This is a genomic window from Burkholderia sp. HI2761, from assembly GCF_002223355.1.
GTDB lineage: Bacteria > Pseudomonadota > Gammaproteobacteria > Burkholderiales > Burkholderiaceae > Burkholderia.
The window spans coordinates 2,005,081-2,466,453 of record NZ_NKFN01000007.1; the positions used below are offsets into that span (position 1 = coordinate 2,005,081).

A 461,373-nucleotide genomic window follows, 5' to 3' on the forward strand; every position below is an offset into this window, starting at 1 on the left:
GGCATCCGCGCTGGTTGCCGTCTTCTGTGCGCTGCTGACTTACCGCTACGTCGAGCATCCGTTCATCGCAAAACGCAACGACACTCGGTCGGCACGCCGCGCGGCCGAAATCGCTCGCGAGCGTCAAACGGTCACGACGTGACCTGTTCGCGGCTCAGAAGCGGTACGAGATGCCGATCTGCAGGACCGGATACCACCGATAGCGGGACATCATCTGCCGCAGCGAGTCGAGCCCGCTCGCGACCAGCACCGGGCTCTTCGCCGGCCCGGCCGCCGCGGCCAGTTCCGGCGACAGCGTGTACGAACATTTCGGTATCCCGTACGCGACGCCGATATCGGCAACGAACCCGAGCCCTTTCGACGCCGGCCGATGCCCGTAGCCGATTCCGACATACGGCATCACGGTCGGATAACGCGCCTGCGCGACCGCGTACATGCCCGGAAGCGCCGGATAACGCTTGCCGCCGAATACGTAGGTCCCGTTGGTCGGTACGGACACGCCGTGAAGCTCGTCGTCGTTGAAGCGCAACCCGAGCGTCGCGCGGAAGCCGCTGCCTCGCCACGGAAAGATATCGGCATATAGGCCGCCCTGGCGCAGCTTCAGGTCGTCCTGATAGCGGTTGCCGGCCACCGTGAAGTCATGCGTCAGATTGAACGCGTTGAAATCCGCGTGCGCGCCCAGCATCGAATTGAAGCTCACGGCCGCTCCGATGCCGACGCCCTGCGTGCCGCCCTGAAGGTAGATTTCCTGCGCGTGCGCGCTCGCGACGAACATCGCCGCGACCGCTGCCCATTGATTCACTATCGTTTTCACGGGCGCCTCCCCTGACATGTGCCGGGCGCGACGCCACACACACGCGACCTTCGTCGCGATGCGCGATGCGAACCCCGGCACGACACCTTGCAAGCACGCTTGCTGTTCGACGGATCGGGGACGCGTTGCGCGGCGCGCATGACCGATACGACATGCGCTGCGCATGCGCCGTGGCACACGGCGCGCGCGATCCGATCCGGTTCCCCGTTTGTTTCGATGTCGTTACATGCCGCCGATGCGCGGATCGTCCTGGCGAAATTCGTCTGCGCCGGCGGCATCGGGTGAACCGCAAAGGGCGTGCCATGCGGCGCCGACCGGAGCGGCAAAAGCGCGATCCGTCGGAACGGGTAGTAGCGCGAGTCGCGATCGAGAGGAAATGTTTCATGAACGTATCCGTATTCGGCGAGCGAAACCGAAACGCGCGATGTGCCGTCTCGCGCGTCGACGACGCATCGATGGCGCAATGCCCGCGGAGCGAAGCCGGACGGCCGTCAGCGCACGCGCGTTTCCGTTGCGATCGATCGCGTACGGAACGACGCATTGAAAATGCGTTGCAGAAATGCACCTTCGTGCCGGGAGCAAGCGTCGCCGATGCACGATCCTGCGTGACGAGGCAGGGTGAATACCGATGCGTGCGCATGCATCTTGTCCGGCCATGCGCGACATGCCGTGCGAGCCGGTCGGCTCATGTCGCGCGACGTCGTCGAACGGATGCAGAAATGGAAAGCCGGATCGTCCGCGCCGCCTCTTCCGCCGATCACGCCCGCTGCGACGATCGACACGCACGCCTACCCGTGCGCCCTGCCTAATTGCCGAATGCCCTGCGATCAACCGCTCGACCTCCGCCGGACGACAGGTGAAACCGCCGACGATGAGCATGTCCCTGGTGCGGTTGACGAGATCGCTTCCCGACGGCCAGCGGAATCGGTACCATCGAGCGGGCGCCGCGCGACCGTGCACCGGCGCCGGACTTTCGTACCACCGATTTCGCCATGTCCCGGGAACCCACACATTCCGCGTTGCTCTGGATCGTCGCCGCTGCGTTCTTCATGCAGTCGCTCGATACGACGATCGTCAACACCGCGCTGCCCTCGATCGCTCAAAGCCTGCAGGCGTCGCCGCTCGCGATGCAGCCCGTCGTGGTCGTCTACACCCTGACGATGGCGATGCTCACGCCGGCCTCCGGCTGGCTCGCCGACCGGTTCGGCACGCGTCGCGTGTTCTCGGTCGCGATCCTCGTGTTCGTGCTCGCGTCGATCGGCTGCGCGGCGTCGCACACGCTCGGCCAGCTCGTCGTCGCGCGCGCCGTGCAGGGCATCGGCGGCTCGATGCTGCTGCCGATCGGGCGGCTCGCGGTACTGCGCCGCGTGCCGGGAGAACAGTACGTCGCGGCGATCGCGTTCGTGTCGATCGCCGGCCAGCTCGGCCCGATCGTCGGGCCGACGCTCGGCGGCTGGCTCACGCAGGCGATTTCGTGGCACTGGGTGTTCATCGTCAACGTGCCGGTCGGCGCGATCGGCTTCGTCGCGGTTCAGCGCTACCTGCCGCACGACCAGGCGACACAGCCGCCGCCTTTCGACTTCATCGGCTGTGCGCTGCTGTCGGCCGCGATGATCGCGTTGTCGCTCGCGATCGACCCGCCGATGTCCGCGCACCGCGCCGCGTGGGCGGCCGGGCTCGCCGGACTCGGCCTGGCGAGCGCGCTGGCGTACCTGCCCCACGCACGGCGACGCACGCAGCCGCTGTTCCGGCTCGGGTTGTTCCGCGAGCCGAACTTCGGATCGGGGCTGCTCGGCAACCTGCTGTGCCGGATCGGCACGAGTTCGGTGCCGTTCATGCTGCCGCTGCTGATGCAGGTGCAGCTCGGCTATACGCCGCTGCAATCGGGGCTGATGATGCTGCCGGCCGCGATCGCGGGCGTCATCGCGAAGCGGTGGATCGCGCCGCTCGTGAAACGCTTCGGCTATGCGGCGTTTCTGGTCGTGAATACGGGGATCGTCGGCTGCGCGATCGCGGGGTTCGCGCTGGTGTCGGCGCGGCCCGCGCCGGTGCTGGAAAGCGCGCTGCTGATCGTGTTCGGCGCAGCGAATTCGATGCAGTTCGCGGCGATGAACGGCGTGACGCTCAAGGGGCTGTCGCACGCCGACGCGGGCAGCGGCAACAGCCTGTTCACGATGATGCAGATGCTCGCGATGGGGCTGGGCGTGTCGATCGGCGGCGGGCTCGTCAACCTGTTCGCCGCCTATCGGGGCTCGATGGCGCACGGGTTCATGCTGTCGTTCGCGTGCATGGGCGCGGTAACCCTGCTGTCGTCCGTCGTGTTCCGGCGGATCGATACGGCCGCGCCACCGGCCGGTGCGGCGGCGCGCCCTTCCGCGTGATCGCGGCCGTCAGTTCACCTGGCGGCGCTCGACGACGCGCTTGAGCACCCAGCGGATCGACGAACCGTCGGCCGGCGGCCGCGCGACGTGGTATTCGTCGACTTCGAGCGTGTACAGATAGCCGGGTTGGTACGCAAACCCTTCGATCCCCGCGTACCACAGGCTCCAAGGCTCGCTCGGGCTGCTGCGCACCTGCAGGCACTCCATCGGCGCGACGCCCGTGCAGCGCGCGGACTGCGGCGCGACGTAGACGGTCTTGGCCACGGGCTTGTCGTCCGCTGGGCGGGCGGCATTCGGCGCGGTGGCCGCCGCATCGGTCTGGCATCCGGCGAGGAGCGCGCTGCCGGCAAGGACGGCCGCGCCAAGCAGCGTTCGGGTCTTGTGAATCATCGGATATGCCTCTGGGAGCGTTGGAGGGCCAATTAGACGAGCCACCCGGCGAGAAGGTTCACAAACACCTTACAGAACGCGTTCGAGGACCGTCATTTAGCGGATGTCGTGTGCGAGCCGATACATTACGGTGTTCCGGTTCCGCCGCGCGCTTCAACCGGCCACGCAATCGCCGTCGATGGCGGCTTCACCGTGTAGCGATCGTGTACCATCGACGCTTCCAGATACGCTTCGGCACGCTGCGTTCGTCCGCCCGGCCCCGCCCGTGCGGTTCGCGCGGCGCGTTTCCTTCGCATGATCTCATCCGTTCCGTCCGACACCGCGCTGCGCCCGCTGCCGATCGATACGCTGGCCGTACCGGCCGCGCTCGACGGACGCACGGGCACCAACCGCTCGGGCAGCGCGCATCCGCAGATCGCCGCGACCAACGACCTCGACGCCGTGCGCGCATGGCTCGCCCGCTTCGTCGATACGCCGACCACGTTCCAGAACTACCGCAAGGAAGCCGAGCGCCTGCTGCTGTGGGCCGTGATCGCGTGCGGCAAGCCGCTGTCGTCGCTCACGCACGAGGATCTCGTCGTCTACCGGCAATTCCTGCTCGCGCCCGCGCCGGCCGATCTGTGGTGCGCGAACGGCGGCCGCAAGCATCCGCGCGACGATCCGCGCTGGCGGCCGTTTTACGGGCCGCTGTCGGCAGCCAGCCAGCGACAGGCGCTGGTGATCCTGAACGTGATGTTCTCGTGGCTCGTGCAGGCCGGCTATCTGGCCGGCAACCCGCTCGCGTTGTCGCGACAGCGGCAGCGCCGGCCCTCGCCGCGCATCACGCGCCATCTCGGGCAGCCGCTGTGGCAATCGGTGAAGGACGCGATCGCCACGATGCCGCGCGATGATGCACGCGCGTGCTTCCATGCGGATCGCGCGCGCTGGCTGTTCACGCTGCTGTATCTCGGCGGGCTGCGCATCACCGAAGCGGCCGATACGACGATGGGCCAGTTCTTCTGCCGGCGCGATGCGAACGGGCACGAGCGCTGGTGGCTCGACGTGACGGGCAAAGGCGGCCGGCAGCGGCTCGTGCCGGCCACCGACGAGATGATGGCCGAGCTGGCGCGCTACCGGCGTGCGCACGGCCTGCCCGCGCTGCCGTTCGACGGCGAACCGACGCCGCTCGTGCTGCCGGTCGGCGGAACGCGCAAGCCGCTCACGCGCGCGGCGCTGCACCGGATCGTGAAGCAGGTGTTCCGGCACGCGGCCGACCGGCTGCGTGCGAACGGCGAAGCGGGCGAGCAGGCGGCGCGTGTACTCGAACAGGCGTCCGCGCACTGGCTGCGCCACAGCGCGGGCTCGCACATGGCCGACGGCCGCGTCGACCTGCGGCTCGTGCGCGACAACCTCGGCCATGTATCGCTCACGACGACGAGCCAGTATCTTCACGCGGACGACGACTGGCGCCATCGCGAGACGGAGGAAAAACACCGGATCGGGTGGTAGGTGCGCCGCGCGGCGCATCGTGCACGATCAGTACACGGCCACCCAGTGCCCGGGCACCCACGCCCAGTGATTGCCGGCCCACCGGTAGTGCCCCTTCGCCCAGCGATAGCCGGGCGCGGGCGGCGGCGGCGCCACCTCGACGACGGGCGCCGGCTGCGGCGGCCGCACCGGTTCGACCACGCAGGCGGACATCAGCACGGCACTCGCGCTCACCAACACGGCGAGCGAAACGGATCGGATCTTCATCGTCGATTCTCCCTGTTGTGTAATCGGTTAGCGGGAGCGGACGCGGCAACGCGCCGCATCACGCGGCCCCGCGAATCAGGCCGCTCATCGGCCGTGTCGCGCCGCTTTCCGCAAATAACGCAGCCGCGGTGCGGTGCGGATCGAGCCGCAGGCTTTCGGCAGCCGCGCCCGCGATCAGCGCGTCGAGCGACGCGGTCGGCTTCAGGTCGCGCCCTTCGTACAGGTCGCCCGGCCGCAGCCCCGGCCAGTCGGCGATCACGCGCCCGCCTGCCACTGCGCCGCCGGCGAGCATCGCGACCGACGCCTGCCCGTGATCGGTGCCGCCCGTGCCGTTCACCGCGGCCGTGCGGCCGAACTCGGTCGCAACCAGCACCGTGGTCTGCCGCCACGCAGGCCCGAGGCCGTCGCGCAGTGCGGCGAGCATCGTGTCGAGCGCCTTCAGCTGATTCGCGAGCCGCGCGTTCTGCGCGCTGTGCGTATCCCAGCCGCCCGTCTCGATCATCGCGATCCGCGGGCCGTCGTCGCGCGCGAGAAACGTCGCGGCGAGCTTGCCGACGCCGGCCGGGTCCTGCCGTGCATGGGCATCGCCGGCGAGGCCGCGCGCCTCCATCGCCGATTGCCACAACGGGCCGAGCTGCGCGTCGGCTTCGTAGAGCGCCGACACGCGTGTGAGCAGATCGTCCGGCGCGGCCGGCAAACCGGACGGCGCATACGACGCCGCCTGCACCGTGCCGCGCAGCGCGAGCGGCACGGTCGGCGCGAATGCGATCGCGCTGTCGCGCGTCGCCGGCAGCAGCGCGGCGAGCCGGTTCAGCCAGCCGTCCTTCACCTGGTACGGCGCACGACCGCCCGTTTCGAGCACGTTCTGGCCGTCGAAATGCGAGCGGTCGCGATACGGCGATGCAATCGCATGGACGAACAGCGCCTGACCGTCGCGGTACAACTGCGCGGTCTGCGCGAGCGACGGATGCAGCGCGAACGTACCGTCGAGCCGTGTCGCGGCCGCCGTGTCGATCGCGAGCGGGCCGCGCAGCGACGCATACGCGGACTCCGCATACGGGACGACGATGTTCAGGCCGTCGGCCGCGCCGCGCTGGATCACGAACACGAAGCGCCGGTCGGTCTCGACATTGGCGAACACGATCCGCGGCGCGACGAGGATCGCGCCCGCGCCGGCGGCGGCAACGCTGAGGAATTGTCGGCGGGACAGTGCCATGATCATCTCCGTTGGAAATCGGGCGACACGAGCAGCAGCGCGAGCGATGTGGTCGCGCTTTCGGCGCGCGCGAGCGCGGTCGCGGTCGGCGCGCTCATCGAACCGGCGAGCAGCGTGTTGCCGAGCGTGCGCGGATCGAGCCGGTCACCAGTACGCGCGGCCAGGCGCTGCGCGATCTCGACGCGGCGCACGAGCGCGTCGGGCGCGGCCCAGCTCGCGACGACGTCGTCGTAGCCGGCCGGCGAGCCCGGCCGCCACACCGGCTGGCCGAGTTGCGCAAGCAGCGGCGCGGCCTTCAGATCGCCGGTGTCGCGCCAGCCGAGCCCGCGCAGCGACGATACGGCCCACTCCCACGGCGTCTTGAACTTGCGGTTGGTCGGCGACCACGCATCGGGCGCGTCGACGAGCGCGCGATAAACGGTCGGCAGGTCGCCGCCGCTCGCATCGAACGCCCGTGCGAGCCGTTCGATCAGCGCGGGCGGCGGATTGTCGGCGACGAAATGACGGGCGAGCTGGAACGCGATGTGCCGGCCCGTCGCCTCCGATCGCGCGAGGTCGTGCAGGATCGCGCGAGCCTGAGCTTCGCCCGGTTGATCGTAGGTGCGCCCCATCACCGTGCGTGGGCCCGGTTCGTGCAGATTCGGGCGAAATATGAATGCGCCGGGCGCCGCGTCGCCCGGTTGCGGCCCGCGGCCGCCGGCGATGCTCCAGCCGGTCAGCGCGCGGGCGAATTCCGTCACGTCGGCCTGCGTGTAACCGGTGCGCACGCCGAGCGTATGCAGTTCCATGATTTCGCGCGCGAGGTTCTCGTTGAGCCCGCGCTTCGCCGATGGATTGCGTGTTTGCGCACGCAACACGGCCGGGCTGTCGGGGCCGACCGAGCGCGCCTGATCGAGGAACACCTGCATCGCGGGATGCTGCTCGACGGCGACGAGCATATCCTCGAAACGGCCGAGCACGTGCGGGCGGATCGCGTCGCGTTCGAATGCGCCCGCGTACGCGGCCACCTGCCCCTTGTCGACCGATACCGCGAAATGGTTCGCCCAGAAATGTACGAGACGCTCGACGAACGGCGCGGGCGTGCTCAGCGCGCTGTTCATGCGCGCGGCGACGGCGCTGCGATACGCGTCGTAGCCGTCGCGGCGAATCGACTGCGCGGTTGCGCGCTTTGCGGCCGCGTCGTCGCTCGTCATCGCGTTGCGGGTATTCGCGAAACGAGTGGCGAGCGTGACTGCGTCCGGCTCGCCGGCCCATGCGGCGGGCCGTGCGTCGTAGCGGTCGAACTGGGCGAGCAAGGCGGCCTTCGGGTCGGCGGGCGGTGCTTCGTCGGCCCGCGCGCCGAGACCGAAGCGGTTCAGCGCGATCGCGGCCGGCGTGGAGTCGTTCGGGTGGTCCATGACGGGCTCTCTTGCAGTGCGTACCCACGTTCAACGTGGAAGCACAGCAAAATCCGTCGCGGGATGGCGAATATTTTTTGTTCGTCGCGGATTTCCGGGGAAGGCGCTTGCCGACCCTTCTCGGCCGCTCGACGCTACCCAGTCCTAGGTCGGCTCTCGACCCGCAAGGGACGGTCGCCCACACGCAAAGCGGCCATTCGGATACGCTCCGCCGGGCGCTTTGTTAGCGAAATGCCTGCCGGATTCCCAGCGCAATCATGAGCCCTCCACACGTTAGGTCGATCCTTGCCTTCGCGCGACGATACGTCGTCGCAATCGCCGCGTGCGATAGAACGAGCGCGACTGCTCCGTACCAGCACGTCGCTGATGCACCGACGGTAGCAAGCATCGCGAAGAACGTCGGCGTTGAAACGTGGGTGGGCACCGCTGAGGAAAACACCGCCGCATAAAAGGCGATGGACTTCGGATTCGCGATATTTGTCGCGATACCTTGCAGGAAGGCTGCACGAAACAGAGGCGCGTTCGTTTGGCGAGGTGCTCCTGAGGGGGTTGCTCGTGCCGACACAACGAGCCGCAGCCCGAACCAGATCAGATAGGCCGCGCCAGCAAGCCTGATACCGACAGCGAGCCACGGGAAAATAGCGAACACCATTCCGATACCAAGGATGGCGCAAGTCGCCCAGAACAGATTCACCGTCACGATGCCGGCGACAAGCGCGAGCGCATCGGAGCGTGTGCCGGCTACCGCCTTGTGAGTGATTGCGACAAAGTTCGGCCCGGGTATGACGACACCTGCCGCATAGACAGAAAAGACTGTCGCAATAGCAGACCAATCAACCATTTGTAGCCTCAGTGAATTGTCGTTGTACAAAACGTGGAGTTGCCTCATCTGCCAGTATTCTGAAGCAATTCACGACTGACCGCTGTTGGCCGACTACGACCTGTCCGCAAGTAATCCCTCAGGGAATCCGCGAAGATCCAATATTTTTCTGTACGTCGTCGACGCGCAACGGCCCCTCGATCAGTCCGGCGCACGCATGCGCGTGACCGAAGGCGAGTGTCGGCGACACGCGTTCCGCGTGTCACCCCGCCCCATGCTTACTCGCTCGCCGATGCCTCCGGCTTCTTCTGCAGCTTCGGCGGCAAACGCCAGTTGCCGCTGTGCTGCAATCCGTCGACGAACTTCGCGCGCTCTTCGGGCGTCAGCGTCGCCGCGAAATCGACAACACTGCGCTCGACCTGCGCCCGCATCGCGGTGTCGGCCGCGCGCGTGCGGTCGAGCGCCGCATCGATCGCCGCGCGATCGAGTTGCGGCGCGGCAAGCAGGTCGAGCACGGTAATCCGCCCGTCGCGCCCTTCCCGCGCGAAATCGCGGCCGCTCTTGCGCGCCGCCTTCAGCGCGGCGGCGAACTCGCGCTGGCGCGCATCGGGCAATTCGTCCGCCGCGAAACGCAACGCCGTGCGCGACGCGGGCGTGCCGGCCGCGTGCAGGTCGCCATGCGTCGAGAACCACTGATACGCGCCGCCGCCGATCGCACCGAGCATGAACACGTTCAGCACGACCGAGCCGACGAGGGTAAATTTCCAGCCGCGCTCGGTCATTCGTCGCCCCCGTCCACGCTCGGACCGCCGAACGTCGTCGTCAGATAACCCGGCTCGTGCTGTGCCGACGGTGCACTGCCGAGCATCAGCATCGACACGGCCACCGCCCCCGCGAGCGCACCGGCCAGGCCGACGCCGGCGAACGCCGCGCCCGACCACCATACGGCGCCGCGCCGGCGTGCGCGCTGCGGCGCGGGCGCCGTCGCGACGATGCGTTCGACGAGCGCCGGCGCGGGCGGCGCGACCGTGTCGTACGCCAGCCACGCATCGAGGTCGGCCGCATCGTCGAGCGCCAGCAGCGCTTCGCGCGGGTTCGCATGCGCCCACGCTTCGGCGGCCGCGCGCTCGCCGGCCGGCCAGCGCCGCGCGTCCGAGCCGTACGCGGCGACGATGGTACGAAATCGTTCGGGTGTCATCGCTTGTCCTCGCTAGGTGGGTCGCCGGCCAGTTGCGCACGCAGGTTGCGCCGCGCACGGGCGAGCAGGCTTTCCAGCGCATCGACGGTGATGCCCATCAGGTTGGCCGCTTCCACATTCGACATTTCCTGATAGTACTGGAGCACCAGCGCTTCCCGCTGCCTCGGCGGCAACGCGGCCAGCGCCTGCCGCACGCGCGCGTCGCGCGAACGCAGCTCCGCATACGCGGCCGGTTCCGGTTGCGTGTCGGGCACGTCGGGCAGCGTATCGACAGGCTCCTCGCGCCGGCCTCGCAACCGGTCGTAGCACAGGTTCAGCACGACGCGATGCAGCCACGTGTCGAAACGAGCTTCGCCTTCTCGCCAGCGCGGCGCCTGCTTCCAGATTCGCAAGAACGTCTCCTGCGCGACATCCTCGGCTTCGTTCCGGTCGCCGAGCATGCGCGTCGCCAAGGCGAGCAGCCGCGGCAGCTTGCGCGCGACGAGCACGCGTACCGCCGACGCATCGCGCGCGCCGACGCGCGCGACGAGTTCCGCGTCCGGATCGCGGTCGCCGCGATCGTTCAACGCCGCCTGCTCCGTCGCGTGGCGCGTGGGCGCCGCACTGTCACGGCATGGGTATCCGCCGCCCGGCCGAAGCTCATCGTCGTGCTCTCCTTGCATGCGTCGGGCCATCGCCGGACGGCGCCATGCCGACGGTTCGTCGACGCCGCTCGCATCGCGCCCGGCATCGCACACGGCGTCGGCCGTGTCGGTTTCATCGACATCCGGTTCGTGCCGCATGTCGATCCTGTCGGCCGGCCGCGCGACCGTCGGCCGGCGCGCTCAATATACGACGACCGGCGCGGGCCGGTAATACACCGGACGGGCCGGCACCACGACGCAGCCGGCCAGCACGATGGCTGCGACCGCCAGTATCACGATGGTTCGAAAAGGCATCGCCACGACTCATGATGTTGCGTGAAAAATCCGCTGCGCCGGTACCGCGTGCCGCGCGGCGGCGTGCACGTCAGGCCCAGTGGCCCGGCACCCAGCGCCAGGCCGGGCCGCGCGCGGCCCAGTGTCCGGGCACCCAGTGATAACCAACGCGCACGACCTGCCAGTGGCCCGGAATCCATACGTAACGGCCCTGCCGCCAGTGCCAGTGCCCTTGATCCCATACGTAACCCGCGCGGGGCGCCGGCATCACTTCGACGCGCGGCGGCGGCGGCGCGTAAGGCGCGACGATGACGGCCTGCGCGAATACGGCCGACGTCGCGAGTGCCGCCACGCACCCGGCGGCCAATCGCAATGGAACAGAAAGTTTCATGAAAGACTCCGAAATAACGGGCATCGACCGGAAGCGATCGTTCATGCGTTAAACGGAACCGGCAGACGTAATCCGTCGCGGCGTCGGCAAATAAATTTCGGTGGCTCCACCTTGCTTCGGAGCAGGCCGCAGGCGCGCGACGCGCGATCGTACGTATCGGCCGCCGCACCCACGAGGTTGCGGTACTGTCACAACGCGGCAAAACTGCCCTTCGACAATGCATGCGACCGGGATCCCGCTCGTTTCCGGCCCACGCCCCGGCCGTGCTCGCGCATGGCCGCGCGGTTCCGCATCTCGCGCCCCATCAACGAAAATACCGATCATGTCGAACCAGGACACTCTCCCTGACCAGCCGAACGAGCCGGCCGCCTCCGTGTCGCGTCGCGGCTTCCTGAAACTCGCCGGCGTCTCCGGCCTCGCGACCGCCGCCGGCGGGCTCGCGGCAGCCCGCGCCGGCGCGTCGAATCCGGACGGCACACCCGAGCAGGTTCACCTGACGTGGGGCAACGACCCGACGTCCGAAGTCGTGATCTCCTGGGCGTCGCTCGCCCCGGCCGTCAATCCGCGCGCGCGCATCGTCGCCGACGGCGAGCCGGCGCGCACCGTGCACGGCGTCCAGCGCCTGTACACCGACGGCCTGAACGGCGAGACCGTGTTCGCCTACCACGCGCGCGTGCACGGCCTGAAGCCGGATACGCACTACCGCTACGAGATCACCGCCGACAACGACAGCAATGCCGCCCAGCCGTTCTCCGCGAATTTTTCGACCGCGCCGCGCGGCCGGGCGCCGTTCCGTTTCACGAGCTACGGGGATCTCGCGACGCCGAACGGCGCATGGGTGCTGTCGTCGCCGCAAAGCCGCTTCGCGGTGCAGGCCGTCGAGCAGTTCCAGCCGCTGTTCCACCTGCTGAACGGCGACCTCTGCTACGCGAACCTGAACCCCGCGCACCAGCCCGACGTGTGGCGCGATTTCGGCAACAACAACCAGACGTCGGCCGCGAATCGCCCGTGGATGCCGTGCCCCGGCAATCACGAGATCGAATTCAACAACGGTCCGCAAGGGCTCGACTCGTACCTCGCACGCTATACGCTGCCGGAGAACGGCACGCATTTCCCCGGCCGCTGGTACAGCTTCCGCGTGAGCTCCGTGCTGTTCGTGTCGCTCGACGCGGACGACGTCGTGTATCAGGACGCCGCCGCGTTCGTCGGCGGCCCTGCGCCGCTCGTGCCGGCCGCGAGCACCGGCCGCGCGCCGATCGAGCCCGGCACGTCGTTCTACGTGCGCGGCTACAGCAACGGCGAGCAGACGCGCTGGCTCGAACGCACGCTGCGTCACGCCGCGCATGACGACGACATCGACTGGATCGTCGTGCAGATGCACCAGGACGCGCTCAGTTCGTCGAAGACGGGCAACGGGTCCGACAAGGGCATTCGCGAAGCGTGGTTGCCGCTGTTCGATCGTTACGGCGTCGATCTCGTGCTGTGCGGCCACGATCACGACTACGAGCGCAGCTATCCGGTGCGCGGCTGCAATCACCGCGCAGGCGTCGATGCGAAGACCGGCGAAGTGGTCGAAACGCTGCAGCCGCGCCCGGTCGGCTCGAACGATCCGAATCGTACGACGTTCGACACGAGCCGCGGCACGATCCACCTGATCCTCGGCGGCGGCGGCACCAGCGCGCCCCTCGACGTGTACGGCGAAAACCCGTCGACCGGCTTTGCGCAGGCGAAGGTGTTCACGAAGCCGAACCGGCCGGTGCCCGGCACCGCGCCGAACACGTTCGTGCGCGAGCCGGCCGATGCGCTCGAGGATGCGGTCTGGTCCGCGCGCCGCGACACGGGCACCGGCTACGGGATCGCCGTGTTCGACCACGATCCGGGCAAGCCGGGCGGCCACACGACGATCACGATGCGCTACTACCATGCGCCGGGCGCCGATCAGCACCCGACGGCGCAGTACGAGTTGTTCGAGACGATCGAGCTGAGCAAGAAGCGGCACGAGCGGTGATCGACGCATCAGGCGCCCGCCACGGCAGGCGCCTGATGCGTTACCGTCGACGGACGGGAGGCGCGGCGCGCGTTAGACTGCCCGCCTCGCACACCGGTCCATGCTGATGAGTTTCGAATACCGCATTCACACGCCCCCTTCGGCCGACGCATTCGACGCCATCGCCAATGTGCTGCGGCAAGCGCATGGCGACATCGACGTCGATCCACACGAACGGCGGCTTGCAATTCGCGATGCGGCCGGCGGCTGGCCGCTGATCGACCTGTCGATCGAAGAAGCCGGTTTCTTCCTTGTCACCACGCTCGGCCCGACGCGCAATGCGATTGCTCGACGCGATCGGACATGCGCTGTCGGGAATCGGCGCCCCTTGGCGTATCGACGACGCGTGACCGGCTCGCGCGACTGAATCGATCGTACACGCCGATCCGGCTGCATCGCCGCAACGGCCGCGCCGCCGTAAAATGCGCGTTTCCGGCGAAATCTTCTCGTTGTATCGCCGCTCGTGATGACCGCACGCGCAGCCGGAATCGAATCATCCGAAATCGAATGGGCATGTTGAAACAGGCAGCAAGCATGAAACGCAAGAACAAGGCAACGCTCATCGGGCTCGGCGCGGTGCTGTTATGGGCTTCGGTCGTCGCGCTCGTTCGCGGGGTCAGCGAAAGCCTCGGCGCCACCGGCGGCGCGGCGATGATCTATACCGTGGCGTCCGTGCTTCTGCTGTTTTCGATCGGCTTCCCCGACCTGAGCCGGTTCCCGAAAAACTATCTGGTGTGGGGCGGGCTGCTGTTCGTGTCGTACGGGCTGTGCCTGTCGTTGTCGATCGGCTATGCGAGCAACGGTCGGCAAGCGATCGAAGTCGCGATGGTCAACTATCTGTGGCCGAGCCTGACGCTCGTCGCCGCCATCGTGTTCAACAAGCAGCGCGCGAACCTGCTGGTCGTGCCCGGCGTCCTGCTGTCGATGCTCGGCATCTGCTGGGTGCTCGGCGGCGACCAGGGGCTCGATCCGGCCGGCATGCTGCGCAACGTCGACGACAATCCGCTCAGCTACGGGCTGGCCTTCGTCGGCGCGCTGATCTGGGCCGGCTATTGCACGGTGACCGCGCGCATCGCCGACGGCAAGAACGGCGTCACGCCGTTCTTCATGCTGGTCGCCGCGGTGCTCTGGATCAAATTCGCGATCGAAGGCGGCGGTGGCATGACGTTCAGTTTTCATGCGGTCGTGTACCTCGTGCTGGCGGCGTCGGGGCTCGGGTTCGGCTATGCGGCCTGGAACACCGGCATCATGCACGGCAACGTGACGATCATCGTCGGCGCATCGTACTTCACGCCGGTGCTCGCCGCCGCCTTCGCCGCCACGCTGCTGCACGCGCCGCTGTCGGCCGAATTCTGGCAAGGTGCGTCGATGGTGTGCGGCGGCTCGATCCTGTGCTGGCTCGCGACGCGCAGCCGACGCCACGAAGCCGAGCCCGTGCGGATCGCCAAGGAGGCCGACGGCAATTGCCACGGGTGACGATGGCCGGTGCCGTCGACGGAAGGCCGGATCGCGGCCGGCCATGCGCCGCAGCGGCGGCCGCCGCGCACTAACGTTGCGATTCCAGCGCAATCCGCATGGCCAGCCCGGCCAGCACCGTCCCCATCAACCAGCGCTGAACCGTCGCCCAGAGCGGTCGCCCCGCGAGAAAACCCGCGATCGAACCGGCCGCGCAGGCAATCAGCGCGTTGACGCTGACGCTCACCACGATCTGCACGCAGCCGAGCGCCAGCGATTGCGCGAGCACGCTGCCGTGCCCCGGCACGATGAACTGCGGCAGCAACGACAGATACATCACCGCGATCTTCGGGTTCGCGAGATTCGTGACGAAGCCCATCGCGAACAGCCTGACGCGGCTGTCGTGCGGCAACTGCCGGACCTGGAACGCGGAGCGCCCGCCCGGCTTCAGCGCCTGCCACGCCAGGTACGCCAGATAGAGCGCGCCGGCAAAACGCAGCGCATCGTACGCATACGGCACGGTCATCAGCAGCGCGGTGATGCCTACCGCCGCGCACACCATGTAGAACACGAATCCGAGTGCGACACCGCCGAGCGACACCAGCCCGGCGCGGCGGCCCTGGCAGATCGAGCGCGAAACCAGATAGATCATGTTCGGTCCGGGCGTCAGCACCATGCCGAGCGACACGAGTCCGAACGCAAACAGGGTGGGCAGGGCCGGCACGGCACACTCCTTCAGGGTAACGACGACGAGGTCCGAACAATGTATTGCATCTGGGCCATCGTCGGCATGAATAAACTGCAAGTGGCCCATGAGCGCCGTTCATCGTGCCAGCCGGTCGCTACCTGCTCTTTTTCGCGCGCGTCCGGATCGCCTTTTCGGCCTTCGCACGCTGCGCGTCGACGAGCCGCACGAACTCCTCGGTAACCGCGTTGCCGGCGGTATTCCATGCCAGTCGCACGGAGCGATGCAGTCGCGGCGACAGTGCGAGCACGCGGCCGCCGAACGGCGTGTACGTGAGCGTGATGCGCGGCACGATCGATACGCCCATGCCCGCCTCCGCCATCGACAGGATCGTGCGCATCTCGACCACGTTGAACGCGGCCCGAAGCGGCGCGCCGCCGCGTGCGAAGTAATCCGCGATCACCGGCCCGCATCCCGCCTTCGAGAAGATGAACGGCGCTGTGGCCAATTGTCTTGCCGACACGCTCTTGCGTCCGGCGAACATGTCGTCGGCCGCCACCGCGACGAAATCCTCGTCGAGCAGCCGCAGGTTGTGTGCAAACGTCTTGGTGCCGGCCACCACGCCGACATCGGCCGTCCCGTCGGCGATCCACCCTTCGACTTCGTTGTCCGTGCCTTCGAGCAGCACCGCGGATACGCCGGGGTGCATCTCCTTCAACGCCTCGAGCGCGGGAACGACGAACGCCAGCGACACGCTCGGCAGCGACGCAACCACCAGCTTCCCTTCGAGCTTGCCGCGCGACAGGCTGAACTGCTGGCGCAGCATCTGCGCTTCCCGCACCACGCTCTGGACATACGGCCACAGGCGTTCGCCGGCCGCCGTCAGAACGACCGGCTGCCGGTCGCGCCAGAGCAGCTTGACCTGCGTGATGTCCTCCAGCTCCGTCAGCGCATGGCTGATCGCGGATTGACTGCGGCTGAGCCGGTCCGCCGCGGCCGTCAGCGAGCCGAGTTCGACCACGGCAGCCAGTGCCTGCAACTGGGCAAGCGTCATCGGGTTTCCTTGTTCCGGGATATGCATGTCGCGCATGAAGCGACCGATCTTCTTGAATTATATTGAACCGACGCGACGATCGATATGCGTACCTCGTCACGCACGCGTCGAATCCCCCTCGCAACGCTCGGGCACGATGCACGATCGAACCGCCGGCATGCTGCATGCGACCGATCGCGCATGCGTTCTGAAAGCTGCAACGCGTAGTATTCGCAGACCGGCATATCGTGTCGCCCGACAGCACGGACGATACGGAACCGGCTTTGCCGCCACTACGCCGATTGTCGATGTCGGCGTTGCCATGCTTTCAGAGGCACGAAATGGAAACCTATGTGTTGCTGGGCTGCGGATTGGGCCTTGGCCTGTTGATCGCGATCTGGGGTATCTGGTCGCTCCGATGACGCGCGCCGGCTCCGTCCGCGCGCAAGGAATCCGTATGGAGAAGGACGGGAAACCGTAGTGGCAGCGAAGCGTTCCGGCTCACTTGATTCGCAGTCCGATTCAGTCTGCCGTCGCCCGCACCCCGAACCGCCGGCCGCCTCTGCCGCCCTCGCGCAATACGTCCGAGCCACGTCCTGCTCCATTTCCGAAGACGCGTTAGACTATTCGGATGGAACAATGCCGTTATTGTCAGAGAATCCGCGATGAATGGGATTGCCATGGCGACGAATGCCGCCGGGCAATCGCCAAGGCGCTGCGCCGGCAGCGCGCGGGCCTGCCGATGGTCCCCGATCGCATTCGCAACGAGCTGCCGTCCGGCGCGCCGACCCAGCAGGTGATCGCCGTCCTGTCGCGCCAGCGCCTGCGCGCGCGCCGCGGCAACGAGGAACGCCGCGAGCGCAAGGAAATCGACGACGACGGGGTCGGATCCGGCAACTCCTAGTCCGCGATTCCGCCGCGAACGAGATGTTTGCCGGTCCTCCCCGGCCGGGCACCTGCCCGTGCGCGACATCCCGCCCCTCACTCTTCTGCCATTGCCTGCCATCCCCGCAATACAGCATGGGGACAGTACGCGGTCGCGCCGAAATTATTACCTTCAGCGCAACGATCTTTCACTCAAATTCACGTTTACCCTAGGTGAACCGGCGCCTACGATGGAATCAACCGCTGACGACAGGGTGTCGAACGCGGAAAGCCAATAAACATCGGAGGTCATCATGAAATCGCTCGTTTCCGCAGTCGTCGCCGCCGTCGCGCTGTCCGCCTCGTTCGGCGCATTCGCGCAAAGCACCGTGACCCGCGCCCAGGTGCGCAACGAACTGGTCCAGCTCGAGAACGCCGGCTACAAGCCCAGCCAGTCGAGCCCGTACTACCCGGCCGACATCCAGGCCGCGCAAGCCCGCGTGCACGGCATCGACAACAGCGGCTTCGGTTCGCAACCGGCTGCGGCCGTCGAGGGCGGCGCACCGGCCGTCCGCGCACACAACCCGCGCGACTCGGTCTACTTCGGCCACTAAGCGTGCCGCTGCGCGCTCCGCGCGTGCAGCCCGCACCGACAACGAGCCCGTCCCGCGACGGGCTCGTTGCGTTCCGGCGTGCCGTCAGCGATTGCCGCCCGACGCGACGCAGCCCGTCTCGTCAAGGCCGCCGCCGCGGACCAGATCCTGATAGCGCACGCACACGCACTGCGCGGACGCCTTCGCCGCGTACATCGCCGCGTCGGCCTTGACGAGCAACTCTTCGGCCGACGCGCCATCCGCCGGAAACTCGCTGACGCCGATGCTCGCGCCGACGGCCATGCGCCCTTCGTCGAATTCCAGTTCCTCGGCCATCACGATCTGGATGCGCGTCGCGACATCGCCGATCACCGCCGGTGAACGCACGTCCGAAATCAGCACGACGAATTCGTCGCCGCCGAGCCGTGCCACCATGTCGCCGTTGCGCAGCACCTGGCTCAACCGCTTCGCGACCGTGACGAGCGTGCGGTCCCCGGCCGAGTGCCCGTGCTGGTCGTTGATCTGCTTGAAGCGGTCGAGATCGACGAACATCACCGCCAGCCCCTCGCGCACCGCAGCCGCATGCCGGATCGCGGCATCGAGATGCTCCATGAACAGCAGCCGGTTCGGCAGGCCGGTCAGCGGGTCGTGACCGGCGAGGTGGGTCAGCTCCAGCTGCTTCGCGCGCAACATCGCCATCTGCGTGCGGATCTCGACGCGCATGCTGTCGAAACAGCGCGCGAGCACGCCGATCTCGTCGGCCCGTGCAACGGGCAGCCGTTCGGCGGCCTGATCGTCGAACACATGCGTCGCGGCGCGCGCGAGCGTCTGCAGCGGCCGCGTGATCGCACGCGCGAACAGGATCGCGAGGATCACCGCCAGCACGCTCGATACGAGCACCATCCTGACGATCCGTTCGCCCAGCATGCCGGCCGGCACGAGCACGTCCGCCAGCGGGCGGGCCATCCCGAGCACGACGAAGCGGTTGCCCTCGTCGTGCCCGAAAGGCGTGCGCACGAACGCGAACATCTGGCCCGGCGCCTCGTCGGGCTGCGCGAGGCCATTGAGCGTCACGTTCGTGCGCCCGCTGTCGAACAGCGCACGCGTGACGGCAAAGCGATCCTGCATCAGCACGCGCCGGCCGCGATCGAAGCCGAACGTCTGCTGCGGATCGGGATGCACGAGAAAATCGCCCCACTCGTTCGCGAGATAGACCGCATAGTCGTCCGGCAGATCGCGTTCGAGCCGGTCGAACACCCGAGAGAGCTCGACGTCGACGACGAGCGCGCCGACCGTCTCGCCCGATGCGTCGACCACCGGCGTCCCCACGCGCAGGATCGGCAGCCCTTCCGCCGCATGCGATCCCGTCTCGTGATCGATCGCGATCGGCGACAGGTAGATATGGCCGGGCGCCGTCGCGAGCGTATCGAATACGTAGGAGAACTGTCCTTTCTCCTGAAACACGCTTTCAGGAAGCACGACGATGCCGCGCGCATCGCGGTCGAGGCGAATGCGTTCAATCCCGAAATGCCCGCTCGCGATCAGGCGGATCTGCAGGTATTCGGCATGATTTCTCATGAAGCTGTAATACACCTGCTCGAGCCGCATGCGTCGCGCGCTGTCCGGATGGTCGCCGCCCGCGACGAACGCGGACGACGGCAACTGCGCGAGCACGAGCACATCGTCGGCAACATCGGCGAGCGCGGTCGTGAAGCGCTGCCCGAGCAGTTGCGTCGACATCAGCAGACTGTGCTCCGCTTCCTGCACGAGCATCGCGCGGTTGGCGCGATACGCGTAGTAGCCGGTCGTGCCGGACGCGATCACGCCGATGCACGCGAACAGCACCGACAGCTTCGACGTGAGCCCGAGCCGGATCATTTTTCGAATCGCTCCGGCCGATCGCCCGACACGATACGGCTCCACAGCGACTCGCGGCGCGCGATGTCCTCCACGGGCTGAATCCACACGAGATGCTGGTGCCCGGTGTCCAGGCCGCGCGGCGGTTCGAGCGTGTTCGCGAGCCCCTGACGCTCGGTGAGCAGCGCGCCGATCGCCGGTTCGAGCATGTAGTCGATCCACGCGAATGCAAGCTCGGGACGGAGCGCGCCGCGCGTGACGGCCCAGCAATCGAGCCACGCGAGCGCGCCTTCGTCCGGGATCACGTAGCCGACGTCCGCGCCGGCGCGACGCAACTGCTCGACCTGCTGCGTGCCGTAGTTGCCGAACATCAGCGCCGCGCGATGCTGGACGAACAGCGCGGTCGCTTCTTCAGGCAGCGTGTAGTACGTCAGCAGGTTGCGGCGCAGGTCGATCAGCTTGCGGGCCACCGCAAGCGTCTGCGCGGGCGACAGGTGGAACGGATCGGGATAGCCGAGCGCCAGCGCCGTGAACGAGAAATTGTGCTGCGCGCTGTTGAAGTCGAGCACCTTGCCGCGATAGCGCGGATTCCACAGCTCGCGCATCGAGTGCGGCGCGGCCGGCACCTGCTTGCGGTCGTAGATCAACCCCATCGACGAATACGTGAACGGGATCGCGTAGGATGCGCCGCCCTGCACGAGACCGCCGATCGTCGCGAGCTGCTGGAAATTCGGTAATTGCCGCCGCCGGTTCGGGATGCGCGACAGGTCGATCGGCGCGAGCAGGTGTTCATGCGCATAGCGCTGGATCTCGGCCGTGTTCGCGGCCAGCACGTCGTACGGCGGCGGCGAAGCGCTGTGCATCCGCGTCCACAACGCTTCGTCGGAATCGACGAGCGTCACCTCGACGTGTACATGAAACTGCGCCTCGAATGCGCTGACGACATCGCTGTCCGCGTAACCGGGCCAGGCCAGCACGCGCAGCACGTTGTCGTTGATGGTTTCGGGAGAGACGGCGAAGGCCGGCAGAGCGCGCGCAAGCAAGCCCAACGTCAATACGACGAGCAGCATGCGCACGGCGCCGCGGGCGCGTGTGCGTACGCCGATTCCCCTGATCAATCGCACCCCGCGTGAATCGCCCGGCTGCATTCGACTGTCCTTTTTCGAGTCGATGCGATATCCCGCAACGAGACCATAAAACGCATGGTCACGCAATCGGAACAAGCCGCACATCGCGCATATTCAATGGGCCTCACGGCTGAATGCGACCCAATTACAGGGGCCCACGTCGGGCCGCGAATACGCGATTACGCGATTACGCGAACACGACCGTCAGCGCCAGGCCTGCGTGAATTCGGCGATCACGCGCGACAGGTGCGCGCGCATCGCGTCGCGCGCCCCGTCCGCGTCGCGCGCCATGATCGCCGCGAAGATCCGCTGATGATCTTCCTGCGACGCCTCGCGCAGCGCGGTCGAGTGAAAGTGCTCCTCGATCTTGTCCCACAGCGGATCGCTGCGCGCGCAGTCCCACATCGCCGTGACCATGTGCAGCAGCACCGTATTGCCGGTCGATTCCGCGATTCGCAGGTGGAACTGGCGATCGGCCGCGTCGTATGCGGCCTTGTCGTTCATCTGCTCGCGCATCGTCGTCAGCGAGAAAAACAGGCGGTCGAGATCGGCATCCTTGCGTTCGGTCGCCGCGAGCGCCGCGATTTCCGCCTCGATCAGCCCGCGCGCGCGCAGCGTCTCGATCGGCCCCGGCCCGCGCGGCACGTCGAACGTCACCGGTCGCGCGGCATCGGCCGCCGACACGTAGATGCCCGAGCCGATCCGCACCTCGACGATCCCCTGTACCTCGAGCGCGATGATCGCCTCGCGCACCTGCGTGCGGCTCACGCCGAACTGGTCGGCCAGGCTGCGCTCCGACGGCAGCCGTGCGCCGGCTTCGAACGCGCCGGCAGCCACCATCGCGTGAATCTGCCGCGCAAGGCCGATATAGGAGCGGTCCGCGGCATCGGTGTCGCGGCTGGCGGACAGGCTGGAAAGATCGGTCATCGAAAGGCTCGCAACAGGCTGCGCCGCTGCGGCGCTGGATCGCCGAAATGGTACACCAATTTGGTCCGAAGCCGGTGCGGCCTGCCGGCGAGCCCGACCAGCCGTTTCCTCGAATGTCACGCTGACCATCGTTCCCCCTCAACAACTGGTAAACCACTATCCCACACAATTGGCATACCAATCATAATCCCCCACACCGATGACGGGCCGGCACGCCGCCGCCCGGTCGTCCACCGCATGAACCGCCAGCCAGGAGCCGCTCCAGTGAAGATGTCTTTCCGTTGGTACGGCGAGTCCGATCCGGTCTCGCTGCAATACATCCGCCAGATTCCCGGCGTCACGCATATCGTGTCCGCGATCTACGACGAGCCGGTGGGCGAGGTCTGGCCCGTGCACAAGATCGACGCGCTGAAGGCGACGATCGAGCGCGCGGGCCTGCAGTTCGACGTCGTCGAATCGGTGCCCGTGCACGAGGACATCAAGCTCGGCAAGCCGACCCGCGACCGCCTGATCGACCACTACCGGCAGACGATCCGCCATCTCGGCGCGGCCGGCATCCGCGTCGTCTGCTACAACTTCATGCCCGTGTTCGACTGGACGCGCACCGAGCTGTCGAAGACGCTCGACGACGGGTCGACCTGCCTCGCATTCAGCACCGACGCGGTCGACCGGATCGATCCGAACGACGGGATCGCACTGCCCGGCTGGGATTCGAGCTACCGGCCCGAACAGTTGCAGGCGCTGCTCGCCGATTACCGCGATATCGACGAGAACGCGCTCTGGGCCAACCTCGAATACTTCCTGAAAGCCATCATTCCGGTCGCCGAGGAAGCCGGCGTGAAGATGGCGATCCATCCCGACGATCCGCCGCGCCCGATCTTCGGGCTGCCGCGCATCGTGAAGAACCGCGACGATCTCGCGCGGATCGTGCGCATCGTCGACTCGCCCGCGAACGGGCTGACGCTGTGCTCGGGCTCGCTCGGCGCGGGCCCCGAGAACGATGTCGAAGCGCTCGTGCGCGAATTCGGCGCGATGGGCCGGATCCATTTCGCGCACATCCGCAACGTGAAGGTCGACGCGAACGGCGATTTCGAGGAAACCGCGCACCTGTCGAGCTGCGGCTCGCTCGACATCGCAGCGATCGTGAAGGCGTATCACGACACCGGCTTCACCGGCTACGTGCGCCCCGACCATGGCCGCATGATCTGGGGCGAGACGGGCAAGCCCGGCTATGGCCTCTACGACCGCGCGCTCGGCGCGGTCTACCTGAATGGCCTGTGGGAAGCGCTGGCGAAGTTCGATCACACGCCGCAAGCGTCGCGGTAATTCGCCCTTCGAGGCGGCCGGCGCAGCGGATCGCCGGTCGTCCACCACGATATTCCGCGCGGAGACACCTGCATGCCACGCATCCGATGGGCCATGATCCTGATGTGCTTCCTGGCCAACGTCATCAACTTCATCGACCGCGCGAACCTCGCGATCGCTGCGCCCAGCATCCGTGCCGACCTCGGCCTCGACGCGGTCGGCATGGGACTCGTGCTGAGCGCGTTCTTCTGGACCTATGCGTTCCTGCAATTGCCGGCCGGCTGGTTCATCGACAAGGTCGGCGTGCGCGTGAGCCTCGCGCTGGCCGTCGGCTGGTGGTCGGTGTTCACGGTCGCGACGGGCGCCGCGCGCGGGCTCGCGCAACTCGTCGGCGTGCGGCTGATGCTCGGCGTCGGCGAAGCGGCCGCGATCCCCTCGTTCGCGAAGGTCGCGTTCAACTGGTTTCCGCGCAGCGAGCGCGGCCTGGCCAGCAGCATCTTCGACAGCGGCTCGCGCGTCGGCTCCGCGCTGTCGCTGCCGCTCGTCGCGTGGCTGATCTCGATCGTCGGCTGGCGCGGGTCGTTCGTGATCACGGGCGGCATCGGCATCGTGTGGGCGCTGGCATGGTGGTTCGTCTATCGCGACCCGGAACGCTATCGCGCGATCGCGCCGGACGCGGTCGATGCGCTGCTCGCGCAACGCGGCGCAGCGACGGTTGCGTCCGCAACCGACAACCCGAAGGTGTCGTGGCTCGACCTGTTCCGCTACCGCACCGTGTGGGGCATGATGATCGGCCTGTTCTGCCTGAACTTCGCGATCTACTTCTTCATCACGTGGTTCCCGAGCTACCTGTTGCAGTCGCGCGGCTTCTCGCTCGCGTCGCTCGGCACGTGGGGCATGCTGCCCGCGCTGCTCGCGATTCCCGGCGGCTGGCTCGGCGGCTACGTGTCGGACAGCCTGTTCCGCCGCGGCTGGAGCGCCACCGCCGCGCGCAAGACCTGCCTCGTGCTCGGCATGCTGCTGTCGTCGTCGATCGCGCTGTCCGCGTTCGTCGAAAGCGTGTGGGCCTGCCTCGGCCTGTTCGCGCTCGCGTATGCGAGCCTGTCGTTCGCCGGCGCCAACGTGTGGACGCTCGTCGGCGAAGTCGCGCCGACGCCTGCGCACGTCGCATCGCTCGGCGGCATCCAGAACTTCGCGGGCAATCTCGCGGGGATCTTCATCACGACCTTCACCGGCGTGATGCTGTCGATCACGAAAGGCTCGTTCGTCGTGCCGCTCGCGGTGGCGGGCGCGCTGTGCGTGGTCGGCGCGCTGTCGTACCTGTTCATCGTCGGCAAGGTCGAGCCGTTGCCGCCGCTGCGGCGCGGCAGCAACGGGCGGAACGTCGAGCCGAACGCGGCCTGACGCAGCGGGACGGCGCGGCCGAAACACCCGCGCTTTCCTTTTGGGGCCGCGCATCGGACAATGAGCCGCGCCCGCCGGCGCGGCGCCGCCTCGGCTCGCGTGCGGCGGCGAACGCTGCGTGCGCGTGAACTTCGGCCATCCGTGGAGCCGCGACATCGAACGCGCGATCCGCGTGCTCGGCGAACTGGTCGCGCAGCCATCGGTCCGCCAGGCCGGCCGAATCGCACGACGAGCGCGCTGCGCCGGCTGCGTCACGGCCATGCAGGCGATCGGCACGCAGGTTACATTGCAGATCTCCCCGCCTTTTCACGATTGCCCATGAGCCCACTGCCTTACCTCGATCACGACGCACTGCTGAAACTGACGGCCGAAGCGGCGCACGTCACGCAGCCGTGCACGTGCACGAAGACATCGCTCACCGGCTGGACGACCCTGCCGCTGTCGCTGCCGGACACGCAACTGATCGAAGTGGCCACGCTCGCGCCGCCGGGCGACGCGGAGCCGACCTACGCGGAACATCATCCGGCCGGCACGCGCTACGCGTCGGACGACGCGCCGATCGCGCTGCGCCATTTCCCGTACAACCGCTGCACCGTCAGCCGCTGCCGCGCGTGCGGCCGCCTGTTCCTGCGCTACCAGGAAGGCGGCGGCTACTTCATCGACCAGCGCATCCGCGCGCTCGATCCGGCGCTCGTCGTCGACGCGTGATCGCGGAACGCACGGGGTGTTCGAGCGCGATGTTCGGCGACGACACCAGGCTTGCGACCGCATGACGGCAGCTCGACCGGTTTCCGGGTTTCCATCAGCGCGATGCGAGAACGACCATGCCGCCGCAGGACGCGGCAGCGCAGGCAGGAAAATGAAACGGGCGGCTCGCTGGCCGCCCGTACGATGAACCGGAAGCAAACCGGCCGGCGCCCGGCCGTCACGCGGGCGCTGCCGGCGGTTAGTGCGCCGCTGCCGGCTTGCCGAATGCGCCGAGGATCTTCTTCTCGAGCGCGAGGTAATCGCGGCCGAAATGGTGATCGCCCTCCGTCTTGATCACGTCGGCGCCCGTGTTCGCGAGCGCCGGGCACATCGTGTCCTTCTCTTCCGCGCCATAGAAGCACTGCACGAGTTGCGGCGGCACCTTCGCGATTTCCGGCGCGACCTTCAGCGCGTTGTCGCTCGCGGGCATGCCGAGCCAGCCCGTCACGCGGATCTGGAAATCGGCCGACGGCGCGAAGCCGAGCAGCGACATCACCGCGACCTTGTCGCGCAGGTCCGTTGGCAGCCGGTTGTACGCGAACGGCATCACGTCGGCGCCGAACGAGTAGCCGACCAGCGCCACGCGGCTCGCATGCCAGCGCGCCATGTAGGTGCGCATCACGCGGGCAAGATCGCGACTCACCTGCGCGGGCGGCTTCTCGCTCCAGAAATAACGCAGGCTGTCGATGCCGACCACCGACACGCCGTCGCGCTGCAGCGCCTCGGCGATCGTCTTGTCGAGATCGCGCCAACCGCCGTCGCCCGAGATCACGATCGCGAGCCGGTCGCTGCCGCCCCTGGCCGGCAGCTCGACGAGCGGCAGGTCCGACACGTCGAGCTCGTCGCTGCTGCTGGTGTCGCGCAAGTGCGACGTGACGAGCGACACGAGCTTCGGGGTGTCGCCCGCGGCAGCCGTTTCGACGAAACCCGGCATCGCGCGGCGCACGATCGTCGGATCGGGCGGGCACGGCTTGAAGCGCGGATCGAGCTTCGCGGCCGGCCCCACCGCGACGACGCCGGCGATCGTGTTCTCGGGCGCCATCGACAGGATCTGCTTCGCGATCGCGCCGCCCTGGCCCACGCCCGCGACGATCGGCGTGAAATAGCGCGACGACTGCGCGAGACGTTCGAGCTGATGGCTGACCGCCTCGGCGTCGCCGTCGAGGTGATGGCAGGTCTCCTGCTTCGCGGCGAGGTTCGCGGCGTAACGCCCGGAGTCGACGCCGACCGTCATCGCACCGGCTTTCGCGAGCGCGTCGGCCGCCTGCTGATCGGCGGCATGCCAGCCGGCCTCACGCGAGAACAGCACGACGAACCCGCGCAGCGGCCCGCTCGGCTTGGTCACGGTCACGGGTCCGTAGCGGCCGCCGGACACGGTTTCGGCTTTCACGGCGGCCGGCGGCGCGGCGCACGCGGCGCCGGCCAGCATCATTCCCGCGCAGGCGGCTGCCGCCCGCGCGATTACCTTCTTCAACATCATGAACGCCGACCTCCAGCCAGCAATGACAGATCCGCAAGCGTGACGAACACGCCGACCGAGCCCGAGGCCGCGAGATAACGCGGCTCCCAGTGCGGTTCGAACTTGCTCTTGAAAGCGCGCAAGCCGCGGAAGTTGTAGAAGCGGCCGCCGAAGCGCCAGACCATCAGGCCGAGCCGGTGGAACGGCGACGGCATCTTCGCCGCCCCCATCCCCGAGAACGGTGCGATGCCCAGGCTCAGCTTGCGGAACCCCGCTTCCTTCAGATGCAGCGCGAGCTGCGTAAACAGGTACTCCATCGCGTACGGCGATGCCTCCGGCAGATGGCGCATCACGCCGACCGTCGCCTCGGTGTTGAGGTCGGTCGTCATGAACGTGACGAATGCGATCGGCTTGTCGGCCTGCCGCACCAGCATCACCGACTGCGTCGCGAGATAGCCGTCGTGGAACGCGGCCACCGAGAAACTCTTCTCGCGCGCATCGCGACTGTCGAGCCAACCGTCGGAGATGCCGCGCAGCGCCGGCAACGCGGCCGGCACGTCGTCCGGCGCGATCACCTCGACCGCCAGCGCATCCTTGTCGCCGCGGCGCAGCGCGTAGCGCAGGTGCGAGCGGTTCGATCCTTTCAGATCGAACTGGTCGAGCGCGATGTGCGCTTCCTCGCCCAGCTTCATCAGCGTGAGCCCTGCGTCGAGATACAGCGGCAGCGCGTTCGCGCGCACCTGGTAGAACGCCGCGCGGCCGCTGTGCGCATGCGCGAGCGCGATGAACTTGCTGATCAGCGCCGGCCACTCTTCACGCGGCCCGACCGGGTCGTGCAGTGCGGCCCACGTGCGGCCGTTCTTCGCGTACATCAGGAACGCGCGGCGCGACTCGGAGAACAGGAACGACTTGTCGCCCATCAGCGCCAGGCCCGCATCGCTGCACTCCTGCGCGCGGATGATCTGCTCCGCGTCGACCAGGTCCTGCTCCGCCGGCTTCACGAAACGACCGGGCGCCGGACGCAGCAATTGCCACAGCGCGAACAGCGCGACGAATACGCCGGACGCGAGCGTCGCGCGCAGCGCCCGCGGCGCGCGCGCATCGAACGAGAAATGCGACCACAGCTCGCGCGTGTAAGGCACGTCGCGGAACGCGAAGAACAGCACCCACACGGCCAGCATCAGCACCATCGCCACCGACACGAACCAGCTCACCGTGAAGCGCTCGGCGAGCAGCGACGAATGACGGTTGAACCGGCGACGGCTGACGAGCAGCAGCACGAGCAGCGTCCCGAGCACACCGGCCTCGACGAACGCGAGGCCCTTGGCCAGCGACAGCGCGAGGCTCGCGAGCGTCAATGCGAAGGTCATCCACCAGGCGCCGTCGAGCCGGCGCAGCAGCCCGCGCGCGACGAACAGCAGCGCGACACCGAGCACGCTGCAAATCACCTGCGAGCCTTCGAGCACCCACAGCGGCACGATGTGGCGCAGGATCGCGATCCGGTGCCAGAACGCGGGCGTCGCACTCGAGATCACCAGCATCCCGCCGACCGCGAACGTCACGAGGCTCAGGAACACCGGCGCGAGCTGCGACACGCGCACGGCCTGCCGCGTCACGAGCCGGCGCCGCAGCGCGCGGCCCTCGAACCCGGCCAGCAGGCCGGCCGACAGCACTAGCGGCACGCCGAAATAGATCGCGCGATAGGCGATCAGCGCGGCGACCATCGCGTGCGCGGGCACTTCGCGACCGAGCGTGAAGACCATCGCCGCTTCGAACACGCCGATCCCGCCCGGCGTATGGCCGATCATCCCGAGCAGCAACGCGGCCGCGTAAACGGTAATGAAGGTCGGGAAGCCGACGGGCGCCGCCGGCAGCAATACCCACAGCGTCAGGCCCGCGGCAACGACGTCGAGCACCGCGTAGACGACCTGCGCGACGAGGTCGCGCCGCGCCGGCACGTCGAACGACAGCCATTTGAAGCGCGTGACGACCGGGCGCGCGGTGTTGCCGCACAGCACGACCAGCGCGGCGAGCGCGACGAGCAGTGCAGCGCCCGTCCACGTGAGCACGCCGGGCGCGACGTGCAGCATCGCCGCGAGCGCCTCCGGCACGCAGACCATGCCGACCGCCGTCATCAGCACCATCGCGAGCGCCAGCGTGCCGCTCGTGAACACCGTCATCCGGCCGATCTGGGCAGGCGTGACGCCCGACACGCCGTACACGCGAGCGCGCACCGCACCGCCCGTCAACGCGCCGAAGCCGGTCGCATTGCCGAGCGCGGAACCGGCGATCGCGCCGATCCACAGCGCGATGCGCGGCACCTTGGCCGCGACATAGCGCAGGCCGACCGCATCGCGGGCGACGAGCGCGAGATAGCTGAGGGCCGTCGCGGCCAGCGACGCGCCCCACTCGCCGACGGACAGGTGACGCAACTGGCGGATCACCGACCGGTAGTCGACGGCTTCCGACAGATGCTGGAAAACCACGATCAGCAGCAGGCCGATGCCGAGCGCGAGCAGCGGCGACAGCACGCGCTCGTTGCGGATCAGCGCCCGGGTACGGGCGATCGCCGCCGCGGCACGGCCCGGCGACCCAGGGTGGCGGGAAGACATAGGTTGTTCAGTGGTGGTGCATAGCGTGTCGCGGCGCGGGATGACCGGGCGGCGACGTATCTGGTTGTTCTGCGTGGGCGCCGGCCGAAGACGGGCTCGGAGCGCCTGGATCAGAACTTACGAGTATACGGAATTAATATTACAGAATCTTTCACGTCGGCTTTGTGCGGATTTGTGGTTTCTCGCACATCAAAACGCATAAAGAGACAGTGCGTCCTACGAACGCAAGGTGCGCATCATACCGGGAACCGGGGCGGTTTTTTCATCGGATGAATGACTTGTCGCCCATTTGGGAAGAATCCGCCGGATGGGCTCTGCCCCGCGAGGACGAACGCGTCGCGTCGCGAGGCTTTACCGGAATGGGGGCGGATTAATTCGGACGTCCGCGCCAGCGCGGAAACCTCCTGCCTCCCTTACTTCGCCCGCTCATGCTCCCCCAACCCGATCGCCTTGTAGTCGTAAGTCGGATAGAACTCCGTCCGGTACACCCCCCACGCCGTATCCTCGAGCACGCGATTGACCTCGCGCAGTCGCGACGCCGGCAGTCGCAGCACGACGATCTGCCCGATCCCCATCGTCACCGTCCAGCTCACCACCTCGACGCCTGGCGGCGGAAACGCCTTGTAGAACCCCTGCTTTGCAAGCTGCGCATTCAGCTCCGCGAGCGGGCGCGATTCGTCGTGTTTCAGGAAGACGGTCAGCAGTACCGCGTTGTCGGGCGTGGCGACAGCCGAACCGGCCGGCACCGTCGACGTCTGACCGACGGCCGGCGCGCCGGAGATCGCGGCCGCCGCCAACGTTGCGGCAATCACGAGCGTTCGAATCGGAACATGCGGGAATACGGTCATCACGCGACTCCATGGCTTCGTGGCTGGAGCCGCCATCATGCACCGCCGGATCCATTGCTGCAGTGAGCGGGGCCGATGCGATTACGCCGCGTCCGCGCCTTCGCGCTCGCGCAGCAGATCGATGAATGCCCGCAGCTTGGCCGGTACATGCTTGCGGTTCACGTAATACAGCCACATCGGCGGCAACGTCCGGCACGCGCCGGGCAACACCTCGACGAGCGTCCCGTCGCGCAGGTCCTGCTCGATCCGCTCGCGCATGAACGCGAATGCAATGCCGATGCCCGCGCGCGCCGCGTCGATCACCGCATCCGCGTCGTTGGTCACGAATGCGCCGTCGGGATCGAGATCGACGTCGCGGCGCCCATCGCGCAGCAGCCACTTGTGCAGGCGCCCGCTTTCCGAAAAGCGGAAGCGGATACACGGATGATCGCCGAGATCCGCCACCGCCTCCGGCGTGCCGTGCCGCGCCAGGTAGTCCGGCGACGCGACGAGCGCGCATGACAACGCGGGGGCGATTCGCACGCCGATCATGCCCGGCTGCAGCCGGTCGGCAAGACGAATCCCCGCATCGAATCCGTCCTTCGCGATATCGACGAGTTCGTTTTCGTAATGGATCTCCAGCCGGACCTTCGGGTAGCGGCGGCGGAATTCCGCCAGCATCGGCGCGATCACGAGCGTGCGCGCCAGCGGCAGCGCCGTGATGCGCAGCAGGCCGCTCGGCTCGCTGCGTGCGTCCTTCAGTTCTTCCCGCACCTGCACGACTTGCCGGTACGCGGGCTCCGTCTGCCGCCAATAGCGCTGCCCCGCTTCCGTCAGGCTCACGCCGCGCGTGCTCCGGTTAAACAGCTTGACGTTCAGTTCGCCTTCGAGTTGCCCGATCGCAAGGCTGACCGCGGCGGGCGTCAGGCCGAGCGCGGCGGCCGCCCGGGTGAAGTTGCCGGACGTCGCGACACTCATGAAGACGTGCAGCCCGGCCATCGGATCGCGTCGGCTCATCATTAGAAAAACTTGAAACTCTTTCGAGCGGAATGGCGATTCTCCCATATAACCGGACTGCCTAAACTGGCCCTGTCGTCCAATCGGAGCCCCGCATGAACCCGTTCAGCACCGCACTGCCGCTTGCAGCCGCCCAACGTACGATCGACGCAGGACTCGCGCATGCCGCCGCATGGCAGATCGCGGGTGTCGCCATCGCGATCGTCGACGCCGGCGCCAACCTGCTCGCATTCGCGCGCACCGACGACTGCTTTCTCGGCGCGATCGACCTCGCGCAGCGCAAGGCGCTGACGGCGATCCGCTTTCGCGCGTCGACCGCGTCGCTCGGCGCGATGTCCGGCGTGGAGGGGCCGTTGCGCGGCATCGAGCACAGTCACGGCGGGCTCGTCACGTTCGGCGGCGGCGAGCCGCTCATCGACGGCGACTGGCGCTGCGTCGGCGCGATCGGCGTGTCGGGCGGCAGCGTCGAACAAGATGAAGCGATCGCGCGAGCCTGCAGCGATCATTTCCTGGCAACACTCAACCGCAAGGAGTAGGCACATGGCACAAAAACGCATCCTCATCACCGGCGCGGGCTCGGGCTTCGGCCTCGAAGTCGCGCTTCGGCTCGCCGAACGCGGCCACGACGTGACGGCCGGGGTCCGCGCCGCCGCCGAGATCGACGTCGTGACGAGCGCCGCCGCCCGACGCGGCGCGACGCTGCGCGTCGTCAAGCTCGACGTCACGTCCGCGTATGACCGGGCCCGCGCGGCCGATGTCGAGGTCGACGTGCTCGTCAACAACGCCGGCGTCGGCGAAGCCGGCGCGCTCGTCGACCTGCCGATCGAGATCGTGCGCGAACTGTTCGACGTCAACGTGCTGGGGCCGCTCGAGCTCACGCAACAGATCGCGCGCGGCATGCTCGCGCGTCGCCACGGCAAGATCGTGTTCGTGTCGTCGATTGCCGGGTTGATCACCGGCCCGTTCACGGGTGCGTACTGTGCGTCGAAACATGCGGTCGAATCGATCGCCGAGGCGATGCATGCCGAACTGGCGCCGCACGGCATCCGCGTCGCCGTCGTGAATCCCGGCCCGTACAGCACCGGCTTCAACGACCGGATGATGGAGACGCCGCAACGCTGGCGCGATCCGGCCGTTCACACCGTGACGCCGGAAAAGCTGAGCTTCCCGCTCGAACAACACGATCCGGAGGAAATGATCGCGAAGATGGTGGACGTGATCGACGGCGACGGCGGCGCGTTCCGCAACCTGCTGCCGCGGTCGGCAGAGGCATTCGTCCGCGCCGAGCAGGCGCATGCGTGGGATCGCCAGCAGTAAGGCAAACCGGCGGCGGCAGGCGGTTCACGCAGAGGTAGCACGCCAGCCGCCGGCCACGTCACGCCACGCGCAGCGTTCGCCACGCCACGCCACACGCAGCGTTCGCCATCGACGGCGTCTCGACAGCCTGGACTGCCGGCGGCCGACGCGCGGCCAGCCGCCGCACGGAGCCCGCGTGCCGGCGCGGCGGCATCAAGCCGCGCCGCCTGCGTTCAATACACGTCCCGCATATAGCGCCGTGCCTTCGAAAGCCGCGCGACGTAGTCGTTCGCGGCTTCGTCCGACATCCCGCCGTGCTCGGCGACGACCGCCTTCAGCGCCGTATCGACGTCCTTGGCCATCCGCGCGGCGTCGCCGCACACGTAGAAGTGCGCGCCTTCCTCCAGCCATGCGAACAACTCGGCGCCCTGTTCGCGCATCCGGTCCTGCACGTAGACCTTGTCGGCCTGGTCGCGCGAGAACGCGAGATCGAGCCGCGTCAGGAACCCGCTGTCGTGCATCGCGCCCAGCTCGTCGCCGTAGTAGAAGTCTGTCTGCGCGTGCTGCTCGCCGAAGAACAGCCAGTTGCGCCCGCGCGCGCCGCGCGCCTGCCGCTCGTGCAGGAAGCCGCGGAACGGCGCGACGCCGGTGCCCGGGCCGACCATCACGATCGGCACGTCGCCGTTCACCGGCGGCCGGAAATGCGCGGACTTCTGCACGAACACGGGCACGCGGCCGTCGTCGGCGCGATCGGCGAGGAACGTCGACGCGACGCCTTTGCGCGCGCGCCGGCCGTTGTGATAGCGCACGGCCGACACGGTCAGGTGAATCTCGCCCTCGTGTGCGCTCGGGCTCGACGCGATCGAATAGAGGCGCGGCTGCATGCGCTTGAGCATGCCGACCAGCTCCGCGCCCGACAGCTCGACGGGGTATTCGTGCAGCACGTCCGCAAGCTGTTGCCCCCACAACCATTGCTTGAGGTCCGCCTTGCGATCGTCGCCGAGCAGCGACTTCAGCGCGCCGTTCGCGCTGCGCGACGCGATGAAGGCCAGCGTGTCCGGATGCGGGCGCGTGATGTCGAAGTGGCGCGCGAGCGCATCGCCGAGCCGGATATCGCCGATGCCCGCCACCGACACGGGCGCATCGGCCTTCAGCGCGGTGACGGACAGCAGTTCGTCGACCAGTTCCGGGCAGTTGGTGGGCCATACGCCGAGCGCGTCGCCGGTTTCGTATTCGAGGTTCGCGCCCTGGGTCGACAGCGACACATAGCGCGTGTCTTTCGCGGCGCCCGGCCGGTTCAGCCGCAGGTTCGCGACGAGCTTCGACGGCGCCGGATGCGCCTTCGTCGGCAGCAGGCCCGACGGGCTCAACCCGCCGGACGGCACCGCGTGCAGCGCGGCATCGGCCTCCTTGATCCGCGCGACGACGCGCTCGAGCCACTGATCGGCATCGTGCTGGAATTCGACGTCGCAGTCGACGCGCGCGCACAGGCGCGCCGCGCCGAGTTCCGCGAGCCGCGCGTCGAGCCGGCGGCCATGGCCGCAGAACTGGTCGTAATTGCGGTCGCCGAACGCGAGCACCGCGAAATGCACGCCGTCGAGACGCGCGGCGCTGCCGGCCTGCAGCGCGTCCCAGAACTCGCCGCCGTTGTCGGGCGCATCGCCGTCGCCGAACGTGCTCGTCATCAGCAGCACGTATTGCGCACCGGCGAGCGACGTGACCGGATAGTCGGACATGCACGCGGTGCGGATCTCGAAGCCCGCGTTCATCAGCTTCGTCGCGTAATCCTCGGTCAACGATTCGATGTTGCCGGTCTGCGAGGCCCACAGCAGCACGACCTTCGGGCGCGTGCGCACGATGCGCACACCGCCGGACGCGGCGGCGTCGGCCGGCAGCGCGGGCGCCACGGCGATCTGCGCACCGGCCGGCAGCGAGCGGCTGAACAGCCCCGCGAGCATGCCGTCGAGCCAGAACCGCACGGGCGGCGTCAGCGGCGCGCCGGCCGGCAGCACGGGCACGCTGCCTTCGCGACGGCCGGCGCTCGCCTTCAGCCCGCCGACGAGGCCGGCCACGTACAGCCGCTCGGTGTCGGTCAGCGGCGGCGGCGCGAGATCGGCGACGCCGAGCGCGGCCGCGAAACTGTCGATGTCTGCCATGTCGGATTCCTGTGAAGCAGTGGCCTGCACCATCGCCGGCGCGGGCCGCGCGTCGTCGGCGCATGCATCGGGTCGCGCGGTGTCGTCGTCGGTGGACGCGAACGCGTCGGCCTCGACGCGCGTCAGCGCGACCGCGCAGTATTTCAGTTCGGGTTGCTGCGATTCCGGGTCGATCGCATCGTTCGTCACCGCGTTGATGCACAGATCGTCGCCGTATACGTCGTTCCAGTGCATCGGCGCGAAGCAGTTGCCGCGCCGCACGCGCTCGGTCACAACGGCCGGCAGCACCGCGCGGCCGCGCGCCGAACGGATCTCGACGCTGTCCTTCGCGGCGATGCCGAGCGCGCTCGCATCGTCCGGGTGCAGTTCGACGAACGGGCGCGGGTTCAGCTTGTTCAGCATCGCGACCTTGCCCGTCTTCGTCATCGTGTGCCACTGATGCTGCAGCCGACCGGTGTTCAGGACGATCGGGAACGTGTCGTCGGGCAGCTCGGCCGGATCGACGTGCGGCCGCGCGAAAAAGCGCGCCTTGCCCGACGACGTCGGAAACGCGAGGCGCGGGGCGTCGCTGCCGTCGGCCGCGGTGCGCGGCGTCTGGCTCACGCCGCCGTTCAGGTAGCGGATCGGGTGCCGCTCGCGCGCGGTGCCCGGCGCGACCGGCCACTGCACGGGGCCCTCGCGCAGCGCCGCATGGCTCGCGCCGCGCAGGTCGTAGCCCGTCGCCGGATTCGAGAAACGCACGATCTCGTCGAACACGTCGGCCGCCGACGCATAATCGAACGCATCGCCGAAACCCATCGCACGCGCGACTTCCGCGACGATGCGCCAGTCGGGCAGCGCGTCGCCGGGCGGCGCGACCGCGGCGCGCATCAGCGTCATGTTGCGCTCGGAGTTGATCATCACGCCGTCGCCCTCGGCCCACAGCGCGCCGGGCAGCAGGATGTCCGCGTAGCGGTTGGTCTCGGTGTCGAGGAACGCGTCCTGCGCGATCACGAGCTCCGCCGCCTGCAGCCCGGCGATCACGTTGCGCCGGTTCGGCACGGTCGCGACCGGGTTCGTGCAGACGATCCAGCATGCCTTGATGTCGCCGGCCGCCATTCGCGCGAACAGGTCGACGGTGCCCTGGCCGGTTTCCTTGCGCAGCGTGCCGGCCGGCACGCGCCACAGGTTCTCGACGAAGCGGCGGTCATCGTCGGATGCCACCGAGCGCTGGCCCGGCAACCCCGGCCCCATGTAGCCCATCTCGCGGCCGCCCATCGCGTTCGGCTGACCCGTCAGCGAGAACGGCCCGCTGCCCGGGCGGCAGATCTTGCCGGTCGCGAGATGCAGGTTGCAGATCGCGTTGGTGTTCCACACGCCGTGCGTGCTCTGGTTGAGCCCCATCGTCCAGCAGCTCATCCATTCCTGCGCGTCGCCGATCCATTGCGCGGCCGTGCGGATGTCGGCTTCGGCAAGCCCCGTGATCTCGGCGACGCGCTCGGGCGTGTAGTCGGCGAGGAACGCGGGCATCGCGTCCCAGCCTTCGGTGTAGGTAGCGATGAACGCGGCATCCGTGCGGCCGTTGGCGTGCAGCAGATGCAGGAGCCCGTTCGTCAGCGCGAGATCGGTGCCCGGCCGGATCTGCAGGAACAGGTCGGCCTTGTCGGCGGTGCCGGTGCGGCGCGGATCGACGACGATCAGCTTCGCGCCGGCCTTCACGCGATCCATCATCCGCAGGAACAGGATCGGGTGGCAATCGGCCATGTTCGCACCGATCACGAAGAACAGGTTCGCGCGATCGAAATCCTGATACGACCCGGGCGGGCCGTCGGCGCCGAGCGACTGCTTGTAGCCGGTGCTCGCACTCGCCATGCAGAGGCGCGAGTTCGACTCGATGTTGTTGGTGCCGACGAAGCCCTTCGCGAGCTTGTTCACGAGATACTGCGCCTCGATCGACATCTGCCCCGACACGTAGAACGACAGCGCATCGGGCCCGTGCGTATCGAGCACCGCCCGCAGCCGCCGCGCGGTCTCGGCGATCGCGTCGCGCGCCGGCAGCGGCACGAGGTCGTCCTCGCGCGCGCGTCGCACGAACGCGCGGTCGAGCCGCCCCGAGCGACGCAGCGCGACGTGCGCCGACGAACCCTTCGTGCACAGCCGCCCGAAGTTGGTCGGATGGTCGGCGTCGCCGGACACCTTGACGACTTCGCCGTCCTCGACGTGCAGCACCATCCCGCAGCCGACGCCGCAGTACGGGCACACGCTCTTGACGGGGGTGGCGGTCATGCGTGCTCCAGAGCGCTCAGGCCGCGATCCACACGAAGCCGTCCTCGACCCGCGACGGATACGCGTTCACCGACTGCTCGGGCGCTTCCAGGCATTCGCCGGTACGCAGGTCGAAGTGCTGCTTGTACAGCGGCGATGCAACCACGACGCGCTCGCCGAGGCTGCCGATCAGCCCGCGCGACATCACGGCGGCCCGCGACACGGGATCGACGTTGTCGATCGCGAACACGCCGCCGTCGGCGTGCGCGACGTGAAACACCGCGACCTGCTCGCCGTTGACGAGCGCGCACACGCCGGTGTTCGGCACGATGTCGTCGAGCGGGCACACGCGGGTCCAGGACAGCGGAAGACGGTCGTTCATGATGGGCTCCTTGTAAAAGACGCTGGCGTCGGTCAGGGTCAAACGGTTGCGGGTTCGGCGACGACGGGAATCGACACGGGCTTGCCCCCTGTGCGCTCGCCGGGCGTCGCGGGCCGGATCTGGCCGCGCGTCTCGACGAATTCGATGGTCGTGTCCGGCGCCTCGCTGTTCACGAAGTGGCGGAAGCGCTTGCGCGTTTCGGGATCGGTGACGGCCTTCTTCCATTCGCACTCGTAGGTGTCGATCACGTGCTGCATGTCGGCTTCGAGTTCGGCCGCGATCGCGAGCGTGTCGTGCACGACGACGTCGATCAGGTAGTCGAGGCCGCCTTCGAGGTTGTCGCGCCACACGCTGGTGCGTTGCAGGCGGTCGGCCGTGCGCACGTAGAACATCAGGAAGCGGTCGATGTAGCGGATCAGCGTGTCACGATCGAGATCGGACGCGAGCAGCTCCGCGTGGCGTGGCTTCATCCCGCCATTGCCGCACACGTACAGGTTCCAGCCCTTCTCGGTCGCGATGATGCCGACGTCCTTTCCCTGCGCTTCCGCGCACTCGCGTGTGCAGCCGGACACGCCGAACTTGATCTTGTGCGGCGCGCGCAGTCCCTTGTAGCGATTCTCCAGGTCGATCGCGAGGCCGACCGAATCGTCGACGCCGTAGCGGCACCACGTCGACCCGACGCACGACTTCACGGTGCGCAGCGCCTTGCCGTACGCATGCCCCGATTCGAAGCCGGCCGCGATCAGTTCCTCCCAGATCGACGGCAACTGTTCGACGCGGGCACCGAACAGGTCGACGCGCTGGCCGCCCGTGATCTTCGTGTACAGGCCGTATTTTTTCGCGACCTGGCCGACCGCGATCAGCCCTTCCGGCGTGACTTCGCCGCCCGGCATGCGCGGCACCACCGAATACGTGCCGTCGCGCTGGATGTTCGCGAGGTAGTAGTCGTTCGAATCCTGCAGCCCCGCGTGTTCCTTCTTCAGCACGAACTCGTTGAAACACGACGCGAGGATGCCCGCGACGGCCGGCTTGCATACGTCGCAGCCGAGCCCGCGGCCGTGCTTGTGCAGCAGTTCGTCGAACGTCGTGATGCGCTCGACGCGGATCAGGTGGAACAGCTCCTGGCGCGAATGCGGGAAGTGCTCGCACAGATGGTTGTTGACCGCGAGGCCCTGCTTCTTCATCTCGGCCTTCATGATCTGCGTGACGAGCGGCACGCAGCCGCCGCACGACGTGCCGGCGCCCGTGCACGTCTTCAGCGCGCCGAGGCTCGTCGCGCCGTCGGCCACCGCCGCGCAGATCTGCGACTTCGACACGTTGTTGCACGAGCAGATCTGCGCGGCCGCGGGCAGCGCATCGACGCCGATCGCCGGCTTCGCCACGCCGTCCGACGACGGCAGGATCAGGAATTCCGGCGATTCGGGCAGCTCGATGCGGTTCAGCATCATCTGCAGCAGCGTGCCGTACTCGGTTGCGTCGCCCACCATCACCGCGCCGTGCAGGAACTTGCCGCAGTCGGACACCACGAGCTTCTTGTAGACCTGGCGGCGCTCGTCCGCGTACTGGTAAGTACGGCTGCCGGCCGTCGTGCCGTGCGCGTCGCCGATGCTCGCGACGTCGACTCCCATCAGCTTCAGCTTCGTGCTCATGTCGGCGCCTGCGAACGCGGCGGCATCGTCGGCCTCGCCGCCGAGCTGTTTCGCGACCACGCGCGCCATGTCGTAGCCGGGCGCGACGAGGCCGTACACCATGCCGTTCCAGGCCGCGCATTCGCCGATCGCGTAGATGTCGGCGTCACTCGTGCGGCATGCGTCGTCGATCGCGACGCCGCCGCGCGGGCCGATGTCGAGCCCGCACGCGCGGGCCAGTTCGTCGCGCGCCCGGATGCCGGCCGAGAACACGATCATGTCGGTGTCGAGATGCGTGCCGTCGGCGAACGCCATCCGGTGCGTGCCTGCTTCGCCGTCGACGATTTCGAGCGTGTTCTTGCCGGTATGCACGGTCACGCCGAGCGCCTCGATCTTCGAACGCAGCATCCGGCCGCCGCCGTCGTCGACCTGCACGGCCATCAGGCGCGGCGCGAATTCGACGACGTGCGTGTCGAGCCCCATGTCGCGCAGCGCCTTCGCGCATTCGAGGCCGAGCAGCCCGCCGCCGATCACGACGCCGCGCTTCGCGTGCGCGCCGCACGCCTGCATCGCTTCGAGATCCTCGATCGTCCGGTACACGAAGCAGCCCGCGCGATCGCGGCCCGGCACCGGCGGCACGAACGGACGCGAGCCCGTGGCGAGCACCAGCTTGTCGTACGCGAGCGTTTCGCCCGACACGAGCGTGACCGTATGCGCGGCGCGGTCGATCGATGCGACTTGCGCGTTCAGGCGCAGGTCGAACTGCGGATGGCGTTCGAAGAAGCCGGGTTCGACGAGCGACAGGTCGTCCGCCGACTTGCCCGCGAAGAATTCCGACAGGTGCACGCGATCGTAGGCCGGGCGCGGTTCCTCGCCGAGCACGGTGACCTGCAGCGCGCCGGCCGTGCCGGCTTGCGCCGCGACGCATTCGAGAAGCTTGTGGCCGACCATGCCGTGGCCGATGACGATGAGTTTCATGATGACGGTTCCTTCGGTCGATCAGTTCGCGGCGCCGGCGGCGGCCAGCGCGCGATCGCGCAGTTCGGCTTCGCGCGCCTTGTGTTCTTCGCTGAAGCGCACGGCCATCGCGCACAACGCGGTCGCGGTGACCGCGAGGCCGAGCAGGCTCAGCGTGTGCTGCACGTCGCCGACGCCCTTCAGCAGGAAAGCCGCGGCGACCGCGCCGACGTTGCCGCCCGCGCCGACGATCCCCGCGACGCCGCCGAGCGCCTTGCGGTCGATGAACGGCACGAGCGCGTAGGTCGCGCCGCACGCCATGTGCGTGAAGAGGCCGAAGGTCAGCATCGCGACGAGGGCGATGCCGATGCCTTGCGCATGCGAGAACCAGATCAGCCCGAGCCCTTCGCCGATGATCAGCGCGCACAGCAGCATCGCGCGCACGTCGAGACTGCGGCGTGCGGCGATCTTGTCCGACAGCCAGCCGCCGAGCGCGCGGGCGAACAGCGCGAGCAGACCGAACAGGCCGACCGCGAAACCGGCGTCCTTCAGCGACAGGCTGAAGTGATCGACGTAGTACAGCGCGGCGATGTTGTGGATGAACACCTCGACGCCGAAGCACGCGCCGTACGTGACGAACAGCATCCACACGCGGTAGTTGCCGCATGCGGCAAAGAAGCTCGCCCAGCCGCCCTTCTTGCCGCTGTCGACCGTCACGCCCTGCTTGCGCAGCGCGACGAAATCGCCTTGCGGGCAGTCCTGCGTGAAGCGCCAGTAGGCCCACGCCATCACGAGCATCGCCACGCCCGGCACGACCAGCGCGATGCGCCATGACGAGTCCTCGCCGAAGCCGAGCATCAGGCCGGCGGCGACGAGCAGCGGCATCAGCGCCTGCGTCGCGCCCGCGCCCGCATTGCCCCAGCCGGCCGTCGTCGCGTTCGCGGTGCCGACCACGTTCGGCGCGAACATCACCGAGGTGTGGTACTGCGTGATCACGAAGCCCGCGCCGATCGCGCCGATACCGAGCCGGCAGATCAGGAACCACAGGTAATCGTGCGTGAACGACACGGCGAACACGGGGATCGCGCCGAGCAGCAGCAGCCCGGCATACACGCGGCGCGGACCGAAGCGGTCGCACATCGGACCGACCAGCAGCCGCACGGCGATCGTCGCGGCCACCGCGGCGATGTTGACGTTCGCGACTTGCGCCGCCGTGAGATGGAATTCGCGCGCGATCAGCGGCATCAGCGGCGCGCACGCGAACCACGCGAAAAAGCATACGAAGAACGCCATCCACGTCAGATGGAACGCGCGCATCGGCGCGGTGCGGAGGCTGAAGAGATCGATACGGGTAGCTTTGTCGGTCATGTCATCCGCCAAACGAAAAACGGCGTCCTGCGCACCCGGTCTCGTGGAGAGACCCGATGCGTAGGACGCCGTTGCCCATGATGAAGCCCGTTGCCGGGCGCTTCTGTAATCGGTACTGCGGACGCATCGCCATTGACGCGTCCGAACCACCTTACGCAAACACCGTGCCATGTCGGCCCGAGTCGCGCTGGCGGCCCCGCCGCGCAAGGCTCGCCGGCCAGGCTGCACCGCCCTCCGGCACGCGGCGCACGATGCGCCGCGATGCAGCAAGGCACAGTTGTGGTGCGCTGCAGCACTGTCGCCGTGCGACATTGCGGTGCGCGTTGACGGGGCACGATGCACACCGATGCGGCATCGCGCCGGCCCGTGCGCGGCAAGCGCATGCATGCGTACGGCCATCGCGCGGTGCATCGCGGCACGCGATGGCCGTACGTTGCGCCGGTTGGCCCGGATATTGCTGAACCCTATCCATCACACCGGCAACGGCGCCGGTGGGCAGTCCCCGCAAAACCCTGTTCGCCATTCACGGCGAGCCATCCAGGACAACGGCGTCCCCCGTGCTCGGCACGGCCGGATGCCGGTGCGTTTCGACCGCCCGCCGCCGCCGCGCAACAACGCGTTATCAGACCGCCGCATGGATGCGATGCGGCACAGGAACACGACATGACGACAGGCAAAGTCACCTTGCTGGGCGCCGGCCCCGGCGACCTCGATCTCCTCACGCTGAAGGCCGTGAAAGCCCTGGCCGCCGCCGACGTGCTGCTGCTCGACGACCTCGTCGCGCCCGGCATCGTCGAACTCGCGCCGCAGGCGCGCGTGATCCGCGTCGGCAAGCGCGGCGGCTGCCGCTCCACGCCGCAGGCGTTCATCGAGCGGCTGATGCGTCGCTACGCGCTGCGCGGCGCGCACGTGGTGCGCGTGAAGGGCGGCGACGCGCTGCTGTTCGGGCGCGCCGGCGAAGAGCTCGCGACGCTGCGCGCGGCCGCGATTCCCGTGGAGATCGTCAACGGCATCTCGTCGGGATTCGCGGCCGCCGCGAGCCTCGGCATCTCGCTGACGCACCGCGAGCACTGCCAGGGCGTCACGTTCGTCACCGCGCACCGCCAGGACCACGGCGAACCCGACTGGGCGCGGCTCGCGGCGACCGGCACCACGCTCGCGATCTACATGGGGATGAGCCGCGTCGACAGCCTCGCGGCGGGCCTGCTCGCCGCGCTGCCGGCGTCGACGCCGGCGGCGGCCGTGCAATGGGCCGGCACGCCCGACGAACGCCGCTGGACCGGCACGCTCGGCGGCCTTGCGTGCGGCATCGACGAAGCGCGGCTCGGCAGCCCGGCCGTGATCCTCGTCGGCGGCGCGATCGGCGAGGCGGCCGTGCAGCACGAGGATGCCGCGCGCGACGCGGCGCTGGTCCGGGCCGCGTAGCATGGGCTGCATCACGCGGCGCCGGCCGCCCACCTTCTCCGAATCCATTGGCCGCATTCGCGCCGGCCGCCGGTCGCGCACGCACGGTAACGGGGCCACGCGCCGACTCGGCCGTCACATGCCGTTCGCGCGTCGCGCCGCCCTTCTGCCGCTTCCGCTCGCCTCATGAGTTCGTCCGCCCCGCCCCGCCTGCGCGTGCTGCTCGTCACCGACACCGACAAGCCGATCGGCGAGCTCGGCGACGCGCTCGCGCGCCTCGGCTACGAGATGCTGAACGACGTCGCGACGCCCGCGCGCCTGCCGGCGGCCGTCGAGGAACAACGCCCCGACGTCGTGATCATCGATACCGATTCGCCGTCGCGCGACACGCTCGAGCAGCTCGCGGTGATGAACGCAACCGCGCCGCGCCCCGTGCTGATGTTCAGTCACGACGGCGACCAGGCGCTGATCCGCGCGGCGGTCGGCGCGGGCGTCAGCGCGTATCTCGTCGAAGGATTGTCGGCCGAGCGCCTCGCGCCGATTCTCGAAGTCGCGCTCGCGCGCTTCTCGCACGACGATGCGCTGCGCCGCCGGCTCGCCGACGTCGAGCGCGAACTCGCGGAGCGCAAGCTGATCGACCGCGCGAAACGCGTGCTGATGGACCAGCGCAGGCTGTCCGAGCACGATGCGTATGCGGCGCTGCGCAAGCGCGCGATGGATCAGGGCCTGCGCATCGTCGATGTCGCGCGGCAGTTGCTCGATGCGTCACCCCAGTCATGACCGCCATGAATACTTCGCCCCCCGCCGCGCCGGAACGCGCGCATCTTCGCCTCGGGTTCGTCGCGCTCAGCGACGCGGCCCCGCTGATCGTCGCGCAACGCCTGGACCTCGGCGCACCGCACGGCCTGACGCTCGAACTGAACCGCCAGCCGTCGTGGGCCGCCGTGCGCGACAAGCTGCTGAGCGGCGAGCTCGACGCCGCGCATGCGTTGTACGGGCTCGTCTGCGGGCTGCAGCTCGGCATCGGCGGTCCGCAGGCGGACATGGCCGCGCTGATGGTGCTGAACCGCAACGGCCAGGCCATCTCGTTCTCGCGCGGCCTCGCCGACGCGTATCGCGAGCGCGGCAGCGTGCGCGACGCGCTCGCGGCGCTCGGCCGCAAGCCGCTGCTCGCGCAGACGTTCCCGACCGGCACGCACGCGATGTGGTTGAACCACTGGCTCGCATCGCACGACGTCGATCCGCTGCGCGACGTGCGCAGCGTCGTGATTCCGCCGCCCGAGATGGTCGCCGCGCTCGCGGGCGGCGAGCTCGACGGCTTCTGCGCGGGGGAACCGTGGCATGCGGTCGCCGAAGCGTGCGGCGCGGGGCGGACCGTCGCCGTCACGAGCGAGATTTGGCCCGATCATCCCGAGAAGGTGCTCACGACCCGGCGCGATTTCGTCGCGCTGTATCCGGCCACCGCGCGCGCGCTGATCCGCACGCTCGTCGATGCGTGCGCGTGGCTCGACAGCGCCGCGCACCGCCGCGAGGCGGCCGACTGGCTCGCGTCGCCCGACGCGCTCGGCGTGCCGGCCCGGCTGATCGCACCGCGCCTGCTCGGCGACTACGGCGCGGGGCCGTTCGCCACGCCGCCGCTGCCGATCCGTTTCCACGACGGCGGCGCGGTGAACCGGCCCGATCCGCGCGAGGGCCGGTGGTTCCTGACGCAATACCGGCGCTGGGGCATGCTCGACGGGCCGCACGACGACGCGGGCATCGCCGCGGCGATCGCGCAGACCGCGTTGTATGATGCTGCGGTCGCCGAAGGCGGCGCAGGCCCGTCGCGGGCGTGACGCGCGCCGCGCGGTGCAGCCGACGTGTGCTGCCGGGCCACGGCGCCCGGCCGCTCCCGGCTGCTATCCGCCCGTGCCGCTCGTGCGATAGCGCCTTGCCACTCCGTCCCCGCTCCGAATCGATGCCGAAACGAACGCGCGCGCCGCTCGACGTGCTGCTCACCGAAATCCGCGCGTGCCGCGCATGCGAAGCCGACCTGCCACTCGGCCCGCGCCCCGTCGTGCGGGCGCATCGCGACGCACGCATCCTGATCGTCGGGCAGGCGCCCGGCGCACGCGTCCATGCGAGCGGCATCCCTTGGGACGACGCGAGCGGCAAGCGGCTGCGCGACTGGCTCGGCGTCGATGCCGACACCTTCTACGACGAGACGCGCTTCGCGATCGTGCCGATGGGCTTCTGCTACCCGGGCCGCGGCGCGAGCGGCGACAACCCGCCGCGCCCCGAATGCGCGCAACTGTGGATCGACCGGTTGGTGGCCGAACTGCCGTCGATCCGGCTCACGCTGCTGATCGGCCAGTACGCGCAGCGGCATTTCCTGCGCGGCACGCGCAAGGCGACGCTGACCGACACCGTGCACGCGTGGCGCGACTACGGCCCCGCGATCCTGCCGCTGCCGCATCCGTCGCCGCGCAATCAGGCATGGTTCAAGCACCATCCCTGGTTCGACGCCGAGGTCGTGCCCGAGCTGCGGCGCCGGGTCGCGCCGCTCGTGGCGGGCTGACCGCGCAGGCGCTCATCCCCGTCGCGCCCGGTTCGCTGTACCATCGCGGCTCCACCGCGTCACGAACAGCAGAATCCTTCATGCCCTCCACCGCCCCGCCGCGCCTGTACGGGATGCCCGAACGCAGCGACCGGCTCGATTTCTACATCCGCGACCAGGCGTCGCGCCAGGCGATCACCGAGCCGCACCGGCACGCGTATTTCCAGATCCAGTTCAACCTCGGCGGCGACACCGAGCAGCGCATCGGCGGCGTCACGCGGCCGTTTCCGCGCGGCGCGCTCGCGTTCGTGCTGCCGCACCGCGAGCACCTGATTCCGCATCCGGAAGGCGCGCACTTCATCGTGATCAACTTCAGCCAGGCGTTCCTGCGCGCCGATCTCGACGTCGATCCGCTCGATCTCGAGGACGTGCCCGCGCACCGCTTCCCCGAGCTCACGCCGTTCCGCTTCCAGGAGCATCTCGACTTCATCCTGACCGGCGATACGTACGACGAAGCGCGCCGCCTCGCGCTATGCATGCTCGACGCCGATCGCGTGCGCACCTTCGGCTCCACCACGTTGCTGCGCGGCTACCTGCTGCAACTGATCGGGCTCGTCTGCACGCAGTACGCGGGCGCGCTCGACAAGCTCGCGCAGCGCGGCGCCCAGCGCGCCGGCCGGCGCGACGCGCTGGCCCGCGTGCTGCGCCACGTGCGTGCGAATCTGACCCGCGAGGACTTGACGCTCGCCGCGACCGCCGAAGCCGCGTTCCTCTCCCCGAACTACCTTGCGCACCTGGTCCGCAAGGAAACCGGCAGCACCTTCACCGATCTCGTGACCGAGCGCCGGATCGCGCTGGCGCAGTCGCTGCTGGCCCATACCAGCCGACGCATCGCGGACATCGCGCGCTCGGTCGGCTTCCGCGACGAAGGGTATTTCGCGCGGCGCTTCCGCGCGCGGGTCGGCGTGTCGCCGAAGGCGTACCGCGACGCGAACGCCGCGCTGCCCGCCGACGACGATGCGCCGGCGGCCGCCGACGCGTAGTTTTGTCCCGGTAAAACGCAGTTGCGTCGCATCCGGGCGCACGCGCGTCGGGTATCGTTGCACGCATGCCGGCGCGGTGCGCCGGTCATCCGTCTTCCTACCGAACGAGGGCCATCCGATGTCCGCCTATGTCATCGACGCCGCCGAGCGTCCTTCCGTCGAAGTCGAACAGTCGTCCGCGCGCTTTCCGGTGCGCCGCGTATTCTGCGTCGGCCGCAACTACGCCGACCACGCCCGCGAAATGGGCGCCGACCCCGACCGCGAGCCGCCGTTCTTCTTCACGAAACCGGCCGACGCGGTCGTCCCGGCCAGCGGCACGGTCGCCTATCCGCCGCTGACGAACGATCTCCATCACGAAATCGAGCTGGTCGTCGCGATCGGCAAGGACGGCCGGTCGATCGACCCGGCCGACGCGCTGTCGCACGTGTGGGGCTATGGCGTCGGCGTCGACCTCACACGCCGCGACCTGCAGGCCGAAGCGAAGAAGTTGAGCCGTCCGTGGGACTGGGCGAAGGGTTTCGACGCATCGGGCCCCGTGACCGCGCTGCGCGCGGCGACGGCCACCGGCCACCCGGCCACCGGCCGCATCTGGCTCGCGGTCAACGGCGACACGCGCCAGCAAGGCGACCTCGCCGACATGATCTGGGCCGTGCCCGACGTCATCGCGTACGTGTCGCGCTCGGTCGAGCTGAAGGCCGGCGACCTGATCTTCACCGGCACGCCGGCCGGCGTCGGCGCGCTGCAGCCGGGCGACCGCGTGACGGGCGGCGTCGACGGCATCGCGACGTTCGAATTCGTGGTCGGCGCGAAGCCGTAACGCCGCACGCGGGGCGAGCGCCCCGCGATACCCCGATGCCGGTCAGTCGTAGCGGCGCAGGAAGGCATCGGCGACGGCCGGCGGGTTCAGCGCTTTCGCCGATGCGTTTTCCAGCGCCTCGGCTGCATCGTCGTCGCTGATCGACACGAACAGCGTGATGGCCGCCCTGTCGTCGCCGGTGCCGAATACGCCGTCGCGATCGAGCAGGCGCAACGCCTCGATCATGTCGGCGTGCAGTTGCCGCGAAAATTCGGTGAATCGCGACCGGACGAACTGCGGGCTCAGCACTTCGTCGGCCAGCCTGCCGCAGATCGCGTTGAACGGCGACGCCTCGGCCGCCGCGTACGCCCATTCGGAAACGCCCCACACGAACGACGGATCGTCGTCCGCAACCGCTTGCTGCGCGCTGATCCGGCGCAGCCCTTCGACCGAATTGGCTGCCGGCACCACCGTCATCGCGCCGCTGTCGGTGTACAACGCAAACGCGTAGAAATGCTCGTCCGGGTGCAACGCCCGCAGCGCCCTGAAGGTCGCCCTCGCGGCATCGGCAATGTCCCGCTGGAAATCAGAAAAGTCGCTCATCGCATCCTCGTCCAGTCGCCTTTCGTGCTCGTCGGGACACGCGGCGCGCGGATCGTGCGTCGTCTCCCGGCATGCGGCGGATTGTCCGTCATTCGGCCGCGCGCCGGTACCGGGGCGCACCCGCGCTCACCGCCCGGCGTCCTGCCCGTCGAACACCCGCACGCACACGGCGGCGGCCAGCGCAACCGCCGCCGACAGCAGCATCATCGCGAGCGGCAGGTAGCCCGCGTTGGCCGGGGTCAGCAGCGCGCCCGTCAGCGACGACAGCGCGGCGCCGCCGCCGATCGTCATCGCGCCGGCCAGCCCCGACGCGCTGCCTGCGAGTTCCCGCCGCACCGACACCGCGCCCGCATGGGCGCCGGGATTGCTCAGCCCGTTGCCGATGCCGACCAGCACGCACGGCCCGAACCATGCGAGCGCATGGGTCGCGCCGCCGAACACGAGCACGAGGCCGATCAGCGGGCCCGCACACGCCACGACCCGCCCGCAGAGGATCGTCGTGGCCAGCGCATGGCGGCGCGCGAGCCGCGCGGCCAGGAAGCTGCCGCACACGAAACCGGCCGTGATCGTCCCCATGTAGAAGCCGATCTCCGCCGGCGCGATACCGAACAGCGTTTTCGCGGCGAGCGGCGCGCCGGCCAGAAACGCGTAGAACGCCCCCGTCGAAAACGCCATGCAGAGCGCATAGGCCCAGAAACGGCGCGCACCCAGCAGTGCCGGATACGCGCGAAATTGCTGCCCGAAACTCGACGGCCGATTCGTATGGGTTTCGACGAGATCGAGCGCGCACCACGCGAACAGCGCGATGCCGACTGCGGCCAGCAACCAGAAGCTCGCGCGCCAGCCGACCGTGTGGTCGAGCGCGCCGCCGAGCGTCGGGCCGAGCATCGGCGCAAACGCGGCAGCCATCGCCGCGTAGCCGATCCGGCTCGCCGCGCGCGTGCCGCCGCCGGCGTCGCGGATCGCCGCCATCGACACGGGATAAACCGACGTGATCGCCGCCTGCATCAGCCGGCAGCCGAGAAACACGCGGATATCGGTCGCCATCGCGCAACCGAGCGAACCGAGCGCGAATATCGCGACGCTCGTCAGCACGATCGGCCGCCGGCCGAACCGGTCGGACAGCGGCCCCGTCACGCATTCGAGCGACGCGGCCACCGCCGCATACCCGCCGAGCGACAGCGCGACGAGCGCATAGTCGGTGTGCAGGTCGCGCACGATCGCCGGCAGCGACGGCAGGAACAGGCTCAGCGGCAGCACCGACAACGCGCACAGCAGGATCAACGTTGCATGCCGCGGCGACGCCGGGTCGGAAGCGGTCGACAGGTTCGATGACAAGCGGATGCCCTCCCGCGCACGGGCCGCATGGGCGTGCGCAATGCAAAAAAAAGCCCCCGAACGAGTCGGGGGCGCATGGGTGCCGGCGCGGTGCCGCTACCGGACCCTGCGCCTGTGGACTACTACGATGAAGCAAGCCGTTTTCATGCCGAATGGCTCCTGAATGCGTGGCGGACCGCCAGCGATACCGGACGATCTTAGGTGAGCAACAACCGCCGCGTCAACGCCCTAACGCGTGCGTACCGAGACGAACTTCCGCGCGTTGTTGCGCTGGATCAGCACGGCGATCACGCTGCCGCCGGTCGCTTCGAGCGTCTGCACCTCGTCCGGCGTCTCGAGCAGCGTGTCGTTGAGCTCCAGCACGACGTCGCCCGGCTGGATGCCTGCGCGCGCGGCCGGGCCGTGCACCGCGTCCACCATCATCCCGACCGCGAGCCCCGTCGAACGGCGTTCGACGTCGCTCAACGCGTGCATCGTCAGTCCGAGACGGTCGCCATGGTCGCCGCTGTCGCCTGCGTCGCCAGTGCCCGGCCCCGGCCGCACGGCGGCCTTCGGCGCGGCCATGCCGACCGTCGCCTCCGCGCTCCCGCCCGCTTCGTCGGCGCCCGTGATCGTCAGCGTCATCGGCGCACGGTTGCGGATCACGCGCAACGGCGCTTTTCCGCCGGGCGGCAACGCGGCGGCCAGGTCGTTCAGTTCGGCCGAGCGACCGATGGCCTTGTCGCCCATCTTCACGATCACGTCGCCGGGCTTCAGGCCGGCCACGGCGGCCGGCGAGCCGGGCTCGACGCCGTTGACGAGCGCGCCTGCCGGGCGCGGCAGCCCGAACGCCGCAGCCAGACCGACGCCGACGTCCTGCACGTCGATGCCGAACGCATTGACGGACGGCGCGCCCGGCACGGGCGCCTGAGGCTGCTGCGTCTGCATCTGCGCCTGCTGTTGCGCGCGCAACTGGGCGCGCACCTTTGCCGCGAATGCGATCGGAATGGCGAAGGTCGTGCTCGCGTAGCGGTCGGCGCCCGTATAGACCTGTACCGCGATGCCGATCACGTCGCCCGCGCGATTGAACACGGGGCCGCCCGAGTTGTCCGGGTTCGGTGCGATGTCGGTCTCGAAGAACGGGAATGCGCTGCCGTCCGGCAACCGGCGCGACGTCGCGCTGACGATGCCGGCCGTCACCGTGTTGCCCGACCCGTCCGGCGCGCCGATCGTCATCACCGGTTCGCCCGCGCGGACTTTCGACGAATCGCCGACCCGTACGAACGGCAGCTTCGTCGCGTCGACGCGCAGCACGGCCACATCGCTTTGCGGATCGACGGCCAGCACCGTCGCCTTGAATTCGCGGCGGTCGGTAAGCCGTACCGTCACGTCGGTCGCCTCATCGACCACATGGGCGGACGTGAGAATCAGGCCATCTGCGCTGACGATGAAGCCCGAGCCGCTGCCGGACACCGCGCGCGGCGCCGTATCGGGCGCCGGCGCCTGCGGCCCCTGCGCGGGCGGCGGTGCGCCATGCCGGAAGAATGCGGCGAGCGGATCGTCGGGATCGAGGACGGCAAAGGCCGGCCCGCCGGTTTGCGGATCGGGGGTGGCGGCCAGGATGGTCACGACCGCCGGGCCGTAGCGCTCGACGATCGCCGGGAAGTCGACCGGCATCGCGTAAGACGGGGCGGGTGGCCGCGCCTTCATCGCCGGCGGTGCGGCATGCGGCGCGAGGGTGCCGGCAACGGCGGCGGGCGGCGGTAAACATCCGGCAAACACGCCCCCGATCAACGCGGTGCGAAGCACGGCGCGAGCAAGCGTCTGGCAAACCACGGCGCAACCTCCCCCGGCAGCCGCGGCGCCACGTTGCGCGAGACGCGCAGGCGCCCGACAAGCACCGGTACACCCAACCATTTATAGCCCACGTGCAGGGTGGAACGTACGAATCGAAACCCGTATGCCGGGAGGCGCCGTGGCGGCGGAACCGCGACGGCGTTCGTTTCGAACAAAGTACGCGGTTCGTCAATCCGCACAAGTCCTGCGACCGCTCACTCCCCGCCGACTCGCTCCGCGATCGCCGACACCATCCGCAACATCGGCTCGAACGCATCGGCCGACGTATTGCCGAAACCGAGCACGAGCCCGTTACCGGCCCGCCCCGCGTCGATCGCGAAACCCGACAGCGGGAACGGCCCGATGCCATGCGCGCGCGCCGCTTCGACGATCGCGCGATCGCGATAACGCGCCGGCAACCGCAGTGCGAGATGCAGCCCGCACGGGCCGCCCTCGACCTGGTGCGGCACGCTCAGGCTGCTATCGAGCGCGGCGAGCAGCAAACGCCGCCGGTCGCGATACAACCGGCGCATGCGCCCGAGATGCCGGCCGTACTCGCCCGTCTCGATGAAATCGGCCAGCGCGAGCTGCACATGGCGCGTCCCGCCGCGCAGCATCTCCGGCAGCGCCGGCCGCACGGCGGCCAGCAACGCGTCGGGCAGCACGAGAAAACCGATCCGCAGCGCCGGAAACATCGTCTTGCTGAACGAGCCGAGATAGACGACCGGCGAATCGGGCGCGAGCCCATGCATCGCGCCGATCGGCTCGCCGGTGTGACGGAATTCGCTGTCGTAGTCGTCCTCGATGATCCACGCGCGATGGCGGCGCGCCGCATCGATCAGCGCGAGCCGGCGCGAGATCGACAGCACCGCGCCGGTCGGGAACTGGTTCGACGGCGTCGTGTAGACGAGGCGCGGCGGCCGCTCGCGCCAGTCGTCCGGTTCCGCGCGCAGTCCTTCCGCGTCGACCGGCATCGGCACGACGTCGAGGTCGGCCGCCTGCATCGCGGTGCGCGCGCCACGATAGCCGGGCTCCTCGACCCACACCGTATCGCCCGGATTGGTCAGCAACTGCGCGCACAGCGCGATCGCCCCCTGCGCGCCCTCCGTGATCACGATCTGCTCGGGATCGCAGCGTATCCCGCGCGTGACGGCCAGGTGGCGCGCGATCGATTCGCGCAACGCCGGCTCGCCGAGCGGATCGCCGTACGCAAGCAGGTCGCGGCCGGCGCGGCGCAACGCGCGGTCGATTGCGTGCCGCCACGCGTCCACCGGGAAATGCGACAGCGCCGGCACGCCGGGCCGGAAACCCTCCGATTCGCCGGTGCCGACGAAGCTTGGCCGAATCCGGCCGAGCCGCTGCGCGACGGCCGGCGGCGCGGCACGCCGGCGCGGCGGCGCGGGCCGCGACAACCCGACGACCCGCGTGCCGCGACGGTCCGACTGCAGGAAGCCTTCGGCGACGAGCTGCTCGTACACGGCGGCTGTCGTATTGCGCGACACGCCGAGCATTTCGGCCAGCGCGCGCGTGCCGGGCAGCCGCGTGCCGGCCGGCATCGCGCCGCCGAGAATCGCGTCGCGCACGCGGCGCAACAACTGGCGCTGCAGCGAAGGTGCGCCGGGCGCACGCGCCAGCGGCGCATCGAGCGGCAGCAACGGCGCATCGCCGGAAGGAAAGGGAGTCGTCATCGGAACGTCGCAGCGTGAAAAGGTCGACCGTACGGTGAACGGCGTACGGCCGACGGCCACCGATCGTGGCACCATAAATTTGCCGTTCTCTGGCGCTTCTCATGGTACCTCGCCGGGACTACGATCGTCTGCATGCCGGCATGTCGCCGGCCGCCAACCGAAGCGAGATCGACCTTGCCCACGCTCACCAACGCTTTCCAGCAGCCCATCGGCCAACCCGTTCCCGACTGGTCCGCGCGTCCGCGCCCCGAGCGCATCGCGCTCGACGGCCGCTATTGCCGGCTCGAACCGCTCGACGCCGAGCGCCACGCGGCCGACCTGTACGCCGCCTACGCCCAGGCGCCCGACGGCAGCGACTGGACCTATCTGGCGCACGGCCCGTACGCCGACGAATCCAGCTACCGCGATTACGCGCGCGGCGCGCAGGCGAGCACCGATCCGCTGCACTACACGGTGATCGACCGCGCCACGGGCCGCGCGGTCGGCACGCTCGCGCTGATGCGCATCGATCCGGCCAACGGCGTGATCGAGGTCGGCTCCGTCACGTTCTCGCCGCTGCTCAAGCGCACGCCGGTGTCGACCGAAGCGCAGTTCCTGCTGATGAAGTATGCGTTCGACACGCTCGGCTACCGGCGCTACGAATGGAAGTGCGACGACCTGAATGCGCCGTCGCGCAAGGCGGCTGCGCGGCTCGGGTTCCGCTACGAAGGCACGTTCCGGCAGGCGATCATCTATCGCGGCCGCAATCGCGACACCGCGTGGTTCTCGATCATCGACGGCGAATGGCCGGATGTCCGTGCCGCGTTCGACGCGTGGCTCGCCGCGGAGAATTTCGACGCGCAAGGCGAACAGCGCCAGTCGCTCACCGCGATCCGCCACGCGCAGGCCCGCGCGCGCGACGCCGCCAGCCGCGCGAACGACGCCACGCGCGTCACGGTCCGTGCGCTCGTCGCCGCCGACGAAGCCGCGTGGCGTCCGCTGTGGCAGGGTTACCAGAACTTCTACGGCACCGCGCTGAGCGACGCGGTGTTCGCGACGACGTGGGCGCGCCTGATGGATCCGGCCGAGCCGATGTTCGTGCTCGGTGCGTTCGACGCGTCGGGTGCGCTGGTCGGGATCGTGCATGCGATCTACCACCGCTCGTGCTGGACCGAAGGGCCGTACTGCTACCTGCAGGATCTGTACACGGCGCCCGACGCACGCGGGCAAGGCGCGGGCGGCGCGCTGATCGAGGCCGTGTACGAACGGGCCCGCGAAGCCGGCGCGAGCCGCGTGTACTGGCTCACACGCGAGACCAACACGACCGCACGCGCGCTGTACGACAAGCTCGCGAACAACGCCGGTTTCATCCAGTACCGGCACGATCTGAAGCTGTAACGTCGCCCCGTCCCGACGGCCGATGTTCAGCCATGAACATCGGCCGGATGGCGTGCGTCGCCGCCCTCCGGCACGTCATCGCGCGCCGCACCGGCCATGCCGGGCACCGCTGCCGGGCGGATCATCTCGTCGCCATTGGCCGGCACGGGCCGCCGTACCGGCCGGAACACCGGTTCGCCGGGCTCGATCGGCTGCCCCGAGAGCGCGCAGCGACCGGGCTGCAACGCGACGCGCAAGCGCCAGCGTTGCTCGCCGTAATGACAGCGACCGCTCTCGACCCATCGCACCAGCAGCCCGTCGTGCCCCGCCTCCAGCACCGTGACGAACAGTTGCGGACGCAACGGCGACGCCGCGGCCGGCGCGTGCTCCGGAATCGGCGCGCGACCGATCGTCACGAGCGGATGCGCGACCACGCCGCCGCGTGGCAGCATCGCATCGTCGTCGCCGAGCGCGGACGCGGACACGTCGCACGACAGGTCTTCTTCGCAGATCGGGCTTTCCATGGTGTTGAGCATGCTTGACGGATTTCCGTGCAGGTTGAACGACGCCGGCGCCGCACTCAGCGCCGGCCCATCGGTTCGCGCAGGAGGGACAGGCCGATCGCCGCGCCGGCGATGCCGGCCGCGAGCATCAGCCCGATGCCGCCGGACCAGCCGAACGCACCGACGATCGCGCCGATCGTCAGCGGGCCGATCACCTGGCCGAGATAGTTGCCCTGCACGACCCAGCCGATGCTGAGCGGCGCCAGCGACGGCGACGGGGCGGAACCCGGCGCACACGCGAGGATCGTCGCGGGCAACATCCCGGCCATGGCCGAGAACGCGAACCCGAGCGCGACCGCGAGCGGTGCGGGCGTCGCGGCGCTGAAAAGGCCCGCCCCCGCCGCGCCGATCGCGACCGACGTCGCGGCCATCACGAGCCCCGGTCGCGCGCCGCGCGACAGCAGCCAGCCGGCCGTCAGGTTGCCGATCACGCATGCGGCGACGATCGCCGCGCTGATCAGCCCGGCCGCGCCGACGGCAACGCCGAGGCGCTGCATCAGAAACACCGGCAGGAACGTCATCACCGCGAAGAACTGCACGTTGTAGGTCGCGAAACCCAGCGCGAGAAGCGTGGTCGAGCGCGCCGCGAGCACGTTGCGCAGCGCGGGTCCGATGCGCGTCGCCCCCGTCTGTCGCGACGGCGCGTCGGCCGACGTCGTGACCGGCACCGCGGCTGCGGCGACGAGCGTCAGCGCCGCGGCTGCGAGCCAGCCGTTGCGCCAGCCGCCGAGCAGCGGCCCGACCAGCATCGACAACGCCATGCCGGCCGGCATGAAGGTGCTCCACAGGCCGAACGCGAGATTGCGCCGCTCGGGCGGCGTCACGCGGTTCAGCACGGCCGGCGCGGCGACCACCACGATCACGAACCCGAGCCCTTCCGCAACGCGCGTGGTCAGCAGCAGCGCGAAGCTGCCCGCCCATGCGCCGGCGATGCTCGACAGACCGAGGATGACGAGGCCCGTCACCAGCAGCCGCCGGTCGCCCCAGCGCCGCACCAGCAGGCCGGCGGCGATCCCGCCGAACACGCCGACGAACGGAAACACCGACATGATCCCGCTCAGCGACGCGAGCGAGCCTCCGAACTCGTGCTGAAGCGACGGCAATGCGATCGTTGCCTTGCCGACGTGCAGCGCCGACACGATGCTCGCCAGCACGACGTTCGCGACTGCGGCCCGGTAGCTGCGCGACGGCAGCGTGGCGGCATCGGCCGCGACAGGCGATTCGGTCATCTTCACCTCCGTTGAAGCGGCCGCGTGCAACGGGATGTGTCACGCGGCCGCAATCGGACTGGCGCACATGATACAAATTGAAGTTAACTTCAAGTAAAGGGGTAACGCGCGCAACGATCCGTTTCGGCGATGGCGCCAATGGGCCGAATTCATGCCGCGCGCACCGGTCGCGGTGGACGAAGCCGTCTCGCGATTCGTCTCATTGCGCTGAGACGAACGTCCCGGCGTCTCACCTGGCCCGCGACTTCGCAATCGCAGCAAATTCGACATGCCGTTCCTTTCGAATCTTTGCGCGTTGGCCGTTAGCGAAATGGTGCAACGCATCCAACGCACCCTTTCCGACCGCCATGCATCGCCCCTATTCCGCTGGCCCCGTTCCTGCATACCGGTCGATCGCGCAATCGCGCGACGGGCACACCGGCAGCGTTGCCGCGCGCCCGACGACAACCTGACGGAGACAGCAACGTGAGTACACCGGCACCGATCACCACCCCCAGCATGAAAGCCGCCGTCTGGCACGGCCGCCACGACATCCGCGTCGAAGAGGTTCCCGTTCCGCAGCGCCCGCCCGCAGGCTGGGTCACGATCCGCGTGCACTGGTGCGGCATCTGCGGCTCCGACCTGCACGAATACGTCGCCGGGCCGGTGTTCATCCCGGTCGACGCGCCGCATCCGCTGACCGGCCTGAAGGGCCAATGCATCCTCGGTCACGAGTTCAGCGGCGAGATCGCCGAACTCGGCGCGGGCGTATCGGGCTTCGCGGTCGGCGACCGCGTGACGGCCGACGCGTGCCAGCATTGCGGCACCTGCTGGTATTGCAAGCACGGGCTGTACAACATCTGCGAGAACCTCGCGTTCACCGGGCTGATGAACAACGGCGCGTTCGCCGAATACGTGAACGTGCCGGCCGAACTGCTGTACAAGCTGCCCGACAACTTCCCGACCGAGGCCGGCGCGCTGATCGAACCGCTCGCGGTCGGGCTGCATGCGGTGAAGAAGGCCGGCAACATCGTCGGGCAGACCGTCGTCGTGGTCGGCGCGGGCACGATCGGCCTGTGCACGATCATGTGCGCGAAGGCCGCGGGCGCCGGGCGCGTGATCGCGCTGGAGATGTCGGCCGCGCGCAAGCAGAAGGCGCTGGAGGTCGGCGCAAGCGTCGTCATCGATCCGAAGACGTCCGACGCGATCGCCGAAGTCCGGGCACTGACGGGCGGCTACGGCGCCGACGTGTCGTTCGAGTGCATCGGGCACACGGCCACCGCGAAGCTCGCGATCGACGTGATCCGCAAGGCCGGCAAGTCGGTGATGGTCGGCATCTTCGAGGAACCGACGTCGTTCAACTTCTTCGACATCGTGTCGACCGAGAAGGAAGTGATCGGCTCGCTCGCGTACAACGGCGAATTCGCGGACGTGATCCGCTTCATCGCGGACGGCCGCATCGACGTGCAGCCGCTCATCACCGGGCGCATCGCGCTCGGCGACATCGTCGCGCACGGCTTCGAGGAACTGGTCAACCACAAGGACCGCAACGTGAAGATCATCGTCCAGCCGGCCGTCTCCTGACCGCACGCGCGCGGCCGCAGCATCGATTCGGCATCGATTCGCGCCCGCCGCGCAGGCTGCCCGCCCCGCCGCCGAGCGTCGCACGTTCGGGGGGCGGCGCGCCTGCCCGCGCCTCCGTTCCCCGCTGTCATCATCGACAGAAACAGCCGCCATGTCGCGTTCCACCCGGATGCGGCATGCTGAAACATTCGGAACCCCTGGCTCGGCGCGATTCTTCGATATACTGGGCCGAACCCTTTTCGGGGCAACCGGAGGCAACCACGCCTCTCGCGCGTCCGCCCCCGACCTGCGTGGAATGGCGCACCGTGAAACCGCGAGCCGGACTGATTCTCGAACTCTTCGTCAACCTCGTGCTGCCCTGGGTGGCCTATCGGGTCGCGCATCCGTATTTCGGCGAAACCGGCGCGCTGTACGCATCGGCGGTTCCGCCGATCGTCTGGTCGATCGTCGAATTCATCCGCTCGCGCCGCGTCGACGCGGTGGCGGCCATCGTGCTGCTCGGCATCACGCTGTCGATCGTCGGGATGGCGTTCGGCGGCAGTCCGCGCACGCTGCTGATGCGCGAATCGATCGGGTCGGGCACGATCGGCGTCGTGTTCCTGCTGTCGCTGCTCCGCGAACGCCCGCTGATCTTCTATCTGGCCCGCGCCACCGTGGCCCGCGAGATGGACGGCGGCGCCGCGCACTTCGAAGCCGTCTGGGACGCGCAGCCGGGCCTGCGACAGATGCTGCGGCTGATGACGTTCGTGTGGGGCGCCATCATGACGCTCGAGATGCTGCTGCGCTGGTGGATGGTGATCAACTGGCCGGTCGAGCGCGTGCTGGTCGTGTCGCCGGTCATGGGCTACACGGTGTTCGGCTGCCTGCTGCTGTGGACCTTCTGGTACCGGCGGCGGATGCGCGTGCGCAACAGCGTCGACATCCCGGGCCGCGGCGGCGTCACCGAAACCGCCGGCCGCTGACACGCGGCTGGCCGGCTGCCCGGCGGCGTGTCACCGCACCTGCTGTATGATGCGCGGCGTCTCGTCCGCCCATCCGTTTCCGTCATGTCTCTTTCGCTCCTTCCGTGTGCCACGATCTGGCTCGCCCTGTTCGCGGCCGCCGCATTTGCGTGGCATCGCCCGCTGCACCGCCTGAGCATCGGCCTCGCCGCGCTCGGCTATGCGGGCGCCCTGGCGTTCGGCCAGCTTGCGCCGATCACGCTGGCGCCGTTCGCGCTGCTGATCGCGGCCGGCTGGGGCGTGTTGCCCGGGCGCCCGCTCGCGGTGCGCATCGCCGCGCACCTCGTCTTCGCCGCGCTCGCGATCGCGCTGAGCCTGCATCTGATTCCCGGCTTCCATAATCCGCGCGTGATCGCCCCGACCCGCTTCACGCCGGACGCCGTGCCGTTCACGATGTACCTGAATTTCGACAAGCCGCTCGTCGGCCTGTGGCTGTTGTGGGTGCTACCGTGGGTCGCGCCCGACGTCGCGCCGTTGCGCGCGCTGCGCACCGGCGTGGTGGCGGCCGTCGCCACGGCCGCCGCGTGCCTGGCCGGCGCGCTCGCGGTCGGGATGGTCGGCTGGGCGCCCAAATGGCCGCCGTCCGGCTGGCTGTGGCTCGTGAACAACCTGTTGCTGGTGACGCTCGCCGAGGAAGCGCTGTTCCGCGGCTACGTGCAAGGTGGGCTGACCCGCGTGTTCCGTGCCCACTCATGGGGCCCGTGGGTCGCGCTCGCGGCTGGGGCGATGCTGTTCGGCGCCGCGCACGCGGCCGGCGGCTGGCAATGGATCGTGCTCGGCACGGTGGCCGGCGTCGGCTACGGGCTCGCCTGGCGGCGCGGCGGCCTGCTCGCCGCCGCGCTCGCGCATGTGGGGCTGAACGTCATCCACTTCGGCCTGTTCACTTACCCGATGCTCGCCGCCGCGCGCTGATCGCGGCGCCCGCGCTGCCGCTCAGTTGAACCCGGCCACCGCGTGCGGCACGTACGGGCGTTCGAGCGTGGCGATTTCGTCGTCGGTCAGCTTCAGCGCGAGCGCGCCGAGCGCATCGTCCAGTTGCCGCGGCTTCGAAATGCCGACGATCGGCGCGGTCACGCCGCGCTTTTGCGCCACCCACGCGAGCGCGACCTGCGCCCGCGGCACGTTGCGCGCGGCGGCGATCGCCGCGACGGCCTCGACGACCGCCTTGTCGGCATCGGCCGTCGCGTCGTACAGCCGCTGGCCGACGTCGTCCTTCTGCTGCCGTTCCGACGATTCGTCCCAACTGCGCGTCAGGCGCCCGCGTGCGAGCGGGCTCCACGGAATCACCGCGATGCCTTCGTCCTCGCACAGCGGCAGCATTTCGCGCTCTTCTTCGCGATACAGCAGGTTCAGGTGGTTCTGCATGCTGACGAAGCGGGTCCAGCCGTTCTGCTTCGACGTGTGCAGCGCCTTCGCGAACTGCCACGCGAACATCGACGATGCGCCGATATAGCGCGCCTTGCCGGCCTTCACGACATCGTGCAGCGCCTCGAGCGTCTCCTCGATCGGCGTGCCGTAGTCCCAGCGGTGAATCTGGTAGAGATCGACGTAGTCGGTGCCGAGCCGCTTCAGGCTCTGGTCGATATCGGTCATGATCGCCTTGCGTGACAGGCCGGCGCCGTTCGGCCCCGGCCGCATCCGGTAGAACACCTTCGTCGCGATCACGACGTCGTCGCGCTTCGTGAAATCGCGCAACGCACGGCCGACGATCTCCTCGGACGTACCGTCCGAATACATGTTCGCGGTGTCGAAGAAGTTGATGCCGGCCTCGACCGCCCGCTGGATGATCGGGCGGCTTTCCGCTTCCGGCAGCGTCCACGGGTGCGTGCCCCGCGACGGCTCGCCGAACGTCATGCAGCCCAGCACCAGCTTCGACACGTCCAGCCCGGTCGATCCGAATTTCACGTATTCCATTGCGCGCCTCGCCACTCGAGTTGGGGTTGCGGCCGGATGCGCGCCGCGCATCCGCCAGACGTCGCATGGTATCCCGCATGCCGCGAACGCGTATGACCGCGCGCCGCGTGCAGGCTGCGTGAAAGGAACGAAAAGGACAGGACGAAAAAGGACGAACCGGAAGGCCCGGTTACTTGGCCCGCTTACTTGGCCTGGTCGGCGATCGGCTGCAGGAACGCGGAGAAGCCGGTCAGCATGATCTGCACGCCGATGCACAGCAGCAGGAACGCCGACACGCGCTTCGCGACCTTGGTCCCTTCGCTGCCGAGGTAGCGCGCGAGCAGCGCGGAGCGGCTGTAGACCTGCCAGATCACGAGCGCGACGAGCACGGACACGGCGATCGACACGATGCTCGACAGCATGAATTCCGACAGCTTGTGCGTGCGGTTCGCGTTCAGCGCGATCGCGGTCGCGATCGAGCCGGGGCCGACCGTCAGCGGCACCGTCAACGGGAAGAACGCGCGCGTCATGATCGCGTTCGCGTCGATCGGCTTGACCGGCGTGTCGCCGCCGCCCGGCCCGTCCGGTTCGTTCAGCATCTGCCAGCCGGCCACGGCAACCGCGAAGCCGCCGCCGATGCGCAGCGCTTCCATCGAGATCCCGAAGAAATGCAGCACCGGCGTGCCGGCGAAGAACGCGACCATCAGCACGACGAACGCGTTGAACGCGACCTTCCTCGCGAGCAGATCCCGTTCGTGCGCGGTGAGCGCCTCGGTCCGTTCGAGAAACAGGAACGCGATACCGATCGGATTGATGATGCCGATCAGGCCGGTAAAGCCGAACAGGATCTCGGAGACGAGGCGATTGACGATCATCGTGCGAAGCAGCGGTCGGGACGGGGCCGGCAGCGCGCCGGGGGTCACGCATTGTAGTGCAAGCGCCCGTGCCCGAGACGCAAAATGCGGCCGGCCCGGTTTCGCCGTCGATCGTCGTGAAGGTTCGTCGTGCAGCCTTATTCGGCGCCTGCGTCCCAGGCCGGCGGCCGCTTCGCGAAGAAAGCCGCGAAGCCTTCCTTCGCTTCGGGCGTCGCCCGCACGCGGGAGATCGTCTGCGCGGTGAACGCCGCACGTTCGTCCGACGGCGGGTACTCGCCGATCGCATCGAAAAAGCGCTTGATCTCCATCAGCGCGTGCGGGCCGTTGCGGCCGAGTTCCGCGAGCGTCCGGTCGAGCGTGTCGTCGAGCGCATCGAGCGGCACGGCCTGATGAATCAGACCGATCGCGACGGCTTCGGCAGCCGCGAGCTGCGTCGCCGTCAGCGCGAGCCGGCGCGCCTGGCGCTGGCCGACCGCCTCGACCAGATACGGGCCGATCACGGCCGGCAGGATTCCGAAGCGGGCTTCGCTGACCGAGAATCGCGCGTGGTCGCTCGCAATCACGATGTCGCAAGCGGCGCACAGGCCCACGCCGCCGCCGAACGCGTGGCCCTGCACGCGTGCGACCGTCGGTTTCGGGCACTGCCGGATCGCGCGCATCATCGCGGCGAACCGCTCGGCGTCGCGCAGGTTCGCGGCCGCATCGTTCGTGCTGGCGCGCTGCATCCACTGCAGGTCGGCGCCCGCGCAAAATGCGCGACCGTCCGAACGCAGCACGATCGCGCGCACGTCGTCGCGCCGGCCGAGCGTCGTGAACGCGTCGGTCAGCTCCGCGATCATCGTCTCGTCGAATGCGTTCAGCACGTCGCCGCGCTGCAGCGCCACGGTCGCGATGCCGCGCGCATCGACCGCGACGGCCAGGGTCTTCAATCCATCCATCGAACAGGTTTCCTCGGGTAGAACAGCCAATATCGGAATCAGGCGGCCTGGCGGCGGTCGATCACGCGCCGGGCCTTGCCGGTCGCGGTCGCGGGAATGCCGCCGGCGGCCAACACCGTCACGCCGGACGACACGCCGACCATCGTCTTGATCCGGTGCTGCAGCTCGCGCGCGAGTGCCGCGCGATCGCTGTCGGTGACGGACGCCGCCGCTTCGGAGCGCAATTCGACCGCGAGGTCGAGCCGGTCCATGTGACCGTCGCGCGACAGCGCGATCTGGAACTGGCCCGACAACTGCGGCAGCGCGACGACGATCTCCTCGATCTGGCTCGGGAACACGTTCACGCCGCGCACGATCAGCATGTCGTCGGAGCGGCCCGTGATCTTCGCGAGCCGGCGCATCGCGCGCGCGGACGGCGGCAGCAGCGCGGTGAGGTCGCGCGTGCGGTAGCGAATCACCGGCATCGCTTCCTTGGTCAGCGACGTGAACACGAGCTCGCCCTGGCAGCCGTCGGGCAGCACTTCGCCGGTGACGGGATCGATGATCTCCGGGTAGAAGTGGTCTTCCCAGATCACCGGGCCGTCCTTCGTCTCGACGCATTCGCACGCGACGCCCGGGCCCATCACTTCCGACAGCCCGTAGATGTCGAGCGCGTCGATCCCCACGCGCGTCTCCACTTCGTCGCGCAGCGCCTGCGTCCACGGCTCGGCACCGAAGATGCCGATCTTCAGCGACGATTCGGCCGGGTCCATCCCCTGCCGCACCATCTCGTCGATCAGGTTCAGCATGTACGACGGCGTGACGAGGATGATCTTCGGCTCGAAATCGCGAATCAGTTGCACCTGCTTCTCGGTCTGCCCGCCGGACATCGGCACGACCATGCAACCGAGCCGCTCCGCGCCGTAGTGAATCCCGAGACCGCCCGTGAAGAGGCCGTAGCCGAACGCGTTGTGCAGCGTATCGCCCGGGCGGCCGCCGGCCGCGCGGATCGAGCGCGCGGTCACGTTCGCCCACGTGTCGATGTCGCGCGCCGTATAGCCGACCACCGTCGGCTTGCCGGTCGTGCCGCTCGATGCATGCACGCGCACGACCTGCTCGCGCGGCACCGCGAAGAGGCCGAACGGATAGTTGTCGCGCAGGTCGTTCTTGGTCGAGAACGGGAATTTCGCGAGATCGGCGAGCGACTTCAGGTCGTCCGGATGCACGCCCGCCGCATCGAACGTGCGCCGATAGTGCGGGACGTTGTCGTACGCGTGGCGCAGCGACCACTTGAGGCGTTCGAGCTGCAGCGCCTGCAGTTCGTCGCGGCTGGCGGTCTCGATCGGCTCGAGGGCGGCGGCGGGATGCGTCGGGTGAGTCATCGGGGTGCTCCTCCAATGGAGTAATGTCGTTGTCGTGTTCGAGGTGGCAAGGCGGTCATGACCGGAACGTGCGACCGGCCGCGTGCAGCGCGGCGAGGCGCGGCGACACGCGATAGCGGTCCTCGCCGTAGCTCGCCGCCAGGTTCGACAGCACGCGATGCACGCGGCCGATGCCGATCGCATCGGCCCACGCGAGCGGGCCGCACGGGTAGTTCACGCCCTTCTCCATCGCGAGATCGAGATCGGCCGGCGAGCACACGCCCTGGTTGACCGTATCGGCCGCTTCGTTCGCGAGCATCGCGACGGTGCGCATCACGACCATCCCCGGCACGTCCGCGACGCCGACGACGCGAAAACCCGCCTGCTGGAACAGGCCGACCGCGTCCGCATAGGCGGCATCGCTGCACTGGAGCGCACGCGTCAATGCGACGAGCCCGGCCTGCGCGTAATCGCGCGCGAGGTCGACGAGCACGAGATCCGCCACGCCCGTTTGCGCGGCGCGCGCGGTGGCCGTGCGGCCGTCGGTCAGCGCGATCGACGCGCGGCCGGCCGTGGCGAGCAGGTCGTCCGGCTGTGCGCCGGTGTGCCGGACGCCTTCGATACGTTCGGCGAAGCGTGCGTGCAGCGCGGCGACCGGGCCGTCCTGCGCAAACAACACGACGTCGGCCGGCGCGGCGCGCGGCGCTTCGAGCTCCGGGGCCGGCGGTGTCGCGCCGTCCGCGTACGAATAGAAGCCCCGCCCGGACTTGCGCCCGAGGAAGCCCGCATTCACGAGTTCCTGCTGGATCAGCGACGGTGTGTAGCGCGGATCGTTGAAGTACGCGCGGAACACCGACTCGGTCACCGCGAAGTTCACGTCGTGGCCGATCAGGTCCATCAGCTCGAACGGCCCCATCCGGAAGCCGCCGGCTTCGCGCATCACCGCGTCGATCGAAGCCGGCGCGCCGCCCTGCTCGTTCAGCACGCGCAGCGCCTCCGCGTAATACGGCCGGGCGACGCGGTTCACGATGAAGCCCGGCGTCGATTTCGCCATCACCGGTTGCTTGCCCCACGCGGCGGCGGTCGCATACAGAACCCGCGCAACGTCGGGCGCGGTCGCGAGCCCGCTGACCACCTCGACGAGCGCCATCAGCGGCGCCGGGTTGAAGAAATGCAGGCCGGCGACGCGCTGCGGCACACGCAGCCCGGCCGCGATCGACGTGATCGAGATCGACGACGTGTTGGTCGCCAGCACGCATGCGTCGTCGACATGGCGTTCGAGGGTCGCGAAGATCTCGCGCTTCACGTCGAGCCGTTCGGCCGCCGCCTCGACGATCAGCGCGGCACCCGCGAAATCGGCCAGCGCGCGCACCGCGCGGATCCGGCTGCCGGCCGCATCGGCCTGCGCCGGTTCGAGCCGGCCCTTCTCCGCCAGCCGCGTGAACTGCGCGCGGATGCCGGCCAGCGCCTTGTCGCAGGCCGCTTCGTTCAGGTCGTACAGCAGCACCGCATGGCCGGCCGCCGCCGCGACCTGCGCAATGCCCGCGCCCATCGCGCCGGCGCCGATCACGCCGACGACGGCCGACGGCGCCAGCGCGCCCGAGTTCACCGAATGTGCAGAGGAAACAGCCATCGCTTGCGATCCGTCATGAAGTGGAAGTGCGAACGATTATAAACCGACCGGTCGGTAGATTTATGTCAGGGCGAGCCCGAATGTGTCGTGCAAAAGACCGTTACGAAACCTGCAACGACAAAAAAATCGAAAGATGGGGGCACTTTTTGCAAACCGAAAGGTCAACGTAAGGGTTCGAATATGAGATAGTGACCCCCGAACGCCTGATAAAATTCGACAAATTGCCGGATTCCAGGGGGAATGCGTGTCGCGCCGTCACCGCCGTCCATCGCCCGGTTTCGGGGTCGAATCGAGCTTCCGGCCCGCGCGCCACCACGGGTGCTCGTCTCGCCGTCCGCGGGTAACCGCGTCAACCGTTTCATCCCGCGACGGGCTTCGGCCCGCCCGCGCCCCTCGCCGCCTCGCGGCAGCGAACCCTGGGCAGCACCGTTGCGTGCCGCCCCTCTTCGGTTTCATCGTTCTCGTTCGGCGGATAGTACGGCCGGGCTTCGTCAATCCGTGACGGCGCGTCGCGCGCCGTCACCCGCATAAGGAAACCCTTCATGCCGCTCTCGTCCAACCAGCTCCCGCGCTGGACCCTCTGGGCCCCGCTTGCCGCATGGCTGGTACTCGCGCTGTCGCGCGTCGTGCCGGCCGAAGGCCTCGTCATCGCGGTATTCGCCGCCGCGCTCGCCGGCGCCGTGTTCGCCGCCGTCCACCATGCGGAAGTCGTCGCGCACCGCGTCGGCGAACCGTTCGGCACGCTCGTGCTCGCGGTCGCCGTCACCGTCATCGAAGTCGCGCTGATCGTGTCGGTGATGCTCGGCGCGGGCCCCGAGAAATCGGGCCTCGCCCGCGACACCGTGTTCGCCGCCGTGATGATCATCTGTAACGGCATCGTCGGCATCTGTCTGCTGGTCGGCGCATGGAAGCACGGCGAACAAGACTTCCAGGGGCGCGGCGCGAGCAAGGCGCTCGCGGTGCTCGCGTCGCTGTCGGTGTTGTCGCTCGTGATGCCGAACTACCTGAGCGCCGCGCCCGGCCCGTTCTTCTCGAAATCGCAGCTCGCGTTCGCCGGCGTCGCGTCGCTGGTGCTGTACGGCGCATTCGTGTTCGTGCAGACCGTGCGCCACCGCGACTACTTCCTCGCCGAGCACGACAGCGCGGACGAAGCGGTGCACGCGGCGGCGCCGAGCAATCGCACCGCGGTCACCAGCATGGTGCTGCTGTTCGCGAGCCTCGTCGCGGTCGTGCTGCTCGCGAAGCTGCTGTCGCCGGCCGTCGAGCATGCAGTGCTGAAGCTCGGCGCGCCCGAAGCCGCGGTCGGTATCGTGATCGCCGCGCTCGTGCTGTTGCCGGAAGGGCTCGCGGCCGTCACCGCCGCGCGTGCGAACCGCCTGCAGACCAGCATGAACCTCGCGCTCGGTTCCGCGCTCGCGAGCATCGGGCTCACGATCCCGACCGTCGCGGCCGTGTTCATCTGGGTTGGCCAGCCGCTCACGCTCGGAATCGGCGCGATGGAAACGGTCCTGCTGGCGCTCACGCTGCTGGTCAGCACGCTCACGCTGAGCCAGGGACGCACGACGGTGCTGCACGGCGTCGTGCACCTGTCGCTGTTCGCCGCGTACCTGTTCCTGTCGATCACCCACTGACGCCCATACGCGCGCGGCACGGCGAATCGCCGCCGTGCCGCGCGCTTCCTTTCACGCCCCTTCACACGCCTTCACTTCACGCGAGCGCTACCGCACCGGAATCACCAGATGCTGGCCGGCCAGGATCAGGTTCGGATTGGCGAGGTTGTTGCGGCGCTGGATCTCGCGATAGCGCTGGCCGCTGCCGAGCTTGCTGGCCGCGATCATGTTCAGCGTGTCGCCCGCCTTCACCACGTACGTGTGCTCGCCCGACGCGGCCGCGGTCGTCACCGCCTGGTCGCTGACGAAGTACTTGCGCAACAGGTCGAGATACTGCGGCGACTGCTTGAGCTTCGCGATCGCGGCGTTCAGGTAGATCAGCAGATCCTGATCGGCGGCACGCACGCCGATCTTGTACGCGATGTTCGAGCCGTCGAGCTTGGTCACCGCGAACTTCAGGTCGGTGTCCTTGATCGAGCGGACCGCGAACGGATAGTCGTAGATGAACGCGTCGACCGTATGGCCGTCGATGCTCTTCGCGATGAACCCCGGATCGGAATCGTCGACCTCGACGAACCGGACGTTCGGATACTGGCGCGTGACGAACGCGCGCACGTCGGGATCGCCCTTCAGGATGCCGACCGTCTTGCCCGCGAGATCGTCGGCGGAGCGGATCGCGGACCCTTGCCGCACGATCAGCGAATAGCCGAAATCGTCGACATACGGCACCGAATAGACGATACCCGCCGGCGTGTTGTCCGGGAACGTCAGCCCGTCCATCGCCACATCGACGACGTGGTTTCCCTTTGCATCCGTATCGAGCAGTTGCTTCGGCACGCCCGGGTACGTGTCGACCTCGTGACGCGTATCGACGGCGACCGGCTTGCCGCCGTGCGAGAACGACGGATCCGCGAACAGCAGCCGGGCGAATTCGACGTTGAAGCCGTGCGGCGCGCCCTTGTCCTCGCCGAAGAACGGTTCGCTCGGGTTCTGCACCGAGATCCGTACGATGCCGTTTTCGGCAATCGACTTCAGCGTGCTGGCCTGCGGCGTGAAACCGGCCGGCAGCACGTTGGCCGACGGCGACGGCTGCGCGGGCAGGCCCGCGTCGCCGGCCTGCGCGGACGTCGCGGCCGGGGCCGGGGCCGCGTCATGCGCGGGAATCAGCGTCGACAGGCCGCCCTCATGCACCAGCCATACGCCGACGAGCACCACCAGAAACACGACTGCACCGAGAAGTTTTTTCATGGTTGCGTGCCTGCGGGAAGTTATTGTTGTTTCGACTGCAACACGGCGGGATTCGCCGCATCGGGCCCGGGCACATGGCTGCCGTTCATCACCGCCTGCTGCTGCGCCTGCTTGACCTCGGGGTTATCCATCAGCGACGTCTCCATTTCGGAGAACGCCTTGTTGACCGAGCGCATCACCGAATCGACGGCCACGTCTGTCTTGATCTGCTCGAACGTGTCGGCCGCCTGCCGCCCCGCGAGCTTGTTCATCTGCTGCGCTGCCTGCGACATGTCCCACATCGCCTTCGCGCGATCGATCGCCGACGCGAAATTCTTCAGTTCGGCCTGCACCTGCTTGTAGCGGCCCTCGCGAAACGCGAGGAGCTGCTTCATCGTATCGAGCTGCGACCTGAAGCGCGGCGCATCGTCCGGATACTGCTTCTCGAACAGTTCCGTCTTGCCCTCGAAGTTCTTCACCTCGGTGCGGAACGCGGTGATGCTGTCCGCGAATTTCTGTGCCGCCTGGCGCTTTTCCGCGAGCTGGTTGATCAGCGTCTCGATCGGATTCGCCTGCGCCTCCTCGACGATCATCTTCACCTTCTGATTCGCGAACTTCATTGCGACGACCGGCGCCAAATAGATCGCGCCGAGGCCGATGACGCCTGCCGTGATCAACGCGATCATTCCCTTCAGAATAAACAGTGCGGCCGGCGCCGCGATGGCGACGCCCGCGATGATGATCGCCCACTTGATCAGCTTGACCTTGCCATTCCCCGAACTGCCGTTTGCTTCATTCGAAAGCTGCGACATGAGTTTTTCTCCTTGTACCTCGAACCGAACTGCGTGCGTGTGCTGCTTCAAGCTCAATCGAAATGCTTCGGACTCCAGTGCCGCCGGACGATCGGGAAAGCCGGCGGCGCAATACACGGACGAGCGCCGGCGGGCGTCACGAAACGCCGGTGTAGGCACCGTTCAGGATGCGGAAATCGGGGGCGGGAGGCTGCGGCGCGATGCGGCGGCGCCAAGCAACGCCGGCCATCGTCGCGACCATCGCGCGGACGGGAAAGTGTACCGACGCACGGTACGAAACGGGATGACGGATACGTGACGCGACGGGCGTCGGGAGAATCGTTGCGCCGGCAGGCCGATCGATGCGGGGCCGGGGTTCCGTTAAGAGTGCGTAAAGGCTCATCGTTGTTCTTTTGCGTATCGCGGGTGCAGGAACCGCACAGCCGGCGCGGCCCGCTCCAAATGCACCGACGTATCGTGCGCCGGCCGGCATGCAGCGTCAAGCGGTTGTCGCAGTGCAGCGAACCGCCGCACCGCGCCGTTGAAACGCAGGCATCGCGCCAGCTTTCATGACGGTAAGGATTCGCACGACACCCGGCTGCCGCGTTCGATCAGGATTGCTTGTCATTGCATGCGGCAAGCTTCCGGATTGAAAGCTTGTTACACGACGTGGGCGCATTACGCCGCCGCGTCATCCGGCTCCTGCACGAGAAACCGCTCGACCATCGCGTTGAACACCGGCAGCGCCGGATTGTCGTTGTCCGCGCGCCATGCGAGATACAACTCGGCCGCCACGTTGACGCCCGCCAGCGGCCGGAACACCACGCCGTCCACATGAAGCTCGCGCGCCGACGCCGGCACCAGCGCCGCGCCAAGCCCCGCACGCACGAGGCCGAGGATCGTATGCGTCTGGCCGACGTAATGCAGGTAGTTCGGCAGCCGCCCGGCGCCCGCAAACATCCCCGAAATCATGTCGTGGAAATACTTTCCCTCGTTCGGCGAATACGCGATGAACGGCTGCCGGTCGAGCTCGTCGGGGCCGATCTGCTCGTAGGCCGCGAGCGGCGCGCCTTCCGCGACCGCGACGAGCATCGGTTCACGCTGCACGAGCCGGTATTCGAGCGGCTGGCGCGCGGCGCGCTGGCGCACGAAACCCGCGTCGAGCATCCGCGACGCGAGCGCGTCGATCTGCACGGTCGACACCATCTCGCGCAGTTCGACGTCGACGTCCGGCAACGCATGCGCCGCGTGCGCGAGCAGCACCGGAATCATCCGGTACGCACTGACGGCCGTGAAACCGAGCGTGATGCGCCCGGCTCCGCCATGCGCGACCCGTTGCGCGGCCTGCTCGGCCCGCGCGGAAAACTCGAGGATGTGCCGCGCGTCGCGCAGGAAGCGTTCGCCGGCCGCGGTCAGGCTGACCTGCCGGCTGCTGCGCTCGAGCAGCGCGATGCCGAGCGCGTGCTCGAGCAACTGGATTTGCCGGCTGAGGGGCGGCTGGGTCATGAAGAGCCGTCTGGCCGCACGGCCGAAATGCAGCTCTTCGGCAACCGCGACGAAACAGCGAAGCTGATGGAGTTCAATCATTCAAAACTTGAATCAATCGATAGTCTTTTGATGTTAGACCGATATCGATGCGATTTCTATACTCGGTTCCACCTGATGCGCGGCCCGCGCCGCGCACGACGACCGAGACCTTCATGACCATCGACATCCTGCTGACCCAGCCGCTCCCCGACACCATCGACGCCGAACTGTCCACCCGTTACACCGTGCATCGACTGTATGCGGCCGAGCAACCGGACGCATTGCTCGATCGCGTGGCGCCCCGCATTCGCGGCGTCGTGACCGGCGGCGCGAACGGCCTGTCCGCCGCGCTGATGGACCGGCTCGGCGCGCTCGAGATCGTCGCGATCAACGGCATCGGCACCGACGCGGTCGATCTGGACCGCGCCCGGGCACGCGGCATCCACGTGACGACGACCCCCGACGTGCTGACCGACGACGTCGCCGACATGGCGCTGGGGCTGATCCTGATGACCCTGCGCGACCTCGGCGCGGGCGAGCGGATCGTGCGCGCCGGCCGCTGGGGCAAAACGGCCCAGCCGCTCGCGACGCAGGTCACGGGCAAGCGGCTCGGCATCGTCGGGCTCGGCCGCGTCGGACGCGCGATCGCGCAGCGCGCGCAGGCATTCCGGATGCCCGTCAGTTACTTCGGCCCGCGCGAGCATCTCGACAGCGGCTATCGCTTCGTGCCCGACCTCGCCGCGCTCGCGCGCGACAGCGACGTGCTCGTGATCGCGGCCTCGGCCGATCACGGCAACGTGCTCGTGACGGCCGACGTGCTCGCCGCGCTCGGCCCCAAAGGATTCCTGATCAATGTCGCTCGCGGCAAGCTGGTCGACGAAGCCGCGCTCGTGCGTGCGCTGGCCGACGGCACGATCGCCGGCGCCGGTCTCGACGTGTTCGCGAACGAACCGCACGTGCCGACCGCGCTGCTCGAACTCGACCGCGTCGTCGTGCAGCCGCACCGCGCGAGCGCCACGCATGAAACGCGCGAGGCAATGGGCCGCCTCGTGCTCGCCAACCTCGCCGCGTGCTTCGCGGGCCAGCGTCCGCCGACCAGCGTCACGCGCTGAGCGCGGCACCGCCCTCTCGTTACAACACCGGATGCCTCCGCACGACGGAGGCCAGGAGACACGCATGTCCAATCGATCCAGCGGCGCTGCCGTCGCCGCATCGCCCGCCGCCTCGCGCACGATCGGCCGCGTCCGTTATGCGGTCCTCGCGCTGATTTTCGCGGTCACCGTCGTCAACTATGCGGATCGCGCGACGATGTCGATCGCCGGCACCGGCGTCGCGCACGACCTCGGGCTCACGCCCGTGCAACTCGGCGTCGTCTTTTCGGCATTCGCGTGGGCCTATGCGATCGGCCAGATTCCGGGCGGCTGGCTGCTCGACCGCTTCGGCGCGCGACGCGTGTACGGCCTGAGCCTGTTGCTGTGGTCGGTATTCACGATGCTGCAGGGCACGGTCGGCGGGTTCGCCGTGCAAGGCGCGGCCGCGACGCTCGCGCTGTTCGTGATGCGCTTCATGCTCGGCCTGGTCGAATCGCCGGCGTTTCCGGCCAATTCGCGGATCGTCGCATGCTGGTTCCCGACCGCCGAACGCGGCACCGCATCGGCGCTGTTCAATTCCGCGCAATACATGGCCGTCGTGCTGTTCACGCCGGCGATGGCGTGGCTCACGCATGCGCTCGGCTGGGAGCACGTATTTCTGTGGATGGGGCTGCTCGGCATCGCGCTCGCCGCGCTGTGGTTCGCGTGGTATCGCGAGCCGCACGGCCACCCGCGCATGACCGACGCGGAGCGCGACTACCTGCGCGCCCACGGCGCGCTCGTCGATCTCGAGGCGAACCGCGTGCGCGAGCGCCCGCGCGCGTCGTGGCACGACGTGTCGCAACTGTTCCGCCACCGGAACCTGTGGGCAATCTACATCGGGCAATACTGCATCACGGCGCTCACGTACTTCTTCATCACGTGGTTCCCGATCTACCTGATCAAGGGGCGCGGGATGACGATCATGGAAGCCGGCTGGGTCGCCGCGCTGCCGGCGATCTGCGGCTTCACGGGCGGCGTGCTCGGCGGCGTGCTGTCGGACTGGCTGATCCGGCGCGGCATGCATCCGTCGAGGGCGCGCAAGACGCCGTTCGTCGCGGGGATGGCGATGGCGACGCTGCTCGTGCTCGCGAACGGCGCATCATCGAACGCGGTCGTGATCGCGCTGATGGCGATCGCGTTCTTCGGCAAGGGGCTCGCGGCAGTCGGCTGGGCCGTGCTCGCCGACACGGCGCCGGAAGGCATGGTCGGGCTGAGCGGCGGCGTCTTCAACGGCCTCGGCAACATTGCCGGGATCGTCACGCCGCTCGTGATCGGCTACTTCGTCGCCAGCACGGGTTCGTTCGCCGGCGCGTTATGGTTCGTCGCCGCGCACGGGCTGATTGGCATTGCCGCGTACGCGTGGCTCGCGGGCCGCTTCGAGCGGATCCGCATCGCGCCGGCCGCATGAACGTCGCGGCGGCACGCACGCGTCGTCACGCGCGCCGGCGGCCGCCCGGCATGTGCTCCGTCGTCAGCCGGTCGAGCTCGCGCAGATCGTTCTCCAGCGCAGGCGTGAGCGTCGTGCGCAGGTGATCGAGGAAGGTGCGGATCTTCGCATCGAGATAGCGGCGCGTGGCATACACGGCATAGACGCTCACCGTCTGCAGCCGGTACTCGGGCAGCACGCGGATCAGGCGCCCTTCGCGGATATCGTCGAGCACGGTATACAGCGCCACGCACGCGATCCCGCGCCCGGCACGCACCGCGACGCACAGCGCGTCCGGCACGTTGACCTGGAACGGCGCCGGCTGCAGCGCGTAGACGGTCTCCTCGCCGTCGCTGCGCTCGAGCCGCCATTCGCCGGCCGGCGACGCGGGCGTGTCGAGGCGCAGGCACACGTGGTTCGGCAGTTCGTCGGGCGTCTGCGGCGTGCCGTGCCGCGCCAGGTATTCGCGCGACGCGACGAGCACGCTGCAGCTCGTGCCGCAGGTCTGCGCGACATAGCCGGAATCGGGCAACTGCGACGCCGTCACGATCGACACGTCGTAGCCCTCTTCGACCAGATTCGGCATCCGCTGCGCCAGCGTCAGCTCGACCGACACGTCGGGATTGTCCGCCTGGTAGCGCACGATCGACGACACGACATGGCTCTGCCCGAGCCCCGTCATCGCATGAATGCGCATCTTGCCGCTCGGCCGCAGCAGCGCGTTGCGCGCCTCCGCGTTCGCGTAGTCGAGTTCCGCGAGGATCGATTTCGCGCGCTCGAAATAACGCTCACCGCTTTCGGTCAGGCCGAGGTGGCGAGTCGTGCGATGCAGCAGGCGTGTCTGTACGTGGGCTTCGAGGTTCGAGACCGCGCGCGACACCTGCGCGGTGGTCGCGTCGATTTCCTTCGCGACCGCAGTAAAACTGCCGGCTTCGACAACGCGCACGAACAGGCGCATGTTTTCGAGCATGTCCATTGAATTGGCTTGGGGAGAGTCAGTGGGGAGGCGTCGGCGGCGCTCGCGTCAGAGGAGCAACGGAGCGCGGCCGCGAACCACGTCGAATCGATCACCGTGCCGGGGAGAAGGCGGGAGAGCGGGCATCGCGGACGGGGTTCTGGCATGACGGGGGGAATTGACTGCGCCGAATTGTACGCCGCTGCAGACAAATTTGCGCGGTTCCGCGTGGGCAAGTTCCCATCCGACGAAAGGATTTTGCAAGACTTGCACGTCGCACGTCTGCAACGGCTTGATGCAGCGCGACAATATGTATCACAACACGATATAATTGCGGGCTTGTCGCCGCGCCTCCCCGCATCGTCATTTTTACCGCTTACCGTCCATGTCGTCAGGCTCCTCCCCGTCGCGCCGCACGTTGCGGCAATGGCTGCACAGCTTCATTCCCCATCCGATGACACTCGGCTGGCGCGAGCGCCTGCGCTCGTGCACCGGTGCGCTCGTGGGCATTGCGACGGTCGGCGTCACGATGCGGCTGCTGCCCGGCGTGCCGGGCCTCGTGCCGCTGCTCGTCGCGCCGATGGGGGCATCGGCGGTGCTGCTGTTCGCGGTGCCGGCCAGCCCGCTCGCGCAGCCGTGGTCGATCATCGGCGGCAATCTCGTCGCGGCGACGGTCGGCGTCGCATGCGCGCAATGGATCGGCGATCCGATCACGGCCGCCGCGGTCGCGATCGCCTGCGCGATCGGCGGCATGTTCGTGCTGCGCTGCGTGCACCCGCCGTCGGGCGCCGTCGCGCTCACGGCCGTGGTCGGCGGCCCGGCGATCCATTCGCTCGGCTTCGGCTTCGTCCTGCAGCCGATCGCGCTGCAATCGGCGATCCTGCTGTCGGCCGCGCTCGTCTACCACGCGCTGACCGGGCACCGCTACCCGCACGGCGGCGTGCGCCCCGAAGCGAAACAGCAGGCCGGCGCCGCACCGGCGCGCGGTGGCTTCACGCGCGGCGACCTCGACGCGGTGCTGAAGCGCCGCAGCGAATGGCTCGACGTCGATCCGGACGATCTCGAAGCGCTGCTGCGCGAAACCGAAATGCAGGCTTATACGCGCACGTTCGGCCAGTTGAAGTGCGCGGACCTGATGACGAAGAATGCGATCGAGGTCGCGCCGTCGACGTCGGTCGCGGCCGCGCTGACGCTGCTCGACCGTCACCGCGTGAAGGCGCTGCCCGTGGTCGACGGCGAAGGCCGTCTGACCGGCATCGTCACGCGCGCCGACCTCACGCGTCAGTTGCGCCGTCCGACGCCGCTGTGGCAGCGTCTGTCCGCCCGGTTGCCGCAATCGTTCGGCGGCCAGCCCGCGAGCGTCGCGTCCGTGATGACGCGCGACGTCGCGTCGGTGCCGGAAACGATGCCGATCACGGCGCTCGTGCCGCTGTTCACGCATTCGGGCCACCACCATATTCCAGTCGTCGATGCATCGCGCCGGCTCGTCGGCATCATTACGCAGACGGATCTCGTCACGGGCCTTTATCAGCAGACCCAGATGCTCGAGGCCGCGTAGCGCGCATCGCGCGACGCAACCGCCTGCGGAACGCGGAATGCATTCGTTCCGCCCGATTTCGGCCATTTATATCATGTTGTGATATATTTACCGCCACCGTAACCGACTGCCCGACCGACCTCGATGAACGATACCCGACGCGCGCTCGCGAAAAGCGATTTCCAGCAACTGTCCGAGTTCCGCTACCAGATGCGCTGCTTCGAGCGCTTCTCCGAACGCGCCGCGCAAAGCGAAGGCGTGACGCCGCTGCAATACCTGCTGCTGCTGCACATCAAGGGCTACCCGCATCGCGAATGGGCGACCATCGGCGAACTCGCGGAACGCCTGCAGGCGCAGCACCACGGTGTCGTGGCGCTGGTGACGCGCTGCGAAGCGCTCGGGCTCGTGAAGCGCAAGCCGAGCGAAGCCGATCGTCGCCAGGTCGAAGTCCACCTCGAACAGGCGGGCGAAACGCTGCTCGCCCGTCTCGCGGCCATGCATCGCGCCGAGCTGAAGTCGCTCAAGGACGCGTTCCAGGTTCCCCAGATCGATTACTGACCCTTGCCCTTGCCACTCCGATGAACGCACCACACAAACGCGATTTTTCGACCAACGAACGCCTGCCCAGGATCGCGTTGCTTGCCGCCGGGATCGGCCTGCTCAGCACGCTTGCCGCGTTCGTGCTGTTGAGCCTGATCCACCTGTTCACGAACCTGTTCTTCTTCCAGCAGTTCTCGTTCGCCGACCATTCGCCCGCGAACAACACGCTCGGCGCATGGGTGATCGCCGCTCCGGTGATCGGCGGGCTGATCGTCGGCTTGATGGCGCGTTTCGGTTCGGAGAAGATCCGCGGCCACGGCATTCCCGAAGCGATCGAGGCGATCCTGTTCGGCAAGAGCCGCATGTCGCCGAAGGTCGCGATCCTCAAGCCGCTGTCGTCCGGCGTCGTGATCGGCAGCGGCGGCCCGTTCGGCGCCGAAGGCCCGATCATCATGACCGGCGGCGCGCTCGGCTCGCTGATCGCGCAATGCGTGCACGTGACCGCCGCCGAGCGCAAGACGCTGCTCGTCGCCGGTGCTGCGGCCGGCATGACGGCCGTGTTCGGCACACCGGTGGCCGCCGTGCTGCTCGCGGTCGAACTGCTGCTGTTCGAATGGCGTCCGCGCAGTTTCCTGCCGGTCGCGCTGGCGTGCGCGGTGGCGGGCTTCGCACGCGCGGTGTTCTTCGGCGTCGATCCGCTGTTTCCGGTGACGACCGCCGCGCCGACGCCCGTCGCGCTGCTGTCATGCATCGTCGCGGGCCTGCTGTCGGGCATGCTCGCGTGCGGCCTGTCGGCGGCGCTCTACCGCGTCGAAGACGCCTTCGCGAAGCTGCCCGTGCACTGGATGTGGTGGCCCGCGCTCGGCGCGATCGTGATCGGCATCGGCGGCTGGCTCGAGCCGCGCGCGCTCGGCGTCGGCTACGACGTGATCGGCGACCTGCTGCACCAGCATATCGCGCTGAAGATCGCGCTCGCGCTACTGATCGTGAAAGCCGTGATGTGGGTGATCGCGCTCGGTTCGGGCACCTCGGGCGGTGTGCTCGCCCCGCTGCTGATGCTCGGCGCCGGCCTCGGCACCGTGCTGTCGCCGGTACTGCCGGGCGGCGATCCGGCGCTGTGGCCGCTCGTGTGCATGGCCGCGACGCTCGGCGCGACGCTCGGCGCCCCGCTCACCGCGATCGTGTTCGCCTTCGGCCTCACGCACGACGCCAATGCGCTGTTGCCGCTGCTCGCCGCGACGCTCGTCGCGCACGGCTTCGCGACCATCGTGATGAAGCGCTCGATCATGACGGAAAAGATCGCACGCCGCGGCTACCACATCTATCGCGAATACGGCGTCGATCCGCTCGAGCGGCACGACATCGGCGAAGTGATGACGTCGGCCGATCGGCTCGTCGCGATCGACGGCTCGGCGACGCTCGATACCGTCGAGGCGCAATACTTCGGCGCGAAGCAGACGCACCGCGCGTATCCGGTCGTGCAGAACGGCCGCCTGCTCGGCCTCGTCGATCGCGCGACGCTCGATGCGCAGCGTGCAGAGGCCGGCGCCGACGCGCCGATCTCGGCCGCGTTCGCCAACCGCGCACCGGCCGTCGCGCTGGCGCACGAAACGTGCCGCGTCGTCGCGTCGCGCCTCGCGATGCTCGGCCTCGAACGCCTGCCGGTGGTCGCCGACGAGCAATCGTTGCGCATCACGGGCATCGTGTCGCGCAGCGACCTGATCAAGCCGGCGCTCCAGCACTTCGACGACGAACACAAGCGCGAGCGCTTCCGTCCGGTCGTCCCGGCCAACCTGCGCGACGTCGGCTCGCGCAAGATCGGCTGACACGGCCCGCGTGCGCGGCGTCCGGCCGCGCACCGCTTCCCCGCCTCGCCTTGCTGCCCGATGCCGCGCGCCCGTCGCACGCAGCATCGCGGCCCCGCACCTTCTCCGTTTAAAGTTGGTTAACAATTCGGCAGACGAAAGTTTGTCATCATGGTGCTCATGCGACGGGGCCATCCATCAGCCATTCCACTTCGTCATCAGATAAAGAGTCGCGGCGCGGCATGCACGCACATGCCGCACGCCGCGGCCGTCATCTCACCACACCACGACCGGGCAGCGCACCGACCACGCCAGGCATGACGTCGAGCCGTACGCGACGCATGCCGCACCGCAGCAACCTGCGCAGCATCCGAGCCGCCGTTTGGCAAGTGCGTTAACAACTTGTTTCGGAATGACCGGAACCGCGCCTGCCCGATGCGAATCTCACTTGCACGCAGCGCTGCTGCGCATCCCACTCAATCAATCACGACTCGAGGGAGATAACGTGAACGTGAAATACTTACCGCTCATCGCATTGACCGTGGCAATTTCTGCTCATGCCGCCGAACCTGCCGTGCAGAACGTGGGACAAAGCCAGAAAGCGGCTCCCGATGTCTCGGCGTGCATCGCCAAGACCTGGGCCGACAAGTCGCAACAACAGGTGATCTCGCAGAACGTGCTGGCCAACGGGCTCGCGACCGACGTGTACGCACCGGGCCAGCAGCCGCCGAACGGCGCCGCCGCGATGGTTCGTCCGTCGTGGAAGCCGGGTGCGAAGACGTGGGTCGGCGTGCGCGGCGACGCAGCGTCCGCCGGCGACATCAACGCCTGCCTGTAACGATGTAACGAGAACAGGCGCTCCGGATGGCCTTGCGCCATCCGCTTGCGACGAGCCCCGCTTCGGCGGGGCTTTTTCTTTGCCGCGCGGGAAGCGTCTTACAGGTAGCTGCAGACGTAATCGAGCGTCTCGAGCACTTCGATGTCGAAGCGGCTCTTGCCCGGCACGGAGAACGATTCGCCGGCGCCGTAGGTCTGCCATTCGCTGCTGCCGTCGAGCTTCACGCGGCACTTGCCGGCCTGCACTTCCATCAATTCGGGCGCGTCCGTGCCGAAGTTGAGCGCGCACGGCAGGATCACGCCGAGCGTCTTGCGCGTGCCGTCCGGGAAGAGCACGGTATGCGACACGCACTTGCCGTCGAAATAGACGTTCGCGCGCTTGACGACCGATACGTTGTCGAATTGGGTTGCACTGGTCATGTGATGCCTCTGATTGCTGGATGCCGGATGGCGATGGGGTTGAAGGCCGGCCGTAGCGGCAAGCCGACGCGGCGGGCCGGCCGCTATGATACCGGCTCGCGCAATATGGGCCGCAATGATCCGCGGCCAGCGCATGCCCGCCCCCACGATCGTCAGGATCACTATGTGATCTGCGCGGGGCGCCGGCTCACCGCAATCCCTTGCGTCGCGCGGAGTCGCGCAGGCAATCGAGCAGCATCGCCGCGGCCGGCGTCAGCGGGCTGTCGCGCCGCGTGACGACCTGCACCGATACGCCCGGCAAGCGCTCGCGGATCGGCAGCACCGCGAGCTGGTCGCGCGCCCATTCGCCTTGCAGCAATTGCTCGGGTATCGATGCAATCAGGTCGCAACCGGTCATCAGGCTGTGCGCCAGACCGAAGCTCGGGCATTCGACGACGCGCGCCGGCACCGGCAGCCCGTACGCGACGAACGAGTTGAACAACACCTGTGTCGAGCTTTCCGGAGACGGATTCATCAGCCAGTCGGCCTCGACGAGATCGGCGAGCGACGTGGCCGACGCGAGCGGATGCCCTTTGCGCGCCACGATGAGCGAACGGCTCGCGTAGAGCTCCGCATGATCGAACTCGGCCGCCAGCAGTTCGGGCACGACGACGGCCACCGCGAAATCGAGCGAACCGTCGTGCAGGCGCGGCAGCGCGACGCCCGGAAACCCTTCGACCAGATTGACGCGCGCCACCGGAAAGCGGCGCCGAAACGCACGAAACGCGTCGGGCAGGATCGTCACCGCCGCCGCCGGCGTGATCGCCGCCGCGACGGAACCCGTCATCGCGCCCTGTGCCTGCTCGATGTCGTCGCGGGCGCGCTGCATTTCGGCGACGATCAGCCGCGCGCGCACCTGCAGTTTCTGGCCGAACGCGGTGAGCTGCACGCCGCGTGCGGTGCGCACGACGAGCGATACGCCGAGCGCGATCTCCAGTTCCTTGACCGCCTTCGTGAGCGCAGCCGGCGACACGTTCAGGCGCCGCGCGGCCGCGCGAATGCTCCCTTCCTCCGCGGCGGTGACGAACGCTTTCAGCTGATGGTATTTCATGGCGGCAATGCGTGATCCGTGGAAACCCTGGGCGCCGCGCCGTGCAGTGGCTCAGGGTATTCCCGAGCGACAACCGACGGTGTGCACCAAAGCAATTTAGCAGCTTCTGGTACGCAAAAGAAATTTATATGCTTGGCCGTCATATGCGCGTCAAACGCCCCACCGGCCCCACAGGAGACACCATGCTGCAAGCCGTGAACCCCGTCATCCCCGGCATCGCCGCGATCGCCCCCGAGCTCGTCGAAGTACGCCGCCGCATCCACGCCCATCCCGAACTCGCATTCGAAGAGACGCTCACGAGCGATTTCGTCGCCGAGCTGCTCACCGGCTGGGGCTACGACGTGCATCGCGGTATCGGCAAGACGGGCGTGGTCGGCGTGCTGCGCGAAGGGCAAGGCACGCGCACGGTCGGGCTGCGCGCCGACATGGACGCGCTGCCGCTGTCGGAAACCACGGGCCTGCCCTACGCAAGCCGTCACGCGAACAAGATGCATGCATGCGGCCACGACGGCCACACCGCGATGCTGCTGTGCGCGGCGCGCCACCTCGCGGCGACGCGTCAGTTCTCCGGCACGCTGAACCTGATCTTCCAGCCCGCCGAGGAAAACTTCGGCGGCGCGAAGGCGATGATGGACGACGGCCTGTTCGACCGTTTCCCGTGCGATGCGATCTTCGCGATCCACAACATGCCGGGCCGCGCGGCCGGCGACATGGCGTTCCGCACCGGCGCCGCGATGGCGTCGGCCGACCGCGTGACGATCACGCTGCGCGGCGTCGGCGGCCACGGCGCGATGCCGCATTTCGCGCGCGATCCGATGTCGGCCGCCGGCAGCATCATGGTCGCGCTGCAGACGATCGTCGCACGCGAGGTCGACGCGCAGCATGCGGCCGTGATCACCGTCGGCAGCGTGCAGGCCGGCGAAACGTTCAACATCATTCCCGAAACCGTCGTGATGAAGCTGTCGGTGCGCGCGCTGAACGCCGACGTGCGCGCACTGCTCGCGCGCCGCATCGAAGCGCTCGTGAAGGGCCAGGCGGAAAGCTTCGGCGTCACCGCGGAAGTCGACTACGACTATGGCTACCCGGTGCTCGTCAATCACGCGGAACCGACCGCGTTCGCAGCCGACATTGCACGCCAGATGCTCGGCGCCGAGCGCGTCGAAACCGAAGCCGCGCCGCTGATGGGCAGCGAGGATTTCGCGTTCATGCTCGAAGCGCGCCCCGGCTGCTACGCGTTCATCGGCAACGGAATCGGCAGCAAGGGCGGCTGCATGGTGCACAACCCCGGCTACGACTTCAATGACGACATCCTCGCGATCGGCGCGAGCTACTGGGTTCGCGTCGCCGAAGCCTGGCTCGCGGCCTGACGGCCCTTCATCACGCAGTTCCGCGCTCAAAGCAAGGGAACCCCATGGAAACGTCCGCCCTTTCGTTCGCCGGCACGCCGGTCGATGCCCGCGCCGCCGCCAAGAAACGCCGGCTGATCGCGGCCGCCGCCGTCGGCAACGCGCTCGAGTTCTACGACTTCACGGTCTACAGCTTCTTCGCGATCCTGATCGGCAAGCTGTTCTTTCCCGTGCATTCGTCGTTCGGGCAACTGATGCTCGCGGTCGCGAGCTTCGGCGTCGGCTTCGTCACGCGTCCGCTCGGCGGGCTCGTGATCGGCATGTACGCGGACCGTGCCGGCCGCAAGAAGGCGATGATCCTCACGCTGCTGCTGATGGCGCTCGGCACCGCGATGATCGCGGTCGCGCCGACCTTCGCGCAGATCGGCATCGCCGCGCCGCTGCTGCTCGTGCTCGCACGGTTGCTGCAGGGGTTCGCGTCGGGCGGCGAAGTCGGCGCATCGACGACGCTGCTGCTCGAACAGGCGCCGCAGCATCGGCGCGGTTTCTATGCATCGTTCCAGTTTTCGAGCCAGGGGCTCGCCGCGCTCGCGGGCGCACTCACCGGCGTCGCGCTGACGTCGACGCTGAGCGCCGCGCAACTCGAAAGCTGGGGCTGGCGCGTGCCGTTCATCATCGGCACGCTGTTCGTGCCGATCGGCTACTGGCTGCGCCGCACCGTCGAGGAAGTGCCTGCCGCCGTGCCGGCCGCCGCGCACGGCGAGCCGGTCGCATCGCTGCCGCTCGCCGACGTGCTGCGCCATCACGGCAAGGCCGTGTTCGCGGGCCTCGGCGTGACGATCGGCGGCACGTCGATCCACTACATCATCGTGTTCTACATGGCGATCTACGGCGTGCAGGTGCTGCACTTGCCGACCTGGTTGTCGATGACGGCGGGCTGTGTCGCCGGTGCGATCCTGATGCTCGTGACACCGATCGGCGGCCATCTGTCCGACGTGTACGGGCGCAACCGGATCGTCTGGTGGACGCGCATCGTGCTGATGGTCGCGATCTATCCGGCGTTCATCGCGCTGAACCGCTGGCCGGGCGCCGTGTCGCTGCTGTCGATCATCGCTGCACTGTCGATCGTGCATGCGATCAACATTGGCGCGACGGGGGCAATGCTCGGTGAGTTGTTTCCGCGTGCGGTGCGTGCGACGGGCGGTGCGCTCGTGTACAGCGTCGGCGTCGCGATCTTCGGCGGCTTCGCGCAGTTCTTCGTCACGTGGCTGATCGCGGCGACCGGGAATCCGAATGCGCCGGCGTGGTATGCGATCGGCTGCGGCGCGATGACGCTGCTCGCGATTCGGTGCATGGACGAGAAGGCCGGGAAGGCGTTGGATTGAGAGCGCTGGGGACGCGCGGTGCGTGAAGCGTCATTGACGTCGCGCGCGCGCATCGGGCATCATTGGCCGATGCACAACGCCACGATCACCCTTTCGACGACCACGCGCACGACCGCCTTCGGCGGGCCCGTGCGACGAGTGCGCGCAAGATCGTAGCGTCACCGATTCCCACAGGCCCCGCCGGTTCCGGACGGGGTCTCGTCGTTTCTCCGTCTGCATCGGCCACTCAGGAGAAACGCAATGTCCGAAGCCCCTTCCCCGAAACGAGCACTGCTCGTGATCGACATGCAGGTCGGGCTGTTCCACGGCCCCGATCGTCCGCATGACGGCGAACGCGTGCTGGCCAACATCAACCGGTTGATCGATCGCGCGCATGAAGCCGGTGCCCCCGTGTTCGCCGTGCGTCACACCGGTCTGGCCGGCTCGCCGATTGCGCCCGACGCGCCGCTGGCCGCGTTGCTGCCGGAGCTCGCGATCGATACCACGCGCGACATCGTGTTCGACAAGACCCGGCCGAGTTGCTTCGCGGGTACGCGGCTCGCGGAATGGCTGCACGCGGCAGGGATCGGCGAGATCGTGATCGCGGGGATGAAGACGCAGTACTGCGTCGATACAACGTGCCGTGCAGCCGGCGATCTCGGGTTTCGCGCGGTACTCATCGCCGATGCCCACACCTGCATGGATACACCCGCGCTGCCAGCCGAGCGGATCGTCGCACACCATAATGCGACGCTTGTCGGCCCGTTTGCGATGCTGACGACGACCGAGGCGTGCAAGTTCTGACGCGCGACGCCGGTCAGACTACGATGCGCTATGGCATGCTTGGCATAGCGTCAGCAGAGACCCGCTATACGGATAGCCGCAAGGCTCGACGATGTGTCGTGGACTGAAACGACCTTCGTCGAAAGCATCACGTCCGCGGACAGGAATTCGCCGAGCCGCCCGTCGAAGCGGAACGAAAACTTGATCAATTCGATGGTGTTCCGGAAAGTCTCCCTAGGCAACTTCCCGGTCACCGTCGCCTCGATGAAGCGCTTGATCAGGCGTATCGCTCGCACACGGAACGGGACTTCTACCTTCAAGATCAGTGAACACTCGGCAAGCAGCGGATACATCCGCTTGTCGTACGCACCTTCGACGAGCCAGTGGTCCTGTTCGATGATCTTTTCGATGGCGTCGGCCATCGACTGCTCCGAGTTCTTCACATATTCTGTACTGCTCATGTCCCAGTACACGTTGTCGAATTCGTACGTGGCGATATCGAACTTGCGCGCCAGTTCCACTGCGATCGTCGTTTTCCCAGCGCCCGACGGGCCTACGATACAAACCTTCATGTTTCAGTCTCTGTTCAATCACGCACCCGACAGCTCGCACATGAAGTGTTTCAGCATGGGCAAGAAGAAATCGTGCCCACCGATCAGCGTGAATTCCACTCCAAAAAGCGGAACCCACTGGAAGCTGAATTCAATGGGCTCGCCACCGGAGCTTGAATCGACTTCGAAATACGTCCAGCGCGCCTTCATTGCAATGGCGTCGCTCACGGCGACATGCACAACGTGCCGGTGCTGAATCTCGCGTCTCCCGAATTTCCGCATCGAATAGAAGTAGTCGCCGAGGACACGCACGACTTGGGCGTCGTCGATACCACTTTCCTCGCGAAGCTCGCGTAGTGCGGCGGCTATTGGCACTTCGCCGTGGTTCATCGTGCCGGCAACTACTTGCCTTCCGGCTTCCGGGAACTTCGGCTGCGTAAAAGTAAGCAATCTATCCCGCCACGTAAGATAGACCAGTACCTTGTTGTTGATTTGCACGACGATTTCTCTGACGCCCCCGCCGTTCGAAAAGAATTCAACTAAGTTGACTGCAACACGTGAACCACTTCGCGCAAGGTATGGATTGCTTTTGATCGAAATGCGTTCGCGTTATCAAGCGGTGCGTTGTTGTCCGTCCATGCAATGGCCGCCACGCATTGCACGCCGACGTAGTAGAGAAACTCCCTGCGAGGGACCAACTCACCGTACGCCTCCTCCCAGCCCGCAGGTGCCGGTCGAAAGCTGTTCTGTTCGTCGTAGCCTTGACGAATACCTTTCCGTATGAGGTATGAGCCTCGGCGACGAATGCGCCATCCCGTTCGAATACCAGACCAAGGTTGTCGGCTCGGATGAGCTTTTCCAACGAAGATAAATCTTTCATAGGACAAGGTTCCGCATCAAGTTTCCCGAGCGTATCGAGACGACACAACAATCGATGAGTCGGCGAAGCTTACGCATCGATTTCGCCGCAGTCAAAAATGCGTAGACCGACTCCCGGCAGTTGGAATGAACGTGGACCTGATTACACGGCGCTAGACCAGCAGTGCCATCGTCGAACTCCGTGGCGGACGTCAGCCAGAGAACGTTGTCATCATCGTTTCGCAGAATTGGGACATCGGAGTGATTTGCTTTGATATCTGTGCCCGGTAAAAACTTGAGCGAATGTAAATTTCCCGAGAGCTCCTTGCCGATACTCGATGCCCAATGCCGACTTCTGAGAACAGGAGTGGCCTCGACGCAGCAGAAGAGCACTTGTTGAGACCGTATCGCGTCACGTCATGCACAGCGCCGATTCGGCAAGGCCCGTAAACGCAAAAAGGCACGGACCCTCACCGTTCGTGCCTTTTTCACCTACGAAAACGCCCGCGCTTAAAACGTATGCATCATCCCCACATACGCGCCCGTCTGCGACTCGCCCGTCATCGGGCTCGTCCCCGACGTTGCGTCGCGCGGCGTCGCGAGCAGCGAGAAGTTCGAATTCCCGCCGTTGCGCACATACGCAACCGTGCCGTACAGGAACGTGCGTTTCGACAGGTTGTACGTGGTGCCGAGCACGTACATCATCGCGTGCCCCGACGGGTCGTGCGACGCATCGCCGCCGCCGTCACCCACCTTCACGTAATAGCCGCCGCCCGTCACGGCCCACTGCGGCGTCGCCGAGTAGGTCGCGCCGAGCCAGTAATGATCGGCGCGATCGGCGACGCCGGCCGGGCTGTCCGGCGCCTGGTAGTGCGTATAGGCGCCCTGGATCTTGAACTTCGACACCTTCACGTTCGCGCCGACGAAGTACTCGCGCGACGCCGTGAAGATGTTGCTGAACTTGCCGTTGTTGTCGCGCAGCTCGTCGTAGATGCCGCGCACGTCGAGCACCGGCGAGTGGTACGAGATCATGATCCCGTCCGAGCGGCCGAAATCGTCGGCCGCGCCGTAGTTGAAGCCGCGCGACTGGTTGCCGAACGCGTATTGCGCCTGCACGTCGAAGCCGCCGATCACCGGGCTGTGATATTCGATGTTGTTGCTGCTCTGCTGCCAGTTGCGGCCCCGCACGAGCGACGCCGACGAAAACGCCTGCTGGACGAACGGATCGAATTCCCACACGCCGTCGCTGTCGATGAACAGGTTGCGGCCGGCCTGCAACTGGCCCCACGTGTTGCTCTTCAACCCGACGTACGCGCGCCGCGACCACATGCGTCCGCCGCCCGTCTGGCCGTTCATCACCTGGAACGCGGTTTCCAGATTGAACACAGTCGACATCCCGCCGCCGAGATCCTCGACGCCCTTCAACCCGAACATGCTGGTGCCCCAGTCGCCGCTTTCCGCGCTCCAGCGCGTCCCGCTGCCACCGTTCGGCTTCGCGATGTGGTTCAGGTATTCGATGCCGCCGTCGATCCGGCCGTACAGCGTGACGCTCGTCTGTGCAAGCGCGGCCGCAGGCGTGGCGGCCGCAATCAGCCATGCGAAGTATTTGAGTCGCAAAATGATGCCCCCTCGAAGTCTCGACCGTCCGACGCGCGCCCCATGCACGCGCCTCGGGTCGGCTTACCCGCGATCGAGCGAAAAACGTCCGGGGCCGGCCGCGCAGAGCGCGAGCAAGCCGCCCGAGATCGCGATGTTCTTGTAGAAATGAATCATGTTGTTGATCTGCTCGCCGCCCGTCATCGTCCAATAGTGGTGACCGATAATGGCGGTGCCGATCGTATACAGCGCAAGCAGCAGCGCGAGCGGCCGCGTCTGGAAACCGACGAGGATCGCAATCCCGACGAACAGCTCCATCACGACGGAGATCGCCGCGGACACGATCGGCGCAGGCGCGCCTTCCGAACCCATGAACGCGATCGTACCGGAGAAGTCGATAATTTTCTTCCAGCCGAACATCACGAACAGGATCACGATCAGTATTCGGGCAAGCAGCAGCAGCACATCGCGCTGGGACGCGAGAAACGGTTGATTCGGTGTCATGGTGTGATCAACGAAAACGATGCGCGCATCCGCACGCAACGGATTGCCTGTGAACCGGGGCGGACGGCCATCCGCGCCGCCCGCCCCGCTCTGCAACAACCGGCATCGGGGCCCGCCCGATGTGCTGTGCTCCTCCTCTTTTACGTTGTCGCCCTGCTTCGTCGCGTGCCGCGTCAGCGCAGCTTCGCGACGTCCTGCTCGGTCACCTTCGCGGCCGGATTGCCGAACTGCCCGGTCAGGTAGTTCGTCAACGCGGCGATCTGCGCATCCGACAACTCGTGGCGGAACGCCGGCATCCCGACGTCCTCGCTGCCGGCCTTGCGCTGCACGCCGTTCAGGATCACCTGCACGAGGTTGGTCGGATTCGGTGCGCCGACCGTCGAGTTGTGGAACAGCGGCGGGTAGTAACCGTCCTGCGTGCCCTTGCCCTGCATCTGGTGGCAGGTCGCGCAGTTGCCGAGATACAGCCGTGCCGGATCGATGCCCGACGACGCGAGCGCGACGCCGCGCAGCTTCAGGCCGTCCTCGGCCGGCTTGCCCCACGACGAGCGCGACTGCTTCGCGTCGCCGCTGGCGACGGCCGGCACCGTGCGGATGTACGTCGAGATCGCGCCGATGTCGGCTTCGGTCATCTTCGAGAAGCTGTGCTCGATCGCCTCGGCCATCGGGCCGGCCGCCTGCGCGAGGCCCGGCACGCTGCCGGTGCGCAGGTACTGGACGAGCTGCTGCTGCGTCCAGCCGCCGATCCCCGCGTTCGGGTCGGACGTGATGTTGTAGCCGTCCCAACCCGCGAGCACCGAGCCCGACAGGAAGCTGCCGCCCGTTTCGTCGAGCGACTTCTCCTGCATCGCGATGCCGCGCGGCGTGTGGCACGTGCTGCAGTGCGCGAGGCCCTGCACGAGATACGCGCCGCGGTTCCACTCGGCGCTCTGCGCCGGCTTCGGCTGGTAGACGCCGTCCTTCAGGAACAGCCAGTTCCAGATCTTCAGCGGCCAGCGCATGCTCAGCAGCGCGGGAATCTCGTTCTTCGGCGGCGCCTGCTTGACCGGTTCGACGCCGTGCATGAAGTACGCGTACAACGCCTGCACGTCGTCGTCGTTGATCTTCGCGTACGACACGTACGGCATCGCCGGGTACAGGTTGTCGCCGTTCTTCGACACGCCGTGACGCACCGCACGCTCGAAGTCGTCGAACGTCCAGTTGCCGATGCCCGTATCGGGGTCGGGCGTGATGTTGCTCGTATAGATCTTGCCGAGCATCGGCACCGGCATGCCGAGGCCGCCCGCGAACGGCTTGCCGCCCTTCGCGGTGTGGCACGCCATGCAGTCGCCGGCGACCGCGAGATATTCGCCGCGCTTGACCTGCGCCGGATCGGCCGAATCCGCCGCGCGTGCGAGGCCGGGCAGCGCGAGGCAGCCGGCGAGGAGGAAGGTGAGAGTAGATTTCCGCACGGTCAGACTTCCTTCTTCAGCGTGTCCGACATCCGCAGCGCGAGCGCCGCGATCGTCAGCGTCACGTTCACCGTACCGACGGTCGGCATCGTCGAGCTGCTCGAGATGAACAGGTTCGGATGGTCGAACGTGCGGCAGTCCTTGTCGACGACCGAGTCGCGTGCATCCGCGCCCATGATCGTCGCGCCCGTGATGTGGTTGTTCGGCGCGAACTCGTCGTTGAAGACGACGTCGGTGCCGCCGAGCACCTTCGCGGCCGTCGCGTAGACCTCGCGCGTGTGCACGGCGCCGCGCTTCACGTAATCGTCGATCGCATACGTGATCTCGGGGCGCGGGATGCCGATCGCGTCGGTGGCCGTCTTGCTCGGCACGATGCGGTTCTCGGGTTGCGGCAGGATTTCGTGGAAGCAGTCGAACTGCACGTAGCGTGCGGAACGGTCGCGGATCTGCGCGTCGAGCTCCTCGTGCTTCATCAGCTTGCCGGCCTTGAAGATCTTCTGCGTCTCCTGATTGATGCGCGACATGTTCGACAGGTGGATCTTCTTCGCGGCTTCGGTCGCGCGGAACGGGCCGTCGCGGAAACCGATCAGCGACGTCATCTCCTGCGGGCCGCGGCCCGGCCACAGCTTCTCGTTCGCGTAGAACGACACGCCGGTGCCCGGGTGGTCCATCAGGTTGCGCCCGACCATGTCGGAGCTGTTCGCGACGCCGTTCGGGAAATCGCGGTTCGCGGACATCAGCAGGATCTTCGGCGTCTCGATGCCGTTCGCGGCGAGCACGAAGTACTTGCCCTCGACGCGATGGTCGGCGCCCGTCTTGTCCTTGTAGATCGCGGCGACGATGCGCTTGTCCGGCCCGGTCTCGAGCTTGTAGACGACCGCGCTGTCGATCAGCTTCGCGCCGGCCTGCTCGGCCTTCTCGACGTGGACGATGCCGTTGTACATCGCACCGATCGGGCAGATCGGCATGCAATTGTTGTTCCCGCAACAGGTCGGCCGGCCGTCGTACGGGCGGCTGTTGCGCGCGACGGGCTCGGTCACCACGTGGAACTTCGGGTCATAGCCGTTGAGCGCGCTCTTGATGGTCTGCTCGTTGAACGACAACGGCAGCGGCGGCATCGGATACGCCTGCTTGCGCGGCGAGTACAGGTCTTCCTCGGGGCCCGGGCCCCACACGCCGAGTTCTTCCTCGGCACGCTGATAGTAATGCTCGAGGTCGTCGTACTGGATCGGCCAGTCGCGGGCGACGCCGTACACGGTCTTCATCTTGAAGTCGTTCGGGATGAAGCGCCATGCCGACGCGGCCCAGTGCCACGTCGTGCCGCCCACCGCGCGGATGTACTGCGAGTTGAACTTGTGCTCGCCCTTCAGAATCAGGTAGTCGTTCGGCGGGCCGTACTCCGGATGCGGAGCCCACGGGCTCGACGGATACGGCGCCATGAAATCGGTCTTGTCCGGCTGATTGCGAAAGCGCTCGACGATTTCCCAGCGCGGCATGCGCGGGCCGGCTTCCAGGAGGATCACGGACTTGCCCGCCATCGCGAGCTGGTGCGCAACGATCGCGCCGGCGACACCCGAACCGACGACGACGATGTCGGCTTTTTGCGTATCGGTATCGGCCATCAGGCTTGCCTCTCGGTCGGTTTTTCGGCCCAGAAGCCGGGTTTGTTGGGGCAATACGAAGGGATCACGAGCGTATCGGACACCACGCTGAACATTAATGCTTCTTCGTAGGTAATCACGACGTTGTCGACGATGCCGAGATACCACGCGCCGAGAATCGTCAGTGCGAGCGATTCCTGGTCGGGATTCAGCGAGCCGGATGCGAGCGCACCGGCGAGTTGCGGCAGGCTGTCGGCCGTCTTGAACGAGCCCTTCTGCAATGCCTGCAGATAGCGCTGGCCGGTCACGCGGCTCAGCCCTTTCTTGCCGGTCAATGCTTCGGAAAGCGTCATGAACGTATCGAGCGGCGCGGTGCCGGGATCGTCGGCCAAGGCCCGCAACGCCAGCGAGCCCGTGAGGCCCGCCGCCGTCAGCGCCAGTGCGCCCTGCAGCCATTGACGCCGCGTGATGCCGGTTGCGGCTGCGTCGTTGTCACGACGCGAGTGGGGGGTGTTGTCGTTGTGCATGTTTCCTTCTCTCGAACACCGGATTCGGGAAAACCACGCTTGATATTTCTCAAACATTGGCGCGGACCTGCAATGTACGCGCACAAACCGGATCAAACAATCTTTTTATAGTCCATTTAATGTTCCGCAATCCGTGACAATCGACATTTCGCTGCATTTTTGTGTCGTCGACGCGACAAGTCCGTGGCACGCCCGCCCGTGTCGCGCGCCGACGACACGCTGCACGCCGCGCTGCGCACGCATGACGGTCGGTTAGAATCCCGTGCAATCAAACAGAAAGCTTCCCTCCGAGGGCAATCGAGCGATGAAGCAGCGCGACAAACACAACAAAGAAACGCATCGAACCAATCACACTACCCGGCTGCTCTGGCGCATCGGCGCCGTCGCGGCGCTCGCCGGCATCGCGGCCGTATCGCTGCATGCGGGCGCGGCGCGCACGGTGAGCGTGTCGCCGCAAGGCACCGTCACCGAAGTCCGGCAGAGCGTCGTCAAGTTCGACGAGCCGATGGTCGCCTTCGGCTCGGCCTCCGCGCCGAATCCGGCGCGCGTGACCTGCAACGATTCGGCGGCCGCACGCGGCCAGGGCCACTGGCTCGACGACAAGACCTGGGTTTACGATTTCGAAAGCGACCTGCCGCCCGGCGTACGCTGCGCGGTCGCGCTCAACGACACGCTGCGTTCGGTCGCCGGCAATGCGCCCAGCGGCCCGCGTCGCTTCACGTTCCAGACGGGCGGCCCGTTTCCGGTGTCGGTGCGCCCCGGCTCTCGCGAGATCGAGGAGCGGCAGGTCTTCGTGATGAAGCTGAACGGCCCGGCCGAGCCGCGCTCGGCGCTCGCGAACATCTGGTGCGAAGCGTCCGGCATCGGCAACCGCATTCCCGTCACGGCCGCCGACGACGCCACGCGCAACGCGCTGCTCGATCATTTCGGGTTGAAGAAAGAGGCGGCGCGCGTGCTGACGCTGTCGTGCTCGCAGGCGCTGCCGGCGAGCGCGAAGATGCAGCTCGTATACGGCAAGGGCGTCGCGAGCCCGAGCGGCATCGCGAACGAAACCGAACGGCGCTTCGATTTCACCGTGCGCGCACCGTTCGCCGCAAGCTTCTCGTGCGAACGCGAGAACGCGAAGGCGCCCTGCACGCCGCTGCGCCCGCTCACGCTGTCGTTCAACGCCCCGATCTCGCGCAAGCAGGCCGAAGCGATCAAGCTGCGCGGCCCCGACGGTTCGCTGTCGCCCACCTTCGCCGCCGACGATCACAGCGAGGAAGTGACGACCGTCACGTTCAACCCGCCGCTGCCGGCTCAGGCCGGCCTGACCATCGAGCTGCCGTCGGGCCTGCGCGACGTGACCGACCGGCCACTGTCCAACGCCGATCTGTTCCCGCTCGCGACGCGCACCGCGCCGATGCCGCCGCTCGCGAAATTCTCGTCGGGCACCTTCGGGATCGTCGAGCGCTTCGCCGAACCCGATACGCCCGCGCTGGTGCCCGTCACGCTGCGCAACGTCGAGGCCGACCTGCATATTGCCGGCCTCAATGCAGGCGGCGCGCAATTCGCGAACCTGAAGGTCGAGAACGACACCGCGATCCGCCAATGGATGCGCACCGTCGATCGCTTCGACAACTGGTCGATGACGGCCGGCTCGATCGACGACCAGATGCCCGGCCTGCTCGAACGCAAGGGCCAACACCCCGTCTACGTGCCGCTCCAGGCCGGCGAAAAGCAGCCCGCGCCGCAGAACCGCCGCATCGACGTGCGCTCGCTGTCGCTGCTGACGGGTGAGCCCGGCGCGCAGGTGCTGACGCTGCCGAAGGCCGACCCGAAGACGCTGCGCCCGTTCGAAGTGGTCGGCGTGCCGATCGACAAGCCCGGCTTCTACGTGCTCGAACTTGCGTCGCCCGCGCTCGGCCGCTCGCTGCTCGCGAAGCCGTCGAGCATGTACGTGCGCACCACCGTGCTCGTCACGAACCTCGGCGTGCACCTGAAGCAGGGCCGCGAGAACAACCTCGTCTGGGTCACGACGCTCGACAAGGGCAAGCCGGTGCCGAACGCGCAGATCCGCGTGTCCGACTGCAACGGCGACGAAATCGCGGCCGGCAAGACCGACGCGCAGGGCCTGCTGAAGATCGACGGGCCGTTCGAGCCGAAGCGCGCGTGCAGTTCGTCGGAACAGCGCTTCGACGACTACTTCGTCTCGGCCCGCGTCGACGATCCGAAGACGGGCCCCGACATGGCGTTCGTCAGTTCGGGCTGGAACCGCGGGATCGAATCGTGGCGCTTCAACGTGCCGACCGACGCCGACAGCGCGCCGACCGTGCGCGCGCATACGGTGTTCGACCGCACGCTGCTGCGCGCCGGCGAAACCGTGTCGATGAAGCATTTCATCCGCACCGAGACGCTGCAGAGCCTCGCGTTCCCGTCGCAATACCCGACGCGCATGACGATCCGCCATCTCGGCACGGGCCAGACCTACAAGCTGCCGCTCACGTGGGCAGCCGACCACACCGCGGACTCGCAGTTCACGCTGCCGGCCGCCGCGAAGCTCGGCGAGTACAGCGTCGAACTCCAAGGCGGCCCGGAAGACGCGCCGACCGCCACTTACTACAGCGGCAGCTTCCGCGTCGAGGCGTTCCGCCTGCCGGTGCTGAAAGGCTCGATCGGCGCGCGCGACGCGCAGAAGAGCCCGCTCGTCGCCGTGAAGGAAGCACCGCTCGCGGTGCAGATCGACTACGTGTCGGGCGGCGGCGCATCGAACCTGCCCGTGCAGGTGTCGGCACTGATGAAATGGGCGTCGCCGCCGTTCGCGGATCGCTTCGAGGAATTCAGCTTCACGCCATATCGCCCCGACACGAGCGACGGCAACGCCGACGACGATGCGCAGGACGGCGACAACGCGTCGTCGTCGAACAACAACGATCCCGACGCGACGAAGCTGATCGCCGACAAGCTGCCGCTGACGCTCGACCGCAATGGCGCGGGCTCGGTCACGCTCAAGGGCCTGCCGGACGTCGACGCACCGAAGCGCATCGCGCTGGAGGCGACCTTCGCGGATCCGAACGGCGAAGTGCAGACGATTCGCGGCGACACGATCCTGTGGCCGGCCGCGGTGGTGGCCGGCATCAAGGCCGGCCGGTGGGTGTCGGTCGGCCAGCGCGTGCCGGTGCAGGCCCTGGCGGTCGACCTGCAGGGCAAGCCGCGCGCGTCGGTGCCGATCGAGATCAAGGGGGTCGCGCGCATCACGACGTCGTCGCGCAAGCGGATGGTCGGCGGCTTCTATGCGTACGACAACAAGAGCGACACGCGCGACCTCGGCGTGCTGTGCTCGGGCAAGACCGACGACAAGGGCCGCATGGCCTGCGACGCGACGCTCGAGCAGGCCGGCAACGTGCAGCTGATCGCGGTCGCGAAGGACGGCGACGGCCGCACGTCGAATGCATCGACGTCGGTATGGGTCACGCGCGAGGACGAACTCTGGTTCGGCGGCGACAACACCGACCGGATCGACGTGATCCCCGAGAAAACCTCGTACGAGCCGGGCGAAACGGCCCGCTTCCAGGTGAGGATGCCGTTCCGCTACGCGACCGCGCTCGTCGCGGTCGAGCGCGGCGGCGTGATGGAAACGCACATCGTCGAGCTGAACGGCAAGAACCCGACCGTCGACCTGAAGGTCGGCGAATCGTGGGGGCCGAACGTCTACGTGTCGGTGCTCGCGTTGCGCGGCCGGATTCGCGAGGTGCCGTGGTACTCGTTCTTCACGTGGGGCTGGAAGGCGCCGGTCGAATGGGCGCGCGCGTTCTGGCGCGAAGGCCGCCATTATGAGGCGCCGACCGCGTTCGTCGACCTGTCAAAGCCCGCGTTCCGCTACGGCCTCGGCGAGATCAAGGTCGGCACGGGCGTTCACCGCCTCGGCGTGACCGTGACGACCGACGCGACGCGCTACACGGTACGCAGCAAGGCGCAGGCGCACGTGAAGGTCACGCTGCCGAACGGCCAGCCCGCGCCGGCCGGCACGCAGATCGCACTCGCGGCCGTCGATGAAGCGCTGCTCGAACTGATGCCGAACAACAGTTGGGACCTGCTCGACGCGATGCTGCGCCGGCGTGCGTACGGCGTCGAGACGGCCACCGCGCAGATGGAAATCGTCGGCCGCCGCCACTTCGGCCGCAAGGCCGTGCCGGCCGGCGGCGGCGGGGGCAGCGCGCCGACCCGCGAGCTGTTCGACACGCTGCTGCTGTGGAACCCGCGCGTGACGCTCGACGCCAATGGCAGCGCAACCGTCGAGGTGCCGCTGAACGACGCGCTCACGCGCTTCCGGATCGTCGCGATCGCGGCGGTCGGCCCCGACCGTTTCGGCACGGGCAGCACGTCGATCCGCAGCACGCAGGATCTGCAACTGATCTCCGGCCTGCCGCCGCTCGTGCGCGAAGGCGACGCGTTCCGCGCGCAGGTCACGCTGCGCAACACGACCGACCGCGCGATGCAGGTCGTCGTGACGCCGCGCGTGACGGGCCTCGACGTCGCACCGCAAACCGTGTCGCTGGCGGCGAATGCGGCGACCGAAGTCGCGTGGACGATCACCGTGCCCGAGCAGGCGCTCGATGCGGCCGGTGCGCTGAACTGGCGCATCGAGGCGGCCGAGCAAGGCGGCAAGCGCGCGTCCGACGCGCTGGCCGTCGCGCAGAAGGTCGTGCCCGCGCTGCCGGTAACCGTGCAGCAGGCGACGCTCGCGCAGGTCGACGGCACGCTGACGGTGCCCGTGTCGGCCCCGGCCGGCGCGGTGAGCAACGCACAGGGTGCACCGCGCGGCGGCATCGCCGTATCGCTGCAGTCGAAGCTCGCCGACGGCCTGCCCGGCGTGCGGCGCTGGTTCGAGCGCTATCCGTACCGCTGCCTCGAACAGCAGACGTCGCGTGCAATCGGGCTGCGCGACCCCGCGCAATGGCAGGCGCTGATCGCGCGCATGCCCGTCTACCTCGACAGCGACGGCCTGGCGAGCTACTTCCCGCCGTCGTCGGACGATTCACACTACGGCAGCCCGACGCTGTCGTCGTATCTGCTCGTGGTATCCGACGAAGCCAGCCGTCTCGATCCGCGCTTCGCACTGCCGGAAGACCTGCGCACGCAGCTCGAAGCCGGGCTCGCGCGCTTCGTCGACGGCCGCCTCGAGCGCAACGCGTGGGCGCCGCGCCAGGATCGCGACCTGCGCAAGCTCGCCGCGATCGAGGCGCTGTCGCGCTACGGCGCCGCGCAGGGCCGCATGCTCGGTTCGATCGAGATCGCGCCGAACCAGTGGCCGACGTCGGCGGTGATCGACTATCACGCGATCCTGACGCGCGTGAAGGACATCCCGCAACGCGACGAGAAACGCGCGCAGGTCGACCAGATCCTGCGGGCGCGCCTGACCTACCAGGGCACGCAGCTCGTGTTCTCGACCGCGCGCGACGACGACCTGTGGTGGCTGATGACCAGCAACGAGACCAACGCCGCCCGTCTCGCGCTGGAATTCGCCGGCGACCCGGCGTGGAAGGACGAAATGCCGCGCGTGACGGCCGGCCTGCTCGCGCTGCAACGCCAGGGCGCATGGCAGACGACGACGTCGAACGCGCTCGGCCTGCTCGCGGTCGAACGCTTCTCGCGGACCTACGAGAGCACGCCGGTCGCCGGCGCGACGAAGGTTGCGCTCGGCGGCGACGCGCGTTCGATCTCGTGGTCGCAGGCGGCATCGGCCGCGCCCGCCGATACGCCCGCGTCGGCTACTCCCGCGACCCGCGCGGCCGCCGCGCGCAGCGTGCTGCTGCCGTGGCCGCGTGCGTCGCAGGGGCCGGCCACGCTGTCGGTCACGCAGGACGGCACCGGCCGCCCGTGGGCGACCGTCGAAAGTCTCGCGGCCGTGCCGCTGCGCTCGCCGTTCGCGGCCGGCTACCGGATCACGAAGACCGTCACGCCCGTGTCGCCCGCCGTCAAGGGCGTGCTGACGCGCGGCGACGTCGTGCGCGTGCATCTCGACATCGATGCGCAGAGCGACATGACGTGGGTCGCCGTCAACGATCCGATCCCGGCCGGTGCGACGATCCTCGGGTCGGGCCTCGGCCGCGATTCCGAAGCCGCGACGCAGGACGAGAAAACGCCGGACGGCGCGTGGCCGACGTTCATCGAGCGCGACTTCGACGGCTACCGCGCGTACTACGACTATTTGCCGAAGGGTAAATTCTCGGTCGAGTACACGGTGCGGCTGAACAACGTCGGCACGTTCGGACTGCCGCCGACGCGCGTCGAGGCGCTGTATGCGCCGTCCGTGTACGGCCTGTGGCCGAACCCGCCGATGACCGTGAAGCCGGCCGACGCGGGCAAGTGACGAGACCGCGATGATGGATCTGGCTTTGCCGTGGCCGGCGCGTTTCGCCGGCCGCGTATTCGTCGCCGTCGTGCTGGCCGCGCCGCTCGTCGCGCATGCCCTACCCGGCTACGACGACGTGCGTCGCAACTGGCGCAGCTCCGACTGGGTGCTGCTCGCCCGCGACGGCACGCCGCTGCAGCGCACGCGCATCGACGTCACCGAACGGCGCGGCGAATGGGTGTCGCTCGCCGACGTATCGCCCGCGTTCCGCGAGGCGATCGTCGTGTCCGAGGACAAGCGCTTCTACGAACACAGCGGCGTCGACTGGCGCGGCATTGCCGGCGCCGCGTGGGGCAACCTGTGGAATGAACGCACGCGCGGCGCGTCGACCGTCACGATGCAGCTCGCGGGCTTGCTCAGCGATTCGCCGCGCCGCTCGGGCCAGCGCTCGCTGCCGCAGAAGGCCACGCAGGCCGTGAATGCGCTGTGGCTCGAACGCAGCTGGCGCAAGGACCAGATCCTCGAGGCCTACCTGAACCTGGTGCCGTTCCGCGGCGAAACGATCGGGCTCGGCGCGCTGTCGCAGGTGCTGTTCGGCAAGGCGCCGTCGGGCCTCGATGCACGCGAGGCCGCGATCGCGGCCGCACTCGTGCGTGCGCCCAATGCGGCGCCGGCGAAGATCGCCGAGCGCGCGTGCCGGATCCTGCGCGACATGCATGCGGCGCAGGCGTGCGCGTCGCTCGACGGCTACGTGCAGCTCGTCACGGCGCGCCCGGCCAACGCCGTGCGTAACGACATCACGGCGGACGGCGCCGCCCTCGCCCCGCATTTCGCGAGGCGCATCGCGGCCGAGGTCAAGCCGGCGGCCGGCGCGCAGGTCCGCACGACGCTCGATGCGCGGCTGCAGCGCTTCGCACGCGACGCGCTGATGCGCGCGCTGACCGAACTCAACGCGCCCGCGCACCGGCGCAACGTGCAGGACGGCGCGGTGGTCGTGATCGACAACGCGACCGGCGAGATTCGCGCGTGGGTCGGCTCGTCGGAGGCGCTGTCGAGCGCGCGCGACGTCGACGCCGTGCTCGCGCCGCGCCAGGCCGGCTCGACGCTCAAGCCGTTCCTCTATGCGCAGGCGCTCGACGAAAAACGGCTGACGGCCGCGTCGCTGCTCGACGATGCGCCGATCAACCTCGCCGCCGGCGGCGGCCTGTACATTCCGCAGAACTACGACAAGGATTTCAAGGGCTGGGTAAGCGTGCGCAGCGCGCTCGGCGGCTCGTTGAACGTGCCGGCCGTGCGCACGCTGGTGCTCGTCACGCCGCATCGCTTCGCGCGCACGCTGACCGCACTCGGCCTGCCGCTCGCGCAGGAAGGCGATTACTACGGCTTCAGCCTCGCGCTCGGCAGTGCGGACGTCACGCTGCTGTCGCTGACCAATGCATACCGCGCGCTCGCGAACGGCGGCGTCGCGCGCAAGGTCGTCGACCTGCCGCCTGCGGCATCGACGGCCGCCTCCGGTGCATCGTCGCCCGCGCGAACGAACGCCGGCACGCGCGTGTTCAGCGAGGCAGCCAGCTTCGTCGTCACCGACATTCTGTCCGACAACAACGCGCGCGTGCGCACGTTCGGCTTCGACAACCCGCTCGCGACGCGCTTCTTCTCGGCGGTCAAGACCGGCACGAGCAAGGACATGCGCGACAACTGGACCATCGGTTTCACGTCACGCTATACGGTCGGCGTGTGGGTCGGCAATGCGGACGGCTCGCCGATGTGGGACGTGTCGGGCGTCACGGGTGCGTCGCCCGTGTGGTCGGCCGTCGTCGGCTATCTGCACCGCGACCTGCCGAGCCGTGCGCCGCACGCGCCGGCCGGCGTCGAGACGCGCCGCATCACGTTCGAGCGCGACATCGAGCCGGCGCGCAACGAGTGGTTCATCGCGGGCACGGCGGTCGACACGATTCGGCTCGCGGCGCCCGTCGCGCCGGGCAAGGACGGCGCGCGTGCACCGCCGACGATCGGCGCGCCGACCGACGGCACGATCTTCGCGATCGACCCGGACATTCCGCCGAAGAACCAGCGGATCTGGTTCGAACGCTCCGCCGGCCACGCGACGAAATTCGCGTGGCGGCTCGACGACAAGGTGATCGGGCATGCCGACCGCGTCGCGTGGCTACCGTGGCCCGGCCGGCACCGGCTGGAACTCGTCGATGCGCGCGGCAACGTCGCGGATGCGATCGGCTTCGAGGTGCGCGGCGCGTTCGCGAAGCCGGCCGCGCGCAAGCCCTGAGCCGGCAGGGCCGGCCTTACTGGCTGGCCGTATTCGCCTTCGGCGGCTGAGCGGAGAAGTCGAGTGCCGGCGCGGTCGAGATCGCCGCTTCGTTCGCGACGCTGAAATTCGGGCGGGGCTGATAGCCGAAGAGCTTCGCGATCAGGACATCCGGGAACTGGCGAATTTGCACGTTGTAGTGCTGCACCGTCTTGATGTAGCGGCCGCGCGCGACCGCGATGCGGTTCTCGGTGCCTTCGAGCTGCGTCTGCAGATTGCGGAACGCTTCGTTCGCCTTCAGCTCCGGGTAGCGCTCGGACACTACCATCAGCCGGTTCAGCGCGCCCGACAGTTCGCCCTGGCGCTGGTCGAACGCCGCGAGCGCGGCCGGATCCCTCGCCATCTCCGGCGTCATCTGCACGCTGCCCACGCGTGCGCGGGCCGACGCCACCTCGGTCAGTACGCGTTCCTCGTGAGACGCATAGCCCTTCACCGACGCGGCGAGGTTCGGCACGAGATCGGCTCGGCGCTGGTACTGGTTCAGCACTTCGGACCACGCGGCATTGATGTCCTCGTCGGACGCCTGGATCGCGTTATAGCCGCACCCCGCGAGCGGAGCCAGCACGCAGCACATGAACAGGGTTCGAAACCATTTCATTATGGGTGACTTCCGGTTGAACGCTCCGGACGGAGCGGTAGTAAAAAAACGTGGCTTGCACGGGCGTGGCGGTTACCAGCGGCCGGACGCGCCGCCGCCGCCGCTCGAACCGCCTCCGCCGCGAAACGAATCAGACGAGCCGGAACTGGACGAGGGCCACTTGAAGCCCGACGACGTCGAGGACGACGGAGACGACGAACTGCCGCCCGTCAGTTTGTCGACGATCCAAAGGATCGCCACCAGCACGCAGAACACCGCGACCAGCACTTCACCCGGCGAATATCCCATCAGATGCCCGATCCCGATCAGCGCCAGCAACGTCCCGCCGATGATCGCCGTGTACTTGCGGATGCTTGCGGATCGGACGAGACCGATGCCGAGCAGCCAAGCCGCGACGCCGATGCCGGTCGGAACGAACGCGAGGGCCGCCAGGATCACGTCGAGCTTGCCGTCGAAGATCGCGCCGACCGGCAACATCACGATCGGTGCGATTGTCGCAACGAGATAGCTGGCTGGAAGCATGATCTGCCAGCGCAGCTTGCGCCTCTCGGTCACGACGCCCAGCGCGACATTGGCCAGCCCGAGCAGCAGCCAGAATGTGAAACTGCCGTAGTCGACCGGCGGCTTATCGAGCAATCCGTTCGACAGTCGCCTTTCGGCGCGGGGCGCGACGTCGGCCGCCTCGTCACCGCGTCGCGCATCGGTCGACGCCGCCATTTCCGGTGGCATCATCTCGCGCGCCAGCGCAGCGACCGCGTCGCTCACGCCGGTTTCGATGCGATTCTCGCGAAACGCGGGCACGATCTGCTCGCGGATGATGCGGCCCGCGATGATGTCTGGAATCGCCCCTTCGAGCCCGTAGCCGACCTCGATCCGCACGGTACGGTCGTTGAGCGCGGCGACGAGCAGCAGGCCGTTGTCGATCTGGCTCTGGCCGAGCCTCCAGTGTTCGAATACGTTGGTCGCGAACTGCTCGATCGTCGACTGCCCGGTCGAGCCGACTAGCAGCACGGCCAGTTGTACGCCAAGCCGTTGCTCGAGCGCGGTGAGTCGATCGGTCAGTTCAGCCGCGCAGACGGCGCTCAGCGCGCCGGTGAGATCCGTCACGCGACCTTTCAGCGGCGGGGCGGCTTCGGGGTGGCCGGCGACGGGATAGGCGGCCGCTGCAGCCACGTGCGTGCAGGCCGATGGTCCCGCGATCGACGGCTCGTCGGCCGACGATGCGGCGATGGCAATGCTGTCCGCATCTGCCGGCGCGGCAAGGGCTGCGCCGCCGAACAGCGACGCCGCGCCCGCCAGCATGGCCGCCGCCAGCGCGTTCCGCATGCCGGATCGGCCGGTCAAGCTGCTGGGCCGCGTGGATCGGGAAAGGTCGTTGCGGGACGTGCGTGCCCGCGATGCCTGATCGCCATCGCGTCCCCCCGGGCACGGCCGGCCCATCTGTCGTTTGAAGTTCATGTCGGAAACGGCACGCCGGCTCTCCCGTGCTCTCATGGTTTTATTCGTTCCGCAGCATAACCAATTGCGAAGGGAACTGAAAGGTTTCCGGCCGAGTTCCGGATCCAATCATTTCAATATGCCGTCGTATCGTCCCGATGCGGGTGCATACGTCACAAAGCGGTCGTCTTACGCGGTTTCAATCAGTAACCTGCCACACGCGGTGCATTCGTACACCGTTCGTTCCAGGCCTAGAAAGCGTGTATGCAAGTGATCATGGAGCACGTTGCCGAGATCGAGCCGAAGATCAATGTAATCACTAACCCCGGCTCACGAGCCAATCGGACGTGCCACCCTGCTGCGCGGCCACGACATAGCTTTGCAACTCACTCACCGGCCAATCGAAAAACAGCTCGTACGCCGTATCCTTGACCATCCTCGCCTTGTAAGGCAGCGAATCGGTGTTGACCCGGATCGGGTTTCCGCACACACAACTAATCTTACTCATCGTGTTCCCGTTACTTGCCTCAATGCGATCCCGGTGAATCCGGAGCGTGCTACCGGTCCCCGCCTTTTCTTCGTTCTCGACCGCTGCCAGCCGATTTCCCGACCGGACATGCGAAGCCGCGAACTATTGTGGATGCGATGAATTGGTTCGACAATACCGAGCACGCGGTGCATTCAAGCACCGACGACGAACCGACGCAGGCCGATTCCGGACCGACAACGATGACACCTGAAGCCGAGGGAAAACTGCTCCGGCATGGCGTACAGATCATCCCGCTTGTCTTGGGCCTGTATGCCGCCGACAGCCTATGGGACGCGTATCGAAACGGCGGCATCCTGGAATGCCATCAGGCTCGAATGCACCCCATGACCTGTTGGTGGATCACGCCGGACATGGGCGAGCACTTCCAGGGGCTGCTCGCCAGTCAGTGGCACATGCTCGGGCTCAGCATCGTGCTGAGCCTGTTGCTCGCCTACGTCATGGCGCCGGCCCGCCCTCCACGCCAATAACGCATCCGCCCGGCGGTACCGCCGCCAACGGTGGACCGAACGGGCAAGCAGCACCGCGGATCAAGACATAGAATGACAGCAGCGCCGCATTCCCGACGCACACCGGCTGCGCCTCACTCTCCCGATTGCCCGCGACCATGAACATCCGCCATGAACGCTTCATCCGCCCCGCGCTGGGCGTCTTGTGCGTTGCAACGCTCGCCGTACTCCAGGCCTGCAACGGCGATGCCTGCTTCGGCGTCGACGTGTGCTTCAACGACAACACGCAGACCATCGCGCTGTCGGGCACGGCCGCGACGGGCGACGCGCTCGCGAGCGCCCAGGTCACGATCAATTGCGCGGCGGGCTCGGCAACGACGCTGACCGACGGCGGCGGCAATTATCGTGCGACGCTCAACGCCGCGCTGCCATGCGTCATCACCGTGGCGTCGGGCGGCACGAGTCTGCATTCGCTCGCCTACGCGGGCGGCACCTTCAATACGACGGCCGAGACCGAGTTGATGCTCGTTTATCTCGCGGCGCAACTCGGGACGAACACGGCCGGGCTGATCGGTAATTTTCAGGGCACCCTGCGCTACCAGCGGGCGATGAACAGCCCGGACACCGTGCAGGCCGCGCAATCGGCCGTGGTCACGAACCTGCAGCAGCGCTATGCGGTCATGCTCGCCGCACCGGCGTTCCTGACCACCTCGTTCGTGGTCGGGCAACCGGGCGTCGACAGCGATCTCGTGGCGCTGGCCAAGGCTGGGGCGATCGACCCGAACGGACTGCCGGATCCGGTTGCCGTTTCGCTGTTGCAGCAGGCCGGGGCCGCCCATCCGCTGTAAGCGGCGATCAGATCGGCGGCGTCGGACCGGGCGACGCGATTCAGCAGGATCCGGTTCATGAGTCGGTCACCAGCCGGCGCTTACGCCGCCTCCCCGCTCCCGCACACCACCGGCGCCGCCTGCTGCTGCGACAGATACCGCAGCAGCTTCGTCACCATCCACACGACGATGAACGACAACGCGACGAAGAATACCGCCAGCGGCGTCAGCACGTGAATCGACACGAAACCGGCCAGGCCCATCATCGCGGACGATACGAGCAACAGCGCACAGCCGAGAATCGCGCTCGTCAGGCCGGCGATATGTGGAAACAGCGAATTACCCTTGGCCATCAGCGTCGGATACATCGCGCCCGCGCAGAAGCCCATCACGAGCACCGGCGTCGCGAGCGTCCATACGCGCAGGCCGACGGTCAGCGCCAGCACCAGCATCACGACCGACGCGATCGCCATCACGCGCGCACCGATCCGCAGCCGTTGCTCGGCGCTCGGCAGCCCGCGCCCGTGAATCCGGTTCGACAGGCCGCCGAGGAAATACATGAGGCCGATGCCGAGGGCGAGATAGCCAAAGAAGGTCGGCGGCTTGTGCAGCGTGGTCTGCACCATGAACGGCCCGACGATGTTGAATACCAGCAGGATGCTGTAGCACAGCCCCTGTGCGAGGAAACAGCTCTGGAACACCGGGCTCGCCAGCACCTTGCCCGCGTTCGCCATCAACGTGCGCGGCTCGAGATGCACCGGCTTCGGCAAGGTTTCGCGGTAGTGCCACAGCAGCGCCCACATCGCCAACGAGTAAACCAGCAGGAACACGAGGCACGCGCGCCAGCCGAACCATTCCTGCAGGTGCGCGCCAATCACCGGCGCGATGATCGGGGCGAGCCCCCAGGCGATCGACATGTACGTGAACGCGTGCATCAGCGCCTGGCCGGAAAACGAATCGGTGATGATCGCCTTCGCCAGCAGGTTGGTGGTCGCTATCCCGAAGCCCTGCAGGCAGCGCGCCAGCACGAACGTCTCGAGGTTCGGTGCGCCGAGCGACAGCAGGCAGCCGATCGTGTAGATCACGAGCCCGAACGCGAGCACGCGCTTGCGGCCGTATGCGTCGGCGATCGGCCCGAAGATCAGTTGGCCGAGCGCGTAGGCGGCCATGTAGCCGGACACGCTCGACTGGATCGCCTGCGGCGTGGTCGCGAACGAACGGGCCATGTCCGGCAGCGCGGGCACATAGATGTCGATCGCAAGTTGGCCGGCGGACGCGAACAGGCAGATCAGGAACAACAGGAAGCGCGGCGAATTCGACTCGCGCGCGGGAGTGAGCGTGGCGTTCATGAAGACTGGGAAGGAGGACAGGCAGCAGCGCCGCACCCTCAATGTTCGAACGTCGAACATGCGTGCGGTCGCGGCGAATTCCGTATTGTGCCCGTTGTTGCACCGCACGACAGGATTCCCCTGGCGCGGGCGAGGTCGAATACCGTTTGCGGCACGTCCCGAAATACGCGGATCGGCCTGGCCGGCCGCAATTTTAATGTTGATTTAAGCCGCCGGCGGCATTGTCTCGGATGGCTCTCTCCGTGAGCCGCACGTCATTGTTGATTCGATCAGTCTCGTTTGATGGAGATACGAAGATGCGATTCCGTTCGTATATGGCGGCGGGCGCACTGGCGCTGGCGCCCGTGTTCGCCCTGGCCGGACAGGCCGGCGCGGCGGCCGCCGCCCAACCGATGTTCGTCAATGTCGACGGGCAGGCCGTGCCCGTGAAAGCCGAAACGCGCGTCGTCCAGACGGCCGTCGGCCCGATGAAGGTCAGCACGTGGAGCTGGCACAGCCCGCAAGGCGGCGCGAGCTTCGAGATGCAAACGTCGTCGTCGGGCGGCATGCCGCCGGCAGCCGCGCTACGGCAGATGCAGGCCGCGCAGTACCGGATGCAGGCGGCCCAGGCGCAGATGGTCGCGATGCAGCAACAGATGATGGCGCTCCAGCACATCGCACTCGCCAACGCATTCGCGATGCCGATGCCGATGCCGCAAACGGTCGGCTTCGCGATGCCGCTGTGGGCGATGCCGGAACCGGTCGTCGTCCTCGTACCGGCGCAGCCGCCGGCGCGTTCAGCGGCCCCGGCAACGCCGGCCGCACCCGTCGCACCCGCCGCACGCGGGCCGGAAATCAAGGCTTGACGCGCTTCGCGCCGCCCGGCGCAGCGCGCTCGAACCGCCGGCATACGCCGGCGGTTTTTCATTGCGACAGCCGAATCAATACTGCGCCTGGTCCGTCGGATTCTTGAACAGTTGCTTCATCTCCGCCGACAGCGGATAGTTCAGGCTCACGCCCTTCGGCGGAATCGGCTGCGTGAACCACTGGTTGTAGAGCTTTTCGGCCGCGCCCGAGGTCTGCATCTTCGCGATCACGCCGTCGACGACATGCTTGAACGCAGGATCGTCCCTGCGCATCATGCACGCGTAGTTTTCGTGGACGAGCGGCGTGCCCGCCACCGTGTACGCACCCGGGTTGCGGTCCTTCGCGATCTCGCCGTACAGCAGCGGCTCGTCCATCACGAACGCCACCGCGCGCCCGGTCGTGACGTTCATGAACGCTTCGGCGTGATCCTTCGCGCTGATGATCGTCATGTTCATCGCCTTCTCTTCGTTGAGCTTGCGCAACAGGCGCTCGTCCGACGTGCCGGCCGTCGTCGCGACCGTCTTGCCGGCCAGGTCCGCGAAGTCCTTCACGCCCGAATCCTTGCGCGTGCTGAAACGGATGCCGTACAAAAAGATGCTGTTCGAGAACGCGGCCTGCTTCTGGCGTTCGAGCGTGTTCGTCGTCGAGCCGCATTCGAAGTCGATCGTCCCGTTCTGCAGCAGCGGAATCCGGTTCTGCGACGTGATCGGGATTTCCTTCACCGCGAGGTTCGGCAGGTTCAGGTCCGTCTTCACCTGGTCGATGATGCGCGACGCGATGTCGCGCGAGTAGCCGATGTTCTTCTGCTGGTTGTCCGAATACGAAAATGGCACCGACGACTCGCGAATGCCCAGCGACACGACGCCCGTGTCCTTGATTTTCTTGAGCGTACCGGTAAGGGCCTGCGCGTGCGCGGTGCCGGCCAGCGCACAGGCCAGCGCGACGGCGAGCCAACGGAAACGGCGATCCATGCGTGTCTCCTGACGAAACGTTGATCGAATCGCGATCCTACGCCCGACAATATTCGCGTCACATCAGGAGAAGCGTAAACAACCTTCCGCCGCGGCCCGATCCTGAAAGATGTTTTCCGTGCCGCGCAAACCGCCCCGCGCCGCTCGTCTCGCCCGGCCGCCCCGCGCGCGGGCTCGGTCGCGCCGTCTGTGCCGGCCGTTCCAAACGCGCGTTCGTGCTGCGACGCATCAACGTAATCGTTTGCGGCACCCGTCGTTTTTCTCGTGAAACGCACTCAAGAAGCCGCCGCGCACGCCGTTACCCAGTGCATGGCGCGTCGCAGCAACCCGCTGCAACCGTCAGACAAAAACGACAAGGTCCGGCTCGCCCGGACCGGCGCCACCGCCGGCACGACGGTTATCTACGAGGATCGAGTTTCAACATGAGAGCCAAACGATTCAATTTCGCGCTGGCGCGCCCCGCACATGCGCGCATGCTCGCCGGCATGCTGTCCGCCGCCGCCCTGCTGCCCCTCGCCGGCTGCGGCGGTGGCGGCGGCGACGGCAGCAACCCGTCTGCGTCCAACGCGGCACCCGCACCGGCCCCCGCACCGACGCCGGCGCCCACTCCCGCGCCGGCCCCGACCACGCCGCCCTCGTCGTCCGGCAGCAATGCGTGCTCGTCGCAGCAGGCCGCCGTGCAGATGGCCGCGCAGGCCGCACCGGTCGAGCCGCCGGTCGACCACCTCATCGTCAAGCTGAAAACCCTGACGGCCACGCGTGCAATGGCGGCCATCGACGACGGCTCGCGACTCGACGCGGTGATCCAGCGTGCGATGACGCGCTGGACCGCGCCGGTGACCGGCAGCGCACGCGCGTACGCGAGCACGGTCCCGCAAACGCCGGTGAACGTGCAGGTCGAGCGAACGATCTCGAACGGCGCAGCCGTGCTGTCGCTCGGCCAGCGCATGGCCGCCGCCGATGCCGCCGCGCTCGCGCAGACGTTCGCGGCCGACGGCGATGTCGACTACGCGGAACCGGATCACCCGATGCAGATCCGCGACACGCCGAGCGACCCGCTCTACAACCAGCAGTGGTACATGTCCGACCCGGCCGCCGGCATCGACCTGCCGCCCGCGTGGAACGTGACCAAGGGTTCGCCGACCGTCGTCACGGCGGTACTCGACACCGGCTACCGGCCGCACGGCGATCTCGTCGGCAACCTGATACAGCAAGGCTACAGCTTCATCAGCAACGTCAACACCAGCAACAACGGCTCGACGCGCGGTCCGGACGCAACCGATCCGGGCGACTGGGTCACGCAGCAGGAACTCGACAACGTCAACGGTCCGTACTATCACTGCGCAAGCGAGCCGAGCAACAGCAGTTGGCACGGCACGCGCGTGATGGGCGTGATCGGCGCGACCGCCGACAACGGCACCGGGATCGCCGGCGTATCGTGGCTCAGCCGAATCCTGCCGGTGCGCGTGCTCGGCAAGTGCGGCGGCGTGACGAGCGACATCGCCGACGGCATGCGCTGGGCAGCCGGCATTCCCGTCAACGGCGTGCCGAACAATCCGAATCCCGCGAAGATCATCAACCTCAGCCTGGGCGGCGTCGGCGCATGCAGCACGACGTTCCAGCAGGCGATCGACGACGTGACCGCGAAGGGCGTGACCGTGGTCGTCGCGGCCGGCAACGACGGCCTGTCGACCGGACTCGACCAGCCCGCGAACTGCCGCGGCGTGATCACCGTCGGCGCGACCGACGCGACGGGCCGTCGCGCATCGTTCAGCAACTTCGGCGCCGATGTCGCGCTGAGCGCACCGGGCGTCAACATCCTGTCGACGTCGAACACCGGCACGACGACGCCGGGCTCGGACACCTATGGCCTCGCGAACGGCACGAGCCTCGCGACACCGCAGGTGACGGGGGTCGCCGCGCTGATGCTGTCGGTGAACGGCAATCTCACGCCCGCGCAGATCCTGCAGAAGCTGCAAGGCGGCACGCGCGCGGCGAAGCTGGCGGCCGGCACGTCGTGCACAGCGCTGCCGGCAGGCTCGGGCATCCTCGATGCAGGGGCCGCCGTCGCGACGGCGAACCAGTAACAGCCCCCCGTTCGACGCAGCCGCGCGCATGCCGACATGGCACGCGCGCGGCTGTTTCGTGACGGCTGTCGCGCGTACCCGCGAACGTGCATCGGCGCGATCAAGTATCTCGAAATAGCGCCTGAAAAAAGGGCTGACAAAAGGGTTGACGCTTCGCACGACGAGCCATTACCATCGCTCCCGTCTAATTACATGGAGTGTTCTGTGAACACCGATGCGAGTTGTAGTTGGTTCCTGACTAACTTGACTGCTGCCTGAGGAAAACGCGCAGAGCCTCGTCTTCTGCCGCATCCCGGGAAGCAGGATGCGGCGCCCTTCCGGCCTGATTACCGGCCAGATTCCCCGCCGAATTTTCGATGTTGTCGAATGCACGCGACGCGCCGTCGCGCGTGTGCGTTCGTGTTGCGCGCGGCGTCGGCCGCGTGCGCTCTCCATTCGCGTGCCGTCCGGCCGCGCGCCTCGTTGCGCGCGCCGCTGCCGATCGCCCGTGCCGACTATCCGAAACCGACAGGAGTGCAGATGAACTCAGACGACAGTAGTCGATTACCGCTCGCCGGTGCGACGCTGCGCATCGACATGCCGTCCGCATCATGCGCGCCGGCGAGCGTTCCCGCCTTTACCGACCCACATCCGATCGCGCCTGACGCGACGCGGCGGGGAGCGCTCGTGCGTCGATGACGTCACGGTCGCTCCCCGCCCGCCGCCTCGTGCGCAAGGAGCGACTCATGACGACACGACACAATACTTCGCACAAGAAACAGCGCGGCTTCATCAAGGCCGGCGCCGGCCAGCAGAACGACCCGCGCGTCATGCGCGCCGCGCAGGAAGCAGCCCGCCCGCTCGAAGACACGCTGAAGTCGCTGCACACCAGCACGCGCGGCCTCACCTACGACCAGGCCGCCGACCGCCTGCAGCATGACGGCCCGAACGAAATCGCGCACGACAAGCCGCCGCACTGGACCCGCCAGTTGCTGCTCTCGTTCCACAACCCGTTCGTCTACGTGCTGCTGGTGCTGGCCGCCATCAGTTTCTGCACCGACGTCTACTTCGCGGCCCCCGACGATCGGGATTACGTCGGCATGACGATCCTGCTGACGATGGTCACGATCAGCGCGCTGCTGCGCTTCGTACAGGAGTTCCGTTCGCTGCGCGCGGCCGAGAAGCTCAAGGCGATGGTCCGGACGACCGCGACCGTGCAGCGCGCGATGACCGACACGTCGGAGCCGACGCGCCGCGAGGTGCCGATGCGTGAGGTGGTCGCCGGCGACATCGTGCATCTTTCCGCCGGCGACATGATCCCCGCCGACGTGCGGCTGCTCGCGTCGCGCGACCTGTTCATCAGCCAGGCCGTGCTGACCGGCGAGGCGCTACCCGTCGAGAAGTACGACACGCTCGGCGCGGTGGCCGGCAAATCCGCGAGCACGCATGCGGCCGGCGCCGCCAACGACGCACCGGGGTCGCTGCTCGATCTCGAGAACGTCTGCTTCATGGGCACCAACGTCGTCAGCGGCACGGCGACGGCCGTCGTCGTCGCGACCGGCGAAGATACGTACTTCGGCTCGCTCGCGCGCAACGTCGTGAGCCACAAACGCATCGAGACGAGCTTCGACCGCGGTGTCGCGAGCGTCAGCTGGCTGCTGATCAAGTTCATGTTCGTGATGGTGCCGATCGTGTTCATGATCAACGGCCTGACCAAGGGCGACTGGCTGAGCGCACTCACGTTCGCCCTCGCGGTGGCCGTCGGCCTGACGCCCGAGATGCTGCCGATGATCGTCAGCGCGAACCTCGCGCGCGGCGCGGTCGCGATGGCGCGCCGCAAGGTCGTCGTCAAGCGGCTGAACTCGGTGCAGAACTTCGGCGCGATGGACGTGCTGTGCACCGACAAGACCGGCACGCTCACGCAGGACAAGATCATCCTCGAACACCACCTCGACCTGTCCGGCCACAAGAACGAGGACATCCTGCGGCTCGGCTGGCTGAACAGCTTCCACCAGAGCGGCCAGAAGAACCTGATCGACATCGCGGTCGTCACGCGCGCCGACGAGATCGGCGAACGCGTGAAGCCACAGGGCTACAAGAAGATCGACGAACTGCCGTTCGACTTCGTACGGCGCCGCCTGTCGGTCGTCGTCGAGGATACGCACGGCACGCACCTGCTGATCTGCAAGGGCGCGGTCGAGGAAATGCTGGCGGTTTCCACGCACGTGCAGGATGAGGACGGCGTGCGCCCGCTCGACTTCGTGGCCCGCAAGCGGCTGCTCGAACAGGCCACCGCGTACAACGAAGACGGTTTCCGCGTGCTCGTGCTCGCCACCCGCATGATTGCTCGCGGCGACGAACGCGCGCAATACCGCACCGCCGACGAACACGATCTCGTCGTGCGCGGCTTCCTGACCTTCCTCGATCCGCCGAAGGAATCGGCCGCGCCGGCGCTCGCCGCGCTGCGCGGGAACGGCGTCGCGGTGAAGGTGCTGACGGGCGACAACCCGACCGTCACGATGAAGGTGTGCCGCCAGGTCGGCCTCGAACCCGGCAAACCGATGCTCGGCACGGAAATCGAAGCACTCGACGACGCCACGCTCGCGCAGGTCGTCGAACGCACGACCGTGTTCGCGAAGCTCACGCCGCTGCAGAAGGCGCGCATCGTCAAGGCGCTGCAGGCGAACGGCCACACGGTCGGCTTCCTCGGCGACGGCATCAACGACGCGCCCGCGCTGCGCGACGCCGACGTCGGCATCTCGGTCGACAGCGGCGCCGACATCGCGAAGGAAACCGCCGACATCATCCTGCTCGAAAAGAGCCTGATGGTGCTCGAGGAAGGCGTGATCAAGGGCCGCGAGACGTTCGGCAACATCCTGAAGTACCTGAACATGACCGCCAGCTCGAACTTCGGCAACGTGTTTTCGGTGCTCGTCGCCAGCGCATTCCTGCCGTGGGAGCCGATGCTCGCGACGCAACTGCTCGTGCTGAACCTGATCTACGACACGTCGCAAATGCTGCTGCCGTGGGACAAGATGGACCCCGAGTTCCTGAAGAAGCCGCGCAAATGGGAAGCCGGCAACATCAGCCGCTTCATGCTGTGGGTCGGGCCCACGTCGTCGGTATTCGACATCACGACGTACGTCCTGATGTGGACCGTGTTCGGTGCGGGCGCGATGTATCACCTGAACGGCGGCGCGAGCGGCCAGATCGTGATGAACTCGGGCTGGTTCATCGAGAGCCTCGTGTCGCAGACGCTCGTCGTGCACCTGCTGCGCACGCAGAAGATCCCGTTCCTGCAGAGCACGGCGTCGCTGCCGGTGCTGCTGTCGACCTTCACCGCGATCGGGATCGGCTGCTGGCTGCCGTTCTCGCCGTTCGCGGACGCGATCGGCTTCATGCACCTGCCGGGCACCTTCTGGCTGTGGCTCGCCGCGACGATGGTCGGCTACATCGTGCTCGCGCAGATCGTCAAGACGATCTACGTACGCCGCTACAAGCAGTGGTTCTGATGTCGCGCCGATGACGACGTGCCGGCCCGTGCCCCACCGGCGCGGGCCGAACGACTCGCTCTACCGTCGTTCGGTGACGAACGGGCCGCATCTGCGGCCCGTTTTTCGTTCATCGGGCGTCGTTCGCGCCGAACAACTGCGCGCACACCGCGCGTCCTTCGTCGGTCAGCGCGGCGCTGCCGGTCCCGTCCTCGTTCAGCGTCGTCGCGCTCAGGCCCGCGGCGTCCAACTGCGTCAGCACGCGGCGCAGCGTGCTCATCGGCAGTTGCGTGCGCTTCGCGATCTTCGGTAGCGACCACGTCTTGCCGGCCGGATCGCTGGCGGCTTCGTTCAGCGTCGCGAGCGTGGCGACAAGTGCGGGATCGAGCGGGGATTCGTCGGTTTCGGAAGTCATCGGTTCGGGTTCGTCGGCCGGCGTCGCGCCGGCATGCATTGAGAAAACGATCGCGGACACTATACGCCGCGTCACGCGCCCTTGAGCGCCGCGCGCATGAACGACACGAAACGCGCGGTGACGGGATCGTCGCGATCGGACAGCCACGCGAGCCCCACGCGCCACTTCGCGTCCCGGCCGTCGAGCGGCAGCACCGTCGCGTCGCGCAGCAGGTACCGCGCGTTCGACGGGATGAACGCGACCCCGACGCCGGCCGCGACCGACGTCAGCACCGACTGCACGTCCTCCGCCTGCTGCATCACGTGCGGCACGAAACGGCGCTCGACGCACCATCGGTCGATCTGTGCGGCCAGCCCCGGGCCGCGCGCACGCTGCAGCGCGATGAAGCCGATCTCGTTGAGCGCGTCGAGGTCGGCCGGCACGCGCTTGAAGCCGAGATGCGGCGGCACCGCGAGCGCGAGCGCTTCGTCGATCACCTTGAACGACGACAAGCCTTCGTCGGAAGGAAGACGCAGGAAACCCGCATCGAGCTTGCCGGCGCGCAGCCGGCGCGTCTGTTCGGACGACGACAGGTCGCTCAGCGTCACCGCGATACCCGGATTGCAACGACGGAATTCGGCGATCAGCTTCGGTACGAGCGTCAGCACGGACAGGCAGATGCCGAGCCGCAAATGCCCGCGCTGGCCACTGGTCGCTTCCCGCGCACGCGCCAGGATTTCGTCGGCATCGCGCACGAGCGCCTGCGCGTCGGGCAGGAAGCGCTCGCCGAACGGCGTCAGTTCAGCGCCATGCCGGCCGCGCTCGAACAGCTTGCCGCCGAGGCTCGCCTCCAGCGCACCGATCTGCTTGCTCAGCGCAGGCTGACTCATGTGCAGCGCATCGGCCGCGCGGCTGAAATGGCACAGCTCGGTGACCGTCAGGAACGTACGCAGCAGTTTCAGTTCCATTCTTTAACGGAATCGTAATGATCGAAATATTCATTTTACCGATCGAATGCAATGGCGTTCAATACGGACATGCCCTCCCCGGAATTCATCTTCATGTCCCTCGATCCAGCGGCCGACTGCGTGACCGAGCCATCATCCGATGTCGCGGATGCAAACGCATGCGCCGTTGCCGCCGATGCGCGCGCACCGAAGCGTCGTGCCGAACGCACGGACGGGCGCAGCCGCCGCTTTCGCTTCGGCGACGCGCTTGAAGACGCGCCGCCACGCGCGGTGACGGGTTCGATCGCGATCAGTTTCGCGGTCGTGTCGCGGCGGAACTGGCCGCGCTGAAATCGCGCACCTGGCCGCCTTTCTCCCCACGCGCACCGCTGCCCGGCAGCGCGAAAACGACCGGAATCCTTCCGTATCGCGCGTCATTGCGCGTCATTGCGCGGCATCCAATCGTCATCGCCCCGCGATCGACCGTATAATTTCCCGCACCCGCTGACCGCCCATGCATTCCGCGCAGCCGCATCGCGCGTGAAAAGGAGACTTTCGCTTGACCGGCCTCATCGCGCGTCTGCCTCGCGCCCGGACCACCCTGATCCTCGCCCTTTCGTTCCTGCTGCTCGCATTCGCCACGAACGCGTCCGCGCAACGCGTGCAGCCGCATCGCACCGCACATGCGCAGCCGCATGCACACACGAAGGCCGTCAAGAAGAAGCCTCATCGCAAGAAAAAGGCCGTCAAGCATCGCCGCTCGCGCGTGACGCATCAAGCGGTCAAACGCCACGCGGCACCCGCGCCGCAGCCGCGACGCGCGAAACGCACGACGGTCGTGCGGCCGCGTCCGCCCGCGAAACCGAAGCTGCTCGCCAGTTGCGGCTACACGCCGCGCGCGGTCCGGTCGCTGCATTCACGCGCGGCCTACGTGCTCGACGTCGATTCCGGCACCCCGCTGCTGGCCCGCAATGCGCGCACCGTACGACCGATCGCGTCGATCTCGAAACTGATGACGGCCGTCGTCGCACGCGACGCCGATCGTCCGCTGAACGGCGTGCTGCGTGTGACCGCACGCGATCGCGACACGATCAAGTTCACCGGTTCGCGCCTGCAGGTCGGCTCGGCGTTGTCGCGCCGCGAGATGTTCCATATCGCGCTGATGTCGTCGGAGAACCGCGCGGCCGCCGCGCTGAGCCGCGACTATCCGGGCGGGCGCGCCGCATTCGTCAAGGCGATGAACCGCGAAGCGCGCCGGCTCGGCATGCGGCATACGCACTTCCGCGAGCCGACCGGCCTGTCGCCGCACAACGTGTCGACGGCGCAAGATCTCGCGCGGCTCGTCGGCGCGGCCGCGCAGGATCCGCTGATCCGCTATTTCTCGACCGATCTGTCGACCACCGTGCGCCCCGGCGACGGCGAACTCGTGTACGTAAACTCCGACCCGCTCGTGCGCTACCGCCGCCTGCCGATCCGGCTGCAGAAAACCGGCTTCATCAACGAATCGGGGCACGGCGTCGTGATGCGCATGCGCGTGAAAGGCCGTCGCGAAACGGTCGTGCTGCTCGGTGCACCGACGCGTGCCGGCGTATCGAGCGACGCAATCCGAATCCATCGCTGGCTGTCCTGTTCGATCCAGTAAGCGCACACGGGCAGCCCGCGCGTTCACGCCACGGGAGCGACGTCATGCAGCACGAATACCGCTTCAACGCGTTCGGCCGGCTGCTCGCCGTGGTGCGCACGGACGGCCGCTGGGCCGTGTTCGATCTCGGCGCCGAAGGCAAGCAGCGCCCGGCCAATCTGCAGATCCCGGCGACGCTCGCCGCCGACGAACTCGGCCAGTACCTCGGCGATCTGCTGCACGAAAACGCGACCCCGCGATACAGCGAAGTCGTACCGGTGGCGCATCGACGCGCGTAGCCGCATCGGAAAGCGCCGGGTAGCGCCGCCAGCCGGCGCCCAATTCGACAGTTAAACTTGCAAGTCTAACTGTCATATTCTATGATTTGCCGCATGAACCCGCCACGCAAACCCGGCGTTTCCGCCGAAACCGTCGCCGCCGACCTGACCCTCGCGGTCGGGCAGCTCATCCGCCGGCTGCGCTCCGAGATCGATTCCGAAGGGCTCGGCATGTCCCAGACGAGCGCGCTCGCGCGGCTCGAACGGCACGGGCCGATGACGACCGCCGATCTCGCGCGCGCCGAGGCGATGAAGCCGCAGTCGATGAAGTCGATCCTCGCGAGCCTCGAGGAAGATGCGCTCGTCGAGCGCGAACCGCATCCGACCGACGGCCGCCAGATCCTGTTCAAACTCACTGCCGCCGGCCTCGCCGCACGACGCAAGCGCAACGCCGCGAAACACAAGTGGCTCGGCGCCGCGATCGAGAAGCTCGACCCGCAAGACATCGACACGCTTGCCGTGGCAATCCCGCTGATCCGCCGCATCGGCGATCAATGAACCGGCCCGTGCGCCACGCAGCATTCGCGCGTACGGCTTTTCTCGCCCTCTTCCCCGGAGTCCCATCATGAGCGCAACCCGTCTCGACACGAACACGGCGCTGGTCGTCATCGACCTGCAGAAAGGCATCGTCGCCCTCCCCACCGCGCACCCGGTCGCACCGGTGATCGCCCGCACCCGCGAACTGCTCGACGCATTCCGCAGCCGCGGCCTGCCGGTCGTGCTGGTCAACGTCGCGGGCGGCGCACCGGGCCGCACCGAGCAACCGCCGCGCACGGCGCAATTCCCCGCCGACTGGACCGAACTCGTGCCCGAACTGAACCGCCAGCCGAGCGACCACGTCGTGACGAAGCAGACCTGGGGCGCCTTCACCGGCACCGGTCTCGACGCGCATCTGAAGGCAGCCGGCGTCACGCAGATCGTGCTGACCGGCGTCGCGACGAGCATCGGCGTCGAATCGACCGCGCGGCAGGCGCACGAACTCGGCTACAACGTGACGCTCGCCGTCGACGCGATGACCGACCTGAACGCGGACGCGCACGTCAACAGCATCGAGCGGCTGTTCCCGCGCCTGGGCGAGACCGGCGCGACGCAGGACATCGTCGCGCTGCTCGACCGACGCGGCGCGTGAGCGACGAACGCATCCAGCCGGCGCCGAGCCACGCGGGCGGCCGGCTCGATCCGTCGATCTGGAAAGTCAGCGCGGTCGCGACGCTCGGTTCGCTGCTGTCGCAACTCGATGCGACGATCGTCAACGTGTCGCTGTCGAGCCTCGCGACCGACCTGCATGCCAGCCTGTCGACGATCCAGTGGGTGACGAGCGGCTACCTGCTCGCGCTGACGCTGGTGCTGCCGCTGAACGGCTGGCTCGTCGACCGCATCGGTGCGAAGGCGCTCTACCTGTGGTGCTTCTCGGCCTTCACGCTCACGTCGGCGCTGTGCGGGCTCGCGTGGTCCGCGACGTCGCTGATCGCGTTCCGCGTGTTGCAAGGCGTCAGCGGCGGCTTGCTCGCGCCGATGGCGCAGATGATGATCGCGCGCGTCGCCGGCCAGCAGATGGCGCGCGTGATCGGCTACGCGGCGGTACCGGTGCTGCTCGCGCCGATCCTCGGCCCGGTCGTGGCCGGCGCGATCCTGCAGCACACGTCGTGGCGCTGGCTGTTTCTGGTGAACCTGCCCGTCGGCGTGCTCGCACTCGCCCTGGCCGCACGGTTCCTGCCCGGTGACCGGGACGATGCGCCGCGGCGCGAACTCGACTGGATCGGTCTCGCGTTGCTGTCGCCGGGCCTCGTGCTGTTCCTGTACGGCGTCGAGCGGATCGGCTCGACGCTCGGCCTCGCGGCGGTCGCCTGCTCGGCGCTGCTGCTCGTCGCGTTCCTGCGCTTCGAGCGCCGCCGGGGCGAGCATGCGCTGATCGATCTCTCACTGTTCCGCTCGCGCGTGTTCGGCGCGGCAGCCAGCACGCAGTTCCTGTCGAACGGCGCGCTGTATGCAGGCCAGATGCTGATTCCCGTGTTCCTGATCCAGGCATGCGGACGTACCCCGGGCGAAATGGGTTGGCTGCTCGCGCCGCTCGGGCTCGGCATGCTCGTCACCTATCCGTCGATGGGCGCGCTGACGAGCCGGTTCGGCGTACGCCGGCTGGCCGCCGCCGGAGCGTTGCTCGCACTCGTCGCCACGCTGCCGTTCGTGTTCCTCGCGCTGGCCGGCTACGATCCGCTCGTGCTCGTACCGGCGCTGTTTCTGCGCGGCATGGGCCAGAGTGCGATCGGCGCGCCGTCGATCGCCGCCGCGTATGCGTCGGTCGAGCGCCGCAACCTGCCGATGGCGACCACGTCGCTCAATATCGTGCAACGGCTCGGCGGCCCGACGTTCACGACGCTATGCACGCTGTTTCTCGCGTGGCGGCTGCAGGCCGAATCGACGTCGGCCGGCGGCACGCAGGCCGTCGCGTATGCGTGGGCGTTCGGCCTGCTGTGCGCGCTGCATGCGGCGAGCTTCGCGACGGCGCTGCGGCTGCCGTTGCGGTCGGCCGGTGCGGGCGGCGGCGACCGACGGGCCCGCGACACACCGGCCGGTTCGCGCTGAAGACGGGCCGCGCCGCGTGCGCGGCCTCCCGCTACGGCAGCCACATTGCCGCGGCGGAGCCGGCCCGCTACCTGCGCAACGGTTTCGCGCGGCTGCGCGCGGTCGCCTAGCGCCACTGCCCGCTATACCGTGCCCGGCTCCTGCGGCGCGGGCGTCGTGCCCGCCGCCTCGAGCGCCTGATGCAGCGTGGCGAAGATGCACGACGCGCCGACCACCTCGGTGATCCCGTGACGATCCATGTCCGCGCGCAGATAGCGGCTCACGCGCCCGAACAGCACGCCGACGCCGCGCGCATGCAGCGCCCTGACGAGATCGGACAGGGTCCGCGCGGCCGAATAGTCGACATCGGTGATCGCCCCCGCATCGACGACGAACCAGCGCGGCGGCACCGGCGCCGCATCGACGAGCGCGGTCACTTCGGCAGCGAACAGGTGATCGTTCGCGAAGAACAGGTCGGAGCCGAACCGGTAGACGATCAATCCGGGCGCCGTCATCGCGCCGCGCCGGGTGGGCACCGGCTGCCACCGCCCGTTGCCGGCGACGGGTTCGAGCACCATCGTGTGCGGCTGGTAGCTGTGGCGCACGTGCCGCATCAGCGACAGCGCGACGGCCAGCAGGATGCCCTGCTCGACGCCGACCGTCACGACGGCCGCGGCCGTGATCAGCGCGAGCGTGAATTCGCCGGGGCTTTCCTGGCGGATCGCCGCGAGGCTGCGCACGTTGATCAGCCCGAGCGCGATCGTGAACACGATGCCGGCCAGCACCGCGTGCGGCAGATACTGCAGGTAAGGGCTGAAGAACAGCAGCACGACGGCGACGACGGCAGCGAACGCGAGATGCCCGATCTGGCTGCGCACGCCCGCGCCGTCGGCCATCGCCGTCTGCGTCGGGCTGCCGTTGACGACGAACGCACCGCCGAGCGCCGCCGCCGCGTTCGCGGCCGCGAGCCCGAGGATGTCGGCATTGGTGTCGACGTCCTCGCCATACTGCTGCGCGAACACGCGTGCGGCGGCCGCGCTCTGCGCGATGATCATCACGAAGCAGGAAGCGGCGACCGGCACGAGATCGAGGAACTGCTGCCACGTGACGGACGGCCAGCGCAGCGGCGGCAGCCCGCCCGCCACGGGCCCGAGCACCGCGATGCCGTGCGCGGCGAAGCCGAACGCACCGCTCGCGGCGATGCTGCCCGCGACCGCGATCATCGGCATCGGCACGCGCGGCAGGAACCGCTTGCACGCGAGAATCGCGGCGACGACGAGCGCCGCGAGCGCGAGCGTCGGCCGGTGCGCGTGAACCAGGTGCGTGACGACATAGTCGAGTTGCGCGAGGCTGCGCGACGCCGGGTACGGCACGGACAGGCCGAGCATGTCGCCGAGCATCGCGATCGACACCTGCACGCCGACCCCGGCGAGGAAGCCGACCAACACCGTGCGCGACAGGAAATCGGCGAGAAAACCGAGCTTGAAGATCCGCGCGAGCAGCAGCATCGCGGCGGTCAGCAACGCGACCATGCCGGCCAGTGCCGCATAGTCGGCGCTGGCCGGCGGCGCCATCGACGACAGCCGGCTCGCGAAAATCGTCGCGGTTGCCGAATCGGCGGCAACCACGAGATGGCGCGACGCGCCGAAACATGCGAACGCAACGAGCGGCAGAAACACCGTGTAGAGCCCCGTGACGGCCGGCATGCCGGCGATGCGCGCATAGCCGAGCACCTGCGGAATGTCCATCGACGCGAGCGAAATGCCCGCGAAGACGTCGCGGATGGCGCCCGCGCGGCGGATCGGGAGGATGCCTTGCAGCAGCCGCACGCGTGACGGACGGCTTTCGTTGGAATCTTGCATGCGTGAAATGCGTGAGGTCGAAATGACGGGGCCGCGAACGGGTGCGCGACGATGCCGCGTGTCGCTCACCGTCGCCGGACGGGCCGCCCGCCAGCGCGAGCGGCACACCGACGATGCCTGCGACGTCCGCATGATTGCATGGATCGCCGATCGCGCGCATCGACACGCGAAGGCCTGCCGTCATGGCTTCAGGTGCATCGCGTCCCGGTGTACCCCGCTTCCGGCAACCGGCGCGCGCGCCGGCTTGCGATGATGCGGATTCGCCCCTCTCCCTCACCTCGATGCAGAGGAGACCTGCACAAAGGTGAGCCGATTCGGGAGCCGATCGACCGGCCTTCACGACACGCGCCCGGAACCCGATGGCACAATCACGGTCCCTTTCATGCGCCCTTCACCGGGCGCGCGCCGCATCGCGGCGCCGATTCAACGCACGAGAAGGCCCCATTCCGCCCCTATGACCCTGAACGAATCCTGGTTGACGCCGCTCGTCGGCATCCTCGTCCTGTTCGCCGCCGCCGGCGCGATCGCCGCTGTCGTCCACTTCCTGCTGTTTCGCGTGGTCGCGCGTCTCGCGCGGCTGTCCGCCACGCGCGTCGACGACGCGCTGTTCGAATTCGGCGCGTTCAAATGGCTGAACCGCATCGTCCCGTTCGTCGTGATCAAGCTCGGGCTCGGCACGGTGCCCGGCATTCCGACCGTGGCCGCGCAGGTCGCCGACAAGGTGCTGTTCGCGCTGATCGTGTTCCTCGTGACGATGACCATCGGCGCGACGCTGTCCGCGCTCGAGCACACGCACCGCACCTCGCAACGCGACCAGCCGCGCCTGTCGCTGAAAGGCGCGATGCAGCTCGTCAAGCTGGTGATGTTCATCACGGCCGCGCTCGTCGTGATCGGCGATGCGACCGGCAAGCAGATCGGCCTGCTGCTGTCCGGCATCGGCGCGATGTCCGCGGTGCTGATGCTGATCTTCAAGGACACGCTGCTCGGCCTCGTCGCCGGCGTGCAGCTGTCGTCGAACGACATGCTGCGGATCGGCGACTGGATCACGATGCCGTCGGCCGGCGCGGACGGCACGGTCATCGACATCACGCTGAACACCGTCAAGGTCGCGAACTTCGATCACACGATCATCACGGTGCCGACGTGGAAGCTGATCACCGAGAGCTATCAGAACTGGCGCGGGATGACCGAAGCGGGCGGCCGCCGCATCAAGCGCGCGCTGTTCGTCGATGCGACGAGCGTGCGTTTTCTCACGAACGACGAGATCGAACGGCTCGAACGCCTGACGCTGCTCAAGGACTATCTCGAGGACAAGGTCGACGCGATCGAGCAATGGAACGGCACGCTCGGCGCGGCCGGCGACTGCCCGGCGAACCGCCGCCAGCTGACGAATCTCGGCACGTTCCGCGCGTACGTCGCGAATTACCTGAAGTGCCATCCGCGCATCCGCCGCGACATGACCTGCATGGCGCGACAACTGCCGCTCACGGCCGAAGGCATTCCGCTCGAACTGTACTGCTTCACCGATACGACCTCGTGGGTCGACTACGAGACCATCCAGGCCGACCTGTTCGATCACCTGATCGCGGTGCTGCCGGAGTTCGGGCTGCGCGTGTACCAGCATCCGTCGGGCTTCGACATGCGGCAGATGGTCGATGCCGCGCAAGCCGGACTGCAGGCGCCGCGCGCGACTTGATACAGGCCACGGCGGCCGGCGGCCGGTCGCCGCCGGCCCTGCCGTCGCGCGGCGGCGCTCACCGCGCCGCGCACTCGGACGCGAGCCGCCCCAGCACCTTCAGCGCGTCCTCGATCTGCCGCGACCACGGGTAGCTGTAGTTGAGCCGGATGAAATGCCGGTAATCGGAGCCGGCCGAGAACATGTGCCCGGGCCCGACCGTGATCCGCTGCGCGAGCGCCAGCGTATACAGCTTCATCGCATCGACCTGCGGCGGCAGCTCGACCCACAGCACATACCCGCCCTGCGGCTGCGACAGCCGCGTGCCTTCCGGGAAGAAACGCCGCACCATCGCACTCATCAGGCTCGCCTGCTGCGCATACTGCTTGCGCATGCGCCGCAGGTGAAAATCGTAGCCGTCGTATTTCAGGTACTCGGCGATCGCGAGTTGCTCGATCGCGGGCGTCGCGAGCGTATTCAGGAATTTCAGCTTCTCGACCTGGTCGCGATAACGGCCCGGCATCGCCCAGCCGATCCGGTAGCGCGGCGACAGGCTCTTCGTGAACGACGCGCAATGCAGCACCAGCCCGTCGCGATCGAACGACTTCAGCGCGCTCGGCGCCGTGTCGCCGAAGTGCAGCTCGTGATAGACGTCGCTCTCGATCGCCGGCACGCCGTGCTTCGCGAGCAGTTCGACCAGCGCCCGCTTGCGCGCATCGGGCATCTGGAAACCGAGCGGGTTCTGGAAATTCGGCATCACCATGCAGGCGGCGATGCGCTCGCGCGCGAGGACCCGCTCGAGCGCGTCGAGATCGATGCCGTCGCCCGGGTGCGTCGCGACTTCCAGCGCGCGCATGCCCATCCGCTCGATCGCGTGCAGCATCGCGTAGAACGTCGGCGACTCCACCGCGATCGTGTCGCCCGGCTTCGCGACCGCCTGCAGGCACAGGTTGATCGCCTCGGTCGCGCCGATCGTCATCACGATCTCGCCCGGCTCGACCGCGACCCCGCGCTCCGCATAGCGCCGCGCGATCTGGCGGATCAGCTCCTGATTGCCGGGCGGCAGGTCGTCGATCACGCCCCAGCGCGTGCGCCGCCGCCCGATCGCCTGCGCATAGCGCGCGATGCGCTGCACCGGGAACTGCGACGCGTCGGGATACGGCGAGCCGAGCGGCACCGCGTCGTCGCGCGCGATCGAGCGCAGCGTCGATAGCACGAGCCGGCTCACGTCCACGGCCGACGGCTCGGCGGCCGGCGCGGAGACATGCAGCTCGGCCCCGGCCGGCGCCGCCGCGCGCGCCCGCACGAAGTAGCCCGACTGCGGCCGGCTTTCGATCAGGCCGCGGCTTTCCAGCACGAGATACGCGCGCAGCACGGTCGTGACGCTGAGCTGCTGCTGCCGGCTCGCCTGCCGCACCGACGGAATCCGCTCGCCGGGCCGGTACACGCCTCGCTCGATCTGCGCCTGGAGATCGTCGGCCAGTTGTTCGTAACGCTTCACGCGCCTCCCTTTCAACTTCCCTTCGGCAACACAGTTGCGATCCGCACCGTATGAATGGCCGAAACTGTACTCTTTTTTGAAGTGAAAAGGTGTACACACAGCGGGACGAGTGCCGCGCGTACTCTGCACGCATCGACTCCGACACCTGCATCATGAAAAAGAAATCCGCCACCGCGCGCATCGAACCGTACACCCACCCGGCCGCCGGCTGGGGCGCGCTGAAAGCCGTCACGATCAACCTGATCAAGGAAAAGGTCGCCGGCGGCAACTACCGCACGCTGCTGCGCCAGAACCAGCCGGACGGCTTCGACTGCCCGGGCTGTGCGTGGCCCGACCGACAGCACGCATCGACGTTCGAATTCTGCGAGAACGGCGTGAAGGCCGTGGCCGCGGAAGCGACGAGCAAGCGCGTGACGCCCGAATTCTTCGCCGCGCACACGGTGACCGAACTGCTCGAACAGTCGGATTTCGAGCTCGAACAGCACGGGCGGCTCACCGACCCGATGGTGTACGACGCGCAGACCGACCGGTACGTGCCGATCGCATGGGACGACGCGTTCGAACTGATCGCGCGCCACCTGCGCGCGCTGCCGGACCCGAACCAGGCCGCGTTCTACACGTCCGGCCGCGCCAGCAACGAGGCCGCGTTCCTGTACCAGCTGTTCGTGCGACGGTACGGCACGAACAACTTCCCCGACTGCTCGAACATGTGCCACGAAGCGACGAGCCGCGGGCTGCCGGCGTCGGTCGGCGTCGGCAAGGGCACGGTCACGCTCGACGATTTCGAGCATGCGGACACGTTGCTGATCTTCGGCCAGAACCCCGCGACCAACCATCCGCGGATGATGGGCGAGCTGCGCGAGTGCGCGAAGCGCGGCGCGACGATCGTGTCGATCAACCCGCTGAAGGAGCGCGGCCTCGAACGCTTCGCCGATCCGCAAAGCCCGCTCGAGATGCTGACGATGTCGGGCACGAAGATCGCATCGACGTTCATCCAGCCGACCATCGGCGGCGATTTCGCGCTGATCAAGGGGATGGCCAAGCGCGTGCTCGAACTCGACGACGCCGCGCGCGCCGCCGGTGCGCCGCGCATCGTCGACACCGCGTTCATCGGCGAGCACACGGCCGGTTTCGACGCATTCGCCGACGATCTGCGCGCCGAAAGCTGGTCCGCGCTGACGGCCGAAAGCGGCGTGCCGTACGAGCAGATCGACGCGCTCGCGCAACGCTATGCACGCAGCGAACGCGTGATCGCGACGTGGGGCATGGGCATCACGCAGCACAAGCATTCGGTCGCCACCGTGCAGATGCTGACGAACCTGATGCTGATGCGCGGCAACATCGGCCGGCCCGGCGCCGGCCTGTGCCCGGTGCGCGGCCATTCGAACGTGCAGGGCAACCGCACGGTCGGCATCGAGGAAAAGCCGTCGCAGGCGTTCCTCGACCGGCTCGGCCACGTGTTCGATTTCGAACCGCCGCGCGATTACGGCTACGACGTCGTCGAGACGATCGAAGGGATGCTCGACGGCCACGTGAAGGTGCTGATCGGCCTCGGCGGCAATTTCGCGATGGCGACGCCCGACACGCCGCGCACGTGGGAAGGCATGCGGCGCTGCGAACTCTCCGTGCACATCACGACGAAGCTGAACCGCAGCCACCTGATCCACGGCCGCGACGCGCTGATCCTGCCGACGCTCGGCCGCACCGAGATCGACCTGCAGGACAACGTCGCGCAAGGCGTGACGGTCGAGGATTCGATGAGCATGGTCCACGTGTCGTACGGGATGAACAAGCCGGCGTCGCCGAACCTGATGTCGGAACCGGCGATCGTCGCGCACATGGGCCACGCGCTGTTCGGCAGCGGCACGATCGACTGGCTCGCGTACAAGGACGACTACGCGAAGATCCGCGACGCGATCGAGGCCACGCTCGACGGCTTCCACGACTACAACGCGCGCATCGCACGGCCCGGCGGCTTCCACCTGCGCGTCGCGTCGCGCGACCGCGAATGGCTCACGCCGACGGGCAAGGCCAACTTCATCGCGCACGCACTGCCGACCGACACGCCGATCCAGCGCGCCCGCGCGCTGCACGGCGCCCGGCTGATGACGCTGATGACGACGCGCTCGCACGATCAGTACAACACGACCGTCTACGGGCTCGACGACCGCTATCGCGGCGTGTTCGGCCAGCGCCGCGTGGTGTTCGTCAACCGCGACGATCTCGCGATGCTCGGCCTGCAGGCCGGCGAATGGGTCGACATGGAAACCGTGTGGCACGACGGCATCGAGCGGCGCGCGGACGGCTTCCTGCTGGTCGAATACGACATCCCGCGCGGCTGCATCGGCGCGTACTACCCGGAAACCAACCCGCTCGTGCCGCTCGACAGCGTCGGCGACGTGTGCAACACGCCGACCTCGAAGTCGATTCCCGTGTTGCTGCATCGCGCGGCCGCGCCGGCATCGACCGCCGCCTGACGGAGCACGACGATGATCGTTCGGCCGCGCGAGCACTGGCTGCGGATGCTGCTCGTCTGGAACGGCTCGGTGCTGCCGACCATCCTGCCGCAGCTCGTCCTGACGCTCGCGATCAGCCTCGTCGCGGTGTGGGGCGGCGGCCGCGTGCTCGGCGAAAAGGTGCCGCTGAACCCGACGCCGTTCACGCTGATCGGCCTGACGCTCGCCATCTTCGCGGGGTTTCGCAACAACGCCAGCTACGAACGCTATCGCGAAGGCCGCCAGCTGTGGGGCGGCGTGCTGACCGCCACGCGCACGCTGGTGTCGCAGGCGCTCTGCTACGGCGCGGTCGACCGTGACGACGCATCGCGCCGCGCATTCGTCCGCACGGTCGTCGCGTTCGTCTACACGCTCAAGCATCAACTGCGCGGCACCGACCCGGCCGCGGACCTGCGCGCGCTGCTCGACGGCGCCACCCTTGCGCGCGTCGCCGCTTCCCGGTATCGCCCGGTCGTCATCGTGCACGCGCTTCGCGAAGCGTTCGCCGCGCGCGCCGATGCGGGCCGTCTCGCCGACACGCGCCTGTGGATGCTCGATGCGCGCCTCGACGATCTCGTCGCGATGGTGAGCGGCTGCGAGCGCATCGCATCGACGCCGATTCCGTTTTCATACGACGTGCTGCTGCACCGGACCATCTACGCGTATTGCGTGTTGTTGCCGTTCGGCCTCGTCGATTCGATCGGCGCGGCGACACCTTTTGTAACAGTTTTCGTGGCCTATACGCTGATCGCGCTCGACGCGATCGCACATGCGATCGCCGAACCGTTCGGTGACGGGCCGAACCAGCTCGCACTCGATGCGATGACGCGGCAGATCGAGCGCACGCTGCTCGAACTGAACCGCGAACCGCTGCCGGCCGAGGTGACGCCCGGCCCGTCCTACCGCCTCACCTGACCGGCGATCCCCGCTCAATCGCGGCGGCCGCGCAGGAAGTCGCGATGCTCGGCGGCCGCATCCGCGATCCGTCGCAGGAGGACCACGCCGTTCAGCAACGCATGCGCGTCGTCGCCGGCGCGCGCGGCCACGCGTCGTCGCAACAGGCCGGCCGCGGAGTCGCAAGTCCGATCGAGCCGCGCGAAATCCGCCCGCGCGACGCGCCCGCGCACCACCGCCGCCGCGCGACGCACGGCCGGTTCGCGCGCGGCCAGTTCGGCGAGCGACAGCAAGCTGTCGCCGAGTCCCCATATCGCGAGCAGGTCGCGCTCGATCAACGTCTGCGGCAGGCCGCCCGCGAAACCGAGCTCGCGCGCGAGACGGTCGGCCGTGCGGCTCAGCCACGCACTCGCGGGCCACGCCCGCGGATCGCGCGCGATCCCCGCCAGATCGCGGCGCACCGCGCGATGCAGGCGTCGCCGGCTCGTGCCCGGATCGCCGGGGAACACCAGCGCGAATACCAACGCGCCGAACGCGATGCCGAGCAGCGTCGCGAGCGCGCTATTCAGGAACGCGGCATCGCCGATGCGGGTCGTGTTGTCCGGCGACGTGAAATTCCAGAAGAAGATCGAGAACGCGCTGCCCATCGCGGCCGTGCGCGGATGGCGCATCGCGAGGCCGGTGCCGATCAGGAACACGCCGAGGATGTAGACGAGCATCTCGAAGCCCGACACCGCCGGCAGCAGGATGAAGTTGCAGACGGCACCCGCGACCGCCGCGCATGCCGTGCCTTTCATGAAACCGACGATCGCACGCACCGAATTTGGGCGTGTCGAGAACAGTGCGCTCACCACGGCCGTGATCGCGACGAACCCGCCGCCCGCCGGCCACGCGGTGAAGACCCAGATCGCCGACGCGGCCAGCACCGCGATGAACGCGCGAATGCCGTTGTGACACGCGAGCACCGGATCGCGGTGGAACGCGTAGCGCACGCGTGCGGGGGGCGGCACCGGCCGGTCGAGCAATGCCTGGCTCGCGAATGCGCGGTCGAACCCGCCGAGCAGCGCCGACAGCCGGTCGAGCGTGAGCAGGCGCGACGTGTCCGGAGCGGCGGGCGCGACGGCCTCGGCGCGCAGCGCGTCGTCCACGCGTGCGCGCAGCGCGGCCATCCGGTGCCCCGCGTCGCCCGATGCAGCGATCCCTTCGAGCACGTGCGCGACCTCGTCGACCAGCGGCTCCGGCGCATCGTGCGCGCGCGCCGCGTGCTCCCGGATCGCCTGCCCCGCCGCCTGCGCAGCCAGCACGCCGAGCGCCGCCGCGCGCAAATGGCCGATCGCGTTGCGCACCGGCGGTGCGCCGGCCGCCGCATATTCTGCCGCGGTATCGAGTTCGAGCGCATCCGCGAACAGGCGGTGCACGGCCGCGCCGTTCGGCTCGCGGCGCAGCGCGCCCGCGCCGACCGCCACCGCACGGTCGAGATAGCGCGCGAGCCGCATCCGGACCTCCTTCAGCGGCGCGCCCGGCGCGAAGACCGTTTCGAACAGCGCGCCGCACAGGATGCCGACCGCCACGTACAGGAACCGCGCGACCGCGATGTCGAACGCGTGCAGCGGCGCCGATACCGCGTCCATCGCGATGATCGCGGCCGTGTAGCCGGCGAGCACCGCCGCATACGCGCGAAAATTCCGCTGGAAGGTCGCGATGCCCGCGCACAGGCCGATCCAGGCGGCGAGCGCGGGCAGGAACAATTGGGGCGTCTGCGCGAATGCGCCGGTCAGCGCAAGCGCGACGGCCGCACCGGTCGCGGTACCGAGAATCCGGTACTGACTCTTCGACAGTCCCATCCCGCGACTGCCCTGCGCGACGATCCATACGGTCGAGGCAGCCCACATCGGATCGTCGAGATTCATCCGGAACGCGATATAGAGCGCAAGCAGCGACGCGGCGGTATTGCGGAGTGCGAATGCAAGCGCGCCGGACGGCAACGTCGGGCATGCGTCGCGCAGCGCGGCCCGGACGGCCGCGAGCGGCGGCATGCTGGGGAATGCGAATTTCATCCGGCGAGCATACGGTCGCGTGCCGGCCGCCACTACGGGGCAGCGGCGGGATGCGTTATTGCGCCGGGCGGGATAATCGGCTCGACCCGCAGCGATCCGGCCCGCGACGGTAAGATGCGCGCATGCCGACCACTGAAACGAATCGCATGGACCTCGAGAGCATCCGGATATTCTTGCGTGTGGTGGAACGCGGCAGCTTCACTGCCGCCGCCACGCAGATCGACATGCCGCTCAGCCGCGTGAGCCGCAAGATCAGGCAGCTCGAGGACGACCTCGGCGTCCAGTTGCTGTACCGCACGACGCGTCGCGTGTCCGTCACCGAAGCCGGGCGCGACTACTACGAACGTTGCCTGCGCGCCGAGGAGATTCTGCTCGACGCGGACCGTCAGGTGCGCGCGCTGCGCACGGAACCCGAAGGCACGCTGCGCGTGCTGGTGCCCTACGCGATCGGCCTGTTCGAACTGGAACCGGCGCTCGCCGAGTTTCGCCGGCGCTACCCGCTGGTCCAGCTCGTGCTGATCTACGACAACAGCGCGCTCGACCTCGTCGAACACGGCTTCGACGTCGCGCTGCGCACCGGCGTGCTGACCGATTCCGGCTATGTCGCGCGCTCGCTCGGCTGGTCGCACGCGAAGTTCGCGGCCAGCCCGCGCTATCTCGACCGCGCGGGCCGGCCGCACACGCCGCAGGATCTCGCCGATCACGACATCCTGTTCGTCGGCCGCGACACGCCCGGCCTGACGCTGCGCCTCACCAACGCGGCCGGCGACGTCGCCGACGTGCCGGTGCGGCCCGTGCTGATCTCGAACGAATCGGTCACGGTGCTGCGCCAGGCCGCGAGCGGCGGCGGCATCGCGCTGATTTCGACCCACTTCACCACACGGCGGCTCGAGAGCAACGAACTCGAAATCGTGCTGCCCGACTGGCATCGCACCGACGACGTCGAGCTGCACGCGCTCTACCCGAAGCGCGCGACGCTCGACAGCAAGGTGCGCGCATTCGTCGAGTTCCTGACGGAAATCTTCACCGCGTGGCGGACCGCGCCCTAGCCAATGTAACCCCCGCCGCACGACCTGCAATCGATGCACGTCCGCTGCATTGTTGCGACGCAGGAAAGGAACTAATGAGCGCGCAAGCGTTGATCGGCGTTCGCCGCATCGTTAGCCTGTGGCGATGAAAAACCGCCACACACGCTACGGCAGCCACGCGAACGCTGCCCGCCGACGCGTCACGCGCGTCGCGCCCTCCTGACCGGCCTGCCTGCTTGCCGAAGCCCGTCACGGCTTCGCCGATCCGATTGAACGCCTGAACCGCACGCGGCGCGCGAGCGGCCGCTCGTTTGCGGCGCCGCCCACGCGCGGTGCGTGTCCGTCCGCTTCGCGGCTCGTCCGCGCAGGCGCCGCATGCGTGCGCGCGGCTGCCGGCGCTTGCGCCCCGCACGCCCCCTTCATCCCGCAGGAACACCATGTCATCTCCGTCACCCCAGGCGCCGCTGTCGGGCGGCAAGCTCGCGATCGGCACGATCGCGGTATCGCTCGCCATGTTCATGAACGTGCTCGATTCGTCGATCGCGAACGTCGCGATCCCGACGATCTCGGGCGATCTCGGCGTGTCGGTCGACGAAGGCACGTGGGTGATCACGATCTTCGCGGCGGCGAACGCGGTGTCGATTCCGCTGACCGGCTGGCTCACGCAACGCTTCGGCCAGGTACGCCTGTTCGTCACGGCGATCCTGCTGTTCGTGTTCGCGTCGTGGCTGTGCGGGATCGCGCCGAACCTGCCGACGCTGCTGGCCGCACGGATTCTGCAGGGGGCGGTCGCGGGGCCGCTCGCGCCGCTGTCGCAGGCGCTGCTGCTCGGCGCGTGGCCGCGGCAAAAGTCGTCGACGGCGCTCGCGCTGTGGTCGATGACGGCGCTCGTCGGGCCGATCGCCGGGCCGTCGCTCGGCGGCTGGATCACGTACGACTACAACTGGTCGTGGATCTTCTACATCAACATTCCGGTCGGCTTCTTCGCGGCGGCCGTCACGTGGTTCGTGTTCCGCGATCGCGAATCGGCCACGCGCCGCCTGCCGATCGATACGGTCGGCCTGCTTCTGCTCGTGCTGTGGGTCGCGTCGCTGCAGATCATGCTCGACAAGGGCAAGGATCTCGACTGGTTCAACTCGCCCGTGGTCGTCGCACTGGGCATCGTCGCGCTGGTCGGTTTCGCGTTCTTTCTCGTGTGGGAGCTGCACGAGGCCAACCCGATCGTCGACCTGCGGCTCTTCACGCAGCGCAACTTCGCGGGCGGCACGATCGCGATCTCCGTCGCATACGGGATGTTCTTCGGCACGCTCGTGCTGCTGCCGCAATGGATGCAGGGCTATCTCGGCTACCGCGCGGTCGATTCGGGGCTCGCCACCGCACCGCTCGGGCTGTTCGCGATCCTGCTCACGCCGATCATGGGCCGCCTGCTGCCGCGCACCGATCCGCGCTATCTCGCGACGCTCGCATTCGTCGGCTTCGCGGTCGTGTTCATGATGCGTACGACGTTCTACACCGACGTGTCGCGCTGGGATCTCGTACTGCCGACGCTGCTGCAAGGCATTCCGATGGCGATGTTCTTCGTGCCGCTGACGGCGATCATCCTGTCGGGCTTGCCGCCGGAAAAGATTCCGGCCGCGGCCGGCCTGTCGAATTTCGGCCGCACGTTCTGCGGCGCGGTGGGGACGTCGCTGATCGGCAATGCGTGGAACGACCGCACGATCCTGCACCACGTGCGGCTCACCGAACAGGCGAGCGTCACCAATCCGGTCTTCACGCAGCAGCTCGACACGAGCCGTTCGCTGCTGCACCTGAGCCCCGATTCGGCGCTCGCGTTCTTCAATGCGTCGGTCGATTCGCAGGCGGCCGTGATGGGCTTGAACGACATCTTCTACGTGTCGGCGATCATCTTCATCGCGATCATCCCGCTCATCTGGATCACGAAACCGTCGCGCTCGGGCGGCGGCGATGCCGATGCGGCGGCGGCCGGCGCGCATTGATCCGGACCCGCTGCGGCGCGCGCCCCGCGCCGCGGCAAACGTAATAAAGACTTGCAATCGATACAGGCGGAAACGTCAACAGACGGTGCCCGTATCGCGTTTTTTCCTCAAGCGCCCACGATCCGGACGCGCAACGACAGGAGAAACCACCATGCGAGCCCTTACCCGCCACATCGCGATTGCCGCCGCCCTGATGTCGGTGCTGACCGGCACCGCGTTCGCCGACACGCCGTGGCAGAACGCGCATCCGCGCCGCGAAGAGGTCAACCAGCGTCTCGCCAACCAGAATCGCCGCATCCGTCACGAAGTGAAGGAAGGCGAGATGTCGCACGCGCAGGCCGCACGCCTGCATCGTGACGACCGCAAGATCCGCCAGGAAGAGCGGGACATGGCTGCGCAGGATCACAGCCACATCACGAAGAGCGAAAAGCACGTGCTGAACCGGCAGGAAAATGCGGTCAGCAACAAGATCGGCCAATAACACCGACAACACCGGCAAGCGCCCATTCGCCACGAGCTGAACGCCCGCTGCCGCGATGCGGCAGCGGGTGCTTGTTGTATCGAATCGTTTCAACGCGCCGACGGCGTCGAATGCTGCGGGTATACTCCGTCGTCAGCCGCCTGTTGCATCGCCGTCCGTCAAAAACGGCCCGATTCCGGGCGGTTTCGTCGCGAAGCTTCGCGTTTCGCCCCTCCGCGCCCCAGCCTCGATACGAGACACCCGACGACCGACCATGAAACGATTCCTGCTGCTCCTTCCCGCCGCCCTGCTCGCCGCCTGCGGTTCCGCTCCGTCGTCCGACTCGGCCGGCTCGGGCACGGCACCGATGATCTACGTGTCGTCGCAACGTCCGGCCTACGCGATCGCGAACTGCCTCGACAGCCGCCTGTCGGGCACCGAACAATCGCAGCACAACGGCGTGACCGACATCGCCGTCGGCTCGAATTCGTACTTCGTCACGCTGACGCCGTCGGGCAACGGCTCGGTGATCAAGGTCGTGCGCGGCTCGGGCAACGAGCCGGCCGAGGAAGCGATGCGCTTCGCGGTCGCGCGCTGCGCGATCTGACACCCTCCCGCGCCGGGCGTCCGCCCGGCCCGTCGCCACGCGCCAACCGGCGCGCCTGCCGAATATTTTCATCCGGGTACCCGTCGATGAGAGAATCGCACCACGATTCCTTTTCAGTGGAGCCCGCATGAAGCACCTGCTGTCCCGGCTGTTCGTCAGCGCCGCGCTCGTCGCGCTTGTTCCGGCGCTGCCGGCGCAGGCGGCCACGCCGCCCGGCATCTTCGTCGTCGCCACGCAACTCGGCGAATTCACGACCCTCGACCCGAGCGGGATCTACGAGCTGGTGCCGTCCGAATACGTCGCGAACACCTACGAACGGCTGGTGCGCGTCGACCTGAAGGATCCGACGCGCTTCGACGGACAGATCGCGCAATCGTGGACGGTCGGCGCCGACGGCGTGACCTACACGTTCAAGCTCCGCCCGGGCCTCACCTTCCATTCCGGCAACCCGGTCACCGCCGACGACGTCGCGTGGTCGCTGCAGCGCACCATCCTGCTCGACAAGGGGCCGGCCGGCGTGCTCGCCGATCTCGGCCTGACGAAGGCGAACGTGACGCAGAAGGTGCGCGTGATCGATCCGCAAACCGTCGTGCTCGAAACCGACCGCAAGTACGCGCCGAGCTTCGTGCTCAACGTGCTGAGCGCGTGCCCGGCCTCGGTCTTCGACAAGAAGCTGCTGCTGTCGCACCAGCAAGGCAACGATTTCGGCAGCGGCTGGCTGCGCACCAACGACGCGGGCTCGGGCCCGTACCAGCTCGTCAAGTGGACGCCGAACGAAACCATCGTGCTGCAGCGCTTCGACAAATACCGCACGCCGTACCCGATGAAGCGCGTCGTGCTGCGCCACGTGCCCGAAGCGTCCGCGCAACGGCTGCTGCTGGAGAACGGCGACGCCGACGCCGCGCGCAACCTGAGCCCCGACAGCCTCGCCGCGCTGTCGAAGGCCGGCAAGATCAAGGTCGCGTCGTGGCCGGTGTCGGCGCTCCTGTACCTGAGCCTGAACACGAAGAACCCGAACCTCGCGAAGCCCGAGGTGCAGCAGGCGATGAAATGGCTCGTCGATTACGACGGCATCCAGCGCAACATCGTCAGCACGACCTACAAGGTGCATCAGACCTTCCTGCCCGAAGGCTTCCTCGGCACGCTGAACGCGAACCCGTACAAGCTCGACGTCGCGAAGGCGAAGGCGCTGCTCGCGAAGGCCGGCCTGCCGAACGGTTTCGACGTGGCGATGGACATGCCGAACGACTATCCGTACCTCGAGATCGCCCAGGCGCTGCAGGCGAACCTCGCGCAGGGCGGCATCCGCGTGAAGCTGATCCCCGGCGACGCGAAGCAGGCGATCGGCAAGTACCGCGCGCGCCAGCACGACATCTTCATCGGCGAATGGTCGCCCGACTACATGGACCCGAACAGCAACGCGCGCGGTTTCGCGTGGAATCCGGACAACTCGGACCAGTCGCCGACCAAGATGCTCGCGTGGCGCAACAGCTGGAACATTCCGCAACTGACGAAGGACACCGAGGCCGCGCTCGTCGAGCCGTCGCCCGCGAAGCGCGCGCAGCGTTACGAAGCGCTGCAGAAGGCCGTGCTCGCGAACTCGCCGTTCATCATCATGTTCGAGAAAGTCGTGCAGGTCGCCACGCGCCCCGGCGCGACCGGACCGGAAATCGGTCCGATCAACGACCTCGTGTCGTACCGGACGCTCGCGAAATAATCGCGGCTGCGCGAAGCGCCGGACATGCAGCAGCAAGGGCCGGCCCGCACCCGTTCAATTGAGCGCCGCCCATACCAGGTACGCATTCAGCCCGACGATCACGATCGTCGCCGCGCCGGCGACGATCGTGAGCGGCATCCGCATGGCGTAAGCGCCCATCACATCCGTGCGCGCCGACAGCATGACCAGCGCGATCATCGGCATCGGCAGCACGAAGCTCAGCACGACCTGGCTCGCCACCATCGCCCGCGTGACGTCGCAGCCGAGCGCGACCACCACGAACGCGGGCGCGATCGTCACTGCCCGCCGCACCCAGATCGACATGCGGCGGTGGATGAAGCCCTGCATCACGACCTGCCCGGCCATCGTGCCGACCACCGAACTCGACACGCCCGAGGTCAGCAGCGCGACGAGAAACAGCGCGCCGGCCGCCGGCCCGAGCACGGGGATCAGCGTGTGATAGGCGTCGCCGATGTCGGTCATGCCCGGCGCGGCCACGTGGAACGCCGACGACGCCATCATCACCATCGCGAGATTCACGAAGCCGGCGAGCCCGAGTGCGACCACGACCTCGCGGTTCGAGAAACGCACGAGCCGCCGCCGCTGCGCGTCGTCGCGCGGCGCGGTGCGATCCTGCGTGAGGCCCGAATGCAGATACAGCGTGTGCGGCATGATCGTCGCGCCGATGATCCCGACTGCAATCGTCAGCGCCGCATGATCCGGAATCTGCGGGACCACCAGATGGAACGCGGCCGCACGCCAGTCCTGCGGCGCGATCAGCAGCTCGCCGAGATAGCACGCGCCGATCACGCCGACCAGCGCCGCGATCGCCGCTTCCAGCGGCCGGAAGCCGCGCTTTTCGAGGGCGAGGATCGCGCAGGTCGCGAACGCGGTCGCGATCATCCCCGCGAACAGCGACAGGTGGCACAACAGCCCGAACGCGAGCGCGCCGCCGAGGAATTCGGCGAGATCGGTCGCCATCGCGGCGATCTCCGACGCGATCCACATGCCCCACACGACCGGCACGGGGAAACGGTCGCGGCACAGCTCGGCGAGATTGCGGCCGGTCACGATGCCGAGCTTCGCCGACATCGCCTGGAACAGCATCGCGATCGCGTTCGCGGCCAGCACGACCCACAGTAGCCGGTAGCCGTACGCGGCGCCGGCCTGGATGTTGGTCGCGAAGTTGCCGGGGTCCATGTAGCCGATCGACGCGATCACGGCCGGGCCGACGAACGGCAGCAGCGCGGCGACGCCGGTGCGGCGCCCTTCCAGCGCGGCGCGCGCCGCGCCGTCGGCTGGCTCGGCGGACGGGCCCGGCAGCGCGAAGCCGCCGGCAGGTTTGCTCGGGACGGGAAGCATGGTGGGGTTTCCGTTCGAATGAGGAAGGCTGATTCGGGCGCACATGCCGCGGCCGGCCTGCCGCGTGCCGGCCATGGCAGGACGATGGCGGCGTTACAGCGGCACGACGTCGGGACGATTGCGCGGAAACTGCGCGATCACGTCCGGCGCGACGTTCAGGTGCGCTTCGACGAGCTTCGGCGGCGTATGCGCGAGCCAGTCGGACAACGACACCTCCGCATAGCGGTCGGTCTTGAAGATTTCGAGGAACACGAGGTCGGTCTGGCCCGTGTTCTGCACGTAGTGACCGAGGCTCTTCTTCACATAGCCGACGTCGCCCGCGCGGAAGTCGGCCGTCTGCGCCTTCGGCCCCGTGTCGAACACCGTCATCCGCGCCTCGCCTTGCAGGTAGTACTGCCACTCGTCGGCGTTCGGGTGCCAGTGCAGTTCGCGCATGCCGCCCGGATGCACGGTGACGAGCGCCGCCGCGACCGTCGTCGACACGTTGAAGTTGGTGCTGTCCGCGATCCGCACCTCGCCGCCGCGCGTCTTCCTGACCGGTTTCATGTCGCCGAGCGAAAAGACGAACGGATGCGGCGGCGCACCGGCCGACGCGGCCGACGCGCGCTGCGCGTCCGCGAGCGGGCCGGGTTCGTCGCCCTGGAAGATCCACAGGTTGTCGAGCGGCACGTTCCTGAACGCGTCGGCCGGCACGCCGAAGTTGAGCGCGAGCACGTCGGGCGGCGTATGCGCGATCCAGTCGGTCAGCAACAGCGTGTTGAATTCCGATGCGCGGCCGTTATCGAACGCGAGCAGGAATTCGGCGCCGTCGCGGCCGAGGCCCTGCAGCGAATGCGGCAGGCCGGGCGGGAAATACCAGAGATCGCCGGTTTTGACGTCCTGCACGGACGGCCGGCCGAGCTCGTCGAGCACCGTGATCCGGCAGCGGCCGTCGAGCATGATGGCCCACTCGGCCTGCTGGTGCCAGTGCATCTCGCGAATGCCGCCGCGCGTCAGCCGCATGTTGACGCCCGAAATGGTTTCGGAAATCGCGAAATCGTCCTGCGTCACTTCGCGCGCCCACCCGCCATTCTGAATGCGTTTATGGGCATTATTGAAAGACGCCCAGAATAACGGCATACCGTTGATATCGGTGGCCGGCGGATTCTGAAAAGACGGGAATTGATTGGCGATGGCCGGATTTTTAGGCCCCGGGTCGGTCAGACTCTGGCGGTTTCGCGCATTCACCGCGCCTTCCGGCGGGCTGTCCGGATTGCCGAACGAGGCGGCCTTGGCCGATACCGCGATGCCCGCGGCGGCAATGGCGCCGGCCGTACCCGCCAGCATCTTGCGTCGAGAAAGATTCGTCATGATTTCCTCTTCATTCCTGCAATAGAGAGAATTTCCATTACGGAACATTTACTGCTTTTCGGATTATCGAAAATCAAACATCCCGTGACGCAAGTTAAATCCAAATCACCGAAAAACTTAAATGAATTATTAGTCTGAATTAATGATTTAATCTGATCGGCTTTAATTTTGTAATTATTTCGGCGCGAAGGGATGCCGGACGGCGACGGATGTCGGCGAATCGGTCAGGTACGGTGAATGAGGAAATACGACCGCGTCAGGTCGTGATGTCACGCATGGCGACAGGAGACGATTGACGCGCGCAACGTGCAATCACCAATGCAATGCGATGCAGTGGATTTGGATAACCGATCGTGAAAAACGGAAAACAGGCGAACGCCGATACGTCGAACACCGGCTGACCGGGCCGCGCCGGGCCGCGGCTTACTCCCGCGGCATGTCGGCGAGCCGCTGCGCGGCGAACCGCAATCCGCCCAGAATGCGCTCCGCGACCCTTGCCGGAAAACCGGGCGGCAGCGCGGCGCCGACCGACTCGATCACGTGCGGCGTCGTGGCGATGAGCCGTTCGACGATCGGTGTCGCGATATCGCCGAGCAGGCAATATTCGGCCATCGCGCTAAAGTGCCGTCGCGTGATATCGCGCATCGCATAGTGCTTGCGCTTGCCGTGCACGGCCATCGCGAGCTTCGCCTTGTGCCACGACCACTGGTTCGCGCCATCGCCTTCGACCGGCCAGATCGACATCACGTCATAGAGCGGCGTGAGGCGGAAACGGCCGCCCGGCAGCAGGCGCAGGCTGAAGTTCTTCGCATGCCCGTCCGGTGCGGCGAGCATCCAGAACACGATCAGGGCGGCGAACAGTGTGTCGAGATCCTCCCGCGCCGTCTCCGAACGGCGCAGCAGGCCGGCCAGATCGGGCACGCCGGGGCCGCCCTGCGACTCGTACTTCAGGTGAGGCGGCACGCCGAGCGCCTGGCAGAAATCTTCCTGCGGCAAGCGCAACAGCCACCCGCCGTCACGATGCAACACACGATCGAACCGTTCGACCGACAGCACCTTGTGCGCGCCGAAACGCACGATTTCCGCACCCGCCGCCGGCAGGCCGAACGCTCGCAGGATCGCGAGACACAGCCACTCGTTCTCGACGGAGGCCGTGAGATCGGCCCGCTTGTTGCCGACCAGCCCGAGCGGCAACTTGAGAATATGCGTCGTGGGCGTGGCACCGTGCGGGCGCATCCAGCGCCCGTCGTGAAACAGCAGCGCGGTCTTTTCCTGCGCACCGGCCAGCGACAGCCGGAAATCGTCGTCGTCCTCGGCTCCCGTCGCCACACCGCTCGCCTGATCGAGCACGCGTGCGACGTCCTCGTCCGACAGCGTCGTACCGTCGATGCGATCCAGGCCGGTTGGCGCATCGTCTTCGCCGAGCAATTGCACCGCCCCGACGCAATCGCGACCGAGCGCGGCAAGCAGATCGAACGGCTCGGTCGTCGCCGTGCCGAACCTGGCGGCCAATCGGCGCCGAATGGCGTCGCTGTCCGGAAGCAGATTGTCGAAGTAATGATTGACGCGTTCGCCGCGCAACGGAGCGTCGCCGACACCGAACGGCAGCGACAACGACAGCGGGCGGCCGACGGCCGACTGCTTCCAGCCGGCGTCGTACAGCAGTTCCATGTCGCCGCGCACGGGAATCCGCCATGTGCCGACCCTCTGGCCGTTCGTCCAGATCGACAGCGCGCGAGTGTGCGATTTGCGTCCCATCGCTTACCACTCGGCGGCGGCTGCGTCGGGCTCGCCCTTGGTGCGGATGCTGAGTTCGAGACCGTACAGCGCGGTCAGCTCGAGCAACTGCCTGAGCGACAGGCTTTCGGTACGCGTGGTTTCGAGCAGCGACAGCCGCGACTGGCCCACGCCGATTCGCACTGCCGCTTCGGCTTGCGTCAGGCCGTTGGCCTGACGCGCCGAAGACAGGATTTCGCCCAGTTGCGCGGGCGTATTGACGATGAAATTCACGGCGCGTATTCCTGTAGGCAATAAACCCAGTATATTCCTGACAGGCATAAACGCAAATTATTTCTCACATACATAAACGCAAAATATGCATGACAGACATAAAAAGCGAACCCTTGTATGCCGGCCCCTGCTCTTGAGAGGGTTCCCGACCCTATCGTCCGCCCTCACGCCATAGTTTTTATCCGCTGGCGCGAATGATTTTGGCTTTGTTAGATGGATGACATTCGATCAACCGACGACAACGATCTAACAACCGATGACCTGCGCGTTCGCCCGTACCGTCGAATCCCGCTATGCCGAATTGACGCCGACCGCCAAGCGCATCGCGAGCTACATGCTCGCGAACCTCGACCGGCTCGGGCTCGAGACGGCCGACCAGATCGCGCAGCAGGCCGGCACGAGCGGCATCTCGGTCGGCCGCTTCCTGCGCAGCGTCGGCTATCGCAATCTCGACGACCTGAAGCGAGAACTGCGCGGCGGCGGCGATCGCCCGTGGATGATCACCGACCGGCTCGACGAATACCGCCGCATCGCCGGCACGCAACCGGCCGATCGCAACCGCGGCAACGGCAGCGACGGCGCCCTCGCATCGTCGCTCGAACGCGAGCTCGACGCGATCCGCCACGTGTACCGCCTGGCCGAAGGCCCGGTGTTCGCGCAGGTCGCCGACCGGATCGCGCATGCCGACGCCGTGTTCATCCTCGGCATCCAGTCGACGCGCGGCATCAGCAACGCATTCAGCAGCTACCTCGAATATCTGCGCCCGCGCGTGTTCTACTCCGACGGCCAGTCGGGCTCGTACGTCGATTCGCTGAACTCCGAATTCGAGCGGCCGTACTGCGTCGTCACCGATACGCGCGCTTATTCGCGCAGCGCGCGCCGCTATTGCCAGGCGGCCGCCGAGCGCGGCCAGCCGTTCGCGCTGGTCACCGATCTGTCGTGCCCGTGGGCGCGCGAATGGCCGGCCGATCTGCTCCAGGTGAAGACCGACGTCGGCCAGTTCTGGGATTCGCTCGCGCCGCTCACCTGCCTGTTCAACCTGCTGATCACGGCCGTGGTCGATCGCCTCGGCCCCGCGATCGACCGGCGCGTCGCGCGCAACCGCGAACTGCAGCACACGTTCGACCAATTCGAATCCTGAGTGAGCCTGAACCCACCTGAACCGCCGATGAACGATCACCGCCTCGTCGAAATCACGCCCGCCACGCATCGCGTCGACATCGATCTGGTCTATGCGACCGAGCGCAACCTGACCGGCAAGCCGATCTACCGCCGTGCGCACTGCCTGTTGCTGGCGCCGGCCGAAGCCGCATTGCGCCGCGCGGTCGACGTCGCCGCGCAGGCCGGCTTCACGCTGCGCATCTACGACGCCTACCGGCCGCCGCAAGCGCAGCAGGTGCTATGGGATTTCCTGCCCGATCCGAACTTCGTCGCCAATCTCGGCCGCGGCTCGAATCACAGCCGCGGCACCGCGCTCGACCTGACGCTCGTCGGCACGAACGGCGAGCCGCTCGACATGGGCACCGGCTTCGACGAGATGGTCGCCGCATCGGGCCACTTTCATGCGGGGCTGCCCGAGCAAGTGCAACGCAACCGCCTGCTGCTGCTCGGCGTGATGCACGCGGCCGGCTTCGCGCACATCGACAGCGAATGGTGGCACTACGAACTGCCCGACTCTCGCGCGTTGCCGCAGATCGACAACGCGGCGAGCGGCCCGTGGCGCCTGATGTAACGCCGATGCACGCCCCCTTTTCCGTTCACGTTCAACGACTTCAACGACCGATGGAGCGCACATGAAATTCCCGACATCCCGGCTCGTCGCGGCGCTGGCCGCCGCGTCCGTTCTCGCCGCCGTTCCGCTGTCCGCCGCCCGTGCGGAAACGCCGAAGGACCTGTTCGTGATGGCCACGCTGCTCGACGAATTCACGACGCTCGATCCAGGCGAGATCTACGAGCTGGTGCCGGAGGAATACGTCGCCAACACGTACGACCGGCTCGTGCGCGTCGACCTGCGCGATCCGTCGAAATTCAACGGCGACGTCGCGCAGTCGTGGACGGTGAGCGCCGACGGGCTGACCTATACGTTCAAGTTGCGCAGCGGCCTCAAGTTCCACTCGGGCAACCCGCTGACGGCCGATGACGTCGCGTGGTCGATCCAGCGCGCGGTGCTGCTCGACAAGGGGCCCGCGGCCGTGCTGACCGGCATCGGCCTCACCAAGGCCAACGTCGCCGCGAACGTGAAGAAGCTCGACGACGCGACGGTGTCGGTCACGACCGACCACAAGTACGCGCCGACCTTCGTGCTGAACGTGCTCGGCTCGTGGCCCGCGTCGGTGCTCGACAAGAAGCTGCTGCTGTCGCACCAGCAGGGCAACGACTTCGGCAACGGGTGGCTGAAGACCAACGAAGCCGGCTCCGGCGCCTACAAGCTGGTCAAGTGGACGGCCGGCGACAGCCTCGTGCTGCAACGCTTCGACGGCTACCGGCTGCCGCTCGCGATGAAGCGTATCGTGCTGCGTCACGTGCCCGAAGCCGCGAGCCAGCGCCTGCTGCTGGAAAACGGCGACGTCGACGTGGCGCGCGACCTGAGCCCCGACGATCTGGCGTCGGTCGTGAAGTCCGGCAAGGCGAAGGTGGCGGCATCGCCGCAGGCGACGCTGCTGTATCTCGGCCTGAACACGAAGAACCCGACGCTCGCGAAACCCGACGTGCAGGAAGCGCTGAAATGGCTCGTCGACTATGCGGGCATCCAGAGCAACGTCGTGAAAACGACCTACAAGGTGCATCAGACCTTCCTGCCCGAAGGTTTCCTCGGCACGCTGAACGCGAACCCGTACAAGCTCGACGTCGCGAAGGCGAAGGCGCTGCTCGCGAAGGCCGGCGTGCCCAACGGCTTCTCCGTGACGATGGACGTGCGCAACGACTATCCGTACACGGAGATCGCGCAGGCCGTGCAGGCGAACTTCGCGCAAGCGGGCATCAAGGTGCAGCTGATCCCCGGCGACAACAAGCAGACGCTCGCGAAATACCGCGCGCGCCAGCACGACATCTACATCGGCGAATGGTCGGCCGACTACATCGATCCGCACAGCAACGCGCAGGGTTTTGCGTGGAATCCGGACAATTCCGACAAGTCGAGCTATAAAATGCTGGCCTGGCGCAACAGCTGGGACATCCCGCAGCTCACGAAGCAAACCGACACCGCGCTCGCCGAGCCCGCCGCCGCGAAACGCGCGCAGCTGTATCAGGCGATGCAGAAGGAAATGCTCGCGCGCTCGCCGTTCGTGATCATGTTCGAGAAAGTCGCGCAGGTCGCGACGCGGCCCGGGGTCAGCGGGCTCGAGGTCGGGCCGATCAACGATCTGGTGTCGTACCGCAACCTGAAGAAGCAATAAGATTCGCCGCATGTCGACTCCCGCCTCCTCCCTCGAAGCACTGCGCACGCTGCCCGCGCGGCGCCCGGCCGTGCGCTGGGCACTGCGCGTGCTGCGCTGGGCGCTCACGCTCGCCGTCACGTTCGCGGGGCTGCTCGCGCTGACGTTCGTGATCGGCCGCAAGGTGCCGATCGATCCCGTGCTCGCGATCCTCGGCGATCGCGCGTCGGCCGACGCCTATGCGGCCGAGCGCATCGCGCTCGGGCTCGACAAGCCGCTCGTCACGCAATTCCTGATCTATGCGCGCGACGTACTGCACGGCAACCTCGGCGTGTCGCTGCTGACCGCGAACCCGGTGCTCGACGACATCAAGCGCGTGTTCCCGGCCACGCTCGAACTGGCGACGATCGCGACGCTGATCGGCATCGCGATCGGCGTGCCGCTCGGCGTCGCGGCCGCCGTGAAGCACAACCGGCCGATCGATCACATCGCGCGCTTCGTCGGGCTGATCGGCAATTCGGTGCCGGTATTCTGGCTCGGCCTGATGGGGCTGCTGCTGTTCTATGCGCGGCTGCACTGGGTCGGCGGCCCCGGCCGGCTCGATCCCGTCTACGACGGGATGGTCGACCCGCGCACCGGAAGCCTGCTGATCGATGCGGCGCTCGCGGGCGAGTGGGACGTATTTCGCAACGCGGTGTCGCACATCGCACTACCGGCCGCGATCCTCGGCTACTACTCGGTCGCGTATCTCAGCCGCATGACGCGCTCGTTCATGCTCGACCAGCTGAGCCAGGAATACATCGTCACCGCGCGTGCGAAGGGCTTGTCCGAGCGTCGCGTGATCTGGCGGCACGCGTTCGGCAACATCGCGGTGCCGCTGCTCACCGTGATCGCGCTCACGTACAGCAACCTGCTCGAAGGCTCGGTGCTGACCGAGATCGTGTTCGCATGGCCGGGGCTCGGCTCGTATCTGACCGGCGCGCTGCTGAACGCCGACATGAGCGCGGTGCTCGGCGCGACGCTCGTGATCGGCGCGATGTTCATCACCGTCAACCTGCTGACCGACGCGCTGTACCGCGTGTTCGATCCGCGTGCGCGCTGAGGGCCGCCCCGACATGACCGCTTCCATCCTGCTTCTTTCATCGTCCATGCCGAAGGTCATCCAATCATGAGCGCCGAGCGTCTGTCCCCGCGCGCGTGGCTGTTGTCCGACGCACCGGCATCGCGCTCGCAGGCCGCGCTCGGCCTCGCGTACCGTCGCTGGCGCCGGTTCGCCACGAATCCGCTCAACCTGTTCGGGCTCGCGATCCTGGTCGCGCTGATCGCGGTCGCGATCGTCGGCCCGCTGATCATGCCGCACGATCCGCTGCGCCAGGTCCTGGCCGACCGGCTGCTGCCGCCGGGCTCGCCGTCACACTGGTTCGGCACCGACCAGCTCGGCCGCGACATCCTTTCGCGGCTGATCGACGGGTCGCGCCTGACGCTCGGCATCGCGCTGCTCGTCGTCGTGATCGTCGTGCCGATCGGCCTGCTGATCGGCACGACCGCCGGCTATTGCGGCGGCTTCGTCGACAGCGTGCTGATGCGCATCACCGACATCGCGCTCGCGTTTCCGAAGATCGTGCTCGCGCTCGCATTCGCGGCCGCGCTCGGCCCCGGCGTGATCAACGCGGTCGTCGCGATCTCGATCACCGCGTGGCCCGCGTATGCGCGGCTCGCGCGTGCGGAGACGATCCGCATCGCACAGGCCGACTACATCCATGCCGCGCGGCTGCAAGGCGCGTCGGGCCCGCGCATCCTGCTGCGTTACATCATGCCGCTGTGCATGTCCTCGGTGATCGTGCGCGCGACGCTCGACATGGCCGGCATCATCCTGACCGTCGCGGGCCTCGGCTTTCTCGGCCTCGGCGCGCAGCCGCCGAGCCCCGAATGGGGTTTCATGGTCGCGTCGGGCCGCAACGTGCTGCTCGACGCATGGTGGGTCGCGACGCTGCCCGGCATCGCGATCCTGCTCGTGAGCCTCGCGTTCAATCTGCTCGGCGACGGGCTGCGCGACGTCTTCGATCCCCGCCATGGAGCATGACATGTCGATGAATTCCACCGCCGCGCCGGCGCCGCTCTGCGAGATCGACGGGCTGAAGATCGGTTTCCGCGGGCACGACGGCAGCGTCACCGACGCCGTGCGCGACCTGTCGCTGACGCTCGCGCCGGGCGAGCGGCTCGGCATCGTCGGCGAATCGGGCTCCGGCAAGTCGCTGACCGGCCGCGCGCTGCTCGGCCTGCTGCCCGACGCCGCGCGCTGGTCGGCGCGCACGATGCGCTTCGCGGGCCACGACCTGTGCGCGATGTCGCCGCGCGAGCGCCGGCGGCTGTGCGGCAGCCAGATGGGCATGATCCTGCAGGACCCGAAATATTCGCTGAACCCGGTGATGACGGTCGCGAAGCAGATGGGCGAAGCGTTCCGGCTGCACGAGCCGGGCCTGCGCGGCCGCGCGCTGCGCGAGCGGATCGTCGAAGCGCTCGAGGCCGTGCAGATCCGCGACCCGGCGCGCGTCGCCGATGCGTATCCGCACGAGCTGTCGGGCGGCATGGGCCAGCGCGTGATGATCGCGATGATGGTGTCGACCGGCCCGCGCCTCTTGATCGCCGACGAGCCGACCTCCGCGCTCGACGTCGCGGTGTCGATGCAGGTGCTCGCGGTGCTCGACGCGATGATCGCGCGGCATGGCACGGGCCTGATGTTCATCAGTCACGACCTGCCGCTCGTGATGTCGTTCTGCGACCGCGTCGCGGTGATGTATGCCGGCCGCGTGGTCGAAACCTGCGCCGCGCGCGACCTGCGCGACGCCTCGCATCCCTATACGCGCGGGCTGCTCGCCGCGAACCCGCCGCTGGCGAACCCGCCGGACGAACTGCCCGTGCTGCGGCGCGACCCGGCATGGCTCGATCCCGCATCGCCGGCCGCCGCACGCGCCGATCGACAGGAGGCCGCACGATGATCGACGTCGATCACGCATCGATCCGTTTCCCGACCCGCACGGGTCACGTCGACGCCGTGCGCGACGCGAGCTTCGCGGTACGCGACGGCGAGGTGTTCGGGCTCGTCGGCGAATCGGGCTCCGGCAAGTCGACGCTGCTGCGTGCGCTGACGGGCCTCGTGCCGCTCGCGGCCGGCAGCCTGTCGATCGACGGCCGCCCGGTGGGCGACACGCCCGATCGCGCGTTCCGCCGCCACGTGCAGATGGTGTTCCAGGATCCGTACGCGTCGCTGCATCCGCGCTTCACCGTCGACCAGACGCTGCGCGAGCCGCTGTCGATCCATGCGATCGGCGACGCCGATGCGCGGATCGCCCGCGCGCTGTCCGAGGTCGGCCTCGGCCCCACGTTCCGCTTCCGCTATCCGCACCAGTTGTCAGGCGGCCAGCGGCAGCGCGTGGCGATCGCGCGTGCGCTGATCGTCGAGCCGCGCGTGCTGCTGCTCGACGAGCCGACGTCCGCGCTCGACGTGTCGGTACAGGCCGAGATCCTGAACCTGTTGCGCCGCCTGCATCGCGAACGCAACCTGACGATGATCCTCGTCAGCCACAACCTCGCGGTGATCGGCTTCCTGTGCCAGCGCGTCGCGGTGATGCAGCATGGGGAGATCGTCGAGCAGCTGCGGATCGAGGACGTGCGGGCCGGGCAGGTCGCACGCGACTACACGCGCACGCTGCTGAATGCGACCGAAGGCTACCGCCGCCTCGATCCGGTGGCCGACGCGCCTGCCACGTGACATCCGCCGGACGCGCACGCATGCGATACTTCGCACGCCGTGCGCCGGCTTGCCGCCGCATGGAACCCTTGTGCACCGCACGGGTCAATTTCCTTTCGTCAACAGCACAGCAATAGGGAGGCGTTCATGCTGCAATTCATCGAAACCCTGGTCGTCGGGCTCATCGTCGGCCTCCTCGCCCGCGCGTTCAAGCCGGGCGACGACAAGATGGGCATCCTGATGACCATCGTGCTCGGCGTCGTCGGCTCGCTGGTCGCCGGCTACGTCGGCCGCGCGGCCGGCTGGTATGCACCGGGCCAGGGTGCGGGCTGGATCGCGTCGATCATCGGTGCGATCATCCTGCTCGTCGTCGTGGGTGCGATCCGCAAGCGCACGGGCTGAATACCGCCCACCGCTCCAGGTCGAAACGGCCGCTCGTCGCACACGAGCGGCCGTTTTGCTTTTCCCGCATCGTCGTTCCCGGGATCGTCGATTCGTTGAGCACTCAACGATTCACCGGCGAATCGTGCGTCCACCGGCGCGCTTCCTTGAAGCTTACGTCATCGGCAATACCCTGACTTGCGGGCGCACAAATTTGAGATAAATTGATTGAAGGAACACGGCGTCGTTTGCTCATCGCCGCTATTTCCGGATTCCCACTCAAGAGGTTCGATGAAGTTGCCGTTTACGCATACAGCACCGCAGCGTTGACGGACTGCCATTCGAGCGGCCTCGCTGCGACGCGCTTCCTCTCTGGAGCCTGTCATGAAGCATCGTCTGTTTGCCGCCTCGCTTGCACTGGCTGCCTCGCTTCTGGCCTCGTCCTCGTCATTTGCTGCCGGCGCGTCCGGCATCATCCACTTCACCGGCATGATCGTCGAGCCGCCGTGCGCATTCGCGCTCGATACGGCCGACGCCGCGCATGCGTACGTGCGCCCCGACTGCCCGCGCCCTGCGAGCGGACAAGTCGCGTTCGTAGACGCGGCCAGCCTGCGCACGATCAGGACCACGACCTTTACGCAGGCCTCGCGCGCAATCGTTTTACCTGGCCGCCCGGGCAACGCGCGCGCGCCGATGATCGCCGTCGTGACCTACCAGTAGAAGCCGCTGCGGAACCGTCGCGCGTCAATCGCGATGGCGCGCGATCCAGTCGCTGAACGCGCGAATCTTCTGCTGGCTGCCGAGGTTCTCGGGGTAGACGAAGAAGTAGCGTGCGCCCGTTTCGAGCACGACGTCGAACGGCCGTTCGAGCCGGCGCGCGCTGACGTCGTCGTCGACGAGCGTCACGTCGCCGATCGCGACGCCGAAGCCCTGCATCGCCGCGTTCGTCGCGAGATCGAGCGTGTCGAACGTCGGCCCGCGCGCGGGATCGACGCCGCGCTCGCCCGCATGGTCGAGCCATGCGCGCCAGTCGCGGTGGTCGCGCGTCGGATGCAGCAGCGTATGGCGCGCGAGATCGCCGACCGCGCCGAGCGGCGACGCCTGCCGCAACTCGGGCGCGCAAACGGGTGTCAGCCGCTCGTCGAACAGCGGCAGCGCGACGACGCCCGGGCCCGGCGACGTCCCGTAGACGATTGCCGCATCGAACGGCTCGCTCGAAAAATCGACGACGTGCTGCCACGCGGTCGTGATCTGCACGTGGAGATCGGGATGTTCGCCCTGAAAGCGCATGATGCGCGGCAGCATCCAACGAATCACGCAGGTCGGCACCTTCAGCGCGAGATCGGTGCGCTGCCGCGTGAGCTTCATCGAGATGTCCTCGATCCGCGCGAAGCTCTCCTCTACCACCGGCAACAACTGTTCGCCCTCCGCCGTCAGCGTGAGGCCCTTCGCATGCCGTTTGAACAGCGGAAAACCGTAATGCGCCTCGAGCGTCTGGATCTGCCGGCTCACCGCGCCTTGCGTAATGCACAGCTGCTCGGCCGCGCGCGTGAAGCTGCGGTGGCGAGCCACCGTCGAGAAGATCTGCAGCGCGTGCAGGGGCGGAAGTCGGCGCATGGCGAACGGGAAACAGGAAACGGCGCGGAAGGGCCGCGCGCCGACGCCGGCGCGCGCTGACCGACACGATAAGCCAAACGCCGGCTTTGCGCGAGACGCTGGATGCTCAGGCCGTCGCGGTCAGCGCGCCCGCCGCGATGCGCGCCGCCGCCGTGACGACATCCGCGCGCGCCGCGGCAGCGGCGTCCGGCTGCGTGAACGACACGGCCATCACGATCGGCGCGCGCGACGGCGGCCACAGCACCGCGATATCCGTCGTCGTACCGAAACCGCCGGTGCCGGCCTTGTCGGCCACGCGCCAGCCGGGCGGCACGCCCGCCGCGATGCCGGTCGCCCCGCGTGCGCCGCCCACCATCCATTCCGTCAGTTGCGCGCGTTGCGGCTCGTGCAGCACCTCGCCGAGCAGCAGGCGCTGCAGCGTGTCGACCATCGCGACCGGCGTCGACGTGTCGCGCTCGTCGCCGGGCGCGGCCTTGTTCAGTTCGGGTTCCCAGTGATCGAGGCGGAAGGTGGTGTCGCCGCTCTCGCGCGCGAACGCCGTGACGGCCTGCGGGCCGCCGAGCACGCCCATCAGCAGGTTGCCCGCGCCCTTGTCGCCCGACTGCAGCATCGCCGTGCACAGCTGCGCGATCGTCATGCCGGTATCGACGTGGCTTTCCGTAATCGGCGAGCCGGACACGATTTCATAGCGGCGGTACAGGATGCGGCGCGGCAGCAGCGATGCGTCGAGCGAGCCGCGCGCGAGCATCGCGGCGGCCGCCATGACCGCATACGTGCCGCACTGGGGAAAGCGCTCGCGCGCATGGTGCGCGATACGCACGCCGTTCGACGTATCGAGCGCGGCGACGCCGAGCCGCCCGTTCGAGGCTTTTTCGAGCGCGGCGAGTTCGGCTTGTGCGGTATGGGCGCGCCCCTGGTCGGCGACCGGCGCGGAGGTGCACGCGGCAACGAACGGCGCCGCAACGGCGGCGAGCAACAGCGAGCGGCGTGTCGGAGAATGTTCCATGAATGAGATCTGTTCTGTCGGAAACGGTGGCTCGAAGCAACGCGGCCGCGCATCGGCGACGCGCGACCGTTCACGCCGACGGCCGGCCCGCGACGGCCTTCGCCGCGCATCCCCGAAAGACGCCCGTCGGCCCCGCGCGAAGGCGGGATTCGCATGAACACCTAGCGTAGCAGCGACCGCCGTCGCGTTCCAGCGAAACGGCCGCGCTTCATCCTTGCGACGAAGGCAGATACGGCATCGGATTCACCGGCTTGCCGTCGCGTCGCACCTCGAACAGCAGCGCGACGCGCGAATTGTCGAGGTCGCCCATCTCGGCGATCGCATCGCCCTGATGCACGATGTCGCCGGTCTTCACGAGCAACTTGCGGTTGTGCGCATAGGCAGTCAGGAAATCCGCGTTGTGCTGGACGATGATCAGGCTGCCGTAATCGTTCAGGCCGGTGCCCGCGTACATCACGCGGCCGTCGGCCGCGGCGCGAACCGTGTCGCCCGGTCGGCCGGCGATCTGGATGCCGCGGTTCTGCCCGGGCCGGAACCCGTCGACGATCTTGCCGGTTGCCGGCCACTTGAGCGCGACGCCGCCCGCATGTCGCCTGGTTTCCTTGACGACCTGACGATCGCTCGCGGTCGATGCGGCGGCTTGCGAACTGGCCTGCGCGGTTGCCTGATTACTTCCCGCGCCATTGCTCGCGACGGCCTGCGTGCCCGTCGTGCCCGCCGGCGGCAGCGGCTGCTGCTTGACGATGCGCAGCACCTGCCCCATGCGCAGCCGGCCGTTGGCGGTCAGCTTGTTCCAGGTGCGCAAGTCGGCCACGCTGCAATCGTTCGCGGATGCGATGCCCGTCAGCGTGTCGCCGCGTTTCACGACGTACTTCTGCGCGACGAGGATCGGGGCGGGCGGCATCGTGGCGGCCGACGGTGCGGCAGGCGGGCTCGAATCGGAAGGCTGCCCCGCCAGCGTGTCGCTCGGCGGAACGGACTGCGTACTTGCACAACCGGCCATGACGAGCACGGCGGCCAAGCCCGATAGCCACGCCGCCTTGCGGTGAATCTCGCGCGTTTTCATGGACGATCCGACTCCGGTTTGACAATCTTTCAAGCATCTCAAAAACGGAACGGCCGACGTGTAACCGGATGCAAACAATGATGACAAACGATCACGGACCGGATGCCGGCCGGCATTCGCTACCGGTAATACGGTCCGATCCCGAAAAACTTGATGGTCTTTTCGCAGAAAACGGAAGAATTTTCGTCGTAAAAAACTATGGTCGCGATGTTTCAATAGGTTCGAGACGCAACATTCACCGCAACCATGCGACGAATTCGGCACCGGCCCATGCGATGCCGATGCACAGGAACAGCAGATGCAACGCGATCTTGAACGACACGCTCCAGGACGAATCGATCTGCATGACAGGCTCCCCGATTGATGTGCGTCCATCATCGGCCACCGATCGCACCCCGAAAATGCGGAAGCGGCGAACCGGGTCTCAGGCTCGCCCTGAGACCGGCGCGCCGGTTCCTGCTAACTTATCGGCCATCCTCACCCATCGCTTCGCCCAACATGCGCTTCGACCTGACCGACCTGCGGCTCTTCCTGAACATCTGCGAAGCCGGCACGATCACGAGCGGCGCCGAACGGACGCACATCACGCTGCAGGCGGCAAGCGAGCGCATTCGCGGGATGGAGGACGAACTCGGCGTGCCGCTGCTGCACCGGACCAAGTCGGGCGCGCAGGCGACCGATGCGGGGCGCGCGCTCGAACACCACGCCCGCACCGTGCTGCAGCAGATCGATCACATGCGCGGCGAACTGCAGCAATACGGCCAGGGGCTGCGCGGCCATATCCGGCTGCTGTGCAACACCGCGTCGCTGAGCGAATACCTGCCGGACGCACTGGCCGATTACCTGCCCCGCCACCCCAAGCTGTCGATCAGCGTCGAGGAACGCTCGAGCCAGGAGATCGTGCATGCGATCCGCAACAAGACGGCCGAGGTCGGCATCGTCGCCGATTCGGTCGGGCTCGGCGGCCTCGAACAGAAGCCGTTCCGCGAAGACTGGCTGATCGTCGTCGTGCCGGCCGCGCACCCGCTCGCGTCGCGCGACAAGGTCGCGTTCGACGACATCGCCGGCGAAGACTTCATCGGCCTCACCGACGGCAGCGCGCTGCAAGTGCATCTCGCCGACCAGGCGCGCGCGCTCGGTAAACGGATCCGCTATCGCGTGCAGTTGAAGAGCTTCGACGCGATCTGCCGCGTGATCGCGAGCGGCGTGGGCATCGGCATCGTGTCGCGGCATGCGGCCGAGCGCGCGATGCAGACGATGGACGTGCGGCTCGTCGAACTGTCCGATCCGTGGGGCCATCGGAAACTGACGCTCTGCGCGCGGTCGTTCGACGCGCTGCCGAAGTACACGCGCGAGTTCGTCGCGTTTTTGTCGGGCAACGCACCGCCGCGGTAACGCGTCGCCCTCGACTCGGAGACATGGCCATGACCGATACCGATCTCGCAACCCGCTATCGCGCGTATATCGACTGCCTGAACCGGCAGGACTGGTCGGCGCTCGGCGAGTACGTGTCCGACGACGTGATCCACAACGACCGGCCGCTCGGCCTCGCCGGTTACCGCGCGATGCTGGAACAGGACTTCCGCGACATTCCCGATCTCCGTTTCGAGATCCGGCTGCTCGCGTGCGAGCCGCCGCACGTCGCGTGCCGCCTGCGCTTCGCGTGTTCGCCGAAAGCGACGTTCATGGGGCTCGCCGTCGACGGCCGCAAGGTCACGTTCGCCGAGAACGTGTTCTACGAGTTTCACGAAGGCAAGATCCGCCAGGTGTGGTCGGTGATCGACAAGGCGGCGATCGAGAAGCAGCTTTAACCGTCGTCGAAGCGGAGGGCGGCGCCTGCGGCGGCCGGTGGCCGTGGCGGCTCGATGCACTTCAATTCGTATGGATAACGTTTTCTCTCATAGCTCATCGAGAACCCGTTTCTTTTCCATGCCCCCGCACGCCGCTTCAAAGCCGATCGCCGTCACGCGACGAACACTCGATCGACAAAGAAAAATCCCGGCGATTTTCGTGTAATTCCGATTTCCTTCCCGCCCCCTCCGCTTCCGCCATTCGGGTTTCTACCGTCGCATCCGATGTGAAAGTTCATTGACATCATGCGGATCGATGCCTAAATTTGGAAAACGTTTTCCATCAATTGAGCGCGACGTCGATCATGGCCCGCGCAGGGGGAACGCTTGCCCGCTCGATTTGTGATTCAGGCCGTCCGTCTTCAGGGATCAGGGTTGCGAGGCGGAAGCCGGGTACGGGCATCGAGCGCGGCATCGATCACACGTGCCCGTCCTTCACCACTATTCGAAACTGGAGACACCATGCATCCGCGCAGCAGATTCGCGCTCGGCGCCGCTGTCGGCGTCCTTTCCGTCGTGCTCGTCAGCGCGTGCGGCGGCAACGACGTGACCGACACGCCGCCGTCGCCCCCTCCGTCCACCCCGCCCGCGCTCGCATCGAACTCGCTGCAGGCGCTCGTCTATGGCGCGCCCGACACCAGCGTGCCGGCCGGCACGAACATTTCCCTCACGATGATGGGCCAGATGCGCGCGCTGTTCGACCTGATCCGGAAATCGCCCGACTTCACGCAGGTCGTGATGGATCTCGGCGACGGCACGCCCGTCCACGTGCTCGACACGAATACCGGCGACAAATTCCTGCCCGGCAAGCTCGCGCTCGGCCTGTCGTACATCCTGATCGACATGAAGTCGAAGAACGATCCGCAATACGCGAGCTACCTCGCGACGTACCAGACGATCACGACCGCGATGATGGCGCAGTCGGGCAGCAACTACGCGTACGCGAACACGTCGTGGGGCGAGTACTACTACCTCGTCGCGCTGAACAACCTGAAGGCGCACGGGATGCTCAACGAAGTCTTCAGCGACGCGATGCTCGCGACGCTGCAGCAGCGGCTCACGTTCTGCGACATGTTCGGCCCCGATGCGAGCGGCAAGACCAATACGTGCCCGGCCGCCGGCACGCCGATCGACATCGCGTCGCTCAACACCGCGCAGAACTACTATGCGGTGTCCTACGGAATCGCCGGGCTGCGCCAGAAGCTCGGCTGGAGCAGCCCGTCGTTCGCGTCGAAGACCGATCCGGCGGTCGCGACGATGGACGCGCGCGATGCACTGCTGTACACGCTGACGAACCACATCCGCAACGACTCGTCGGGCGGATTCTCCGACGAAGCGTCGAACACGCACACGACCTACTACGACCAGGCGCGCTTCGACCGCTACAGCACGCTGCTGATCGGCGAGGTGGTCGAGCGCACGTTCGAGATGGGCAACGAAGCGAATCTCACGCCGGAGCTGAAGGGCTATCTGCGCAAGTCGGTCGACCTGATCCTGCCGCAGTTGAACACCGACGGCCAGGGCTTCAACTACGGCCGCTCGATCGGCCCGTACGGCGATTCCGCGTTCATGGAGGTACTGACCGCCGCGGCCAATGCCGGCGTGCTGACCGATCGCGAGAAACAGGTTGCGTATGCATTCATCTACCAGGCCGCACGTCGCTTCGACACGTACTGGTACGACCCGTCGCTGCCGACGCCGTCGGTCAACATGTGGGTCAAGGGTCGCGGCACCGACACGTATCGCGGCAAGCCGCGCGTGATGGGCGAGAACTTCAGCCTGCTGCACCAGTACCTGTACGTGAACGCGTGGTGGAACAAGCTCGGCTTCGGCGGCCAGGCGCCGATGGCCGATGCGGACTACCGCGCGTGGCTCGACGCGCTGCCGCGCTACACGCTCACCTGGTACAACCAGCCGGGCGACGCCGCGCATCCGTACAGCGCCGCGCTGCTCACCGTGCGCGACGGCCGGCGCGTGATCAACCTGAACCTCAGCCAGGCGCCCGACTACAACTCGTACACGCCGTATTACCCGGTGCCGTTCTCCGACAAGCTGATCTACGGCACGACCGACCTCGGCTATGCGCTACTGCTCCCGCAGGTGACGTACAACACGAAGACCTACGTTCCCGTCACGTACTACCGGAACCTGAACGTGCAGCAAAGCAACGGCCAGGTGATCGTGTCGTTCGATACGACGAAGTTCCGCCTCGCGTCGAAGAACGCCGCTTACACGACGGATCTCGACCTGCAGGTGCACACGGTGCTGACGTTCGCGCACGGCAAGGTCTCGCGCAGCGATACGCTGAGTTCGGGCACGCTCGCGGGCAACCTCGCGGTCGAAACGGACTTCACGTCGTTCGCGGATTTCGCGTCGACGCAAGCCAATGGGGACGGCATGTCGGTGACGTACGCGAACAGCGCCGCGACCGGCTATGCGGCATCCGGGTTCGACAACTGCGCACTGTCCGCCTTCGACACGGCAAACGGCACGACGAATCCGCTGTCGACAACGCCGATCGGGCAGTTGCATTCGAACTTCGCCTGCACGACGAAGCCGTTCGCGCTCGGCGCGGGCGCAACCCGCACGCTCGGGTGGACGCTGAGGTACGCCGATCCGGCGTAAGCGATGTAAGCGCGACCCGTGACCGATCCCGAAGCCGGCTGCCGAAACCGGCTTCGGGATCATTCGGCGGCCGGGCGCGCGCTCACCACCATCCCGACCCCGCCATATACGCGCCGAGCGCAATCAGCCCGACGAAGAAGCAGCGCTTGAACATCTTCTCGCTCATCACGCGCCGCGCATATTGCCCGCCGGCCATCCCCGCCAGCGCGGGCACGAGCGCGAGCGCAGACACGCCGAGATCGACCGTCTGCAGGGCGCCCGTCACACGCAACTGCAGGCCGAGCACGATCGTCGACGCGGTGAACGACAGCCCGAGCGCCTGGATCAGATCGTCCTTCGACAGCCGCAGCGCCTGCAGGTACGGCACGGCCGGTACGACGAACACGCCGGTCGCGGCCGTCACGACACCCGTCAGGTAGCCGACCACGGCCGACAGCCATTTTTCATGGCGCCCCGGTGCGGGCAGTCGCGCGGCCGCCAGCCCCCACAGCCCGTAAAACACCAGCACCACGCCGAGCGCCGCGTGCGTCCACGTGCTGCCGGCCGCGAGCGCCGGCAGCCCGCCCGTCAGCGTGCCGACCGTCAGGCCCGCGAGCAGCGGCCACAGCCGGCGCAGCAGCGCGCCGAACGACGGGCCGAGCCCCAACTGCCACACGTTGGTGATGAACGACGGCACGAGCAGCAGGCTCGCCGCGGCCGACGGCGGCATCGCGAGCGTCAGCAGCCCCATCGCGATCGTCGGCAGCCCGAGCCCGATCATGCCCTTGACCGCGCCGGCCAGCAGGAAAACCAGCACGATGATCGTCAGCGTATGAATTTGCATGGCAGACATTCCGTTCGGTGAGCACGGCGCCGATGGTGCCTGCCTGCCATGCCGCCCGCCATCTGGTTTTGCCTGAGGCTGGCTCGGGCCGGTCGGACGGGGCGTTCAGGCCCGTCGATCCGGCCCCGTGAATCACCCCCGGCTCTGCTCGCTGTCGAGGTGCGCCATCTGAGCGGCCGGATAGCGCTCACCGGCAGCCGCCCCGGCGGGCACCGCCGCTTCGATGCGGGCGAGATCATCGACCGTTAGTTGCAATTCAGTCGCCGGCAAACCGTCCTGCAGTTGTGTGCGCTTGCGCGCGCCGATCAGCGGCACGATGTCGGCACCGCGCGACAGCGCCCAGGCAATGGCGACCTGCGCCGGATTACTGCCCTTCTCGTCGGCGATCGCGCGCAACGCGTCGACGAGCGCGAGGTTGTGCGCGAGGTTCTCGCCCTGGAAGCGCGGGCTCGCCGCGCGGAAATCGCGCTCGCCCCGCCGCGCCGCAGTCCAGCGCCCGCCCAGCAGCCCCCGCGACAGCACGCCATAGGCCGTCACGCCAATGCCCAGCTCGCGGCATACGGGCAGAATCTCGGCCTCGATCCCGCGCGAGAGCAACGAGTATTCGATCTGCAGATCGGCGATCGGCGCGACGGCGGCCGCGCGGCGGATCGTGTCCGCGCCGGCTTCCGACAGGCCGATATGCCGCACGTACCCGGCCTTCACGAGATCGGCGATCGCGCCCACCGTCTCCTCGATCGGCACCGCCGGATCGACGCGTGCCGGGCGGTAGATGTCGAGGTAGTCGGTGCCGAGCCGCTTCAGCGAATACGCGACGAAGTTCCGGATCGCCGCGGGCCGCGCGTCGTAGCCGGCAAACCCGCCGGCCGGATCGCGCAGCGCGCCGAATTTCACGCTGATCCGCACCTGGTCGCGCGCACGGCCGCGCAGCGCGTCGCGGATCAGCATCTCGTTGTCGCCCATGCCGTAGAAGTCGCCGGTATCGAGCATCGTGATCCCGTGGTCGAGCGCCGCGTGCAGCGTCGCGATGCTTTCGTCGCGGTCGGCCGGCCCGTAGAAATCCGACATCCCCATGCAGCCGAGCGCGATCGCCGATACCTGCGGGCCCGTGCGGCCCAGTTGACGCATGTCCATGTCCGTTTCCTTCGAATGGTGAGTGGATGAAACGGATTCTGAGCGCACGGCGCCGCGCGATAAACGGGAAACGCTCCACCAAACCATTCGACGCTGATTAACAATGGAGCCTGTTCCCGTTCCCGCCGAGGCTTTCGCCCACATGGACCACCTGCAAGCCATGCGCATCTTCGCGCGCGTCGCCCATCTCGGCAGCTTCACGAAAGCGGCCGAGCAGCTCCAGCTGCCGCGCCCGACGGTCAGCAACGCCGTTCAGTATCTGGAAAAGCACCTGAAGATCCGCCTGCTGCAACGCACGACGCGGCGCGTCGCGCTGACCGCCGAGGGCGCGACCTACTACGAGCGCTGCGTGCGGTTGCTGGCCGATCTCGACGACGCGGAAACGCTGTTCGAGGATGCCGGCGCGTCGCCGCGCGGCATGATCCGCGTCGACCTGCCCGAACGTTTCGCGCTGAACCGGGTGATTCCGGCGCTGCCGGATTTTCACGCGCGCTACCCCGATCTGCGCGTCGTGATCAGCACGACCGACCGCTTCGTCGATCTCGTCGCGGACGGCATCGACTGCGCGGTGCGGGTCGGCGTGCTGTCCGACACGTCGCTCGTCGCGCGGCGCGTCGGCGAGATGGCCCAGATCAACTGCGCGTCGCCCGCCTATCTCGCGCGCCACGGCACGCCGCGCTCGCCGGACGAGCTGCCGGACCACGTCGCGGTCGGCTATTTCTCGAGCCGTACGGGCCGCGAGCTGGACTGGGAATATGCGGACATGGATTCGGGCGAGGTGCACACGGTGAAGATGCACAGCGTCGTGTCGGTCAACAGTTCGCAGGCGTATCTCGCGTGCTGCCTCGCGGGCCTCGGGCTGATCCAGGCGCCGCGCGACGGGCTCGCGCCGCTGCTCGCCGACGGTTCGCTGGTCGAGGTGCTGCCGGAATGGAATGCCGGGCCGCTGCCGGTGTCGGTGGTGTTTCCGCACGGCCGGCATCTCGCGCCGCGCGTGCGGATCTTCGTCGACTGGCTCGCGGAAACGCTCGGCGGCCGGGCGGACTGACGGCGGCCGTGCCGGGGCCTTTCGTCCTGGCGCCGGCGCCGGCGCGCGTTCAGAACTTGTGGCGGATCGCGGCGCGCACCGCGAACTGGTTCGACGATGCCGACGGGCCGTCCGTCCCGACGACATAGCCGCCGTCGGCTGCCGTGCCCGTCTTGTCGCCGCCCACCTTCTGCCACGCGCCCTGCAGGTAGACGTCGGTGCGCTTCGACAGGCTGTAGTCGGCCATCAGGCCGACCGTGTGGTACTTCGGCTTGAACGAGCCGGCCGCGGCATCGTACTTGCCGTCCGTGTATACGTACTGCGCGCCGAGGTAGAAATCGGACGTGAGCTGGTACTTGCCGTTGATCTCGAAGTTCTGGAACTTCGTCGCGGTCAGCCCGAGGCCGGCGAACGTCGACGCCGGCAGGTAGACCGTCGACACGGGATTCTTCACGTCGGTCTTCGTATAGACGATGCCGACCGTGGCCGGGCCGAACGTGTAGTTGACGCCGCCGCCGAAGATGCGCAGCCGATCGGCGACGAAGTTCGCGTCGTCGGCCGCGATCGCGCCCGCGCTGCCGACGCCCGGGTTGTTCGCCTGCAGGTATGCGGCCGCGACCTGCAGCCCGGCCAGCGAATACTGCGCGCCGATGCTGTACTGGCGGTTGTTCGAGAAGCCCGTGCCGTTGCTGAAGCTGTACGTGCCGCCGAACGTCAGGCCGTTCCAGTCGGGGCTCGCGTACTTGACCGTGTTGTTGACGCGGAACGAGTTGTCCGTGTTGTCGTTGTCGAACGGGTGCGAGAACAGCGTGCCGCCCCAGTTGCCGTTCGCGGTCAGCGGCGCGAGATAGTCGACGACGGAATCGTACTGGCGGCCGAGCGTCAGCGTGCCGAAGCGCGACTCGGAAAGCCCGACGAACGCCTGACGGCCGAACATGCGGCCACCCTGGCCGAGCCGGCCGTTGTTCACGTCGAAGCCGTTTTCCAGTGTGAAGATCGCCTTCAGCCCGCCGCCGAGATCCTCGCTGCCCTTCAGGCCCCACCGGCTACCCTGCGCGTAACCGCTCGCGAGCTGGTAATTCGTCTTTCCGACCCCATTGACGTTGACGTTGTTCGTGTAATTGAAGCCTTCGTCGATCACGCCGTACAGCGTCACGCTGTTCTCGGCGAAGGCCGGCGCGGCGAACGCAGCGAACGCGGCGGCAAAAATGACGTGCTTCTTCATGACGGTTCTCCGGAGCCGAGGGCCGGGCGGGCCGAACGCCCGGCAAATGTTTGATCTGTTCTGTGTATGGATGGCCCGCAGGGCGGACGACGCGGTGTGCGGCCGCGTGAGGACAAAATGGTGTCACGACGCAAACCGTCCGTCCATCGGGTGCTGATCGTCGCGCGCAAAGCGTTGCGCTCGTCCAACTGCCCGGTTGCGCGGACCGCCTGAGCGGGCTTATCGGCAGCGGCCGGCCGGCCCGCCATCCGCGTAAACCCGGTAGGCGTCGCATCGGTGGCACAATGCGCATCCGTTCGCCATTTCTTCACGAAGTCATGCTTCACCCCGATTCATGCGCGGCGCGTGCCGGCCGTGCCCGCGGCCCGCGCCGGAAGGCGCGCCGATGACCGCGGCCGGCCGGGCCGGCCGCTACGCCGAGCTCGATTTCTTCCGCGGCCTCGTGCTGCTCGTCATCGTCGTCGACCACATCGGCGGCAGCATCCTGTCGCGCGTCACGCTGCACGCGTACGCGCTGTGCGACGCGGCCGAGGTATTCGTGTTCCTCGGCGGCTTCGCGACCGCCATTGCGTACAACTCGCTCGCCGAGCGGCACGACGAGGCCGCCGCGCGCCAGCGTTTCATCCGGCGTGCGTTCGAGATCTACCGCGCGTTCCTCGTGACGGCCGGCCTGATGCTGCTGATCACCGCCGCGCTGAACGCGTTCGCGATCGACGGCCCGAACATGCCGACCAACGATCTCGACGGGCTGCTGCACAAGCCGCTCGCCGCGCTGCGCGACATCCTGCTGTTCCGCCGCCAGCCGTACCTTGCATCGGTGCTGCCGATGTACGCGTTCTTCGCGCTGCTCGTCCCGCTCGCGCTGCCGCTCGCGCGCACGCAGCCGTGGCTGATGCTCGCGTTCAGCGGCTCGCTATGGTACGCGGCGCCGCACGTCGCGCACTTTTTGCCGACCGTCGAAGGCGCGCCGTGGGATTTCAATCCGTTCGCGTGGCAGTTCCTGTTCGTGCTCGGCGTGATCGCGCGCTGCCAGCCCGTCTACCAGACGCTCGCGCCCCGGCCGCAGGGGTGGCTGCTGACGGCCGCGTCGCTCGCGGTCGTCGCGGCCGGCGCGTACTACCGGCTGCGCATCGAGCCGTTCCCCACCGATCCGTCGATCAAGCAGAACCTCGGCGCGCTGCGGCTCGTGAACTTCCTCGCGATCGCGTGGCTCGCCGCCAAGCTCGTGCACCTCGGCTGGATGAAGAAGGTCGCGCACGCCATGCCATGGATCGGCACGATCGGCCGGCAGGGGCTGCTGTGCTTCGTTGCGGGCACCGGCATCTCGCTCGCGGTCGATTCGCTGCTCTACCAGGCGACCGAAGGCTATCTCGACGTGCCGCTGGGCCTGACCGCCGACGCCGTCGCGATCGGGCTGCTGTATCTCGTCGCCAAACTCTACGGGCCGCTCGTCGCGCGGCTGCCGTTCCGTTCGCGGCAATGACGCGCCGCGCCGTCATGCGCCGCTGCTACGATAGCCGGCGCCTCTCCTGAAACGATTCGCCATGCGCCGACTCGCCCTTCCGTTCGCCCTCGCCCTGATCGCCGGCTCCGTCGCCACCGCCCATGCCACGCCGCCGGCAGCGCCTGCTCCCGCGGTATCGCCCGCGCCGCCGGCCGTCCAGACCGCGACGACGCCGTCGGCCGCGCAGGAGCCATCCGTCAATCCGGGCAGCAGCGTCGTGCTGCGCACGTTCCGGTCGGCATCGCTGAAGCGCGACTGGTCGTACACGGTCTACCTGCCGCCCGGCTACAACCCGGAAGGCGCCCGCTACCCGGTGATGTACCTGCTGCACGGCAATGCGGGCAACGCGAACGACTGGGTCACGCAAGGCCGGCTGCAGGCCACCGCCGACACGCTGATCGAGCGCCACGACATCCCGCCCGTCGTGATCGTGATGCCGCAGGGCGGCACCGACTGGTACGTCGATCGCAAGGAGAAGATGCAGAGCGCGTTCCTCAACGACCTGCTGCCCGAGGTCGAAGCGCACTTCGCGGTGTCGAACCAGCGCGCGGGCCGTGCGATCGGCGGCGTGTCGATGGGCGGCTTCGGCGCACTGCGCTTCTCGCTGCTCGAGCCGGGCCTGTTCTGCGGCGCGATGCTGCTGAGCCCCGCGATCTATGCGAACGAGCCGCCGCTCAATTCCGCCGCGCGCTACGTCGGCGTGTTCGGCGACCGGCAGTTCGATTCGCGCGTGTGGCACGAGCTGAACTACCCGGCGCTGCTGCGCGGCTATTTCGCGCGCAACTGGCGCGTGCCGATGTTCATTGCAGCCGGCGACGACGACCTGACGATCCAGGCGGAATCGAGCGTGCTGTACACGCATCTTCGCCGTGCGCAGAACCCGGCCGAGCTGCGCATCGTCGACGGCGGGCATACGTGGGACGTCTGGCGCGGGTTGCTCGGGCAGGGGTTGAAGTATGCGCTGGAGTGCGTGAAGTAGCGGTCGATCTGATCGGGCTCGCGATTGCGCCCCTCTCCCGGAGGGAACTAGCCTTTCGGCAGGGACGCACGGAGCCGGCGGACTGACTTCACGCCGCGAAGCATGCGCGATGCCCGGCCGCCCCGGTCCAGTCCGGTCGATTCAAAGCCACGTGCCGCCCTGCCGTTCGCTGGGCTCCTCGGCAAGCGCGTCGAAATCGTGAATCCAGTCCAGGTGATGCAGCACGCTGTCGCGCCCGGCAAGACGCGCGTTGCGCGCCTGTGCGGCCGGCCCGTCGGGCAGGTGCAGCACGTCGGCCGCCGAGATCGACGCGTATTGCACCTTGCGCGTCCGGCCGCGACGCAGGCGCTCGTATGCTTCCTGCGCTTCGCGCCAGTTGCCCGGCCCGGCCTTCGCCAACTGCGCGGCCAATACCACCGCATCCTCGATCGACTGATTCGCGCCCTGCCCGTGGTGCGGCACCAGCGCGTGCGCGGCGTCGCCGATCAAGGTCACGCGCCCGCGGCTCCAGCGGCCGAGCGGCGGACGATGGAACAGCCCCCAGCGCTGGCTGATCGGCACGGCGGTGATCATCTGCACCACCGCCGGATGCCAGTCCCGGAACACGCGCAATTGCTCGCCCTCTTCCGACGGCATGACCCAGTCGCGCGACGGCCACGGTGAAGGATGCCGCTCGACCAGCAGGAAATTCTGGTCGCCGCCGTCGCCGATCGGATAGTGCAGCAGATGCCCGTGCGGCCCGATCCAGAACTGAATCGTGTCGGGGTCGGGCAGCAGGTTCATGCGCGCGGCCGGCACCACGCCGCGAAAGCCCGAGCAGCCCGAATACAGCGCATCGTCGTAGCCGAGCATCCAGCGTCGCGTGATCGAACGCGCGCCGTCCGCTCCGATCACGAGATCCGCGTCGACCTGCGTGCCGTTATCGAACGACAGCGTCACACGATCGGCGTGTTGCGCGAGGTCGACCAGACGATGACCGAGATGAATGCAGTCGGCGCCGACCGCCGTCGACAGCACGGCCTGCAGATCCGCGCGATGCACGCCCCAGTACGCGCCGCCGAATTGCCGGCGATAGTCGGGTTCGCCGCGATGATGGCCGATCACCGCGCCGCTGCGCCCGTCGCGATAGACGAGGCCCGGGATGTCCGCACATACCGCGTCGAAGGCCGCGCGCAAGCCCATGCGTTCGTAGAAGCGCGTCGCATTGGCCGACAGCGCGACGGCCGCGCCGACTTCGCGCAACGCGGTGGTCTGCTCGTAGAGCTGCGCGTCGATGCCGTGCTCGCGCAATGCGAGCGCGAGGGTCAGGCCGCCGATGCCGGCGCCGACGATCGCAATCGTCAGGTTCGTCTGCATGATGAAGGTGTCTCCGATATTCGTGGATGAGATGCGCGGCTTGCGCGGCGATCATGTCGAATGCATGCGCCGTATCGGTATTTTCAGGAGTGGACTTTTATCCCGCAATAAAATGAAATGAATCTGCTTCATCACCGAATGCAATGAACCGGGCCACGCGAAACCGATGGAACTGAGCGATATCGACCTCAACCTGCTGCTGCTTTTCCAGCGGCTGATGCAGGAACGGCGCGTGTCGAGCGTCGCCGAGCAGATGAACATGAGCCAGCCGGGCGTCAGCAATGCGCTCGCCAAGCTGCGCCGCCGGCTCGGCGATCCGCTGTTCGTGCGCGGGCCCGGCGGCGTGGTGCCGACGCCGTTCGCGCTGCGTCTCGCCGAACCCGTGTCGCAAGCGCTCGCGACGCTGCACGCCGCGCTCAATCCCGAGAGGGGCTTCGATCCGCGGCTCGCCACGCGCACGCTGACCATCGGCATGACCGATATCGGCGAAGTCGTCTTCCTGCCCGCGCTGCTCGAACATCTGTCGGATGCGGCGCCGGGCATCGCGCTCAACACCGTCCGCAACACGAGCATCAACCTCGGCGACGAAATGGCCGACGGCCGCGTCGATCTCGCGATCGGCCTGCTGCCGCAACTGAAGGGCGGTTTCTATCAGCGCCGGCTGTTCGATCAACGCTATGTGTGCCTGTTCCGACGCGGGCACCCGCTCGAGGGGGCGCCGCTGACGGTCGACGCATGGCGCGACGCCGAACATCTGGTCGTGGTGTCGGCCGGCACCGGACACGGGCAAGTGGACGAATGGCTGGCGCGGCGCCGCGTGAAGCGCCAGGTGCGGCTGACGGTGCCGCATTTCATGAGCGTGGGCTACATCCTGCAGCGCACCGACCTGATCGCGACGGTGCCCGAGCATCTCGCGCTACAGCTCGCCGCGCCGTTCTCGCTCGGCTGGCGTGCGCTGCCCGTCACGCTGCCCGGTGCACCGATCCACATGCTTTGGCATGCGCGGGTCAATCAGGACGAAGGGAACCGGTGGCTGCGCAATGTCGTGGTCGAGTTGTTCGCGGAAACCGGCGCGCGAACGCGAAAGGCCGCACCCGCGCGGCGGAAATGATCACGGCAATCGTCCGTCACGGAGACCGAGTCAATGAATCCCAGACGCGTGCATGCGCTCTATCTCAAACATCGTCCCGACGTGGATCTGGTCAAATGCGAATGGATCCATCTGCTGTCGACTGGCAGCGTCGATCGCGACATTCTCTGGAAGATGCTGTCGACGATCGGTTCCGCGGACGTCGTGATCCACGTTCGTCGCAAGATCGGCGATTTTCTGCCGATCGAACCCGCCATCGCCTTTATCGGCCAGCACATCGGCAAAGGGCAAATGTTCGTTTCCGATCGCGCATTCACGAACTTCGTCATCGTCGCGCACAACGGCGTGGCGGCGACCTGGCCACAATGCCTGACGCGAAGCCGGATCGATTTGCTGCCGGGCGCGCCAAACGACACGGCGGTATAGTCGACCGATCGCGAGAGCGTGTCGCGCGGTCAATCGCGCTTCGCGGCTCCGCATCAAGGCTGGCCGTGCGTTTCGACTACATTGCCGGAGTGGCGACGGCATCGACCGTCGGCCACCTCCCCGTCACTCAACCTGCAGGGAATCAAGCCATGTCCGTCTCGAAGAAATTCGCCGCCGTCACGGGCGCCGGCTCCGGCATCGGTCGCGCCGCGGCCATCGCGCTCGCGCAGGCCGGTTTCACCGTCGCGCTGCTCGGGCGCACGGAGGCATCGTTATGCGCAACGCAGGACACAATCCGCGCCGCCGGCGGCGATGCGCAGGTGTTTCCCGCCGACGTCACCGACGAAGCCTCGGTCGACCAAGCATTCGCGCGGATCGCGCAGCAGTTCGGCCGGATCGATGTCCTGTTCAACAATGCCGGCCGCAATGCCCCGGTCGTTTCCCTCGACGAATACGAACTCGACGTGTGGAACAGCGTCGTCGCAACGAACCTGACCGGCGTCTTTCTGTGTGCGCGGGCCGCGTGGCGGCTGATGAAGACGCAGACGCCGCAGGGCGGCCGGATCATCAACAACGGCTCGATCTCGGCGCACGCCCCGCGCCCCGATACGATCGCTTACACGGCCACCAAGCACGCGGTAACCGGGATCACGAAGTCGCTGGCGCTCGACGGCCGCCGGTACAACATCGCGTGCGGCCAGATCGACATCGGCAATGCCGCGACGTCGCTCACGGAACGGATGACGCAAGGCGTCCCGCAAGCGGACGGCAGCCTGGCGCCCGAGGCGCGGATGGACGTCACGCATGTCGCGAATGCGATCGTCCAGATGGCGAATCTGCCGCTCGATACGAACATCCTCAACATGACGATCATGGCGACTGCGATGCCGTTCGTCGGGCGCGGATAAACACGAGCGGCGGCCCGCTCCGGGAGACGTCGCCCGCGACAGCCGGCCGCCTCCCGGAGGTCAACGCGCCCCGTCGTTCAGGTCAATGCCGGCGTGCGCTGTCGGGCTTCGCGCTGGTCGATGCCCAGCCGCGCCGCCAGCCAGTCGCAGATGAACGCCTGTCCGAGCCTCGGATCGTCGGCCTGACAGTGTGCGGCGCCCGTTTCGTCCGGATCGGACAGCCGGCGTGTCGCGTCGACGCCATGCGCCTTCGCCCGGTCGTACGTGTCGGTCGCCGGGTGGCGATCCCGTCATGCTCCATCAGCTTGCCTTGGTTTTCTTGCCAGTGGACGGGGGCTTGCATATGACGAACCGACGGCGATCCTTGCCCCTGATCCAGAGCGGCGCATTGCCGCGCCCGCTCCATTCCTTTCCGCTCTCCGGGTCGCGATACCGCGCCGGCAGCTCTTTCACGACATACGAGCCTCGGCGGCCGTTGCGGCCGACCAGGTCGCGATGCTTGATCGCATAGGTGTCCATCAGCGAGTGAACCTTCGCGATCGCATCGATGCGTTCGCGCGCGCGTGCGCGCTCGATTTCCTCGTCCAGTTCGTCCAGCTCGGCAACGAGCTGCGCATAGGTCTTGCTCGCGTTCATCTTCTGCTTCCTGCCCCGCATTTGCATGAAAATCAATATGATTCGCATGACTAATAGATTGACTTGCAACGCCCCGCCATGGCGATACTCACTTGATCGGCATGCGACGCACCTCTGCGCGCCGGATCACAGGACGCGCGCAGTTGGCGAATCTGCGAAGCGAAGCACCGCGCCGCGGCAAATACCCCGATGCTGCAAACAGGCAGACGCGTCCTGCCGAAACGATCGTCCGCCCGAGGCAAGCCCCACTGCGAACATCCCGGCACACAATCGGGCCCTGCATTTCATATATCAAGTGATATATGAAATGAGATCGTAATGGTATCCATCTCAAATATCAACTGATATCCTTCCCGCCATGAACATGGCGCCCCTCCCCCCCCGGCTGAGCCGCGAAGAAAGTCGATTGCAGACCCGTGCACATTTGCTTGCCGCGGCGAAGCGGCTGTTTGTCGACCGGGGTTTCGGCGCCACGTCGCTCAGGGATATCGCGGCCGAGGCCGGCTACACGCAGGGCGCGTTCTATTCGAATTTCGCCAGCAAGGAGGCGTTGTTCGTCGAGCTGATGCAGGAGCGCTCGAAGACGCAAGTGGCCGACATCGCCCGGGCGCTGAGCGACCCGTCCGCGTCCGGGGAAGACATATTGAATGCGCTGGAAGTCTGGTCGAAGACGGTCGATGCCGAACCCGAATGGTCGGTGCTGGGTGTCGAGTTCAAGCTTCAGGGGCGCCGCAATCCCGCTTTTGCAACGGCGTCGCAGGCGTTGCTGGACACCCACCGTGACGGCCTGGCCTATTGCATCGAACAGATTTTCGCGAGGCTGAAGAAAGTGCCGCCCGAATCGCCGACCGTCCTGGCCGTGTCGTTCATGGGGCTCTCGCAAGGCTTGTCACTGCAGCAGTCGGTTTTGTCCGAGGTGCCGATCGGGCACATGATCATGGTGTTCCTGCGCAGCATGCTGGCCGCGGCGACGCCCGTGCGTTGACCTGCGAGGTTGCGGGCAACGACGGGATGACGGGCTCCGCGACGGAGCCGGATCGCGAGTCGTCCAGTTCGCACCCCGCTGACGTGAGTCTATCGCGCTCCGTCAGGCATCCGCATCCGGAATCCGCGACGACTGAATCACCACCAGCGTATCGCCCGCCTCGATCCGGCACGGCGGATCCTCGTAAAACGACTGGATCTTCCCGCAGCGGTCGAGCCCGACCACGATCGCGCCCGGCACGACATTGGTCATGCAGCCGATCTCGTGCGGCAGCGCCTCGCGCTCGATCAGCGTCGCGCGACCGCGCGTCGACAGCATGTCGTTCACGAACGGCACGATGTAGCGGCTATGGACCGCATCCGCCAGCAACAGCGCGCCGATCTTCGTCGACGACACGATCACGTCCGCGCCGGCCTGCCGCAGTTGCCGCTGGTACAGATTCTCCTGGATCCGCACGACGATCTTCGTATCGGGCGCGATGCTGCGCACCGACAGCGTCAGCAGGATCGCGGTGGGATCGTCGGTCACCGAAATGATCACGGCCTTCGCCGCGCGCACCTGCGCCTGCTGCAGCAGATCCTCATGCGCCGGATCGCCGAGCAATCCCGTCACGCCGAGCGACGTCGCCGCCTCGAGGGCCTGCTGTTGCGAATCGATCACGATGATCGTGGCCGGATCGACGCCGCTCTCCAGCAACTCGCGCACCGCGATCGACCCCGACAGGCCGTAACCGCACACGACGATGTGATCGGACAGTTGCTTCTGCAGGCGTTTCATGCGGAATTCCTCGACGACGCGCTGGATCACGAACTGATACGCCGTGCCCAGGAAAATGAACCAGATGCCGATGCGGATCGGCACGATGAAGAATGCATCGAGCAGGCGCGCCCGCGCCGTGACGGGCACGATATCGCCGTAGCCGACCGTCGCGACCGTGACCATCGTGAAGTACACGAGATCGGCCACGGTCATCGGCGTGCTCTTGGTCGAATCGCGCAGGCCGTCGCGATCGAGATACAGCACGACGAACGCAAGCGTGCACAACAGCACGACCGCGCCGAGACGGAACAGCAGCGTGCGCTGCGGCGACGTCGCGGGGCGCGTGAACAGCGTGCGTGCGCGCGGCGCCTGCCACGGATTGCGGGCGCGACGCAGACGCAAGCGCAACGAGCGGCGCTGATCGGATGGCGTTGCCAACGGGAAGTCTCCTGAAGGATGCGGGCTCGATTCTACGACGGGAACGCGTGCGCCCGGCCGGTCACAGCATGCTGCGCGGCCGCACCATCGTCCCGTCGACGAAACGCTGCGCGCGAAACGCCGACAGGTCGAGCGACGGCGCTCCCGTGTCGACCCATTCGGCGAGCAGCCGGCCGACGATCGGCCCCATCGCGAAACCGTGCCCGCAGAACCCCGTCGCGATCGCGAGCCCCGCCGGCGTGCCGGGCGCATCGATCACCGGAATGCCGTCGGGCAACACGTCGATCAGGCCGGCCCATGCCTCGACGATCTGCGCATCCTTCAGCGCGGGAAAGATCGCCTTGAGCTTCGCGAGCGCGCGCGGCGCATGCGCGCGATTCGGCTGGGGCTGCGGATCGCGCGGCTCGATCGGCCCGGTCGCGCCGTTGATGCGTGCGAGCACGTCGCGCCATGCGGACGCATTGAGGTGCAGCCGGAACTTGTCGCGCTGCGACCAGAATTCCGGCCAGAAGAGGCTCAATCCGCGCAGATGGCCGAGCGTCATATCGACGTCGACCTGCATGTCGTCGGCGAGATTGATCGCGCCGTTCTTGCGCTGCCGAATGCCGAGACCATGGCCCCACACCGTCGCAGCGGACACCGGCGGGACCACGTTGGTGCGCATGCAGGTACCGCGCACGGCCTGCTGCGGCAGCCGGATGCCGACGCCGTCGAGCAGCCGGAAACTGGTCGCGCCGGCCGCGCAGATCACGCGACGCGTGCGGATCGTGCCGCGTTCGGTCACGACGCCGACGACCGCGCCGCCGGCCGTCTCGATCGCGGTCACACCGCATCCTTCGAAGAAACGCGCGCCGGCCTCGGTCGCGCGCGCCGCGAATGCGGCGGCCACGCGACGCGGCTCGGCCTGCCCGTCGGTTGCCGTATACAGGCCGCCGAGGGTACGCGCGTGCGCCGACAGCCCGCTCACGCGCTCGTCGATCTGTGCGCGCGTCAGCGTGCGCGTGTCGAGCCCGTGCTCGCGCGCGACAGCGAGCCACCCCTGGAACGAGGCCCAGTCGTCTTCGTTGTCCGCCATGTAGAGGCAGCCGCCCTGCCGCCATTCGAGATCGAAGCCGAGCGCCTGCTCCAGGCCTTCCCAGATTCGCATGCCGGCCATCATCAGCGGCACTTCGGCCGATTCGCGCCCCTGCTGTCGCACGAAGCCCCACGCGCGCGTCGATTGCTGGCCGGCGATGCGCGACTTGTCGAGCACGACGGCTTTCAGGCCGCGCAGGCCGAGGTAGTAAGCGGCCGCGCAGCCCATGATGCCGGCGCCGGCGACGACGACGTCGGCGTCAAGCGGAAACGCCGTATCGGCGTGGCTCAATGCGTCGTGCAGCGGATAGGTGGTGGTCATTGTTTTTTGTCGGGTATCGATGCATGACCGGCAAAGCTTATCGCGGCAACGTCGTCACATGAAGCGATAAATTTCAGAAGACCGTCATTCGGCCATCCCTTCGGGGTCCGTCATCGCATCGACGCCGACCGCGGTGGCGCGGCCTGACGATGCCACGGCGCCGCGGCCGCATGTTGTACCGACGGTTGCCGTCGCTTGCGCGTCGATACCGGCAGCGGTGGAATTGTCGGCCGATGCCGGCTCGCCGACACCCAACGCGGTCGCGGAAATGCCATTCGACAATGCAAGCTCGCCGAGCGTAACGCGAACTGCTGCGCCGACGGGAGCGATGCCCGACACGATGCCCCCTCGCCCATCCGGATTTTTATCGATCAGGACTGCAAATGTAATGACGGACGATGCCCGATCGATGCCGGAGCCGTTCGCGCTGGGTCAGCTTCGGCGGCTGTCGTCCGTCGAGCGAGACGACGGCGAGCCGTTCATGTACATGCCGACGTAGTGCGAACGCGCACTCGATGCGTGCCGGCTCGATGGCGTCGACGGCGACATGTCGAGCGCTCGATAAACCACGCGGCCATTCGGCCCAGGACTTCGCGGTCTGCGCGGGAGGCCGCCGCTACGCCGGCGCCCTCAGTGCGAATAGCGCGTTTGCGTGCCTGCCGCGCGATCGAACGGCTGCAGCCTCGCAAGCTGCTCGATCGACATCGTGACGACTTCGAGAACATGCCGCGCGATTTCGTCGTCGGCCATGCCCGCGTTGACGTACCGCTCGATGCTCATCGTGCGGGGCGGATAGCTGCCGCCTTCGTCATCGATGATGTCGATCCTGGCCGTGCGCTGCTCGGGCGACAGCACGATCTGGACAGTTTTGCCGTGAACGACGGTCTGCATGCACAAAGTGGACATTCGCAGTCTCCGATTGCGTCGCCTTCGGACGGTCGATACCTCACAACAGGAGTCGTCAATCTACAAATTTCCGGACGTATTCGCAATATTCAGGCAGCAATTTCCCGTCGTTCGGGGCGCCGCACCGCCGGCCGACCCGACGCCCGCATTGCACGGGCATGCCCTGCACTACGCATAGCGGCTCAGCCATTCTTCGGAGAATTGTCTCGCGTATGCGACCGCTTCGGCTTCGGTCTCGAATTCACCCAGCTTGCGGAACGCAGCCTCACGGCTGAAACCCACTTTCGTGACCTCGACCTGCGCGGCGTATTTGCCGGCCTCCGTCACGCGCGGCTCGCAGTTCATTTCGTATCCGCGCATCAAGAATTTCTTCTGCATCGGTTCAACACTTTTTTGAGACGGCAAAATCGTAGCATGCGGCTGCGCGGGCCTCGAAAATGTACCCACGTCGGTTTCACTAGAGGAAACTATCGATCGATCGTCCGACGAGGGCCTCGACCGTCCGCTGCGCGATATCCTGTAAAAATGAGTTGAATACGTCGGGCCGAGCGAGTACACGCCCCGCGTTGGTGCATCATGCGGCGATTACTTGCCGTCTCGTATGGAATCGCATCCGAGCCCATCGAAATGCAGACCGGAAGGTGTCGAACGCACCGTCGCGCATACGCGCCGCGGCAGGCCGGGCGTAACTTCATGACACACCTTTCACACAAACGCACCTTTCACCACACTGAATGACGACCATTTTGCGGTAAAGTTATCTTTTCCGTGCGTGGCCGGTCGGCTCGCCATTGGACGTCATGAAGACTGTCCGCCGAGACTGCCGCAAGGCGTCGTTCTGAACGTCACGATCCGTCCCCGTAGCATGACCACTGAAGCAATCACCACGGATTCCCTCGCGGTTGCCGAGCGCGTGCGCGAGCTGATGACCCGCAACGGCATCGGCAAGCGCCAGCAGACCACCGAGCTGTGCCGCATCCTCGATCTGAGTTTCTCGCAAGGCCACCGCAAACTGCGCGGCAGCAGCCCCTGGACGCTCGCGCAGATCAAGAAAGTCGCCGAAGCGTACGGCGAACCCGCCGCCCAGCTGTTCGGCGCGCAAACGCTCGACCCCGGCATGGTCGGCGCCTATTCGCAGGAAGCCGTCCTGTATGCGGGCGTCGCCGAGATTCCGTGCACCGCATGGATCGGCGCGCCGCTCGAAGCCGGTGCGCGCCCCGAGTTCGTCGCGTACGAACAGAACGGCCGCTGGCGCGTGCTGCGCCATACCGGCGTGCTGTACCAGAACGCGTACGACGTGCACAAGATCGAGATCTATCCGCGCCGCGCGGAGAGCGACAAGCTCGTCGTCGCGGTGATCGACCCCGATCGCGTCAGCGCGACCGAGCTGTGCCGCTATCTCGAACGGCAGGGTTTCGCGACGGCCGCGTTCGACGGGCTCGCGGCCTTCGTCGACGCGCTGCAGGGCCAGGCCTTCGACGCGGTCCTGACCGAATGGCTGTTCGACGACGGGACGGCCGCGACCGCGATCAAGGCCGTGCGCACGTCCGACAACCCGGGCGCGCCGATTTTCGTGTTGACGGGCGACCTGCTCACCGGCCGCGCGAGCGAAGCCGACATCAGCGAAGTGATCCGCGCGTTCGACGTGGTGTGCTACGAAAAACCCGCGCGCATGGCGATCCTCAGCGCCGATCTCGCCAAGCGCCTCGCGCGCGGCTGACGTCCGACGGGCCGGCCGCCCGTCGAACGGCCAACGCACGCGCCGCGGCCATGGGCCGGTTCCTCAGTACAATAGCCGCACCCGTTCACGCGCACGCCGGCATCCGCCGCCCGACTCCATGGCCCGCCTCATCCCCGACGACTGGAAAAGCCTCGCCGCGACCGGCGCGGCCGAACGCGAGCGCGAAACGCTCGCCGCGCTCGAACACGCGCTGCCCGACGGCTACACCGTGTATCACGGCGTCCACTGGACGCGTGCCGACCAGGCGTTCTCGGTGTTCGGCGAAGCCGCGTTCGTCGTCGTCAGTCCGGCCGGCCGCGTGCTGCTGATCGAGCAGAAGGCCGGCTTCCTGCGCGAAACCCCGAAAGGGCTCGTGAAGGTCTACCTGCAGAAGGAGCGCAATGTCCCGATCCAGCTCGCGCGCACGCAGGAGACGCTGCATCGGCGCCTGACGGCCGCGCTCGGCGCGGGCGTCTACGGCGTGGAGGCGCTGCTGTACTGCCCCGACTATTCGATCCGCGACGCGTCGATCGCCGGCGTCGCGCCCGAGCGCATCGTCGATGCGTCGCGCAAGGCGCAGCTCGCGCAAGTGATCCTGCAGATCCTGCCCGAGGACGACGAGCCCTTTCCGAACGCGCCGAAGCTCCACCATTTCCTCGCGGACGAACTCGCGCTCACGCCCGACACGAGCGCGCTCGTCGGACAGGCCGGCACGCTCGTCACACGGCTGTCGGGCGGGCTCGCGGCATGGGCGCGCCAGCTCGAGTTCACGCCGTTCCGGCTGCGCGTCACCGGCACCGCGGGTTCGGGCAAGACCCAGCTCGCGGTGCAGGTGATGCGCGATGCCGTCGCGGCCGGCCAGCGTGTGCTCTACGTATGCTTCAACCGGCCGCTCGCCGACTACATCGCGCGCATCGCGCCGCCCGGCGCGAAGATCGCGAACTACCACCAGCTGTGCGACTGGGTCGCGCGGGACGGCGGCTATACGCCCGACTTCCAGGTACCCGGCGAATTCGAACGGCTCGAGGCGCGCTTCGCGCAAACGCCGATTCCCGAACGCTGGCGCTTCGACGTGCTGGTCGTCGACGAAGGGCAGGATTTCCACGCGCCGTGGGCGGCCGCGCTGGAGCGCTTGCTCGCGCCGGACGGCGCATGGTGGTGGCTGGAAGATCCGCTGCAGAACCTGTACATGCGCGAACCCGTCGCGCTGCCCGGCTGGGTCACGCTGAAGGCGCTCACGAATTACCGCAGCCCGCGCGACCTGCTCGAATTCGTGCGCGACGTCGTCGGCCGGGCCGAGCCGCTCGCGGCCGAACTGCGCTCGGGCAGCCCGTTCGACGGATCCGATCCGTCGGTGTCGGCATACGGCGAAGATGGCGCGTCGGACGACGCCTTGGCGCAAGCCTGCATCGACGCGACCAAGCGTGCGATCACGCATGCGCTGTCGCTCGGCTTCCGCAAGCAGGACATCGCGGTGCTGTCGTACCGCGGCCGCGAAGGCTCGGTGCTGGCGCCGCTCGACCAGCTCGGCCCGCACCGGATCAAACGCTTCACCGGCAAGTACGACCTGTTCGGCAACCCCGAGTATCGCGAAGGCGACGTGCTGCTCGATTCGATCTACCGCTTCAAGGGCCAATCGGCGCCGTGCGTGATCCTGACCGAAGTCGACTTCGACACGCTCGACGCGCGTGCCGCGCGCAAGCTGTTCGTCGGCGCGACGCGCGCGACGATGAAGCTGCTGATCGTCGCGTCGTCACGCGCGGCCGCGCAACTCGCGGCGGGTTGACGCGGCGGGCGAACGGCCGTTGCGCGGCGCGCAACGACTGCAGGCGAGCGCCCGCCCCGCCGCCGGCCACCGTCCGTCAAGCCACCCGAAACGCGCCCACCGCGCGACGCAGCCCATCCGCCTGTTCCTCGAGCGACGCGGCCGCCGCGGCCGCCTGCTCGACCAGCGCCGCGTTCTGCTGCGACACCTGATCCATCTGCGACACCGCGCGGTTCACCTGCTCGATCCCGTCGCGCTGTTCGCTCGATGCGGCCGCGATCTCCGTCATGATGCCCGTCACGCGCCCGATCGCCTGCTGGATGTCCTGCATCGTCGTGCCGGCCATGCCGACGAGCCGCGAGCCGGTCGCGACGCGTTCGACCGATTCGCCGATCAGCGTGCGGATTTCCTTCGCCGCGGATGCCGAGCGTTGTGCAAGCGTACGCACCTCGCCCGCGACCACCGCGAAGCCGCGGCCCTGCTCGCCCGCGCGCGCGGCTTCGACCGCCGCATTCAACGCGAGGATGTTGGTCTGGAACGCGATCCCCTCGATCGTGCCGATGATGTCGGCGACCTTCTGCGAGCTCCGGTCGATCTCGTTCATCGTGCCGATCACCTCGCCGACGACCGTCGCGCCGCGCGTCGCGATCTCGCCCGCGCTGTCCGCGCAGGCCTGCGCCTCGAGCGCGTGGTCGGCGTTCTGCTTCACGGTCGCCGTCAATTGCTCCATGCTCGCGGCCGTCTCCTGCAGCGCCGACGCCTGTTCCTCCGTGCGCTGCGACAGGTCGGTGTTGCCGGCCGCGATCTGGTGCGTCGCCGTCGAGATCGCCTCGGAGCCCTGGCTCACCTGGCGCACCGTATCCGCGAGGCTGCGCTGCATGCCGGTCACGCCCTTGACCAGTTCGGCCATCTCGTCGCGCGACGACCAGCGCACTTCCGACGTGAGATCGCCGTCCGACAGCCGGCGGAAATGCGACAGCAGGCGATTCACCGGTTGCGTGATCGCGAAATGCAGGCCGATCGCGCAACCGAGGCACGCGGCCAGGCCAAATGCGATGCCCGCGATCGCGCCCATGCGCATCCAGCCGTAATAGGTCTGCGCGGTGTCGTACACGTCCTTGCCGCGCGCGGCCTGGTATGCATCGAGCGCGTCGGTCGCCTGCGTGAGCGCGACCGACAGCGGCGGTGCGACCGTCATCAGCAACCGGTCGGCTTCGTCGCGCCGCCCTTCGCGAATCGCGTCGATCAGCGGCTTCAGCGCCTGCCCGATCAGCGCCTGGCGCGCGGCATCGAGGCGGCTCGCGAGCGGACCTTCGTCGTCGCCGTGCGGCATCGCCGCGTAGTTGCGCCACGCCGTGTCGGCCTTCGCGAGATAGCCCTCGGCCTTCTTCACGAGATCGGGTACGTCCGGCGCTTCCGGGTGCAGCAGCGCGCGGTCGAGCGTCGTGCGCACGATCGTCAGGTTCAGGCTCGCCGCGGACAGCGCGGTCTTTGCGGCGAGTTGCCGCGTATAGGCCTCGTCGAGCGCGCGGTTCGAGCTCTGCATGCCCGCGAGGCCGATCAGGCCCGACACGACGAGCAGCACGGCGACGAGGCCGAGCGTGGAGAAAATCCGCGTACGGATCGAGAAACGGGAAAACAGGGCGTTCAGGTTCATGACGGCACGTGAGCGATGAAAAGTGCCGCGGCAATCGGTCCGCGGCATGCTGTATTACGGTTTGCCTGCAAAAAACTTGAGTCCGTCCCTGCTTTGCAGCTGATCGGGGTCAATTCTCCGCGCGGCAATCTCCGGTTACGACTGCAACATATCGAGGCTGGGCAGAAATTGACTAGTCAATCATCCATGGCTATATTTCGATTCAATTCCCTGCCATGGCAGATATCTCGATGACAACCGACACTTTCCTCACTCCGCCGGCCGCCGACGCGGCCCGCCGCGACGCGCCGACCGCGCTGATCGTCGCCGCGCTGCTGCTCGTCATGCTGCTGTCCGCGCTCGACCAGACGATCGTGTCGACCGCGCTGCCGACGATCGTCGGCGAACTCGGCGGGCTCGACCAGTTGTCGTGGGTCGTCACCGCGTACCTGCTGTCGTCCACCGTGGTGCTGCCGCTGTACGGCAAGCTCGGCGACCTGTACGGCCGCAAGATCGTGCTGCAGGTCGCGATCGTGCTGTTCCTCGCCGGCTCCGCCCTGTGCGGCATCGCGCAGGACATGACGCAACTGATCGTGCTGCGCACGCTGCAGGGGCTCGGCGGCGGCGGCCTGATGGTCGTCACGATGGCTGCGATCGGCGATCTGGTCCCGCCCGATCGCCGGGCGCGCTACCAGGGGATGTTCGGGGGCGTCTACGGCCTCGCGACGATCGTTGGCCCGCTGCTCGGCGGCTTCCTGGTCGAGCATCTTTCCTGGCGCTGGATCTTCACGATCAACCTGCCGCTCGGCCTGCTCGCGCTTGCGGTGATCGGCATGGCGTTCCGGCCGCACACCGCGCACGTGAAGCACCGGATCGACTACATGGGCGCCGCGTTCCTCGCGACCGCCCTCACCTGCGTGATCCTGTTCACGAGCGAAGGCGGCTCGCTGCTGCCGTGGACGTCGCCCCAGCTGTGGATGACGCTCGTGCTCGGTCTCGTCGCGATCGGCGGCTTCATTTATGAGGAGCGCGTCGCGGCCGAGCCGATCATGCCGCTCGAGCTGTTCCGTCATCGCACCTTCGTGCTGGTCAGCCTGATCGGCTTCGTGGTCGGCATCGCGCTGTTCGGCTCGGTCACGTTCATCCCGCTCTACCTGCAGGTCGTGAAGGGTTCGACGCCGTCGCAGGCCGGCATGCAGTTGCTGCCGATGATGGGCGGGATGCTCGTGACCTCGATCGTCAGCGGGCGGCTGATCTCGCGGTTCGGATCGTACCGGCCGTTTCCGATCGCGGGGACGCTGATGGGCGGCGTCGCGATGGCGCTGCTGTCGACGCTGACGCTCGATACGCCGCTGCACACGATGTACGCGTACATGGCGTTGCTCGGGATCGGGCTCGGGATGGTGATGCCCGTGCTGACGCTCGCCGTGCAGAACACGGTCGAATTCCGGCACATGGGTGTGGCGACGTCGGGCGCGACGCTGTTCCGCTCGATCGGCGGCTCGCTCGGCGTCGCCGCGTTCGGCGCGCTGTTTTCGCACGGCCTGCAGTCGCGGATGATGGACGCGCTGCCGGCCGGCACCGAGCTGCCAGCCGCGCTCGGGCCGCTCGCCGTGCACCAGTTGCCGGATGCCGTGCGCGACGCGTACCTGCACGCGTTCGCCGGCTCGCTGCACGTCGTGTATCTGTCGGCCGCGACGGTGATCGCGATCGCGTTCGTGCTCGCGTGGTTCGTCGAGGACGCACCGCTGCGCAAGCACAACTGAGCGCCCGCGGCTCGCCGAGCGACCGTCGAGCCACCTCGCGAGCCGCCCGCGCCCGCCGTCACGCCAGCAGCACGACACCGCCCGTCGTCGCGCGCGACTCCAGCAACCGGTGTGCATCGGCCGCCTGTTCGAGCGGCAGCCGCGCGCCGATCTCGACGTGCATTCCGCCCGCCAGCCGGTCGAGCGTCGCACGCGCGGCGTCCCGATACGCGCCGACGTCGCGTGCGATGAAACCGAGCACGCTCGGCCGCGCAAGCGCGATCGAACGGGCCGGGCCCAGCTCGTCGAGATCGATCGTCTGCCGCGTGCCGATCGCGGCCACCTGCCCGATGCTCGCGACCATCCCGAACGGACGAACCGCCCCGAGCGTGCGGGTCAGCACGTCGCCGCCGATTCCGTCGATCGCGTAATCGACGCCCGCCCCACCGCCGAATGCACGCGCGGCCGCGACGAAATCCTCCTCGCGATAATCGACCACCGCTTCCGCGCCGTGCGCGCGCACCAGCGCGGCTTTCGCGGCCGATCCGACCGTGCCGATCACCCGCGCGCCGAGCGCGCGCGCCCACTGCGTCGCCAGCAGCCCGACGCCGCCGGCCGCCGCATGCACGAGCACCGTATCGCCGGCGCCGACCTGCCGGACGCGATGCAGCAGCATGTAGACGGTAATCCCCTTCAGCAGTCCCGCGGCGGCGGCTTCGTCGCTCAGCCCGTCGGGAATCGGCAGCACGCGTTCGGCCGGCATCGTGCGCAGGCTCGCATAGCTGCCGGTCGGCATGCCGCCATACGCGACGCGCTGACCGGGCACGAGATCCGTCACGCCCGGCCCGACCGCGTCGATCACGCCGGCCGCCTCGACACCGAGTGCCGCCGGCAGCGCGGGCAACGCGTGCGCGCCCGTCCTGAAATAGATGTCGACGAAATTCACGCCGATCGCGGTCTGGCGAATCCGTACTTCGCCGGCGCCGGGCGGCGCGACGGGCGCATCGACGCGGCGCAGCACGCTGGCGTCGCCGTAACGGTCGATCCCGATCCGGATGGCGTTGGCGGTTTGGGTCATGACGTTCCTCGCTGTCGAATGAAGTGACACGATCATCGCATCGTGCATAATCGAGCGGAATTCACGATTAGCGCTCATCTACTGTGCAAAATTCGACCGATCAAGAGTCTGCCGCCGCACCCACGCTGCCGATGAGTTGGGATGACATCCGCTACTTCCTGGCGGTGATGCGCGGCGGCAGCCTGTCGGCGGCAGCGCGGGCGCTGCAGGTCCAGCATTCGACGGTCGCGCGGCGCATCGACGCACTGGAGTCGGCGCTCGGGATCCGGCTGTTCGACCGGCTGCCGCGCGGCTGGCCGCCGACCGACGAAGGGCTGCACCTCGCCGAGCACGCCGCGCGCCTCGAAGCCGACGCGCATGCATTCGCGCGCGCGGCGCAAGGCGCGGCCGCGCTCGACGGCGCGGTGCGCGTATCGGCGTCGCCGGTATTCGCCAGCCATTTCCTCGCGCCGCGCCTGGCCCGCGCGCAGCGCGCATGGCCGGCGCTGCGGATCGACCTGATGGGCGAGATGCATGCGGCGAACCTGTACGCGCGCGAAGCCGATCTCGCGGTGCGGCTGTCGCGGCCGACCGAACCGGGCCTCGCCGCGCGCCGGCTCGGCACGATGCGCTTCGCGCTGTGCGCGGCGCCGGAATGGGCGGACGCGCCGCCCGACACCTGGCCATTCGTCGGCTACGACGATGCGCTCGCGCAAACGCCGCAGCAGCAATGGCTCGAACGCTTCGCGGCCGGGCGCCGTTTTGCGTTCATCGCCAACGACCTGGCCGCGCAGCATCGCGCGTGCACAGCCGGGGCCGGCGTCGCGCTGCTGCCGCGGTTTCTGGTCGACGATCCGGCCGCGCACGCCGGTGCGCCGCTCGTCGAGCTGACGGCCGCGCCGCGCTGCGACATCGAGCGCGAGATCTGGCTCGTCGTTCATCCGGACGTGCGCCGTTCGCCGCGCGTGCAGCGCGTCGCCGACGCGATCGCCGACGCGGTGCATGCGGCGGACGGCCGGCTGTAAGCCGCCGACGCCGCAAACGGCTTTGCCACGCGCGGCGGCGGCCGGCATGGTAGCGTTCTGATTTCACTCGCCCTGCCGCCATGCCTACCGCTCCCGCCTGCGTCGTGCGCGACGCGACCGACGCCGACCTCGATGCGATCCACGCGATCTATGCGCACCACGTTCACCACAGCGTCGCGTCGTTCGAGGAAACGCCGCCCGACGTCGCCGAACTGCGCGCTCGCCGCGACGCGGTGCTGCGCCACGGGTTGCCGTATCTCGTCGCCGAATGCGACGGCCGCGTGGCCGGCTACGCCTACGCGACGCCGTACCGCACGCGCAGCGCGTACCGCTTCACGATCGAGGATTCGATCTACATCGACGATGCCCAGCGTGGGCGCGGAATCGGCCGCGCGTTGCTCGCGGCGCTGATCGAGCACTGCGAAGGCGGCCCGTGGCGACAGATGATCGCGGTGATCGCCGACGGCGGCACTGGCGGCTCGACGTCGCTGCATCGCGCGTTCGGCTTCGAGCCGGCCGGCCTGCTGAAAGCGGTCGGCTTCAAGCACGGCCGCTGGATCGACACGGCACTGCTGCAGCGCCCGCTCGGCGACGGCGCGAACGCGCGCCCCGCCTCGCCCGAGCCTGCCGCCCCGCGCTAGAATGGCCGCATGTCAAAACAGACTCATTCCACGCCCGACGAGGCCGCGCCGGATTCCCGCAACGAGTACACGGTCGACGAACTCGCGCGCGTGTCCGATACCACCGTGCGCAACGTCCGCGCCTACCAGGATCGCGGGCTGCTCGCACCGCCCGAGAAACGCGGGCGCGTCGGCATCTACGACGACACGCACGTCGCGCGTCTGAAGCTGATCAACCATCTGCTCGCGCGCGGCTACACGCTGTCGAACATCCAGGACCTGATCAAGGCGATCGACGAAGGCCACGACCTGCGCTCGATCCTCGGCCTCGAAAACGCGATCGGCAGCCGCTGGTCGCACGAGTTGCCGAAAACCTATTCGCTCGCCGCGCTCGCCCAGATGTTCGGCCCGCAGGCGACCACGCAACTGTCTCGCGTGACCGAGCTCGGGCTGCTCGAACGGCGCGGCCTGTCGTTCGTCGCGAAAAGCCCCGCGCTGCTCGAGGCGGCGGCCGCGATGACGAAGGAAGGGATTCCGCCGCGCGAGCTGCTCGACGTGATCAGCCTCGCGCGGCCGCATTTCGACGCAATCGCGCGGCTGCTCGTCGATCTCGTCGTGAAGCGGCTCGACCGCTACGACGCCGGCACGCTGCCGCCGGCCACCGACGTGCCCGAACTGGTCGACGCGATCTGGCGCCTGCGCCCGCTCGCGGCCGTGTTCGTCGAAGGCGAGACGAACCGCGCACTCGAAACTGCCGCCAGCGCGTATCTCGGCGGGCGGGTCGCGACGATCCTCGACAAGAAGCTCAGCGACGAAGCGGCGCGGCAGTCCGGTACGAGCGATACGCAAGGCGACGGCGACGACGCATAGGGCCGCCGCCCCGTCATGCATGCGTCGGCTCGTCGCTACAACGCGTGCGTATCCGGTCCGCGGAAAGACCGACGGCCGTTGCAGGTGAGCACCGCCGCTCGCATGGGTCGGCGAACGGCCGGCAGCGCCGGTCGGCCCTCATTCCAGCCGGACGGCGCCGCATCGCGGCGCTCGCGGTAATCAGCCGCGCCGCGAAACAGTTACAAGTTATCGGTTGACGCCAACCCGCCCGGCGGTTAATGTATGCGTCGAAGTCCAAGAAGTCCGATTGCTGTTCATCAATTGCTCGCTCCTCCCAGCGGTATTCGTTGTCCTCTCCCTCCTTGACGCTTCAGGCGCTCTTCAACAGAGCAAATCTTCGTATATTTTTCTCAAGGAATCTTCATGGATACCGGTATCGTCAAGTGGTTCAACGACAGCAAAGGCTTTGGCTTCATCACTCCGGACAAGGGCGGCGACGACCTGTTCGCTCACTTCTCCGAAATTCGCACCGACGGCTTCAAGACGCTGGCTGAGAATCAAAAAGTGAGCTTCGAAACGAAGCAAGGCCCGAAGGGTCTGCAAGCGGCCAACATCCAGCCGCTGTAACGTTTGAAGGGCCCGGCATCCCGCGACGGACGCCGGGTCGCAGCGACATCCTCACGGAGCTTCGTCTCCTAAAGTTGGCGCGATCGGCTTGAGCTGCATCGGTTTAGTTAGCAGCTTGCCCAGCGCCACACGTCTCGTTGCACTTCATCCCCCCTCCGGCCGCAACGCCTTATTTTCGCTTTCCGACTGCGTCAGATTCAGCTCGCAATGGCATTGAATCGGCATACCCGTGCGTATTTCGCACGGCACGCGCGCACTCGATCATCATTAAAATTAAAATGCATAACCAACGAATTCAACAGTACAACGGCTATGCCGTCCAACCCTCGGCGCATCGCCTGCCCGACGGGCGTTTTTCTTCCAATCTGCTGCTCGAACGTGCCGATAGCGCGCACGACGAAGGCCGCTACCAGTTCTATTCGCTCGATTACTTCACGAGCGAAGCGCAGGCGCTGGCGCATTCGGCGCGCTGGGCACGCAACTGGGTCGATACGCGCGGTTGACGGCAGCGCCCCCAGTACCGGCACTCATCGCGCATGAGTCGTCGGTGCGGTCGGTTCGAACTTCCGGATCGTCCCTCCGACGTCGTCAAGCTGCGCCCTCTCGCGCGGGCGTTGACGACGTACTCGCGATATCAGCGCAGACGGCCATCAAAAAACCGGCGGGCAAGCTGCCCACCGGCCTCCTGCCTCACACGTCCGTCCCCCCACTTCAGCGACCCGCCACCTTCTTCTGCCGCCACAAGCACAGCAGATCGCAAGCCACATGCGCGGCCGCGATCGCCGTGATGTCCGCGTGATCGTACGCAGGCGCCACCTCCACCACATCCGCCCCGACCAGATTCACCGCCCCGAGCCCTCGCACGATCGCCAGCGCCTGCGCCGACGACAACCCGCCGGCCACCGGCGTCCCCGTTCCCGGCGCGAATGCGGGATCGAGACAATCGATATCGAACGTCAGATACGCAGGCCGCGCGCCGACGATCTCGACGATCCGCTCGACCGCCGCCCGCGAACCATGGTCGTGCACCCAGGCGGCATCGAGCCGCTCGATCCCGAGAAAGTCGTCGTTCCACGTGCGGATCCCGACCTGCACCGACGTCGCGGGATCGATCAGCCCTTCCTTCACCGCCTTGTAGAACATCGTCCCGTGATTGAGACTGTCCGGATCGTCGTCGGCCCACGTATCGCAGTGCGCGTCGAAATGGATCAGCGACAGCGGCTTGCCGTAGCGCTCCGCGTGCGCGACCAGCAGCGGATACGTGATGTAGTGGTCGCCGCCGAGCGTCAGCATCTTCGCGCCTGAGCGCAGGATCGTGCGCGCATGCTCGACGATCGCCGGCTTGATCGATAGCGGATTGTGCGCGTCGAACCAGCAGTCGCCATAGTCGACGGCCGCCAGATCGTCGAACGGATCGAAGCCCCACGGATACGGATTGAGCTCCGCGAGCTGCACGCTCGCCGCGCGAATCGCGGCCGGCCCGAGCCGCGCACCGGAACGATAGGTCGTCGCGAGATCGAGCGGCACGCCCGAGATCGCGACATCGACACCGTCGAGCGCACGCGAGTAGTTGCGGCGCATGAACGACAGCACGCCCGCATAGGTGTTTTCGATCGAGGAACCGTACGGCGTCGTGCGACGGATCGCACCGTCGCCGTGGAGAAGTTCGGTCATGGTCGGGCTTGTTTTCGTGGTGGCCGGGCGGCCCCGCTTCGACTGCGCACGCGGGCCGGGCACGGCATGGATTCATCGGGCATGCACCGGCTCGCGCATCCAGTCGCGACGCGAGGCGGGACATCGGCAACGGCAATACCGCGGCGATCATAGCAAGCCGATTCGCAGCCATTGCCCCGGTTCAACCGGGGCAACGTGCGGAAAAATCCGGTGGCGGCATCGCGGCCCGTCGCGATCGTTTCCTAGAAGGATTCGCCGGTTTTCGCGCACCGGTTCTTCCGGATAATGGCCGGCAGCCGCGCCGTCGACCGCGCGCCGTCCGCCGCGGACGACAACGAACCGGAGACACCCGCCTTGATCGCCACACTTCCCGCCGCCTACCGCCGGCTCTGGCCGCTCGCCATCGCCGCGGCGCTGCTCTACGGGCTGTCGCTCGCCGCCGCGCCCTATCCGGGCCAGGCCGCCGCGAAAGCCGCGATGGGCATCCTGCTGCTCGCGGCGGGCAGCACCTGCGGCGCGCCGCGCGAACGCGCGTGGCTGTGCACGGCGCTCGCGACCGCCGTACTCGGCGACGTGCTGCTCGCGCTGCCCGACTGGCCGCTGTCATTCGTCCTCGGCCTCGGCGCGTTCCTGCTCACGCACCTGTGTTATTGCGCGATTTTCTTTCGGTGGCGCGCGCGGCCGCACGGCTGGCGCGTCGTTGCGCTCGTCGGGCTGTGGATCGCCGCGCCGGCGTTCTACGCGGCGTTCTTCCCGCATCTCGGCGAGCTGCTGGCGCCGGTCGCCGTCTACATGCTCGTGCTGTGCGTGATGGCGAGCTTCGCGCTCGCCGCCCGCACGCGCGGCCCGCTGGTCGCGATCGGCAGCCTGATCTTCGTCGGCTCCGACACGCTGATCGGCGTCGGCCGGTTCCTCGGCGGTTTTCCGGGCATCGACTATGGGATCTGGAGCCTCTATGCGCTCGCGCAGGTCACGATCGTGGCCGGGGTTTTCCATGAGACGGCCGCCCGATCGATCCGTCCCTGATACCGTTTCAAACAGGCCGCCGCGCGCCGGCGGTCCTGCTTCTTTCCTGACTCGCCCTGTCGACGGCCTTTTCCGGTCATCCCGCATCGCGGAAAGCGAACCGTTCCAAACCCCGCTCAGCCTTTTCCCGCCTGGCTTCCGGCCCTTAGAGCGCCGCTTCTAGCCTCTTGCGGTTTCCGAGCTCACCCTCTATCGTTACATCAAACAATGTAACATTCGAAAATGAGCCAAATCGGAGACACCCGGATGAATGCTCGCACGTTGCCTTTCGGTCCACCCGGCCATGACGGCCTGGACGAAACCATCGACATCGCCATCATCGGCACCGGCTTCGCCGGTCTCGGGATGGCGATCCGCCTGAAACAAACGGGCGTGACCGACTTCGTCGTCCTCGAAAAGGCCGCGTCGGTCGGCGGCACATGGCGCGACAATCATTACCCCGGGTGTGCATGCGACGTGCAATCGCACGTCTATTCGTTCTCGTTCGCGCCGAACCCGCGCTGGACGCGCATGTTCGCGCCGCAGCCGGAGATCCGCGCGTATCTGGAAGACTGCGTGCAGCGCTTCGGCGTCGGCCCGCACCTGCGGATGAATCACGAACTGCAGCGCGCCGAGTACGACGAAGCCGCGCAACGCTGGCGCCTCACGTTCGCGAACGGCAAGCGGCTGTCCGCGCGCGTGCTGGTGTCGGGAATGGGCGGGCTGTCGCGCGCCGCGCTGCCGGCGATTCCCGGCGTCGAAAACTTCCAGGGCCGCGCATTCCATTCGCAGCAGTGGGATCACGACTACGCGCTCGAAGGCAAACGCGTCGCGGTGATCGGCACCGGCGCGAGCGCGATCCAGTTCGTGCCGCAGATCGCGCCGCGCGTGAAGGCGCTCGCGCTGTTCCAGCGCACGCCGCCGTGGATCATGCCGAAGCCCGACCGCAACCTGACCGGCTTCGAGAAATGGCTGTTCCGCACGCTGCCGTTCACGCAGAAGATCGTGCGCAGCGGCATCTACTGGATGCTCGAATCGCGCGTGCTCGGCTTCGCGATCCATCCGTCGCTGATGAAGAACGTGCAGAAGCTCGCGCTGCGCCACATCCGCAAGCAGATTCCCGATCCGGAGCTGCGCAAGACGGTCACGCCGAACTACACGCTCGGCTGCAAGCGCGTGCTGATCTCGAACGACTACTACCCGGCGCTGTCGCGCAAGAACGTCGACGTGATCACGACCGGCATCGATCACATCGAAGCCGACGCGGTCGTGACGACCGACGGCAAGCGTCATGAAGTCGACTGCCTGATCTACGGCACCGGCTTCCAGGTGGCCGATCCGTATCCGCGCGGCGCGATCATCGGCCGCGGCGGCCTCGACATCGTCGACACGTGGCGCGACGGCGCGCACGCGTATCTCGGCACGACGCTGCCGGGCTACCCGAACTTCTTCATGATCGTCGGCCCGAACACGGGCCTCGGCCACAACTCGATGGTGTTCATGATCGAGTCGCAGATCGAATACATCCTCGGCGCGCTGCAGGCGATGCACCGCGAACGCGCGGATGCGATCGAGGTACGCCCGCTCGTCGAGGCGCAGTTCAACAGCGACCTGCAGGGCAAGCTCAAAAAGGCGATCTGGTCGACGGGCGGCTGCAAGAGCTGGTACCTCGACCCGCGCACCGGCAAGAACACGACACTGTGGCCGGGCTTCACGTGGCGCTTCCGCCAGGCAACCGCGCACTTCTCGATCGCCGATTACCACGCGTATCGCGCGCCGCGGCACGACACGACCGCGCGGCCCGTCGCCGCGCCGGCCGCTTCCGCTTCCACGTCCGCCGAAGCGGCCTGAGCCAGACAAGGAGCCACCGACATGAGAGATTTCGCCAACAAGGTCGCCGCGATCACGGGTGCCGGCTCGGGCATGGGTCGCGCGCTCGCGATCCAGCTCGCGCAGGCCGGCTGCCACGTGTCGCTCGCCGACAAGAACGGCGTGGGCCTTGCCGAAACCGAACGGATCGTCCGCGCGATCGCGCCGAACGTGCGTGTCTCGACGCGCGTGCTCGACGTCGGCGATCGCGACGCGATGTTCGCGTGGGCCGACGACACCGCGAAGGAGCACGGCAAGGTCAACCTGATCTTCAACAATGCGGGCGTCGCGCTGTCGAGCACGATCGAAGGCATGGAATACAGCGATCTCGAGTGGATCGTGAACATCAATTTCTGGGGCGTCGTGCACGGCACGAAAGCGTTCCTGCCGCACCTGAAGGAATCGGGCGACGGCCACGTGATCAACACGTCGAGCATCTTCGGGATCTTCGCGCAGCCGGGCATGAGCGGCTACAACGCGACCAAATACGCGGTGCGCGGCTTCACCGAATCGCTGCGCCAGGAGCTCGACATGATGAAGTGCGGCGTGTCGGCCACCTGCGTGCACCCGGGCGGCATCCGCACGAACATCGCGCAGTCGAGCCGCGTCGCGAAGAACATGGTCGGCTTCATCGTCGAGAGCGAACAGCAAGGCAAGGACAGCTTCGAGAAGTTCTTCATCACGACCGCCGACGACGCCGCGCGCACGATCCTCGCCGGCGTGCGCAAGAACAAGCGCCGCGTGCTGATCGGCCGCGACGCGAAGGGCGCGGACTGGATGGCGCGCATCCTGCCGGCCGCCTACCAGGCGCTCGTCGTGCTCGCGACGCGCCGCGAGGCCGCGAAGGCCCGCCGCCATGCCGCACGCGGCACGCCGGCGCCGGCGCCGGTGCACGCCACCTACAACAATGCAGGCAATCAGGGAGAACAATCATGACGACACCGAACATGATGCCCGTGCGGCGCGACATCCGTTTCGCGCTGCCGCCCGAACGCGCGAAGGACTGGCATGTGCAGGGCGTGCCGGTCACGCACTTCATGAACGCGCTGTCGCTGCTGTTCCCGGCCGGCGAACGCTTCTTCATGGATTCGGTGCGCAACTACCGCGACCGGATCGAGGATCCCGAGCTGAAGAAGCAGGTGCTCGGCTTCATCGGCCAGGAAGCGATGCACACGCGCGAGCACATCGAGTACAACGACCTGCTGCAGGCGTCCGGCCTGCCCGCGCACAAGCTCGACAAGCGCCTGTGGACGATCCTCGGCTGGTTCAAGAAGGTGCTGCCGCACTCGATGCAGCTCGCGATCACGATCGCGCTCGAGCATTACACGGCGATCCTCGCGAACCAGTTGCTGTCGGGCCACGAACACCGGATCGACGGCTCGGTCGAAGGCTACCAGCAGATGTGGATGTGGCACGCGATGGAGGAAACCGAGCACAAGGCGGTGTCCTACGACGTGTGGCGCACCGTGATGAAGCCGGGCCTCGGCAGCTACCTGCTGCGCACCGGCACGATGCTGACGACGACCGTGTTCTTCTGGGCCATCGTGTTCGACTTCCACGTGCGGCTGATGCGCGCCCACCGTCGCGAACACGGCAAGTTCGGCGGCACGTGGCGCCTCGTGAAGTATCTGTACAGCCCGAAGAACGGCGTGTTCCCGAGCATCGCGCGCGAATGGCTCGACTACTTCCGCCCGGGCTTCCACCCGTGGGATCACGATAACCATCAGTACTTGCAGGGGCTCGACACGCTGCTCGAGAACATCGACGCGACCAACGCGCGCTATGCGGCGCAAGCCGCGCCGCGCCGCGTGCCGCTGCATTCGGTTGCGCAGGCATGATGCCATGGCGCGCGCTCACGAGATGCTGACCGTGCAGTCCGGCGACGTGAAACTCGCCGTCTACGCAAGCGGGTCGCGTCGTGCGCCGCCGCTGATCCTCGTGCATGGCTATCCCGATTCGGCGGCCGTGTGGGCGCCGATCCGCGCGCGGCTCGCGAAACGCTACCGCGTGATCGCATACGACGTGCGCGGCGCCGGTGCATCGGATGCGCCGCGCCGCCGTGCCGACTACACGCTCGAACGGCTTGCCGGCGACCTGAAGGCAGTAGCCGATGCGACCTGCGGCGACCGGCCGTTCCACCTGGTCGGCCACGACTGGGGCTCGATCCAGTGCTGGGAGGCCGTGACCGACCCTGCGTGGCGCGGCCGCATCGCGTCGTACACGTCGATCTCGGGCCCGTGCCTCGATCACGTGTTCCGCGCGAAGATGCGCGTCAAGCAGAGCCTGAAGTCGTGGTACATCGCGTTCTTCCACCTGCCGCTCGTGCCGTCGCTGGTGTGGCGGCTCGGCGGTGCGGCGCTGTGGCCGCGCTGGCTCCAGCTCACCGAACGCGTGCGCGCCGAGCGCGATCCCGTGCAGTTGAAGAACGCGCTGAACGGGATGCAGATGTACCGCGCGAATTTCCTTGCGCGAGCCCGCAAGCCGCGTGAACGGTACGCGCAGGCGCCGGTGCAGATCCTGGTTCCGGTGCGCGACCGCTACGTGACGCCCGAGATGTCGGTCGGCCTCGATCGCTGGCTCGGCGAACACGTGCGCGAGGAAATCGACGGCACGCACTGGATCGTGCTGCGTCACCCGGACATGATCGCGTCGCGGATCGACCGCTTCGCGTCCGCGCAGGAGCGGCCGGCGGTGACGAACGCCGCGGTTCAGCGCGCCGTCGGCGGCGCCGGCAGGCGTCTGAACAGCGTCTCGTAATCGACGACGAGCCCGTCGTCGTCGATGTCCATCTCCGCGGTGAAATTCCGGAAGATCCCTTCGTAGCGATAGCGGCGGCCCGGTTCGATGCACGCATAAGCCTGCTTGACCGGCGTGACCGTCAGGTCCGGCGTGGAGATGTACGCGACGTCGATCGGCCGCCGCTCGCCGCGCGCGAGCCCGAGGCGGCCGATCGGCAGCGAATTCGTGAACGGCGTCGCCGCGATGTCGATGTCGATGCAGCCGTCCAGTTCCGGCAGTGCACGGCCTGAACCGTCGCGCCAATACCCAGCCCCGTCGCCGTGCAGTTCAAGCGTGCCGCCGCCCATCACCTTGAGCACGGCGTAACTCACGCGCCATTGAGCATCGCACTCGACGCGATATGCAAGCCCGTAGGCGCGACCGTACCGCTGGCCGACCACCGCGCTTTCGACGACGATCCCGCCGCCGCTCCGGTCGAACGTCAGATGTTCGACCCCGTCGCCTTCGAGCGACGCCCATCGCACTTCACGCATCTTTCCGCCTCCCGGTTTCCGCCATTGCGGGGCATCGTCGCACAAATCCCGGCGATCGAGAATGCCACCGTCGACGAGTCCAGCGTGCGTCATTTGTGTTCGACGTCTATGTCCGGCCCCTCAAACGCTGACCGGATAGCTTCCACGACTCGCGCCGCTCTGTGCTCGTCCTCGAGCTGCGGATACTGCTGTTTGAGCTTGCGAGAGATTTGCCAGCCGTTTTCCCTAACGGAGCGAATGATCCGGTCTGCATCCAGGTTCGGCATCTCCACGACCTCCTTGAGTCGCTCCTGGGCAAGTTGAAAGATAACCAGTGTTCTAGCTTCATCGGCCATCTCTGTGCGAATCGTGTGCTCGACGACTCGCGCGGTATACAGAACGTGAGCCGTCAGATCTGGATAGCGCCAGACGAAACGCGCATCTTCGTAGCTGTCGAAATCGAAGTTGCTGCGCGTTCCGTCGTCATAGGTCACGAGTTCCCCGAACCGAAAGGACGTTGCGTAGCGCCGCATGACACAGCGAGAAAACCCCTCGAGCGTGCGATCGTAGCCGGCACGGAACTCCGTCGAGCTCGTGATGGTTGCCGAGATCGGCAATATCACGCCATCCGGCACCGCCTTGTCCCGCGCCAGTGAGTCATTGATCAAGAAGCGATGAATCCGGCCGTTGCCGTCACGCATGGGATGGATATAAACGAAGCCGAACGCCAACGCAGCAGCACGTGCCAGCGGCTCGGCACCTCGCGTCGCTATCTCGAATTCGCCGAGCCCCGCCAGCATCGGCGTCACGTCTTCGAACGCGGGGGCAATGTAATGCACGATATTTTCGCGCATCGTAGCCTGCCCCACGAAGACGGGTGAACGCCGCACCCCCAAGCCAAACGCATCGTGGCCCAGAATGCCGGCCTGCAGCGTACGCAGGCTCGAGGCGCTTAGTGGAGCGTCGATACGACCGCAATATTGCGCGATGACGTGCGCAAATCGCTGGATGCGCGCGAAAACGATAGTAATGGCGCGAATTTGCTAATAAACCGTATAAAGCTAACCAAAACGCTAACAAACGCCCGAATACATCCCTTTCACGCCCCATTTCAGGGCATCGACCACAAATCCTGACTATCCAGAATTCCCTATTCCGGTGCATGGAATTGTGTCCTATGCTCGCGGCTCGTCCTGTTCCGCCGCCATCATGCCTACCGCCCGCCCCGCCTCGCCGTCGATCGACCCGCGCATTCTGCTGCGCGGCATCGGGCAGATCGTGCTGCAGGCCAACGCGCTCACCGGCGCGCTGCTGCTCGCCGCGCTGGCGCTGACCGACCTGCGGCTCGCGTGCGCGGCGCTGGTCGGCTCGGCCGCGGCGAGCATGACGGCCGTGCTGACGGGCGCCGAACACCGCGACGTCGAACAGGGGCTGCATGGCTTCAACGGCGCGCTGGCCGCGCTGATCGCCGTTGTATTCGCACCCGATCCACACGTCGCCCTCAGGCTGACGCCGCTGGCCGCGATCGGCGCGGCACTCGTACAGCGTACGATGCGCAGGCCGCTCGCCCGCTGGCGCCAGTGCCCGTATTCGAGCCCGTGCCTGGCCGTCACCGCGCTGTGGCTCCCGTTTGTCGCATCGCAGCATGCGGACGGCGCCACCGCCGGCCCGCTGCTGACGCCGGCTTCCATCACCGACGCGCTGCTGTCGGGCGTCGCTCAAACCACCTTCGCGCACGGCGCATGGGCCGGCGCACTGGTCGTCGCGGGCCTCGCCGTCGCATCCCGCCGCGCGGCCGCGTTCGCGCTGGGCGGCACGCTCGTGTCGACCGTGCTGCTGATCGCACTCGGCGCAAGCGGCGCGGCGTTCGCCAACGGCCTGCTCGGCTTCAACGGCGCGCTCGCCGCGCTCGCGCTGATGTCGCGCGGGCCGCGTGCGGCGCTCGCGGCCGCTGCACTCGCCGCGCTGATCCAGTCGCTCGCGATGCGCGCGGGCATCCCCGTGCTCACGGCCCCGTTCGCGCTCGCGTCGTGGGTGACCGTAGCCGTCGCGCGCCGCCTCACCCTCGGAGAACCCGATGTCATTCGCACACCGTCCTGATGCCGTGAAGCCCGGCGGCCCGATCTCGGACGCCGAGCGCCGGCTGCGCGTCGACCTCGCCGCCGCGTACCGGCTCGTCGCACTGAACGGCTGGGACGACTTGATCTACACGCATCTGTCCGCGACCGTGCCCGGCGAGCCCGGCCACTTTCTGATCAACCCGTTCGGCCTCACGTTCGACGAGGTGCGCGCCTCGAACCTCGTGAAGATCGACCTGGCCGGCCACCGGATCGGCGACAGCGAGCACGCCGTCAACGTGACCGGCTTCGCGCTGCATGCGGCCGTGCACACCGCACGCGCCGATGCCGTCTGCGTGATGCATCTGCACAATACGGCCGGCATCGCCGTATCGATCCAGAGCGACGGGCTGCTGCCCGCGTCGCAGCATGCGCTGCGGTTTCATGGCGACCTCGCGTACCACGACTACGAGGCGCTCGCGTTCTCGCCGGCCGAGGGCGCGCGGCTGACCGCGAGCCTCGGCGCGAAATCCGCGATGCTGCTGCGCAATCACGGCACGCTGACGGTCGGCCGTACCGTTGCCGAAGCCTACGTGCTGATGGATACGCTGATCAAGGCGTGCGACATCCAGATCCGCGCGCAGGCAGGCGGCGGGTCGCTCGTGCTGCCGGACCCGGCCGTCGCGGACCGCACCGCCGAACAACTGCGCGACGGCGGCGCGATCGAAGGCGAGCTGGAATGGCCGGCGCTGCTGCGCCGGCTCGACCGGATCGATCCGTCGTATCGCGACTGACGCCGTCGCCGCACCCCACCGAATCGTTCATCGTCAATCGTTCAATCCCAACCGGAGCATGTGTCATGCCGACTTTCAATATCCAGCTGTTCGAAGGCCGCACCGTCGAGCAGAAGCGCGCATTCGTCGAAGCGATCACGCGCGTCACGTGCGAGACGCTCGGCTGCACGCCGGGCTCGGTCGATATCATCATCACCGACGTGAAGAAGGAGAACTGGGCGACCGCCGGGAAGCTGTGGAGCGACGAGCGCTGAGAGCGCGTCGCACCAAAACGACGCGCTTCCGAAACAGGGCAGCGCGTCGTCATCGTCTGATTGCGATGCGGTTCCGATCTGACCGCCCTCTCGATCGACATCCTGCAGCCTCTTCAAATACCCGATCGTCGGCAGCTATCTCGATATATCGCCGTTGACAACGATTCTCGCTACCACTAACTTTCGAGAACATCGCGGCGCCCAGGGAGCATTCCGATCCAACTGCGAAGTGAATCAAGGATTTTCTGCAGATTTTTATGCAAATATATTCGCATAACGAATCATTATTTCTTCCTTGGTACGCGAAGCAGCGGTGTTGTTTTCGTCGGCAACCCGACCACCTGCAACGCGCTCGAGACCCTGCCGCGGCGTCGAACGCGGAGAGAAATACCCGAGCGAAATATTCGCCAATGATCGTACCAACAGGCAACACATGATTTCGGACAAACACGTCGCACGTGCGCTGAATGATCTGATCCTGCAAATGGGCGCCGATCTGGACCGCTCCCTGCTGACAGTGAAAGCGTCGTGTCCCGACGCCGAGTTCGTGATCTATCGCACATTCGTTTCGTCGCTGTTGACCACGATGCTGGTCGACTTCATGAATCCGCTTCATGCACGCCACCCCGACCTGAAGCCGCCCGAACTCTCATGATCCCGGCCCGCGCCGCCCGTCGCGGCGTTGGGAGCGGCTTCCGCAGCACCGGCCCTCGCCCGTTGTGCGCCCGCACATCGCTTTGTCACGCAATCGGCGCATAATGCCGGACAGACTCAGCAGCCAATGGCCACCCGACGGAGACCGCCATGGAAGCGAAGAACGAGGAAGTGGTCACACACCTGCTCTCCGACGTCGTCGAATTCGCGCGCGCTCGGTTGCCCGAAGCCACCTTCCGGATCGTCGAACCTTTCCTACGTCATTACTACGATTTCGTCGATGCCGACGATCTGCAGAACCGCGGCATCGCCGACCTGTACGGCGCCGCGATGGCGCACTGGCAGACCGCCCAGAAATTCGTGCCCGGCAGCGAGCGCCTGCGCGTGTACAACCCGATTCTCGAACAGCACGGCTGGCATTCCGACCACACGGTGATCGAGATCGTCAACGACGACATGCCGTTCCTGGTCGACTCGGTGACGATGGCCATCAACCGTCTCGGGCTCGCGCTGCATTCTGCGCTGCATCCGGTGTTCCGCATCTGGCGCGGCGCCGGCGGCGGCATCGAGCGCGTCGACGCGGGCGGCGCGACGTCCAGCGACGGCCAGTCGCAGCTCGCGTCGTTCATCCATTTCGAAGTCGACCGCTGCGGCGACGCCGCGTTGCTCGACACGCTGCGCGAGGACATCGCACGCGTGCTCGGCGACGTGCGCGCGTCGGTCGAGGACTGGCCGAAGATCGTCGACATCGTCCGCGCGACGATCAAGGAGATGAAGGCGCGCGAATCGACCGCGGAGGACATCGAGGCGCGTGCATTCCTCGAATGGATGGCCGCCGATCACTTCACGTTCCTCGGTCAGCGCGACTACGCGCTCGTGTCGGACGGCACGGGCTTCGGCCTGCGCGGCATCGAGGGCTCGGGCTTCGGCATCCTGCGCGAATCGCTGCGCACGTCCGACGCGCCCGACGTGACGCCGCTGCCGCAAGCCGCCGCCGACATCATCACCGGCGCGTGGCCGATCTTCCTGACCAAGGCGAATTCGCGCGCGACCGTGCACCGCCCCGGCTATCTCGACTACGTCGGCGTGAAACTCGTCGGCGCCGACGGCAAGGTCACCGGCGAGCGCCGCTTCATCGGGCTCTACACGTCGACCGCGTACATGGTGTCGAGCACCGAGATCCCGATCGTGCGCCGCAAGTGCGCGAACATCGTGCGGCGCGCGGGCTTCTTGCCGAAGGGGCATCTCGGCAAGTCGCTCGTGACGGTGCTCGAAACCTATCCGCGCGACGAACTGTTTCAGGCCGACGAAGACCAGCTCTACGACATCGCGCTCGGCGTCCTGCGCCTGCAGGAACACCAGCGCACGCGCCTGTTCGTGCGCCGCGATCGGTTCGATCGCTTCGTGTCGTGTCTCGTGTTCGTGCCGCGCGACAAGTACAACACCGACCTGCGCCGCCGCATCGCGAAGCTGCTCGTCGATGCCTACAACGGCGTGAACATCGAATTCACGCCGCTGCTGTCGGAATCGGCGATCGCGCGGATTCATTTCGTCGTGCATGCCGAACCGGGCACGATGCCCGACGTCGACACGCGCGAACTCGAAACGCGGCTCGTGCAGGTCACGCGCCGCTGGCAGGACGATCTCGCCGACGCGCTGCTCGATGCATTCGGCGAAGAGCAAGGCAACCGGTTGCTGCAACGCTATGCCGATTCGTTCCCGGCCGGCTATCGCGACGACTATCCGGCGCGCACGGCCGTGCGCGACATCGAGCTGATCGAGCGCGTGAAGGATTCGGGCCAGCTCGCGATGAACCTGTACCGGCCGATCGAGGCCGAGCCGCGCGCGTTCCGCTTCAAGGTGTATCGCGCGGGCGACCCGATCGCGCTGTCGCGCAGCCTGCCGATGCTTGAACACCTCGGCGTGCGCGTCGACGAGGAGCGGCCGTACCGGATCCAGACGCAGGACGCCACGCATGCATGGGTACACGATTTCGGCCTGGAGCTCACGGACGATACCGAATTCGACATCGAGCGCGTGAAAGGCCTGTTCGAGGATGCGTTCGACCGGATCTGGAGCGGCCGGATCGAGAACGACGACTTCAACCGCCTCGTGCTGCGCGCGCACCTGAGCGCACGCGAAGTGACGATCCTGCGCGCGTATGCGAAATACCTGCGGCAGGTCGGCTCGACCTTCAGCGACGCATATATCGAACGCGCGCTGACCGGCAATCCGGCGATCGCGCGGCAACTCGTCGAGCTGTTCCTGCTGCGCTTCGACCCGCACATCGGCAACACGCGCGACGTGCTGGCCGAACGGCTGCTGAAGGCGATCGAAGGCGCGCTCGACCAGGTGCCGAACCTCGACGAGGACCGCATCCTGCGCCAGTTCCTCGGCGTGATCAATGCGACCGAGCGCACGAACTACTTCCTCGCCGACGCGAACGGCGAATCGAAGCCGTACCTGTCGTTCAAGTTCGATCCGGCGAAGGTGCCCGGCCTGCCCGAACCGAAGCCGATGTTCGAGATCTGGGTGTATTCGCCGCGTGTCGAGGGCGTGCACCTGCGCGGCGGGCGCGTCGCGCGCGGCGGCCTGCGCTGGTCGGATCGCCGCGAGGATTTCCGCACCGAGGTGCTCGGGCTGATGAAGGCGCAGATGGTGAAGAACGTCGTGATCGTGCCGGTCGGCTCGAAAGGCGGCTTCGTCGTGAAGAACCCGCCTTCGCCCAGCGATCGCGAAGCATGGATGCGCGAAGGCATCGCGTGCTACCAGACGTTCCTGCGCGGGCTGCTCGACCTGACCGACAACCTCGCCGGCAACGCGATCGTGCCGCCGCCCGACGTGGTGCGCCACGACCCAGACGATCCGTACCTGGTCGTCGCCGCCGACAAGGGCACGGCGACCTTCTCCGACTATGCGAACGCGATCTCGCACGAATACGGCTTCTGGCTAGACGATGCGTTCGCGTCCGGCGGCTCGGTCGGCTACGACCACAAGAAGATGGCGATCACCGCGCGCGGCGCGTGGGAATCGGTGAAGCGGCACTTCCGCGAGATGGGCGTCGACACGCAGACCACCGACTTCACCGTGGTCGGCGTCGGCGACATGTCGGGCGACGTGTTCGGCAACGGGATGCTGCTGTCGCCGCATATCCGGCTCGTCGCCGCGTTCGATCACCGGCACGTGTTCCTCGACCCGAACCCCGACCCGGCGACGAGCTTCGCGGAGCGCCAGCGCATGTTCGCGCTCGAACGCTCGAGCTGGGCCGACTACGACACGGCCGCGATTTCGCCGGGCGGCGGCGTGTATCCGCGCACCGCGAAAACGATCCCGCTGTCGCCGGCCGTGCAGGCCGCGCTCGGCATCGACGCGCACGCGCTGCCGCCGACCGAGCTGATCCGCGCGATCCTGCAGGCGCCGGTCGACCTGCTGTACAACGGCGGCATCGGCACCTACGTGAAGGCGGCGCGCGAAACCCACGCGCAGGTCGGCGACCGCGCGAATGACGCGGTGCGCGTGAACGGCGCGGACCTGCGCTGCAAGGTCGTCGGCGAAGGCGGCAATCTCGGCTGCACGCAGTTCGGCCGCATCGAGTTCGCGCAGCGCGGCGGCCGCATCAACACCGATGCGATCGACAACTCGGCCGGCGTCGATTGTTCGGATCACGAAGTCAACATCAAGATCCTGCTCGGGCTCGTCGTTTCCAACGGCGAGATGACCGAGAAGCAACGCAACGCCCTGCTCGCCGAAATGACCGACGAAGTCGGGCTGCTCGTGCTGCGCGACAACTACTACCAGACGCAGGCGCTGTCGATCGCGGGCCGCTATGCCGTCGAGATGCTCGACGCCGAGGCGCGCCTGATGCGCTGGCTCGAACGTGCGGGCCGCCTGAACCGCGTGATCGAATTTCTTCCGACCGACGACGAAGTCGCCGAGCGGCAGGCCGCGAAGGTCGGCCTCACGTCGCCGGAGCGCGCGGTGCTGCTCGCGTACAGCAAGATGTGGCTCTACGACGCGCTGCTCGAATCCGACGTGCCCGAGGATCCGCTGGTGGCCGCGATGCTCGTCGACTACTTCCCGAAGCCGCTGCAACAGCGCTTCAGCGAGCCGATGCGTCGCCATCCGCTGCGCCGCGAGATTCTCGCGACGCACCTGACCAACGCGCTCGTGAACCGCGTCGGCTGCGCATTCGTGCACCGGCTGATGGAGGAGACCGACGCGAAGCCCGGCGACATCGTACGCGCGTGCATCATGGCGCGCGACGTGTTCGACCTCGATGCGGTATGGCGCGACATCGATGCGCTCGACAACCGTGTCGCCGACGACGTGCAGGCGCGCATGTTCGTCGACGTCGCTCGGCTGCTGGAGCGCGCGGCGCTGTGGTTCCTGCGGCATCTGCAGTCGGGTGCGGTGGCCGACGGCGGTGTCGCCGGATTGATCGCGCGCTGCCGCGACGCGGTGCAGCGCATCGCGCCGCAACTGCCGTCGCTGCTGCCGGCCGACGATCTCGATGCGCTGTCCGAGCGGCAGCGCGTGCTGGTCGACGCCGGCGTCGACAGCGCGCTCGCGATACGCGTCGCGAGCGGCGACATCTCGGCCGCGCTGCTCGACATCGCCGAAGTGGCGGCGACCTGCAACCGCAGCCTCGAACTCGTCGCCGGCGTCTATTTCTCGCTCGGCACGCTGCTCAATTACGGGTGGATCGGCGAACGCGCGGCGACACTGCCGACACCGACGCATTGGGACATGCTCGCGCGCGCCGCCGCACTCGCGGAAGTCGCGCGGCTCAAGCGCACGCTCGCGACGAGCGCGCTCGCGGAATCGCCGGATTCGACCACGCCGGACACGATCGTCGGCGCGTGGCGCGCGCGCCGCGAGGCCGCGCTCGTGCGCTACGAGCATCTGCTCGCGGATCTGCGCGCATCCGGCGGCGCGAGCCTCGCGGTGTTGCTCGTGGTCGTGCGGGAGATGGCCGTGCTCGAACGCGCGTGACGGGCGCGACAGGTCAGACCGTCGCGACGAGCAATTCTTCCGCGCGGTTCGGCGGCCGCAGGCCGTCCGTGCGATCGGCGAAATAACGGCGCGTCAGCTCGGCGGCCGAAACGTGTTCGGCCTTCGCAAAGCCGGCCTCCCGCGCGAGCGCCTGGATCTGCGCCGGCATGAAGAAGCTGATGAACGGCGTGCCGCTCGCACGCGCGCCCTTCGCGGCCATTTCCAATCCCGGGCGCACGTCCGGATCCGCATTCTCCAGCGGCAACAGGAACGTCATCGCGAACGTCGAACCCGGCGCGAGCGACGCGACTTCGCGCAGCGCTGCCGCATTCGCTTCGCGTGTCAGATACATGCTGACGCCGGTGGACACCACGACCGCCGGCTTGCCGGCATCGAAGCCCGCGCCGACGAGCGCGTCGCGCCACGACTGCTTCGCCTCGAAATCGACAGGCACGAAGCGCAGCCAGTCGGGCACGCCGAAGCCGAGCTCGACCAGGCGGCGCTGCTTCCAGCGCTGCGGCGCCGGCTGGTCGACTTCGAACACCGTCACGCGCGACGCCATGTCCGGCCGGCGCTGCACGAAGCTGTCGAGCCCCGCGCCGAGAATCACGTACTGGCTCACGCCGCGCGCGGCCTGCTCGGCCACGAGATCCTCGATGAAGCGCGCCCGCGCGACGATCGAGGCGCGAAACGGCCGCGTGAACCGCGGATCCATGTCGCCGCGTTGCTGCCAGCCGGGTTCCGGCGCGAGCAATTGCAGCCCGATTTCGTCGGCGATCACATGCGGCGGTGCGTCGAGCTCGACGTGCAGCGCGCGCCACAACGCGACGCGCGCGGCCGTGCCGTCGGGCGCGTCGTCTTCGCGGATATCGGTCATGTCGACCTCACGCGCCCTGCCTGCCCGGCGCCTGCAGGCGCCACACGCGGCCGTCCGGATCGCGCACGGTCATGTCGCGCGTGCCCCAGTGCGTGTCCTCGAACGGCGTGACGACATCGACGATCGGCTGCGGCTGCACCGCCTGCTCATCGGCGACCTTGATCACGACCTGCATGTCGGGCTTTTCGCTCGGCGGCACTTCGGCGATGAACAGGAACGGACCGTCGCCGCTGCGCAACTGGCCCGAGTTGTGATCGGTTTCGAATTCCAGCCTGAAGCCCAGCGCCTGAAAGAACTTCGCCGACTTGCCCCAGTTGTGCGTGGTCAGATACACGGCTTCGATTCGCTCGGATGACATGTCACTCCTCCTTGTTGGACGGTCCCGCGCCGGTCGGCGGCGCGGCCAGGTACGCGCGCAACGCGTCGGCCACGAGCGCGGACAGCGATTGCTCCGTTTCGATGGCGCGATGCTTGACCTGCCGGATCAGGCCGAGCGGCAGGTACACGTTGAATTGCTTCACTTCTTCGTCGGTCATGTAGGCTAGTATGCTAGCAATCTAGCAAAAGTCAACTGAGGGTGATGGCGAGCCGGTCGCGGCCCGCGCGCAGGCCGCCGTCGGATGTCGCGCGTCCGCGTTACCTCACGCCGCGTGCCGCGAGCCGCGCGAACAGCGCATCGAGATCGAATCCCGCCGTATTGATGCCGATCGTGTCGCGCAGGCACGCCGCCCAGTCGGAAGCATCGTCGAACGTGACCGTGCGGCCGGCTCCCGCCGCGTCGCGCAGCGTCAGTACGGTGTTGAGCAGCGCCGCGCGGCCGTCCGGCAGCACACGGCACGCGATCAGGTCGTTCACGAAGATCGATTCGGGATACGTCGACGTGAACCAGTTCGCGGCCTCGTAATCGATCCATTCGGCCGGCTTCAGCGAGAAGCGGTAGGTCGTCTGCCAGCCGTCGGGGATCTCGAACTGCATGTCGAATTCGCCGTCGACCGGCGCGTCGATCACGCGAAACGCGCCGTGCGGCGTCAGTTGCCGCTCGCCCGGCACGAAGCGCAGCGGCGTGGTCAGCGTCGCGCTGCCGAAGCCGATGTCCGCGAGCCATGCCGCGCCGTCGAGGTCGATGCGCAGCAGCATGTGCGTCTGCGCGGTGACGATCTCGGGCGGCCGCATCCAGCGCACGCGCGCGATCAGCGGCGTCACGCGAAAACCGATCGTCGTGAGCGCGGTATGGAACAGCTTGTTGAGTTCGAAGCAGTAGCCGCCGCGGCGGCGTTCGATCACCTTGTCGACGATCGCGGGCAGGTCGAGCGCCACCCGCGCGCCGGTCAGCGGATTGAGGTTTTCGAACGGAATCGCCTGCGGATGCAGCAGATGCAGCCGGCGCAGCACGTCCAGCGTCGGCTCGGCCGGGCCGTCGTAGCCGATGCGGGAGAAATAGCGCGAGAGGTCGAACGAGTCAGTCATGAACCGGCACCGATAAAGCAACACGCCACGATAGCATCGCGCGAAATCCCCATGTTGTGCGGGACCACGGTTCGTCGCCGGCGCGCGCGATGCCGGCCACGCATCGCGCACGCATCCGCCCGACGTTACGGCAGCAGCTTCAGCGCGGACGACGCAACCGACGGCACCGAGATGCCCTGGCTCGTCGCGAACTGCACGGCCTGGCCGAGCGTCGCGGCAAGCGATTGCAACTGGCCCGGCGCGCTTTGCGCGATATACGACGCGGCCTGCATGTTCTGCGGATTCAGGCCCGATTGCAGCAGCGACGCCGCGCTCGTCGAGCCCAGATTGCCGAGCCCCGACTGCAGTTGCGAATACTGCGTGAGCCCCTGGCCCAGCGACGCGAGGCCGTTGCTGAACGCCTGCTTGTCGATCGGGCCGTGCGTGGCGCCGCCGCTCGCGAACGCCTGGCCGAGCGCCTGCGACACCGATTGCTGCGCGCCGCCCATCTGCGACAGCGTGGCCGGCGACAGCGCATCGCCGCCGGACAACTGGCTCGCGGCCTGCTGCGCCTGCCCGGCCGCCCCCGTCAGCCCCATCGCCGACGCGAGCGACGACTGGCCGTTCAGCACCTGCTGGTTCGCACCGACATAGGCCTGCAGCAACTGCGCGACACCGCCCTGCGCAGGCGCCGCCTGCTGCCCGCCGCCGAGCAGCGACGCACCGATCGACTGCAGGTCGAGCTGCGCGTGTGCGACGCCGCTCACCAGGATGCCGAACGCGATGCCTGCCGAGGCCAGATGCCGGCCCGTCGCGCGAATGTGCTTCATGTGTTTCCCTCGTGCCCGAATTGTCGAGGCGATATTGTCGAAGCGCGTCGCGCGCCGCCGCAACGACTGAAACACATCGAAACGAAATCGGACCGCGTCGCCGGTTGCAATTCGGCGGCCGATGGCCGCCGTCGAGCGGATTCGCGTGCGTTTGCCGCGCGATGCCGCGCACGTACCGCGATTCGTTCTCCGATCGCATCAATGGATACCGGCCCGTGCCGGCGACGCGACGAAACGCATCCGCCGGCGCGCTTCGCGTCGAGCGATGCAAAACGAAACGGGCAGCTCGCCGCCGCCCGTTTCGTCACCTGGCTTGCCGACTGCCTGCCGGCCGCGGTATTACGCCGCCATCCACGCAGGCACCCGCCGGGCCACCCAGTCGGCCGCCTGCTCGTAGCCGCGCGCGAGCTGCAGCACGGCGAGATCGGCGCGCGGACGGCCGATCAGTTGCATCCCCATCGGCAAGCCCGCATCGTTGAAACCGACCGGCACGTTGATCACCGGGCAGCCGGCCAGCGTCCACGGCACGACCGTTTCCATCCAGCGGTGGTACGTGTCCATCGCGCGGCCCGCGATCTCCTTCGGCCAGCGCTGGTCGACGTCGAACGGGAACACCTGCGCGGTCGGCGCCGCGATGAAGTCGTAACGGTCGAAGAAGCGCAGCACCGCCTGATGCCACGCGGTCCGTTCGACGCTCGCGTCGAACACCGCCGCGCCCTGCATCGCGAGCAGCCCTTCGACCTCGTAGATCGCCTCGGGCTTCAGCAGCGCGCGGCGCGCCGGGTCGCGATAGTGCGCGAGCAGCCCGCCGCCCGACAGCAGGTGCCGATGCGCGAGCCACAGGCGCCAGATCCGGTCGGGTGCGAACGCCGGCAGCGCCGCATCGACGTCGCAGCCGATCTCGCGCAGCGTCGCCAGCCCGCGCTCGCACTGCGCGAGCACGCCGGCCTCGGTCGCGAGATAGCCGTTCCAGTCGCCGACCCACGCGACGCGCTTGCCGCGCAGATCCGCGTCGAGCGGCTGCGCGAACACCGCCGGATCTTCCGCGAGCGACAGCGGATCGTTGCGGTCGTAGCCGGCCTGGATCGCGAGCAGTTGCGCGACGTCGCCGACGGTACGGCCCATCGGCCCTTCGATGCCGAGCTGCTGCATGAATACGTCGACGCCGGGCCAGCGCGGCACGCGGCCCTGCGACGGACGGAAGCCGTAGATGTTGCAGAACGCGGCCGGATTCCGCAGCGACCCGCCGAAATCGCTGCCGTCCGCCACCGGCAGCATCCGCGACGCGAGCGCCGCCGCCGTGCCGCCGCTACTGCCGCCCGCGCTCTTCGTCAGGTCGTACGGGTTGCGCGTCGCGCCGTAGACCTCGTTGAACGTGTGCGAACCCAGCCCGAACTCGGGCGTATTGGTCTTGCCGATGAAGATCGCGCCGGCCGCGCGCATCCGCGCGACGCCGATGGAATCGGCCTGCGGCACGTTCTCGCGGAAGATCGGCGAGCCGTAGGTCGTCCGCAGCCCCTTCGTCGTCGCCAGATCCTTCGGCGCCTGCGGCATCCCGTGCAGCCAGCCGCGGTACTCGCCGCGCGCCAGCTCGGCATCCTTTTCCGCGGCTTCGGCCAGCAGCGCAGCGCGCTCGCGCAGCGCGACGATCGCGTTGACCGCGCCGTTCACGCGCTCGACATGATCGAGATACGCACGCATCGTCTCGACGCACGACACCGCCTTGCCGCGGATCGCCGACGCGAGCTCGCCGGCCGACAGGCGCACGATCGGATCGACGGAAATGGAAGCGGGAGCGAGAAACTGCGGGGCGCCGTGCGGCATGCGGGTCTCCTGGGAAGCGGTATCGGATGGCGCGCCGCCGGGCGGCGGCCGACGCTCTACTCTACGCGACGCCACCCGGGCGACCTCCGATATTTTGCGGCGCGATTCATTGCGGATCCGACTGAATCGCGCTCGCGCGGATAGTCTGCGAGGACCAGCCATGGCCGCCGCCGCCCCCGCGCGCAGCCGTTTATGCGCATAAACTTAAATTTCTTATATTTTTAATCGGCGCGCCACGGGACCGCGCGTTAACGACATTTTTATGCGACCGGCCGATCTCTTTAGATCGTTTCGTCCGGTCGCCCGCTACGCTGGAAGCTCCTCGTTTCCGGGTTTATCGTCCATGCTCAAGCTGCTGGTTCCGGTCGGCCATTCACCGCGCTCGCTTCAGGCCGTCCGACACGCGACGTTTCTGTATCGCGAGCGCTGCGCATCGGAGGTCGTGCTGGTCAACGTGCAGGCGCCGCTCGAATCGACGCGGCTCGAGGCCTATCACCCGCTGTCGCGACTGCGCGCGATCGAGGCACAATTCGCGACCGACGATCTCGCGATGGCCGAACGGATCCTGCGCGATGCGGACGTGAAGTTCAGCGTCGTGATGAAGGTCGGGCCCGTGGCCGATACGATCGCGGCCACGGCAGCCGAAACCGGGTGCGACGAGATCGTCGTGGCCGTGCCGGGACGCGATCCCCTGCACGCGTTGATGACGGTGTTTCGGCGCAGCGTGATGGCCCGGCTGATGCGGATTTCGAACGTGCCGGTGACGGCGGTGCAATGACCGGCACTGCACGGCGCGCGTGCGCACCGTGAGCACGCTGTCGCGCAGTCAGTCGATGACCTTGCGCCAGAACACCAAATAGGCGGCCGCCGAAGACGCCAGCAGCAGGATGGCCCACATCGGGGCAAGACTGATCAGGACGGAAGAGACGTTCAACATTTGGATTCCTCACTATTTCGACAGCGATATTCAACACCTGCCTGCTTGCCGGACCCGATGCGTCGATCCCGCATCGCGTTCCGTCAAATCATGCATTCATGCTATCGCTTTGAACGGCCGCGCGACCGTCGCCGCCTGCCCGCACCCTGACATTCGTCAAACTCGCGCGCATTACCCGCCCATCGAGCGGCGACGCGAAAACAGGACAGGATCGCCCTGCCTCGCCACCGCTTTCAGCAGACGTTTACCGGGGGAAGCCCCAAGTGCTTCGTCGAACGTGTCCGCGTTACGCTTGAGCAACGAGGAGACGAACCATGAGACGAGCCGTACATATCGCTGTTTTTGCATTGCTGGCCTATCTCATCGGCGATCGCGCGATCCTGCACGCGCAGGGCCGCGACGCCAGCCCGCTCGCGTGCGAGCAAGGCGCCGCGCAGGTGAAGAGCGACGCGCTCGGTCGCGGCTTCGGCGAAGCCGCCGCCGGCAGCCAGAGCGAGGCATTCATGTCGGGCTGCCTGGTGACGGGACGGAGCGACCAGGACGTCGCGATGGCCGCCCGCTGACGCGTATCATCCGGCGGCAGGCCAGCTACGCCCGAAGTCGCAGGCACGGGCGTCGGTTCGCGCTGCCTGTCGCCACGTCCCGATCGACGTTTCGGCGGACGTCGCCGTCCGCCCTCCCTTCCCCGCTACCCCCGACATGACCGATTCGAACACCGCGTTGATCCAGCGCTTCTACACGGCCTTCCAGCAGCGCGACATCGACGCGATGCTCGCGTGCTATGCCGACGACGTCGTATTCAGCGATCCCGCATTCGGCGAACTGCGCGGCGAACACGCGCGCGACATGTGGCGGATGCTGGTCGCGCGGGCCCAGGAGTTCTCGCTGACGTTCGGCGAAGTCGCCGCGGACGAGCAGGCCGGGCGTGCGAAGTGGAGCGCGCACTACCGGTTCGCCGCGACCGGACGGATGGTGGCCAACCGGATCGATGCGCGATTCCGGTTTCGCGACGGATGCATCGTCGAGCATCGCGACCATTTCGACCTGTGGCGCTGGGCGCGTCAGGCACTCGGCATGAAAGGCGCGCTGCTGGGCTGGACGCCTTTCATGCAGCGCGCGATCCGCGCGCAGGCACGGAAAAATCTCGACGCATTTCGCGCCAAACGCAAATAAGCCGGGCGGCGCGGTCGCGCCGCTACGGCTTCATCGCCGCATCGATCGGGTCGCAGGCCATATTCGGCAACGCGCCGTCCAGACTTGAGGCCGTTCTGGCGATACCGGCTTTCATCGGCCTCCGGATGCCGCCGGCAAGCCCTACGCGCCCTTTGCCGTAGCCGTACGTGGTGGGCGCGATGTCCGGCCGTCGCGGCCGGCAGCATCGCATCGTCCCGATAAGTAGATCCCGCGCTTTTTCCCCCGCCATACATACGACCGGCAGGACAGGCTCCTCCCTGCAACCGCGCATCCCCTTCTCTCGCGTCTTAACTCTTATATAAGACATAAGACATTTGACGTTCCACATCATTGAGATTAGAATTCCGCTCAAAGCAGTGCCTGGAATAGCCCCGGAGTGCCGGCAAGGCCTTCCCCTCAAACGCAATATCAGCAGGTCTCCCCATGCTTGAAAACTTTCGTGCTCACGTGGCCGCCCGCGCCGCGCTCGGTATTCCTCCCCTGCCGCTGACGGCTCAACAGACCGCCGAACTGGTCGAATTGCTGACGAACCCGCCCGCCGGCGAAGAGCAGACGCTGGTCGACCTGATCACCCATCGCGTGCCTGCCGGCGTCGACGAAGCCGCCCGCGTGAAGGCCGGCTTCCTGGCCGCCGTGGCCAAGGGCGAGACCGCCTGCGCGCTGATTTCGCGTGCACGCGCCACCGAGCTGCTCGGCACGATGCTCGGCGGCTACAACATCCAGCCGCTGATCGAGCTGCTGTCCGACGAAGCCGTCGCCGCGGTGGCAGCCGACGCGCTGAAGAAAACCCTGCTGATGTTCGACCAGTTCCATGACGTGAAGGAACTCGCCGACAAGGGCAACGCACACGCGAAGGCCGTGCTGCAAAGCTGGGCCGATGCCGAATGGTTCACGAGCCGTCCGGAAGTGCCGGAAAGCCTGACCATCACCGTGTTCAAGGTCACGGGCGAAACCAACACCGACGACCTGTCGCCGGCGCCGGACGCCACCACCCGCCCGGACATCCCGATGCACGCGCTGGCGATGCTGAAGAACGCACGCCCGGGCATCACGCCGGAAGAAGACGGCAAGCGCGGGCCGGTCAAGTTCATCGAATCGCTGAAGGAAAAGGGTCACCTGGTCGCCTACGTCGGCGACGTGGTGGGCACCGGCTCCTCGCGCAAGTCGGCCACCAACTCGGTGCTGTGGTTCACCGGCGAAGACATCCCGTTCGTCCCGAACAAGCGCTTCGGCGGCGTGTGCCTCGGCGGCAAGATCGCCCCGATCTTCTACAACACGATGGAAGACGCCGGCGCGCTGCCGATCGAGCTCGACGTGTCGCAAATGGAAATGGGCGACGTGGTCGAACTGCGCCCGTACGAAGGCAAGGCCCTGAAGGACGGCCAGGTCATCGCCGAATTCCAGGTGAAGTCCGACGTGCTGTTCGACGAAGTGCGCGCCGGCGGCCGCATTCCGCTGATCATCGGCCGCGGCCTGACCGCGAAGGCGCGTGAAGCGCTCGGCCTCGCGCCGTCGACGCTGTTCCGCCTGCCGCACCAGCCGGCCGACAGCGGCAAGGGTTTCTCGCTCGCGCAGAAGATGGTCGGCCGCGCGTGTGGTCTGCCGGAAGGCCAAGGCGTGCGCCCGGGCACGTACTGCGAACCGAAGATGACCTCGGTCGGCTCGCAGGACACCACGGGCCCGATGACCCGCGACGAACTGAAGGATCTCGCATGCCTCGGCTTCTCGGCCGACCTCGTGATGCAGTCGTTCTGCCACACCGCCGCTTATCCGAAGCCGGTCGACGTGAAGACGCACCAGACGCTGCCGAACTTCATCAGCACGCGCGGCGGCATCGCGCTGCGCCCGGGCGACGGCGTGATCCACTCGTGGCTGAACCGCATGCTGCTGCCCGACACCGTCGGCACCGGCGGCGATTCGCACACGCGCTTCCCGATCGGCATCAGCTTCCCGGCAGGCTCGGGTCTCGTCGCGTTCGCGGCCGCCACCGGCACGATGCCGCTGGACATGCCGGAATCGGTGCTGGTCCGCTTCAAGGGCAAGATGCAGCCGGGCGTCACGCTGCGCGACCTCGTCAACGCGATTCCGCTGTACGCGATCAAGCAAGGCATGCTGACGGTCGCCAAGCAAGCCAAGAAGAACATCTTCTCGGGCCGCATTCTCGAAATCGAAGGCCTGCCCGACCTGAAGGTCGAGCAAGCGTTCGAGCTGTCGGATGCGTCGGCCGAGCGTTCGGCTGCCGGTTGCACGGTGCACCTGAACAAGGAGCCGATCATCGAATACCTGAACAGCAACGTCACGCTGCTCAAGTGGATGATCGCGCAGGGCTACCAGGATCCGCGCAGCCTGCAGCGCCGCATCGCGGCGATGGAACAGTGGCTGGCCGACCCGCAACTGCTGTCGCCGGATGCCGACGCCGAATACGCGGCCGTCATCGAGATCGACCTCGCCGACATCCACGAGCCGATCGTCGCGTGCCCGAACGATCCGGACGACGTGAAGACGCTGTCGGACGTCGCCGGTGCGAAGATCGACGAAGTGTTCATCGGCTCGTGCATGACCAACATCGGCCACTTCCGTGCCGCGTCGAAGCTGCTGGAAGGCAAGCGCGACATTCCGGTCAAGCTGTGGGTCGCGCCGCCGACCAAGATGGACCAGAAGCAGCTGACGGAAGAAGGTCACTACGGCGTGTTCGGCACGGCCGGCGCGCGCACCGAAATGCCGGGCTGCTCGCTGTGCATGGGTAACCAGGCACAGGTGCGCGAAGGCGCGACGGTCATGTCGACGTCGACCCGCAACTTCCCGAACCGCCTCGGCAAGAACACGAACGTGTACCTCGGCTCGGCGGAACTGGCGGCGATCTGCTCGCGTCTGGGCAAGATCCCGACCAAGGAAGAGTACATGGCCGACATGGGCGTGCTCACCGCCAACGGCGACAAGATCTATCAGTACATGAACTTCGACCAGATCGAAGACTTCAAGGAAGTGGCCGACACCGTGCAGATCTAAGCACGCAGTCGGGTTGCGGCGGGTGGTCGACGCTGCAGCGCATTGAAAGGCGCCGCGGGCCGAATGGCCGCGGCGCTTTTTTTATGCGTCGGCGAACGGAAGCGCCTGCGCGGTCAGTCGTACAGCGCGTGTAGCCGCTCGACCACGTCGAACGGCAAACCTTCGTCATAGCCGTCCGCTTCGTCGAGATCGACGTACTCGCGACCGTCGGCGGGCTGCAGCATCAATGCCGGCACGGGCCGCGCGACCGGTACATCCGGATAATCGTTCGGGCCCGCGCCATCGAAGTCATGCGGATCGAACCAGATTCCGCGATCGGCGTAATAGCCTTCCGCATAACGTTGCTCGATTTCGCGAAGCAACCGGAACGTCTCCAGTTGATACGACGTGTCGCCCAGATCGCTGTCGTTCGCATACTGCACGAACCACGCCGCGCCGAGATTCCAGTAGATCAGCAGCGCGGTCGCGCGATCGATGTTGCGGTTGTCCAGCAGCCAGCGCAACGCGCGGCCGTTGTCGTCGTAATTGGAGCGCGCGGCGAACCGGTGCCACTGCTCGGGTGTCGCGCCCTCGAGCCAGGTCCGGACGATGTCCCACGCCTTCTGTTCGATTTCGGAGTCGTCCATGGATTGCGCCTTGCGGAATGAGCGGTAACGGGAAGGGCTTCGATGGCCGGCGATTCCAGCGCCGCTTCGCGACACTCATGCGCCGCCGCCGCCCGGCTCGCGACGGATCACCAGTTCGTTGAAGCCGGTGCCCGCATCGGGCTCGCGCGAGAAACGATGCGCGGGCAGCAGCGCGAGCAGGATCTCGGCCGTCGTGCGTACCACGCAGCCGTGCGCGACATGGCCGCCCGTCACGCGGCCGTCTGCGTCCGAGACCGACATATGCAGATGCGCGCCGTCCGGCGACACCGAACCGGCCAGCGTCAGGATTTCGAGGTCGCCGCGCAGCTCGGTCGGCTGGTCGGCGCCGGCGAAGCGCAGCTGCGCGACGCTCAGGCTGCCGATGCCCTGGATCACGAAGGCCGCGTGCGAGTCGTGGCGACGCAACGCCGCTTCGATGGCGCCGCGCAGATCGTCGCCGGGGGAAAGGCGCAGTGGATGGGCTTGCATGGTCGATAACCTGTTCGTCAGCGGATTGTCGACCAAGGGTAAGTTCACGCCGACAATCCCGCAAGTCACCCCGCTCCGCCCGTCCCAGCCCGCCTCTCCCGCCTGCGTCTGCGCGCCATGCCGGCACCGCACTCATGAGAATTGCTGATGAATCCACCGCCAAAGAATCGTTTGTTGCGGTGGAATCCGACTTCGATAATTTGTCCGGAGGCCCGCATCCTGCCCCGCTCAGGTCAGGGCAACACATTCAACAGATGCCTAGGAGACGAGACAATGAACGCCCCCGCCGAAGTCAAACAATTTCCGCTGGTCCAGCTCGAAACCGTACTGAAGCCGATCGACCAGGCCACCGGCCTCGGCAACGAGTTCTACACCGACGAGCAGTATTTCAAGCACGAGCGCGATGCGGTGCTGAGCCGCGACTGGGTCTGCATCGGCTTCGCCGACGATATCAAGCAGAACTCGTCGGTCCGGCCGATCGATTTCATGGGCCTGCCGCTGCTGATGATGCGCAACCGCGAAGGCGTGCTCCAGGTGTTCCACAACGTCTGCAGCCATCGCGGCATGAAGCTGGTGCACGAAGCCGGCGAGATTCAGGGCGTGATCCGTTGCCAGTATCACTCGTGGACCTACGATCTCAACGGCGCGCTCAAGGGCACGCCGCACGTCGGCGGAATCAACCAGCACAAGGACCCGCGTTTCGCCTGTGAAAAGCACGGCCTGAAGGCGCTGCGCAGTCACGTGTGGATGGGCATGGTGTTCGTGAACCTGTCGGGCACCGCGCCCGATTTCGACGAAGCGATCAAGCCGCTGACCGATCGCTGGCAGCCGTTCCTCGGCACCGATGGCCTGTCGCTGATCCGCGCGCCGCACGACAGCGGGTCGTGGTCGCTGGAGGTCAACTGCAACTGGAAGCTGGCCGTGGAGAATTACTGCGAGGCCTATCACCTCCCGTGGGTTCATCCGTCGCTGAACTCGTATTCGCGCCTGGAAGACCACTACAACATCGCGTTCGCCGACCGCTTCGCCGGCCAGGGCAGCCGCGCGTACAACCTCGCCGACGTCGAAGGTACGTCGCTGCCGACCTTCCCGACGTGGCCTCGCGATCGGCTGCGCACGGCCGAATACGTCGCGCTGTTCCCGAACGTGCTGCTCGGCATCCAGGCCGACCACGCGTTCGCGATGGTCCTGCAGCCGGTGGCGGCAAACCGCACGGTCGAGCATCTGCGGCTGTTCTTCGTCGGCGACGACGCCGCGCACGATCCGGGCTATGCGGCAAGCCGGCACGCGGTGCTGGCCGCGTGGCGCGTGGTGTTCTCGGAAGACATCGGCGCCGTCGAAGGCATGCAGGCCGGTCGCCAGTCGCCGGGCTTCAAGGGTGGCGTGTTCTCGCCCGAAATGGACGCGCCCACCCATTACTTCCATCGCTGGATGGCCAGCCAGGTGCTCGAGAACGGACAGGCGCACTAGGAGCCCGCAATGGAAAACGCACTCAACCGACACTGGCTGAACTATATCGACGGCGAATGGGTCGACAGCCCGCGCCGCCTCGACGTCGCGAACCCGGCCGACGCGGAACCGTTCGCGACCGTTGCATTGGCATCGACCGACGACGCCGAGCGCGCACTCGACGCCGCGACGCGCTGCGCGGACAGCGGCGCGCTGACCCGCCCGCGCCCTGCAGAACGCGTCAAGTGGCTGCTGCGCATCGCTGACGAAATCCGTGCGATAACGGAGGAAGGCGCGCGCATTCTGTGTCGTGAAAACGGCAAGCGCCTGAGCGACGCACGTGACGAGTTCGTCGAGGCCGCGCGCTACTTCGAATACTACGCAGGCCTCGCCGACAAGCTCGAAGGCATCTCGGTGCCGCTCGGCGACGACTACGTCGACTTCACGCACTACGAACCGATGGGCGTGTCGGTGCAGATCGTGCCGTGGAATTTCCCGGTGTCGATCTGCGCGCGCTCGCTGGCGCCAGCACTGGCAGCCGGCAACGCGGTGATCGTGAAGTCGCCGGAACTCTCGCCGCTGGGCATGTGCACGCTGTTCGAGGCAATCGAACGCGCAGGCCTGCCGCGCGGTGCGGTACAACTGCTGTGCGGCCTCGGTAGCGAAGTCGGTGCCCATCTCGCCGCGAGTCCGAAGACCCGGCAAATCGTCTTCACCGGCTCGGTGCCGACCGGCCGCTCGATTCTCGCGGCCGCCGCGCAATGGGCGACGCCCAGCGTGATGGAACTCGGCGGCAAATCGGCGGCCATCGCGTTTCCGGATTGCGACCGCGAACAACTGCTCACCAGCGTGAAGAGCGGCATCTTCTTCAACGCGGGCCAGGTGTGCTCGGCGATGTCACGCTTCGTCGTGCATCGAAGCATTTACGACGAAGTGGTTGCCGCCGTCGCGAGTCTGGCGCGCGACCTCGTCGCCGGCCGTGGCGAACACGACCCCGACCACACGCCGCTGATCAGCGCGGACCAGCTCGACCGTGTCGCGTCGATGTGCCGCGAGGCGATCGAAGCGGGCGCGCGGGCCGTCGCCGGCGGCGATCGGCTCGGCGGCCGCAGCGGGCACTACATGCAGCCGACCGTGTTCGCCGACGTGCATCCGCGGATGAAGATCGCACGCGAGGAAGTGTTCGGACCCGTGCTGGCCGTGATCCCGTTCGACACCGAAGACGAAGCCGTCGAGATCGCGAACGGCACGCCGTTCGGCCTCGTGGCCGGCGTGTTCACGCGCGACGTCAATCGCGCGCTGCGCTTCACGCGGCGCCTGCGCGCCGGACAGGTGTTCGTCAACGAATGGTATGCCGGCGGCATCGAAACGCCGTTCGGCGGCATCGGCCTGTCCGGGTTCGGCCGCGAAAAAGGCCAGGAAGCGATCTACAGCTACGTGCGGACGAAGAACGTGGCGTTCCGCGTCGCCCGCGACTGAGAGAGACACGACGATGAAGAAGTGGCTCTGTGTCATTTGCGGGCTGATCTACGACGAGGCCGAGGGCTGGCCCAAGGACGGCATCGCCGCCGGCACGCGCTGGGAAGACGTGCCGGACGACTGGAAATGTCCCGAGTGCGGCGTCGGCAAGTCCGATTTCGAAATGATCGAAATCGGCAACGACGCGGCGTCGGCCGCACCGGCCGTGCCAGTCGTGCCAGTCGTGCCAGTCGTGCCAGTCGTGCCAGTCGTGCCAGCCGTGCCGATGCCGTCGCCGCCGGCCGTCGCCGCCGGGCCGACGCGCGCGCCGATCGTCATCGTCGGTTCGGGTCACGCCGGCTACAGCCTCGCGCAGGCCGTGCGCCAGCGCGATCCCGACGCCGACATCGTGATCCTGACACGCGAATCGGGTCATCTCTATTCGAAGCCGGCGCTGTCGATCGCGACCTCGCAGGGCCGCAGCGCGGACGCGCTGATCGTCGAATCGCCGTTCGACATCGAGCGGCGCCTGAAGCTGCGCGTGTACCCGCACTGCGACGTGCTGGCGATCGATGCGGCGTCGCACGTCGTGCGCACCGCGTTCGGCCCGATGCCGTATGCGAAGCTCGTCCTCGCGCTCGGCGCGAGCCCGATCCGCATCGACGTCGCGGGGCGCGCCGACGCGCTGCTCAGCGTCAACAACCTCGACGACTATCGCGAACTGCGTGGCCGGCTGCACGGCGCATCGCGCGTCGCGATCGTAGGCGACGGGCTGATCGGCTGCGAATTCGCGAACGACCTGGCCGCCAGCGGCTTCGACGTGAACGTGATCGGTCTCGGTCAGTGGCCGCTCGAACGCCTGCTGCCGAAGCAGGCCGGCCAGCACCTGCAACGCGCGCTCGCCGGCCTCGGCGTCGGCTGGCATCCGCGCAACTCGGTCGCGGCCATCGATGGCGAGCCCGGAAGCTGGACGCTCACGCTCGCGAACGGCAGCCGGCTCGACGCGGACGTCGTGATTTCCGCGGTCGGCCTCGCGCCGAACGTCGCGCTCGCGGCCGCATGCGGAATCGACGTCGGCCGCGGCATCCGCACCGATGCGCAACTGCGGACCAGCCTGCCAGACGTGTACGCGCTCGGCGATTGCGTCGAGATCGACGGCCGGCCGGCACCGTACCTCGCGCCGATCAATCACGGCGTGAGCGCCCTGGCACGCACGCTGACCGGCCAGCCGACCGACGTGTGCTACCCGCCGATGCCTGTCCATGTGAAGACGCCCGTTGCACCGCTGAGCTTCCTGCCGCCGCCCGCAGCAGCAGCCGGTGAATGGCGCGTCGACGCAACCGCCGACGGCTTCAGCTGCGCGCACGTCGACGGCGCGGGCCGCCTGTGCGGCTTCGCACTGATCGGCCAGCAAGCGCAGACGCTGCGGGCCGGCTGGGTGAACGCGTGCAAGTCCGCCACCGGCCAAACCGTGTCCTGACATTCCAAGAACATCATGAACCTGCCCCACGACGACAGCAGTTGCGGCTGGTATGCTGCACTGCCCCTTCCCGCGCCCGCGAACCGGCTTGCCGGTCGCCAGGTGGCCGACTACGCCGTGATCGGCGCCGGCTTCGCCGGCCTCGCGGCCGCCCGCCGGCTCGCGCTTCACGAGCCCGACGCCCGCATCCTGCTGGTGGATGCGCAACGCGTCGGCGAAGGCGCATCGGGCCGCAACTCCGGCTTCGTGATCGACCTGCCGCACAAGTTCGCGCTCGAAAATCCGGACCCGGAATTCAAGCAGCGCCTGTTGCGCCTGAACCGCGCGGCAATCGCGCAGCTTCAGGCGCTGATCGGCGAACACGACATCGCGTGCCAGTGGTCGCATGCCGGCAAATATCAGGGCGCGGTCGGCGAACGCGGCCTCGCCTATCTCGAACACTTCGAGAAGCTGATGAGCGGTCTCGGCGAACCGTTTCGCTCCGTCGAAGGCGCGGCGCTGAACGCGGTGCTCGGCACGTCGCACTACAGCCGCGCGGTGTACACGCCGGGCTGCTATCTGATGCAGCCGGCCGCGCTCGTGCGCGGGCTCGCCCGCTCGCTGCCGGAAAACGTCGAGCTACTCGAGCAATCGCCGATCCTGCGCGTCGAGCACGACGTCGGCGGCTACGCGCTGCACGGCGCGAACGGGCAGATCCATGCGCGGCGCCTGCTGCTCGGGACGAGCATCTTCACGCGCGAATTCGGCTACCTGCAGAACCGCCTGCTGCCCGTGATGACGTTCGCGAGCTGGACCGCGCCGCTGGACGACGCACAGAGCCGACGCTACCGTGGCCGGTTCGACTGGGGGCTGACGCCGGCCGACCATGCGGGTACGACCGTTCGCATGACGCAGGACCGACGCATCATCATCCGCAACACGTACCGGCACGTGCCGAAGTACGGCCGCAGCGTCGACGAAGCCGCGCGCCACGCAATTCGCGCCGATCACCGCAACGCGTTCCTTGCGCGCTTCCCGGAACTGTCGGACGTGCCGTTCACGCACACCTGGGGCGGCGTTTATGCGATCTCGCGCAACTTCACCAACTTCTTCGGCGAACTGGAAGACGGCGTGTTCGCATCCGCATGCGACAACGGCGTCGGCGCGGCATGGGGCACGATCTCCGGCACGCTGCTGGCCGACCGCGCGGTCGGCGCGTCGTCGCCGCTGCTCGACGACATCCATGCGGTCACCGGCATGCCGTCGCTGAACCCGCCGGAGCCGTTGCTCGGGCTCGGCGTGCGGACCCGCATCCGGCTCGCCGCGTGGAAAAGCCGGAGCGAGCTGTGAACGCCCGCGCCGACGCGACCGCCTCGACCCGGCTAGTCGACCACGCCGATCTCGGCTTCGTGGTGCGCGGCGGCCCGCCGGGCGCCGCGTATGTTGCGCGTGCGCTGCCGGACGACGTGTCGCCGAACCTAGGCATCGGTTTCGCCCGCTGGGAAGGGGCGAAAGTGAGCTGGACCACGCTGTACGAAGAGGTGATCTTCACGATCGAAGGCTGCCTCGAAGTCGATACCGGCGGCGTCACGCATCGCGTCAGTCCGGGCCAGGTACTGTGGCTGCCGAAGTACACGACGCTCGTCTACTCCGGCTTCGCGCTGTTCGGCTACGTGGTCTATCCGGGAAACTGGAAACAGACGTGCGACGACGCGGATCGGGACGAGCCCGAGCGCCACGCACCGCCTCGCTAAGCGGCGGGTTCGGGTAGTGTCGTTCTCGACTTGACGGCGCCCGCGGCTCGGGCAGAATTCGATCGAGAACCAGCCCGACCAGCAGGACGCCCGGCGGGAAATGCGCGCCGGGCGCGTTTCCCGTCACGCCGCCGAAACGGGACTCGACTGACAAAAAGCTGTACGGAGACACCCGTTCCCCCATGAAGATCCAGCCATTGCCGCCGTTCAAGGCATTGATCGCTTTCGAGGCGACCGCGCGCCTCGGCAGCTTCACGCGCGCGGCGGACGAACTCAACGTCACCCAGGGCGCGATCAGCCGGCAGATCGGCCTGCTCGAAGACATGCTCGGCGCCCATCTGCTCGATCGCACCACCCGTTCGGTGCGCCTGACGCCGACCGGCGAGCAGTACTTCCAGTCCTGTCGGGAGTCCTTGCTATCGCTCGCCGAGGCCACGCAACTGGTCAAGCGCTGGCACGGCGATCAGCAGGTGACGGTCGCGACCAGCACCGCGCTCGCGTCGCTGTGGCTGCTGCCGCGCATTCCGGAATTCAACGAGACGCACAGCGGCATCGACCTGCGCATCGTCGCGTACGACCACGTAAAGGATTACCGCAAGCTGGAGTGCGACCTCGCGGTCTACTACTGCAAGAGCCCGCCCGAATCGATCAAGAGCACGCCGATCTGCAGCGAGGAAATCTTTCCGATCTGCAGCCCCGCTTATCTCGCGCGCCGTCCGGAGGTGCGCCGTGCGGAAGATCTCGCGTCATGCACCTGGCTGTGGCTCGACGAATCGGAGCGCGACTGGGTCACGTGGCCCGACTGGTTCCGTCGCCTCGGGCTGCCGGCCGTCGCTCCGCGCAACAAGATCAACCTGAACAACTATGCGATGGTGATCCAGGCCGCGTTGAGCGGGCAAGGCGTCGCGCTCGGCTGGCGCAACCTGATCGACCCGTACCTGCGGGACGGCACGCTGGTGCGCGCGGTACCGGAAACGCTCGAAACGGACGGCCAGTTCCTGATTCTCGAGCCGTCCGGCCCGCATGAACGGCGCAAGAGCGTCGGCAGTTTCCGCGACTGGCTGCTGTCGCTCCGCTAGATTCGACACGTCGCGTTTTTCGTTATTCCTTCACGGCGTTTTCGTCGGACGGAATGCGTTCGCGTGCGCGCACCGCAAGCGCGCCGGACAACGATGCCGCACGCTGCGTCTATTACAAAAAATGATGAATCGACGCACGAAATATCGTTTGTCCGGCCCGGCCGATTTCCACACACTCTCCTTGCCAGTTGATCCAGATCAGGTCGTCAGAACCTTCATCGGCTGGACCTGCCGTCCTGCACAAACACAAGGAGACATCATCGTGTCAAAAGCCCTATCTTCCACGCCGAGCGCGCGCACGCAGCGCGCCGGCGCGCAATCCGTCAAGCACCGGCGCTTCCTCGCGAAACTCACGACCGTGATTTCCGGCGGGATGTTCATCGACGGTTTCATCCTCGGCTGCATCGGCATCGTGATGCCGGCGATCAGCCGCGACCTGCAACTGTCGCCGGCCTGGGAAGGCCTGATCGGCGCATCCGCGCTGATCGGCATCTTCATCGGCGGCCCGCTCGGCGGATGGCTCGCCGACAAGGTCGGGCGCCGACCGATGTTCACGATCGATCTCGCGATCTTCCTCGTCGGGTCGGCCGCGCAGTTCTTCGTGACCGATGCATGGCAACTGTTCATCGTGCGCGTGCTGATGGGCATCGCGATCGGCGCCGACTATTCGATCGGCTGGCCGCTGCTCGCCGAATTCTCGCCGGCCCGCCTGCGCGGCAAGCTGCTGTCGATCGTCGAGCTCGCGTGGTACGTCGGATACCTGATTTCCTATGCGGTGGGCTACGGTCTCACCGTATCGTCAACGGCCGGCTGGCACGTGATCCTCGGCCTCAGCACGGTGCCGACCGTCATCGTGTTCCTGCTGCGCCTCGGCACGCCCGAATCGCCGCGCTGGTTGATGAGCCAGGGCCGCACGGACGAAGCACGGGCGCTCGCGGAAGAGCACATGGAGCCGGAAGAGCTGCACGACCTCCAGTCCCAGCGCGCGACCGGCAAGCAAGGCTTCGGCCGCCTGTTCTCGGCCGACTACCTCAAGACCACGATGTTCGTGTCGATCTTCTGGGTGTGCAATGTCACGCCGTACTTCGCGATCGGCTCGTTTGCGCCGATCGTGCTGGAGAAGCTCGGGCTCAAGGAGGGACTGACGGGCGGCCTGGTCCTGAACGGCGTCGCGGTGCTGGGCACGATCGTCACGGTGATGTTCGTCGAGCGTGTCGGCCGTCGCATGCTCGGCATCCCGCCGTTCTTCATCTCGGCGGCCGCGCTGGTGGGCGTTGCGCTGTTCGCGCATGTGTCGCCCGTCGTCATTCTCGTCTGCTTCTTCACGTTCTCGCTGGTCAACGCGATTTCCACGACGCTGTGCGGCGTCTATCCGGGCGAAGTGTTCCCCACGGAAATCCGCGGGATCGGCGTGGGCTTCGCGACCGCGTTCTCGCGCATCGGCGCCGCGCTCGGCACGTTCCTGTTGCCGCAGGTCATCAGCGCGTACGGGGTCAACGTCGCGCTGCTCATTGCCGCCGGCATCTGTCTGTTCGGCGGGATCGTGTCGTACTGGCTGGCACCTGAAACCAAAGGCAAGCTGCTGAGCGAAGTGTCCGCCCCGCAACGGGGAACGGCAGCGGTCCGCACGGCCGGCTGACACGGACATCCGCCGTCGAGGGCGGGCGCATTGAACGTGCATGCGCTCGGCCCCGGCGACGACGTGCTTCGCGAATGGGCCGACGCCGGGCTCGCGCTGCTGGGTCTAGCGAAAGCAGATCGACGGACAGTGCCGATGCGTGGCGAGCTGAACGAACGCAAGCCTCACACCGCAAACCGCTCGCTCGCGAACTGCGCATCCGGCACGCCCGCGGCAATCGCCGCATCACGCGCCGCCTGCACGAGCGGCGGCGGCCCGCACACGTAGATATCCGGCGACGCCCCCGCTTCTTCGAGCGCCGCGCGCAACGCGTCTACCGGCGTGCCGCGATAGCCGCCCCACTCCCCGCCCGCCCGCCATACGCACAGCTCGACGCGCAACTGCGGTAGCTCCGCTTGCAAGCGTGCCAGCTCGTCGAGCATGAACAGTTCGCTTTCCTGATTGACGCCGAAGAACAGTCGCGCGTCCGCCGTCTCCTGATAATCGGCCATGCGTCGCAACATCGACAGGATCGGCGCGAGCCCCGTGCCGCCGGCGACGAGCCAGCGTGGCCGCAAGCTATCCGCGAACACCCCGAAGCCGCCCATCGGCACACGGACGGTCAGCGGATCGCCCGGCCGCGCCCGCTCGCGCAGGTAGGTCGAAAACCATCCGCCGGCCCGCAGCCGGATCAGGAATTCGAGGCGACCGTCCCAGTTGCTCGTGTTCGCCAGCGAATACGGGCGGCGCAGGCCGCTGCCCGGCACCTCCAGCTCCGCGAACTGGCCGGGCTCGAACTCCACGGCCGAACCGGAAGCGTCGTCGGGCTCGACCTGCAGCTCGATGCGCATCGTGTCGGCCGCGACCGTCTCGAGCGCCGCGATCCGCGCGGTGCGCACGGGCACCGGATGCAGCAGCACCTTGGTCCGGTCATACGGCGCGGCGATGCGCAGATCGCCGCGCGGCGTGGTCCGGCACAGCAGGACCCCACCGCGCTGGCCGGCGGGCAGCACGCCCGCGCTGTCGGGCTGCATCTCGTACGCGCCGTCGACGACGGTCGCCTGGCATGCGCCGCAGCTTCCGCGCCGGCATTGCGACGGCAGCGTGATGTCGGCGTCGGCCGCCGCCGACAGCAGATCCTGTTCGGCCGCGCAACCGAAGCCGAACCGCTCGCCGTCGCGTGTCGTGATCTCGATCCGGTAAGTCATCGAACGGCCCCAGTCAGGCGGCCGTGCGCGCCAGCGACGCGGCAAGGTCGGCGCCGGCGTCGCCGATCGGCTGGATGCCGAACTGTTCGACCAGCACCGCGAGCACGCCCGGCGTGATGAAGGCCGGCAACGTCGGCCCGAGGCGGATGTTGCGCAGGCCGAGGGCGAGCAACGTCAGCAGCACGGCCGCCGCCTTCTGCTCGAACCACGAGATCACGAGCGACAGCGGCAGGTCGTTCACGCCGCATTCGAACGCGTCGGCGAGCGCCGTGGCGATCCGGATCGCCGAATAGCTGTCGTTGCACTGTCCGACGTCGAGCAGGCGCGGAATGCCGCCGATCTCTCCGAACGCATGCCGGTTGAACCGGTACTTGTTGCAGCCGAGCGTCATCACCACCGTGTCGTCGGGCGCCTGCTCCGCGAACTCGGTGTAGTAGTTGCGGCCCGGCGCCGCGCCGTCGCAGCCGCCGATCAGGAAGAAATGGCGGATCCGGCCGGCCTTCACCGCATCGATGACCTGGTCCGCGACGCCGAGCACCGCATGGCGGCCGAAGCCGACGGTGATCGTCTCCTGCGGCGCGGTGGCCGGGAAACCGGGCAGCGCCTGCGCGGCGCGGATCAGCATCGAGAAATCGTGATGCTCGAGATGGCGCACGCCCGGCCAGCCAACCGGCCCCGTCGTGAAGATCCGCTGCCGGTATTGCACCATCGGCTCGATGATGCAGTTGGACGTCATCAGGATCGGCCCGGGGAAATGCGCGAAGTCGCTCTGCTGGTCCTGCCACGCGCCGCCGTAGTTGCCGACGAGATGCGGAAAAGCCTTGAGCGCCGGATACGCGTGGGCCGGCAGCATTTCGCCGTGCGTGTACACATGGATACCGGTGCCGGCCGTCTGTTCGAGCAGCGCGTGCAAATCGCCGAGATCGTGGCCCGACACGAGGATCGCCTTGCCCGCGACCGGCGACACGCGCACGGCCGTCGGTTGCTGCGCCCCGAAACGGCCGGTGTTCGCGCCGTCGAGCAGTTCCATCACCGTCAGGTTCAGCCGGCCGAGTTCGAGCGCCTGGGCGAGTAGCGCGTCGACGTCGTCGGGTTCGCTGGCGAGAAACGCGAGCGCCGCTTCGACGCCTTCGTAGATGTCGTCGCGCTCGTAGCCGAGCACCCGCGCATGATGCGCATACGCACACACGCCCTTCAGCCCGTACAGCACCAGCGCGCGCAGGCCGACGATGTCCGCGCCTACGTCGTCGAGCCCCTTGTCCACCCCGACGGTGGCCGCCTGCGCGAGCAGGCCGGTCAAATCGGCCGCCGGCTGCCACGTCGCCGGCCCCTGCGGTGCCGGCACGATCGTTCCGGCCGCGCGCGCGTGCGCTTCGCATAGCGCCTTCACGCGATCGCGCGTCTGCGCTGCTTCACGCAGCAGCGCGACGAAACGCGCCGCGTGGAAATTCACGTTGGTCAGCGTCGTGAACATCGCGTACAGCACGAACCGGTCCGCGTCGCGATGGGGCTTGCCCGCCGCCCGCGCGATCGCGCCGTATTGCGCGACGCCCTTCACCGCATGGATCAGCAGGTCCTGCAGATCGGCCGTCGTTGCATCCTTGCCGCAGTTGCCTTTCGTCGACGCGCAACCGGGCCGTGCGCCGGTCCGGTCGGTCTGTTCGCATTGGTAGCAAAACACGGTGCTCTCCTTTCTCGATCATGGGGGCGCGGATCGGCGCGACGGCGGCGGAACGCAGGTTCCTTGCCGCCGGGCATCTCGCCCGCTTCAAGATGCGTGTTTCATGCATCTTTTTCATGATGTTTCGGCGCGCCTTTCGCTGCCGTGATGCAGATCAACAAACGGCCCGCACGCGGTGAGGCAACTTGTCGCTACGACCGCTCGCCGGCCTCGGTTGCGGGTTCGTTGTCGTTGCCGTCGCCGTTCTCCTCGCCGGCATCCGCGCATTCGATGCCCCAGTCGCCGTACCGGTACCAGTCGTCGCCGAGCAGTTCGCTCGGGTGCTGCGTGCGGCTGGAGCCGTTGCCGCAACGCATCGCGTGGGTCGGACAGTAGTTGTCGCATCCCCAGCAGATCCGCTCCGGATGGACGGGATGCAGCGGAAACTTCTTGGCCATGACGAGTCGTCCTCCCGGTGTCGTGTCGTGCGTAACCGTTCGACTCTAGTTCACCGGCGCAACGAGCCCCCTGCGGCATGGTTTCGCACCGGCTGTCGCCCGTCGGCTAGGCATGCGGACGCGATTGGTCTAGTCTGCACGGTATTGCGCGACGCAAGCCGCCTCAACCCGAATTCCGTGTGATGACGACCATTCCGAACCGACGATCCCGCCTGCGCGGCGGCCTGCTGGGCCTGCTGATCGGCGACGCGCTCGGCGTGCCGTACGAATTCCACGACGCCGCTTCGATTCCGCCGCCCGCCGCGATCGACATGACGCCGCCGCCGGGCTTCGCGCGCGCGCACGACGGCGTCCCGCCCGGCACCTGGAGCGACGACGGTGCGCAGGCGCTCGCGCTGCTCGACGCGCTGTTGCGCGAGCACGACCTGAATCTCGACACGTTCGCCGGTAACCTGCTGGACTGGTTTCATCGCGGCGCCTTCACGCCGGACGGTCGCGTATTCGACGTCGGCCTGCAGACGCAGCGCGCGTTGCACGCGCTGGCGGCCGGCGCCGCGCCCGCAATGGCCGGGCCCGGCGACGAGCGCGACAACGGCAACGGCTCGCTGATGCGCTGCTTCCCCGTCGTGATGGTCGCCGCGTCGCGCGACGACGCGATCCGGCTCGCGCGCAAGCAGAGCGTCGTCACGCACGGGCACGTGCGTTCGCAGCTTTGCTGCGCGCTCTATTGCCTGACGGCGCTCGGCATCGTCGACGGCCAGCCGGCCCCCGATGCGGTACGCGCGGCCGAGGACGAACTGCTCGCGCGCCACGAAGGCACGGCCGACGAAATCGAACTGAAGATCGTGCTCGACGGCCGTTTCGATGCGCCGCGAGGATCGGGCTACGTGGTCGACAGCTTCTGGTCGGCGATCCATTGCCTGCTGTCGACGGGCAGCTACGAGGACTGCGTGAAGCGCGCGATCGCGCTCGGCAACGATACGGATACGACGGCGGCAATCGCCGGCAGCCTCGCCGGCGTGCTGTACGGCGAACAGGCGTTGCCCGATCGATGGATCGCGACGCTGCGCGGGAAAGAGACGGTCGAGGGCTGGCTCGCGACGTTGTGAATACAACCTCACAGGCCGGGCACCCAAAGCAAAAAGACCCGGCCCACATCGGCCGGGTCTTTCCGTTTACTTCATCCGCCGCGGCGGAGTGCGCTTACGCCTCCAACGCCTCCAGCACCTTCCCCTTCGTCTCGATCCCGACGAAGTGCACGGTCACCGCCGCGATCAGCGGCACGACGCCGATCAGGTAGAACGCCGGCGCGAGGTTCCCGCCGATGATCGCGTGCGGGACGACCATCGGCGCGACGAACGACGCAATCTTCAGCCACGCGCTGCCGAGTCCGCAGCCCGACGCGCGGATGCTCGTCGGATACTGCTCCGGCGTATAGACGTACGCGGTAATGAACCCCGACGCCATCAGCCCGAGCGACAGCGAGCAGAAGATCGCGACCACATACACCGACGACGCGTGATAGATGCCGGCGAGCGCCAGCGACAGCGCGCACAGCACGAACGACCACACGATCACCGGCTTGCGGCCGAGCTTGTCGACCAGCAGCGCGGAGGCCAGCGACCCGAGCACGCCCATCACCGAGCCGATCACCGCGAGGTTCAGCGCGAGCTGCAACGGCGCGTGATAGAAGTTCTTGTAGATCGTCGGCAGCCACGTGGACAGCCCGTACTGGATGAACCCGCAAGTCGCCCACAGCGTCGCCACCGCGAGCGTGCGCTTGCGATAGGCGGCGCTGAACAGGTCGCTCATCCTGCGCTTCGGATGCTGACGCACCATCTCGTCGAACGCTGCCACCTGCGTGACCGGCGGCAGCTCGCCGCGCACCGATCCTTCGAACACGCCGACCGCGTGCCCGGCTTCCGCGAGACGCCCGCGCGACGCGAGCCAGCGCGGCGATTCCGGCACGAGGCGCGTGAGCACGAGCGACAGGATCAGCGGCAGCCCGCCGACGAAGTACATGATTTCCCAGCCGAAGCGCGGTACGAGCCATGCGCCGAGCGCCATCGATACCAGCAGGCCGATCGGGAACACGATCTCGTACAGCAGCACGAAGCGGCCGCGGCCATGCGCGCGCGTGATTTCGTTGATGTACGTGGCCGCGACCGGCAACTCGCCGCCGAGCCCGAGCCCTTGCAGGATCCGCAGCAACACGAACACCTCGAACGTCGGCGCGAAGCCGCACGCGATGCTCGTGATGCCGATCACGGCCGAACTCCACGCGATGGCCTTCACGCGGCCATGCTTTTCCGCGAGCGCGGGAAACAGGAATGCGCCGATCAGCTGGCCGATCGCGCCGGACGCGATCAGCATGCCGATCTGCGTCGGCGACAGCCCCCATTTGTGAATCAGCAGCGGCAGCGTCGCCGCGATCGTGATCACGTCGAAGCCGTCGAAGAACGTCGCGGTGCCGATCAGCACGCGTGCGCGGATCTGCATCGCGTTGGCCGGAAGCCGCTCGAGCCGCGCGATGATCGCGCCGGGCGTGGAAGCGGCAGCTTCCATCGTGGCCCTGCCGGCCACGACGTTGTCGAAAGTGCTCATGCGGGGTGTCTCCTGGATCTCTTTCCGGTCGGGCCGGTCAGGCAAGCGCTTGGGTCGTGTCTGCCAGGGCTTCCGTATCCACTGCCCGGCCCTGGTTCATCCACTTGCGCGCGAGCTTCAGCTCACGTGCGTTGTTCACGGCGATGACACCTCTCACATGCCCGTCGCCAACGAAAAACAGCGTCGCACGACGCGCGGCGAGATCGCCGCGCACGACGAGCTGCGCATCGGCCGGCAGATCCCCGAGGATCTGCAGGTTCACGTCGTACTGATCGGACCAGAACCACGGAATCTCCGCGTACGGTGCGCGCACGCCGAGCACGGCTTTCGCGGCCGCGATCGCCTGGTTCTGCGCGTTCGCCCACGATTCGAGCCGCACGCGCCGCTTCAGCCAGCCGTTGTGATGGTTCGCGACGTCGCCGCACGCGAAGATCGCAGGGTCGCTGGTCGCGCCGTATTCGTCGACGACGATGCCGTCGTCGACCGCGAGCCCCGCGTCGCTCGCCAGCGACGCGTTCAGCGCGAGACCGATGCCGGCCACCGCGAAATCGGCGTCGATCGTCGTGCCGTCGGCGAGCGTCGCGCGCACCTTCGACGCGTCGTCCGGCTGCGGGCCGAGCGACGCGAGCGCCGCGCCCGTGCGCACGTCGACACCGTTCGAACGATGCAGGTCGAGCAGGAAGTCGGACACGATTTGCGGCACCGAACGGCCGCACAGCCGCGGCGCGCCTTCGACCACGACGGCGTCGACGCCGAGCTTGCGCGCGGTCGCCGCGACTTCGAGGCCGATCCAGCCGCCGCCGATCACGAGCACGCGGCGGCTCGCCCGCAGCTTTTCGCCGAGCGCGGCCGCTTCGTCGAGCGTGCGCAGATAGTGCAGGTTCGGCGTGTTGACGAGCGCATCGGGCAAGCGGCGCGACGTGCCGCCGGTCGCGATCACGAGCCGGTCGTATTCGATCTCGCGGCCGCTTTCGGTCTTTACCACGCGGCGCGTGCGGTCGATCGACGCCGCGCGTTCCGGTTGCCATGCCTCGACGTTCAGCGCGTCGAATTCGTCCGGCCGCACGACGCGCACGGTGTCGATATCGGCGTCGCCGGCCAGCACGGCCTTCGACAGCGGCGGACGCTCGTACGGCAGGTGCGGCTCGTCGGCGATCATCACGAGACGGCCCGCATACCCTTGCGCGCGCAACGTCTTCAACACCCAGCCGGCGGCCTGGCCGCCGCCGATCACGACGACCGTGCCCGGCGCGGGCTGCGCGGGCGTATTCGCTTCGGTCATGATTTGCGCTCCGTCATGAACTTGCCTTCCGGCGCCTTCGCGTTCTTCTGCCGGCGCGTGTTGCCGTCGAGGCCGCCGTCGACGGCCCACTCGGCGAACACGGTCGGGCCCGGTTCGAATTCGCGCGGTTGCCATTCGGGCGTCAGCACGTCCTCGTCCGCGTAGTACTCGATCAGCGCGCCGGCCGGATTCTGGAAGTACCAGAAGTACGCGGACGACACCGGGTGACGCCCCGGGCCGAGTTGCGTTTCCCAGCCGCAGCGGTCGATGTGCATGCCGCCGCCGAACACTTCGTGGATGTCGCGCACGGTGAACGCGACGTGGTTCAGGCCGCGTTTGCCGTTCGGCAGCGCGAGCAGGAACAGGTCGTGATGGCCGCCGTGCGGCGCGCAACGCATGAACGCGCCGCGGCCCGGATAACGGTCCGACGTCTCGAAGCCGAGCAGCTCGTGATAGAACCTTTCCTGCGCGTCGAGGCAGTTCGTGAAGAACACGACGTGCCCGACCTCCACCGGCTCCGCACGTGCATAAATCGGGCTCGGCTGGTCCACGCGCAGCGTCTGGCCCCAGACGTTCGACGGCGAGCCCGCGATGTCGAGTGCGCGCTTGCGCGTGACTTCGACGCGGATCGCCATCCCGTTCGGGTCGATGCAGCCCACCGCATCGGCATGTGCGTAGTAGCCCGGCTGGCCGGCGAACCTGTCGCGCAGCACGTCGAGTTCCTGTTGCGTCGCGACGCCCCACGTGACTTCCCGCAGCGTCGGGCCCGCTTCGAACGCGGGCGGCAGCGACGGATCGTCGGCTTTCGCGACCAGCACGGTGCAACCGTTCAGCGTCTCAAAGCGCGCACGCGTGTCGTCGTGCGCGACTTCCTTCAGCCCCCAGTCGGCGAAAAAGCGCCGGCACGTCGCGAGGTCGTCGACACCGTACGTGATCTGCTCGATACCCAAGATGCTCATTGCGTCATTCCTTTTCGCTCAGTTCGCCCACGGCAGCGGCGCGTCGTTCAAGCCCCAGTAGAGGCTCTTCTGCTGCATGTACTCGCGGATACCGAGACGCCCCTTCTCGCGCCCCATCCCGCTCTCCTTCCACCCCGAGAACGGCGTGGAGATGGAGAACAGCTTGTACGTGTTGATCCAGACGGTGCCCGTCTCCAGCGCCCGCGCGATGCGCCACGCGCGCTTGTAGTCGCGCGTCCAGATGCCGGCCGCCAGCCCGAACACGCTGTCGTTCGCCTGCGCGATCAACGACGCTTCGTCGTCGAACGGCATCGCCACCAGCACCGGCCCGAAAATTTCTTCCTGGCAGATGCGCGCGCTGTTCGGCAAGCCTTCGAGAATCGTCGGCTGATAGAAAAAGCCGTTCTCGCGCCCGTCGCCCGCCGGCCGCTCGCCGCCGCACAGCAGGCGGCCGCCTTCTTCCAGCCCGAGCGCGACGTAGCGTTCGACCGATTCGCGATGCTTCGCGGTGATCAGCGGGCCCATCTGCGTGTCGGGCCGCGTCGGGTCGCCCACGCGCAGCTTGCGGGAACCGGCCACCAGACGCTTCATGAATTCTTCGTACACCGAACGCTGCACGAACAGTCGCGAACCGGCGATGCACGCTTCGCCCGACGAGCTGAAGATGCCGTACAGCACGCCGTTGACCGCGTGATCGAGATCGGCGTCGTCGCACACGATCGTCGGCGACTTGCCGCCGAGTTCGAGCGACACGGGCATCAGCTTCTCGGCCGCGATGCGCGCGATGCCGCGGCCCACTTCGGTGCCGCCGGTGAACGACACCTTCTTCACGAGCGGATGACGCACGAGCACGTCGCCGATCACCGAACCCTTGCCCGGCAGCACGCTCAGCACGCCCTTCGGCACGCCGGCTTCCTCGCAGATGCGCGCCAGCGCGAGCGACACGAGCGGCGTGACCTCGGCCGGCTTGAGCACCACCGCGTTGCCGCCGGCCAGCGCCGGCGCGAGCTTCTGCGCGTCGGACGCGATCGGCGAATTCCACGGCGTGATCGCCGCGATCACGCCGATCGGCTCGTACACGCTCATCGTCAGGTAGTCGCCGCGCGACGGCGTCAGTTCTTCGTCGAGCGTTTCGAGGCAGGCCGCGAAATAGCGGAACGTGTTCGCGGCGCTGGCCACCAGCACGCGCGTCTCGCCGATCGGCTTGCCGTTGTCGCGGCGCTGCAGGTTCGCGAGCGCCTCGTGGCGCTGCATGATGAGATCCGCGATGCGGTACAGCACCTGCGCGCGCTGGTGCGGCTTCAGCCAGGCCCAGTCGGCGCGGCGCCAGGCGGCGTCGGCCGCCACGACGGCGTCGGCCGCGTCTTCCGCGTTCGCCGTGGATACTTCCATGTTCAGCGACTGGTCGGCCGGATAGATGCTCGCGTAAGGCGCGCCACGGCCGCGCCGCCACTCGCCGCCGATCAGGATGTCGCCGTTGGGTACGAGGCTCGTATCGAAAGGAGTCATGTCACAAGTCCACAAATCTGTCTCTGCACATCCGCCCTCGCCGTGGCGCGGGCGGACGCTCGATGGTCCGGTCAGATCACGCAGCGGGCCGCGCGGTTGCGCAGCGCGCGAATCGCGCTGTACGCCGTCAGCGCGGACGTCTTCGGGTTGTCGGGCAACGGCTTGCCGCTCATTTCCAGCGACATCTCGCCGAAGGCGCCACGCGCGGTGATGCGATGCACGTTGCGCGCGATCGCCGGATCGGCGATCAGGCGCACGTGCGTCGCGTCGAGGCCGAGGCCCGCGAGCGCAACCGTCGCCGCGACGTTCGCGTTCTTCGGGTACAGCCGCGCGGCATCGCGCGCAGTGCCTTCGAAAATCACCATTTCCTCGGTCATCGCGCGCAGGTCGCACAATTCCTCGGCTGGCGTGCCGAGCCAGCCGAGCGGCGGCTTGCGCCCGACGTACAGCACTTCGTCGAGGCCGCCCTGCTTCGCGGACGCCAGCGCGTCGATGCCGCCGATCGCGCCGGACAGCAGCGTCACCGTCGTGCCGCCTTCGTCGGCCGCTCGCGACAGCACGTCGAGCAGCGCGAGATCGGACAGCGCGCCGATCGATGCGACCGCGCAGTCGGTGCCGGCCTTCAGCAGCGGCACGACGTGATCGACGAGCGCGCTGTGGCCCGCGCATTCGAGCGCGAACTCGGGGCGACGGGCCAGCGCGTCGACCGACGACACGACCTCCACCGCACCGCCGAGCTCGCGCTGAACCGCCGCGCGCTGGTGTTCCGGCACGATCACGTGCGCGACGCGCAGCGACGCATCGTGCTCGACCGCGTGGTACACGGCCGCGCCGATCGCGCCGAAGCCAATCATCGCGATGTCGACGGGTGCGTCGGCCCGCTTTTGCCCGTTACGCATACTGGCGCTCCGTCGGCGCTTCCTTCTTCACCGGCGGGCCTGCGAATGCCGACGCGAACGAGCCGACCGACAGCATGTCGACCTCGACCATCACCGGCCCTTCCTTCGCGATCCCTTCGCGCACGATCGCCTCGGCCTGGTCGAGCGACGTGATCCGGTAGTGCGTGAGGCCGAAGCTCGCGCAGAACTGCGCGAAATCGGGCTGGTGCAGCTGCACGAAGCAGCGGCGGCCGCCGTAGTGCGCGTCCTGGATATTGCGGATCACGCCGTAGCACTGGTCGTTCATCAGCACGATCATCACGTTCGCGTTTTCCTGCACGGCCGTCACGAGCTCGCCGACGTTGACCATCAGGCCGCCGTCGCCGACGAGGCAGACCGTCTTCGCCGCGGCGCCCGCGAGCGCCGCGCCGATGCCCATCTGGATGCCCTGGCCGATGCCGCCGCCGAGCGCATGCACACCCGAGCGCGGCTCGAAGATCTTCAGCAGGCGGTTGCCCCACGTGCTGTTCGAGATCGTCACGTCGCGCACCCAGTTGTAGTCGCGGCCCACCGCGCCCTGCAGCGTGTCGACGAGCTTCTTGTACGGCCCGAGGCCCTTCGCCACGTCGGCCACTGCCTCCTCGCGGGCCGCCGCGAGATCGGCCGCGAATTGCGGATCGACCGACAGGCGGCCTTCGAGGCGATCGGCCAGCTCGGCCAGCACGCGCTTCGAATCGCCGTGCACGAACAACGCGTTGCGATAGCCGCGGTTGTCGGCGAGCGCATCGGCATCGACACGGAACAGCGGCTGCGGCAGCGCGAGCTTGTACTTCAGCGTTTCGTTGCCGCGCAGGCGCGAGCCGACCACGACGAGCGCATCGCAGGTCTTGTAGAACGCTTCGACCGACGCGTGCACGTTGAACGCGCCGAGCGTCGCCGGATGATCCTCGGGCAGCACGCCGCGGCCCTGCACGCTCGTCACGACGCCGAAGCCGAGCTTCACGAGGCGTTCGACTTCCGCGCGTGCGTGCCGCGCGCCGCCGCCGAGCCACAGCAGCGGGCGACGCTTGGCCGCGAGTGCGTCGGCGAGCTTCGCGACGCGTGCTTCGTCGTGCTCGCGCACCGCGACGTGTGCGGGTGCGAGGTCTTCCGGCCATTCGATTTCGGCCGCCTGAATGTCGATCGGAATCTCGACGGACACGGGGCCCGTCGGCGCGGTCTGCGCGATGCGCACGGCTTCGCGAATCGTCGGCAGCACGGTTTCGACCGTGCGCACCCGGAACGCGGCCTTCGAGATCGAGTCGAGCATCGACAACTGATCGGGCGCTTCGTGGATGTACGCGAGATCCTGATCGAGGTACGGCGTCTCGATCTGCCCCGTCACGTGCAGCAGCGCGGTGCCGGCCGTCAGCGCCTCGACCATCGCGCCGGCCGCGTTGCCCGCCGCCGTGCCGGTGCTCGTGAACGCGACGCCGAGGCCGCCCGACACGCGGGCCAGCCCGTCGGCCATGTTCAGCGCACCCGCTTCACCGCGCGCACCGACATACCGGATGTTGCCGCGCGAATTGATCGCGTCGAGGATCGGCATGTTGTGGATCGAGATGACACCGAATGCGGTTTTCACGCCGCACTGCTCGAGAAAGGCGGCAATCAGCTCGCCAACCGTGGTTTTTTCAGACATGGCGTGCAAAGCCTCCAGAAACGTCGATATGGCTGCCCGTCGTGTAGGACGACAGATGCGTTGCGAGATAAAAAAGTGCCCAGGCGGCCTCGTCAGGCTTGCCGAAGCGATTCAGCGGAATGTGCTTCTTGCGGGCGAGCGCGCCCGTCCAGTCCTCCCAGCTTTCGCCGGGCTGCGCCTGCGTGTCGTAGCGGCGGCGCCACTGCCCCGACTCGACGATGCCGATCAGGATCGAGTTCACGCGGATCCGCTGCGGCGCCAGTTCGGTCGCGAGCGACTTCACGAGGCTCAGCACGCCGGCACGCGCCGACGACGTCGCGACCATGTGCGGCTCCGGCTGCAACGCGAGCAGCGAGTTCACGCAGGTGATCGTCGGCGCCTGCGCGTCGCGCAGCAGCGGCAGGAACGCGCGCGTCGGGCGGATGATGCTGAAGTACTTCAGTTCGAGTTCTTCGCGCCACGCGTCGTCGGTCGTGTCGGCGAAGGTCGACACGCGGCCCTGGCCGGCGTTGTTGACGAGCATGTCGGCGCGGCCGAAACGCACGGACACCGCTTGCGCGAATCCGGTCACGTCGGTTTCTTCGAGCACGTTGCAGCGCACGGCCAGCAGTTGCGCATCGGCATACTTGTCGCGAAGCATCGCTTCGGCGCGGGCGAGGCGGTCGCCGTCGCGGCCGCAAATCGCGACCGATGCGCCTGCCTGCAGGAACCGTTCGGCCGTCGCGAGGCCGATGCCGGACGAACCGCCCGTCACCACCGCCACCTGCCCGGTCAGATCGATCTGGATCATCGGAGTCCTAAAGCCTTGAGAAACGTGTGCTCGTCATCCGAGCGGTAATTGAGCCGCCGCGACAATTCCGCCGCCGCGCGCTGCACCTTGTCGATCAGCCCGTCCGCGATCAGCGCCGCGTCGATCTCCGGACGCGGCACCGTCACCGTGATGCACGCGACGATCCGCTGCGTCTCGTTGCGCACCGGCGCCGTGACGACCGAGATCCCGCGCTCGAACGACGAATTGCTGACGCCGTAGCCGCGCAGCGCATCCTCGCGGATCACTTCGTACAGCGCATCGACCGTTTCCGGCGTCGCGCTCGTCATCCGGTTCAGCACGCCTTCCGGATACAGCGCATGCAGCTCCTTCAGCGACAGGTCGCCCATCAGCACGTGGCCGTGCGTCGTCGCATACGCGGGCAGCCGCGTGCCGACGTTCACGCGGATCGAGCTGAACACCGGCGACTGGCTCTGCGCCTTCGCGACGAACACCACGTCGCGGCCGTCGCGGATCACGATGTGCGTCGTGAAGCCGGTCGCATCGCGCAGGCTCTCGATCACCGGCAGGCCGAGATCGGTCAATTCCAGCGAGCTCAGGTATTCGAAGCCGAGCCGCAGCACGGCGATGCCGAGCTTGTAGTTGCGATCCTTGTCCGCGCGTTCGAGAAAGCCGAGCGATTCGAGCGTCTGCAGCAGACGGAACACCGTCGTGCGCGGAATGCCGAGCCGCTTCGACAACTCGGGCGCGCCGAGCACGGGCTCGCGCGGCGAGAATTCGGCGAGGATGCGCAGCCCGCGCTCGAGGCCCGGTACCACGTAGCTGGCCTCGGCCTTCGCGCTTTCGGATTCGTTTTGTTGCAGCGGTTCGCTCATGCCAGCCCCCACTGCTGATCACATTGCCGACAGAACGCGTCGACCAGTGCGGAATAAACGGCCGGCGCCTCCACGTAACCCGCATGCCCCGCCTGCGGAATCACCTGCAGCCCGACGTGCGCGGCCGCGGCGATCCGTTCGCACGCGGCGGGCGGCGTGATCGCGTCGTTCGCGCCGACGGCCACGGCCGTGCGGCCGCGGAAGCCGGCGAGATCGGCCGCGAGATCGGCGTTCGCGAGCAGATGCGTGGCCTGCGCGTAGCCGGCCGGCACGATGCGCGCCATGTTCCAGCGCACCCACGCCCGTGCCTCCTCGTTCGCGAAACCCGACAGCATGTTGCCGCTGCGCTGCTCGGCGAGCCCGGCCGGACCGAGTTCGGCGAGCATCGCGAGCCGCGCGTCGCGGCGCGATTCGCGAGTGTCGGCCGGTGCGCTGCCGTAGCCGCCCGCGGGCGACACCAGCAGCAGGCCGGCGATCCGCGCGGGCATCACGCGGGCGAGACCGCCTGCGATGATCGCGCCGAGCGAATGACCGACCAGCACGCAGCGTTCGATGCCGAGTGCCTCGAGCCACGCGTTCAGCGATGCCGCGTAATCGGCGGCGGCGGGCGACGCGCCGTGCACGGGCCTCGACACGCCGTAACCGGGCGCATCCCACGCGAGCACGCGCCGCGACGCGCCGAGCGTGTCGAGCTGGCGGACCCACGATGCGGCGCCCGAGCCGATCCCGTGCAGCAGCACGACGGGCAGCGCGTGGCCCGCATGCTGCGCGCCGGCCTCGCGGTAGCCGATCGTGCCCGCCGAGCCGGCTGCGCAACGCTGCTCGGGAAACTGCCCGAGCAGCGCGGCGAATGCCGCGGTGCGGTCGCGTTCACGTTTGTCGATGACACTCATTGCTTTACCCGCTCCGTCTCAACGCTTGATCTTCGCGAGCGGCGAATCGGGCGGATACGTCGGCGTGATCGGCTTCGACGAACCGAGCATCACGCACATCAGCGCGTCTTCCTCGCCGATGTTGATTTCCGTGCGATACACGCCCGGCGGCACCGAGATCAGGTCGCGCTCACCGAGGATCGCTTCCCACGTCTCGCCGTCGCGCTCGCAGATCACCTTCATCTTGCCGCGCAGCACGAAGAAGATTTCCTCGACGTCGACGTGGATGTGGCTCGGGCCGATGTTGCCGGCCGGGATGACCATCGTCGAGAACGTGAAGTTGCCGGCCGGCACCGTGTTGACGTCCTTCGCGACGCCCGTGCCGCCCGTGCCGACGTAGCGCATCTGCGCACGGCGGTACTTCGGGTCGTAGTCGGCCTGGAACTTCAGTGCGTCCCAGTCGTAGCGTCGCGTCGCGTAGCGCGCGACACGCCCTTCCATCCAGTCGTTGAAGCTTGCGCCTTCCGGCTGGTCCCACGACTTGCGTTCGAGATCGGCGTCCGCCATCGTCCTCTCCTTCATTCCGAGTGAAAACTTCGATTCAATTCGATTCAATTCATGACGAAGCCGCCGTTGACCGGCAGCAGTTGCCCCGTCACGAAGCGCGCGCCGTCCGACAGCAGGAACAGCACGGGGCCCGTCACGTCGTCGGGCACCTGCGCGCGTGCGAGCGCGCGGCCCTGACGGTAGAACGCGTGGCGTTCCGCCGGCACGTACGCCGTCGCCTCGACTTCGGTCAGCCCCGGCGCGATCGCGTTGACCGTCACGCCGTGCGCGCCGAACTCGCGTGCCTGCGCATGCGTCATCGCGATCACCGCGCCCTTGCCGGCGACGTACGCGAGCAGCTTCGGCGCACCCCACAGCGCGGTGTCCGACGCCAGGTTCACGATCGCGCCGCGACCCGACTGCGCAAGGTGCGGCAACGCCGCATTGCTGACGAGCCACACGCCGCGCACGTTCACGTTCATCACGGCGTCCCACGTCGACACGTCGAGCTCCGTCGACAGCTTGCCGCCCGAGTTCGTGATCGCCGCGTTGTTGATCAGCGCGTCGATACCGCCGAGCGCCGCCGCGCCCTGCGCGACGAATGCGTCGATGCTGGCCGGGTCGGCGAGGTCGAGTGCGAAGAAATGCGCGGTGTGACCGGCTTGCGCGAGCTGCGCGGCCAGCGCGCGGCCCTCTTCCGCCAGCACGTCGCCGAACGCGACCTGCGCGCCCGCTTCGACCAGCGCCTTCACGAATGCGGCGCCGAGACCGCGCGCGCCGCCCGTGACGAGCACGCGGCGACCGGGCAGTGCCACGACCGGTGCGGGCTCAGCCATTCGCGGGCTCCGAAGCGGCGTGTGCCGCGCGATGCGCGTCGAGCGCGGACAGGTGCTCCTGCGCACGCTGGCGCAGCATCCGGCGCACGCGCGTGATGCCGACGTCGTGCTGGTACAGGTATTCGTGATCGCGCGCATGCGGCGCGAGGCTTTCGAGGACGTAGCGATCCTGTTCGAGCACGTCCCAGTGCAGGCCTTCGAGACGGTTGCGGTACATGAAGCGCCACACGTCGCGCTGCCAGCCACCGACCTTGCGGGTACGCCAGAAATAGACCTGGCAGTGGTCGCCGTCGACCGGCGTCGCGAAGCCGATGATCCCGAAGTTGCCGCCGGGGCCGAACTTCTGCTTGTACGGAATCGCGAGGCGCATCCACAGGCAGCCCGTTTCGCCGAGTTCGACCCAGTCGAAGTTCACGTCGCGCTGGCCGATCTTCTCGAACATCAGGCCCGTTTCCGTCTTGCGCACGCGCATGTCGGCCTGCTTGTCGCCTTCGGCCATCGAGTGCGACGTCGCGTGCAGATACGCGCCGTGCATCGGGTCCATCACGTTGTCGATCGCGTACTGGTAATTGCACTTCCAGTTCGACACGCACAGGAAGTGGCCGTACTCGTCGGCGACTAGTTCTTCCGGCAGATTCAGCGGCGCCGGCTCGCCGTGCGCTTCGTCGCCGAACCACAGGAAGATCGCGCCGGCTTTCTCTTCGACCGGATACGACTTCACGCACTTCGTGCCTTCCATCGGACAGTTCGACACGGCCGGCACACGGTTGACCGTGCCGCCGCCGTCGACTTCGATGCCGTGATACCAGCACGCGATGTTGCCGCCGAGGTTCCAGCCGAGCGACAGGCGCGCGCCGCGATGCGGGCAGCGGTCTTCCAGCGCGTGGACTTTTCCTTCGTGATCGCGCCACAGCACGATCTGCTCGGACAGGCGCGTGAGGCCGACCGGGGCGTTCGACACCTGCCAGCTCGGCGCGACGGGATACCAGTAGTTCTTGATGCCGCGGTCGAGGTAGTCGCGGACCGGGTCGTGTTGGACTTCGTGTTGTGCGGGGGACGTCATCAGTGTGCTCCGGATGCGGTTGTCGTCGGGTCGGCGGTCACGCGGCACGCGCGCTCATTCCGCCAGCGAGGCCATTTCGGCGCGGAAGCGCTCCGCGGTCCACGCGGTGCCGTCCGGCGCGCGGAAGCCGATGCGGTTCAGGCCCGCGACGACGTCGTCCAGTTCGGTCGCGCCGCTCTCGAACACGCGTTCGAGCGCATCGCCGAGGTCGTTCTCGTACTGGGTCGGTTCGGCCTTGCGGTTCTGCCAGACCTGGTTCTCGACCTGGCCGGGGATTTCGATCTGCCCCTTGCCCGCGATGTTGTTCGGCTGCGGCGCCACCCACGGCTTCAGGAAGGGATTGAAGTTGACGGTCGCTTCTTTCATGTCATTCCACCTTGATCTGGATTTCCTCGCCGGCGAGGCGCACCGCGTACTGCTTCAGCGCCCGTCCGCCCGGCCCCTTCAGGCATTCGCCCGTCTTGATGTCGAACACGGCCTCGTGCAGCGGGCATTCGACCGTGCCTTCGTCGACGAACCCCTGCGTCAGCAGCGCGTACGCATGCGGGCACACGTTCTCGAGCGCATACACGTCGTCGCCGACGCGGTAGATCCCGATTTCCACGCCGTCGGTCCGCTTGAACTCGATCGGCGTGTCTTCCGACAGCGCGCCGGCATGACCGGCGCAAACCCATTGTTCAGACATCTCGCACCCTTCCTTCTGATCGACTCTCGGTTTGTTCCTATTTGTTCCATATTAGGAACATCAGTTTATGGATGGTGATTATAGGAGTGACTTTCCACGAGTAAAACAAAAAGCTGCATGTCCTAGGGAAAACACCGACCGTCAGGTCGACGTGCCCTTTCGCCTACCTGATCGAATGTAATTTTTTGTTATGCAGCGGGGATTTATCGGCTTTTTCGAGACCTCGCGCCGGGTCGGCTGGCATCGGCACGCCGCCCATCCGTCCCGAAAAATTTATTTTTGTTCCGGCGCTTGACGCCTCTATACTCCATTCCATCAGAGGCACACTGTTCCTTATATGGAACATACGAATGCCCATGCGGCGATGAACATGCGCGACGGCCGGCCGCCTATGCGCAAGCCGCCACAACACGTTTTCATCAGGTTGGAGAGTCAGGAGACAAAATGGTCAAGCATGCGGTAGCAGCGGCAGTCATCGGAATGGGCGCCGCGTCGGGCGCGTGGGCGCAGAGCAGCGTGGTGCTGTACGGCAGCCTGGATGCGGGTGTCGCGTACGTGAACAACGTCGGCGGCCACGCGAAGTGGGCGATGATCCAGGGCAATACGCAGCCCGATCGCTGGGGATTGAAGGGTAAGGAAGATCTCGGCAGCGGGCTGTCGGCGATCTTCCAGCTGGAAAACGGCTTCTATACGAACAACGGGCAGTTCGCGACCGCGAACACGATCTGGAATCGCGCGGCGTTCGTCGGCCTCAGCTCGGAGCGCTACGGCACGCTGACGCTCGGCCGCCAGACGCCGCTCACGTTCGACTATCTCGATCCGCTCAGCACGGCGTACCTCGCGATGAGCTGGTACGCGTTCCACCCGGGCAACATCGACGGGCTCGCCGCGACCGGCAACGTGCCGTACAACAATTCGGTGAAGTACCGCTCACCGACCTTCGCGGGCTTCTCGGCCGCGGCGACGCTCGCGCTCGGCAATACGACGAACTTCTCGACCGGCAAATCGATCGGCGTCGCGCTGAACTATGCGAACGGGCCGTTCAAGGCGTCGGCCGTCTACTCGAACGAGCACGACCGCGCGATCCTGATCAGTCAGACGGGCATCGCGTCGTTCCAGGGGCAGAACACCGCGAACGGCTATCTCGCGAACAAGGTCGAGAACATCGGCGCGGGCGCGTCGTACCAGATCGGCGACTTCCTCGTGCACGGCCTCTACACGCGCGTGAAGATGCAGTCGAACGGGTTTTCCGACACGTTCCAGAGCTACGACGCGGGCGTGAACTACCGCAGCAGCGCGTTCAACACGATCGCGGGCGGCGCGGCGACCACGACGCTGGCCGGCCGCCGCTGGACTCAGGTCGAACTCGGCGACATCTACGCGTTGTCGAAGCGCACGCAGTTGTATGCGAACGTGCTGGTTGAACACGGTTCGGGCGGCGCAAAGGCCGCGTTCTTCACGGCCGGCACGTCGAGCACCGCGAACCAGGTGATCGTGCTGACCGGGATTCACCACTCGTTCTGAGCGACCTCGGGCGTTCGGCGCCCGAAAATGACAAGAGCGGCCCGCGGGCCGCTCTTGTCGTTTGCGATGCCGCGCGCCGCGGCCGGTTCGACGCGCGCGTCAGAACATCGCGACCTTGTGGCGCGCATGCGCGAACGTCGGGTCGCTTTCGAGCGGTCGATAGTTCAGCCGTTGCGACAGGTCGACCGCCGCGCCGCACACGGCCTCGACGAGCCGCTCCTTCTCGCCGGCGTCGCCGATCTCCGAGCGCGGCACCGTCGCGGTGATCGCCGCGACGATCGAGCCCGAGTGATCGCGCACGGGCGCGGTCACGGCCGAAATGCCGCTCTCGAATGCCGCCTCGCTGACGGCGTAGCCGAGCCGTGCGTAATGACGCACGCGTTCGTACAGTTCGTCGACGGTGCCGGGCGTGCGTTCGGTGAACTGTTCGAGTTTCTTCTCCGGATAGAGCTGCCGCAACGCATCGCGCGTCAGGTCGCCCATCAGCACGTGCCCGTGCACCGTCGCATGCGCGGGCAGGCGCGTGCCGACGTGCACCTTCACCGAACCGAACATCGACGCATTGCTCTGCGCCTTCGCGACGAACACCACGTCGCGCTGGTCGCGGATCAGCAGGTGCGTCGACAGGCCGGTCGAATCGCGCAGCCGTTCGAGCACGGGCGCGCCGAGATCGGTCAGTTCGAGCGAATTCAGATATTCGAAGCCGAGCCGCAGCACGCCGACGCCAAGCCGGAAATAGCGGTCGCCGTTCACACGCTCGAGAAAACCGAGCGCCTCGAGCGTCTGCAGCAGGCGGAACGTGGTCGTGCGCGGAATGCCAATGCGCTTCGACAGCTCGGGCGCGCCGAGCACGGGCTCGCGCGCGGAGAATTCGGCGAGAATCCGCAGCCCGCGTTCGAGCCCCGGCACCAGATAGGACGACGCGCCGCCCGACGGCTCGTCGTCGCCGGGCGCTGCCGGATCAGGTGCATCGCTCATCGTTGTCTTGACCATGTGGACATGGACGAAAGGAAGTCGGTCACGAAACGGGTCATGGATCGTCGTGGATATGCAGTCATGCTACCTCAGTGCGCGCGTGGGCTCGCACCGGCGCGCGGCGCCGCGAGGCGGCATGCGTACGGGCGCCGCCATGACGCGTCATTCAAGGTCGAGAGAATAGCAGCGTTGGACGGCGCGACGCCATGCGGATATCGCCGAACGGCGGAAAGGCGGCCGCGCGGCACCGGCGCGCGGCCGTCAACGGGTAACGGTGGAAACAGCGCGGGATTCGACGCCGGACAGCCTACAGGCGCGACAGATAGACGCGAATGGTCGTGCGGTCGTACGCAAAGCCGCCGGCCGGATCCGGCTGCAGCACCCGCGTCAGATCGACCGGATGCAGCCATCCGGCGCCCAGCAGGCCGCCGTTGATCCCGCGGATCCGGGTGCCCCCGACGGCAATCGCGGCATGAAAGACATTCGCGCCGCGGGCGAAGCCGACTGCGGTGCCCGCCGGAATGCTCGCGCGTCCGTCCCATTGATCGCCGGTCTCGAAGTTGAAGCGCGTCTTCCACAGCTGGCCGATCGTGTCGAGCAGCGCACCGGGCGCGATCATCGCGTCGGCTCGCAGCAAATACCGGACATACGCCGCGGCGTCGTAGCAGACGCCGCCGGACACGTACTCGTCGATGTTCGCCATCCCGAACATCAGCGCCTGCGCGTGTTTTTGCCGCTCGGCGATGCCGGATTGGGCGACGTGCCCGCCTAACTGGGTCAGTTGCACGGATAGCTCCTCTCAGGAAAGCGGGACATCATTGTCCCGCCGATTCGATATCTTCATATCTTATTATGATATCCGCTGCCGTCTACCCGGTCCGGAACGTCATGGCATGCGCGCCGCCGACGCCGGTGCGGCCGCCGCCGCGTCGGGATTCGGCGCGAGCCGAAGGCGCACGCGCAGCGGCTGCAGCATGTCGGGCGGCGGCGGCTCGCTCAGCGGGCCGGCCGTCAGGAGTTGCCGCAGCGTCGCGTCCGCATCCGGATCGCCGAGCGACGCGAACTCGACGCGCGTGACGGCGCCGTTCGCGCCGATCCACGCACGTACGACGATCGCGGGCGGCGGCGCATCGGCGTGCGCGTTCAGCACGCGCGTTTCGAGATAGCGGTGGAGCCGATCGGCCGCGTCGCCGTCCGCTTCGAGCCACGTCTGGAACTGCCGCCCGGCGAGCTGGCCGTAACGGATCCATGCCTGCGGCACGTCGGCCGTCTGCGGCGCGGCCGACGTGGCACATACGGCCAGCGCACATGCGACGACGATTGCCCGCAGCCACCCGGATGCGCCCCACTCCTGCGTTCGCTTCATCCCGCCTCCCGTTTCGACAAATCGCCCCCGCGCCGTTTCGCGCGCGGCCCGCGCACCGTCATTCACGCAGTCCTTCGCACTGCGCTCGCATTGCCTTCGTGTCGCACGGCTGTACCCGCTCACCCGATCTCGATCGGTACATACAGCCGCGTCCCGCCGCGCTGCACCAGCAGCGCGACGTTGCCGTGCGCGGCGTCGATCCCCGCCATCAGCGCGCCGATGCTCGCGACCGGCACGCCATTGACCGACAGTACGGCATCGCCGGGCTGCAACCCCGCGCGCGCGGCCTGGCCGCTCGCCTGCTCGACGACGAGGGCCTGGCCGACGCCGAGCTGGTGGCGCTCCCGCTCCGTCGCGACCCGCAGCACGAGCCCGAACCGCGCGGGCCCCTGTTCGCCGCCGGCCGATGCCGTGCCGCTGTCGAACGCACCGACCGTCGCGATGACGTGCATCGCCCGGCCCGCGCGCCACACGAGCAGATCGGCTTGCCGCCCCGCCCGCATGCCCGCAATCGTGCCGAGCAGGTCCGCCGATTCCGCGACCGGCTTGCCGTCGACCGCGAGCACGACGTCGCCCGCCTGCAGGCCCGCGTGCGCGGCCGGGCCGTCCGGCTCGACCATCGTGATCAGCGCGCCGTCCGGGCTCGCGAGGCCGAACGAGCGCGCAAGCGCCTGGCTCACTTCCTGCAGGGCCACGCCGAGCCGGCCGCGCGTGACCTTGCCGGTGCGCAGCAACTGGTCCTTCACGTCGAGCGCGATGTCGATCGGAATCGCGAACGCGAGCCCCTGGTAGCCGCCCGTCTTCGAGAAGATCATCGAGTTGATCGCGATCACGCGGCCGCTCAGGTCGAACAGCGGGCCGCCCGAATTGCCGGGATTGATCGGCACGTCGGTCTGGATGAACGGTATCGCCTGCTCGCCGGGCAGCGCGCGCGACTTCGCGCTGACGATGCCCTGCGTGACGGTATTCGCGAACCCGTACGGCGACCCGATCGCCATGACCCAGTCGCCGACCTCGGTGCGCGCCGGGTCGCCGGTCGCGACGACCGGCAGATCGTGCGCGTCGATGCGGATCACCGCGACGTCGGATACCGGATCGCTGCCGATCACCCGCCCCTTGAACTGGCGCTTGTCGGTCAGCTTCACGTCGATGGCGACCGCGTCGCCGACCACGTGCCGGTTGGTCAGGATCACGCCGTCCGCGCCGACGATGAAGCCGGAGCCGAGACTCACCTCCTCGCGGTTGCCGATCACGCGCCGCGCGAGAAACGGCGCGAGCGGATGATCGGGCGCGATGCCGGGCGGCAACTGGATCCCCATCTGCGTGACTTCGCGCGTGACGCTGATGTTGACGACGGCCGGGCCGACGCGCCGGACCAGTGCGGCGAAGTTCGGCATCACGACGGTCGACGGGGCGGCAACCGCCTGCGCGGGCCGCTCGGCGGACTGTGTCGTCGCACCAGCGCAAGCGCAGGCAAACGCGAGCGCCCCCGCGATCACCCACGACGACGCCGTCCGACCCATGTGCCTGCCCGCTTTCATGTGACTGCTCCTCGTCGGTTCGCGCCGGCACGCCGCCGGCTCGTCGCTGCCCCGCGCCACGCGACCGGCCGCGCCATCACTTACCTCGGCGGCACCGCGATCGGCGCATCGGGCCGTTGCGGCGTCACCGACCGGCCCCAGTTCGAGCCGAAGCGATTCCGCTCGGTCGACAGGTTGAACGTGCCGAGCCGGTTCGACGGCTGTTTCGACAGCCGCTCCGCATCCGTTTGCGACGCGCCCGCCTGCGGCTCGACCTTCGGCTTCAGTTGTTCGCTCAGGCAGTCGTACGACAGCGCGCGCTTGCCGTCGACTTCCGCGTCGACGCACACCGGCTTCGCCGCCGAACCCGGACCAGCCGGCGCGGGCACGCTCGCTCCCGCGCGGCTGCCCTGTGCATGCGCGCCGGCCGCCAGCAGCAGGCAGGCGATCGCCGCGATGCCGTTTCGTCGCATCTTCATCCATGCCTGCGTCGGTAACGACTCCGTTGCGCACATGCCGTCATGCTCCCGCGCCGGGCCCCGGCGCGCGGGCCAGGAAGCGTCCGAACGCCGCGCGATCGGCTGCGTCGACGGCCGGTTCGCCCGCATCGACATGCCGCGCCCACGCATCGCGCATGCCGTCGACCGGCTGCCACGCGTGCACCTGCGCGCCGGTCGGATACGGCGTGACGAGCGGCTCCCGGTAGTCGACGCGAAACAGCGGCGACGCGTCGTTGCCGGCCGTCCACAGATCGCCGACGTCGCGCACGCTCGCGTCGAACCAGAAGCGCACCCAGCGAACGGCGGGCGGGCGCGCATCGTCGGCCGGCATACCGGCGCCGGGCGTACCGGCACCGGGCGTACCGGCACCGGGCATACGGGCACCCGGCGCAGCGGCGCCCGACGCCTCCGGCACGCGCAGGAAACCGGCCAGTACGAGCAGCACGGCGGCGAGATCGTCGTCGCGCAATGTCCGGTATGACCAAAGATCCGCGACATCCGCGCACGAGATCACCGCGATGAAGCGCCCGATCGTGAGCGCGGGCCACGCGTGCCGCATCAGCGCGTAATGGCGCGGCCATTGCGCAATGAAACGGTCCCGATGACGGGCCGCGACCTGCACGTCGCGCGAGCCGCGAATCGTCGGTTCCTCCGGTTGATACTGGCGTGTGGTGAGCACGCACTGCGCCGAACATCGCGCGCTCCGGTGCCGCGCATAGCCGCCCGCACCGGGCAGCGGCTCCAGCGCGCCGAAGCAAAGCGGACAATGCGTCGGCCACTCGCCGGGCCGGGCCGGCCACGGGTTCGCCTTCGGCATGCGCGGACGGTCGGAGGCGGCGGCGGAGCGACGACGCCCCGGCGTACGCGCGTCGGGCGCCTCGACGCGCGGCGTCGAACGGAGCGTGGCCATGAGCGCGCCTACCGGGCCGACGCGAGCGCTTTCTTCAGCGCGTCTTCGTTGATCGGTGCGTTCGCGCCCAGCTTCGCGAGATACGCCTGTGCATTCTGCTGCGTCCGCTGGGCGCGCAGCATCGCGCGCAGTTGCTCCTTCACGTCGGCCAGCGGACGCGGCGCGGCCGCCCGTATCTCGATCAGCTTCACGACGTGGAAACCGGCCGGCGTCTGGATCGGCGCGGATACCTGGCCCGGCTTCAACGCGTCGGCTGCCTGACGGACCGCCGGCACCATCGACTGATCGGGCACGAAACCGAGATCGCCGCCGTTCGCGGCGCTCGCCTTGTCCTGCGAGTTCGCCTTCGCCAGCGCCGCGAAATCGCCGTTGCGCGCGCGGCTCGCGAGATCGGCGGCCTGCTTGCGCGCCTTGTCGAGCGTCGCGGCATCCGCGTTCGGCGGCACCGCGATATAGATCTGCGCGACGTGCAGCGCGCGCGGCGCCGTGAATGCCGCGCGATTCTTGTCATAGGCGGACTGGAGCTCCGCGTCCGACGGGTAGTCGGCCGGCGGCGTATTCACCGACGCGAGATAGCTGCGCACGACGATTTCGCGCTGCGCCTGCTCGACGGCAGCCTGCACCTGCGGCTGCCGGTCCCAGCCCTTCGATTTCGCTTCGGCCAGCACGGCCTTCTGTGCCAGAGTCGAACGCACGACCTGGTCCAGCGCCGCGGGATCGGCCGCGAGACGCTCGCGCCCTTCCGCGCTCACCGTCTTCAACAGCCCGGCGATGTCGGCCTGCGTGACCGACGCCTGCGCGGCATTCGCGATCACGTCGTCCTGGGCGCATGCCGCGAGCGGGGCGCCCAGTACGAGACCGCCTGCCACCATCGCCAGCATCTTCATCTTCGTCATCATCGTTCGACTGCCCTCTGGATTGCTTCTTTTGAATGCGGACGCCGTATCAGCGCGCCCGTCAGCGTCACGCGCAGGACGAGCGGTTGCGCCATCCCGCGCGGCGGTGCGATGCCGATCTCCCTGCCGGCAAGTGCCTCGTGCAGCGCGGCGTCGAGCGCCGCCTGCCCGACCATCGCGCTGTCGACCCGCGTCACCCGCCCGCGCCGGTCGACCCACGCTCGCACCGGCAGTACCGGCCCGTCGTCGCCGGCATCGGCCAGCGCGTCGGCCCAGCGTTCGACGTCCGCGCGCAGGCGGCCTGCGGCCGCATCGTCGCCATCGAGCGCCGTCTGCAGCCACCGCGCGACGTGTTGCGCGTACCTGCCCCACGCGGCGGGCACGTCACGCGCGGCCGTCGCGTCGGGTCGCGTGCGACCCGGCAGCAACGCGCGCAGCGCGGCACCGAGCCGGTGCGCGACGATCACGATTGCGCGGCCGCTTCGACGGTTGCGGCCGTGGCGTGCGCTTCACCGGCCGCTGCCCGCGCCGCCGCTTCCTGCTCGGCCATCGCGGGGCGGTTGCGCAGGTGCAGCAGGAATTCCTGGATCAGCCGATCCCACAGCTCGACCGTCGAACGCAGATGGCGCTCGGACACGCCGCCCGCGACCACGACGTCCATCTCCAGCGCGAGAAACTGCCCGTGGCTCGCGAGACGCGCGAAGCGCTTGGTGCGGTTCCAGTCCGCGACGAGTTCGGCCGGCAATTCGCCCTGCACTTGCAGCACGCACGACAGCGTGTAATCGATGTACGGCAGCGCGGCGAGCGGCGTGTCGTCCCCCTGCGGCGCGAGCGGCGCCGCCGGGTTGCCGAAGCGCACCGCGAAGCCGACGCCCTGGCTCGCGCTCATCAGTTGCACCGCGCCGTTCTGCTCGGCGGCCGTCACGCGGTAGCCCGCACGGCGCAGCACGTCGGCCAGGTGGTCCGCGCTGATCGCCTCGATCGGCGCATCGTGTGCCGCACCTTCGGCGCCGGCGTTCGGTTGCTTGTCTTGCATGTCGATGTTCCCCCTGTTCGACGAATCGATGGATTCCAATGCGGTATCGGGCGACACGCTCACGGTGCGCTCGCCGCCGATGCCGGTGCCGCGGCGGCCGCACGCGCGGCCGGATCGTACTTTCCCGCATACAACGCATCGCCGTAGCGCTGCGCGAGATCGTCGTACTTCACGCGCGCCGACTGTGCGAACGGCTGGCGCGACGAGAAGAACGTGCCGATCCCGACATGCTCGTACGCGTCGAGAATCTCGTGCCCGACGCGATACAACTCGGCATTGTGTGCCTGGCAGGTTTTCAGTTGCGTGTCACGCGCGGCAACGTCCTTCTGCAGTTGCGTTTGCTGCGCATCGCGGGCGCGCGACACGGCGAGCAAGTCCTCATAGGACGCCTTGTATTTCGCGAGCGACCTCGCATCCTGCTCGCGGCCGGCCCGCTCCTGCGCGAGCGCGCGCTTCGCGGCCGCCTCGGCGCCCGAGTCGCCGCGCGCCGCTGCAAGCTGCCCCTGCATCGCCTTCAGTTGCTCGAGCGCATCGTCGCGCTGCTTCTCGGCCGCCGCCTTGTCGCTCTGCAACTGCGCCTGGCCGTCCTGCAACTGGCGCAGCTCCTGCACGGTCGAGCGCAACTGGCTGCGCAGCTTGTCCTCGATGCTCTGCGCGTGCGCGCCGACGGCCGCGAGCAGCAGCGCGCCGGCCACGGCGGCCGCCAGCATCGTGCGAGTGATCGTATTCATTCGCGGCTCCGGTCAGAAGCGAGCATTGAGTTCGATCTGCAGCACGTCGATCGATACCGGCGGCCCGTACACTTCCTTCGAGCTCAGGTAGCGGGCCGACACCCACGTGTCGCGCGCGACCGCATAGGCTGCGCCGATCACGTAGCCGCGCGCGTTCGTGCCGCCGAGATGGAAATCGGGATCGTTGAACGCGTCGAGCACCGCGTCCGGCTGCAGGTACTTGTACGCGATCGAGAAATTCCACTGGCCCTTCTCGCGCGGCTCCGGCTCGCCGACCGTCGCCTTCGCGAGGAAGCCGTTCGGGCCGCTGCGATAGTCGGCGCGCGTCGCGTTCACCGACGTCGCTTCGTAGTTGTTGACCGGCAGCGACGCCGCCGCGAACGCCTTGTTGTCGTTGTACGCGAGGTTGCGCACGAATTCGCCGTCCAGGCGCAGCTTGAAGCGGTCGGCCACCACCGTGTCCCACTGCGCCTTCAGGTCGAGCAGCCGGTAGTTGTACGCGAGCCCGAAGAGCTGCGGCTGCGGCGTCATCCCCGGCGCGAGGTTCGGGTTCTGCACGATGTTGCGCAGCGCGATCAGCGTGTTGCCGCCCTGCATGAACGCGGGCGCCTCGTTGTCGGTGTTGCAGCTCGTCGCGCCGAGATACAGCGCGCACGGCGACGACAGCGTGCCGCGCATGTTCTGGAAGTCGTAGTACGCGACCGCGCCGCGCAGCCGGTTCTTCGCGTCGATCTTCCAGTCCGCGCCGAACTGCGCGCCGAACATCCACTTCGTGTCGCTGCCGGCCTTGTCGGTGCTGTTCGACGGGAAGTTCTCGCTCGTGTACTGGATCGGGAACACGCCGAGCGTGCCGAACAGCGTGACGTCCGGATTCCACGGCAGCGCATGGCGCAGGTTCGCCGCGAGCCCGTCCATCATCAGGTCGTCGGCGAACACGAGATCCGACTTGAAGAACGGATTGTCGAAGCGGCCGGCCGTCAGGTTCAGCCACGGCGTCGGCCGGTAGGCGAAGAACGCCTTGTTCAGCCAGATGTTCTTCTTCGCGAAGCCGCCGCCGGCGGTCGACGTGGTCGACACGGGCCCGTTGTCGTTGCCGCTCGCGAGCTGGATGCCGGCGATCATCTCGTCGGACAGCGTCGCGGTCACGCCGAGCCGCGCACGGTAGCGCAACAGGTTGTTGCGGTTCTGCGTGGTGTTCTGCGTCGGCAACTGCGTCGTGTTGGTGTTCGGGTTGATGTCGAACCCGTTGCCCTGGTTGATCGCCGCGAAGTTCGTGACGTTGTTCGCGTTGCGGCTGCCGTAGAAGTGATACTCGTCGCGCACGCGCAGGTCGCCGTCGAGCTTGATCCGCGATACCCAGTCGGGGAACGTGTTCGGCTGCGCCCAGTTCTCGGCCTTCGCCTGTGCGATCACTTCCTGCTTTACCTGGTCGCGGATCTGGTCGCGCACGAGCTGCGGCACGTACGGCACCGCGACGTCGCCCGGCTGCGTCGGCGGATTGACCACGCCGCCCGCGACGACCGGTGCGCCCGACCCGCGCGCGGCCCGCGCCTGCACTGCCTCCGTGCGCGCCTCGCTGATCAGCTCGTTCGCGTTCTGCTGCGTGAGCACGCCGCGCTTGACGAGCAGGTTGATCAGGTTGATCACCACGCTTTCCGTCGGCGCGGCCTTCCCCGATGCCGCCTGCGCCTCGAGCGATTGCCCCTGCGCGACGGATGCGCACGTCAGCCCGAGCGTCAGCACCGCCGCGCCGACACGCGACAGGCGCGCGGGCGGCGCGCCGTTGCAGGGCACCCCGCCCCGTCCGTTCATCTTCCGAATCATCGATTACTCCGAGAAACACCGTCGTTCGTGGCAGAAAGGAAAAGAGCACCCTTGACAGGCGACTTCGTCCGCAGGCTAGGATGGCCGGCATGATCCTTGTCTATCGCTACCGGGTGAAGTCGCTCAACGGACTGCTCAACAAGCAGAGCCGTGCGGTGAACTACGTCTGGAACTTCTGCAACGACACGCAGAAGCACGCGCTCAAGTGGAACAAGAAGTGGCCGACCGGTTTCGACCTGAACGTGCTGACCACCGGCAGCAGCAAGGAACTCGGTATTCACTCCGGCACGGTCAACGCGACGTGCGAGCAATACGCGAAGTCGCGTACTCAGCACCGTCGGCCCTACCTGCGCTATCGCGGCAGGAAATCGCTGGACTGGGTGCCGCTGAAGGGGCGTGACCTGAAGCGCGAGGGTGACGCGTTTCGTTTCGCCGGCAACACGTTTCGCGTGTTCAACAGCCGCCCGCTTCCCGAAGGCAAGATCAAGGACGGAACCAACTTTGCGCAGGATGCACGCGGCAACTGGTTTCTCAACATCGTGATCGAGATGCCCGATGTTCAGGCCCGCCCGATCCGTTCCGGTGTCGGTATCGATCTCGGCCTGAAAGACTTCGCCACACTTTCGACCGGCGAGAAGCTGCCCAATGACCAGTTCGGCCGACGAGCGGCGGAAAAGCTGGCGAAAGCGCAGCGAGCACGAAAGCACAAGCGGCATATCGCGAAGTTGCACGCCAAGGTCGCGAATGCCCGTGCCGATTTTCAACACAAGCTTGCGCTCGATCTTGTGCGGCGCTTCGATTACCTCGCGGTCGGCAACGTGTCGGCCGTCAAACTCGCCAGAACCAGGATGGCGAAAAGCGTCTACGACGCATCCTGGTCGTCCTTCCGAAACAAGCTCCGTTACAAGGCGATGGCGCACGGGGCCACGTTCGAGGAAGTCGACGAACACGGTTCTACCCAGTCCTGTTCGTCGTGTGGGTCGAAAGACAGCACGACGCGGCCGAAAGGTATCGCAGGGTTGCGAATAAGAGAATGGACATGCAGTGAATGCGGTGTCGTACATGATCGTGATACCAACGCTGCGTTAAATATTCTCCGATGCGGACGTGCATCGCCAGGTGTGGGAATCCTCAGCCATTAGGCAGAGGATGACGTCAACGAAGCACTCGAACAATTTTCGTTTCTTTTCCGGCAGCATCCGTCCGACGGACCTGCCCCATGATTCTTTCGTGGTCTCTCGCGCGCATCGTCATGCCGGCTTGCGGCCCTGGAGCTTGACGAGCACCGGGTACGACGTCGCCGGCGGCGGCACTTCGTCGACCTTGCCGAGCGTCTCGACCGCCGCAACGACGGCCGCGTCGATCTTCGCGTCGCCGGTCGACTGCGCGACCGTCACCTTCGTGATCCGCCCCGACGCATCCATCCACAGGTTCAGGCTGCCGGTGAACCGCGCACCGCCGGCCTCCTGCACGCCCTTGTCCTGTTCGATCGCACGCTGCAGCACGTACACCATGTACTGCGCATAGCTCGCATTGCCGAACTTGCCGCCCCCGCCGCTGCCGACCATTCCCGAGCCGTCGCCCGCGCCGATGTTGAAGCTGTCGGTGCCGGCCTGCGCGGGCGCGTTCATCGTCATCTGCTTCGGCTGGTTGTCCGACGGCTTCGGCGCCTCCGAAGGCTTCGGCGCGACGGTCGGCTTGTCGACCGGCGTCTTGACCTCTTCCTTCACCTTCTCGGGCGGCGGCTTCTGTTTCGGCGGCGGCGGGGGCGGCGGCAACGGAATCACCGTCGTCACCTGCGGCGCGCTCACGCGCTTCACGCCCGCGGTGTCCCCCGCGAAATGCCAGATCAGCGCGGCGAGCCCCGCGAGCACGAGCGCGATCGCAACCGCCTTCACGAAGCGGCCGGGGCCTTTCTGCGGCGGGCCGCCGTTGTAGGTCATTTCCATCGCGCTAGCCGCCCTGCTTCGCCTTGCCGGTCACGAGCCCGACCTGCGACAGGTCGAGCCGGCGCAGCAAGTCGAGCACGTCCATGACCTTCTGGTACTGCACGGCCGCGTCACCCTTCAGCACGATCGGGAATTCCGGATTGGTCGCCTTCTCGGTACGCAACCGGCTTTCGAGCTCGTCCATCGTCACCGGATACGCGTCGAGGAACACCTGCCCCGAATCGGCGACCGTGATCGCCTTCGTCTTCGGCTTCGCGAGACTCGCGGACGAGCTCGCCTTCGGCAGGTCGACCTTGATGCCCTGCACCGAGGCGGTCGTCATGATGATGAAGATGATCAGCAGCACGTACGCGAGGTCGAGCATCGGCGTGATGTTGATGTCGTCGTACGGCTTGTCGTCGTCCTGAACCTGCATGGTGGTCTCCTGCGTGCGGTCAGTCGGCCAGCACGGCGTGATCCGGCGTGCGGTGAGCTTCGGCCAGGCGCGTGACGAACTCGTCGACGAACACCTGCATGTTCGCGGTCACGTTCTTGTTGCGGATCAGCAGGTAGTTGTAGCCGAACAGCGCGGGAATCGCGACGAACAGGCCGGTGACGGTCGCGAGCAGCGCGGCCGCGATACCCGGTGCGATCGCGTTCACGTTCACGTCGCCGGCCGCCGCGATCGCCGCGAACGTGATCATCACGCCGACCACCGTGCCGAGCAGGCCGAGGAACGGGCCGCCCGAGATCGCGATCGTCAGCAGCACCATCGATTTCGACAGCCGCTGATTCTCGCGCACGAGCGTCGCGTCCATCGACGCGCGGATCGCCTCGATCGATTCGCTCGTGATCACCGTGCGGCCGTTGCCGTCCATGCGGCTGTGGATTTCATGCACGCCGGCCTTGTACAGCCGGTACAGCGACGACTGGTACAACCGGCGGCCGTCGTCGCTCGCTTCGTCGACATGCGCGAGGCCGACCAGGTGGCGCCCGGCCACTTCGCGGAAACGCTGCACGAAATACTGGTTCGCCTTGTCGACGGTGCCGACGTAACGCGCCTTCGTCCACATCACGATCCACGACACGAGCGCCATGCCGAGCAGGATCGCGATCACGACCCACGCGTCGACGGTCACCGACTGCACGATCACGCCGAAGTAACCGAAGCCGAAGCCCGACTGCTTCTCGTCGGCGCCGTATGCAACGAGCTTCGATTCCGAGCCTTGCGCGAGCGCGTCGACCGCGATCGCTGCGGGCGAACGCGCGATCTTCGACAGGCGCAGTTCGTCGAGCGCGCCCGCATACGCGGCGAACCCGGCCGGCGCGCCAGCGACGTCCGCGCCCACGGCCGCCGCGCCGGTCAGCGCGGGCAGCGTCGCCGCGACCTGCGCGGCCTGCTTGCCGTTCACGTAGACGGTCAGGTTCTTGCCGTCGGCCGTGACCGCGAGATGGGTCCACTGATTCGCGGCGACGGGCGGAACGGCAGGCGTGCGCACCGGCGCCGGAGTGCCGGCCGCACCCGCCACTTCCGCGAACGGCACGCCGTTGTCGAGGCCGATCAGCAGCGCATTCGCGCCGTCGCGGCGGCTGTACAGCAGCGTGTTCGGCGCCAGCGCCGACGGCTTGACCCACGCGCTGAACGTGAAGCTGCCGCCTGCGGCCAGGTTCAGCGACGGGCTCGCCGGCAGCGTCAGCGACCCCGTGCCGTCGAACCGCGCGCCCTTGCCGACGATGCCGTCCTCGACCGTGCGGAACGCCGCGTTCTGCGCATTGTTGCCGTATGCGGTCGCATCCTTCGGCGGCGCGCCGGCCGCACCGTTGAAGTGATAGACGAGCGTGTAGTCGGCATCGAAGGTCTCGGCCGGCTTGCCGCCGTCCGGCGCCTTCTTGTTGCCGTAGTACATCCAGATCGATTCCGCGGCGCCGGCCGGCATCTTCGGCACGTCGACCCAGATCAGCGCGACGCCGAGCACCGGATCGTATTGCTCGACATGGAAATTCAGCGGCGTCTTGTCGTCGGCCGCGACGAAGCGGATGTCGGCGCCGTTGTCGGCCAGCCCGTCGAACTGGAAGTTGCCCGAATGCAGGCGAATCAGCAGCGGCACGCGGCCGGCCGAATCCGCGAGGTTCGCGCCCTTCGGGCTCGCGTCGATCGTGATCGCCTTTCGGTACGACCAGTCGTTCTGCCACCATGCGTTCGCGATGCCGGGCAGCACGCCGAGCATCACCGCCAACAGGAAAAACAAGACTCGCTTCACGATCCACTCCCCGAATGGGCGGGCGCCGCGCTCGTCGCATCGCCCCGCCACGATCAAAAAATCCGTCAGAATCCCAGCCTTACGTAGAAATCGAACCGCGGGCTGTACCGCCGCGTATAGACGCCGGCCTTCAACGGCCAGCCGGCCTCGAAATCCGCGCTCGCGTATTTCATGAGCTGCAGCCGCGTGCCGACGCCGACGCTCATCAGGTTGAAGCGCGACGTCTGCTCCGGCAGCGGGCTCAGCAGCCACAGGTGCGCCGCGTCGAAGAACGCATGGAAGCGCCATTCGTTCACCCGGCTGCCGACCGCGCCGCCCAGCCACTTCGACAGCGACGGGCTGCGCACCTCCAGCGACGCGATCACGCCGCTGTCGGCCGTGTCCTCCGCCTGCATGTAGCCGCGCACGCTGTTCATCCCGCCGGCTGCGAACTGCTCGCTCGACACGAGCGGCGAGTTCGAGATCTGGGCGTTCACGTGCGCATTGGCCTGCATGTCGTTCGCGAAGCGCTGCGTATGATTCACGTCGAACTTGCCGTACACGAAATCGGGCGTCGCGTTGTAGCGCTTGTTGTCCCACGCGCCCCAGTCGCTGCCGAGGCCGCGGACGTTCGTCGTCAGCGATGCGGAGAACGACGTCTGCGAGTTCTTCAGGCTCAGCTGGCCGTTGTACGACAGCGTCACCGGCACGTACGTGAGCGGCGCCGTCGAGCCACCCTGGCCCGGCAGCGACACGTCTTCGTCGTAATGCTTGCGGTCGATCTCGATGCTGACCGTGTGCGCGTAGGTCTCCGACGCCGGCAGCGAATAGATCGCGGTGAAGCCGTACGTCGTGCCCTTGCCGAGCACGTTGGTGTTGCCGACCGACGCGACGTTGCTGTCCGAATGCACGACCGTCGCAAGAAAGCTCCAGCGCGAATCCTTGATCGGCGCGAGATACGAGAACGCGTAGACGCGCGCATCGTTCGGATGCTGCGGCGCGATCACGTAGGTGCCGGAAATCACGTGGCCGAGCTGCCACAGATTCGAATAGCTGAGGCTCGCGGTCGTGCGCAGCGTCGACGTGCCGGGGCTATTGTCGTTGTTCAGTTCGAGCGAGCCGTGCAGCGGGCTGTGATCGTCGACCTTCAGGTCGACGTCGACCGTCTGCGGTAGCGCACCGGGCTTCAGCACCGGGATCACCTGGCGGTCCGCCGAGCGGTTCAGGTCGGTGAGCTGCTGCTGTGCCTGGTTGAAATCGGGCACCTTGCCTTCGGCCAGCGCGGGCACCGCGTCGCGGATGTTCTGCGGCGAGTTGTATTGCGCGCCGTCCACGCGCAGCCGGCCGACCTTCGCCTCGGTCACCTGCAGCAGGATCACGCCGTTCTTCACCTGCTGCTGCGGCAGCTCGACCACGACCGACTGGTAGCCGCGATCCTGGTATACCTTCTGCAACGCATCGCGGGCCGCGTTCACGTCGGCGAGCGTGCGGCCCGGCCCTTCGAACGGATACACGGCCTTCTCGATCTCGAGCGTCGGCAACGTCGTGTTGCCGCGCACCACGAAGGCATTCACGTCGAACGTCTGCGGCGCCGACGGTGCCGCCTTCGCGGCCGGCGCGGCGGTGGCTTCCTGCGCACGGACGCCCGGCGCGAGGCTCAGCCCTCCGACCAGCACGGCGCCGGCCAGGCATCGGCAATTCAGCCGCCATCGTTCGCGTGACTTGCGGTCTACTCTCGGCGGCATGCGCCATTCCCCTTTGTTGTTCCGGACCGCAGCGAAGCTGTCGCGAGCCCGCCGCTCGCCCCGCTATCAGTTGCCTGTTTCACTTTGATGACGATTGATTCGCCATCCTTATCATGAACTGCGCAATGCTCGATATACTTTCGATCCGAACTCAGCCGTGATGCGTCAGCGCCGCCTGCGCATCGGCGTGAAAACCGAACTGCTTCACCGCGAACTGCAACAGCGTATCGACGCACGTCGCGAGCGATGCGCGGCCGGTATCGAGCGTGAGATCGGCTGCCACCGGCGGTTCGTACGGCGCCGAAACACCCGTGAATTCCGGCAGCGCGCCACACCGCGCCTTCGCATACAGCCCCTTCGGATCCCGCGCCTCGCAGCACGCCAGCGGCGTGCTCACATACACTTCGCGGAATGCCGGCCCCACGATCGCTCTCGCCGCATCGCGCATCGCCGCGAGCGGCGAAATGACCGCGACGATCGCCAGCGCGCCGGATTCGCTCGTCAGTGCCGCGACTTCGGCGATGCGCCGCACGTTTTCGAAACGATCCTGCACCGTGAAGCCGAGATCCCGATTCAGCCCCGTGCGCAGCCGGTCGCCGTCGAGCACCACCGGATGCATGCGTCGGTCGCGCAGTCGCGCCGCTACCGCATCGGCCAGCGTCGTCTTGCCCGCGCCCGACAACCCCGTGAGCCACAACACCCCGCCGGCCCGCGGCGACGACGCGCGCCGCCCTGCGCGGGCCCCGTCTACCGATAAGGACGAAACGACATCGGAAAACCCGCAACGATCGATCTTCATCACCCGCGCTCCGCCGCCTTCGCGAGTTCGTCGTCCTCGCGTGGACGCGTCTGCCAGAAGCCGCCCTGCATCGTCACGATCGACGGCGTCTCGGCCCATTGATGCGGGCTCAGGATTTCGGCACGCCGCACGTTCGGGATCACCTGCACGTCGAAGATCTCGTCGACGCCGTTGAAGAACTGCAGGATGCCGAGCACGTCGCCGGTGTTCGCGTCGAGTGCGGCGACCCCCGCGACCAGCGCATCCGATTCGCTTTCGATCGGCAATCCCTGCGGACCGCGTTTGTCGCGCAACTTCGACAGCCCGACGAACAGCACGCCCTCGTATTCGGCGAGACCGTGCGTGAAGCCCGGCAGCTTCGCGAGTACGCGCCGCGCGCCGGACTGCGGATCGATCTGCAGCACGTGGCCGCGACCGCCTTCGAGCACATGCAGGCGCCCGCCGATCACGCGCGGCGAATGCGGCATCGACAGCCCCGATGCGACGACCCGGCCGGACGGCACCTCCATCACGATGCCGCTGCCGGCCATTCCGCTACGCCAGCCGAACGGCTCGTTGCTCATGCCGAGCGCCGTCGCGAACCGCACCTTGCCGTCGGCGAACGCCATGCCGTTCAGGTGGCAGCGATCGTCCGGCGTGGTCTCCGTCACGAACGGCGGCTGCCAGATCGGCGTGAAGTTGAAATAGCCGTCGATCACGCTGATGCAGGAATAGCGTGTGTTGACCGCGAGCAGCACGTGCTTGTCGAACGCCATGTCGTGCAGGTCGAGATCGCCCGTGTAATAGGACATGCGCGGCACGAACATCGCATCGTAGTGATCCGGTCGGGCGGGATAGCGCGGCGCGAGCGTCGACACGTTGGCGAACACCATCAGCTCGTGCATCGTGGCGACCGCGAGCCGCTTGCCCGACACGGCCATCCCCATCGAGCGCGGCAACAGGCACGCGGACAGCGTGGGCACGCCGCCGTCGACGCCGATCACGGCCACGCCGGACGGGCGGCGGCTCACGGCCAGCGAGCACCCGAGCGCCTCGAGCACCTGCAGGAAGCGCCCGGTGTCGCGCAGGTTGATGACCGGCGACAACGCTTCCGCCTGCCGCGCCGATACGTCGTCCGTCGGCGCGCCGCTTTCGCCTGCCGGCCGGGTTTCCTCGAACTGTTCCACTGTCATGCACCTGTCGGCTTCCCGCCGCCTGATGAGAAAAAATGCCCCGCTTGCAGACTCCCGCCCGCCGACCCGATGCACGCGCATCGATCGCGAACGGGGCCGCGTACGGCACACCAAGTCGCAGCTCCCACCTACCTAGACGGAACGAAGCGCGCATTGCCGCAATGTTTTTTTGCGTGACGTCGAGCGATCCGCCGGCATGGGCAAGCGTTCGACGCAAGCGGCCTGCATGCGTGCGGCCGCGCCCTCGCGGGAGACTCGCGAGACGCGGCGCATGACCTTGCGTGGCCCCCGTTTCGTGTACATGTCGTTGCCTGGCCGACGCGCGGCGCTTCGGCGGCCCGCCGGCAAACGAGGCGCCGTCCGGCCGGCCCGCGAGCGAAAACGCGACGGCCAGCGTGCGGCCCGACAATCCTCCGGTTTCAACCGGGAAGTTTTTGTGACATTCGACTGAAGATATTCACGAAACACGCGCGAAACACGGGGCGCGATCGTCGGGACCGTTTACGCCACACCGAAACCGCGAGCACGTACGAAATCCTGCGGCTTGCAGCCGCCCGCTTCGTCCTAGCTATTGAGAACGGAACATGTCAACGACAGGACACTCCATGTCATTCGCCACGATGCTCGTACGGTGGCTCGCCGGGCGGTTGGCCGGCGCCGCCGGCATGCCGGGCCAGTTGCGTCCGCGCGCCGCTCGTGCCGCGTCGAATCCGCCGCTGCGCTGGCGCTCGCCGTGGCTCGCGTGGCAACTGCTGTCGTGGTCCGCGCTCACGCTGCTCGCGCCGCCGATCTGGACGATCGGCACGCTGCTGCTGATCAATCCGTCGAGCGACCAGCCGCTGTTCTGGGCGTTCGCGATGGCGATCGTGCCGGTCGCGAACGGCGTCGCGATCGTCGCGACGAACCAGCGGCATCACCGCACGCCGTTCACTCGCCGCCCCGCGGTTGCAGCCCACACGTTCGCGATCGCGATGGCCGTCGGCTGCACGCTGTTCGTGCTGCTGCTGTGGCGCTCGCACGCGATTGCCGGCCTCGTCGGCCCGCTTGCCGACGACGGCATGCGTCCCGCGACGCTCGCGTGCTGGGTCGCGGGGCTCGCCGCGCTGTTCGGCGTCACGTCATCCGCGCATGCGAGCATCGCGCATGCGTGGCTGGCGTTCGAGGTGTGAGCGCGCCGCGCCGACACTGCGGGGGCACGCGAATGCATCGATACGGGACAGGAAGGACGGCGCACGCACGGCGCGAACGCGGCATCGCGATCGTGATGGTGCTGCTCGTCGTCGCGCTGGCGGCCACGCTCGCGGCCAGCGTGCTGTGGCGCCAGCAGGTCGCGACGCGCGACGTCGAGAACCAGCGGCTCGCGACCCAGACGATGTGGATCGAGCGCGCCGCGGTCGAATGGGCACGCGCGACGCTGCGCGCGCAAAGCGCGACGTCGAACGTCACGTTCGTCGGCCAGCCATGGTCGGCGCCGGTCGCCGACGTGCAGCTCTCGGACCTGCTGCCGTCCGACGCGCTGGCGGTCAATGGGGAGCTGTCGCGCGCATGGATCTCGGGCAGCGTCGAGGACGCGCAGGCGCGCTTCAACCTCATGAACCTCGTGTCGCGCGCCGCGCCCGGCAAGCCGTGGCAGTCCAACGGCGAAGGCGTGCTGGCGTACCGGCGCCTGCTCGGCCAGTTGTCGCTCGATCCGGCGCTCGCGCAACCAACGGCCGATTACATGCTGCGTTCGCTGCGCGACGCGAACGGCCCGGGCGGCTGGCCGCTGCAGCTCGTGTCCGTCGACGATCTCGCACGCGTTCCCGGCTACGACGCGCATGCGATTGAAGCGCTCGCCCCGTTCGTCACGATCCTGCCCGACCTGACCGTCGTCAACGCGAACACCGCGACCGAACCCGTGCTCGTCGCCGCGATCCCGACGCTGTCGGCGAGCCAGGCCAAGCGGCTCGTCGACCGGCGCGCGACCGCCTACTTCGTGAGCACCGGCGACATCGCCGAATACCTGCTGCCCGCGCAGGGCGGCAGCCCGACGTTGCCGGACGGCGCGGCCGTCGGCGTGAACAGCGGCTACTTCATCGTGCATTGCCGCGTGCATTCGGCGCGGATCAACGCGCGCATCGACACGCTGATCGCGCGCTACGGCAGCGGCAATTTCGCGTGGACGTCGGTGATCTGGGTGCGGCGGCTGACGAGTTGAAGCCGGATGCGGCAGGTACCGGCGCGGCGAACGGCGAGCCGGGCCGGCAACGTACGATCGGCGCCGACTAATTCAGCGACGACTCGCTCAACGTCACCGGTCGCAGGCCCTGCGCCGCCGCCGCATCGAACGACAATCGCGTGAAGCTCGTCTCGCGCACTTCGCCGAGCAGCCGGTTCCAGTCGTCGATCGACACGAGCAGCGCGATCGGCCGGTTGTACTTGGTGACCATCACCAGCGCCTCACCGGCGTACCGTAGCGCCTTCGACGGATTGCTGCTGAAGTCGCGCGTCGCCATCGCGATCGTGCGCAGGCTGAACACGCTCGCGGCCGGATCGTCGCCGTTGTCGTGCAGCAGGCACTCGAGCGTCGCGGCGCGCAGCAATGCCTGCGACTTCGAGGACAGCCGGCTGTCGCGGCGGCGCCGCCGTTCGCTGCGCGGGTCGACGTGCACGGCGAGCATCCGCACGATCTGGCCGAGCGTCGTCGCGGGCAACTGATCGTAACGCTGCCACCAGTCCGGCGGCAGCGCGATCATCATGCCCGCATAGGTGGCCGTCACGCCGTCGGCGATCAGCGACGGCAGGCGCGCGACGTCGCGCGCATCGAGGTCGAGCGCGCCGCCGACGACGCGCGTCATCACGCTGAACGCGTTGTAGGCGAACGCGGCGATGCCGCTCGCCAGCAGCGCCGCACGCGCGGGCACGGCGCCGAACGGCGTGCCGCCCATGACGGGCTCGAGCGCGAGCGGCAACGCGTCGCGCCAGCGCCGGCGCGACAGCGCCACGACCTGCGGCGCGTCGAACCGCTCGGCCGACAGATCGGTCAGCAGCATGACGATATCGCCGGACGCCTCCGCGCCTTCCCATTCGATCTGGCGGAACGTGTCCGACGCGCCGCCCTCGCCGGTCATCCCGACGGATCGTTCGCGAACGCGCCCCGCGCCGAACACGCCGGCGTCCTGCCAGTCGCCAAGCGGCCGGCAGGCGGCCGAACGGCCGTATTCGCGCAGCACGAACGCGCCGCCGCGGCGCGGCCAGCCGGACAGGATCGCATCCGTATCGAAGCGCCCGTCGACGATCCACAGCTCGCCGGGCCGGACCGTTTCAAGCAGCGCGCCGACGAATGCGCGCTCGTGCGACCGGCCACGCTCGCAAGGCAGCAGGTCGACGATCATCCCGAGATCCGGGTCGTACACCGGCAGGACGCGCGCACCGCCTGCCGCCGCATCGCGCGCCGGGTCGTCGCACGCCCGCCCGCAGTCGCAACCGTCGGCTCGCGGCGCACAGGCCTCGGCGGCCCCATCGAGCACGCGCAGCCGCATCCCGTCGACGGCGCGCGCACCATCGACGTCGCGCATCGCCGCGACCGGCAGCAGCAGGTCGACGCTGTCCCTGACCAGCGCGCGCCCCCAGCCGGACCGCCACCGGCTCATGCAATCGTGCAGCGCCGTCACGGCCGCACCAAACCCCGGCGCGACAGCGCCGACGGCATCCGGCATCCGCTGCCACGCGGCAATCGCCGCGATCGCGTCGACGGCAACGGCAAACAGCGCCTCGCGGATCGACTCGCCGTCGGGTTCGTCGCCGCCCCCCGCTGCGGCGCCGACCCAGTCGTCGTGCAGCGCGCATTGCAGGACGAGCCGCGCCATGATCGTCATCGGGCTCTGCTCGACGAAGCGTTCCACGACCGCGCGCATCATCGGGTTACCCCACGCTGTCCGGTCGATCGTGCGGGCCGCACCGGCATGCGCTCGCGCGCGTCGCAACGCGTTCGCACTTGACGCAGCGCGATCGACCCCGCAGCATCGTGAGCGACCCGATCCGCACGACGCCGCACCGTCGCGGCGGTCCGCCCGAAATCAATGCACGAGGCACCGGCATGTACGTAGATCCCCGCGTGGCGCACGGCCGCGCCCGGTTCGACCTGAGCGGCTCGCCGCGGCTCATCGCCGACGAGCGCCGCTGGGAGATCAGCGATGTCGTCACGCGCGGCCTCGACGATTTCAAGGGCGTGCGCAATCGCCGCAACCTGCTGCGGCTGCTCGAACGTCAGATCGCGCCGAAACTCGTGCGCCTCGGGCTCGAACCGTACGTCGGCGCGCTCGGTCACGCAGAAGGGCTGTTCGTTCATTTCTCGACGATGAGCGCCGAGCACGGTTTGCGTGAATTCCAGCTTCAATTGACGGTGCCCGACCTCGTGCTGCGCAGTTTCGCGTCGAACGTGATCCGGCCGCACGCGGTCGCGCGCTGCATGCAGCGCAACGGCGTGATGTCGCTTGCGGAAATCGAACATGAGACGCGCATCGCGTTCGTCGCGGCGCGCGTGATGCGCTCGCTGGCGATCGCGGAAGGCTGGCAGCAGATCGGCGTGCCGACGCCGCACGGGCTGTTCGTCGGCACGCTGACGCAAGCGCGCGACGTCGCGATGAATACCTATTTCCGCCCCGGCGACAACGACCGCCCGTCGCGCTGGAGCGGCTTCTCCGCCCTCTTCTCGACGATGCCGGACTGGCGCCCGGAACAGGTCCGGCACGGCGGCGAACTGCTGCAATGGATGGTCAACCATATCGTGGCCCTGCAAGAATCCGCACCGTTCGTCGAACGCTTTCCGTTTCTGCGCGAGCCGCTGCGCGACGCCGACGATCCGCTCGATGCCGCGTGGAGCGGCGCGCGCGCCGACCATCGTGCATGACGGGCGATCCGGGGGCCATTCCGGCCCCCGTTCCCCGGTCTCCACGCCACCGCCCCTCTTCACGGCCCCTCGCTCTCTCATATACAAGGTCGCAGCGGCTCCGCCTAACCCGCAGACTTTCTTGCAACGCCCATGCGGCGCGTCAATGCGTGCGCGTCGACCCGCCCGGCTCGCCGGGCTCCGGACGACCGACCGTCTCCAGCACGGCCCACATCCAGATCAGCTCGCGCACCGTGCGCGCATGCTCGTCGCTCTGCGCGCGCCAGCGCCCGAAAGCGTCGCGTTCTTGTTCAGTCGTGTCGCCGGCGCGCAGCCACAGCAGCCAGCGCACCGCGCCCTCGCGGATCGCGTCGGCGCGCGTGTCCGCGTCGCCGGAATCCGTATCCCGTTGCGATTCGTTCATGATCACGCCACCGCCCGAAGCTCCCTCGACACACATCCCCCCATCGCGCATCGCTGCGCGGCCGGGGCGCTTGCCACCCACGCCTCGGGTCCGACGACGCCCCGCCGGGCCGTCACGTGTGACAGCCCGGCGTTTGCCGGCCCTCATGGATAAGGTCGTATCGACGCGCCGTAACCCGCAACGCGGGCAACCGAGCGGCAGGCGGAGCAGCGGCCTGAAGGAAGCGGGATAAAGGAAGGAAAGCGGAACGCGGAGAAAGCAGCTGAGCTCAGCTCAGCTCAGCAGCACGATGTTGCCGGGCAGGCGCGTGATGTGCGCACCGTACAGGCGGCCGACCATGTCGATCACGTCGTCGAGCCGCGTGATCGGAAACTGCGCCTGCATTCGGTTCGCGCCGAGCGACGCGCTGCGCAGGATGACCTTGCCGCGCCGGTAGCGGTTGATCTCGTCGACGACGTCCGACAGCGGCACGCCGTTGAACACCAGCATGCCGCGACGCCACGCGCTGACGGCGCCCGGATCGGTCCGCGACACCGGCTGCACGCCGCGGTCGTCGTAGACGACCTGATCGTCGGCACTGAGCGTACGCCCGCCGCGCGGATGCTCGAGCGTGACCGTTCCGGACAGACACGTCACGCAGACCTGGGAGCCCGTACGCCGCACGTTGAAGCGCGCGACCAGCGCCCGCATGCGGCCGCCGCCCGCCACCACCGTGACCGGCTGGATCGGCGTCGCGCGGCCGGCCGGCGGCGCGACCGCGTCGATTTCCGCCTCGCCCGCGACGACTTCGACGCCATGCGCGGCATCGCTTGCCGGCAGCACGTCGAGACGCGTTTGCGTATTCAGTTCGACCGTGACGCGCGACGACAGCGCGACGCTGCGCTGCTCGCCGGTACCCGTGTGGTAATCGGCCGCGATGTCGCCGAGCGACGGCCACAGCTGCATCGGCGGCCGCACCGCGAGCCATGACGCGCCCGCCGCGACCGCGAAGCCGATGAACGCGCGCCGCCCGGTGCGCATCGTGCGTTCGCGCCTGGCGACATGTGCCCAGGCAGCGGCCGTGCGCTCCTCGTGCGCGAGTTCGGTCGCGGCCGTGCGCAGCGAGCTCCAGGTGCCGCGCAGCAGATCGGCGGCTTGCGGACGATCCGCACACCAGCGCTCGAACGCGTCGGCATCGGCCTGGCTCGCGTCCCCCGAGCGCAGACGCAGCAGCCACGCACTCGCTTCGTCGAGTTCGTCGTGGGCAGGTTGGGCCTGGGCTTTCGTCATCGTCCGGATGCTCAAAATTTGCGCGGGCCGCCTCGCGTGCCCGTGTACGGATCGCCGTCTTCCTGCATGCGCTGCAGGCAGTACTTCATCGCCGCGCTCAGCTCGCTTTCGACGAGCCGCAGCGAAATGCCGAAATGCTCGGCGATCTCGCGATTCAGCAGGCCGTCCACGCGGGCGGCCAGCAGGATCGCGCGGCGCCGCGGCGGCAGGCCGCGCAGCACGTCCTTCAGCGTCTCGACCTTGCGGCGCGCCGCGACGATGCGCTCGGGATCGGCCAGTTCATCGGGCATCTCCAGCAGCGTCTCGACGTCGTCGTCGTGCAGATGCCGCCGTTCGCGCCGATGCTGGTCGATCGCGACATTGTTCGCCATCCCGAGTATATAAGCGTCCGCGTTCGTCACCTGCGTGGAGACGTTCGCGTTCTCGAGGCGCAGCCAGGTTTCGTGCAGTGCATCGGCGGCGCCGTCCTTCGACCCCGTCACGCGTTCGAGCCGCCTGACCAGATACGCGTAGCGCGTCGCCAGCAGATTCCGGAGCCCGGAGCGGTTGCTGTCGGACATGGCGGCCTAGCCCCGAACGACCGGCTGCGGCGCCGGGCAACGGAAATGCACGCCGTTGCCGGCCGGGCGCAGCAGGATCGTGACCGGCTGCGGCAGGTCCGCAGGCGGTGCGTCGTCCAGCTTCAGCGCGCGCAGCGCGCGCATCACCGCCGCGTCGCGGGCGGCCGAACCGCTCGATGCCACCATGTTGACCGCCACCACCGCCCCCCTGTTGTCGATGCGCACCTGCGCGACGAGTCGATAGCTGCCCGGCACCGCCGCCGGCTGCGCGCACAGCGCATCGATCAGGTGCGCCTGCAGCAGGCCCGCGAACGCGCGCCGATCGCCGGAATCGCCGATCCCGTCGATCGGCAGCGCCGCATCCGCCGGCGTGCCGGCCGGAGCGGGCGGCGTCTCGGCGGCCGGCTGCGCGACGATGATCGCTTCGTCCGGGCGCGAGAATTTCGCACTCAACCCCGTTCCGGCCAGCATCCGCTCGAGCGCGTCGCGCGGCACGAAATCGCCCTGCACCGGCGCACTCGTACGCCCGTCGAGCAGCGGCGCCGGCGCGAGCACGATCAGCTCGGTGAGCCGCGCGAAATCCCGCAACGTCTTCGCGAGCGGCTGCGCGGGCAGATCGAAATGCACCGCGCTGCCCGGCTGGCGGCCGGTGGAACCGGTCTCCTGTGCCTGTACGCCGCGCATGCAAAGCACGACGAACGCGAGCCACGCGACGAGCGCCAGGACACCGGTCGGCGCCCGTGAACGAGTCATGAATCCCTGGACGGAAGTGGAGTTGCACGCCGCGTGCCGGAACGCAAACCCCCGTTAGCGGTTCGGCCGCAAGCGAACGACAGATTGTGAGCGGACACTGTGACAGTCCGGTGAAGCGTATCGCCGCGCGACTCAATCGCGCCGCACCGCTTTCGTGCATCGCCGGATCGCACGCGAACCACGACGCCCGCCGCTCAGGGCCGGCGCACGACGAAGTTGCCGATGCCCGTGCCGACAACGGCCATCCGCACATCGCCGGACCACAGCGTGATCGTCACCGGCACGTCGATGCTTTCGCTGCCGAGCACGATCCGCGACGGCGCTTCGCCGCCGCCCGTGTAATGCACCGACACGCCCGTCACTTCGCTGCCCCAGCGGCGTGCGCGATACAGGTCGTCGGTCATCGGCGCCCAGGCGCCGCCTTCGGTGCGCTGCACGAAGCGATAGCCGCCACCAACCGGCTGCCATGCGATCGGCATCGCGCGCACCTGCGCTTCGTCGCCGGCCGATTCGAGCAGGTTCGCCAGGCGCTGCGCCTCCTCCGCCAGATCGGTGCGCCGGTTGCGCGACGGCGCGAGCGTCACGACCGCAACCAGCAGCCCGGCGATCATGAGCACGACGAGCATCTCCAGCAGCGTGAAGCCCGCCGCCGTGCGACGCGGAACGCGTGTGTGTCGTATCGGCCGCTTCACAATGCACATGCCGTTACTGCCACGAACCGATGTCCGCATCGTTGCCCTCGCCGCCCGGTTTGCCGTCCGCACCGTAGCTGAACACGTCGATCGCGCCGTGCGCGCCCGGGTTCAGGTATTGATACGCATTGCCCCACGGATCCTTCGGCAACCGTTCCAGATAGCCGCCGTCCTTCCAGTTGTTCGGTGCCGGGTCGACCGTCGGCTTCTGCACGAGTGCGGTCAGCCCCTGCTCCTGCGACGGATAGCGGCCGTTGTCGAGTCGATACAGGTTCAGCGACTGCATCATCGTGCCGATGTCCTGCTTCGCGGCGATGCGGCGTGCTTCGTCCGGGCGGCTCATGATCTTCGGCACGATCAGCGCCGCGAGAATCCCGAGGATCGCGACCACCACCATGATCTCGATCAGCGTGAAGCCGCGTTGCGTGCGGCGACGCGCTTGTCTGCCCGCGTGGCCGGCGTACGACGTTCGGGTTTCGTTGAGGCCCGTCATCATGCATTCACCCTCGCAGCAAAGAATGGAAAACGTCTTCTGTCCATCGCATCGACCCGTCGCCATGAAACCATTCGACCTGCTTCGCATCGCGCCGTCCCGCACCGATCTCGTGCAGCTCGCGGCGACGTTCGCCGCCGCCGCGACACTCGCCGCCGTGTCGCTGTGGGCCGTGCGCGTATTGAGCGGCGCCGATACGCCGGTCGCAGTGCTTGCACCGCCGCCCACGTCGGTCGACGTTGCAGCCGGCGCACGGCTGTTCGGCGCGAAACCCGACGGCGGCCGCGATGCCATCCAGTTGCTCGGCGTACTCGCCTTCGATGCACGCCGAGCCGCTGCGATCGTCAGCGTCGGCGGCGAAGCATCGCGCGTCGTGTCGCTCGGCGCGGCGATCGGCGACACCGCGAAGCTTGCCGAGGTTCGCGCGCGCTCGATCGTCGTCGACCGCAACGGGCTGCAACACGAGATCGCGCTGCCCGCCGCGGAGAAGGCCAACGCGTTCGTGCGCTGAGCCGCGCATCACTGCACCATGTTGTTCAGCTCGATGATCGGCATCATCACCGCCAGTACGATCACGAGCACCACGCCGCCCATCGCCAGGATCAACAGCGGTTCGAGCAGGCTCGTCAGGAACATCGTGCGGCGCTCCAGCTCGCGCGATTCGCCTTCGGATGCGCGATCGAGCATCGTCGTCACGTCGCCCGTCGCCTCACCCGAGCGGATCAGGTGCACGAGCACCGGCGGGAACGTCTTCGTATGGGCCAGCGCGCGCGATAGCGCGGAGCCTTCGCGCACGCGCACGATCGCGTCGTCGACGTTCGCGCGCATCGCGCGGTTCGACAACGTCTCGCCGGCCGCCTGCAACGCACGCAGGATCGGTACGCCGGCCGCCGTGAGAATGCCCAGCGTGCTCGCGAAGCGCACCGTGTTGTAGCCGCGCACGAGCTTGCCGGCGAGCGGCGCGGTCAGCACCCACGTGTCGAATCTGAGCCGCGGCGCATCGCGCGACAGCACCTTGCGGATCGCATAGACGATCGCGACCGTCGCCGTGAGCGACGCCCACCACCAGTGCCGCACGAAATCGGACAACGCCATCATCACGACCGTCAGCGTTGGCAGTTGCTGCTTGGTGCTGGTGAACACGTTCGCGACCTGCGGCACCACGTAGCTCAGCAGGAACGTGACGATGCCGAACGCGATCAGCGTGACGATGCCGGGATACGTGAACGCCAGCAGGATCTTTTGTTTCAGCGCATTGCTCTGCTCGATGTAGTCGGCGAGGCGCGACAGCACGACGCCGAGCTTGCCCGTATGCTCGCCGGCCGCGACGAGCGCGCGATAGATTTCCGGGAAATCGCGAGGATGCTGGCTCAGTGCGTTCGCGAACGAATGGCCGCCGACGATTTCCGCGCGGATCGACGCCATCAGCTCGCGCATGTATTCGCGTTCGGCCTGCTCGCTCAATACCGACAGCGATTCGTCGAGCGGCAGACCTGCGACCAGCAGGCTCGCGAGCTGGCGCGTGAGGATCGCCTGCTCGCGCTGCGACAGCTTGCGGCCGAGCGACAGGCGTTGATGACGCTCGCCGTGCAGACGCTGCGCGGCCAGTTCGACGACGAGCGGCGTGAGCCCCTGCGTGCGCAGATGGCTGCGGCCGGCGCGTGCGCTGTCTGCTTCGAGCACGCCTTTCAGCGTGCGGCCGGTGGGATCGATCGCTTCGTAGCGGAATGCCGACATGTCGGTGCTCTCCTGTCACATACGCGACTGCTTTCGATGGCGTCGCGCTGCATGCCGGACGGAGTCGCCGGGGAAGACTACGGAGCGAACCGGCGCAAATTTGTGACGGATGTTGGGCTACCTTTTTGACGGGGCTTATTACCTGGCGTCGTTATTCTTATAACGTAAAAACGATTTCAAGCTTATCCGGACAATTAATCGATCACACATTAAATACAATGCGACCTTGCCCGACCTTCCATTTACAGATTCGTGCGACAAGCAGAAAAAATACATCGAAGTGGAAGATATTCGTCGACGTGCACAATGTTCCGTAACATCCGCCACGAAACCGTCGTGAAGTTGGGATAGCGCTGCCTGGCTCCGCACGCTACGTCACCGGCCTCCACCAAGCCTGAAGCGGGCTCCCGCAAGCATTCCGTCGAACGACTCCGGCTAAATCCCAGTATCTGGACGCTCCAACTCGCGCCGAATGACGCTCCGATCGGCACTTTATCAATTCGAATAACGCAATGGCTTGCTCGATAAAAATGTTACGCACCATTCGTTATGAAAAATTCACACGCGTTATTCGGATTTCCACCTACATTTACGCGGCGGTCCATAAGCATTCCAACCGCAGTAGCAGGGGTTCCCGTTTATCTTCGTTCAAGGAAATTTCTCATGAAATCCAGCAAGCGCAAGATCTGTCAAGTCCTCGCTCTCGTTGTTTCCGGTCTGGGCGCCACGGCCGCGATGGCCGCGGACATCCACGGCGGCGGTTCGTCGCTCGTCGCCCCGACCATCGGCGCGATCGGCAACACCGCGACCGAAATCGGCCTGTTCGGCACCGCCGAAGGCTCGTTCACGTATTACTCGGTGGGTTCGGGCGCCGGTCAGAACGCGTTCCTGAACAACCAGCCGACGTTCTTCGGCTCGGGCGTCACGGGCACGGTCCACTTCGCGAACAGCGATGCGGCCCTGTCGACCGCCCAGCTCACGTCGTACAAGGCCGGCCTCGGCGCGACCAACGGCCCGCTGATCCAGATCCCGTACATCGTCACGCCGATCACGGTGCCGGTCGTCAATGGCCCGGCCGTGACGAGCACGACGACGCCGCAAACGACGCCGGGTCAAGCGCATAGCATCGCGCTGAACGACGACGACCTGTGCGGGATCTTCTCGGGTCGTATCACCGATTGGGCCGGCACCATCGTCAACGGCGTCCGGACCAATGCGCTGATCAATCCGGAAACCGGCTCGCCGTACACGACGACCAGCACGCCGATCAAGGTGGTTTATCGCGCGGACGGCAGCGGCACGACCGAACTGCTGACGCGCCATCTGGCCGCCGTGTGTACGACGACCAACACGAACGCGGGCGTCACGTTCGCCGATTCGCTGACGTTCACGGCATCGTTCCCTGGCGGCACGGTGCCGGCGAACTTCGTCGCGGCATCGGGCAGCGGTGGCGTGCGTAACGCCGTGGCGAGCTTCTCGTCGGCCGGTACGGCAGCCATCGCATACCTGAGCCCGGACTACACGAACACGTTCCTCGCACCGTCGAGCACGGTCGTGACGTCGGCCGGCGCGCTGCAACTGCCGGTGGCGAGCCTCGTGAACGCGAAGAACAGCGCGTATTACGCACCGACGTATGCGAATGCGACGACCGCACTCGGTACGGTCAAGCCGCCGGCACTCAAGGCCGGCGCTTCGGATCCTTCGCAATGGGTGCCGGCCGCCGGCAACCCGGTATCGGGCTACCCGGTTTCCGGCACCAGCCAGATCATCCTGAGCCAGTGCTACAAGGATGCGACGGTTAAGACAGCAGTGCATGACTTCCTGAACAGCCACTACACGAACGCCAGCTTCGCGGCGATCGTTCATGGCAACGGCTTCGACACTGTTCCGTCGAACTACCAGACGGCCATCTCGAACGACTTCCTGAGCAACGCGAGCACGTGGAACCTCGACATCGGCAACGCGAGCGTCTGCACGGGTACGGTGGTCGGCCGCTAAGGTCGACACGCTGACTACCGAGCTTCAGACTGCTGCGCCCCTGGGTTACCAGGGGCGCAGTTTTATTTGATAGCCACCAACCTGTTCATCGGGCGGTCCGCAACTTCCTGGCCCGTTTCATTACAATCGGAGAGGCAGCATCGTCTCACGACACGTAAAGGTCCGGGCGAACGAGCTATCAATATGGATCATTCCGTTCTGCTCATCGAACCACACGAATCCGGGTCGCTGGAGACACTCCCCCTCTGATCGAACGCTCCATACAGCGCCTGAATAAAAAACGCGAGCGCCGATGCTACCGGCAGCCCGCGTCGCGCAACGCTTCGCCTCGATCAGATCTTGCCCAACCTGTCACGCTCCTCGGATGTCAACGTGGCCCGTTGCGTGGCCCCGGGTTGACCGAAACCAAGAATCGACACCGCGTTCGACGAATCGTAGCCGACCTGCTGCTTGTGCTTCTTCGCGCCGTCTCCACCCGCATCACCGAAGCCTTCGACCTGCACCGAGATCGTCCAGCGCCGCACCGCGCCTCCGGCCGCGTTGTTCTTCGCGATATCCTGCGCCACCTGAGTGGCAGCCGATGCGGCCGCACTCGCAGCCGTCAGCGCACCGGTATTCACCGCCTGCACGAGCGGGATGCCGGTCGCCTTGCCGGTCACCTGAATGTTGTCGGCATTCACCACGCGCAACGCAGCGACGTTCAGGTTGCCCGCGCGAATCCCCGCATCGCCCGCATCGACCGTGCCGCGCGGTGCGATCAGGTTGATCGTACCGATCGGCACACCCGGCACGCTTTGCAACGTTGCGATGCCCGCGCCCGTGACCTGCCCGCGTGCGTCGACCGTGCAATAGTGATTCGCGTCGCACACGTATTGCGGCGCAGGTGTATCCGCCGACGACTTCGCACCCTTGCCCGCGTTGATGTCGCCGTTCGAACTCCAGATCGTCATGTCGCCGCCCTGCTCGGTGAAGATCCGGCTCTGGGCGAGCAGCACGCTGCGGTCCGTAAAGATGTTGATGTCACCCTTCTCGAGCGTGAGGACACCCATCGTTCCGGGCCCGGCAATCGTCTTGCCGGTCGCACTGTCGACGATCTGAGGCGGTGCGGATGTACTCCCGATCAGCGCCTGCCCGCCCGGGCCAAGGATCGATACGTTACCGCCCTGTTGTGTCTGGATGGTCGTGCTGCGAATGTCCAGGTCGCCCGTATCGATCAACTTGTTCGCACCGTTGCTGCCGCCGCCGAGATTGTTTGCCGTGTAGCCCAGCGAAGCGGGAAACATCGTATTGAGCGCCTCGTAGCCACGCGCGTATTTCTGATAGTACGGACTGGCGGGATTGTTGTAATCCTCGCCGATGCTGGTCAGGACCTTGAACAACACTTGCTCGGCAAAGAGCTGCTGGACATACTGCGGCAGCGCCTTGAATTTCGCCCAGGCCGCGTCCGCGCTCAACGGCTTGATCGCCGGCTGATCGTTGACCAGCCCCGTGTCGACCGAGAGCCCCGCCTCGTATTGCTCCATGAACGTGACGAGCGCGGGCGTCGCGCTGGAAACACCCGGCACGGACTTCGCCGGATCGACATACGTCGAGACGAACGAAGCGGTGTCGATACCCGGCCCGACACCGAACAGTACATTGATGTTCGCGCTCTCGTGGGGCAAATACGGATTGTTTGCGTTGCCTATCGCGTTGATACCGGTGGTTATGCCGGTCGCGTTCGTTATGCCCGACAGATTGGTCAACGGTCCGATATTGCGGCCGGCTTCGATGTCGAACGTGCCGGGACCGCCGACATTCAGCGTGGGCAAGCCCGACGCGGGCGTATCGTAGATGTCGCGCCCCGCCACGATCCGCGTCACGTCGGATCTGCGCAGATTTTGTCCCAGGAAGGACAAATTGACGATATCCCGGCCGGCCTGGATCAACGCCGGTTTGTCGATCACCACTGGAACCACGACATTCAAGATTGACGCATTCCCCGGTACGCTATCGACAATGTCGCCGTTCAAACTGTAGATCCGCGCCGGTACAGTATCGTCGCCATGCAGGGTAACCGGATCATGAGCCGCCGCCGATGCAATCGTCGGGTTCGCGACAAGAACATTCGGCTCCGCCGGTGACGGCATCGCGGACGGATCGACGTCGAGCATGCCGAACGCCGGAAACCCGCTGACAATCAATCCGTTGATACTCGACAGGTTGACGGACTGGTCGGCGATCAGGCTCAGGTCGCCGGACGCCGACGGATAGAGCACGCCGCTCGCCGCCACCGTAATGCCACCGGAAAGCGCGGTCAGATTCACCGACGCCGGCAGAATGGACGACAAATCGTTCACCCCCGGCAGCTCCGCATTGGTCGCTCCGCCGCCGATCAGGCTGACTGCCGAGAGTGTGCCGATCGCGACGTCACCCGTCGTCGACAGGATATTGACGGCGGACGTCGACGAATAGCCCTTCATGTCGGCTTGTTGCTTATATGCGGTCAACAGCGCAGTGCTCTGCACATACGACGGATCGAACACACGCCCGATGCTGACGCCTTGTCGCGCGCTTACGTCGAGCACGCCGTCCTGTGTCGCCAGCAGCGTATCTATCGTGACGGCAGGCTGGCCGTCAAATGATGAAGGCACAGCAATATCCGCGCCGATTTTCCCACCTGCCGTGATCGTTCCGGTTCCCTTCGCGACAAAATAGCCACCGCTCAGAATGTCCCCTCCAGCACGCACCGTCAGATTGCCGCCGCCAACCGTATTGACCGTCGGGTTATCCGTGTTCGAACCAGTCAGATACCACGTGGTCGGCAACGACACCGACAGGTCGGAGATATTTCCACCCGCCGACACGGACACGTTCCCGCCAGCGCTCAATACACCCTGACCGAACGCACCGAAGTTGATCGAGGACTGGACGATCTGCGTCGCGGGATTGATTGCGCCGACCTGGCCGGTCGGATTGCCGATTTGCATCCACTGCCACCAGAACTGGCTGATATTTGCGCCCGGACGTCCGGTCACGGTACCGTTCACATCGGTCAGATACTCGGCGCCCGTGATATCGCCCTGTGCACGAATCGTGATATCGCCGGCCGAATCCGGATTGACGGCGGACGTCACCAGAATATCCGGATTGTTGTTCAGGCCATGAATGATCGACAGGCCCGTGCCGGCCGGCGCCCCCGCCGCAGGCGCGCCGCCCGTGTAAATCACGCCGGGAACGGTGAGGTCAGGACTGTTCGGCTGTATCGAACTGCTGTCGAACAGCGCGATGTCATTGCTGGCCGAGATGTCGATCGAACCGGTACCGGTGCGTATCATCGTCGGCGCCAGAATTGCCAGACCGTTGCTGTCGACGAACGTCGTATGCCCGTCGAAGGTCACGCTCTTGCCGTTCGATCCGCTTCCTGCGGTCCGCGCCTGAAGCGCCAGCGGATTCGTGCTGTTCAGATCCGCCCCTGCCACTACACGGAAGGAACTGCTCGGGCCGCCCGTCAGCGAAGCCGACGCAAGCGGAATTGGAACAGCCGCAATGGACGTCGGAGACGGCGTATTGTCCGTCACGGCAGGAAGGCTGATCGTCGGGGTCCCAATTACTGCAACGGACTGAGCGATCGGTGCCGCAAGAGGCGTTACCAACGGGTACTGATTCCCGTGCTGAACCACAAACTGTACAGAATCGGACAGATACTTCTGATACTGATTCAGATAGATCAGATAGGACGCGGGATTCGATGCCTGTTCGGCTGCGAGCGGTGCAATCGGAGCCGTTGGCTGACCGGGCAGCATCGTGCTGTGGTTGCCGGTCCGAAACAGGAAAATGGTCTCAACAATAGTGTCGTCCAACGGAAAGTTTGGTCCTAGCGCTGACGAAAAGCTCGTCGCGTTCTGATCCAGGTAATTCGCGTACGCCGTATAAAGTGCATAGTATTCGGCAACTTCGTCTGGCGCACCTCCGACCGGTTGCCCCGGACCGGACGCCAGACCATAGCTCGTCCAAAACGCGAGCCCGTATCCATAGTGCCCCGCCGACGCGCCATAAATCGTCTGTGCCGCTGCCAACGTCGACAACGGCGGCACCGGAATCGTCCCACCGCCACCCAACGGGTTCGCGATCTGGAAGAACCCGTCCGACAGGCTCGCCTTCACCTTCACGTTGTTCTCGGCACGCAGCGTCACGACCGGCGCCTGTCCGTCGAACCGGAACGCGAGATTCGTCGGCGATGTACCCGCCCCGAGGTTCCAGTTCGTCAGCACCTGAATATCGCCACCGTTGATCGCCGGGCTGGGGTTGTCGAGCTCGATCCCCGGCACGATGCGCGTATTCGCGATGTTCCTGCCGGCAAATGGATCGACCAGCGTATCGAGCCCGTGCTGTACAAACCCCATCAGCGTGCCCGGCGCCGCGGTCGACGCATCGCCGTTCTGATATCCGTAGAAGGTCTGATGATCCGTGTTCGCGCCGCCGCTCGCGGGCGCGAAGTACATGTTGTTCAGTCCGCCGAAACCAATGTCTTTATCGCCGCCTTGAAGCTGCACCTGCGTAACGGTCGACGATACACCCGTCGCCTGATTCGTCAGCGTGCCTCCACCCGAACCGTCCGGTGCGAACGCGAACGTCGCCGGCGTGCCGGACGTGCCCTGCGCGGAAAACGTGCCGGCCAGCAGATGCCCGCTCTTGTCATACCAACCCGCCGGGTCGATGACGCCGTCGAAGTGCTGCGCGCCCGTCGTCGCGTCCGTCGTGCTCCACACCGCATACGCCTCGAGCGTCGTCGCGCGCGAGCCGACGATGCCCTTGCCGTCGTTGAACGTATCCGGCAGGTTGAGCTTCACGCCGTTATCGGCCAGTAGCGGCGCGCGAAAATTCACCGTGCCGCCCGACAAACCGCCGGCCGTTCCACCCGACACGTCGATCAGCGCGTTCGCGCCGAGCGTGATCGCGCCCGCGTTCGCACGCAGGATATTCTCGTAACCATAGGTTGCGTTGTACGCGACCGAGTTGCCGTTTGCATCGACGATCGTCGGATCGAACATTGCGGTCGTGCCGATATTCACCTTGCCGCCGCGCTGGTTCGGATCGGAGCCGCGCGCCAGCAGCGAACCTTCGATGTCCACACCGTTGCGGCCGTACAGGTCGATCTCGCCGCCCGCCTTGCCGGACGCGTCGATCGTCCCGAGCACGTTCACGTTGCCGTTCGCCGTATCGGCCGAGCTTCCCGAACCGCCGTCGGCCGTCAGCAGCACCGAGTGCGCGGTCAGCGTGTTGCCCTGCGACAGCGTCAGGTTGCCCGTCTTCGTGTGGACGGTGATCGCCTCGTTCACGCCGCTCGATGCAAGCGTCTTCGACAGCGCATCGAGATCGGCCGCGCCGCCCGTATTGAGCGAGAATGATCCGCCCGCATAGCCGCCCGCCGCGCCGCCCTTGATCGTGCCGTTCAGGTTCACGACCTGTTGCGGCGCCGACAGCGAAAGACTGCCAGCCGCGCCACCGCCACTGGCCCCGGAAAAATCGAGCGTCGAGCCGGACTGCACATCGACGGTACCGGCATCGGCCGTCAGCGCAATCGAACCGGCCGGCGCGTAGCGCGTCACGTCGAAGAACTGCTTCGACACACCTGCCGAACTGACCGTCGATCCGCCGCCGATCGTCAGATTGCCGGTCGTCGCTTCGAGCGTGACGTTACCGGCCGGCGCGCTGATCGTCGCACCGTTGTCGACGACGGTACCGCCGATGAAGGTCCATGCACCGCCGACCGCATCGCGCTTCAATGCCGTACCCGACGCCCCGTTCAGCGTCAGTGCGCCCGTGGTTTTCACGGTGGCGGCCGAGCTCGTATCGGCAAGGTAGACCGGTGCATTGAGCGTCACCGGCAATGCACCGAAATCGAACGTGCCCGTGCCCTGCCCGACGATGCCGCCCGTCGCGTTCATCACCGCCGAACCGAAGCCGCTTGCCGCCTTCGTGCCCGTGCCGAAGTCGATCTCTTTCGCGTTGACCGTCAGCGTGCCGTTTCCGGCCGTCGTCGTGCCGGGCGCCGCACCCATCTCGTTCGTGAACGCGACCCGCTGCGCATTCAGCGTGACGTGGCCGCCATCGCTCGTGAACGTGCCCGCACTCAGATCGACGCTGTTGCCGAACGTCGCGTTCACGTCGCCGACGAAGCCGATCGCGCCGTAGCTGCGCAGCGTCACCTGCTGCGCGTTCGCGAACTGCGCGAGGCCGGCCGGATCGACGACGAAGCCCGGCAGGCTCGCCGCCGACGCACCACTCGCGCTGGTGAACGTAATCGCGGACCCGTCTGCGGTAATCGCCTTGGCCGACAGCACGGCGGACGGATCGACCTTCAGATCGCCGGACGAATCGAGCAGCAGCGCCTGGCCGCCCGCGAGCGTCGCGCCTGCGCCGACCGACATCAGGCCCATGCCCGTGCCGCCGGTGCGCGACAACGGCGCCATCGTGCCGTTCGACACGCGCAGCAATGCGCCGTCGCCAACGATCGCGATCGGTTGATCCTTGGCGGCCGGGTAATCGCCCTGCGCGGCGATCGACGCACCGGCATCGACGCGCAACCCGTTCGCCGCGTTCGGATCGGTGCCGCTGCCGTCGGTCTTCGTGACGAGCAGGATCTCGGGGCCCTTCAGCGCCGTGTTGCCGTCGTTGGACACGACGACGCTGTTCGCGATCGGCGTGATCGTGACGCCGCTCGTCGTCGCCGCGCGCGTGCCGCCGATCAGCAGGCTGCCCGCGTTCAGCGAATCGAGCGCGTCGCTGCCGATCTGCAGATAGCCGGGCAGCGCCGCGCTGCCATTACCGGTGATCTGGATCTCCTGCGACGCGATGTCGACCTGGGCCGGTGCGCCGCCCGCGCCGGCGGCCGCATTCAGCGTCGCGCCCAGCGTCAGCGCCTTCGTCGCCGCCAGCACCAGCTGACCGCCGTCCACAGGCAGCGGCGGCGTCACGTTGCCCTTCGTCGCGGCGAGTTTCGTGAAATAGGCGTTCGCGCCCGTCAGCGTGTATTGCGAGTACTGCTGCCACACGCTGTTCGACTGCACGTTGAACAGCGTCGGCGTCGCGCTTCGGCTGCCCGTCAACGCGTCGGCGAAATAGCCGGCCGTCACGACGGTGCCGTCCTGCAGCACCTGGCTCGCGCCCGGCACGAGATTGCCGGCCGTGTTCGACACCGTGACGCGATACGCGCCCGGCAACGTCGCGTACTTGCCCGGCAGCAGCGTGTAGTAGCCGGGCGCCAGCCCCGGCACGCCCGACAGATACACGGCCTTGCCGACCGGATCGGTCAGGCTCGCCTGCCCGACGCCCATCGTCGCCGTCGCGGTCGTTGCCGTGCCGTTTGCGTTGGTGGAAGGCTGAACCGTCTGCGCGAGGATCGGGTCATACGCCGCGACCGGTGACTGCTTGCCCGGCACGATCGCATAAACGTTGCCGGCTCCGACATTGACCGGCACGGCCGTGCCGCCCTTGCCGCTTGCATAGCTCACGTTGTATTGCGACAGCACGTCGCGCGTGCCGCCGGTGCCCGGCACCCATTCGGCGGCCTGCAGGTCGCCGCCGCCGGACAGGTCGATCGTCGCGCCCTTGTCGAGCGCGACATTGCTGCCGTTCACGCCCACGTATTTCGCGGGCGGCGCGCTCAGGTCGAGCGCCGTGTTGCCGGCAAGCGGATTGAACTGCCACTCGACCCCGTCGATCGTCGTGCCGTACGGAATCACCAAGCCTCCGTTCGAGACCGACGTCACGCTCCCGCTCGCCAGCTTCACCGAATCCGTCGCGACCAGCGGCAACCCGCCAAACTGGACCTGCGTAGCCGCATTCGACGGATCGCCCACGCCAAACACGATCGTGCCGGACGGCGCGCGCACCGTGCCGCCCTGCACGATGTTCGTCGCATCGACCAGCAGCACACCCCCTGCGGACAACGGCGTGCCCGACACGCCGTTCGACGCGAACGTGACCGTCGTCGGCGCCGGTTTGCCCGTGGCCGAATCGGTCGGGCCCACCGCGTCGACAATGAAGGTGCTGCCGGTCGACGGATACAGATCTGCCGCGTTGAACGTCAGGTTGCCCGGCGTATAAAGCATTCCCGGCGCGGTGCCGGCCGCGGACGGACCCGCGTTCGTCGAGCTCAGGCGTATATCGCCGCTGCTCGTGAAGTTCGCACGTGCGAAATTGTTGAGCTGAGCCTGGTTCTTCAGATCGATGAACGATGCGTTCACGTTCAGCGTCGCATCGGACAGGGCCGCGACCGGTTTGAACTGGGGCGACTGTGACTGGATGCGCGGCCCCGACAACGCAACGTACGGCCCATCGATCTCGACGGTCGTGCCCAACGACGGCTGCGGTTGCGCGAGCAAGCCGTCGACGGCCGCCGCAAGCGTCCCGTCGGCCTTGCGCGCAGGCGTCGACAACAGCGACGACAGCTGCCCCATGCCGATGGCGGCGATACGTCCCGAGTTCAACGTCACCGATTCGGGCAGCGCCAATGTCACGTCGCCCGCAAACAGGATTGGCGTCGCCGACACGCCGACGCTATTGGGCGGTGTAGTACCGCCGAGTATCAGGTTCGCGATGCCGGACCCGTTCAACCGGTCGGCAGCGAACTGGATAACGCCGCTCGTCTGCCCGATCGGCGACGCGGTCGTCGGGTCTATCGCCGACGCCAAACTCTGTCCAGGCATCAGCCCAGACGGAACGAGCGTCCCCGCTTGCCGCACGACGAGCGCGGTGCCGGTGGAACCATCGGTCTGGCTGGGCAGGATCATCAGCGTGCCGCCGCGAGCCTGAGCGGCACCCGGCCGACCCGCGAGGGTTGCGTCCGCGAACAGACCGTTCGCAGCAGACAACGTGATCGAGCCGGCATCGCTCCATACCGACTGCGACGCGTAAGTACCGTTGGACTGAAGTTGGTCCAGGTTCGCCGACGTGCCGGATACATCGATTTTCGAGCCCGACTGCGCCACCACGTAACCCGTATCGCTCGACATCGTGACCGAGCCGCCCGCCAGCACCTTGCCCGTGTTCGGCACGACCGTCGTCGCGCCGATCTTGACCGGCGCCGCAAGCGGATTGGCCAACGCCGTGCCCGATACGTCGAGCGAAGCCTCCGCGCCGAGCCAGACCGACTGGCTCGCGCTCATGAAACCGGTGCTGAGCTGCCCGGCCTGCGCATTCGTGCCGCTCCCGTCCGCGCTCAGCGTGATCGACCCGCCAGGCGCGACGATGGAGCCGAGTACCGTGACCTGCGCCGGCGAGCCGAGGCCGATGCTCGCGCCGGCATCCGCGTGGATCGATGCGCCTTCCGACAGCGTGACCGCACCGGTGACGCCCGGATACGACGGTGTGGTAGGACGCTGGCCCTGCCGCCACGACGTATCGTTGCCGGCCGTCAAAACGAGATCCGTTGCCTGTCGGTGATAGGCATCGAGCTGGCCGATCGTGGTCAGGTTGCCTGCCGCCAGGTTCGCCCCCGTGGCCGCCTGCTGAAGCGCGAACATGTCGGGAATACGATTCAATTGCGTGACGGCAACCGACGCGCCGGGCGCGACCGTCGTGTCGTAGTACGCATTCAGCACATATTTGCCGAAGCCCTGCCGTGCAAAGAAGGTTTCCGGGAGATAAACGTCCCATGGCGACGCGGCGGCTTCGGCGCCGCCGATCCGGAATCCGAGCGCCTCCAGCGTCAGCGTGCCGCCGCCCGAAAACCCTTCGCTCAGGATCGTGCCGCCCAGAGCGACCGTGCCGGCCGTCGGCTGTGCGGTGGGCAAGGTCGGCGCGCCGTCCGCCCCGACAAACTGTTTCGTCGGTGTCGCGGAATACGTCTGCAACGTCACGTTTCCGCCGCGCCCGGCAGGCACGCCGTTCTGCATCAGCAGTTGGCCGTTGGACAGCATTTCGCCGCCGCCCGATACGTCCAGTACGCTACCTGGCTGCAGCAGCACCGAACCCGTGGTGTCGCCGACCAGCGCGCCGCCGATAACGTTCGATCCGAGCAACGCGGAGAGCGTGATGCTGCCGCCGTTGATGAACTGGCTGTTGCCGGGCGTCGTACCCGGTGCCGCCTGCACGTCGTTGTTCACCCACTGTCCCGCGGCACTGATCACACCCTGCGGGCCGACGATCACGTTGCCGCCGCTCGTGATCGAAATCACCCCGGACCGCACGGACAGGCGGCCGGCCACGTTGACGTCGGTACCGGCCACCGGGCTGTTGATGGTGATGGAGCCGCCTGGCTGCAAGTTCAGTTGCGTGCCTTGCGGCACCACGACGCCCTTGCCGCCTGCCTTGTCCTCGGTCACGTTCAGGTTCGCGAAGCCGCCGTTGTTCAACGTCGCGACCGGCACCACGGTGGTCGTGAGCACATTGCGCGGATCCGTCGCGGGCAACGCCTGCAGTGCCGTCTTGTCGAGCGGCGTGTCGATCGAGAAACCCGGCGCGATGTCGGCAAGCTGCGGCGCCTTGTCCTGCAGCACGACCAGACCCGCGGTGCCCGACGCAACGTCTATGTTGTTCGACGTCAGGTGCACCAGCGCGGCGCCGTCAAGCTTCGGATCGGCGCCGAGGTTGAACGTCCCGCCGCTCGGCAGGCTGTTGCCCTGCATCTGCTTCGCGCCGCCGAACGCCTGTGCGCTGATGTCGCCGTCAAGCACCGTGGACTGCAGCCCGTAGATATCGAGCGTGCCCGCGTTGCCGCCGACGATGTAGTCGCCCTGATACGTGCCCGCCGTCTGCAGCGGGTTGTACCAGGACTTCGTCACGCCCCAGCGCGGATGAGATTCGGTGAACTGGCCTGCGACGCCGACGTAGGTGTCGTACGGGCTCGCCTTGTCGATCGGCACGATTGCGCCGTTGGCATCGACCAGCCGCGTCGTGTTGACGATTCCGCCGTCGACGTGCACGTAGCCGCCGTTCAGGTTCATCGACGAACCGGTCGCGGTCATCACCTCGTTGCCCGACAACGTGATCGAACCGCCATTGGTCAGCAGTTGGTCGACGGCGCGCGGAATCAGGTTCACATAGCCCGACAGGTTCAGGATCGGACTGCCAACCCACGACACGCCGTCGCTGCGCGTGCCCGTCAGCGTGCTGTCGAACACGAGATTCTTGTACCCGAACAGAAACCCGTTGCGCAGTAGCGGCGAATCGGCGAGTTCGTTCTGGCCGATGCGATCGACCGTCACGAGCGTCTGTGCGATCGGCACCTCGACGTTCGCGAGCCCCGACACGTCGATGGTCGCGCCGCTGTCGACATAGATCCGGCCCGGTACGGCAGTCTGACCGGCCGGCGCCTGGGCGCCCGATGCCGACGGCGCCAGTGCCCCGACCGATACCTTCGAACCGGGCGCCTCGATCAGCGAGCCGCCCTGGAACCACACCGAGCCGGCCGTCATCCCGATGCTGCCCGGCGTGAAGGTCGCGCCGGGCGTCGACGGCGTCGTCTGGCCGTTGCCGTCCGGCATCACGGCCGTCACCGAATCGGGGCCGAAGCTCAGCAGGCCGGCGCGATTCGTGGTGCTGCCGGTGCTTTGCGGGCTCGTCGTCACAATCCCCTGCCCGAGATACCCGGCGCCGGTCGGATTGTTGGACTGGTATTCGTCGACCGTGGAAATCGTGATTGTGCCCGGCGAGTTGACGCTCGTCGTCACGCCTACCACGCCGTTCTGCGCGACGCGGCTGCCGAGCAGGTTCACGTTGCCGCGCGCGGCTTCGACGATGCCGGTATTGGTCAGCGTGCCGGCCGGCGTGATGTCGGTCGTCTGGCCGTTCGGGCCGAGCAGCGCGATCTTTCCGCTGAGCTCCGGCAGCAGCACCTGCGGATTGATCTGCAGGCCGCCGGCAGGCCGCAGGCTCACCCCCACACCGGCCGCGAGCACCACCTGGCCGTCCGTCGCCTTGATATGCCCAGCGTTCGTCACGTTCGGCGCCGCGATCATCACGAAGCCGCCATCGCTCGCATTGCCGTTCGCGTGCGTGGTAATCGAGGCGCCCTGCTCGATGGTGACGTCGCCCCACGGCTGATACTGGCCGGCCGACGTGAGGTTGACCTGGTTGCCCAGGCCGAGCACTTCGTTCGGCACCGTGCTGTTGCCATTCACCCCAGCCGAACTGCCCGACTCCTGATACGCCAGCCCGCCCGTCGTCCCGGCCGGCAAACTCAGGAACTGCTTGTTGCTCGCAACGATCCCGGCGGCGTCCTGCGCGAGGCTGTTGTCCGTCACAACCGGGACCTTGTTGACCAGGGCCTGGTTGTAATTGTTCATGTTCAGCACATCGAGCGACGACGCCACCAGCGAATGCACATTCACTTGCGACCCGGCCCCGAACAGCACGCCATTCCGGTTGATCACATACACCGCCCCCTGCGCGGTGATGTTCCCCAGAATCTGGCTCGGCCGCCCGCTCGGATCGTTGACCCGGTTCAGCACCGCCCAGTTGTTCGCCCCATTCGTCTGCGTCCCGCCCGACTGATCGAAATTCAGCGTCGTCTGTCGCCCGACGTTCATCGTCTCCCACGTCAGCACCGCGTTCTGCCCGGTCTGCTTCACGTCGACGTTCACGTGGCCGTTCGCGTCGGTATTCTGCGTCGGTGCGTTCGCGTTGAACCACAGCACCGGATTGTTCGTATCGCCCGACGCGCCCGCCGCCACCTGCAGCCCGCCCGGCGCCAGCCCGTTCGGCACGGTCGACGGCAGCTTCGCCGCCGCGGCCGCCGCATTCTGCTGCGCGGCGATCTGCGCGGCGATCGCATGTGCCGCATAACCGAGGTTGCGGATCGACGGCTGGCTGGCCTGCAGCGCCTGCTGCGGCGACACGCCGAGATTCGGCACGCCCGGCATGCCGCTGGCACCGCCTGCGCCGCCGCCCGCCGCACGTGCGGTGGCCTGCCCGAGGTTCATGATGCCCGCCCCGTGCGCATGCGCCGACACGCCCGCCGCGAGCATCAGCACGACCGCCCGGTACAGCGGGCTCAGTTCCGATTTCAGGACCGACCGTGAGGCCGTTGCGCGAGGTTGCCGTTCCGTACATGCGCGTGCTGCCATTCTTTCCACCCCGATGCTAGGAATTTGCATGCGGCGCCGGTCCGGCACCGCACATGTCGTTGCGCCTGAAACAGGCCGCTGGAATCCGAAGACCATACGAAGCGCGAATGGCAGCGACATGGCGACTGTTACGGACCATTCCGGCCGCCGTGAAAAGGTCCGTAGCTTTTGTCATGGAAGGCCGGTCACGCCGGTTGGGCGCGCGTGCGAGCCGCCTCGCCGAGCGCGGCAGCCACCCGCTCGACCACCGCCGGCCAGTCGCCGGGCCTCGCCTGCCGGAACAACCTCGCGGACGGATACCACGGGCAGTCGTCGCGTTCGAGCAGCCAGCGCCAGTCCGGCACGCGCGGCAGCAGCACCCAGACGGGCCGCCCGAGCGCACCGGCCAGGTGCGCGACCGACGTGTCGACGCTGATCACGAGATCGAGCGTGTCGACCAGCGCGGCCGTCTCGGAGAAATCCTGCAGTGCGTCCGCGAACGACAGCACGCCGCTTGAGGCGAACGCATCGGCATCGCGCGCCCGCACCTGCGGCTGCAGGCTTACGAACGTCACGTCGAGCGCACCGCACTCGACGAGCGGCGCGAGCGCGGCGAACGGTATCGAGCGGTTTTCGTCGTTCGCATGGCGCGGATTGCCGGACCATGCGAGCCCGACCCGCAATCGGCCCGACGGCGCAAGTGCATCGAGCCGCTGCACCCACGCAGCGCGCCGTCGCGCATCGGCGCGCAGATACGGCACGTCGGCCGGCACCGTATCGAGCGTCGTGCGGAACGCGTACGGCAGGCTCATCAGCGGACACTGCAGGTCGAACGCCGGCATCGGCTGCCCTTCGGTGACGACCCGGCTCACGCCGCGCAGCGTGCCGAGCAGCTCGCCGAGCTCGGCCGGCGCCTCGACGATCACGGTCGCGCCAAGGTCGTGTGCGAGGCTTGCGTAGCGGCAGAACTGCAGCGTGTCGCCGTAGCCCTGCTCCGCATGCAGCAGCAGCGTGCGGCCCGCGAGCGGTTCGTCGCCGGTCCACAGTGGCCGGTCCGCATGACGTCGGTGCAGCATCACGTCGGCCGCCTCCCAGCGCGCCTCGTGCTGTGGCCAGCCCGCGTCGAAATCGCCCATCAGCAACCGGCAGAACGCCTCCGAGCGGCGCGCGGCGCCATGATTCGGATCGCGGCGGCATGCTTCGACGTAATCGTTCAGCGCGGCGTCATCGTCGCCAAGGTGCTGGCGCGCGAGCGCACGCGTGAACAAGGCCTGCGCCGTTTCCGCCGGTGCGGCCGCCGCCGTTGCATGGCTCGCGAGCGCCTCGTCGTAGCGGCCGAGTTGCTGCAGCGCGAGCGCGCGGTTGTAATGCAGTTCCGCATGCGGGCCCGTCAGCGCCAGCGCCGCGTCGTAATCGGCGAGCGCGTCGTCGAACCGGCCGAGCGCACGCAGCGCGGCCGCGCGGTTGCGGCGTGCGTCGATATCGTCGGGATGGCGCGCCAGCGCTTGCGCGTAGGCTTCAGCGGCTTCCGCATGGCGCTCGAGCCCGAGCAGCGCATTGCCGCGCCCGACCCACGCGGCAACATTGCCGCGATTCAGCGCGAGCAGCCGGTCGCAGCGCTTCAGCAATTCGTCGCGGGCGTGCAGCAAATCCAGCGCGACGCAACTCGCGTACAGCAACTGCTCGTCCTTCGGCAGCCGCGCGAGCCCTTCGTCGAGACACGCGAGCGCGTCGGCCGGGCGGCCGAGTTCGGTCATCACGACGCCGCATGCGTAGACGAGTTCGGGCGTCTTGCCGCGCACGACCATCGCGAGCTGATAGCTGTGCAGCGCCTGCTCGCGATGGCCGAGCGCGCGCAGCGCATGCCCGCGCTCGATGTTCGCGGCCGCATCGTTCGGGTCGATCCGCAATGCGCGCTCGATGCTGATCAGCGCATCGGCAGGCCGTTCGAGCCGCCGCAACGTCTCGCCGCGCTTGCGCCACGCGGTTGCGTGCGCCGGTTCGCGCACGAGCGCCCGATCGTAGGCCGCGAGCGCCGCGTCGTATTGTCCGAGCGCGAGTAGCGCATCGCCGCGCGCCGCATGCGACGGTGCATGGTCCGGATCGGTCGCGAGCGCGCGATCGGCGAGCGCGAGTGCGTCGCGATGACGGCCGACACCGGTCAGCGCCGCCGCGTGGTTCGCCAGATTCCACGGCTGGTTCAATCCGAACTTCATCGAGCGCGCAATCAGCGGCTCCGCCCGTGCGGGATCGCCAAGCTGCAGATGTACGAGGCCGAGCAGGTGCAGCGCCTCGACATGATCCGGCGCCATCGTCAGCACCCCTTCGTAGAGCCGTCCGGCTCCCGCGAAGTCGCGCTGTTCGAGACGCGTGCGCGCATTGCGCAGCGCATCGGCGAGCACCGCATGCAGCGGCACGGCCACGGCACCCGGTACGGCGCCGGCCATCGGCGCGGCCTCGCGGCGCGCACTCATCGCGCGCCTCCGCCGACGAGCGCCGGCAACTCGGCCGCGATCCGCTCGACGACGGCCGCCCACTGCCCGCCCTCGGGCTGGCGGAACAACCGCGCCGACGGATACCACGGGCTGTCGTCCCGCTCGAGCAGCCAGCGGAAATCGGGCGTATGCGGAATCATCAGCGCGAGCGGCCGGCCGAGTGCGCCGGCAAGGTGCGCGACGGACGTATCGACGCTGACGATGCCGTCCATCAGCGCGGTCAGTGCCGCCGTATCGGCGAAGTCCTGGAGTTCGTCGCCGACGAAGCGCACCGCGCACGCGTCGAGCACCGGACGATCCTCGTCGCGGACCACCTTCTGCAGGCTGATCCATTCGTAGCGGTCGTCGAACAGCGGCAGCAGATCCGCGAACGTCATCGAGCGGTTACGGTCGTTCAGGTGCAGCGGGTTGCCGGCCCATACGAGGCCGATTCGCGGCCGCGTCGCTGCGCCGAGCCGTTCGCGCCATTGCGCGACCCGCACGGGGTCGGCGGCGAGATACGGTACGTCGGCCGGAATCGACACCAGGTCCGTGCGGAATTCGAGCGGCAGGCTCAGCAGCGGGCAATGCAGGTCGAAAGGCGGCAGCGGCTCGCCGCGCGCGACGAGCGTATCGACGCCGTCGAGCGTCGCGAACAGCGTCTTCAGTTCGACCGGCGCTTCGAGCACGACGCGCGCGCCGAGCGCTTTCACGAGCGGCACGTAGCGGCAGAACTGCAGCGTGTCGCCGAGCCCCTGTTCCGGGTACAGCAGGATCGTCTTGCCGTCGAGCGGCATCCCGTGGGTCCAGCGCGGCTGCGCGAACGTGCGCCGGCTCGCGTCGAGCTGCGTGTCGCGCCAGCGCCATTCGTATTCGGCCCAGCCGGCTTCGAAATCGCCGATCGACAAACACAGGAACGCACGCATGCAGTGTGCGAGCACGTAGTCGGGATCGATGTCGATCGCATCGGCATACGCCTGTCGCGCGGCGTCGTGGCGCCGCAGCGCGCGCAGCGCATTGCCCTTGTGAAAGTGAGCGAGCTTGTCGCGCGGCGTCGCGTCGATCACGCGCGCAAAATCGTCGAGCGCGGCCGCGTAGCGGTGCGTTTCGAGCGCCACGCGGCCGCGCGTGAACCAGGCCGGCACATAGCTTTCGGCAAGCGCAAGCGCGCGGTCGCACATGTCGCGCGCGTCGTCGTGACGCTCGACGCGCATCAGCGCGCTCGCGTAGTTGCACAGCACGCCGGGACTACCCGGTTCCACGTCGAGTGCGCGCGCATAGCTGTCGATCGCGTCGCGATAGCGCTCCAGATGACTGGCCGCATTGCCGCGGTTCGCCAGTGCCCGCGCATGGTGCGGATCGATCGCGAGCACGCGGTCGCAGCGTACGAGCGCCTCGTCGTGCCGGCCGAGCTGCTCGAGTGCGATCGAACTGTTGAAGATCGCATCGACGAAGGTCGGGCTCGCCGCGATCGCCGCGTTGAAATCCGCGAGCGCGCGTTCGGGCTCGTGCAGATCCAGATACGCGACGCCGCGCAGGAACAGCACCTCGGCGCTGCCGGGCGTCTGCGCGAGTGCGTGGCCGTAGCTGTCGACCGCATCGCGGAAGCGGCCGAGTTCGCGCAGCGCGAGGCCGCGCCCGCGCATCGCGTCGAACGAACGCCCGGCCAGCGCGATCGATCGATCGCAATCGGCGAGCGCTTCGTCGTGGTGGCCGAGCGCGCGCAGCATGTCGCTGCGCTTCACATAGCCGTCGGCAAAACCGGGCGTCAGCTCGAGCAGCCGATCGTAGACTGCACACGCGTCGTCGTACCGCGCGAGTTGCGCGAGCAGGCCCGCGCGCTGGAACAGCACGCGCTGATGGACGGGATTGATCGCGAGCGCTTCGTCGAGCCGCGCCAGCGCGTCGTGCTCGCGCCCGAGCCCGGTCAGCACCGCCGCGTAATTCGCGAGCGCGAGCGGCACCGGCTGGCGCTCGATCGAGCGCCGCATCAGCGGTTCGGCATCGGCGAGGCGCCCTTGCTGGAAGCGCACCGCGCCGAGCAGGTGCAGCGCCTCCGGATGCTCGGGATCGAGCGCCAGCAGCTCGGTATACGCATTCTCCGCATGCTGCAGCGCGCCCTCGTGGTGTGCCTTGCGCGCACGCAAGAGCAGCCGGTCGAGTTGCGCGGCGTCGGGCGGACGGCGATCCGGCGCGACCGGCGCGCTCGCGAGTGTCGTCCCTTCCCCGTTCGGTGTCATCGTGTGGCCCCCACTTGTCGCTGTTCGTGTCGCGTGTCGTGTCTAACGTGTCATCGGCGCGATCGCGGCACGCACCGCGTCGATCGCGCCCGTCCAGTCGCCCGGCGCCGCCTGCCGGAACAGCCGCGCGGACGGATACCACGGGCTGTCGCCGCGGGTCCGCATCCAGCGCCACTCCGCCGGATCGGGCAGCAGCACCCACACCGCGCGGCCCAGCGCGCCCGCCAGGTGCGCGACGGCGGAATCGACCGCGATCACGAGATCCAGCGCACCGATCAGCGCGGCCGTGTCCGCGAAGTCGCCGAGTTCGTCATCGACGCGAAGCACCGGCGCCGCCGCGAGCAGCGCCGCGTCGCGTTCGCGCACGGGTTTTTGCAGGCTGATCCAGTCGACGTCGAGATCGAACAGCGGCGCGAGCCGCGCGAAATCGATCGACCGGTTGTGATCGTTCCGATGCTCCGGATTGCCGGCCCACGCGATCCCGATCCGCGGTCGGCGCCGTTCGCCGAGCAGCGCCTCCCACTGGCGCGTGCGCTGCGGGTCGGCATGCAGATAGGCGCCGTCATACGGAATCGTGGCTTCGTCGGTGCTGAACGCGTACGGCAGGCTCAACAACGGCGCCTGGCAGTCGAACGCCGGCAACGGATCGCCGCGCGCGATCACGTCGACCGCCCCGGGCAGCGACGCCATCAGCGCGCGCAATTGCGGCTGCACCTCGAACACGACCCGTGCGCCGCGCGCGGCCACCAGCGGCACATAGCGGCAGAAATGCAGCGTGTCGCCGAAACCTTGTTCCGCATGAATCAGCACCGTCCGGCCGTCGAGCGGCGTGTCGCCCTGCCATGCCGGCTGCGTGAACGGCCGGTAGTGCCGCGCCAACTGCGCGTCGCGCAGCCGCCATTCGTATTCGAGCCAGCCGCGCGCGAAATCGCCTTCGATCAGATACAGCGACGCGCGCGCGAAATGCGCTTCGGCGTAGTCGGGACGCAGCGCGATCGCGCGGTCGTACGCGGCGAGTGCGTCGTCCGCGCGCGCCGTTTCGAAATACAGGTTGCCGCGGTTGAGCCAGTTCGTCGCGTGATCGGGACGCAGCGCGAGCGCGCGGTCGAGCGACACCATCGCTTCGTCGTAGCGATGCAGGTCCTGCAATACGTTGCTGCGGTTGGTCCAGGCCTCGGCGAACCGCGGGTCGCGCGCAAGCGCGGCGTCGTAGCTCGCCAGCGCGTCGTCGTAGCGCTTCAGGTAACGCAACGCGGTGCCGCGGTTGCACAACGTCTCCGCCGAGTGCGAATCGAGCGCCAGCGCGCGCGCATAGGCGGCCAGCGCGTCGTCGTGGCGCTTGAGCTGCAGCAACGCGTTGCCGCGACTCGCATGGGCGCGGACATGATCCGGATCGAACGCCAGCACGCGCTCGCAGCGGGCCAGCGCTTCGTCCGCGCGGCCGAGCCGTTCGAGCGCGACCGCGCTGTTGTAGAGCACGTCGATCCGCGCGGGATCGGCCGCGATCGCTTCGTTGAAGGCGTCGAGCGCCTCGCCCGGTCGATCGAGGTCGATCAACGTACGGCCGCGCTCGGCCATGATCTCGGCCACGCCGGGCCGGATCGCGTTTGCGCGCTCGAAGCACTGCAGCGCATCGGCCGGCCGCTGCAGTTCGCGCAGCACGAGGCCGCGGTTGAACCACGATTCGAACGAACGCGGGTCGACCATCAGCGCGCGATCGTAGGTATCGAGCGCCTCGTCGAAGCGGCGCAGCGCACGCAGCGCGCTGCCGCGATTGCACAGCGCATCGAGGACGAGCGGCGATACCGCGAGCGCGCGGTCGAACGACGCGAGCGCGTCGTCGTAGCGTCGCAATCCGAGCAGCGTATTGCCGCGGCGCACGAGCGTCTGCACGTCGTCGGGTGTCGTGCGCAGCGCGGCCGCGAAATGCTCGAGCGCCTCGCCGGCACGGCCGCGCTCGCCGGCGATCGCGCCGAGATCCGACAGCACGCGCGTGCCGGGTGCGATCGCGATCGACTGGCGCAGCAACGCTTCAGCCGCGTCGGCCGCGCCGCGCTGGAACTGCAGCACGCCGTACAGGTGCAATGCCTGGGGGTTGTCCGGCTCCTTCTCCAGCACGGCGAGATATTCGCGCGCCGCGTCGTCGAACCGTCCGGCGCTATGCCAGTTTTGCGCGCGGCTCAGGATCGCCGCCGCTTGCCGTTGACCGCGCGCGTCGAGTCCCGACGCGCCCGCGTGTGCATCATGCCGGTGCTCGACCGTCACGTTACCCCCTTCCCGTTTGCCGATGCCGCCACTGGCCCGGTTCAATGGAACCGGTCGCGATGGTCATCCTCGTCACGAGACTAACGGACGGGTAATAACAGACGTATGACGAAAGTTACGGACCATTTTGCCCGGGGGACGGATCGCGTTCCGCGCCGTGAGCCACCCGCGCCGTCGTCACTGGCCGATCGGGATCGTCCGCACGTATTCGACGGCCGGCGCGCCCATCGTGATCGCGAAGCGCACGCCGCGCGGCAGCGGCATGCCGAGCGACGTGATGTTGCTGACGCCGTGCTGCGCGAGAAACTGCGCATAGCTCTGCTCGATGACGGTCTGGCTCGTCGTCCATCCGCCCGGCGGAATCCACACCGAAAGCTGCATCGTCCGCGCATCGTTGCTGACCACCACGCGCGCGAACGCATCCATGTGCTGCAGCGCGTCCTCCACGTCGGCCAGCGACGCGAGCGGCTGCGACGCGCTGCGCACGAGCTCGCGCCCCTTGAGCTGATAGCGCACGACCTGCATCTGCGCCGGTCCGCCGCCGACGCCGAGATGGCGCACCATCACGAGCTCGTTCGGCCGGATGCGCAGCGGCGGCCCGAACACCTCGTCGGCCGTCACGAGGTTGATCAGGTCGAACTGCAACTGGGAGAAATAGCGGCCGAGCAGACGCGTTTGCGCCAGATTCGACGCGATATCGTCGCGCCCGCGAATCGTCGCGTCGAGACCGCGCCACGACAGCAGCGCGATCACGGCGAGCAGCGCGATCGCGACCAGCATCTCGATCAGCGTGAAGCCGCGAGCGCGTCCGGCCCCGCGACGTTCAGCGGCGCGCTTCATTCTGGATCACCGTGACGACTTCGGCGAGCACGTTACGGCTCGATGCGGACGGATAGACGCTCACCGTCACGCGCCGCACGAGCGGGCTCGGCAGCGCGGCCACCGACTGGCGGCACACGAAACGGTAGCGGCCCTGCGGGCACGCGAACGTGTTTGCGCCGACGGACGGCCAGGTCGATGCGATGCGGATCTCGCCGAGCGCGTTGTCGGCGCTCCACAACGCGAGCAGACGCATGCGCGCCGTGTCGGTGTCCGACGCGAGCGCGCCGATCGCACGCATCACGGCGCCCAGCGCCACGGCCACGATCGCCAGCGCGATCAGCACCTCGATCAGCGTGAATCCCCGTTCCGGCGCCCGCGTCGGGCGCGGTCCGCCGCGCGCATCGCGGTGGTAGTCGGTTCTGTCGTCGCACATGACCTGCATCATTCTCGTCGATGGGTCGGCGTCCGGCGGTCGAACCGCGGCGCAGGCCGCATCGCCGGCGCGACGGACGCCGTGCTCGGACGTTAAGCGCGACGTATGGCACGCACGTGTCGAATGGTACGGACCATTTGGCGCGGCGGGCGCGGGCCGACAGGCGCGCCGGCTCCGCGCGATGCGCGCATCGCGCAGGGCAAAAGACTGAAAAACGGGAAACGATCGGGAAAGCACCGCCCGGCAGCGAGCGGCCAACGGTGAAGACGATCCTCGGGCGGGATCGCCGCGACGGCGTCAGGCCATCACGGCGGCGTCATATTCGGCGCGGGCGAGCTGGCCAGCGGCGTATGCCTCGGCTTCGCCGCGAAAGCCTTCCCGGCTGAACGCCACGACTTTCACGCCGACGCCGGTCGCCCGCTTCACCGTCAGCGCCCATTGCCATCCGCCGTCTTGCTCGAAGACGTGCAGCGAGGGTGCGAAGGAAGGGTCGAGTACGGTCACGCGTTTGCTCCTGCCCCGTTGCGCGCTGCATCGGCAACGCGCGGAGGCATATCGAAAAGGTCGCGCCGGCACACCGGCGCGTTTCTGTCATTCCATAGTTTATTCAAGAATTGTTGCGACGCACCATCAGAGGTTTCACTCATCTATCGGAACCGGGCGGTCGATCGAATCTACCTGAAAGCCTTGCGGGACGGGCCTCAGCGCCGCGTCGAACCGCCCGGCATCGCGTTCGTGCGGCAACGTGCCGCACGCCCGGCCAATTGCTTGCATCACCCTTTCGTGGATCAAGAAAACGGGGCGCGATCTATTCGCCCATCATCGACACGCGCCGAAAGGTCAGGTTCACGCGTTCGCCCTGCACGGCCGGCGCCTTCGGCACGCGGTGCTGCCATTCGGCCTGCGTGCGGCCGCGCATCACGAGCAGGCTGCCATGCACGAGGCGGTACGCATGCGTGACGCCGGTCGCGCGATGGCGAAGATCGAAGACGCGCATCGCGCCGAGGCTCACCGACGCGATCACCGGCGCGTCGCCGAGTTCGGGTTCGTTGTCCGCGTGCCAGCCGAGGCTGTCCAGCCCGTTGCGATAGCGATTGAGCAGCACGCTGTTGAAACGCACGCCGCACGTCGCCTCGACCGCCTGCTTCAGCCCGAACACGGCCGGCGTCCATGGCTCGGGTACGTTGCGGATGCCCGAGTACACGTACACGGCATCCGGGTCGCCCTGCCACGCGGTGAGCCGGGGCAACGGAATGCGTCCGCGCGGCGTGCGAATCGTGTCCTGCCGCCAGGCGACCTCGTCGACGAGCGCGGCCAGCGCGCGATCGGCGTCGGGCGGCGCAAGCCAGTCCGGGTACCAGTCCACGTCCGGCACAGGCGTATCAGCGAAGAGATCGGGCGTCGACATGTCGGCAGGAACGGGTGAGAAACGGAGCGAACGATGCATGTCTGCATACTAGCCAACGGCGCCGGGCGCCGCCATGCGCTTTCATTCGCCGCCGCAAGGAAGCCGCCGTGCACCGCGATGCACGTTCGTATCGCGTCACGGCCGCCTCCCGGCCATCTGCTAGCCGCGCGTCAATCGAATCAGCGCGATCTCGGACGGCACGCCAAAGCGGTTCGGCGGCCCCCAGTAGCCGGTCCCGCGGCTGGTATACAGCCACATGTCGCCGAAGCGATTCAGCCCGCCGATCACCGGCTGCTGCAGTCGCACGAACGGCGGCCACGGCAGGAACTGGCCGCCATGCGTGTGCCCCGAAAGCTGCACGGTAAAGCCCGCGCGGTTCGCCGCTTCCGCGCTGCGCGGCTGGTGCGCGAGCAGGATCTTCGTGCCGACGTCGCGCGGCGCACCGGCCAGCGCCTGCGCGGGGTCGCTGCGATGGGCGGGATCGAATCCGCCCGCCGTGAAGTCGGTGACGCCCGCGAGCACCGCCCGTGCGCCGCCGCGCTCGATCAGCACGTGCTCGTTCAGCAGCACCGTCAACCCGATACGGCGAAACTCGTCGATCCACGCATGCGCCCCCGCGTAGTACTCGTGGTTGCCCGTCACGAGGAAGGTGCCGTGCCGCGAGCGCATCTCGCCGAGCGGCGCCGTGTGTTCGCGCAGGCGCTTGACCGAACCGTCCACCACATCGCCCGTCACGACCACCAGGTCGGCATCGAGCGCATTGACCGCGCGCACGATCCGTTCGATGTAGGGCCGCTTGATCGTCGGCCCGACGTGGATGTCGGACAGTTGCACGATCGTCAACCCGTCGAGCGCGGCCGGCAGCCCCGCGACCGGAATCGACACCCGCTTGACCGCCGCCGTGCGGCGCGCGCCGACGAACCCGATCGCGGTCACGAGCACCGCGGCCGCCAGCACACCGAGCGCCGTGTCGGGCGCGGCGCCGCTCCACGCGCCGTCATGCCCGAGATGCCGCCACGCGAGCACGCCGAGCAGCACGATTTCGCGCAGGAACGTCAGCACCAGCAGCGACGAGAAGAAGCCCATCGCGAGCGCGCCGGCCCAGCCGAACACCGTCGCCGCCCACCCTTCGTCGAAGCGGCGCGAGAACATGCCGACCGGAATCAGGACGATGAAACTCGCCAGCACGAGCACCGCGATCGTGCGCGCGAGCGGCGACACGAACGCATCGGGAATGATCCGTATCCCGACGTACAGATGGAACAGCACGCCGATTGCAATGAACCGGACAAAGAAACTTCGCATGGAACCTTCACCTTCGTTGCACTACCGTTTCCGCGACAAGCGTCGCACCGGCCGCGATGCCCGGTGCCGCGCGTCGCGCCATACGCACGATGGTACACAGATCCCGGCGGCGACGACGGGTCGCGGCCGGCGGTGCGGCGCCGTGCGGCTCTGTGGAGCTCCGCCCGACAATCGGCCATCCGCCCGCCGCCGCGTCCATGCATCGACGTCGTTCGTCGCGACGCTCGACCACGACTTCATCGGCCTGCACGAAGCGAGCACGATCCACGCCTTCCTGAAACGCGCGACCGGCCGCCGACATGCAGCGCATGCTGCGCTGGCGCATCCAGGTCAGCAACTTCGAGGCGGCCTGCCGGATGATCGACGCGAATGCCGGCGTGCTGCCCGAAGGCACCGCGCGCCGTCGTGCGAAGACGATGGCGCTGCGCCTCGTCGCGCTCTAAGGCGACTGGGCCGAGCGTGAGTTGCCGATCTGCGTCGTCGATCCCGATGCGCTGCCGCGCTTCGCACGCGATCTCGTCGACCTGCTCGTCGAGGATGTGCGCAGTCGCGCCGGGCTGACCAGATTCGGATAGGTTCGAGCAGCAATCGGCGATTTGCGCGCCGATTCCACTGCGTCGGCATGGCAAATTCCGCTGCGTAATTTCGTCTGACGATCCTTTACAGTCCGTTAGCAACCCTACGCGAGCAGATGCCGGCAGAATCGCGGCGGTCCGCCCATCGCTGCCGACCCGCTCTGCGGGACCGTCCGGCATGGCCGACGGCGCGGCCACGGCGAGCCTCGCCCCATGCCGCGAACGCGTGTCGGATCGCTGGCGATCCGCATCGCGCTGATTTATGATCGGCTCCGTATCCCGGAATCGTCGTCGCGGCGACGATCCGCATTGCGCCGCGCCCGGCATCCACCCTCAACGTCGAGCTCGTCACACCATGAGAAAAACAACGCCGCGCGCGCCTCTGCGTGTCGCCGCCGTCCTGGCGCCGGCCCTGCCGCTCGCAGGCTGCGCATCGCGCGGCGCGCCGTCCTACGTGCTGTTCGGCGCGTACTTCCCGCTGTGGCTCGTCAGCGCGATCGTCGGCATCGTCGGCGCCATCGTCGCGCACCGCGTGTTCGTCGCGACCGGCTGGGCCGCGACGGTGCCCTACCAGCTCGCCGTCTGCACCGCGATCGGGCTCGTGGTCGCCGTGATCGTCTGGCTGACCGGCACGGGGCCGTTCGCATGAAGGCCGCCGGTATCGCCCGCCCCTCCGTCAAAGGCCGCGTGATCGCGCTCGCGATCGTCGCGCTCGGCATCGCCGCGCTCGCGTACGCGTACCACCGCACGACGGCCTACCCGTCCACCGACGACGCGTCGATCGATGCAGACGTCGTGCACGTCGCGTCGCCGGTCGGCGGCCGCATCGTGCAGCTCGCGGTGCATGAAAACCAGCGCGTCGCGAAAGGCGATCTGCTGTACGTGATCGATCCCGTGCCGTACCGGCTGACCGTCGCGCAGGCGCAGGCCGATCTCGAACTCGCGCGCGCGTCGCTCGACACACGCCGCCGCTCGCTGATCGGCGAGCGCTCGAACGCGTCCGTCGCCGCCGAGCAGGTCAAGCGCGCGACGCAGAACCACGATCTCGCGACGCGCGACGTGAACCGGCTTGCACCGCTCGCCGCGCAGGGCTACGTCAGTGCGCAGCAGTTCGACCAGGCGAAGGTGCGCCAGCGCGACGCGTCCGTCTCGCTCGCGCAGGCGCAGGAGCAGCAGCGCGCGTCCGCGCAGACGATCGGCGACGACGCCGACGCGATCGCGACGCTGCATGCACGCGAAGCCGCGCTGGCCCGCGCGCAGCATGCGCTCGACGATACGGTCGTGCGCGCGCCGCACGACGGGCTCGTGACGGGCCTGAGCGTGCTCCCCGGCGAAACCCTCGCGCCGAACCAGTCGATCTTCACGCTGATTGACGCGAGCGAATGGTTCGCGGTCGGCAATTTCCGCGAGACGTCGCTCAATCGCATCGCGGTGGGCGACTGCGCGACCGTCTATTCGATGATCGACCGCGACCGCCCGATGACGGGCAAGGTCGTCGGCATCGGCGCCGGCATCGCGGACAGCGACCGCATCAACCTGCCGCGCTCGCTGCCGATCGTGCAGCGCTCGGTGAACTGGGTGCACGTCGCGCAACGCTTCCCCGTGCGCGTGAAGCTCGACGAACCCGACGGCAAGCTCGTGCGTGTCGGCGCGAGCGCGATCGTCGAGGTCCGGCATGGCTCAGCCTGCCGCTGAGGTCCGCTCGCCGGGCCCGCGCGAAGTCCTGCGGCTGCTCGGGCCGTTTCCGGGGCGCGCGGCCATGGCCGTGCGCGTCGCGCTGATCTGTGCGCTCGTGGTGCTCGTGACGAGCGGATACGGCACGCCGGAAGCCGCGATTTCCGCGTATGTCGTGTTCTTCCTGAATCGCGCCGATCGCGTGACGAGCGCCGTGCTCGCGGGCGCGATGCTGTTGCTCGTCACGCTCGTGATCGCGCTCGTGATCGGCGTCGCGATCTTCAGCATCGAGTATTCGGTGCTGCGCGTCGCATGCATGGCCGTGCTGTCGGTCGGCCTGCTCTACCTAACGTCCGCCAGCAAGCTGCGCCCGATCGGCGCGATCCTCGCGATGATCGTCGGCTTCGGGCTCGACCAGCTCGGCCTGGCGCCGGTCGGCGAAGCGGCAACGCGCGCGCTGCTCTATGCATGGCTGATGGTCGCGATCCCGGTCGGCGTGGCGATCGTCGTCAACCTGCTGATCGCGCCGTCGCCGCGCACGCTCGCGCACGCGCAGCTGGCGAAGCGGCTGCGGCTCGCCGCGCGGCGGCTGCGCGGCGACGACGACGCGCGCGCCGCCTTCGATGCCAGCCTGCGCGAAGGCGACAAGCAGTTGCTCACGTGGCTCAAGCTGTCGAAACTCGAAGGCTCGTCGTCGGGCGCCGATGTCGCCGCGTTGCGGCAGGCCGTCGCGTCGAGCACCGCGCTGCTCGTCGCGGTCGCGCTTGCGGATCGCGAACCGGAAGCGCGGCTGCCCGACGCATTCGCCACGCCGATCGCGACGACGCTCGACGAGATGGCCGCGATCCTCGAACAGCGCGGCTATCCGGTCGACGTGACGCTCGCGCTGCCCGCCGCCGATGCACTGCCGCCGCTCGCACGCGTCGTCGCGACGGACCTGCACGCCGCGATCACGCAGTTCGCGCAACCGCCCGCAATCGACGCACCGGCCGCATCGACCGACACCGCCGATACCCGCGCCGCCGACGAACCGGCGGAAGCCACCGCACCACCCGCCCCGCGCGGCGGCTTCTTCGCACCGGACGCGCGTACCAACCCCGACCACATCCGCTATGCGCTGAAGACGACGGCCGCCGCCATGTTCTGCTACCTGCTGTACTCGCAGCTCGACTGGTCCGGCATCCATACCTGCTTCATCACCTGCTACATGGTGTCGCTCGGCTCGACGGCCGAAACGGTCGAGAAGCTCACGCTGCGCATCGCCGGCTGCATCGTCGGCGCGCTGATCGGCACCGCCGCGCTCGTGTTCGTCGTCCCGTCGCTGTCGTCGATCGGCGAACTGATGGCGCTCGTCTTCGCCGGCGCGTGGCTGTCCGCGTGGGTCGCGTTCGGATCGCCGCGCATCGCGTACGCGGGTTTCCAGGTCGCGTTCGCGTTCTTCCTGTGCGTGATCCAGGGCGCTGGCCCCGGCTTCGACCTGACGCTCGCGCGCGATCGCACGATCGGCATTCTGCTCGGCAACGTCGTCGTGTATCTCGTGTTCACGCGCATCTGGCCGGTCAGCATCGCCAAGCAGATCGACACGACGCTCGCGGCGCTGCTCGACCAGTGGCGCCGCGTGGCGCAGATCGCGCAGCCGGCCGAACGGCGCGCGCTGGCCGCCGAAGCGTTCGCCCGCCACGGCGCGATCTCACAGGAGCTCGGCCTGATCCATTACGAACCGTCGTGGGTGCGGCCAGCCGCGACGTGGCTCGCCACCCGGCGGCGCGCGCTCGCGGAACTCGGTGCGATCGAAGGCCCGCTGTTCCTGCTCGCCGAACGCAAGCCCGGCGACGCGGCGATCGGCGCGCGACTCGCGCGCGTGACCGCGCCGGGCGATGACGAAACCGCGCCCCGCACGAATGCCCCGGCGCCACCGTCGGGCGCCGCCCCCACCGACCCCGCGCGCGACGCGCTGCTGAACCTGATCGACACGCGGCTCGCCCATATCGCCGACGCCGCCCGTCAAGCCACACCGAAGGAGCCCGCCCCTCATGCGTCTACCTGAACCGCCGGCCGCCTCGATCGCCGCCGCCGCGCTCGCGACCGCCGTCGCGCTGGCCGGCTGCGCGACGTCGTCGATCGATCTGGCGCCGGAGGCGTCCGACCGCCCGTGGCAGCCGCAAACGTCGGCCGCGGGCGACATCGTGGCGGCGCCGCCGCGCACTTCCGCGCAAGGTGCACACGACTACACGCTGCCTGCATCGCCGGCGCTCGCGTCGGTTTCGGCGCCGGCCGCGCTCGATGCCGCGCATGCGTACACGCTGCCCGAACTGATCGATCTCGCGGAATCCGCGAACCCGCTGACCCGCATCGCATGGAACGACGCGCGCAACGCGGCGCTCGCGGTCGGCCTCGCCAAGTCCGCGTATCTGCCGCGCCTGTCGGCGACGGCAATGGGCGCGTACCAGGCGAACCACGGCTCGACGTCGACGATCCTCGGCGATTCGTCCAGCAACACCACCGTGCACGGCACGATTTCGGCGCTGTCGCTGCAATGGCTGCTGTTCGATTTCGGCGGCCGCGCGGCGCGCGTCGAAGCGGCCGAACAGGCGTCGATCGCTTCCAACGTCGCGTTCACGGCCGTGCACCAGCAGGTCATCCACGACGTGACGGTCTCCTATTACCGCTACGACGCCGCACGCTCGCGCGCCCTCAGCGCACGACAGGGCCTCGCGAACGCGGATGCGATCCTCGCGGCGTCCCGCGCGCGGCTCAAGCACGGCGTCGGAACGGTCGTCGAGCTCGCCCAGGCGACGCAGAACCGCGCGCAGGCGAACCTCGCGCTCGTGCAGGCAAACGGCGCCGAAAGCGACAGCTACCTCGCCCTCGTCTCCGCGCTCGGCATCTCGCCGCTGTCGAAGCCGACGATCGCCGCGCTGCCGAAGCGGTCGCTGCCGCCCGCGCTCGGTTCGTCGGTCGACGCGATCGTGTCGGACGCGATCGCGCGCCGTCCCGATCTGCAGGGCGCGTTCGCGGTCGAAAAGGCCAATCGCGCGAAGATCAAGGCGGCGCAAGCCGCGTTCATGCCGAAGATCTTCCTGTCCGCGTCGACGTCGTATGCGAGCGGCGGCACGGCCATCTCCGCGCTGCCCGCGATCGGCGACCAGGCGCCGACCGTCAACCTGAACGGCAGCCGCTACGGCGGCGGCGTGTTCCTCGGCGTGACGATCCCGCTGTACGACGGCGGCCTGCGCTCGGCCGTGCTGATGCAGGCGCGCAACGACGCGGAAAGCGCATCCGCGCGCCTCACGCGGACCAAGGAGGAAGCGGTGCGCCAGGTCGTCGCCGCGCAGAACGCGGTGCAGACGAGCCTGGCGTCGCACGACGCCGCGAAGGCGCTCGTCGAAGCTGCGCAAACGAGCTACGACGCGGCGCTGACCGCGTACCGGAACGGCGTCGGCTCCGTCACCGACGCGACGATCGCGCAAAGCCAGTTGCTCGCCGCGCGCAATGCGGAAGTCGACAGCTATGCCGGCGCATTGTCGGCCGCCGCCGCGCTCGCGCTCGCGACGGGCACGATCGGTTCGGCGCAGTAGCGCCACCGCAAGGCGGTTGACGCGGGCGCGCGCCGCCCACTAGAATGCCGCCCATTCTTCCTTCAGGAACCATCGTGGACAGTTGCAGCACCCCGCTGCGTGCGCCGCTTGCCGCCTGAACGCCTGTCCGCCGCAGTTCTCCTGCCCCGGCTCGCGTTCCGCGAGCCGCACGCCATCCGTTTCACATTGAATGACGCATTCGCGCGGTACAGTACCGCGCGATGACGGCCATCGCCGCGTCGCCTTCGGCCTGCGCCGCGACGACGCGAGCCGGCATGCGCTTCTTGCACGGCAGGACAACCATGACTTTCGATTTCGCACTCCGTCTTTTCACCGCGTTCGCCTGCGGCGTCGCCATCGGCCTCGAGCGCCAGATGCGCCAGCGCACGGCCGGCCTGCGCACCATCACGCTCGTCGCGAGCGGCGCGTGCCTGTTCGTCACGCTCGGCGTGCTGACCGGCAACGGCGTCGCGGGCGTCACGCAGATCGCCGCGTATGTCGTGTCCGGCGTCGGCTTTCTCGGCGGCGGCGTGATCATGCGCGACAAGGGTTCGATCCAGGGCATCAACACGGCCGCGACGCTCTGGTGCTCGGCTGCCGTCGGCGTGCTGTCCGGCTCCGGTCACTACGTGCCCGCGCTCGCCGGCACCGGCGTCGTGCTGCTCACCAATACGGTGCTGCGCGGCGTCAGCCAGGCCATCAACGCGACGCCCGTCTCGAATGCCGATCTCGTGCGCGAATACCAGATCACCGTGATTTGCCTCGCAGCCGACGAAGTGCACATCCGCACGCTGCTGTCGAACGCGATGTATGCGAAGCCGCTGTCGTTCCAGAGCCTCACGAGCGAGGACGTGCCCGAACAACCGGACCGGCTGAAGGTGACCGCGACGCTGAAGCTGCATCCGAAGGATCAGCAGAAGCTCGAGCAGATCGCGAGCCGGATGAGCATGGAGAAAAGCATTTCCAGCGTGAGCTGGACCGCGAAGGAAGCGGAGCCGATGATGGAATGAGCCGCGACGGCGGCTGCCGCATCCGGCGCCGCCGTCGCGTCGCGTCACGTCACGTCACGGCGCTTCGATGAGCCCGGCCGAGATCGCCTTGACGACCGCCTGGACCTTGTTGGTCGCGCCGAGTTTCTCGAGGATGTTGTTCACGTGGAAGTTGACCGTCCGCTCCGAGATGCTGAGGATCTGGCCGATTTCGCACGCGGTCTTGCCCTCGGCCGTCCAGCACAGCACCTCGCGCTCGCGCGCGGTCAGCGTGACGCCCGCCGCGGGGGACAGCTTCGGCACCATGAAGCGGCTCATCAGCGAATGCGACAGGTTCGCGAGCCAGTTCGTCTGCAGCGTCAGCATGTTGATCTCGGCCGGCGTCAGCCGGTCGGCATGACGGGCGATGCTCAGCAGACCGAACGCGCCGCGCGCCGCCCAGCTCGACTGCGCAACGCCCACCGACAGTCCGAAATCCCGCGCGTCCTGCCACAGCGGGCATGGGTCGATGTTATCGACGTCGGGCCAGACGATCATGTTGGTGCTGAGCGCGCCATCGCGGACCGTCGAGTCGATCTCGATATAGTTCCGCGCCTGATAGTGCGCCATCCAGCCGCCCGGATAGGTATTGAAGATGGCGACCGCCGGCTTCGAAACGGGCAACGGTACGCGAATGCCGTAACAGCAGTATTCGAATCCCAGCCGCTTGGAATAGGCGGCGATCCGCTGGAAGAGCTGCTGCTCGTCTTCCGCGGCGCTGAATTGTTGATAGGCATCCTGCCAGCGCAGTTCCATTCTTTCTCCGACAACGTCACGCTGTCATACTTGTCAGGTTCCAGCACCCGTTCGAGGCTGATACATTCCGCGCATGACTTCACCCTTGCTGCACCCTGTCCCCGGCCCGTCCCCGGACGGCTACGTACGCCTGTCAGAAGGCGCACTGGCCACGCTCGTGCTCGACCATGTCGCGAGCGGCCTCGATCCCTCGCTGCTGGCCGAACTGCGCGACAACGCGATCGACGCCCGCCTCGCCGGCTATACCGAATGGCATCGCGCGGCCGGTGCCGGCGTCGCCTACGTGACGGTCGGCTGGGACTGGTACCTCGAACGCGCGACGGGCACGTTCGTGATCGCGGGCGGCGACGTCCGCAGCAACGTGATGGCCATCGACGCCAGGGGCGCCGACATCGGCATGTTCCGCACGGCCGCCGCGCTCGCCGCGCGGCTCGCCGCCATCGACTGGCCTGCCGCGGTCGCGTCGGCCCTGCTCGGGCACAACGACGCCTATCATGCCGGTCCGACGCTCCAGTGACAACCGGCCGCGCATTCCTCTGACGATTTTGCGAGACTGGCGCTCTTTATAAGCAAAAGCGGCCCGGTTTTCAATCCCGTCGATCAAGAAACCGTTACCACCACGCAAATGGCGTCTTTACGCCGTCACCCTGTAAGAGTTACCAGTTACAGGCCCCTCGTGCCGCGCGCTGTAATGGATGCATACAAAAGCACAGATCCGAGGACATCCATGCAGACCTTCGTTCACGAGGAAGGGCGGTTGCCACACGAACTCGCGGTGGATCTCGGGCGCTATCGGCGCCGCGTGTTCGTCGAACAGCTCGGTTGGGCGCTCCCATCGGCGAACGAAAGTTTCGAGCGTGACCAGTTCGATCGCGACGACACCGTCTACGTGTTCGCGCGAAATGCCGACGGCGACATGTGCGGATGCGCGCGCCTGCTACCGACGACGCGCCCGTATCTGCTGAAGTCGTTGTTCGCCGACCTGGTCGCCGAGGACATGCCGCTGCCGCAATCGGCCGCCGTGTGGGAGTTGTCCCGCTTCGCGGCGACCGACGACGAAGGCGGCCCGGGCAACGCCGAGTGGGCCGTGCGCCCGATGCTCGCGGCCGTCGTCGAATGCGCGGCGCAGCTCGGCGCGCGACAGCTGATCGGCGTGACGTTCGCGAGCATGGAGCGGCTGTTCCGCCGGATCGGTATACACGCGCACCGTGCAGGCCCGCCGAAGCAGGTGGACGGACGTCTGGTGGTCGCGTGCTGGATCGACATCGATTCGCAAACGTTTGCGGCATTAGGAATCGAGCCGGGGTTAGCCGCCCGGCCAGCTATCGCCGCCTGAGCCGGAATGCACGTTTCCGTCCGGGCGGCATCGTAACGAAGGAGAATCAACGTGGACCAGTCCCAGGTCTTTCGCGCGATGATGCCCGGGTTGACGAGCACCAGCGGCGCCCGCATCGCGGTCGCCTATCCGTCGTTTCCCAGGCCGTTGCCGCTCGTGCGGCTCGATCGCCGCGGGCTCGTGTTTCGTGCCGCCGGCGCCGCGCCGCTCGTGTGCGGGCTGCCGCGCCCGGCCACCCTGCTGGTCGCGGACGAGCCGCTGTGCTCGCTGCGCCTCGTGATCCGCGACATCGTCGCGACCGGCGACGGCCGGCACGACCTGACGATGCAGCCGTCCGGCGCCGCCGGCGACGAATTGCTCTGGCATGCGTTGCGCGATCGCGAGCCGTACCGGCGGATCCGGCATCCGCTCGCGCCGGTCGATCTGCCCATCGCGATCGACCGCGAGCCGCATGCGGCGGCCGGCGAACCCGCCGCGCGCCCGTCGCGCAGCGCGGCTTTCCGCCTGCCGTGCCACAGCGACGCGCTGTTCTTCGCCGACTGGCTCGAATATCACTTCGACGAACTACGCGCGCTATCGCAACAGCACGGGCCGCAACTACAGCTCAATCAGCTCGAACGACAGGTTGACGATGACGAAGTCGGCGTGCGTTTCGTCTACGACATCGACGGGCATGCGACGCGGCACGCATTGACCGACTGCGCGCGTGAGGCGTGTGCATGGATCGAGACGGAAATGCGCAGCAAATACGCGCTGCCCGTCGCGCAAGAGCGGTTTGGCGCGTTCGCGGCGCACGCACGGGCCGCCGGCATGTGAATGAGGCCATGCCGCGCACCGCCATGCGGCATGCCGCGCGCGGGCAGGTTGTGCGGATACAACGAAGGGCTTGCAAGCGTCCGGGTTTTCCCTTAAATTTACGTCTGTCTCCTCCATGTCTCCAAACATGGATTCAGCCCGCTCAAGCAGCGGGCTTTTTTATTGCCTGCGTGGATTGCGGGGCCACATCGTTTTCCGTTCCGGCTAGCCCGTCGGACGCGCGCCGGCTGGGCGTGGCCAATAGTGAAGCGCCGCACATATCAGCACGACCGCCACGACCACTATCAGCAGCAGGTACAACCAACCCTTCCTGGTCGACGGCAGGTCCGTCACGGCGCCGACGTCGCCCGTCAGCGCCGCCAACACGACCACCGCGAGCCCGGCCAGTATCAACGTCCCCTTTGCCACCCATCCGAAAGCAGCCTCGAGTCCGGCCGCCCATCGCGACTGACGATACGGTCCGGTAATCGGCCGGCGAAGATCGGGCTTACCCATTCGTCATCTCCCTACCGGCATGCGCGTATCCGCGCGTCGTGCGGCAGACGCTGCGGAACACATGAATTCGGATGTTGTGCAGATGAGTAACCGCTGCGACGCGGCGTGCACACACTGGATCGAGAAGCGTCATGTTTTTTCTTTCGCGAGACGAGGTTCGACAATTCGATCCGTTTGGTGAAGCCGAATCGATATCGTTCGATACGACGAGTATCGCCGGAAACACGATCCGCTCGCGTCGCCCAATCCGGATCGGCCGGCTTATCATTGACCGGCCCGCCACTTCCCGCCGAGGTCACCTTGCACGCCCATCTGCGCATTGCCCGCCCGGTCAGTAACCTCGCCCGCACCGAGCGCATGTATCGCGACGCCCTCGATCTGTCGGTACTGGCGCGCTTCGAAGATCACGACGGCTTTTCCGGCGTGATGCTCGGACGCGAAGGCCTCGACTATCACTTCGAGTTCACGCACTGCCCCGATCATCCGATCGCGCCGTCGCCGACGCCCGAAGACCTGATCGTGTTCTACCTGCCCGATCGTCCGGAATGGGAAGCCGCGTGCGAGCGCGCGACCGCACACGGCTTCATGCCGGTGACGTCGTTCAATCCGTACTGGGAAATATCAGGCCAGACCTTCGAGGATGCCGATGGCTACCGGATCGTGTTGCAGAACAGCACGTGGCGCTGACAGTCAAACGCGCGTGAGCCGTTACGAGCCGGCGTGGCTGCCGGGGGCGGTAACACGTCCGCATTCGCCGGTCGCCAACGACGCAGCGTCGGCGTTCTGCATCGACTCGATGGCGTGATCGTCACGGGAGTACGGAACGGACGGACGCCGCGCGCAATGCAGCTGATGCCACGGATCCGGAATCGGAATTGGAACGAATGAGGAGGGAATCGAGATCGTCGCTTGTATCGGCGACGATCGGACAAACAGATGACGAGAAACGGGCGCCGGCGCGCCCGTTCTGGTTACTCGTTTTCTTCGAAGTAATGTCCGAACTTCGTCTGCTTCGTGCGGATATAACGCTCGTTTTCCTCGCGCACGGGCACCGCGAGCGCCACGCGCTCGCAGACGGGAATACCGTGCTTCACGAGCGTATCGAACTTCTTCGGATTGTTGCTCATCAACCGCACCGACGTCACGCCGAGAATGCGCAGGATCGCAGCGGCCGAGTCGTATTCGCGGGCGTCGTCGGGCAGGCCGAGATCGAGGTTCGCCTCGACGGTGTCGCGCCCCTGCTCCTGCAGCGCGTACGCGCGGATCTTGTTGCTCAGGCCGATGCCGCGGCCTTCATGGCCGCGCAGATACAGCAGCACGCCGCGGTCTTCGGCCGCGATGTAACGCAACGCGAGATCGAGTTGCTCGCCGCAATCGCAGCGGTACGAGCCGAACACGTCACCGGTCAGGCATTCGGAATGCAGCCGGGTCAGCACGGACTGCTCGCCGGTCACGTCGCCCATCACGAGCGCGAGATGTTCGGCATCGCTGCCCGATACGCGAAACGCGTATGACGTGAACGTACCGTAGCGCGTGGGCAGCGACGCGGTGGCAACGAGCGTCACGCACTCGTCGGCCTGGCCATTGCCCGGCGTGGGCGATTGGGGACGCGAAGACATCATGAATTCAATCGAAACGTTCAGGAATGTAGGAGTTGTGTGGATGGTGCGTGACGGGAGTTTACCGCTAATCTGGAAACGTCACGCGACTGCCGCCGCCCGCCCGGCTATACTGGGCTCACCGGGTGACGCGCATCACGCCCCGCCTGCCCTGCATCGACCTGCACACGGAGAAAGCGAATGAGCACGACTGTCGCGCAGATTCTCAAGGCCAAGCCGGATTCGGGCCGCACCATCTATACCGTCACGAAGACCGATCTCGTCTACGACGCCATCAAGCTGATGGCCGAAAAAGGCATCGGTGCTCTGCTGGTCGTGGACGGCGACGACATCGCGGGTATCGTCACCGAGCGCGACTACGCGCGCAAGGTCGTCCTGCAGGACCGCTCGTCGAAAGCCACCCGCGTCGAGGAAATCATGACGGCGAAGGTGCGCTACGTCGAACCGTCACAATCCACCGACGAGTGCATGGCGCTGATGACTCAGCACCGGATGCGCCACCTGCCCGTCCTCGACGGCGGCAAGCTGATCGGCATCATCTCGATCGGCGACCTCGTGAAGAGCGTGATTGCCGATCAGCAGTTCACGATCAGCCAGCTCGAACACTATATCCACGGCACGCCCACCGTCACGTCCGCCTGATTCGCCCCAGCAAAAAAGGCCCAAACGCGTCAGCGTCTGGGCGGAAAGCCGCCGGCATGCGGCGACGGAGGTTCTGCTCCTGCGGGCGAACGACGCGCGCCACCGGCGCGCGTCTCGTCAATTCAGCGGTGCGCTCGGGCAGACCCGGGGAACGTTCAATCAGTTACCGAAGTAGACCGAGTTCACGGGATTCGGCGCTTCCCGCGTCGCCCGGCGGCCGCCTTGCGCGGCACCCGTCGCCACGGCACCGTAACCGCTCGTGTCCGCTTGCGCGAGCATCGGCTGGTTCGGCTGGATACGCTGCTCGGCCGCCTGGACGTTGCTCGGATATTGCGAATCGCTCGCCAGCGGCTTGTAGCCGTTCTGCTCGAGTTGCACGAGTTCGGCCTTGACCTGATCGCGGGTCAACCCCTGCTCGGACTGCGCGAACGATGCAATCGGAGCGGCAAGGACGGATGCGGCGATGGCTGCGTAGATGATCGACTTCATGATTTACCTCCGGAATATGTTCTCTTTTGACGTCGCCTCGGCAGGACTCTGTCTGAAGCGATTGAATTCAGTGTAGTGCGCGCGATTCCAAGGGGAAACCCTTAGTTTGAATATACAGCGTTGCGTTTTTGGAAAAAATCGCCCACTGTTTCCGGACAGGGCCATTGCAACTTGCTTCATCTACACAACAATCGCTGACGAAAGGCCAACAGTCAGATCACATGGCCGGAAGGTTGTGTTGTAGAATCGTAAGGTTTTATTCGCCAGTCGATAGTCCATCCACATGTACGCGCTCACGCCCCCTTCGGTTTCGACGTCCGGCCCGGCCGGCGTGCGCGCGCGCGCCGGCCAGCCGGCGCATCCCCTCGCTCGACGCACGGCCCAGGCGCCGCTCGCCCCTGCCCGGCGCCTGATCTGACCGCTCGGTCTCCACCCGGAGCCAGGTTAGACAGGCTCCGGGCGATCCTCATAGGCACGCCACGCCTGCCCCTGCCGATCATTTGGAGAACCACCATGAAACAACGCCTTTACCAGCTGACCGAACTCGACGTCGCTCGCCTCGAAAAGCACGCCGAACACAACCCGCGCTTTCAGACGATGCTCGACACGCTGCTCGAACGCGCCGATATCGTCCAGCCCGACGCCATCAAGGCGAACGTCGTCACGATGAACTCGCAAATCACGCTGCTCGACGAAGCAACCCAGGAGCAGGCTACCTGGACGATCGTTTATCCGGACGCCGCCAACCTCGAACTCGGGCGCCTGAACGTCTTCTCGCCCGTCGGCATGGCGCTGCTGGGCACGCAACGCGGCCAGATGGTCAAGGTGATGCAGCCGAGCGGCGCCGAAAAGCTGATGAAGGTTGCCGAGATCGTGTTCCAGCCGGAAGCCAATGGCGAATACACGCGCTGAGCCATCGGCAACCAGCGCCGCGACGCGGGCGCAGAACGAAAAAAGCGAGGCACCGGCCTCGCTTTTTTGTGTCCGGACGATCCGGATTCCCGTCATCGCATTCGGAAGACGAAAAAAAGGCGCCCGAAGGCGCCTTTTCGATGCTGCGAAGCGGGTTACCCCGCCCGTCACGCTTAGAAGCGGTGACGCAGACCAACCGTTGCTGCGGTTTGGTTGATCGACGAGCTCGGCAGGTTGTTGTTGAAACCGTCGCCGTTGTAGATCGATGCGCCAATGCCGTTCTTCGCTGCACGCTGGTACACAGCTTGTGCGTAGACGTCCGTGCGCTTCGACAGTGCGTAGTCAGCTTGCAGGCCGAACTGGTTCCAGTGCGTGCTGCCGTTGTTGATCTTCGCGTTCGTGTACGTGTAAGCAGCACCCAGGCCGAGAGCCGGCGTCAGGTTGTACTTCGCGTTGACTTCGTAGTTGTCGGTGCGCAGCGTGCCCAGACCAACTGCGTTGTTGTCCAGACGTGCTTGCGTCCATGCAGCGCCGACTTGTGCCGGGCCGAATGCGTAGCCAGCAGCAGCACCGTACGTGCGGACACGGCCTTGGTTAGCGATGCCACCGATCGCCGACGACGTTGCGCCGTTTGCGTTCGTGCCGTCACCCAGGTTCGCTTGCGAGTATGCAGCAGCCAGCTTCAGACCTTGGAACTGGTATGCAGCACCCGCGCTGTACGCACGGTTGTTGCCGAAGTTCGTGTTGTTCGAGAACGAGTACGTGCCGCCGAATTGCAGGCCAGCGTAGTTCGCGCTCGTGAACTTGATCGTGTTGTTCTGTGCGACATCGCCGTTCGTGCTCAGACGGTCGAGGTTCAGCGGGTGCGCGAAGTACGTGCCGCCCCACGAGCCCGTTGCCGTCAGCGGTGCCAGGTAGTCTTGCGTTGCGTCATACTGCTTGCCCAGCGTGACCGTGCCGTACTGGCTCGACAGGCCAACGAAAGCCTGGCGGTTGAACATGCCGCCGTTGCCGTTCGCGAAACGGCCGTTACCGATGTTGAAGCCGCTTTCCAACGTGAAGATTGCCTTCAGGCCGCCACCCAGGTCTTCCGAGCCACGCAGGCCGAAACGGCTCTGGTCAATGCCCGAACCCATCGCCCAACGCGACTTGCCAGCTTGGCCGAGTGCCGGCTGGACGTTGCTCGTGTAGGTGATGCCTGCGTCCAGCACGCCGTACAGCGTGACGCTGCTTTGCGCGTGAGCGACGGTAGCGAACGATGCTGCAGCTGCTGCAACGATCAGAGTCTTGTTCATTCGTGGAGCTCCCTTCTAAAAAGAGGCAGGTCTCGCGACCTTGTTCATAAACGGTCTTCAACCGCCCGGGAGCGCCATCGGTCCTGCTGGCGGCGCCCGGATAGTTGCCCGTTTGGGAACCGTGAGTTTAGGGGTGTACCCTAGGGGAGCGATCCGCAAATAAAGAAATAAGCTTTTCCAGAACTAGAAATAATGAAAGTGGGGCCGTGTCATAAGTATTTGTTTTAACGTTTGTTTTTGACTTCTTGACGGGGCCTTTTTGGAGGCTTTCATCGCACCATTCTTACATGTCATCGTCTTGACGGTTGCATAGAAACAACAAACGGATTCGGTTCAGCACCCCAAATCGGCAATTTGTACCTAATCCGACCTCAAATATTGGCCGTCCCGCATCTAAAAACTCCCCCCGTCGACCCTAAACGGGAGCCACGCGCGTCTCACCGCGAGATCCATCAGCCGCCAGAAAGAGAAAGGCGGCTCGCGCCTGCCGTGACACTCGGTAACAGCCTTGACCGCCCGCGTAACCCGGCGGGCGTACCGGCAGGCTAATGTAAGGTGGTCTCGAATACAGAACAGGAACCGCGATGAATCGACGCTCGCTGCTGCGCGCCATCGGATTGACCGCCGCCTTTGTCGGCACTGGCTGGCTGCGCGCCGCCTCGGCCCAGCCCGCCCCGCCCGTGTACCGGCCGTCCGGCCCGAACCGCGTTCCCGGCGGCCCGCCCTACGCGGATCGCCCCGGCTTCGCGCCGCCGGCGGCACGCCACGACCGCCGCCCGCCGCCACCCCGGCCGCACGGTTATATATGGACGGACGGCTACTGGCGCTGGCAGCGCGGCCGCTATATATGGGTGTCCGGCCGCTGGGTCGCACGGCGCCCCGGACGCCGCTGGGTGCCCGGCTACTGGCGCCGCCAGGGACCGGTGTGGGTCTACGTCGACGGTTCGTGGCGGTGAGCAGCGGCTCGGCTCCGGCCGATTTAGGTCCGGAGCCGAGCCGCACGCGAGAATCGGCGTCACCCGCGGTCGCTCGCACATCCCTCCACGCATCGTCAGAAGGAAAACGCTACATGTCATCGTCCCGCTCCCCCGTTCGCGCCGTTGCCGCATTCGTTTTGCTGGCCGCATCGACGGCTGCGCTGGCCGCCGGCCCGGCCGCACGCGACCTGGCCGCCGAGGAAGCCAACCGCCAGCTCGTGCTGACGTTCTACGACCGCTTCTTCAACCGGCATGAAGCAGTCGAGGCCGCCGCCGTCGTCGCGGACGATTACAAACAGCACAACCCGCACGTGCCGGACGGCAAGAAGCCGTTCGTGTCGTATTTCGTCGGCGCATTCCAGAAGAACCCGGCATCGCGCGCGCGCATCGTCCGCAGCGCGGCCGACGGCGATCTCGTCTATCTGCACGTGCATGCGATCGAGCGTCCGGGCGATCGCGGCGAAGCGGTGGTCGACATCTTCCGCGTGAAGGACGGCAAGATCGTCGAACACTGGGACGTGATTCAGCCGGTACCCGAAACGTCCGCGAACCGGAATACGATGTTCTGATGCGCGCGGCCGGCGCGCGGCACGTTCGCGCAAGCCCGCGTGATCGAAACGTGCTTGCGCGGCGAAGCCGTGTACGCCGCGCCCGGCTGCGCCGTCCGACGCGCGAACCGGGCCGCCGTCACGCGACGTCGAGCGCCAGCACCTGCTCGGTGGTCAGCACGTCGCCGAACGTGTCCGACAGTGCGGCCAGCGTCGCGCGATGGAGGTCGCGGTGCGGCACCGTGCCGCCGTCCGCGACGTCGAGGTCGCGCGTCGCACAGGCATCGTCGACGACGATCACCGCATAGCCGAGCGGCACCGCATCGCGTGCCGCGCCGGCCACGCACGCATGCGTCATCAGGCCGGTGACGATCAGCGTGTCGATACCGGCCGCCTTCAGCCGCGCATCGAGGTCCGTCGTCGGGAATACGCTCACCGACGTTTTCTTCACGACCGCGTGAGCGGGCGCCGGCTGCAGGTCCGCATGAAAGCGGAAGCCGTCGCTGCCGTCGGCGAAGATCGGGCTGTCGGCCGTACCGACGTGCTGGACGTGGAACACCGGAATGCCCGCGCGGTCGGCGAACGCGATCACGCGTTGCGCATTGCCCAGCGCACGCGGCCCGTCCGGAATCGGCAGGCGGCCACTGAAGTATTCGTTCTGGAAATCGATCACCAGCAGCGCGGTGCGGGCGGCGGCAATGGACGTCGGCGCGCTCGCGCCGGCCAGGGTACGGATGGTCGGATGTTGCATGGCATGCCCTCTCGGTTGGCACATTGGCGGAACGGCGCGCCGGGCCTTCCGGCGCCGCCGGACGCGGCCCGAAACCTCCCCGGGCCGCGACGCGCCAGTGTCGGGCCGCACGGCGTGACGCGACAGCGGCGCGCGGGACAACGTCCGACAGGATCGGGCCAACATGCATGCGCGCCACCTACGACGGCACGGCCGTTCGCGCGCCCGGCCGCGTGCGGCCGTACGCGACCATCATCGCGAAGCTGAGCAGGAAACCCGCGCCGCCGATCAGCAGCAGCCCGATTTCGCCGAATACGGGCAGCAGGTTCGTCAGCGCGCCCGTCACGACCCACGCGAGCGCCATCACCGAGCCCGCGACGCCGAGCGCCCAACCCTGCCGATCGTCGCCGACGGCATCGGAAAACGCCGTATACATCGTCGTGTACGCAACCATGTCGAAACAGCCGACGACCATCGCGAGCGCCCACAGCACCGGTTCGTGCGGAAACAGCGCGGACAGGATCTGGCCAAGGCCGGCCACGAGCAGGCCCGTCTTCGCGATCTCGATCACGCGCCACACACGCAGCATCAACCGCACGACGCACAACAGGCCGAACACGAAGCAGATGCCGATCACGCCGCTGAACAGCCCGAGCCGCGCGCTCGTATAGCCGAATTTCGCCTGCAACAGCAGCATGATGGTCTGCAGATAGAGCCCGTAGCCGACCTGCATCAGGAAGAACACCACCGACAGGAACGCGACGTCGCGCTGGCGCGCGGCCTCGCCGATGATCCGCAGCGGCAGCAGCGGATCGATGCGCGTATCGTTGCGCGGCGCGACGCAATCGCGATACGACGCCCAGGTCCAGCACGCGCAGATCAGCGACAGCACGGTGACCAGCGCGAACGGCGTGCCGTAATCGAACAGCGGCGAGATCGTGCGGTCGGACGTGACGCCGCCGAGCACCGGGCCAACGATCACGCCCGCACTGAACGCGAGCGACATGATGCTCATGTTGTGCGCCTTCGTGTCGGGCGTGCTGAGATCGGTGATGGCCGCCTGCGCGATGCCCTGGCAGCCGGCCATCAGGCCGGTGAGCCTGCGGCCGGCCAGCAGCAGCGCGATGCTGGCATGCCACGCACCGGCCGCCATCATCGCGTAGCCGAGCGCGAGGCCCAGCACGCACAGCAGCAGGATCCGACGGCGGCCGTAGCGATCGGACAGCTCACCCATCAGCGACGAGCCGAAGAACATGCACAGCGGATAGATCCCGTAGCCGAGACCGAGACAGAAATTGCGCGCGTGCGCGCCGGCGTCGGCCGGCAGGATGCCCGCGTGCGGATCGCCGAAGATGGCGGACATCATCGGATAAACGAGCCCGAACCCCATCGCGTCGAGCGCGATGGCGAGCAGACAGGGGCCGAGCAGTTTGTAGTCGAGCCGGGACATGGCGACCTTCCGGACAGAGTGGACGATCGCCCAAGCGTCATGACCGGGCGGCGGCCGCGGTAGGCCGCCGGACGCGATGCTGAGTATCGGCTCGCGCGATACCCCGCATGCGGCGCGCGCCGACGGATCGCCGTCCCGGCCGTGCGGCCGCTATTTGACGCTCAGCGGCTCGCCCTGAAACTGCCGGCGCGCGACCACGCACGGCGCACCGTCGTGCATGAACACGCTGGCGAGCAGCCCGAACGACGCCGCGAACAGCACGTACCACGCGGGCGCGACGGGCGACCCGCTCACACGCGTCAGCCACGTGACGATGAACGGCGCGAAGCCGCCGAATACCATCACCGCGACGTTGTACGCCAGCGCGATGCCGGTCGAGCGCGAACGGGTCGCGAACTGCTCGGCCAGCGTGGTCGGTGCAGGGCCGTAACAGATGCCGATGATCGCGCAGATCACGAGTTGCATCACCAGCAGGCGTCCGATGCCCGGCGCCGCGGCCAGCCACGAGAACAGCGGATACGTGACCGTCAGCAGCGCGAACGTACCTGCGATCAGGACGGGCCGCCGGCCGACACGATCGGAAACGATCGCCGCAACCGGAATCGTCACCGTCAGCAGCACGACCGCCACCATCTGCACCTTGAACACCTGGTCGAGCGGCAGCCCGAAGGCCTTGTGCACGAACGTCGGCATGTTCACGAGCATCACGTAGAACACGGCCGTACCGGTGATCGTCTGCCCCATCGACACCAGTACGCCGCGCAGGTTGTCGCGTAGCACGCGCGACACGCTCGCCGGCGGCTCGAGCGTCGACTTGCCCGCATCGAGAAATGCCTCCGTCTCCTCCATGTGCCGGCGGATCCAGAGCCCGACCGGCCCGATCAGCAGGCCGAGCGCGAACGGCACGCGCCAGCCCCAGCTGTGCAGCGCTGCCTCCGACAGCGACTGCGTGGCCCACGCGCCCAGCGCGGCGCCCGAGAACACCGCGAGGCACTGGCCGATCAGCTGCCACGATCCGTACAGCCCGCGCCGGTGCGCGGGTGCGCTTTCGACGAGAAACGCAGTCGCGCTTGCATATTCGCCGCCGGTGGCGAAACCCTGCAGCAGCCGCGCGACGACGATCACGACCGGCGCCGCCGGGCCGATCGCCGCGTACGATGGCGCGAACGTGATCAGCGCGATCGACAGCGTCATCAGCAGGATGATGAGCTGCATCGCGGCCTTGCGGCCCTTGCGGTCCGCATAGAGCCCGAGCAGGATGCCGCCTACCGGACGCATGAAGAAGCCGACGCCGAACGTCGCGAGCGACATCAGCAGCGACGCGTACTGGCTCTCGGCGGGAAAGAACACCCGCGCGATGATGCCGGAGAAGAACCCGTAAACGATGAAGTCGTACCACTCGAGGGTATTGCCGACGACGGCGGCAATCACCTGCCGCCGTCGCGAATTCCGACGTGAGTCGCGCATGCTTGTCTCCCGCAGTTTCGTGGTGCCGCGCCGCATGCGTGCGCCCTCGGTGACGGGTATGGGCGGCCCGGCTGTTCGCATCGCCACCGATGCGGGACGGGCACGACGGCCCCTCCCTTCCCGCGCACGATCGGCGTGAATCGATCATAGGGACGCCGAAAACCGGCATCAATCAATGCCCGCGGCAGATGATTAGCCGGAGATTAAATGTTGTTTCCGCAGGCATCGACGCGCGAAACTCCGGTCATTCGCTCATTGTTGAGGCCGCGGTTCTGCGGCAGAATCGTCGACCGCCCTTCCCGTCGTTCGTATCATGCGCAACCGCATCAACGAAGAGATCACGTTTCGCAAGCTCGAAGTGCTGCTCGCGTTCATGGAAGCCGGCAGCCTCGCTAAGGCGGCCGAGGCGCTGGGCATCAGCACGGTCAGCGTGCATCGTGCGCTGCATACGCTCGAGGAAGGGATGCACTGCGCGCTGTTCCGCCACGAAGGGCGGAACCTGATTCCGACCGACGCCGCGCAAGTGCTCGCCGAAGTCGCAGGCGAAGTGCTCAAGACGATGACGGCCGGGATCCGTTCGACGCGCGAGGCGGCCGGCTATGGCGCGGGCCAGTTGAAGATCGGCTCGCTGTATTCGCTGACGATCCGCACCGTGCCCGAAGTCGTGATCGCGCTGAAGGAGCGCCGCCCCGACTTGCAGGCCGAACTCGTGCTCGGCTCGAACGCCGACCTGCTCGACAAGCTCAGGCACGGCGCGATCGACGCCACGCTGATGGCGTTGCCCGAACCGGACGCCGAGATCGAATCGATCGCGCTGTTCGAGGACGAGATGTTCTTCGCCGCCCCGGTCGATTCGCCGTATGCGCAATGCGATGCGGTCGATCTCCACGCATGCGGCGCCGAGCCGTTCGTGTCGCTCGGCGAAGGCTTCGCGACGCACCACGGTTTCACGGAGGCGTTCCGCGCGGCCGGCGTCACGCCGAACGTCGTGATGCGGGTGGGCGACATCTTCTCGCTGATCAACCTCGTGTCGGGCGGCGTCGGCTGCTCGCTGCTGCCCGGCCGCGTGCGCGACCTGTTCGCGCATCGGATCACGCTCGTGCCGCTCGCCGGAGCGACGATCCGCCAGACCTTCGGCCTGAGCTTCCTGCATCGCCGCCAGCGAGACCCGAACCTGCTCGCGCTCGCGACCGTCTGCCGGTTGACGGTCAAGGGGCCGAACGCGCGGTAACGCGTCGAGCGCTTCGCCCGCTTTTCAGCTCGCGCACGTATCGCGTCGGGGCACCGCACGGCTCCGCACGCCGCCCGCATGCGGCGTTCTCGTCCGTTGGATGGCACGAAGCGCGCGCTTTGTCGCGATCACGGCCCAGGCGGCGCGGGCGATCCGATGTCAATGCGTCGCCTCGGCCGTCGGCGTGCGGCAGGCGATCAGGCCCCGTTGAACGGCCGGCCGCGCGGCGATATCGGCAAACCAGCGCTCGACGTGCGAAAAGCCCGCAACGTCGAGATCGAACTCGGCCGCCGTGCGCAGCCACGCAAACGCCGCAATGTCGGCGATCGAATATCGCGACGACGCGAGATACGCCGCGCCGCACTGCTCGCGCTACTTCCCCGACTGGGCGAGCGGGCCTTGCGCGCCCTGCCCCGCGCCCGACGGCCAGCCGCCCGCGAGCGCCTTGTACAGCGCGACCGTCGACGCCGCGCTGCGCATCCTCCCGTCGGCCGCCGCATCCTGCGCCTGCAGCAGCGTCCGCTGCGCGTCGAGCACTTCGTAGTAGTCGATCGCGCCGGCCGAGAAGCGCGTCTGCGCGAGCTCTGCAGCGCGGGCGCTGTCGTCGGCCGCGCGCACGAGATGCGCGGTCTCGTCACGCGTGCGGGCGACACGCAGCAGCGCGTTCTCGGTTTCCTCCAGCGCGCCGAGTACGGTCTGCCGGTACTGCGCGAGCTGGCCGGCCGCTTCCGCGTCGCTCGCGGCGATCCGTGCACGCACACGGCCGACGTCGAGGAACGACCAGTCGATGCCGAGCGCGATCAGGTTCGTGTCGCTGCCCGCTCGGAAGAACCCGTAGCTGCTCGTCGCGCTGCCGAGCAGCCCGGACAGCGTGAAGCGCGGGAACAGGTCGGCGGTCGCGACGCCGACGCGCGCGGTCGCCGCATGCAGCCGCGCCTCGGCGGCCGCGACATCGGGGCGGCGGCGCAGCAGGTCGCCCGGCGTGCCGGGATCGATGTCGGCCGCGAGCGCCGGCAGCGGGACGGGCATGCCCGTCGGCGCGGCCGTCTTCGGCAGGTCGAACCGGCCGATCAGCGCATCCGGCGTCTGCCCGGTCAACACCGCGAGCCGATGCTCGTCGACGCCGATCGCGGCTTCGTACACCGCGATCCGCGAGGTCGTCGATTCGTACTGCGCGCGTGCTCGCGCCGCATCGAGTTCGGAGCCTCGACCCGCGCCGACGCGCGCATTGATCAGTGCGAGCGTCTGCTTCTGGTTGTCGGCGTTCTCGCGGGCGATCCGCAACCGCTCCTGCGAGCCGCGCAGATCGACGTACGTACTCGCGACTTCCGCCGCGATCGCGACGCGCACCGCGCGTACGTCGGCCGCGCTGGCTGCCGTTTCCGCGCGCTGCGACTCGATCGAGCGGCGCACGCGGCCGAACAGGTCGAGTTCCCACGCGGCATTGATGCCGACGCTCGACGTCGGCGCATCGCGCTGGCTGCGCGGCGCGCCGAACGCCTGATCCTTGCTCATCAACTGATGGCCGATCCGGCCGCTCGCGGTGAGCGTCGGATAGCGGTCGAACGTCGCCTGCGACAGCAGCGCGTTGGATGCGTCGTAGCGCGACACGGCGACCTGCAAGTCCTGGTTCGCCGCGAGCGCCGCATCGATCAACCGTGTCAGCACCGGATCGCCGAACCCGCGCCAGAACGTGGCATCGGCGTCGGCCGACGCGTCGGGCGGCATGTCGACTGGCGTCGCGTCGGGCTGGGTCGCCGGATGGACGTCGCGTGCGAACCGCGCGGCGGTGGCCGTGTCGGGCCGTTTGAAATCGGGGCCGACCGCGCATGCGGCGAGCGTCACCGACATCGCGAGCGCGGAAAGACGGAAAGCGGCGCTCATCGGTTTTCTCCTTCGAGGGTGCCGTGCTGTTCGCGCCAGACGGCCGGCGTGCCGCCCGCGAGCTTGCGGATCGCCACATAGAACACAGGGGTGAGGAACAGCCCGAACAGCGTGACGCCCAGCATCCCGGCGAACACGGTGACGCCGGTGGCCGCCCGCACCTCGCTGCCCGCGCCGCTGCCGATCAGCAGCGGCACCGAGCCCGCGATGAACGCGACCGACGTCATCACGATCGGACGCAGCCGCAGCTTGCATGCTTCGAGCGCTGCCTCGACCGCACCCTTGCCCTGGATCTCGAGCTCGCGCGCGAATTCGACGATCAGGATCGCGTTCTTGCACGCCAGCCCCATCAGCACGACCAGACCGACCTGCACGAACACGTTGTTGTCGCCGCCGGACAACCACACGCCGAACAGCGCCGCGCACATGCACACGGGCACGATCAGGATCACCGCGAGCGGCAGCGTCCAGCTCTCGTACAGCGACGCGAGCACCAGGAACACCAGCATCACGGCCAGCGGGAATACGACGAGCGCCGCGTTGCTCTGCGTGACCTGCTGGTAGCTGAGATCGGTCCATTCGAGCGTGATGCCCGGCGGCAGCACGTCCTTCGCGATCTGCTGCAGCTTCGCGATCGCCTGCGACGACGACATCGCCTTCGGGTCGGCATCGCCGATCAGGTCGGCGGCCGGATAACCGTTGTAGCGGACGACCGGGTCGGGGCCGTACGCAGGCCCGACCGTCACCATCGAGCCGATCGGCACCATCTCGCCCTTCGCGTTGCGCGTGCGCAGGTTCGCGATGTCGGCGGCCGTCTGCCGGTGGCCGGCATCCGCTTGCGCCATCACGCGATACACGCGGCCGAACACGTTGAAGTCGTTCACGTACATCGAGCCGAGATAGACCTGCAACGTATTGAACAGATCGGTCAGCGCGACGCCCTGCGCCTTCGCCTTGAGCCGGTCGACCTTCACCTCGAGCTGCGGGATGTTCGCCTGGTACGAGCTGACGGGGTAGCTCATCCCCGGCGTCTTCGCGACCGCGGCCTGAAACGCGACGAGCGCCTTCTGCAATTCGCCGTAGCCGAGCCCGCCGCGATCCTCCAGGTACAGCGAGTAGCCCGAGCCGTTGCCGAGACCCTGGATCGGCGGCGGCATCAGCGCATAGGTGATGCCGCCGTCGATCGCCGCGAAGCGCGCGTTCAGGTCCGCGTTGATCTGCGCGGCACTGCGATGACGCTGGTCGAACGGCTTCAGGATCACGTACGAGTTCGTGATGTTCGGCGTGTTTACGCCCTGCAACGCGTTCAGCCCGGCGAATGCCGGCACCATCTCGACGCCGTCGGTGCCGAGCGCGATCTTCGTCATCTGCTCGGTCACCGCGCTGGTGCGCGCGAGCGACGCGCCTTCCGGCAGCTTCGCCCCCGCGAACAGGTACAGCTTGTCCTGCACGGGAATGAAGCCGCCCGGCACCGCGTTGAACAGCAATGCGGTCGCCGCGAGCAGCGCCGCATAGACCGCGAACACCACGCCGCGCCGCTTCAGCGTGCGCGCGACGACGCCGTGATAGCGATCGGAGCTGCGTTCGAAGAAGCGGTTGAACGGATGGAACAGCCAGCCGAATGCGCGATCGAGCGCACGCGTCAGCACATCCTTCGGTGCGCCGTGCGGACGCAGCAGCTTCGCGGCGAGCGCGGGCGACAGCGTCAACGAGTTGATCGCGGAGATCACCGTCGAGATCGCGATCGTCACCGCGAACTGCTTGTAGAACTGGCCCGTGACGCCCGACATGAACGCCATCGGCACGAACACCGCGCACAGCACGAGTGCGATCGCGACGATCGGCCCCGACACTTCGCGCATGGCCTGGTGCGCGGCGTCGCGCGGGCTCAGCCCCCGAGCGATGTTGCGCTCGACGTTCTCGACGACGACGATCGCATCGTCGACCACGATCCCGATCGCGAGCACGAGCCCGAACAGCGTCAGCGTGTTGATCGAGTAGCCGAGCAGGTAGAGCCATGCGAACGTGCCGACCACCGACACCGGCACCGCGACGAGCGGAATGATCGACGCGCGCCACGTTTGCAGGAACAGGATCACGACGAGCACGACCAGCACGACCGCTTCGATCAGCGTGTGCTGCACCGCACGGATCGATTCGCGAACGAATACCGTCGGGTCCCACACGGGGCGGTACGCGACGCCGGGCGGGAAGCGCTTCGACAACTCGTCGAGCTTCGCGTACACGGCCTTCGCGACGTCGAGCGCGTTCGCGCCCGGCGACAGGAAGATGCCGACCACGGCCGAGTGCTTGTCGTTGAAATACGAGCGCAGCGTGTAGTCGCCCGCGCCGAGCTCGATGCGCGCGACGTCGGACAGCTTCACGACCTGGCCGTCGTCGCCGTTGCGCAGCACGATGTCGCTGAATTCCTGCACCGTGCGCAAGCGGCCGCGCACGTTGATCGACACGAGGAAGTCGTTTTTCTTCGGCGACGGCTCCGCGCCGAGCTGACCGGCCGACACCTGCACGTTCTGCTCGCGCACGGCCGCGATCACGTCGCTCGCGGTCAACCCGCGCGACGCGAGCCGGTTCGGGTCGAGCCACAGCCGCATCGCGTAATCGCCGGAGCCGTATACGCCGACGTCGCCGATGCCGGTGAGCCGCGACAGTTCGTCCTTCACGTGCAGCGTCAGGTAATTGCGCAGGTACAGCGAATCGCGGCTGTTGTCCGGCGAATAGAGGCTCACGTACATCAGCGGCGTCGGCGACTGCTTCTGCGTGGTCACGCCGTACTGGCGCACCTCGTCGGGCAGGCGCGACAGCGCCTGGCTCACGCGGTTCTGCACGCGCACGGCGGCCGTGTCGGGATCGACGCCCTGCAGGAACGTGACGACGACCTGCAGGCTGCCGTCCGAACCGGCGACCGACTTCATGTACATGATGCCTTCGACGCCGTTGATCGCCTCTTCCAGCGGCTCGGCAACCGATTCGGCGATTTCCTTCGGGTTTGCGCCCGGGTACGTTGCACGCACGACGACGCTCGGCGGCACGACTTCCGGGTATTCGCCGGCCGGCAGCATCGGGATCGAGATCAGGCCGATCGCGAAGATGACGATCGACAGCACGACCGCGAAGATCGGCCGGTCGATGAAGAATCGGGAGAAATCCATCGTATCGCTCCCGTCATTGCGCGGCAGGCGCGCCGGCATCGGCGACCGCCTGCGTCGCGCTGCCCGCATCGGCGCGCGCGGGCAGCGCCTTCGGCTTCACCTGCGCGCCCGGATAGTAGATGCGCTGCACGCCGTCGACGACCACGCGGTCGCCCGCCTGCAGCCCCTTCTCGACGATCCGCTCGCCGTCGAGTTCGCGGCCGATCGTCACGTCGCGGCGCAGCGCCTTGTCGCCCGAGCCGATCACGTACACGTACTTGCGGTCCTGGTCGGTCAGCACGGCCTTGTCGTCGACCAGCAACGCGTCCTGGTCGCGGCCGCTGACGAGCTGCACGCGCGCATACAGGCCCGGCGTGAACGTATGGTCCGCATTCGGAAGCCGCACGCGTGCGCGGATCGTGCCGGTCTGCGGATCGAGCCGGTTGTCGAGGAAATCGACGGTGCCCGCATGCGGGAAGCCCGTCTCGTTCGCAAGGCCGATGCGCACCGGATCGGCGCCGATCGCGCGATGTGTCGGATCGGCGCGCCGCGCGTTGTAGCGCAGGTAGCTCTGCTCGTCGCAATCGAAATACACGTAGACCGGATCCTGCGACACGACGGTCGTCAGCAGCGTGTCGTCCGCACGCGCGAGGTTGCCGACGGTCGCAACCGCGCGGCCGACGCGGCCCGCGATCGGCGCGCGCACTTCGGTGAAACCGAGATTGAGCTTCGCGTCGGCAACGGCCGCATCGGCCGCCTGCAGATCGGCGCGCGCCTGTTCGGCAGTCGCGCGCGCGTTGTCGAGCTCTTCCTGCGACGTTGCGTGCGCATCGATCAGCGTCTGCACGCGCTTGAGTTGCACGTTCGCAAGGCTCGCGGCCGCACGGGCGCGCTGCTGCTGTGCATTCGCACGATCGAGCGCGATCCGGTACGGGCGCGGATCGATTTCGAACAGCAGCGCACCCTGCGCGACCACGTCGCCCTCCTTGTACGCGACACGCTGCAGATAGCCGCTCACGCGCGGCCGCAGCTCGACCGCGTCGACCGCTTCGACGCGTCCGTTGAATTCGTCCGCGAGGCGGACGGTACGCGGCGCGACGGTAGCGACGCCGACTTCTGGAAGAGGATGGGCCGACGATGGGCCTTTGCCGTCGTGACAACCCGACAACGCCAGCAACAGGGCACAGGCGGCGCCCAAAGGCGGCGTCCTGCGTAGGGAAAAGGAGAGCATGATGCCTCGCGACGGGTTAAACTGCCGCGTAGCATAAAAGTTGAAGTTAACTTTAAGTCAAGCTTTCTCGGAGGGCGTCATGGGTATCCAGGAAACCCCGCAATGGCCGCTGATGTCGATCCGCGAAGTGGCCGCGCGCAGCGGCGTGCCGGCGTCGACGCTGCGCTTCTACGAGACACGCGGGTTAATCAAGTCGCATCGCAACGGCTCGAGCCATCGCCACTATTCGCGTGCGGTGCTGCGGCTGATCGCGTTCATCGTGTTCGCGCAGAAGATCGGCTATTCGCTCGACGAAATCGCCGAACAGCTCGTCAGCCTGCCCGAGGACACCGCGCCGAGCAACAAGGACTGGCAGCGGCTGTCGCGCGGCTGGAAGCAGCGCGTCGCGAGCCGGATCGAGGAGCTGCAGCGGCTCTATATCAATCTCGATGAATGCATCGGCTGCGGCTGCCTGTCGCTGAAACGCTGCAAGCTGACCAACCCGGAAGACCGCGCGGGCCGCAACGGGCCCGGCGCGCGACGCTGGCTCGGCGACAAGCCGCCGACCGATTCCGAATGACGTGCCGGCCGCGCGCGCACTGCATCACCCGACGCGCCAGCCGCCGTTCACCGCGATCGTCGCGCCCGTGACGAACGACGCGCGCGGCCCGGCGAGCCACGCGACCGCATCGGCGATGTCGTCCGGCCGCCCGGCGCGGCCGGCCGGCGTCTGCTCGCGAATCGTCGCCGCGATGGCCGGCGCGACCCCGCCGTCGCCGAAGAAACGCGTGTCGGCGATATAGCCGGGTGCGACCGTATTGACCGTCGCCCCGCGCGGCCCGAGTTCGCGCGCCAGCGCGACGGTGAAGCCTTCGACGCCGGCCTTCGCGGCTGCATACGCGAGGCCGCCCGGCAACAGGCTGCCGGCGCGCGCCGCGATGGAGCCGATGTTGACGATTCGCGCGGCGTGGTCGGCCAGGTGCGGCAGCACGGCCATCGTCGTCAGAAACAGGCTTTTCAGGTTCGCATGGAGCACCGCGTCCCATACGGACTCGGCCTCCGCCGCTTCGGTATCCGCGCCGACGCGCCCGGTCAGCCCCGCGTTGTTGACCAGCACGTCGATCCGCGGCCATCGCGCGACGATCGCGGCGACGGCCACTTGCGCGTCGCGCCGCACGCCCAGGTCGCCGGCCTGCCCGATCGCCGCGCCGCCCAGGCGCTCGACGGCCGCCTCCAGCCGCGCCACGTCGCGCCCGACGATCGCGACGCGATACCCGTCCTGCACCAGCCGGCGCGCGATCGCGAAGCCGATCCCGCTCGATCCGCCCGTGACGATCGCCGTGCGTTGTCGTTCGTTGTCCGTCATGGCCTACCCCCTTTCCTCGGTGTTGACGATTGGTGACGTTTGCAGTGTGGGCAACGTACGGCGATAGGTAAAATACGAATTCGATGACATCCTGATACGCGGAAGGTATCGCCATGATCGATCTGCGCCAGTTCCGGCAATTCATCGCGGTCGCCGAAACGCTCAGCTTCCGGCGCGCTGCCGAGCGGCTGCACATGGCCCAGCCGCCGCTCAGCGCGGCGATCCGCAAGCTCGAGGACGAACTGGGCGTCGCCTTGCTCGAACGCGACACCCGCGGCGCGCGGCTCACGCCGGCCGGCGAAGCATTCCTGCTCGAAGCGCGGCGCGCGCTCGAACAGGCCGAACGCGCGGTGGCCGTGGCGCGCCGCGCGGGCGCCGGCCTCGGCGGCACGCTGCGGCTGCGCTTCGTCGACAGCACGGTCAATGCGCTGTTGCCGCTGATCCTGCGTGCGTTCCAGGAACGGCATCCGGACGTCGATTTCCAGCTCGAGGAAGGCACGACCGCCGAGCAGGTGCTTGCGCTGCGTCACGATCGCACGGACGTCGGCCTCGTCGTGCTGCCGGTGGCCGATGCCGGCGACGTGCGTGTCGAGCCGCTGCTGCGCGACCGGATGGTGGCCGCGCTGCCCGACGGCCACCGGCTCGCGCGCCGCCGCCGCATCGCGCTGGCCGAGCTGGCGGACGAACCGTGGGTCATGTTTGCCGCGCACCACGGACCCGGCATGCATGCGCTGATCGTGACGGCATGCGCGCAGGCGGGCTTCGCGCCGCGCGTGGTCCAGCAACCGCGCCAGATGCAGACGACGGCCGGGCTCGTCGCGGGCGGCATCGGCATCGCGCTGATGCCGCGCCTGTTCGTGCCGATGCAGCCGCAAGGCATTACGTTCTGCGAACTGAAGGATGCGGGCAGCCCGCTCGCGTACGAACTGGCGCTCGCGTACCGTACGCCGTCGCCGCTCGTCGATGCGCTGCGCGAGACCGCGCGCAACGCGGTGCGCGAACTGGGGCTGGTTGCCGCGACGTGACCGCGCGCAACGCGCGCGCGGCGCTCAGTCGCCGAGGAAGTTGAACACGACGCCGAGCACGGCCTGCCGGAATGCGTCCGGCCGCGTCGGCAGCGACGTGAACTCCAGCATCATGTGGCTGTACGACACCGTCATGCCCACGGCGCTCGCGATCATGAAGAACAGCACGTTCGGATCGACCGGGCGGATCGCGCCGGCCTCGACCGCGTCCGCCAGCAGCGGCCACATCGCGTCGTGATACGGGCGCACGATCCGCTCCTGCAGCCGATCGAGCCGCGCGCCCTCCTCGGTCGCCGCCGTCGAGAAGAACATGCCGATATCCGGCTCCGCGAATTCGTGATCGACGCACAGCTCGAGCGCGCGCCGCACGCGGTCGCGATGCGGTAGCGACGACGTGCGCAACGCGCGCAGCGCGTCGAACATCGGTTCGGCCAGTTCGACGATCTGCTCGACGACCGCCAGCCACAACGTTTCCTTCGTACCGAAGTGATGGGCGATCAGCGCCGCGTCGATGCCCAGTTCGCGCGCGACTTCGCGCACGCTCGTCGCGTCGTAGCCGCGCTTCGCGAACGTGCGGCGCGCGGCCCGCAATATCAGGTCCGGACCGACGGACGCATCCGCCAGCGGCCGTCCGCGCGTACGCCGCTTCGGCGGCACGCGCTCAGTGACTTCTGCCACGTCTTTCCTGCTCCTTGAACGATTCGAATGTCCGTGCCCGGTACCCCGGTTTCAGGTACCGGAAGCGGGCGGCCCGCCCCGCTCCGTTGACACGCGGAGCCGGGAAGCGCTAGGATCATACATTATTCATCACTTGATGATTTATTCATGACAACCCCTACACGCATCGTCATCGTCGGCGGCGGGATCGCCGGGCTGCAGCTCGCGACCCGTCTGGGCGAACGTCTCGGCCGGTCCGGGCGGGCGCAGATCACGGTCGTCGACCGGAGTCCCACGCACATCTGGAAGCCGATGCTGCACACGATCGCGGCCGGCACGCGCGACGTCCAGCAGCAACAGGTGATCTTCCTCGCCCACGCCCGCGATCACGGCTACACGTACCAGCCCGGCGAACTGAAGGGGCTCGATCGCGCGCGCCGCCGCGTGCAGCTCGGCGAGATCCGCTCGCAGGACGGCGACGTGGTGATCGACGCACGCGAACTCGAATACGACGTGCTGATCCTCGCGCTCGGCAGCCAGGCCAACGATTTCGGCGTGCCCGGCGTAAGCGAGCACTGCTACTTCATCGACAGCCAGCAGCAGGCGGAGACCTTCAACGAGGCGTTGCGGATGCGCGTGTTCCGCAGCATCGCGCGCGACGAGCCATTTCGCGTCGCGATCGTCGGCGCGGGCGCGACGGGCGTGGAACTCGCGGCGGAGTTGAGCCGTTTGCTGGAAGTGGCGCAGGCGTACGGTGACGAAACGGTGCGCGAGCGGCTGCAACTCACGCTGCTCGAAAGCGGCCCGCGCATCCTCAACGCGTTTCCGGCGCGGATTTCCGCGTCGGCCCAGCGGCGGCTCGAACAGATCGGCTTTCGCGTGCTGACGTCGACGCGCGTCACGTCGGCCGACGCGAACGGTTTCCACTACGGCGACGGTTCGTTCGCCGAAGCGGACCTGATGGTCTGGGCGGCCGGCGTGAAGGCGCCCGATTTCATGCAGGCGTTGGACGGGCTCGACACGAACCGCGCGAACCAGATCGTCGTCGGCCCCACGCTGCAGGCGAGCGGCGACGAGCACGTGTTCGCGATCGGCGATTGCGGAAGCCTGCTGCCCGACGGCCACGAACGGCCGCTGCCGCCGACCGCTCAGGTCGCGACGCAACAGGCCGAGCACCTCGCGAAGCACTTGCCCGCGTGGCTCGACGGCACGCCGATTCCGCCGTTCGCGTTCCACGATTTCGGCGCGCTGGTGTCGATCAGCGATTACGACGCGTTCGGCACGCTCGGGCAGTTCGGGTTCTTCCGCGGCGGCTTCATCCAGGGGCGCTTCGCGCAGTTCAGCCACCTGATGCTCTACCGGCGGCACCAGCAGGCGCTGCACGGTTTCTCCAAGGCGACCTTGCTGTGGATCGCCGAACGGATCAACGGCTGGGTGCAGCCGCGCATCCGCCTGTCGTGATGCCGCGCGTCGCGGCACCGCGTAACGTTTCGAGGAACAGAAGCATGAACAATCGTGCAGCGCCCTGGCTCATGACCGTCGCCGCAATCGGCAGCTTCGACATGCCGTCCGTCTCGTGGGGCGGGCCGCGGCGGCGCAGCGTCACGCGCGACCGGCTGCCGTCGTGGGACGCGACGAGCAAGCCGACCATCAGCGTGCTCGAACGGCCCACGGCCGACACCGTGATGATCTCGTGGTGCGACGCCTGCACCGGGCACTACGGCTACCAGAAGTGGCGCCTGTTCACGACGCGCAAGCGCGGCGTGTGCGCGCTGTCGGGGCGATCGATCGAGATCGGCGACAGCGTCTATGCGCCGCAACTGCTCGGCTCGACGCCGGGCAACGCCGCCGCGATGGTGCTCGCGGCGTGCATCGACGAAGCCCTGACAGCCTGACCGTCAGGTCGACGTGGCCTGACCGGCGCCATAGGCCGGATCGCCGTTCTGCCGTTCGAGTTCCGCATCGAGGTGCGCGGCATGTGCACTCGCTTCGGACTCCGACATCAACTCGCCTTCCCACTTCGCGACCACCGCGCTGGCGATCGAGTTGCCCACCGCGTTCGTGGCCGAGCGGCCCATGTCGAGGAACGTGTCGACGCCGAGAATCAGCAGCAGCCCGGCTTCCGGGATGTTGAACTGGTGCAGCGTGGCCGCGATCACGACGAGCGACGCGCGCGGCACGCCGGCCATCCCCTTCGACGTCAGCATCAGGATCAGCAGCATCGTGATCTGCGTGCCGAGCGACAGGTGGATGTTGTAGGCCTGCGCGATGAACAGCGACGCGAACGTGCAGTACATCATCGAGCCGTCGAGATTGAACGAATAGCCCATCGGCATCACGAAGCTCGAGATCTTGCGCCGCACGCCGAAACGGTCGAGCGCGTCGAGGATCTTCGGATACGCGGCTTCGGAGCTGGCCGTCGCGAACGACAGCATGAACGCTTCCTTGATCAGCACGAGCAGCTTGAACACGCGGCGGCCGAGGAACAGCAGCCCGGCCGCGACGAGCGTGGCCCACAGCAGCACGAGGCTCACGTAGAAGTCGCCCATGAACACCGCGAACTTCAGCAGGATCGACAACCCGTTGACCGCGACGGTCGACGCCATCGCGGCCATCACCGCGAGCGGCGCGAGCTTCATCACGTAGCCGGTGATCTTCAGCATCACGTGCGCGAGCTGATCGATCGCGGCGACCAGGATCTTGCCGCGCTCGCCGAGTGCGGCGAGCGCGACGCCGAAGAACATCGAGAACACGACGATCTGCAGGATCTCGTTGTTCGCCATCGCCTCGGCGATCGACTTCGGCACCATGTGGCCGACGAAATCCTTCAGCGTGAACTTGGACGTCGCGAGATGCGCGGACGCGCCGATGTCCGGCAGCGGCAGGCCGAGGTTCTCGCCGGGCCGCAGCAGGTTCGCCATCAGCAGGCCCAGCAGCAGCGAGATCAGCGACGCGGTAACGAACCAGCCGAGCGCCTTCACGAACACGCGCCCGACCGACGACGCATCGCCCATGTGCGCGATGCCGACGACCAGCGTCGAGAACACCAGCGGGCCGATCACCATCTTGATCAGCCGCAGGAACACGTCGGACACGAGTGAGATGTAGCCGGCGATTTCAGCGGCCGACTGCTTGTCCGGAAGCTGCGTGTAGATCAGGTAGCCGATCAGGATGCCGGCTGCCATCGCGAGCAGGATCCAGCCTGCCGCAGACATTCGTTTGTTCATGACGGAATTCGCCGCACGGCGATGAAGTTGAAGGAAGAAAGGCACGCGTGCCATGCCGCTCGGGCCCACACGGATGTCCGCGGGCGGACGCGCTGCCGCCGCACCGGCATTCGCGGCAACGCGAACGCCGGCGGCAGCGATTCGGCATCGAACGGTCGGGTCAGTAGCCGATCGCCGAGCCGGCCGGACGGCGCGGGTCGTTGTAGCCGTAGATGAAGCCGACACGCACGTTGCCGGACACGGACGAATCGTTGCCGGAACTCTGGCGGCTCGCCGCTTCGGTGCCCGGCAGGCCGACCATGATCAGCTCGGCGGCACCCCACGGCGTCTGCTCGACCATCTTGTAGCCCATGTTGCCCAGGATCGCGAGCGTGTCGGGCGACAAGCCGTAGGTTTCGTAATAGACCGCATCGGGCAGCCACTGGTGATGAATGCGCGGCGCGGCGACCGCGTCCTGCGGCGTCATCCCGTAGTCGATCACGTTCAGCACGGTCTGCAGCGTGATCGTGACGATGCGCGAGCCGCCCGGCGAACCGACCACCATGAACACCTTGCCGTCCTTCTTCACGATGGTCGGCGCCATCGACGACAGCGGACGCTTGCCCGGCGCGATCGAATTGCGCGTGCCCTGTACGAGGCCGAACAGGTTCTGCGCGCCGACCTTCACGGTGAAGTCGTCCATCTCGTCGTTCAGGAAGAAGCCCGTGCCCGGCGCGATGACCACGGCGCCGAAGCGGCCGTTGACCGTATAGGTCGTCGACACCGCGTTGCCGTCGTGGTCGACGATCGAGTAATGCGTCGTTTCCGGCTTCTCGTGCACGCCGACACCGGGCTGAACGTCGACCGACGGCGTCGCCGTATCGGCATGGATGCTTTTGCGGATCTGCGCCGCGTACTCCTTGCTCGTCAGCTTCGCGACCGGGTTGTCGATGAAGTTCGGATCGCCGAGCAGCGTGTTGCGGTCTTCGTACGCATGGCGCATCGCTTCGGTCATATAGTGGACCGCCGCGGCCGAGTGGTAGCCGAGCTTGCGCAGGTCATACCCTTCGAGGATGTTCAGCGTCTCGCACATCGTCACGCCGCCCGAACTCGGCGGCGGCGCCGACACGAACTCGTAGCCGCGATACGTGCACGTCAGCGGCGCCATGTCCTGCGCGCGATAGGACGCGAAATCGGCCGCCGTGATCACGCCGCCGCCGCGCCGGGCCGCCGCCTCGACGATCTTCGGGATCTCGCCGTGATAGAACGCGTCGGGCCCCTGCTCCGCGATGCGTTCGAGCGTGAGGGCCAGGTCCTTCTGCACCAGGCGGTCGCCCTGCTGCAGCGCCGTGCCGTCCGGGCGCAGGAAGATGCGCGCGGCTTCCGGGTCCTTCCTGAAGCGCTCGACCGTCGTGTCGAGGATGTCGGTATCGCCGCGCGTCAGCACGAAGCCGTCGCGTGCGAGCCGGATCGCCGGCGCCATCACCTGCTTGCGCGTCAGCTTCCCGTACTTGCGCTGCGCGAGATCGAGGCCGGCCACCGTGCCCGGCACGCCGACCGCGCGATAGCCGTACAGGCTCTGGTCCGGGATGACGTTGCCCGCCGCATCGAGATACATGTTCGCGGACGCCGCGGCCGGTGCGGTCTCGCGGAAATTGATGAAGCGGTCGCGGCCGTCGGCCAGGTGGAGGGTCATGAAGCCGCCGCCGCCGATGTTGCCGCAGCACGAATTGGTCACGGCCTGCGCATAGCCGACGGCCACCGCCGCGTCCACCGCGTTGCCGCCTTCCTTCAGGATGTCGACGCCGATCTGCGACGCGAAGTGCTGCGACGACACGACCATGCCGTTCTTCGCTTCGACCGCCGGGTCCGACGCGGCGAACGCGCACACGCTCATCGCGGACAACAGGGTGAGTACTACGAGCCGCCTCATGACGGAATCCTCCAGACGAATAAACAGTCCATGCCGGGATGCGCGGCCGCGCCATTGCGTATCGACACCGCCAAGCCGGCATGTAATAAACGATACATTTCCGCAAGGCCGCGATCATAACACTCGCTTTTTTGCGTCAAAAACTAGGGTAACCACTGAAAACCAAGGCGAAGAAGTCTCGATACGGCCGTCGAGGAGTGTTCGATTTATTACATATATGAACGGAGTCGTTGGCCTGATGATGCGTCCCTCTAATTTCGGACCGGACGCGGCCCGCCGCACGTCAATCGGCTAACATGCGTGCAGTTGCCGGCAGACGCCCGTCTGCCGTTTGATCGTTCAATTCAGATAGAGAGCCGGAGGGCCGATGGGGACGAGCATCAGGGCGTTGCTGTTATCCCAGATGGATAGCTTCACGCCGTCGGAACAGAAGGTCGCGCTGGCGTTGCTGGATCGCTACCCGAGTCTCGGGCTGGGCCCCATCGCGCAGTTTGCGAAGCAGGCGGAAGTCAGCGACCCGACCGTGTTCCGCTTCGTCGTCCGGATCGGCTTTCCGAACTACTCGTCGTTCCAGCAGGCGCTGCACGACGAGATCGACACCGCGATGAATTCGCCGCTCGCGCGGATGGATGCATTCCACTCGGAAACGGGCATGCGCGACAGCCATGCGGCGATTTTCCAGCGGCTGTCCGAATCGCTCGCGACCACGATCGAAGGGCTCGACGCGGCCGCGTTCGACGCAGCGGTGGCGGTGCTGGCCGATCCGGACGTGCGCGTCTTCTGCGGCGGCGGGCGCTATACGGCGCCGCTCGCGTCGCTGTTCTCGTTCACGCTGGCCTATGCGCGGCCGCACGTGCAGTACGTCGAGCCGAACGTGAATCTCGCCTCCGTCGCGCTGGCCGACATGGGGCGCAACGATCTGCTCGTGATCTTCGACTTTCGCCGCTACCAGAAGGACAGCATTCGCTTCGCGCAGGCCGCGCATCGGCTGGGCGCGCGGATCCTGCTGATCACCGACGAATGGCGCTCGCCGATCGGCGAATTCGCGGAGATCGTGCTGCGGATCCAGGGCCGCCCTTTCGCGATGCTGCAGACCAACGTGCCGACGCTGGCACTCGCCGAAGCGCTGGTGATCGGCGTGACGAACCGGCTGCCGGAACTGGCGCGGCAGCGGATGGAGAAGATCGAGCAGCTCAACGCGGGCGGGATCGAGTGGGATACCAGCCGGCGCGATTTGCCCGAATGACGCGTGGTCGCCATTCGGGCCTGGATCTCAACTCTCGACGTCCTCCAGACTGAACACTTCCGTCTTGTCGTTGTACGAAAAAACCTCCCCGTACCGCCCCCAGTCGATCACCGCGTCGAGCGTTTCCTCGGCCGCTTCGTCGGACAGGAAATCCTCGAGTTCCTGCTCGAAGCGCACGCGCGGCGCGCGGTGACCCGGACGCTCGTTCAGCACTTTCCTGATCCGGGCGGCGAGCGGCACGTGCTTCAGCAGGTGATCCGCGAACATCAGCTTGCGCTCCTGCGTGCCGAATTCCGCGAACACGCGCGCGGGCGGCGTCAGGAACACGTCGCCTTCGCGCACGTCCGCGAAGCCGAGGTGCTGCAGCACTTCCACGATCGGAAACAGTTCGTCGACCTCGAGGTGCAGCGTGCGCGCGATTTCGGGCATGTCCGCGCGGCCATGGTACGGCGCCATCGCGAGCGTCTCGATCAGGCCGGCCATCAGGTTGGTCGACACGCGCGGCATCCAGCTGCCGAGCTCGAGTCCCTTCTTCGTCGCCTCGCCGGTCTGGCGTGCGGTCATCTTCGCGTAGATGTCGTCGACGAGCTTGCGGAAATCGGTGTCGAGCCGGTTGCGCGGGTGCTTGAACGGCACCTTGATCTCGGCGATCACGCGGCCCGGGTTCGACGACAGCACGAGGATCCGGTCGCACATGAACACCGCTTCCTCGATGTTGTGCGTGACGATCAGCACCGACTTGATCGGCATGCGGCCCTGCGTCCACAGATCGAGCAGGTCGGTACGCAGCGTTTCGGCGGTCAGCACGTCGAGCGCGGAGAACGGCTCGTCCATCAGCAGGATGGTCGGATCGACGACGAGCGCGCGCGCAAAGCCGACGCGCTGACGCATCCCGCCCGACAGCTCGCGCGGATACGCGTTCTCGAAGCCGTCGAGACCGATCAGGTCGATCGCGGCCAGCGCACGCTCGCGCCGCTCGCGCGCGCCGACGCCGAGCGCCTCCAGCCCGGCTTCCACGTTCTGCAGCACGGTGAGCCACGGAAATAGCGCGAAGGTCTGAAACACCATCGCGACGCCCTCGGCCGGGCCGCGCAGCGGCTGGCCGAGGTACGTCACTTCGCCGCCGGTCGGCTCGATCAGCCCGGCGATGATGCGCAGCAGCGTCGACTTGCCCGAGCCCGACCGGCCGAGCAGCCCGACGATCTCGCCTTCGCGCAGCGACAGGTTCGCGTCGTCGAGCACGAGCAGCTCGCCCTGGGTCTTGTTGAAGCCGCGGCAGACGTGATCGACGCGCAGGATCTCTTCACCGAGCCGGGGCGGCTGCAGCGGCTGGGACGTCTGGACGGGGGCGTTTACAGCATTCGGATTGTGCATCGCGTTTCGCTCTCAATCGGTCTCAGTCGAGCCGCAGCTTCGCTTCGGCAAAGGCATACAGCGGGCGCCACAGCAGGCGGTTGAACAGGGTGACGAACAGGGACATCACGGCGATGCCCAGGATGATCTTCGGAAAATCGCCGTCGGCGGTGGTCTGCGCGATGTAGGCGCCGAGGCCGTGCGCCTCGATCCTGGTGTTGCCCCACTGCACGGCTTCCGACACGATGCTCGCGTTCCACGCGCCGCCCGATGCGGTGATCGCGCCGGTCACGTAGTACGGGAAGATGCCGGGCAGGATCGCCTGGCGCCACCACTGCCAGCCGCGGATGCGGAAATTCTTCGTCGCTTCCTTGTAGTCGTTCGGATAGGACATCGCGCCGGCAATCACGTTGAACAGGATGTACCACTGCGTACCGAGCACGATCAGCGGCGACAGCCAGATGTCCGCGTTCAGGTGAAAACGGACGATCACGATCACGAATACCGGAAACAGCAGGTTCGCCGGGAACGCGGCGAGGAACTGCGCGAGCGGCTGGATCTTCTCGGCGAGCTTCGGGCGCAGCCCGATCAGCACGCCGAGCGGCACCCAGATCACGGAGGCGATCGCGATCAGTACCAGCACGCGCAGCAGCGTGACGAGCCCGAGCACCAGCACGTGGCCGACCTCGGCCATCGTCACGCCGGTCGCGACGAAGCTGACGACGCGCCACACGACGTACGCCGTCAGCAGGATCACGAACGCGCCCCACACGACGTCGCCGATGCGCGACGACCGGCGCGCCGATGCGCCGCGCACCCGCGCGCCCTTCGACGCCGGCACGCGCAGCGGAATCCGCGCGGCCTGCGACAGCAGCCAGCCGGCCGGTACGAGCAACTGATGGATCAGATGCGTGCGACGCATCATGTCCAGCAGCCACGATTGCGGCGCATCGCCCGACGCGGTGTTCTCCATCCGGAACTTGTCGGCCCACGCGACGAGCGGGCGAAACAGGAACTGGTCGTAGGCGAGGATCACGACCGACATCGCGACGATCACCCAGCCGACCGCGCCGAGATTCTTGTCCGCGATCGCCTGCGCGAGATACGCGCCGATGCCCGGCAACGTGATCGTCTGGTTGCCGACCGTGATCGCCTCCGATGCGACGACGAAGAACCAGCCGCCCGACATCGACATCATCATGTTCCAGATCAGGCCCGGCATCGAGAACGGCACCTCGAGCTTCCAGAAGCGCTGCCAGGACGTCAGGTGAAAGCCGCGCGACACTTCGCTCAAGTCGCGCGGCACCGTGCGCAGCGACTGGTAGAAGCTGAACGTCATGTTCCATGCCTGGCTCGTGAAGATCGCGAAGATCGCGGCCAGCTCCGCACCGAGCACACGCCCCGGAAACAGCGCGAGGAAGAACGTGACCGTAAACGAGATGTAGCCGAGCACCGGCACCGACTGCAGGATGTCGAGGATCGGGATCAGCACCATGCCCGCGCGGCGGCTCTTGGCGGCGAGCGTGCCGTAGGCGAGCGTGAACGTAAGCGACGCGACCATCGCGGCGAGCATCCGCAGCGTGGTGCGCAGCGCGTATTCGGGCAGGTTCGACGGATCGAGCGAGATCTTCTGAGTCTGCAGCACGCCGATCGGCGCCATCGTCTGGTGAAAACCGACGATCGCCATCGCCAGCACGCAGATGATCAGCGGAAACGCGACGGCATCCCAGCGGTTGGGCAGCACGCGCCACGCCGAGGCGTTCGCGGTGCGGTTCGGATCGAAACGGATATCCATCGGTAGCGTCTTGTGTCGAATTGAAAATCGATGGGTCCGGCCGCGTGCCGCGCGGCCGGGCGTCGCACCCACGGTGCGAATCAGGTCAACCCGTGCAGTGCCCGGCAGGAGATGGCCGATCGCGCGAACGGCAGCACCGAGCCTTCCTTGACGAAGCGGAAATCGACGCCGGGACGCATGCCGGCATGGGCGATGCCGCGGGCAATGATCAGAAAAAACAGCGCGAGGCTGAAGGTGCGCGTGCGGTGACCGACCGCACCGACCGTATCCGTTGCCGCGAGGTTCGGCATGAAGGGCTCCGGAGAGGTGATTCGGAGTGGGAGGCTATCGGGCGGTCGTGACGCAAATGTGACGTGTCACTTACAGGACATTGACAGGTCGTCCGGCGGGCGTCGCGCATCGCCCCGTCGGGCGCCAACACGAGGGTTCGATCTCGCAACGGCCGGGAATAAATCCGCCGCCTCGCCGGTATCGCATGCGAAAGCGCCGGCTTATTCCAGGACGATCCGGCCGTCCGGTTTCGTCACACGAATGCGAGGCTTACATGTCTTCATCGACCCCCACCCGCCCGTCGCGCCGCAAGGCCCTGCAGTGCATGGCCTTCGGTGGGCTCGGCACGTTGTTCACGCTGTCGGGCGGCATCCTCACCCCGTTCGACCTCGCGCTTGCGCAGACCGGCGACGCACGCCCGGCCGACGCGGGGCGGCCGCTGTTCGTGCAGATCAGCGATACGCACATCGGCTTCAACAAGGACGCGAATCCCGACGTGTCGGCCACGCTGAAACAGACGATCGACCTCGTCAACGGGATGCCCGCGCTGCCCGCGCTCACGATCCATACCGGCGACATCACGCACCTTTCGAAGCCGGAGGAATTCGACCACGCGTCGCAGTTGCTCTCCGCGCTGCGCGTGCCCGAACTGCATACGGTGCCCGGCGAACACGACGTCACCGACGGTTCGGGCGCCGAATATTTCGGCCGCTTCGGCAAGGCGTCGGACAATCGCGGCTATTACAGCTTCGACCACGCGGGCGTGCACTTCATCGGCCTCGTCAACGTGATGCATTTCAAGCCGAACGGGCTCGGCAGCTTCGGCGACGAGCAGCTTGCGTGGCTCGCGCAGGACCTGAAAGGCCGCTCGTCGAGCACGCCGATCGTCGTGTTCTCGCACATGCCGATGTGGACCATCTACGAACCGTGGGGCTGGGGCACCGGCGACGCACCGCAGACGATGGCGCTCCTGCGCCGCTTCGGCTCGGTCACCGTCCTGAACGGACACATCCACCAGATCGTGTCGAAGGTCGAGGGCAACGTGACGTTTCATACCGCCCGCTCGACCGCGTTCCCGCAGCCGACGGCCGGCAACGGCCCGGGCCCCGTCCCGCTCACGGTGCCGCACGACCGGCTGCCGTCGATGCTCGGCGTGACGACCGTCGAGTTCGCCTGCCATCCGGTCGCGTCGTCGCTGCGCGATGCGACGCTCGCGTGATCGATACAAGGAGACCGACATGATCCGCTTCAAGCCATCTCGAATCATCGCGGTGCTGATCCTGTGCGGCGCGGCCGCCGGCACGCCGCTCGCCGCATTCGCGCAGGGCCCCGACGGCCCGCTCGTGACGATCCGCAATTTCATGTTTTCGCCGATGTCGACCACGATCAAGGCCGGCACGACCATCACGTGGAAGAACCTCGACGCGGAGCCGCACACCGTCGTCAACGACGCGGGCATCTTTCATTCGAAGGCGCTCGACCAGGACGAGACGTACGCGTTCCGCTTCGACAAGCCGGGCGTCTACAAGGTGTTCTGCGGGATTCATCCGTACATGAAGGAGACGATCACCGTCGAATGATGCGGCCCGCCGCGACACGCGCGAGCGAACGACGGGCGGCAGCCGCCTGCGAAGGCCGTCGTCCCGTTCGCCCGCAAGATGGACGGAGCCGCCCACGATGCGTGCATTTTCCGGTCGATCGCTTTTCGTCACGGGCGAGCCTTGCACGCGGGCTCACTGCCCCGCTGCGCGCAGGTCCGGCGCGGTGCCGGCGACGACCGGACACGACTGCGGCAACGCCTGCCCGAACAACACGGCCAGCCCGCAAGCGGACGTGAACATGCCGAGGCCGTCATGCCCGACACCCGGCACTTCGACGACCTGCTGCGCGAGATCGTCCGGATGGCGCTTCTTCAGGTAATCGAAATAGGCGAGCCCGCGCGCCAGCCGGTACGGCCCCTGCGCCATCGCCGCGCACGAGCGGTCGATGAAATGCGTGTAGGGATTCGTGTCGGCCTGCCCGAGCAGGTACACGACATGACGCGCGACGTAGCGCGTTTCGAGGTCGCGCACGTCCTGCGACGCAACGTACGGCGGCGCCGACTTCAGCCCGTACTTCCATTCGGTCGCGCGCGGGCAGGCGCCGCCTGCAATGGCCTCGGCATTCGGCCGTTCGTCGTCGAAATACAGGTAACTCGACGGGTTCGCGACCACGTAGCGCACGGCAATGCCGGTGCGCGCGAGCGCGTCGCCTTCGCGCCCGGCCACCGCATAACGCTGCAGCAATTGTGCGCCGGCAGAGTGGCCGATCACGACGACCGTCGACAACGACGGATACAGGCCGCGGTCGGCGAAATGCGCGAGCAACGCGTCAAGCGCCGCGAACGAACTGATCGGGCCCGGCTCGCGCGCCGGTTCGCCGCCCTTCCATCCTTCCTCCGTCCACGCGAGCGTCGATACGCCCAACGAAAACGCCCGCGTATCGGCGCGTGTCAGGAACTGCGGCGCGACCACCATCGTGCCCGCGCCGGTTGCACCGGCCTTTTCGACGACCTTGCGCCCCGATGCGTAGTACGCGTCGGCGTTACGGAGCGTGCCGTGAATCACGATGAACACCCGCGTGACGTCGGGCGCGGCCTGGTCGAGCGGATGGTCGGCGTAGACGGGCAGCTCCGCACGGCCCTGCGGCGTGTCGACGGTCACGCGCTGGTCGGCGACGGCCTTGACCGGCGCTTCGAGACGTTCGCGCTGCGTGGGCGTGGCGGCTGCGGCATGCTGCGCGCCGCCCAGCATGCCGGCCACGGCGCAGGCTACCGCGAGTGGAACGGCGAATGACAGGGCGCGCGCATCGGGCAACGCACGCGAGCGTCGGATGCGGGCAAAGGCGACGGAAATGACGGAAATGACGGACATGGCGGCGACTCGGGTGGCGGATATGACTTGAACGGCGATGGTCGCAGAATCCGTCGCTCGGTGCCGCCCGTTGCGGAAAACGGGTCAGCCGGCCGGTTGCGCACCCGGTTCGGCGTCGGCGCACGCTTCGCCCGCTCGACGCTGCATCCGCTGCACGATGCCGGCCAGTTCGCCGATATGCGTCGGCACCGCCTGCTTGCCGGCGCGCGCCCACGCGTCGAACGACGTCATGCCGCTCACCGCGCCGACGAACGGCACGCCGGCACGCTCGGCCGCCTGCGCGTCCACCGCGTGGTCGCCGACGTAGATCGCCGCCGCAGCCGGCAAGCCCAGCCGCGCCAGTGCCTGCACGAGCCCTTCCGGGTCCGGCTTGTGGCGCTGCACGTCTTCCCCGCCGATCAGCACGTCGACCAACGATTGCAAGCCATTGCGTTCGAGAATCGCCTCGATCCGGTAGCGAAACTTGGACGACACGATCGCGACGGCGAGCCCTTGCTCGCGTAACGCCGCAAGCAATGGCGGCACTTCGGGATAAATACGGGTGCCGGGCACCATGATCTCGTCGGCGCGCGCCACGAAATGCCGCGCGAACGCATCGGCCCGCGCCGCACCGGTGTCTCCCGTCAACGAACGGAACATGTCCGGCAGCGGCAGCCCGATCACGGCGCCGATCTGCGCGGGTGTCGGGCCGGCGGCGCCGAGCTGATGCAGCGCATATTCGGTGCACGCGATGATCGCGGCGGACGAATCCGCCAGCGTCAGGTCGAAATCGAATATGACGGCCCGAACAGGCATGAACGACTCCGTAAGCAAAGCGCGATGGCACGTATGTTACGCGGGTGGCGATAGGGAATCGTCGACGAGATGGCCTGAAACCGGCGGCCATGTGGAACGCGCTTCGCCCGCCGTTGATCCGCCCCCGCGATCGCCGCACGCTATCAACCCCATTGTCGACAGTGCTTTCAAGAATATCGTCGAAATACGATATAAGATTCGCCCATCGACGATACCCGTTTGCCTGATCGAAACACCCACCCTTTCCATGCCGACCGAACTCGACATCGACGCGATCCTGAAAGCGCTCTCGAACCCCGTGCGCCGGGAGATCCTCGTCTGGCTGAAAACGCCCGGCGAACATTTTCCGCAGCAGACGCTGCCGTACGAACACGGTGTCTGCGCGGGCCAGATCGACGCGCGCTGCGGGCTGTCGCAGTCGACCGTCTCCGCGCACCTCGCCACGCTGCAGCGCGCGGGGCTCGTGACGTCGACGCGGATCGGCCAATGGGCGTTCTTCCGGCGCAACGAGGCCGTCATCGACGCATTTCTCGACGCCCTGCGCCGCGAACTCTAGCCAACGGCCGAACCGGCCATGCGGGGCGCCATCGCACATGACGCGATGGCTTCCCCGCCTTTCGTGAAGAGGTTATTTGCCATGCCCACACTGTTCGATCCCGTTACCCTCGGCGACCTGACCCTGCCGAACCGCATCGTGATGGCGCCGCTCACCCGCTCCCGTGCGGGCGCGGCGCGCGTGCCGAACGCGCTGATGGCGCGCTACTACGCCGAGCGCGCATCGGCCGGCCTGATCATTACCGAAGCGACGTCGGTCACGCCGCAAGGCGTCGGCTATGCCGACACGCCCGGCATCTGGTCCGACGAGCAAGTCGAAGGCTGGAAGCAGATCACGCAGGCCGTGCACGCGGCCGGCGGGCGCATCGTGCTGCAACTCTGGCACGTCGGCCGGATCTCCGATCCGATGTTCCTGAACGGCGACCTGCCGGTCGCGCCGAGCGCGATCGCCGCGGGCGGTCACGTGAGCCTCGTGCGTCCGCAGCGTCCGTACGTGACGCCGCGCGCGCTCGAACTCGACGAAATTCCGGGCATCGTCGCCGCGTACCGCAAGGGCGCCGAGAACGCGAAGGCAGCGGGCTTCGACGGCGTGGAGATTCACGGCGCGAACGGCTACCTGCTCGACCAGTTCCTGCAGGACAGCACCAATCACCGCACCGATGCGTACGGCGGCCCGATCGAGAATCGCGCCCGCCTGATGCTCGAAGTGGTCGACGCGGCGATCGACGTGTGGGGCGCCGGCCGGGTCGGCGTGCACCTCGCACCGCGCGGCGACGCGCATACGATGGGCGACTCCGATCCGGCGGCAACGTTCGGTTATGTCGCGCGCGAACTCGGCCGCCGCAAGATCGCGTTCATCTTCACGCGCGAATCGTATTCGGGCGACCACTTGAGCCCGCGCCTGAAGGAAGCGTTCGGCGGCCCGCTGATCGCGAACGAGCAGTTCACGCTCGATACCGCGCAGGCCGCGCTCGCGAACGGCAGCGCCGACGCGATCGCCTGGGGCAAGCTGTTCATCGCGAACCCGGACCTGCCGCGCCGCCTCGAAATCGGTGCGCCGCTCAACAAGCCGGTGCCGGAGACGTTCTACGCGGAAGGCGAAACGGGCTACACCGACTACCCGGCGCTGAGCGACGCGGCCTGACGGCACGACGGCGCGTGCTCAGGCGTGCACGTCCGCACGCATGAACACGCGCCGCGTTTCGTCGAGACCGAGCGCGACGTGGTGCGCGCGGATCGCGCGCAGCGCGTCGTCGAGCGCCGCATCGTCGACGATCCGGAAACCGAGGCGTGCGTAGTAAGGCGCGTTCCACGGCGCGTCGCGGAACGTCGACAGCACCACCTGCTCGACGTGCTCCCGCGCCGCGCACACCATCACCTGTTCGATGAGACGTGCGCCGATCCGCTGTCCGGCATGCGACGGCGCGACGTCCAGTTCCTCCAGATACAACCGCTGCACATCGAGCAGCCGGTAAAACGCGAATCCGACGCACGTGCCGTGCGGATCGACCGCGACATACGCGCGACCGTCGTCGATCCGCACGAGCACGGCGGCCGCATCGGTGGGCTCGCCGTCGGCGATATCGGCCATGCCAATTGCGCGAAACCGCTGCGCGGCGGCGACTTCCACGGCGGCCATCGCGGCCGCGTCTTCCCGCGTGGCGGGGCGAATCAGGATCGATGCAGGCATGACGGCAATTCGGGCAGGCACTCTGGAACGGCCGTCACTATAATCGAAACTTCATACGTATCGTTTCGAACGTTTCGAACGCCCGATCCACGAGGTCCGTCATGACGTTGTCCGCACTCGCCGTCTTCGCCTTCGCACTGCTCGTCACGGCCGGCACGCCCGGCCCGAGCGTCGCCGCGCTCGTCGCGCGCGTGCTGACGAACGGCGTGCGCGACGTGCTGCCGTTCCTCGCCGCCATGTGGCTCGGCGAAGCGCTGTGGCTCACGCTCGCGGTCGCGGGGCTGTCCGCGTTCGTGCGCACGTTCGCAACGGGCCTGATCGTGCTCAAGCTGCTCGGCGTCGCATACCTGCTGTTCCTCGCGTGGAAGATGTGGAGCGCGCCGACCGATACGGGTGGGGACGACCTGCCGCGCGGCCAGTCGCCGTGGCGCATGTTCGTCGCGGGCATGCTGGTCACGCTCGGCAACCCGAAAATCATGCTGTTCTATCTCGCGCTGCTGCCGACGATCGTCGATCTGACGCATGTCGGCATCGTCGCGTGGGCCGAACTCGTCGGCACGATGTTGGCCATCCTGATTCTCGCCGACTGCTTCTGGTCGCTGCTCGCTTCGCGTGCGCGTGCGTTGCTCACCTCGGCATGCGCGAAGCGGATCGCGAACCGCACGAGCGCGACCGCGATGGCCGGTGCGGCGGTGGCGATCGCGACGCGGTAAGCGGCGCCTTCGCGCGGCGCATCTTTTCTGCAAGCGCGATACATCGCGCATCACGCTCGAAGCGACCAAGTCACCCTCAAATGCTTCAGGTTGCCCCGATCAGCACATCGGCCGGAATATGCAGGCCCTCGTGCAACCTACGGATCATCGCCAAGCTCAACTCGCGCCGACCATTCAGCACTTCGTACACACGGTTGCTGTTCCCGATGTACGGTCGCATGTCCGGCACCGACAGGCCAGCCTGCTCCATTCGGAAGCGAATCGCCTCGACCGGCGTCGGAGCCCGCAGCGGGAAATGCTCACTCTCATACTTCTCGACGAGGATCGCGAGAATCTCGAGCTGGTCGCCCTCGGGCGTGCCCGGCGCCGGATCGGCGTCGACGAGTCTGGACACCACCTTCAGGGCGGCGTCGTAATCGGCCTCGGTTCGAATCGGTTGAATGTCCATATCGTTACTCCATTTCCACGGTCACCGCGTCCACCTTGTCGTATTCCGCGTGCGTTCCCACAAACTTCACGTACACGACGCCGACCTGGTACGCGACCGCAACAATCAGTCGGAAGTCGTTTCCTTTGATATTGAACACCACCCGATTCCGACCGATGAAGCTGGCACTCGCGTACTGATCCTTGATGTCCTGCGGGGTCTTCCAGTTCGCCTTCGATGCTTCCGCGTACCATGCGAGCAGTTGCTGCTCGGACTGCGCATGCCGCTCGATGAAGGTCAGGAGGGTTCTCTTGGCAACGATTCGCATGCGATGCATTATAGTCCCATATTGGGACTATCACAAGCGACCGTGTGGCTGGCTAATTCAGGTGCTCTACCAATATGTATTTACAGGCACGCTCGGCAACCCGAAGATCATGGCGTTCTATCTCGCGCTGCTGCCGACGATCGTCGATCTGACGCATGTCGGCATCGTCGCGTGGGCCGAACTCGTCGGCACGATGTTGGCGATCCTGATTCTCGCCGACTGCTTCTGGTCGTTGCTCGCGTCGCGCGCCCGCGCATTCCTGACGTCGGCCCGCGCGAAGCGGATCGCGAACCGCACGAGCGCGACCGCGATGGCCGGTGCGGCGGTGGCGATCGCGACGCGGTAAGCCGCCGGCCGGCGCGCATCGCGCCTCCCTTTGTCCGTCGCCTCGGGAATCGACATGAAAACCTGGCTATCGACTGTCCTGCTCTGCCTGTCCGCCACGGTCGCGCACGCGGCCGGTGTCAAGTTCGTCCGGATCCCCGCCGATGCATCCGGCCCCGAGTTGCGTGCGATCGTGTGGACGCCGTGCGCGGAGGCGATGCAAACGCTCACGGTCGGCCCTTACACACTGAAAGGACGTCGCGACTGCCCGACCGCCGGCGACAAGCTTCCGCTCGTCGTGATCTCGCACGGTCATGGCGGCACATTCCTCGGCCACCACGATCTGGCCGAAACACTCGCCAATGCGGGCTTCGTCATCGCGGCGATCAACCATCCGGGCGACACGTTCTCCGACATGAGCCGCGCGACCGACCTGCAGGACTTCGTCGAGCGGCCGGCCGATATCAAGCGCCTGGTGGACTACATGCTCGATCACGCGCCGGATGCCGCGCACATCGACCGGGCGCGCGTCGGTTTCTTCGGCTTTTCGCGCGGCGGGTATACGGGCCTCGTACTCGCCGGCGGCAATCCGGATTTCGCACACGCGCCGGTCGCCTGCCCTGACCCGACCTGGCCGATCTGCAAGCAGATCTGGGCCGGCGACCTGCCGAAGGCGCCGCTGATGCACGACCCGCGCATCAAGGCCTACGTGCTCGCCGATCCGCTCGACGAATTCCCGACGGCCGATACGCTAAAGGACGTGCATGCACCGATCCAGCTCTGGGCGTCCGAGGCAGGCGGCGACGGCGTGGAGCCGGACACGGCCCCCGCGCTGGCCGCGCTGCTGCCGCAACGGCCTGACTTCCACGTCGTGCCGAATTCCGCGCATTTCGCGTTTCTCGCGCCGTGCCCCGAACAACTGGCCCACGACGCGCCCGACATCTGCACGGACGCAAAGGGATTCGATCGCACCGCGTTCCACGCCTCGTTCGACGCGAAGGCACTCGCATTCTTCAACGCGAATCTTCGCTAACTAACAGCGAAACGCCTTGCGCCACGTGCCCGGCGCCGGCACATGATCGTTGCATTCGATCAGCGCACGCACCAGCGCCCAGTCGTCGCCGTCGCAGAAATCGAGCAGCACCGCGCCGTACGGGCCGCGCTGCTCGCGCAAGCGCTCGGCCAGTCGCGCATGAATGCCCTGCACGCGGCCATCGCCGAATGCGACCACCGACGGATTCGCCCCCATCCCCGTTCCGCTGCAGAAACTGAGCGCCCAGCGGCCGCTGTCCGGCAACGGCAGATGCGTCAGCAACGCGTCGATCGCGCGCCACTTCCACGCGATCGACGCGGCCACCGGCACGCGATATTCGTCCTGGATCACGAATGCACCGTCCGGATGGTCGATCGTAAACGTCGCGTTGTCGGGCCACGCGGTGAGGTCGATGCCGAGCGGCCGGCCGCTGCGAAAGCGCCGCAACAGCACGATCGCGCCGCGCACGTCGCCGAGCGTCGGCAGCGCGCCGCCGGCATGCCAGCGCAGCCGCGGATGCCGCGCGCGATGCGCGTCGAACGTCGCATCGAAACCGCGCGTGCACGCCTGCGCCGGCCACTCGTCCTTCACCGACATCACGATGCATTCGCGCGGATGCGTATCGAGAAAGCGCGTACAGGTTGCCAGCACGTCGTCGAACGTCATGCCGAGCGCGATGCCGCCATGATGGATGTCGAATGCATCGCGCGCGTGCCGGCAGCGGATGTCGAATGCATCGCGCGCGTGCCGGCAGCGGATGTCGAGCAGCCGCACGCCATGTGCGAGTTGCGCATCGAGCGGCGCACGCTGCGTGCGCACCAGCCGATCGTCGACCGTATACGCACAGGTGTCATGGCTGCCCGGTAGGGTCAGCGTATGCAGCGGCCGCGCGTCGTCGAGCGCCGACATCCAGTCGGCAGGCGGCATGCACGTATCGTGGCTCGAAGGGATCATGAATCGATGAATGACAAGGAAAGAAAACCGTGGGTCACCGCGGCGGATGTCGCGGCGCGGGCCGGCGTCTCGCGTTCAGCAGTGTCGCGCGCGTTCTCGCCGACGGCAAGCATCGCACCGCAAACACGTGAGCGCGTGATGGTCGCCGCGCGTGCGCTGGGCTACCAGGTCAACCTGATCGCGCGCGACATGATCACGCAGCGCAGCAGCATGATCGGCGTCGTGACGGCCGGGTTCGAGAACCCGTTCCGCGCGCGGCTGCTGTCGGACCTGATGGCCGCGCTCGGGCAGCGCGCGTTCACGCCGCTCGTGACCAATGCGGAAGATCCGCGCCAGGTCCGGCAATCGCTCGAACAACTGCTGAGCTATCGGATCGCGGGCCTCGTGATGACGTCCGCATCGCCGCCGCTGTCGGTCGCGCAGCAGTATCTCGAGCACCGGATTCCGGTCGTGATGATCAACCGCGAAGCGAACCTGCCGGGCGCGGATGTGGTCGTCAGCGACAACGCGGCGGGCGCCGCCCATGCCGCGCAGCGGCTCGTGCGGGCCGGCGCGCGCCGGCTCGCGTTCGTCGGGCCGCGCGGCGCGAGCTACAGCGCGCGGTCGCGCGCCGTGGCGTTCGAGCAGGCGATCGGGCAACGCGACGCGTTCGACGCGACGCTCGTACGCATGTTCGACACGCCGTCCGACACCCATGCCAGCGGGATCGACGCCGCGCGGCAACTGTTCGCGAGCGGCGAGCGGCCCGACGGCGTGTTCTGCTCGTCCGACCTGCTCGCGCTCGGCGTGATCGACGTCGCGCGCGGCGAATTCGGCTTGCGCGTGCCGGAGGATCTGCGCGTGATCGGCTTCGACGACATCCCCGCCGCCGAATACGATGCGTATCGGCTGACGACGCTGCGGCAGGACACGCGCGGCCTCGCGCACGCGGCGATCGACCTGCTCGCCGACCGGATGCAGACGTTCGACGGCCCGTCGCGCACGTGCGTCGTACCGGTCACGCAGGTGGTGCGGGACAGTTGCGCGTAACGACGCCAGACCGGGCGCGGCCGCGCCGCGCGTCACTTCAACCCGCCCGCGAACCCGCGCAACAGGTAGCGCTGCACATAGCCGGCCACGGCGAGCGTGGGCAGCGACGCCATCAGCCCCGCGCTCATCAGGTCGCCCCAGTCGATGCCGTTCTCCGTCACGTAGCCGGCAATCGCGAGCGGCAGCGTGAAGCGGCTCGGCGTCGACACGAACAGCAATGCGATCAGGAATTCGTTCCAGGCCGCGATGAACACGAAGATCGCGGTCGCGATCAGCCCGGGCGCGCACAGCGGCAGCACGATCTGCACGAGCCGCCGCGCGAGCCCCGCGCCATCGATGCACGCCGCTTCCTCGTATTCGATCGGTACGTCGCGCACGAACGCGAGCAGCATCCAGATCGCCATCGGCAGCGCGTAGATTTGATACGCGAGCATCAGGCCGAGCGTCGAATCGAGCAGGTGCAGCCGCTTCGCGAGCGCGAACAGCGGCACCGCGATCGTGATCGGCGGCATCAGTTTCAACGCCAGCACGAGCACCAGGAACAGCAGGTCGAGCCGCGCCGGAAACCGCAGCCGCACGAGTGCGTACGCTGCCGGAAACGCGAGCGCCAGCGCGAGCAGCGTCGTGCCGAAGCCGACCAGCAGCGAATTGGCGAGCGGCGCGCCGATGCCGTTGGACCACACCGACACAAAATGCTCGACGGTCGGTGCGGCCGGCCAGATCCGCAACGGATGATCGAGGCGTTCGAGTGTCGGCATGAAGGCCGCGCCGGCCATCCACAGGCACGGGAGCAGCAACAGCGCGAGCGCGACGACGCGCAGCGCCCACGGCGCCGCGTGACCGAATGCGGCGCCCATTCGTGCGCGCGAGATGCCCGCCGATTGCGTCGTCATGCGCGCCGCTTGCGAACCGTCTGCCATACGTACCCCGAGACCAGCAGCGCGGACGCCGCGAGCATCAGCACCGACGCGGCACTCGCCGGCCCGACGTTGAAGAAGCGGAAGCCCGTGTCGTAAATGTAGGTCGACAGCGTCTGCGTCGCATTGCCGGGGCCGCCGCCCGTCAGCGCATAGACCTTGTCGAACAGCTTGAACGTGTCGATCGAGCGCAGCAGCAGCGCGAGGCCGATCTGCGGCGCCGCGAGCGGCAGCGTGATGTCGCGCAGGCACTGCCATTCGCTCGCGCCGTCGGTGCGTGCGGCTTCGTACAGTTCCTGCGGGATCGACTGCAGCCCGGCCAGCACGATCAGGAACGCCATCGGCGTCCACTGCCACACGTCGACGAGCGCGAGCGACCACAGCGCGAGGTGCGGATCGGACAGCCAGCGCACGCCGTCGACGCCGAACGCCGCGAGCAGCGCGTTCAGGAACCCGTCGAAGTTCAGCCAGTTGCGCCAGATCGCCGAGCACACGAGCGTGGACAGCATCATCGGCAGGATCGCGAGCGGCAGCGCGATACGCCGCCCCGGAAACGCACGCACGAACAGCAGCGCGAGGCCGAAACCGAGCGCGACTTCGGCGAGCGACGCGACGATCGTGAAGCGCAGCGTGTTGCCGAAGCCGGCCGTGAACGCATCGTCGCCGAGCACCGCGCGATAGTTCGCCAGCCCCACGAACGCGCGGCGGCCGGCCGAGTAATCGACCCGGCAGAACGAGTCGATCAGCACCTGCGCGACCGGATACAGCGCAAGCGCGGCGAACACCAGCAGCGCCGGCCCGAGCAGCGCGACGAACGGCAGGCCGCGGCCGAACGCTTTCATGCGGCCTCCCCGGCCGACGGATTGACGTTCGCGGTCACTTGCCGGCCGCGGCCGTCGCCTGCGCGATCTTCTGCTGCGCCTGGCGCAGCGCGGCATCGGGCGCGGCCTGCCCCGTCAATGCGAGCTGCAACTGATCGCCGAGAATGCTCTCGACCTGCTGCCAGTCCTTCACGCGCGGCCGCGCGCGGCCGGCCTCGAGCGCCTTCAGTTGATCGGGATACCAGCGATACTGGCGCACCAGCGCCGGATCGTTGAAGACGCTGCGGCGCGTCGGCGGAATGCCGATGCCGGCGAGGCGCGTCTGCGTATCGCGCGCGCTCAGGTAAGCGAGGAAATCCTGCGCGAGCTTCGCGTGCGGCGCGTCCTTCGGAATGCCCATCTGCCAGATGCCGAGCATCGGCGCCGGCCCTGCGGTCTGCCCCGGCGGCGGCTGCAGCGCGATCTGCCCGACCACGCGCGACTGCTTCGGATCGTCGAGCGCCGGCACCCACGCAGGCCACACTTCTATCGACTGCGCGGCCGTGCCGCGCTGCAATGCGTCGCGCACTTCGGCCGCGCCGTACACGTCGACGTCCTTCGGCGCGAACGCCTTCAGCGCGAGGAACGTCTTCAGGGCGGCCTGCGCTTCGCGCGAATCGATCGTCACGTTGCCGGCATGGTCGAACACGTCGCCGCCGTACGCCCACAGGATCGGCAGGAAGCCCGTGACGACCGGGTTGCCTTTCGTGCCGCGGAACACGACGCCCGACACGCTCTTGTCCGCACCGCCGACGGTCTGCGCGATCTTCAGCACGTCGTCCCAGTTGCGCGGCGGTTGCAGCTTGTACTTCGCGAGCAGATCCTTGCGGTACGCGAACATCTCGACGTTGCCGACGATCGGCAGCGCGTACAGCGCACCGGACGCATTGCGGCCGAGCGCGACGGCGGACGGCACGAGATCGGCGTCCGCGAGCGATGCGGGCAGCGGCTTCAGCCAGCCGTTGCCGATAAATTCGGGCGCCCACGTGTCGTCCATCATCACGAGGTCGTAGGCGCCGGTGCCTTCGCGCATCGACAGCTTGAGCTTCTGGTACAGGTTCGCGTTCGGCAGCTTGAGCAGTTCGATCTCGGTGCCCGGGTGCAGCTTGTTGAAGCCGGCGACGGCGTCTGCCAGCCCCTTGCCGTAGATGTCGTCGCGGCCCGCGATGACGAGATCGGCGGCCACGGCGTGCATGGCGGCGAAGGACAGCGCAAGGGCGGCGGACAGCGCGCGCAGGCGGCTCAGCAAGGTCATGGGTCTCTCTCGATCGGCGTATGGAGCGGAACGGTCATGCGTTGCACACGTGTGCAACGCCGGCGACAGGCCAGGTCGCCTGAAGCGTCGCCATTGTTCACGCAGACCGTGAAGGTATTGTGGCAAGCCGCAAGCCGGGCAACCTGACGCGCGCATTCCGTCAATCCGGGTCCATTCAGTCAAGCATACGGACGGTTTTTTTCAAGCAAGGCTTTCCATCAATCGCCCGATGCCGCCCACGCGCATGAAGACCGCACGACGGCACGCGACCGGAGTGCCCCCGTCCGCCGTTCAAGGTCAAAAGTTCACACGAATCCCGGCCATCACCGCCAGTTGGCGGCTCGAATTGCTGTTCGCGAGCACCGGAATCTGCGCATAGTTCGCCGCGTTGCCGTCCGCATCGGTGCCAAGCCCCGTGCCGCTCGCGATCTGGCCGATCGCGACCGCATACAGCGCCGTGCGCTTCGACAGGCTGTAGTTCGTGCCGACGTTCAGCTGGTGGAACCGCGTCGTGCCGCGCCCGTCCGTATGCGCGGCGTTGAAGATGTACGCGACGCCGCCTTGCAGCGCGGGCGTGAACATGTACGTGACGTTCAGCTCGCCGATGTCGAACGTGAACGCCTGCGTGCGAGGCTGCGCGGCGGTCGAGAAATAACGACTGTCGCCCAGACGCGTATGCGTGTAGGTCAGCGCGAGCGTCGCCGCGCCGAACGTGACCGACCCGCCCGCGCCGAACGCGCGCATCGAGCCGGCATCCTGCAGCAGGCAATACATCGCGCCGGGGTTGCTGCACGCGAAATCGCCGATATAGCCGCTCGCGCCGCCGAGCGCCGCGTCGAGCGGCTGATGCAGGTCGAGGTAGCCGACCGAGAACGCCACCGGCGCACGCGTGTACGTCGCGGCCACCGCATAGCCGCGTTTCGCGGAAAAATCGCCGGCCTGCCCGCCGAAGCTGAACGTGCCGCCGAACGTGAGCCCGTTGAAATCGGCGCTGGTGAATTTCACCGCGTTGTTGAAGTTGAATGCGGCATTCAGGTTGTCGACGTCGCCGAGATGCGAGCCGTACGGCGTCGCCCAGTTGTTGCTCGACACGTACGCACCGAGCATGTCGGTGTACGAGTCGTATTGCCGGCCGAGGCCGAGCGTGCCGACCCCGTCCTGACGCAGCCCGACCCATGCCTGCCGGCTGAATGCGGTGCCGCCCTGCAGCGCCTGCCCGCTCGCCGACAGGAACTGCTGTTCGAGCGTGAATACCGCATTCAGGCCGCCGCCGAGCGGCTCGGCGCCCTGGAAGCCGAAGCGCGACGGCACGAGATTGCCGCCGCCCATCTGCCACGCATGGCCGCCGCCCGTGCTGCCGTCGGTGCGCGTGAACTGCTGGTTGGTCGAGTAGATAATGCCGGTGTCCACGGTGCCGTACAGCGTCACGCTCCCCGAAGTCTGCGCGTGCGCATGCAGGCAACCCAGCATAGCCGCTGCCGCGGTCAGTCGTCGTCCGTTCTTCATGTCCCGCCCCTCAATGTTCATCGGTTCGCAGTGCAAATCGATGGTGTTGTCGATATGGGTGGCAGGACTTTATCCAGCGAAAATTCCGGACCTCTATCCCAAATCAGCAAACGGTGAGGAGGACGGGCGATACACGGCAGCGCCGTCGCGGCGCGAGCAGGTCATTCGGGACGCAGGGTTTGCGACGGCAGCTCGCCGAACAGGTCGCGATACTCGCGCGCGAAATAACCGAGGTGCGTGAAGCCCCAACTCGCGGCGGCTTCGCCGACGCCGAGCTGCTGCACCGGCGTCGTGCGCAGCAGGCGACGCACCGCGTTCAGCCGGATCGTGCGCAGATAGCCGACCGGCGTGACGTCGGCCACGCGTTGAAAGCTCGTTTGCAGCGTGCGGCGGCTGCAGCGCAGCGCGCGGCACAGTTCGAGCACGGTGACGGGTTCCTCGGGGCGCTCGCGCAGATGCTTCTCGCAGCGGCTCACGATATCGCTGTAGGTGGCGTGCGTGATGTCGCGGCGCTCGACGCCGATGCCTTGTTCGAGCGCATCGAGGAACATGCCGAGCATCGCATCGCGAAACATCCTGCGGGTGGCCGCATATTCGAGGCAGCCCGGGTTGCGCTGGGCGTCGTCGATCAGCGCCGACAGCCGCACGCCGAGCGCGACGCCCTGCGCATCGGACAGCCGCGTCACGTGCCGCAGCCTGCGCGCGGCGGCCGCGCCGAATTCGGCTTCGCACAGCTCGTCGACCATGTCGGACGCCGCGCTGATCCCGACGAGCCCCATCCCTTCCGGCGTGTGGAATTCGAAATCCTCGCCGGCGCGCAGCGCGAGCAGCGCATAGCCGTCGACCGGCTGCCCCTGGAACGTACCCGCGAGCGGTACGGACAGCGGCACCGCGAGCGACGTGCGCCCGAGCGGCGCGAGCCCGGTTTGCGCGACGCGCCGGTTGGTCGTCTCGCGGAAGAAGTGGAAATCGTCGTACAGCACCTGCGTGACGGTGCCCTTGAAGCGGCCGGGGGTCATCTGACGGTAGACCTGATGCCAGCCCGCGATCGCGAGCCCGTGATCGTGCACGTCTTCGTGTGAGCGTGACTGGAACAGCATCGGCGTCTCCGGTAAAACCCTTGGGTACTGGATGCGGCCACCGGGTTCGCACGGCGCGCATCGCCATAGCTTACCCTCGCAAAATCCTGCGTAGTGCGGTTTCGAATGCAAGACAGGCCGCCGACAGCGCGGCGGCCTGCTCGTCGATCAGCCTGACATAGCGGCGAAACGACGGCATCCGGTTCACGACCTCGCTACCGCCGAACGGCACGATCGCGAGCGTCCAGCGGCCGTCGCGCGCGTCGATCGCGCAGTCGGTCAGGTGCAGCGGCCGCAGCGCGTCGACGAGCGCCGGCTCGGCGACCAGCGCTGCCAGCGTGTCGGTGAAGAGAGGGTCGCATCCGGGCACCGGTACCGCATCGATGCCGGTGCGACGCAGCCAGCCGGTCTGTCGCACGCGCGCGCTGCCCCGCGCGGCCGGGCCGTCGGCGGCCGCCGTCACCTTCACGCTGACCGTATGCATCAGGAACTGGCGCTCGACGAGCTCGTCGAGGCTCACGCGCACGCCGTTCGACAGCCGCGCCGTGACGCCACCGACGCCGACGCCGCCGACACCGCCGGCATCGCGCACGGCCCGCAGATCGGCGAGCACGCGCGCGGCGATCGCGCCGGGACGGTGACCGGGCGGCGGCGCATCGGGCGCCGCGCGCCACCGGGCGAGTACGGCCTTCACGACGCGACGTGCTCGTTGCGCAGCACGTCCTCGACCGGCACCGGCTTGAACGGATGCCGGCGCTGCACGACGAGCGTCCAGAACAGCGCATACAGCGCGGTGAGCCCGAGCATCGCGCCGAACGGCACGTAGATGTCGCGCGGGTTCATGCCGGGCGGCGTGATGTACCAGATCGCGAGCACGATGCCGACGCTCGACACGATCTGCGGCAGCGGGAACCACGGCGAACGATACGGGCGCGGCAGGTCCGGGCGGCGGATACGCAGCATCACGACCGACGCGGTGACGAGCAGGTACGCGGTACCCCACGCGCAGGTCGCGGCGAGCACGAGATGCAGGATGCTGTCGAGATTGCCGTTGATCAGCCACGCATGGAAGATCGGCACGATCGCCGACGCGACGATGCCGACCACCGGCGTCTTGAAACGCGGATGCAGGTACGCGAAGCAGCGCGGCAGCGCGCCGTCGATCGCCATCCCGTACAGGATGCGCGGCAGCCCGGCCATCAGCGTGTTGATCGTCGCGGCGCCCGCGCACAGGAACGCGATGCCGAACCACACGCGGCCGAATGGCCCGAGCACCTGCAGCGCGAACGCGGGAATCGCGCCGGGCGTGTCGAGCAGGTGCGTGAGGCCGTCGGCGCTCACCGGCACGTTCGCGACCTGGCGGCGGATCGCCGCGCCGTACAGGAACATGCAGATCGCGACGCCGACGAGGCCGATCGACATCGCGCGCGGGATCGTGCGGCCCGGCGCCTTCATTTCCGGCGCGAGCGGCGTGACGAACTCGCAGCCGACGAACATGAACATCGCCATCCCGACCAGCGACAGCACGGCCGGGATCGACGTGCCGACTTCCGAGCCGCCGAACCAGCCGTCGAGATGCACGGCCGGCGCGGCCGCGAGCCCGAGGATCCCGAAGATCATCAGCGACAGCCACATGCCGGCCGTCAGCACGATCTCGAGCTTGCTGAACACCTTGATGCCGACGATGTTGGTGATCGCGAACGTGACCACGAGGCCGACGCCGACGAGCCACGAACTGTTGTGCTTCTCGAACGCGGCGTTCAGCGATTCGAAGTTCACGAGCGCCATGATGCCGCTCAGGATCGTCTCCGCCGTGCCGGCGAACACGTGCACGAGGAAATACGCGGAAATCGTGCCGGTGATCGCCCAGAAGCGGCCGAGCCCGCACGACAGGTAATCGTAAACCGAGCCGGCCGTCGGCAGCATCGCGGCGGCTTCGGAAAACGTGGTCGCCTGCGCCTGCATCATCACGAACGCGATGATCATCGCGACCGCGAACGCCCAGCCGCCCATCCCGAAGCCCGACGTCGCGGTGAGGATCACCGGGCTCGCCATGATGAGGCCGACGGCGCTCGCCAGCGCGGTCGGAAAACCGACGGCGCCCGCCTTCAATGCGGCGCCGCCGCCCGCTTCAGCCGGCGAGCCGGCGGACGTATCGCCCGCGGCGCCGGTCATTCCGGACCATCCCGACATCGTTGTCTCCTTCGTTGATTGGCCTGAACCGGCGCTTCGTCAGCGGCCGGGGCCAGATGCTTCGCGGTCGGCCCCGGGCGGTGCGTCAGCACTGCGAGACCCGGGCCCCCTGTCGATCACACCGTGATCCGATGTCGAAAAAATACGCAGGCAAAATAATCCAGTCATAGCGCAAATCGGCAAACCCGCGATGGCGTTTACCCGCCGCCGCGGGTTTGCCGTCGAGCGGTCACGCCGTCATGCGAACGGTACTGCCTCGAAGCCGGCCGCGAGCGCATCGACGATCCGGTCGAGCTGTTCGCGCTGGATCACGAGCGGCGGCGACAGGATGATCTTCGTGCCGACCGGACGCACCAGCACGCCGTTCTCGCGCGCGACTTCCGCGACCGCGTTCGCATAGCCCGACAGCGGATCGATCGGCTCGCGGGTGTCCTTGTTCGCGACGAGATCGAGCGCGAGCATCAGCCCCTTGCCGCGCACCTCGCCGACCGCCGCGAAGCGTTCCGCGAACGGCTGCAGCGCCTCGAGCAGATACGCGCCCTGCTTCGCCGCATTCGCCGGCAGGTCTTCCTTCACGACGATGTCGAGGCTCGCGATCGCGGCCGCGCATGCAACCGGGTGGCCGGCGTACGTGTAGCCGTGCATGATCGCGCCGCCGAAATCGGCATTCGCGGCGAACGCGTCCTCGATCCGCGCGTTCACGACCGTCGCGCCGAGCGGCACGTAGCCCGACGAAATCCCCTTCGCGAGACACATGATGTCCGGGCGCACGCCCCAGCCGCGGCTGCCGAACAGGCTGCCGCTGCGGCCGAAGCCCGTCACGACCTCGTCGGCGATCAGCAGCACGCCGTATCGGTCGCACACCTCGCGCACGAGCGGCCAGTAGTTGGCCGGCGGCACGATCACGCCGCCCGCGCCCTGGATCGGCTCCGCGATGAACGCAGCGACCGTGTCGGGGCTCTGGAACTGGATCTCGCGCTCCAGCATCTCCGCGCAGATCCGGCCGAGTTCCTCCGGATCCCGCGTGAACGGGTTGCGGTACAGCCACGGCGTCTCGACGTGGAAGCAGCCGGGCAGGTTCGGCTCGTAGTTGCGGCGGAACACCGTGTTGCCGTTCACCGACGCGCCGCCGAAATGCGTGCCGTGATAACCCTGCTTCAGCGAGATGAATTTCGTGCGATCGGCCTGGCCGCGCACCTTCCAGTACTGGCGCGCGATCTTCAGCGCGGTCTCGATCGAATCGGAGCCGCCCGAGCTGTACAGCACGCGGCGCATCCCTTCCGGTTCGAGCATGTCGATCAGCTTCTTCGACAGCTCCTCGGCCCGCGGATGCGAAATGCCGTCGAACAGCTGGAAGTATTCGAGCTCGTCGAGCTGACGCACGATCGCCTCCTTCACTTCCTGGCGGTTGTGGCCGACGTTCACGTTCCACAGGCCCGCGACGCCGTCGACGAGCTTGCGCCCCTCCTCGTCGAATACGTAGCAGCCGTCGCCGCGCACGATGCGGATCGGCTTGCGCTGCTTCATTTCGTTCGGGTGCAGCATCGGGTGCCAGAACTTTGCTTCGTTGTAGCTCATTGCAATCTCCACTGTCGGATCGGTTGAATCGGGTTCGTTCGGGTTCGAGCGTCGCGCGTCAGTGCGCGATGCAGACGGATTTGGTTTCGGTGAAGCCTTCGATCGCGTACTGGCCGAATTCGCGGCCGATGCCCGATTGCTTGTAGCCGCCGAACGGCATCGACGGATCGAGCGGGATATGGCAGTTCACCCACACGGTGCCGGCCTCGATCCGCGGCACGAGGTTCATCACGCGTTTCAGGTCGTTGCTCCAGATGCTCGCGGCGAGACCGTACGGCGACGCATTCGCATGGCGCACCGCGTCGGCCGCGTCGTCGAACGGCACGACGACGATCACCGGGCCGAACACCTCGTCGCGCACGATCGCGCTGTCCGGGTGCGGATCGGCGATCACGGCCGGCTTCACGTAATAGCCGGGCAGATCGTCGGCCGGCGTGCCGCCCGCGAGGAACGTGAGGCCCGCGCGGCGCGCGCCTTCGATGTGCTCGACGACCTTGTCGCGATGGTGCGCGGAGACCAGCGGATTGATCTGCGCGGTGGTGTCGAGGCCCGCGCCGAGCTTCATCGACCGCGCGACGCCCGCGAGACCGTCGGCGAGTTGCGCGAACTTGCTGCGATGCACGTAGATGCGCGACGCGGCCGCGCATACCTGCCCCTGGTTGAAGAACGCGCCAGCCGCCACCCCGTCGAGCGCCTGCGCGACGTCGACGTCGTCGAGCATCACGATCGGATTCTTGCCGCCGAGTTCGAGCGAGAAGCGCGTCATGTTCTGCACGGCCGCCGCGCCGACCAGCTTGCCGGTCGCGGTCGACCCCGTGAACGAGATCTTCGAGATCGACGCATGGCTCGCGAGCGCCGCGCCGCAGACGCGCCCGCCCGTGACGACGTTGAACACACCGGGCGGCACGCCGGCTTCGCGCGCGAGCTCGGCCAGGCGCAACGCGGTGAGCGGCGTTTCGGGCGACGGCTTCAGCACGATCGTGCAGCCAGCCGCCAGCGCGGGAATCAGCTTCCACACCGCGATCATCAGCGGGAAATTCCACGGCACGATCGCGGCGACCACGCCGACGGGCTCCTTGCGCGTATAGGCCGTATAGCGCGTGCCGGGAGGGAACGGGATCGACACGTCGAGCGTCTGGCCGGTGATCTTGGTCGCCCAGCCGGCCATGTAGCGCACGTATTCGACGCTCGCGCCGACTTCGATCGCGCGCGACACGTGAATCGACTTGCCCTGGTTCAGCGTTTCGAGTTGCGCGAGCGTTTCGGCGTCGGCTTCGATCAGGTCCGCGAGTTTCAGCAGGATGCGTTCGCGGTCGGCCGGCCGCAACCCGCTCCAGACGTGCGTGTCGAACGCGTGTTTCGCGCTGGCGACCGCGCGGTCGACGTCGTGTGCGTCCGCATCGGCGACGGTCGCGAGCCGCTCGCCCGTGGCGGGGTCGTACACGTCGAGCCGCGCGGCCGCGTGCGCGGGCTGCATGGCACCGTCGATGAAGAGGCCGAAATCGCGCGCAACGAAGGTGCGCACGGTGTCGCTGACGGCGACGAAGTTCGTGTTGCTCATGGGCGTCTCGTTGATTGTCGTGGCTGGACCGCGTGCCGGGGAGGCACGGGGGCGTCGGACCACTTTATCGACGGGGAATCACGCCCGGTGAGCGCAAATTGGCAGCGCGTGGCGCTGAGAGGGCCGGGGTTCGAACCCCGCCCGGTGACGCACGGCGGATCGAGGCCGGCAACCGGCTCGATATCGCCGCGGGCAGGTCGGATATCTTGCGAAACGATTACAGAAACAATGCCCCGACCAGCTCCGTGCGATTCGACACGCCGAGCTTGCGGTACATGCGCATCAGGTGAGTCTTGATGGTTGGCTGGCCAAGGGCGAGATCGCGTGCGATCTCCTTGTTCGAGCAGCCGTCTCGCACGAGGCGCGCAATCTGCTCCTCGCGGTAGGTCAGCCGCTCTTCGCAGCCGATCCGGTGAATTCCACGCCGCGCCCGCAGCAGCAGGGTCAGCGCGGCTTCGGCGACCGGCTGCAGCCGCGCGAGCGCGTCGATCTCGCCGGGTGCGAACCGGCCTGCCGTGCCATTCCCGGCCACGCCGCCGCCCGCCGCGCCGCTCCCGAAGCGCAGCAACGAGAACGCGCCGACCGTCCGGCCCGCGTCGCGCAGCCAGATCTCGACGACGTCCGCCACATCGTGCCGCCGCAGGAAACGGGTCCAGTACGCGGACGCTTCACGCCTTTCGTCAGGCAATTGCGATGCGAGCGTAACGACCGCCCCGACGCCCGCGGCGCAGCGCGACGGATGCAGCGGATCGAGCATCCGGTAGCGGGCAACATAGGTGCGATGCATCGATTCCGGCATCCCGAACAGCTCGAAATCGGCCGGTTCACCGCTCGCGTCGAGCCGGTAGAACACGATCGCGGACGGGCTCGCGAACGCGTCGAACGCGTCCACGCATGCGCGCAGCGCGCGCCGCCAGTCGGCGGCGTCCGAATCGGCAGGGATGGGGAGGCTCGGCATGAACGGTATCGGCGGACGGGCAAATGCGACGAAAACCGGGCCAGCCTACGCGCGGCGGCCACGCGTCCGTGAGCCCGAATCGGCAAATCGCCGCGCCGATCGCCCGAAGTGACTGCCTCCGCTCAGGACAGCCGCCCGGGCAACAGCGGCGAGCGGCCCGGTCGCTGCCGGTATCCGACCGGCGGAAAATGATCGGCGAGCAGACAAAAACAAGACAGGACACCCGACCAAGCATGTGATAATGCGCTCGCTCGCGGCGAACTCCTCCTTGTCGCTTCGAGGCATCCACCTTCATCTCACCAGCCATCGCGTCGACCAGGACGGGAAATTCCGTCCAGAGGCGATTTTCTATCCTGCGGCGCTCCGCCGCGACCTGGCGCGCCAAAGCGACGACGCTGCTTCCGTCATTCCCCACAATGGACGTTCGTCGTTAGCGAACGGCAACATTCCCGCATGGTGCTCAGGAAAAATTCTTGAAACAACTCGGTCACGCCCTCGTCGTCACGCTGCTGCGCGCTTTCTCGGTCCTGCCGTACCCATTGGTCGCCAGGCTTGGCAGTGTCCTCGGGGCAGCCTTATATGCGCTTCCGAGTCGCCGCAAACATATCGTATTCGTCAACCTGCGCCTTTGCTTTCCGGAAAAGACCGAACGTGAGTACAACGATCTTGCGAAGAATCATTTTCGGCAGGTTGTCCGCAGCTATCTCGAACGCGGCATTCAGTGGTTCGGCAGTGCGCAGGCAATAAGGAATATCGTCCAGATCGACAGCAGGATCGATCTCGAAGACAAGGATGCGCCACCGACCATCTTCATGGGGTTCCACTTCGTGGGCATCGAGGTCGGATGCATGCTGTACTCGATGCAGTTTCCTGTCGCGGCGCTGTACACACGCATGTCGAACGCGCGTCTCTGCGATCTCGCAAAGCGACAACGCGGCAGGTTCGGCGCGGAGATGGTCGAACGTTCCACGAGCGCCAGAAAGATCCTGGGAATACTTCGCGCCGGCAAACCGGTCATGCTCGCGGCGGACATGGATCACGGCATCGACAACTCCGTGTTCGTCCCGTTCTTCGGCGTTCCCGCCTGCACGCTGACCTCCGTCTCGCGGCTTGCAACCCTGGGCCATGCGCGGGTAGTACCGTTCGTGACGGAGGTGCTGCCGAATTTCAAGGGATACAAGCTGACCATCTTCGAGCCGCTCAGCGATTTCCCGTCCGAAAGCGACACGACCGATGCACGGAGAATGAACGCGTTTCTCGAGGCGCAGATCTTGCGATTTCCGGAACAGTATTACTGGGTGCATCGACGCTTCAAGCACCGCCCGCCCGGCGTTCCGGCGGTCTACTGACGGTGCCGGTTTGCCCGGGGTGTCTTTTGTTATCCGGGCACGGCCGTGATCTGCCGGGATCACCCGGACAGGTTGCCTGAAGCGGATCAGGCGAAGGTCTGGTGCAAGTGGCGCCCGACGCGTGACCGGGCCACCGCAACGGAGGCTCAAGCACGACCGCGTCCGGCGTGCGTGAACACCCCAGGTACGTCTACGTCAGCGTGCGTTCGCGGCGAACGTGTCGCAGGCGCTCACCTCGCCCGACTCCATCCCGCGCCGCAGCCAGTACACGCGCTGCTCGCTGGTGCCGTGCGTGAAGCTTTCGGGCACGACGTAGCCCTGCCCTTGCTGCTGCAGCCGGTCGTCGCCGATCGCCGCGGCGGCCTTCAGCCCCTGCTCGAAATCGCCCGGTTCCATCAGCCGCTGGTTCGCGCGCTGCGCGTTGTTCGCCCACACGCCGGCAAAGCAGTCGGCCTGCAACTCCATCCGCACCGACAGCGCATTCGCGCGCGCCTGGCTCGAGCGCCGGCGCGCGGCGTCGACCTTGTCGGCAATGCCGAGCAGGTTCTGCACGTGATGGCCGACTTCGTGCGCGATCACGTAGGCCTGCGCGAAATCGCCGCCCGCGCCGAAACGCTTGCGCAGCTCGTCGTAGAAGCCGAGATCGATATACACGTTGCGGTCGCCCGGGCAGTAGAACGGCCCCATCGCGGTCTGGCCGGTGCCGCACGCGGTCGGCGTCGAGTTCGTGAACATCACGAGCTTCGGCGGTTCGTACTGCGCGTGCAGCTGCGTGTTGAACACGCCCGTCCACGTGCGTTCGATATTGCCGAGCACCTTGCGCGTGAACACCGCACCGGGATCGTTCGCCGCTGCACCCTGGCGCTGGGTCGGCGCGGGCTGCGCCTGCTGCTGGCGGCCCTGCAGCGCCGACGCGCCTTCGAGCACGACGCGCGGGTCGATCCCGAAGAAATACGATGCGGCCAGCGCGACCACGATCGTACCGATGCCGATCGTCGCGCGCCCGCCGCCGAACCCGCCGGCGCCCCGTCGATCCTCGACGTTGGCGCTTTCTCTTTCGTCGTCCAGCCTCATTGCCGGCCCCTCCCTGTTCTTTTGTCGATGGTCCGGCCGCGCCAGCGCGCAACCGGGCGATATGCCGTGGCGACACGAGCCGTCGGCAGACGCGATACCGGTGTATCGGACGCCCGCTCGCGCCGATCCCGCCTGCCGCCCCATTCGTACGACGGAATCGGCCGGCCGACGCGCCGCGCGCCGCTGCGCGCGCACGCCCGCGCTATTTTGCAGGGCTTTCGCGGCTTATCGCAAAAATGTGGAGGATAGAGCGATTCGGCGGCGCACATCGTCAGCCTTTGCAAAATGAGCAATGGCCGCCGCGCCCGGCCGTCCGGACGACCCGCGTTCATCCTTTCGGCGGATACCGGTGCACGCCCGCGCCGCATAAAGTGGCCGGAACGCCCCCTTTTCCGGAGAACGACATGACGCACCCGCCACCTCGCACGATCGCAATCACCGGCGCAGGCACCGGCATCGGCGCCGCGTGCGCGCGCCGCTTCGCCCGTCGCGGCGACCGCGTCGTGCTGATCGGGCGCCGCCCGGCACCGCTCGACGCGCTGGCTGCCGAAACCGGCGGCCTCGCGCTCGCGGGCGACGCCGCCGGCACGGCCGACTGGGCCGGCTTCCTGCCTCGCATCGCCGAACGCTTCGGCCGCGTCGATGCGCTCGTCGCATGCGCGGGCGGTCACGGCATCGGCCGCGCGAACGAAACCGACGACGCGCAATGGCGCGACGCGATGCACGCGAACCTCGACACCGCATTCGTCAGCGCGCGCGCGTGCCTGCCCGACCTGATCGCGCAGCGCGGCAATATCGTGCTGGTCGCGTCGATCGCCGCGCTCGCGGCCGGCCCCGGCGTATGCGGCTACACGGTCGGCAAGCACGCGCTGCTCGGGCTTGCGCGATCGCTCGCACGCGACTACGGCCCGCACGGCGTGCGGGCGAACGCCGTCTGTCCCGGCTGGGTCCGCACGCCGATGGCCGATGCGGAAATGGAACCGCTGATGGCCGCGCACGGCGATTCGCTCGACGAGGCGTACGCCCGCGTCAGCGCCGACGTGCCGCTGCGGCGCGCGGCCGATCCCGACGAGATCGCGGCCGTCTGCGCATTCCTCGCGTCGCCGGACGCATCGTTCGTGACCGGCGCGACGCTCGTCGCGGACGGCGGCGCGACGGTCGTCGACGTGCCGACGGTCGCGTTCGACCGGCTTTGACGCCGCCGGAAGGCGTCGCGCGTGCCGGCCCGCTCCCGAATCCATTAACATCGTCCCGATCCGCCGCCTGGCGCGGCACCGCCTCACCGTTCGGAATTCGATGAACATCCGGTTTCTGGAAACCTTCGTCTGGCTCGCGAAGCTGGAAAACTTCCGGCTCACGGCCGAGAAACTGCACACGACGCAGGCGGCCGTGTCGAGCCGCATCGCGTCGCTCGAGGAAGCGTTCGACGTGCGCCTGTTCGACCGCAACACGCGCTCTGCCACGCTCACCCCCGCGGGCCGGCGCATGCTGGCCTACGCGGAGCGGATCGTGCGGCTCGACGGCGAAATGCGGCGCGACATCGACGCGGCGAGCGACGCGGGCCTGATCCGGATCGGCGTGATCGAATCGATCGTGCACAGCTGGTTCCCCGCGCTGATGGCGCAACTGCGCGAGCGCTATCCGCGCCTCGACGTCGAGATCACGAGCGACACGACGCTGCACCTGATCCGCCTGCTCAGTACCGACGGCGTCGACCTGATTCTGCAGACCGACCCGGTGCCGGGGCCGGACTTCACGAACCTGCCGCTGTGCGAATTCCCGGTGCGCTGGGCCGCGAGCCCGCGCCTCGGGCTCGGCGGCCAGCCGCTCGACGTCGCGCGTCTGGCCGGGTTTCCGATCATCAGCTTCTCGCGCCACTCGGGGCCGCACGCGACGATCGAGCGGCTGTTCGCGGCCGTCGAACGGCCGGCCAGCATCAACTGCATCACGTCGGTCGCCGCGATGATCCGCCTCGTCGCCGACGGCTTCGGCGTGGCCGCGCTGCCGCCCGCGATCATCGGGCGCGAACTGCACGAAGGCACGCTCGAACTGCTCGACGTCGAGCCCGAATTCCCGGCGCTGCCGCTCGTTGCGACGTACCGCAGCCAGGGGCTGCCGGTCGCCGCGCGTATCGCGGAACTCGCGAGCGAAGTCGCGCGCGCGATGGCGGCCGCCGCGAACCTCGCGAAGCCGGCCGCCCCCGATCGCGCCGACGTAGCGCCCACGCGCAAGGCAACCGCCAAAAAAACGAACACGTCGACGAAAACGAAGCGCACGGCGAAAGCCGCCTCGCCTGCCACACCCGCCGCAAAACGCCGCCCGCGCCGCTCATAAGAAAACCTGTTCACCGCGAATTTGTTTTCTTGTTGGACGGGCGCGGCCCGTCTTCGGGACACTGCGGTTCCTGACACCCCCGTCACGAGGAACCCCGCGATGACCCGCCTTTCCCTTCCGCACGGCCAGCTTTGCGTCTGGACGGATATCGACCCCGCGCACGAAGCCGATTTCAACGCCTGGTACGACCGCGAGCACATGCAGGAGCGTGTCGCGATTCCCGGCTTCACGCATGCGCGGCGGTTTCGCGCGACCGACGGCGGCCCGCGCCGATATCTCGCGCTGTACGTAACGGAGGCGCTCGACGTGTTCCGGGGCGACGCGTACCGGCGCGCGTTCACGCAGCAGACCGCGTGGTCGCTCGCGAACTTCGAGCGCATGACGGGCACGCAGCGGCGCGTCGGCGAGCTGACGATCGAGGCCGACGACGGCGAAGGCGCGCATCTCGCGCTGTTCGTACTGCCGCCGGACCGCATCGACGTGCCGCACCTGCGCGAGCGCTTCGACGCCGCGCTGCACGAACCGGGCATCCACGCCGCGCGGCTCTTCCGCACGTCACCGGACCTGTCCGCGCCGATCGGCGCCGCGGCGGCCGCTCGCCCGGCCGCCGATGCGCTCGTGCTGATCGAAGGCAGCGACGCAGCGGCCACGCGTCGCGTCGCCGCCGCACTTGCCGGGCACGACGACGTGCGCACCTTCGACCTGCTGTGGCGCGCCGCCGCGCCGCTGCCTGCCCGGCGACGCGACACCGACGCCGAACCGGCCAGCGCTGCCGCCCTGCCTGCCTGAACGCCGGACGCCGACACCGGCCCCGCGCTTCATCCCGTCATCCGTCACGACCTGCCCGATACCATGAGCACTCTCGCCCAGCCCGCCGCCCACGCGCCCCGCCGTGTCCGCAACAGCCGACTCGCGACCGCGAGCATGATCGGCACGTCGCTCGAGTGGTACGACTTCACGATCTACAACACGCTCGCCGCGCTCGTTTTCAACCATCTGTTCTTTCCGTCGGTCGATCCGCTGGCCGGCACGATCCTCGCGTTCTCGACTTATGCGGTTGGCTACGTGTCGCGCCCGCTCGGCGGCTTCGTGTTCGGCAACCTCGGCGACCGCATCGGCCGCCGCGCGGTGCTGATGCTCACGCTCGTGCTGATGGGCGTGACGACCGCGCTGATGGGCGCGCTGCCGACCTATGCGCAGGCCGGCATCCTGAGCCCGATCCTGCTCGTCGCGCTGCGCTTCGTGCAGGGCGTCGCGCTCGGCGGCGAATGGGCCGGCGCGGTGCTGCTGTCGGTCGAGCACGGCGACCAGAAACGGCGCGGGCTGTCCGCATCGTGGACGCAGATCGGCCCGTCGTTCGGCACGCTGCTCGGCACCGGCTGCATCGCGCTCGTCACGCTGTCCACCACGTCCGACACCTTCCTGTCGTGGGGCTGGCGCGTGCCGTTCGCGGCCAGCGCGCTGCTCGTCGTGTTCGGCTTCTGGCTGCGGCGCGGCGTCGACGAAACGCCGCAGTTCGAGCAGCTCGCCGAATCGCACGCGACCGCCGAAGTACCCGTCGCCGACGTGCTGAAGTACCACTGGAAGCGCCTGCTGATCGCGGGCGGCTCGCGGATCGGTTCGGACGTGCTGTATGCGCTGATCGTCGTGTTCACGCTGACCTACGTGACGACCGTGCTGCACCTGTCGCGCCCCGTCGCGCTGACGGCCGTGATGATCGGCACGGCCTGCAACGCGCTCGCGGTGCCGTTCTTCGGCGCGCTGTCGGACCGTTTCGGCCGTCGGCCCGTGTATCTCGCCGGCGCGCTCGCCGGCATCGTGTGGGCGTTCGCGTTCTTCGCGCTGCTCGATTCGGCGCGCCCCGCGGCGATCGTCGCGGCCGTCGCGATCGGCCTCGTGATCCATGCGGTGATGTACGGCCCGCAGGGCGCGTTCGTGACCGAACAGTTCCCGACGCGCGTGCGCTATGCGGGCGCGTCGCTCGCGTACACGCTCGCCGGCATCGTCGGCGGCGGCTTCGCGCCGCTCGTGATCGCCACGCTGTTCCGGCAGACGGGCACGACGACGGCCGTGTCGCTGTACGTCACCGCTGCGCTCGTCGTCACGTCGATCGCACTCGTCGTCGCGCGCGAGACCGCGCACCGGCCGCTCGAGGATTGAGCGCCGCCGCCAGCCGGTTCGTTCCTTCGCACTTCAAACGGATATCCGCATGCCAACCCTGTCGTTCAACGTGATTTCCCTGCAAGGCCCGCCGGCCGCCGTCGACGTCGACGTCGAACGCGTCGTGATCGCCGGCTGGGCCGGCCGAGATCCGGCCGCGATCCGCGCGCACATCGACGAACTCGCGGCGCTCGGCGTCGCGCCGCCGTCGACCACGCCGTGCTTCTATCGCGTGTCGTCCACGCTGCTCACGCAGGCGCCGTCGATCGGCGTGCTCGGCGCGCGCTCGGGCGGCGAGATCGAATGCGTGCTGGTCGACAGCCCGGCCGGCACGCTGGTCACGGTCGGCTCCGATCACACGGATCGCGAAGTCGAAGCGTACGGCGTCGCCGTGTCGAAGCAGGTGTGCGCGAAGCCGCTCGGCCGCGACGCATGGCGACATGCGGATGTCGCCGATCACTGGGATGCGCTCGAGATGCGTTCGTGGCTGATCGCGCGCGACGGCGAGCGGCTCGCGTACCAGCACGGCGCGGTCAGCGGCCTGCTCGCGCCCGACGTGCTGTGGCAGCGGTTCGACGATCGCCGCACGATGCCCGCACGCTGCGCGATGTATGGCGGCACGGTCGCCGTGCACGGCGCGATCGCGGCGATGGGCCACGGCGATGCATTCGAGATGGAACTGCACGATCCGGTGCTCGGACGCAGCCTCACGCATCGCTATGTCGTCGAGGTGTTGCCGGTCGTGGCGTAACGGCGAGCGGAAAAACGCACGGGACACGGACACGGGCACGACGGCTTTCGGCCGTTGCGCCCGTTTCTACCTGTACGACTCGAAGCAGCGGTAGTCCGGAAAGTTGAACTGCGCGCTGTCGCAGTACAGCAACCCTGCCAGGTTGGTACACCCGCTCAGTGTGAACATGATTGCCCCCGCAACCGACGTTTTCCATGCGAAATACCCCATCGCGCCCCCGTTTCCTCCTTGTCGGTGTTGACCGACATGATGCGCATCGGACGCACGCGGGTATGTGGAGAATTGTGGTCCCGGGCATTCTTCGGTTCGCCGTGACGCGTTTCCGCGCCCGGGGCTCTGCCTCGTTACCCTTCCTTGCTCACCCGAGACACCCGAGCCCGGCCAGCGTCGCCTCCACCGCGGTATCGAGCGGCGTCACCGGCTCGCGGCCGAGCACCGCGGTCACGCGCGCGTTGTCCATCCGGACCGGTTCGCGCCACAGGTAACGCATCTCGAGCAATTCACGCAGCGTCGTGACGAACGGCGCGGCCACCCACACGAGCCACCACGGAAAATCGCGCAGCGCCGGCCGCATGCCGTGCCGCTGCGCAACGCGTTGCACGGCCCGCGCCATCTGCATGCCGTCCTCATCCCAATGCCCGCCCAGATGAAATCGCGCGAATGGCTCCAGCGTCTCGCGCCGCTCGATCAGTTCGACCATCACGCGGGCCACGTCCGGCACATACGACCATTGATGGCCGACGCCGCGGCTCGGCACGCTGATGGCCGCGACGGGCCGCCCCGGCTTGATCAGCCCCTGAGAGAACCAGCTGTTGCCGAGCTGCGGCCCGAAGAAATCGCCGGCGCGCACGACGATCGCCCGCACGCCGTGCGCGCTCGCGTCCTGCAGCCGCCGCTCCAGCTCGACGCGAATCGCGCCCTTGCGGGTGGCCGGATGCTGCGGCGCATCTTCCCGCAGCACCGGAAACGCATCGGCGCCGAAGTTGTAAACCGTGCCCGGCAGCACGACGGTCGCCTGCGCGGCCCGGGCCGCCGCGATCGTGTTGTCGATCATCGGCAGCACCTGGGTGGCCCAGTTCCGGTACCCGGGCGGGTTCACCGCATGCACGATCACGCCGCAGCCGCGTGCGGCACGCACGACCGCATCGCGATCCAGCGCGTCGCCGCGCATCCATGCGATGCCGTCGCGCTCCACGACCTCGGCATCGAGCCCGCGCTTGAGCGCACGCACCTGCCAGCCCGCGTCGCGCAACTGCCGCGCGACTTCCCCGCCGATTCCGCCGCTCGCGCCGAGCACGAGTGCCTGCCGTTGCGTCCCGCCTGCGTCGATCGTCATTGCCGCTCTCCTTGAATGGAACCATCACGACACGCATTCTGGCGCGCCGGCGACTATCAAGGAATTACCTAACCCAACGGATCAGCTATACATTTATGCATGACCACCGATCTGAACTGGGAACGCTACCGCACCTTCCTCGCGGTGCTGACGGAAGGCTCGCTGTCCGGCGCGGCGCGCGCGCTCGGCATCACGCAGCCGACGGCCGGCCGCCATGTCGCCGCGCTCGAAGCCGCGTTCGGCCAGACGCTGTTCACGCGCTCGCCGTCGGGCCTGCTGCCGACCGAGGCCGCGCTCGCGCTGCGCGGCCATGCGGAGGCGCTGCGCAGCGCGGCGGCCGCGTTCGAGCGGGCGGCGGCCAGCCATGGCGCCGGCGTGCGCGGCATCGTGCGGATCTCGGCCAGCGACGTGATCGCCGTCGAGGTGCTGCCGCCGATGCTCGCGCAATTGCGGCGCGACCATCCTGGGCTCGTGATCGAACTGGTGCCGACCGACCGCATTCAGGACGTGCTGAAGCGCGAGGCCGATATCGCGGTCCGGATGGCGCCGCCCGCGCAGGACGCGCTCGTCGCGCGGCGCGTCGGCGAAATCGAGGTCGGGCTGTATGCGCGCGACGATTACCTGGCGCACCACGGCGCGCCCGCGACGATCGACGCGCTCGCGCACCACGCGCTGATCGGCTTCGATACGGTCACGCCGTTCATCCGCTCCGCGGGGCGCGGCATGCCGATGTGGAAGCGCGACGCGTTCGCGCTGCGCACCGACAGCAATCTCGCGCAGCTTGCGATGATCCGCGCCGGCTACGGGATCGGCTTCTGCCAGACGGCGCTCGCGAAACGCGACGCGCGGCTCGTGCGCGTGCTGCCGGACGGGCCCGCGATGCGGCTGGAAACCTGGGTCGTGATGCACGAAGACCTGCGGACGAGCCCGCGCTGCCGGGCCGTGTTCGATGCCCTGGCCAACGGGTTGCGTGCGTATGCGGACGGTGAAGTCGCCGAGTAGAAAGCGCCGTGCGTGAATCGCGCGGGCCGCGTTATTCGTAGATTTTCCCGGCGAACAGGATGTCGGCGATGCGCCGCCATGGGTTGTCGGGCACGTCGTAGTCGCGCAGCCCCTCTTCCGACGCCTCGGCCCAATCGATCATCGCTTCCAGGTATTCGCCGATCGAGCGGTTTTCCCAGCCGAGCGCCGCGTGGGCATACGGCGACAGCGGCGCGTCGGCCTCGAGCTGCCGCTCCGTGTGCCAGTCATGGCCGAGCACCCGCAGGAAATGGACCAGCGAGCGCTCGTCGACCACGCGCTCCAGCGCATGCTGCAGCTTCGCGGCCATCTGGTTCTTCAGTTCGTCGTCGTTCATGCCCGTAGCCCCCTGGCGCGCCCGTCGGGGCGCACCGCCGCGTGACGCGCGGCATGGTTTTACATCAGCAGCTGACGCGACAGCACCTCGCGCGCCTGGGCGACGGTCTCACGTTCGCCCGGCAACGGCGGCGTCAGCGAAAACACCGCGTCGGGCAGCGGCGGCAGCCGGTATTTCGTGCCGAGCCGCATCAGGCCGTCGCCGATCGCCGACGCGCACAGGCAGCCGACCCCGAGCCCCGCCGCGAGCATCGACTGCAAGCCCGCGACGCCCGACGCGCTGTGCACGAGCACGTACGGCGTGTGCCGTTCGTCGAGCGAGCGCACCGCGACCTGATGCATCATGCAATCGTCCGGCAGCAGCACCAGCGGCAGCGGTTCGGGCAACTGTTCGGCGAGCGCGGGCGACGCGACCCACGACAGCGGTTCGCGACGCAGCACCCAGCGCGTGTCGGCCGACACCGGCCGGAACGGCCCGCTCGACATGTTCATCACGACGCCGAGATCGATCTGCCCGCGTGCGTGCGCCACTTCGATATCCGCGCTCTTCATCGCGCTCACGTGCAGGCTCAACTGCGGGTAGCACTCGCGCAGCCGCGCCAGCATGCCCGCGACTTCATTCGTGCGGTAATAGTCGGTGATCGCGACGCGCAGTTCGCCCTTGATCGCCTGCCCGCGCAGTTCGTCGAACGCGGCCTCGTTCAGCGCGACGATGCGCCGCGCGTGTTGCAGCAGCCGCGAGCCGGCCGGCGTCGGCTCGACGCCGCGCTTGCTGCGCACGAACAACGGCACGCCGGCGCGCGATTCGAGCTTGCGCACCTGCTCGCTGACCGTCGATTGCGACAGGTGCAGCAGCGGCGCGGCGGCCGTCAGGCTGCCGGCATCCGCGACCGCCGCGAAAGTGCGCAATTGATCCAGATCGAAACCGCGCATCGTCATTCCTTATCCATCGATTAACCCGATGGATGCTACCACTCTTTCCCGCTTTTCCGAACCATGTGCGATACCCAGAATAATGGGGCAACGGCCTGCCTGCGTCTGTCGCCTATCGGGCCCTCATTTTTTCGGATCCTGTTTTCATGCCAAACAACACCCTTGCCCCCTGCGCGCCGGCCGGCGCGGCTGCCGCGACGCCGCGCAGCCACCACGGCTGGGCGCTCGTGGTCCTGCTGGTCGGCGCCATTCTGCCGCCGCTCGACTACTTCATCGTGAACCTCGCGCTGCCGGCCATTCGCGACGGCATCGGCGCACGCCAGGCCGAGCTGCAACTCGTCGTGTCGGCCTATGCGTGCGCGAACGCGGTCGTCCAGATCACCGGCGGCCGTCTCGGCGACCTGTACGGACGCAAACGCATGTTCATGATCGGCATGGCCGGCTTCGTGCTCGCGTCGACGCTGTGCGGGCTCGCCGGCAACGGCACGGTACTCGTCGGCGGCCGCGTGCTGCAGGGCCTGTTCGCCGCGATCCTGGCGCCGCAGGTACTCGCGACGATCCGCAGCGTGTTCAGCCCCCAGGAGCAGGTGCGCGTGATGGGCTTCTACGGGTTCGCGTTCGGCCTTGCGGCCGTGATCGGCCAGCTCGGCGGCGGCGCACTGATCAGCCTGCATCCGTTCGGGCTCGGCTGGCGCGCGATCTTCCTCGTCAATCTGCCGATCGGCATCCTGGCGCTGATCGGCAGTTGGCGCTTCATCCCGGAAAACCGCGCGCCGCGCGGCCAGCGCATCGACGTGCCGGGCACGGTGCTGATGTCGCTGTTCCTGCTGATGCTCGTGTACCCGCTCACGCACGGTCGCGAAGCCGGCTGGCCGCTGTGGATGATCGCGTGCGGCGTCGGGGCGCTGCCGATGCTCAGCGCGCTGCTGACGGTCGAAGCGCGCCGGCTCGCGCGCGGCCACGATCCGCTGCTCGACGTGCGCCTGTTCCGCAACCCGGTCGTCGCGCTCGGGCTGCTGCTCGCGTTCCTGTTCTACACGCTGAGTGCGTTCTTCCTGAGCTACGGGATCTATCTCCAGGGCTGCCTGAACTGGTCGCCGCTCGCGTCCGGGTTCGCGATCCTGCCGCTCGGGATCGGCTTCCTCGCGAGCCCGCTGCTGATGCCGCGCCTCGTCGCCCGCTTCGGCGGGTACCGCGTGCTCACGCTCGGCTTCGCGATGCTCGCGGCCGGCGTCGCGAGCGCCGCCGCGCTCGCCCGCGCCGGCGCGCCGGGCCCCGGCTTCTATGCGGGCATCGCGGCGATCGGCATCGGGCAAGGGCTCGTGCTGCCGTCGGTCGTGCGGATCGTGCTCGCGGAAGTCGATGCGGCCCGCGCCGGGGTCGCGTCGGGAATGGTCAGCGCGATGCTGCAGATCGGCGCGGCGGTCGGCGCCGCGACGATCGGCGGCGTGTTCTTCGCGCGGCTCGGCGTGCATCCGGCCGCGCTCGATTACGTCCAGGGGTTCAGGACGTCGATGTTCACGCTGACGGTCGTGTTGCTGGCCTGCATTGCGCTGTCGATGGCGCTCGGACCGCTGCATCGGCGGCTGCATGCGGATGCGTGACACGGAGCATGCGACGAAACAGCACCGTCAGGCCGACGCGGCGATCAGCGCGATTCAGGCGCGGCATGGCGACTCGCCGGCCTCCGGTTCATCGGTGAGGCTCGCGCCGTGCCTGCCGCGCCTCCCATTCGGCCAGCTCGACGCGATAGCGCGCGAGCGCTTCGTCGTACAGGTCGAAGACGCACGGCGAGCAGCCGCTGTTGCAGCAGTCTTCCAGTTCGGGTTGTACAGGTGGGGTCGGACGGGGATCGTCGACGGACGGATCTCCGGAAACTTGGTTCGGCACGGCGTGGTCCGGTAATGTGGAATGGTCAGTATAGGGCGATCCGGGCCGCCGCCGCGTTGGGCAGGCCGGGCGGATCGACGATGAACGCGCCTATCATGGCGCGATCGCCGCGCGCGGCATGCCGCTGCGTTTGGCCGTATTTCGATCCCACAGGAGCTGCGCGATGGCCGAAGCCGTGAATCCACCGACAGTCTGGGCGCCGTTCGGCGCGTTCTCGATGGCCATGATCCAGGGCGACGGCCGGATCGTGCATCTGAAGGGGCAGGTCGCGCTCGATCGCGACGGGCAAGTCGTCGGTGCCGGCGACATGCGCGCTCAGGTTCGCCAGACGCTCGACAACATCCGCGACGTGCTGGCCGCACTGGGCGGGCAGATGCGCGACGTGATCTCGCTCGTCCATTACGCTACCGACATCGACGCATTCATGCAGGCCGGCGACATCCGCAACACCTGCTTCGCCGCGCCCTATCCGGTGACGACGACCGTCCAGGTCGAGCGTCTCTACCATCCCGACCTGCTGATCGAGATCGCGGCCATCGCCGAAATTCCGTTGGCGCGGTTTCGTCGCCCGCTATCGCATGCGTGAAGCGTCTCGGGCCCGCGTGAAAACGCGCGCCGGTCACGGCTTTCCCGACCGGCGCGCGCTTGCCTGCAACTCGCTCGCTTACTTCGCGGGCGCACCCGGCTTCACCGCCCCCGGCTTGTCGGCCAGCGGCTGCCACGCGGCGCCGAGCGAATACCAGTCGACGCGGCGCGTGAGCGTCATGATGCCGGCGAGAATCGCGAACAGCAGCAGCGAACCGAGCATCAGCGCATTGTCCTCCGACAGCAGCAGCCCGTAGAGCGCGGCGTACAGCATCGCGAGCAGCGCCGCGAACGTCGCGCCGCGCTTCACGCTGTGCAGCACGAACGACAGATAGAAACCGAGCAGCCCGATGCATGCGCCGCTCGCCGCGAGATACGCATAGCCGAACGCAATATGTTCGGACAGGCTCAGCAACAGCAGGAAGAACAGCGCGAGCGACAGGCCGACCAGCGTGTACTGGATCGGGTGAATTCGCAGCCGCTTCACGAGCTCGTACATGAAGAAGCTCGCGAACGTGAGCATCACGAACAGCACGCCGTATTTCGTCGCGCGTTCCGCCTGCAGATAGACGTTCACGGGTTCGATCACCGACACCGACGCCATCTCGATCCCGCCGTCGCCGTTGCCGTTGCCGGACGCCACTTGCTCGCGCGCCTTCGTATTGAACGACGTCACGTGCCAGTTGCCGACGAAGCCACTCGCATCGATCCTGCGCTCGGCCGGCAGGAATTCGCCCCCGAAGCTCGGATGCGGCCACGTCGATTTCAGCGAGAAGTCGTTCTGGTCGCCCACCGGCGCGAACGCGACCGATTCCGCGCCCGCCAGCGGCAGGCCGATGCTGAACGGCACGACCGTCGCCCCTGCGTTTGCCTGCGCCAGCGCCGCGAGATCGACGTTCGCATGCACGCCCTGGCGCAGGCTGTCGAGCCGCGTACCCTGCTCCACGTCGATCCGCTTGCCGCCGATGCGCAGGTCGGGCTGCGCCTTCAGCCCGCGAAGGTCGCCGATGCCGAGCGCGACGTACACGCCGTCGATCTTGAAGCTCACGTGGCCGTCCGCTTGTGGCAGCTTCTTCAGGTCCGGCAGCGGCAGCGTGCCCGTCATCCGGCTGTCGAGCCCGTACACGAGCGCCTTGTGAATGCCGCGATAGCGCTCGCTGACCGACAGCGTGCCGTCGACGCTCAGCGTCTTCGGGAACACGAGCAGCCGTTTCGTCTCGCTTTTCAGGGTGGTTTTCGCCTTGCCGCCGGCGCGCGCGTCGTCACTCACACGCGTGACTTCCGTGTAACGGACGACGAGCACCGGCCCCGTCACCGTCTGCGGCCCCGCGTAGCTCGCCCAGATGCTCTGCAGCGCGCTCTGCCGATAGTCGGCGCGTTCCCGCACGATGCTCTGGACCATCTGCAGCGGGATCAGGATCGCCAGCGCGAGAAACGCGGTAATCATGGACTTGAACAACAGGACTCGATTCATTGCTGGCAGGTACCGGAGTGGAAGGTACGGTCAGCATGAGCGGCCCCGGTGAAGGGCGATTGAAGCCGGCGTGAAGCGAATGTGTGGCGGGCGTGAAGCGCGCGGTCAGCCCGCCGACGGCAGCGTGAGCGTCGCGCACGCGCCGCCTTCCGCGCGGTTCGCGAGCGCGACCTGGCCACGGTGCAGCATCGCGACTTCGCGCACGAAACACAGCCCGAGGCCCGTGCTGCGATCCTGCCCGTCGGGGCGCGGCAGTGAATAGAAACGTTCGAACACGCGCGACAGCGCATAGTCGGGCACGCCGGGGCCGTCGTCCGCGACGCGCACGACCGCGACGTGCGCCCTGCCCGCCGGCTGCCGCTCGAGCGCGATCCGGATCGTGCTGCCCCGCGGCGCGAAATCCAGCGCGTTGTCGAGCAGGTTGCCGAGCGCCTGCCGCAGCAGGAACGGATCGCCGTCGACGACCGCCGGATCGGCCGCATCGTTCGCCTCGATCCGCAGGCTCACGCCGCGCTGCCGCGCGCGCGGTTCGATATCGTCGACGAGCTGTTCGAGCACCGGCCGCAGCGCGACCGGCTCGTGCACCGACAGGCGCTGTTTCTGCTCGACCTCGGCCAGCGCGAGCAGCTTGCGGATCATCTGTTCGAGGCGGCCGGCCTGGCGGCGGATGTTCTCGGTGAAACGCCGGCGGTTCGCGACCGGCATGTCTTCCTGCAACAGCTCGGCCGCGCCGCTGATCGCGGCCAGCGGGCTCTTCATCTCGTGCGTGAGCGTGTGGATGTAGGTTTCGACGTACTGCCGGTCTTCCAGCCGCTGATGCATGCTTTCCACCGCGCGCCCGAGCTCGGCCAGCTCGTTCGCGCCCTGCAGCGGCATCGACGCGCGCTCGCCGGCCGCGATCGCACGCGCATAGCGCTGCAGACGCCGCAACCCGAGCACCAGCCACCACGTGCACGCGGCGCCGATCAGGATCGCGCCGCCCATCAGCAACGCGCCGTACAGCATGATCTTGCGCTGGCTGCGCGCGATGAACGGGGCGACCGTCTGGTTCGGCTTCGCGATCGTCAGCACGCCGATGATCTCGTTGCCGCGCCGGATCGGCGCCGCCACGTGCATCACGGTGCTGCCGTCGTCGTTCGGATCGCTGCGCGTGCTGCGTGCGCCGTATTCGCCGCGCAGCGTCCGGTACACGTCGTTCCAGCGCGAATAGTCCTGCCCGACCGCGCTGCCGGCCGAGTCGTAGCGCACGATGCCGTGCGCGTCGGTGATATAGAGACGGTAACCGATCGCGTTCTTCTGGATGCCCCACACGTTCGCGCTGACCGGGCGCTCGTGCAGTTTCCCGAGCTGCCGGGCGAACGCGCCGTCGGCGATATGTCCGCTCGCCATGTCGTCGGCGGCCAGCGTCGCCAGCACTTGCGCGGTATCGACGAGCGTGTCCTCCATCGCTTCGCGCACGCCGGGCTTCACCTCCTGAACGAATACGCGCAGCGTGATCAGCGCGGCCAGGCCGACGATCAGGAAAAAACCGAAGAAGATGCGCAGGCCGATATGCATGGGCGGTGCCGGTCGTTACGGTTGCAGCGAATAGCCCATTCCGCGATGCGTGCGGATCGGGTCGCGCTCGGGATCGATCGCGCGCAGCTTGGCGCGCAGCGTCTTGACGTGCGTGTCGACCGTACGGTCGGCCGAATCGAGCGCCTCGTGCCACACGAGATCCATCAATTGTTCGCGCGAATAGATGCGCCCCGGATGCCGGACCAGCAGCGCCAGCAGCCCGAATTCGTAGCGCGTGAGGTCCAGCGCGTGGCCGAGCCACGACACGCGCGCACCGTCGGCGTCGAGAGTGAAGCCGGCGGCGACCGGTGCAGGCGCGTCGGCCGGCGTGGTCACGGGCGCCGGTTCCAGTGTGCTCACGGGCGCCGGTTCCGGTGCGGCCGCCCGATGGAAGCGGCGCAGGATCACGCGCACCCGCGCGGCCAGCTCGCGCGGCGAAAACGGCTTGACGACGTAATCGTCGGCGCCGATCTCGAGCCCGACGATCCGGTCGATCTCGTCGTGCCGCGCGGTCAGGAAAATCACCGGAACATCTGTGAACGTGCGCAGCCGCCGGCATACCTCGAAGCCGCTGAGGTCAGGCAGGCCGACGTCGAGCACCACGAGATCGACACGCGTGTCGCGCAGGCGCTCGAGCGCCGCCTGCCCGAGCGTGCAGTGGACGGTCTGCATGCCGTCGGTGCCGAGGGCATAGACGATCGTGTCCGCGATCGCCTGTTCATCTTCGACGATCAGGATGGTGGGCTGAGTCATGGTCTCGGGTTCGGGTCGCGCAATCCGGTGCGACATTGTACGCACGGCCGGCCCCGGCGAGCCTCTCCCCGGCGCGCTACGCGACGCGGCCGCTCACCGGAATCGACGCACCGGTGATCGCCTGCGCGTCGTCCGACAGCAGGAATCCGATCGTCGCCGCGAGCTGTTCGGGCCGCACCCAGCGCGAGAAGTCGGCGTCGGGCATGTCCTTGCGGTTCGGCGGCGTGTCGATGATGCTCGGCAGCAGCGCGTTCACGGTCACGCCGCGATCGAGCAGTTCCGCTGCCAGCGCCTCGGTGAGCCGCGCGACACCCGCCTTCGCGGCCGCATACGCGCCCATCCCCGCGCCGGCCTTGAACGCCGCACCCGCGCCGATGTTGACGATGCGGCCGGCCTGGCTCGCCACCAGATACGGCAGCGCGGCCTTCGATGCGTTCAGCGCCGTCTTCACGTTCAGTTCGTACATGCGGTCCCACGTGGCGGCGTCGCCGTCGGCGATCGTCTGCCACGCGAATGCGCCGGCGATGTTCAGCAGCGCGTCGACCCGGCCGAACTCGCGGTTGACCGTTTCGAGCGCCTGCGCGGCGGCCTGCGGATCGACGAGATCGATGCCGCCGATGCGCAACGCATCGGCCGGCACGCCGGGCAGCGCCTGCGCCGCCGGGGCCGCGCCGCGGCCGATCAGCGCGACGCGTGCGCCGTGCGCGCCGAGCCACACGGCCGTCGCGACGCCCAGATGGCCGAAGCCGCCGGTGATCGCGACTGCCTTGCCTTTCAGGTCGTGTTCCATCGATGTGTTCTCCTGGATCGAGGGTGATGGGATGAAATGCCGACAGCGTAGCGCCGTTCACGCGTTCGTGCGCACGGCGATGCGGGTGCGGTGATGCGGTCCGTCCGTCGTTTCGCCGTGATTGTCGGGCGCCGGCGCGGCGGCAGCATCGCGAAACGGATCGCAATCCATGCATCGCCGGCGAAGCCCGGCAAGCGCGCAGTCGGACGGCCGGGCATAATGCGCGATGCCCGCCAGACGTGGCGCGCGGCACGACGGCCGGGCCTGCGTGCCCGATGCTCGTGTCACCGCCAGCTCGCATCCCGAACCTCAACCCGTCCATCCCATGCAAGTACTCGTCATCGGAACCGGCAAGCTCGCCAACGAGTTGCTCGGCTCGCACAAGCTCGACCCGGCCACCTGTCGCGTGATGCCATGGTCGGACGGCACGCGGACCGACGCCCGGTCGATCGTCGTCCATGCCGGTTCCGGCCGCGAACTCGCCGCGGCGATCGCGTTCTGCCAGGCCACCGCGTCGCCGCTCGTTGAATTGTCGACCGGCTCCGACCTCGAAACCGGGGCGTACGGCTTTCCGGTCGTGCTGTGCCCGAACACGAACATCCTGATGCTCAAGTTCATGAGCATGCTGGAAACCAGCGGCCACCTGTTTCGCGACTGCGAGATCAACGTGACCGAATCGCATCAGGCCGGCAAGACGTCCGTCCCCGGCACGGCCGTCGGCATCGCCCGGTCACTCGGCGTGCCGCCGGAAGACATCCGCTCCGTGCGCGACCCGGCCGTGCAGCGCGGCGAATTCGGCATCCCCGACGCTCAGCTCGGCCGCCATGCGGTTCACCGGATACGCATCGACGACGGCGCATGCAGCCTCCAGTTCGAATCGCGCGTATCCGGCGCGACGCCCTATGCGGATGGCGTATCGCGCATCGTCGAGGCCGTCCGGCAGCACGATCTCGAGCATCGTCGCTATTCGATCGTCGAATTCATCCGCAACGGCTGGCTGTAGTCGCGGCGGCGGCGGGCGGCACGGCCTCGCATCGCGCGGGGCCGCATGCCGACGCCGGCGCGGCCTCGCCGCGGCCACCGCCCTCGCTGGCTCGCCGCTACCCCAGCACCGCGCCGCTCTCCGGCAAGGTTGCTCCGCCGTCGACGACGATCGTCTGCCCGGTGATGTATGCCGCATCGGCCGAGGCGAGAAACAGCATCGCGTTCGCGATGTCCTCCGGCTCACCCATCCGTGCCAGCGGAATGTCGCGTGCGATTTGCGCCGCGACCGACGCGTCGCCGAGATTGTCGGCCGCCGGCGTGCGGATCATCCCCGGTTCAACGCCGTTGACCGTCACGTTGCGGCGCGCCAGCTCCAGCGCCGCCGCCCGAATGAAGCCGTTCACGCCGGCCTTCGACGCCGCGTAATGCGCGAGCCCCGGATAGGCGACGCGCGGCCCCGTCACCGACGACGTGACGAGCAGCCGCCCGGCCCCCGCGCGCTCGAATGCCGGCAACGCGGCCTGCGCAAGCCAGAACAGCGCCGACAGGTTGACCGACAGCGTGCGCTCGAGCGTCGGTTCGTCGATCCGGACGAACGGCGTCAACGGAAAATACGCGGCATTGTGGACGACGACATCGAGCCGTCCGCCGTCACGCTCGACCGCCGCGACGAGCGCACCCAGTTCATCGCGGCTCGCGGCATCGACCCGGTATGCGCGTGCCTCGCCGCCCGCGCCGGCCAGTGCGTCGGCCTGCGCGGCTGCCGCGTCGCCGTTCAGGTCGGCGACCGCGACGAACGCGTCGGATTCCGCGAAACGGCGCGCGATCGCCGCGCCGATCCCTTGCGCGGCGCCCGTGACGAGCACGACACGCCCGCTGAAATCTGCACGCAGGCGGCCGCTGCCCGGCACGGCCGTCATCGCCGCGCCTCGCCGCCGAGCGGGTGCACGGTGTCGTTCAGCACCTGCGCGTAAGCGCCGATCTGGAAATTCGACAGCGTGCCGAAATCGCCGCCCTGATAGCCGAAGATCTTGCCGTCGGTCTTGCGCTGCGCAAGGTCGATCAGCACGACACCGAGCGTCGGCACCACCTTTTCGCGCCACACGAACAGATACAGCGCGTCCGCGATCCTGAAGTAATGACAGCGGTCGACATCGGCCAGCCCGCCTTCGACGCCCTGCAGGCACTGCCACGCGTAGAAATTCTCGTTCAGGTAGATGTGCTCGTAGCATTCGGTCGGGCTGTAGCGGTACATCGTCCGCTTGCCGATCAGCTCGCGCGTGGGCGCATGCAGCGGCCCCGGCCGGGCATGGCCGCCGAGCGTACCGTGCCGGAATTGCGCATCGACCGCCGTCAGCGGCAGCCCGCGCGCGACGCGCGTGAACGCATCGATGCGCGTGTCGGCTTCCGTCGGCAGCGTACCGACGACCGACGTCCACACGCCGGTGTCGAGATCGATCACGAGGCTCACCGAGGTCGCCCGAGCGGTGGCATCGATGTAGTCGACGAAGTACAGGCCGTCCCGCAGCCGCGTCACGCGGCACGACGCGCGGCCGCCCGTATCGGTCGCCGTATCGCGCCACTGCAGCGCGCCCGGCTCGAACGTATAGAGGCGCCACGTGCCCGATGCGTCGCCGAGCGTCAACGTCCGCCCGACGAGCGCGTCGACGGGTGCGAGGACGTTCGCTTCCGGCGCGAAGCCGTCCGCCAGCGCACCCACCTGAATGAATACCGGATCCTGTCGTTCCACCTGCCGTCTCCCGCGCAGCTTCAGGCCCGGCGGGCCGTGTACGCTGCTCACGTGCACATGGTGCGGGCTGCGCGCGCGGCGCGGTATCCCCCAAAAGGATGAAGGGCGCGCGGCGCCGGAACGCGCTAAAGTGCACGTGATCCGCGCCGCAACCGGCGCGAGGAGCACCCATGCACCGTGTCACCCACTACCGACGCACCGGCGAAGGCATCGAGGCAATCAGCCTCGAATCCGATCGCGCGTTTCCGCGCCACGCGCACGACGAATTCGGGGTCGGCGTGATCGTCAGCGGTGCGCACCGGTCGTGGAGCGGCCGCGGGCAGGTCCACGCGCTGGCCGGCGACGCGATCATGGTCAACCCCGGCGAGATGCACGACGGCTCGCCGCTCGAGGCCGGCACCGGCCGGCGCTGGCGGATGCTGTACCTCGCCCCCGCGCTCGTCGCGGGCGTCGCGGCGGAAGAAGGCCTCGGCGGCGTCGAGCTTGCGCATCCGGCCGTGCGCGACGCGCGGCTCGCGGCCGCCGTCGGCCGTCTGCATGCGCGCATCGTCGCAGGCGAAACCCAGCCGCTGGCCCGCGACGAAGCGCTCGTGATGCTCGTCGCAGGTTTGCTCGCCCGGCACGCAAACCGCGCGCTGCCGGCGGCGGGCGTCGCGCCGGCGGTCCGCGTCGCCCGCGAGCGGCTCGACGCAGCGCCGGGCGCAGCCGTGTCGCTCGCCGAGCTGGCCGACCTGAGTGGCGTCAGCCGCTTCCAGTTGCTGCGCGGCTTCGCGCGCGAGCTCGGCATCACGCCGCATGCATATCTGGTCCAGCAGCGCACGCGGCTGGCGCGCGCGCTGCTGGCCAGCGGCCTGCCGATCGCCGATGCCGCGGCTGAAGCCGGCTTCGCCGATCAGAGCCACCTGACGCGCGCGTTCGCGCGCCAGTTCGGGATCACGCCGGGGCGGTTCACGCAGGCGGGTTAAGTAACGCCATCGCCCGCGCAGCGCGGGGCCGCCGGGCACATTGCATTCGAAGGCGGTGGCCACCTCGATGGCAGCCGCGACCTATTACGTCGGTGCTTGTCGACGGCACACCGCATTCCACGCCTCTCCCGCTGCAATTTCGTTCAAGACGCATCCTGCCGCCGTACGCGACGATGCGGCGCATGAAGACACGACTGATCGGCTATCTCTATCTCGCCGCCGCGATGGCGGGCGTCGGCAGCACCGTCATCGCGAGCCGTCTCGCGGCCGGCGGCCTGCCGCCGTTCGCGGCCACCGCGCTGCGCTTCCTGATCGCGACCCCGCTGCTGTTCGCGCTGATGCGCGCGCAGCGCATGCGCTGGCCGCGCATTTGCGCACGCGACGCCGTGCTGCTCGTCATCCAGGCCGCGGCGGGCGGCGTAGGCTATACGGTGCTGCTGATCAGCGGCACGAAGCTGTCGTCGCCGCTCGATGCGGGCGTGATGCTCGGCACGCTGCCGGCCATGTCGACGCTGATCGCGGCCGTCGTGCTGCGCGAGCGGCAGACGCCGCGCGACTGGCTGGCCGCCGCGCTCGCCACGGCCGGCGTGCTGTTCGTCACGTTCGCGCCGGGCCACGCGATGCCGTCGCTCCAGACGCTTGCCGGCGATGCGCTGGTGCTGGCGGCCGTCGCCTGCGAAGCGGTCTTCATCCTGCTCAACCGGCGGCTTGCCGCGCCGTTGCCGCCGCTCGCGCTTTCCACCGCGATGTCGGGCCTCGGCTTCGTGCTCGCACTCGTGCCGGCCGCGTTCGAATGGCGTGCGGTGGCGAGCGGCTGGACCGTCGGCGCCGTGTCGGCGATCGTGTACTACGCGTTGATCCCGACCGTGCTCGGCTACCTGTGCTGGTATGCGGGTTCGGCACGCACGAGCGGCACCGAGGCGGCCCTGTTCACGGCGGTCGCGCCGGTTTCGGCCGTGCTGTTCGCGGTCGCGCTGTTCGGCGAAACGCTGACCGGCACGCGTGTCGCCGGCATTGCGCTCGTCGTCGCCGGCATGCTCGTCGGCGCGACGCGACGGCGCAAACCGCCCGTCGAATCACGCGGGACGCTCGTCGCGCAGGCCGCTCCCGACTGACCCGCGTTCATCGCGTCCCGCGGAAACGGCGGCGGCCTCCTGCCGTCGCATCGCCCGTCGATTCCCGCCATCCCGCCTTCCCACAACGCGGCCGGCGACTGTAGGAATGTGTCCGCGCACCGCAAAACCGTTGCGCGCGACTGCGCAAGATGCAATATTCGCGTGGCCGGACCCTTTGACAACCATCCAACAACAATCCGCCACGCAATGAACAGGAAGGAAGCCAAAACAAGAATCGCGGTGCTGCTATCCGCGGGAACGAGGAAGGCCGATGCACTGGCCGAACTGTCCGGACAGGGGCTCAAGGATCGGGTGCTCGCGCACCTGATCGCGTCGCGCCCAGACCCCGAACGCTGCCGCAAGAACAAGGTGCACATCCGAATCCTGATCGCGCTCGGCATCGCCCAGCTGGTCATCAGCCTGTTGCTTGCGTACTACTTCTTCGCATCGGGCGCCGGCGGCGTCCTCGTCACCGTCTTCCTTGCGCTGACCGTGCCGCTGTCGCTGCTGTTCATCTGGGGCTTCGCGACCAATCGTGTCGGCGCGTATCACGCGTTCATCCTGCTGTCGCTGCTGCAGATGCCGAAGACCGTCGCCGATCTCGGGCGCGATCCGTCGGCCGCGTTGCCGAGCCTCGCGATCACGGTCGTGCTGGTCGGTTACGTGTGGTTCGTCCGCAACCGGTTGTTCCCCGACTACGGCTGGTTCACTCCGCGCAAGGTCGAAGGCCGCTACGCGTTCGTGGAACGCGCCTGACGCCGGCGTCGACGTGGACGTAAAAAAGGCGCCGGGCCGTCCCGCAATCGCGGGACGGCCCGGCGCCTTCTGCATTCCGGAACCCGTCGGCTTACTTTGCCTTTTCAGCCGAGTCGCTGATCGCCTGGCCGCCCTTCGAAATATCCTGGCCCATGCCGGCCATCGTATTGCAACCGGCAAGCGCCGCGGTCACCACCAGCAGCATTGCAGCAATCGTACGCGTCATTCTCATTCTCCTTCGAATCAACAAGCCCGACCGGGCGAATCGTTTATGGCGCGGCGCCCGGCACGCTGCCGGACACGGGGCCTGACCTGATTATACGGAGACGCACGCCGTGCGCCAGTACGGCCCCACCGAGTGCCGCGCGCCACACCACGCATACGCACAGATTTTTCTTGACTTCATTGCGCCACGAACTAATATACGCATCGCGTATATTTTCCGTCAGGAGCCGCCGATGACCGTTCCCCAGCAAGCCTTCCTCCGCGACGCGATGCGCCGCCTCAACATGACCCGCGAGGCATTCGCGAATCGCATCGGCGTCAGCCGGCGCGCACTGGATACATGGCTGCTTCCGGACGATTCGCAGGAATCGCGCGGCATGCCGGAGATCGTCGAGCGCTTCGTGTCGGAAATCGTCGAGCGCCCGACGCCGGACAGCGAGAACTATACGCAAAGCGTAGACAAACAAGGGCTCGCGAAGCAATTCCTATTCGAAGGCAAGCCGCAATTGATCTCGGTCGACCAGTTCTCGCGGGATTCGGTCGAGGCGCTGTTCCGCGTGGCCGATGTCATGCAGCCGATCGCGCGACGCCACAAGATTTCGCGCGTGCTCGAAGGCGCCGTGCTCGGCAACCTGTTCTTCGAGGCCAGCACGCGCACGCGCGTGTCGTTCGGCGCGGCCTTCTGCCGGCTCGGCGGCTCGGTGTGCGACACGACGGGCTTCACCTTCTCGTCGATGGCCAAGGGCGAATCGATCTACGACACGAGCCGCGTGATGGCCGGCTACGTCGACGCGCTCGTGATCCGCCATCCGGAAAAAGGCTCGGTGGCCGAATTCGCGCGCGCGACCAACCTGCCGGTGATCAACGGCGGCGACGGCCCCGGCGAGCACCCGAGCCAGGCGCTGCTCGACCTCTATACGATCCAGCGCGAGTTTTCGCGGCTCGGCAAGATCGTCGACGGCGCGCACATCGCGCTGGTCGGCGACCTGAAGTACGGCCGCACCGTGCACTCGCTCGTCAAGCTGCTCGCGCTGTACCGCGGGCTGAAGTTCACGCTCGTGTCGCCGCCGACGCTCGAGATGCCGGCGTACATCGTCGAGCAGATCGCGACGAATGGCCATGTGGTCGAGCAGACGACCGACCTCGCGGCCGGGCTGCGCGGCGCGGATGTCGTCTACGCGACGCGGATCCAGAAGGAGCGCTTCACCGACGAGTCGTTCGAAGGCTACACGCCGGATTTTCAGATCAACCAGGCGCTCGTCGACTCGGTGTGCAAGCCCGACACGCTGATCATGCACCCGCTGCCGCGCGACAGCCGGCCCGGCGCGAATGACCTGTCGGTCGACCTGAACCGCGACCCGCGTCTCGCGATCTTCCGGCAGACCGACAACGGCATTCCGGTGCGGATGGCGATCTTCGCGGTACTGCTCGGCGTCGAGAATCTCGTCCAGCATTCGATGCGCGACGCGACGTGGCGGCCGCCGGCGTACCTCGGGCCGGAGGATGCGGTGTTTCACGGAATCGACTGACAAGGAACGGCCGAGGGCGCCCCCAAATCGGGTGCCCCGTCCTGCGTCGGGTTGCCCGGCGCGCTTCTTCTTTTTTTACATGCGACGAACGGTCGAACGATCGACCACTACGCCGCCCACGGATCGATCACCCGCAGCCCTACCGCTTCGAATGGCGCGACGTCGCGCGTCGCAATGATCAGGTTGTTCGCCTCGGCCGTCGCTGCGATAAAGCAGTCGGCGGGCGCGATTGCACTGCCCACCGCACGGGCCCGTGCACGAATGCCTGCATACGCTTTGCTCGCCGCTTCGTCGAACGGCAGGATCCGGCCTCGAAACACCGGCACGACACGCTGCTCGATGCTTTGGTGCAGCCATTCCCGCCTTCGCCCTTCCGGCAATGCCGCGACGCCGAACCGCATTTCGGCAAGACTGATCGCGGCAAGAAACAGCGTCTCGACGTTCTGCGCATCGAGCCACTCGACCACGGCCGCGCTCGGCTCGCGCCGCAGCGGCTCGGACATGACGTTCGTATCAACAAGAATCATTCGAAGCTCATCGGATGGGTTGGCGTCTTGTCGCGCTCGACGTCGAAATCGACGCCGCCCGCCTCTCGTCCGATTTCCGCCAGCAGCGTGCCCAGCTTGAGACGCCCGCCGGGCAGAACGGCCTGCTCGAGGATGTCGCGCACCTCGGCTTCGGTGCTGCGCCCATGTTGCGCCGCACGGATCCGAAGGGCGCGATGTACTTCGTCGGACAAATTTCGAACGGTGATCACTGGCATGATGCACTCCACTACGATTGCTTTCAATACAGTCATATTATCACCTTGATGTCATGCAGATAACCCCGCGACGCAATCACTCTAGCCCGCCCGACGAACCCGCCACAATCGGCCATTTGGCCATTCCCCCCCCCGCCGCCCCGCAACCACCCCGCAACATTCGTCAACAATCCCGTCATAAACGATAACAAGAACGCTTCTCATTCAACAAAAAATTACATAGAATGCCGACTGAAAACAAATCGTAATAATTCCCGGCGGCGTGCACTTTCCTGTAGCGCCAAGCCCCGGGGCCACACCGCGAGGTCCAAGCGCACCATGAAGTCCCGTCCCGACGAGCTGAAGCTCGGTAAATTCACCACCCTGTGCAGCGTGCTCGCCGCAAGCCCCGCGTTCGCCGACGGCACGCCGCCCGCGGCGCCCGCCAGTACTGAAGGCCACCTCGCTCCGATCGAGATCCGAGGCAAGACCGAGCACAGCTACAAGGCCGACTTTTCCGCTTCCGCGAAATTCACCGCGCCGCTCGTCGACACGCCGAAATCCGTCACCGTGATCCCGCAGGAACTGATCCAGAACAGCGGCGCGGCAACGCTGACCGAAGCGCTGCGCACGGTGCCCGGCATCACGTTCGGCGCCGGCGAAGGCGGCAACCCGCTCGGCGACCGTCCGTTCATCCGCGGCTACGACACGCAGGGCAGCATGTTCATCGACGGCATGCGCGACACGGGCGCCACCACGCGCGAGATCTTCAACACCGAGCGCGTCGAGATCACCAAGGGCTCCGATGGCGCGTACGGCGGCCGCGGGGGCGCCGGCGGCAGCATCAACCTGATCACGAAGGCCCCGCATCTCGGCACGACGGCCGCCGCGAGCGCGGGCCTCGGCACCGACCGCTATCGCCGCTTCACCGCCGACGGCAACTGGCAGTTCGCCGATCACGCCGCGTTCCGCCTGAACCTGATGAGCCACAACAACGACGTCGCCGGCCGCGACGCCGTCAACAACGAGCGCTGGGGCGTCGCGCCGTCGATCGCGTTCGGCCTCGGCACGCCGACGCGCGTCACCGCGAGCTACTACCACCTGCAGACGGACGACATGCCGGACGGCGGCATCCCGTACTTCTACACGACGTCGAACAAGCCCGCGAACGTCGGCACGATCTATCCGGCGCCCGTCGATCGCCACAACTTCTACGGCCTGATCGACCGCGACTTCCGCAAGACCACGTCAGACATCAGCACGATCAAGATCGAGCACGACATCACGCCGAACCTCACGGTGCGCAACACCACGCGCTACACGGAATCGACGCAGGACTACATCTGGACGCAGCCGGACGACAGCCAGGGCAACGTGGTGAACGGCAAGGTCTGGCGCCGCAACAACAACCGCAACAGCGCGATCAACAGCCTCGCGAACCTGACCGAGCTGTTCGGCGAGTTCCGTACGGGCCCGTTCAAGCACAGCTTCACGACCGGTATCGAGCTGTCTCGCGAATGGGGCAAGCGCGATTCGTACACGGTCGCGACCGACAAAGGCACGATCTGCCGGAAAGGCATCGGTGCGCCGTCGGGCTACAACTGCACGAGCCTCTGGTCGCCGAACCCGAACGATCCGTGGGCCGGTTCGATCACGCGCAACAACGACTACGCGCACGCGCGCACGACGACGAAGTCGATCTACGGCTTCGACACGATCGAGCTCACGCCGCGCTGGCAGGTGAACGGCGGCGTGCGCGTCGACGACTACTCGACCCGCTTCACCGATACCCGGGCCAACGGCGGCAAGACCTATACGCGCGACGACACGCTGATCAACTGGCAGGCCGGCCTCGTATTCAAGCCCGCGCGGAACGGCAGCATCTACGCGTCGTATGCGACGTCGTCGACACCTGCCGGCATGCTGCTCGGCGAAGGCAGCGAAACGCAGTCGCTCACGCCGGGCCGCGGCGGCGCCGGCCCGAACGCCGACCAGATGGCGCCCGAAAAGAACCGCAGCATCGAGCTCGGCACCAAATGGAACGTGCTGAACGACAAGCTGTCGCTGACGGCCGCGCTGTTCCAGATCGACACGACGAACGCACGCGTGACGCTGCCGAACAACCAGTACGCGATGGTCGGCAACAAGCGCGTGCAGGGCCTCGAGCTCGGCCTCGCCGGCCAGATCACGAAGCAGTGGCAGGTGTTCGGCGGCTACACGTACATGAAGAGCGCGCTGCGCGACAACGGCAAGGACGCCGCGAACAACGGCAACCGCTTCCCGAACACGCCGAAGCACAGCCTCACGATGTGGTCGAACTACGACGTCACGCCGAAGTTCACGGTCGGCGGCGGCGCGTTCTACATGTCGGAAGTGTTCGGCGATCCCGCGAACCTGCGCGCCGTGCCGTCGTACTGGCGCTTCGACGCGATGGCGCAGTACCGGATCAACAAGAAGCTCGACTTGCAGTTGAACGTGAACAACCTGTTCAACCGCACCTACTTCGATCAGGCGTATCCGGCGCACTATGCGTCGATCGCACCGGGCCGCTCGGCGTTCGTCACGCTGAACGCGCGCTACTGATCGATGGAGGGCGTGTCGCTGAAGGCACTCGCGTCGGTATCGCCGCGCGAGTTCGCCGACATCCTGGCCGGGCCGCCCGAGCGCGCCGCCGCGTGGGTCGCGGCGGCGGCCGATCACGGCATCGTCGACGCGCAGGCCGTCTACGGGCAATACCTGCTCGACGGGCACGGCGTCGCACGCGATCCGGCCGCCGCGCTCAACTGGTTCCGGCACGCGGCGCGGGCCGGCCACCCGATGGCGATGAACATGCTCGGGCGCTGCTACGAGTTCGGCTGGGGAACGGCCGCCTGCGCGCCGGTCGCCGTGTACTGGTACCGGCTCGCCGCACAGGCGGGCCTCGACTGGGGCATGTACAACTACGCAACCGCACTGGCGCTCGGCAACGGCGTCGACGAGAACCGCGCCGACGCGCTCGACTGGTTCCGTCGCGCGGCCGCGCTCGGCCATGCGAAATCGATCAACCTGATCGGCGGCTTCTACGAGGACGGCTGGGTCGTATCGGCCGACACCGACGCCGCGTTCGACCACTATCGCCGCGCCGCCGTTGCCGGCGACTTCCGCGGCCAGTTCAACTATGCGCGGCTGCTCGCCGAGCGCGGGCGCGTCGACGAAGCGCTCGTCTGGCTCGCTCGCGTGCCGGCCACCGCGACACCTGCGTTCGTCGCGAAGATGCGCGCGTATCTCGTGTCGTCGCCGGTCGACGCTTTTCGTGCGGCGGCCATGCAACTGGCGCCGCACGCGATGGAATCCGCATCATGATGCTTCATATCCCCGGCGTACTGACCCGCGCGCAAGTCGCGCAATGCCGCGACCTGCTCGATGCCGCCGAATGGGTCGACGGCAACGCCACGTCCGGCGCGCAATCGGCGCTCGCGAAACGCAACCGGCAATTGCCGGAAGGCGCGCCGGCCGCGCGCGCGGTGGGCGACGCGATCCAGGACGCGCTCGCGCGCCATCCGCTATTCTTTTCGGCGGCGCTGCCGCTCAAGGTGTTTCCGCCGCTGTTCAATCGCTACGAAGGCGGCGAGACGTTCGGCACGCACGTCGACAACGCGATCCGGCTGCTGCGCGGCACGGATTTTCGCGTGCGCAGCGACCTGTCGGCGACGCTGTTCCTCGAGGAACCCGACGCGTACGACGGCGGCGAGCTGTGCGTCGAGGATACGTACGGCGTGCATCGCGCGAAGCTGCCGGCGGGCGATCTCGTGCTGTATCCGGCGTCGAGCCTGCATCACGTGACGCCCGTGACGCGCGGCGAGCGCGTGGCCTCGTTCTTCTGGATCCAAAGCATGGTGCGCGACGATGGCGATCGCACGCTGCTGTTTCAGCTCGATACGCAGATTCAGGCGCTTTCCGCCGAAAAAGGAGCGAAGGATCCGGTGGTCATTTCATTGACGGGGATTTATCACAACCTGTTGAGGAAGTGGGCGGACGCGTAGCGTGAGCCGGTAACGCTCAGGCGCTTGCGCCGCGTCGAACAGCGGGTCTAAAATGACCATCGTCAAATGACCATGCTCATATCATGATGCCGCACGCTCCCGTATCGAAATCCGAATTCAAGGCTCGCGCACTCGAATACTTCCGGCTCGTCGAGGCGTCTGGCGAAAGCCTGATCGTCACCGACCACGGCAAACCGACGCTCGAGATCCGGCCGTATCGCTCGCGCGAAGCTCAGCCGTTGGACATATTGCGCGGTTCGGTCATGCGCTACGACAATCCTCTCGATCCGATTGCGGAAGATGATTGGGAGGCGTCGCGGTGATCGTGCTGGATACGCATGCATTGGTGTGGTGGGTAGCGGGCGACCCTGCGCTCAGCAGGAAGGCGCGAAGCGCGATCGATCGTGCACGCAGCGAAGGCGCGCTCGCCGCATCCGCCATCTCCGCGTGGGAGATTGCGATGCTGGTGCGCAACGACCGCCTCGCACTGACGATGGATGTCGACGCGTGGCTCGCCACCGTCGCGCAAATCGACGGCATGCGCTTCGTGCCGGTCGATGCGGACATCGCCGCGAAATCCACCGATCTGCCCGGCACGTTCCACAAGGATCCGGCCGATCGCATGATCGTCGCGACCGCGCGGCGGCTCGGCGCACCGCTCGTCACCCGCGACGAAAAAATCCGCGCGTACGCGCACGTCAAGACGCTCTGGTGAGCATTGCCCGCCGGCGGGTCGAACCGTGGCGCGCCTTTCGCCCAACTCTGGCATATTGGCGATTCGTCTGACCAAAACGACCGCGGCCGCCTCACTCGACATCGGCTCGTGGCCCGCAACCGTCCTCGCGCCATTTGCCCGCTACCGTGATACCGCTCTCCGATCCCGCCGTCCGGTCAATCGCCCTGCAGGAGTCGCACGAAGGGTTCGTCGATCTCGCCACCTTCCATGACCGCATCGCCGTCGACCTGAGTCGCGCTCACGTCGAAAACACGAGCCCGCATTTCCTGAAAGTGCGCCGCGGCGTCGCCGAACGGCTGGCCACCGCCGCGCACACGCTCCCTGCCGGCCTGCGCCTGTACGTGAAGGAAGGCTATCGTCCGCTGTCGCTGCAACGCGACTATTTCACCGGCCACCTCGCGCACCTGCGCCGAACGCTGAATCCGCTGCCGTCCGACGAAGCCCTGTACGAACTCGCAAGCCACTATGTCGCACCGCCCGAAGTCGCGGGCCATCCGACCGGCGCTGCCATCGACCTGACGCTGATGACCGTCGACGGTACCGAACTCGACATGGGGTGCATACTCGACGCCACCGACCAGGAATCATCCGGCGCGTGCTACACGCACAACGCATTCATCAGCCGCCCGGCCGCGCGAAACCGGCAGACCCTGATCGACGCACTGACTCACGCCGGCTTCACGAATTACCCGTCCGAATGGTGGCACTGGTCGTTCGGCGATCGCTATTGGGCCGTCATGCAGAACGAATCGCACGCAATTTACGGTCCTGTCGAGGAAAGCATGCTCGACGAAGCATCGCGATGACGGTTTTCCCGATCCGACACGCGTGACTCGGTAACATCCTCACTTGCCGATCCCCGTGTGCTCCCGCACAATCGCAGCACCTGCCTCACTCCCCTCGCGCCGATGTCCTATGCGTCACTCGCCACCGGCGTCCTGCTCGCCGGCGGCCTTGGTCAACGCTTCGACCCGAGCGGCCTGCACAGCAAGCTGCTCGCACGGCTTCCCGACGGCACGCCGGTTGCGGTCGCCGCCGCCCGCCGTCTCGCGGCCGCCACCGCCGATGTGATCGCCGTCGTGCGTCCCGGCGCCGAAACGCTTGCGATTCTGCTGAACGAAGCCGGCTGTCAGGTCGTCTATGCACCCGACGCGTTGCGCGGCATGGGCGCGAGCCTAGCGGCCGGCGTCCGCACGACGCCCGACGCGAGCGGCTGGCTCGTCGCGCTCGCCGACATGCCGTGGATCGCGGCTTCCACTTACGAAACGGTCACACGCGCGCTCGAAGCCGAGGACGCGTCGATCGTCGCGCCCGCGCACCGAGGCGTGCGCGGCCATCCGGTCGGTTTCGCCGCGCATCACTTCGATGCGCTCGCCGCCCTCGACGGCGACACGGGCGCCCGCGCGCTGTTCGCCAGCGCGCCGGTGACACTGCTCGACGTCGACGACCCCGGCATTCTGCGCGACGTCGATACACCGGCGGATTTGCGCTGACCGCGATTGCACGGGCCCGCAAGATCCCGCACGAACACCGCCAATAGGCGGATTTCTCCGACGATCGACGACCTGCCGCAGAATCCCGCTGCAAACACGCGCCCGATTGGCTATAACGGAGACGAGGCGCGTCCGCCGCGCCACCGCCGTCACGCACTGCGCGAGTTCTCCATGAGCGACCACACGACCCCGACGCCCGAGCCACCGGCCGACCCGAACCGCGATCCGGAAAACGATCCGTTCTCGTCGCCGCCCGGTCATCACGACAACCCGCAGCAGCCGGACGAACCACCGAGCAAGGATCCGGTCTAGCCGTGCGCCGGCCGCTCCGTGAGCGCGACCCGCTAGTGCCGTGACGGAATCTAGCGCGCCGTATACCCGCCGTCGATCGGCAGCGACACGCCGCTGATCATCGACGCCGCATCGCTCAGCAAAAACAGGATCGGTTCGACAACTTCGTCCGGCTCCGCGAATCGGCCGAGCGGAATCGCGGCCAGCATCGGCGCCCGCTTCTCCGGTTCGCTCCACGCGAACTGCGCCATCGGCGTGAGCGTGACGGTGGGGTTGACGCTGTTCACACGAATGCCGTGCGGCCCGAGTTCGATGCACAGCACGCGCGTGATCGCGTCCATCGCCGCCTTCGATGCGCAATAGCTCAGATGCGCGGGCAGGCCGACGAGCGCTGCCTGACTCGACACGTTGACGATGCTGCCCCGCGCGTTCGCCGCGCCGCGTGCGTCGCGCTCGATCATCTTTCGGGCGACGGCCCGCGCGACGAGCGCCGCGCCGCGCGCATTGACGGCCATCACGCGATCGAAATGCGCGGCGCCGACATCGAGCGCCGGTTCGAGCGACGCGATCCCCGCGCAATTGACGAGGCCGTCGAACGCATCGTACGCGGCGAGTGCGGCATCGATCGCGTGTTCGTCGCCGCCGACGTCCATGCGCAACGTATCGCACGCAATCTCGCCGGCGAGCGCGTCGAGCGCGGCCATGTCGCGCCCCGCCGCGACGACGCGCGCGCCTGCATGCGCCAGCGCGACCGCGCACGCGCGGCCGATTCCGCTCGATGCGCCGGTGACGAGCACCGTTGACCCGCCGAAATCGAATCGTGTGTTCATGATGATGTGCCCAGCCTGTGCATGATCGGCTTGAGTGCCGGATACAGCGCCGTGTAGAGCGAAAAACGCGCATCGTACGTTTTCGCGCGGTCGGCATCGGGCCGTGCGCGCTCGACGAGCGTGACCCAGCCGCCTTGCGCGTCATCGCGCGATACGAGCCCTGCGCCGACACCCGCGAGCAATGCAGCGCCCATCGCGGCTTCGACGTCCTGCTCGATCGTCCACACCGGAAAACCCGTCACGTCCGCGATGATCTGCATCCACAGCGCCGAATGCGCGGCGCCGCCGACGACGATCAATCGACCGTCCAGCGCCACCGCGCCACGGCGGCCGGCCTCGATGTTGTGGCGCAACGCGAACGCGACGCCTTCGAGCACCGCACGGTAAAGATGCGCACGCGTATGCGCGAGACTCAGCCCGACGAATGCGCCGCTCGCCTTCGCATCCCATACGGGGCTGCGCTCGCCCATCAGATACGGCAGGAACAGCACGCCGTCGGCGCCGACCGGCACACTTTCGGCCGCTTCCTCGAGCAGCACGTGCGGATCGCCATGCGGCAGCAAGCGTGCCGCATCGATTTCCGCATGGCAGAACTGGTCGCGAAACCACGCAACCGACGCGCCGGCCGTGATGGCGCCGCCGAACACGTACAGGTCGCGTTGCCCGTCGAACACGTGCGGCATGCTGACGAGGCCATGTCGCGCATCGACGTGCCGGTTCACGTAGCCCCAGCACATGCTGGTGCCGATCATCGCGACGTGTTGCCCGGTACGCGTCGCGCCCGCCGCGAAGGTCGCCACCGCCGCATCGACGCCGCCCGCGACGATGGGCGTGCCGGCCGGCAGCCCGAGCTGCGCGGTCCATTGCGACAGCAACCCGCCGACGACGTCCGTCGAATCGACCAGCCGCTCGGGCATCATCGTCGCCGGAATGCCGAGCATGTCGAGCGCATCGTCGGACCACTCGCGACGCGCGACGTCGTACACGCCGCCGATATTGCCGGCCGAACTGTGATCGACCGCCACTTCGCCGGTCAGCAGGTAGATCACGTACGCGTTCGGCGGCAGGAAATAGCGCACGTTCGCCCATACGTCCGGCCGCTGGTCGCGCAGCCACAGCATCTTGGTGAACCCGTAATAGCTGTCGACGCCGTTGCCGGTGATCACGCGCAGCCGCTCGACGTTCACGTGCTCGTCGACCCAGTCGACTTCCGCGGTCGCGCGCCGGTCCATCCAGATCAGGCACGGATGCAACGGCCGCATGTCGATGTCGACCGGGATGCCCGAACCGCCGTACAGGCTGCTCACGCACACCGCGCGGATCGCATCGGCCGGCACGCCCTGCGCGCGCGCGTCGCTCACGCAGCCCGCGATGCATTCGAGCACCGCGTCGAACCACACCTGCGGCCACTGCTCGGCCCACAGCGGGCGCGGCGTATCGGGCTGGTAGCCGGCCGAGCGCCGCGCGACGATCGTGCCGTGCCGGTCGACGAGCAGCGCCTTGGTGCTCTGCGTGCCGATGTCGACGCCTATGACGTATTCCATGATGTCTCCGGTGAGGCGCACGCCGGCCGTCAGCGGGCCGGCTTCAGCAGCACCTTGATCGATTCGGGCGATTTCGCGACGCGGATCGCGTCGTCCCAATCCTCGAGCGCGAAACCGTGCGTGACGATGCCCTTGGACGTGACGAGCCCGCGCGCGAGCAGGTCGATCGCGACCGGATAGCAGTATGGCCCGAGGTGCGCGCCGCGTACGTCGAGCTCCTTGCGGTCGCCGATGATCGACCAGTCGACGGTCGCATCCTCGCCGAACACGCTGAATTCGACGAAGCGGCCGAGCTTGCGGATCAGCTCGAGCCCCTGGTTCACGCCGACCGGTGCGCCGGTCGTCTCGATGTAGACGTCGCAGCCGTAGCCGTCGGTGAGTGAGCGGACGATCTCGCGCGCGTCGTCGCGTCGCGGGTTGATCGTCACGTCGGCGCCGTACTGCCGCGCGAGTTCGAGCCGTTCGTCGATCAGGTCGATCACGACGAGTTTCTTCGGCGTCTTCAGGTGCGCGACCTGCGTCATCATCAGCCCGAGCGGGCCCGCGCCCGCGATCACGACGACATCGTCGAGCTGGACGTCGCCGCGGTTCACCGTATGGATCGCGCACGACAGCGGCTCGATGATCGCCGCATCCTCGAGCGATACGCCGAGCGGGATCTTGTGGACGATCGCGGTCGGCGGAATGCGCATGTACTCGGCCATGCCGCCGTCGGCGACCTCGCGCTGGAAGCCGAAGATGTTGTGCACCTCGCACATCCAGTACTGCCCCGACTTGCAATAGCGGCACTTGCCGCACGGCACGATCTGCTCGGCGATCACGCGGTCGCCCATCGCCACGCCGAAATGCTCGGCCGCGCCGTCGCCGAGCGCTTCGACATAGCCGAAGAATTCATGGCCGGGAATCACCGGCGCCTTCACCCACGGGCTCGGTCCGCCCCAGAACATCTTGGCGCCGGTATAGCACTTGCAGTCGCTCGCGCAGATGCCGCACGCGGCGATGCGGATCACGAGTTCGTTCGTCCCGGGGTGCGGCTTCGCGACCTGTTCGACGCGATAGTCCTCGGGGCCGTGGCAGACGACCGCGGTCATGCGCGGCGGGGCTTCGGGTGTCGTCATGAGTTGTCTCTCTTCAAATTTATTCGGATGACTGATGGATTGATCGTTACCGCGATCGCTCGCGGCTGATGTAGATCGCGAGCAGGATGATTCCGCCCTTGATCACGTTCTGCACATACGGGTTCACGCCGATCATGTTGAGCCCGTTGTTGAGCACGCCGAGCAGCAGCGCACCGACGAGCGTGCCGAGAATCGCGCCGCGCCCGCCGGAGATCGACGTGCCGCCCATCACGACGGCCGCGATCGCGTCGAGCTCGAAGCCCACGCCGGCGTTCGGCTGCCCGCTCATCAGGCGCCCGGTCAGCACGATCGCGGCCAGCGCCGACGTGACGCCGGCCAGCGTGTAGACGATCAGCTTCACGCGCGCGACCCGCACGCCGGTGAGCCGCGTCGCCTGCTCGTTGCCGCCGATCGCATACACGTAGCGGCCGAACGGCATCCGGTCGAGCAACAGCCACGCGATCGCATAGACCACCAGCATGATCAGCACCGGCGCCTGGATGCCGAGCACCTTGCCGCTGCCGAAGAACGCGACCCAGTCGGGCAGCCCGTCGATCGGATAGCCGCCCGTGTAGATCAGCGCGAGGCCGCGCGCGATGCCCATCGTCGCGAGCGTGACGATGATCGGCGGCATCCCCGCGAACGCGACGAACACGCCGTTCAGGAAGCCGAAGCCGAGGCCGACCGCGATGCCGATCGCCAGCGCGGCGACCGCGTTGACGCCCGCGACCATCAGCCCGGCCGCGAGCGTGCCCGACAGCGCCATCACCGAGCCGACCGACAGGTCGATCCCGCCGGTCAGGATCACGCAGGTCATGCCGACCGCGATGATCGCGTTGATCGAGACCTGGCGCAGCACGTTTTCGAGGTTCGCGGCGGACAGGAAGCTCGGGCTCGCGATCATCATCGCGATGCACACGACGATGAGGCCCACGAGCGGATAGAACAGCGTCGAGCGGCGCAATTGGGCCCACATCGCGCGGGGCGGCGGCGCATCGCCGGCCGTGGCCGCGAGCGTCGTGGAAGGCGTGGAAGAAGAATCAGGCAGGTTCATGGGTCGCTCCTCGCGTGCCGGCCGTGGCATAGGTCATGACCGTGTCGGGATCGATCTCGTCGCCGGCGAGCGTCGCCTCGATGCGGCCCTGCCGGAACACGGCGACGCGATCGCACATGCCGACGATTTCCGGCAGTTCGGACGAGATCATGATGATGGCGTAGCCGCGCGCGGTGAGTTCGCGCATCAGCCCGTAGATTTCGGCTTTCGCGCCGACGTCGATGCCGCGCGTCGGCTCGTCGAAGATCAGCACCGACGTGTGATGGTTCAGCCAGCGCGCGATCACGACCTTCTGCTGGTTGCCGCCGGACAGCGTCGCGACCTCGGTGTGAATCGACGGCGCCTTCACGCCGACGCGCCGCATCACGTCGTGCGTCGTACGCGCCTCGCCGCGCCGGTCGATCAGCCAGCGCATCGACCGGTACTTGCCGAGGTTGTTCAGGGAGATGTTGTCGCGGATCGAGAACGACGTGACGAGCCCTTCCGTCTTGCGGCTTTCCGGCAGGATGCCGATGCCCGCGCGCAGCGCGTCGGCCGGATCGGCGAGCTTCGCCGCCGCGCCGCGTACGCGCAACTCCTTGCGATGCGCGCGCGTCGCGCCGATCACCGCGAGCACGGTTTCCGTGCGGCCCGAGCCGACCAGCCCCGCGAAGCCGAGGATCTCGCCGGCCCGCAGCGCGAAGCTGTTCACCGGGCCGTCGCGCTCGATCTGCAGCGCATGGACGTCGAGCACGACCGGCGCGTCGGCCGGCAGCGGCGGCTTCGGCGGAAAGCTGCTTTCGATCCGGCGGCCGACCATCATCCGCACCAGTTGCTCGACGTCGGTGCGCGCGACGTCGGTCGTCGCGACGTACTGCCCGTCGCGCAGCACCGTGATGCGATCGCACACCGCGAAAATTTCGTCGAGATGATGCGAGATGAAGATCATCGCGACGCCCTGCCGCTTAAGCTCGCGCATGATCGCGAACAGGTGCTCGGCCTCGGCCGGCGTGAGCGTCGCGGTCGGTTCGTCGAGGATCAGGATGCGCGCGTCGAGCGACAGCGCCTTGCCGATCTCGACGAACTGCTGCTGCGCGACCGACAGCGCGCGGATCGGCGCATCGAGATCGATCGCCACGCCGAGCCGCGCGAAAAGGCTCGCCGCCGCGGCACGCATCCGCTTGCGGTCGCGCGCGCCCCAGCGCGTGCGCAGCTCGCGGCCGAGGAACAGGTTGTCGACGGCATCGAGGTGCGGAATCAGGCTGAATTCCTGGAACACGATGCCGACGCCGGCCGCGACCGCGTCGTGATAGTCCGCGAAATGGCGCGCGGTGCCGTCGATCTCGATCGTGCCGGCATCCGGCTGGTGGATGCCGCACAGGATCTTCATCAGCGTCGATTTTCCCGCGCCGTTCTCGCCGAGCAGCGCATGGATCTCGCCGCGCGCGATCTCCAGATGAATGTCGGACAGCGCCTTCACGCCGGGAAAGCTTTTCGTGATGTGGCTGAGCCTGAGTATCGTGTCCATCGGCTTCTCCGTGCGAAGGGCATCGGCCACGCCGCCGCCCTTCGCGTCGTATCGCGCGTCGCTCACCAGCTGAAACCCTTCGCGTTGCCGCGATCGACGACCTTCACGTCGACCGGGATCGCCTTCGGCACCGTCGCGCCCCACTTGCGCGCGATCGCGATGCCGAGCGCGATGCGCACCTGGTCGGCCGGGAACTGCGCGGTCGTCTCGATGAACTTCGAGTTCGGCTTCTGGATCGCGGCGACCGCCTCGGGTGCGCCGTCGACGCTCGTCAGCTTGATGTCCTTGCCGGACCCCTCGATCGCGGCGAGCGCGCCCATCGAGCCGCCGTCGTTCACGCTGAAGATGCCCTTCAGGTTCGGATGCGCGGAAATCATGTTTTCGGTGACCGAGAGCGCGGTCGCGCGCTCCTGCTTGCCGTTCTGCGTGTCGACGAGTTTCACGTTCGGGAATTTCGCGAGCCCGGCCTTGCAGCCGCGCACGCGTTCGAGAATCGGCACGACCGGAATGCCGTCGAGGATCGCGACCTCGCCGCTGCCGCCGATCGCCTTCGCGAGGTATTCGCACGACATCACGCCCGCGTCGTAATTCTTCGAGCCGACGAACGAATCGACCGGGCCGTTCGCGTTCGCATCGACGGCCACGACCACCGCGCCCGCCTTCTTCGCTTGCGTGATCGCCGACTGGATGCCGGTCGAATCGGTCGGATTCACGAGCAGGATGTCGATCTTCTTCTGCAGCATGTCCTCGACGTCGCTCACCTGCTTGCTGACGTCGTGATGCGCGTCGGTGACGACGACCTGCGCGCCGATCGACGCGGCCGCGTCGTTCAGCGCCTTCTGCATCGTCACGAAATACGGGTTGTTCAGTTCCTGGAACGTCATGCCGATGCGCAGCGGCGCGGCCTGCGCGGCGGCGGCGGGCAGCAGGGCCGCGACGGCGAGCGCGGCAACGGTCGCCACGCGGGCGGCGCGGCGGGTGGATGAAGCGGGCGATGCGTGCGTCATGACGGTGTCTCCAAAATTGTGTGCGGCTTTTTCGTGGGTGAATGCGCCCCTCGCGACGTGAGCGACGCGATCGGCTGGGTAAAACGACGGAGAAAACTCGGGCGGGCGGCGGCCCGCGGATCATCCGGGCTGCGGCGCAAGTTCGGGTGCGCCGGGCGTCAGCACGCGCGGCGGCAGCGGATTGCCGGTGGGCGCCGCATGCAGCGCCAGCTCGCGGCTGCGCGCGTTCAGACGCTGCAGCGCGCGGAATTCGGACGGCGCCATCCCCTTCACCGCGCGGAACTGGCGGTTGAAGTTCGACACGTTGTTGAAGCCGGCCTGGAAACAGACGTCGGTGATGCTCGCGTCGTCGGCGAGCAGCATCTGGCACGCGGATTCAATCCGCAGACGATTCACGTACTGGACGAACGGCATGCCCGTGTGGCGATGGAACGCGCGCGAGAACGCGCTGACGCTCTGCCCGGTCAGCTGCGCGAGATCGGATTCCCGCAGCTCGGAGGCGAGGTTCTTGCCGATATACGACAGCGCGTGACTGAGCCGCGTCGGCGTGACGTCGGCCTGGTCGTATGCGGGGCTCGCGAGCAGCGTGCGTTCGGCCGCGCCGCACAGCCGCTCGAGGATCGTCATGAACAGCGCGATGCGGCGCATGCCGCGCGCGGTCAGCAACGCGTCGAACAGCGGTGCGATCGCGGCGCTCGTCGCCGCGTCGAAGCCGACCCCGCGCCGCGCATCGTCGAGCAGCGTCTGCGCGTCGCGACATTCGGGAAACGCGTCCATGCAGCGGCGCACGAAGGACGGATCGAACTGGATCACGAGATTGCGCCGCTCGACGGTTTCGCCTTCGGCCATGTCGCTGACCCAGTTGTGCGGCAGATTCGGGCCGAGCAGCACGAGATGGCCGGGCTCGAACGAGCCGATGTGATCGCCGACGAAATACTTGCCGCGCGTCGCGACGATCAGGTGCAGCTCGAATTCGGGATGGAAATGCCAGCGGATCGTGCGATACGGATAGCCGTGCGACCAGACCTTGAACGACTCGTCGCGTCGCACTTCGACCACTTCGAGATCGGGGTGCATCATGTTGGCGTCTCCATTCCCATGTATCGCTGGCCGGCCTGTTCGGCTCGTTCGCGCGTCCGCCGGCGGTTTCGCACGGCGATGCGGACCGGTCGCATGGGAAGCAATGTAGGTCGATCGAGCGCGCGATTCCACCAACTTTACGCCTGATTTCCGATACTTTTTTGCGCAATCCGGCCATGAACGGCGCCGGACGGCAAATTTGTTGCGGCGCGCAATGGCGCGGACGGCTGCCCGCGCTGGTCGCCCGCGCCGGCTTACGCCGCCGCGTGCTCGCGTGCCGTGCGCACCTCGTACGCCTTCAGATGGTTGTACGCGATCCGCAGCAGCGACAACGCATCGGCCGCCTGCGGGTCGCGCCGCGCGAGCAGGTCGCCGATCACGTGATCGGCTTCGACGCGCGCATGGTTCTCGACGTCGCGCAGCATCGACGCGGTCAGCGGCGACGGCGTGAGCACCATCCGCTGCATCCGCTCACTGGCCGACGAGTCGGGCCGGTAGCCGTTGTGTTCGGCGATCGCGCTGCATTCGGCGAGCATCGTTTCGAGCAGGCGGCGGCCGTCCGGCGCGGCGAGAATGTCGCCGACCGAACCGCGAAACAGCGACGTGCTCGCGGCGAGCGTCGCGAGGAACACCCACTTCTCCCACATCCGCGCGGCGATATCGTCGCTGAGCGTCGCGTCGAAGCCCGCGCCGCCGAGCACGTCGGCCACCGCGCGCACGCGCGGCGATTCGCCGCCGGCAAGCTCGCCGAACGACACGCCGTGCGTGTCGTTCAGGTGCACGATGCGCTGCTCGCGATCGAGCGTCGCCGCGATCACGCACAACCCGCCGAGCACCCTGGCGGCGCCGAAGCGCTCGCGCAGCACGTCGAGATGGCGCATCCCATTGAGCATCGGCAGGATCAGCGTCTGCGGGCCGACGAACGGGGCGAACGACAGAATCGCATCGTCGAGGCTGTACGCCTTGCAGCTCAGCAGCACGAGATCGAACGGCGCGACGCCGGCGCCCGCGTCGCCCGCACGCACGGTCTGCACGTTCGCGAGCGTCAGGTCGCCGCGCGGGCTGCGGATCAGCAGCCCGTCGCGCGCAAGCGCGGCCGCGCGGCCGTCGCGCACCAGGAACGTCACGTCGCGTCCCGCCGCGGCCAGCCGGCCGCCGAAGTACCCGCCGACCGCGCCGGCCCCTACCACCAGAATCCGCATCGTTGCCTCCTTTCGGTTTCGTTCGGTGTCGCGCCGCCGCCCGTGCGGGCGCGACGCATACGCCATCGCCCGACAGTATAGCGGCCACTTTTATGCATATGCATAGATGCCCGCGCCCGCGTCGCGGGCATCGGGAAATGACGGCGTCTAAGGGATTTCCCGCCTACGGCGACGCGCATCGCGCGCCGTCAAGACACTTACCCCGTCACGCCGTCCCGGCGAGCTTCCTCGACTGACCGACCTCATACCATGCGCAACCTTTCCCTGAATCAGAAACTCGCCTCGATGATCGTCATCCTGTGGCTCGGCCTGCTCGTGATCGCCGGGCTCGGCGCATGGCAGACCCGCGCGTCGATGATCGCGGACCGCCGCGACCAGCTTGCGTCGCTGGTCGCGCAGGCCGCGAGCGTGACCGACCATTACTACAAGCTGTCGCAGCAGAACGCGATGCCGGAAGCCGACGCGAAGCAAAAGGCGCTCGAGGCGATCGCCGCGATGCGCCACGGCGCCGACGGCTACATCTCCGTCAACGATTCGAAGCCGGTGATCGTGATGCATCCGATCAAGACCGAGCTCAACGGCAAGGACGTGTCGAATTTCACCGACCCGAACGGCCAGCACCTGTTCGTCGAGATCGTGAAGGCCGGCAACGCGGAAGGCGGCAAGGGCTTCGTCGAATATCTGTGGCCGAAACCGGGTGCGGACAAGCCGCAGGAGAAGACCAGCGCCGTGCAGCGCTTCGCGCCGTGGGACTGGTATCTGGTGACCGGCATGTACATGAACGACGTGCGCTCGGCGGTGCTCGCGAGCATCGGCCGCTGGCTGGCGATGACGGCCGTGCTCGGCGCGATCGCGACGGCCGTGATGGTGCTGGTGCTGAAAAGCGTGCGCGCGAGCCTCGGCGGCGAGCTCGAAACGGCGCTCGACGCCGCGCAGCGCATCGCGCAAGGCGACCTGACCGCCCGCGTGAGCGTGAAGCACGACGATCGCGGCAGCCTGCTGCATGCGTTGCACACGATGCAGGGCGGGCTGATCGACATGGTGTCGCGCGTCCGGACGGGCACCGAGAACATCAACGTCGGCGCGAGCGAGATCGCCTCCGGCAACACGGACCTGTCGCAGCGCACCGAGGAACAGGCGGCCGCGCTCGTGCAGACCGCGTCGAGCATGGACGAGATGACCGCGAACGTGAAGCAGAACGCGGACAGCGCCGAGCAGGCCGCGTCGCTCGCCGGCCAGGCCGCGCAGGTCGCGACGCGCGGCAGCGCGGTGGTCGACGACGTCGTGCGCACGATGAACGAGATCACCGACCGCTCGCACAAGATCGGCGACATCATCGGCGTGATCGACGGGATCGCGTTCCAGACCAACATCCTCGCGCTGAACGCGGCCGTCGAAGCGGCACGGGCGGGCGAACAGGGCCGCGGTTTCGCGGTGGTCGCGGCCGAAGTGCGCTCGCTCGCGCAACGCTCGGCGACGGCGGCCAAGGAGATCAAGTCGCTGATCGTGTCGTCGAACGAGACGGTCCAGCACGGCGCGACGCTCGTCACGCATGCGGGCGAAACGATGGCCGAGATCGTGCAGTCGGTGCGGCGCGTGAACGAGATCCTCGACGAAATCAGTCACGCATCGCGCGAGCAGAGCGCCGGGATCGAGCAGGTCAACCGCGCGGTGGGCGAGATGGATCAGGTCACGCAGCAGAACGCGGCACTCGTCGAACAGGCCGCGGCGGCCGCGCATTCGCTGCGCGATCAGGCCGAGGCGCTGCGCGACGCGGTGACGCGGTTCGCGTTGCCGGCTTGACGGCGCCCCGCCCCGCCCTCACGCCGCGTTGCCCGCCCGCAGCGCGGCCTCGCCGCTGCCGAGCCCCAGCCCCGCCGCGCGCTGAATCAACTCGACGTCGTTGCTCGCGCCGAGCTTCTTCATCGCGCTGATCTTCTGCGCGCTGACCGTCTGCTTGCCCTTGCTCAGGCGCTGCGCGATGGTCTTGATCGGCACGCCCGACAGATACAGGCGAATCACCTCGATTTCGCGCGCCGACAGTTTCACGGGCGTGTCGCCGCGCGTGCCGAGCGCATCGACCGCGCGGCGCACGGACGGCGACAGGTAGGCCGCGCCGCTGTAGCTCGAATGGATCGCCGTGACGATGTGGCCAACCTCGTCGAGCTTGCTGACGACGCTCACGCCGCCGATCGCGGAGATCGACCGGAAGATCAGCGGATTCTCGTTCGCGACCAGCGCGACGATCCCGACGTTCGGCCGCGTGCGGCGCAGCCAGTCGAACAGCGCGAGGCCGTCCATCTGCGCGTCGCCGGGAATCGCATAGTCGACCAGCACGACGTCGCAATCGACGCCGCCGAGCGACGCGACCAGTTCGGCCGCGCTCCGGTAGACCGCGGCGAGCTCGATCGCGCAGGCGCCGCCTGCGATCTGCTCGATACCGGCCAGCGTCAACGGCCAGTCGTACGCGAAGACGATGCGAACATTGAATTTCCTCATGCGGAGTTCCTGGTGGTTCACCGGCCGCGCCGCGCGGAACGCGCGCGACCGGTGGGGCGTTGAAAGGGCATTCAGGCGATTTTTAGCCTGACGGTCGATTTTATGGACGTATGCACGCGCGCGATATCGGACGGCGTACGAATTGGCCGCCGAAGACGTAATACGCGTTTGATATTTGCGCCGGTTCTACGTCCGGCGGCCGGCGCTCGCCCGTCGCGGCATCGGCCCGATGGCCGGCATCGCGCGCCGCACGTCCGGCCAGCAGGTAAAATTGCGCGTTTGCATGCCACCCCGGCCCGCCGGCGGCGAGCGACGCGCCGATGCCGGCCGCGCGCCGCCGCCCCTTGCCGGCTTGCCCGACCTCCCCGCTTTGCTCATGACCGATTCCGACCTGCAATCCGACGACACCTCCATCCACGAAGACGGCCTCTGGCGCGACAACGGCTGGACGGCCCGCATCATCAAGAACGAAGACGACGACGGCTGGGCCGTCGAGATGGTCAAGGACGGCGAGTCCGAGCCCGCGCTGGTCGGGCCGTGGACCATGGGCCGCGACAAGAAGAACCCGAAGCCGATGGACGCGAACGCGTTCCGCACGCTCGTGAAGACCGCGACCGAAGTGCTGATGCGGCACGAACAGCAGCGGCGCGCGATCCTGCACAAGGAAGTGACGGTGCAGGACGAAGCCGGACAGGACGTGTCGGTGACGCTCGACATCGTGCCGGACGAGTTCGAGCCGTATGCGCAGCTCAAGGCGTTCGACCCGTATGGCGAGCTGCTGGCCGAAGCGAAGGTATCGGCCGGGTTCAAGCTCAACAAGGCCAGCGCCGAACGCTGGGCCGCATCGGGCTTCGACCGGCCGGCCTGAGTACGCGATCAGGCGCCGGCGCCCTGCTGCGCCCGCGCGAGCCGGCGGGCGGCCAGCTTGCGCCGCACGAGCGCCTCGAACTGCGGCGTCGCGGCCTCGGGATCGCGCGCGGCCAGGCCCAGCAGGTTGCGCGCGAGCTGGATCGGCGTCAGCACGATGCCCCATGGCAGCCCCCACCAGCCGAGCGTGGCCGACGCGAGCAGCGCGACCGCCTGCTTCCTGCGGCCGCAGCGGCGGCAGCACACGTGGCGCCGCGTCGCCCAGCGCGTGACGAATACGAGCGACACGACGCGATGCGACGCGTGGACGTCCACCGGCTGCCCTTCGCGCAGGCAGATCGGACAGGGCCCGTAGCGCCAGTCGTCGACGTACTGCCGGACCTTCGCGTCGGGCACCCGGTCGGCCTCGACGACGACCGGATGCGCCTGCGCGCACACCGGACTGCAATAGCGGCGGCCGTCGATCGACCGACCGCCGACCAGGAACGTCCTGCCGCACTGACTGCACTCTGCCACGGTAACCTCGGATAAGCGTGATGCGCCGCGTGCCGGGTGCGCGCGGATCGATGCGCGCGTTCCGGCCGGAGCCGTTTCGTGTTTTAACGGCCGTCGCCGCGAGGTCTTGAGCGCACGCGCGCACCGCGGCGCGTCAGCCATGCAGCCCGTGCGCGGTCATCAGACGGTACAGCGTCGCGCGCGAGATGCCGAGCTCCGCCGCGGCGTCCGCATGCTGGCGGCGGTGACGCCGCAGGGTTTCCTCGATCGCGTGCCGCTCGGCCTGCCGACGCGCCTGGGCGAGCGTCGGCAGCCGCAACGACGTGTACGGGCGCAGCTCGAGATCGGCGGCCGAGATCAGCGGGCCGCTCGTCATCACGACCGCGAAGCGGATCCGGTTGATCAGCTCGCGCACGTTGCCGGGCCACGGATAGTTGTGGATCGCCTCGATCGCGCACGCCGTGAAGCCGCGAATCCGGTACGAGCCGTCGCCGCGATAGCGCCGCAGCACGTCATCGGCGAGCAGCATGATGTCGCGGCCGCGCATGCGCAGCGGCGGCTCGTCGATGCGCAGCACGCACAGGCGGTAGTACAGGTCGGCGCGGAATCGCCCGGCCTGCATCGCGGCGTCGAGATCGACGTGGGTCGCCGCCACGATCCGCACGTCGACCGGAATCGCCCCGTGCCCGCCGAGCCGCTCGATCTTGCCCTCCTGCAGGAACCGCAGCAGGCTCGCCTGGCTCTCGAACGGCATGTCGCCGATTTCGTCGAGAAACAGCGTGCCGCCGTGCGCGGCCTCGATGCGGCCGATCTTGCGCTGGTGCGCGCCGGTGAATGCGCCGCGCTCGTGCCCGAACAGTTCGGCCTGCAGCAGCATCGTCGGGATGGCCGCACAGTTCACGGCGACCGCACGCGACGACTGCCGGTGAATCGCCGCCGCCGTCAGCTCCTTGCCGGTGCCGGATTCGCCGGCAATGAACACGGTCGCGTCGGTGTTCGCGACCTTGCGGATCGTCGCGAACAGCCGGCGCATCGCGTCGCACGCACCGATCATCGCGCCGCCGAGCGGCGGCGGCTCCGCGGCCGGGTCGCCGTCCGCGAGTTCGAGCATCCCGTATGCATGGCCGACGAGATAGCCGATCGTCGTGTAGGCCGCCGCATTGCGCACATAGTCGAAGCAGCAATGGCGGATCAGCCGCGCGATCGTGATGTTGCGCAGCCGCTCGCCGTCGACGAGCGCGACCCAGCCGACGCGCGGGTCACGCAGCAGCGCCTCGAACGACGCGACGTCGGGAGACGCGAAGCTGCCGAAATCGACGATGCCCGCATGCGGACGGTTCGCCTTGACGAGATTCAGCGCGTCCGCCACGGTTTTTGCGCGCCACACTTCCCAGCCGCGCGACGCGAGCGAATCGACGAGCGCGGCATCGTGCTGCCGCGACAGGTAGACGAGCGGCCGCGACGGCGCGACGGGCGTGCGCCGAAGCGCGAGGAGCGGCAGCGTGCTCACCTGCCGTTCGACATCCTGCGGGCCCGGCATGCCGAGCTGACAGCAATGGTTCACGATTGCCTCGCCGCATAAGGTTGTGTATCGGAGCGGTCGTTGCCCGGTCGCGCGTGGCGGAGCGCGTGACCCCGCGGCGCGGGGCCGCTGCGTCCGCGAATCGGCGCCGCGTTATCGGCAGAACACGACGCGCTGCGTGTAGATCTGCGGCTCGATGACGGGCTTCGCCGCTCCGTTGAGATCGTCGCGATAGGCGCGGTAGGTCTTGCCGTTCACCGTCACGTCCGACGCGCGGGCCGTCTCGATCCTGTCGAGCCCGGCGTGCCGCCAGTCGTTCACCCGGTCCGCCGCCGTGACGCTCGACTCGCCCGCGATCTTCTGCGTGATCGCGCTGCCATCGCTCCACGGCTGCGTCCGCATGTCCTCGGTGTGCTGCATCGCGCCGACCGCCTTGCCGATCGACTTCGGCCCGTTCCGCGCGTCGAACGGCGCACCGCGGCCGTACACCGGCGATTGCCACGACGGCGCGTGACCGGCTTCCGGCATCATGTAGACCATCTGCGGATCGCCGATCATCATCATCGGCGCGCATGCCGTGTTGTCGGCACGGCCGAGCGTCGACAGCGCCTGCTGGACGCTCGCGGCGTTCGCGAGGGTCTGCTCGCTCAGGATGACGAAGACCGCGGGATTCTGGAAAACCGACTGCGCAGCGGCCTGCGCGCTGGCCAGCCACAAAGCGACCAAAAAGATCCTCATGATTGAGGCCTCCTTGCATCCTCGTCACGCAAAAAGAGGTGTTGACCTCGGGGAGGGGAACAACACCCGTCAAACCGGAAAAGACCGTCGGGCATCGGGCCCGACGGCGGCCGTGCGCCCGGTGCTCCGGTCGCACGGCAGACCGGCCGCATGCCTACGACGAGGTGCTCGTCGAGATGACGGTCGGCGCCGGCGCGGCCGGTGCAGCGTGCTGATCGACCGCGGCGGGCGACAACGCTTGCGCGGGATCGGTCAGCGCCGGCACGTTTGCGGGCGACGCAGCGGCCGCGGCCGCGGATTCGACCGCGTCCGGCACTTTCGCATCCGCTTCCGGCATGTCGGCGGGCATCGCGGCGACGGCAGGCTGCGCGGCCGCCGGTGCAGGCGCTGCGGCAGTCGCCTCCGGCGCCGGCTCGGCAGCCTTCGCGTCGGCAACCGGCGCCGCGACGACGGCAGCCGCCGGCATCGGTTCCGCAACCGGCTCGCCTGCGGCCTGCACCGGATCGGTCGCGGCCGGCATCGGCTCCGGTGCTTGGACCGCGACGGGGTGTGCAGGCTCGGGCGTCTTGACGGCGACGGCAGGCACGGGCTCGGGAGTCCTGTCCGCGACGGCAGGCACCGGCTCGGGGGTCTTGTCGGCAACTGCCGGGGCAGGCGCCGGCGCCTTGTCGGCGACCGTCTGCGCGGGCTTCGGCGCCTTCGTATCGGCGACCGGTGCGGCAGGCGCCGGCGATGCCTTGTCCGCCGCAGCCGGCGCGGCGATGACGGCTACTGCCGGCACGGCGGCCATCGCGGCGGCCGGTACGACCGATGCCGCGGGCGAGGTGGCGGCGATGGCAGGCGCGGCAGCCGCCGCAGGTGCCGCGGCGGCCGGGACCGCGGCGGCCACGGCCGGCGCTGCAACCGCCGGTGCGGCTGCGGCAACGGCCGGCATCGCCACTGCCGGCGTGGCGGCGACAGGCGCCATCGCCGGCACCGGCACCGGGACCGGCACCGAAACCGGCGCAGCGCGCATCGAGGCCGTCTCGATCGGGCGCGTCGGCGCCGGCGCCGGCGCGGCCGAGCCGAGCGGCGGCAGGCCCATCCGGTCGCGCACGATCGGATCGTGATACTTGATGTCGTCCGCGACGGTCGCTTCGACGCTGGGCGCCACGTTCGAACGCGCGAGCGGCGCGGTCGTGCCCGGGCACAGGTGCCCGGTCGCTTCCACCGCGCGTCGGTTCGCATCGCTCTGGCACAGCAGCGCGAGCGCCACGTCGGTCAGGCCCATCGCACGGAATTCACGCGCATCGAGACGCCGCACGCAGGCCTGGTCGACAAGCGTCGTGCCGCCCGTCGCGCCGAACCCCGGGAACGACACGCCGACACTCACCGAGCCCATGCAGGTATCGGACAGCGTGGTCGTGAGGCCGGGCGCCTGGATCGACGGATTCGTCTTGATCGTCTGCGTGCCGGAGTAATTGACGTTTTCCGTCGCCTGGGTGTTGTACGGGCTGCTGCCCGGCGCGCCGGTCGCGAGCGCATTCGTGCTCTGCGGCGTCACGTTGCCGCCGGCGGTGCCGGACGGCATCGTCACGTTGACGTTCACGCTCGAATTGCCGCTGCCGCGCACCCCGCTGGAACTGGTGGCATTCCCGCCGCGCGAACTCGTCGTATTCGTGTTCATGCTCGAACCGCCGCCCTGGCTGATCGCCGTCGACGATGTCGACGATTGCGCGCTCGACGTCGAATCGGCGGTTTGCGCGTGGGCGCCGATCGTGGTCATCGCGAACATCGCCGCACATGCCACCTTGATCCTGTTGCTGTTCATTTCACTCTCCGGACGAGGTTTGACCTCCCACCCAGGCAACCGTACTAATTCCCCTGAATGCCTTCAGTTTTCGCTGCTTCCCCGAACTGCTTCCAGCCGCTGCCCAGCTGGGACCACGAGCCGGCCGACATGCCCTGCCATTGCTGGGTGTCCGGTCCGCCGATGGCACTGCCCGACGAAAGCGTTTGTTGTTCTGACGGTTTGGTTGTCTGAGAAGGGTTGTTTGACGTCTGCATATTCGATTGCCCACCATCGGCAGCACGGTCAGCGCCATACGCCGTCAGAGACGCGAGCATCAGAGCGGCGGCAATCAGGTTCTGCTTCATGCCAACTCCTTACGTGACAACGATGCGGAAAAGAGACCAGCGTCGCTGGGAAACTGGTCCCCCCACACCTGACTAATGACTGCTCCCGGTCGCGCTCGAGTCTCCCTGGCTTCCGCCCGATGCGGACGGCGAACCGGCCGGACCGGTACTCCACACGGTCGACGAGTTGTAGTGATTCGAGCCCGCGATCGCGCCCGACCCGCCACTGCCCGTCCACCCCACGGCGCCCGCGTTGGCGATGCCGTGGTCGTTCGCGCCCGTGGCCGTGTAGTGGTTCGCGCCGAGTACGATCGTGGCGGTCACCCCTCCCGAAAGCGCATTCGCGTTCTCGTTCGTGCTGCCGTTCCCGGCGAACGAACCCGCGGCACCGATACCGCCGCCCGCCGCGAACGCGCCCCCGTTCGTGCCCGAGCCGCTGGCCGTCGAAGTCGAGTTGTGAAAAGCGGACGCCGTGCCGGCGGAGCCGGCGGGTGTCACGGTACTTCCTGCATTCGCGCCGGCCGTCGAGGTCGAATTGCTGGTATAGCTGCCGGAGCCGACCAGCACCGAACCGGAAACACCCGCCGCAACGGATTGCGTCTGGTTGGTCGTGGACGATCCGGCCGCCAACGCAGCGGACGAAATGACGGTGAGCGCTGTCGCTAACATGACTTTGGCTTTCATAGCAATTCCTTGCTGTGAGGAAGTTCGACGGTGGCGGAGCCGGGCCTGCCCTTGCGGAACAACACCCGGCATCCGTGCCGCCAGCCAATGACGAACGCTACGCGTCGCGGCTTAGTGGTGATACGTCCAGCCGGTCGAGCCCGCGTTCGCGCCGCTGCTGCCGCCTGCTTGTGCGCCGCCGAAGCCGAAGCCGCCGACCGTCGACGTTTGCGTGTGGTTCGTGTACGAGATCGAACCGCTGCTGCCGCCACCGGCCATTGCGCCGGCTGCGCCGAGTGCCGAGCCGGAATCGGTTGCGGTGAAGTGGCCGAACCCGGCGACCCCGGCCATCGTCTGGCCACCGCTCGACGAGTTGCTGCTCGAGATCGTGCCGCTCGCTGCAAACGCTGCACCCGAAACCGCCAGAACTGCTGCTGCAATCAGAAGCTTCTTCATGGTCGACTCCATAACGGCGTGGAGAGAATGAGCATGGAAGATCGCACGCCATCAATCTTCCTGCCTCGAGCAATCCTTGAAAGTAAGGATTGCTATCTAATAAATAAATTATTTCAGGCTCGTGAATTGGATTTTTATTTTTGACCAGCCGAAGTCTAGTTTTATGTTTTTAAGTTGTCCAAAAATTTATGAGTAGGTGTTTTCTATTATTTTTATGAACATTTGAATTCACCAAAAACATCGTCGATTACATCCACCGGAATTACACACACATCTTTCCGGCTCGCGATTTTCAATACCCCGCCCCAAAACAGATACCGGCACCGGCACCCGTTTCCGGAATTGAAAATCAGCGAATGTATTGACTACCGCAAAACGCAGCGCCCGCTCGACATACGCCCTTCAGCCGGGCGACAACGAGCCTGCATTGCAGCCAGACGACATGTCTGCTCCCTGAGCTGACGAAGAAAAGCCTTCCGGATAACCCGGCCGACGCGCGTTCGATCTAATCCGGCCGGCGCCGGCACTGGCCCGGCGCGATCGAAACGGCTCTGCACGGTTGAAGAGGAATCGGCGCGACGCTGTCCGGCACGAACAGCGTGCCCCATCCGGGAGCGCTGAATGAAGGCGAGCATCGCTGTCGCCGGGTTGTCGCGCGAAACGACACCCGCTCCAGCACGCGACGCGCGCGGAGGGCGGAAAATCGGCAAGGCGCTACCGACGACGCTGGCACTGCGTCGCAAGCGCTACCCCAATCAGTCCGACTACCCCTATGGTGCGCTAGAAACGCGCGGATCAAGCCACTGCTTATAGTGTTCATCGCCGCTTCCCCGACTGGCTTGTGACGAACTGGCCGCCCCCACATCATCGTTGCATCGTGTCGACCGCTCGCCGGTGCGTCCCATCTCGCAAACCGCATGCCATGCGATATTCCACTGCGCATTGCGCGCGGCATGCGGCCGCCAGCCCCGACCATTTCGCAGGGAACGGCATTTTTCGTTTCAGGAATGTATCGCGATAACGGCCCCCGTGCGGCGGCGATCATTGAACACCGCGACGCAATGCCTTGATTTGACGGACGAATCCGGCGCGTCCAGGCGCGCCGGACGTCCCCGCGAACGGTTGTTTCAACCTTGAGAACCGTCTCCCGACACATGGCCCGCGGTTCGCGCGTTTCTGCTGAGGAACCGCGTGTTGCGGAGGCCGGCAGCCGTCCATTACGCCCCGCAAACGGGGGCCAGCCGCTCAATGCCTCGCACCGCACGGCCGCCGATACGGTCGGAACACGGGTTCTCCCCGAAATACGAAACGAATTTGATTCATCCGTGAAAATACCCACACGATCATGCGGCGAAAAATCTTGCCATCCGGCACGCTGCGGGCGTAATAATTAAAACAAATGCAAGCACTCGATTTCGACAAAATCGCGCCCAGCGTTTTCATTCCATTCGACCAACCTCATTTCACCCATGGATCCCAGGCGAGCAATTCATTGAAGAAACGTTTTCGAGCATTTATCCGCTTGATTCTCATTATTTGAAAATGCCGATCCAAGACACCTTTCACGCCGTCGGTCTCGTAAAAACCTGATTCATCGCGCGTTTCGCCGTGTCGAACCGTATCGATCCCGCGATCGCCACGCGAGCTTCCCCTGTCCCCACGATTCACGCATGAATCACAAACGCGCGCGCCGAACGGTCACGACCCGGCCGCGCCCGCATGCAGCGGGATTTCGTCATTCATGGCATGCCGATTGACTGATGTCGGCTCGCACCGAGCAGTACGCCACGGCGCACGAAATACAGGCGGCCGCCCGTCAGCCGAGCAGTTCCTTCTTGCGCAGATGCACGACGTCGCGCATCGGCGGCGCGCCGAACAGCCGGCTGTATTCGCGGCTGAACTGCGACGCACTTTCGTAGCCGACGACGGCCGCCACCGATCCGACGTCGCCGCCCTGCCGCAGCAACAGCCGCCGCGCCTCGTGCAGCCGCAGTTGCTTCTGGTACTGCAGCGGGCTCAGCGTCGTCACGTGCTTGAAATGATGGTGCAGCGACGACACGCTCATGTTGACCGCCTGCGCGAGCGATTCGACGCGCATCGGCTCCGCGAAGTGATCGCGGATCCATTCGATCGCACGCGCGATCCGGTGCGTCTGGCTGCCGGCGATCGCCATGTGCCGCAGCCGCGTGCCCTGCCCGCTCGTCATCAGCCGGTACAGCACTTCCTTCTCGATCAGCGGCGCGACGACCGCGATGTCGGCCGGCGTATCGAGCAGCCGCAGCAGCCGCAACGCCGCATCGAGCAGCGGCGGCGTCAGCTCCGCGAGCGCGATCCCCTCGCCTTCCGGGCCCGCGTCGGGCTCGGGCAGCCGCATCTCGGCCGCCAGCTCGACGATGCGCTGCGGATCGAGCGTCAGCGACAGGCACAGGTACGGTTCGTCCACCGACGCACGCGTCACGCGCGAGAGGATCGGCAAGTCGATCGACGTAATCAGGCAATTGTGGGTGTCGTATTCGTAAGCGTGGCCGGCGACGATCACGCGCTTCGCGCCCTGCGCGGCGATCACCAGCGCGGCGCGCGACACGCCGCAGCCGAGATCGACCGGCCGCGTGTGCCGATGCAGCATCAGACCCGGCACGGCCGTCGAATGCGAGCCGTCCGCCGGCGCGAAACGGCCGATCAGCGACGCCAGTTCGCGCCGCCCGGATTCGCGCGACGCCACGATATCGGTCATGTCCATGACGCATCCTCGAATGATTTCCCGTGTCGCGCGAGCATAGCGAAACGGCTCGCGGCGTGCGAGGGATTTGCAGGATTGTTCAATAAATTTGCAGGATTGGGTAGACGCAAAAACCGGCTGCTCGCGCACACTCCCCGCTAATCCGGCCCATGCCGGGTTTTCCCCACGGAGACAACCAAAATGCCCACCTCGTTTGTCCTGAACGGCAAGAACGTCACCCTCGACGCCGATCCGTCGATGCCCGTCCTCTGGGCGATTCGCGAACACGCGGGATTGACCGGCACGAAATTCGGCTGCGGCATGGCGCAGTGCGGCGCGTGCACGGTGCATCTCGAAGGCCAGGCCGTCCGCTCGTGCGTGCTGCCGCTCGCCGGCATCGCCGGCAAGCACGTCACCACGATCGAAGGCCTGCAGAGCAAGCCCGCGCAGGCCGTGCAGACCGCATGGGTCAAGCTGCAGGTGCCGCAATGCGGCTATTGCCAGTCCGGCCAGATCATGTCGGCCACCGCGCTGCTCGAACAAAATCCGAAGCCGACCGACGCGGACATCGACGCCGCGATGAACGGCAACCTCTGCCGCTGTGCGACCTACGCCCGCATCCGGGCCGCGATCCACGACGCGGCCGCGACGCTGGGAGCCTGACCATGACGATCGAACTCGACAACACCGATTCGGTGCGCCCGTCGCGCCGCACGTTCCTGAAGGCCGCGGGGGCAGCCGCCGCCGTCAGCCTGACCATCGGCTTCGACTGGGCCGGCCTCGGCCGCCGCGCGCTCGCCGCGACCGCGCCGGCCGGCGATTTCGCACCGAACGCATTCCTGCGCATCACGCCCGACGGTGCCGTCACGGTGATCGCGAAGCACGTCGAAATGGGCCAGGGCGCGTATACGGGCATCGCGACGATCGTCGCCGAGGAGCTCGACGCCGACTGGTCGAGCGTGCGCGTCGAAAGCGCGCCGGCCGATGCGAAGCGCTACGCGAACCTCGCGTTCGGCACGATGCAGGGCACGGGCGGCAGTTCGGCCATGTCGAACTCGTGGCAGCAACTGCGCGAAGCGGGCGGCAAGGCGCGCGCGATGCTCGTGCAGGCCGCGGCGGCCCGCTGGAAGGTGCCGGCCGCCGAGCTGACCACCGCCAACGGCGTCGTCACGCACACGAAGAGCGGCAAGACGGCCGCGTACGGCACGCTCGTCGCCGATGCGTCGAAGCTGCCCGTGCCCGACAAGGTCACGCTGAAGCAGCCGGCCGATTTCAAGCTGATCGGGCACCGGATTCCGCGCGTCGACGCATCGTCGAAATCGAACGGCACCGCGCATTTCACGCTCGACACGACGTTCCCCGGCATGCGCGTCGCGCTGCTGCAGCGGCCGCCGCGCTTCGGCGCGACGGTGAAATCGTTCGACGCGACGGCCGCGAAGGCCGTGCCGGGCGTCGTGTCGGTCGTGCAGGTGCCGGGCGGCGTCGCGGTCGTCGCGAACGGCTTCTGGGCCGCGAAACAGGGCCGCGATGCGCTGAAGGTCGAATGGGACGAAACGAAGGCGGAAAAGCGTGGCTCGGATGAGCTCATGCGCGAATACCGGCAACTCGCCGAGAAGCCGGGCACGTCGGCGCGCAAGGACGGCGATGCCGATGCGGCGATCGCCGGCGCGGCGCGCAAGATCAGCGCGACGTACGAATTCCCGTACCTCGCGCATGCGCCGATGGAGCCGCTCGACGCGGTCGTCAAGCTGACGGCCAACAGCTGCGAGATCTGGGCCGGCGACCAGTTCCAGACGGTCGACCAGGGCAATGCCGCCAGGACGGCCGGACTGAAACCCGAGCAGGTGCAGATCCACACGCTGTATGCGGGCGGTAGCTTCGGCCGGCGCGCGAACGCGTGGTCGGACTACGTGGTCGAGGCCGTGTCGATCGCGAAGGCGCTCGGCGCGGACGGCAAGCCCGTCAAGCTGCAATGGACGCGCGAGGACGACATCCAGGGCGGCCTCTACCGGCCGATGTACTTCCACAAGCTCGACGCGGGCCTGACCGCGGACGGCCGGCTGGTGGGCTGGCGCCACCGGATCGTCGGCCAGTCGATTCTCGCCGGCACACCGTTCGAGGCGTTCATGGTCAAGAACGGCGTCGACGCGACGTCGGTCGAGGGCGCCGCGAACCTGCCGTACGCGGTGCCGAACGTGTCGGTCGAACTCACCACCACCCAGGTCGGCCTGCCGGTGCTGTGGTGGCGCGTGGTCGGCAGCTCGCACACGGCCTACGCGGTCGAGGCGTTCATCGACGAAGCCGCGCACGCGGCCGGCAAGGATCCGTATGCGTTCCGCCGCGACCTGCTCGCGAAGGAGCCGCGCATGCGCGCGGTGCTGGAACTGGCCGCGCAGAAGGCCGGCTGGGATCCGGCCAAGCCGCTGCCGAAGGGCCGCGGGCGCGGGATCGCGGTCGCCGAGGCGTTCAAGAGCTATGTCGCGCAGGTGGCCGAGGTATCGGTCGACGCGGACGGCAAGGTGAAGGTCGAGCGCGTGGTGTGCGCGGTCGACTGCGGGATCGCGATCAATCCCGACATCGTCGCCGCGCAGATGGAGGGCGGCATCGGTTTCGGGCTCGGCGCGGCGATGCACAGCGCGATCACGCTGAAGGACGGCCAGGTCGAGCAGCGCAACTTCGACGGCTACCACGTGCTGCGGATGGCGGAGATGCCGAAGGTCGAGGTGCATATCGTGCCGTCGGCCGAAGCGCCGACCGGGGTCGGCGAGCCGGGCGTCGCGCCGGTCGGGCCGGCCGTGGCGAATGCGATCTTCGCGGCGACGGGCAAGCGGCATTACGTGCTGCCGTTCGATTCGGCGGAGAGCGCGAAGGCTTGATACGCGGGGATGCCGGCTGCCGGGCGAGGTATGCCCCGTGGCCGGCGTTTTTCAACGCATCGCGAGAACACTCTGCTTATCCGGGCTGGTTCCATGTAGGGTTCGATGTCGGCAATTACAACCACTTATGTCACTGATTCATATTGATTTTTCATTGATACCTGTAGGGTTCAATGTAGGGTTCCATGTACGGTTTCCACCGGCCGCCCGCCAACCCGAGTCGAGCGCGTGTTCCCGGCGTCGCCCCCCGTTACATCGGACGTAACGCCCGTAACGTCGCCCCGCGATGCTACGTAACAATCCTTCAGCACCGCCCCGCCCCTTTCATCGATCGTCCGGCGCTTCCCGTTAAAAATTCTTTTAAATTCAAGGCTGCCGCGCCATCCGCGCCGCGACCGCCAGCTATTGCCATCCGACAATCCTCCCCTGGCCCGGAAGTTGCAGCATAAGGCCCGCAAACACTCCTTTACGGACATGCGAGGGCCACCATGGATTGCAAATACCTGTACATCGACAACATAAAAATCAACTTCGTGCGCCGCACGATCGAAATCGACAACAAGGTCGTCGACGTTACGCCGCGCGAATTCGACGTCGTCGAATTCCTGCTCGACAACATGAACAAGATCGTGCCCCGGCAGGCAATCCAGGAAGCCGTGTGGGGCCGCGAGCTCGGCGTGTCGTCGCGCACGCTCGACACCCATATCTCGCGGATCCGCTCGAAGCTGCAGCTCGAACACGACAAGAATCTGCGGATCATCCCGATCTATGCGGTCGGCTATCGCCTCGTGCTGTTCGGCGCGGCGATGACGCACGTCGAGCGCCACGACGCGGCGCCGATGGTGCGCACGGCGCCGCAACCCGCGATGGCCGCCGACTACGCGTAACGCGTCACCCGCGCGCCGCCCGATCGCGGCACGCCCGCAACGCTTCCCCCGCCGCGCTGCGCGGATTCGCAGCACCTCGCGGCCTGCCGGCCGGACGCGGCCTGCACGCCGCCCGGCCCGCCAGCCAGTCGCACCCCAGCCGCCGCCTCCGGGCGGCGGTTGCTTTTGACCGCCAGCCGCCGCACCGCCCTGCTTCATCGCGCCCGGCCGCGCTCCGCCCTCGTTCGTCACGCTTCGTAGCGCCCCGTGCCCGGCATCTCCGCGCGATGGCCGCGACTACGGATTCCGGCGCGGCACGCGGCCATCGCCGTCCCTACAATCGACGCAGCAGCCGCGCGCCCCTCGGCGCCGCCGGCCCCAGAACAATCCGTCGAACCAACGCCGAATCCGCCCCGATCCCGCCGTGCCTGCGCTGTTCCTGACGAATGCCGACGCCGGCGACGCCGCGAACCGGGCCATGCCCGCCGCTTCCCCGCCGCCCGCCGCCGCGCCGGCCGCGGGCGCGCTCGACGCGTCGCCCTACCTGCCGCGCCTGTCCGCCGCCGCCGCGCGCGGGCTGTCGCATGCGTACGGCGCGACGGGCGCCGTCCCGGTCACGCTCGGCGAGCATGCGTACGAAGTGCGCTGGCGCGTCGACGCCGAGCCGGCCGCCGATGCGCACGCGTACCGCTTCATCGTCGGTCCGGCTGCCGGCACGCTCTGGATCGACCCGGTCGCGGAAACCGAATGGCTCGGCGACGCAGCCGACCCGACGGTCCCGGCCGTGATCCGCGCGGCGCTGCTTGCCGACCTGTGCGCGCCGCTCGCGGCCGTACTGCAAGCCGCGACGCGGCAGCGCGTGGAACTGCTGCCGCCGCCGGCCGGCGCGCCGGCCTCGCCCGCCTCAACGGCCGCGCTGCGGTTCGAGCTGCGCCGCGCCGACGCCGCGTGGCGCTGCCACGGCGCGCTGCTGTTCGACGCGCCGGATGCGCTGGCCGTGTTCTTCGCGGCCGCGCCGGCCGCGCTCGCCGACGCGCGCGCGGCCTACGCGAGCCTGCCCGTGCCGCTCGTGTTCGAGATCGGCCGCACCGAGCTGACGACGGCCGAGCTGGCCGACGTCGTCGGCGGCGACATCATCGCGATCGAGCGCTGGAAGGCACACGAGCAGAACCTGCTGTGCGTCGCGCGGGTGCCGGCCGCGCCGGCGTGGGAAATCACCGGACGGCCGTCGGGCAACCGGCTGACCGTCGAACGAATCAGGGAGATGCCTTTGGAACCGACTCGCACCGACTCCGCCCCGCCGACGACGCACGACGCGCCGCCCGCCGACGCGCCGCGCTCGCTCGACGGCCTCGCCGTCGACCTGCGCTTCGAGCTGCCGCCCACGTCGATGCCGCTCGGCGAGCTGAGCGCGCTGCAGCCGGGGGCCGTGATCGAGTTGCAGCAAGGGATCAACCAGAGCGTGATCCATCTCGTCGCGAACGGGATGCTGATCGGCACCGGCCATCTGATCGCGGTCGGCCAGAAGCTCGGCGTGCGCGTCGTCACGCTGACGCAACCCGCGCCGCGCGAGCGCTGAACGATGGGCAACCTGCCGAATCCGGTCGCGCTGATCGCGGTCATCGCCGCGCTCGGCATTGCGCCGTTCGCGGCGCTGATGGTGACGAGCTACACGAAGCTGGTGGTCGTGCTCGGCCTGCTGCGCTCCGCGCTCGGAATCCAGCAGGTGCCGCCGAATCTCGTGCTGAACGGCATCGCGCTGATCCTGTCGCTGTTCATCATGGCGCCCGTCGGGATGTCGATCCGCGACGCGCTGCAGGCGCGCCACTTCGATGCATCCGGGCAATTGTCGACCTCGGACATCGGCGCGCTCGCCGATGCCGCGCTGCCGCCGATCAAGGATTTCCTGGTATCGCATACGCGCCAGCGCGACCGCGAGTTCTTCGTGCGCACCGCGACGTCGGTCTGGCCGAAGAACCGCGCGGACGGCATCAAGGACGACGACCTGCTCGTGCTGGTGCCGAGCTTCACGCTCGCCGAGCTGACGAAGGCGTTCCAGATCGGCTTCGTCATCTACATCGTGTTCATCGTCGTCGATCTGCTGGTCGCGAACATCCTGCTGGCGCTCGGGATGCAGATGATCTCGCCGACGACGATCTCGGTGCCGTTCAAGCTGCTGCTGTTCGTCGCGCTCGACGGCTGGTCGCTGCTCGTGCACGGGCTCGTGCTGTCGTACCGCGTGGCGGGTGCGGGATGAACGCGCGCCGCCTGCGAACCGCCGCTGCTTGCCTGTGCGCGCTGGCCATGCTCGCGCTCGCGTGCCTGCCGGCGCGCGTCGCGCAGGCGGCCGGCGGCGGCGCCGGTTTCGCGCAACTGGCGCGCGCCTGCGCGCCGAACGTCGATCCCGCGACGCTCGCCGCGCTCGTGCGCACCGAGTCGGGTTTCAATCCGTATGCGATCGGCGTGGTCGGCGGGCACCTGACGCGCCAGCCCGCGTCGCTCGACGAGGCGCGCGCGACCGCGCGCGAACTGTCGTCGCGCGGCTTCAGCTACAGCGTCGGCCTCGCGCAGGTGAACGAACGCAATTTCGCGAAATACGGGCTCGATGAAGCGACGATGTTCGAGCCGTGCCGCAACCTGCAGGCCGGCGGCGCGATCCTGACCGAATGCTTCGCGCGCTCGTCGGGCACCGGCCGCGCCACGCAGGCCGCGTTGCGCGCGGCGCTGTCGTGCTACTACAGCGGCAACTTCACGACCGGCTTCTCGAGCGGCTACGTGAGCCGCGTCGTCGCGAGCGCGCAGCGCAATGCGCGCGAAGGCGGCGTCGAACCGATTCCCGTCGTGACCGACACGCCGCCGCCGGCGCGCGAGCGGCGCATGGCCGCGGCCGCCACGACGCCGCCCGACCGCGCGCGGCGCCTGCCGTCGGCCGCCGCGTCCGCCGATGCGCCGTCGTGCCATGCCCGGCCGGTGGTGATGATGTGCCGCGGGCTGCCGGCGAACCAGGCGAAGCGGCTGTGTGTGCGGTGTCTCGATCAGTAAGTCGGCCGCTCCCTCCATCGCGCCCCCATCTCGCCGCCGTTCGTAGCCACGCCCCGGCGGCGCGCGCGCATCGGTCGCGCGCTACGAAACGCGTTGCGTCATCGCGGTGCATGCCTTTCTACACTCCAAGCTTGACCGTAATGGCATCGTAATGCGCGCCCCGTCGAGCGCGGCGCGACCGGGAGGAGTTTGATGCTGGATATCGACGGCGTCGGCATGGGCGCCAACTGGATGGCGTTCCTCGAGCGCACGCTCGAAGCCGAACGCGCGCAAGCGGCGAGCGAAGCCGCGCGGCAATCGGGCGATCCGTCGAAACAGCAGACCGCCACGCCCCCGCCGCCGCCGATCACGGTGCAGGTCACGTCCGATACGGACCCGTCGAAGCCGACCAATGCCGAAATCGCGTCCGCGACCTCGCTGATCCAGAGCCTCGCCGAACAATACCGGCCCAAGCCGCCCGACATCACGGTCGACGATCCGCTGACCAAAGCCGCGCAGACCGCGATCCAGAGCGCGCAGACCAAATACGACAACGCGCTGCAGGACGAGCAGGACAAGCAGACCGCGCTGACGAACGCGAAGAACGATCCGTCCACGACGAAGGACGCGCTGGCCGGCGCGCAAACCGCCTACGACAACGCGCACCAGGCCACCGCGAAGGCGGAAAAGGAGCTCGACGTCACGACCGACGCCGGCTACATGATCGCGTACGCGCAGCAGGCCGACCACGACAACGAAGCGCTCGATCCGAAACGCGCCGGCTCCGCGCAATCCGACGCGAATGCGGCGCTCGACCGGCTGAAAGCGGCGGTGCCCGGCATCGACGACGATCCGACCAAGGCCTCGCAGGACAACTGGACGCCGCAGCAAAAGCAGGCCTACGACGCGTGGCAGAAGGCGGACGCGAAGCTGTCCGAAGCGAAGGCGCTGCACAACGCCGACATCGCGAACTCGAATCTCGCGCTCGCCCAGTTGCAGTCGTATGCGTCGAACGGCGATTACGCGGATGCGATGGACGCCGGCATCGCGCGCATCAACAAGGAGCTTGCGCCGCTCGATCGCGTGATCGACGTGCCGCCGGCGCTGAAGCCCGACGAGGCCCGGACGCAACTGACGCAGAGCGCCGACGACGCGAACTATGCGAACGCGTGCCTGAATGCGGCAACCGACGCGGCGAAGGTCGCCGACATACAGGGCACGTACAACGCGGTATCCGGCAAGTACGGACCGACCGTGATGAGCACGACGGTCGCCGCGCAGCAAGACCTGCTGGATCACGCGCAGGCGAGCGCGCGCGTGAGCGGCGGCTATTTGCAGATGCTGTATGCGAATCGCCAGGTCGACGAACAGCAGAAGAACTACGACGCCACGCAAAAGAGCGCGACGCAATGGCGCCGCGACCATCCCGGCGTCAAGCTGATGGATCCGCGCGCCGATCTCGGCGTCGAAGACGCGGCCACACAGCTGTCGAAGGCGAAGGATGCCGCGAGCCTCGCGCACGACGGCTATGTCGCCGCGTACGGCAACGCGCTCGCGATCCACTACGACGATATCGCCGCCGGCGTGCAGAATCAGTACGACCACCGGACGATGTGCATCGCGAACGATCCGACGCCGCTCGAGATCAAGGGCCTGAAAACGATCGCGTCCGCGCTCCATCAGGCAGACGAGCGGATGACCGCGTCCGTCAACGAGCGGGCGACGAAGCAGGCGCTCGTCGATGCGCAGGCGAAGCAGCAGGACCTGAAGATCAAGGTCGACGGATTGCAGGCCCAGTACGACCAGTGGAACCTCGATCACGGCATCGGCCCGACGCCGAGCGTGTTCTCCGTCGCGAAACCGCAGGGCACCCCGAAGAACATCCCGTTGACGGCGCCGGTGCCGTTCCTCGTCAATCCACACGCGAAACCGCTTTCCGATGCGCTCGCGGAACTCGATCAGGCGAACCAGGATGTCCAGCGCGCGCAACTGCGCGTCGAAACGTTCCATCAGCAGGTGCTGTTCAACGAATTCGACGCGCATCTCGACGAGCGGTTGCGCAATCCGAAGACCGAATCCGATCAGAAGGACTACGCGAAGGCGCTGTCCGACTTCTTCGGCGCGCACCGCAGCGAGCTGTCGCAGTCGCTGCTCGACAAGGCCGGCGAAGCGACGCAGCACGGCACGCGGATCGACTTCGGCCAGCTGAACCTCACGCAGCAGCGCAACCTCGTCGGCGTCGCGATCGGGCTGTCGCCGGACCGCGCCACCGACGATCGGAACGCTGCACAGTTCAGCGACGGCAAGAAGCTCGAATCGATCGACAAGGTCCGCGACGAGCTGCTGAAGGTGGGCGGCGGCGCCGGCACGCGCGTCAACGTGATGCCGATCGTCTATGCGTCGAAGGATGCCGGCCTGGTCACGAGCGCGATCTTCAAGGTCACGAACGAGAACGGCGACACGCATTACGTCGACGATCAGGGTGCGAAATACTCGAGCATCGACAACTTCATCGACGACAACTCGCTGTCGTCGGACGGCACGCTCGACATCGCGACCGGCTACGACGCGAACGGCACCGCGCGGATCGACCCGCACAACACCGCGCACGACGACAGCTGGTGGGAAAGCGTGATGCATACGTTCGGTTCCGGCGACGTGAACCTCGGGATGCTGCTCGGCGGGATCGCGCTCGAAGTCGGCGGCGGCCTGCTCGACGCGACGGTGTTCGGCGCGCCGCTCGGCGTCGCGCTCAATGTGGCCGGCACCGGGCTGATCTACACGTCGGCGGCGGCAGCCGTCGCGAACTCCGGCTACGACCTCGCCAATCGCATCCAGCACGATCGCACCATCAGTCCGCTCGATGCGGAAGCGCGCGCCGATTACCTGAACCTGGTGCCGGCCGGCGTCGGCGGCGTCGGCAAGATCGCCACGCTGCTGAACGACTCGAAGGGGCTCGCCACTTTCGTGCGGCGCGCGACGACGGTCACCGGTCTCGGCGGCGCGGCGGAAGCCGGCGTGCAGTTCGTGCACGATGCGGCGACGGGTCATACGGACCGGCTCGCCGGCGATGCGTCGTCGTTCATCCTGAATCTCGGCCTCGCGCAAGGTCACCAGAAGCTCAAGGCCGTGACGACCGGCATCGTGCGGCGTACCGGCGGCTTCGGCGGCCGCGACCTGAACAACCAGGCCGTGCAGATCGGCGACCAGACCGTGCGCATCGGCCAGAGCCGCTACACGGCGACCAACACGCTGCGGCTCGGCCGCACGCGCGCGACCATCGACGGCCGCAGCGTGACCGTGGCCGGCGACGGCACGCTGATGGTCGGCAAGCGCGTGCTGACCTACGAAGGCGTGCCGATCCGCGTATTGAGCCGCGCGAATGCGGTGAATACCGGCTCACGCGGCACGACCGGTACCACTGCGTTCGTCGACCACGAAGGCCGCATCACGATCGCGGAGCGCGTCGACGGCTCGTGGCGCACTCTGGAGCGCACGCGCTTCAACCGCTACGACACCGATGGCCGCATCACGGCCGGCCGGGACGGCAGCCTGACGCTGTCCGACGGCATCGAGCTGCGCGCGCCGAGCCAGGTCGGCGCGCCGCGCGGCGCGACCCCGGCGCCCGACACGCCGACGCCGGCCGCGCCGTCGCACGACGACGGCGCGCGCACGAATGCGGCCCGCGCGACCCCGTCCGCGCTGCGCGCGGCAGCGGACCCGACGGCGGCCGTCGCCGAGCCGGCCGCCGCGACGTCGCGCGCGAGCGCGCAGGCGGGCCGCTCGTCCGCGCAGGTGCGCGAACGCGCCGCCGAGAACGACCAGGATGCGCGCACCGCCTCGCGCGCGGATCGCCGCAGCGGCGACGCACGGACGGTCCAGTACCGGCGGGTCGCCGATCCGGCCGACGCCGGCGCGGGCGGCCCGCTCGAACCGCTGACGTTTCGCCAGCGCGTTGCCTGGACCGTCCTCCATGCGATCGAATCCTCCCCGCTCGCCCCGGGCTTCGCCGCACGCGATGCCGATGTCGCGGTCGCGCCCGGCGGCGCGCGCGTCGAGCAGCACAGCTACGGCGGTCGCACGCTGTTCGTCGTGCGCAACGGCCGCGCGGATGCGCCGCTGACGCGCGCGGACGGCACGCCGCTGTCCGGCCACGAACTCGCGCTCGACACGCGTCACGGCCTGCCGGCGCCGTCCCGGCTCGACGAACCGATCGTGCTCGTCGCGGAAGGTGCGGAGGCTGGACTGGCGCCCGAACTCGCGAACGTCTGGAACCGCCCGGTATTCGTCGCACCGCGCGGCGCGCTCGCGGCGGACGGCACGATCCGCGCGACCAGCGGCTTCGTGCGCTTCGATCCCGCGCCGCATCCGGAGGTCGCGCTCGGGCCGCTGCGGGCAGACGGCCTGCAGGTATTTCACGCCGATAGCGGCAAGCCCGTGGACCTGAACGAGCATCTCGGCGCGCTGCTCGGGTTCGGCGCGCACAAGGGCGGTTTCGCGCTCGGCCGGGACGCGGTCGTCGCCCTCTACGAGGATTTCAGCACGCGCGCCGAACAGCGGGCCAGCGCCGACGCCGAGCGCGCGGCGCTGGCATTGCTGCGGCGTCGATACGATCTCCCGACCGTCGCGATGGACGGCCCGTTTTCGCACGCCAACCGCGTCGCGGTGCTGTACCAGCCGCGCGGCGGGCTGCATACCGGCGATGCCGGACGCGGGCTGCTGCCGACGACGCTCGACCCCGAATCGCTGCAGACCTTGCGCACGCTGCGCGATGCGATCGTGCAGGACCGGCTGTATTTCGATCCGCAAGGCGTGTATCGCGACGGCCGGCTGCTGCTCGCCGATCCCGGCCCGATCGAAACCAAGAGCGACGCGTATCGTCAGACCCTGGCGGACGTCGACGATCAGATCACGCTGCTCGAACGCGGGATCGAGCGCGGCGACGTGAAGCTCAAGCGCCCGGACGTGCAGATGCGTGCCGGCGGCGCGCCGCTGCCGAATCAGGTCAGCGCGCTCGCCGAACAGTCGGGCACGCTCGCGCAGCAGATGCGCCTGCTCGGCAGCGACCGCTCTCGCGCGAACGCCGCCGGTAAGCGTCCCGGCGGCCGCTATACGCGCAAGGCGCTCGAAGCCGAGGCGAGCCGGCAGCTCAATTCGTTCGAGGCCCGCTACGACGTCGACCTCGGCAATCGCGCCGATGCACCTCCGCACGATGCCGGCGATCCGCCGCACGACAAAGGGGGCCGCAACAAGCCGCGCGACGATGCACCGCGCTCGATGCGCGAGATCCAGGCCCAACGCGTCGCGTGGTCGCGCGCGAACGTCGAGCGCAACGCATCGCCGTTCGGCGCCGCGATGCCGGCGCTCGATGCGCTGGGGCTCCGGCGGCGCGGCCTCGTGTCGATGGATGAAGCCGACCGTCTCGCGATCGTCCATGCCGACACGCAGCCCGACGGCACGCTGCTCGGCCCCGACGGCCGGCCGATCGATCCGCACGGCTTCTCGCTGCTGTCGGACGCGCCGTACGCGGGCCAGCGCGTCGTGATCCTGGCCGCGCGGCACGCGAACGAAGGCGCGGCCGCGCAACTGGCGAACCTGTGGCAACGCCCCGTCTACGCGGTGCATCCGGACGCCGTCGGCGCCGGCGGCAGCCTGACCGACCTGTCGGGCATGAACCGCTACGTGCCGGCCGCTTACACGCAACCGGCGCTCGGCGAGCTGTCGGTCACCGGCGGCCAACTGCACGTCGCCGGCGACCCCGCGCGCACCGTCGACCCCGCCGATCATCTCGGCCCGCTCCTCGGCTCCGGGCTCTACAAGACGGTATTCGACGGCGGCACGGGCCAGGCCATCGGCTTCTTCCGCGACACGTCGCCGGACGGCATGGAAGTCGCCCACGAGGAGATCGGCGCCGAACAGGGCGGCCTGCGCGAACTGAAACGGCTCAACCTGCCCGTCAGCACGGTCGACGGGCCGTTCTCGCACCTGGGCCGGGCCGGTGTCGTGTACAAGCCGGCCGCCCTTCTGAGCAGCGCCGCGATGGAGAAAGGGCTCGGCCTGCCCGGCGTGGTCCGGCGCAGCGGTCTCGGCGATCTGGTGAACATTCGCAACGTCACGCAACAGCACGGGCTGCTGTACGACTTCCAGGTGCTGTTCGGCCGCCATGGCGAGGTGCTGCTGCACGATCCCGGCCAGGTCATGCACAAGGCGGACCCGGAAGGCGACGTCGTCGAGCGGATCGACGGCGTCATCGACACGATCCAGCGCGGCATCGCGACGGGCCGCATTCGCCTCGCCCATCCCGCATACGCCGAAAGCGGCGCGTACGCACAACGCCCGGGCATGCTCGGGCGCGTCGTGCAGCGGTTCCGCGGCCGCGTGCTGCTGATGCGCGCGCATGCGATCGCGCGGCAGTCGCCGACCTTCCGCGCGCAGATGCGGCTGGCCCGCAGCGACGGCTGGACGATCCGCTTCGGCACGCCGGGCGGCGGCCATTACGCGGATGCGCAGACACGCACGATCGTGCTCGACGGCAGTACGCGCCGCGCCGGCACGCTCGTGTTCGTGTGGGGCCACGAACTGCAGCACAGCGTCGATCTCGCGACCGGCGCGCTGGCCGCCGAACACGCCAGCCCCGAAGCCGCGGTGGCCGCGTTGCTGAAGTCGGATGCGCGCGCGGAGGTCAACGCGTACACGATACGCAACGAAATCCTCGCCGCCGGCGGGCCCGATATCGCGACCCACGCGAAGCTGCCCGACGCGCTCGCGCGGGCGACCGAGCATGCGCTGACGAGCCGTGATCCGGCCGCGCTCGACGCCCTCGCGGACACGTTCGGCGACATGCGCACGTCGACGCCCGGCAATCCGACCTATCGCGACTACTACGGCGAACAGGTTCGCTCGGCCGCCGGACGCCCCGTCGCGCCACGGCTCGCCGCGCCAGCACGCGGCCGCCATGCGGTCGACGGCGGCGCGATGAAGCACGCGCGTGCGTGGCTCGACGAGCGCGACATGCGCACGCTGACGCGCGCCGAAGGCCAGCAAGCGCCCACGCTCGGGCATCTGGTGCAGCAGACCGGTACCGACACCACGCTGCTGATCTCGCGCGCCGGCAAGCCGACGCCCGACGCGCCGCCGACATTCGTCGCGACGGCGCACGTCGATGCGAATGGCGCGATCCTTCGCCTCCGCTTTCTGGGCAACGCGCTGAACGCCGAAGAACGGCAGGCGCTGAAGCAGGCGCTGTCGAGCGCAACGGAGCGTAGCGATCCGGCCGGCACCGCCGCCGCGCGACGCGCGTTCGATTTCCATGCGTCGCCCGTCACGCACCGTGAACTGGCCGCGCTCGGCGGCCCGGCGAAGATCAAGCCCGCGCGTGAAGGCGAGACGGTCGAATTCACGCGAAACGGCCGCGTGCGCGACGCGTACGTCGATGCGATCGACGCGCTGTCGAACGCGCCGCATTTCGCGCGCGCGAAACAGGCCGCCGCCGCGGCCGGCCACGCCGACACGATCTACGTCGTCGACAAGGCGACCGGCAAGATCGCCGGTCATGCGCGCTACGACTCGGCCACCGGTGTCTGGCAATACCAGGAAAACGCACCGCACGCGCAGACCCACGTGAAGGAGCGCCCGCTCGCCGCCGCGTACCCGCAGCGCGGGCGCATCCGGTTGCGGCCGAAGGGCAAACTGCACAGCGTGCCGCTCACGCGCGCCCGCACGCGGGGGATGACGTTCTTCGTCAGCAGCGTCGAACCGGCCACGCTGGCGCGAGTCGGCGACCGCTTCGACGCGCCTCGACCGCCGAAGAAGAACAAGACGGAAGTCCTGCCGCGCCGCGGCCTTCAATACGGCGGCCATGTCGCGATCAGTGGCATGCACGGCCTGCGGCGCCGCTTCGCGTCGCTGACCGGTGCGGGCGCCGCGATCGCGCTGCGCCGCGCCCGCGCGATCGCGACGCTCGGCCGCGCGTCGCCCACGACGCGCACGCTTCCGGCTGGCGGCACGCGCACGCCCGCGACCACCGCGCCGGCGCCCCGCACGTTCGAAGCCGGCCTGCTGCCCGTCGCGTCGGGTCACGCGCTGGATTTCAGCGGCCACAACGTCGTGCACCTGCTCGGTCTTGCGAAAGCGCGCGGCCTCGTGCCCGGCAAGCATTTCATCTACGTGTATGGCGGCGGCGACCGGATCGCGTACCGGCTCGGCAAGCCGCGCGCGGTGATCACGGCCAACGCGGAAGGCGAACTGACGTGGCATGACAACTGGCGCAAACCGGACGGCCCCGGTGTGCCGCTCGAAGCGTCGCCGATCGGCGGCGGCCCGTACGGCGGCGATACCCATCTGCTGCTGACCGAACTCGCACCGGATGCGCTGGCGGAACACGCGCGCGGCACACGGCTCCAGACGCTCGAGACCCGCCTCGCGTACGTCGACGCGCTGGCCAAAGACCCGTCGCCGGAAACGTCCGACGCGCGGCGCAACTGGGGCGCGGCCGAAGCGCAGCGGCTTCGGTCGCAACGCAACGCGGCGCTGCAGTCGATCCGCCGCGCGAACGCCGCGGCCGCACGCAACGGGCAAGCGGCATCGGGCCATCCGGTGCTCGACGTGCGGACCTATCAACCGTCGCTCGTCAGCACGACGCAGGTCGAATCGCTGCAGCGCTATGGCGACGGCAACGCGTCGGCCCTGCTCGCGCACTACGACCGGATCGACGCACTCGTGCAGCACGCACGCGATCCGCGCGCCGCGCCGCTCGAAGTCGACGATGCGGTCGACGGCGTACCGCCGGCGATCATGGCCGACGCACAGGCGTTGCGCGACACCGGCATGCCGCTGTACGTCGCGCGGGACTGGTCGGGCGGCGGCTCGCGCTACGCGCCGATTCCGCTCAGAAAAACGGTGCTGAGCCGTTTCAGCACCGCGCTCGCGACCGATCGCGCGCTGCGCCGCCGGCTCCTTGCCGCCGATCCCGCGTACCAGCAGCGCGTCGTGCCGATGAGCCGCGCGTTCCGGCTCTCCGACGATCCGGCGACGTTCGTCGCGCAGATCGAGCGGCACGGCGGCGTGATGTCGGCCGTGACGATCGTGATCGATCCGCATACGCTCGTGGCCACGCGCGGCGCGAAGCACGACCCCGCCGTCGTGCAGGACGCGAAGTCGATCGGCGACCACCGCGACGCGACGATCGACTACTGGACCGGCACGATCACCGGCGCGAACGGCAAGTCGATGCGTATCGACGACCTGGCCGAGAAATACGTACACGACTGGCTCGACGCGTCATCGAAGGCCGGTTTCCTGCTGCGCTTCGAAATGGCGCCGGCGCGGGCGCTGGTGTCGTCCGTCGACCATCGGCATCAGCCCGGCTCCAACACCGGCTATCACGACCACGCACGGCTCGGCGCGCTGCTCGAATCGTGGAACCGGAAGCACCTCGGCCAGCCCGCGCCGCACGTGATGGTGACGTTCCATGGCTGGGACACCGTGCCGGAGCCCGCGTCCGGCGCGAGCCATCTGGAGCTCGCGAAATCGCTGCTCGACCACCCCGCGCTGCCGTGGGTGCACGTCGGGCTGTCGTACGCGACGCATGGCTCGGACTTCGTCGCGAACCAGGAACTGACGACCGCGCTCGCGACGCTGCTCGTCGAACGCGCCAGGGCGAACGACCCGACGTTCGCACGATTGCACGGCGCCGACGCGCTGACGCGCGTGTACGACCGCGTCGATCGCACGACGCTGATGAACCAGCACAGCCTGCTGCTCGCGGAAGTCGACCGCATCGGCCGGGCACGCGGCATGTCGCCCGCGCGGATCGCGGCGTTGCGCCAGCAGCTGTACGAAGGCAACACCACGCAACTGCTGCATCGCGCCCGCTATGCGACGTCGCGCTTCGCCGCCGACAAATGGGCCGCCGACCCGCGCCGTGCGCCCGCGGCCAGCGATGCCGCCCGGATGTTCACCGAACGGTGGCTCGCCAACGTCGGCGCGCGGCTCGCGGCGCCCGAACAACTCGTCACGACGGACGGCGGCGGCACTGGCGTCGAACCGCTGCAGGCATGGCGCGAAACCGTCCTCGCGCCGGCCCTCGTCGTCGCCGATACGCAACCGATCAGCGAAAGCCGGCTCGTCAGCGCGCAGACGAACGAACCGATGCGGCCCGACGATCCGCTCGCCGCGGCCGCGGAACTGCATGCGCTGCGTCTGCATCAGCCGGACAGCTGGATCGCCGCGCTGCTGAACCGCAAGAACCTGATGTCGATCGCCGTCGGCGCGGCGGCCGGCTTCGCCGTCCATCACTTCGGCCTGACACCGGAAAAATTCAAGCAGACCGCGAACGCGGCGTTCGTCGGCGTGCGGACCGGCCGGCTCGTGCAGGCCGTGCACCAGGACACCGTGCGCGCGCTGAAAAGCGGCGATCCGCGGCTGTTCGACCGCGTAATCGACCGCTTCGTCGACGGCCTGAACAATCAGCTCGATGCGCACCAGATGCACGCCGAGCAGCGCAACGCGTCGCTGATCCTGCTCGCGGAAAGCGCGCGCGCGAAGATCCATCTTCAGCTGGAATTGCACAAGGCCGCATCGCTGCCCGCGGACAAGACGCTCGAGTACACGAAGATGATCGCCAACGACATGCTCCAGCAGATGCAGGGCGTGCTCGCGGGCACCTCGATCCAGCAGCTGCATTACGGGAATCCGCGCCGCTTCATGGGCAAGGCCGGACGAGCCGCCGCGATCGCCGGCTATGCGAGCCTCGGCGAGCTGTCGCTGCATGCGCTGCTGCAGAATCCGTCGGTGGTGCCCGCGCTGGGCGCGGCCGGCGCGCTGCTCGGCATCACGTACACCGGCCTCGTGCAGGGCAGTGCATTCGCACACCTGAGCATCGAACGGCGCAGCCGCGTCGTGCGCGGCATCGACCTGATGTCGGATCTCGCGAGCATCGCCGGCGGCGCGATCGCGCCGTTCGTCGGCCCGCATCCCGCGATCCACTCGGACTTGCCGATCGCGATTTCGTCGCTGTCGTCCGCGACGCTACTCGCACTCGCGCGCATCGACACGCATTTCCCGAACCTGCCGAAGCGGCTCACCGGCTCGATCCCGACTTCGCTCATGGTCGCGCCGATTCTGATCTATGTCGGCAAGTGGATCTACACCGCGTTCGAGGACGACGACGGCAAGCCGCCGCCATCCGGCACGCAGCAGCCGGGCGGCGGTCCGACCCAGCACGCCGTCGCGCCGTCGCCGGCCGCCACGCCGGGGCAGCAAGCGCCCGTCACGCATGCGGCGCAACCGAGCGCCTCGCCATCGCCTTCGACGAGCGCCACACCGTCCCAGCCGCAGCCCTCGCCAGGCACGCCATCGAGCCCGCCGTCGCCGTCGCCCTCCGCTCAGCCCTACATCGTCGTCGACGGCGATTCGCTGTGGGTGATCGCGGACCAGCATCGCCAGTCGCTGCTCGACGCCGCGCACGTATCGCGTGCCGACCAGCAGGCGATGACGCGCGGCGAGCAGGATGCGCGTGCGCTGAACGAGATCCTGCAGCTCAATCCGTCGGCCGCGCGCGATCCCGCGCACTTGCCGATCGGCACGCCGCTGGTGGTCGGATGATGGTCGGCCCGCCGCGCACCCCATGCGGCGGGCGCGACCATGCCGTCACCCCGCGCGCTGCGCCTCCAGCCACGCCTGGAACATCAGCACCGTCCACAACTGGTGCTGCCAGTTCATCCGACCCGTCTGGTGCTGGCGCCACAGCCGTTCGACCGCCGCCGCATCGAAGAAGCCTTCCTCGCGCAAGCGCGACGGCCGCAGCAGCGCCTCGGCCCAGTCGCGCAGCGCGCCGCGCAGCCAGTGGTCGACGGGCGCGCAGAAGCCCTGCTTCGGCCGGTCGATCAGCGCGGACGGCACGTACCGGTCGAGCAGCCGGCGCAGCAGTGCCTTCGACTGCCCTTCCGGCAAGCGCACCGATGCCGGCACGCGCCACGCGAATTCGACGACGTGATGATCGAGGAACGGCATGCGCGTCTCGAGGCTCACGGCCATCGCCGCACGATCGACCTTCGCGAGAATGTCGGTCGGCAGGTACGTGAGCGTGTCGATCGCCATCGCCTGCTCGGCGAAGCTCAGGTGCGCCGGCCACGCGGACACCGTGTCGAGCGGCGTCGGCGGCTCCTGCCCCGACAACGCGATGCGCTCGGGATGATGCACCGACGACATCAGCAGCCGGTACAGCCCGATGCGGCTCTCCGCCGTCATCACATGGCCGAGCTTGTGCAGGCGATCGCCGATGCGCGACGACGATTCGCGCGCCTCCACGCCGCCCCACGCGCCCTGCGCGACGGCCGCGAGCTGGTCCGCGTGATCGGGCCGCAGCGCATGCAAGGCGGCGGCGATCCGCGCGCGCACGGCGGCCGGCACGCGATGCAGCTTGCGCCAGAGGCGTGGCGTCAGGAAGTAGCGCGTATAGCCGCCGAACAGCTCGTCGCCGCCGTCGCCGGACAGGCTCACCGTCACGTGCCGGCGCGTCAGTTCGGAGACGAGAAAGGTCGGGATCTGCGATGCATCGGAGAACGGCTCGTCGTAGATCGACGGCAGCTTCGGCACGACGCCGAGCGCATGGTCGGCCGTCACGTAAAGCTCGGTATGGCGCGTGCCGAGATGGCGCGCGACGGCCTTCGCGTAACCGGCTTCGTCGTAGCCGGCCTCGTGAAAGCCGATCGTAAACGTATCGACCGGCGTCGCCGATTGCGCCTGCATCAGCGCGACGATCGCCGACGAATCGATGCCGCCCGACAGGAACGCGCCAAGCGGCACGTCGGCTTCCATCTGCCGCGCGACGGCCTGACGCAGAATCGTGTCGAGCTGGTCGACGGCTTCGTCGGGGCTGCCCTCGAACGGCTGCGCGCGGCCCGCCTCGATCGCCTGTTCGAGCGTCCAGTACGCCCGCACGCGCGGCGTGTCGCGCGCATGTTCGAACTGGATGTACGTGCCGGGCGGCAGCTTGCGGATGCCGCGATAGATCGTGTAAGGCGCGGGCACGCTCGACTGGCGCAGGTACAGGCACAGCGCGTCGCGGTCGACCGTGCCGTCGAAGCCCGGATAGCCGCGCAATGCCTTCAGCTCGGACGCGAACACGAGCGCGTCGCCGATTCGCCCGTAGTAGAGCGGCTTCTCGCCGATCCGGTCTCGTGCGAGCGTCAGCACCCGCGACGCGCGATTCCACAGCGCGAACGCGAACATGCCGGTCGCGCGGCGCAACGTGGCCTCGACGCCCCACGCGACGATCGCCGCGAGCAGTACCTCGCTGTCGGAATGGCCGCGCCACGCCGGTGCGCGCCCCGCGCGCTCGAGCTCCGCGCGCAGTTCGCGATGGTTGTAGATTTCGCCGTTGAAGACGAGGACGTAGCGGCCGCACGCGGAAGCCATCGGCTGCCGGCCGTGCACCGACAGGTCGACGATCGCGAGCCGCCGGTGGCCGAGCGCAATGCCGGCCTCCGGGTCGACCCAGATCCCCTGCCCGTCCGGCCCGCGATGCGCGAGGCTCGCCGTCATTCGCGCGAGCGTGCCGCGCGCTGTCTCCTCATCGAAGGCGACGCTATTCAGAAAGCCGTCGATTCCGCACATTGATTTGTCTGCCCCTGTTGACCTGTCCCGTCACGCGCGGCGCAACCTCCGGCCCGCCGTCGGGCATGACGGTCGAGCCATATTACGAAGAAATAAATCAGCAATAATTCACCAGTGAACGTCGGGAGGGTTTGGAAAAAAATAGACGTCAAGCGCCGTGTGCGCATGACGGTGCGACAGGGCCATATCGAATCGGACCCGTCGCCCGGGACGGCCGGCAAACCGGAAAAAGGGCGGCATGCCGACAGGGGCGCCGCCACGCCGCGTCAACCCGCGCCGGTCGCCCATTTCAGCAACTGCGCGACCTCGCGGAAATGCTGCGGCTGGATCGTGCCGTTCTCGGGCGTCGTCTCGTACAGCGCCTGCGCGAGCCCGACGTTCGCGAGCGTCGGGCGCAGCGCGTCGCGGGCCAGCCGCACGATCCGCTCGGCCGCGTCGCCCTCGCCGCGCGCGAGCACCCAGGGCAGCGAGCCCATCCCGCCGTAGTAGAGCGCGACCGCGACGCGCGGCGAATAGACGACCACCGACGCATAGCCGATCCGGTCGGGCAACGACGCGAACTGCGCTTCGCGCGCGAGCTGGCGGCGCTTCGCCTGGACGTGCGGATCGCCTTCATCCTCCTTGTGCTCGCGCCGCACTTCGTCGATCGACATCTTCATCTTCTGGTTGAACTCGTGCCGCTGGTGCACGATGTCGATCAGCGCCATCACGATGTAGATCAGCGCGGCCCAGCCGAACAGCAGCATCAGCAGCTTCACGATCAGCGCGAGGATCGAGACGGGCCGCGTGAAGCCCGACTGCACGGACGGGTCGAGCGACTGGACGATCAGCCAGCCGAGCGTCGCGACGAGCAGCGCCGTCTTCAGCAGCATCTTCGCGAGATTGACGAGGTTGCGCAGCGACCACAGGTTCTTCATCCCCTCGGCCGGATTGAGCCGCGACAACTGCGGCACGAGGCGGCTCCACGCCATCACGCCGCCCACCTGCACGAAGCCCGCGAGCAACCCGGCCAGCAGGCCGGCGGCCACGATCTGCGCGGACAGCATCGCCCAGTCGCGCGCGGCGCCGTCGATCAGCACCGCGAGCCGCGCGGACGGATCGGCCGCGCCGACCGCGTCGAACACGAGCCGGAACAGCGCCTGCAACCGCGCGAACAGCGAACCGATGCCCACCGCGAGCGCCACGCACACCCCGACGAAGAACGCGGATGAAACCGTTTCCGCGCTCTTCGGCACCTCGCCTTTCTCGCGCGCCTCGCGCAAGCGCTTCGCGGTCGGCTTCTGGTCCTTTTCGGCCATGTCGGCTCCGGCGCGCTCAGCCGCCGCCGTGCGCGGCGAACAGCGCGCGCAGCAACGCCATCAATCCGCTGTCGGGGCTCAGCAGCGAATGCAGCGACGCGTACACCACCGGCAGGAACAGGATCATCATCAGCACCGCGAGCGCGCTCTTCAGCGGCTGCGAGAACACGAAGATGTTGAGCTGCGGCACCGCGCGGCCGACCAGGCCGATGCCGAGCTCGACGAGCACCAGCACGATCGTGACCGGCGCGGCGAGCTTCACCATCCATTCGAAGATCGTGTCGGTCTGCCGCACGATGAAGGTCTGCAGCATCGACGAGAAATCGGGGCCGAGCGAGCCGATCGGCCACCATGCGTACGACTGCGCGAACAATTGCACGAGCACCTGCAACCCGCCCGCCGTGACGAACAGCGCGATCGCGACGAAATTCAGGAATCCCGAGGTCGGGCCGCCCTCGTGCCCGCCCATCGGATCGAAGAATGCGGCGCTGCCGCTGCCGGTCTGGAAATCGATCAGGTAGCCGACACCCTGGATCGCGAACAGCACCGCGCTGAACGCGCCCGCGAGCAGCATGCCGACCATCGCCTCCTTCGCGACGAGCAGGCACCACATCAGGAACGGCAGCGCGGCCACCTGCGCGGAATCGATGGTCGGCGCGACGAACGCGGCGATCACGACCGCGATCCCGTTGCGCACGAGGCCCGTGATGATCTGCTCGTTGAACACCGGCACGATCAACATGATCGGCAACAGGCGCGGCATCACGTAGAGCAGCGGCCGCAGCATGCCGGCGACGTCGTTGAAGCCCGCGGCCTGATCTAGCATCGGCGCTCCGCGGCGGCGGGCGGGGCGGAATCGTCGGGCGCGGCGGAGGCGTCGGCTTCAGCGGTGAAATCCGCGCCCGTTTCCGCTTCGGTCATGGCCGCATCGAACGCGGCGGCCGCCTCCGGTTGCGCGGACGCATGACCGGACGCGTCGCCCGCGCCGGCCACCCAGGTGCCGCCCGTCGCGAAGCGCCGCACCGCGTAGCCGTCCGCGACTTCGTCGGCGTCGCGCTCGACCCGCGCGGCGCGCGCGTGCAGCGCCTTCTCGCCGGCTTTCTCCAGCTTGTCCTCGGCGGCCTTCGCCTTGCGCGCGGCGCGCTGCAGGTCGGCGAGTGTCGCCTCGTGACCGCGATGCACGTGCGCGGCCTCGCTCACCGACGCGTTCGCGGTGCCGATATGGCGGTCGAACGTGCGCGTATCGGCCGCCGCGTTCTGCAATGCACGCGCTTCGCGTACGTCGTCGGCCAGGCGCGTCTGGATCGCCGCCTTCGCGGCGACCTGCTGCGCGAGCTGCGCCTGCGCGGCCGCCAGCGCGCGCCGGCTCTGCGCGGCGATGCCCTGCTGGCGCGCGGCCGCGACGCGCGCGATCTGGCTGCGCATCTCGCGCACGCGCTTCAGGCGAGCGAGCGTCGCGAGCACGAGGCGATCGTCGGCTTCAGACATGATCGTTCGCCAGCCTCGTCAGCTTCGCGAGCAGCGCATCGAAGCGCACGTCCTCGTCCGACGCCTGCGCGCAGAACGCGCCGATCGCGTCGCGCGCGCGCAGCGCGAGATCGCCAAGCCGGTCGCTGCCTTCGCGATACTCGCCGATCTGCACGAGCAGCTCGATTTCCTGGTACTTCGCGATCAGCTCGCGCACGCGCGCGGCCGCATGCTGGTGCGCGCGGCTCGCGACGAGCGGCATCACGCGCGACAGGCTCGCGAGCACGTCGATCGCCGGATAGCGGTTCGCGAGCGCGATCTTGCGCGACAGCACGATATGGCCGTCGAGGATCGAGCGCACTTCCTCGGCGATCGGGTCCGATTCCTCGTCGCCTTCGACGAGCACCGTATAGAGCGCGGTGATCGACCCGTGCGCACCCTGCCCCGCGCGTTCGAGCAGGCGCGGCAGCACCGCGAACGTCGACGGCGGAAAGCTGCGCCGCGTCGGCGGCTCGCCGCTCGCGAGGCCGACCTCGCGCTGCGCGCGTGCGAAACGCGTCAGCGAATCGACCAGCAGCAGCACGCGCTTGCCCGCATCGCGGAAGTGCTCCGCGATCGCGGTCGCGACCAGCGCGGATTTCACGCGCTCCATCGCCGGGCGATCCGACGTCGACACGACGACGATCGACCGCGCGCGGACCTCGGGCGACAGGCTGTGCTCGATGAACTCGCGCACCTCGCGGCCGCGTTCGCCGACCAGCGCGATCACGTTCACGTCGGCCTGCGCGCCGCGCGCGATCATCCCGAGCAGCGTGCTCTTGCCCACGCCCGACGGCGCGAAGATGCCGACGCGCTGCCCGATGCCGAGCGTCATCAGGCCGTCGATCACGCGCACGCCCGTCGGAAACGGCGTGTCGATCATCTTGCGCGCAAGCGGGTTCGGCGGGTCCTGCTGCGTCGACACCCACGCGGCGCCCGTCACCGGCCCGCGATCGTCGAGCGGCCGGCCGAGCCCGTCGAGCACGCGCCCGAACAGCCCTTCGCCCACCGGAAATACATGCTCGCGCCCGGACGGCACGACGATCGTCTCCGGCGACAGCCCCGCCACGTCGCCGAGCGGCGTCAGCAGCGTCGTCTGCCGCGAGAAGCCGACCACCTCCGCGAGCAGCGTCGGCTGGTTCGGGGTGCGCAGCTCGCAAATTTCGCCGAGCCGCGCGCGAATGCCCGTCGCATTCAATATCTGCCCGACCGCGTGGTTGACGCGGCCCTGCACCGATACCGGCGAGAAAAACGCGAGCCCCGCATCGAGCTCGTCGACGAGGCGGCCGCGATCGAACGGCGCGCCGTCGTCGTCGCCGCTTCCGAACGGCTGCGGATCGTCGAGCGGCGCGTTCATCGCGCGGCGCCCTTCAGCGCGTCGCGACGGATCGCCTGGCGCAGCGCGTCGATCTGAAGGTCGAGGCTCGCGTCGATGCGCCCGGACGGCGTCTCGACCGTGCATGCGTGGCGTTCGAGCTGCGCATCCTCGACGATGCGGATCTTCTGCCGGTTCGACTGCCCCGCGAACGCGCCGTCGAGCGCGTCGCGCATCTCGTCCGTGCGGCCGGGCGCGATGCGCACGATCAGGAACGCCTCGTCGCGCACGAGCGGCGCGATCCGCGCGAGCGCGGCCTCGTACAGCTTCTGCGTGCTCATCTCGCCGACGATCGCGCGCACGGCCTTCACAACGATATCGGCCATCGCGTCCTTCATCGTCTCCATCGTGCGCGTGGCGGCGAGCGCCTGCGTGTACGCCTGCGCGGCCTGCTCGCGCTGCGCGCGGCGCATGCCTTCGTCGTAGCCGGCCGCCTGGCGCTTGTCGAATTCGCGCTGCGCGTCGGCGACGATGCGCGCCGCCTCTTCATGCGCGGTCGCGATCACCGCGGACGCGTCGAGCAGCGCCGCGTATTCGCGCTCCTTGAGCACCTTGCGCTCCGACAGCAGCTGCAGGTTGTCGCTCGTGATCAGAAAAGCCAGTCCCATGACGCAAGCCTCTCGGGAATCAGAAACAGGAACATCAGTTCGCCGAACTGGTCGCGCTGCGCGCGGTTCAGCCAGTACGGCGCTTCGTCGTCGATCGCGCGGTTGAATTTCAGGCGCACGCGCCGCGCCACCGCGTCGCCGGCCACGCCGATGAAATCCGCGAGCAGGCGCCCGCCGCGCGCGCGGATCACGACCGGCAGCGCGGCGGGATCGGCGCGCCACGGTTCGAGCGTTTCGGCGAGCGCGCCGAATTCCGGCGCCCGTTCGAGCGCGAGTTCGAGCGCATCGCCGCCGAGCCGCGCCGCGACTTCCGCACGGATCCGCCGCCCGGCCAGCGCGTCGCGCAGCCATGCGCGATGCAGCAGCAGCCCCGCATACGCGGCCAGTTGCTCGAGCGCCGCGCCCGGCAGCAGCGCCAGCCGCGCGCACGGATTCGCCGCGTCGAAGTCGTGCCGGTCGGCCACGCCGTGGACCTCGAGCAGGTGCCGCGCGAGCAGCTTTCGGCCGGCCGCGCCGAACGCGTCCGGCGAACGGTAGCGCGCGGGCCACTCGGCCGGCACGCGCGTCACATGCAGATAGCGGTCGGGCCGCAGGTTGAAGTCGCAGACCAGCGCATGAAACGCGGCAGCGCGCGCGGCCGGTGGCGGCGCAAGCGGCTGCAGCCACGGCAGTGGCGCCGCGTCGGGCGCGGCGGCCGCATCGCCCGGCGGCAGCGCGTGCGGATCGCTCATGCGCCGTCGCGTGCGCCATCCGGCGTACGCAGCCCGCCGCCAGTCTGCTGCGCGGCCGAGCCGCCGCCCCCGTTCGCGCCGCGCGGCGCGCCGAGCAGGCCCGCGAGCCTCGCGCCGAACATCCCGCGCCGGGCGGCCGACAGCGCGATCACCGCGCAGGTCAGCAGGATCAGCGCGAACACGAGCCAGCCGAGCGGCGAGCGCAGCCGCAGGATGTCCGACACCGCGCTGCCGATCCCGTCCACGCGCGTCGCGCGCGCGGCGGCCGGCTGCAGGAACAGCGACACGTTGTCGTACTGCAGCCCCTCGATGCTGTGCGCGACGAGATCCTTGACCATCGGCGCCATCGCGCGCAGATCGACGCCCTGCCGGTAGCGGATGTACACCGCTGCCGACGACGGCTTGATCTTGTCCGCGAGCGGATCGTTCTCCGGAATCACGACCTGCACGCGCGCGACCACCACGCCCTCGATGTCCTGCAGCGTGCGCGACAGATCCTGCGACACGCCGTACAGGTAGCGCACGCGCTCCTCGGCCGGCGTCGACACGAGGCCCTGCTTCTGGAACAGCTCGCCGAGGCTCGCATAGCTCGGCTTCGGCAGCCCGTTCGCCTGCAGCACCGTGAGCGCCGACTGCATGTCGCCGTCCGCGACGCTCACGAGCCACGCGTTGCGGTCCGACGTGTCGCGCGCATCGTTGTCCTTCGACGCGCTGATGCCCGCGTCGCCGAGCACCGCGACCATCTGGTTCGCGTCGCGCTCCGACAGGCCCGAGTACAGCTCCTTCTGGCACCCGGCCAACAGCACGAGCAGCCCCGCGAGCAGCGCGCGCGCCGCCCGGCTGCGCCACGCATGCGCGCGCGGCGTCGAATCGATCGTCGTCATCGTTTGTCCGCTTCAGGGCGCGTGAGGCCGCTTCCGGCCCGCACGCGCGCTTTCACTCCTGCGTCTTCAGCACCGTGTGCGTGAAGCCGTTCGCCGCCTGCGCAACCGACAGGCTCAACTGATATTCCGAAATCGTGGTGGTTGCCGTCCACTGGAAATCCATCGCCTTCACCATCGTCATCAGCGGGTCGCTGCGGCTGTCCGCCATCGACGTCAGCATCTCGCTGCGGTGCTTGTCGATGTTCGCGTACCGCGAATCGAGATCGTTGCCGTACGTGCGCAACCGCTCGACGAGCGACGACTGGTTCGCCTGCGCGGGCGTCATCTGCACGGCCGGCGCCGCATCCGCCGGCGCGCGCGACATCGCGACACCGGACGAAGGCGGTGCGGCCGACGACGCGCCCGGCTGCATCAGCGCATCGAACTGGCGCACCTGCGCCGGATCGGACGGTGTGCCCGTTTGCTGCGCGGCACTCGCGAGCGCGGCTGCGCCCGGCGGCGCCGCGCCTACGCCTGTTACCGACATGATCGTGTCCTCCTTGACCGGCGAAGCCGGGAACGGGCCGGCCGGCACGCACCTACGCCACACCGGGCGCCCGCCATGGGCCGCCCCGGCATCCGGCGTCGCGCGGCACGGCCGGCGACCGGCGTCACGCGCGGCCGGCGGAACTCAGGTGTTGCGCAACCTGGGCGTTCGCCGTCCCCTCCTGCGCGGTCACTGCGTTGCTGGTTTCGAACGTCGCAGTCGATTGCTGAACCTGAAAGTTGATCTTCGTCAGTTCGAGCTGCGTCTTGGTCAGGTCGTCGGCCTGTTGCTGGACCTGCTTCGTGTCGGTTGCGCTACCTGTGGAGGCAGTCATGTTTCGCTCCTTTACGTGAAGTTCACCTGCGTTGCCGGCGGCAGCCCCATGCCCCGCCGATGACGTGACGCGCCGCCTGCCGGCGACGTGTCGCGTAATGCGCGCACCGCGAAACGCGCTGCGCCTGATCCGTCGCGGCGCTAATGCACCGCCTGCTTCGTCGATACACCGGCCGCCGGCTCGCCCGGCAACAGCGTCGGCCCCGGCACCGGCTGCGCGACGCCCGCCGCCGCGCCGCTCGCGAGCGGCGCCACGGGCGGCGCCGGCGCCTGCTCGGGCGCGCTCGCCGACGGGCCGCCGAGCGGCATCGTGATGCGCTGACCGTTGCGTTCGAACACCACTGCGTCCGGCCCGATCGACACGACGGTCGCGCCCTCCTTCAGCCGCGCGCCTTCGAAATAGCGACTGCCGTCGACCGTCTCGATGTAGCGCTGATCGCCGTCGCCGGCGAATACGGTCGTGATCTCCGGAATGCCGGCCATGCCGCCGAGCGTCGTCGCCGTACGCGGCGCGGCCGCGTCGGCATCGCGTACGTGATCGACCACTTCGAGCGCCGGGCGGGCATCCTTCATGTAGTTGCGGATGCGCGGCTCGATCTGCGCGCGCGCGGCCGTGCCCGTCAGCTCGATCCGCCCGCGCCCGAGATACGTGACCGCCAGCGCCGTATCGCTGAAATAGGTCTGCGCGGTCGCGACCAGATCGCTGACCACGTAGATGTTGCCGAGCGCCGCGTTGTCGACACCCGCGACGATCTGCGCGACACGCTCGCGCGCGGCCGGGTCGCTCACGTAGCCCGACACGATCACGCCGTCGTCACGCGGCGCGACGGCCAGCTCCGGATACGCGTGCAGCAGTTGCTGCAGCCGGTGCGTGCGCGCGAGCACCGATTCGTGCTGCCACGGCAACCGCCCCGACCACGCGACGAAGCCGTAGCCGAGCGCGCCGAGCAGCACGCCCAGCCACAGCGCGACCAGCGCGATCACGAGCCGCCGGCTGCCGAGGCGGCGCAGCCCGCCCGTGAGCCAGCCGAGCCACGCGGCCTCGCGCGCGGCGTCCGGCGCATCGGTTTCGTCGGGCACCGCGACGCTCGCCTGCGCATGCCGCGCGATGCCGAGCCGGATCGAGCCGACCGTCACGACGTCGTTCGGCGTCAGCGAGCGGCGCCCGGCGCCGAGCGGCTCGTCGTTGAACAGCACCGGCGCGCCGGTGTCGCCGCCGTGGTTCTGCACCGTCACCGCGAGCGCGCCGACCTGCAGGCACACCTGTTTCGCGCCGATCTCGCGATCGGGCAGGATCACTTCGCAGTCGGCCGCCGTGCCGACCCAGTTCGCGCCGCGCGCGAGCGACATCGTGCGGCCGTACATCGGCCCGCTCAGGAAGCACAGGTTCCACGGCGACGCGAGCGCGGCCGCACCGGCCCCCGCGCCTCCCGCGCCGCCGGGCAATGCGCCTTCGTGCGGATCAATGATGCTCGTCGACATGGGCAGGTGCTCCTGCGGTCGTCGCCACGGGCTGCGATGCCGCATCCGCCGGCGGCGGCAACGCGGGCGGGCCGAACTTCGTGCCGGGCAGCGGCTTCGGCGTCAGCGGCACCGCGATGTCGTTGTCCGGCGGGCGATACATCGACATCCCTTCCTGGTTCGCCGGACCGTCGGCGCCCGGGTTCACGGGCGCGCCGTCCGGCGCATACATCGACGCGCTCGTCACGACGCGCGGCGTCAGCAGATAGAACCGCTCCATGTGATTGCCCGACTTGTCGGTGTACTTGAACAGGTTGCCGATCAGCGGGATGTCGGACAGCCAGGGCACGCCGCTCTTGTTCAGCCGCACCTCGTCGTCGTTGAACCCGGCGATCAGGAGGCTCTTGCCTTCGTCGATCATCGTCTTGGTGACGATGTTGCGCTGCTGGATCACCGGCACGTTCGACACGGCCTGCCCCGGCACGATGTTGCCGTCCTGGATGTCGATCGACATCATCACGCTCTGCGGATTGCCCGACACGGCCGCCGCATTGCGGATCGCCTCGTCGACGATCATCGGCGTCACCTTGATGCTCGTGCCGGTCGTCACGCTGTACAGCGACGAGTCCTGGTAGCCCGGCACCTGCACGTAGAACTGCGTGAGGTTCTCGAGGATCGCCTCGGTGTTGTCGAGCGCGAGCACCTTCGGCTTCGAACGCAGCTGCGCCTGGCCCTTCTGCGCGAGCGCGTTCACGCGCGTGAGCAGGTAATTGCGCAGCGACCCGCCGATCGACGCGGTCAGCGCGATGCCGGTCGGCATGAAGGTGCCGGTCGACCCGGTTTCGGACGCGCCGACGCCGAACGTGAGCGGCGGATTCCCGGCGCCGTTGTACTGCGTATTGCCGTTCAGCGGGTTCTGGCCGTTGCCGATCTGCACGTCGCCGTGCGTCGTGTGCAGGCGCCAGTCGATCCCGAGGCTGTCGAGCGAATCCTCGTTGATGTCGATGATCGTCACGTTGATCTCGACGATGCGCGGCCGCTCGTCGAGCTGGCCGATCAGCGACTGGTAGCGGTACATGTTCTCCGGCAGATCGCGCACGATCACCGCGTTGATCGCCGGATCCGCGACGATCTGCGGCAGCGTGTCGCCGCCGCCGCTGCTCGAGAACGGCGAGAACCCGCCGCCCATGCTGCTGTCCGCACCGCCATAACCGCCCTGCCGCGGGCCGCCGGAAATATCGGGGAAATCGAGCCGCGGCACCGCGATCGTCAGCCCCGAGCCGAGCTTCACCTGGCGCGCGGCCTGCCCGAGCGGCGTGCTCGACGGCGCCGCGGTCGTGCCGCCGCCCTTGCCGAACAGCTTGCGCAGGATCGTCGCGACGCCCGGCACCGTCACTTCCTTGCCCGAGCGGTTGATCGTGAAGTCCGACGCCCAGCCGTATTTCAGCCGGAACGCGCGGATGTCCGCATGCGCGCCGTTCGCCGACGGATCGCCGACCGAGCCGACCGCCTGCCGCACCAGCTCGACGTAGCGGCGCGGGCCGGCCACGTACACGCTGTTCGCGCGGTCGTTGATCACCAGCGTGTAGCGCTTGTCCGGAATCTGCATCGCCTGCAGCGCGCGGCCGATTTCGCCGGACGCGTTCGGCGGGATCGGGATCATCTGCGTCTGCGACTGGTCGGCCGGATCGACGTACAGGAACGAGCCGTCGTAGTACCAGGTGAGCCCGTAGGTCGAGCAGATCGTGTCGAGCGTCTGCTGAGGCGTGCCGGAGAAGCGGCCGCTGATCACGCCGTCGACCTTCGGGTCGACCACCGCCGTTACCCCCTGCGACGACGCGAGCTCGCGGATGAAGTCGCCGATCTTCTTGCCGTTCGCGACGATCGTGAACGGCTTGTTGCGCCAGCGCAGGTCCGCGGCGCGCGCATGCTGCGTGGGCGCCATGCACAGCGACGCCGTGAGCAGCGCCGTCGCGCACACGGCAAGCGCGGCCCGTTGCAGGCTGCGCGGTTGAAACCGGATCGAGGCGACGCGTTGACGCATCAAAGGACTCCTGTGGAAGAAACGAACATGCGTTCCAGCGCCTGCTGCGCGAAGCGCAGCACTTCGCCGCCGAGCCAGCCCGACAGCAGGACGAGCGCGACCATCACGGCGATCAGCCGCACCGCGATGCCGATATTGGCGTCCTGCACCTGCGTGACGGCCTGCAGGATCGCGACGACGAGGCCCGTGACGGTCGCGATCAGCACGATCGGCAGCGACAGCAGCAGCACCAGCATCAGCGCCTGGCGCGTCAGGTCGAGGATCGTCGAGCTCGTCATTGCACGGCTCCCGGCGCGCGCACGTCGGCGCCCGCGCCGACCGTGCCGTCGTCCGGCGGGTTCTTCACCCAGCCGACCGTATGCAACTGCACGTCCTCCTCGACTTCCTGGTACGACAGCACCGCGAGTTCGGGCAGCACCGGCTGCAGGATCGTCTTCACGTAGCGGCGCGCGCCGAGCGCGACCATCACCGCGAGCCGCGCGGCGCCCGGTGCGTTGCCGTGGCCGCCGGGGCCGGCCGCCTGCGCGGCCTGCACGATCGCGCGCACCTGCTCGCCGATGTCCTGCTTGACCGCGCTCGACAGCGCGAGGAAATTGCCCTGCTTGGTGCGCATCACCGCGCTCTCGATCCGCTCCTGCAAATTCTGCTCGAACAGCACGACCCGCAACTGGCGCGCCGTGCCCGCATGACGATCGGTGATCATCCGGCGCAGGTCGACGCGCACGAGTTCGACCAGCGCGATCACGTCGTCGGGCTCGTTCGGCGCCCATGTGATCAGGCTCTCGAAAATCACGCGCAAATTGCGGATCGGCACCTGTTCGGCGAGCAGCCGGCGCAGCACCTCGGTGATGCGCTGCAGCGGCACGAGCCGCGTCAGCTCGCCCACGAGTTCAGGGTGATCGCGGCGCACCAGATGTACGAGCGCCTGCGTCTCCTGGATGCCGAGCAGCTCATCCGCATGCTGACGCACGATCTGCTCGACGTGCGCGGCAAGCGCGCTCTCGCTCGACAGCCACTTGCCGTCCGGCGCCGCGCCGTCGGGCTTGATCCACAGTGCGGTCGCGAACGGACCGAACGCCTCGGCCGGCTGGCGCTCCGCGCGCTCGGGCAGCGGCGCGACGCCGTCCCACAGCAGCCAGCCCGGCTTCAGCGCGCCATGCGCGACGAGCACGTCCTGCAGGTAGATCCGGTATGCGCCGGCCGCCGCGCCCTCGTCGTCGTTCAGCGTGATGCGCGGGAACACCGTGCCGATGTCCGCGTCGACGCGCGCCTTCGCGCTCGACAGCGCCGCCTGCAGTTGCGCGAGGTTCAGGCCCGTGCGCAGGTCGTCGGACAGCGACACCGCGATCAGCGACGTCACGCCCGCCGCGTGCGACACCTTCGCGGGCTGGCCGTCGTCGGCCGCGCCGACGCGCCCCGCGACATGAATCAGGTTGAAGCTCGGCGCGGACGTCTTGCGCTTGAGCTGCGAGACCGCGAAGGTGCCGAGGCCGAGCGCGATCAGCGCGAACGACCATTTCGGAAAGCCTGGCACCACGAGAAAACCGGTCAGCACGAACGCGGCGATCAGCAGCGCACGCGGGTGCGCGCCCAGCTGCTCGCCGAGCTGTTCGCCGAGCTGGCGCTGCCGCGCATCGCGCGTCGCGACGCGCGTCGTCACGATGCCGGCCGCGATCGACACGAGCAGCGACGGAATCTGCGACGCCATCCCGTCGCCGACCGTCAGGATCGCGTAACGTTGCAGCGCCTCGCCGATGTCCATCCCGTGCATCAGCGTGCCGACCGCGATCCCCGCGACGATGTTGATGAACGCGATCACGAGGCCCGCGATCGCGTCGCCCTTCACGAACTTCATCGCGCCGTCCATCGCGCCGTGCATCTGCGATTCCTGCTCGAGCTTCTCGCGGCGCTCGCGTGCTTCGTCGGCGCTGATGATGCCGGCGCGCAGGTCGGCGTCGATGCTCATCTGCTTGCCCGGCATCGCGTCGAGCGAGAAGCGCGCGCCGACTTCGGCCACCCGCTCCGACCCTTTCGCGATCACGATGAACTGCACGACTGCGATCACAAGGAACACCACGCCGCCCACGACCACGTTGTTGCCGACCACCAGCCGCCCGAACGCATCGATCACGTGGCCGGCGTTCGCATGCAGCAGGATCAGCTTGCACGACGCGATGTTCAGCGCGAGCCGGAACAGCGTCGTGAACAGCAGCAGCGCGGGAAACGACGAGAAGCTGACCGCCGACGGCACATAGGTCGACACCGTCAGCAACACGACGCTCGCCGCGAGATTCAGCGAGATCATCCCGTCGAGCGCGGCCTGCGGCAGCGGCAGGATGAACAGCGCGACGACCGCGACGATGAAGGTCGCGAGAAACAGGTCGGCGCGCGGCGAGGCGCCTCCGAGGCGCCGTCCGGACACGCCGCGGCCGGCGGAAAACAACCGCTGCCAGTCGCGGGAGAGCGCCTTCGGTTCAGCCATCGTGCCGTAGTCCTGTCGTTATCGCCGGCTGGCACGGGCGATCCTTCCCCGTGCTGCGCGGACCGTTGAATGGGACGAGTGTAGCGACGGGAACCGGCGGAAAAAGAAGCGCGCCTCGTAGCGCGAAAGCGCGTTTTCCTCAGACGATCGAATCGGACTACGAAACCCGGCGGCCGGTTCCGGCACGCGCCGCCGGAACCGCTTCCATCGCGCGCCGGGGGCCGGCGCGCGCCTGCGGCAGGCGTCAGGTCAGGACGGCAGCCGCCGCGCGGCGAGGTAAGCGAGCTGCGCGCGGTTCTGTACGTTGAAGAGCTTTTCGAGCGAGCGAATGTGGTGCCCGACCTTGTGCAGCGACGTACGCAGCGCGCTCGCGATTTCCTGGTCGGACAGACCGTGAACGAGCCGGTCGAGCACCTGCTGCTGCTCGTCGCCGAGCGCGAAGCCGCGCATGCGCGCGACCCGTGCCTCGAGGAACGGCAGCGCGACGCGATGCACGGCAAGACTGACCGACAGCGCGCCGCCGATCACACGATCATCGATCCAATCGATGCCGTGCGTTTCCGACGTCACGTTCACCGCGACGCGCAGGTCGAGGCGCGGCGCCGACAGGCTGAAGATCACGCCGCTGTTCATCGCATGCGCGCGCAGATGGCCGGCGAGCGCCAGCACCTTGCGGTCGCCGCTGCCGTGCGCGGCCGCCTCGATCTCGTCGAGCCGCCACGCGACCGGGAAGCCGCTCTGCCGCACTTGCGCGAAACGCGGGTCGCTTTCGTACAGCATCCCTTCGATGAACGGCTGCATGAACGTCGCCGGCGCGAGGTCGCGCAGCAGATGCGCGCGCAGAATGCGCCGCCCGATCATCTCGTACGCGCCGTAACCGAGTGTACTGAATCCGATTTGCCGCAATCGCGCATGGCATTGCGCGAAATCGAATGACGCAAGGTCGGTTTTACCGGCCGTTATCTGGATACCGGTAAAAATGTCACGATCGATTGCTTGATATTCGTTCGAATAAGCGGCAGCGGCCGCTATATCGGCTTGTGAGAACCACTCGACGCGTGGTGCGCCGTCAGCATATGTCATGAGGAGCCCGCCCTTTCCCAATATGTGAAACTGCGCCCCGTCACGATCTGGTCTTTTCTTTATGATTTTCTGGTCGTCGTTATATGCGTGCGAATATGAACCTTTCGCCGCCATTAGTATTACGGCATATTACGCGCAGAGCGGCATTTTTGTACAATGCCCCCGCGTTTCGTCAGGGATGACGATCGACGCATATCACAACGATGCTCGGTCGCACCGCCGCGAATGCCGTACACGATACGGCCGCCGCCAGGCGATGCGCGTCGATTCCGAGGGATGGCTCATGTCCGATATTGCATTGCATGAAGAAGCGGTCGCCCCAACCACCTTGTCCCGCTCGTCGCGCGGATTGAACGCAGGCGCGGACGCGCTGCGCGAGCGCACCGTGCAGGTCGTCTGGTGCGACGACGTGAAACGCGGCGACGTCGCGCAACCGCACGCGCCGAAGCTCGGCGTCGCCGATACGCTCGCCAACGCGCAGAGCACGGCCGAGCGCAACCGGATCGTCACGAGCCTGCTGCATCTGACGGGCTTCTCGACGTTCGCGTACTTCGCACTCGAATTCACGCGCGAGCGCGTCGAAAGTCTTTACCTGCACGAGGCGTTCACGCCGGCCACCTATCGCGGCGACTACGTGCGGCACAATCATCACGACGTCGATCCGCGCACGCTCGGCGCGCGCGTGTGCAACATGCCGATCGTGTGGGATCTGCAGCAATTGCGCCGTGAACACCGCGAGCGCGACGACGCACCGTGCGTGAGCCCGGCCGCGCTCGACGGCTTCCTGCAGACGATGCAGGACGACGGAATGTGCAGCGGCATCATGTATTCGATGGCCGTGCCGGGCACGCGGCTGCACGCGTTCATGAGCTTCACCGCACCGCGCCGCACGCGCGAATGGATCACGCCGGCGACGATCGAGCAGGCGCTGTCGATCGGGCTGTCGGTACACAAGTTCGCGTCGCCGCAGCTAATCTCGACGTCGCGCGAGCGCGCGGTCAACGGGCTCACGCCGTTCGAGCAGGAGCTGCTGCTCGGCATCGCCGAAGGTGCGTCCGACAAGGAGATCGGCCGGCGCCTCGACACCAGCGCGCACAACGTCGACTATCACCTCCGCAAGCTGCGCAAGCGCTTCGGCGTCGCGAACCGGATCCAGCTCACGTACCTGACGTCGAAGCTCGAGCTGATCTGAGCACGGGCGCACCCGAAACGAGCGCGTAAAAACGCACATGCCGGCCTCGCGGGCCGGCATGTGTGTGTTGCGGCGCGGCGCCGGGTCCGGCGCCGCCTCCTGTCAGACTGGCCGCATTATTTCAGCAGCGTCATCTGGACGACCTTCACGATCACGAGCCCGACCGCGATCACCAGATAGCCGCGCAGCACGGCCATCCAGATCCGCGTCGCGAGCGTCATGTTCTGCGGCTCGAGCGTGTCGAGCGGCGGCATCCGCCACGTGTCGCGCAGCGAACGATCGACGGCCGGCTCCACGACGCGCTTGTCGCGGCGAATCAGCACCGTCGCGAGATAGCCGGCGATGGCGAGCACGGTGCCGCCCACCAGCACGTCGACGATCGCTTCCCCGCTGATGTCCGGATACATCACCGACGCGGTCAGGATGATCGACAGCAGCACCAGCACCCAGATCACCGCGCCCGTGAACACGTTGAGCTTCGTCGAGTTGACCCAGGGCCCCAGCACCTGGCGGTCGTTGCACAGCACGAGCAGGAACACCGTCGCGCTCGGCAGCAGCACGCCTGCCAGCGTCTGCACGGCTTCGGTCAGCAGCCCGAGCGGGCTGCCCGGGATCAGCACGAGCGTGGCCGCGGCCGCGACGATGCCGAAATAGACGAGATAGAAGCCCTTCGCATCGGTCACGCCGCGGTGCAGCGAGTGACGGATCTTGAACACGTCGCCGATCGCGTACGCGGTCGACAGCGACACGGCCGCCGCGCCGATGATGCACGCGTCGAGCAGCGCGACCGCGAACAGCGTGGCACTCGTGCGGCCGGCATACTTCTCGAGGCCCGCGATGACGCCGCCCGCGTCGGTGAAGTTGCCGGCTTCCGGATGGCCGCCGAACAATGCCGAGCTGAAGCCGATCATCGCCACCGCGCCCACCAGCACGAACGCGATGCCGATCCACAAGTCGACCTTTTCATATTTCATGAAGCGCGGCGTGATGCGCTTGTCGATCACGTAGCTCTGCTGGAAGAATAATTGCCATGGCGCGACCGTCGTGCCGACGATGCCGATCACGAGCAGCATCACGTCGGACAGCTTCGTATGCGCGGGCCAGTTCGGCACGAAGAAATCGCGTGTCATCTGCGCGACGGGCGGGTGGATCGAGACGAGCACCGGCACGAGCAGCAGGCTCAGCACGCACAGCCCGATCGCGAACCGCTCGAAGCGCCGGAAATCGCCGGTACTGACCGCGGCCATCGTCAGTGCGGCGGCGACGCACACGCCGGCCACCTTCGGCAATCCGAAGAAATCCAGCACGAACGTGATGCCGATGAACTCGGTGACGATGGTCAGCGCGTTGAGCAGAAACAGGTCGATCACGCTGAACGCGCCCCAGAACTTGCCGAAGCGTTCGAAGATCAGGCGCGCATGGCCGACGCCCGTGACCGCACCGAGGCGCAGCACCATTTCCTGGTTCACGTACAGCACGGGCACGAGCAGCAGGAGGGTCCACAGCAGCGTCGTGCCGTAGTTCTGGCAGGCCTGCGTATAGGTGCCGAACGCGCCGGCGTCGTTGTCGCCGACCATCACGATCAGGCCCGGGCCGATGATCGCGAGCAGCGTGCGCAGGCGCGCCCACCACGTGCCGCGCGCGCCGGTGTCGTGGTGGGCGATCGTGCCGAGCGCACCGCGGATGTCGCCGAGATGGGCTTCGTCGAGCACGGCGCTGCGATCGACCGCGATCGGTGGAGAGACGTTGGAGGGCGTGGACATGATGAATTCCGTACGGCTAAGGGTTATTCGATAAGCGTGTGACCTTGGAATGCGCACGCGGCGCCGGCCCGCGGGTGGCCGCGCGTGCGCATGCCGAGGCGCGCTCGGCGTGTCTTCTCAGTGGATCAACGATTTCAGCCGGTTCAGCAGGCGGGAGAACACCCGCGGACGAGCGTCGAGCGTCAGCATCGCGTCGTAGTGGTGGCGCGATTCCGTGACGTGCGGAAGGTTCGACAGCAGAAGGCCGAAGTTCATGGTCTGGCTCCGTGCGGCGACGGCAGGCGTGCCAGCCGCGTAGTGGGCGCGGGGCCAGTCCGGGGCCTGAACGATGTGTCAGGCTAGTCGGCCGGATTGTCCCCGCGACCCGGGTTCGAAAGGGTCTGCGTATGCAACGGGCATAAGGGACAACTGTCACTGTCGTTCATGGCGGCTCCTGTGCGGTGTTCCGGGGAACACGGTTGACCGCCGTCCGGCGTGCGGGCCGGCATTCGCGCGCCCAGAGAACGCATGCGCGAACGCGGCCGCCTGCCGGGCGGCGGCGAAACCGGGCAACGCATGCGAAAACGCATCACGCTAACCGGCGCGAATCAGGTGCACGTAGGGGGTTGCTGCGGAATGACTGCTGCGCGCACCGTTTGCCTGAGGGACAAACGGCGGCTTCGATGAGGCGCGGACGTCGGTCGCTCAGGCGGAAATTTCGTTCGAAGATCGACTACTGCAGGCGTCCAAGGCGGCGGCCCCAAGAGTGAAGATGGCGGATTCTATGGATCGCCCGAAAGTGAAGTCAACCCCTCGAAACCCCATTTTTCGAAATAAATTTTCCGCCTGACGCGACTGAAAGATTTGCCCTTGATATAACGTTCCGAAACCTTTCAGCACCGTCAGGACGGCAACCCCGCGCCGATGCGTGCCAGCAACGGCCCGGCGCCCTGCCGCGCATCCTTTTCGCCCTCGCCGGGCGGCCGCGCGGCGGCCCCGCTCCGTTGCGACGCGCGCACGACACTGCGCATCCTTCCTGCGGTTTTTACTTGCGCCGCAGCAAAAGTCGCGACTACAATCCGCCCCAATTCATCACGGGAGTCCCCTCCGTGGACACATGCTCTAGTTGCAGTTCGATGCCGGTCCAGGCCGGCCAAGCCATCGCGAGATAGCAGCCAGACACATGTCTTTTGCCGCTAGCTCGCACTCATCGGGTTAGCGCGCCTCCACCCGGGCCGGCCATCGCCGGTTCGTCAGTCGCACGCTCCGCCATGTTCCATCCTCCGATCGCAGGCCGCGTCAAGCACCCGCGCTCGATCACGTCGTCCGGCGTTCGCCGGACGGAACGGAGGCAGCGTCATGTTCTTTCAATCGTTCGCGGTCAGACTCAAGCGCATCGTGCACGTCACGCGCAATCGCGCGTTTTCCGGCCTCTCGCCGTTCGCCCGGGCATTCAGCCACTGGCGCGGCGTGGCCCTCGCCCATGTGCCGGCAGCGCCGCGCCCGCTCGATTGCGTGCTGATCGCCGCGACGGCAGCCGCGGTCGCGCTCGCCGCGCTGCTGTGCTCGGTCGCGCCCCGCGTCGGCTTCGCGCAGGTGTGGCGCGTCGGCGGCTGGCTGCCGTAAGCCCTTCTCCGTGCGGGCCGTCTCGTCATGCGCCTCGCATCACGTTCCTGTTTCTTCAGCTTAACTAATCAAACTGCCAACGGAACCCAAATGAAGAACCTGCTCTCACCCGTCCTTCGCGCCGAAGCGCTCGCCACGCTGCTGCTGTCGCTCGCCGCCACCTCCGCATTCGCGCAAGCAGCGTCTCCCGCCGCCGACCCGGCGGCCGGCGCGAGCGACGCCGCCGCCCCCACACATCAGGCCGCCGATGCTGCCGCGCCCGCTCCTACCGGCCTTTGGGAGCGCTCGAACCTGCTCGGCAACATGGGCGGCCTGCGTGACGTGCTCGACGAGCACGGCGTCACGCTGAGCCTGCAGGAAACCAGCGAGTACCTGTACAACACCTCCGGCGGCACGAATCGGGGCGGCGCGTACCAGGGGCTCACGCAGTTCGGTTTTACCGTCGATTCCGGCAAGGCGATCGGCCTGCCGGGCGGCACGTTCAACGTGTCGGGGCTGCAGATCCACGGCACCAACCTCACGCAGCGCTACCTGCAGACGTTGCAGACCGCGACCGGCATCGAAGCCAATTCGACCACGCGCCTGTGGGAACTCTGGTACCAGCAGTCGCTGCTCGACGGCAAGATCGACGTGAGAGTCGGCCAGCAGAGCGTCGACCAGGAATTCATGGTGAGCCAGAATGCGGCGACGTTCATGAACGCGACGTTCGGCTGGCCCGTGTTGCCGTCCACCGACCTGCCGTCCGGCGGCCCCGCGTATCCGCTGTCGTCGCTCGGCGTGCGGCTGCGCGTGAAACCGGCCGACGCGTGGACCGCGATGATCGGCGTGTTCGACGGCAATCCGGCCGGCCGCGCCGATGGCGACCCGCAGGTGCTGAACGCACATGGCACCAACTTCAACCTGCGCAGCGGCGCATTCGTGATCGGCGAAGTGCAGTACGCGCTGAACGCGCCGTCCGCCGATCCGAAGGCACCGCAGCCGGCCGGCCTGCCCGGCACGTACAAACTCGGCTTCTGGTATCACTCGCAGCACGCGAACGATCCGCGCTACGGCACCGACGGGTTGTCGCTCGCCGATCCGGCGAGCAACGGCACCCCGGCCACGCATCGCGGCAACTACGGCTTCTATGCGGTCGCGGATCAGATGGTGTGGCGGCCATCCGCCGGCAGCCCGCGCTCGGTCGGCGTGTTCGCGCGCGTGATGGGCTCGCCGGGCGATCGCAATCTCGTCGATTTCGCCGCCAACGCCGGCGTGACGCTGAAGGCGCCGTTCGTCGGACGCGACGACGACGTCGCCGGCATCGCGATCGGCTACGCGAAGATCGGCTCGCATGCGCGCGGCCTCGACGGCGACACCGGCGTGTACACGACGCCCGGCTATCCGGTGCGCCGCGCGGAGACGGTCATCGAAGCGACCTACCAGTACCAGGTCGCTCCGTGGTGGCAAGTGCAGGCCGACCTGCAGCACTTCTTCCGCCCGGGCGGCGGCATCCCGAACCCGAACGCGGCCGGCGCGCGCATCGGCGACGAAACGGTGGTCGGCGTGCGCACGACGATCACGTTCTGACGCAAGCCGCATGAAAACACGGGCCGGACAGCCGCTTGCGCGACGTTCCGGCCCGTGCGGTTGCTTGCCGTGCGGGCACACGGGCCGCCCCGCGCGTTACTCGCGGTGCGTTACGTGCGGCGCATTACTCGCCGTACAGCCCCAGCAGCTTCAGCGTGACGCCGTTGGTCCAGCCGAAGTCGTCCTGCAACGGATATTCGCCGCCCCCGCCACCGCCAGTACCGGCGCCCTCGACCACGTATTTCTCGACGAGCTTGCCTTCGGTCGCGTACACGTGCTTCACGTCGGACAGGAAACGCGTGCCGATGTCCTTCGCGAGCGCCGGTTCGCCATAACGGCGCAGCCCGTCGATCGCGATCCACTGCAGCGGCGCCCAGCCGTTCGGCGCATCCCACTGCTGGCCCGTGTTCTCGGTCGTCGTCGCGAGGCCGCCCGGCTGCAGCAGCGTCTTGCGCACTTCGCGCGCGGTCGCCTTCGCGCGCTCCGGCCACGCGACGCCCGCGAACAGCGGATACAGCGCGGCCGCCGTCACGCCGTCGCGCGGCTTGCGCAACTGCCAGTCATAGTCTCCGTAATAGCCGCGACGGTTCCACAGGTAGTGATTGATCGCGGCCGCACGCCGCGCCGCGCGCCCTGAAAAATCGGCCACGCAAGCGATGTCGCGCGTGATCGCGCAGCCTTTCACGATCGTCGTCTCGAGATGGAACATCAGGCTGTTCAGATCGACCGGCACGATGGAGGTCGTGCGGATCGTCGCGAGCGTCTTGCCGTCGCCGAACCAGCGCGAGCTGTAGTCCCAGCCGCTTTCGGCGCCCGCGCGCAGGTCGCGGTACACCTCGTTCGCCGGGCGGGACGGCACCGATTTCGCGGTGGTCACGTCCTCGAGATACGACTCGTCGCGCGGCGTGTCGCTCGCATCCCAGTAGCGGTTCAGCACGGCGCCGTCGGGCATCGCGACCACGTTGCGCGCTGCCTGCCCGCGCGGCGTCGTGGTTTCGCCCTGCATCCAGTACGCATGCTCCTTGCGCAGCGCCGGCAGGTATTTCTGGTAGACCTTGTCGCCTTCGGCCTGCGCGGCGAGCGTGACCATGTATGCGAAGAACGGCGGCTGCGAGCGGCTCGCATAGTACGTGCGGTTGCCGTTCGGGATGTGCCCGATCGTATCGATCAGGTATGCGAAGTTGTCGAGCATGTCGTCGACGAGATCCTCGCGCCCCGACACCTGCAGCCCCAGCATCGTGAAATAGGTGTCCCAGTAGTAGCCTTCGCGGAAGCGGCCACCCGGCACGACGTATGGCTTCGGCATGGGAATCAGCGAACTGTACGGGGGCGCCGTGACGCTCGTGCGCGTGAGTTGCGGCCACAGCCAGTCGATGTGCTGGCGCAGCGTCTGATTCGGCGGCGGCGTCACGCCGCCTTCCGGTGGCGGCGTGAAATGCTGGTCGACGAACGCCTTCAGCGAGAAGCCCGGCTGCGATTTCTGTTGCTGATACAACTGCACGATCGTCGCGGGATCGGTATCGGGCGTGGCGTCGACGAAGGTCTTCTGGTCGGGATAGAGCTGCGCGGTCTGTACCGCGACGAACAGGTCGCCGTAGAGCTGGCTCGGCGGCGGCAGCAGCGTGCCCGAGGCGGGAGCGGGAGCCGCTGCGGCGGTGGCAGGCATCGCGGACTGGCTGGCCGCTTGCGCGGCAGCCTGGTTCGCATTGTCGGCCTGCGCGGCACAACCGGCGACGGCGAGATAGGCGATGGCCAGTGCGGCAGCCCAGCGCAGACGCGGCGCGGGCGGTGACTGACGCGACGGGAAGCGAGATGCAAGCGGTGCGGCACGACGTGACGTCATGGCGTGTCCCCTCCTTTCGATGGTGAGTGGATCGGCACGAGGTCTCGTTCGCGCGCGCGTTCGTCTCGATGGCCTTCGATCGATACGCGTCAGATTGTGGTGCGAATGGGTGCGACTGTCGCACGAAACATGCATATCAAGCAAGTTTCGATTCGCGCGACTCCCGGAGATAACCGCGCACCGCCCGCCACGCACGCGCTTCGAGCGCATCCGCATCGGTCTCGCCGCGCGCGCCCGCCGCATCGACGATGCCTTTCACGATCGCGAGCAGATCGTGCGCGACGACGTCGGGCACGGCGACGCGCGGCGCATCCCGCAACCCGAGCGCATGCAGCAAGGTCGCGTGGATGCGGTCCGCGACGCGCGCGGTGCGCGCGCCGAGCGGCAACCGCGCCTCCTCGAAATCGATCAGCCGCGCGAGCGCCGGGCGGCGCATCTGGTGCGCGACGGCCCCACGCACCAGCGTGCGCAGCACGTCGTCGCAGGACGACAGCGCGGCCGCCCGATCGACGTCGTCGAGCAGATGCGCGCTCTCGCGCTCGACGAGCGCGGCGGTCAGCGCATCGCGGTTCGGGAAATATTGGTAGAGCGAGCCGATGCTCACGCCGGCCAGCGCGGCGACCGCGTTCGTCGTGTAGCCGTCGAAGCCGTCGCGCTCGAGAATGCGGGCGGCGGCCTCGATGATCGCGTGGACGGTGGCCACCGAGCGGCGCTGACGCGGCGCCTTGCGCGGCGAAAGCGGAATGCACGACGACGATTCGGACATGGCGGGACGCAAGTTTTGAATATGAGCAAGCGCTCATATTCTAGAAACGCATTGCCACGCCGTCAAAGGAATCGATACGAGCGGCCCAACGTCGATCCGCTCGTCGCATTCGAGCGCGAGCGCGGTCGACGTGCCCTGCGAAACGCCGTTCGGCGATCACTGCGTCGACATCCGACCCGGCATCGAAAACGCGCTCGAGCCCTGCTGCGGCGACGTTGCGTTGGTCGCGCCGAGCAGCGTATGCGGCACGCACGAGCAACGCATCGCTCGCACATGCGCAGTCGTCCTTTCCACGCCGCCCGCCGGAAAAGACGACTGTTGCAACATGCGGAACAACTGTTGTCGTACGTGACGCAACGGTCACATTGTGGGCATAATGGCGCCTTTACCGCGCGCCCAGCCCATGTCGCCCGTCTTTCTAGCACCGCTCATCGTTGCCTGTGCGTTGTTCATGGAAAGCGTCGACGCGAACATCATCGTCACCGCATTGCCTGCGATGGCGAGGGACTTCGGGCACAATCCCGTCACCCTGAACATTGCGATCACCGCCTACGTGGTCGGTCTCGGCGTGTTCATCCCGATCTGCGGCTGGCTCGCCGACCGCTTCAGCGCGCGCGCCGTGTTCCGCACCGCGATCGGCATCTTCGTCGTCGGCTCGCTGATGTGCGCGGCGTCCAATTCCCTCGGCCTGCTCACGCTCGCACGCTTCATACAGGGCGTCGGCGGCGCGATGATGGTGCCGGTCGGCCGCATCATCATCTTCCGCGCGGTACCGCGCTCCGATCTCGTGCGCGCGATGAACTATCTCGCGATTCCCGCGCTGTTCGGGCCCACGCTCGGGCCGCTCGTCGGCGGCTTCATCACGACCTACCTGCACTGGCGGATGATCTTCTTCATCAACGTGCCGATCGGCCTCTACGGGATCTACCTCGCGAGCAAGCACATCGCGAACACGCACGAGCCCGATCCTGGCCCGCTCGACTGGTTCGGCTTCCTGCTGTCGGCGAGCGGCGCCGCGCTGCTGCTGATGGGCCTCACGCTGATCGACGGTTCGCTCACGTCGCGCTCGAACGCCATCATCATGTGCGTGGCCGGCGCCGCGATGCTCGCGCTGTACGTGCCGTACGCGCGCCGCAAGGAACGCCCGGTGCTCGATCTCAGTTTCCTGAAGATCCCGACGTACCACGCGAGCGTCGTCGGCGGGTCGCTGTTCCGCATCGGGCTCGGCGCGGTGCCGTTCCTGCTGCCGCTCGCGCTGCAGGAAGGGCTCGGCATGAGCGCGTTCCACTCGGGGCTCATCACGTGCGCGTCCGCGCTCGGCGGCGCGGTCAGCCGCTCGACCGCCACGCATACGCTGCGCCGCTTCGGTTTTCGCACGGTACTCATCTACAACGCGGCATTCGCGGGCCTCGCGATCGCCGCGTACGGCGTGTTCCATCCCGGCATGGCGACCTGGGCGATCTGGCTGATCGTGCTCGTCGGCGGCATCTTCCCCGCGCTGCAGTTCACAAGCCTGAATTCGATGATCTACGCGGACATCTCGCCGCGCGACGCAGGCCGCGCGACGAGCCTCGGCAGCGTCGTGCAGCAGATGTCGCTCGGCCTCGGCGTGACGGTGGCCGGCCTCGTGCTGCACGTGTCGCACTGGCTCCAGGGCCATCAGGAGATGGTGTGGTCGGATTTCTGGCCCGCGTTCCTCGTGGTCGGGCTGTGCTCGTTCGCGTCGATTCCGATCACGCGGCGGCTGCCGCCCGGCGCCGGGGACGAAGTCGCGCGCGGCAAGCGGCAATAAGCGGCCGACGCGGCGACATGACCTGTCGCGCGGCAGCGGATGACGAACCGGAAAAAAAATCAGCGGACATCCACACGGGGCCGGTGCACGGCCGCATGGATGTCCGCTCAGGGCTCCGGGTCTCCCGATGGGGGTGGGAATCCCGGATTCGCTTCCTGCGTGCCATGGACATATGTGCGTCGGAAGCGGAATCGTTGCGCGCACTTGTCGTCGCGCCATGAACTGCACTATAGGGAAACTTGCAAAACGCATCTGTCAACCATTGTCAGACGCGTTCGGCCGCACGTCGCACGCGCGCGCCGCTTTCGCGCTAAAGTGGCTCCCGATCGCCCTTCTCGACCGTCCTTCCGATGCTCACGCTCTCGCCCGCCTCCGCCCGCGCACTGCATCTCGCCGCACAGGGCCTGCTCACGCCACCGCGCCGCAAGGCGACCAAGTCCGACGTGCTCGACACGATCCGCCGGATGGCGCAGTTGCAGATCGACACCATCCACGTCGTCGCGCGCAGCCCGTATCTCGTGCTGTTCAGCCGTCTCGGCGATTTCTCGCCCCACTGGCTCGACGAACATCTCGCCGAGGCGCGCCTGTTCGAATACTGGTCGCACGAAGCGTGTTTCCTGCCGATCGAGCAGTTCGGGCTGATGCGCTACAAGATGCTCGATCCGTCGGGGATGGGCTGGAAATATGCGGCGGAATGGCACGAGCAGAATCGTCCCGAGATCGAACGGCTGCTTGCGCGGATTCGCGAGGAGGGCCCGGTGCGGTCGGCCGATTTCGCGCGCGAGGATGGCGTGAAGGGCAACGGCTGGTGGGATCGCAAGCCGGAAAAGCGTCACCTCGAAGTGCTGTTCACGACGGGCGACCTGATGGTGTCGGAGCGCCGCAATTTCCAGCGCGTGTACGACGTGCGCGAACGCGTGCTGCCCGGCTGGGACGATGCGCGCGACCTGCCGCCGCGCGATGCCGTGCTGCCTGCGCTGCTCGACTACACGTGTCGCGCGCTCGGCGTCGTGCGCGCGGACTGGGTGGCCGACTACTATCGGCTGCCGCGCCGTTCGTACCGCGCGGAACTCGAGCGGCTCGCCGAGGCCGGCGATCTGATTCCGGTGCGGATCGACGACTGGAAGGAGCCGGCCTACGTGCACCGCTCGCTCGACGCGCTACTGCCGGCGGCTGCGGACGACACGCTACGCTCGACGGTCACGACGCTGCTGTCGCCGTTCGACCCGGTCGTGTGGGATCGCCGGCGCGCATCGACCCTGTTCGGTTTCGACTACACGATCGAGTGCTATACGCCGGAGCACAAGCGGCGCTACGGCTATTTCTGCCTGCCCGTGCTGCATCGCGGCCGGCTGGTGGGCCGCGTCGACGCGAAAGCGCATCGCACGCTCGGCACGTTCGAACTGAAGGCCGTGCATGTCGAGCCGGGCGTGCGGTTCGGCAGCGGGCTCGCGGCCGACGTGGCGAAGGCCGTGAAGAAACTCGCGGCGTGGCACGGCACGCCGGAGGTGACGGTCAGGCATGCACCGCCGGAGCTGGTGAAGGCACTCGCCGGTACGTAACGCACGTACGCTCGCTCACGCAACCGGCCCACACTGCGGCGCATGCGCCGCCGGCCGCGGATCAGTCGCGCAGCTTGCGAAAACGCGGCGTGCCGTCTTCGAGATTGCCGTTGAACATCGCTTCCGGCCGCACCCAGAGCCCGCGCGCATGCGGCCACAGATGCTCGTAGACGACCACCGATTCCTCGGTTTCGGAATGACGGGCGACGCCGATGTAGCGGTACAGGCCGCCCTTGTAGTGGCGGTGCGTTGCGAGCTGTTCGGCTTCCTGTTCGGTCATGATGGGCTTCTCTTCAGCAAAAACGGAAAGCGCGTATTGTATGCGCTGCGCCGCGCATCAGCGTTTCGTATAGATGTCGGGGCGGCGGATCTCCATCAGCCGCTCGGGGTTCGCGGGCGGACCGAAACCGACCGGCCGGTACAAATCGTGCGCGTCGGTCGTCGCGAGCATGATGCGGCGCAGCCCCTGCACCATTTCCTGCGCGAATATATGGTCGATCAGTGCGCGGCCGTAGCCGTTGCCGCGTTCGGCCGGCAGCACGAACACGTCGCACAGGTACGCGAACGTCGCATGATCGGTGACGAGCCGCGCGAACCCGACGAGCCGGTCGCCGACGTACGCGCCGAAGCACAACGAACCCTCGATCGCCCGCTCGACGACGTCGCGCGGAATACCCTGCGACCAGTACGCGTCGCGATGCAGGAAGTCGAAGATCGCGTCGATATCGAGTTCGCGCTTGTCGGTGGAAAATCTGAGCGTGGCGGGGGTGGCAGCGGGCACGTCTGTTCTCCGGTCGGGACGGAAGGCGGAGCATCGACGATACCGCGCTGGCAGTTGCGGGACAAGGGTGCGGGAGGCCACCGCGAAAGAACAGGCGCGCGTCGAGACCTATACAATATTTTTATATCTATTCCGGCAGCGCCTCACTTGCACGGTTACACGTACAAAACCTTCAGATCAGCATCGTGTCCTGCCGCTATCGCTACGAGTAGGCCCCATGTCGCCCGCCCGATAAACTTCCACGCTGCCTCATGACCTACCGCCTCGTCGCATTCGACTTCGACGGCACGCTCGCCGATTCGCTCGACAGTTTTCTCGCCGCGCTGTCGGAAGCGTCACGCCTGCACGGCTTTCGCGACGCCACGCCCGATCTGCGCCCGGCGCTTCGCGGCATGTCGGCGCGCGACATCATCCGCGCGCTCGACGTGCCGATGTGGAAAGTGCCGCGCGTGACGATCGACATGCGCCGCCTGATGCGGCCGCGCATTGCGCAAGTGATGTTGTTCCCGGGCGTCGACGAAACCTTCGACGCGCTCGCCGCCCGCGGCATCCGCATCGCGATCGCCACGTCGAATACCGAGGAAATCGTGCGTGACCGGCTCGGCCCGCGCATCGGCGCGCGCGTCGACCATTTCGCATGCGGCATTCCGCTGTTCGGCAAGGCGCGCCGTTTGCGCGCGCTCGTTCGCGAGGCCGGCGTGCGCGCAGACGAAGTGCTGTACGTCGGCGACGAAATCCGCGACGCGGACGCAGCACGGCGTGCACATATCGCCTTTCAAGGCGTCGCATGGGGCTACACGGCGCCCGATGCGTTGCAGGCACATTGCGCGACTCCGTTACTGCCGCGCCTCGATGCGCTGATCGATCGCGTGTAAGGCTTTCACGCACACCACCACACGCGGCCCTCTCGCTCGACGCGACGCCACGGCGACAGCCTCGACAACATCACGCCGATGAAATGCAGATGACACGCACGGGCATCTCATGCATTGCATGCGCCACGCGCACGCAAAAATTGCCGCCGCCGCATACGCATCAGGTATGCACTACCTGTCCGCGCGCATGCCCCTCGATTCGTCTTACCAACCGTTACACAAACCACAGCACGGTTGCACCTGCTACTCGACCGCTCTCCTAGAATCAGTCGGGCCGGAAAACACTTCGACCGGCGCCGCGGCAGAGCGGCGGTCGAATCCGGCCCGGGCGCGCCCGGTCTCTCGCACAGCGACGGATCACACGATCCGTTTTTCAACCAGAGCCCCGATCGAAAGGAGGTCACATGAACCGCTTTCCCCACATTTCGCGCCTTGCTTTGTCTGCCGCCGGCCTGCTTCTCGTCGCCGTGACGGCGACCGCGCAAACCGCGCAACCGGCGCCCGGCGCGTCGGCTGCGCCGGCCGCGACCGCGACGCGCATCCACGAAGCCGACCAGGCCTTCATCACGGACGGCACGAAGACCGTGTCGACCCAGCACGACGCCGCGCGCATCGCCGATTCGCGCACGTCGGACAGCCAGGTCAAGGCGTTCGCGCAACGCGTGTCGACCGACGATGCAAAGATCATCCAGGCGATGCGCGCGGCGAGCCCGCGCGGCGTCGACGTGCCGGCCAATGACCCGGACACGACCGTGCTGAACAGCATCAAGAGCCTGCGCGGCGCCGAATTCGACAAGGCGTATATCGAACAGGTCGCGCTCGCCGGCCAGCAGAAGGCGATCTCGGCGTTCCAGGCCGAAATCGCGTCGGGCCGCGACACCAAGCTGAAGGAAGTCGCACGCCAGGCGCTGCCGATCCTGCAGGCGCACTACGCGGACGCGCAGAAGCTCGCGCAGCGTCATCACCTCGCATCGGCGCAGTAAGGCGATGCAGCGCCGCGTATCGTGCGCGGCGCACCGTTTCCCCCGCCGTCGCGCTGCCGCCTCCCCTGCCGGCGGCGTGATGCGCGTCGAGCATCAGGCGTCCCGCGTCACACCTCAGGTCGCCAGCTTCGCCTCGAGTCGCGCACGCACTTCCAGCCATTCGTCGTCGATGATGCTGAAGCGCACCGAGTTGCGCTTGCGGCCGTCCGGCATGATCCGTTCGTGGCGCACGATGCCCTCCTGTTTCGCGCCGAGCCGCAGGATCGCCGCGCGCGATTTCTCGTTCAGCTCGTCCGTCGTGAACTGCACGCGCACGCATTGCAGCGTGTCGAACGCATAAGCCAGCAGCAACCACTTCGCCTCGGTATTCGCGCGCGTACGCTGCGCCGATTCGCTCAGCCACGTATGACCGATCTCGAGCTTGCGATTCTTGCGGTCGATCTTCCAGAAGCGCGTACTGCCGATGGCGCGGCCCGACGCACGATCGACGATCACGAACGGCATCACGGTGCCGGCCGCCCGCCCCTGCAACGCCGCGTCGATGTAGGCGTCGACCGTATGCGCACCCGGCACGACCGTGACCGTCAGGTTCCACAACTCGCCGTCGGCCGCGGCGTCCAGCAGCGCCTGCCGGTCGGATGCATCGAGCGGGCGGAGGACGACACGTTCGCCGGTGAGGGTCGGTTGCTCGAGGAAAGACGATGCGTCGGTCATGGCGGGATTCCGGAAAATGAGGACGATGGCGGCGAAACGCCCATCATACGGCGGCGCCGTTAGCCAAGGAGTGCGGCCAGCCGGCGGCGGATCGCCTTCGCTTCGCCGCGCAACGCGTCGGCGAACGCATCGACGAGCAGGTTCTTCGGCCGGTGCTCGGGCACGATCACGCTGACCCGGTACGGAAACGAGCGCGTCAGCGGCCGCACGTGCAGGTCGCGGCCGACGAAATCGAGCGCCGTGAGCGGGTTGACGATCGCGGCCCCGAGCCCTTGCCGAACGAACGCACACACCGATACCGCCGACGGCGTGTCGACCACCGAACGCGGCGCGACGCCGAGCTGCGCGAACGCCTCGTCGATCAGGATGCGGTACGGATCGTTCAGCGACAGGCTCACGAACGGGCGGTCGGCGAGATCCAGCAGGTCGATCGCGTCCTGCGCGAGCAACGGATGGCCGTCGGGCAGCACGCACACCTCGTCGACTTCGAGCAGCGGCGTAAGCAAAGTGCCGGCCGGCGCGACGTCGTGCTCGGTCAACCCGAGATCGTAACGTTGGGCAGTGAGCCACTCCTCCAGCACCGGCGACTCCTGTGTCGCGACCGACACGCTGACGCCCGCATGCGCCTCGTGAAAACGCCGGCACGCACCGGGCAGGATCGCGTGCGAGAACGCCGGCAACGCGATCACCGACAGTTGCCCGTCGCGAAACTCGCGCAGGCGCGCGGCCGTCGCCGCGACGCGTTCGAGCCCCACATACGCGAGCCGCACGTCGTCGAACAGCGCGAGCGCGGCCATCGTCGGGCGCAGCCGGCCGTGCGCGCGTTCGAACAGCGCAAAGCCGACGACCTGCTCCATCCGCGCCAGCTCACGGCTGATGGTCGGCTGCGACGTGTACAGCATCTCGGCCGCGCGCGTGGCGCTGCCGGTAACCATCAGCGCGCGAAAAACCTCGATATGACGGTGCGTGAGCATGACGTATATATCAAAAATGAATCGAGTATCGATAGATAGGCATTTTACTGTATAGACAAACAGGCGCATCATCCGGCTATCCGTTCATTCGATCCGATTCATCCGCCATGTCCCTCGATTCCCGCCAGCTCGCGACGCTCGCGCAGCAATACGGCACCCCGCTGTGGGTGTACGACGCCGACGTCATCCGCGACCGCATCGCCCAACTGCGCCAGTTCGACGTGATCCGCTATGCGCAGAAGGCGAATTCGAACGTCCATATCCTGAAGCTGATGCGCGAGGAAGGCGCATGTGTCGACGCCGTGTCGCTCGGCGAGATCGAGCGCAGCCTCGCGGCCGGATTCAGTCCGACGGGCGAGCCGGAAGGCGTCGTGTTCACGGCCGACCTGATCGACCGCCCGACGCTTGCGGCGGTGCTGAAGCATGGGGTGACCGTGAACGCCGGTTCGCTCGACATGCTCGCGCGCATCGGCGAGCACGCACCCGGCCACCGCGTGTGGCTGCGCGTCAACCCCGGTTTCGGCCACGGCCACAGCAACAAGACCAACACCGGCGGCCCGCAGAGCAAGCACGGCATCTGGATCGACGACGTACCGCGCGCGATCGAGATCGTGCGCCAGCATGGGCTGAAGCTGGTCGGCATCCATATGCACATCGGTTCGGGCGTCGACTACGGCCACCTGTCGCAGGTGTGCGATGCGATGGTCGATCTCGTCACGTCGCTCGGCCACGACATCGACGCGATCTCGGCCGGCGGCGGCCTGTCGATTCCGTATCGCGACGGCGAACCGCGTGTCGACGTCGGTCACTACTTCAGCCAGTGGGACGCCGCGCGCAAGCGGATCGAACGACATCTCGGCCATCCCGTGCGCATCGAGATCGAACCGGGCCGCTTTCTCGTCGCCGAAGCCGGCACGCTCGTCACCGAAGTACAGGCCGTCAACCACCGGCCGAAACACGATTTCGTGCTGATCGACGCGGGCTTCAACGATCTGATGCGCCCGTCGATGTACGGCAGCTATCACGCGGTGTCGGTGCACGCGCACGATGGCGCGCCGCCCGTCGGCCGGCCGCTCGTCGACCTCGCGATCGCCGGGCCGCTGTGCGAATCGGGCGACGTGTTCACGCAGGATGCAGGCGGTGTGGTCACGCACCGCAAGCTCGCGCAGCCGCGGATCGGCGACCTGCTGTTCCTGCACGACGCGGGCGCGTATGGCGCGTCGATGTCCTCCAACTACAACAGCCGGCCGCTCGCGCCGGAAGTGCTGGTCGATCGCGGCACGCCGCGACTGATCCGCCGCCGGCAGACGATCGGCGAATTGCTCGCGCT

402 protein-coding genes and 2 pseudogenes (2 of these 404 cut by a window edge) are annotated in these 461,373 nt (G+C 67.8%); 178 read left to right on the top strand and 226 right to left on the bottom strand.

The features are described from left to right. Positions 1 to 142, top strand: the 3' end of a protein-coding gene (locus CFB46_RS26680; RefSeq protein WP_089501821.1) for an acyltransferase family protein. 1,085 nt of this gene lie to the left of the window's left edge; 142 of the gene's 1,227 nt are visible here — the last part of the coding sequence; the start codon falls outside the window, past its left edge; the stop codon is at positions 140 to 142. 12 nt (positions 143 to 154) lie between these two features. On the opposite strand, the gene CFB46_RS26685 is transcribed toward CFB46_RS26680, so the two are convergent. Next, positions 155 to 832 carry a hypothetical protein gene (locus CFB46_RS26685; RefSeq protein ID WP_089502366.1) on the bottom strand — a complete coding sequence of 226 codons (678 nt, stop codon included), beginning with the start codon at positions 830 to 832 and terminating at the stop codon, positions 155 to 157. A 974-nt stretch (positions 833 to 1,806) separates the two neighbouring features. Between CFB46_RS26685 and CFB46_RS26700 the strand changes: the two genes are divergently transcribed. Continuing rightward, on the top strand, positions 1,807 to 3,195 hold the full coding sequence (locus CFB46_RS26700; RefSeq protein WP_089501823.1) for a DHA2 family efflux MFS transporter permease subunit: 1,389 nt from the start codon (positions 1,807 to 1,809) through the stop codon (positions 3,193 to 3,195). A gap of 9 nt (positions 3,196 to 3,204) precedes the next feature. Here the strand turns inward: CFB46_RS26700 and CFB46_RS26705 are convergent, their stop codons facing one another. Continuing rightward, a complete protein-coding gene (locus CFB46_RS26705) occupies positions 3,205 to 3,585 on the bottom strand; it encodes a DUF4377 domain-containing protein (protein ID WP_089501824.1) in 381 nt (126 codons plus the stop codon). A gap of 294 nt (positions 3,586 to 3,879) precedes the next feature. On the opposite strand from CFB46_RS26705, the gene CFB46_RS26710 reads away from it, so the two are divergent. Then, on the top strand, positions 3,880 to 5,073 hold the full coding sequence (locus tag CFB46_RS26710; protein ID WP_089501825.1) for a tyrosine-type recombinase/integrase: 1,194 nt from the start codon (positions 3,880 to 3,882) through the stop codon (positions 5,071 to 5,073). A gap of 27 nt (positions 5,074 to 5,100) precedes the next feature. Here CFB46_RS26710 and CFB46_RS26715 read toward each other — a convergent pair whose 3' ends face one another. The 8 genes from CFB46_RS26715 to CFB46_RS26750 form a co-directional block, all read right to left on the bottom strand. Further along, positions 5,101 to 5,319: a YXWGXW repeat-containing protein gene (locus CFB46_RS26715; RefSeq protein ID WP_027780761.1), complete on the bottom strand. Its 219-nt coding sequence runs from the start codon at positions 5,317 to 5,319 to the stop codon at positions 5,101 to 5,103. Positions 5,320 to 5,377: 58 nt separating this feature from the next. After that, positions 5,378 to 6,535, bottom strand: coding sequence for a DUF1501 domain-containing protein (locus CFB46_RS26720; RefSeq protein ID WP_089501826.1), 1,158 nt, complete (start codon positions 6,533 to 6,535; stop codon positions 5,378 to 5,380). Between the two features lie 2 nt (positions 6,536 to 6,537). Then, on the bottom strand, positions 6,538 to 7,932 hold the full coding sequence (locus CFB46_RS26725) for a DUF1800 domain-containing protein (RefSeq protein ID WP_089501827.1): 1,395 nt from the start codon (positions 7,930 to 7,932) through the stop codon (positions 6,538 to 6,540). A 223-nt stretch (positions 7,933 to 8,155) separates the two neighbouring features. Continuing rightward, a complete protein-coding gene (locus tag CFB46_RS26730; RefSeq protein ID WP_089502367.1) occupies positions 8,156 to 8,773 on the bottom strand; it encodes a LysE family translocator in 618 nt (205 codons plus the stop codon). A gap of 257 nt (positions 8,774 to 9,030) precedes the next feature. Beyond that, a complete protein-coding gene (locus tag CFB46_RS26735; protein ID WP_089501828.1) occupies positions 9,031 to 9,534 on the bottom strand; it encodes a periplasmic heavy metal sensor in 504 nt (167 codons plus the stop codon). Beyond that, on the bottom strand, positions 9,531 to 9,950 hold the full coding sequence (locus CFB46_RS26740) for a hypothetical protein (protein WP_089501829.1): 420 nt from the start codon (positions 9,948 to 9,950) through the stop codon (positions 9,531 to 9,533). Before CFB46_RS26740 ends, CFB46_RS26735 begins: the two co-directional genes overlap by 4 nt. Continuing rightward, positions 9,947 to 10,732, bottom strand: a complete 786-nt coding sequence (locus CFB46_RS26745) for an RNA polymerase sigma factor (RefSeq protein WP_089501830.1) — start codon at positions 10,730 to 10,732, stop codon at positions 9,947 to 9,949. The genes CFB46_RS26740 and CFB46_RS26745 overlap by 4 nt, the downstream gene beginning before the upstream one ends. A 226-nt stretch (positions 10,733 to 10,958) precedes the next feature. Next, a complete protein-coding gene (locus CFB46_RS26750; RefSeq protein ID WP_027780769.1) occupies positions 10,959 to 11,258 on the bottom strand; it encodes a YXWGXW repeat-containing protein in 300 nt (99 codons plus the stop codon). 322 nt (positions 11,259 to 11,580) lie between these two features. On the opposite strand from CFB46_RS26750, the gene CFB46_RS26760 reads away from it, so the two are divergent. The 3 genes from CFB46_RS26760 (at position 11,581) to yddG (ending at position 14,781) form a co-directional block, all read left to right on the top strand. Next, entirely contained in the window at positions 11,581 to 13,266 is a 1,686-nt protein-coding gene (locus tag CFB46_RS26760; protein ID WP_089501831.1) for a purple acid phosphatase family protein, read from the top strand. A gap of 100 nt (positions 13,267 to 13,366) precedes the next feature. Continuing rightward, positions 13,367 to 13,672, top strand: coding sequence for a hypothetical protein (locus tag CFB46_RS26765; protein WP_227789518.1), 306 nt, complete (start codon positions 13,367 to 13,369; stop codon positions 13,670 to 13,672). Positions 13,673 to 13,839: 167 nt separating this feature from the next. Continuing rightward, the gene (gene yddG, locus CFB46_RS26770) at positions 13,840 to 14,781 is read left to right on the top strand and encodes an aromatic amino acid DMT transporter YddG (protein ID WP_143751671.1); all 942 of its coding nucleotides are present in this window, start codon (positions 13,840 to 13,842) and stop codon (positions 14,779 to 14,781) included. A 70-nt stretch (positions 14,782 to 14,851) separates the two neighbouring features. Here the strand turns inward: yddG and CFB46_RS26775 are convergent, their stop codons facing one another. Both CFB46_RS26775 and CFB46_RS26780 read right to left on the bottom strand, forming a co-directional pair. Continuing rightward, positions 14,852 to 15,484, bottom strand: a complete 633-nt coding sequence (locus tag CFB46_RS26775) for a LysE family translocator (RefSeq protein WP_089501832.1) — start codon at positions 15,482 to 15,484, stop codon at positions 14,852 to 14,854. Between the two features lie 118 nt (positions 15,485 to 15,602). Next, complete coding sequence (locus CFB46_RS26780; protein ID WP_089502369.1) at positions 15,603 to 16,499, bottom strand: LysR family transcriptional regulator; 897 nt, start codon at positions 16,497 to 16,499, stop codon at positions 15,603 to 15,605. Between the two features lie 610 nt (positions 16,500 to 17,109). Here CFB46_RS26780 and CFB46_RS26785 point away from each other — a divergent pair. Together CFB46_RS26785 and CFB46_RS26790 are read left to right on the top strand one after the other, a co-directional pair. Beyond that, positions 17,110 to 17,382 (top strand): hypothetical protein, encoded by a 273-nt coding sequence (locus CFB46_RS26785; protein ID WP_027780775.1) that lies wholly within the window; start codon positions 17,110 to 17,112, stop codon positions 17,380 to 17,382. 274 nt (positions 17,383 to 17,656) lie between these two features. Next, positions 17,657 to 17,956: a DUF4148 domain-containing protein gene (locus CFB46_RS26790; protein WP_089501833.1), complete on the top strand. Its 300-nt coding sequence runs from the start codon at positions 17,657 to 17,659 to the stop codon at positions 17,954 to 17,956. Between the two features lie 84 nt (positions 17,957 to 18,040). On the opposite strand, the gene CFB46_RS26795 is transcribed toward CFB46_RS26790, so the two are convergent. The 3 genes from CFB46_RS26795 to CFB46_RS26805 all read right to left on the bottom strand — a co-directional run bounded on the left by CFB46_RS26795 (position 18,041) and on the right by CFB46_RS26805 (position 21,846). Continuing rightward, the gene (locus tag CFB46_RS26795; RefSeq protein ID WP_089501834.1) at positions 18,041 to 19,813 is read right to left on the bottom strand and encodes a GGDEF domain-containing protein; all 1,773 of its coding nucleotides are present in this window, start codon (positions 19,811 to 19,813) and stop codon (positions 18,041 to 18,043) included. Continuing rightward, positions 19,810 to 20,940 carry an extracellular solute-binding protein gene (locus CFB46_RS26800; RefSeq protein ID WP_027780778.1) on the bottom strand — a complete coding sequence of 377 codons (1,131 nt, stop codon included), beginning with the start codon at positions 20,938 to 20,940 and terminating at the stop codon, positions 19,810 to 19,812. The genes CFB46_RS26795 and CFB46_RS26800 overlap by 4 nt, the downstream gene beginning before the upstream one ends. 183 nt (positions 20,941 to 21,123) lie before the next feature. After that, entirely contained in the window at positions 21,124 to 21,846 is a 723-nt protein-coding gene (locus CFB46_RS26805) for a FadR/GntR family transcriptional regulator (RefSeq protein WP_027780779.1), read from the bottom strand. Positions 21,847 to 22,110: 264 nt separating this feature from the next. Between CFB46_RS26805 and uxuA the strand changes: the two genes are divergently transcribed. From uxuA to CFB46_RS26825, 3 genes are all read left to right on the top strand, one after another. Next, on the top strand, positions 22,111 to 23,172 hold the full coding sequence (gene uxuA, locus CFB46_RS26810) for a mannonate dehydratase (protein ID WP_179235121.1): 1,062 nt from the start codon (positions 22,111 to 22,113) through the stop codon (positions 23,170 to 23,172). Positions 23,173 to 23,244: 72 nt separating this feature from the next. Further along, on the top strand, positions 23,245 to 24,555 hold the full coding sequence (locus tag CFB46_RS26815) for an MFS transporter (RefSeq protein ID WP_089501835.1): 1,311 nt from the start codon (positions 23,245 to 23,247) through the stop codon (positions 24,553 to 24,555). Between the two features lie 318 nt (positions 24,556 to 24,873). After that, the gene (locus tag CFB46_RS26825) at positions 24,874 to 25,263 is read left to right on the top strand and encodes a hypothetical protein (RefSeq protein ID WP_089501837.1); all 390 of its coding nucleotides are present in this window, start codon (positions 24,874 to 24,876) and stop codon (positions 25,261 to 25,263) included. A gap of 238 nt (positions 25,264 to 25,501) precedes the next feature. Here CFB46_RS26825 and CFB46_RS26830 read toward each other — a convergent pair whose 3' ends face one another. The 4 genes from CFB46_RS26830 to CFB46_RS26850 all read right to left on the bottom strand — a co-directional run bounded on the left by CFB46_RS26830 (position 25,502) and on the right by CFB46_RS26850 (position 31,217). Further along, positions 25,502 to 26,782 carry a virulence factor family protein gene (locus tag CFB46_RS26830; RefSeq protein WP_089501838.1) on the bottom strand — a complete coding sequence of 427 codons (1,281 nt, stop codon included), beginning with the start codon at positions 26,780 to 26,782 and terminating at the stop codon, positions 25,502 to 25,504. Continuing rightward, a complete protein-coding gene (gene mprF / locus CFB46_RS26835) occupies positions 26,779 to 29,373 on the bottom strand; it encodes a bifunctional lysylphosphatidylglycerol flippase/synthetase MprF (protein ID WP_089501839.1) in 2,595 nt (864 codons plus the stop codon). Before mprF ends, CFB46_RS26830 begins: the two co-directional genes overlap by 4 nt. A gap of 413 nt (positions 29,374 to 29,786) precedes the next feature. Beyond that, positions 29,787 to 30,221, bottom strand: coding sequence for a hypothetical protein (locus CFB46_RS26845; RefSeq protein ID WP_027780785.1), 435 nt, complete (start codon positions 30,219 to 30,221; stop codon positions 29,787 to 29,789). An 81-nt stretch (positions 30,222 to 30,302) separates the two neighbouring features. After that, entirely contained in the window at positions 30,303 to 31,217 is a 915-nt protein-coding gene (locus tag CFB46_RS26850) for a LysR family transcriptional regulator (protein WP_027780786.1), read from the bottom strand. 95 nt (positions 31,218 to 31,312) lie between these two features. On the opposite strand from CFB46_RS26850, the gene CFB46_RS26855 reads away from it, so the two are divergent. Then, positions 31,313 to 31,753: a GlcG/HbpS family heme-binding protein gene (locus CFB46_RS26855; RefSeq protein ID WP_089501840.1), complete on the top strand. Its 441-nt coding sequence runs from the start codon at positions 31,313 to 31,315 to the stop codon at positions 31,751 to 31,753. Positions 31,754 to 31,757: 4 nt separating this feature from the next. After that, positions 31,758 to 32,534: an SDR family oxidoreductase gene (locus CFB46_RS26860; RefSeq protein WP_089501841.1), complete on the top strand. Its 777-nt coding sequence runs from the start codon at positions 31,758 to 31,760 to the stop codon at positions 32,532 to 32,534. 212 nt (positions 32,535 to 32,746) lie between these two features. On the opposite strand, the gene CFB46_RS26865 is transcribed toward CFB46_RS26860, so the two are convergent. The 4 genes from CFB46_RS26865 to CFB46_RS26880 are packed head-to-tail and all read right to left on the bottom strand — an operon-like array spanning position 32,747 to position 41,248. Beyond that, complete coding sequence (locus CFB46_RS26865; RefSeq protein ID WP_089501842.1) at positions 32,747 to 36,934, bottom strand: bifunctional nitrate reductase/sulfite reductase flavoprotein subunit alpha; 4,188 nt, start codon at positions 36,932 to 36,934, stop codon at positions 32,747 to 32,749. Positions 36,935 to 36,950: 16 nt separating this feature from the next. After that, positions 36,951 to 37,295, bottom strand: coding sequence for a nitrite reductase small subunit NirD (gene nirD / locus CFB46_RS26870; protein ID WP_027780790.1), 345 nt, complete (start codon positions 37,293 to 37,295; stop codon positions 36,951 to 36,953). A gap of 38 nt (positions 37,296 to 37,333) precedes the next feature. Further along, positions 37,334 to 39,901 (bottom strand): nitrite reductase large subunit NirB, encoded by a 2,568-nt coding sequence (gene nirB / locus CFB46_RS26875; protein ID WP_089501843.1) that lies wholly within the window; start codon positions 39,899 to 39,901, stop codon positions 37,334 to 37,336. 21 nt (positions 39,902 to 39,922) lie between these two features. After that, on the bottom strand, positions 39,923 to 41,248 hold the full coding sequence (locus CFB46_RS26880) for an MFS transporter (RefSeq protein ID WP_089501844.1): 1,326 nt from the start codon (positions 41,246 to 41,248) through the stop codon (positions 39,923 to 39,925). A gap of 663 nt (positions 41,249 to 41,911) precedes the next feature. On the opposite strand from CFB46_RS26880, the gene cobA reads away from it, so the two are divergent. The 6 genes from cobA to CFB46_RS26915 all read left to right on the top strand — a co-directional run bounded on the left by cobA (position 41,912) and on the right by CFB46_RS26915 (position 47,048). Further along, entirely contained in the window at positions 41,912 to 42,673 is a 762-nt protein-coding gene (gene cobA, locus CFB46_RS26890; RefSeq protein WP_089501845.1) for a uroporphyrinogen-III C-methyltransferase, read from the top strand. 165 nt (positions 42,674 to 42,838) lie between these two features. Further along, the gene (locus tag CFB46_RS26895; protein ID WP_027780794.1) at positions 42,839 to 43,432 is read left to right on the top strand and encodes an ANTAR domain-containing response regulator; all 594 of its coding nucleotides are present in this window, start codon (positions 42,839 to 42,841) and stop codon (positions 43,430 to 43,432) included. A gap of 5 nt (positions 43,433 to 43,437) precedes the next feature. Continuing rightward, complete coding sequence (locus CFB46_RS26900) at positions 43,438 to 44,487, top strand: CmpA/NrtA family ABC transporter substrate-binding protein (protein ID WP_089502371.1); 1,050 nt, start codon at positions 43,438 to 43,440, stop codon at positions 44,485 to 44,487. Between the two features lie 122 nt (positions 44,488 to 44,609). Beyond that, a complete protein-coding gene (locus CFB46_RS26905) occupies positions 44,610 to 45,209 on the top strand; it encodes a uracil-DNA glycosylase family protein (protein ID WP_089501846.1) in 600 nt (199 codons plus the stop codon). 80 nt (positions 45,210 to 45,289) lie between these two features. Then, complete coding sequence (locus CFB46_RS26910; RefSeq protein WP_027780797.1) at positions 45,290 to 46,231, top strand: helix-turn-helix transcriptional regulator; 942 nt, start codon at positions 45,290 to 45,292, stop codon at positions 46,229 to 46,231. 118 nt (positions 46,232 to 46,349) lie between these two features. Further along, positions 46,350 to 47,048, top strand: coding sequence for a fumarylacetoacetate hydrolase family protein (locus CFB46_RS26915; RefSeq protein ID WP_089501847.1), 699 nt, complete (start codon positions 46,350 to 46,352; stop codon positions 47,046 to 47,048). 42 nt (positions 47,049 to 47,090) lie between these two features. Here the strand turns inward: CFB46_RS26915 and CFB46_RS26920 are convergent, their stop codons facing one another. The 4 genes from CFB46_RS26920 to pdxR form a co-directional block, all read right to left on the bottom strand. Next, complete coding sequence (locus tag CFB46_RS26920) at positions 47,091 to 47,630, bottom strand: DUF4303 domain-containing protein (RefSeq protein WP_089502372.1); 540 nt, start codon at positions 47,628 to 47,630, stop codon at positions 47,091 to 47,093. A gap of 126 nt (positions 47,631 to 47,756) precedes the next feature. Continuing rightward, positions 47,757 to 48,968, bottom strand: coding sequence for an MFS transporter (locus tag CFB46_RS26925; protein ID WP_089501848.1), 1,212 nt, complete (start codon positions 48,966 to 48,968; stop codon positions 47,757 to 47,759). A gap of 228 nt (positions 48,969 to 49,196) precedes the next feature. After that, positions 49,197 to 50,783, bottom strand: a complete 1,587-nt coding sequence (locus CFB46_RS26930; protein ID WP_179235122.1) for a trypsin-like peptidase domain-containing protein — start codon at positions 50,781 to 50,783, stop codon at positions 49,197 to 49,199. Positions 50,784 to 50,998: 215 nt separating this feature from the next. Then, complete coding sequence (gene pdxR / locus CFB46_RS26935; RefSeq protein ID WP_089501850.1) at positions 50,999 to 52,471, bottom strand: MocR-like pyridoxine biosynthesis transcription factor PdxR; 1,473 nt, start codon at positions 52,469 to 52,471, stop codon at positions 50,999 to 51,001. A 174-nt stretch (positions 52,472 to 52,645) separates the two neighbouring features. Here pdxR and CFB46_RS26940 point away from each other — a divergent pair, with 174 nt between their 5' ends. Then, positions 52,646 to 53,848, top strand: a complete 1,203-nt coding sequence (locus tag CFB46_RS26940; protein WP_089501851.1) for a GNAT family N-acetyltransferase — start codon at positions 52,646 to 52,648, stop codon at positions 53,846 to 53,848. Between the two features lie 26 nt (positions 53,849 to 53,874). On the opposite strand, the gene CFB46_RS26945 is transcribed toward CFB46_RS26940, so the two are convergent. Together CFB46_RS26945 and CFB46_RS26950 are read right to left on the bottom strand one after the other, a co-directional pair. Next, positions 53,875 to 54,363, bottom strand: a complete 489-nt coding sequence (locus CFB46_RS26945; RefSeq protein ID WP_089501852.1) for a DUF3331 domain-containing protein — start codon at positions 54,361 to 54,363, stop codon at positions 53,875 to 53,877. A gap of 44 nt (positions 54,364 to 54,407) precedes the next feature. After that, entirely contained in the window at positions 54,408 to 55,619 is a 1,212-nt protein-coding gene (locus CFB46_RS26950) for an MFS transporter (protein ID WP_089501853.1), read from the bottom strand. A 498-nt stretch (positions 55,620 to 56,117) separates the two neighbouring features. On the opposite strand from CFB46_RS26950, the gene CFB46_RS26960 reads away from it, so the two are divergent. The 3 genes from CFB46_RS26960 to CFB46_RS26970 all read left to right on the top strand — a co-directional run bounded on the left by CFB46_RS26960 (position 56,118) and on the right by CFB46_RS26970 (position 59,095). Further along, entirely contained in the window at positions 56,118 to 57,182 is a 1,065-nt protein-coding gene (locus tag CFB46_RS26960; protein ID WP_089501854.1) for a 2,3-butanediol dehydrogenase, read from the top strand. Positions 57,183 to 57,487: 305 nt separating this feature from the next. Next, a complete protein-coding gene (locus CFB46_RS26965) occupies positions 57,488 to 58,144 on the top strand; it encodes a VC0807 family protein (protein ID WP_089502373.1) in 657 nt (218 codons plus the stop codon). Positions 58,145 to 58,228: 84 nt separating this feature from the next. Continuing rightward, positions 58,229 to 59,095, top strand: coding sequence for a CPBP family intramembrane glutamic endopeptidase (locus tag CFB46_RS26970; protein WP_089501855.1), 867 nt, complete (start codon positions 58,229 to 58,231; stop codon positions 59,093 to 59,095). A 21-nt stretch (positions 59,096 to 59,116) separates the two neighbouring features. Here the strand turns inward: CFB46_RS26970 and CFB46_RS26975 are convergent, their stop codons facing one another. The 6 genes from CFB46_RS26975 to CFB46_RS36085 all read right to left on the bottom strand — a co-directional run bounded on the left by CFB46_RS26975 (position 59,117) and on the right by CFB46_RS36085 (position 65,406). After that, complete coding sequence (locus CFB46_RS26975; protein ID WP_089501856.1) at positions 59,117 to 60,097, bottom strand: aldo/keto reductase; 981 nt, start codon at positions 60,095 to 60,097, stop codon at positions 59,117 to 59,119. A 182-nt stretch (positions 60,098 to 60,279) separates the two neighbouring features. Further along, entirely contained in the window at positions 60,280 to 60,951 is a 672-nt protein-coding gene (locus CFB46_RS26980) for a MarC family protein (RefSeq protein ID WP_027780810.1), read from the bottom strand. A 137-nt stretch (positions 60,952 to 61,088) separates the two neighbouring features. Beyond that, positions 61,089 to 61,889: an enoyl-CoA hydratase-related protein gene (locus tag CFB46_RS26985; protein WP_089501857.1), complete on the bottom strand. Its 801-nt coding sequence runs from the start codon at positions 61,887 to 61,889 to the stop codon at positions 61,089 to 61,091. 38 nt (positions 61,890 to 61,927) lie between these two features. Further along, positions 61,928 to 63,250: a phenylacetate--CoA ligase PaaK gene (paaK, locus tag CFB46_RS26990; RefSeq protein WP_089501858.1), complete on the bottom strand. Its 1,323-nt coding sequence runs from the start codon at positions 63,248 to 63,250 to the stop codon at positions 61,928 to 61,930. A 55-nt stretch (positions 63,251 to 63,305) separates the two neighbouring features. Next, positions 63,306 to 64,862 (bottom strand): 3-hydroxyacyl-CoA dehydrogenase, encoded by a 1,557-nt coding sequence (locus tag CFB46_RS26995; protein WP_089501859.1) that lies wholly within the window; start codon positions 64,860 to 64,862, stop codon positions 63,306 to 63,308. Positions 64,863 to 65,220: 358 nt separating this feature from the next. Beyond that, a complete protein-coding gene (locus tag CFB46_RS36085; protein WP_179235082.1) occupies positions 65,221 to 65,406 on the bottom strand; it encodes a hypothetical protein in 186 nt (61 codons plus the stop codon). On the opposite strand from CFB46_RS36085, the gene CFB46_RS27000 reads away from it, so the two are divergent. Further along, positions 65,405 to 66,493 carry a calcium:proton antiporter gene (locus tag CFB46_RS27000; protein ID WP_089501860.1) on the top strand — a complete coding sequence of 363 codons (1,089 nt, stop codon included), beginning with the start codon at positions 65,405 to 65,407 and terminating at the stop codon, positions 66,491 to 66,493. The genes CFB46_RS36085 and CFB46_RS27000 overlap by 2 nt on opposite strands. 87 nt (positions 66,494 to 66,580) lie before the next feature. Here the strand turns inward: CFB46_RS27000 and CFB46_RS27005 are convergent, their stop codons facing one another. The 3 genes from CFB46_RS27005 to CFB46_RS27015 form a co-directional block, all read right to left on the bottom strand. Continuing rightward, positions 66,581 to 67,720, bottom strand: coding sequence for a transporter substrate-binding and LysM peptidoglycan-binding domain-containing protein (locus CFB46_RS27005; RefSeq protein WP_089501861.1), 1,140 nt, complete (start codon positions 67,718 to 67,720; stop codon positions 66,581 to 66,583). A gap of 20 nt (positions 67,721 to 67,740) precedes the next feature. Further along, entirely contained in the window at positions 67,741 to 68,511 is a 771-nt protein-coding gene (locus CFB46_RS27010; RefSeq protein WP_027780815.1) for a hypothetical protein, read from the bottom strand. A 657-nt stretch (positions 68,512 to 69,168) separates the two neighbouring features. Further along, entirely contained in the window at positions 69,169 to 70,077 is a 909-nt protein-coding gene (locus tag CFB46_RS27015; RefSeq protein WP_027780816.1) for a LysR substrate-binding domain-containing protein, read from the bottom strand. Between the two features lie 113 nt (positions 70,078 to 70,190). Between CFB46_RS27015 and CFB46_RS27020 the strand changes: the two genes are divergently transcribed. Continuing rightward, positions 70,191 to 71,129: a 2-hydroxyacid dehydrogenase gene (locus CFB46_RS27020; RefSeq protein ID WP_089501862.1), complete on the top strand. Its 939-nt coding sequence runs from the start codon at positions 70,191 to 70,193 to the stop codon at positions 71,127 to 71,129. Between the two features lie 64 nt (positions 71,130 to 71,193). Then, positions 71,194 to 72,558, top strand: a complete 1,365-nt coding sequence (locus CFB46_RS27025; protein WP_027780818.1) for an MFS transporter — start codon at positions 71,194 to 71,196, stop codon at positions 72,556 to 72,558. Positions 72,559 to 72,583: 25 nt separating this feature from the next. On the opposite strand, the gene CFB46_RS27030 is transcribed toward CFB46_RS27025, so the two are convergent. Beyond that, positions 72,584 to 73,552: a LysR family transcriptional regulator gene (locus CFB46_RS27030; RefSeq protein WP_089501863.1), complete on the bottom strand. Its 969-nt coding sequence runs from the start codon at positions 73,550 to 73,552 to the stop codon at positions 72,584 to 72,586. Positions 73,553 to 73,916: 364 nt separating this feature from the next. On the opposite strand from CFB46_RS27030, the gene CFB46_RS27035 reads away from it, so the two are divergent. From CFB46_RS27035 to CFB46_RS27050, 4 genes are all read left to right on the top strand, one after another. After that, complete coding sequence (locus CFB46_RS27035) at positions 73,917 to 75,089, top strand: HPP family protein (RefSeq protein WP_089501864.1); 1,173 nt, start codon at positions 73,917 to 73,919, stop codon at positions 75,087 to 75,089. A gap of 123 nt (positions 75,090 to 75,212) precedes the next feature. After that, a complete protein-coding gene (locus CFB46_RS27040) occupies positions 75,213 to 75,626 on the top strand; it encodes a MarR family winged helix-turn-helix transcriptional regulator (protein ID WP_027780821.1) in 414 nt (137 codons plus the stop codon). 20 nt (positions 75,627 to 75,646) lie between these two features. Continuing rightward, positions 75,647 to 77,434, top strand: coding sequence for a chloride channel protein (locus tag CFB46_RS27045; protein ID WP_089501865.1), 1,788 nt, complete (start codon positions 75,647 to 75,649; stop codon positions 77,432 to 77,434). A gap of 484 nt (positions 77,435 to 77,918) precedes the next feature. Continuing rightward, a complete protein-coding gene (locus CFB46_RS27050) occupies positions 77,919 to 78,251 on the top strand; it encodes a hypothetical protein (RefSeq protein ID WP_175888591.1) in 333 nt (110 codons plus the stop codon). A gap of 98 nt (positions 78,252 to 78,349) precedes the next feature. On the opposite strand, the gene ppnP is transcribed toward CFB46_RS27050, so the two are convergent. Continuing rightward, entirely contained in the window at positions 78,350 to 78,670 is a 321-nt protein-coding gene (gene ppnP / locus CFB46_RS27055; protein ID WP_006478890.1) for a pyrimidine/purine nucleoside phosphorylase, read from the bottom strand. Between the two features lie 187 nt (positions 78,671 to 78,857). Further along, positions 78,858 to 79,760 carry a LysR substrate-binding domain-containing protein gene (locus tag CFB46_RS27060; protein ID WP_089501866.1) on the bottom strand — a complete coding sequence of 301 codons (903 nt, stop codon included), beginning with the start codon at positions 79,758 to 79,760 and terminating at the stop codon, positions 78,858 to 78,860. Between the two features lie 182 nt (positions 79,761 to 79,942). On the opposite strand from CFB46_RS27060, the gene CFB46_RS27065 reads away from it, so the two are divergent. From CFB46_RS27065 to CFB46_RS27075, 3 genes are all read left to right on the top strand, one after another. Continuing rightward, entirely contained in the window at positions 79,943 to 81,127 is a 1,185-nt protein-coding gene (locus CFB46_RS27065; RefSeq protein WP_089501867.1) for a M20 aminoacylase family protein, read from the top strand. Positions 81,128 to 81,171: 44 nt separating this feature from the next. Further along, a complete protein-coding gene (locus tag CFB46_RS27070) occupies positions 81,172 to 82,491 on the top strand; it encodes an MFS transporter (RefSeq protein WP_089501868.1) in 1,320 nt (439 codons plus the stop codon). A gap of 240 nt (positions 82,492 to 82,731) precedes the next feature. Beyond that, positions 82,732 to 83,274: a cysteine hydrolase family protein gene (locus tag CFB46_RS27075; RefSeq protein WP_089501869.1), complete on the top strand. Its 543-nt coding sequence runs from the start codon at positions 82,732 to 82,734 to the stop codon at positions 83,272 to 83,274. A gap of 50 nt (positions 83,275 to 83,324) precedes the next feature. On the opposite strand, the gene CFB46_RS27080 is transcribed toward CFB46_RS27075, so the two are convergent. The 7 genes from CFB46_RS27080 to CFB46_RS27110 all read right to left on the bottom strand — a co-directional run bounded on the left by CFB46_RS27080 (position 83,325) and on the right by CFB46_RS27110 (position 90,341). Further along, positions 83,325 to 83,825: an NB-ARC domain-containing protein gene (locus CFB46_RS27080; RefSeq protein ID WP_089501870.1), complete on the bottom strand. Its 501-nt coding sequence runs from the start codon at positions 83,823 to 83,825 to the stop codon at positions 83,325 to 83,327. Positions 83,826 to 83,843: 18 nt separating this feature from the next. Next, positions 83,844 to 84,302 carry an NUDIX hydrolase gene (locus CFB46_RS27085; RefSeq protein WP_089501871.1) on the bottom strand — a complete coding sequence of 153 codons (459 nt, stop codon included), beginning with the start codon at positions 84,300 to 84,302 and terminating at the stop codon, positions 83,844 to 83,846. 870 nt (positions 84,303 to 85,172) lie between these two features. Next, positions 85,173 to 86,279 (bottom strand): porin, encoded by a 1,107-nt coding sequence (locus CFB46_RS27090; protein ID WP_027780830.1) that lies wholly within the window; start codon positions 86,277 to 86,279, stop codon positions 85,173 to 85,175. A gap of 63 nt (positions 86,280 to 86,342) precedes the next feature. Next, positions 86,343 to 86,762 carry a DoxX family protein gene (locus CFB46_RS27095; RefSeq protein ID WP_089501872.1) on the bottom strand — a complete coding sequence of 140 codons (420 nt, stop codon included), beginning with the start codon at positions 86,760 to 86,762 and terminating at the stop codon, positions 86,343 to 86,345. A gap of 173 nt (positions 86,763 to 86,935) precedes the next feature. Next, positions 86,936 to 88,213 carry a cytochrome c gene (locus tag CFB46_RS27100; RefSeq protein ID WP_089501873.1) on the bottom strand — a complete coding sequence of 426 codons (1,278 nt, stop codon included), beginning with the start codon at positions 88,211 to 88,213 and terminating at the stop codon, positions 86,936 to 86,938. Between the two features lie 2 nt (positions 88,214 to 88,215). Further along, positions 88,216 to 89,835 (bottom strand): GMC family oxidoreductase, encoded by a 1,620-nt coding sequence (locus CFB46_RS27105; RefSeq protein ID WP_027780833.1) that lies wholly within the window; start codon positions 89,833 to 89,835, stop codon positions 88,216 to 88,218. Further along, positions 89,835 to 90,341, bottom strand: a complete 507-nt coding sequence (locus tag CFB46_RS27110; RefSeq protein ID WP_089501874.1) for a sugar dehydrogenase complex small subunit — start codon at positions 90,339 to 90,341, stop codon at positions 89,835 to 89,837. The genes CFB46_RS27105 and CFB46_RS27110 overlap by 1 nt, the downstream gene beginning before the upstream one ends. Before the next feature lie 304 nt (positions 90,342 to 90,645). Here CFB46_RS27110 and CFB46_RS27115 point away from each other — a divergent pair, with 304 nt between their 5' ends. Both CFB46_RS27115 and pbpC read left to right on the top strand, forming a co-directional pair. Beyond that, a complete protein-coding gene (locus CFB46_RS27115) occupies positions 90,646 to 96,693 on the top strand; it encodes an alpha-2-macroglobulin family protein (RefSeq protein WP_089501875.1) in 6,048 nt (2,015 codons plus the stop codon). Positions 96,694 to 96,703: 10 nt separating this feature from the next. Beyond that, positions 96,704 to 98,959, top strand: a complete 2,256-nt coding sequence (gene pbpC, locus CFB46_RS27120) for a penicillin-binding protein 1C (protein WP_089501876.1) — start codon at positions 96,704 to 96,706, stop codon at positions 98,957 to 98,959. Positions 98,960 to 98,975: 16 nt separating this feature from the next. On the opposite strand, the gene CFB46_RS27125 is transcribed toward pbpC, so the two are convergent. Together CFB46_RS27125 and CFB46_RS27130 are read right to left on the bottom strand one after the other, a co-directional pair. Then, complete coding sequence (locus CFB46_RS27125; protein ID WP_089501877.1) at positions 98,976 to 99,596, bottom strand: LemA family protein; 621 nt, start codon at positions 99,594 to 99,596, stop codon at positions 98,976 to 98,978. A 72-nt stretch (positions 99,597 to 99,668) separates the two neighbouring features. Further along, complete coding sequence (locus tag CFB46_RS27130) at positions 99,669 to 101,162, bottom strand: TPM domain-containing protein (RefSeq protein ID WP_143751673.1); 1,494 nt, start codon at positions 101,160 to 101,162, stop codon at positions 99,669 to 99,671. Positions 101,163 to 101,678: 516 nt separating this feature from the next. Here CFB46_RS27130 and CFB46_RS27140 point away from each other — a divergent pair. Together CFB46_RS27140 and CFB46_RS27145 are read left to right on the top strand one after the other, a co-directional pair. Next, positions 101,679 to 102,050 carry a hypothetical protein gene (locus CFB46_RS27140; RefSeq protein WP_227789520.1) on the top strand — a complete coding sequence of 124 codons (372 nt, stop codon included), beginning with the start codon at positions 101,679 to 101,681 and terminating at the stop codon, positions 102,048 to 102,050. Between the two features lie 137 nt (positions 102,051 to 102,187). Continuing rightward, positions 102,188 to 102,877 (top strand): hypothetical protein, encoded by a 690-nt coding sequence (locus CFB46_RS27145; RefSeq protein ID WP_089502375.1) that lies wholly within the window; start codon positions 102,188 to 102,190, stop codon positions 102,875 to 102,877. Between the two features lie 80 nt (positions 102,878 to 102,957). On the opposite strand, the gene CFB46_RS27150 is transcribed toward CFB46_RS27145, so the two are convergent. Next, positions 102,958 to 104,205, bottom strand: coding sequence for a multidrug effflux MFS transporter (locus tag CFB46_RS27150; protein ID WP_089501880.1), 1,248 nt, complete (start codon positions 104,203 to 104,205; stop codon positions 102,958 to 102,960). Between the two features lie 296 nt (positions 104,206 to 104,501). On the opposite strand from CFB46_RS27150, the gene CFB46_RS27155 reads away from it, so the two are divergent. After that, complete coding sequence (locus tag CFB46_RS27155; protein WP_089501881.1) at positions 104,502 to 105,050, top strand: hypothetical protein; 549 nt, start codon at positions 104,502 to 104,504, stop codon at positions 105,048 to 105,050. A gap of 75 nt (positions 105,051 to 105,125) precedes the next feature. Here CFB46_RS27155 and CFB46_RS27160 read toward each other — a convergent pair whose 3' ends face one another. Beyond that, positions 105,126 to 106,022 (bottom strand): glutamate/aspartate ABC transporter substrate-binding protein, encoded by an 897-nt coding sequence (locus tag CFB46_RS27160; protein WP_089501882.1) that lies wholly within the window; start codon positions 106,020 to 106,022, stop codon positions 105,126 to 105,128. Between the two features lie 264 nt (positions 106,023 to 106,286). Between CFB46_RS27160 and CFB46_RS36090 the strand changes: the two genes are divergently transcribed. From CFB46_RS36090 to mgtA, 3 genes are all read left to right on the top strand, one after another. After that, entirely contained in the window at positions 106,287 to 106,448 is a 162-nt protein-coding gene (locus tag CFB46_RS36090) for a hypothetical protein (protein ID WP_155257265.1), read from the top strand. Beyond that, the gene (locus CFB46_RS27165; protein ID WP_027780846.1) at positions 106,445 to 108,109 is read left to right on the top strand and encodes a S8 family peptidase; all 1,665 of its coding nucleotides are present in this window, start codon (positions 106,445 to 106,447) and stop codon (positions 108,107 to 108,109) included. Before CFB46_RS36090 ends, CFB46_RS27165 begins: the two co-directional genes overlap by 4 nt. Before the next feature lie 725 nt (positions 108,110 to 108,834). Continuing rightward, complete coding sequence (gene mgtA, locus CFB46_RS27180; protein ID WP_089502376.1) at positions 108,835 to 111,600, top strand: magnesium-translocating P-type ATPase; 2,766 nt, start codon at positions 108,835 to 108,837, stop codon at positions 111,598 to 111,600. Between the two features lie 109 nt (positions 111,601 to 111,709). On the opposite strand, the gene CFB46_RS27185 is transcribed toward mgtA, so the two are convergent. Together CFB46_RS27185 and CFB46_RS27190 are read right to left on the bottom strand one after the other, a co-directional pair. Next, positions 111,710 to 111,994, bottom strand: a complete 285-nt coding sequence (locus tag CFB46_RS27185) for a hypothetical protein (RefSeq protein ID WP_027780848.1) — start codon at positions 111,992 to 111,994, stop codon at positions 111,710 to 111,712. 71 nt (positions 111,995 to 112,065) lie between these two features. Continuing rightward, a complete protein-coding gene (locus CFB46_RS27190; RefSeq protein ID WP_089501884.1) occupies positions 112,066 to 112,941 on the bottom strand; it encodes a LysR family transcriptional regulator in 876 nt (291 codons plus the stop codon). Between the two features lie 51 nt (positions 112,942 to 112,992). Here CFB46_RS27190 and CFB46_RS27195 point away from each other — a divergent pair, with 51 nt between their 5' ends. From CFB46_RS27195 to CFB46_RS27220, 6 genes are all read left to right on the top strand, one after another. Next, on the top strand, positions 112,993 to 113,271 hold the full coding sequence (locus CFB46_RS27195; protein ID WP_089501885.1) for a hypothetical protein: 279 nt from the start codon (positions 112,993 to 112,995) through the stop codon (positions 113,269 to 113,271). Positions 113,272 to 113,479: 208 nt separating this feature from the next. Next, positions 113,480 to 114,562 carry a serine hydrolase gene (locus CFB46_RS27200; protein WP_027780851.1) on the top strand — a complete coding sequence of 361 codons (1,083 nt, stop codon included), beginning with the start codon at positions 113,480 to 113,482 and terminating at the stop codon, positions 114,560 to 114,562. Between the two features lie 44 nt (positions 114,563 to 114,606). Further along, positions 114,607 to 114,840 (top strand): DUF7661 family protein, encoded by a 234-nt coding sequence (locus CFB46_RS27205; RefSeq protein ID WP_089501886.1) that lies wholly within the window; start codon positions 114,607 to 114,609, stop codon positions 114,838 to 114,840. Positions 114,841 to 114,921: 81 nt separating this feature from the next. Further along, positions 114,922 to 115,377, top strand: a complete 456-nt coding sequence (locus tag CFB46_RS27210) for a MarR family winged helix-turn-helix transcriptional regulator (protein WP_089501887.1) — start codon at positions 114,922 to 114,924, stop codon at positions 115,375 to 115,377. 67 nt (positions 115,378 to 115,444) lie between these two features. Further along, the gene (locus tag CFB46_RS27215) at positions 115,445 to 116,008 is read left to right on the top strand and encodes a cysteine hydrolase family protein (protein WP_027780854.1); all 564 of its coding nucleotides are present in this window, start codon (positions 115,445 to 115,447) and stop codon (positions 116,006 to 116,008) included. Further along, positions 116,005 to 117,465 carry a DHA2 family efflux MFS transporter permease subunit gene (locus CFB46_RS27220; protein WP_089501888.1) on the top strand — a complete coding sequence of 487 codons (1,461 nt, stop codon included), beginning with the start codon at positions 116,005 to 116,007 and terminating at the stop codon, positions 117,463 to 117,465. The genes CFB46_RS27215 and CFB46_RS27220 overlap by 4 nt, the downstream gene beginning before the upstream one ends. Before the next feature lie 122 nt (positions 117,466 to 117,587). Here the strand turns inward: CFB46_RS27220 and CFB46_RS27225 are convergent, their stop codons facing one another. Then, positions 117,588 to 119,306 carry a SulP family inorganic anion transporter gene (locus tag CFB46_RS27225; RefSeq protein ID WP_089501889.1) on the bottom strand — a complete coding sequence of 573 codons (1,719 nt, stop codon included), beginning with the start codon at positions 119,304 to 119,306 and terminating at the stop codon, positions 117,588 to 117,590. 454 nt (positions 119,307 to 119,760) lie between these two features. Between CFB46_RS27225 and CFB46_RS27230 the strand changes: the two genes are divergently transcribed. After that, positions 119,761 to 121,002, top strand: a complete 1,242-nt coding sequence (locus tag CFB46_RS27230; RefSeq protein WP_089501890.1) for a mechanosensitive ion channel family protein — start codon at positions 119,761 to 119,763, stop codon at positions 121,000 to 121,002. Between the two features lie 58 nt (positions 121,003 to 121,060). On the opposite strand, the gene CFB46_RS27235 is transcribed toward CFB46_RS27230, so the two are convergent. Then, on the bottom strand, positions 121,061 to 122,482 hold the full coding sequence (locus tag CFB46_RS27235; RefSeq protein WP_089501891.1) for an aminotransferase-like domain-containing protein: 1,422 nt from the start codon (positions 122,480 to 122,482) through the stop codon (positions 121,061 to 121,063). Between the two features lie 152 nt (positions 122,483 to 122,634). On the opposite strand from CFB46_RS27235, the gene CFB46_RS27245 reads away from it, so the two are divergent. Both CFB46_RS27245 and CFB46_RS27250 read left to right on the top strand, forming a co-directional pair. Further along, positions 122,635 to 124,959 (top strand): FdhF/YdeP family oxidoreductase, encoded by a 2,325-nt coding sequence (locus CFB46_RS27245; RefSeq protein ID WP_089501892.1) that lies wholly within the window; start codon positions 122,635 to 122,637, stop codon positions 124,957 to 124,959. A 12-nt stretch (positions 124,960 to 124,971) separates the two neighbouring features. Then, positions 124,972 to 125,892, top strand: coding sequence for a bestrophin family protein (locus CFB46_RS27250; protein ID WP_089501893.1), 921 nt, complete (start codon positions 124,972 to 124,974; stop codon positions 125,890 to 125,892). Positions 125,893 to 125,906: 14 nt separating this feature from the next. On the opposite strand, the gene CFB46_RS27255 is transcribed toward CFB46_RS27250, so the two are convergent. Continuing rightward, positions 125,907 to 127,928: an FUSC family protein gene (locus tag CFB46_RS27255; RefSeq protein WP_089502378.1), complete on the bottom strand. Its 2,022-nt coding sequence runs from the start codon at positions 127,926 to 127,928 to the stop codon at positions 125,907 to 125,909. 146 nt (positions 127,929 to 128,074) lie between these two features. Between CFB46_RS27255 and CFB46_RS27260 the strand changes: the two genes are divergently transcribed. The 5 genes from CFB46_RS27260 to CFB46_RS27280 all read left to right on the top strand — a co-directional run bounded on the left by CFB46_RS27260 (position 128,075) and on the right by CFB46_RS27280 (position 133,737). Then, complete coding sequence (locus CFB46_RS27260) at positions 128,075 to 128,977, top strand: LysR family transcriptional regulator (protein ID WP_027780862.1); 903 nt, start codon at positions 128,075 to 128,077, stop codon at positions 128,975 to 128,977. Positions 128,978 to 129,393: 416 nt separating this feature from the next. Next, positions 129,394 to 130,953 carry a DHA2 family efflux MFS transporter permease subunit gene (locus CFB46_RS27265; RefSeq protein ID WP_089501894.1) on the top strand — a complete coding sequence of 520 codons (1,560 nt, stop codon included), beginning with the start codon at positions 129,394 to 129,396 and terminating at the stop codon, positions 130,951 to 130,953. Between the two features lie 151 nt (positions 130,954 to 131,104). Next, entirely contained in the window at positions 131,105 to 131,434 is a 330-nt protein-coding gene (locus tag CFB46_RS27270) for a hypothetical protein (protein WP_089501895.1), read from the top strand. 253 nt (positions 131,435 to 131,687) lie between these two features. Then, entirely contained in the window at positions 131,688 to 132,020 is a 333-nt protein-coding gene (locus CFB46_RS27275) for a sugar ABC transporter ATPase (protein WP_027780865.1), read from the top strand. Positions 132,021 to 132,147: 127 nt separating this feature from the next. Next, complete coding sequence (locus tag CFB46_RS27280; protein ID WP_089501896.1) at positions 132,148 to 133,737, top strand: ABC transporter substrate-binding protein; 1,590 nt, start codon at positions 132,148 to 132,150, stop codon at positions 133,735 to 133,737. Positions 133,738 to 133,791: 54 nt separating this feature from the next. Here the strand turns inward: CFB46_RS27280 and CFB46_RS27285 are convergent, their stop codons facing one another. The 4 genes from CFB46_RS27285 to CFB46_RS27300 form a co-directional block, all read right to left on the bottom strand. Beyond that, entirely contained in the window at positions 133,792 to 135,099 is a 1,308-nt protein-coding gene (locus tag CFB46_RS27285) for an Nramp family divalent metal transporter (RefSeq protein ID WP_089501897.1), read from the bottom strand. A gap of 93 nt (positions 135,100 to 135,192) precedes the next feature. Next, positions 135,193 to 136,449: an oxalate decarboxylase family bicupin gene (locus tag CFB46_RS27290; RefSeq protein WP_027780868.1), complete on the bottom strand. Its 1,257-nt coding sequence runs from the start codon at positions 136,447 to 136,449 to the stop codon at positions 135,193 to 135,195. Between the two features lie 423 nt (positions 136,450 to 136,872). After that, a complete protein-coding gene (locus CFB46_RS27295) occupies positions 136,873 to 138,207 on the bottom strand; it encodes a type II toxin-antitoxin system HipA family toxin (RefSeq protein ID WP_089501898.1) in 1,335 nt (444 codons plus the stop codon). A 3-nt stretch (positions 138,208 to 138,210) separates the two neighbouring features. Then, positions 138,211 to 138,459: a helix-turn-helix domain-containing protein gene (locus CFB46_RS27300; protein ID WP_089501899.1), complete on the bottom strand. Its 249-nt coding sequence runs from the start codon at positions 138,457 to 138,459 to the stop codon at positions 138,211 to 138,213. 256 nt (positions 138,460 to 138,715) lie between these two features. Between CFB46_RS27300 and sapR the strand changes: the two genes are divergently transcribed. The 9 genes from sapR (at position 138,716) to CFB46_RS27345 (ending at position 146,685) form a co-directional block, all read left to right on the top strand. Further along, entirely contained in the window at positions 138,716 to 139,600 is an 885-nt protein-coding gene (sapR, locus tag CFB46_RS27305; RefSeq protein ID WP_089501900.1) for a sap1 transcriptional regulator SapR, read from the top strand. Between the two features lie 27 nt (positions 139,601 to 139,627). After that, the gene (gene ddpX / locus CFB46_RS27310; protein WP_089501901.1) at positions 139,628 to 140,191 is read left to right on the top strand and encodes a D-alanyl-D-alanine dipeptidase; all 564 of its coding nucleotides are present in this window, start codon (positions 139,628 to 139,630) and stop codon (positions 140,189 to 140,191) included. 61 nt (positions 140,192 to 140,252) lie between these two features. Beyond that, positions 140,253 to 141,854 (top strand): ABC transporter substrate-binding protein, encoded by a 1,602-nt coding sequence (locus CFB46_RS27315; RefSeq protein ID WP_089501902.1) that lies wholly within the window; start codon positions 140,253 to 140,255, stop codon positions 141,852 to 141,854. A 10-nt stretch (positions 141,855 to 141,864) separates the two neighbouring features. Next, positions 141,865 to 142,935 carry an ABC transporter permease gene (locus tag CFB46_RS27320; RefSeq protein WP_089501903.1) on the top strand — a complete coding sequence of 357 codons (1,071 nt, stop codon included), beginning with the start codon at positions 141,865 to 141,867 and terminating at the stop codon, positions 142,933 to 142,935. A gap of 66 nt (positions 142,936 to 143,001) precedes the next feature. After that, positions 143,002 to 143,916, top strand: a complete 915-nt coding sequence (gene nikC / locus CFB46_RS27325) for a nickel transporter permease (protein WP_089501904.1) — start codon at positions 143,002 to 143,004, stop codon at positions 143,914 to 143,916. 1 nt (position 143,917) lies between these two features. After that, positions 143,918 to 144,832, top strand: a complete 915-nt coding sequence (locus CFB46_RS27330; RefSeq protein WP_089501905.1) for an ABC transporter ATP-binding protein — start codon at positions 143,918 to 143,920, stop codon at positions 144,830 to 144,832. Continuing rightward, the gene (locus tag CFB46_RS27335) at positions 144,829 to 145,605 is read left to right on the top strand and encodes an ABC transporter ATP-binding protein (protein WP_027780877.1); all 777 of its coding nucleotides are present in this window, start codon (positions 144,829 to 144,831) and stop codon (positions 145,603 to 145,605) included. The genes CFB46_RS27330 and CFB46_RS27335 overlap by 4 nt, the downstream gene beginning before the upstream one ends. A 126-nt stretch (positions 145,606 to 145,731) precedes the next feature. After that, complete coding sequence (locus tag CFB46_RS27340) at positions 145,732 to 145,986, top strand: GlsB/YeaQ/YmgE family stress response membrane protein (protein WP_027780878.1); 255 nt, start codon at positions 145,732 to 145,734, stop codon at positions 145,984 to 145,986. A 363-nt stretch (positions 145,987 to 146,349) separates the two neighbouring features. Next, complete coding sequence (locus CFB46_RS27345; RefSeq protein ID WP_027780879.1) at positions 146,350 to 146,685, top strand: hypothetical protein; 336 nt, start codon at positions 146,350 to 146,352, stop codon at positions 146,683 to 146,685. Positions 146,686 to 146,709: 24 nt separating this feature from the next. Here CFB46_RS27345 and CFB46_RS27350 read toward each other — a convergent pair whose 3' ends face one another. From CFB46_RS27350 to CFB46_RS27360, 3 genes are all read right to left on the bottom strand, one after another. Then, positions 146,710 to 147,582: a LysR substrate-binding domain-containing protein gene (locus CFB46_RS27350; RefSeq protein ID WP_027780880.1), complete on the bottom strand. Its 873-nt coding sequence runs from the start codon at positions 147,580 to 147,582 to the stop codon at positions 146,710 to 146,712. A gap of 106 nt (positions 147,583 to 147,688) precedes the next feature. Next, positions 147,689 to 148,588, bottom strand: a complete 900-nt coding sequence (bla, locus tag CFB46_RS27355) for a class A beta-lactamase (protein WP_089501906.1) — start codon at positions 148,586 to 148,588, stop codon at positions 147,689 to 147,691. A 208-nt stretch (positions 148,589 to 148,796) separates the two neighbouring features. Beyond that, positions 148,797 to 149,654 (bottom strand): peptidoglycan DD-metalloendopeptidase family protein, encoded by an 858-nt coding sequence (locus CFB46_RS27360; protein WP_089501907.1) that lies wholly within the window; start codon positions 149,652 to 149,654, stop codon positions 148,797 to 148,799. Between the two features lie 498 nt (positions 149,655 to 150,152). Between CFB46_RS27360 and CFB46_RS27365 the strand changes: the two genes are divergently transcribed. The 3 genes from CFB46_RS27365 to CFB46_RS27375 all read left to right on the top strand — a co-directional run bounded on the left by CFB46_RS27365 (position 150,153) and on the right by CFB46_RS27375 (position 154,129). After that, on the top strand, positions 150,153 to 151,049 hold the full coding sequence (locus CFB46_RS27365; protein WP_089501908.1) for a LysR substrate-binding domain-containing protein: 897 nt from the start codon (positions 150,153 to 150,155) through the stop codon (positions 151,047 to 151,049). A gap of 29 nt (positions 151,050 to 151,078) precedes the next feature. Continuing rightward, complete coding sequence (locus CFB46_RS27370) at positions 151,079 to 151,465, top strand: ester cyclase (RefSeq protein ID WP_089502379.1); 387 nt, start codon at positions 151,079 to 151,081, stop codon at positions 151,463 to 151,465. 501 nt (positions 151,466 to 151,966) lie between these two features. Beyond that, positions 151,967 to 154,129 (top strand): hypothetical protein, encoded by a 2,163-nt coding sequence (locus tag CFB46_RS27375; RefSeq protein ID WP_089501909.1) that lies wholly within the window; start codon positions 151,967 to 151,969, stop codon positions 154,127 to 154,129. Between the two features lie 82 nt (positions 154,130 to 154,211). Here CFB46_RS27375 and CFB46_RS27380 read toward each other — a convergent pair whose 3' ends face one another. Together CFB46_RS27380 and CFB46_RS27385 are read right to left on the bottom strand one after the other, a co-directional pair. Continuing rightward, positions 154,212 to 154,952, bottom strand: coding sequence for a sulfite exporter TauE/SafE family protein (locus CFB46_RS27380; protein ID WP_179235123.1), 741 nt, complete (start codon positions 154,950 to 154,952; stop codon positions 154,212 to 154,214). A gap of 132 nt (positions 154,953 to 155,084) precedes the next feature. After that, entirely contained in the window at positions 155,085 to 156,086 is a 1,002-nt protein-coding gene (locus CFB46_RS27385) for an aldo/keto reductase (RefSeq protein ID WP_089501911.1), read from the bottom strand. Between the two features lie 142 nt (positions 156,087 to 156,228). Here CFB46_RS27385 and CFB46_RS27390 point away from each other — a divergent pair, with 142 nt between their 5' ends. Beyond that, positions 156,229 to 157,134: a LysR family transcriptional regulator gene (locus CFB46_RS27390; protein WP_089501912.1), complete on the top strand. Its 906-nt coding sequence runs from the start codon at positions 156,229 to 156,231 to the stop codon at positions 157,132 to 157,134. A 49-nt stretch (positions 157,135 to 157,183) separates the two neighbouring features. Here the strand turns inward: CFB46_RS27390 and CFB46_RS27395 are convergent, their stop codons facing one another. After that, the gene (locus CFB46_RS27395) at positions 157,184 to 158,338 is read right to left on the bottom strand and encodes a porin (RefSeq protein ID WP_089501913.1); all 1,155 of its coding nucleotides are present in this window, start codon (positions 158,336 to 158,338) and stop codon (positions 157,184 to 157,186) included. A gap of 385 nt (positions 158,339 to 158,723) precedes the next feature. On the opposite strand from CFB46_RS27395, the gene CFB46_RS27400 reads away from it, so the two are divergent. After that, positions 158,724 to 159,821, top strand: coding sequence for an OpgC domain-containing protein (locus CFB46_RS27400; RefSeq protein WP_089502380.1), 1,098 nt, complete (start codon positions 158,724 to 158,726; stop codon positions 159,819 to 159,821). A 61-nt stretch (positions 159,822 to 159,882) separates the two neighbouring features. Next, positions 159,883 to 160,821 carry an alpha/beta hydrolase gene (locus CFB46_RS27405; protein WP_027780891.1) on the top strand — a complete coding sequence of 313 codons (939 nt, stop codon included), beginning with the start codon at positions 159,883 to 159,885 and terminating at the stop codon, positions 160,819 to 160,821. A 141-nt stretch (positions 160,822 to 160,962) separates the two neighbouring features. Here CFB46_RS27405 and CFB46_RS27410 read toward each other — a convergent pair whose 3' ends face one another. Beyond that, positions 160,963 to 162,177: an FAD-dependent oxidoreductase gene (locus CFB46_RS27410; protein ID WP_089501914.1), complete on the bottom strand. Its 1,215-nt coding sequence runs from the start codon at positions 162,175 to 162,177 to the stop codon at positions 160,963 to 160,965. A 166-nt stretch (positions 162,178 to 162,343) separates the two neighbouring features. Here CFB46_RS27410 and CFB46_RS27415 point away from each other — a divergent pair, with 166 nt between their 5' ends. The 3 genes from CFB46_RS27415 to CFB46_RS27425 all read left to right on the top strand — a co-directional run bounded on the left by CFB46_RS27415 (position 162,344) and on the right by CFB46_RS27425 (position 164,601). Beyond that, positions 162,344 to 163,288 carry a LysR family transcriptional regulator gene (locus CFB46_RS27415; protein WP_089501915.1) on the top strand — a complete coding sequence of 315 codons (945 nt, stop codon included), beginning with the start codon at positions 162,344 to 162,346 and terminating at the stop codon, positions 163,286 to 163,288. A gap of 48 nt (positions 163,289 to 163,336) precedes the next feature. After that, positions 163,337 to 163,693, top strand: coding sequence for a hypothetical protein (locus tag CFB46_RS27420; protein ID WP_143751674.1), 357 nt, complete (start codon positions 163,337 to 163,339; stop codon positions 163,691 to 163,693). 149 nt (positions 163,694 to 163,842) lie between these two features. After that, positions 163,843 to 164,601: an SDR family oxidoreductase gene (locus CFB46_RS27425; RefSeq protein ID WP_089501917.1), complete on the top strand. Its 759-nt coding sequence runs from the start codon at positions 163,843 to 163,845 to the stop codon at positions 164,599 to 164,601. 300 nt (positions 164,602 to 164,901) lie between these two features. On the opposite strand, the gene CFB46_RS27430 is transcribed toward CFB46_RS27425, so the two are convergent. After that, positions 164,902 to 165,306, bottom strand: a complete 405-nt coding sequence (locus tag CFB46_RS27430) for an H-NS histone family protein (protein ID WP_306427321.1) — start codon at positions 165,304 to 165,306, stop codon at positions 164,902 to 164,904. A 337-nt stretch (positions 165,307 to 165,643) separates the two neighbouring features. On the opposite strand from CFB46_RS27430, the gene CFB46_RS27435 reads away from it, so the two are divergent. Continuing rightward, positions 165,644 to 166,222, top strand: a complete 579-nt coding sequence (locus CFB46_RS27435; RefSeq protein WP_227789521.1) for a TetR/AcrR family transcriptional regulator — start codon at positions 165,644 to 165,646, stop codon at positions 166,220 to 166,222. 102 nt (positions 166,223 to 166,324) lie between these two features. Here CFB46_RS27435 and CFB46_RS27440 read toward each other — a convergent pair whose 3' ends face one another. From CFB46_RS27440 to CFB46_RS27460, 4 genes are all read right to left on the bottom strand, one after another. Next, positions 166,325 to 167,419: a potassium channel family protein gene (locus CFB46_RS27440; RefSeq protein ID WP_027780897.1), complete on the bottom strand. Its 1,095-nt coding sequence runs from the start codon at positions 167,417 to 167,419 to the stop codon at positions 166,325 to 166,327. A gap of 61 nt (positions 167,420 to 167,480) precedes the next feature. Next, positions 167,481 to 168,815, bottom strand: a complete 1,335-nt coding sequence (locus tag CFB46_RS27445; RefSeq protein WP_089501919.1) for an NAD(P)/FAD-dependent oxidoreductase — start codon at positions 168,813 to 168,815, stop codon at positions 167,481 to 167,483. A gap of 630 nt (positions 168,816 to 169,445) precedes the next feature. After that, complete coding sequence (locus CFB46_RS27455) at positions 169,446 to 169,721, bottom strand: hypothetical protein (protein ID WP_027780900.1); 276 nt, start codon at positions 169,719 to 169,721, stop codon at positions 169,446 to 169,448. 168 nt (positions 169,722 to 169,889) lie between these two features. Beyond that, positions 169,890 to 170,099, bottom strand: a complete 210-nt coding sequence (locus CFB46_RS27460) for a hypothetical protein (protein WP_027780901.1) — start codon at positions 170,097 to 170,099, stop codon at positions 169,890 to 169,892. A gap of 487 nt (positions 170,100 to 170,586) precedes the next feature. On the opposite strand from CFB46_RS27460, the gene CFB46_RS27465 reads away from it, so the two are divergent. Both CFB46_RS27465 and CFB46_RS27470 read left to right on the top strand, forming a co-directional pair. Continuing rightward, on the top strand, positions 170,587 to 171,441 hold the full coding sequence (locus CFB46_RS27465; RefSeq protein WP_027780902.1) for a helix-turn-helix domain-containing protein: 855 nt from the start codon (positions 170,587 to 170,589) through the stop codon (positions 171,439 to 171,441). 118 nt (positions 171,442 to 171,559) lie between these two features. Continuing rightward, positions 171,560 to 173,227: an ATP-binding domain-containing protein gene (locus tag CFB46_RS27470; RefSeq protein WP_027780903.1), complete on the top strand. Its 1,668-nt coding sequence runs from the start codon at positions 171,560 to 171,562 to the stop codon at positions 173,225 to 173,227. Between the two features lie 76 nt (positions 173,228 to 173,303). Here CFB46_RS27470 and CFB46_RS27475 read toward each other — a convergent pair whose 3' ends face one another. Beyond that, a complete protein-coding gene (locus CFB46_RS27475; RefSeq protein ID WP_179235124.1) occupies positions 173,304 to 174,863 on the bottom strand; it encodes a methyl-accepting chemotaxis protein in 1,560 nt (519 codons plus the stop codon). 230 nt (positions 174,864 to 175,093) lie between these two features. Between CFB46_RS27475 and CFB46_RS27480 the strand changes: the two genes are divergently transcribed. Then, complete coding sequence (locus tag CFB46_RS27480; RefSeq protein WP_089502382.1) at positions 175,094 to 176,608, top strand: MDR family MFS transporter; 1,515 nt, start codon at positions 175,094 to 175,096, stop codon at positions 176,606 to 176,608. Between the two features lie 58 nt (positions 176,609 to 176,666). Here CFB46_RS27480 and CFB46_RS27485 read toward each other — a convergent pair whose 3' ends face one another. Further along, a complete protein-coding gene (locus CFB46_RS27485; protein ID WP_027780906.1) occupies positions 176,667 to 177,665 on the bottom strand; it encodes a quinone oxidoreductase family protein in 999 nt (332 codons plus the stop codon). 131 nt (positions 177,666 to 177,796) lie between these two features. On the opposite strand from CFB46_RS27485, the gene CFB46_RS27490 reads away from it, so the two are divergent. From CFB46_RS27490 to CFB46_RS27510, 5 genes are all read left to right on the top strand, one after another. Further along, complete coding sequence (locus CFB46_RS27490) at positions 177,797 to 178,669, top strand: LysR family transcriptional regulator (protein WP_089501921.1); 873 nt, start codon at positions 177,797 to 177,799, stop codon at positions 178,667 to 178,669. An 80-nt stretch (positions 178,670 to 178,749) separates the two neighbouring features. Continuing rightward, a complete protein-coding gene (locus CFB46_RS27495) occupies positions 178,750 to 179,310 on the top strand; it encodes a GNAT family N-acetyltransferase (RefSeq protein ID WP_089501922.1) in 561 nt (186 codons plus the stop codon). Positions 179,311 to 179,319: 9 nt separating this feature from the next. Next, on the top strand, positions 179,320 to 180,159 hold the full coding sequence (locus tag CFB46_RS27500; protein WP_027780909.1) for a MerR family transcriptional regulator: 840 nt from the start codon (positions 179,320 to 179,322) through the stop codon (positions 180,157 to 180,159). A gap of 384 nt (positions 180,160 to 180,543) precedes the next feature. Continuing rightward, positions 180,544 to 180,747, top strand: a complete 204-nt coding sequence (locus CFB46_RS27505; RefSeq protein ID WP_027780910.1) for a cold-shock protein — start codon at positions 180,544 to 180,546, stop codon at positions 180,745 to 180,747. A 278-nt stretch (positions 180,748 to 181,025) separates the two neighbouring features. Further along, complete coding sequence (locus CFB46_RS27510) at positions 181,026 to 181,250, top strand: hypothetical protein (RefSeq protein ID WP_089501923.1); 225 nt, start codon at positions 181,026 to 181,028, stop codon at positions 181,248 to 181,250. A 208-nt stretch (positions 181,251 to 181,458) separates the two neighbouring features. Here CFB46_RS27510 and speB read toward each other — a convergent pair whose 3' ends face one another. Further along, complete coding sequence (gene speB, locus CFB46_RS27515; protein WP_089501924.1) at positions 181,459 to 182,421, bottom strand: agmatinase; 963 nt, start codon at positions 182,419 to 182,421, stop codon at positions 181,459 to 181,461. Between the two features lie 354 nt (positions 182,422 to 182,775). Between speB and CFB46_RS27520 the strand changes: the two genes are divergently transcribed. The 5 genes from CFB46_RS27520 to CFB46_RS27540 all read left to right on the top strand — a co-directional run bounded on the left by CFB46_RS27520 (position 182,776) and on the right by CFB46_RS27540 (position 188,052). After that, entirely contained in the window at positions 182,776 to 183,447 is a 672-nt protein-coding gene (locus CFB46_RS27520; protein ID WP_089502383.1) for a lysoplasmalogenase, read from the top strand. Between the two features lie 246 nt (positions 183,448 to 183,693). Next, positions 183,694 to 185,277, top strand: a complete 1,584-nt coding sequence (locus tag CFB46_RS27525; protein WP_089501925.1) for a flavin-containing monooxygenase — start codon at positions 183,694 to 183,696, stop codon at positions 185,275 to 185,277. A gap of 21 nt (positions 185,278 to 185,298) precedes the next feature. Beyond that, the gene (locus CFB46_RS27530) at positions 185,299 to 186,231 is read left to right on the top strand and encodes an SDR family NAD(P)-dependent oxidoreductase (protein WP_089501926.1); all 933 of its coding nucleotides are present in this window, start codon (positions 185,299 to 185,301) and stop codon (positions 186,229 to 186,231) included. Then, on the top strand, positions 186,228 to 187,133 hold the full coding sequence (locus CFB46_RS27535) for a metal-dependent hydrolase (protein ID WP_089501927.1): 906 nt from the start codon (positions 186,228 to 186,230) through the stop codon (positions 187,131 to 187,133). The genes CFB46_RS27530 and CFB46_RS27535 overlap by 4 nt, the downstream gene beginning before the upstream one ends. A 4-nt stretch (positions 187,134 to 187,137) precedes the next feature. Further along, positions 187,138 to 188,052, top strand: coding sequence for an alpha/beta fold hydrolase (locus CFB46_RS27540; protein ID WP_089501928.1), 915 nt, complete (start codon positions 187,138 to 187,140; stop codon positions 188,050 to 188,052). On the opposite strand, the gene CFB46_RS27545 is transcribed toward CFB46_RS27540, so the two are convergent. Then, a complete protein-coding gene (locus CFB46_RS27545; RefSeq protein ID WP_089501929.1) occupies positions 188,004 to 188,567 on the bottom strand; it encodes a putative glycolipid-binding domain-containing protein in 564 nt (187 codons plus the stop codon). The genes CFB46_RS27540 and CFB46_RS27545 overlap by 49 nt on opposite strands. An 89-nt stretch (positions 188,568 to 188,656) precedes the next feature. Further along, positions 188,657 to 189,436, bottom strand: coding sequence for a Fic family protein (locus CFB46_RS27550; RefSeq protein ID WP_373558206.1), 780 nt, complete (start codon positions 189,434 to 189,436; stop codon positions 188,657 to 188,659). Between the two features lie 319 nt (positions 189,437 to 189,755). Here CFB46_RS27550 and CFB46_RS27555 point away from each other — a divergent pair, with 319 nt between their 5' ends. The 5 genes from CFB46_RS27555 (at position 189,756) to CFB46_RS27575 (ending at position 197,297) form a co-directional block, all read left to right on the top strand. Next, the gene (locus tag CFB46_RS27555; RefSeq protein WP_089501930.1) at positions 189,756 to 190,646 is read left to right on the top strand and encodes an urea transporter; all 891 of its coding nucleotides are present in this window, start codon (positions 189,756 to 189,758) and stop codon (positions 190,644 to 190,646) included. Beyond that, positions 190,624 to 191,397: a class II aldolase/adducin family protein gene (locus CFB46_RS27560; RefSeq protein WP_027780921.1), complete on the top strand. Its 774-nt coding sequence runs from the start codon at positions 190,624 to 190,626 to the stop codon at positions 191,395 to 191,397. Before CFB46_RS27555 ends, CFB46_RS27560 begins: the two co-directional genes overlap by 23 nt. A 65-nt stretch (positions 191,398 to 191,462) precedes the next feature. Then, on the top strand, positions 191,463 to 191,651 hold the full coding sequence (locus tag CFB46_RS27565; RefSeq protein ID WP_089501931.1) for a 4-oxalocrotonate tautomerase: 189 nt from the start codon (positions 191,463 to 191,465) through the stop codon (positions 191,649 to 191,651). A gap of 433 nt (positions 191,652 to 192,084) precedes the next feature. Continuing rightward, positions 192,085 to 192,306, top strand: coding sequence for a hypothetical protein (locus CFB46_RS27570; RefSeq protein ID WP_027780923.1), 222 nt, complete (start codon positions 192,085 to 192,087; stop codon positions 192,304 to 192,306). Between the two features lie 149 nt (positions 192,307 to 192,455). Further along, the gene (locus CFB46_RS27575; RefSeq protein WP_089501932.1) at positions 192,456 to 197,297 is read left to right on the top strand and encodes an NAD-glutamate dehydrogenase; all 4,842 of its coding nucleotides are present in this window, start codon (positions 192,456 to 192,458) and stop codon (positions 197,295 to 197,297) included. A gap of 13 nt (positions 197,298 to 197,310) precedes the next feature. Here the strand turns inward: CFB46_RS27575 and CFB46_RS27580 are convergent, their stop codons facing one another. From CFB46_RS27580 to CFB46_RS27605, 6 genes are all read right to left on the bottom strand, one after another. Further along, positions 197,311 to 198,174 (bottom strand): class I SAM-dependent methyltransferase, encoded by an 864-nt coding sequence (locus tag CFB46_RS27580; RefSeq protein WP_089501933.1) that lies wholly within the window; start codon positions 198,172 to 198,174, stop codon positions 197,311 to 197,313. A gap of 7 nt (positions 198,175 to 198,181) precedes the next feature. Continuing rightward, positions 198,182 to 198,532, bottom strand: coding sequence for a VOC family protein (locus CFB46_RS27585; RefSeq protein WP_089501934.1), 351 nt, complete (start codon positions 198,530 to 198,532; stop codon positions 198,182 to 198,184). Position 198,533: 1 nt separating this feature from the next. After that, positions 198,534 to 198,710 carry a ribbon-helix-helix domain-containing protein gene (locus CFB46_RS27590; protein WP_089501935.1) on the bottom strand — a complete coding sequence of 59 codons (177 nt, stop codon included), beginning with the start codon at positions 198,708 to 198,710 and terminating at the stop codon, positions 198,534 to 198,536. A gap of 100 nt (positions 198,711 to 198,810) precedes the next feature. Further along, entirely contained in the window at positions 198,811 to 199,641 is an 831-nt protein-coding gene (locus CFB46_RS27595) for an arylamine N-acetyltransferase family protein (RefSeq protein WP_089501936.1), read from the bottom strand. A 125-nt stretch (positions 199,642 to 199,766) separates the two neighbouring features. Beyond that, positions 199,767 to 200,450 (bottom strand): hypothetical protein, encoded by a 684-nt coding sequence (locus CFB46_RS27600; protein WP_089501937.1) that lies wholly within the window; start codon positions 200,448 to 200,450, stop codon positions 199,767 to 199,769. A gap of 339 nt (positions 200,451 to 200,789) precedes the next feature. Beyond that, positions 200,790 to 202,274, bottom strand: a complete 1,485-nt coding sequence (locus tag CFB46_RS27605) for an amidase (protein ID WP_089501938.1) — start codon at positions 202,272 to 202,274, stop codon at positions 200,790 to 200,792. A 343-nt stretch (positions 202,275 to 202,617) separates the two neighbouring features. Between CFB46_RS27605 and CFB46_RS27610 the strand changes: the two genes are divergently transcribed. The 4 genes from CFB46_RS27610 to acnB all read left to right on the top strand — a co-directional run bounded on the left by CFB46_RS27610 (position 202,618) and on the right by acnB (position 207,414). After that, positions 202,618 to 203,052, top strand: a complete 435-nt coding sequence (locus CFB46_RS27610) for a universal stress protein (RefSeq protein WP_089501939.1) — start codon at positions 202,618 to 202,620, stop codon at positions 203,050 to 203,052. A gap of 473 nt (positions 203,053 to 203,525) precedes the next feature. Beyond that, positions 203,526 to 203,774: a hypothetical protein gene (locus CFB46_RS27615; RefSeq protein ID WP_027780931.1), complete on the top strand. Its 249-nt coding sequence runs from the start codon at positions 203,526 to 203,528 to the stop codon at positions 203,772 to 203,774. Positions 203,775 to 203,910: 136 nt separating this feature from the next. After that, complete coding sequence (locus CFB46_RS27620; RefSeq protein WP_089501940.1) at positions 203,911 to 204,384, top strand: nuclear transport factor 2 family protein; 474 nt, start codon at positions 203,911 to 203,913, stop codon at positions 204,382 to 204,384. Between the two features lie 444 nt (positions 204,385 to 204,828). After that, on the top strand, positions 204,829 to 207,414 hold the full coding sequence (gene acnB, locus CFB46_RS27630; protein ID WP_089501942.1) for a bifunctional aconitate hydratase 2/2-methylisocitrate dehydratase: 2,586 nt from the start codon (positions 204,829 to 204,831) through the stop codon (positions 207,412 to 207,414). Positions 207,415 to 207,527: 113 nt separating this feature from the next. On the opposite strand, the gene CFB46_RS27635 is transcribed toward acnB, so the two are convergent. Together CFB46_RS27635 and CFB46_RS27640 are read right to left on the bottom strand one after the other, a co-directional pair. Next, complete coding sequence (locus CFB46_RS27635) at positions 207,528 to 208,040, bottom strand: DUF4274 domain-containing protein (RefSeq protein WP_089501943.1); 513 nt, start codon at positions 208,038 to 208,040, stop codon at positions 207,528 to 207,530. Between the two features lie 75 nt (positions 208,041 to 208,115). Continuing rightward, positions 208,116 to 208,529: a PPC domain-containing DNA-binding protein gene (locus CFB46_RS27640; RefSeq protein ID WP_089501944.1), complete on the bottom strand. Its 414-nt coding sequence runs from the start codon at positions 208,527 to 208,529 to the stop codon at positions 208,116 to 208,118. Positions 208,530 to 208,802: 273 nt separating this feature from the next. Between CFB46_RS27640 and CFB46_RS27645 the strand changes: the two genes are divergently transcribed. From CFB46_RS27645 to CFB46_RS27675, 7 genes are all read left to right on the top strand, one after another. Continuing rightward, on the top strand, positions 208,803 to 209,999 hold the full coding sequence (locus tag CFB46_RS27645; protein ID WP_089501945.1) for an aromatic ring-hydroxylating oxygenase subunit alpha: 1,197 nt from the start codon (positions 208,803 to 208,805) through the stop codon (positions 209,997 to 209,999). A gap of 9 nt (positions 210,000 to 210,008) precedes the next feature. Beyond that, complete coding sequence (locus CFB46_RS27650) at positions 210,009 to 211,457, top strand: aldehyde dehydrogenase family protein (protein WP_089501946.1); 1,449 nt, start codon at positions 210,009 to 210,011, stop codon at positions 211,455 to 211,457. Positions 211,458 to 211,470: 13 nt separating this feature from the next. Next, entirely contained in the window at positions 211,471 to 212,916 is a 1,446-nt protein-coding gene (locus CFB46_RS27655; protein ID WP_089501947.1) for an FAD-dependent oxidoreductase, read from the top strand. 15 nt (positions 212,917 to 212,931) lie between these two features. After that, positions 212,932 to 214,245, top strand: a complete 1,314-nt coding sequence (locus CFB46_RS27660; RefSeq protein WP_089501948.1) for an NAD(P)/FAD-dependent oxidoreductase — start codon at positions 212,932 to 212,934, stop codon at positions 214,243 to 214,245. Next, on the top strand, positions 214,242 to 214,649 hold the full coding sequence (locus CFB46_RS27665) for an ethanolamine utilization protein EutQ (RefSeq protein ID WP_089501949.1): 408 nt from the start codon (positions 214,242 to 214,244) through the stop codon (positions 214,647 to 214,649). Before CFB46_RS27660 ends, CFB46_RS27665 begins: the two co-directional genes overlap by 4 nt. Before the next feature lie 182 nt (positions 214,650 to 214,831). Further along, entirely contained in the window at positions 214,832 to 215,728 is an 897-nt protein-coding gene (locus tag CFB46_RS27670) for a LysR substrate-binding domain-containing protein (protein ID WP_027780940.1), read from the top strand. 262 nt (positions 215,729 to 215,990) lie between these two features. Continuing rightward, a complete protein-coding gene (locus tag CFB46_RS27675) occupies positions 215,991 to 217,367 on the top strand; it encodes an MFS transporter (protein WP_051421293.1) in 1,377 nt (458 codons plus the stop codon). A 164-nt stretch (positions 217,368 to 217,531) separates the two neighbouring features. Here CFB46_RS27675 and CFB46_RS27680 read toward each other — a convergent pair whose 3' ends face one another. From CFB46_RS27680 to CFB46_RS27690, 3 genes are all read right to left on the bottom strand, one after another. After that, positions 217,532 to 218,554, bottom strand: a complete 1,023-nt coding sequence (locus tag CFB46_RS27680) for an FAD-binding oxidoreductase (RefSeq protein WP_089502384.1) — start codon at positions 218,552 to 218,554, stop codon at positions 217,532 to 217,534. Between the two features lie 13 nt (positions 218,555 to 218,567). Next, positions 218,568 to 220,235: a hydroxylamine reductase gene (gene hcp / locus CFB46_RS27685; RefSeq protein WP_089501951.1), complete on the bottom strand. Its 1,668-nt coding sequence runs from the start codon at positions 220,233 to 220,235 to the stop codon at positions 218,568 to 218,570. A 191-nt stretch (positions 220,236 to 220,426) separates the two neighbouring features. Next, positions 220,427 to 220,672 (bottom strand): DUF3079 domain-containing protein, encoded by a 246-nt coding sequence (locus tag CFB46_RS27690; RefSeq protein WP_027780944.1) that lies wholly within the window; start codon positions 220,670 to 220,672, stop codon positions 220,427 to 220,429. Between the two features lie 182 nt (positions 220,673 to 220,854). On the opposite strand from CFB46_RS27690, the gene CFB46_RS27695 reads away from it, so the two are divergent. Beyond that, complete coding sequence (locus CFB46_RS27695) at positions 220,855 to 221,781, top strand: ADP-ribosylglycohydrolase family protein (protein ID WP_089501952.1); 927 nt, start codon at positions 220,855 to 220,857, stop codon at positions 221,779 to 221,781. Between the two features lie 94 nt (positions 221,782 to 221,875). On the opposite strand, the gene CFB46_RS27700 is transcribed toward CFB46_RS27695, so the two are convergent. The 14 genes from CFB46_RS27700 to CFB46_RS27765 form a co-directional block, all read right to left on the bottom strand. Further along, positions 221,876 to 223,276 (bottom strand): MFS transporter, encoded by a 1,401-nt coding sequence (locus CFB46_RS27700; protein WP_089501953.1) that lies wholly within the window; start codon positions 223,274 to 223,276, stop codon positions 221,876 to 221,878. A gap of 37 nt (positions 223,277 to 223,313) precedes the next feature. Then, entirely contained in the window at positions 223,314 to 224,558 is a 1,245-nt protein-coding gene (locus CFB46_RS27705) for an NAD(P)/FAD-dependent oxidoreductase (protein ID WP_089501954.1), read from the bottom strand. Then, positions 224,555 to 225,517, bottom strand: coding sequence for a VOC family protein (locus CFB46_RS27710; protein WP_089501955.1), 963 nt, complete (start codon positions 225,515 to 225,517; stop codon positions 224,555 to 224,557). The genes CFB46_RS27705 and CFB46_RS27710 overlap by 4 nt, the downstream gene beginning before the upstream one ends. 18 nt (positions 225,518 to 225,535) lie before the next feature. After that, positions 225,536 to 227,026, bottom strand: coding sequence for an aldehyde dehydrogenase (locus CFB46_RS27715; protein ID WP_089501956.1), 1,491 nt, complete (start codon positions 227,024 to 227,026; stop codon positions 225,536 to 225,538). Positions 227,027 to 227,097: 71 nt separating this feature from the next. Continuing rightward, positions 227,098 to 227,925, bottom strand: coding sequence for an aspartate dehydrogenase (locus tag CFB46_RS27720; RefSeq protein ID WP_027780949.1), 828 nt, complete (start codon positions 227,923 to 227,925; stop codon positions 227,098 to 227,100). Further along, positions 227,918 to 229,585 (bottom strand): thiamine pyrophosphate-binding protein, encoded by a 1,668-nt coding sequence (locus tag CFB46_RS27725; RefSeq protein WP_089501957.1) that lies wholly within the window; start codon positions 229,583 to 229,585, stop codon positions 227,918 to 227,920. The genes CFB46_RS27720 and CFB46_RS27725 overlap by 8 nt, the downstream gene beginning before the upstream one ends. Beyond that, positions 229,578 to 230,375 carry an SDR family oxidoreductase gene (locus CFB46_RS27730; protein ID WP_089501958.1) on the bottom strand — a complete coding sequence of 266 codons (798 nt, stop codon included), beginning with the start codon at positions 230,373 to 230,375 and terminating at the stop codon, positions 229,578 to 229,580. The genes CFB46_RS27725 and CFB46_RS27730 overlap by 8 nt, the downstream gene beginning before the upstream one ends. Further along, on the bottom strand, positions 230,372 to 231,229 hold the full coding sequence (locus tag CFB46_RS27735; protein WP_089501959.1) for an IclR family transcriptional regulator: 858 nt from the start codon (positions 231,227 to 231,229) through the stop codon (positions 230,372 to 230,374). The genes CFB46_RS27730 and CFB46_RS27735 overlap by 4 nt, the downstream gene beginning before the upstream one ends. Further along, a complete protein-coding gene (locus CFB46_RS27740) occupies positions 231,226 to 232,122 on the bottom strand; it encodes an alpha/beta fold hydrolase (RefSeq protein ID WP_089501960.1) in 897 nt (298 codons plus the stop codon). The genes CFB46_RS27735 and CFB46_RS27740 overlap by 4 nt, the downstream gene beginning before the upstream one ends. A gap of 18 nt (positions 232,123 to 232,140) precedes the next feature. Beyond that, positions 232,141 to 232,668, bottom strand: coding sequence for a cupin domain-containing protein (locus CFB46_RS27745; protein WP_027780954.1), 528 nt, complete (start codon positions 232,666 to 232,668; stop codon positions 232,141 to 232,143). Positions 232,669 to 232,712: 44 nt separating this feature from the next. After that, positions 232,713 to 233,483 (bottom strand): SDR family oxidoreductase, encoded by a 771-nt coding sequence (locus tag CFB46_RS27750; RefSeq protein ID WP_089501961.1) that lies wholly within the window; start codon positions 233,481 to 233,483, stop codon positions 232,713 to 232,715. Continuing rightward, the gene (locus CFB46_RS27755) at positions 233,476 to 234,546 is read right to left on the bottom strand and encodes an aromatic ring-hydroxylating dioxygenase subunit alpha (protein WP_089501962.1); all 1,071 of its coding nucleotides are present in this window, start codon (positions 234,544 to 234,546) and stop codon (positions 233,476 to 233,478) included. The genes CFB46_RS27750 and CFB46_RS27755 overlap by 8 nt, the downstream gene beginning before the upstream one ends. A 54-nt stretch (positions 234,547 to 234,600) precedes the next feature. Next, entirely contained in the window at positions 234,601 to 234,912 is a 312-nt protein-coding gene (locus CFB46_RS27760; RefSeq protein WP_027780957.1) for a recombinase-like helix-turn-helix domain-containing protein, read from the bottom strand. Between the two features lies 1 nt (position 234,913). Next, positions 234,914 to 235,231: a non-heme iron oxygenase ferredoxin subunit gene (locus CFB46_RS27765; protein WP_011354710.1), complete on the bottom strand. Its 318-nt coding sequence runs from the start codon at positions 235,229 to 235,231 to the stop codon at positions 234,914 to 234,916. Positions 235,232 to 235,675: 444 nt separating this feature from the next. On the opposite strand from CFB46_RS27765, the gene CFB46_RS27770 reads away from it, so the two are divergent. Further along, entirely contained in the window at positions 235,676 to 236,755 is a 1,080-nt protein-coding gene (locus CFB46_RS27770) for a porin (protein WP_089501963.1), read from the top strand. A 99-nt stretch (positions 236,756 to 236,854) separates the two neighbouring features. Here the strand turns inward: CFB46_RS27770 and CFB46_RS27775 are convergent, their stop codons facing one another. From CFB46_RS27775 to CFB46_RS27825, 11 genes are all read right to left on the bottom strand, one after another. Beyond that, positions 236,855 to 237,748, bottom strand: coding sequence for an IclR family transcriptional regulator (locus tag CFB46_RS27775; RefSeq protein WP_027780959.1), 894 nt, complete (start codon positions 237,746 to 237,748; stop codon positions 236,855 to 236,857). Between the two features lie 289 nt (positions 237,749 to 238,037). Further along, on the bottom strand, positions 238,038 to 238,517 hold the full coding sequence (tecA, locus tag CFB46_RS27780) for a type 6 secretion system effector deamidase TecA (RefSeq protein WP_089501964.1): 480 nt from the start codon (positions 238,515 to 238,517) through the stop codon (positions 238,038 to 238,040). A 99-nt stretch (positions 238,518 to 238,616) separates the two neighbouring features. Beyond that, a complete protein-coding gene (locus CFB46_RS27785; protein ID WP_089501965.1) occupies positions 238,617 to 239,096 on the bottom strand; it encodes a hypothetical protein in 480 nt (159 codons plus the stop codon). A gap of 119 nt (positions 239,097 to 239,215) precedes the next feature. Continuing rightward, complete coding sequence (locus tag CFB46_RS27790; RefSeq protein ID WP_089501966.1) at positions 239,216 to 240,637, bottom strand: Do family serine endopeptidase; 1,422 nt, start codon at positions 240,635 to 240,637, stop codon at positions 239,216 to 239,218. Between the two features lie 80 nt (positions 240,638 to 240,717). Beyond that, positions 240,718 to 241,095 carry a hypothetical protein gene (locus CFB46_RS27795; protein ID WP_089501967.1) on the bottom strand — a complete coding sequence of 126 codons (378 nt, stop codon included), beginning with the start codon at positions 241,093 to 241,095 and terminating at the stop codon, positions 240,718 to 240,720. 40 nt (positions 241,096 to 241,135) lie between these two features. Then, positions 241,136 to 242,026, bottom strand: a complete 891-nt coding sequence (locus tag CFB46_RS27800) for a hypothetical protein (protein ID WP_089501968.1) — start codon at positions 242,024 to 242,026, stop codon at positions 241,136 to 241,138. A gap of 8 nt (positions 242,027 to 242,034) precedes the next feature. Beyond that, the gene (locus CFB46_RS27805; RefSeq protein ID WP_089501969.1) at positions 242,035 to 242,925 is read right to left on the bottom strand and encodes a peptidylprolyl isomerase; all 891 of its coding nucleotides are present in this window, start codon (positions 242,923 to 242,925) and stop codon (positions 242,035 to 242,037) included. Further along, positions 242,922 to 243,389 carry a hypothetical protein gene (locus tag CFB46_RS27810; RefSeq protein ID WP_256980688.1) on the bottom strand — a complete coding sequence of 156 codons (468 nt, stop codon included), beginning with the start codon at positions 243,387 to 243,389 and terminating at the stop codon, positions 242,922 to 242,924. The genes CFB46_RS27805 and CFB46_RS27810 overlap by 4 nt, the downstream gene beginning before the upstream one ends. Next, on the bottom strand, positions 243,386 to 243,958 hold the full coding sequence (locus tag CFB46_RS27815) for a YbjN domain-containing protein (protein ID WP_089502386.1): 573 nt from the start codon (positions 243,956 to 243,958) through the stop codon (positions 243,386 to 243,388). The genes CFB46_RS27810 and CFB46_RS27815 overlap by 4 nt, the downstream gene beginning before the upstream one ends. Positions 243,959 to 244,017: 59 nt before the next feature. Continuing rightward, positions 244,018 to 244,689 carry a hypothetical protein gene (locus tag CFB46_RS27820; RefSeq protein ID WP_089501970.1) on the bottom strand — a complete coding sequence of 224 codons (672 nt, stop codon included), beginning with the start codon at positions 244,687 to 244,689 and terminating at the stop codon, positions 244,018 to 244,020. A 12-nt stretch (positions 244,690 to 244,701) separates the two neighbouring features. Further along, a complete protein-coding gene (locus tag CFB46_RS27825; protein WP_089501971.1) occupies positions 244,702 to 246,513 on the bottom strand; it encodes a putative porin in 1,812 nt (603 codons plus the stop codon). Between the two features lie 89 nt (positions 246,514 to 246,602). Between CFB46_RS27825 and CFB46_RS27830 the strand changes: the two genes are divergently transcribed. Continuing rightward, positions 246,603 to 247,655: an RNA-guided endonuclease InsQ/TnpB family protein gene (locus CFB46_RS27830; protein ID WP_089502387.1), complete on the top strand. Its 1,053-nt coding sequence runs from the start codon at positions 246,603 to 246,605 to the stop codon at positions 247,653 to 247,655. A 108-nt stretch (positions 247,656 to 247,763) separates the two neighbouring features. Here the strand turns inward: CFB46_RS27830 and CFB46_RS27835 are convergent, their stop codons facing one another. The 6 genes from CFB46_RS27835 to CFB46_RS27860 form a co-directional block, all read right to left on the bottom strand. Further along, positions 247,764 to 248,462: an energy transducer TonB family protein gene (locus CFB46_RS27835; protein WP_089501972.1), complete on the bottom strand. Its 699-nt coding sequence runs from the start codon at positions 248,460 to 248,462 to the stop codon at positions 247,764 to 247,766. 4 nt (positions 248,463 to 248,466) lie between these two features. Then, positions 248,467 to 248,877 carry an ExbD/TolR family protein gene (locus tag CFB46_RS27840; protein ID WP_027780971.1) on the bottom strand — a complete coding sequence of 137 codons (411 nt, stop codon included), beginning with the start codon at positions 248,875 to 248,877 and terminating at the stop codon, positions 248,467 to 248,469. Between the two features lie 19 nt (positions 248,878 to 248,896). Next, complete coding sequence (locus CFB46_RS27845) at positions 248,897 to 250,702, bottom strand: DUF2341 domain-containing protein (RefSeq protein ID WP_089502388.1); 1,806 nt, start codon at positions 250,700 to 250,702, stop codon at positions 248,897 to 248,899. A gap of 65 nt (positions 250,703 to 250,767) precedes the next feature. Continuing rightward, positions 250,768 to 252,426, bottom strand: a complete 1,659-nt coding sequence (locus CFB46_RS27850) for a ShlB/FhaC/HecB family hemolysin secretion/activation protein (RefSeq protein ID WP_227789522.1) — start codon at positions 252,424 to 252,426, stop codon at positions 250,768 to 250,770. Positions 252,427 to 252,577: 151 nt separating this feature from the next. Continuing rightward, positions 252,578 to 253,225 (bottom strand): adenylyl-sulfate kinase, encoded by a 648-nt coding sequence (cysC, locus tag CFB46_RS27855; RefSeq protein WP_089501973.1) that lies wholly within the window; start codon positions 253,223 to 253,225, stop codon positions 252,578 to 252,580. Continuing rightward, on the bottom strand, positions 253,225 to 254,397 hold the full coding sequence (locus tag CFB46_RS27860) for a TIGR03032 family protein (RefSeq protein WP_089501974.1): 1,173 nt from the start codon (positions 254,395 to 254,397) through the stop codon (positions 253,225 to 253,227). The genes cysC and CFB46_RS27860 overlap by 1 nt, the downstream gene beginning before the upstream one ends. Before the next feature lie 605 nt (positions 254,398 to 255,002). Between CFB46_RS27860 and CFB46_RS27865 the strand changes: the two genes are divergently transcribed. Then, entirely contained in the window at positions 255,003 to 255,566 is a 564-nt protein-coding gene (locus CFB46_RS27865; protein ID WP_089501975.1) for a hypothetical protein, read from the top strand. A gap of 32 nt (positions 255,567 to 255,598) precedes the next feature. Continuing rightward, positions 255,599 to 256,594, top strand: a complete 996-nt coding sequence (gene gspK, locus CFB46_RS27870) for a type II secretion system minor pseudopilin GspK (protein WP_089501976.1) — start codon at positions 255,599 to 255,601, stop codon at positions 256,592 to 256,594. 67 nt (positions 256,595 to 256,661) lie between these two features. Here the strand turns inward: gspK and CFB46_RS27875 are convergent, their stop codons facing one another. Beyond that, positions 256,662 to 258,296 (bottom strand): transposase, encoded by a 1,635-nt coding sequence (locus tag CFB46_RS27875; protein ID WP_089501977.1) that lies wholly within the window; start codon positions 258,294 to 258,296, stop codon positions 256,662 to 256,664. Positions 258,297 to 258,475: 179 nt separating this feature from the next. Between CFB46_RS27875 and CFB46_RS27880 the strand changes: the two genes are divergently transcribed. Continuing rightward, positions 258,476 to 259,288 carry a hypothetical protein gene (locus CFB46_RS27880; protein WP_089502390.1) on the top strand — a complete coding sequence of 271 codons (813 nt, stop codon included), beginning with the start codon at positions 258,476 to 258,478 and terminating at the stop codon, positions 259,286 to 259,288. Between the two features lie 142 nt (positions 259,289 to 259,430). Here CFB46_RS27880 and CFB46_RS27885 read toward each other — a convergent pair whose 3' ends face one another. The 6 genes from CFB46_RS27885 to gspG form a co-directional block, all read right to left on the bottom strand. Continuing rightward, positions 259,431 to 259,691 carry a FecR/PupR family sigma factor regulator gene (locus CFB46_RS27885; RefSeq protein WP_227789523.1) on the bottom strand — a complete coding sequence of 87 codons (261 nt, stop codon included), beginning with the start codon at positions 259,689 to 259,691 and terminating at the stop codon, positions 259,431 to 259,433. A 273-nt stretch (positions 259,692 to 259,964) separates the two neighbouring features. Beyond that, a complete protein-coding gene (locus CFB46_RS27890) occupies positions 259,965 to 260,960 on the bottom strand; it encodes a FecR family protein (protein WP_027780981.1) in 996 nt (331 codons plus the stop codon). 11 nt (positions 260,961 to 260,971) lie between these two features. Then, the gene (locus CFB46_RS27895; RefSeq protein WP_011354683.1) at positions 260,972 to 261,520 is read right to left on the bottom strand and encodes an RNA polymerase sigma factor; all 549 of its coding nucleotides are present in this window, start codon (positions 261,518 to 261,520) and stop codon (positions 260,972 to 260,974) included. Positions 261,521 to 261,526: 6 nt separating this feature from the next. Further along, on the bottom strand, positions 261,527 to 262,273 hold the full coding sequence (locus tag CFB46_RS27900; protein WP_089501979.1) for a secretin and TonB N-terminal domain-containing protein: 747 nt from the start codon (positions 262,271 to 262,273) through the stop codon (positions 261,527 to 261,529). A 194-nt stretch (positions 262,274 to 262,467) separates the two neighbouring features. After that, a complete protein-coding gene (locus CFB46_RS27905) occupies positions 262,468 to 262,974 on the bottom strand; it encodes a GspH/FimT family pseudopilin (protein WP_227789524.1) in 507 nt (168 codons plus the stop codon). Positions 262,975 to 262,978: 4 nt separating this feature from the next. Next, on the bottom strand, positions 262,979 to 263,458 hold the full coding sequence (gene gspG, locus CFB46_RS27910; RefSeq protein ID WP_089502391.1) for a type II secretion system major pseudopilin GspG: 480 nt from the start codon (positions 263,456 to 263,458) through the stop codon (positions 262,979 to 262,981). A 64-nt stretch (positions 263,459 to 263,522) separates the two neighbouring features. Here gspG and CFB46_RS27915 point away from each other — a divergent pair, with 64 nt between their 5' ends. Next, a complete protein-coding gene (locus CFB46_RS27915) occupies positions 263,523 to 263,969 on the top strand; it encodes a type II secretion system protein N (protein WP_089501981.1) in 447 nt (148 codons plus the stop codon). An 8-nt stretch (positions 263,970 to 263,977) separates the two neighbouring features. On the opposite strand, the gene gspF is transcribed toward CFB46_RS27915, so the two are convergent. Then, positions 263,978 to 265,195, bottom strand: coding sequence for a type II secretion system inner membrane protein GspF (gene gspF, locus CFB46_RS27920; RefSeq protein ID WP_089501982.1), 1,218 nt, complete (start codon positions 265,193 to 265,195; stop codon positions 263,978 to 263,980). A gap of 663 nt (positions 265,196 to 265,858) precedes the next feature. On the opposite strand from gspF, the gene CFB46_RS27925 reads away from it, so the two are divergent. Continuing rightward, positions 265,859 to 267,193: a substrate-binding domain-containing protein gene (locus CFB46_RS27925; protein ID WP_089501983.1), complete on the top strand. Its 1,335-nt coding sequence runs from the start codon at positions 265,859 to 265,861 to the stop codon at positions 267,191 to 267,193. Between the two features lie 332 nt (positions 267,194 to 267,525). Here CFB46_RS27925 and CFB46_RS27930 read toward each other — a convergent pair whose 3' ends face one another. From CFB46_RS27930 to CFB46_RS27970, 9 genes are all read right to left on the bottom strand, one after another. Then, the gene (locus CFB46_RS27930; RefSeq protein WP_373558207.1) at positions 267,526 to 280,365 is read right to left on the bottom strand and encodes a filamentous haemagglutinin family protein; all 12,840 of its coding nucleotides are present in this window, start codon (positions 280,363 to 280,365) and stop codon (positions 267,526 to 267,528) included. 65 nt (positions 280,366 to 280,430) lie between these two features. Next, complete coding sequence (locus CFB46_RS27935) at positions 280,431 to 282,671, bottom strand: tetratricopeptide repeat protein (RefSeq protein WP_089502392.1); 2,241 nt, start codon at positions 282,669 to 282,671, stop codon at positions 280,431 to 280,433. Between the two features lie 23 nt (positions 282,672 to 282,694). Then, complete coding sequence (locus tag CFB46_RS27940; protein WP_089501985.1) at positions 282,695 to 284,938, bottom strand: tetratricopeptide repeat protein; 2,244 nt, start codon at positions 284,936 to 284,938, stop codon at positions 282,695 to 282,697. Positions 284,939 to 284,980: 42 nt separating this feature from the next. Then, complete coding sequence (locus tag CFB46_RS27945) at positions 284,981 to 287,203, bottom strand: tetratricopeptide repeat protein (protein WP_089501986.1); 2,223 nt, start codon at positions 287,201 to 287,203, stop codon at positions 284,981 to 284,983. 177 nt (positions 287,204 to 287,380) lie between these two features. Continuing rightward, the gene (locus CFB46_RS27950) at positions 287,381 to 288,043 is read right to left on the bottom strand and encodes a PulJ/GspJ family protein (protein ID WP_089501987.1); all 663 of its coding nucleotides are present in this window, start codon (positions 288,041 to 288,043) and stop codon (positions 287,381 to 287,383) included. Beyond that, positions 288,027 to 288,458, bottom strand: coding sequence for a type II secretion system minor pseudopilin GspI (gspI, locus tag CFB46_RS27955; protein WP_027780992.1), 432 nt, complete (start codon positions 288,456 to 288,458; stop codon positions 288,027 to 288,029). The genes CFB46_RS27950 and gspI overlap by 17 nt, the downstream gene beginning before the upstream one ends. Before the next feature lie 297 nt (positions 288,459 to 288,755). Then, on the bottom strand, positions 288,756 to 288,962 hold the full coding sequence (locus tag CFB46_RS27960) for a hypothetical protein (RefSeq protein ID WP_027780993.1): 207 nt from the start codon (positions 288,960 to 288,962) through the stop codon (positions 288,756 to 288,758). Between the two features lie 304 nt (positions 288,963 to 289,266). Continuing rightward, on the bottom strand, positions 289,267 to 289,866 hold the full coding sequence (locus CFB46_RS27965; RefSeq protein ID WP_179235125.1) for an alpha-ketoglutarate-dependent dioxygenase AlkB family protein: 600 nt from the start codon (positions 289,864 to 289,866) through the stop codon (positions 289,267 to 289,269). Between the two features lie 159 nt (positions 289,867 to 290,025). Beyond that, on the bottom strand, positions 290,026 to 291,171 hold the full coding sequence (locus CFB46_RS27970) for a metallophosphoesterase (RefSeq protein ID WP_089501989.1): 1,146 nt from the start codon (positions 291,169 to 291,171) through the stop codon (positions 290,026 to 290,028). A gap of 199 nt (positions 291,172 to 291,370) precedes the next feature. On the opposite strand from CFB46_RS27970, the pseudogene CFB46_RS36790 reads away from it, so the two are divergent. The 6 genes and pseudogenes from CFB46_RS36790 to CFB46_RS28010 form a co-directional block, all read left to right on the top strand. After that, positions 291,371 to 291,746: pseudogene (locus CFB46_RS36790) on the top strand (LysR family transcriptional regulator); the annotation flags it as partial. A 355-nt stretch (positions 291,747 to 292,101) separates the two neighbouring features. Further along, positions 292,102 to 292,395, top strand: coding sequence for a hypothetical protein (locus CFB46_RS27985; RefSeq protein WP_012339766.1), 294 nt, complete (start codon positions 292,102 to 292,104; stop codon positions 292,393 to 292,395). Beyond that, entirely contained in the window at positions 292,392 to 293,441 is a 1,050-nt protein-coding gene (gene mdtN / locus CFB46_RS27990; RefSeq protein WP_089501990.1) for a multidrug transporter subunit MdtN, read from the top strand. Before CFB46_RS27985 ends, mdtN begins: the two co-directional genes overlap by 4 nt. Continuing rightward, positions 293,422 to 295,467, top strand: a complete 2,046-nt coding sequence (locus tag CFB46_RS27995; RefSeq protein WP_089501991.1) for an FUSC family protein — start codon at positions 293,422 to 293,424, stop codon at positions 295,465 to 295,467. The genes mdtN and CFB46_RS27995 overlap by 20 nt, the downstream gene beginning before the upstream one ends. Then, positions 295,454 to 296,998: a TolC family protein gene (locus CFB46_RS28000; RefSeq protein WP_089501992.1), complete on the top strand. Its 1,545-nt coding sequence runs from the start codon at positions 295,454 to 295,456 to the stop codon at positions 296,996 to 296,998. Before CFB46_RS27995 ends, CFB46_RS28000 begins: the two co-directional genes overlap by 14 nt. Positions 296,999 to 297,300: 302 nt before the next feature. Further along, positions 297,301 to 298,008: an MgtC/SapB family protein gene (locus tag CFB46_RS28010; protein WP_027780999.1), complete on the top strand. Its 708-nt coding sequence runs from the start codon at positions 297,301 to 297,303 to the stop codon at positions 298,006 to 298,008. A gap of 54 nt (positions 298,009 to 298,062) precedes the next feature. Here the strand turns inward: CFB46_RS28010 and CFB46_RS28015 are convergent, their stop codons facing one another. Then, positions 298,063 to 298,782 carry an autoinducer binding domain-containing protein gene (locus CFB46_RS28015; RefSeq protein ID WP_027781000.1) on the bottom strand — a complete coding sequence of 240 codons (720 nt, stop codon included), beginning with the start codon at positions 298,780 to 298,782 and terminating at the stop codon, positions 298,063 to 298,065. A 73-nt stretch (positions 298,783 to 298,855) separates the two neighbouring features. Here CFB46_RS28015 and CFB46_RS28020 point away from each other — a divergent pair, with 73 nt between their 5' ends. The 3 genes from CFB46_RS28020 (at position 298,856) to CFB46_RS28030 (ending at position 300,934) form a co-directional block, all read left to right on the top strand. Continuing rightward, positions 298,856 to 299,299 carry a DUF4902 domain-containing protein gene (locus CFB46_RS28020; RefSeq protein ID WP_089501993.1) on the top strand — a complete coding sequence of 148 codons (444 nt, stop codon included), beginning with the start codon at positions 298,856 to 298,858 and terminating at the stop codon, positions 299,297 to 299,299. Positions 299,300 to 299,509: 210 nt separating this feature from the next. Further along, the gene (locus CFB46_RS28025; RefSeq protein WP_089501994.1) at positions 299,510 to 300,118 is read left to right on the top strand and encodes an acyl-homoserine-lactone synthase; all 609 of its coding nucleotides are present in this window, start codon (positions 299,510 to 299,512) and stop codon (positions 300,116 to 300,118) included. 51 nt (positions 300,119 to 300,169) lie between these two features. Beyond that, on the top strand, positions 300,170 to 300,934 hold the full coding sequence (locus tag CFB46_RS28030) for a hypothetical protein (protein WP_179235126.1): 765 nt from the start codon (positions 300,170 to 300,172) through the stop codon (positions 300,932 to 300,934). Positions 300,935 to 301,138: 204 nt separating this feature from the next. On the opposite strand, the gene CFB46_RS28035 is transcribed toward CFB46_RS28030, so the two are convergent. Next, positions 301,139 to 301,429 carry a hypothetical protein gene (locus CFB46_RS28035; RefSeq protein ID WP_089501996.1) on the bottom strand — a complete coding sequence of 97 codons (291 nt, stop codon included), beginning with the start codon at positions 301,427 to 301,429 and terminating at the stop codon, positions 301,139 to 301,141. 300 nt (positions 301,430 to 301,729) lie between these two features. Between CFB46_RS28035 and CFB46_RS28045 the strand changes: the two genes are divergently transcribed. Then, entirely contained in the window at positions 301,730 to 302,116 is a 387-nt protein-coding gene (locus tag CFB46_RS28045; RefSeq protein ID WP_089501998.1) for a VOC family protein, read from the top strand. A 284-nt stretch (positions 302,117 to 302,400) separates the two neighbouring features. Here CFB46_RS28045 and ribA read toward each other — a convergent pair whose 3' ends face one another. After that, positions 302,401 to 303,051 (bottom strand): GTP cyclohydrolase II, encoded by a 651-nt coding sequence (gene ribA, locus CFB46_RS28050; RefSeq protein ID WP_006480964.1) that lies wholly within the window; start codon positions 303,049 to 303,051, stop codon positions 302,401 to 302,403. Between the two features lie 177 nt (positions 303,052 to 303,228). Here ribA and CFB46_RS28055 point away from each other — a divergent pair, with 177 nt between their 5' ends. Next, positions 303,229 to 303,690 carry a CBS domain-containing protein gene (locus tag CFB46_RS28055; RefSeq protein WP_027781007.1) on the top strand — a complete coding sequence of 154 codons (462 nt, stop codon included), beginning with the start codon at positions 303,229 to 303,231 and terminating at the stop codon, positions 303,688 to 303,690. Positions 303,691 to 303,849: 159 nt separating this feature from the next. Here CFB46_RS28055 and CFB46_RS28060 read toward each other — a convergent pair whose 3' ends face one another. Next, positions 303,850 to 304,179 carry a DUF4148 domain-containing protein gene (locus CFB46_RS28060; RefSeq protein WP_089501999.1) on the bottom strand — a complete coding sequence of 110 codons (330 nt, stop codon included), beginning with the start codon at positions 304,177 to 304,179 and terminating at the stop codon, positions 303,850 to 303,852. A 513-nt stretch (positions 304,180 to 304,692) separates the two neighbouring features. Here CFB46_RS28060 and CFB46_RS28065 point away from each other — a divergent pair. Beyond that, positions 304,693 to 305,091, top strand: a complete 399-nt coding sequence (locus CFB46_RS28065; RefSeq protein ID WP_027781009.1) for a GreA/GreB family elongation factor — start codon at positions 304,693 to 304,695, stop codon at positions 305,089 to 305,091. A 173-nt stretch (positions 305,092 to 305,264) separates the two neighbouring features. On the opposite strand, the gene CFB46_RS28070 is transcribed toward CFB46_RS28065, so the two are convergent. After that, on the bottom strand, positions 305,265 to 306,386 hold the full coding sequence (locus CFB46_RS28070) for a porin (RefSeq protein ID WP_089502000.1): 1,122 nt from the start codon (positions 306,384 to 306,386) through the stop codon (positions 305,265 to 305,267). Between the two features lie 584 nt (positions 306,387 to 306,970). On the opposite strand from CFB46_RS28070, the gene CFB46_RS28075 reads away from it, so the two are divergent. After that, positions 306,971 to 307,342, top strand: coding sequence for a YXWGXW repeat-containing protein (locus CFB46_RS28075; RefSeq protein WP_089502001.1), 372 nt, complete (start codon positions 306,971 to 306,973; stop codon positions 307,340 to 307,342). Positions 307,343 to 307,455: 113 nt separating this feature from the next. Further along, positions 307,456 to 307,932 carry a nuclear transport factor 2 family protein gene (locus CFB46_RS28080; protein ID WP_089502002.1) on the top strand — a complete coding sequence of 159 codons (477 nt, stop codon included), beginning with the start codon at positions 307,456 to 307,458 and terminating at the stop codon, positions 307,930 to 307,932. Positions 307,933 to 308,050: 118 nt separating this feature from the next. Here the strand turns inward: CFB46_RS28080 and CFB46_RS28085 are convergent, their stop codons facing one another. From CFB46_RS28085 to CFB46_RS28095, 3 genes are all read right to left on the bottom strand, one after another. Beyond that, positions 308,051 to 308,662 (bottom strand): cysteine hydrolase family protein, encoded by a 612-nt coding sequence (locus CFB46_RS28085; protein WP_027781013.1) that lies wholly within the window; start codon positions 308,660 to 308,662, stop codon positions 308,051 to 308,053. A gap of 178 nt (positions 308,663 to 308,840) precedes the next feature. Further along, complete coding sequence (locus tag CFB46_RS28090) at positions 308,841 to 310,091, bottom strand: MFS transporter (protein WP_152778028.1); 1,251 nt, start codon at positions 310,089 to 310,091, stop codon at positions 308,841 to 308,843. Between the two features lie 150 nt (positions 310,092 to 310,241). After that, the gene (locus CFB46_RS28095) at positions 310,242 to 311,558 is read right to left on the bottom strand and encodes an MFS transporter (RefSeq protein ID WP_027781014.1); all 1,317 of its coding nucleotides are present in this window, start codon (positions 311,556 to 311,558) and stop codon (positions 310,242 to 310,244) included. Positions 311,559 to 311,871: 313 nt separating this feature from the next. Here CFB46_RS28095 and CFB46_RS28100 point away from each other — a divergent pair, with 313 nt between their 5' ends. Beyond that, entirely contained in the window at positions 311,872 to 312,789 is a 918-nt protein-coding gene (locus CFB46_RS28100; RefSeq protein ID WP_027781015.1) for a LysR family transcriptional regulator, read from the top strand. Positions 312,790 to 312,948: 159 nt separating this feature from the next. Here the strand turns inward: CFB46_RS28100 and CFB46_RS28105 are convergent, their stop codons facing one another. The 4 genes from CFB46_RS28105 to CFB46_RS28120 are packed head-to-tail and all read right to left on the bottom strand — an operon-like array spanning position 312,949 to position 319,053. Then, on the bottom strand, positions 312,949 to 313,116 hold the full coding sequence (locus CFB46_RS28105) for a glutathione binding-like protein (RefSeq protein WP_373558213.1): 168 nt from the start codon (positions 313,114 to 313,116) through the stop codon (positions 312,949 to 312,951). Between the two features lie 45 nt (positions 313,117 to 313,161). Then, complete coding sequence (locus CFB46_RS28110; protein WP_089502004.1) at positions 313,162 to 314,673, bottom strand: efflux transporter outer membrane subunit; 1,512 nt, start codon at positions 314,671 to 314,673, stop codon at positions 313,162 to 313,164. After that, positions 314,670 to 317,843 carry an efflux RND transporter permease subunit gene (locus CFB46_RS28115; RefSeq protein WP_089502393.1) on the bottom strand — a complete coding sequence of 1,058 codons (3,174 nt, stop codon included), beginning with the start codon at positions 317,841 to 317,843 and terminating at the stop codon, positions 314,670 to 314,672. Before CFB46_RS28115 ends, CFB46_RS28110 begins: the two co-directional genes overlap by 4 nt. A 13-nt stretch (positions 317,844 to 317,856) precedes the next feature. Further along, positions 317,857 to 319,053: an efflux RND transporter periplasmic adaptor subunit gene (locus CFB46_RS28120; RefSeq protein WP_089502005.1), complete on the bottom strand. Its 1,197-nt coding sequence runs from the start codon at positions 319,051 to 319,053 to the stop codon at positions 317,857 to 317,859. A 79-nt stretch (positions 319,054 to 319,132) separates the two neighbouring features. On the opposite strand from CFB46_RS28120, the gene soxR reads away from it, so the two are divergent. Continuing rightward, a complete protein-coding gene (gene soxR / locus CFB46_RS28125; protein WP_089502006.1) occupies positions 319,133 to 319,612 on the top strand; it encodes a redox-sensitive transcriptional activator SoxR in 480 nt (159 codons plus the stop codon). Positions 319,613 to 319,636: 24 nt separating this feature from the next. On the opposite strand, the gene CFB46_RS28130 is transcribed toward soxR, so the two are convergent. Then, entirely contained in the window at positions 319,637 to 320,398 is a 762-nt protein-coding gene (locus CFB46_RS28130; protein WP_089502007.1) for an SDR family NAD(P)-dependent oxidoreductase, read from the bottom strand. 113 nt (positions 320,399 to 320,511) lie between these two features. Between CFB46_RS28130 and CFB46_RS28135 the strand changes: the two genes are divergently transcribed. After that, complete coding sequence (locus tag CFB46_RS28135) at positions 320,512 to 321,423, top strand: LysR family transcriptional regulator (protein ID WP_089502008.1); 912 nt, start codon at positions 320,512 to 320,514, stop codon at positions 321,421 to 321,423. Between the two features lie 24 nt (positions 321,424 to 321,447). On the opposite strand, the gene CFB46_RS28140 is transcribed toward CFB46_RS28135, so the two are convergent. Beyond that, on the bottom strand, positions 321,448 to 322,101 hold the full coding sequence (locus CFB46_RS28140; RefSeq protein WP_027781022.1) for a TetR/AcrR family transcriptional regulator: 654 nt from the start codon (positions 322,099 to 322,101) through the stop codon (positions 321,448 to 321,450). 147 nt (positions 322,102 to 322,248) lie between these two features. On the opposite strand from CFB46_RS28140, the gene CFB46_RS28145 reads away from it, so the two are divergent. Both CFB46_RS28145 and CFB46_RS28150 read left to right on the top strand, forming a co-directional pair. Next, entirely contained in the window at positions 322,249 to 323,541 is a 1,293-nt protein-coding gene (locus CFB46_RS28145; protein ID WP_089502009.1) for an NAD(P)/FAD-dependent oxidoreductase, read from the top strand. Positions 323,542 to 323,585: 44 nt separating this feature from the next. After that, complete coding sequence (locus CFB46_RS28150) at positions 323,586 to 323,975, top strand: DUF3331 domain-containing protein (RefSeq protein WP_089502010.1); 390 nt, start codon at positions 323,586 to 323,588, stop codon at positions 323,973 to 323,975. A 3-nt stretch (positions 323,976 to 323,978) separates the two neighbouring features. On the opposite strand, the gene CFB46_RS28155 is transcribed toward CFB46_RS28150, so the two are convergent. Both CFB46_RS28155 and ggt read right to left on the bottom strand, forming a co-directional pair. Next, a complete protein-coding gene (locus CFB46_RS28155; protein ID WP_089502011.1) occupies positions 323,979 to 325,307 on the bottom strand; it encodes a dicarboxylate/amino acid:cation symporter in 1,329 nt (442 codons plus the stop codon). 160 nt (positions 325,308 to 325,467) lie between these two features. Continuing rightward, positions 325,468 to 327,219: a gamma-glutamyltransferase gene (gene ggt, locus CFB46_RS28160; protein ID WP_089502012.1), complete on the bottom strand. Its 1,752-nt coding sequence runs from the start codon at positions 327,217 to 327,219 to the stop codon at positions 325,468 to 325,470. 367 nt (positions 327,220 to 327,586) lie between these two features. Here ggt and CFB46_RS28165 point away from each other — a divergent pair, with 367 nt between their 5' ends. After that, complete coding sequence (locus CFB46_RS28165; RefSeq protein WP_089502013.1) at positions 327,587 to 328,465, top strand: MurR/RpiR family transcriptional regulator; 879 nt, start codon at positions 327,587 to 327,589, stop codon at positions 328,463 to 328,465. A 27-nt stretch (positions 328,466 to 328,492) separates the two neighbouring features. Here the strand turns inward: CFB46_RS28165 and CFB46_RS28170 are convergent, their stop codons facing one another. From CFB46_RS28170 to CFB46_RS28180, 3 genes are all read right to left on the bottom strand, one after another. Next, on the bottom strand, positions 328,493 to 329,839 hold the full coding sequence (locus CFB46_RS28170; RefSeq protein WP_089502014.1) for an ABC transporter ATP-binding protein: 1,347 nt from the start codon (positions 329,837 to 329,839) through the stop codon (positions 328,493 to 328,495). A gap of 22 nt (positions 329,840 to 329,861) precedes the next feature. Beyond that, positions 329,862 to 331,613, bottom strand: coding sequence for an ABC transporter permease (locus tag CFB46_RS28175; protein WP_089502015.1), 1,752 nt, complete (start codon positions 331,611 to 331,613; stop codon positions 329,862 to 329,864). Positions 331,614 to 331,693: 80 nt separating this feature from the next. Continuing rightward, positions 331,694 to 331,903, bottom strand: coding sequence for a phosphate transporter (locus CFB46_RS28180; protein WP_089502016.1), 210 nt, complete (start codon positions 331,901 to 331,903; stop codon positions 331,694 to 331,696). 254 nt (positions 331,904 to 332,157) lie between these two features. Here CFB46_RS28180 and CFB46_RS28185 point away from each other — a divergent pair, with 254 nt between their 5' ends. Together CFB46_RS28185 and CFB46_RS28190 are read left to right on the top strand one after the other, a co-directional pair. Then, positions 332,158 to 333,102, top strand: a complete 945-nt coding sequence (locus tag CFB46_RS28185; protein ID WP_089502017.1) for a metallophosphoesterase family protein — start codon at positions 332,158 to 332,160, stop codon at positions 333,100 to 333,102. Positions 333,103 to 333,121: 19 nt separating this feature from the next. Then, a complete protein-coding gene (locus CFB46_RS28190) occupies positions 333,122 to 333,463 on the top strand; it encodes a cupredoxin domain-containing protein (protein WP_089502018.1) in 342 nt (113 codons plus the stop codon). Positions 333,464 to 333,616: 153 nt separating this feature from the next. On the opposite strand, the gene CFB46_RS28195 is transcribed toward CFB46_RS28190, so the two are convergent. Together CFB46_RS28195 and CFB46_RS28200 are read right to left on the bottom strand one after the other, a co-directional pair. Further along, the gene (locus CFB46_RS28195; RefSeq protein ID WP_089502394.1) at positions 333,617 to 334,786 is read right to left on the bottom strand and encodes an alpha/beta fold hydrolase; all 1,170 of its coding nucleotides are present in this window, start codon (positions 334,784 to 334,786) and stop codon (positions 333,617 to 333,619) included. A 93-nt stretch (positions 334,787 to 334,879) separates the two neighbouring features. After that, positions 334,880 to 335,590, bottom strand: coding sequence for an HAD family hydrolase (locus tag CFB46_RS28200; RefSeq protein WP_089502019.1), 711 nt, complete (start codon positions 335,588 to 335,590; stop codon positions 334,880 to 334,882). A 247-nt stretch (positions 335,591 to 335,837) separates the two neighbouring features. Between CFB46_RS28200 and CFB46_RS28205 the strand changes: the two genes are divergently transcribed. Both CFB46_RS28205 and CFB46_RS28210 read left to right on the top strand, forming a co-directional pair. Further along, a complete protein-coding gene (locus CFB46_RS28205) occupies positions 335,838 to 336,146 on the top strand; it encodes an ArsR/SmtB family transcription factor (RefSeq protein WP_027781035.1) in 309 nt (102 codons plus the stop codon). A gap of 81 nt (positions 336,147 to 336,227) precedes the next feature. After that, positions 336,228 to 337,289, top strand: coding sequence for an alkene reductase (locus CFB46_RS28210; protein ID WP_089502020.1), 1,062 nt, complete (start codon positions 336,228 to 336,230; stop codon positions 337,287 to 337,289). Positions 337,290 to 337,307: 18 nt separating this feature from the next. On the opposite strand, the gene CFB46_RS28215 is transcribed toward CFB46_RS28210, so the two are convergent. Next, positions 337,308 to 337,835: a GNAT family N-acetyltransferase gene (locus CFB46_RS28215; RefSeq protein ID WP_089502021.1), complete on the bottom strand. Its 528-nt coding sequence runs from the start codon at positions 337,833 to 337,835 to the stop codon at positions 337,308 to 337,310. Positions 337,836 to 337,936: 101 nt separating this feature from the next. Between CFB46_RS28215 and CFB46_RS28220 the strand changes: the two genes are divergently transcribed. Then, positions 337,937 to 338,548, top strand: coding sequence for a LysE family translocator (locus CFB46_RS28220; RefSeq protein ID WP_089502022.1), 612 nt, complete (start codon positions 337,937 to 337,939; stop codon positions 338,546 to 338,548). Between the two features lie 85 nt (positions 338,549 to 338,633). On the opposite strand, the gene CFB46_RS28225 is transcribed toward CFB46_RS28220, so the two are convergent. Then, a complete protein-coding gene (locus CFB46_RS28225) occupies positions 338,634 to 338,996 on the bottom strand; it encodes a helix-turn-helix domain-containing protein (RefSeq protein ID WP_089502023.1) in 363 nt (120 codons plus the stop codon). Between the two features lie 4 nt (positions 338,997 to 339,000). Further along, entirely contained in the window at positions 339,001 to 339,303 is a 303-nt protein-coding gene (locus CFB46_RS28230) for a type II toxin-antitoxin system HigB family toxin (protein WP_089502024.1), read from the bottom strand. Positions 339,304 to 339,391: 88 nt separating this feature from the next. On the opposite strand from CFB46_RS28230, the pseudogene CFB46_RS28235 reads away from it, so the two are divergent. Both CFB46_RS28235 and CFB46_RS28240 read left to right on the top strand, forming a co-directional pair. Further along, positions 339,392 to 339,649: pseudogene (locus tag CFB46_RS28235) on the top strand (LysE family transporter); the annotation flags it as partial. A 54-nt stretch (positions 339,650 to 339,703) separates the two neighbouring features. Further along, a complete protein-coding gene (locus CFB46_RS28240) occupies positions 339,704 to 340,660 on the top strand; it encodes an alpha/beta hydrolase family protein (protein ID WP_089502025.1) in 957 nt (318 codons plus the stop codon). On the opposite strand, the gene CFB46_RS28245 is transcribed toward CFB46_RS28240, so the two are convergent. Continuing rightward, complete coding sequence (locus CFB46_RS28245; protein ID WP_152777975.1) at positions 340,661 to 341,614, bottom strand: phosphatidylinositol-specific phospholipase C; 954 nt, start codon at positions 341,612 to 341,614, stop codon at positions 340,661 to 340,663. 6 nt (positions 341,615 to 341,620) lie between these two features. On the opposite strand from CFB46_RS28245, the gene CFB46_RS28250 reads away from it, so the two are divergent. Beyond that, complete coding sequence (locus CFB46_RS28250) at positions 341,621 to 342,643, top strand: LacI family DNA-binding transcriptional regulator (protein ID WP_089502027.1); 1,023 nt, start codon at positions 341,621 to 341,623, stop codon at positions 342,641 to 342,643. 32 nt (positions 342,644 to 342,675) lie between these two features. Here the strand turns inward: CFB46_RS28250 and CFB46_RS28255 are convergent, their stop codons facing one another. The 10 genes from CFB46_RS28255 to CFB46_RS28300 form a co-directional block, all read right to left on the bottom strand. After that, on the bottom strand, positions 342,676 to 343,536 hold the full coding sequence (locus CFB46_RS28255; protein WP_089502028.1) for a carbohydrate ABC transporter permease: 861 nt from the start codon (positions 343,534 to 343,536) through the stop codon (positions 342,676 to 342,678). Continuing rightward, complete coding sequence (locus CFB46_RS28260; RefSeq protein ID WP_089502029.1) at positions 343,533 to 344,402, bottom strand: carbohydrate ABC transporter permease; 870 nt, start codon at positions 344,400 to 344,402, stop codon at positions 343,533 to 343,535. The genes CFB46_RS28255 and CFB46_RS28260 overlap by 4 nt, the downstream gene beginning before the upstream one ends. 34 nt (positions 344,403 to 344,436) lie before the next feature. Then, positions 344,437 to 345,675, bottom strand: coding sequence for an ABC transporter substrate-binding protein (locus tag CFB46_RS28265; protein ID WP_089502030.1), 1,239 nt, complete (start codon positions 345,673 to 345,675; stop codon positions 344,437 to 344,439). 297 nt (positions 345,676 to 345,972) lie between these two features. Next, a complete protein-coding gene (locus CFB46_RS28270) occupies positions 345,973 to 347,181 on the bottom strand; it encodes a porin (RefSeq protein WP_089502031.1) in 1,209 nt (402 codons plus the stop codon). Positions 347,182 to 347,342: 161 nt separating this feature from the next. Next, a complete protein-coding gene (locus CFB46_RS28275) occupies positions 347,343 to 348,281 on the bottom strand; it encodes a helix-turn-helix domain-containing protein (protein WP_089502032.1) in 939 nt (312 codons plus the stop codon). Between the two features lie 70 nt (positions 348,282 to 348,351). Continuing rightward, positions 348,352 to 348,954 (bottom strand): DUF3156 family protein, encoded by a 603-nt coding sequence (locus CFB46_RS28280; RefSeq protein WP_089502033.1) that lies wholly within the window; start codon positions 348,952 to 348,954, stop codon positions 348,352 to 348,354. Continuing rightward, entirely contained in the window at positions 348,951 to 350,453 is a 1,503-nt protein-coding gene (locus CFB46_RS28285) for an APC family permease (RefSeq protein ID WP_089502034.1), read from the bottom strand. Before CFB46_RS28285 ends, CFB46_RS28280 begins: the two co-directional genes overlap by 4 nt. Before the next feature lie 237 nt (positions 350,454 to 350,690). After that, positions 350,691 to 352,031, bottom strand: a complete 1,341-nt coding sequence (locus tag CFB46_RS28290) for an aspartate aminotransferase family protein (protein WP_089502035.1) — start codon at positions 352,029 to 352,031, stop codon at positions 350,691 to 350,693. A gap of 58 nt (positions 352,032 to 352,089) precedes the next feature. Further along, positions 352,090 to 353,592: an aldehyde dehydrogenase family protein gene (locus CFB46_RS28295; RefSeq protein ID WP_089502036.1), complete on the bottom strand. Its 1,503-nt coding sequence runs from the start codon at positions 353,590 to 353,592 to the stop codon at positions 352,090 to 352,092. A gap of 217 nt (positions 353,593 to 353,809) precedes the next feature. Then, positions 353,810 to 354,550 carry a helix-turn-helix transcriptional regulator gene (locus CFB46_RS28300; protein ID WP_089502037.1) on the bottom strand — a complete coding sequence of 247 codons (741 nt, stop codon included), beginning with the start codon at positions 354,548 to 354,550 and terminating at the stop codon, positions 353,810 to 353,812. Between the two features lie 473 nt (positions 354,551 to 355,023). Here CFB46_RS28300 and CFB46_RS28305 point away from each other — a divergent pair, with 473 nt between their 5' ends. Further along, complete coding sequence (locus CFB46_RS28305; protein WP_089502038.1) at positions 355,024 to 355,899, top strand: lipid A biosynthesis lauroyl acyltransferase; 876 nt, start codon at positions 355,024 to 355,026, stop codon at positions 355,897 to 355,899. Positions 355,900 to 356,094: 195 nt separating this feature from the next. Here the strand turns inward: CFB46_RS28305 and ypfJ are convergent, their stop codons facing one another. Then, the gene (gene ypfJ / locus CFB46_RS28310; protein ID WP_089502039.1) at positions 356,095 to 356,973 is read right to left on the bottom strand and encodes a KPN_02809 family neutral zinc metallopeptidase; all 879 of its coding nucleotides are present in this window, start codon (positions 356,971 to 356,973) and stop codon (positions 356,095 to 356,097) included. A 404-nt stretch (positions 356,974 to 357,377) separates the two neighbouring features. Between ypfJ and CFB46_RS28315 the strand changes: the two genes are divergently transcribed. The 5 genes from CFB46_RS28315 (at position 357,378) to CFB46_RS28335 (ending at position 362,218) form a co-directional block, all read left to right on the top strand. Next, the gene (locus CFB46_RS28315; RefSeq protein WP_089502040.1) at positions 357,378 to 358,169 is read left to right on the top strand and encodes an SDR family NAD(P)-dependent oxidoreductase; all 792 of its coding nucleotides are present in this window, start codon (positions 357,378 to 357,380) and stop codon (positions 358,167 to 358,169) included. 100 nt (positions 358,170 to 358,269) lie between these two features. Continuing rightward, complete coding sequence (locus CFB46_RS28320) at positions 358,270 to 359,307, top strand: LysR family transcriptional regulator (RefSeq protein WP_089502041.1); 1,038 nt, start codon at positions 358,270 to 358,272, stop codon at positions 359,305 to 359,307. 99 nt (positions 359,308 to 359,406) lie between these two features. Then, complete coding sequence (locus CFB46_RS28325) at positions 359,407 to 360,096, top strand: DUF4286 family protein (protein WP_089502042.1); 690 nt, start codon at positions 359,407 to 359,409, stop codon at positions 360,094 to 360,096. 135 nt (positions 360,097 to 360,231) lie between these two features. Continuing rightward, on the top strand, positions 360,232 to 361,467 hold the full coding sequence (locus CFB46_RS28330) for an MFS transporter (protein ID WP_373558214.1): 1,236 nt from the start codon (positions 360,232 to 360,234) through the stop codon (positions 361,465 to 361,467). 49 nt (positions 361,468 to 361,516) lie between these two features. Then, complete coding sequence (locus CFB46_RS28335) at positions 361,517 to 362,218, top strand: DUF2848 domain-containing protein (protein ID WP_089502043.1); 702 nt, start codon at positions 361,517 to 361,519, stop codon at positions 362,216 to 362,218. 358 nt (positions 362,219 to 362,576) lie between these two features. Here the strand turns inward: CFB46_RS28335 and CFB46_RS28340 are convergent, their stop codons facing one another. Then, a complete protein-coding gene (locus CFB46_RS28340) occupies positions 362,577 to 363,554 on the bottom strand; it encodes an NAD-dependent epimerase/dehydratase family protein (protein WP_089502044.1) in 978 nt (325 codons plus the stop codon). Between the two features lie 99 nt (positions 363,555 to 363,653). On the opposite strand from CFB46_RS28340, the gene CFB46_RS28345 reads away from it, so the two are divergent. Further along, positions 363,654 to 364,556: a LysR family transcriptional regulator gene (locus CFB46_RS28345; RefSeq protein ID WP_089502045.1), complete on the top strand. Its 903-nt coding sequence runs from the start codon at positions 363,654 to 363,656 to the stop codon at positions 364,554 to 364,556. A gap of 31 nt (positions 364,557 to 364,587) precedes the next feature. On the opposite strand, the gene CFB46_RS28350 is transcribed toward CFB46_RS28345, so the two are convergent. Then, a complete protein-coding gene (locus CFB46_RS28350; protein WP_089502046.1) occupies positions 364,588 to 364,911 on the bottom strand; it encodes a DUF7660 family protein in 324 nt (107 codons plus the stop codon). 59 nt (positions 364,912 to 364,970) lie between these two features. Beyond that, positions 364,971 to 365,843 (bottom strand): LysR family transcriptional regulator, encoded by an 873-nt coding sequence (locus tag CFB46_RS28355; protein WP_089502395.1) that lies wholly within the window; start codon positions 365,841 to 365,843, stop codon positions 364,971 to 364,973. 146 nt (positions 365,844 to 365,989) lie between these two features. Here CFB46_RS28355 and CFB46_RS28360 point away from each other — a divergent pair, with 146 nt between their 5' ends. Then, entirely contained in the window at positions 365,990 to 367,447 is a 1,458-nt protein-coding gene (locus tag CFB46_RS28360; protein WP_089502047.1) for an MFS transporter, read from the top strand. Positions 367,448 to 367,535: 88 nt separating this feature from the next. Here CFB46_RS28360 and CFB46_RS28365 read toward each other — a convergent pair whose 3' ends face one another. Further along, on the bottom strand, positions 367,536 to 367,733 hold the full coding sequence (locus CFB46_RS28365; protein WP_080322500.1) for an oxidoreductase-like domain-containing protein: 198 nt from the start codon (positions 367,731 to 367,733) through the stop codon (positions 367,536 to 367,538). 163 nt (positions 367,734 to 367,896) lie between these two features. On the opposite strand from CFB46_RS28365, the gene CFB46_RS28370 reads away from it, so the two are divergent. Further along, positions 367,897 to 368,319: a RidA family protein gene (locus tag CFB46_RS28370; protein ID WP_027781067.1), complete on the top strand. Its 423-nt coding sequence runs from the start codon at positions 367,897 to 367,899 to the stop codon at positions 368,317 to 368,319. 78 nt (positions 368,320 to 368,397) lie between these two features. Here CFB46_RS28370 and creD read toward each other — a convergent pair whose 3' ends face one another. The 4 genes from creD to CFB46_RS28390 all read right to left on the bottom strand — a co-directional run bounded on the left by creD (position 368,398) and on the right by CFB46_RS28390 (position 372,892). Further along, on the bottom strand, positions 368,398 to 369,792 hold the full coding sequence (gene creD, locus CFB46_RS28375; protein ID WP_089502048.1) for a cell envelope integrity protein CreD: 1,395 nt from the start codon (positions 369,790 to 369,792) through the stop codon (positions 368,398 to 368,400). Positions 369,793 to 369,897: 105 nt separating this feature from the next. After that, entirely contained in the window at positions 369,898 to 371,349 is a 1,452-nt protein-coding gene (gene creC / locus CFB46_RS28380) for a two-component system sensor histidine kinase CreC (protein WP_089502049.1), read from the bottom strand. A gap of 15 nt (positions 371,350 to 371,364) precedes the next feature. Next, positions 371,365 to 372,102: a two-component system response regulator CreB gene (creB, locus tag CFB46_RS28385; RefSeq protein WP_089502050.1), complete on the bottom strand. Its 738-nt coding sequence runs from the start codon at positions 372,100 to 372,102 to the stop codon at positions 371,365 to 371,367. Positions 372,103 to 372,178: 76 nt separating this feature from the next. Next, positions 372,179 to 372,892, bottom strand: a complete 714-nt coding sequence (locus CFB46_RS28390) for an SDR family NAD(P)-dependent oxidoreductase (protein ID WP_089502051.1) — start codon at positions 372,890 to 372,892, stop codon at positions 372,179 to 372,181. A 325-nt stretch (positions 372,893 to 373,217) separates the two neighbouring features. Between CFB46_RS28390 and CFB46_RS28395 the strand changes: the two genes are divergently transcribed. Further along, on the top strand, positions 373,218 to 373,895 hold the full coding sequence (locus CFB46_RS28395) for a dihydrodipicolinate reductase C-terminal domain-containing protein (RefSeq protein WP_089502052.1): 678 nt from the start codon (positions 373,218 to 373,220) through the stop codon (positions 373,893 to 373,895). A gap of 97 nt (positions 373,896 to 373,992) precedes the next feature. On the opposite strand, the gene CFB46_RS28400 is transcribed toward CFB46_RS28395, so the two are convergent. Together CFB46_RS28400 and CFB46_RS28405 are read right to left on the bottom strand one after the other, a co-directional pair. Further along, on the bottom strand, positions 373,993 to 374,796 hold the full coding sequence (locus CFB46_RS28400) for an SDR family oxidoreductase (protein WP_089502053.1): 804 nt from the start codon (positions 374,794 to 374,796) through the stop codon (positions 373,993 to 373,995). Then, entirely contained in the window at positions 374,793 to 375,626 is an 834-nt protein-coding gene (locus CFB46_RS28405; RefSeq protein ID WP_089502396.1) for a molybdenum cofactor biosynthesis F family protein, read from the bottom strand. The genes CFB46_RS28400 and CFB46_RS28405 overlap by 4 nt, the downstream gene beginning before the upstream one ends. 170 nt (positions 375,627 to 375,796) lie before the next feature. Between CFB46_RS28405 and CFB46_RS28410 the strand changes: the two genes are divergently transcribed. From CFB46_RS28410 to CFB46_RS28420, 3 genes are all read left to right on the top strand, one after another. After that, positions 375,797 to 376,591 (top strand): AraC family transcriptional regulator, encoded by a 795-nt coding sequence (locus CFB46_RS28410; protein WP_089502054.1) that lies wholly within the window; start codon positions 375,797 to 375,799, stop codon positions 376,589 to 376,591. Positions 376,592 to 376,773: 182 nt separating this feature from the next. Further along, positions 376,774 to 377,706: a DMT family transporter gene (locus CFB46_RS28415; RefSeq protein ID WP_089502397.1), complete on the top strand. Its 933-nt coding sequence runs from the start codon at positions 376,774 to 376,776 to the stop codon at positions 377,704 to 377,706. Positions 377,707 to 377,913: 207 nt separating this feature from the next. Beyond that, complete coding sequence (locus tag CFB46_RS28420; RefSeq protein ID WP_027781076.1) at positions 377,914 to 378,462, top strand: hypothetical protein; 549 nt, start codon at positions 377,914 to 377,916, stop codon at positions 378,460 to 378,462. Positions 378,463 to 378,553: 91 nt separating this feature from the next. Here CFB46_RS28420 and CFB46_RS28425 read toward each other — a convergent pair whose 3' ends face one another. Continuing rightward, positions 378,554 to 378,688 carry an entericidin A/B family lipoprotein gene (locus tag CFB46_RS28425; protein WP_027781077.1) on the bottom strand — a complete coding sequence of 45 codons (135 nt, stop codon included), beginning with the start codon at positions 378,686 to 378,688 and terminating at the stop codon, positions 378,554 to 378,556. Between the two features lie 232 nt (positions 378,689 to 378,920). Here CFB46_RS28425 and CFB46_RS28430 point away from each other — a divergent pair, with 232 nt between their 5' ends. After that, the gene (locus CFB46_RS28430) at positions 378,921 to 380,216 is read left to right on the top strand and encodes an aspartate carbamoyltransferase (protein ID WP_027781078.1); all 1,296 of its coding nucleotides are present in this window, start codon (positions 378,921 to 378,923) and stop codon (positions 380,214 to 380,216) included. A gap of 107 nt (positions 380,217 to 380,323) precedes the next feature. Here CFB46_RS28430 and CFB46_RS28435 read toward each other — a convergent pair whose 3' ends face one another. After that, entirely contained in the window at positions 380,324 to 380,743 is a 420-nt protein-coding gene (locus tag CFB46_RS28435; RefSeq protein WP_089502055.1) for a type II toxin-antitoxin system VapC family toxin, read from the bottom strand. After that, positions 380,740 to 380,979, bottom strand: coding sequence for a FitA-like ribbon-helix-helix domain-containing protein (locus CFB46_RS28440; protein ID WP_027781080.1), 240 nt, complete (start codon positions 380,977 to 380,979; stop codon positions 380,740 to 380,742). Before CFB46_RS28440 ends, CFB46_RS28435 begins: the two co-directional genes overlap by 4 nt. Before the next feature lie 318 nt (positions 380,980 to 381,297). Between CFB46_RS28440 and CFB46_RS28445 the strand changes: the two genes are divergently transcribed. From CFB46_RS28445 to CFB46_RS36095, 8 genes are all read left to right on the top strand, one after another. Continuing rightward, on the top strand, positions 381,298 to 383,541 hold the full coding sequence (locus CFB46_RS28445; RefSeq protein ID WP_089502056.1) for a TonB-dependent receptor: 2,244 nt from the start codon (positions 381,298 to 381,300) through the stop codon (positions 383,539 to 383,541). A 3-nt stretch (positions 383,542 to 383,544) separates the two neighbouring features. Beyond that, entirely contained in the window at positions 383,545 to 384,300 is a 756-nt protein-coding gene (locus CFB46_RS28450) for a tetratricopeptide repeat protein (RefSeq protein WP_089502057.1), read from the top strand. Then, positions 384,297 to 384,980, top strand: coding sequence for a Fe2+-dependent dioxygenase (locus CFB46_RS28455; RefSeq protein WP_027781083.1), 684 nt, complete (start codon positions 384,297 to 384,299; stop codon positions 384,978 to 384,980). The genes CFB46_RS28450 and CFB46_RS28455 overlap by 4 nt, the downstream gene beginning before the upstream one ends. A gap of 83 nt (positions 384,981 to 385,063) precedes the next feature. Next, entirely contained in the window at positions 385,064 to 385,303 is a 240-nt protein-coding gene (locus CFB46_RS28460; protein ID WP_021158157.1) for a type II toxin-antitoxin system Phd/YefM family antitoxin, read from the top strand. Then, entirely contained in the window at positions 385,300 to 385,695 is a 396-nt protein-coding gene (locus CFB46_RS28465) for a type II toxin-antitoxin system VapC family toxin (protein ID WP_034206140.1), read from the top strand. The genes CFB46_RS28460 and CFB46_RS28465 overlap by 4 nt, the downstream gene beginning before the upstream one ends. 146 nt (positions 385,696 to 385,841) lie before the next feature. After that, on the top strand, positions 385,842 to 386,522 hold the full coding sequence (locus CFB46_RS28470; RefSeq protein ID WP_256980695.1) for a M15 family metallopeptidase: 681 nt from the start codon (positions 385,842 to 385,844) through the stop codon (positions 386,520 to 386,522). 102 nt (positions 386,523 to 386,624) lie between these two features. Beyond that, positions 386,625 to 387,209: a nucleotidyltransferase family protein gene (locus CFB46_RS28475; protein WP_089502059.1), complete on the top strand. Its 585-nt coding sequence runs from the start codon at positions 386,625 to 386,627 to the stop codon at positions 387,207 to 387,209. Positions 387,210 to 387,380: 171 nt separating this feature from the next. Next, positions 387,381 to 387,521, top strand: a complete 141-nt coding sequence (locus tag CFB46_RS36095) for a hypothetical protein (protein ID WP_175888605.1) — start codon at positions 387,381 to 387,383, stop codon at positions 387,519 to 387,521. Positions 387,522 to 387,571: 50 nt separating this feature from the next. Here CFB46_RS36095 and CFB46_RS28480 read toward each other — a convergent pair whose 3' ends face one another. The 8 genes from CFB46_RS28480 to panE all read right to left on the bottom strand — a co-directional run bounded on the left by CFB46_RS28480 (position 387,572) and on the right by panE (position 396,842). Continuing rightward, a complete protein-coding gene (locus CFB46_RS28480) occupies positions 387,572 to 388,330 on the bottom strand; it encodes an SDR family oxidoreductase (protein WP_089502060.1) in 759 nt (252 codons plus the stop codon). Continuing rightward, a complete protein-coding gene (locus CFB46_RS28485; protein WP_089502398.1) occupies positions 388,327 to 389,874 on the bottom strand; it encodes an FGGY-family carbohydrate kinase in 1,548 nt (515 codons plus the stop codon). The genes CFB46_RS28480 and CFB46_RS28485 overlap by 4 nt, the downstream gene beginning before the upstream one ends. A 29-nt stretch (positions 389,875 to 389,903) precedes the next feature. Beyond that, positions 389,904 to 390,992, bottom strand: coding sequence for an alcohol dehydrogenase catalytic domain-containing protein (locus CFB46_RS28490; protein ID WP_089502061.1), 1,089 nt, complete (start codon positions 390,990 to 390,992; stop codon positions 389,904 to 389,906). Between the two features lie 46 nt (positions 390,993 to 391,038). Beyond that, positions 391,039 to 392,046 (bottom strand): ABC transporter permease, encoded by a 1,008-nt coding sequence (locus tag CFB46_RS28495; protein WP_006485854.1) that lies wholly within the window; start codon positions 392,044 to 392,046, stop codon positions 391,039 to 391,041. Next, positions 392,033 to 393,553: a sugar ABC transporter ATP-binding protein gene (locus tag CFB46_RS28500; RefSeq protein WP_089502399.1), complete on the bottom strand. Its 1,521-nt coding sequence runs from the start codon at positions 393,551 to 393,553 to the stop codon at positions 392,033 to 392,035. Before CFB46_RS28500 ends, CFB46_RS28495 begins: the two co-directional genes overlap by 14 nt. A 62-nt stretch (positions 393,554 to 393,615) precedes the next feature. Then, the gene (locus CFB46_RS28505) at positions 393,616 to 394,560 is read right to left on the bottom strand and encodes a substrate-binding domain-containing protein (RefSeq protein ID WP_089502062.1); all 945 of its coding nucleotides are present in this window, start codon (positions 394,558 to 394,560) and stop codon (positions 393,616 to 393,618) included. Positions 394,561 to 394,680: 120 nt separating this feature from the next. Then, on the bottom strand, positions 394,681 to 395,640 hold the full coding sequence (locus CFB46_RS28510; protein ID WP_027781093.1) for an AraC family transcriptional regulator: 960 nt from the start codon (positions 395,638 to 395,640) through the stop codon (positions 394,681 to 394,683). A gap of 254 nt (positions 395,641 to 395,894) precedes the next feature. Next, entirely contained in the window at positions 395,895 to 396,842 is a 948-nt protein-coding gene (gene panE, locus CFB46_RS28515) for a 2-dehydropantoate 2-reductase (RefSeq protein ID WP_027781094.1), read from the bottom strand. A gap of 249 nt (positions 396,843 to 397,091) precedes the next feature. Between panE and CFB46_RS28520 the strand changes: the two genes are divergently transcribed. After that, positions 397,092 to 398,645, top strand: coding sequence for a methyl-accepting chemotaxis protein (locus CFB46_RS28520; protein WP_027781095.1), 1,554 nt, complete (start codon positions 397,092 to 397,094; stop codon positions 398,643 to 398,645). Positions 398,646 to 398,663: 18 nt separating this feature from the next. Here the strand turns inward: CFB46_RS28520 and CFB46_RS28525 are convergent, their stop codons facing one another. Continuing rightward, on the bottom strand, positions 398,664 to 399,341 hold the full coding sequence (locus tag CFB46_RS28525) for a response regulator transcription factor (RefSeq protein ID WP_027781096.1): 678 nt from the start codon (positions 399,339 to 399,341) through the stop codon (positions 398,664 to 398,666). A 376-nt stretch (positions 399,342 to 399,717) separates the two neighbouring features. Here CFB46_RS28525 and CFB46_RS28535 point away from each other — a divergent pair, with 376 nt between their 5' ends. After that, positions 399,718 to 400,209, top strand: coding sequence for a hypothetical protein (locus tag CFB46_RS28535; RefSeq protein ID WP_089502064.1), 492 nt, complete (start codon positions 399,718 to 399,720; stop codon positions 400,207 to 400,209). An 8-nt stretch (positions 400,210 to 400,217) separates the two neighbouring features. Here the strand turns inward: CFB46_RS28535 and CFB46_RS28540 are convergent, their stop codons facing one another. The 8 genes from CFB46_RS28540 to CFB46_RS28585 all read right to left on the bottom strand — a co-directional run bounded on the left by CFB46_RS28540 (position 400,218) and on the right by CFB46_RS28585 (position 408,937). Continuing rightward, positions 400,218 to 400,724, bottom strand: coding sequence for a hypothetical protein (locus CFB46_RS28540; RefSeq protein WP_089502065.1), 507 nt, complete (start codon positions 400,722 to 400,724; stop codon positions 400,218 to 400,220). 133 nt (positions 400,725 to 400,857) lie between these two features. Continuing rightward, complete coding sequence (locus CFB46_RS28545; RefSeq protein ID WP_089502066.1) at positions 400,858 to 402,243, bottom strand: sigma-54 dependent transcriptional regulator; 1,386 nt, start codon at positions 402,241 to 402,243, stop codon at positions 400,858 to 400,860. A 135-nt stretch (positions 402,244 to 402,378) separates the two neighbouring features. Next, the gene (locus CFB46_RS28550) at positions 402,379 to 402,963 is read right to left on the bottom strand and encodes a hypothetical protein (protein WP_089502067.1); all 585 of its coding nucleotides are present in this window, start codon (positions 402,961 to 402,963) and stop codon (positions 402,379 to 402,381) included. Between the two features lie 154 nt (positions 402,964 to 403,117). Next, positions 403,118 to 404,773, bottom strand: a complete 1,656-nt coding sequence (locus CFB46_RS28555) for a chemotaxis protein CheA (protein WP_089502068.1) — start codon at positions 404,771 to 404,773, stop codon at positions 403,118 to 403,120. A gap of 44 nt (positions 404,774 to 404,817) precedes the next feature. Then, positions 404,818 to 405,099 (bottom strand): hypothetical protein, encoded by a 282-nt coding sequence (locus CFB46_RS28560; RefSeq protein ID WP_089502069.1) that lies wholly within the window; start codon positions 405,097 to 405,099, stop codon positions 404,818 to 404,820. 72 nt (positions 405,100 to 405,171) lie between these two features. Further along, positions 405,172 to 405,762 (bottom strand): hypothetical protein, encoded by a 591-nt coding sequence (locus CFB46_RS28565; RefSeq protein WP_089502070.1) that lies wholly within the window; start codon positions 405,760 to 405,762, stop codon positions 405,172 to 405,174. A 111-nt stretch (positions 405,763 to 405,873) separates the two neighbouring features. Beyond that, positions 405,874 to 406,197, bottom strand: coding sequence for a hypothetical protein (locus CFB46_RS28570; RefSeq protein WP_027781104.1), 324 nt, complete (start codon positions 406,195 to 406,197; stop codon positions 405,874 to 405,876). A 1,816-nt stretch (positions 406,198 to 408,013) separates the two neighbouring features. Then, positions 408,014 to 408,937: an AraC family transcriptional regulator gene (locus CFB46_RS28585; protein WP_027781105.1), complete on the bottom strand. Its 924-nt coding sequence runs from the start codon at positions 408,935 to 408,937 to the stop codon at positions 408,014 to 408,016. Between the two features lie 180 nt (positions 408,938 to 409,117). On the opposite strand from CFB46_RS28585, the gene CFB46_RS28590 reads away from it, so the two are divergent. The 7 genes from CFB46_RS28590 to CFB46_RS36100 all read left to right on the top strand — a co-directional run bounded on the left by CFB46_RS28590 (position 409,118) and on the right by CFB46_RS36100 (position 427,283). Beyond that, the gene (locus CFB46_RS28590; protein WP_027781106.1) at positions 409,118 to 409,579 is read left to right on the top strand and encodes a (2Fe-2S)-binding protein; all 462 of its coding nucleotides are present in this window, start codon (positions 409,118 to 409,120) and stop codon (positions 409,577 to 409,579) included. Positions 409,580 to 409,581: 2 nt separating this feature from the next. After that, entirely contained in the window at positions 409,582 to 411,792 is a 2,211-nt protein-coding gene (locus CFB46_RS28595; protein WP_089502071.1) for a xanthine dehydrogenase family protein molybdopterin-binding subunit, read from the top strand. 488 nt (positions 411,793 to 412,280) lie between these two features. Next, a complete protein-coding gene (locus CFB46_RS28600) occupies positions 412,281 to 412,679 on the top strand; it encodes a winged helix-turn-helix domain-containing protein (protein WP_027781108.1) in 399 nt (132 codons plus the stop codon). Between the two features lie 403 nt (positions 412,680 to 413,082). Further along, on the top strand, positions 413,083 to 414,237 hold the full coding sequence (sctQ, locus tag CFB46_RS28605; RefSeq protein ID WP_089502072.1) for a type III secretion system cytoplasmic ring protein SctQ: 1,155 nt from the start codon (positions 413,083 to 413,085) through the stop codon (positions 414,235 to 414,237). A gap of 3 nt (positions 414,238 to 414,240) precedes the next feature. Continuing rightward, a complete protein-coding gene (sctR, locus tag CFB46_RS28610) occupies positions 414,241 to 414,915 on the top strand; it encodes a type III secretion system export apparatus subunit SctR (protein ID WP_006480865.1) in 675 nt (224 codons plus the stop codon). Next, positions 414,912 to 415,700, top strand: a complete 789-nt coding sequence (locus CFB46_RS28615) for a lytic transglycosylase domain-containing protein (RefSeq protein WP_027781110.1) — start codon at positions 414,912 to 414,914, stop codon at positions 415,698 to 415,700. Before sctR ends, CFB46_RS28615 begins: the two co-directional genes overlap by 4 nt. 192 nt (positions 415,701 to 415,892) lie before the next feature. After that, entirely contained in the window at positions 415,893 to 427,283 is an 11,391-nt protein-coding gene (locus tag CFB46_RS36100) for an LWXIA domain-containing protein (RefSeq protein ID WP_179235127.1), read from the top strand. A gap of 45 nt (positions 427,284 to 427,328) precedes the next feature. On the opposite strand, the gene asnB is transcribed toward CFB46_RS36100, so the two are convergent. From asnB to CFB46_RS28705, 15 genes are all read right to left on the bottom strand, one after another. Then, complete coding sequence (gene asnB / locus CFB46_RS28630) at positions 427,329 to 429,296, bottom strand: asparagine synthase (glutamine-hydrolyzing) (RefSeq protein WP_089502073.1); 1,968 nt, start codon at positions 429,294 to 429,296, stop codon at positions 427,329 to 427,331. Between the two features lie 266 nt (positions 429,297 to 429,562). Continuing rightward, entirely contained in the window at positions 429,563 to 430,594 is a 1,032-nt protein-coding gene (locus CFB46_RS28640) for an EscU/YscU/HrcU family type III secretion system export apparatus switch protein (protein WP_027781113.1), read from the bottom strand. Positions 430,595 to 430,610: 16 nt separating this feature from the next. Next, positions 430,611 to 431,420: a type III secretion system export apparatus subunit SctT gene (gene sctT / locus CFB46_RS28645; RefSeq protein ID WP_089502075.1), complete on the bottom strand. Its 810-nt coding sequence runs from the start codon at positions 431,418 to 431,420 to the stop codon at positions 430,611 to 430,613. Next, the gene (locus CFB46_RS28650) at positions 431,414 to 432,082 is read right to left on the bottom strand and encodes a hypothetical protein (RefSeq protein WP_089502076.1); all 669 of its coding nucleotides are present in this window, start codon (positions 432,080 to 432,082) and stop codon (positions 431,414 to 431,416) included. Before CFB46_RS28650 ends, sctT begins: the two co-directional genes overlap by 7 nt. Continuing rightward, positions 432,075 to 433,457: a type III secretion system ATPase SctN gene (sctN, locus tag CFB46_RS28655; RefSeq protein ID WP_089502077.1), complete on the bottom strand. Its 1,383-nt coding sequence runs from the start codon at positions 433,455 to 433,457 to the stop codon at positions 432,075 to 432,077. Before sctN ends, CFB46_RS28650 begins: the two co-directional genes overlap by 8 nt. Beyond that, positions 433,454 to 434,083 (bottom strand): type III secretion system stator protein SctL, encoded by a 630-nt coding sequence (gene sctL / locus CFB46_RS28660; protein WP_027781117.1) that lies wholly within the window; start codon positions 434,081 to 434,083, stop codon positions 433,454 to 433,456. The genes sctN and sctL overlap by 4 nt, the downstream gene beginning before the upstream one ends. Continuing rightward, on the bottom strand, positions 434,065 to 434,814 hold the full coding sequence (locus tag CFB46_RS28665; RefSeq protein ID WP_089502078.1) for a SctK family type III secretion system sorting platform protein: 750 nt from the start codon (positions 434,812 to 434,814) through the stop codon (positions 434,065 to 434,067). The genes sctL and CFB46_RS28665 overlap by 19 nt, the downstream gene beginning before the upstream one ends. After that, positions 434,811 to 435,698, bottom strand: a complete 888-nt coding sequence (gene sctJ / locus CFB46_RS28670; protein ID WP_027781119.1) for a type III secretion system inner membrane ring lipoprotein SctJ — start codon at positions 435,696 to 435,698, stop codon at positions 434,811 to 434,813. Before sctJ ends, CFB46_RS28665 begins: the two co-directional genes overlap by 4 nt. A gap of 52 nt (positions 435,699 to 435,750) precedes the next feature. Continuing rightward, positions 435,751 to 436,224, bottom strand: coding sequence for a hypothetical protein (locus CFB46_RS28675; protein WP_089502079.1), 474 nt, complete (start codon positions 436,222 to 436,224; stop codon positions 435,751 to 435,753). A 124-nt stretch (positions 436,225 to 436,348) separates the two neighbouring features. Next, positions 436,349 to 436,558 carry a hypothetical protein gene (locus CFB46_RS28680; protein ID WP_027781121.1) on the bottom strand — a complete coding sequence of 70 codons (210 nt, stop codon included), beginning with the start codon at positions 436,556 to 436,558 and terminating at the stop codon, positions 436,349 to 436,351. A 140-nt stretch (positions 436,559 to 436,698) separates the two neighbouring features. Next, positions 436,699 to 438,039 (bottom strand): type III secretion system inner membrane ring subunit SctD, encoded by a 1,341-nt coding sequence (sctD, locus tag CFB46_RS28685; protein ID WP_089502080.1) that lies wholly within the window; start codon positions 438,037 to 438,039, stop codon positions 436,699 to 436,701. Further along, a complete protein-coding gene (sctC, locus tag CFB46_RS28690; RefSeq protein WP_089502081.1) occupies positions 438,020 to 440,062 on the bottom strand; it encodes a type III secretion system outer membrane ring subunit SctC in 2,043 nt (680 codons plus the stop codon). The genes sctD and sctC overlap by 20 nt, the downstream gene beginning before the upstream one ends. Then, positions 440,062 to 440,340: a type III secretion system export apparatus subunit SctS gene (gene sctS, locus CFB46_RS28695; protein ID WP_006480854.1), complete on the bottom strand. Its 279-nt coding sequence runs from the start codon at positions 440,338 to 440,340 to the stop codon at positions 440,062 to 440,064. Before sctS ends, sctC begins: the two co-directional genes overlap by 1 nt. Beyond that, a complete protein-coding gene (gene sctV / locus CFB46_RS28700) occupies positions 440,337 to 442,544 on the bottom strand; it encodes a type III secretion system export apparatus subunit SctV (protein WP_027781124.1) in 2,208 nt (735 codons plus the stop codon). The genes sctS and sctV overlap by 4 nt, the downstream gene beginning before the upstream one ends. A gap of 249 nt (positions 442,545 to 442,793) precedes the next feature. Beyond that, positions 442,794 to 443,627 (bottom strand): helix-turn-helix transcriptional regulator, encoded by an 834-nt coding sequence (locus tag CFB46_RS28705; RefSeq protein WP_027781125.1) that lies wholly within the window; start codon positions 443,625 to 443,627, stop codon positions 442,794 to 442,796. Positions 443,628 to 443,910: 283 nt separating this feature from the next. On the opposite strand from CFB46_RS28705, the gene CFB46_RS28710 reads away from it, so the two are divergent. Continuing rightward, positions 443,911 to 444,819 carry a helix-turn-helix transcriptional regulator gene (locus CFB46_RS28710; protein WP_089502401.1) on the top strand — a complete coding sequence of 303 codons (909 nt, stop codon included), beginning with the start codon at positions 443,911 to 443,913 and terminating at the stop codon, positions 444,817 to 444,819. 116 nt (positions 444,820 to 444,935) lie between these two features. Here CFB46_RS28710 and CFB46_RS28715 read toward each other — a convergent pair whose 3' ends face one another. Together CFB46_RS28715 and CFB46_RS36105 are read right to left on the bottom strand one after the other, a co-directional pair. Then, complete coding sequence (locus CFB46_RS28715; RefSeq protein ID WP_089502082.1) at positions 444,936 to 446,582, bottom strand: NRAMP family divalent metal transporter; 1,647 nt, start codon at positions 446,580 to 446,582, stop codon at positions 444,936 to 444,938. Positions 446,583 to 446,699: 117 nt separating this feature from the next. Continuing rightward, a complete protein-coding gene (locus CFB46_RS36105; RefSeq protein WP_179235128.1) occupies positions 446,700 to 446,837 on the bottom strand; it encodes a hypothetical protein in 138 nt (45 codons plus the stop codon). A 1,083-nt stretch (positions 446,838 to 447,920) separates the two neighbouring features. Here CFB46_RS36105 and CFB46_RS28720 point away from each other — a divergent pair. Together CFB46_RS28720 and CFB46_RS28725 are read left to right on the top strand one after the other, a co-directional pair. Continuing rightward, positions 447,921 to 448,187, top strand: coding sequence for a hypothetical protein (locus CFB46_RS28720; RefSeq protein ID WP_089502083.1), 267 nt, complete (start codon positions 447,921 to 447,923; stop codon positions 448,185 to 448,187). Between the two features lie 90 nt (positions 448,188 to 448,277). Next, a complete protein-coding gene (locus tag CFB46_RS28725; RefSeq protein WP_089502084.1) occupies positions 448,278 to 449,753 on the top strand; it encodes a carbohydrate porin in 1,476 nt (491 codons plus the stop codon). Between the two features lie 124 nt (positions 449,754 to 449,877). On the opposite strand, the gene treA is transcribed toward CFB46_RS28725, so the two are convergent. Together treA and CFB46_RS28735 are read right to left on the bottom strand one after the other, a co-directional pair. After that, on the bottom strand, positions 449,878 to 451,596 hold the full coding sequence (treA, locus tag CFB46_RS28730) for an alpha,alpha-trehalase TreA (RefSeq protein WP_089502085.1): 1,719 nt from the start codon (positions 451,594 to 451,596) through the stop codon (positions 449,878 to 449,880). Between the two features lie 136 nt (positions 451,597 to 451,732). Next, positions 451,733 to 452,362, bottom strand: coding sequence for a TetR/AcrR family transcriptional regulator (locus CFB46_RS28735; RefSeq protein ID WP_089502086.1), 630 nt, complete (start codon positions 452,360 to 452,362; stop codon positions 451,733 to 451,735). A 403-nt stretch (positions 452,363 to 452,765) separates the two neighbouring features. Between CFB46_RS28735 and CFB46_RS28745 the strand changes: the two genes are divergently transcribed. Both CFB46_RS28745 and CFB46_RS28750 read left to right on the top strand, forming a co-directional pair. Further along, complete coding sequence (locus CFB46_RS28745) at positions 452,766 to 454,154, top strand: MFS transporter (protein ID WP_089502087.1); 1,389 nt, start codon at positions 452,766 to 452,768, stop codon at positions 454,152 to 454,154. Positions 454,155 to 454,504: 350 nt separating this feature from the next. Continuing rightward, the gene (locus CFB46_RS28750; protein ID WP_089502088.1) at positions 454,505 to 455,716 is read left to right on the top strand and encodes a winged helix-turn-helix domain-containing protein; all 1,212 of its coding nucleotides are present in this window, start codon (positions 454,505 to 454,507) and stop codon (positions 455,714 to 455,716) included. Between the two features lie 61 nt (positions 455,717 to 455,777). On the opposite strand, the gene CFB46_RS36630 is transcribed toward CFB46_RS28750, so the two are convergent. Together CFB46_RS36630 and CFB46_RS36635 are read right to left on the bottom strand one after the other, a co-directional pair. After that, positions 455,778 to 455,996: a DUF1653 domain-containing protein gene (locus CFB46_RS36630; protein WP_006480837.1), complete on the bottom strand. Its 219-nt coding sequence runs from the start codon at positions 455,994 to 455,996 to the stop codon at positions 455,778 to 455,780. Between the two features lie 57 nt (positions 455,997 to 456,053). After that, positions 456,054 to 456,497 (bottom strand): GNAT family N-acetyltransferase, encoded by a 444-nt coding sequence (locus tag CFB46_RS36635; RefSeq protein ID WP_027781134.1) that lies wholly within the window; start codon positions 456,495 to 456,497, stop codon positions 456,054 to 456,056. A 251-nt stretch (positions 456,498 to 456,748) separates the two neighbouring features. Between CFB46_RS36635 and CFB46_RS28760 the strand changes: the two genes are divergently transcribed. Together CFB46_RS28760 and CFB46_RS28765 are read left to right on the top strand one after the other, a co-directional pair. Further along, entirely contained in the window at positions 456,749 to 457,372 is a 624-nt protein-coding gene (locus CFB46_RS28760) for an HAD hydrolase-like protein (RefSeq protein ID WP_089502089.1), read from the top strand. Between the two features lie 404 nt (positions 457,373 to 457,776). Continuing rightward, positions 457,777 to 458,355: a DUF4142 domain-containing protein gene (locus tag CFB46_RS28765; RefSeq protein ID WP_027781136.1), complete on the top strand. Its 579-nt coding sequence runs from the start codon at positions 457,777 to 457,779 to the stop codon at positions 458,353 to 458,355. Positions 458,356 to 458,469: 114 nt separating this feature from the next. Here CFB46_RS28765 and CFB46_RS28770 read toward each other — a convergent pair whose 3' ends face one another. Both CFB46_RS28770 and CFB46_RS28775 read right to left on the bottom strand, forming a co-directional pair. Continuing rightward, a complete protein-coding gene (locus CFB46_RS28770; RefSeq protein ID WP_089502090.1) occupies positions 458,470 to 459,069 on the bottom strand; it encodes a GNAT family N-acetyltransferase in 600 nt (199 codons plus the stop codon). 59 nt (positions 459,070 to 459,128) lie between these two features. Then, on the bottom strand, positions 459,129 to 460,043 hold the full coding sequence (locus tag CFB46_RS28775; protein WP_089502091.1) for a LysR family transcriptional regulator: 915 nt from the start codon (positions 460,041 to 460,043) through the stop codon (positions 459,129 to 459,131). A 107-nt stretch (positions 460,044 to 460,150) separates the two neighbouring features. Between CFB46_RS28775 and lysA the strand changes: the two genes are divergently transcribed. Further along, on the top strand, positions 460,151 to 461,373 hold the 5' portion of the coding sequence (lysA, locus tag CFB46_RS28780; RefSeq protein ID WP_089502092.1) for a diaminopimelate decarboxylase. It continues 16 nt past the right edge of the window; the window shows 1,223 of its 1,239 coding nt (coding positions 1-1,223); it begins with the start codon at positions 460,151 to 460,153; its stop codon lies off the right edge, out of view.

Bases quoted from the DNA above. Each gene is read 5' to 3' on its own strand.
- CFB46_RS26685 (WP_089502366.1), bottom strand. From the start codon at position 832: ATGTCAGGGGAGGCGCCCGTGAAAACGATAGTGAATCAATGGGCAGCG.
- CFB46_RS26700 (WP_089501823.1), top strand. From the start codon at position 1,807: ATGTCCCGGGAACCCACACATTCCGCGTTGCTCTGGATCGTCGCCGCT.
- CFB46_RS26705 (WP_089501824.1), bottom strand. From the start codon at position 3,585: ATGATTCACAAGACCCGAACGCTGCTTGGCGCGGCCGTCCTTGCCGGC.
- CFB46_RS26710 (WP_089501825.1), top strand. From the start codon at position 3,880: ATGATCTCATCCGTTCCGTCCGACACCGCGCTGCGCCCGCTGCCGATC.
- CFB46_RS26715 (WP_027780761.1), bottom strand. From the start codon at position 5,319: ATGAAGATCCGATCCGTTTCGCTCGCCGTGTTGGTGAGCGCGAGTGCC.
- CFB46_RS26720 (WP_089501826.1), bottom strand. From the start codon at position 6,535: ATGGCACTGTCCCGCCGACAATTCCTCAGCGTTGCCGCCGCCGGCGCG.
- CFB46_RS26725 (WP_089501827.1), bottom strand. From the start codon at position 7,932: ATGGACCACCCGAACGACTCCACGCCGGCCGCGATCGCGCTGAACCGC.
- CFB46_RS26730 (WP_089502367.1), bottom strand. From the start codon at position 8,773: ATGGTTGATTGGTCTGCTATTGCGACAGTCTTTTCTGTCTATGCGGCA.
- CFB46_RS26735 (WP_089501828.1), bottom strand. From the start codon at position 9,534: ATGACCGAGCGCGGCTGGAAATTTACCCTCGTCGGCTCGGTCGTGCTG.
- CFB46_RS26740 (WP_089501829.1), bottom strand. From the start codon at position 9,950: ATGACACCCGAACGATTTCGTACCATCGTCGCCGCGTACGGCTCGGAC.
- CFB46_RS26745 (WP_089501830.1), bottom strand. From the start codon at position 10,732: ATGCGGCACGAACCGGATGTCGATGAAACCGACACGGCCGACGCCGTG.
- CFB46_RS26750 (WP_027780769.1), bottom strand. From the start codon at position 11,258: ATGAAACTTTCTGTTCCATTGCGATTGGCCGCCGGGTGCGTGGCGGCA.
- CFB46_RS26760 (WP_089501831.1), top strand. From the start codon at position 11,581: ATGTCGAACCAGGACACTCTCCCTGACCAGCCGAACGAGCCGGCCGCC.
- CFB46_RS26765 (WP_227789518.1), top strand. From the start codon at position 13,367: ATGCTGATGAGTTTCGAATACCGCATTCACACGCCCCCTTCGGCCGAC.
- yddG (WP_143751671.1), top strand. From the start codon at position 13,840: ATGAAACGCAAGAACAAGGCAACGCTCATCGGGCTCGGCGCGGTGCTG.
- CFB46_RS26780 (WP_089502369.1), bottom strand. From the start codon at position 16,499: ATGACGCTTGCCCAGTTGCAGGCACTGGCTGCCGTGGTCGAACTCGGC.
- CFB46_RS26785 (WP_027780775.1), top strand. From the start codon at position 17,110: ATGGAACAATGCCGTTATTGTCAGAGAATCCGCGATGAATGGGATTGC.
- CFB46_RS26790 (WP_089501833.1), top strand. From the start codon at position 17,657: ATGAAATCGCTCGTTTCCGCAGTCGTCGCCGCCGTCGCGCTGTCCGCC.
- CFB46_RS26795 (WP_089501834.1), bottom strand. From the start codon at position 19,813: ATGATCCGGCTCGGGCTCACGTCGAAGCTGTCGGTGCTGTTCGCGTGC.
- CFB46_RS26800 (WP_027780778.1), bottom strand. From the start codon at position 20,940: ATGCAGCCGGGCGATTCACGCGGGGTGCGATTGATCAGGGGAATCGGC.
- CFB46_RS26805 (WP_027780779.1), bottom strand. From the start codon at position 21,846: ATGACCGATCTTTCCAGCCTGTCCGCCAGCCGCGACACCGATGCCGCG.
- CFB46_RS26815 (WP_089501835.1), top strand. From the start codon at position 23,245: ATGCCACGCATCCGATGGGCCATGATCCTGATGTGCTTCCTGGCCAAC.
- CFB46_RS26825 (WP_089501837.1), top strand. From the start codon at position 24,874: ATGAGCCCACTGCCTTACCTCGATCACGACGCACTGCTGAAACTGACG.
- CFB46_RS26830 (WP_089501838.1), bottom strand. From the start codon at position 26,782: ATGATGTTGAAGAAGGTAATCGCGCGGGCGGCAGCCGCCTGCGCGGGA.
- mprF (WP_089501839.1), bottom strand. From the start codon at position 29,373: ATGTCTTCCCGCCACCCTGGGTCGCCGGGCCGTGCCGCGGCGGCGATC.
- CFB46_RS26845 (WP_027780785.1), bottom strand. From the start codon at position 30,221: ATGACCGTATTCCCGCATGTTCCGATTCGAACGCTCGTGATTGCCGCA.
- CFB46_RS26850 (WP_027780786.1), bottom strand. From the start codon at position 31,217: ATGAGCCGACGCGATCCGATGGCCGGGCTGCACGTCTTCATGAGTGTC.
- CFB46_RS26855 (WP_089501840.1), top strand. From the start codon at position 31,313: ATGAACCCGTTCAGCACCGCACTGCCGCTTGCAGCCGCCCAACGTACG.
- CFB46_RS26860 (WP_089501841.1), top strand. From the start codon at position 31,758: ATGGCACAAAAACGCATCCTCATCACCGGCGCGGGCTCGGGCTTCGGC.
- CFB46_RS26865 (WP_089501842.1), bottom strand. From the start codon at position 36,934: ATGACCGCCACCCCCGTCAAGAGCGTGTGCCCGTACTGCGGCGTCGGC.
- nirD (WP_027780790.1), bottom strand. From the start codon at position 37,295: ATGAACGACCGTCTTCCGCTGTCCTGGACCCGCGTGTGCCCGCTCGAC.
- nirB (WP_089501843.1), bottom strand. From the start codon at position 39,901: ATGAAACTCATCGTCATCGGCCACGGCATGGTCGGCCACAAGCTTCTC.
- CFB46_RS26880 (WP_089501844.1), bottom strand. From the start codon at position 41,248: ATGACCGACAAAGCTACCCGTATCGATCTCTTCAGCCTCCGCACCGCG.
- cobA (WP_089501845.1), top strand. From the start codon at position 41,912: ATGACGACAGGCAAAGTCACCTTGCTGGGCGCCGGCCCCGGCGACCTC.
- CFB46_RS26895 (WP_027780794.1), top strand. From the start codon at position 42,839: ATGAGTTCGTCCGCCCCGCCCCGCCTGCGCGTGCTGCTCGTCACCGAC.
- CFB46_RS26900 (WP_089502371.1), top strand. From the start codon at position 43,438: ATGAATACTTCGCCCCCCGCCGCGCCGGAACGCGCGCATCTTCGCCTC.
- CFB46_RS26905 (WP_089501846.1), top strand. From the start codon at position 44,610: ATGCCGAAACGAACGCGCGCGCCGCTCGACGTGCTGCTCACCGAAATC.
- CFB46_RS26910 (WP_027780797.1), top strand. From the start codon at position 45,290: ATGCCCTCCACCGCCCCGCCGCGCCTGTACGGGATGCCCGAACGCAGC.
- CFB46_RS26915 (WP_089501847.1), top strand. From the start codon at position 46,350: ATGTCCGCCTATGTCATCGACGCCGCCGAGCGTCCTTCCGTCGAAGTC.
- CFB46_RS26920 (WP_089502372.1), bottom strand. From the start codon at position 47,630: ATGAGCGACTTTTCTGATTTCCAGCGGGACATTGCCGATGCCGCGAGG.
- pdxR (WP_089501850.1), bottom strand. From the start codon at position 52,471: ATGACGACTCCCTTTCCTTCCGGCGATGCGCCGTTGCTGCCGCTCGAT.
- CFB46_RS26945 (WP_089501852.1), bottom strand. From the start codon at position 54,363: ATGCTCAACACCATGGAAAGCCCGATCTGCGAAGAAGACCTGTCGTGC.
- CFB46_RS26950 (WP_089501853.1), bottom strand. From the start codon at position 55,619: ATGACCGAATCGCCTGTCGCGGCCGATGCCGCCACGCTGCCGTCGCGC.
- CFB46_RS26960 (WP_089501854.1), top strand. From the start codon at position 56,118: ATGAAAGCCGCCGTCTGGCACGGCCGCCACGACATCCGCGTCGAAGAG.
- CFB46_RS26970 (WP_089501855.1), top strand. From the start codon at position 58,229: ATGTCTCTTTCGCTCCTTCCGTGTGCCACGATCTGGCTCGCCCTGTTC.
- CFB46_RS26975 (WP_089501856.1), bottom strand. From the start codon at position 60,097: ATGGAATACGTGAAATTCGGATCGACCGGGCTGGACGTGTCGAAGCTG.
- CFB46_RS26980 (WP_027780810.1), bottom strand. From the start codon at position 60,951: ATGATCGTCAATCGCCTCGTCTCCGAGATCCTGTTCGGCTTTACCGGC.
- CFB46_RS26985 (WP_089501857.1), bottom strand. From the start codon at position 61,889: ATGGATGGATTGAAGACCCTGGCCGTCGCGGTCGATGCGCGCGGCATC.
- paaK (WP_089501858.1), bottom strand. From the start codon at position 63,250: ATGACTCACCCGACGCATCCCGCCGCCGCCCTCGAGCCGATCGAGACC.
- CFB46_RS26995 (WP_089501859.1), bottom strand. From the start codon at position 64,862: ATGGCTGTTTCCTCTGCACATTCGGTGAACTCGGGCGCGCTGGCGCCG.
- CFB46_RS27000 (WP_089501860.1), top strand. From the start codon at position 65,405: ATGCCGCTCTCGTCCAACCAGCTCCCGCGCTGGACCCTCTGGGCCCCG.
- CFB46_RS36085 (WP_179235082.1), bottom strand. From the start codon at position 65,406: ATGAAGGGTTTCCTTATGCGGGTGACGGCGCGCGACGCGCCGTCACGG.
- CFB46_RS27005 (WP_089501861.1), bottom strand. From the start codon at position 67,720: ATGAAAAAACTTCTCGGTGCAGTCGTGTTTCTGGTGGTGCTCGTCGGC.
- CFB46_RS27010 (WP_027780815.1), bottom strand. From the start codon at position 68,511: ATGTCGCAGCTTTCGAATGAAGCAAACGGCAGTTCGGGGAATGGCAAG.
- CFB46_RS27015 (WP_027780816.1), bottom strand. From the start codon at position 70,077: ATGATTGAACTCCATCAGCTTCGCTGTTTCGTCGCGGTTGCCGAAGAG.
- CFB46_RS27020 (WP_089501862.1), top strand. From the start codon at position 70,191: ATGACCATCGACATCCTGCTGACCCAGCCGCTCCCCGACACCATCGAC.
- CFB46_RS27025 (WP_027780818.1), top strand. From the start codon at position 71,194: ATGTCCAATCGATCCAGCGGCGCTGCCGTCGCCGCATCGCCCGCCGCC.
- CFB46_RS27030 (WP_089501863.1), bottom strand. From the start codon at position 73,552: ATGGACATGCTCGAAAACATGCGCCTGTTCGTGCGCGTTGTCGAAGCC.
- CFB46_RS27035 (WP_089501864.1), top strand. From the start codon at position 73,917: ATGTCGTCAGGCTCCTCCCCGTCGCGCCGCACGTTGCGGCAATGGCTG.
- CFB46_RS27040 (WP_027780821.1), top strand. From the start codon at position 75,213: ATGAACGATACCCGACGCGCGCTCGCGAAAAGCGATTTCCAGCAACTG.
- CFB46_RS27045 (WP_089501865.1), top strand. From the start codon at position 75,647: ATGAACGCACCACACAAACGCGATTTTTCGACCAACGAACGCCTGCCC.
- ppnP (WP_006478890.1), bottom strand. From the start codon at position 78,670: ATGACCAGTGCAACCCAATTCGACAACGTATCGGTCGTCAAGCGCGCG.
- CFB46_RS27060 (WP_089501866.1), bottom strand. From the start codon at position 79,760: ATGAAATACCATCAGCTGAAAGCGTTCGTCACCGCCGCGGAGGAAGGG.
- CFB46_RS27065 (WP_089501867.1), top strand. From the start codon at position 79,943: ATGCTGCAAGCCGTGAACCCCGTCATCCCCGGCATCGCCGCGATCGCC.
- CFB46_RS27070 (WP_089501868.1), top strand. From the start codon at position 81,172: ATGGAAACGTCCGCCCTTTCGTTCGCCGGCACGCCGGTCGATGCCCGC.
- CFB46_RS27075 (WP_089501869.1), top strand. From the start codon at position 82,732: ATGTCCGAAGCCCCTTCCCCGAAACGAGCACTGCTCGTGATCGACATG.
- CFB46_RS27080 (WP_089501870.1), bottom strand. From the start codon at position 83,825: ATGAAGGTTTGTATCGTAGGCCCGTCGGGCGCTGGGAAAACGACGATC.
- CFB46_RS27095 (WP_089501872.1), bottom strand. From the start codon at position 86,762: ATGACACCGAATCAACCGTTTCTCGCGTCCCAGCGCGATGTGCTGCTG.
- CFB46_RS27105 (WP_027780833.1), bottom strand. From the start codon at position 89,835: ATGGCCGATACCGATACGCAAAAAGCCGACATCGTCGTCGTCGGTTCG.
- CFB46_RS27110 (WP_089501874.1), bottom strand. From the start codon at position 90,341: ATGCACAACGACAACACCCCCCACTCGCGTCGTGACAACGACGCAGCC.
- CFB46_RS27115 (WP_089501875.1), top strand. From the start codon at position 90,646: ATGAAGCAGCGCGACAAACACAACAAAGAAACGCATCGAACCAATCAC.
- pbpC (WP_089501876.1), top strand. From the start codon at position 96,704: ATGATGGATCTGGCTTTGCCGTGGCCGGCGCGTTTCGCCGGCCGCGTA.
- CFB46_RS27125 (WP_089501877.1), bottom strand. From the start codon at position 99,596: ATGAAATGGTTTCGAACCCTGTTCATGTGCTGCGTGCTGGCTCCGCTC.
- CFB46_RS27140 (WP_227789520.1), top strand. From the start codon at position 101,679: ATGAATTGGTTCGACAATACCGAGCACGCGGTGCATTCAAGCACCGAC.
- CFB46_RS27145 (WP_089502375.1), top strand. From the start codon at position 102,188: ATGAACATCCGCCATGAACGCTTCATCCGCCCCGCGCTGGGCGTCTTG.
- CFB46_RS27150 (WP_089501880.1), bottom strand. From the start codon at position 104,205: ATGAACGCCACGCTCACTCCCGCGCGCGAGTCGAATTCGCCGCGCTTC.
- CFB46_RS27155 (WP_089501881.1), top strand. From the start codon at position 104,502: ATGCGATTCCGTTCGTATATGGCGGCGGGCGCACTGGCGCTGGCGCCC.
- CFB46_RS27160 (WP_089501882.1), bottom strand. From the start codon at position 106,022: ATGGATCGCCGTTTCCGTTGGCTCGCCGTCGCGCTGGCCTGTGCGCTG.
- CFB46_RS27165 (WP_027780846.1), top strand. From the start codon at position 106,445: ATGAGAGCCAAACGATTCAATTTCGCGCTGGCGCGCCCCGCACATGCG.
- mgtA (WP_089502376.1), top strand. From the start codon at position 108,835: ATGACGACACGACACAATACTTCGCACAAGAAACAGCGCGGCTTCATC.
- CFB46_RS27185 (WP_027780848.1), bottom strand. From the start codon at position 111,994: ATGACTTCCGAAACCGACGAATCCCCGCTCGATCCCGCACTTGTCGCC.
- CFB46_RS27190 (WP_089501884.1), bottom strand. From the start codon at position 112,941: ATGGAACTGAAACTGCTGCGTACGTTCCTGACGGTCACCGAGCTGTGC.
- CFB46_RS27195 (WP_089501885.1), top strand. From the start codon at position 112,993: ATGGCGTTCAATACGGACATGCCCTCCCCGGAATTCATCTTCATGTCC.
- CFB46_RS27205 (WP_089501886.1), top strand. From the start codon at position 114,607: ATGCAGCACGAATACCGCTTCAACGCGTTCGGCCGGCTGCTCGCCGTG.
- CFB46_RS27210 (WP_089501887.1), top strand. From the start codon at position 114,922: ATGATTTGCCGCATGAACCCGCCACGCAAACCCGGCGTTTCCGCCGAA.
- CFB46_RS27215 (WP_027780854.1), top strand. From the start codon at position 115,445: ATGAGCGCAACCCGTCTCGACACGAACACGGCGCTGGTCGTCATCGAC.
- CFB46_RS27225 (WP_089501889.1), bottom strand. From the start codon at position 119,306: ATGCAAGATTCCAACGAAAGCCGTCCGTCACGCGTGCGGCTGCTGCAA.
- CFB46_RS27230 (WP_089501890.1), top strand. From the start codon at position 119,761: ATGACCCTGAACGAATCCTGGTTGACGCCGCTCGTCGGCATCCTCGTC.
- CFB46_RS27245 (WP_089501892.1), top strand. From the start codon at position 122,635: ATGAAAAAGAAATCCGCCACCGCGCGCATCGAACCGTACACCCACCCG.
- CFB46_RS27250 (WP_089501893.1), top strand. From the start codon at position 124,972: ATGATCGTTCGGCCGCGCGAGCACTGGCTGCGGATGCTGCTCGTCTGG.
- CFB46_RS27255 (WP_089502378.1), bottom strand. From the start codon at position 127,928: ATGAAATTCGCATTCCCCAGCATGCCGCCGCTCGCGGCCGTCCGGGCC.
- CFB46_RS27260 (WP_027780862.1), top strand. From the start codon at position 128,075: ATGGACCTCGAGAGCATCCGGATATTCTTGCGTGTGGTGGAACGCGGC.
- CFB46_RS27265 (WP_089501894.1), top strand. From the start codon at position 129,394: ATGTCATCTCCGTCACCCCAGGCGCCGCTGTCGGGCGGCAAGCTCGCG.
- CFB46_RS27270 (WP_089501895.1), top strand. From the start codon at position 131,105: ATGCGAGCCCTTACCCGCCACATCGCGATTGCCGCCGCCCTGATGTCG.
- CFB46_RS27275 (WP_027780865.1), top strand. From the start codon at position 131,688: ATGAAACGATTCCTGCTGCTCCTTCCCGCCGCCCTGCTCGCCGCCTGC.
- CFB46_RS27280 (WP_089501896.1), top strand. From the start codon at position 132,148: ATGAAGCACCTGCTGTCCCGGCTGTTCGTCAGCGCCGCGCTCGTCGCG.
- CFB46_RS27285 (WP_089501897.1), bottom strand. From the start codon at position 135,099: ATGCTTCCCGTCCCGAGCAAACCTGCCGGCGGCTTCGCGCTGCCGGGC.
- CFB46_RS27290 (WP_027780868.1), bottom strand. From the start codon at position 136,449: ATGACGAATCTTTCTCGACGCAAGATGCTGGCGGGTACGGCCGGCGCC.
- CFB46_RS27295 (WP_089501898.1), bottom strand. From the start codon at position 138,207: ATGGGACGCAAATCGCACACTCGCGCGCTGTCGATCTGGACGAACGGC.
- sapR (WP_089501900.1), top strand. From the start codon at position 138,716: ATGACCTGCGCGTTCGCCCGTACCGTCGAATCCCGCTATGCCGAATTG.
- ddpX (WP_089501901.1), top strand. From the start codon at position 139,628: ATGAACGATCACCGCCTCGTCGAAATCACGCCCGCCACGCATCGCGTC.
- CFB46_RS27315 (WP_089501902.1), top strand. From the start codon at position 140,253: ATGAAATTCCCGACATCCCGGCTCGTCGCGGCGCTGGCCGCCGCGTCC.
- CFB46_RS27320 (WP_089501903.1), top strand. From the start codon at position 141,865: ATGTCGACTCCCGCCTCCTCCCTCGAAGCACTGCGCACGCTGCCCGCG.
- nikC (WP_089501904.1), top strand. From the start codon at position 143,002: ATGAGCGCCGAGCGTCTGTCCCCGCGCGCGTGGCTGTTGTCCGACGCA.
- CFB46_RS27330 (WP_089501905.1), top strand. From the start codon at position 143,918: ATGTCGATGAATTCCACCGCCGCGCCGGCGCCGCTCTGCGAGATCGAC.
- CFB46_RS27335 (WP_027780877.1), top strand. From the start codon at position 144,829: ATGATCGACGTCGATCACGCATCGATCCGTTTCCCGACCCGCACGGGT.
- CFB46_RS27340 (WP_027780878.1), top strand. From the start codon at position 145,732: ATGCTGCAATTCATCGAAACCCTGGTCGTCGGGCTCATCGTCGGCCTC.
- CFB46_RS27345 (WP_027780879.1), top strand. From the start codon at position 146,350: ATGAAGCATCGTCTGTTTGCCGCCTCGCTTGCACTGGCTGCCTCGCTT.
- CFB46_RS27350 (WP_027780880.1), bottom strand. From the start codon at position 147,582: ATGCGCCGACTTCCGCCCCTGCACGCGCTGCAGATCTTCTCGACGGTG.
- bla (WP_089501906.1), bottom strand. From the start codon at position 148,588: ATGGAACATTCTCCGACACGCCGCTCGCTGTTGCTCGCCGCCGTTGCG.
- CFB46_RS27360 (WP_089501907.1), bottom strand. From the start codon at position 149,654: ATGAAAACGCGCGAGATTCACCGCAAGGCGGCGTGGCTATCGGGCTTG.
- CFB46_RS27365 (WP_089501908.1), top strand. From the start codon at position 150,153: ATGCGCTTCGACCTGACCGACCTGCGGCTCTTCCTGAACATCTGCGAA.
- CFB46_RS27370 (WP_089502379.1), top strand. From the start codon at position 151,079: ATGACCGATACCGATCTCGCAACCCGCTATCGCGCGTATATCGACTGC.
- CFB46_RS27375 (WP_089501909.1), top strand. From the start codon at position 151,967: ATGCATCCGCGCAGCAGATTCGCGCTCGGCGCCGCTGTCGGCGTCCTT.
- CFB46_RS27380 (WP_179235123.1), bottom strand. From the start codon at position 154,952: ATGCAAATTCATACGCTGACGATCATCGTGCTGGTTTTCCTGCTGGCC.
- CFB46_RS27385 (WP_089501911.1), bottom strand. From the start codon at position 156,086: ATGGACATGCGTCAACTGGGCCGCACGGGCCCGCAGGTATCGGCGATC.
- CFB46_RS27390 (WP_089501912.1), top strand. From the start codon at position 156,229: ATGGACCACCTGCAAGCCATGCGCATCTTCGCGCGCGTCGCCCATCTC.
- CFB46_RS27395 (WP_089501913.1), bottom strand. From the start codon at position 158,338: ATGAAGAAGCACGTCATTTTTGCCGCCGCGTTCGCTGCGTTCGCCGCG.
- CFB46_RS27400 (WP_089502380.1), top strand. From the start codon at position 158,724: ATGACCGCGGCCGGCCGGGCCGGCCGCTACGCCGAGCTCGATTTCTTC.
- CFB46_RS27405 (WP_027780891.1), top strand. From the start codon at position 159,883: ATGCGCCGACTCGCCCTTCCGTTCGCCCTCGCCCTGATCGCCGGCTCC.
- CFB46_RS27410 (WP_089501914.1), bottom strand. From the start codon at position 162,177: ATGCAGACGAACCTGACGATTGCGATCGTCGGCGCCGGCATCGGCGGC.
- CFB46_RS27415 (WP_089501915.1), top strand. From the start codon at position 162,344: ATGGAACTGAGCGATATCGACCTCAACCTGCTGCTGCTTTTCCAGCGG.
- CFB46_RS27425 (WP_089501917.1), top strand. From the start codon at position 163,843: ATGTCCGTCTCGAAGAAATTCGCCGCCGTCACGGGCGCCGGCTCCGGC.
- CFB46_RS27445 (WP_089501919.1), bottom strand. From the start codon at position 168,815: ATGACCACCACCTATCCGCTGCACGACGCATTGAGCCACGCCGATACG.
- CFB46_RS27455 (WP_027780900.1), bottom strand. From the start codon at position 169,721: ATGTCCACTTTGTGCATGCAGACCGTCGTTCACGGCAAAACTGTCCAG.
- CFB46_RS27460 (WP_027780901.1), bottom strand. From the start codon at position 170,099: ATGCAGAAGAAATTCTTGATGCGCGGATACGAAATGAACTGCGAGCCG.
- CFB46_RS27465 (WP_027780902.1), top strand. From the start codon at position 170,587: ATGACCACTGAAGCAATCACCACGGATTCCCTCGCGGTTGCCGAGCGC.
- CFB46_RS27470 (WP_027780903.1), top strand. From the start codon at position 171,560: ATGGCCCGCCTCATCCCCGACGACTGGAAAAGCCTCGCCGCGACCGGC.
- CFB46_RS27475 (WP_179235124.1), bottom strand. From the start codon at position 174,863: ATGAACCTGAACGCCCTGTTTTCCCGTTTCTCGATCCGTACGCGGATT.
- CFB46_RS27480 (WP_089502382.1), top strand. From the start codon at position 175,094: ATGACAACCGACACTTTCCTCACTCCGCCGGCCGCCGACGCGGCCCGC.
- CFB46_RS27485 (WP_027780906.1), bottom strand. From the start codon at position 177,665: ATGACCCAAACCGCCAACGCCATCCGGATCGGGATCGACCGTTACGGC.
- CFB46_RS27490 (WP_089501921.1), top strand. From the start codon at position 177,797: ATGAGTTGGGATGACATCCGCTACTTCCTGGCGGTGATGCGCGGCGGC.
- CFB46_RS27495 (WP_089501922.1), top strand. From the start codon at position 178,750: ATGCCTACCGCTCCCGCCTGCGTCGTGCGCGACGCGACCGACGCCGAC.
- CFB46_RS27500 (WP_027780909.1), top strand. From the start codon at position 179,320: ATGTCAAAACAGACTCATTCCACGCCCGACGAGGCCGCGCCGGATTCC.
- CFB46_RS27505 (WP_027780910.1), top strand. From the start codon at position 180,544: ATGGATACCGGTATCGTCAAGTGGTTCAACGACAGCAAAGGCTTTGGC.
- CFB46_RS27510 (WP_089501923.1), top strand. From the start codon at position 181,026: ATGCATAACCAACGAATTCAACAGTACAACGGCTATGCCGTCCAACCC.
- speB (WP_089501924.1), bottom strand. From the start codon at position 182,421: ATGACCGAACTTCTCCACGGCGACGGTGCGATCCGTCGCACGACGCCG.
- CFB46_RS27525 (WP_089501925.1), top strand. From the start codon at position 183,694: ATGAATGCTCGCACGTTGCCTTTCGGTCCACCCGGCCATGACGGCCTG.
- CFB46_RS27530 (WP_089501926.1), top strand. From the start codon at position 185,299: ATGAGAGATTTCGCCAACAAGGTCGCCGCGATCACGGGTGCCGGCTCG.
- CFB46_RS27535 (WP_089501927.1), top strand. From the start codon at position 186,228: ATGACGACACCGAACATGATGCCCGTGCGGCGCGACATCCGTTTCGCG.
- CFB46_RS27540 (WP_089501928.1), top strand. From the start codon at position 187,138: ATGGCGCGCGCTCACGAGATGCTGACCGTGCAGTCCGGCGACGTGAAA.
- CFB46_RS27545 (WP_089501929.1), bottom strand. From the start codon at position 188,567: ATGCGTGAAGTGCGATGGGCGTCGCTCGAAGGCGACGGGGTCGAACAT.
- CFB46_RS27555 (WP_089501930.1), top strand. From the start codon at position 189,756: ATGCCTACCGCCCGCCCCGCCTCGCCGTCGATCGACCCGCGCATTCTG.
- CFB46_RS27560 (WP_027780921.1), top strand. From the start codon at position 190,624: ATGTCATTCGCACACCGTCCTGATGCCGTGAAGCCCGGCGGCCCGATC.
- CFB46_RS27565 (WP_089501931.1), top strand. From the start codon at position 191,463: ATGCCGACTTTCAATATCCAGCTGTTCGAAGGCCGCACCGTCGAGCAG.
- CFB46_RS27570 (WP_027780923.1), top strand. From the start codon at position 192,085: ATGATTTCGGACAAACACGTCGCACGTGCGCTGAATGATCTGATCCTG.
- CFB46_RS27575 (WP_089501932.1), top strand. From the start codon at position 192,456: ATGGAAGCGAAGAACGAGGAAGTGGTCACACACCTGCTCTCCGACGTC.
- CFB46_RS27580 (WP_089501933.1), bottom strand. From the start codon at position 198,174: ATGACCGATATCCGCGAAGACGACGCGCCCGACGGCACGGCCGCGCGC.
- CFB46_RS27585 (WP_089501934.1), bottom strand. From the start codon at position 198,532: ATGTCATCCGAGCGAATCGAAGCCGTGTATCTGACCACGCACAACTGG.
- CFB46_RS27590 (WP_089501935.1), bottom strand. From the start codon at position 198,710: ATGACCGACGAAGAAGTGAAGCAATTCAACGTGTACCTGCCGCTCGGC.
- CFB46_RS27595 (WP_089501936.1), bottom strand. From the start codon at position 199,641: ATGACTGACTCGTTCGACCTCTCGCGCTATTTCTCCCGCATCGGCTAC.
- CFB46_RS27600 (WP_089501937.1), bottom strand. From the start codon at position 200,450: ATGAAGCACATTCGCGCGACGGGCCGGCATCTGGCCTCGGCAGGCATC.
- CFB46_RS27605 (WP_089501938.1), bottom strand. From the start codon at position 202,274: ATGCCGCACGGCGCCCCGCAGTTTCTCGCTCCCGCTTCCATTTCCGTC.
- CFB46_RS27610 (WP_089501939.1), top strand. From the start codon at position 202,618: ATGCTCAAGCTGCTGGTTCCGGTCGGCCATTCACCGCGCTCGCTTCAG.
- CFB46_RS27615 (WP_027780931.1), top strand. From the start codon at position 203,526: ATGAGACGAGCCGTACATATCGCTGTTTTTGCATTGCTGGCCTATCTC.
- CFB46_RS27620 (WP_089501940.1), top strand. From the start codon at position 203,911: ATGACCGATTCGAACACCGCGTTGATCCAGCGCTTCTACACGGCCTTC.
- acnB (WP_089501942.1), top strand. From the start codon at position 204,829: ATGCTTGAAAACTTTCGTGCTCACGTGGCCGCCCGCGCCGCGCTCGGT.
- CFB46_RS27635 (WP_089501943.1), bottom strand. From the start codon at position 208,040: ATGGACGACTCCGAAATCGAACAGAAGGCGTGGGACATCGTCCGGACC.
- CFB46_RS27640 (WP_089501944.1), bottom strand. From the start codon at position 208,529: ATGCAAGCCCATCCACTGCGCCTTTCCCCCGGCGACGATCTGCGCGGC.
- CFB46_RS27645 (WP_089501945.1), top strand. From the start codon at position 208,803: ATGAACGCCCCCGCCGAAGTCAAACAATTTCCGCTGGTCCAGCTCGAA.
- CFB46_RS27650 (WP_089501946.1), top strand. From the start codon at position 210,009: ATGGAAAACGCACTCAACCGACACTGGCTGAACTATATCGACGGCGAA.
- CFB46_RS27655 (WP_089501947.1), top strand. From the start codon at position 211,471: ATGAAGAAGTGGCTCTGTGTCATTTGCGGGCTGATCTACGACGAGGCC.
- CFB46_RS27660 (WP_089501948.1), top strand. From the start codon at position 212,932: ATGAACCTGCCCCACGACGACAGCAGTTGCGGCTGGTATGCTGCACTG.
- CFB46_RS27670 (WP_027780940.1), top strand. From the start codon at position 214,832: ATGAAGATCCAGCCATTGCCGCCGTTCAAGGCATTGATCGCTTTCGAG.
- CFB46_RS27680 (WP_089502384.1), bottom strand. From the start codon at position 218,554: ATGACTTACCGGATCGAGATCACGACACGCGACGGCGAGCGGTTCGGC.
- CFB46_RS27690 (WP_027780944.1), bottom strand. From the start codon at position 220,672: ATGGCCAAGAAGTTTCCGCTGCATCCCGTCCATCCGGAGCGGATCTGC.
- CFB46_RS27695 (WP_089501952.1), top strand. From the start codon at position 220,855: ATGACGACCATTCCGAACCGACGATCCCGCCTGCGCGGCGGCCTGCTG.
- CFB46_RS27700 (WP_089501953.1), bottom strand. From the start codon at position 223,276: ATGAGCACTTTCGACAACGTCGTGGCCGGCAGGGCCACGATGGAAGCT.
- CFB46_RS27705 (WP_089501954.1), bottom strand. From the start codon at position 224,558: ATGACCGAAGCGAATACGCCCGCGCAGCCCGCGCCGGGCACGGTCGTC.
- CFB46_RS27710 (WP_089501955.1), bottom strand. From the start codon at position 225,517: ATGAGCATCTTGGGTATCGAGCAGATCACGTACGGTGTCGACGACCTC.
- CFB46_RS27715 (WP_089501956.1), bottom strand. From the start codon at position 227,026: ATGACTCCTTTCGATACGAGCCTCGTACCCAACGGCGACATCCTGATC.
- CFB46_RS27720 (WP_027780949.1), bottom strand. From the start codon at position 227,925: ATGCGTAACGGGCAAAAGCGGGCCGACGCACCCGTCGACATCGCGATG.
- CFB46_RS27725 (WP_089501957.1), bottom strand. From the start codon at position 229,585: ATGTCTGAAAAAACCACGGTTGGCGAGCTGATTGCCGCCTTTCTCGAG.
- CFB46_RS27730 (WP_089501958.1), bottom strand. From the start codon at position 230,375: ATGATCCAGATCGATCTGACCGGGCAGGTGGCGGTGGTGACGGGCGGT.
- CFB46_RS27735 (WP_089501959.1), bottom strand. From the start codon at position 231,229: ATGAGCGAACCGCTGCAACAAAACGAATCCGAAAGCGCGAAGGCCGAG.
- CFB46_RS27740 (WP_089501960.1), bottom strand. From the start codon at position 232,122: ATGAGTGTCATCGACAAACGTGAACGCGACCGCACCGCGGCATTCGCC.
- CFB46_RS27745 (WP_027780954.1), bottom strand. From the start codon at position 232,668: ATGGCGGACGCCGATCTCGAACGCAAGTCGTGGGACCAGCCGGAAGGC.
- CFB46_RS27750 (WP_089501961.1), bottom strand. From the start codon at position 233,483: ATGGCTGAGCCCGCACCGGTCGTGGCACTGCCCGGTCGCCGCGTGCTC.
- CFB46_RS27755 (WP_089501962.1), bottom strand. From the start codon at position 234,546: ATGACGTCCCCCGCACAACACGAAGTCCAACACGACCCGGTCCGCGAC.
- CFB46_RS27760 (WP_027780957.1), bottom strand. From the start codon at position 234,912: ATGAAAGAAGCGACCGTCAACTTCAATCCCTTCCTGAAGCCGTGGGTG.
- CFB46_RS27765 (WP_011354710.1), bottom strand. From the start codon at position 235,231: ATGTCTGAACAATGGGTTTGCGCCGGTCATGCCGGCGCGCTGTCGGAA.
- CFB46_RS27770 (WP_089501963.1), top strand. From the start codon at position 235,676: ATGGTCAAGCATGCGGTAGCAGCGGCAGTCATCGGAATGGGCGCCGCG.
- CFB46_RS27775 (WP_027780959.1), bottom strand. From the start codon at position 237,748: ATGGTCAAGACAACGATGAGCGATGCACCTGATCCGGCAGCGCCCGGC.
- CFB46_RS27785 (WP_089501965.1), bottom strand. From the start codon at position 239,096: ATGAAGCGAACGCAGGAGTGGGGCGCATCCGGGTGGCTGCGGGCAATC.
- CFB46_RS27790 (WP_089501966.1), bottom strand. From the start codon at position 240,637: ATGAAAGCGGGCAGGCACATGGGTCGGACGGCGTCGTCGTGGGTGATC.
- CFB46_RS27795 (WP_089501967.1), bottom strand. From the start codon at position 241,095: ATGAAGATGCGACGAAACGGCATCGCGGCGATCGCCTGCCTGCTGCTG.
- CFB46_RS27800 (WP_089501968.1), bottom strand. From the start codon at position 242,026: ATGGCCACGCTCCGTTCGACGCCGCGCGTCGAGGCGCCCGACGCGCGT.
- CFB46_RS27805 (WP_089501969.1), bottom strand. From the start codon at position 242,925: ATGATGACGAAGATGAAGATGCTGGCGATGGTGGCAGGCGGTCTCGTA.
- CFB46_RS27815 (WP_089502386.1), bottom strand. From the start codon at position 243,958: ATGCAAGACAAGCAACCGAACGCCGGCGCCGAAGGTGCGGCACACGAT.
- CFB46_RS27820 (WP_089501970.1), bottom strand. From the start codon at position 244,689: ATGAATACGATCACTCGCACGATGCTGGCGGCCGCCGTGGCCGGCGCG.
- CFB46_RS27825 (WP_089501971.1), bottom strand. From the start codon at position 246,513: ATGATTCGGAAGATGAACGGACGGGGCGGGGTGCCCTGCAACGGCGCG.
- CFB46_RS27830 (WP_089502387.1), top strand. From the start codon at position 246,603: ATGATCCTTGTCTATCGCTACCGGGTGAAGTCGCTCAACGGACTGCTC.
- CFB46_RS27835 (WP_089501972.1), bottom strand. From the start codon at position 248,462: ATGGAAATGACCTACAACGGCGGCCCGCCGCAGAAAGGCCCCGGCCGC.
- CFB46_RS27840 (WP_027780971.1), bottom strand. From the start codon at position 248,877: ATGCAGGTTCAGGACGACGACAAGCCGTACGACGACATCAACATCACG.
- CFB46_RS27850 (WP_227789522.1), bottom strand. From the start codon at position 252,426: ATGCCGCCGAGAGTAGACCGCAAGTCACGCGAACGATGGCGGCTGAAT.
- cysC (WP_089501973.1), bottom strand. From the start codon at position 253,225: ATGAAGATCGATCGTTGCGGGTTTTCCGATGTCGTTTCGTCCTTATCG.
- CFB46_RS27860 (WP_089501974.1), bottom strand. From the start codon at position 254,397: ATGACAGTGGAACAGTTCGAGGAAACCCGGCCGGCAGGCGAAAGCGGC.
- CFB46_RS27865 (WP_089501975.1), top strand. From the start codon at position 255,003: ATGTCATTCGCCACGATGCTCGTACGGTGGCTCGCCGGGCGGTTGGCC.
- gspK (WP_089501976.1), top strand. From the start codon at position 255,599: ATGCATCGATACGGGACAGGAAGGACGGCGCACGCACGGCGCGAACGC.
- CFB46_RS27875 (WP_089501977.1), bottom strand. From the start codon at position 258,296: ATGATGCGCGCGGTCGTGGAACGCTTCGTCGAGCAGAGCCCGATGACG.
- CFB46_RS27880 (WP_089502390.1), top strand. From the start codon at position 258,476: ATGTACGTAGATCCCCGCGTGGCGCACGGCCGCGCCCGGTTCGACCTG.
- CFB46_RS27885 (WP_227789523.1), bottom strand. From the start codon at position 259,691: ATGAACGAATCGCAACGGGATACGGATTCCGGCGACGCGGACACGCGC.
- CFB46_RS27890 (WP_027780981.1), bottom strand. From the start codon at position 260,960: ATGACGAAAGCCCAGGCCCAACCTGCCCACGACGAACTCGACGAAGCG.
- CFB46_RS27895 (WP_011354683.1), bottom strand. From the start codon at position 261,520: ATGTCCGACAGCAACCGCTCCGGGCTCCGGAATCTGCTGGCGACGCGC.
- CFB46_RS27900 (WP_089501979.1), bottom strand. From the start codon at position 262,273: ATGACTCGTTCACGGGCGCCGACCGGTGTCCTGGCGCTCGTCGCGTGG.
- CFB46_RS27905 (WP_227789524.1), bottom strand. From the start codon at position 262,974: ATGTGCATTGTGAAGCGGCCGATACGACACACACGCGTTCCGCGTCGC.
- gspG (WP_089502391.1), bottom strand. From the start codon at position 263,458: ATGACGGGCCTCAACGAAACCCGAACGTCGTACGCCGGCCACGCGGGC.
- CFB46_RS27915 (WP_089501981.1), top strand. From the start codon at position 263,523: ATGAAACCATTCGACCTGCTTCGCATCGCGCCGTCCCGCACCGATCTC.
- gspF (WP_089501982.1), bottom strand. From the start codon at position 265,195: ATGTCGGCATTCCGCTACGAAGCGATCGATCCCACCGGCCGCACGCTG.
- CFB46_RS27925 (WP_089501983.1), top strand. From the start codon at position 265,859: ATGAAATCCAGCAAGCGCAAGATCTGTCAAGTCCTCGCTCTCGTTGTT.
- CFB46_RS27930 (WP_373558207.1), bottom strand. From the start codon at position 280,365: ATGTCGCTGCCATTCGCGCTTCGTATGGTCTTCGGATTCCAGCGGCCT.
- CFB46_RS27935 (WP_089502392.1), bottom strand. From the start codon at position 282,671: ATGGCCGGCGCCGTACCGGGTGCCGTGGCCGTGCCGCTGCATGCGGTG.
- CFB46_RS27940 (WP_089501985.1), bottom strand. From the start codon at position 284,938: ATGACACCGAACGGGGAAGGGACGACACTCGCGAGCGCGCCGGTCGCG.
- CFB46_RS27950 (WP_089501987.1), bottom strand. From the start codon at position 288,043: ATGAAGCGCGCCGCTGAACGTCGCGGGGCCGGACGCGCTCGCGGCTTC.
- gspI (WP_027780992.1), bottom strand. From the start codon at position 288,458: ATGTGCGACGACAGAACCGACTACCACCGCGATGCGCGCGGCGGACCG.
- CFB46_RS27965 (WP_179235125.1), bottom strand. From the start codon at position 289,866: ATGTCGACGCCCGATCTCTTCGCTGATACGCCTGTGCCGGACGTGGAC.
- CFB46_RS27970 (WP_089501989.1), bottom strand. From the start codon at position 291,171: ATGCGAAGTTTCTTTGTCCGGTTCATTGCAATCGGCGTGCTGTTCCAT.
- CFB46_RS27985 (WP_012339766.1), top strand. From the start codon at position 292,102: ATGAGAAAAACAACGCCGCGCGCGCCTCTGCGTGTCGCCGCCGTCCTG.
- mdtN (WP_089501990.1), top strand. From the start codon at position 292,392: ATGAAGGCCGCCGGTATCGCCCGCCCCTCCGTCAAAGGCCGCGTGATC.
- CFB46_RS27995 (WP_089501991.1), top strand. From the start codon at position 293,422: ATGGCTCAGCCTGCCGCTGAGGTCCGCTCGCCGGGCCCGCGCGAAGTC.
- CFB46_RS28000 (WP_089501992.1), top strand. From the start codon at position 295,454: ATGCGTCTACCTGAACCGCCGGCCGCCTCGATCGCCGCCGCCGCGCTC.
- CFB46_RS28010 (WP_027780999.1), top strand. From the start codon at position 297,301: ATGACTTTCGATTTCGCACTCCGTCTTTTCACCGCGTTCGCCTGCGGC.
- CFB46_RS28015 (WP_027781000.1), bottom strand. From the start codon at position 298,782: ATGGAACTGCGCTGGCAGGATGCCTATCAACAATTCAGCGCCGCGGAA.
- CFB46_RS28020 (WP_089501993.1), top strand. From the start codon at position 298,856: ATGACTTCACCCTTGCTGCACCCTGTCCCCGGCCCGTCCCCGGACGGC.
- CFB46_RS28025 (WP_089501994.1), top strand. From the start codon at position 299,510: ATGCAGACCTTCGTTCACGAGGAAGGGCGGTTGCCACACGAACTCGCG.
- CFB46_RS28035 (WP_089501996.1), bottom strand. From the start codon at position 301,429: ATGGGTAAGCCCGATCTTCGCCGGCCGATTACCGGACCGTATCGTCAG.
- ribA (WP_006480964.1), bottom strand. From the start codon at position 303,051: ATGATGTCTTCGCGTCCCCAATCGCCCACGCCGGGCAATGGCCAGGCC.
- CFB46_RS28055 (WP_027781007.1), top strand. From the start codon at position 303,229: ATGAGCACGACTGTCGCGCAGATTCTCAAGGCCAAGCCGGATTCGGGC.
- CFB46_RS28060 (WP_089501999.1), bottom strand. From the start codon at position 304,179: ATGAAGTCGATCATCTACGCAGCCATCGCCGCATCCGTCCTTGCCGCT.
- CFB46_RS28065 (WP_027781009.1), top strand. From the start codon at position 304,693: ATGAAACAACGCCTTTACCAGCTGACCGAACTCGACGTCGCTCGCCTC.
- CFB46_RS28070 (WP_089502000.1), bottom strand. From the start codon at position 306,386: ATGAACAAGACTCTGATCGTTGCAGCAGCTGCAGCATCGTTCGCTACC.
- CFB46_RS28075 (WP_089502001.1), top strand. From the start codon at position 306,971: ATGAATCGACGCTCGCTGCTGCGCGCCATCGGATTGACCGCCGCCTTT.
- CFB46_RS28080 (WP_089502002.1), top strand. From the start codon at position 307,456: ATGTCATCGTCCCGCTCCCCCGTTCGCGCCGTTGCCGCATTCGTTTTG.
- CFB46_RS28085 (WP_027781013.1), bottom strand. From the start codon at position 308,662: ATGCAACATCCGACCATCCGTACCCTGGCCGGCGCGAGCGCGCCGACG.
- CFB46_RS28090 (WP_152778028.1), bottom strand. From the start codon at position 310,091: ATGTCCCGGCTCGACTACAAACTGCTCGGCCCCTGTCTGCTCGCCATC.
- CFB46_RS28095 (WP_027781014.1), bottom strand. From the start codon at position 311,558: ATGCGCGACTCACGTCGGAATTCGCGACGGCGGCAGGTGATTGCCGCC.
- CFB46_RS28100 (WP_027781015.1), top strand. From the start codon at position 311,872: ATGCGCAACCGCATCAACGAAGAGATCACGTTTCGCAAGCTCGAAGTG.
- CFB46_RS28110 (WP_089502004.1), bottom strand. From the start codon at position 314,673: ATGAGCGCCGCTTTCCGTCTTTCCGCGCTCGCGATGTCGGTGACGCTC.
- CFB46_RS28115 (WP_089502393.1), bottom strand. From the start codon at position 317,843: ATGGATTTCTCCCGATTCTTCATCGACCGGCCGATCTTCGCGGTCGTG.
- CFB46_RS28120 (WP_089502005.1), bottom strand. From the start codon at position 319,053: ATGCTCTCCTTTTCCCTACGCAGGACGCCGCCTTTGGGCGCCGCCTGT.
- soxR (WP_089502006.1), top strand. From the start codon at position 319,133: ATGGGTATCCAGGAAACCCCGCAATGGCCGCTGATGTCGATCCGCGAA.
- CFB46_RS28130 (WP_089502007.1), bottom strand. From the start codon at position 320,398: ATGACGGACAACGAACGACAACGCACGGCGATCGTCACGGGCGGATCG.
- CFB46_RS28135 (WP_089502008.1), top strand. From the start codon at position 320,512: ATGATCGATCTGCGCCAGTTCCGGCAATTCATCGCGGTCGCCGAAACG.
- CFB46_RS28145 (WP_089502009.1), top strand. From the start codon at position 322,249: ATGACAACCCCTACACGCATCGTCATCGTCGGCGGCGGGATCGCCGGG.
- CFB46_RS28150 (WP_089502010.1), top strand. From the start codon at position 323,586: ATGAACAATCGTGCAGCGCCCTGGCTCATGACCGTCGCCGCAATCGGC.
- CFB46_RS28155 (WP_089502011.1), bottom strand. From the start codon at position 325,307: ATGAACAAACGAATGTCTGCGGCAGGCTGGATCCTGCTCGCGATGGCA.
- ggt (WP_089502012.1), bottom strand. From the start codon at position 327,219: ATGAGGCGGCTCGTAGTACTCACCCTGTTGTCCGCGATGAGCGTGTGC.
- CFB46_RS28165 (WP_089502013.1), top strand. From the start codon at position 327,587: ATGGGGACGAGCATCAGGGCGTTGCTGTTATCCCAGATGGATAGCTTC.
- CFB46_RS28170 (WP_089502014.1), bottom strand. From the start codon at position 329,839: ATGCACAATCCGAATGCTGTAAACGCCCCCGTCCAGACGTCCCAGCCG.
- CFB46_RS28175 (WP_089502015.1), bottom strand. From the start codon at position 331,613: ATGGATATCCGTTTCGATCCGAACCGCACCGCGAACGCCTCGGCGTGG.
- CFB46_RS28180 (WP_089502016.1), bottom strand. From the start codon at position 331,903: ATGCCGAACCTCGCGGCAACGGATACGGTCGGTGCGGTCGGTCACCGC.
- CFB46_RS28185 (WP_089502017.1), top strand. From the start codon at position 332,158: ATGTCTTCATCGACCCCCACCCGCCCGTCGCGCCGCAAGGCCCTGCAG.
- CFB46_RS28190 (WP_089502018.1), top strand. From the start codon at position 333,122: ATGATCCGCTTCAAGCCATCTCGAATCATCGCGGTGCTGATCCTGTGC.
- CFB46_RS28200 (WP_089502019.1), bottom strand. From the start codon at position 335,590: ATGCCTGTTCGGGCCGTCATATTCGATTTCGACCTGACGCTGGCGGAT.
- CFB46_RS28205 (WP_027781035.1), top strand. From the start codon at position 335,838: ATGCCGACCGAACTCGACATCGACGCGATCCTGAAAGCGCTCTCGAAC.
- CFB46_RS28210 (WP_089502020.1), top strand. From the start codon at position 336,228: ATGCCCACACTGTTCGATCCCGTTACCCTCGGCGACCTGACCCTGCCG.
- CFB46_RS28215 (WP_089502021.1), bottom strand. From the start codon at position 337,835: ATGCCTGCATCGATCCTGATTCGCCCCGCCACGCGGGAAGACGCGGCC.
- CFB46_RS28220 (WP_089502022.1), top strand. From the start codon at position 337,937: ATGACGTTGTCCGCACTCGCCGTCTTCGCCTTCGCACTGCTCGTCACG.
- CFB46_RS28225 (WP_089502023.1), bottom strand. From the start codon at position 338,996: ATGGACATTCAACCGATTCGAACCGAGGCCGATTACGACGCCGCCCTG.
- CFB46_RS28230 (WP_089502024.1), bottom strand. From the start codon at position 339,303: ATGCGAATCGTTGCCAAGAGAACCCTCCTGACCTTCATCGAGCGGCAT.
- CFB46_RS28240 (WP_089502025.1), top strand. From the start codon at position 339,704: ATGAAAACCTGGCTATCGACTGTCCTGCTCTGCCTGTCCGCCACGGTC.
- CFB46_RS28245 (WP_152777975.1), bottom strand. From the start codon at position 341,614: ATGATCCCTTCGAGCCACGATACGTGCATGCCGCCTGCCGACTGGATG.
- CFB46_RS28250 (WP_089502027.1), top strand. From the start codon at position 341,621: ATGAATGACAAGGAAAGAAAACCGTGGGTCACCGCGGCGGATGTCGCG.
- CFB46_RS28255 (WP_089502028.1), bottom strand. From the start codon at position 343,536: ATGACGACGCAATCGGCGGGCATCTCGCGCGCACGAATGGGCGCCGCA.
- CFB46_RS28260 (WP_089502029.1), bottom strand. From the start codon at position 344,402: ATGAAAGCGTTCGGCCGCGGCCTGCCGTTCGTCGCGCTGCTCGGGCCG.
- CFB46_RS28265 (WP_089502030.1), bottom strand. From the start codon at position 345,675: ATGACCTTGCTGAGCCGCCTGCGCGCGCTGTCCGCCGCCCTTGCGCTG.
- CFB46_RS28270 (WP_089502031.1), bottom strand. From the start codon at position 347,181: ATGAAGAACGGACGACGACTGACCGCGGCAGCGGCTATGCTGGGTTGC.
- CFB46_RS28275 (WP_089502032.1), bottom strand. From the start codon at position 348,281: ATGCTGTTCCAGTCACGCTCACACGAAGACGTGCACGATCACGGGCTC.
- CFB46_RS28285 (WP_089502034.1), bottom strand. From the start codon at position 350,453: ATGTCGGGATGGTCCGGAATGACCGGCGCCGCGGGCGATACGTCCGCC.
- CFB46_RS28290 (WP_089502035.1), bottom strand. From the start codon at position 352,031: ATGAGCTACAACGAAGCAAAGTTCTGGCACCCGATGCTGCACCCGAAC.
- CFB46_RS28295 (WP_089502036.1), bottom strand. From the start codon at position 353,592: ATGAGCAACACGAACTTCGTCGCCGTCAGCGACACCGTGCGCACCTTC.
- CFB46_RS28300 (WP_089502037.1), bottom strand. From the start codon at position 354,550: ATGCCGAGCCTCCCCATCCCTGCCGATTCGGACGCCGCCGACTGGCGG.
- ypfJ (WP_089502039.1), bottom strand. From the start codon at position 356,973: ATGAGGCTGGACGACGAAAGAGAAAGCGCCAACGTCGAGGATCGACGG.
- CFB46_RS28315 (WP_089502040.1), top strand. From the start codon at position 357,378: ATGACGCACCCGCCACCTCGCACGATCGCAATCACCGGCGCAGGCACC.
- CFB46_RS28320 (WP_089502041.1), top strand. From the start codon at position 358,270: ATGAACATCCGGTTTCTGGAAACCTTCGTCTGGCTCGCGAAGCTGGAA.
- CFB46_RS28325 (WP_089502042.1), top strand. From the start codon at position 359,407: ATGACCCGCCTTTCCCTTCCGCACGGCCAGCTTTGCGTCTGGACGGAT.
- CFB46_RS28330 (WP_373558214.1), top strand. From the start codon at position 360,232: ATGATCGGCACGTCGCTCGAGTGGTACGACTTCACGATCTACAACACG.
- CFB46_RS28335 (WP_089502043.1), top strand. From the start codon at position 361,517: ATGCCAACCCTGTCGTTCAACGTGATTTCCCTGCAAGGCCCGCCGGCC.
- CFB46_RS28340 (WP_089502044.1), bottom strand. From the start codon at position 363,554: ATGACGATCGACGCAGGCGGGACGCAACGGCAGGCACTCGTGCTCGGC.
- CFB46_RS28345 (WP_089502045.1), top strand. From the start codon at position 363,654: ATGACCACCGATCTGAACTGGGAACGCTACCGCACCTTCCTCGCGGTG.
- CFB46_RS28350 (WP_089502046.1), bottom strand. From the start codon at position 364,911: ATGAACGACGACGAACTGAAGAACCAGATGGCCGCGAAGCTGCAGCAT.
- CFB46_RS28355 (WP_089502395.1), bottom strand. From the start codon at position 365,843: ATGCGCGGTTTCGATCTGGATCAATTGCGCACTTTCGCGGCGGTCGCG.
- CFB46_RS28360 (WP_089502047.1), top strand. From the start codon at position 365,990: ATGCCAAACAACACCCTTGCCCCCTGCGCGCCGGCCGGCGCGGCTGCC.
- CFB46_RS28370 (WP_027781067.1), top strand. From the start codon at position 367,897: ATGGCCGAAGCCGTGAATCCACCGACAGTCTGGGCGCCGTTCGGCGCG.
- creD (WP_089502048.1), bottom strand. From the start codon at position 369,792: ATGAATCGAGTCCTGTTGTTCAAGTCCATGATTACCGCGTTTCTCGCG.
- creC (WP_089502049.1), bottom strand. From the start codon at position 371,349: ATGCATATCGGCCTGCGCATCTTCTTCGGTTTTTTCCTGATCGTCGGC.
- creB (WP_089502050.1), bottom strand. From the start codon at position 372,102: ATGACTCAGCCCACCATCCTGATCGTCGAAGATGAACAGGCGATCGCG.
- CFB46_RS28390 (WP_089502051.1), bottom strand. From the start codon at position 372,892: ATGGAACACGACCTGAAAGGCAAGGCAGTCGCGATCACCGGCGGCTTC.
- CFB46_RS28395 (WP_089502052.1), top strand. From the start codon at position 373,218: ATGCAAGTACTCGTCATCGGAACCGGCAAGCTCGCCAACGAGTTGCTC.
- CFB46_RS28400 (WP_089502053.1), bottom strand. From the start codon at position 374,796: ATGACGGCCGTGCCGGGCAGCGGCCGCCTGCGTGCAGATTTCAGCGGG.
- CFB46_RS28410 (WP_089502054.1), top strand. From the start codon at position 375,797: ATGCACCGTGTCACCCACTACCGACGCACCGGCGAAGGCATCGAGGCA.
- CFB46_RS28415 (WP_089502397.1), top strand. From the start codon at position 376,774: ATGAAGACACGACTGATCGGCTATCTCTATCTCGCCGCCGCGATGGCG.
- CFB46_RS28420 (WP_027781076.1), top strand. From the start codon at position 377,914: ATGAACAGGAAGGAAGCCAAAACAAGAATCGCGGTGCTGCTATCCGCG.
- CFB46_RS28425 (WP_027781077.1), bottom strand. From the start codon at position 378,688: ATGACGCGTACGATTGCTGCAATGCTGCTGGTGGTGACCGCGGCGCTT.
- CFB46_RS28430 (WP_027781078.1), top strand. From the start codon at position 378,921: ATGACCGTTCCCCAGCAAGCCTTCCTCCGCGACGCGATGCGCCGCCTC.
- CFB46_RS28435 (WP_089502055.1), bottom strand. From the start codon at position 380,743: ATGATTCTTGTTGATACGAACGTCATGTCCGAGCCGCTGCGGCGCGAG.
- CFB46_RS28440 (WP_027781080.1), bottom strand. From the start codon at position 380,979: ATGCCAGTGATCACCGTTCGAAATTTGTCCGACGAAGTACATCGCGCC.
- CFB46_RS28445 (WP_089502056.1), top strand. From the start codon at position 381,298: ATGAAGTCCCGTCCCGACGAGCTGAAGCTCGGTAAATTCACCACCCTG.
- CFB46_RS28450 (WP_089502057.1), top strand. From the start codon at position 383,545: ATGGAGGGCGTGTCGCTGAAGGCACTCGCGTCGGTATCGCCGCGCGAG.
- CFB46_RS28455 (WP_027781083.1), top strand. From the start codon at position 384,297: ATGATGCTTCATATCCCCGGCGTACTGACCCGCGCGCAAGTCGCGCAA.
- CFB46_RS28460 (WP_021158157.1), top strand. From the start codon at position 385,064: ATGATGCCGCACGCTCCCGTATCGAAATCCGAATTCAAGGCTCGCGCA.
- CFB46_RS28475 (WP_089502059.1), top strand. From the start codon at position 386,625: ATGTCCTATGCGTCACTCGCCACCGGCGTCCTGCTCGCCGGCGGCCTT.
- CFB46_RS36095 (WP_175888605.1), top strand. From the start codon at position 387,381: ATGAGCGACCACACGACCCCGACGCCCGAGCCACCGGCCGACCCGAAC.
- CFB46_RS28480 (WP_089502060.1), bottom strand. From the start codon at position 388,330: ATGAACACACGATTCGATTTCGGCGGGTCAACGGTGCTCGTCACCGGC.
- CFB46_RS28485 (WP_089502398.1), bottom strand. From the start codon at position 389,874: ATGGAATACGTCATAGGCGTCGACATCGGCACGCAGAGCACCAAGGCG.
- CFB46_RS28490 (WP_089502061.1), bottom strand. From the start codon at position 390,992: ATGACGACACCCGAAGCCCCGCCGCGCATGACCGCGGTCGTCTGCCAC.
- CFB46_RS28495 (WP_006485854.1), bottom strand. From the start codon at position 392,046: ATGAACCTGCCTGATTCTTCTTCCACGCCTTCCACGACGCTCGCGGCC.
- CFB46_RS28500 (WP_089502399.1), bottom strand. From the start codon at position 393,553: ATGGACACGATACTCAGGCTCAGCCACATCACGAAAAGCTTTCCCGGC.
- CFB46_RS28505 (WP_089502062.1), bottom strand. From the start codon at position 394,560: ATGACGCACGCATCGCCCGCTTCATCCACCCGCCGCGCCGCCCGCGTG.
- CFB46_RS28510 (WP_027781093.1), bottom strand. From the start codon at position 395,640: ATGATGCACCCCGATCTCGAAGTGGTCGAAGTGCGACGCGACGAGTCG.
- panE (WP_027781094.1), bottom strand. From the start codon at position 396,842: ATGCGGATTCTGGTGGTAGGGGCCGGCGCGGTCGGCGGGTACTTCGGC.
- CFB46_RS28520 (WP_027781095.1), top strand. From the start codon at position 397,092: ATGCGCAACCTTTCCCTGAATCAGAAACTCGCCTCGATGATCGTCATC.
- CFB46_RS28525 (WP_027781096.1), bottom strand. From the start codon at position 399,341: ATGAGGAAATTCAATGTTCGCATCGTCTTCGCGTACGACTGGCCGTTG.
- CFB46_RS28535 (WP_089502064.1), top strand. From the start codon at position 399,718: ATGACCGATTCCGACCTGCAATCCGACGACACCTCCATCCACGAAGAC.
- CFB46_RS28545 (WP_089502066.1), bottom strand. From the start codon at position 402,243: ATGCCGGGCCCGCAGGATGTCGAACGGCAGGTGAGCACGCTGCCGCTC.
- CFB46_RS28550 (WP_089502067.1), bottom strand. From the start codon at position 402,963: ATGAGGATCTTTTTGGTCGCTTTGTGGCTGGCCAGCGCGCAGGCCGCT.
- CFB46_RS28555 (WP_089502068.1), bottom strand. From the start codon at position 404,773: ATGAACAGCAACAGGATCAAGGTGGCATGTGCGGCGATGTTCGCGATG.
- CFB46_RS28560 (WP_089502069.1), bottom strand. From the start codon at position 405,099: ATGAAGCAGAACCTGATTGCCGCCGCTCTGATGCTCGCGTCTCTGACG.
- CFB46_RS28565 (WP_089502070.1), bottom strand. From the start codon at position 405,762: ATGAAAGCCAAAGTCATGTTAGCGACAGCGCTCACCGTCATTTCGTCC.
- CFB46_RS28570 (WP_027781104.1), bottom strand. From the start codon at position 406,197: ATGAAGAAGCTTCTGATTGCAGCAGCAGTTCTGGCGGTTTCGGGTGCA.
- CFB46_RS28585 (WP_027781105.1), bottom strand. From the start codon at position 408,937: ATGGACATGACCGATATCGTGGCGTCGCGCGAATCCGGGCGGCGCGAA.
- CFB46_RS28590 (WP_027781106.1), top strand. From the start codon at position 409,118: ATGCCCACCTCGTTTGTCCTGAACGGCAAGAACGTCACCCTCGACGCC.
- CFB46_RS28595 (WP_089502071.1), top strand. From the start codon at position 409,582: ATGACGATCGAACTCGACAACACCGATTCGGTGCGCCCGTCGCGCCGC.
- CFB46_RS28600 (WP_027781108.1), top strand. From the start codon at position 412,281: ATGGATTGCAAATACCTGTACATCGACAACATAAAAATCAACTTCGTG.
- sctR (WP_006480865.1), top strand. From the start codon at position 414,241: ATGGGCAACCTGCCGAATCCGGTCGCGCTGATCGCGGTCATCGCCGCG.
- CFB46_RS28615 (WP_027781110.1), top strand. From the start codon at position 414,912: ATGAACGCGCGCCGCCTGCGAACCGCCGCTGCTTGCCTGTGCGCGCTG.
- CFB46_RS36100 (WP_179235127.1), top strand. From the start codon at position 415,893: ATGCTGGATATCGACGGCGTCGGCATGGGCGCCAACTGGATGGCGTTC.
- asnB (WP_089502073.1), bottom strand. From the start codon at position 429,296: ATGTGCGGAATCGACGGCTTTCTGAATAGCGTCGCCTTCGATGAGGAG.
- CFB46_RS28640 (WP_027781113.1), bottom strand. From the start codon at position 430,594: ATGGCCGAAAAGGACCAGAAGCCGACCGCGAAGCGCTTGCGCGAGGCG.
- sctT (WP_089502075.1), bottom strand. From the start codon at position 431,420: ATGCTAGATCAGGCCGCGGGCTTCAACGACGTCGCCGGCATGCTGCGG.
- CFB46_RS28650 (WP_089502076.1), bottom strand. From the start codon at position 432,082: ATGTCTGAAGCCGACGATCGCCTCGTGCTCGCGACGCTCGCTCGCCTG.
- sctN (WP_089502077.1), bottom strand. From the start codon at position 433,457: ATGAACGCGCCGCTCGACGATCCGCAGCCGTTCGGAAGCGGCGACGAC.
- sctL (WP_027781117.1), bottom strand. From the start codon at position 434,083: ATGGGACTGGCTTTTCTGATCACGAGCGACAACCTGCAGCTGCTGTCG.
- CFB46_RS28665 (WP_089502078.1), bottom strand. From the start codon at position 434,814: ATGAGCGATCCGCACGCGCTGCCGCCGGGCGATGCGGCCGCCGCGCCC.
- sctJ (WP_027781119.1), bottom strand. From the start codon at position 435,698: ATGACGACGATCGATTCGACGCCGCGCGCGCATGCGTGGCGCAGCCGG.
- CFB46_RS28675 (WP_089502079.1), bottom strand. From the start codon at position 436,224: ATGTCGGTAACAGGCGTAGGCGCGGCGCCGCCGGGCGCAGCCGCGCTC.
- CFB46_RS28680 (WP_027781121.1), bottom strand. From the start codon at position 436,558: ATGACTGCCTCCACAGGTAGCGCAACCGACACGAAGCAGGTCCAGCAA.
- sctD (WP_089502080.1), bottom strand. From the start codon at position 438,039: ATGTCGACGAGCATCATTGATCCGCACGAAGGCGCATTGCCCGGCGGC.
- sctC (WP_089502081.1), bottom strand. From the start codon at position 440,062: ATGCGTCAACGCGTCGCCTCGATCCGGTTTCAACCGCGCAGCCTGCAA.
- sctS (WP_006480854.1), bottom strand. From the start codon at position 440,340: ATGACGAGCTCGACGATCCTCGACCTGACGCGCCAGGCGCTGATGCTG.
- sctV (WP_027781124.1), bottom strand. From the start codon at position 442,544: ATGGCTGAACCGAAGGCGCTCTCCCGCGACTGGCAGCGGTTGTTTTCC.
- CFB46_RS28705 (WP_027781125.1), bottom strand. From the start codon at position 443,627: ATGACATATGCTGACGGCGCACCACGCGTCGAGTGGTTCTCACAAGCC.
- CFB46_RS28710 (WP_089502401.1), top strand. From the start codon at position 443,911: ATGTCCGATATTGCATTGCATGAAGAAGCGGTCGCCCCAACCACCTTG.
- CFB46_RS28715 (WP_089502082.1), bottom strand. From the start codon at position 446,582: ATGTCCACGCCCTCCAACGTCTCTCCACCGATCGCGGTCGATCGCAGC.
- CFB46_RS36105 (WP_179235128.1), bottom strand. From the start codon at position 446,837: ATGAACTTCGGCCTTCTGCTGTCGAACCTTCCGCACGTCACGGAATCG.
- CFB46_RS28720 (WP_089502083.1), top strand. From the start codon at position 447,921: ATGTTCTTTCAATCGTTCGCGGTCAGACTCAAGCGCATCGTGCACGTC.
- CFB46_RS28725 (WP_089502084.1), top strand. From the start codon at position 448,278: ATGAAGAACCTGCTCTCACCCGTCCTTCGCGCCGAAGCGCTCGCCACG.
- treA (WP_089502085.1), bottom strand. From the start codon at position 451,596: ATGACGTCACGTCGTGCCGCACCGCTTGCATCTCGCTTCCCGTCGCGT.
- CFB46_RS28735 (WP_089502086.1), bottom strand. From the start codon at position 452,362: ATGTCCGAATCGTCGTCGTGCATTCCGCTTTCGCCGCGCAAGGCGCCG.
- CFB46_RS28745 (WP_089502087.1), top strand. From the start codon at position 452,766: ATGTCGCCCGTCTTTCTAGCACCGCTCATCGTTGCCTGTGCGTTGTTC.
- CFB46_RS28750 (WP_089502088.1), top strand. From the start codon at position 454,505: ATGCTCACGCTCTCGCCCGCCTCCGCCCGCGCACTGCATCTCGCCGCA.
- CFB46_RS36630 (WP_006480837.1), bottom strand. From the start codon at position 455,996: ATGACCGAACAGGAAGCCGAACAGCTCGCAACGCACCGCCACTACAAG.
- CFB46_RS28760 (WP_089502089.1), top strand. From the start codon at position 456,749: ATGACCTACCGCCTCGTCGCATTCGACTTCGACGGCACGCTCGCCGAT.
- CFB46_RS28765 (WP_027781136.1), top strand. From the start codon at position 457,777: ATGAACCGCTTTCCCCACATTTCGCGCCTTGCTTTGTCTGCCGCCGGC.
- CFB46_RS28770 (WP_089502090.1), bottom strand. From the start codon at position 459,069: ATGACCGACGCATCGTCTTTCCTCGAGCAACCGACCCTCACCGGCGAA.
- CFB46_RS28775 (WP_089502091.1), bottom strand. From the start codon at position 460,043: ATGCTCACGCACCGTCATATCGAGGTTTTTCGCGCGCTGATGGTTACC.